This is a genomic window from Flavobacterium sp. GW823-FHT06G12 (genome assembly GCF_058794775.1).
In genome coordinates this window covers 346028-692318 of record NZ_JBXAHE010000001.1, presented here as the reverse complement: position 1 = coordinate 692318, position 346291 = coordinate 346028, and the positions used below count along the sequence as shown (strand labels likewise).

At 33.0% G+C, this 346291-nt stretch carries 315 protein-coding genes and 3 pseudogenes (1 of these 318 only partly in view); 181 read left to right on the top strand and 137 right to left on the bottom strand.

Annotated features, from left to right (window positions below):
- Positions 1 to 204 precede the first annotated feature (204 nt).
- Positions 205 to 597, top strand: a complete 393-nt coding sequence (locus AC1Q5Z_RS03005; RefSeq protein WP_492443779.1) for an SRPBCC family protein — start codon at positions 205 to 207, stop codon at positions 595 to 597.
- 369 nt (positions 598 to 966) lie between these two features.
- Here AC1Q5Z_RS03005 and AC1Q5Z_RS03000 read toward each other — a convergent pair whose 3' ends face one another.
- Positions 967 to 1695 (bottom strand): biotin--[acetyl-CoA-carboxylase] ligase, encoded by a 729-nt coding sequence (locus AC1Q5Z_RS03000; RefSeq protein WP_343589398.1) that lies wholly within the window; start codon positions 1693 to 1695, stop codon positions 967 to 969.
- Between the two features lie 92 nt (positions 1696 to 1787).
- Between AC1Q5Z_RS03000 and rsfS the strand changes: the two genes are divergently transcribed.
- The 8 genes from rsfS to AC1Q5Z_RS02960 all read left to right on the top strand — a co-directional run bounded on the left by rsfS (position 1788) and on the right by AC1Q5Z_RS02960 (position 8537).
- Entirely contained in the window at positions 1788 to 2159 is a 372-nt protein-coding gene (rsfS, locus tag AC1Q5Z_RS02995; protein WP_177210090.1) for a ribosome silencing factor, read from the top strand.
- Positions 2160 to 2174: 15 nt separating this feature from the next.
- Complete coding sequence (ftsH, locus tag AC1Q5Z_RS02990; protein WP_198857214.1) at positions 2175 to 4100, top strand: ATP-dependent zinc metalloprotease FtsH; 1926 nt, start codon at positions 2175 to 2177, stop codon at positions 4098 to 4100.
- 116 nt (positions 4101 to 4216) lie between these two features.
- Positions 4217 to 4822: a lactate utilization protein B/C gene (locus tag AC1Q5Z_RS02985; protein ID WP_198857213.1), complete on the top strand. Its 606-nt coding sequence runs from the start codon at positions 4217 to 4219 to the stop codon at positions 4820 to 4822.
- Position 4823: 1 nt separating this feature from the next.
- On the top strand, positions 4824 to 5714 hold the full coding sequence (locus tag AC1Q5Z_RS02980) for a phosphatidate cytidylyltransferase (protein WP_286965980.1): 891 nt from the start codon (positions 4824 to 4826) through the stop codon (positions 5712 to 5714).
- Entirely contained in the window at positions 5704 to 6357 is a 654-nt protein-coding gene (locus AC1Q5Z_RS02975; RefSeq protein ID WP_198857211.1) for a phosphatidylserine decarboxylase family protein, read from the top strand. Before AC1Q5Z_RS02980 ends, AC1Q5Z_RS02975 begins: the two co-directional genes overlap by 11 nt.
- Positions 6358 to 6627 (top strand): acyl-CoA-binding protein, encoded by a 270-nt coding sequence (locus AC1Q5Z_RS02970; RefSeq protein ID WP_278022129.1) that lies wholly within the window; start codon positions 6358 to 6360, stop codon positions 6625 to 6627.
- 6 nt (positions 6628 to 6633) lie between these two features.
- Positions 6634 to 7413, top strand: a complete 780-nt coding sequence (locus AC1Q5Z_RS02965) for a superoxide dismutase (protein ID WP_278022130.1) — start codon at positions 6634 to 6636, stop codon at positions 7411 to 7413.
- Positions 7414 to 7478: 65 nt separating this feature from the next.
- Positions 7479 to 8537: a glycoside hydrolase family 130 protein gene (locus AC1Q5Z_RS02960; protein ID WP_343589403.1), complete on the top strand. Its 1059-nt coding sequence runs from the start codon at positions 7479 to 7481 to the stop codon at positions 8535 to 8537.
- A 65-nt stretch (positions 8538 to 8602) separates the two neighbouring features.
- Here AC1Q5Z_RS02960 and AC1Q5Z_RS02955 read toward each other — a convergent pair whose 3' ends face one another.
- Positions 8603 to 10474 carry an alpha-amylase family protein gene (locus AC1Q5Z_RS02955; protein ID WP_343589405.1) on the bottom strand — a complete coding sequence of 624 codons (1872 nt, stop codon included), beginning with the start codon at positions 10472 to 10474 and terminating at the stop codon, positions 8603 to 8605.
- Positions 10475 to 10760: 286 nt separating this feature from the next.
- Here AC1Q5Z_RS02955 and AC1Q5Z_RS02950 point away from each other — a divergent pair, with 286 nt between their 5' ends.
- The 7 genes from AC1Q5Z_RS02950 to AC1Q5Z_RS02920 all read left to right on the top strand — a co-directional run bounded on the left by AC1Q5Z_RS02950 (position 10761) and on the right by AC1Q5Z_RS02920 (position 19984).
- A complete protein-coding gene (locus tag AC1Q5Z_RS02950; RefSeq protein WP_278022133.1) occupies positions 10761 to 12449 on the top strand; it encodes an OstA-like protein in 1689 nt (562 codons plus the stop codon).
- A 142-nt stretch (positions 12450 to 12591) separates the two neighbouring features.
- The gene (locus AC1Q5Z_RS02945) at positions 12592 to 13785 is read left to right on the top strand and encodes an aspartate aminotransferase family protein (RefSeq protein WP_198857206.1); all 1194 of its coding nucleotides are present in this window, start codon (positions 12592 to 12594) and stop codon (positions 13783 to 13785) included.
- Between the two features lie 265 nt (positions 13786 to 14050).
- Entirely contained in the window at positions 14051 to 15445 is a 1395-nt protein-coding gene (locus AC1Q5Z_RS02940) for a tetratricopeptide repeat protein (RefSeq protein WP_198857205.1), read from the top strand.
- 2 nt (positions 15446 to 15447) lie between these two features.
- Positions 15448 to 16200: a shikimate dehydrogenase family protein gene (locus AC1Q5Z_RS02935; protein ID WP_286965971.1), complete on the top strand. Its 753-nt coding sequence runs from the start codon at positions 15448 to 15450 to the stop codon at positions 16198 to 16200.
- Positions 16201 to 16256: 56 nt separating this feature from the next.
- Positions 16257 to 17009, top strand: a complete 753-nt coding sequence (locus AC1Q5Z_RS02930) for a lipid A phosphoethanolamine transferase (RefSeq protein WP_343589408.1) — start codon at positions 16257 to 16259, stop codon at positions 17007 to 17009.
- A gap of 251 nt (positions 17010 to 17260) precedes the next feature.
- Entirely contained in the window at positions 17261 to 19234 is a 1974-nt protein-coding gene (locus tag AC1Q5Z_RS02925) for a DUF349 domain-containing protein (protein WP_343589410.1), read from the top strand.
- 330 nt (positions 19235 to 19564) lie between these two features.
- Positions 19565 to 19984: an OsmC family protein gene (locus AC1Q5Z_RS02920; protein WP_278022138.1), complete on the top strand. Its 420-nt coding sequence runs from the start codon at positions 19565 to 19567 to the stop codon at positions 19982 to 19984.
- 61 nt (positions 19985 to 20045) lie between these two features.
- On the opposite strand, the gene AC1Q5Z_RS02915 is transcribed toward AC1Q5Z_RS02920, so the two are convergent.
- Entirely contained in the window at positions 20046 to 21314 is a 1269-nt protein-coding gene (locus tag AC1Q5Z_RS02915) for a tetratricopeptide repeat protein (protein WP_198857201.1), read from the bottom strand.
- 36 nt (positions 21315 to 21350) lie between these two features.
- Entirely contained in the window at positions 21351 to 23996 is a 2646-nt protein-coding gene (gyrA, locus tag AC1Q5Z_RS02910) for a DNA gyrase subunit A (RefSeq protein ID WP_492443778.1), read from the bottom strand.
- Between the two features lie 257 nt (positions 23997 to 24253).
- On the opposite strand from gyrA, the gene AC1Q5Z_RS02905 reads away from it, so the two are divergent.
- From AC1Q5Z_RS02905 to AC1Q5Z_RS02895, 3 genes are all read left to right on the top strand, one after another.
- On the top strand, positions 24254 to 26800 hold the full coding sequence (locus AC1Q5Z_RS02905; protein WP_198857199.1) for an ATP-dependent Clp protease ATP-binding subunit: 2547 nt from the start codon (positions 24254 to 24256) through the stop codon (positions 26798 to 26800).
- A gap of 141 nt (positions 26801 to 26941) precedes the next feature.
- Positions 26942 to 28309: a 30S ribosomal protein S6--L-glutamate ligase gene (gene rimK, locus AC1Q5Z_RS02900; RefSeq protein ID WP_198857198.1), complete on the top strand. Its 1368-nt coding sequence runs from the start codon at positions 26942 to 26944 to the stop codon at positions 28307 to 28309.
- Positions 28310 to 28409: 100 nt separating this feature from the next.
- Positions 28410 to 28928, top strand: a complete 519-nt coding sequence (locus AC1Q5Z_RS02895; protein ID WP_198857197.1) for a DUF421 domain-containing protein — start codon at positions 28410 to 28412, stop codon at positions 28926 to 28928.
- 3 nt (positions 28929 to 28931) lie between these two features.
- Here the strand turns inward: AC1Q5Z_RS02895 and AC1Q5Z_RS02890 are convergent, their stop codons facing one another.
- The 4 genes from AC1Q5Z_RS02890 to hutH all read right to left on the bottom strand — a co-directional run bounded on the left by AC1Q5Z_RS02890 (position 28932) and on the right by hutH (position 33695).
- Positions 28932 to 29927, bottom strand: coding sequence for a WG repeat-containing protein (locus AC1Q5Z_RS02890; RefSeq protein WP_492443777.1), 996 nt, complete (start codon positions 29925 to 29927; stop codon positions 28932 to 28934).
- A gap of 188 nt (positions 29928 to 30115) precedes the next feature.
- On the bottom strand, positions 30116 to 31456 hold the full coding sequence (locus tag AC1Q5Z_RS02885; RefSeq protein WP_343589121.1) for an inorganic phosphate transporter: 1341 nt from the start codon (positions 31454 to 31456) through the stop codon (positions 30116 to 30118).
- A gap of 30 nt (positions 31457 to 31486) precedes the next feature.
- Positions 31487 to 32131 carry a DUF47 domain-containing protein gene (locus AC1Q5Z_RS02880; RefSeq protein WP_008462731.1) on the bottom strand — a complete coding sequence of 215 codons (645 nt, stop codon included), beginning with the start codon at positions 32129 to 32131 and terminating at the stop codon, positions 31487 to 31489.
- Positions 32132 to 32180: 49 nt separating this feature from the next.
- Positions 32181 to 33695 (bottom strand): histidine ammonia-lyase, encoded by a 1515-nt coding sequence (gene hutH / locus AC1Q5Z_RS02875; protein ID WP_492443776.1) that lies wholly within the window; start codon positions 33693 to 33695, stop codon positions 32181 to 32183.
- A gap of 644 nt (positions 33696 to 34339) precedes the next feature.
- Here hutH and thrA point away from each other — a divergent pair.
- The 7 genes from thrA (at position 34340) to AC1Q5Z_RS02840 (ending at position 42043) form a co-directional block, all read left to right on the top strand.
- Entirely contained in the window at positions 34340 to 36787 is a 2448-nt protein-coding gene (gene thrA, locus AC1Q5Z_RS02870) for a bifunctional aspartate kinase/homoserine dehydrogenase I (protein ID WP_492443775.1), read from the top strand.
- A gap of 147 nt (positions 36788 to 36934) precedes the next feature.
- A complete protein-coding gene (locus AC1Q5Z_RS02865; RefSeq protein ID WP_492443774.1) occupies positions 36935 to 37855 on the top strand; it encodes a homoserine kinase in 921 nt (306 codons plus the stop codon).
- Between the two features lie 444 nt (positions 37856 to 38299).
- Positions 38300 to 39589 (top strand): threonine synthase, encoded by a 1290-nt coding sequence (gene thrC / locus AC1Q5Z_RS02860; protein WP_492443773.1) that lies wholly within the window; start codon positions 38300 to 38302, stop codon positions 39587 to 39589.
- Between the two features lie 299 nt (positions 39590 to 39888).
- Positions 39889 to 40320 carry a hypothetical protein gene (locus AC1Q5Z_RS02855; protein WP_492443772.1) on the top strand — a complete coding sequence of 144 codons (432 nt, stop codon included), beginning with the start codon at positions 39889 to 39891 and terminating at the stop codon, positions 40318 to 40320.
- On the top strand, positions 40317 to 40703 hold the full coding sequence (locus AC1Q5Z_RS02850) for a hypothetical protein (RefSeq protein WP_492443771.1): 387 nt from the start codon (positions 40317 to 40319) through the stop codon (positions 40701 to 40703). Before AC1Q5Z_RS02855 ends, AC1Q5Z_RS02850 begins: the two co-directional genes overlap by 4 nt.
- A gap of 159 nt (positions 40704 to 40862) precedes the next feature.
- Positions 40863 to 41531 carry a hypothetical protein gene (locus AC1Q5Z_RS02845; RefSeq protein WP_492443770.1) on the top strand — a complete coding sequence of 223 codons (669 nt, stop codon included), beginning with the start codon at positions 40863 to 40865 and terminating at the stop codon, positions 41529 to 41531.
- A gap of 140 nt (positions 41532 to 41671) precedes the next feature.
- On the top strand, positions 41672 to 42043 hold the full coding sequence (locus tag AC1Q5Z_RS02840) for a hypothetical protein (protein WP_492443769.1): 372 nt from the start codon (positions 41672 to 41674) through the stop codon (positions 42041 to 42043).
- A 153-nt stretch (positions 42044 to 42196) separates the two neighbouring features.
- Here AC1Q5Z_RS02840 and AC1Q5Z_RS02835 read toward each other — a convergent pair whose 3' ends face one another.
- The gene (locus tag AC1Q5Z_RS02835) at positions 42197 to 42589 is read right to left on the bottom strand and encodes a helix-turn-helix domain-containing protein (RefSeq protein WP_121361658.1); all 393 of its coding nucleotides are present in this window, start codon (positions 42587 to 42589) and stop codon (positions 42197 to 42199) included.
- 137 nt (positions 42590 to 42726) lie between these two features.
- Here AC1Q5Z_RS02835 and AC1Q5Z_RS02830 point away from each other — a divergent pair, with 137 nt between their 5' ends.
- The 6 genes from AC1Q5Z_RS02830 (at position 42727) to AC1Q5Z_RS02805 (ending at position 45729) form a co-directional block, all read left to right on the top strand.
- Entirely contained in the window at positions 42727 to 43251 is a 525-nt protein-coding gene (locus AC1Q5Z_RS02830) for a hypothetical protein (RefSeq protein WP_492443766.1), read from the top strand.
- Positions 43235 to 43468 carry a hypothetical protein gene (locus AC1Q5Z_RS02825; protein ID WP_492443764.1) on the top strand — a complete coding sequence of 78 codons (234 nt, stop codon included), beginning with the start codon at positions 43235 to 43237 and terminating at the stop codon, positions 43466 to 43468. The genes AC1Q5Z_RS02830 and AC1Q5Z_RS02825 overlap by 17 nt, the downstream gene beginning before the upstream one ends.
- Positions 43469 to 43530: 62 nt before the next feature.
- On the top strand, positions 43531 to 44358 hold the full coding sequence (locus AC1Q5Z_RS02820) for an SMP-30/gluconolactonase/LRE family protein (protein ID WP_492443762.1): 828 nt from the start codon (positions 43531 to 43533) through the stop codon (positions 44356 to 44358).
- A 91-nt stretch (positions 44359 to 44449) separates the two neighbouring features.
- Entirely contained in the window at positions 44450 to 44956 is a 507-nt protein-coding gene (locus tag AC1Q5Z_RS02815; RefSeq protein WP_492443760.1) for a GNAT family N-acetyltransferase, read from the top strand.
- A gap of 295 nt (positions 44957 to 45251) precedes the next feature.
- Positions 45252 to 45428, top strand: coding sequence for a HutD family protein (locus AC1Q5Z_RS02810; RefSeq protein WP_492443759.1), 177 nt, complete (start codon positions 45252 to 45254; stop codon positions 45426 to 45428).
- Positions 45429 to 45441: 13 nt separating this feature from the next.
- Positions 45442 to 45729: a hypothetical protein gene (locus AC1Q5Z_RS02805; protein WP_492443757.1), complete on the top strand. Its 288-nt coding sequence runs from the start codon at positions 45442 to 45444 to the stop codon at positions 45727 to 45729.
- Positions 45730 to 45960: 231 nt separating this feature from the next.
- On the opposite strand, the gene AC1Q5Z_RS02800 is transcribed toward AC1Q5Z_RS02805, so the two are convergent.
- Positions 45961 to 46530: a Crp/Fnr family transcriptional regulator gene (locus AC1Q5Z_RS02800; RefSeq protein WP_278022153.1), complete on the bottom strand. Its 570-nt coding sequence runs from the start codon at positions 46528 to 46530 to the stop codon at positions 45961 to 45963.
- Positions 46531 to 46767: 237 nt separating this feature from the next.
- Between AC1Q5Z_RS02800 and AC1Q5Z_RS02795 the strand changes: the two genes are divergently transcribed.
- Positions 46768 to 47886 carry a pectate lyase family protein gene (locus tag AC1Q5Z_RS02795; RefSeq protein WP_492443754.1) on the top strand — a complete coding sequence of 373 codons (1119 nt, stop codon included), beginning with the start codon at positions 46768 to 46770 and terminating at the stop codon, positions 47884 to 47886.
- Between the two features lie 325 nt (positions 47887 to 48211).
- Here the strand turns inward: AC1Q5Z_RS02795 and AC1Q5Z_RS02790 are convergent, their stop codons facing one another.
- The 3 genes from AC1Q5Z_RS02790 to AC1Q5Z_RS02780 form a co-directional block, all read right to left on the bottom strand.
- Entirely contained in the window at positions 48212 to 48595 is a 384-nt protein-coding gene (locus tag AC1Q5Z_RS02790) for a DUF3037 domain-containing protein (RefSeq protein ID WP_343589145.1), read from the bottom strand.
- Positions 48585 to 49364, bottom strand: a complete 780-nt coding sequence (locus AC1Q5Z_RS02785; protein ID WP_278022157.1) for a HipA family kinase — start codon at positions 49362 to 49364, stop codon at positions 48585 to 48587. The genes AC1Q5Z_RS02790 and AC1Q5Z_RS02785 overlap by 11 nt, the downstream gene beginning before the upstream one ends.
- 293 nt (positions 49365 to 49657) lie before the next feature.
- Positions 49658 to 50506 carry an NAD(P)H-hydrate dehydratase gene (locus tag AC1Q5Z_RS02780; RefSeq protein ID WP_343589147.1) on the bottom strand — a complete coding sequence of 283 codons (849 nt, stop codon included), beginning with the start codon at positions 50504 to 50506 and terminating at the stop codon, positions 49658 to 49660.
- Between the two features lie 234 nt (positions 50507 to 50740).
- Between AC1Q5Z_RS02780 and gcvT the strand changes: the two genes are divergently transcribed.
- From gcvT to AC1Q5Z_RS02720, 12 genes are all read left to right on the top strand, one after another.
- A complete protein-coding gene (gcvT, locus tag AC1Q5Z_RS02775) occupies positions 50741 to 51823 on the top strand; it encodes a glycine cleavage system aminomethyltransferase GcvT (RefSeq protein ID WP_492443751.1) in 1083 nt (360 codons plus the stop codon).
- Positions 51824 to 52021: 198 nt separating this feature from the next.
- Complete coding sequence (locus tag AC1Q5Z_RS02770) at positions 52022 to 54058, top strand: carboxy terminal-processing peptidase (protein ID WP_343589149.1); 2037 nt, start codon at positions 52022 to 52024, stop codon at positions 54056 to 54058.
- Between the two features lie 310 nt (positions 54059 to 54368).
- Entirely contained in the window at positions 54369 to 55082 is a 714-nt protein-coding gene (locus AC1Q5Z_RS02765) for a YebC/PmpR family DNA-binding transcriptional regulator (RefSeq protein ID WP_012024626.1), read from the top strand.
- A 78-nt stretch (positions 55083 to 55160) separates the two neighbouring features.
- Positions 55161 to 55553, top strand: a complete 393-nt coding sequence (locus AC1Q5Z_RS02760; protein ID WP_343589151.1) for a hypothetical protein — start codon at positions 55161 to 55163, stop codon at positions 55551 to 55553.
- Positions 55554 to 55793: 240 nt separating this feature from the next.
- Positions 55794 to 56291: a hypothetical protein gene (locus AC1Q5Z_RS02755; RefSeq protein WP_198857174.1), complete on the top strand. Its 498-nt coding sequence runs from the start codon at positions 55794 to 55796 to the stop codon at positions 56289 to 56291.
- Positions 56292 to 56293: 2 nt separating this feature from the next.
- Positions 56294 to 56836 carry a hypothetical protein gene (locus AC1Q5Z_RS02750; protein WP_492443747.1) on the top strand — a complete coding sequence of 181 codons (543 nt, stop codon included), beginning with the start codon at positions 56294 to 56296 and terminating at the stop codon, positions 56834 to 56836.
- 46 nt (positions 56837 to 56882) lie between these two features.
- Positions 56883 to 57578, top strand: a complete 696-nt coding sequence (locus AC1Q5Z_RS02745) for a hypothetical protein (RefSeq protein WP_492443745.1) — start codon at positions 56883 to 56885, stop codon at positions 57576 to 57578.
- A 127-nt stretch (positions 57579 to 57705) separates the two neighbouring features.
- Positions 57706 to 58203, top strand: a complete 498-nt coding sequence (locus AC1Q5Z_RS02740; RefSeq protein ID WP_492443743.1) for a hypothetical protein — start codon at positions 57706 to 57708, stop codon at positions 58201 to 58203.
- A 33-nt stretch (positions 58204 to 58236) separates the two neighbouring features.
- A complete protein-coding gene (locus AC1Q5Z_RS02735) occupies positions 58237 to 58539 on the top strand; it encodes a hypothetical protein (protein ID WP_343589161.1) in 303 nt (100 codons plus the stop codon).
- Complete coding sequence (locus AC1Q5Z_RS02730; RefSeq protein WP_492443741.1) at positions 58536 to 58937, top strand: hypothetical protein; 402 nt, start codon at positions 58536 to 58538, stop codon at positions 58935 to 58937. The genes AC1Q5Z_RS02735 and AC1Q5Z_RS02730 overlap by 4 nt, the downstream gene beginning before the upstream one ends.
- Before the next feature lie 110 nt (positions 58938 to 59047).
- Positions 59048 to 59257, top strand: a complete 210-nt coding sequence (locus tag AC1Q5Z_RS02725; RefSeq protein ID WP_286967438.1) for a hypothetical protein — start codon at positions 59048 to 59050, stop codon at positions 59255 to 59257.
- The gene (locus AC1Q5Z_RS02720) at positions 59229 to 59768 is read left to right on the top strand and encodes a hypothetical protein (RefSeq protein ID WP_492443739.1); all 540 of its coding nucleotides are present in this window, start codon (positions 59229 to 59231) and stop codon (positions 59766 to 59768) included. Before AC1Q5Z_RS02725 ends, AC1Q5Z_RS02720 begins: the two co-directional genes overlap by 29 nt.
- Positions 59769 to 59868: 100 nt before the next feature.
- Here AC1Q5Z_RS02720 and AC1Q5Z_RS02715 read toward each other — a convergent pair whose 3' ends face one another.
- From AC1Q5Z_RS02715 to AC1Q5Z_RS02700, 4 genes are all read right to left on the bottom strand, one after another.
- Positions 59869 to 60768, bottom strand: coding sequence for a LamG domain-containing protein (locus AC1Q5Z_RS02715; protein WP_492443737.1), 900 nt, complete (start codon positions 60766 to 60768; stop codon positions 59869 to 59871).
- Positions 60769 to 61235: 467 nt separating this feature from the next.
- On the bottom strand, positions 61236 to 62135 hold the full coding sequence (locus tag AC1Q5Z_RS02710) for a LamG-like jellyroll fold domain-containing protein (RefSeq protein WP_492443736.1): 900 nt from the start codon (positions 62133 to 62135) through the stop codon (positions 61236 to 61238).
- Positions 62136 to 62470: 335 nt separating this feature from the next.
- The gene (gene capA / locus AC1Q5Z_RS02705) at positions 62471 to 63511 is read right to left on the bottom strand and encodes a cysteate synthase (protein WP_343589174.1); all 1041 of its coding nucleotides are present in this window, start codon (positions 63509 to 63511) and stop codon (positions 62471 to 62473) included.
- A gap of 72 nt (positions 63512 to 63583) precedes the next feature.
- On the bottom strand, positions 63584 to 65644 hold the full coding sequence (locus tag AC1Q5Z_RS02700) for a S9 family peptidase (RefSeq protein ID WP_492443733.1): 2061 nt from the start codon (positions 65642 to 65644) through the stop codon (positions 63584 to 63586).
- 144 nt (positions 65645 to 65788) lie between these two features.
- Between AC1Q5Z_RS02700 and AC1Q5Z_RS02695 the strand changes: the two genes are divergently transcribed.
- Together AC1Q5Z_RS02695 and AC1Q5Z_RS02690 are read left to right on the top strand one after the other, a co-directional pair.
- The gene (locus tag AC1Q5Z_RS02695; protein ID WP_286967448.1) at positions 65789 to 66109 is read left to right on the top strand and encodes a YbaB/EbfC family nucleoid-associated protein; all 321 of its coding nucleotides are present in this window, start codon (positions 65789 to 65791) and stop codon (positions 66107 to 66109) included.
- A gap of 11 nt (positions 66110 to 66120) precedes the next feature.
- A complete protein-coding gene (locus AC1Q5Z_RS02690) occupies positions 66121 to 67083 on the top strand; it encodes a hypothetical protein (RefSeq protein ID WP_343589178.1) in 963 nt (320 codons plus the stop codon).
- A 33-nt stretch (positions 67084 to 67116) separates the two neighbouring features.
- Here AC1Q5Z_RS02690 and AC1Q5Z_RS02685 read toward each other — a convergent pair whose 3' ends face one another.
- Complete coding sequence (locus AC1Q5Z_RS02685) at positions 67117 to 68136, bottom strand: threonine aldolase family protein (RefSeq protein ID WP_492443730.1); 1020 nt, start codon at positions 68134 to 68136, stop codon at positions 67117 to 67119.
- Positions 68137 to 68288: 152 nt separating this feature from the next.
- On the opposite strand from AC1Q5Z_RS02685, the gene prfB reads away from it, so the two are divergent.
- The 8 genes from prfB (at position 68289) to hemN (ending at position 76102) form a co-directional block, all read left to right on the top strand.
- A protein-coding gene (gene prfB, locus AC1Q5Z_RS02680) for a peptide chain release factor 2 (RefSeq protein ID WP_111424189.1) occupies positions 68289 to 69387 on the top strand; the annotation gives its coding sequence in 2 pieces (ribosomal slippage) (positions 68289 to 68351 and positions 68353 to 69387; 1098 coding nt in all).
- A gap of 92 nt (positions 69388 to 69479) precedes the next feature.
- Positions 69480 to 69926: a peptide-methionine (R)-S-oxide reductase MsrB gene (gene msrB, locus AC1Q5Z_RS02675; RefSeq protein ID WP_492443728.1), complete on the top strand. Its 447-nt coding sequence runs from the start codon at positions 69480 to 69482 to the stop codon at positions 69924 to 69926.
- A gap of 331 nt (positions 69927 to 70257) precedes the next feature.
- A complete protein-coding gene (lpxD, locus tag AC1Q5Z_RS02670) occupies positions 70258 to 71256 on the top strand; it encodes a UDP-3-O-(3-hydroxymyristoyl)glucosamine N-acyltransferase (RefSeq protein WP_343589891.1) in 999 nt (332 codons plus the stop codon).
- A 158-nt stretch (positions 71257 to 71414) separates the two neighbouring features.
- Positions 71415 to 73043 (top strand): acyl-CoA carboxylase subunit beta, encoded by a 1629-nt coding sequence (locus AC1Q5Z_RS02665; protein ID WP_198857155.1) that lies wholly within the window; start codon positions 71415 to 71417, stop codon positions 73041 to 73043.
- A 122-nt stretch (positions 73044 to 73165) separates the two neighbouring features.
- On the top strand, positions 73166 to 73588 hold the full coding sequence (locus AC1Q5Z_RS02660; protein ID WP_198857154.1) for a DoxX family protein: 423 nt from the start codon (positions 73166 to 73168) through the stop codon (positions 73586 to 73588).
- A gap of 96 nt (positions 73589 to 73684) precedes the next feature.
- Positions 73685 to 74032, top strand: a complete 348-nt coding sequence (locus tag AC1Q5Z_RS02655) for a hypothetical protein (RefSeq protein WP_278022173.1) — start codon at positions 73685 to 73687, stop codon at positions 74030 to 74032.
- A 108-nt stretch (positions 74033 to 74140) separates the two neighbouring features.
- Positions 74141 to 74617: a hypothetical protein gene (locus tag AC1Q5Z_RS02650; protein WP_095930909.1), complete on the top strand. Its 477-nt coding sequence runs from the start codon at positions 74141 to 74143 to the stop codon at positions 74615 to 74617.
- A gap of 120 nt (positions 74618 to 74737) precedes the next feature.
- On the top strand, positions 74738 to 76102 hold the full coding sequence (gene hemN / locus AC1Q5Z_RS02645) for an oxygen-independent coproporphyrinogen III oxidase (protein ID WP_343589896.1): 1365 nt from the start codon (positions 74738 to 74740) through the stop codon (positions 76100 to 76102).
- 21 nt (positions 76103 to 76123) lie between these two features.
- On the opposite strand, the gene AC1Q5Z_RS02640 is transcribed toward hemN, so the two are convergent.
- From AC1Q5Z_RS02640 to AC1Q5Z_RS02605, 8 genes are all read right to left on the bottom strand, one after another.
- Positions 76124 to 76825 carry a sulfite exporter TauE/SafE family protein gene (locus AC1Q5Z_RS02640; protein ID WP_198857150.1) on the bottom strand — a complete coding sequence of 234 codons (702 nt, stop codon included), beginning with the start codon at positions 76823 to 76825 and terminating at the stop codon, positions 76124 to 76126.
- Positions 76826 to 76832: 7 nt separating this feature from the next.
- Complete coding sequence (locus tag AC1Q5Z_RS02635; protein ID WP_343589899.1) at positions 76833 to 77282, bottom strand: FixH family protein; 450 nt, start codon at positions 77280 to 77282, stop codon at positions 76833 to 76835.
- A 12-nt stretch (positions 77283 to 77294) separates the two neighbouring features.
- Complete coding sequence (gene ccoG, locus AC1Q5Z_RS02630; RefSeq protein ID WP_343589901.1) at positions 77295 to 78713, bottom strand: cytochrome c oxidase accessory protein CcoG; 1419 nt, start codon at positions 78711 to 78713, stop codon at positions 77295 to 77297.
- A gap of 10 nt (positions 78714 to 78723) precedes the next feature.
- Positions 78724 to 79659 carry a cbb3-type cytochrome c oxidase N-terminal domain-containing protein gene (locus tag AC1Q5Z_RS02625; protein ID WP_198857147.1) on the bottom strand — a complete coding sequence of 312 codons (936 nt, stop codon included), beginning with the start codon at positions 79657 to 79659 and terminating at the stop codon, positions 78724 to 78726.
- A 2-nt stretch (positions 79660 to 79661) separates the two neighbouring features.
- Positions 79662 to 79856, bottom strand: coding sequence for a CcoQ/FixQ family Cbb3-type cytochrome c oxidase assembly chaperone (locus AC1Q5Z_RS02620; RefSeq protein WP_111378528.1), 195 nt, complete (start codon positions 79854 to 79856; stop codon positions 79662 to 79664).
- 7 nt (positions 79857 to 79863) lie between these two features.
- On the bottom strand, positions 79864 to 82047 hold the full coding sequence (ccoN, locus tag AC1Q5Z_RS02615; protein ID WP_492443722.1) for a cytochrome-c oxidase, cbb3-type subunit I: 2184 nt from the start codon (positions 82045 to 82047) through the stop codon (positions 79864 to 79866).
- Between the two features lie 2 nt (positions 82048 to 82049).
- Positions 82050 to 82241, bottom strand: a complete 192-nt coding sequence (gene ccoS / locus AC1Q5Z_RS02610) for a cbb3-type cytochrome oxidase assembly protein CcoS (protein WP_198857145.1) — start codon at positions 82239 to 82241, stop codon at positions 82050 to 82052.
- Positions 82242 to 82356: 115 nt separating this feature from the next.
- Positions 82357 to 84744, bottom strand: a complete 2388-nt coding sequence (locus AC1Q5Z_RS02605; RefSeq protein ID WP_343588792.1) for a heavy metal translocating P-type ATPase — start codon at positions 84742 to 84744, stop codon at positions 82357 to 82359.
- Between the two features lie 202 nt (positions 84745 to 84946).
- Here AC1Q5Z_RS02605 and AC1Q5Z_RS02600 point away from each other — a divergent pair, with 202 nt between their 5' ends.
- Positions 84947 to 85630: a Crp/Fnr family transcriptional regulator gene (locus tag AC1Q5Z_RS02600; protein ID WP_198857143.1), complete on the top strand. Its 684-nt coding sequence runs from the start codon at positions 84947 to 84949 to the stop codon at positions 85628 to 85630.
- Here the strand turns inward: AC1Q5Z_RS02600 and mazG are convergent.
- The 3 genes from mazG to def form a co-directional block, all read right to left on the bottom strand.
- Positions 85627 to 86397 carry a nucleoside triphosphate pyrophosphohydrolase gene (mazG, locus tag AC1Q5Z_RS02595; protein ID WP_125719529.1) on the bottom strand — a complete coding sequence of 257 codons (771 nt, stop codon included), beginning with the start codon at positions 86395 to 86397 and terminating at the stop codon, positions 85627 to 85629. The two genes, AC1Q5Z_RS02600 and mazG, sit on opposite strands and share 4 nt — an antisense overlap.
- Before the next feature lie 99 nt (positions 86398 to 86496).
- The gene (locus tag AC1Q5Z_RS02590) at positions 86497 to 86982 is read right to left on the bottom strand and encodes a DUF5606 family protein (RefSeq protein ID WP_095930921.1); all 486 of its coding nucleotides are present in this window, start codon (positions 86980 to 86982) and stop codon (positions 86497 to 86499) included.
- A 61-nt stretch (positions 86983 to 87043) separates the two neighbouring features.
- A complete protein-coding gene (def, locus tag AC1Q5Z_RS02585; RefSeq protein WP_008462650.1) occupies positions 87044 to 87634 on the bottom strand; it encodes a peptide deformylase in 591 nt (196 codons plus the stop codon).
- A gap of 200 nt (positions 87635 to 87834) precedes the next feature.
- On the opposite strand from def, the gene AC1Q5Z_RS02580 reads away from it, so the two are divergent.
- Complete coding sequence (locus tag AC1Q5Z_RS02580; protein ID WP_198857141.1) at positions 87835 to 90057, top strand: FUSC family protein; 2223 nt, start codon at positions 87835 to 87837, stop codon at positions 90055 to 90057.
- 41 nt (positions 90058 to 90098) lie between these two features.
- On the opposite strand, the gene AC1Q5Z_RS02575 is transcribed toward AC1Q5Z_RS02580, so the two are convergent.
- Both AC1Q5Z_RS02575 and ruvX read right to left on the bottom strand, forming a co-directional pair.
- Positions 90099 to 91592 carry a malate:quinone oxidoreductase gene (locus tag AC1Q5Z_RS02575; protein ID WP_198857140.1) on the bottom strand — a complete coding sequence of 498 codons (1494 nt, stop codon included), beginning with the start codon at positions 91590 to 91592 and terminating at the stop codon, positions 90099 to 90101.
- Positions 91593 to 91718: 126 nt separating this feature from the next.
- A complete protein-coding gene (gene ruvX / locus AC1Q5Z_RS02570; protein WP_198857139.1) occupies positions 91719 to 92132 on the bottom strand; it encodes a Holliday junction resolvase RuvX in 414 nt (137 codons plus the stop codon).
- 173 nt (positions 92133 to 92305) lie between these two features.
- Between ruvX and AC1Q5Z_RS02565 the strand changes: the two genes are divergently transcribed.
- Positions 92306 to 94177: an LTA synthase family protein gene (locus tag AC1Q5Z_RS02565; protein ID WP_492443716.1), complete on the top strand. Its 1872-nt coding sequence runs from the start codon at positions 92306 to 92308 to the stop codon at positions 94175 to 94177.
- Positions 94178 to 94260: 83 nt separating this feature from the next.
- Here AC1Q5Z_RS02565 and AC1Q5Z_RS02560 read toward each other — a convergent pair whose 3' ends face one another.
- A complete protein-coding gene (locus AC1Q5Z_RS02560; protein ID WP_198857137.1) occupies positions 94261 to 94893 on the bottom strand; it encodes a PAS domain-containing protein in 633 nt (210 codons plus the stop codon).
- 261 nt (positions 94894 to 95154) lie between these two features.
- Here AC1Q5Z_RS02560 and AC1Q5Z_RS02555 point away from each other — a divergent pair, with 261 nt between their 5' ends.
- Entirely contained in the window at positions 95155 to 95970 is an 816-nt protein-coding gene (locus tag AC1Q5Z_RS02555; protein WP_177210156.1) for a 2,3,4,5-tetrahydropyridine-2,6-dicarboxylate N-succinyltransferase, read from the top strand.
- Positions 95971 to 96036: 66 nt separating this feature from the next.
- Here the strand turns inward: AC1Q5Z_RS02555 and AC1Q5Z_RS02550 are convergent, their stop codons facing one another.
- Entirely contained in the window at positions 96037 to 96783 is a 747-nt protein-coding gene (locus AC1Q5Z_RS02550) for a glycosyltransferase family 2 protein (RefSeq protein WP_488754216.1), read from the bottom strand.
- Between the two features lie 127 nt (positions 96784 to 96910).
- On the opposite strand from AC1Q5Z_RS02550, the gene AC1Q5Z_RS02545 reads away from it, so the two are divergent.
- Together AC1Q5Z_RS02545 and AC1Q5Z_RS02540 are read left to right on the top strand one after the other, a co-directional pair.
- Positions 96911 to 97975, top strand: a complete 1065-nt coding sequence (locus AC1Q5Z_RS02545) for a glycosyltransferase family 9 protein (RefSeq protein WP_492443713.1) — start codon at positions 96911 to 96913, stop codon at positions 97973 to 97975.
- A gap of 16 nt (positions 97976 to 97991) precedes the next feature.
- Entirely contained in the window at positions 97992 to 98762 is a 771-nt protein-coding gene (locus AC1Q5Z_RS02540; RefSeq protein ID WP_492443711.1) for a glycosyltransferase family 2 protein, read from the top strand.
- Here AC1Q5Z_RS02540 and AC1Q5Z_RS02535 read toward each other — a convergent pair.
- Positions 98743 to 99510: a lipopolysaccharide kinase InaA family protein gene (locus AC1Q5Z_RS02535; RefSeq protein ID WP_198857134.1), complete on the bottom strand. Its 768-nt coding sequence runs from the start codon at positions 99508 to 99510 to the stop codon at positions 98743 to 98745. The genes AC1Q5Z_RS02540 and AC1Q5Z_RS02535 overlap by 20 nt on opposite strands.
- A gap of 60 nt (positions 99511 to 99570) precedes the next feature.
- On the opposite strand from AC1Q5Z_RS02535, the gene AC1Q5Z_RS02530 reads away from it, so the two are divergent.
- The 3 genes from AC1Q5Z_RS02530 to AC1Q5Z_RS02520 all read left to right on the top strand — a co-directional run bounded on the left by AC1Q5Z_RS02530 (position 99571) and on the right by AC1Q5Z_RS02520 (position 102526).
- Entirely contained in the window at positions 99571 to 100533 is a 963-nt protein-coding gene (locus tag AC1Q5Z_RS02530) for a WaaS/CpsH family glycosyltransferase (protein ID WP_492443709.1), read from the top strand.
- Positions 100534 to 100684: 151 nt separating this feature from the next.
- Complete coding sequence (locus AC1Q5Z_RS02525; RefSeq protein ID WP_343588797.1) at positions 100685 to 101848, top strand: acyltransferase family protein; 1164 nt, start codon at positions 100685 to 100687, stop codon at positions 101846 to 101848.
- 117 nt (positions 101849 to 101965) lie between these two features.
- Entirely contained in the window at positions 101966 to 102526 is a 561-nt protein-coding gene (locus tag AC1Q5Z_RS02520) for an L-threonylcarbamoyladenylate synthase (RefSeq protein ID WP_286967642.1), read from the top strand.
- 161 nt (positions 102527 to 102687) lie between these two features.
- On the opposite strand, the gene AC1Q5Z_RS02515 is transcribed toward AC1Q5Z_RS02520, so the two are convergent.
- Positions 102688 to 103812: a cysteine desulfurase family protein gene (locus AC1Q5Z_RS02515; RefSeq protein ID WP_492443706.1), complete on the bottom strand. Its 1125-nt coding sequence runs from the start codon at positions 103810 to 103812 to the stop codon at positions 102688 to 102690.
- Positions 103813 to 103899: 87 nt separating this feature from the next.
- Here AC1Q5Z_RS02515 and AC1Q5Z_RS02510 point away from each other — a divergent pair, with 87 nt between their 5' ends.
- Positions 103900 to 104889: a hypothetical protein gene (locus AC1Q5Z_RS02510; protein ID WP_492443704.1), complete on the top strand. Its 990-nt coding sequence runs from the start codon at positions 103900 to 103902 to the stop codon at positions 104887 to 104889.
- Between the two features lie 150 nt (positions 104890 to 105039).
- On the opposite strand, the gene AC1Q5Z_RS02505 is transcribed toward AC1Q5Z_RS02510, so the two are convergent.
- The gene (locus tag AC1Q5Z_RS02505; protein ID WP_198857128.1) at positions 105040 to 105591 is read right to left on the bottom strand and encodes a DUF8465 domain-containing protein; all 552 of its coding nucleotides are present in this window, start codon (positions 105589 to 105591) and stop codon (positions 105040 to 105042) included.
- Position 105592: 1 nt separating this feature from the next.
- Complete coding sequence (locus AC1Q5Z_RS02500; RefSeq protein ID WP_198857127.1) at positions 105593 to 105766, bottom strand: hypothetical protein; 174 nt, start codon at positions 105764 to 105766, stop codon at positions 105593 to 105595.
- Positions 105767 to 105873: 107 nt separating this feature from the next.
- Between AC1Q5Z_RS02500 and AC1Q5Z_RS02495 the strand changes: the two genes are divergently transcribed.
- Complete coding sequence (locus AC1Q5Z_RS02495; protein WP_492443701.1) at positions 105874 to 106158, top strand: DUF2752 domain-containing protein; 285 nt, start codon at positions 105874 to 105876, stop codon at positions 106156 to 106158.
- A gap of 13 nt (positions 106159 to 106171) precedes the next feature.
- Here AC1Q5Z_RS02495 and AC1Q5Z_RS02490 read toward each other — a convergent pair whose 3' ends face one another.
- Positions 106172 to 106873: a DUF1003 domain-containing protein gene (locus AC1Q5Z_RS02490; RefSeq protein ID WP_289058292.1), complete on the bottom strand. Its 702-nt coding sequence runs from the start codon at positions 106871 to 106873 to the stop codon at positions 106172 to 106174.
- A gap of 190 nt (positions 106874 to 107063) precedes the next feature.
- Here AC1Q5Z_RS02490 and epsC point away from each other — a divergent pair, with 190 nt between their 5' ends.
- The 4 genes from epsC to AC1Q5Z_RS02470 all read left to right on the top strand — a co-directional run bounded on the left by epsC (position 107064) and on the right by AC1Q5Z_RS02470 (position 110430).
- Complete coding sequence (gene epsC, locus AC1Q5Z_RS02485; RefSeq protein ID WP_198857234.1) at positions 107064 to 107855, top strand: serine O-acetyltransferase EpsC; 792 nt, start codon at positions 107064 to 107066, stop codon at positions 107853 to 107855.
- Between the two features lies 1 nt (position 107856).
- Entirely contained in the window at positions 107857 to 108744 is an 888-nt protein-coding gene (gene cysM, locus AC1Q5Z_RS02480; protein ID WP_492443698.1) for a cysteine synthase CysM, read from the top strand.
- 131 nt (positions 108745 to 108875) lie between these two features.
- Complete coding sequence (locus AC1Q5Z_RS02475) at positions 108876 to 109862, top strand: aldo/keto reductase (RefSeq protein ID WP_343588800.1); 987 nt, start codon at positions 108876 to 108878, stop codon at positions 109860 to 109862.
- 154 nt (positions 109863 to 110016) lie between these two features.
- A complete protein-coding gene (locus AC1Q5Z_RS02470) occupies positions 110017 to 110430 on the top strand; it encodes a hypothetical protein (protein WP_198857122.1) in 414 nt (137 codons plus the stop codon).
- Positions 110431 to 110482: 52 nt separating this feature from the next.
- On the opposite strand, the gene AC1Q5Z_RS02465 is transcribed toward AC1Q5Z_RS02470, so the two are convergent.
- Positions 110483 to 111358, bottom strand: a complete 876-nt coding sequence (locus tag AC1Q5Z_RS02465) for a sensor histidine kinase (RefSeq protein ID WP_343588801.1) — start codon at positions 111356 to 111358, stop codon at positions 110483 to 110485.
- A 330-nt stretch (positions 111359 to 111688) separates the two neighbouring features.
- Between AC1Q5Z_RS02465 and rlmD the strand changes: the two genes are divergently transcribed.
- From rlmD to AC1Q5Z_RS02450, 3 genes are read left to right on the top strand one after another with little or no spacing between them, the layout of a single operon-like run.
- Positions 111689 to 113101, top strand: coding sequence for a 23S rRNA (uracil(1939)-C(5))-methyltransferase RlmD (rlmD, locus tag AC1Q5Z_RS02460; RefSeq protein ID WP_492443696.1), 1413 nt, complete (start codon positions 111689 to 111691; stop codon positions 113099 to 113101).
- A 7-nt stretch (positions 113102 to 113108) separates the two neighbouring features.
- On the top strand, positions 113109 to 113642 hold the full coding sequence (locus AC1Q5Z_RS02455) for a DUF6452 family protein (protein WP_198857119.1): 534 nt from the start codon (positions 113109 to 113111) through the stop codon (positions 113640 to 113642).
- Positions 113614 to 114456, top strand: a complete 843-nt coding sequence (locus AC1Q5Z_RS02450; protein WP_492443695.1) for a DUF6048 family protein — start codon at positions 113614 to 113616, stop codon at positions 114454 to 114456. Before AC1Q5Z_RS02455 ends, AC1Q5Z_RS02450 begins: the two co-directional genes overlap by 29 nt.
- 143 nt (positions 114457 to 114599) lie before the next feature.
- On the opposite strand, the gene AC1Q5Z_RS02445 is transcribed toward AC1Q5Z_RS02450, so the two are convergent.
- The 3 genes from AC1Q5Z_RS02445 to AC1Q5Z_RS02435 all read right to left on the bottom strand — a co-directional run bounded on the left by AC1Q5Z_RS02445 (position 114600) and on the right by AC1Q5Z_RS02435 (position 116852).
- Positions 114600 to 115292 carry an aspartate/glutamate racemase family protein gene (locus AC1Q5Z_RS02445; protein ID WP_343588804.1) on the bottom strand — a complete coding sequence of 231 codons (693 nt, stop codon included), beginning with the start codon at positions 115290 to 115292 and terminating at the stop codon, positions 114600 to 114602.
- A 16-nt stretch (positions 115293 to 115308) separates the two neighbouring features.
- Entirely contained in the window at positions 115309 to 115545 is a 237-nt protein-coding gene (locus AC1Q5Z_RS02440) for a hypothetical protein (RefSeq protein WP_198857116.1), read from the bottom strand.
- Positions 115546 to 115694: 149 nt separating this feature from the next.
- Positions 115695 to 116852, bottom strand: coding sequence for a THUMP domain-containing class I SAM-dependent RNA methyltransferase (locus AC1Q5Z_RS02435; protein WP_198857115.1), 1158 nt, complete (start codon positions 116850 to 116852; stop codon positions 115695 to 115697).
- A gap of 137 nt (positions 116853 to 116989) precedes the next feature.
- Between AC1Q5Z_RS02435 and AC1Q5Z_RS02430 the strand changes: the two genes are divergently transcribed.
- Positions 116990 to 117754, top strand: a complete 765-nt coding sequence (locus tag AC1Q5Z_RS02430; RefSeq protein WP_286967661.1) for a class I SAM-dependent methyltransferase — start codon at positions 116990 to 116992, stop codon at positions 117752 to 117754.
- 91 nt (positions 117755 to 117845) lie between these two features.
- Positions 117846 to 118517, top strand: coding sequence for a ZIP family metal transporter (locus AC1Q5Z_RS02425; RefSeq protein ID WP_198857113.1), 672 nt, complete (start codon positions 117846 to 117848; stop codon positions 118515 to 118517).
- A gap of 70 nt (positions 118518 to 118587) precedes the next feature.
- Here AC1Q5Z_RS02425 and AC1Q5Z_RS02420 read toward each other — a convergent pair whose 3' ends face one another.
- Positions 118588 to 120966 (bottom strand): TonB-dependent receptor, encoded by a 2379-nt coding sequence (locus tag AC1Q5Z_RS02420; protein WP_492443694.1) that lies wholly within the window; start codon positions 120964 to 120966, stop codon positions 118588 to 118590.
- A 156-nt stretch (positions 120967 to 121122) separates the two neighbouring features.
- Positions 121123 to 122094, bottom strand: a complete 972-nt coding sequence (locus AC1Q5Z_RS02415) for a helix-turn-helix domain-containing protein (RefSeq protein WP_492443693.1) — start codon at positions 122092 to 122094, stop codon at positions 121123 to 121125.
- Between the two features lie 19 nt (positions 122095 to 122113).
- Here AC1Q5Z_RS02415 and AC1Q5Z_RS02410 point away from each other — a divergent pair, with 19 nt between their 5' ends.
- From AC1Q5Z_RS02410 to AC1Q5Z_RS02395, 4 genes are all read left to right on the top strand, one after another.
- On the top strand, positions 122114 to 122314 hold the full coding sequence (locus AC1Q5Z_RS02410) for a hypothetical protein (RefSeq protein WP_233074129.1): 201 nt from the start codon (positions 122114 to 122116) through the stop codon (positions 122312 to 122314).
- 109 nt (positions 122315 to 122423) lie between these two features.
- Positions 122424 to 123236, top strand: coding sequence for an N-acetylmuramic acid 6-phosphate etherase (gene murQ / locus AC1Q5Z_RS02405; protein WP_345157714.1), 813 nt, complete (start codon positions 122424 to 122426; stop codon positions 123234 to 123236).
- Positions 123237 to 123418: 182 nt separating this feature from the next.
- Entirely contained in the window at positions 123419 to 123640 is a 222-nt protein-coding gene (locus AC1Q5Z_RS02400) for a DUF6095 family protein (protein ID WP_492443692.1), read from the top strand.
- Between the two features lie 64 nt (positions 123641 to 123704).
- A complete protein-coding gene (locus AC1Q5Z_RS02395; RefSeq protein ID WP_198857108.1) occupies positions 123705 to 124277 on the top strand; it encodes a pentapeptide repeat-containing protein in 573 nt (190 codons plus the stop codon).
- Between the two features lie 4 nt (positions 124278 to 124281).
- On the opposite strand, the gene AC1Q5Z_RS02390 is transcribed toward AC1Q5Z_RS02395, so the two are convergent.
- Positions 124282 to 125085, bottom strand: coding sequence for a DNA alkylation repair protein (locus AC1Q5Z_RS02390; RefSeq protein WP_343588815.1), 804 nt, complete (start codon positions 125083 to 125085; stop codon positions 124282 to 124284).
- Positions 125086 to 125216: 131 nt separating this feature from the next.
- Here AC1Q5Z_RS02390 and AC1Q5Z_RS02385 point away from each other — a divergent pair, with 131 nt between their 5' ends.
- The 5 genes from AC1Q5Z_RS02385 (at position 125217) to AC1Q5Z_RS02365 (ending at position 129505) form a co-directional block, all read left to right on the top strand.
- Positions 125217 to 125567: a winged helix-turn-helix transcriptional regulator gene (locus AC1Q5Z_RS02385; protein ID WP_343588816.1), complete on the top strand. Its 351-nt coding sequence runs from the start codon at positions 125217 to 125219 to the stop codon at positions 125565 to 125567.
- Positions 125568 to 125579: 12 nt separating this feature from the next.
- Positions 125580 to 126155: a DUF1572 family protein gene (locus AC1Q5Z_RS02380; RefSeq protein WP_492443690.1), complete on the top strand. Its 576-nt coding sequence runs from the start codon at positions 125580 to 125582 to the stop codon at positions 126153 to 126155.
- Between the two features lie 279 nt (positions 126156 to 126434).
- Positions 126435 to 126806 carry a DNA topoisomerase IV gene (locus tag AC1Q5Z_RS02375; RefSeq protein WP_198857104.1) on the top strand — a complete coding sequence of 124 codons (372 nt, stop codon included), beginning with the start codon at positions 126435 to 126437 and terminating at the stop codon, positions 126804 to 126806.
- 144 nt (positions 126807 to 126950) lie between these two features.
- The gene (locus AC1Q5Z_RS02370) at positions 126951 to 128873 is read left to right on the top strand and encodes a DUF294 nucleotidyltransferase-like domain-containing protein (protein ID WP_492443688.1); all 1923 of its coding nucleotides are present in this window, start codon (positions 126951 to 126953) and stop codon (positions 128871 to 128873) included.
- A gap of 2 nt (positions 128874 to 128875) precedes the next feature.
- Positions 128876 to 129505, top strand: coding sequence for a 3'-5' exonuclease (locus AC1Q5Z_RS02365; RefSeq protein ID WP_198857102.1), 630 nt, complete (start codon positions 128876 to 128878; stop codon positions 129503 to 129505).
- A gap of 36 nt (positions 129506 to 129541) precedes the next feature.
- On the opposite strand, the gene AC1Q5Z_RS02360 is transcribed toward AC1Q5Z_RS02365, so the two are convergent.
- The gene (locus AC1Q5Z_RS02360) at positions 129542 to 131269 is read right to left on the bottom strand and encodes a type VI secretion system baseplate subunit TssF (protein WP_492444123.1); all 1728 of its coding nucleotides are present in this window, start codon (positions 131267 to 131269) and stop codon (positions 129542 to 129544) included.
- Between the two features lie 11 nt (positions 131270 to 131280).
- Between AC1Q5Z_RS02360 and AC1Q5Z_RS02355 the strand changes: the two are divergent.
- Positions 131281 to 131964: pseudogene (locus AC1Q5Z_RS02355) on the top strand (AAA family ATPase); the annotation flags it as partial.
- Positions 131965 to 132022: 58 nt separating this feature from the next.
- On the opposite strand, the gene AC1Q5Z_RS02350 reads toward AC1Q5Z_RS02355, so the two are convergent.
- From AC1Q5Z_RS02350 to AC1Q5Z_RS02305, 10 genes are all read right to left on the bottom strand, one after another.
- A complete protein-coding gene (locus AC1Q5Z_RS02350; protein ID WP_198857101.1) occupies positions 132023 to 134743 on the bottom strand; it encodes a DNA gyrase/topoisomerase IV subunit A in 2721 nt (906 codons plus the stop codon).
- 45 nt (positions 134744 to 134788) lie between these two features.
- A complete protein-coding gene (locus tag AC1Q5Z_RS02345; protein WP_198857100.1) occupies positions 134789 to 136657 on the bottom strand; it encodes a DNA topoisomerase IV subunit B in 1869 nt (622 codons plus the stop codon).
- Between the two features lie 163 nt (positions 136658 to 136820).
- Complete coding sequence (gene pncB, locus AC1Q5Z_RS02340) at positions 136821 to 137996, bottom strand: nicotinate phosphoribosyltransferase (protein WP_492443686.1); 1176 nt, start codon at positions 137994 to 137996, stop codon at positions 136821 to 136823.
- A gap of 79 nt (positions 137997 to 138075) precedes the next feature.
- Positions 138076 to 139050 carry a transglutaminase domain-containing protein gene (locus tag AC1Q5Z_RS02335; protein ID WP_343588820.1) on the bottom strand — a complete coding sequence of 325 codons (975 nt, stop codon included), beginning with the start codon at positions 139048 to 139050 and terminating at the stop codon, positions 138076 to 138078.
- Complete coding sequence (locus AC1Q5Z_RS02330) at positions 139051 to 139575, bottom strand: NADPH-dependent FMN reductase (protein ID WP_198857097.1); 525 nt, start codon at positions 139573 to 139575, stop codon at positions 139051 to 139053. It abuts the gene before it with no gap.
- Positions 139576 to 139691: 116 nt separating this feature from the next.
- Entirely contained in the window at positions 139692 to 140606 is a 915-nt protein-coding gene (locus tag AC1Q5Z_RS02325; RefSeq protein ID WP_289058274.1) for a YihY/virulence factor BrkB family protein, read from the bottom strand.
- 128 nt (positions 140607 to 140734) lie between these two features.
- Positions 140735 to 141412 carry a TIGR02117 family protein gene (locus AC1Q5Z_RS02320; RefSeq protein WP_492443683.1) on the bottom strand — a complete coding sequence of 226 codons (678 nt, stop codon included), beginning with the start codon at positions 141410 to 141412 and terminating at the stop codon, positions 140735 to 140737.
- 338 nt (positions 141413 to 141750) lie between these two features.
- Positions 141751 to 142845, bottom strand: a complete 1095-nt coding sequence (gene ychF, locus AC1Q5Z_RS02315) for a redox-regulated ATPase YchF (protein ID WP_177210201.1) — start codon at positions 142843 to 142845, stop codon at positions 141751 to 141753.
- Positions 142846 to 143121: 276 nt separating this feature from the next.
- A complete protein-coding gene (locus tag AC1Q5Z_RS02310) occupies positions 143122 to 144285 on the bottom strand; it encodes a hypothetical protein (RefSeq protein ID WP_343588823.1) in 1164 nt (387 codons plus the stop codon).
- A gap of 171 nt (positions 144286 to 144456) precedes the next feature.
- Positions 144457 to 144807 (bottom strand): 4Fe-4S dicluster domain-containing protein, encoded by a 351-nt coding sequence (locus AC1Q5Z_RS02305; RefSeq protein ID WP_111366760.1) that lies wholly within the window; start codon positions 144805 to 144807, stop codon positions 144457 to 144459.
- A 160-nt stretch (positions 144808 to 144967) separates the two neighbouring features.
- Between AC1Q5Z_RS02305 and AC1Q5Z_RS02300 the strand changes: the two genes are divergently transcribed.
- The 6 genes from AC1Q5Z_RS02300 (at position 144968) to AC1Q5Z_RS02275 (ending at position 149885) form a co-directional block, all read left to right on the top strand.
- A complete protein-coding gene (locus AC1Q5Z_RS02300) occupies positions 144968 to 146035 on the top strand; it encodes an acyl-CoA reductase (RefSeq protein ID WP_492443679.1) in 1068 nt (355 codons plus the stop codon).
- 93 nt (positions 146036 to 146128) lie between these two features.
- Positions 146129 to 147199 (top strand): 3-phosphoserine/phosphohydroxythreonine transaminase, encoded by a 1071-nt coding sequence (serC, locus tag AC1Q5Z_RS02295; RefSeq protein WP_198857091.1) that lies wholly within the window; start codon positions 146129 to 146131, stop codon positions 147197 to 147199.
- A 142-nt stretch (positions 147200 to 147341) separates the two neighbouring features.
- Positions 147342 to 148292, top strand: a complete 951-nt coding sequence (locus AC1Q5Z_RS02290) for a D-2-hydroxyacid dehydrogenase (protein ID WP_198857090.1) — start codon at positions 147342 to 147344, stop codon at positions 148290 to 148292.
- 103 nt (positions 148293 to 148395) lie between these two features.
- Positions 148396 to 148959 (top strand): DUF937 domain-containing protein, encoded by a 564-nt coding sequence (locus tag AC1Q5Z_RS02285; RefSeq protein WP_343588825.1) that lies wholly within the window; start codon positions 148396 to 148398, stop codon positions 148957 to 148959.
- Positions 148960 to 149113: 154 nt separating this feature from the next.
- Positions 149114 to 149551, top strand: a complete 438-nt coding sequence (locus AC1Q5Z_RS02280) for a DUF6146 family protein (protein ID WP_492443676.1) — start codon at positions 149114 to 149116, stop codon at positions 149549 to 149551.
- Between the two features lie 31 nt (positions 149552 to 149582).
- The gene (locus AC1Q5Z_RS02275; RefSeq protein WP_111366773.1) at positions 149583 to 149885 is read left to right on the top strand and encodes a DUF6787 family protein; all 303 of its coding nucleotides are present in this window, start codon (positions 149583 to 149585) and stop codon (positions 149883 to 149885) included.
- A gap of 25 nt (positions 149886 to 149910) precedes the next feature.
- Here AC1Q5Z_RS02275 and AC1Q5Z_RS02270 read toward each other — a convergent pair whose 3' ends face one another.
- Positions 149911 to 150195, bottom strand: a complete 285-nt coding sequence (locus AC1Q5Z_RS02270; protein ID WP_198857087.1) for a hypothetical protein — start codon at positions 150193 to 150195, stop codon at positions 149911 to 149913.
- A gap of 221 nt (positions 150196 to 150416) precedes the next feature.
- On the opposite strand from AC1Q5Z_RS02270, the pseudogene AC1Q5Z_RS02265 reads away from it, so the two are divergent.
- The 4 genes and pseudogenes from AC1Q5Z_RS02265 to AC1Q5Z_RS02250 all read left to right on the top strand — a co-directional run.
- A pseudogene (locus AC1Q5Z_RS02265) lies at positions 150417 to 150629 on the top strand (ATP-binding cassette domain-containing protein); the annotation flags it as partial.
- Between the two features lie 216 nt (positions 150630 to 150845).
- Positions 150846 to 151295, top strand: a pseudogene (locus tag AC1Q5Z_RS02260) (ABC transporter ATP-binding protein); the annotation flags it as partial.
- Positions 151296 to 151415: 120 nt separating this feature from the next.
- Positions 151416 to 152180, top strand: a complete 765-nt coding sequence (locus tag AC1Q5Z_RS02255) for a TIGR02757 family protein (RefSeq protein ID WP_198857085.1) — start codon at positions 151416 to 151418, stop codon at positions 152178 to 152180.
- A 180-nt stretch (positions 152181 to 152360) separates the two neighbouring features.
- On the top strand, positions 152361 to 153707 hold the full coding sequence (locus AC1Q5Z_RS02250; RefSeq protein ID WP_343589924.1) for a DEAD/DEAH box helicase: 1347 nt from the start codon (positions 152361 to 152363) through the stop codon (positions 153705 to 153707).
- Positions 153708 to 153848: 141 nt separating this feature from the next.
- On the opposite strand, the gene AC1Q5Z_RS02245 is transcribed toward AC1Q5Z_RS02250, so the two are convergent.
- On the bottom strand, positions 153849 to 154961 hold the full coding sequence (locus AC1Q5Z_RS02245; protein WP_343589922.1) for a lactonase family protein: 1113 nt from the start codon (positions 154959 to 154961) through the stop codon (positions 153849 to 153851).
- Between the two features lie 249 nt (positions 154962 to 155210).
- Here AC1Q5Z_RS02245 and AC1Q5Z_RS02240 point away from each other — a divergent pair, with 249 nt between their 5' ends.
- From AC1Q5Z_RS02240 to AC1Q5Z_RS02215, 6 genes are all read left to right on the top strand, one after another.
- Positions 155211 to 157139 carry a BatA domain-containing protein gene (locus AC1Q5Z_RS02240; protein WP_492443672.1) on the top strand — a complete coding sequence of 643 codons (1929 nt, stop codon included), beginning with the start codon at positions 155211 to 155213 and terminating at the stop codon, positions 157137 to 157139.
- A 68-nt stretch (positions 157140 to 157207) separates the two neighbouring features.
- Positions 157208 to 158458, top strand: a complete 1251-nt coding sequence (locus tag AC1Q5Z_RS02235; protein ID WP_492443670.1) for a dihydroorotase — start codon at positions 157208 to 157210, stop codon at positions 158456 to 158458.
- Positions 158459 to 158463: 5 nt separating this feature from the next.
- On the top strand, positions 158464 to 158790 hold the full coding sequence (locus tag AC1Q5Z_RS02230; protein WP_111366791.1) for a hypothetical protein: 327 nt from the start codon (positions 158464 to 158466) through the stop codon (positions 158788 to 158790).
- A gap of 82 nt (positions 158791 to 158872) precedes the next feature.
- Positions 158873 to 159517, top strand: a complete 645-nt coding sequence (locus tag AC1Q5Z_RS02225) for an alpha/beta hydrolase (protein ID WP_343589915.1) — start codon at positions 158873 to 158875, stop codon at positions 159515 to 159517.
- Between the two features lie 49 nt (positions 159518 to 159566).
- A complete protein-coding gene (locus AC1Q5Z_RS02220) occupies positions 159567 to 160211 on the top strand; it encodes a hypothetical protein (RefSeq protein ID WP_492443667.1) in 645 nt (214 codons plus the stop codon).
- Between the two features lie 5 nt (positions 160212 to 160216).
- A complete protein-coding gene (locus tag AC1Q5Z_RS02215) occupies positions 160217 to 160783 on the top strand; it encodes a cysteine hydrolase family protein (RefSeq protein ID WP_343589911.1) in 567 nt (188 codons plus the stop codon).
- 74 nt (positions 160784 to 160857) lie between these two features.
- Here AC1Q5Z_RS02215 and AC1Q5Z_RS02210 read toward each other — a convergent pair whose 3' ends face one another.
- From AC1Q5Z_RS02210 to AC1Q5Z_RS02200, 3 genes are read right to left on the bottom strand one after another with little or no spacing between them, the layout of a single operon-like run.
- A complete protein-coding gene (locus AC1Q5Z_RS02210; protein WP_343589909.1) occupies positions 160858 to 161286 on the bottom strand; it encodes a hypothetical protein in 429 nt (142 codons plus the stop codon).
- A gap of 45 nt (positions 161287 to 161331) precedes the next feature.
- The gene (locus AC1Q5Z_RS02205) at positions 161332 to 161835 is read right to left on the bottom strand and encodes a hypothetical protein (RefSeq protein WP_198857076.1); all 504 of its coding nucleotides are present in this window, start codon (positions 161833 to 161835) and stop codon (positions 161332 to 161334) included.
- Positions 161836 to 161849: 14 nt separating this feature from the next.
- Entirely contained in the window at positions 161850 to 162614 is a 765-nt protein-coding gene (locus AC1Q5Z_RS02200; protein WP_198857075.1) for an MBL fold metallo-hydrolase, read from the bottom strand.
- Between the two features lie 90 nt (positions 162615 to 162704).
- On the opposite strand from AC1Q5Z_RS02200, the gene AC1Q5Z_RS02195 reads away from it, so the two are divergent.
- The gene (locus AC1Q5Z_RS02195) at positions 162705 to 164165 is read left to right on the top strand and encodes a TonB-dependent receptor (RefSeq protein WP_198857074.1); all 1461 of its coding nucleotides are present in this window, start codon (positions 162705 to 162707) and stop codon (positions 164163 to 164165) included.
- 263 nt (positions 164166 to 164428) lie between these two features.
- On the opposite strand, the gene bcp is transcribed toward AC1Q5Z_RS02195, so the two are convergent.
- Entirely contained in the window at positions 164429 to 164881 is a 453-nt protein-coding gene (gene bcp / locus AC1Q5Z_RS02190) for a thioredoxin-dependent thiol peroxidase (protein WP_198857073.1), read from the bottom strand.
- Between the two features lie 101 nt (positions 164882 to 164982).
- Here bcp and AC1Q5Z_RS02185 point away from each other — a divergent pair, with 101 nt between their 5' ends.
- Positions 164983 to 165645, top strand: a complete 663-nt coding sequence (locus AC1Q5Z_RS02185) for an endonuclease III domain-containing protein (RefSeq protein WP_343588942.1) — start codon at positions 164983 to 164985, stop codon at positions 165643 to 165645.
- A gap of 53 nt (positions 165646 to 165698) precedes the next feature.
- On the opposite strand, the gene AC1Q5Z_RS02180 is transcribed toward AC1Q5Z_RS02185, so the two are convergent.
- The 9 genes from AC1Q5Z_RS02180 to AC1Q5Z_RS02140 all read right to left on the bottom strand — a co-directional run bounded on the left by AC1Q5Z_RS02180 (position 165699) and on the right by AC1Q5Z_RS02140 (position 180168).
- Positions 165699 to 166763 carry a tetratricopeptide repeat protein gene (locus tag AC1Q5Z_RS02180; protein WP_343588943.1) on the bottom strand — a complete coding sequence of 355 codons (1065 nt, stop codon included), beginning with the start codon at positions 166761 to 166763 and terminating at the stop codon, positions 165699 to 165701.
- 547 nt (positions 166764 to 167310) lie between these two features.
- On the bottom strand, positions 167311 to 167454 hold the full coding sequence (locus tag AC1Q5Z_RS02175) for a hypothetical protein (protein WP_198857070.1): 144 nt from the start codon (positions 167452 to 167454) through the stop codon (positions 167311 to 167313).
- A gap of 51 nt (positions 167455 to 167505) precedes the next feature.
- A complete protein-coding gene (locus AC1Q5Z_RS02170; protein ID WP_198857069.1) occupies positions 167506 to 168090 on the bottom strand; it encodes an RNA polymerase sigma factor in 585 nt (194 codons plus the stop codon).
- 331 nt (positions 168091 to 168421) lie between these two features.
- Positions 168422 to 169180: a glycoside hydrolase family 16 protein gene (locus AC1Q5Z_RS02165; protein ID WP_492443662.1), complete on the bottom strand. Its 759-nt coding sequence runs from the start codon at positions 169178 to 169180 to the stop codon at positions 168422 to 168424.
- A 66-nt stretch (positions 169181 to 169246) separates the two neighbouring features.
- Entirely contained in the window at positions 169247 to 170917 is a 1671-nt protein-coding gene (locus AC1Q5Z_RS02160; protein ID WP_198857067.1) for a family 16 glycosylhydrolase, read from the bottom strand.
- Positions 170918 to 170928: 11 nt separating this feature from the next.
- Positions 170929 to 172539 (bottom strand): hypothetical protein, encoded by a 1611-nt coding sequence (locus tag AC1Q5Z_RS02155; protein WP_343588945.1) that lies wholly within the window; start codon positions 172537 to 172539, stop codon positions 170929 to 170931.
- Between the two features lie 12 nt (positions 172540 to 172551).
- Positions 172552 to 174051 (bottom strand): RagB/SusD family nutrient uptake outer membrane protein, encoded by a 1500-nt coding sequence (locus AC1Q5Z_RS02150; protein WP_286969470.1) that lies wholly within the window; start codon positions 174049 to 174051, stop codon positions 172552 to 172554.
- 11 nt (positions 174052 to 174062) lie between these two features.
- Positions 174063 to 177125 carry a SusC/RagA family TonB-linked outer membrane protein gene (locus AC1Q5Z_RS02145; RefSeq protein WP_343588946.1) on the bottom strand — a complete coding sequence of 1021 codons (3063 nt, stop codon included), beginning with the start codon at positions 177123 to 177125 and terminating at the stop codon, positions 174063 to 174065.
- A 241-nt stretch (positions 177126 to 177366) separates the two neighbouring features.
- Positions 177367 to 180168, bottom strand: a complete 2802-nt coding sequence (locus AC1Q5Z_RS02140; RefSeq protein WP_492443661.1) for a helix-turn-helix and ligand-binding sensor domain-containing protein — start codon at positions 180166 to 180168, stop codon at positions 177367 to 177369.
- Between the two features lie 193 nt (positions 180169 to 180361).
- On the opposite strand from AC1Q5Z_RS02140, the gene uvrA reads away from it, so the two are divergent.
- Entirely contained in the window at positions 180362 to 183157 is a 2796-nt protein-coding gene (uvrA, locus tag AC1Q5Z_RS02135; RefSeq protein WP_492443660.1) for an excinuclease ABC subunit UvrA, read from the top strand.
- Between the two features lie 92 nt (positions 183158 to 183249).
- On the opposite strand, the gene AC1Q5Z_RS02130 is transcribed toward uvrA, so the two are convergent.
- From AC1Q5Z_RS02130 to AC1Q5Z_RS02100, 7 genes are all read right to left on the bottom strand, one after another.
- Positions 183250 to 183549: a DUF8108 domain-containing protein gene (locus AC1Q5Z_RS02130; protein ID WP_198857062.1), complete on the bottom strand. Its 300-nt coding sequence runs from the start codon at positions 183547 to 183549 to the stop codon at positions 183250 to 183252.
- A gap of 234 nt (positions 183550 to 183783) precedes the next feature.
- Positions 183784 to 185436, bottom strand: a complete 1653-nt coding sequence (locus tag AC1Q5Z_RS02125; RefSeq protein ID WP_492443659.1) for a mechanosensitive ion channel family protein — start codon at positions 185434 to 185436, stop codon at positions 183784 to 183786.
- 95 nt (positions 185437 to 185531) lie between these two features.
- A complete protein-coding gene (locus AC1Q5Z_RS02120; RefSeq protein ID WP_343588950.1) occupies positions 185532 to 187001 on the bottom strand; it encodes a lipopolysaccharide biosynthesis protein in 1470 nt (489 codons plus the stop codon).
- Between the two features lie 34 nt (positions 187002 to 187035).
- The gene (locus AC1Q5Z_RS02115) at positions 187036 to 188322 is read right to left on the bottom strand and encodes a glycosyltransferase family 4 protein (RefSeq protein WP_343588951.1); all 1287 of its coding nucleotides are present in this window, start codon (positions 188320 to 188322) and stop codon (positions 187036 to 187038) included.
- A gap of 32 nt (positions 188323 to 188354) precedes the next feature.
- On the bottom strand, positions 188355 to 188606 hold the full coding sequence (locus AC1Q5Z_RS02110) for a hypothetical protein (RefSeq protein WP_343588952.1): 252 nt from the start codon (positions 188604 to 188606) through the stop codon (positions 188355 to 188357).
- A gap of 8 nt (positions 188607 to 188614) precedes the next feature.
- Positions 188615 to 191227 (bottom strand): YfhO family protein, encoded by a 2613-nt coding sequence (locus AC1Q5Z_RS02105; protein ID WP_492443657.1) that lies wholly within the window; start codon positions 191225 to 191227, stop codon positions 188615 to 188617.
- Between the two features lie 49 nt (positions 191228 to 191276).
- Positions 191277 to 191570: a DUF4834 family protein gene (locus tag AC1Q5Z_RS02100; protein ID WP_177210233.1), complete on the bottom strand. Its 294-nt coding sequence runs from the start codon at positions 191568 to 191570 to the stop codon at positions 191277 to 191279.
- A gap of 123 nt (positions 191571 to 191693) precedes the next feature.
- On the opposite strand from AC1Q5Z_RS02100, the gene AC1Q5Z_RS02095 reads away from it, so the two are divergent.
- Both AC1Q5Z_RS02095 and AC1Q5Z_RS02090 read left to right on the top strand, forming a co-directional pair.
- Positions 191694 to 192662, top strand: a complete 969-nt coding sequence (locus AC1Q5Z_RS02095) for a transporter (RefSeq protein WP_198857057.1) — start codon at positions 191694 to 191696, stop codon at positions 192660 to 192662.
- A 51-nt stretch (positions 192663 to 192713) separates the two neighbouring features.
- Positions 192714 to 193832 carry a GTP cyclohydrolase gene (locus AC1Q5Z_RS02090; protein WP_286969456.1) on the top strand — a complete coding sequence of 373 codons (1119 nt, stop codon included), beginning with the start codon at positions 192714 to 192716 and terminating at the stop codon, positions 193830 to 193832.
- Between the two features lie 89 nt (positions 193833 to 193921).
- Here the strand turns inward: AC1Q5Z_RS02090 and AC1Q5Z_RS02085 are convergent, their stop codons facing one another.
- Together AC1Q5Z_RS02085 and capB are read right to left on the bottom strand one after the other, a co-directional pair.
- Positions 193922 to 194410, bottom strand: a complete 489-nt coding sequence (locus AC1Q5Z_RS02085; RefSeq protein WP_198857055.1) for a hypothetical protein — start codon at positions 194408 to 194410, stop codon at positions 193922 to 193924.
- A 123-nt stretch (positions 194411 to 194533) separates the two neighbouring features.
- The gene (capB, locus tag AC1Q5Z_RS02080; RefSeq protein WP_177210237.1) at positions 194534 to 195793 is read right to left on the bottom strand and encodes a cysteate-C-fatty acyltransferase; all 1260 of its coding nucleotides are present in this window, start codon (positions 195791 to 195793) and stop codon (positions 194534 to 194536) included.
- Between the two features lie 256 nt (positions 195794 to 196049).
- On the opposite strand from capB, the gene nirK reads away from it, so the two are divergent.
- Genes nirK through AC1Q5Z_RS02065 form a run of 3 tightly spaced genes read left to right on the top strand, consistent with a single transcriptional unit; the run spans position 196050 to position 198905 of the window.
- Positions 196050 to 197495 (top strand): copper-containing nitrite reductase, encoded by a 1446-nt coding sequence (gene nirK, locus AC1Q5Z_RS02075; RefSeq protein WP_492443654.1) that lies wholly within the window; start codon positions 196050 to 196052, stop codon positions 197493 to 197495.
- A 16-nt stretch (positions 197496 to 197511) separates the two neighbouring features.
- A complete protein-coding gene (locus tag AC1Q5Z_RS02070) occupies positions 197512 to 198291 on the top strand; it encodes a formylglycine-generating enzyme family protein (RefSeq protein ID WP_345157757.1) in 780 nt (259 codons plus the stop codon).
- A 17-nt stretch (positions 198292 to 198308) separates the two neighbouring features.
- On the top strand, positions 198309 to 198905 hold the full coding sequence (locus tag AC1Q5Z_RS02065; protein WP_492443651.1) for an SCO family protein: 597 nt from the start codon (positions 198309 to 198311) through the stop codon (positions 198903 to 198905).
- A gap of 170 nt (positions 198906 to 199075) precedes the next feature.
- Here the strand turns inward: AC1Q5Z_RS02065 and AC1Q5Z_RS02060 are convergent, their stop codons facing one another.
- The 5 genes from AC1Q5Z_RS02060 to AC1Q5Z_RS02040 all read right to left on the bottom strand — a co-directional run bounded on the left by AC1Q5Z_RS02060 (position 199076) and on the right by AC1Q5Z_RS02040 (position 204550).
- Positions 199076 to 200305: a hypothetical protein gene (locus tag AC1Q5Z_RS02060; RefSeq protein WP_492443649.1), complete on the bottom strand. Its 1230-nt coding sequence runs from the start codon at positions 200303 to 200305 to the stop codon at positions 199076 to 199078.
- 167 nt (positions 200306 to 200472) lie between these two features.
- The gene (ric, locus tag AC1Q5Z_RS02055) at positions 200473 to 201204 is read right to left on the bottom strand and encodes an iron-sulfur cluster repair di-iron protein (protein WP_492443647.1); all 732 of its coding nucleotides are present in this window, start codon (positions 201202 to 201204) and stop codon (positions 200473 to 200475) included.
- A 25-nt stretch (positions 201205 to 201229) separates the two neighbouring features.
- Positions 201230 to 203464 carry a nitric-oxide reductase large subunit gene (locus AC1Q5Z_RS02050; RefSeq protein ID WP_492443645.1) on the bottom strand — a complete coding sequence of 745 codons (2235 nt, stop codon included), beginning with the start codon at positions 203462 to 203464 and terminating at the stop codon, positions 201230 to 201232.
- 91 nt (positions 203465 to 203555) lie between these two features.
- Positions 203556 to 204080 (bottom strand): azurin, encoded by a 525-nt coding sequence (gene azu, locus AC1Q5Z_RS02045; RefSeq protein ID WP_492443643.1) that lies wholly within the window; start codon positions 204078 to 204080, stop codon positions 203556 to 203558.
- A gap of 20 nt (positions 204081 to 204100) precedes the next feature.
- Entirely contained in the window at positions 204101 to 204550 is a 450-nt protein-coding gene (locus AC1Q5Z_RS02040) for an RrF2 family transcriptional regulator (RefSeq protein ID WP_343588960.1), read from the bottom strand.
- Positions 204551 to 204750: 200 nt separating this feature from the next.
- Here AC1Q5Z_RS02040 and AC1Q5Z_RS02035 point away from each other — a divergent pair, with 200 nt between their 5' ends.
- Entirely contained in the window at positions 204751 to 205530 is a 780-nt protein-coding gene (locus tag AC1Q5Z_RS02035) for an NYN domain-containing protein (protein ID WP_343588961.1), read from the top strand.
- A gap of 36 nt (positions 205531 to 205566) precedes the next feature.
- Entirely contained in the window at positions 205567 to 207081 is a 1515-nt protein-coding gene (locus AC1Q5Z_RS02030; protein ID WP_177210246.1) for an FMN-binding glutamate synthase family protein, read from the top strand.
- A 49-nt stretch (positions 207082 to 207130) separates the two neighbouring features.
- On the opposite strand, the gene AC1Q5Z_RS02025 is transcribed toward AC1Q5Z_RS02030, so the two are convergent.
- The 3 genes from AC1Q5Z_RS02025 to AC1Q5Z_RS02015 all read right to left on the bottom strand — a co-directional run bounded on the left by AC1Q5Z_RS02025 (position 207131) and on the right by AC1Q5Z_RS02015 (position 209421).
- Positions 207131 to 207562, bottom strand: coding sequence for a hypothetical protein (locus AC1Q5Z_RS02025; protein ID WP_198857044.1), 432 nt, complete (start codon positions 207560 to 207562; stop codon positions 207131 to 207133).
- A gap of 266 nt (positions 207563 to 207828) precedes the next feature.
- On the bottom strand, positions 207829 to 208236 hold the full coding sequence (locus tag AC1Q5Z_RS02020) for a hypothetical protein (RefSeq protein ID WP_343588963.1): 408 nt from the start codon (positions 208234 to 208236) through the stop codon (positions 207829 to 207831).
- Positions 208237 to 208242: 6 nt separating this feature from the next.
- Positions 208243 to 209421, bottom strand: a complete 1179-nt coding sequence (locus AC1Q5Z_RS02015) for a glycoside hydrolase family 88 protein (RefSeq protein WP_492443639.1) — start codon at positions 209419 to 209421, stop codon at positions 208243 to 208245.
- A gap of 432 nt (positions 209422 to 209853) precedes the next feature.
- On the opposite strand from AC1Q5Z_RS02015, the gene AC1Q5Z_RS02010 reads away from it, so the two are divergent.
- The gene (locus tag AC1Q5Z_RS02010) at positions 209854 to 210237 is read left to right on the top strand and encodes a ribosomal maturation YjgA family protein (RefSeq protein WP_492443637.1); all 384 of its coding nucleotides are present in this window, start codon (positions 209854 to 209856) and stop codon (positions 210235 to 210237) included.
- On the opposite strand, the gene AC1Q5Z_RS02005 is transcribed toward AC1Q5Z_RS02010, so the two are convergent.
- Positions 210218 to 211996: an ABC transporter ATP-binding protein gene (locus AC1Q5Z_RS02005; RefSeq protein ID WP_492443635.1), complete on the bottom strand. Its 1779-nt coding sequence runs from the start codon at positions 211994 to 211996 to the stop codon at positions 210218 to 210220. The two genes, AC1Q5Z_RS02010 and AC1Q5Z_RS02005, sit on opposite strands and share 20 nt — an antisense overlap.
- Positions 211997 to 212072: 76 nt before the next feature.
- On the opposite strand from AC1Q5Z_RS02005, the gene AC1Q5Z_RS02000 reads away from it, so the two are divergent.
- The 3 genes from AC1Q5Z_RS02000 (at position 212073) to AC1Q5Z_RS01990 (ending at position 215729) form a co-directional block, all read left to right on the top strand.
- Entirely contained in the window at positions 212073 to 212651 is a 579-nt protein-coding gene (locus tag AC1Q5Z_RS02000; RefSeq protein WP_198857037.1) for a non-canonical purine NTP diphosphatase, read from the top strand.
- A 203-nt stretch (positions 212652 to 212854) separates the two neighbouring features.
- Positions 212855 to 214774, top strand: coding sequence for a DEAD/DEAH box helicase (locus AC1Q5Z_RS01995; protein WP_492443632.1), 1920 nt, complete (start codon positions 212855 to 212857; stop codon positions 214772 to 214774).
- Between the two features lie 172 nt (positions 214775 to 214946).
- Positions 214947 to 215729, top strand: a complete 783-nt coding sequence (locus tag AC1Q5Z_RS01990; protein ID WP_198857035.1) for a carboxypeptidase-like regulatory domain-containing protein — start codon at positions 214947 to 214949, stop codon at positions 215727 to 215729.
- Between the two features lie 112 nt (positions 215730 to 215841).
- Here AC1Q5Z_RS01990 and AC1Q5Z_RS01985 read toward each other — a convergent pair whose 3' ends face one another.
- The gene (locus AC1Q5Z_RS01985) at positions 215842 to 217302 is read right to left on the bottom strand and encodes an aminoacyl-histidine dipeptidase (protein WP_492443630.1); all 1461 of its coding nucleotides are present in this window, start codon (positions 217300 to 217302) and stop codon (positions 215842 to 215844) included.
- 207 nt (positions 217303 to 217509) lie between these two features.
- On the opposite strand from AC1Q5Z_RS01985, the gene AC1Q5Z_RS01980 reads away from it, so the two are divergent.
- From AC1Q5Z_RS01980 to AC1Q5Z_RS01970, 3 genes are all read left to right on the top strand, one after another.
- Entirely contained in the window at positions 217510 to 218571 is a 1062-nt protein-coding gene (locus AC1Q5Z_RS01980; RefSeq protein ID WP_343589698.1) for a DUF3810 domain-containing protein, read from the top strand.
- A 152-nt stretch (positions 218572 to 218723) separates the two neighbouring features.
- The gene (locus tag AC1Q5Z_RS01975; RefSeq protein WP_008462500.1) at positions 218724 to 219218 is read left to right on the top strand and encodes an RNA polymerase sigma factor; all 495 of its coding nucleotides are present in this window, start codon (positions 218724 to 218726) and stop codon (positions 219216 to 219218) included.
- 8 nt (positions 219219 to 219226) lie between these two features.
- Complete coding sequence (locus tag AC1Q5Z_RS01970) at positions 219227 to 219859, top strand: DUF8845 family protein (protein WP_198857032.1); 633 nt, start codon at positions 219227 to 219229, stop codon at positions 219857 to 219859.
- Positions 219860 to 220100: 241 nt separating this feature from the next.
- Here the strand turns inward: AC1Q5Z_RS01970 and AC1Q5Z_RS01965 are convergent, their stop codons facing one another.
- Together AC1Q5Z_RS01965 and AC1Q5Z_RS01960 are read right to left on the bottom strand one after the other, a co-directional pair.
- Positions 220101 to 220910, bottom strand: coding sequence for a lysophospholipid acyltransferase family protein (locus tag AC1Q5Z_RS01965; RefSeq protein ID WP_492443627.1), 810 nt, complete (start codon positions 220908 to 220910; stop codon positions 220101 to 220103).
- Positions 220911 to 221042: 132 nt separating this feature from the next.
- Complete coding sequence (locus AC1Q5Z_RS01960; protein ID WP_492443625.1) at positions 221043 to 221687, bottom strand: NUDIX hydrolase; 645 nt, start codon at positions 221685 to 221687, stop codon at positions 221043 to 221045.
- Between the two features lie 92 nt (positions 221688 to 221779).
- On the opposite strand from AC1Q5Z_RS01960, the gene AC1Q5Z_RS01955 reads away from it, so the two are divergent.
- The gene (locus AC1Q5Z_RS01955) at positions 221780 to 222220 is read left to right on the top strand and encodes a DUF4268 domain-containing protein (RefSeq protein WP_289058250.1); all 441 of its coding nucleotides are present in this window, start codon (positions 221780 to 221782) and stop codon (positions 222218 to 222220) included.
- Between the two features lie 134 nt (positions 222221 to 222354).
- Here AC1Q5Z_RS01955 and AC1Q5Z_RS01950 read toward each other — a convergent pair whose 3' ends face one another.
- The 4 genes from AC1Q5Z_RS01950 to mnmA are packed head-to-tail and all read right to left on the bottom strand — an operon-like array spanning position 222355 to position 226578.
- Positions 222355 to 222765 (bottom strand): hypothetical protein, encoded by a 411-nt coding sequence (locus tag AC1Q5Z_RS01950; protein WP_492443623.1) that lies wholly within the window; start codon positions 222763 to 222765, stop codon positions 222355 to 222357.
- Between the two features lie 20 nt (positions 222766 to 222785).
- Positions 222786 to 223730: an NAD(P)H-dependent flavin oxidoreductase gene (locus AC1Q5Z_RS01945; RefSeq protein WP_492443621.1), complete on the bottom strand. Its 945-nt coding sequence runs from the start codon at positions 223728 to 223730 to the stop codon at positions 222786 to 222788.
- 8 nt (positions 223731 to 223738) lie between these two features.
- Positions 223739 to 225346, bottom strand: coding sequence for a S8 family serine peptidase (locus AC1Q5Z_RS01940; protein ID WP_492443619.1), 1608 nt, complete (start codon positions 225344 to 225346; stop codon positions 223739 to 223741).
- A 44-nt stretch (positions 225347 to 225390) separates the two neighbouring features.
- A complete protein-coding gene (gene mnmA / locus AC1Q5Z_RS01935) occupies positions 225391 to 226578 on the bottom strand; it encodes a tRNA 2-thiouridine(34) synthase MnmA (protein ID WP_492443617.1) in 1188 nt (395 codons plus the stop codon).
- Between the two features lie 142 nt (positions 226579 to 226720).
- On the opposite strand from mnmA, the gene AC1Q5Z_RS01930 reads away from it, so the two are divergent.
- Positions 226721 to 228598, top strand: a complete 1878-nt coding sequence (locus AC1Q5Z_RS01930) for a PEP/pyruvate-binding domain-containing protein (protein WP_492443615.1) — start codon at positions 226721 to 226723, stop codon at positions 228596 to 228598.
- Here AC1Q5Z_RS01930 and AC1Q5Z_RS01925 read toward each other — a convergent pair.
- The 11 genes from AC1Q5Z_RS01925 to AC1Q5Z_RS01875 all read right to left on the bottom strand — a co-directional run bounded on the left by AC1Q5Z_RS01925 (position 228595) and on the right by AC1Q5Z_RS01875 (position 240813).
- Positions 228595 to 229152, bottom strand: a complete 558-nt coding sequence (locus tag AC1Q5Z_RS01925; RefSeq protein ID WP_492443613.1) for a DUF4956 domain-containing protein — start codon at positions 229150 to 229152, stop codon at positions 228595 to 228597. The two genes, AC1Q5Z_RS01930 and AC1Q5Z_RS01925, sit on opposite strands and share 4 nt — an antisense overlap.
- 89 nt (positions 229153 to 229241) lie before the next feature.
- Positions 229242 to 229967 carry a toxin-antitoxin system YwqK family antitoxin gene (locus AC1Q5Z_RS01920; RefSeq protein ID WP_492443611.1) on the bottom strand — a complete coding sequence of 242 codons (726 nt, stop codon included), beginning with the start codon at positions 229965 to 229967 and terminating at the stop codon, positions 229242 to 229244.
- Positions 229968 to 230062: 95 nt separating this feature from the next.
- Entirely contained in the window at positions 230063 to 231985 is a 1923-nt protein-coding gene (gene yidC, locus AC1Q5Z_RS01915) for a membrane protein insertase YidC (RefSeq protein WP_286971394.1), read from the bottom strand.
- 79 nt (positions 231986 to 232064) lie between these two features.
- Entirely contained in the window at positions 232065 to 233681 is a 1617-nt protein-coding gene (pyrG, locus tag AC1Q5Z_RS01910; RefSeq protein WP_492443608.1) for a CTP synthase, read from the bottom strand.
- Between the two features lie 216 nt (positions 233682 to 233897).
- A complete protein-coding gene (locus AC1Q5Z_RS01905) occupies positions 233898 to 234224 on the bottom strand; it encodes a DUF2752 domain-containing protein (RefSeq protein ID WP_492444122.1) in 327 nt (108 codons plus the stop codon).
- Positions 234225 to 234299: 75 nt separating this feature from the next.
- Entirely contained in the window at positions 234300 to 234710 is a 411-nt protein-coding gene (locus AC1Q5Z_RS01900; protein WP_198857019.1) for a DUF4190 domain-containing protein, read from the bottom strand.
- Positions 234711 to 234814: 104 nt separating this feature from the next.
- A complete protein-coding gene (locus AC1Q5Z_RS01895; protein ID WP_008462478.1) occupies positions 234815 to 235045 on the bottom strand; it encodes a DUF3820 family protein in 231 nt (76 codons plus the stop codon).
- Between the two features lie 292 nt (positions 235046 to 235337).
- Complete coding sequence (gene nagB, locus AC1Q5Z_RS01890; protein ID WP_343590020.1) at positions 235338 to 237266, bottom strand: glucosamine-6-phosphate deaminase; 1929 nt, start codon at positions 237264 to 237266, stop codon at positions 235338 to 235340.
- A 24-nt stretch (positions 237267 to 237290) separates the two neighbouring features.
- Positions 237291 to 238670: a sugar MFS transporter gene (locus AC1Q5Z_RS01885; RefSeq protein ID WP_492443605.1), complete on the bottom strand. Its 1380-nt coding sequence runs from the start codon at positions 238668 to 238670 to the stop codon at positions 237291 to 237293.
- Between the two features lie 165 nt (positions 238671 to 238835).
- Entirely contained in the window at positions 238836 to 239717 is an 882-nt protein-coding gene (locus AC1Q5Z_RS01880; protein ID WP_492443603.1) for a sugar phosphate nucleotidyltransferase, read from the bottom strand.
- Positions 239718 to 239721: 4 nt separating this feature from the next.
- On the bottom strand, positions 239722 to 240813 hold the full coding sequence (locus tag AC1Q5Z_RS01875) for a GHMP family kinase ATP-binding protein (protein ID WP_492443601.1): 1092 nt from the start codon (positions 240811 to 240813) through the stop codon (positions 239722 to 239724).
- Positions 240814 to 241044: 231 nt separating this feature from the next.
- Here AC1Q5Z_RS01875 and AC1Q5Z_RS01870 point away from each other — a divergent pair, with 231 nt between their 5' ends.
- Positions 241045 to 242085, top strand: coding sequence for a LacI family DNA-binding transcriptional regulator (locus tag AC1Q5Z_RS01870; protein ID WP_492443599.1), 1041 nt, complete (start codon positions 241045 to 241047; stop codon positions 242083 to 242085).
- A 197-nt stretch (positions 242086 to 242282) separates the two neighbouring features.
- Here the strand turns inward: AC1Q5Z_RS01870 and AC1Q5Z_RS01865 are convergent, their stop codons facing one another.
- Complete coding sequence (locus AC1Q5Z_RS01865) at positions 242283 to 242921, bottom strand: sugar-binding protein (RefSeq protein ID WP_198857014.1); 639 nt, start codon at positions 242919 to 242921, stop codon at positions 242283 to 242285.
- 679 nt (positions 242922 to 243600) lie between these two features.
- Between AC1Q5Z_RS01865 and AC1Q5Z_RS01860 the strand changes: the two genes are divergently transcribed.
- The 8 genes from AC1Q5Z_RS01860 (at position 243601) to AC1Q5Z_RS01825 (ending at position 260813) form a co-directional block, all read left to right on the top strand.
- Positions 243601 to 246699 carry a SusC/RagA family TonB-linked outer membrane protein gene (locus tag AC1Q5Z_RS01860; protein WP_492443596.1) on the top strand — a complete coding sequence of 1033 codons (3099 nt, stop codon included), beginning with the start codon at positions 243601 to 243603 and terminating at the stop codon, positions 246697 to 246699.
- A 31-nt stretch (positions 246700 to 246730) separates the two neighbouring features.
- Positions 246731 to 248242, top strand: a complete 1512-nt coding sequence (locus AC1Q5Z_RS01855) for a RagB/SusD family nutrient uptake outer membrane protein (RefSeq protein ID WP_343588569.1) — start codon at positions 246731 to 246733, stop codon at positions 248240 to 248242.
- Between the two features lie 95 nt (positions 248243 to 248337).
- The gene (locus AC1Q5Z_RS01850; protein WP_492443594.1) at positions 248338 to 249744 is read left to right on the top strand and encodes an aryl-sulfate sulfotransferase; all 1407 of its coding nucleotides are present in this window, start codon (positions 248338 to 248340) and stop codon (positions 249742 to 249744) included.
- Between the two features lie 113 nt (positions 249745 to 249857).
- Entirely contained in the window at positions 249858 to 250859 is a 1002-nt protein-coding gene (locus tag AC1Q5Z_RS01845) for a c-type cytochrome (RefSeq protein WP_492443592.1), read from the top strand.
- A 37-nt stretch (positions 250860 to 250896) separates the two neighbouring features.
- Positions 250897 to 253899 carry a glycoside hydrolase domain-containing protein gene (locus tag AC1Q5Z_RS01840; protein ID WP_492443590.1) on the top strand — a complete coding sequence of 1001 codons (3003 nt, stop codon included), beginning with the start codon at positions 250897 to 250899 and terminating at the stop codon, positions 253897 to 253899.
- Between the two features lie 133 nt (positions 253900 to 254032).
- Positions 254033 to 257128 carry a DUF5107 domain-containing protein gene (locus AC1Q5Z_RS01835; RefSeq protein WP_492443588.1) on the top strand — a complete coding sequence of 1032 codons (3096 nt, stop codon included), beginning with the start codon at positions 254033 to 254035 and terminating at the stop codon, positions 257126 to 257128.
- A 22-nt stretch (positions 257129 to 257150) separates the two neighbouring features.
- Entirely contained in the window at positions 257151 to 259334 is a 2184-nt protein-coding gene (locus tag AC1Q5Z_RS01830) for a M1 family metallopeptidase (protein ID WP_492443586.1), read from the top strand.
- 99 nt (positions 259335 to 259433) lie between these two features.
- Positions 259434 to 260813, top strand: a complete 1380-nt coding sequence (locus AC1Q5Z_RS01825; protein WP_343588563.1) for a Gfo/Idh/MocA family protein — start codon at positions 259434 to 259436, stop codon at positions 260811 to 260813.
- A gap of 278 nt (positions 260814 to 261091) precedes the next feature.
- Here the strand turns inward: AC1Q5Z_RS01825 and AC1Q5Z_RS01820 are convergent, their stop codons facing one another.
- The 4 genes from AC1Q5Z_RS01820 to guaA all read right to left on the bottom strand — a co-directional run bounded on the left by AC1Q5Z_RS01820 (position 261092) and on the right by guaA (position 267165).
- Complete coding sequence (locus AC1Q5Z_RS01820) at positions 261092 to 261493, bottom strand: OsmC family protein (protein WP_198857006.1); 402 nt, start codon at positions 261491 to 261493, stop codon at positions 261092 to 261094.
- On the bottom strand, positions 261493 to 263565 hold the full coding sequence (locus tag AC1Q5Z_RS01815; protein WP_343588562.1) for a LysM peptidoglycan-binding domain-containing protein: 2073 nt from the start codon (positions 263563 to 263565) through the stop codon (positions 261493 to 261495). The genes AC1Q5Z_RS01820 and AC1Q5Z_RS01815 overlap by 1 nt, the downstream gene beginning before the upstream one ends.
- A gap of 93 nt (positions 263566 to 263658) precedes the next feature.
- Positions 263659 to 265572 (bottom strand): LysM peptidoglycan-binding domain-containing protein, encoded by a 1914-nt coding sequence (locus AC1Q5Z_RS01810; RefSeq protein ID WP_343588561.1) that lies wholly within the window; start codon positions 265570 to 265572, stop codon positions 263659 to 263661.
- A 63-nt stretch (positions 265573 to 265635) separates the two neighbouring features.
- On the bottom strand, positions 265636 to 267165 hold the full coding sequence (guaA, locus tag AC1Q5Z_RS01805; protein ID WP_492443582.1) for a glutamine-hydrolyzing GMP synthase: 1530 nt from the start codon (positions 267163 to 267165) through the stop codon (positions 265636 to 265638).
- 359 nt (positions 267166 to 267524) lie between these two features.
- Between guaA and AC1Q5Z_RS01800 the strand changes: the two genes are divergently transcribed.
- The 7 genes from AC1Q5Z_RS01800 (at position 267525) to AC1Q5Z_RS01770 (ending at position 276117) form a co-directional block, all read left to right on the top strand.
- Positions 267525 to 268853 carry a TolC family protein gene (locus AC1Q5Z_RS01800; RefSeq protein WP_492443580.1) on the top strand — a complete coding sequence of 443 codons (1329 nt, stop codon included), beginning with the start codon at positions 267525 to 267527 and terminating at the stop codon, positions 268851 to 268853.
- Between the two features lie 10 nt (positions 268854 to 268863).
- On the top strand, positions 268864 to 270135 hold the full coding sequence (locus AC1Q5Z_RS01795) for an efflux RND transporter periplasmic adaptor subunit (protein ID WP_492443578.1): 1272 nt from the start codon (positions 268864 to 268866) through the stop codon (positions 270133 to 270135).
- A gap of 26 nt (positions 270136 to 270161) precedes the next feature.
- A complete protein-coding gene (locus AC1Q5Z_RS01790) occupies positions 270162 to 270923 on the top strand; it encodes an ABC transporter ATP-binding protein (RefSeq protein WP_177210289.1) in 762 nt (253 codons plus the stop codon).
- Positions 270910 to 272130 (top strand): ABC transporter permease, encoded by a 1221-nt coding sequence (locus AC1Q5Z_RS01785; RefSeq protein WP_177210290.1) that lies wholly within the window; start codon positions 270910 to 270912, stop codon positions 272128 to 272130. Before AC1Q5Z_RS01790 ends, AC1Q5Z_RS01785 begins: the two co-directional genes overlap by 14 nt.
- Positions 272131 to 272279: 149 nt before the next feature.
- Positions 272280 to 272807 (top strand): hypothetical protein, encoded by a 528-nt coding sequence (locus tag AC1Q5Z_RS01780; protein ID WP_492443575.1) that lies wholly within the window; start codon positions 272280 to 272282, stop codon positions 272805 to 272807.
- Positions 272808 to 273088: 281 nt separating this feature from the next.
- On the top strand, positions 273089 to 274825 hold the full coding sequence (locus AC1Q5Z_RS01775) for a thiamine pyrophosphate-dependent enzyme (RefSeq protein WP_492443573.1): 1737 nt from the start codon (positions 273089 to 273091) through the stop codon (positions 274823 to 274825).
- Positions 274826 to 274854: 29 nt separating this feature from the next.
- On the top strand, positions 274855 to 276117 hold the full coding sequence (locus tag AC1Q5Z_RS01770) for an MFS transporter (protein WP_492443571.1): 1263 nt from the start codon (positions 274855 to 274857) through the stop codon (positions 276115 to 276117).
- A 65-nt stretch (positions 276118 to 276182) separates the two neighbouring features.
- On the opposite strand, the gene AC1Q5Z_RS01765 is transcribed toward AC1Q5Z_RS01770, so the two are convergent.
- The gene (locus AC1Q5Z_RS01765; RefSeq protein WP_492443569.1) at positions 276183 to 276899 is read right to left on the bottom strand and encodes a hypothetical protein; all 717 of its coding nucleotides are present in this window, start codon (positions 276897 to 276899) and stop codon (positions 276183 to 276185) included.
- 318 nt (positions 276900 to 277217) lie between these two features.
- Here AC1Q5Z_RS01765 and AC1Q5Z_RS01760 point away from each other — a divergent pair, with 318 nt between their 5' ends.
- The 15 genes from AC1Q5Z_RS01760 (at position 277218) to AC1Q5Z_RS01690 (ending at position 290336) form a co-directional block, all read left to right on the top strand.
- Entirely contained in the window at positions 277218 to 278141 is a 924-nt protein-coding gene (locus tag AC1Q5Z_RS01760; RefSeq protein ID WP_198856996.1) for a DnaJ C-terminal domain-containing protein, read from the top strand.
- Positions 278138 to 278443: a chaperone modulator CbpM gene (locus tag AC1Q5Z_RS01755; RefSeq protein WP_492443567.1), complete on the top strand. Its 306-nt coding sequence runs from the start codon at positions 278138 to 278140 to the stop codon at positions 278441 to 278443. Before AC1Q5Z_RS01760 ends, AC1Q5Z_RS01755 begins: the two co-directional genes overlap by 4 nt.
- A 151-nt stretch (positions 278444 to 278594) precedes the next feature.
- Positions 278595 to 278978, top strand: coding sequence for a RidA family protein (locus AC1Q5Z_RS01750; RefSeq protein ID WP_198856994.1), 384 nt, complete (start codon positions 278595 to 278597; stop codon positions 278976 to 278978).
- A 136-nt stretch (positions 278979 to 279114) separates the two neighbouring features.
- Complete coding sequence (locus AC1Q5Z_RS01745) at positions 279115 to 280350, top strand: voltage-gated chloride channel family protein (RefSeq protein ID WP_492443565.1); 1236 nt, start codon at positions 279115 to 279117, stop codon at positions 280348 to 280350.
- 182 nt (positions 280351 to 280532) lie between these two features.
- Positions 280533 to 281540, top strand: coding sequence for a DHH family phosphoesterase (locus AC1Q5Z_RS01740; protein WP_343588552.1), 1008 nt, complete (start codon positions 280533 to 280535; stop codon positions 281538 to 281540).
- Positions 281541 to 281548: 8 nt separating this feature from the next.
- Entirely contained in the window at positions 281549 to 282202 is a 654-nt protein-coding gene (gldI, locus tag AC1Q5Z_RS01735; RefSeq protein WP_343588551.1) for a gliding motility-associated peptidyl-prolyl isomerase GldI, read from the top strand.
- A gap of 15 nt (positions 282203 to 282217) precedes the next feature.
- Positions 282218 to 283294 (top strand): peptidylprolyl isomerase, encoded by a 1077-nt coding sequence (locus AC1Q5Z_RS01730; RefSeq protein WP_492443562.1) that lies wholly within the window; start codon positions 282218 to 282220, stop codon positions 283292 to 283294.
- Positions 283295 to 283323: 29 nt separating this feature from the next.
- A complete protein-coding gene (locus tag AC1Q5Z_RS01725; protein WP_492443560.1) occupies positions 283324 to 284448 on the top strand; it encodes a peptidylprolyl isomerase in 1125 nt (374 codons plus the stop codon).
- Between the two features lie 221 nt (positions 284449 to 284669).
- Positions 284670 to 285569, top strand: coding sequence for an EamA family transporter (locus tag AC1Q5Z_RS01720; protein ID WP_492443558.1), 900 nt, complete (start codon positions 284670 to 284672; stop codon positions 285567 to 285569).
- 87 nt (positions 285570 to 285656) lie between these two features.
- Positions 285657 to 286013, top strand: coding sequence for a DoxX family protein (locus tag AC1Q5Z_RS01715; RefSeq protein WP_492443556.1), 357 nt, complete (start codon positions 285657 to 285659; stop codon positions 286011 to 286013).
- Between the two features lie 25 nt (positions 286014 to 286038).
- On the top strand, positions 286039 to 286746 hold the full coding sequence (aqpZ, locus tag AC1Q5Z_RS01710) for an aquaporin Z (RefSeq protein WP_492443554.1): 708 nt from the start codon (positions 286039 to 286041) through the stop codon (positions 286744 to 286746).
- 42 nt (positions 286747 to 286788) lie between these two features.
- Positions 286789 to 287028, top strand: coding sequence for a GlsB/YeaQ/YmgE family stress response membrane protein (locus AC1Q5Z_RS01705; RefSeq protein ID WP_492443552.1), 240 nt, complete (start codon positions 286789 to 286791; stop codon positions 287026 to 287028).
- Between the two features lie 113 nt (positions 287029 to 287141).
- On the top strand, positions 287142 to 287969 hold the full coding sequence (locus AC1Q5Z_RS01700) for a sterol desaturase family protein (RefSeq protein ID WP_278022292.1): 828 nt from the start codon (positions 287142 to 287144) through the stop codon (positions 287967 to 287969).
- Between the two features lie 121 nt (positions 287970 to 288090).
- Positions 288091 to 288369 carry a DUF2805 domain-containing protein gene (locus AC1Q5Z_RS01695; RefSeq protein ID WP_095929894.1) on the top strand — a complete coding sequence of 93 codons (279 nt, stop codon included), beginning with the start codon at positions 288091 to 288093 and terminating at the stop codon, positions 288367 to 288369.
- Positions 288370 to 288479: 110 nt separating this feature from the next.
- Entirely contained in the window at positions 288480 to 290336 is a 1857-nt protein-coding gene (locus tag AC1Q5Z_RS01690) for a M61 family metallopeptidase (RefSeq protein WP_198856981.1), read from the top strand.
- A 145-nt stretch (positions 290337 to 290481) separates the two neighbouring features.
- On the opposite strand, the gene AC1Q5Z_RS01685 is transcribed toward AC1Q5Z_RS01690, so the two are convergent.
- Both AC1Q5Z_RS01685 and AC1Q5Z_RS01680 read right to left on the bottom strand, forming a co-directional pair.
- Positions 290482 to 290925, bottom strand: coding sequence for a hypothetical protein (locus AC1Q5Z_RS01685; RefSeq protein WP_492443549.1), 444 nt, complete (start codon positions 290923 to 290925; stop codon positions 290482 to 290484).
- 170 nt (positions 290926 to 291095) lie between these two features.
- Entirely contained in the window at positions 291096 to 293432 is a 2337-nt protein-coding gene (locus AC1Q5Z_RS01680) for a GH92 family glycosyl hydrolase (RefSeq protein ID WP_343588547.1), read from the bottom strand.
- 185 nt (positions 293433 to 293617) lie between these two features.
- Here AC1Q5Z_RS01680 and AC1Q5Z_RS01675 point away from each other — a divergent pair, with 185 nt between their 5' ends.
- On the top strand, positions 293618 to 294196 hold the full coding sequence (locus AC1Q5Z_RS01675) for a M949_RS01915 family surface polysaccharide biosynthesis protein (protein ID WP_492444121.1): 579 nt from the start codon (positions 293618 to 293620) through the stop codon (positions 294194 to 294196).
- A gap of 79 nt (positions 294197 to 294275) precedes the next feature.
- On the opposite strand, the gene AC1Q5Z_RS01670 is transcribed toward AC1Q5Z_RS01675, so the two are convergent.
- From AC1Q5Z_RS01670 to AC1Q5Z_RS01625, 10 genes are all read right to left on the bottom strand, one after another.
- Positions 294276 to 294632, bottom strand: coding sequence for a hypothetical protein (locus AC1Q5Z_RS01670; RefSeq protein ID WP_343588545.1), 357 nt, complete (start codon positions 294630 to 294632; stop codon positions 294276 to 294278).
- A 150-nt stretch (positions 294633 to 294782) separates the two neighbouring features.
- Positions 294783 to 295961, bottom strand: a complete 1179-nt coding sequence (locus AC1Q5Z_RS01665) for an AIR synthase related protein (protein ID WP_198856976.1) — start codon at positions 295959 to 295961, stop codon at positions 294783 to 294785.
- Positions 295962 to 296114: 153 nt separating this feature from the next.
- Positions 296115 to 297599 carry a carboxypeptidase regulatory-like domain-containing protein gene (locus AC1Q5Z_RS01660; RefSeq protein ID WP_343588544.1) on the bottom strand — a complete coding sequence of 495 codons (1485 nt, stop codon included), beginning with the start codon at positions 297597 to 297599 and terminating at the stop codon, positions 296115 to 296117.
- A gap of 55 nt (positions 297600 to 297654) precedes the next feature.
- The gene (locus AC1Q5Z_RS01655) at positions 297655 to 299019 is read right to left on the bottom strand and encodes a CsgG/HfaB family protein (protein ID WP_198856974.1); all 1365 of its coding nucleotides are present in this window, start codon (positions 299017 to 299019) and stop codon (positions 297655 to 297657) included.
- Between the two features lies 1 nt (position 299020).
- Positions 299021 to 299425, bottom strand: coding sequence for a curli production assembly/transport component CsgF (locus AC1Q5Z_RS01650; RefSeq protein ID WP_343588543.1), 405 nt, complete (start codon positions 299423 to 299425; stop codon positions 299021 to 299023).
- Between the two features lie 16 nt (positions 299426 to 299441).
- The gene (locus AC1Q5Z_RS01645; RefSeq protein ID WP_492443545.1) at positions 299442 to 299771 is read right to left on the bottom strand and encodes a CsgE family curli-type amyloid fiber assembly protein; all 330 of its coding nucleotides are present in this window, start codon (positions 299769 to 299771) and stop codon (positions 299442 to 299444) included.
- Complete coding sequence (csgH, locus tag AC1Q5Z_RS01640; protein WP_343588541.1) at positions 299768 to 300172, bottom strand: curli-like amyloid fiber formation chaperone CsgH; 405 nt, start codon at positions 300170 to 300172, stop codon at positions 299768 to 299770. The genes AC1Q5Z_RS01645 and csgH overlap by 4 nt, the downstream gene beginning before the upstream one ends.
- Positions 300173 to 300178: 6 nt before the next feature.
- Positions 300179 to 300700 carry a hypothetical protein gene (locus tag AC1Q5Z_RS01635; protein WP_343588540.1) on the bottom strand — a complete coding sequence of 174 codons (522 nt, stop codon included), beginning with the start codon at positions 300698 to 300700 and terminating at the stop codon, positions 300179 to 300181.
- A 67-nt stretch (positions 300701 to 300767) separates the two neighbouring features.
- Complete coding sequence (locus AC1Q5Z_RS01630; RefSeq protein ID WP_492443542.1) at positions 300768 to 301685, bottom strand: hypothetical protein; 918 nt, start codon at positions 301683 to 301685, stop codon at positions 300768 to 300770.
- 399 nt (positions 301686 to 302084) lie between these two features.
- Positions 302085 to 304274 carry a glutamine synthetase III family protein gene (locus tag AC1Q5Z_RS01625; protein ID WP_492443540.1) on the bottom strand — a complete coding sequence of 730 codons (2190 nt, stop codon included), beginning with the start codon at positions 304272 to 304274 and terminating at the stop codon, positions 302085 to 302087.
- A gap of 429 nt (positions 304275 to 304703) precedes the next feature.
- Between AC1Q5Z_RS01625 and AC1Q5Z_RS01620 the strand changes: the two genes are divergently transcribed.
- The 3 genes from AC1Q5Z_RS01620 (at position 304704) to AC1Q5Z_RS01610 (ending at position 308903) form a co-directional block, all read left to right on the top strand.
- Positions 304704 to 305720 carry a glutamine synthetase beta-grasp domain-containing protein gene (locus AC1Q5Z_RS01620; RefSeq protein WP_177210321.1) on the top strand — a complete coding sequence of 339 codons (1017 nt, stop codon included), beginning with the start codon at positions 304704 to 304706 and terminating at the stop codon, positions 305718 to 305720.
- Positions 305721 to 305951: 231 nt separating this feature from the next.
- A complete protein-coding gene (locus AC1Q5Z_RS01615; RefSeq protein WP_492443537.1) occupies positions 305952 to 306923 on the top strand; it encodes a TerC family protein in 972 nt (323 codons plus the stop codon).
- A gap of 165 nt (positions 306924 to 307088) precedes the next feature.
- Positions 307089 to 308903, top strand: coding sequence for a T9SS type A sorting domain-containing protein (locus AC1Q5Z_RS01610; RefSeq protein WP_492443535.1), 1815 nt, complete (start codon positions 307089 to 307091; stop codon positions 308901 to 308903).
- A 62-nt stretch (positions 308904 to 308965) separates the two neighbouring features.
- Here AC1Q5Z_RS01610 and AC1Q5Z_RS01605 read toward each other — a convergent pair whose 3' ends face one another.
- From AC1Q5Z_RS01605 to AC1Q5Z_RS01595, 3 genes are all read right to left on the bottom strand, one after another.
- Complete coding sequence (locus AC1Q5Z_RS01605; RefSeq protein ID WP_492443533.1) at positions 308966 to 309481, bottom strand: hypothetical protein; 516 nt, start codon at positions 309479 to 309481, stop codon at positions 308966 to 308968.
- 89 nt (positions 309482 to 309570) lie between these two features.
- The gene (locus AC1Q5Z_RS01600) at positions 309571 to 310440 is read right to left on the bottom strand and encodes an alpha/beta hydrolase (RefSeq protein WP_492443531.1); all 870 of its coding nucleotides are present in this window, start codon (positions 310438 to 310440) and stop codon (positions 309571 to 309573) included.
- 282 nt (positions 310441 to 310722) lie between these two features.
- Positions 310723 to 311595 (bottom strand): AraC family transcriptional regulator, encoded by an 873-nt coding sequence (locus AC1Q5Z_RS01595; protein WP_198856964.1) that lies wholly within the window; start codon positions 311593 to 311595, stop codon positions 310723 to 310725.
- A 450-nt stretch (positions 311596 to 312045) separates the two neighbouring features.
- On the opposite strand from AC1Q5Z_RS01595, the gene AC1Q5Z_RS01590 reads away from it, so the two are divergent.
- The 4 genes from AC1Q5Z_RS01590 (at position 312046) to AC1Q5Z_RS01575 (ending at position 315385) form a co-directional block, all read left to right on the top strand.
- Positions 312046 to 312411 (top strand): T9SS type A sorting domain-containing protein, encoded by a 366-nt coding sequence (locus tag AC1Q5Z_RS01590; protein WP_198856963.1) that lies wholly within the window; start codon positions 312046 to 312048, stop codon positions 312409 to 312411.
- Between the two features lie 675 nt (positions 312412 to 313086).
- Positions 313087 to 313491 carry a T9SS type A sorting domain-containing protein gene (locus AC1Q5Z_RS01585; protein ID WP_198856962.1) on the top strand — a complete coding sequence of 135 codons (405 nt, stop codon included), beginning with the start codon at positions 313087 to 313089 and terminating at the stop codon, positions 313489 to 313491.
- Between the two features lie 496 nt (positions 313492 to 313987).
- Positions 313988 to 314389 (top strand): T9SS type A sorting domain-containing protein, encoded by a 402-nt coding sequence (locus AC1Q5Z_RS01580; RefSeq protein WP_198856961.1) that lies wholly within the window; start codon positions 313988 to 313990, stop codon positions 314387 to 314389.
- 609 nt (positions 314390 to 314998) lie between these two features.
- Entirely contained in the window at positions 314999 to 315385 is a 387-nt protein-coding gene (locus AC1Q5Z_RS01575) for a T9SS type A sorting domain-containing protein (RefSeq protein WP_198856960.1), read from the top strand.
- Between the two features lie 51 nt (positions 315386 to 315436).
- On the opposite strand, the gene AC1Q5Z_RS01570 is transcribed toward AC1Q5Z_RS01575, so the two are convergent.
- Complete coding sequence (locus tag AC1Q5Z_RS01570; protein ID WP_492443527.1) at positions 315437 to 316267, bottom strand: BRO-N domain-containing protein; 831 nt, start codon at positions 316265 to 316267, stop codon at positions 315437 to 315439.
- 125 nt (positions 316268 to 316392) lie between these two features.
- Positions 316393 to 316836, bottom strand: a complete 444-nt coding sequence (locus AC1Q5Z_RS01565) for a hypothetical protein (protein ID WP_492443525.1) — start codon at positions 316834 to 316836, stop codon at positions 316393 to 316395.
- 333 nt (positions 316837 to 317169) lie between these two features.
- Here AC1Q5Z_RS01565 and AC1Q5Z_RS01560 point away from each other — a divergent pair, with 333 nt between their 5' ends.
- Both AC1Q5Z_RS01560 and AC1Q5Z_RS01555 read left to right on the top strand, forming a co-directional pair.
- Complete coding sequence (locus AC1Q5Z_RS01560; RefSeq protein ID WP_343588533.1) at positions 317170 to 317556, top strand: tetratricopeptide repeat protein; 387 nt, start codon at positions 317170 to 317172, stop codon at positions 317554 to 317556.
- A 129-nt stretch (positions 317557 to 317685) separates the two neighbouring features.
- Positions 317686 to 318180 carry a GNAT family N-acetyltransferase gene (locus AC1Q5Z_RS01555; protein WP_492443522.1) on the top strand — a complete coding sequence of 165 codons (495 nt, stop codon included), beginning with the start codon at positions 317686 to 317688 and terminating at the stop codon, positions 318178 to 318180.
- Positions 318181 to 318539: 359 nt separating this feature from the next.
- Here AC1Q5Z_RS01555 and AC1Q5Z_RS01550 read toward each other — a convergent pair whose 3' ends face one another.
- Positions 318540 to 318956, bottom strand: coding sequence for a helix-turn-helix domain-containing protein (locus AC1Q5Z_RS01550; RefSeq protein WP_492443520.1), 417 nt, complete (start codon positions 318954 to 318956; stop codon positions 318540 to 318542).
- A 192-nt stretch (positions 318957 to 319148) separates the two neighbouring features.
- Between AC1Q5Z_RS01550 and AC1Q5Z_RS01545 the strand changes: the two genes are divergently transcribed.
- Entirely contained in the window at positions 319149 to 319463 is a 315-nt protein-coding gene (locus AC1Q5Z_RS01545) for a hypothetical protein (protein WP_492443518.1), read from the top strand.
- Positions 319464 to 320023: 560 nt separating this feature from the next.
- On the opposite strand, the gene AC1Q5Z_RS01540 is transcribed toward AC1Q5Z_RS01545, so the two are convergent.
- Entirely contained in the window at positions 320024 to 323464 is a 3441-nt protein-coding gene (locus AC1Q5Z_RS01540) for a methylmalonyl-CoA mutase family protein (protein WP_492443516.1), read from the bottom strand.
- A 291-nt stretch (positions 323465 to 323755) separates the two neighbouring features.
- Here AC1Q5Z_RS01540 and AC1Q5Z_RS01535 point away from each other — a divergent pair, with 291 nt between their 5' ends.
- The 7 genes from AC1Q5Z_RS01535 (at position 323756) to purU (ending at position 329480) form a co-directional block, all read left to right on the top strand.
- Positions 323756 to 325315, top strand: a complete 1560-nt coding sequence (locus tag AC1Q5Z_RS01535; RefSeq protein WP_343589952.1) for a L,D-transpeptidase family protein — start codon at positions 323756 to 323758, stop codon at positions 325313 to 325315.
- A gap of 164 nt (positions 325316 to 325479) precedes the next feature.
- Complete coding sequence (locus tag AC1Q5Z_RS01530; RefSeq protein ID WP_343589951.1) at positions 325480 to 325815, top strand: hypothetical protein; 336 nt, start codon at positions 325480 to 325482, stop codon at positions 325813 to 325815.
- A 301-nt stretch (positions 325816 to 326116) separates the two neighbouring features.
- Complete coding sequence (locus AC1Q5Z_RS01525) at positions 326117 to 326464, top strand: hypothetical protein (RefSeq protein WP_343589950.1); 348 nt, start codon at positions 326117 to 326119, stop codon at positions 326462 to 326464.
- Positions 326465 to 326649: 185 nt separating this feature from the next.
- Complete coding sequence (locus tag AC1Q5Z_RS01520; protein WP_492443513.1) at positions 326650 to 327072, top strand: cytochrome c oxidase assembly factor Coa1 family protein; 423 nt, start codon at positions 326650 to 326652, stop codon at positions 327070 to 327072.
- A gap of 29 nt (positions 327073 to 327101) precedes the next feature.
- The gene (locus tag AC1Q5Z_RS01515; protein WP_492443511.1) at positions 327102 to 327665 is read left to right on the top strand and encodes a hypothetical protein; all 564 of its coding nucleotides are present in this window, start codon (positions 327102 to 327104) and stop codon (positions 327663 to 327665) included.
- Positions 327666 to 327808: 143 nt separating this feature from the next.
- Positions 327809 to 328528, top strand: a complete 720-nt coding sequence (locus tag AC1Q5Z_RS01510; protein WP_198856947.1) for a DUF4197 domain-containing protein — start codon at positions 327809 to 327811, stop codon at positions 328526 to 328528.
- 97 nt (positions 328529 to 328625) lie between these two features.
- On the top strand, positions 328626 to 329480 hold the full coding sequence (gene purU / locus AC1Q5Z_RS01505) for a formyltetrahydrofolate deformylase (protein ID WP_198856946.1): 855 nt from the start codon (positions 328626 to 328628) through the stop codon (positions 329478 to 329480).
- Between the two features lie 864 nt (positions 329481 to 330344).
- Here purU and AC1Q5Z_RS01500 read toward each other — a convergent pair.
- Together AC1Q5Z_RS01500 and pyrF are read right to left on the bottom strand one after the other, a co-directional pair.
- Entirely contained in the window at positions 330345 to 331145 is an 801-nt protein-coding gene (locus tag AC1Q5Z_RS01500) for an ABC transporter substrate-binding protein (protein WP_343589944.1), read from the bottom strand.
- A gap of 239 nt (positions 331146 to 331384) precedes the next feature.
- On the bottom strand, positions 331385 to 332206 hold the full coding sequence (gene pyrF / locus AC1Q5Z_RS01495) for an orotidine-5'-phosphate decarboxylase (RefSeq protein WP_492443510.1): 822 nt from the start codon (positions 332204 to 332206) through the stop codon (positions 331385 to 331387).
- A gap of 221 nt (positions 332207 to 332427) precedes the next feature.
- Between pyrF and AC1Q5Z_RS01490 the strand changes: the two genes are divergently transcribed.
- The 11 genes from AC1Q5Z_RS01490 to AC1Q5Z_RS01440 all read left to right on the top strand — a co-directional run bounded on the left by AC1Q5Z_RS01490 (position 332428) and on the right by AC1Q5Z_RS01440 (position 339015).
- Positions 332428 to 332901, top strand: a complete 474-nt coding sequence (locus tag AC1Q5Z_RS01490; RefSeq protein ID WP_278022337.1) for a Dps family protein — start codon at positions 332428 to 332430, stop codon at positions 332899 to 332901.
- A gap of 108 nt (positions 332902 to 333009) precedes the next feature.
- The gene (locus AC1Q5Z_RS01485) at positions 333010 to 333195 is read left to right on the top strand and encodes a CsbD family protein (protein WP_198856942.1); all 186 of its coding nucleotides are present in this window, start codon (positions 333010 to 333012) and stop codon (positions 333193 to 333195) included.
- 157 nt (positions 333196 to 333352) lie between these two features.
- Positions 333353 to 333904, top strand: a complete 552-nt coding sequence (locus tag AC1Q5Z_RS01480) for a helix-turn-helix domain-containing protein (protein ID WP_278022338.1) — start codon at positions 333353 to 333355, stop codon at positions 333902 to 333904.
- Between the two features lie 21 nt (positions 333905 to 333925).
- Positions 333926 to 334375 (top strand): response regulator, encoded by a 450-nt coding sequence (locus tag AC1Q5Z_RS01475; RefSeq protein ID WP_198856940.1) that lies wholly within the window; start codon positions 333926 to 333928, stop codon positions 334373 to 334375.
- 9 nt (positions 334376 to 334384) lie between these two features.
- Positions 334385 to 336169 (top strand): CHASE3 domain-containing protein, encoded by a 1785-nt coding sequence (locus AC1Q5Z_RS01470; RefSeq protein ID WP_198856939.1) that lies wholly within the window; start codon positions 334385 to 334387, stop codon positions 336167 to 336169.
- Between the two features lie 249 nt (positions 336170 to 336418).
- The gene (locus AC1Q5Z_RS01465) at positions 336419 to 336988 is read left to right on the top strand and encodes a DUF4142 domain-containing protein (protein ID WP_343590000.1); all 570 of its coding nucleotides are present in this window, start codon (positions 336419 to 336421) and stop codon (positions 336986 to 336988) included.
- Between the two features lie 37 nt (positions 336989 to 337025).
- Positions 337026 to 337673, top strand: a complete 648-nt coding sequence (locus AC1Q5Z_RS01460; RefSeq protein ID WP_198856937.1) for a porin family protein — start codon at positions 337026 to 337028, stop codon at positions 337671 to 337673.
- Between the two features lie 34 nt (positions 337674 to 337707).
- On the top strand, positions 337708 to 337860 hold the full coding sequence (locus AC1Q5Z_RS01455) for a lmo0937 family membrane protein (RefSeq protein WP_111365189.1): 153 nt from the start codon (positions 337708 to 337710) through the stop codon (positions 337858 to 337860).
- A gap of 61 nt (positions 337861 to 337921) precedes the next feature.
- Positions 337922 to 338206 carry a YtxH domain-containing protein gene (locus AC1Q5Z_RS01450; RefSeq protein WP_198856936.1) on the top strand — a complete coding sequence of 95 codons (285 nt, stop codon included), beginning with the start codon at positions 337922 to 337924 and terminating at the stop codon, positions 338204 to 338206.
- A gap of 46 nt (positions 338207 to 338252) precedes the next feature.
- Positions 338253 to 338612, top strand: a complete 360-nt coding sequence (locus AC1Q5Z_RS01445) for a hypothetical protein (protein WP_198856935.1) — start codon at positions 338253 to 338255, stop codon at positions 338610 to 338612.
- A gap of 28 nt (positions 338613 to 338640) precedes the next feature.
- Positions 338641 to 339015: a hypothetical protein gene (locus AC1Q5Z_RS01440; protein WP_198856934.1), complete on the top strand. Its 375-nt coding sequence runs from the start codon at positions 338641 to 338643 to the stop codon at positions 339013 to 339015.
- 366 nt (positions 339016 to 339381) lie between these two features.
- Here the strand turns inward: AC1Q5Z_RS01440 and AC1Q5Z_RS01435 are convergent, their stop codons facing one another.
- Together AC1Q5Z_RS01435 and prfA are read right to left on the bottom strand one after the other, a co-directional pair.
- Entirely contained in the window at positions 339382 to 340713 is a 1332-nt protein-coding gene (locus AC1Q5Z_RS01435; protein ID WP_492443508.1) for a DUF5723 family protein, read from the bottom strand.
- Positions 340714 to 341094: 381 nt separating this feature from the next.
- Positions 341095 to 342171, bottom strand: coding sequence for a peptide chain release factor 1 (prfA, locus tag AC1Q5Z_RS01430; RefSeq protein ID WP_111365195.1), 1077 nt, complete (start codon positions 342169 to 342171; stop codon positions 341095 to 341097).
- A 313-nt stretch (positions 342172 to 342484) separates the two neighbouring features.
- On the opposite strand from prfA, the gene AC1Q5Z_RS01425 reads away from it, so the two are divergent.
- Complete coding sequence (locus tag AC1Q5Z_RS01425; protein ID WP_492443506.1) at positions 342485 to 345838, top strand: SMEK domain-containing protein; 3354 nt, start codon at positions 342485 to 342487, stop codon at positions 345836 to 345838.
- A 244-nt stretch (positions 345839 to 346082) separates the two neighbouring features.
- Here the strand turns inward: AC1Q5Z_RS01425 and AC1Q5Z_RS01420 are convergent, their stop codons facing one another.
- Positions 346083 to 346291, bottom strand: partial view of a hypothetical protein gene (locus AC1Q5Z_RS01420; RefSeq protein ID WP_492443504.1) — the 3' portion only. Its footprint extends 121 nt past the window's final position; the window shows 209 of its 330 coding nt (coding positions 122-330); its start codon lies beyond the right edge, outside the window; its stop codon occupies positions 346083 to 346085.

Here is a 346291-nt window from a genome sequence, read left to right as displayed (position 1 = left end):
AGATTTTAGATTTTAGATTTTAGATTTTAGATTTTAGATTTTAGATTTTAGATTTTAGATTTTAGATTTTAGATTTTCTAAAAATCGCTCTGCTCTTTTTTTAATTTCAGCTTTGCGAACTTAAATAAAGTCAAAGTAACATAAAACCTTGCGTCCTTTGCGGTAAAAAACATTTGCGGTAAAACAAAAAAAACAAAAAACAATATGAACTTAGAAAGTCCAAAAGTTACTGTTCAGAAATCAGCTCAAGATTTATTCGATCAATTGACTGACGTGAAGAATTTCGAAAAATTAATGCCAGACAACATTGCTAAATTTGAAGTGACTGGTGAAGACGCTTTTATTTTTGGATTGAAAGGGATGCCTGAAATCAAATTAAAAATGAAAGATAAAGTAGCTCCAAACAAAATTGTTTTGGGTGCTGCAAGTGATAAACTTCCGTTTACACTAACTTCAAACATTGACACTGTTTCTGATTCAGAAAGTGCTGTTCAGTTATTCTTTGAGGGCGAATTCAACGCTATGATGGCAATGATGGCTAAAGGTCCAATCAGTAAGTTTATTGAAACTTTAGCAAACAATATGAACAAGCTTTAATAATGGTGAATTATTAATTGTGAATTATAAATTAAAATGTCCGACTATTGTTGGACATTTTTTTTAACCACAAATGACACAAGGAATTACGCAAAGTTCGCAAAAATTTCACCGCATTTTTTGTCATTTCGACGTAAGGAGAAATCTTCACGAGAAACTCTACAAAGATTGGCAATTTTAGGAGCGGAGCTACTTGTGGAGATTTCTCCTTACGTCGAAATGACAAACTACATTTAAACTTTATTATTTATAAAACTCTGCAACTTAGCGTCTTTGCGAGATTTCATAAATACGTTACTCGCTGCAGTATATCTCCACAAAAAACCTTAAAAAAAACTTAGAATCTTAGCATCTCAGAACCTTAGCAACTTAGTAAAGCATCTTAATCTCTTTTATCTCAAACTCTGCAATAGAATCGTCTTCTAGCAAAACCTGCAGTTTTCCAACAGGAGAAACACCTTGAATAATTCCCATAAAATCTTGTTCATTATTGTCTCTAAACGCTGTTGGAACGCCTTTTTTGAATAAAAAATTAAAGTACTCGTTCCAGAAATTTTGAGATTCAGTTTTCCAAGACTGAATCTTTTCTTTTAACTTTTCAACAATTAAAATTGCTATTTCTTCTTTCTCAAAAGGTTTTCCTGAAATTACTGCCAGTGAAGAAGCGTTAGGCAATTCGTCAAAATCGGTTTGATTGACATTGATTCCAATTCCGACAACTGACACAATTCTGCCATCGCTTTTTAAGGTATTTTCGATTAATATGCCAACAAGTTTCTTATTGTATGACAGAATGTCGTTTGGCCATTTAATACAGATATCAGGAATATTTAACGATTTTAAAACCTCTGCAATCGATAAAGCAACCAAGACACTTAAATTGAAAACTTCTTCATTACTAAAGAGAAAATCCTTCACCAAAACGCTCATAGTTAGATTTTTACCCGCTTGAGTCTTCCATACGCCACCAACTTGACCTTTTCCTTTTGTCTGATTTTCAGCTGTTACCACAGTGAAATTCTCCAGTTCATCTTGACTTGCTAATGATTTTAGAAAGTCGTTTGTAGAATCTATGGCATCGAGTTTGATTAGTTTCATTAAATAATTTAAATATCTTAGTTTAATATTTTGTTAAGGTTCAAAAATAATCACAAAATTTGGTAACTTTACAAATTCATATAAAATAATTCATGGCGAAAAAGACTGTTAATAATGATGTTCTACTGGCGAACATAATCAAAGGGATTGAGGAAGTAAAAGGAAATGATATCGATATTCTTGACTTAAGAGAAATAGATACAGCTGTATGCGACTATTTTGTTATTTGCAACGGTAGCTCAAACACCCAAGTAAACGCCATCGTAAACTCAATTCAAAAAATTGTATCAAAAGACTTAAAAGATAAACCTTGGCACGTAGAAGGAACCGATAATGCAGAATGGGTTTTAATGGACTATGTACATATTGTAGTACACGTTTTCCAGAAACATATTCGCGAATATTACAACATCGAAAGCCTTTGGGGCGATGCCAAAATAACTTCAATCGAGAACAAATACTAAAGAAACTTTCATTAAATGGCTAAAGATAATAATCCAAATCCGAATAAATTTAAAATAAGTCCTTGGTTAATATACACCGCAATACTTTTAGTTTTTTTATTCATAAGTTTTGCCACAGGAGGATCAAGCTTAAGCGAACCTGCCCAATTAACTTCTTCTAAATTTAACACCCTTCTAGAGAAAGGACAAATTGAAAAAGTAATTGTTTACAACAAAGCAGAAGCTGAGGTATATTTGAATGCTGCGGCTCTTAAAGACCCAGCAAACAAAAAAGTTGCTGAAGATATTTTCAAACAGCCAAACAAAGGTCCACACTACACTTTGGAAATTGGTAATGATCAAATCTTTCAGACTAAATTAGAAAAAGCAGTTAGCGAAGGGAAATTGAAAGACTTCAACTTTCTTCAAAAAAATAACTGGAGCGATATTTTAATTAGCTTACTTCCTATTATCATTATTGTTGGTGTATGGATTTTCATTATGCGTAAAATGTCTGGCGGAGGTGCTGGCGGAGGCGGACAGATTTTCAATATCGGAAAATCTAAAGCTAAATTGTTTGATGAAAAAACAGATATCAAAACTACATTTAAAGATGTTGCAGGTTTAGAAGGTGCTAAAGAAGAAATTCAAGAAATTGTTGAATTCCTTAAAAATCCTGAAAAATACACGAATCTTGGAGGTAAAATTCCAAAAGGAGCTTTATTGGTAGGACCTCCAGGAACTGGTAAAACTTTATTGGCAAAAGCCGTTGCTGGTGAGGCTCAAGTACCTTTCTTTTCTTTATCTGGTTCAGATTTCGTAGAAATGTTCGTAGGAGTTGGTGCTTCACGTGTACGTGACTTATTCAAACAAGCTAAAGAAAAATCTCCTGCTATCATTTTCATTGATGAGATCGATGCTGTTGGTAGAGCGAGAGGAAAAAGCAATATGTCTGGCGGAAATGACGAAAGAGAGAATACTTTGAACCAATTACTGACAGAAATGGACGGTTTTGGCACAAACTCTAACGTAATCGTTTTGGCTGCAACCAATAGAGCTGATGTTCTAGACAAAGCTTTAATGCGTGCAGGACGTTTTGACAGACAAATTTTTGTTGACTTACCAGACATTCGCGAAAGAGCTGAAATCTTCAAAGTACACTTAGCTCCTATTAAAAAAGTTGAAGGTCTAGATTTAGATTTCTTAGCAAAACAAACTCCAGGATTCTCTGGTGCTGATATTGCCAATGTTTGTAACGAAGCTGCTCTTATTGCTGCTCGTAACAACAAAGCTGCAGTTGACAGACAAGATTTCCTTGATGCCGTTGATAGAATTATTGGTGGTCTTGAAAAGAAAAACAAAATCATTACTCCAGACGAAAAAAGAGCAATTGCAATTCACGAAGCTGGTCACGCTACTGTAAGCTGGATGTTAGAGCATGCTGCCCCACTTATTAAAGTAACAATTGTTCCTCGTGGACAAAGTTTAGGAGCTGCTTGGTACTTGCCAGAAGAGAGACAAATCGTGAGAACAGACCAAATGTTAGACGAAATGTGTGCTACTATGGGAGGTAGAGCTGCTGAAAAAGTAACTTTCGACAGAATTTCGACTGGCGCATTAAGCGACTTAGAAAAAGTAACTCGTCAAGCTCGTGCTATGGTAACTATTTACGGATTGAATGATAAAATCGGTAATGTTACGTATTACGATTCAAGCGGACAAAGCGAATACAACTTCTCTAAACCGTATTCTGATGAAACTGCAAAAATTATTGACAAAGAAATTTCAGAGTTAATCGAAGGTCAATATCAGAGAGCAATTCAGATTTTAGAGGAAAACAAAGATAAGTTAAACCAACTTGCTGATATTCTGATTGAAAAAGAAGTAATCTTTAAAGATGACTTAGAAAACATATTCGGAAAACGTACTTTTGACAAAAATTTAGAAGAAGTAGTTTCATAAGTAATTACGAAATACGTAATAATTTTTTAAAATCTTAATTCAAAATACCCTTTTGAATTAAGATTTTTTTATCTTTGAACGTTTTCAATTAACATGTAAAGCATTTCATATAAAAAATGAATTTTTTCAAAAAAATATTTGGCTCTAGTGAAGCCGCTTCTGACGAAGAGAACGAAAGCGAATATGCGGGAACTTCTGCGCAGAACAGTCATTTATCTTTAGACGAGCAATTTATTTTCAATTTCAAAAAAAATGGAGGTAAATTTTTGTACTGCGAAAACATGGAAGAAGTTAACGAGCAGTTTGAAAACATTTTAGAAGAAAACGATTGGTTTGAAAATGAAGTTTTATGTTACGAACCTGCCCTTTTTAGCTTACTAGAAGAAAATAAATTATTTTATATCGCGCCAACAAAACCAAGATTCTTATTGGCAAGTTGTGAAAACCTTATAGCTGATGAAGGATCAGTTTTATTTTCATCAAGACAAATCAGACAGAATAAACCAAACGAATTGCCCGCAAACATTGTTATTATAGCAACCACAAGCCAAATCCTTCCCATGAAAAGTGACGGATTGAGCGCTATAAAACGTAAATACGAACGAGACTATCCTACTAATATCACTACAATAAAATATTTCGAAAAAGCGAAAGACGAAGATTTTACACAATACGGAAGTGTTGCTAAAAACCTTTATTTATTGCTTCTAGAAGATCTTTAAGATGAACGAAACACTGAAGAGGGCCATTTCTGGTGCTGTTTATATCGCTTTATTACTAACTTCTATATTGTTTTCTACAGAAAGCTTCATTACCCTTTTTGGCGTTTTCTTGATTATCACGATATATGAATTTTCTAATATTGTAAACTTAAACAAAGTATTTTCTATTCTTTTTGGAACTTTAGTTTATTCTGCAATTATCCTTGTAAGCCATTATAACAAGCAAACAACTAAATTTTTAAACGATTCATTTAATACTAATATTAGTTTAGAAACCAATATCAAACAGTTGGATTTAATTCTTCTAGCTATTACAATTGTAGTTTCTATAAAATGCATCATATTCTTATTTTACGATTCGGTTCAAAAAATAAGCACTTCTTCAAAATATTTGTATCTGCTTGGATACATTACACTTCCTTTTGTATTTATTGTAAAAATATCTTTTGGAACTAACGATTATAATCCGAAAATCATTTTAGGATTATTTGTATTAATCTGGACTAATGACACTTTTGCTTATTTAGTCGGGAAATCAATGGGAAAACACAAATTATTCGAGAGAGTTTCTCCTAAAAAAACAATCGAAGGTTTTCTTGGCGGTGTCGTTTTTGCCGCATTTGCTGGTTTCTTAATTTCTAAACTCTACATCCAACCTAAACCTGAATTTAGCAGCACATCGATTTTAATCTGGACTATTATCGCATTAATCGTAAGTATTTTTGGAACTATTGGAGACTTGATAGAATCCAAATTTAAACGAATTGCAGGCATAAAAGACAGTGGTTCGATAATGCCTGGTCATGGAGGTATTTTAGATCGATTAGATAGTGTTATATTTGTAGCACCAATTATATTTTTATTTTATCAAATTTTATATTATGTTTCATAAAGAAGGAGGCCCGTCCATTTTATTAGGTACTGTATTTACTGTAGCTGTACTTTTAATTGCTGAAAGATTTATTGATATCAATTGGCTTAGAATGCTTGTTCAAATTGCAGCGCTTGTAATTTTGATCATTATTTTACAATTCTTCAGAAATCCGAAGAGAATTGCAGTTAGAAACAGTGATCACATCCTAGCTCCAGTTGATGGAAAAGTGGTGGTTATTGAAGAAGTTTATGAAGGAGAATATTTCAAAGACAAACGTTTACAGGTTTCTATTTTTATGTCGCCAATCAATGTTCACGTAACACGTTACGCGATGGATGGTATCATTAAATTTAGCAAATACCACCCTGGAAAATTCCTTGTTGCTTGGCATCCAAAAGCAAGTGAAGAAAATGAAAGAACTACAGTTGTAATCGAAAATGAAACTTTTGGCGCTATTTTATACAGACAAATTGCTGGTGCATTGGCTCGTAGAATTGTAAATTACGCTAAAGAAGGAATGCAAGTTGTTCAAGGAACTGATGCTGGTTTCATTAAATTTGGATCGAGAGTAGATTTATTTTTACCTTTAGGTACGCCTATTAATGTTGAGTTAAATCAAAAAGCAATTGGAGGTAAAACAATTATTGCTACAAAAGCATAAATGACTGATAAAGATTTAGATATTCGCTTTGCTAAAGCTGTAGAAGTTGCAATGACAATGACTCAAGCCTCACTTCCACAAGATGTGCAGTTAAGGCTTTACGCTTTTTACAAACAAGCAACTTTTGGAACAGCTGTTTACAATCAATCTGAAAATTTTGATTTAAGAGACGCTTTTAAAACGAATGCATGGATGCAGATTAGCCATATGTCTGTTGATGAAGCAAAGGAAAACTATATCGAGATCATCAATTCATTAACATCAAAATAAAATATTATGAAGAAAAACGTTGTTTTTTTCAGCACTTTAGCTTCATTTTTACTATTATTTTCCTGTAAAGAAGATAAACTGGTTGAAGTAGTCGAAGTTCCTCTTCCAACAAAAGAAGAGAAAATAACTATTGGTTCACCAAATGATGTTAAAGCCGATCCTGGATCTTTTGAAATGATGAAATTGCCATTTAATTATGATGCACTTTCGCCTGATATTAGAACTTTGACTTTAGAAACTCATTATTCTAAGCATTATTTATCATACACAAACAATTTCAACAAAGAGATTGTTTCCACTGAATATGAAAATATGCCGATTGAGGATATTTTAAAAAAGTTAGATTTAAATAATGCCAAACTTCGTCAGAATGCAGGCGGATATTACAATCATACGCTTTATTTTAATATTTTAACTCCAAAAGAGCAGACTCCTAAAGATACGCTTTCGGGGTCGATTAATAAAGAATTTGGCTCTTTTACCAATTTAACAAACCAATTTAAAGCGCAATCTGAAAAACAGTTTGGTTCTGGATGGGTTTGGCTTGTTGTTGACAGGTATGGTAAATTACAAATTACTACAACTGACAATCAAGACAATCCATTAATGAAAAATGCTTTAATTCCAGGAACTCCAATTATGGGAATTGATCTTTGGGAACATGCTTATTACTTGGATTATCAAAACCGAAAAGGCAGTTATATTGATGCTTTTTACAGTCATATCAATTGGGAAAAAGTAAATGAATATTACGTTGAAGCCCTCAAAAAGGTTAAAAAAGTATAGAAAAAAAGCTGATGCAATTAAGTATCAGCTTTTTTTTATACCTTTTAGGTACTTAAACGAAAATCATGAAAGACATTGCCAATCGTTTCGTAGAAAACCCTTTACTATCTCCATCAGATTTACCACCAAGCAGAGAAGGTCTTGAAATCACTTGCTTATTAAATCCTGGTGTATTTCAATTTCAAAACAAAATCTGGTTGGCTGTACGAGTAGCTGAAAGACCAAAACAAATTGAGAATATTATTTCGTTCCCGATTTTGACGGAAGCAGGAACAATTCAAATTATTGAAATTTTAAAAGATCACCCTGAACTTATAGCAACAGATGCACGTGTAATTAACTATCAAGGCGTTGATTATTTAACCACTTTGTCACATATTCGTTTATTATGCAGCGAAGATGGAAAACACTTTTATGAACCAGAAGGCTATCCGCATTTGGTTGGCGAAGGAGTACTAGAAACTTTTGGAATTGAAGACTGTCGCGTCTCTTTAATTGAAGGAAAATATTACCTCACTTTTACTTCTGTTTCGCCAAGTGGTGTAGGCGTTGGTTTAAGAACTACTACTGATTGGAAAAATTTTAAGAAACATGGACTGATATTTCCTCCGCACAATAAAGACTGTGCTATTTTTGAAGAAAAAATTAATGGATTATTTTATGCCTTACATCGCCCAAGCAGTGTAGATATTGGCGGAAATTATATCTGGATTGCTTCTTCTCCTGATGGAATTCATTGGGGAAATCATAAATGCATTATAAAAACTAGGAAAGAAAGCTGGGACAGCAAAAGAGTTGGTGCTGGTGCCGCACCAATAAAAACAGATTTAGGCTGGCTCGAAATCTATCATGGAGCCAACGAATTCCATCAATATTGTTTAGGCGCTTTTTTATTGGACTTAAAAGATCCAACAAAAGTGATTTCAAGAACCGAAACTCCAATTATGTTTCCTAAAACCAATTATGAGTTAAGTGGTTTCTTTGGAAATGTCGTTTTCACAAATGGTCATATTATCGAACCAGATGGCGATACATTAACAGTATATTACGGCGCTTCAGACGAATTTGTTTGTGGTGCTCAATTTTCAATTAGAGAGATTCTTTCGTTACTTAAAAAGTCTTAAAAACAAAAAAAAACTTGCTTAGATGTTTCTCTAAACAAGTTTTCTCTTTTTATAATCTAAAACTTTTATTTTAACTCTAAAATTAAAGATTCTGAAGGTTGGATTGAAATTTTTGCCTCTCCTACTCCATTCTGAACTTTTAATACAAATGTTTTATTTTGATATAATTGTTCTTTCAATTGATATTCTCCATCTTTTAAATTCCATTTTGAAATAACCGATGAAGGAACTTTTAAATTAAATTCGCTTCCTTTCTCAGAAGAGAAATTAGCAATTACAATCAGTTTTTGATTTTCTGACCAACGTGCATAAGAGTACAATAACGCATCGTAACCTTCATTACTTTGTCTGTTTGCTGATTGAATTTCTTCAAAACTTCCCATCAAAGCACTGCTTTTGATTGTAAAATTCAATAAACGTTTGTAAAAATCACGCAATTCTTTTTCTGAAGCAGAAAGTTGTCCACCATCAAATTTACCATCATTCATCCAACGCTGATGATTTGGAACTCCGATATAATCAAAAATGGATGTTCTTGAGCGTTTTCCAAAACCTGCATCTTCATTTCCAGCCTCTCCTACTTCTTGTCCGAAATAAATCATTGTTGGAGAAGTGCTAATTGTTGCCGAAACAACCATCAGAGGTTTACCTCTTTCTGGCGTTCCTGCAAATTCTGGACTTGCTAAACGCTGTTCATCATGATTATCTAAAAAATGAAGCATATGATGTTCAATATCTGCCATTCCGTTTTGGATTTTTGTTAATTCATCAGGTGAAGATTTTCCTCGAATAACATCTTTCAGTTTATCATACGTTTCTACTTTATCGTACAAATAGTCCATTTTTCCTAAACGAATATAGTTTCGATATTCATTCGGATTATAAACTTCGGCCAATAAAAAAGCATTCGGATTTTTCATTTTAATTGATGAGTTCATATAACTCCAAAATTCATACGGAACCATTTCTGCCATATCATAACGAAATCCATCTACACCTTTTGCTGTCCAGTATAATGCAATGTCTCTAAACTTTTTCCAAGAATCTGGAACGTCTTTATCTTGCCAAAAATCAAAATGTTCTTGATAGCTTTTTTGGTCAAAACCACTGGGAAGTTCAGAGAAATCTTTAATTCCGTCTGGACGAACTCCGTAATTTACTTTTACCGTTTCGTACCAATCGTTTTGGTCTGGCTTGAATTTTCTAGAACCATTTCCAGTCCATTTTGCTGGATTCTCATCAAATTTCCCATCAATTAATGGATTTTTTTCTCCATTTAAAGGAATATCTCCATCCGGAATTTCAAAATGCTCTTTAGGAATATAATAGAAATTATTATCTCGTTTGTATTCAACAGAAACATCATCATCTGCACCAAAATCCCTTACGCCTGCAGGATTCGATTTTCCTTCATATTTTCTCGCAATATGATTCGGAACAATATCGATAATCACTTTCAAACCTGCGTTATGAGTACGTTTTATTAAAGCTTCAAACTCTTCTAAACGTTTTGCAGGATTTACAGCCAAATCTGGATTTACGTTATAGTAATCTTTGACTGCATAAGGAGAACCTGCGCGGCCTTTTACCACTTCTGGATCATCATTAGAAATTCCGTAAGCCGTATAATCATTTACCAAAGCGTGATGAGGAACTCCAGTATACCAAATATAAGTAACACCAAGATCTTTTATTTCATGAAGCGCTTTATCTGTAAAGTCATTAAACTTACCGACACCATTTTCTTCAATAGTTCCCCATGGTTTATTGGTTGTGTTTTTATTTCCAAATAGGCGCGTAAAAACTTGATAAACTACCACTTTCTTTTCTGGTGGAGTTTGCTCTTTTACTGTATTCATTTTTAAATCTTTTGTTTTACAAGCTGAAAATAGTATCGTTAATGTAATTCCGGCTGCAATTATTTTTTTACTTATCATATATTTTTGGGCTATACTTAACTTCTTTTTTAATTTTAATCTGGTTAAAAGCATTAAAACTAGTTTCTAAATGTAGCTCATTTTTTAAAATTTAGGATAACATCTGTTTAAAATGGTATCTTTAAAATCTAAAATACGGCAACTACAACGTGAGAGTTGGATGTTTTGTTGAAAAAATAATTAACATAGAACTTCTGGGTCGAATGTTGACCAGTATTGATAAATTAATCCTAATATGAACCATTGGTTCTAACCTTTTTTATAAATTTGACAAAAATTTAATCAGTTGAAGAAATCACTCTTTTTCATATTTTGTTGTCTGTTACTTAGTGTACAATTTATTTCTGCGCAGGCCAAAAAAACCACACAAGCTCCTAAAACTATCGTCATTGAGAATGCCGATTTTTCTGACGTGGATCAAGTTAATGTACCAGATGCGCTTTTACTTACCGGAAATGTAAAAGTTAATCATGATGGTGTTGTATTGACTTGCAATAAAGCTTATTTTTTTCAAAAAGAAAACTATCTAAAAGCATTCGGAAATGTACAATTAGTACAGGGAGATACTTTATTCTTAAATAGTAAATATGCAGAATATAGCGGAAATGAAAAGAAAGCTTTTGCTACAGGAAATGCCGTTTTAACTTCTCCAGATGCTACTTTGCAGACTGATACGATTAATTTTGACAGAAATGTTCAGGAAGCCTTTTACAATACAAAGGGTACTATCGTAAATAAAGACAATACTCTGGTAAGTAAATCTGGAAGATATTTTGTAAAGGAAAAGAAGTTCCAGTTTTTGACTGAAGTTACAATTACAAATCCGAAATATGTGATTAAATCGAATCATTTGGATTATTACAGTAATTCTGGACATACTTATCTTCTTGGCCCTTCAACTATTACAAGTAAAGCCAACTATATTTATACTGAAAAAGGCTTTTACGATACGAAAAAAAACTTAGCTCATTTTCTTCGAAGATCTTATATAAAATATGACGACAGGCTTATAGAGGGCGATAGTTTGTATTATAATCGAAATATTGAATTTGCATCGGCAACACGGAATGTAAAAATTACCGACTCTATTAATAAAGGAATTGTAAAAGGCCATTATGCAGAGCTTTATAAGCTTAAAGATTCAATGTTTGTAACCAAACGAGCGGTTGCTATTAATTTGGTTGAAAATGATTCCGTTTACATTCATGGAAAGAAATTACTGGTAACGGGAAAAGAGGGAGAAAGAATTTTGCGTGCTTTTAATAATGTTCGTTTTTATAAAACAGACATGAGTGGCAAATGTGATTCTATACACTCGAATTCTAAAACAGCTTTAACTAAGCTTATTGGAAATCCGATTCTTTGGAATGGCGACAACCAAATTACAGGAGATATAATGCACTTGATTGGCGACAATAAAACAAGAAAAATTGATTCTCTAAAAGTATTAAATAACACCTTTGTTCTCTCCAAGGATACTCTCGGAACCGGTTACAATCAGGTCAAGGGAATTAATTTGTTTGGGAAATTTCGGGATGGGAAACTGCATGATGTTGATGTTATAAAAAACACTGAAGTCGTTTATTATATGCGAAACGATGCCAATGAACTAATTGGAATCAATAAAAATGTGAGCAGTAAGATCAATATGATCTTAGAAAATAATGCTGTTGAAACGATTACATTCTTCAATAAAGTTGATGGAGATATATACCCCGAAGACGAACTTCCTGAAAATGCTAGAAAACTTCGAGGAATGAATTGGCGAGGCGATGAAAGAATAAAATCGAAAGATGATATTTTTACCGCAGAAGAAAATGAAATGAATGAAAAACTGATTAAAGAAGGGAAAGAACAGGAAGAAAAAGGTAAAAACGTTCCAATGAAAGTTAGAAAAGAAACTTTGGATTACGACAAGAAGAACCCCAAACCTCCTATCAAAACAGAACCTCAGACTAAAGATAAAGATAAGTAATTTTATTTAGGACAGTCTCAGTAATGTTTACAGCTTCTTTGCGAATTACTATTTCGCAAAAATTAACCTAAAAAGTTAACCTAAGCGTAAAGTTAAAAAACCTTAGAACCTCAGTACCTTTGCTACTTTGAACCTCAAAAAGATGAATCCAGATTTTATAAAATACCAAGCGCAGACTTCTCCTTATCCACTCGGAATGGAAGTTTCACATGCCATTGGCTCTTACATATACGATACAAACGATAAAAAATATTTAGATTTTGTTGCTGGAGTTTCGGCTTGTACTTTGGGACATCAGCATCCTAGAGTAAATCAGGCTATAAAAGATCAGTTGGACAAATATTCTCATGTAATGGTTTACGGAGAATATTCTCAAAGTCCTGCTGTTCAATATTGTAAATTAATGGCTTCTCTCCTGCCTGAATCTTTAAACAAAACCTATTTGGTAAATTCGGGTACAGAAGCAATTGAAGGCTCTTTAAAACTCGCAAAACGAGTTACAGGCCGCAGCCAGCTTATTTCTTGCCACAATGCTTATCATGGAAACACGATGGGTTCTATGAGTGTTATGGGATTCGAGGAGCGAAAACAAGCTTTTAGACCTTTACTTCCAGATGTTGATTTTATTACTTTCAATAACGAAGAAGATTTACAAAAAATAACAACCCGAACAGCCGCTATTCTTTTAGAAACCATTCAAGGTGGAGCTGGTTTTATTCAGCCAGAAAATAACTTTCTTGAAAAAGTTCGTAAACGCTGTGATGAAGTTGGAGCTTTGATGATTGTTGACGAAATTCAGCCAGGTTTTGGAAGAACAGGAAAACTTTTTGGCTTTCAAAATTATGATGTTGTTCCAGATATCGTGGTTATGGGTAAAGGAATGGGTGGCGGAATGCCAGTTGGCGCATTCACCGCTTCTGCCGAAAAAATGGATCTTTTAACTGAAAATCCAAAATTAGGACATATAACCACTTTTGGAGGTCACCCTGTCATTGCGTCAGCTTGTTTGGCTACTTTGCAAGAATTAACTGAAACAAATTTAATGGCAGAAACGCTGGAGAAGGAAAAACTCTTCAGATCGCTTTTGGTACATCCTTTGATTACAGAAGTTAGAGGAAAAGGATTAATGCTTGCTGCAATGACAGAATCGGCAGACATTACAAACGAAGTCATTTTAACCTGTCAAGACAGAGGACTTATTTTATTCTGGCTTTTATTTGAAGGATGCGCAATACGAATTACACCTCCTTTGACTATTTCTGAAGACGAAATTAGAGAAGGCTGTGCTATTATTTTAGACGTTATGGATGGAATAATAAAAAAGAATAACAATTAAAAAAACAAAATCATTTGAGTGCTGCTTTTAATAAAAATAACAGAACTTAATACTCAATTTGTATTTCGGTTAAATCTTTTAGTACAAATAAAAAAATGACAAAACCGAAGCTAATCCCCTAATAACAAAGGAGATTTCTTCCCAAAATAGAATAAAAAACGCTATATATTGTTAATTAAATTGTTCAAAACAATTAATTTCTTATCCTTACAACAACTATATGGTTGCCTAAATTTATATCAGGCTAATTTCAAATATACGAAGTATGCAATTAAGCAACGAAGAAGAAGATTATAACCTATCCCTATCCAAATTTGAGTCGATGTTAAAAACCAACAAAGTACTCTTTTTTGATTCTGAAGAATTCGAAGAAATTATTCTTCATTATTTAGACATAGGTAAGGCTAATTTAGCAAAGAAGGCCTTAAAACTTGCTTTAGACCAGCATCCAAAATCTACAGGCTTAAAATTAGTACAAGTAGAAATGCTAGTCTATGATGATAAACTTGAGATCGCTGAAAAGCTTTTGAATGAGTTATACGCAATTGAACCTAACAACGAGGAAATCTATATCCAGAAAGCCAATATCTGTTCCAAAAGAGACCAGCACGAAAAAGCAGTAGAGCTTTTAAAAATTGCGCTTCAATACACTGATGATTATGCAGATGTGTACAATTTGATTGGAATGGAATATCTTTTTATGGATAATCTCGAAATGGCAAAAGACAGTTTCATCAAATGTCTTGAAGAAGACTTAGAAGATCAATCTGCTCTCTATAACGTAGTGTATTGTTTTGAATTTTTAGATCAAAATCAAGAAGCTATTGTTTATCTAAACGAATACATCAACAGAAATCCTTACAGCGAAATTGCTTGGCATCAGCTTGGGCGTCTTCATTATGGCGTAAAAGAATACGAAGAAGCAATTCGTGCGTTTGATTACGCAACGTTAATTGATGACGAATTTTTGGGTGCTTTTATGGAAAAAGCAAAAGCTTATGAGCGCCTAAAAAAATACAACGAAGCAATCGAAAGTTATAACAGAACTATCGAATTGGACGATGCGACTTCGTATGCTCTTCTTCGAATTGGTAAATGTTATGAAAAACTTGGAAATTTAGCGAAGGCAATCCAATATTATAACCAAACTGTACACGAAGATCCGCTTTTAGATAAAGGTTGGATTGCGATTACAGATTTTCATCTTCGCCAAAAAAACTATCAAAAAGCATTATTTTTTGTAAATAAAGCTTTGGCGATTGACAATCAGAATCGTTTGTATTGGAAAAGATATGCAACAATCAACAAACAAATGAATTTCTTTGAAGAAGCCGAATTTGGCTTTAGAAAAGCAGTAGAGTTTGGCGATTATGCATTAGACACTTGGTTGTACTGGGTTGATATTCTTCAGTTTTTAGGAGAATTTGAAACTGCAATTCAAACTTTATTGCAAGCTTCCGAATATTTCCCTGAAGAAAATGAAATCGAATATCGTTTGGCTGGATTGTATTTTATGATTCAAGACAATACAAAAGCTAAATTCCATTTAAGCAATGGCTTACGCCTAAACTTTGACAATTATATCTTGATCGAAGATTTGTTTCCTGTGGTTTGGACAAAAAAAACAGTAAAAAATTATATAGAAAAACATCGTAAATAAGAATGGTTGATATTTTATTAAGAAGACGTTTTGGATTATTAGGACGCAACATAAGCTACTCTTTTTCAAAAGGTTATTTTACAGAAAAATTTAATAATGAAGTTTTTGCTGGCAACAGCTATGAGAATTTTGACATTTCGGAGATTAATTACTTTACAGAATTAATTAAGAACAATCCTGATTTAAAGGGTTTAAATGTTACCATTCCGTACAAAGAACAAGTTATTCCATTCTTAGATAAATTATCAAAAAAAGCCGCTTTAATTGGCGCTGTAAACACCATTAAGTTTACCAAAAATGGTAAATTAAAAGGCTACAACACCGATTATTACGGATTTAAGAAATCTCTAAAACCATTACTAGAGCCACATCATAAAAAAGCACTTATTTTAGGAACAGGTGGTGCTTCTAAAGGTGTCGCTTTTGCTTTGGATGAATTGAATATTCCGTACACTTTTGTCTCTAGAGAAGCAAAAGAAAACATTATTGATTATGATTTAATCAATGCTACTACTTTTGATAATTTTCAAATCATAATCAATTGCACGCCAGTTGGAACGAGTCCAAATATTGATGCTTGTCCAAATTTACCTTACGAGTTTTTTACAGAAAAACATATTGCATACGATTTAATCTACAATCCAGCAGAAACCACTTTCTTGAGAAAAGCAAAAGAAATGGGAGCTGTAATAAAAAATGGACATGATATGCTTATTTTTCAAGCCGAAAAAGCTTGGAAAATCTGGAACAAATAAAAAATTAAAATGTTAAAGTAATTTTCGTAAATTAGTCTACTCATTTGCAGACAGTTATGAAAAAACAACTACTTTACTTTAGCATTTTTTTTCTTATTACATTTCTTGCAGTGGCTCAAGACGAGGACATCGACAGAAGCAATAGTCCATTTGCCGAACCTCGTTATCATTACTTTCTGCAAACCATTTTACTGTACAACGAATACTTAGACACTAAGAACGGTTCGTATAATACCACGAATTTGCGTGTTTTACAGCCAATAGGCAACAAAGCTTGGAATCTGAGATTTGATTTACCTTTAATTTCGACCAACTCCAATTCTATCAATCAAACTGGACTTGGTGACGTAGGTGCTGGAGTAAGTTTTATTCCTTATTTTAAGAAAAATAACGGAATTGGACTTAGAACCCGTGTCATCTCAAATTCTGCCGCAGATCCAAGTTTTGGTACCGGAAAATGGGTTGTTATCCCTGCCGGTATTTTTGCAAAATACTTCAATCACAAAAGATTTTTATGGTTTGCAACTTTGGAGCATTCTCAAAGTTTTGCAGGATCCAGTAATCGAAGCGACATAAGTGTAACTTTACTAGAGAATAACTTGTTATGGTTCTTTGGCAAAAATTGGATTGCTACAGATGTAGCTTTTAGATACAATTACATTTTAGAAGGATTTCAAAATAATGCTTTTATGGAATTTGGCCGAAAAATAACCCCAACAAACTTAGTTTATGTACACCCAAGCGTAGCTTTTGGTGGCGAAAAATCGTATAATTTTGGTATGGAAGTCGGTATGCTAATTTTGTTTTAATTAGGAACAAACTGCTAATTAAGCTTTACTTTTTATGATTCATTTATTTTATTATTTAAAAATCGTAAAAAGTATTATTTCAATCTTATCAATTAAAACACTAAAAATTAATATATCATACTGCTCAATTGAATTAAACAATAAGAATTTTATCGCAAATTAGCGTATAAACAAAGGATTTATTTTGTAGTTAGAAACACCTTTACTATCTTTCGCACTGTTTAAAATAAAAACCTTAAACATTTTTAAAGATGTTAGAAGAAAAGAATGATAACCTGCATGAAGCAGACGGAAAATCTGGAATCGAAATAAATGATTCTGTAACAAATGAAGCAATCGAAATATCAGATTCTGAAACTTTGACCGAAGATTTGGTCTCAGAAACTGAATTGGAACAACAGGAAAATGCTAATCAAGAAGCATTGGATGTTATTACGAATTCAAATGCTGCTGAAGGCGAAGACGAAACTTTGAAGGAACGTCATGACATTCCTATGCAAGATTACAACACGTTTTCTCTAGACGCCCTTGTTGATGAATTAAAAAAACTGGTTAATACAGATAAAGTAATGTCTGTAAAAGATCATATTGAAGAAATCAAAAAGGCCTTCTTATTACAATACAATCACCTTATTGAGGAGAAAAAAGAAGAATTTTTAGCTTCTAATCCAGATCCTAATGAAGAATTTGAATATCATCTTCCTTTAAAATCAAAATTTGACGAATATTATAATGTTTTTAGAGAGAAAAGAAATGCTCACTTTAAACATTTACAAACTAATCTAAAAACCAATTTAGATGCTCGTTTGGCTATTGTTGAAGAATTAAAAGAATTAATTAATCCGCAGGAAAACATTAAAGACACTCTTAAACATTTTAATGAATTAAGAGAAAGATGGAAAAATGCAGGAGCAATTCCGAAAGACAAGTACAATCACGTTTGGAATAATTACCATTTTCACGTTGAAAACTTCTATGATTATCTTCACTTAGATCGTGAGGCTAGAGATTTAGATTTTAAACATAACTTAGAATTAAAGCAAAAAATCATAGCTCGCGTTGAAGAATTGGTTAACGATACCGATGTGAGCAAATCTTTCCGTGAATTACAAGATTTACACAGAATCTGGAAGGAAGAAATTGGACCGGTTTCTAAAGAACATCGTGATGTAATCTGGAATCAATTTAGCGAATTGACTAAAAAAATACACGATAAAAGAGAACTTTTATTTGAAAGTCAAAGAGCAAATGAGCAGAAAAATCTTGAGGTAAAAAAAGAGATTATTGCTAAAATTGAAGCGCTTGGCAGCGAAAAAGTAAATTCTCACTCACAGTGGCTTGTTCAAATTCAGAAAGTAGAAGATTTAAGAAATGAGTTTTTTGCCGCAGGAAAAGTACCTTCTGAAGTAAATGAGGAAACTTGGGCAGCTTTTAAAACTGCAGTTAGAAATTTTAACGCTTTCAAAAACTCTTTCTATAAGGATATCAAAAAAGATCAAAACGATAATCTTAATAAAAAACTGGCTCTTGTTGCTAAAGCTAAAGAATTACAGGAAAGCACCGATTTTCAAGCTACTACACCTGTAATGAAACAAATCCAGGAAGAATGGAAGCAAATTGGCCATGTTCCTAAAAAGTATTCAGACAAAATCTGGAAAGAATTTAAAGATGCCTGCAACCATTATTTTGATAAATTAAAAGAGCATAAGTCTGAAGAAAATAGTGATGAAGTTGCTGCTTTTGACAATAAAAAAGCATATCTAGATACTTTACGAGCTTTTCAATTAACAGGAGAACACAAAACAGATTTAGATGCCATAAAAGCACATATTGAGACTTGGAAAGGCTTTGGAAAAGTTCCTTTTTCAAGAAGACATATTGAAGGAAAGTTCAATAAAATATTAGATGCTCTTTTTGAAAAACTAAGCTTAAGCAAAAAAGAATCTGAAATGATGCGTTTTGCAAACCGCATTGACTCACTAACCGACAGCAACGATACGCGTAAACTAGACAATGAAAAAATCTTTATTATGCGTAAAATTGAAGAAGTTCAAAATGAAATTTTCCAATTAGAAAATAACATTCAGTTCTTTACCAATACAAAAAATGCTAAAAAGGAGAATTCAATTGTTACAGAGGTTCGTAAAAATATTGCAATTCACAAAGAAAGCCTTGAAGTTTGGAAAGATAAATTGAAACAACTTCGAAACTTAGGACAAGAGTAATTCTAGTCGAATTCTAAAAATAATAAAGTGTAACAATTGCTTGTTACACTTTTTTTGTACTTATTTTTTAGCGCAAATCTGCAAAATTTTTTAAATATATAAGGTTTTATAAAAGCACAAAGTTCGCAAAGCTTTATTTAAAAACTTTGCGAACTTTGCGTAAATCTTTGTGCGCTTAGCGGTTAAATCCGTCATTCCAAAACCTGAAACTTAACAATCTCATTAAATTTCATAAAACTATTCTGCAAAATATTGATTATATTTGAGTTATCACTATTCATTAAAATCAAACGAATAACATTTAATACTAATTTTTAAATAATTAAGAATATGAAATTTACAAGAAAAGCACACGCCAACTGGAAAGGAACCGGTATGGAAGGAAAAGGAACAATAAGCACGCAAAGTACAACTCTAGATAACGCACAACTGTCTTTTAAGACAAGATTTGCTGATGGCGTAGGAACGAATCCAGAAGAATTGGTTGCAGCAGCGCATTCGGGCTGTTTTACAATGCAGTTAAGCTTTTTACTTAATGAGGCTGGCTTTACAGCAGATGACTTAACCACAGAAGCTACCGTGACTTTTGAAGATGGATCAATCACTTTAATTCATTTAGATTTAAAGGGAAAAGTTCCTTCAATTTCTGCAGAAGAATTTGCTTCTACTGCGGCAAAAGCAAAAGAAATCTGTCCAATTTCAAAACTATTGAATACTACAATCACTTTATCAGCTGAGTTAATCGGCTAAAAGCATAAAAAAAACCATTCACCGCGGTGAATGGTTTTTTTTTATTTTTAAAAAGCAGTAATTACATTTTTGCTTTCAAAGCTTTAGCTTCTGCAGTCATTTCAAGAGCGTTATAAACTCCCAATAATGTTTTAGAAACATCCTCGTTTTTAGGATCTAATTCGTTTGCTTTTTTAAGGTAAGGAATAACTCCTTTGAAAATAGTTTCTCTTTGAGCTTTTAAAACATCGTAACGTTTCATGTCTTTAGCCGAAGTTCCCAATTTATTCATTTCATCAATGATTGGTTTTTCAGCTTCTAATTTTAAAGCAGCAAGGTTTAAGTAAGCATTTGTATATTCAGGATTGATTTCAATTGCTTTTAAGTAATATTTCTCTGCATCAGCATTATTCTTAGCTCCAGCGCTAATAACTCCTAAATTAAATACTAAGTCAGCATTTTTAGGATCTTTCTCTAAAGCTTCGTTAACTAATTTTTTATACATATCGTAGTCTTTAGACTCTAAGTATAAATTAGCTTCTGTTAAGATTAAAGAACTATCATCTGGATTTGCTTTTCTAGCATCAGCGATTGCTTTTTTAGCATCTTCTGTACGTCCTTTTTGAACCAAGATTAATGCTAAGTTTTTATAGATCTCACCTCTTTTAGAAGGAATAGCTTCAGTTTTAGGTTTTTCGTGAGTTCCTAATTTAACAGCCAAATCTCTTTCTTTAGCATTAGCAAAGTTATCTTCATTACCATTAGCTTTATTCATAGCTAAGTATAAAGTTCCTTTTCCAGAAAAGTTTAATTTTTTCAACTCTTCATACATTGGTAAAGCAAGATCAAAATCTTGTGAATTCACAGCTGTAGAAGCTGCATAATACAAGTTAACTGTATCTTTTTTATCTAATTCGTATGCTTCGTACAATTTTTTAGCACCATCAGCATGCTTGTTAGCTTGAGTATCAGCAATTGCAGAATTAATTAATAATCCTTTAATGTTAGTAATTGACGCTGCTGCTTGTGTAGAATATTTTTGTTTTCCAGAAGCTTTTTCTACATCAATTAATTTTTTGTAGCTGTCTGCAGCTGCCAATAGGTTTTTACCTTCGTCAACCTTTTTATTTGCAAGGTCAAGAAAAGCATTTCCTTGAACGAAATAATATTGTGCCTGCTCTGTATCTTTAGCATTTGCAATTAAGCTTTCTGCATCTTTTAATTGCGTAAGAGCTCCTTGTGCATCTCCTCCTTTTAATGCTTTTTCAGCATTCTTAATTTGATCTTTTTGAGCAAACGTAGCTACAGAGATCAGTAATGCTGATGCAAGTATTACATATTTACTTTTCATAATGGTATTTGTTTGTATTTAATTTTTTGTTTGTACTTATTCTTCAGATTCTTCGTCCTCTGCGTCAGCATCGTCCTCATCTTCTACTTCTTCATCATCAGAGTCATCGTCATCTTCTGCAGCTCCGTCATCTTCAAGAACCTCTAGATCTGGCTTCACTCTTTCAATTACAGTTTCGATAACATTACCGTCTTCATCAACAATTACTTCTTCGGCATCATCTTTCATTACTGTAGTTACAGCAGCGATAGAATCTTTCCCTTTAAGGTTAATTAATCTAACACCTTGAGTAGCACGTCCCATAACACGTAAATCTTCAATTGCCATTCTAATTGTTAATCCAGATTTGTTGATAATCATTAAATCGTCAGCATCTGTAACAGCATTAATAGAAATTAGCTTACCTGTTTTTTCTGTAATGTTAAGCGTTTTAACTCCTTTACCTCCACGGTTTGTAATTCTGTACACATCTTCTCCGTCTTCGTCAACCAATTTAGTACGTTTTCCGTATCCATTTTCGGTTACAACTAAAATCTGAGATTCTGTAATATCATTTTTATCAACAGTAACCATTCCAATTACTTCATCCGTTTCGTCTTTCAAAGTAATACCACGAACTCCAGAAGCTGTTCTTCCCATCGGACGCGTTTTAGTTTCTTCAAAACGAACTAATTTACCAGACTTAACCGCTAAGATAATTTGGCTCTCTCCATTTGTTAACTGAGCACCAAGTAACTCATCACCTTCTTTAATTGTAATAGCCGCAACTCCATTTGCTCTTGGTTTAGAATATTTCTCTAAAGAAGTTTTCTTCACCTGACCTTGTTTTGTTACCATTACAAGATTATGCGTATTGATATAATCTTTGTCTTTTAAATCTTGTGTACAAATGAAAGCTTTAACTTTATCATCGCTTTCAATATTTACCAAGTTCTGAATTGCTCTACCTTTTGCGGTTTTACTTCCTTCTGGAATTTCATAAACACGCATCCAGAAACATTTTCCTTTTTGGGTAAAGAACATCATATATTGGTGGTTTGTTGCCACGAACATGTGCTCTAAGAAATCTTGATCTCTTGTTCCTGCACTCTTCTGTCCAACTCCTCCTCTATTTTGCGTTTTGTATTCTGTAAGGTTTGTACGTTTGATGTAACCTGCATGAGAAATGGTAATAACTACATTTTCGTCAGCAATTAAATCTTCAATACTTACATCTCCTCCAGAATATTCAATTTGAGAACGTCTTTCGTCACCATATTTGTCACGAATTTCAGTTAACTCTTCTTTAATCAAATCTGTTCTCAAATTAATATCTGCTAGTAAAGCTTTCAAATGCTCAATTAACTTCATTAATTCTTCAAACTCAGCTCTTAATTTATCTTGCTCCAGACCTGTTAACTGACGCAAACGCATCTCAACAATAGCACGAGCTTGAATATCTGATAGTTTAAATCTTTCGATTAATTTTTCTCTAGCTTCATCTGTATTTTTAGATCCTCTGATTAACGCAATTACTTCATCGATATTGTCAGAAGCAATAATTAATCCTTCTAAAATATGCGCTCTTTCTTCAGCTTTACGCAATTCAAATTGCGTTCTTCTTACTACTACTTCATGGCGGTGCTCAATAAAATAATGAATCATATCTTTCAGATTCAGCATTTGAGGACGGCCTTTTACTAATGCAATGTTATTTACACTAAAAGAAGACTGTAATGAAGTATATTTATATAAGGTATTTAAAACTACATTTGGCGTAGCATCACGTTTCAAGATATAAACGATACGCATACCATTTCTATCCGACTCGTCACGAATATTAGCAATACCTTCGATTTTTTTCTCGTTAACCAAATCAGCTGTACGTTTGATCATTTCAGCTTTGTTAACCTGGTATGGAATCTCAGTAACGATGATACATTCTCTTCCATCAACTTCTTCAAAACCAACTTTCGCACGCATTACAATACGCCCTCTACCCGTTTTAAAAGCTTCGCGAACACCTTCGTATCCGTAAATAATACCTCCCGTCGGAAAATCAGGAGCTTTAATATGAGTCATTAACTCATCTACTTCAATATCATTATTGTCAAGATAAGCTAATGTTCCGTTGATTACTTCAGTTAAATTGTGCGGCGGCATGTTAGTCGCCATACCAACTGCAATACCAGTTGCTCCGTTTACTAATAAAGTAGGAACTCTTGTAGGCATTACTTTAGGTTCGTAAATTGTATCGTCAAAGTTTAATTGAAAATCAACTGTTTCTTTTTCGATATCGGCCATAATCTCTTCAGAGATTTTACGCATTCTGGCCTCAGTATAACGCATTGCTGCAGGACTGTCTCCATCGACAGATCCAAAATTACCCTGTCCATCAACTAATAAATAACGCATACTCCATTCCTGCGCCATACGCACCATTGCATCATAAACAGAGGTATCACCGTGTGGGTGATACTTACCCAGAACCTCCCCTACAATTCTCGCAGACTTTTTGTGGGCAGATCTTGATGTTACACCTAAATCATACATTCCGTAAAGAACTCTTCGGTGCACTGGTTTCAAGCCATCTCTAACATCAGGAAGTGCTCTCGATACAATTACTGACATCGAATAATCGATGTAAGCTGACTTCATTTCATCCTCTATGTTAATAGGAATTAACTTTTCTCCTTCAGACATAAGTTGTTATATTAAATAATTATATTAGTTATCAAAGCGTGCCAAGATACGTTTTTTTAAAATTTTTTCAGCTATTTCCTTACACTTATTTGAACGATTTATTAACAACTTTATTTTGGCTTTTAGTTAATAAATTAAGCGTTTTTTAACTCTTTTATTATCTTTTTTTTCGTCTATTAGCTGACAGTAGTTCTAGAAGGTACGGTTTTTGTTTTTAAAACAGTAATTCACTAAATTTACAATACCAATTATATATTATGGATGATAATTTTTCACCAAGAGTAAAAGATGTAATTACGTACAGTAAGGAAGAAGCTCTTCGTCTAGGGCACGACTTTATTGGTACTGAACATCTTATGCTAGGTATTTTAAGAGATGGTAACGGAAAAGCTATTCATATACTTAATAACCTAGCTGTCGATTTAGATCATTTACGCAGAAAAGTAGAAGTACTTAGCCCTGCCAACCTGAGCGTTGAAGTAAATGCAGAAAAGAAAAACCTTCATCTTACCCGACAGGCCGAAAGAGCCCTGAAGACCACTTTTCTTGAAGCAAAAGTATTTCAAAGTTCATCGATTAGCACGGCACATTTGCTGTTATGTATCTTGAGAAACGAAAACGATCCAACAACCAAGCTATTGAATAAACTAAAAATAGATTATGACGTAGCTAAAGAACAGTACTTAAATATGACTCCAAACGAAGAAGAATTCTTAGAAAACTTGCCAAGAAACGAATCATATAATGATGATTCAGGACAAGATGACAGTCTAAAAGAAAGCAGTTTTAATAATCCCGCCAATAAGTCAAACAAAAAATCTAAAACCCCAGTTCTAGACAATTTTGGGAGAGATTTAACAGAAATGGCTGAGGAAGGAAAATTAGACCCTGTTGTAGGACGAGAAAAAGAAATTGAGCGTGTATCGCAAATTTTAAGCCGTAGAAAAAAGAACAATCCGCTTCTTATTGGAGAACCTGGAGTTGGTAAATCTGCTATTGCAGAAGGACTTGCTTTACGTATTATTCAAAAGAAAGTATCCCGTATTCTTTTCAACAAACGTGTTGTAACTCTTGATTTAGCAAGTTTAGTTGCTGGAACAAAATACAGAGGACAATTTGAGGAAAGAATGAAAGCCGTGATGAACGAGCTTGAGAAAAATGACGATATTATTCTTTTTATTGATGAAATCCATACTATCGTAGGTGCTGGTGGAGCAACAGGTTCGCTTGACGCTTCAAATATGTTCAAACCTGCTTTAGCAAGAGGCGAAATTCAATGTATTGGTGCTACTACTCTAGACGAATATAGACAATATATTGAGAAAGATGGCGCATTAGAAAGACGTTTTCAAAAAGTAATTGTTGAACCAACTTCTGTTGAAGAAACAATCGCTATTTTAAACAACGTAAAAGACAAATACGAAGATCACCACAATGTAACATATACACCAGAAGCTATTGAAGCTTGTGTTAAACTTACAGATCGCTATATGTCTGAGCGTTTCTTACCAGACAAAGCTATTGATGCTCTTGACGAAGCTGGATCTCGCGTACACATTACCAACATTGATGTGCCTAAACAAATTTTAGATTTAGAGCGTCAGTTAGAAGAAGTTCGCGAAATGAAAAATATGGTAGTCAAAAAACAAAAATACGAAGAGGCTGCCAAACTTCGCGATGACGAAAAACGTATAGAAAAAGATCTTGCTTTAGCACAAGAACAATGGGAAGAAGATTCTAAAAACAACAGAATTGAAGTTACAGAAGATAATGTAGCCGATGTTGTTTCTATGATGACCGGAATTCCTGTGAACAGAATTGCGCAAACAGAAAGCAACAAATTGGCTCAATTGCCTGAATTGATTCAGAACAAAGTAATTGGTCAAAATGAAGCCGTTCTTAAAATTGCACGTTCTATTCAACGTAACAGAGCTGGACTTAAAGATCCAAACAAACCAATTGGTTCGTTCATTTTCTTAGGTCAGACTGGGGTTGGTAAAACGCAATTGGCTAAAGTTTTAGCAAAAGAATTATTTGATTCCGAAGATGCTTTAGTTCGTATCGATATGAGCGAATACATGGAGAAATTTGCAATATCTCGTTTAGTTGGAGCACCTCCAGGATATGTTGGATACGAAGAAGGAGGTCAATTGACTGAAAAAGTTCGCAGAAAACCATATTGTGTTGTTCTTTTAGATGAGATCGAAAAAGCGCATCCAGATGTATTTAATATGATGCTTCAAGTTTTAGATGACGGATATTTGACAGATAGTTTAGGTCGTAAAATTGACTTTAAAAACACTATCATTATCATGACATCTAACGTTGGTGCACGTCAGTTGAAAGATTTCGGACAAGGTGTTGGATTCGGTACTGCTGCAAGAACAGCACAAGCCGATGAAAATTCGAAAAGCATTATCGAAAATGCTTTGAAAAAAACTTTTGCTCCTGAGTTCTTAAACAGAATTGATGACGTAATTGTATTTAATGCATTAGAAAAAGCTGATATTGATTTGATTATCGAAATCGAATTGAAAAAACTTTATTCTCGTATTGCAGAGTTAGGTTACAAATTAAGCTTAACCGACAAAGCAAAAGCATTTATTGCCGAAAAAGGTTTTGACAAACAATTTGGAGCGCGTCCTTTAAAAAGAGCAATTCAGAAATATGTCGAAGATTTGTTAGCAGAAGAAATCATCACTTCAAAAATTCATTCTGGCGATGAAATCATGATGGATTTAAAAGATGATTCACAAGAACTATCAGTAGAAATTCATAAAGCCGAAGAGCCGACGAATCAATAAATTAGTTTAAATTTATAACATTCATAACATGCCCGTTACGTTTTCATAACTTAACGGGTATTTTTTTTATTAAAAATCACTATCTTTAGTAAAAGCAAATAGCTATTTTTGAATTTAAATTCTATAATAAAAAAACAAAATATGCTTCAAAACAAAGTCATTTTAGGTAGCGAAGAATGGTGCGCATTTCCAGAATTAGGAATCCCGACAATTAAGGCTCGTGTAGATTCTGGCGCCAAAACTTCGGCAATGCACGCTTTAAACATAGCTCCTTTTATAAAAAATGATGCCAATTGGGTTAAATTTGATATTAATCCAATTCAGAATAATATTAAAACCGTTATTCACTGCGAAGCGCCACTGGTAGACAAAAGGATCGTTAAAAGCTCAAGTGGTTTTAGAGAACACCGATATGTTATTCAGACTAGTCTAAAAATTGGCGATACAAAATGGCCAATTGAAATGACCTTGACTAATCGTGATTCTATGGGCTTTAGAATGCTTTTAGGCCGTGAAGCTATGAGCGGAAGGGTTTTGGTCGATCCAGAACAAAAATACCTTCTAGGACAACCTACAGCAGAATCTTTAAAAGAATTATATCAAAATTCTGAAAAAGCAAAAACTGGTTTGCGAATTGGTCTTTTAGCCAGCAATCCTGAATTATACAGCAATAAAAGAATCATGGAAGCCGGCGAAATGCGCGGGCACGAAATGCATTTCCTGAACATCAAGGAATGTTACATGAAATTGGATGCCAAAAAACCTGAAATCCACTACAGAGGCGGAACAATCTTAAATGAATTTGATGCTATTATTCCTAGAATTCGTCCGAGCATTACTTTTTACGGTTGTGCATTAACGCGTCAGTTTGAGGCTTTGAAAGTCTTTGTTTTAAATTCATCAACAGCGATCACACAATCCAGAGATAAATTATATTCTTTACAATTGCTTTTAAATAGCGGAATCGATATTCCAACTACTGGTTTTGCCAATTCTCCGCTTGACACAGACAACTTAATCAAAATGGTTGGCGGATCACCTTTAATTGTAAAATTATTGGAAGGAACACAAGGAAAAGGGGTTGTTTTGGCTGAAACCAAAAAAGCCGCAGAAAGTGTTATCAACGCTTTTAAAAGTTTAAATGCTAATATCTTAGTTCAAGAATTCATTAAGGAAGCTAACGGAAAAGATATTCGTTGTTTTGTAATCGACGGAAAAGTGGTTGCCGCAATCCAACGTGAAGCAATGCCAGGTGAATTTAGAGCAAACATTCATTTGGGCGGAACTGCATCTGTCATAAAAGTAACTGCCGAAGAAAAAAAGATTGCGATTAAAGCGGCAAAAGCAATGGATTTAAAAGTTGCTGGTGTTGATATTATCCGCTCTTCTAAAGGACCATTATTACTTGAAGTAAACTCTTCTCCAGGTCTTGAAGGAATTGAAGGCGCAACCAACAAAGATGTAGCTGGAGAGATGATTAGAGCTATTGAGAAAAATTTCAAACTATAATTAAGTTCATTTAAACTTAATTCTTCATAAATAATTTAGCAGCTTTGTCAAAGTTTAAACCTTTGGCAAAGCTTTTTTATTTAACTTTAAAATAAAAAACATGACTTTTCCTTATTTAGATATTATTATCAGAAGCGTTGCTGTGTATTTCTTTATGACAATTGCGCTTCGCGTTTTTGGCAAAAAAGAACTTTCGCAATTAAACACTGCCGATATTATCCTTATCTTATTAATAAGCAACTCCGTTCAAAATGCGATGGTTGGTCCGGATACAAGTTTAATAGGAGGATTGGTTGCTGCATTAGTTTTGTTTTCGATCAACTTTGCTATTAAGAAATTAACAAAGAGATTCAAAACTCTTGGCGATTTGCTATTGGACAAACCCGAAATCTTAATTCATGATGGCATATTAGATTTTAAAACTTTAAGCCGACTAGATGTTTCGCATGAAGAACTAAAAGAAGCCGCTCGCGAACACGGTTTAGAACATCTAACAGACATTAAACTTGCTATGCTTGAAATTGACGGAACCATAAGCATCATTTCGAAAGATCAGAAACAGCTTAAACAGACGCATTACAAGCGAAAACACAATCATAAAAACCTTCAAAAGTTTTGATTTTTATTTTCCGACTTGAATTCTAACAGCGCCTAAACCATCTTTAAAATCATCTGCTTTTTCATATTTAGGCACGACGATTTCTTTTCCTTCTTTATCAATAAAACCATATTTTCCATCCAATTTTATCACGGCAATTCCGTCTTTAAAAGATTCAATTACATCATATTTAATTGAAGCAATTTCTTTTCCTGTTTTATCAATCAATCCGTATTTATCGCCTAGTTTCACTTGAATTAAGTCATCATTTAAAACCATAAAATCGTATTTTATTGGAACGATTTCTTTTCCGTCGTTATCCAAAATACCATATTTATTTTCCTGTTTTACAATAGATACATTATCCTTAAAATAAAAATTCATATCGTACTTAATAGGAACTACAATTTTCCCTTCTTCACTAATTACTCCAAACTTATTATTAGATTCTACTACTGCAAAACCTTCTTTAAAATTTTGGACATGATCATAAATTGGAGGAACAGCCTCTTTCCCAATCTGATCCACAATACCAAATTTGCCATTTAATTTCACGACAGCAAACCTATCAGCAAAGTCTATTATTTCATCATATTTCGGAGTTATTTCTTCTCCAACCACATCTATAAAACCCCATTTATTATTTAGTTTTACAGCTGTAATTTCTGGAGATAAAGCTTTTGCATCATCATATTTTTTAGTGAGCAAAACATCTGAAGACTTGATTAAATATTGAGTTTTAGCATTTTTATTGCTTACAATTACCCAATTTTGCTTATTAATTATTTCATCATAAATACAGCGAATTACCTCTTTCCCGGTTTTATCAACTACCCCGCTTTTGCCTTTTAACTGCACAACAGCAAACCCATTTTCAAAAGCAGTAATACCTTCGTATTTGCAAGGAACTATTTCTTTTCCTGTCTGATCAACAAAACCATATTTAAACGCTTTGTCATTTGCCTGAGCAAAACCAATTTTTACAATCAGCATCAAAACCAACAAAATTATTCTCTTCATTATTTTAAATATTAATGTATTTACAAAACTCAGCAAAATCGGTTTTATCTATAACCTTCAAAAGTTTTTATTCTTTCACTTTAAAACAAATTAAAACAAAAAAAACCGATTTCAGATTTGAAATCGGTTTTCTATATTAACAAAATGTGATTTAATTTTCACATTTTATAAAAATTCATTTTCTCAGATTAAATAAAGACGCTTAGAATAAAATAAACCAAACCTGCTAATAAAGCCGAAATTGGAATAGTTAAGATCCAAGCCCAAATTAAACTTACTGTAACTCCCCATCTAACAGCAGAAACACGTTTTGTTAATCCAACTCCAATAATAGATCCTGTAATAGTGTGTGTTGTACTTACTGGAATTTTTAAGTGTTCTGTAAAGTAAAGTGTCAAAGCTCCTGCAGTTTCTGCTGCAACACCTTCAAACGAGCTTACTTTAGTGATTTTAGAACCCATTGTTTTCACAATTTTCCATCCACCACTCAAAGTTCCTGCTGCAATTGCAGAATAACACGCTAAGGGAATCCAGCTTGGCATTACACCTTTAATACCTGCATCATCATTCGGAAGCACAACATCTAACCAAGCATCCATATGAACTCCTGGATTAGTATTGATATATACTGCTACAGCTGCAGCAATAATACCCATTACTTTTTGAGAATCATTTCCTCCGTGACCTAAACTAAATGCCGCAGAAGATAATAATTGCATTTTCTTTAAAGCAGCATCGGCCTGATGAAGATTTAAACTGCTGAATATTAAACAAAATGCACTAACTGTTAAAATAATAAAGGCAACTAAAAACCATTTAATATTATGAGAATCAAATACTACACTCCAAAAATGAGATTCGAAACGAGGTTTTCCGTGCTCTACAATTTCTTCATAAGAAACCATTTGAACGTAAACAAACCAAATCGTTGCAAGCATTAAAGCTACAGTAAATATTTTTGGTCCGATACTTTTACGTGAAGCATTTAATAGCCAAATAGAAATCAAATAAGATGCTATAGCACCTATTAATGGAGCTAAAACGATAAATGCAATAATAATGATGACTCCCGAGGGCATTCCACCATCTTTACCGGCCTTATACCAGCTTACAATTTCATACCAGTAGTGAGTTGCTCCATCTTCTCCAACATAACCAGAGAAACCGTGAACTGCAATAGCGTGTGCAACAGCTGCTCCTGCGAAACCTCCAATTAAGGTATGTGAAGAACTTGAAGGGATTCCTAACCACCAAGTCAATAAATTCCAACAGATTGCTGCAATTACTCCAGCTAGGATAACAACAAGGTTAATTTCCATTGTGTGCGCTGTTTTAGCAACAGTATCTGCAACACCAAATCCAAAAACCCAATAAGCCAGAAAGTTAAAAAATGCTGCCCAGACAACCGCCTGAAAAGGTGTCAAAACCTTTGTTGCAACAACAGTCGCTATAGCATTTGCCGCATCATGAAAACCATTGATGTAATCAAAAATTAAGGCTAATACTATAATTAATATAAGTAGCGTCATAAAATTATAACTTCAGATTGAAAAATTGAATTAAGAATGTTTTACAGAAATAGATTCTAGTATGTTCGCAACACTCTTACATTTGTCTGTTGCTGATTCTAAAACAGATAACACCTCTTTATATTTAATAATATTTTTAGCGTCTGTTTCGTTTTCAAAAATTTCAAAAACTGCTTTGTTATATACGTTATCAGACTTGTTTTCTAGTTTGTTGATTCTAGCACAAGCATCTTTAATAACTTTAAAGTTTTGTAAGTTTCTCAACTCTTTTACAGCACTATCAATGTTTTGACAAGCTTCAAGGTTGATTTCTGTCATCTTTCTGATAGATTTTGTAATCTTATCAACTTGATACAATCTCATACGGCTAGATGCACCATGAAGGTAATCTGCAACGTTGTCAATTGAAGTAATTAACGTGTGAATGTCTTCTCTATCAAATGGAGTAATAAAGTTTCTGCTTAACTCAAGGTTAGTCTGACGTGTAATGTCTTCTCCTTTTTGTTCTAATTCGTCAATCTTTTGAAAAAGAATTTCTCTTTCTTTTAATGGTAAATTTACAGCTTCGTGTAAGTTAGAAGCTAATTCAATTAAATTGCTAGAAGCCTCTTCAAAAAGTGGAAAGAATTTTTTGTCTTTCGGCACTAAAAATTGGAAAATACTGTTTATTGACATTGTTTTATTTTTGATAGCGCAAAATTACCTTCAATAACACGTTTCAGTGTTAAGCCATTGTTAACAAATCGTTTTCAATTTGAAAACTCTCAAGGAATAACACCGTGTTTTCTATGTCATTATGTAAGATTCTATCTTCTTTTACCAAAGGCACAACTTCTCTATAGCTGTTTAAGAACATTTCGATAAAATCACTTGATTTTAAAGGCTCTCTGTAGGCAATTGCCTGAGACGCATTTAATAATTCGATTGCCAAAATACGTTCTAAATTATCTAAAATACGTAAGGCTTTTGTTGCTCCGTTTGCTCCCATACTCACGTGATCTTCTTGACCATTACTTGAAACAATGCTATCGATACTTGCAGGTGTCGCCAATTGCTTGTTTTGACTTGCAATACTTGCTGCAGTATATTGTGGAATCATGAAACCAGAATTTAATCCTGGATTATCAACCAAAAATGCTGGAAGATTTCGCAGTCCCGAAATTAACTGATAGGTTCTTCTTTCAGAAATACTTCCTAATTCTGCCAAAGCAATTGCCATAAAGTCTAAAGCTAATGCTAAAGGCTGTCCATGGAAATTTCCACCAGAAATAATCTGATCCGCTTCTATAAATATATTAGGATTATCAGTTACCGAGTTAATTTCTGTTTTGAATACTTTTCTAACATAATCAATTGCATCTTTTGAAGCTCCGTGAACCTGTGGCATACAACGGAAAGAATACGGATCTTGAACGTGTTTCTTTTCTTGAGTAATAATTTCACTTCCGTCCAAGAATTCAGTAATTCTTTGCGCGGTTACGATTTGTCCTTTGTGCGGACGTATATAATGTATCAATTCGTTGAATGGCTCGATTCTTCCATCAAAACCTTCTAGAGAAATAGTTCCGATTAAATCTGCCAAATACGAATATTTGTAAGCTTTAATTAAAATATGAGCTCCATAAGCACCCATAAATTGAGTTCCGTTTAATAAAGCCAAACCTTCTTTTGACTGTAAAACAATTGGTTCCCAGTTAAAATGCTTTAAAACTTCAGCAGAAGCTACTTTTTTTCCTTCAAACAATACAATTCCTTCTCCAATTAAAGGCAAAGACAAATGTGCCAAAGGAGCTAAATCTCCAGAAGCTCCAAGTGAACCTTGAGTATAAATAATAGGCAAAATATCATTATTGTAAAAATCAACCAAACGCTGTAATGTGATTAACTGAATCCCAGAATGTCCATAACTCAAAGATTGGATTTTCAATAAAAGCATCATCTTCACAATTTCCGCTGGAACTTCCTCTCCTGTTCCGCAGGCATGCGATTTTACTAAGTTTTCCTGAAGCTTAGATAAGTTTTCGTTAGAGATTTTCACACTATATAAAGACCCGAAACCTGTATTGATTCCGTAAATCGGAGCTGTATGCGATGCCATTTTCTTATCTAAGTAATCACGGCATTTCTGAACATTTACTTTAGCTTCCTCAGATAATTCAAGAATTTTATTCTGACTTAAAATTTCTTGTAATGTTTCTAAAGTAATAGTTTCTGAACTTATATAATGGATCTCTCTCATGATGATTGTAAATTTTAAACGCCAAAATTCAACAAATCAATATTAAAAAGCAACATTTTATCACAATAATTAAGATTTCTTTAAAAGCGGTTTAACTATTCCAAATCGCTTTTCAGATCAAAATATACAGCTACCTCCCATTTTTAAGGTCTTTTTGAGTTAAACACCAATCATTTGCATGGACTAAATCCCAAAAAAAAGTCATCCAAAATATATCAAAACATCAATTTAGCATATTCAATTTTAACAAATACTCAATATTGATTTATAGAGATTTGAATTATTAAAATATTCGTAAAAAAGCCTTTTAAGTTTTTAACTCATATAAAAAGCTGTACTTTTGAAAAATCAAAAATGAAAAGTAACAGCATAAAATATCAATCTACAATTATTACAGCTCAAACAGGAGTTGCAATTGCTGCTACCATTATTACTACTACAACAACTACTACCCCTTAGGGGTATACATTTTTACATATAATCCTAGGTTACCTATACTTTTTTCTTGAAAGAGGAGAGTTATTGGATACATAAAAAACATTTACAAAAAAAATAGTCGCAGTTTTCGGTTTCAGTTCACAGTCGATAATCTTTGAACCTTTGTCACTCAAAATCTTTGCACCTTATTAAAAAATATCACTAAAATGAAAGTATTAAAATTTGGCGGAACTTCGGTTGCCAATGCTCAAAATATAAAACTCGTTCTCGACATTGTAAACCAAAAAGCAAAACAGGATCAACTCGTTGTAGTAGTTTCTGCTCTTAGTAAAGTAACTGATTTACTGCAATTGGCGGCGGCAAAAGCAGCGGCAAACGATGAAAGCTTTAGAGAAGTTGTTGCTGAAATCGAGAAAAAGCACCTTGACACACTAAAAGAACTGATTCCGGTAAGCGAACAAAGCAGTCTTTTAAGCCATGTAAAAAGAATCATCAACCATTTAGAAACTTTACTAGACGGTTGTTTCCTGCTTGGCGAATTATCTCCTAGAACTGCCGATACTATTTTAAGTTTTGGTGAATTGCTATCGTCATTCATTATTGCTAAAGCCTATGAGCAAATTAGTAAAGATGCAGTTTATAAAGACAGTCGAGAATTAATTAAAACAGATAATAACTTCGGAAAAGCAGTTGTAAACTTCGAAGTTTCAAATAAACTGATTCAGGAATATTTTGGTTCGAATGAAGCGAAAATCAATATCATGCCTGGATTTATAGCGCAGACTCTTGACGGAATCACTTCGACTTTAGGACGCGGAGGTTCAGATTATACTGCCGCAATTATCGCTGGAGCAATCGATGCGGAACAATTGGAAATCTGGACTGACGTAAACGGAATGTTTACTGCAAATCCAAAAATTGTAAAACAAGCACAGCCAATTGCTACTATCTCTTATCAAGAAGCGATGGAATTGTCGCATTTTGGTGCAAAAGTGTTGTATCCGCCAACAATTCAGCCAGTTTTAAGAAAAAACATTCCAATTTTAATCAAAAATACTTTTGAACCAGAAGCTGAAGGAACTTTAATTTCGAATCAGGTTTCATCAAAAGATACAGTTGTAAAAGGAATTAGTCATATCGATCATATTTCGCTTTTAACTCTTGAAGGTCCAGGAATGATTGGAGTTGCGGGTTCTTCTAGACGTTTGTTTGAAGTATTATCTCAGGAAAAAATCAACGTAATTTTTATTACTCAGGCTTCTTCTGAGCATTCAATTTGTATCGGAATTTTAAATTCGGATGCTGATAATGCCGAAGCTGCAATTAACAGCGCTTTTGAAATCGAAATTTCGCAAAACAAAATCGATCCTTGTTATGTAGAAAAAGACCTTTGCATTATTGCTTTGGTAGGTGAAAACATGAAAAACCACCAAGGTTTAAGCGGAAGAATGTTCTCTACTTTAGGAAAAAACAACGTAAACATTCGCGCCATTGCACAAGGTGCTTCTGAAAGAAACATTTCGACTGTAATTAACGAAAGAGACGTTAAAAAAGCATTAAATACTTTACACGAAAATTTCTTCGAAGAAAACACAAAACAGCTGAACTTATTTGTAATGGGAGTTGGAAATGTGGGCGAAAAATTCATCGAGCAAATTCACAACCAAAGAAAGTTTTTAAAAGATAATTTAAAGATCAACGTTCGCGTAATTGCTTTGTCTAATTCTAGAAAAATGGTATTTGACGAAGACGGAATTTCTTTAAAAAATTGGGATGCCGCTTTAAGCGAAGGCGAACCAGCAAGCATTGAAGAATTCATCAAAAAAGCCAAAGAACTGAATTTACGTAACAGCATTTTCGTAGACATTACAGCAAATGCAACGGTTTCTGAAGCCTACGAAAAATTCTTGAAAGAAAGTATTGCCGTTGTAACTTGTAATAAAATTGCATGTTCTTCTGCTTACGACAATTATAAAAAACTAAAAAGCTTGTCTCGACAATACAATGCTCCTTTCTTGTTTGAAACGAATGTTGGTGCGGGATTGCCAATTATTGATACGGTAAAAAATCTGATTGCATCTGGCGATAAAGTGCATAAAATTCAGGCCGTTTTATCTGGAAGTTTGAACTTTATTTTCAACAATTTTGATGAAAACAATTCTTTCCACGATGTAGTAAAAGAAGCGGGAGTTCAAGGTTTCACAGAACCAGATCCAAAAATCGACTTAAGCGGAATCGACGTAGCGCGTAAAATCCTGATTTTAATTCGCGAAAGCGGTTACGAAATGGATATTGACGCCATTGCAAACGAATCGTTCCTGCCAGCAGAATGTTTAGCAACAACAAACAACGAAGATTTCTTTGCTTCGTTAATCAAACATGCTGCTCATTTTGAAGGTATTTATAAAGAAGCTTTAGCCAAAGATTCAAGATTGAAATACGTTGCGCAATTCGAAAACGGAAAAGCAAGCGTAGGTCTACAATTCATTCCAAAAGATCATCCTTTCTACAATTTAGAAGGAAAAGACAATATCGTGCTTTTCTACACAGATCGTTACGTAGATCAGCCTTTATTAATCAAAGGAGCCGGAGCCGGAGCTGCGGTTACTGCTTCTGGAATTTTTGCAGATGTTATTAGAATAGGAAATATTTAAAGGTGCTAAGGTTCTAAGATGCTAAGGTTCTGAGTTTTTCTCAACTAATCTTAGCCTCTTAGACCCTCAGAACCTTAGAAACTAAAAATAAAAAGCTGCATAAGAAACCTTAGAATCTTAGCATCTTAGAACCTCAGAACCTTAAAAATGGAAATTAAACTATTTTGCCCGGCAACTATCGCCAATCTCTCATGCGGATTTGACGTACTCGGACTTTGCTTAGACAATGCGGGCGATGAAATGATTGTTCGAAAAGTCGATCAAAAAGGAGTTCGAATCACTAAAATTGTTGGTGCCGATTTACCTTTAGAAACCGAGAAAAACGTTTCTGGAGTTGCGGCTTTGGCCATGTTAGAAACTTTAGACGAATTGGACTTCGGATTTGAAATCGAAATTTATAAAAACATAAAAGCCGGAAGCGGAATCGGAAGCAGTGCTGCAAGTTCTGCGGGAGCGGTTTTCGGGATTAATGAATTATTGGGAAGACCGTATTCTCGTAAAGATTTAGTTCAGTTTGCGATGCAGGGCGAAAAATTAGCCAGCGGAAACGCACATGCCGACAACGTTGCTCCTGCCCTTTTAGGCGGATTTACTTTGGTAAGAAGCTACGCGCCACTTGATATTATCAGAATTGATAGTCCAGAGGAATTATACGCAACGGTGGTTCACCCGCAAATTGAATTGAAAACTTCTGACGCACGTTCGGTTTTAAAACAAAACGTTTCCTTAAAAAGCGCCATCATGCAATGGGGAAATGTAGGCGGATTAGTTGCAGGTCTTTACACCAAAGATTACGAATTAATCGGACGTTCGCTTCATGACGAAATCGTTGAGCCTTTAAGAAGTGTTTTAATTCCAGGTTTCGATCAAATCAAACAAACGGCTTACGAAAACGGCGCTTTAGGTTCTGGAATTTCAGGTTCTGGCCCGTCAATCTTCGCTTTAAGCCGAGGAAAAAACACAGCCGAACAAATCGCAAAAGCCATGAGCGATGTTTACGAAAAAATGAATTTACCATATGAGATTCATGTTTCGAAGATTAATCCTGATGGAGTTAGGATTTTGTAGAAAAGTATTAAGTACGAAGAATTAAGTATTTAAGATTTATACGAAACGTTTGTCAGGCTGAGCGGAGTCGAAGCCCACACAAAGTATGGCACGCAAAGTATAACCGCACAGTTTGTCATCCTGAGGAACGAAGGATCACACAAAGAGTAGACACAAAACACAACCATGCAGTTTGTCATTTCGACGGAGGAGAAATCTCCACGAGAAGCTCGACAAAGATTGGATCAGCGTTACGGAGTTACTTGCGAAGATTTCTCCTTACGTCGAAATGACAAACTTTGAGGATTTACGTTATGTTAATCCGTTGCGGGGGCTTCGACTCCGCTCAGCCTGACAAAACCAAAACATAATTGAAAATATAATTTATTGGAATTTGGAATTTTAGTATTGGAATTTACTCTCCAAAAAATCTAAAATCTAAAATCTAAAATCTAAAATTTAGAAATGAAATACTACAGTTTAAACCATAATGCCCCAAAAGTTTCTTTTCAAGAAGCTGTTATACAAGGATTAGCAACAGACAAAGGATTATATTTCCCAGAAAGCATAACACCGCTTGATCCTTCTTTTTTTGAAAAAATCGAAAGTTTAAGCCACGAAGAAATTGCTTTTGAAGCTATTAAACAATTTGTTGGAGACGAAATCCCAGCAGAAAAACTAAAAGAAATCATTGCCGAAACTTTAGTTTTTGATTTTCCGGTGGTGAAAGTCGAAAACGGAATCTATTCGTTAGAATTATTTCACGGACCAACAATGGCGTTTAAAGACGTTGGAGCGCGTTTCATGTCACGTTGTTTGGGCTATTTCAATAAAGACAAAAAAGAGGCTAAAAACACAGTTTTAGTAGCTACTTCTGGAGATACGGGCGGAGCCGTTGCCAGCGGATTCTTAGGCGTTGACGGCGTTGATGTTGTCATTTTATATCCGTCTGGAAAAGTGAGCGATATTCAGGAAAAACAATTGACTACTTTAGGGCAAAACATTAAAGCGCTTGAAGTTGACGGTGTTTTTGATGATTGTCAGGATATGGTGAAAAAAGCGTTTTTAGATGAAACTTTAGCGCACAAAAACCTGACTTCTGCAAACTCAATTAATATTGCGCGCTGGTTGCCGCAAATGTTTTATTTCTTCTTTGCTTACAAAGCGTTGAAAAGCCAGAACAAACCTTTAGTTTTCTCTTGCCCAAGCGGAAACTTTGGGAATATCTGCGCGGGAATTATGGCAAAAAAATTAGGTTTGCCAATTGAGCATTTCGTTGCTTCTACAAACGTAAACGACACGGTGCCAAGATTCTTAGAAAACGGAAAATACGACCCGAAACCATCTAAAGCCACAATCTCTAACGCCATGGATGTTGGAAACCCAAGCAACTTTATTAGAATTCAGGAATTGTACAACAATGACTTAAAAGCTTTCGAAAAAGACTTTTCTTCTTATAGTTATACGGACGAAGAAACTTTAGTTGCCCTAAAAAACATTTATAACACAGACGGTTATATTGCAGAACCACACGGTGCTGTTGGTTATTTAGGTTTGAAAAAAGAACTAAAAAAACACCCTAACGCCATTGGTATTTTCTTAGAAACAGCGCATCCTATTAAATTTTTAGATGTTGTGGAACCTGCTTTAGGAATTACACTTCCTATTCCTGCTCAAATTGAGAGCGTTATTAATGAGGAGAAAGTTAGTGTGAAGATTGGGACTTATGAGGAGTTGAAGAGTTTTTTGGGGTAAGTAAATTAATTATATCGTACATTATAAAAACGACTGATATTTTTTTCAGTCGTTTTTTTGTTAATCAGTATGAGTTAATATTTTTTAGATTTTTTCCTTTCAAAAAATAAAACTAATTATTCTCCATTAAGTTTAAAAATCTTGTAAGAAAAAAACATATATTTGAAAGTATATAAAACGAATGAAACCTTCGCTTATCAAACCGAAATCATGTGTAAATGCAAAGGTTTGTTTCGCATATAAATTAGTTTTGAGCGATTTTACCTCAGAATCAAGAATCTAACAATACAAATAAAATTATGAATTTAGATTTACATAAAATAAAATCATTGACATTCATTACTATTATTTTCATAATTTTTACAACAATTTGCGCAGGAATTCTATTCATATTAGCTTATAATAAAGAACTTTTTATTCAGACAGATACTTTAAAATTACTTCTATTAAGCTTTGCAATAATTTCACCTTTTTGGATTTTAAATTGTTTTATTATATCAATATTTGACAATAAAGATAAGCCAAATATTGAAGAAGATTTTCAACTTTATGGTTTGTTAGGAAGTATAATATCTATACCCGTAATTTATACTCCGGTTTTAATAAAAATTTTTAATGATATAAGTTTACAAATCGGCATTATGAGTTCTATCTCAATGGAATTATTAGTAATAATAATTCTGATTCTTTCTGAATTAAAATCGAAAAAAATCAAAAAAAATCAAAAATGATAAATGATGTATTAAAAAGGTTAAAGAGAACATTAGGAGAAATAGCTACAGACTCTAATATTGAACAAAGAAATTCTGCATTAAGAGCAATTTCGAACGCTTTAGATGAGACCTATTTATATTATAGAGATTTAAAAAAAGGAATGGTTAGAAGTCTAGATCGAGAAAGTTTATTAGTAAAATATTGGTCAGCGGCCGCAATTCCAATTGGTAATTTTGATTCTCAGCTTGCAGAAATCTGTGATTTAAAATCTGAATATTGGACTAAACCTGACAATTACTCTGATGAAAAAATAAAATCCCTGAATATTGAATTAGACAGTGTTCGTCAAGCATATAGAAAACATATAGCAAATAGATATTCAGTTAATAACAGAGATTAATAAAAAACTGCTGCCAAAAGCCGCTAGATTTGGGCATTTAGCTGAATTTAAAGATAGTTTTATATTTGGCAAAAGCGCTTAACTGAAACATGAATCTTAATTTAGTTTCCAACTTCGCCAAATGCCGGAACGTTTGCAGTAATTAAAAAAAAACGAAAATTGAAAGATTTTATAATTAATTTAATATGTGGATTTCTTGGAGGCTTTTTCGTTTATTCTATTCAAATTAGAAACGAAAAAAATAAAAGAAAAAATCACATTGAAGAAAAATTAAAAGACAGCAGAAAGATTATTCCAAAGGATTTTATTCATTCTATAACCATTGGAATGTCAATGGTTAAACTTGAAGAATTTATCGGCTTACCACTATTTACTTACACAATTGATGAAAATGAATTATTTGGAAATGATTTAATTGTTAATATTAATGAATATAGATTTGAAAATTGTCTTATAAAAATTTTACACCAAAATAATCAATTATCAGCTATTCTTATTTCAAGTTATTTACAAAGTAAAATAGAACTAATAAAATACGATTCAGAAATAGAAAATCCAACAATTGGAAATTTTTGCGTTGACTATACTTTTGAATCAGATAATAATGAAATTATACACGAAATAACTTCGAGAGATAGTTGGTTTGGAATTATTGAATATCACGGAAGAATGGGAAATTATAATCATTTTTGCTATTATGGCGTGAAATTTTTTGGAATTGATGAAGCGGAAAATTTAAATATTGAAAAATTGAAAGGATCTGTAATTGATGGGTTTGGAATTTCATCTAATCCAGAACTTTTTAAATATTATTCATCAACATTTTAGAAGAAAAAACTCTTACCAACAGCCATTACCCTCGCTAGCGCGAACGTCCCGCTCGTGAACACAAAGAAACTCAAGAACCAATCAAAACAGAAGAAAAGCGTTTATAATATTGATTCTAAAACAATTACGACTAAAATTATATGAACCGAATTAAACCAGAAGAATTAACAGAGAGTTTAAGTGATGAACAATTAGAAGTTTTAGCCGAAATGTTAGGTGAAACACCAACATCTACTGAATGGCGTGAGTGTTACAAGAAATTGACCGATTCACAATTATTCCAAGTTCATAATAAACTAGGTGAATTAATCAGAAGAAAAGAACAGGAACGATTAAATGCTATGACAAAAGAAGAAAGGGAACAAGAAGATGAAAAATGGAAAATATGGTACGAAAATTTAAGTCCTCATGATTTTCATGGCAATATGGGAGAACCTGCCACGGTAGAAGAATTCAAAAGTCGTTATGGTGTTTATCCTTCTGGATATGATGAAAATGGAAATAAAATTTAAAATTTTTCTTTTCCAATTCCCCGCTCGTGAACATAAAGAAATTAAAAACCATTTGGAACGTGCACGAGCGGGACTCTCGCGCTAACAATAGAACAAAAAAAAAAGAGACCTCATCAAAGGTCTCTTTTCAATTTAATATATTTTCAAAAACAGTTATTTCCCGTTCAATAATTTCTCCAAATACTCCACTTTATCTTTTTCAGCTTGCACCAAACGTTCGTAAAGTTCTACAACTTTATCTAAAGGATTAAAGTTGCAATTTGTAGCAAAGATACTGCCTGTTGTAACAACATTATTATTAAAACTATTGAAGTAATTAATAACACCTTCATCTGAAAAGCTTTTAATTGCTTCAACAGAAACATCAAGAGCTTTAGCTATCTCAATTAGTTTTTCTTCATCCACAGTTTCACTGTTTTCAATAGCCGAAATCGTCTGCTGACTTGTTCCCAAAGCCTGTGCCAGTGCTTCCTGTTTCATATCTTTAAGCTCTCTGATACGGCTTATATTTCTGCCGATATGTTTTGGTTTTGTTGCTGTACTCATAATTCAAAGATATTTAAAATTCTTAAACGAAAATAAATTTCGGTAAAAAACAAAAGTGTTTTTGTAAGATACTATTTTCATTATTTATATATTAGCCAGCTCTAGAGTAATTACCAATTATTAATCTTATTGTAAAAATGGCAGTTTGGCAATATCTTTTAATCGTAGTTCCAGAAGATTCAATCGATAATAATTACGAATGCATTTTTAAAAATAACAAAACAGAATTTTTACCAGAGACTGATGTTTTTTGGAAAAATTTTAATGGCGACATTCCTTCAATCATTTCTGAACTTGATCAAATTATCCCTAAAGCTAATTGGGGAAATGAGACTTATTTAAACTGGAAAGGAAATGGACAAAATGAAGAAGATAATGATGCTCATATTTTTCTAAATAATGACAAAACAAATATTATAGAATTTCAATTTAGGATTGATCTAAGAAAATCATCCAATATTACTGAAGTTTTACAATCAATTCTAAATCTATGCAAGAAAAATCAATTGGTTTTAATTGATTTAAAAGGTCAAATTTTTAAACCAAATTTAGAGGATATTTTCAAAAGTATTAAAGCCTCAAATGCTACAAGATTTTTAAGTGATCCAATACAATTTTTTGAAGATTTGAGTAAAAATAGTTCAGATGAAACCAGAGCATAAACTTATCCTTGAATTACTAGAATCTTATTTAGAAAAGAATCAAAGTCAGAGATTTGGACAGGCATTGTTCAATCTCAATATTAATGAATTTCAGAAAACTACAGACCCAAGAAATCCAAATTATAATATAAGAGATATTCATGGCGACAATGATTTAGATATTATTGAACGAATCAAAAATCGTTTAGATTTGATTGAATCACAGAAAAATAATTAGTTGCCTCTCGCTAACGTGAGCATCCAATTCGTGAACACAAAGAAATTCAAAAGCCAATCAAAATGAAAAAAAATGTTTATTATGTTTTAGTGCTATTTACAATAAGTTTTTCGGGTATTGCTCAACATTCTTTACATAGAATTTGGATAACCGATAGTATTTTGCCCATTCCTGAATCGGTATTATTCGACAAAACAGATCAGATCTTATATACCTCTTTAATGGATGGTTCGCCGGCTGAACGTGACGGAAAAGGAAGCATAGGAAAATTAACTGTCGATGGAAAAATTATCAATTTAAATTGGATATCAGGTTTAAATGCTCCAAAAGGAATGGCAAAATTCAAGAATAAGTTATTTGTAGCCGACCTGACAGAAATTGTAATTATAGATATCAAACAACAAAAAATACTAAAAAAAATAACCGTTGATGAAGCCAAAATATTAAACGACGTAACTGTTGATAAAAAAGGAGTTGTTTATGTTTCTGATCCAAAAGTGGGTAAGATTTTCAAATTAGAAAATGATATTGCAACTGTTTACTTAGAAAACCTAAACAAACCTAACGGCCTAAAAGCTATCGATACTGATTTGTATTTTTTAGACAGTGGATCATTATACAAAATGGATTCTAAAAAAAATAAACAGCTTTTGGCAGAAGGCATGGATGAAAATACAGATGGGATTGAGCCAATAACAGACAATGCGTTTATTGTGAGCTGCTGGACTGGAGTTATTTATTATGTAAATAAAGATGGCTCAAAAGAAATCCTTTCAGATACCAGAAAAGAAGAATATTACACAGCCGATATAGGACTCGACAAGGAGAAAAAAATAGTCTATGTCCCTTCTCTTTTCAAGAAAACCATAGCAGCATATTCGCTTAGGTAATTTTAGCAACCATTTATTATATACTAAAAGCTGCAATTATAATTTTGCAGCTTTTTTTATCTTTGAAAATCAATTTCAGAATATATTACTCGTGATTACAAAAGCATTACTACAAGACATCCCAGCATTAACCATCTTAATAAATTCAGCATACAGAGGCGAAACTTCTAAAAAAGGCTGGACAACCGAAGCGCATTTACTAGAAGGAAAAAGAACCGACGAACAAGAAATGACCGAAATCTTTCTTGATCCAAAAAATACGATTCTGAAATTTACAGAAAATGACAAAATAATCGGTTCAGTTTTATTGGTTGAAAAAGCTCATCAATTGTATTTAGGAATGCTAACCGTTTCGCCAGAACTTCAAAACAGCGGAATCGGGAAAAAACTTTTGGCAGAAGCCGAAAATCATGCAAAATCTCTAGAATTGTCAAGTATTATTATGACAGTTATTTCGGTACGTGAAGAGCTTGTCGCGTGGTACAAACGTCATGGTTATGTAGATACAGGAAAACGTGAAGCTTTTCCTGAAAGCGAAATTCATACGACAGTTTCTGCTGAACCTTTGGAGTTTATTTATTTGGAGAAAAGTATTTAAGTTTTTTTTGCCACTAAGGCGTGAAGACACGAAGTTTTTTAATCTCGCAGAGCCGCAAAGTTTTTTCGATAAAGCTCTCCATACAGTTTGTCTTCCTGAGCGGAGTCGAAGGACCGCCAAGCTATTCAGCAAAGTTTTTCTTCTTTGTCGAGCTACTTATGATCCTTCGACTTCGCTCAGGAGGACAAAAAATGAGAATAAAATCATTAAAATATTCAATAAATGAACATACAGCTTTTCTCTAAAAAAAAACACGAAACCCTCTATTTGGAGTGGCGGATTGACATATGAATATATGATCTATCCAAAAACCGCAATTTATGCCCATAGAGATTTCGCATTTAGAATAAGCAGTGCTACAATTGAAGAAGTACCTTCAGAGTTTACCAAATTTAAAGGCTATCACCGATACTTAGTTATGCTTGATAACGACTTAGAGGTTGAGGTAAACAAAAAAAAAAAAGGAATATGAGAAGTATGAAATCATGGAATTTAATTCGGATGATGAGGTAACTTCTTTCACCAAAGGCTCTGATTTTAATTGGATGGTTTCTGAAAAAATATCCTATCATAAACTGGAAATAGCCAATAATAATCAGAATTGTAATGCTGAAGTAGCGATTGTATTTTCTTTAGATACAACCGTTATTACGATTAATGAGAAGCCGCACCATTTAGAACCTTATGCTTTATTGGTTATTGAAAATCAAAAAAAGGAAAATATAAGCTTTCATTTTTCTAATGAATGCCTTTTTGGAATGTTGGATTTTTAATCGAGTTTTTTTGCCGCGAAGGCGCGAAGACTCGAAGTTTTTATATAAAGTTCCCATGCAGTTTGTCATTTCGACGAAGGAGAAATCTTCGCGAGAAGCTCTACAAAGATTGGCGAAATACTTTGCGGAGCCACTTGCGAAGATTTCTCCTTCGTCGAAATGACAAAAATGAGATTAGTGCATTAATCTCTATAAAATCTGCGTGAAATAAAAACTTAGAATCTCAGAATCTTAGCATCTCCTTTTTATCTTCGATAAAAACTCGTGCGAAACACCCAAATACGAAGATAAATTCTTATTGTTTATCGAAGTTACTTTTTGTGGGTAACGTTCTTTAAAATCCAAATAACGTTGTTTTGATGTTTTATGAAGAACATCCAGAAGTCTTTGCTGAATGGCAACATTAGCACGTTCAATCATGAGAACATGAAACTTAATAAGTTTTGGGATAACGGCAAACAAATACGCTTTTTGCATTTTATTAATGACCACTACTTCGCTGTCTTCAATGGCTTTAATGTTGTACGTGGTCGGCTTTTGATGGTAAAAACTTTCCAGATCGCAAATCCATTCGTTTTCGAACGAGAAGAAAATTACGGTTTCTGTTCCATTTTCATTTACAATGTAGGTTTTGAATGATCCTTTTAAAATAAATCCTTCGTAACTGCTGTTTGAATTCTGGATTTGCAGAAATTGATTCTTTTTGAGTTTGATAATCTCTGCTTTCGAAACAATTATGTCCCATTCTTCATCTGTGAGCGGAATTTTCCTTTCAATGTTTTTTCTTAGTAGGTTGTACATTTTTGTGGTTTTTGTTTAAGGAATAAGTTTGTTTATCGATTCATCATTAATTAGGGGCTTAACCAATGTAATCGATTACGTAAAAATAAGCTATTTGTGCATTTTTGTAAATTTACAAGTGTTAAAAAAATACATTTCGTAGATTTTTTTGTAAAAGTTTGAACTTGTTCAACTTTTTTCCTACAAATAATATTGAGTTTTGCGTTGTCAAACTTTTATAAATAACCAAACTTAATTATGAACTTAAAATCAAAACTTTCAATGTTCGCAGCAGCATTGATTCTCGGATTTACGGCATGTAATTCTGAAGAAATCGCTTCAAACACAGAAGCAAGTATTCAACCAACAAACGAAACAGCGATTGATGCTTCAGCAACCAATACTACAGCTAAAGTTGGAAATTGCGCTGAGGTTCCAGGATGGGCTTCACAAAATGGTGGAACAACTGGTGGCGGGTCTTCTGCCGAAACTACAGTTACCACTTACGCTCAGCTGAAATCGGCGATTGAAAACACTTCTGTAAAAGTGATTAAAGTTTCTGGAACAATTACCATTACTACTAGATTGTCTTTTCAAGATCAAACCGGAAAAACAATTTATGGTGCTAGCGGTGCAAAATTAGTTTCAACGAATCAAACTAAAGACGGTTCTGGAATCATCAACATTAAAAGATGTAAAAACATCATTATTAGAAACTTGATTTTTGAAGGTCCAGGTGCTTACGATACAGATGGTTGGGATAATGCAATTTTAGATGACTGCCAAAATGTTTGGGTAGATCACTGCGAATTTAGAGACGGTGTTGACGGAAACTTCGACATCAAAAACAAATCAGATTATATTTCGGTTACGTATTCTAAATTCCACTACTTAAAAGCACCAAAAGCGGGTGGTTCTGGCGGAACTGACGATCACCGTTTCTCTAACTTAATTGGTTCTAGCGATGGTGCAACTGCCGACCGCGGTAAATTAAGAATCACTTTTGCAAGATGCTGGTGGGCTCCAGGCTGTAAAGAAAGAATGCCTAGAGTTCGTTTTGGACAAGTGCATATTGTAAACAGTTTCTTTAATAGCACTGTAAGCAATAAATGTATTGCAGCAGGATTTGAAGCAAATATTCGCGTAGAAAGCAATGTTTTTGAAGGGGTAAAAAATCCAATCGATTTAATGACGGGTTATACTGCAGTTACAGCTACTGATAACGTATTTACAAGTGTAACGGGAACTCAGGCTGGAAGCGGTACTGCTTTTACTCCGCCATACTCTATCGTAAAATTGGCTAAAACTGCGGTTAAAGCTGATATTTCTGCAAATGCAGGACCTACTTTAGGAGGTAATGTTTGCGGTTCTTTTTAATTGAATTAGAATAAATAGTAAGTTAGTTTTTAGTTAGAACCACGGATTGCAGTAAATGCAGTTCGTGGTTTTTTATTTTTTATTTTTTATTTTGCCACGAAGACGCAAAGGCGCAAAGTTTTTCATTTCATATAGTATACCCAAAATTGTCATTTCGACGAAGGAGAAATGACAAAGTGTATGGAAACTTTATCAAAAAACTTTGCGCCTCTGCTCCCGATAGCTATCTGGGTTGCGAGATTTTTTTACGGAATATCAGACGCATTGCTATGTGCCTCAACAAAAAAACCTTAGAATCTTAGCATCTTAGAATCTTAGCTACTTTTTAAAGCACCAACTCCTCAAACAATCTCTGAATCGTTTTCTCCAAATCCTGGCTAAAACCTGGATGAGGTCTCGAGGTTTGAATTGCTGAACTTCTAATGGCTGTTAACCATCTAAAACGTTCCGGAATTTCAAATTCGGCGATTGGACCGCCGTCTTTGGCTCCTTTGGCGATTTTTTCTAATGAAGTTAAATTACATTCTAACTGTTCGATATCGAAATCGGCAGAAAGGGTTTGTATTTTTTCTTTATTTAAATGAAAAAGAACCTTTATAAATCTAGCTTTTTTGCAAAACAAAATGATTCCGATATTCAGGAATTCTTCGCGCTCTACCCTTGGCACAACACGAATCACAGCATATTCGTATAAGTGATTATCTTGCATTTTGCGCCTGATTTACAAATATTTCTGAATTCTCTATTCTTGTCTTTAAAAACTGCAAATAAACATTTCGCAATCCTTCTGGAGTTTCGTCTGCATCTTCCCACTGCAACCAGTCTAGCGGAATCGTATTGACAATTTCTTCTAAAATTTCTGGCGTAAGAATCGCTTTAAACTCAGTATCAACTTCTTTTAACATTGAAGCCTGAGGCAGTAAAACGTGATCTTTAATTAACGCAAATGGACTTTTAGCATGTTGTTCCCAATTGCTCCAAGAATGATGAAAGTACAAACACGCACCATGATCAATCAGCCATAATTCTTTATGCCAAATCAACATATTGGTGTTTCTGAAAGTTCGGTCGACATTGGTTATATAAGCATCTAGCCAAACAATTTGTGATGCTAATTTAGCATCGACAGTTGTTACAACTGGATCAAAAGTAATTGCGCCAGATAAAAAGTGAAGTGCTAAGTTTAAGCCCTGACTTCCTTGCAGTAAATCTTGGATTTCTTCGTCGCCTTCTGTTCTTCCGAAAGCTTCGTCGAGATTTGCGAATACTAATTCTGGCAATTGTAATTTTAAGGCTTTTGCGATTTGTCCGCCAACTAATTCGGCTATTAAAGCTTTTACGCCATGTCCGGCTCCTCTAAATTTTAATACGTATTTAAAATCGTCATCGGCTTCTGCTAATGCGGGTAAAGAACCGCCTTCGCGCAGTGGCGTGATATAACGCATGACGTTTACTGTTCTAAGATCGAAGTTTTTCATGTTACAAACTTACAATTTTTGATTTTAGATTGTAGAGGGTAGATTTTAGATTTTTTATTGTGGTGAGATTTTTAACGCAGAGAACACAAAGTTTTTTCGCAAAGTTCACGAAAGTTTTTTTTGAGTTTGCTTTGCTTTTTTTAAGTTCACAAAGCATTATTCTCATTTTTTTTGCACTCTTAACTGGATGTTATTTATTCTACAATAAAATCTTTTCGAGCTCAGAAAAAGCAAAGCATTCTTTAGAAACTCAACGAACTTTGCGAAAAAACTTTGTGTTCTCTGCGTTAAAATTACTTTTCTAAACTCAAAAAAGCTTTCCCTAAATACTTAATAATCGTAGAAGCCGTAAAAGATTCATAACCTGTTTTTGGCAAAGCTAAATCGGCTGTTAATCCGTGGAGGTAAACGCCCATTTTGGAAGCATATTTGGGTTCGTAACCTTGTGCAAGAAGACTTGTGAGAATTCCGGTTAACACGTCTCCACTTCCTGCGGTCGCAAGTGCGGCGTTTCCGCTTGTGTTTTCGTATACTGAAGTTCTGTTTATAATGAATGTTGGTGCGCCTTTCATGACGATAATCACTTTGTATTTTTCTGAAAAAGCAATTGTTTTCTGGAATTTCTCGGCTTCTGAATTCCACTTTCCTATCAAACGTTCCAATTCTTTTGGATGAGGTGTTAGAATCGTGTCTTCTAGAACCAATTCTAGCCATGATAAGTTTTCTGAGATAATATTTAATGCATCTGCATCAATAACTAAAGGCGCTTTATTTATTCGCAGAAATTCAAATAAGGCTTTTTGTGTTCCCAGCTCCTTTCCTATTCCTGGACCTATTCCAACGGCTTGCGGGATTAGCGGTAAATGAATGTTGGTAATAAAATTTGTGTTTTCGTCGGTTACGGTCATGACTTCTGGAATAGAGATTTGAAGGATTTGATAACCGCACTTTGGTATAAAAGTCGTTACGAGTCCGCAGCCAGATTTTAGACAAGATTTTGAAGCTAAAACTCCTGCTCCTATTTTGCCATAACTTCCAGCAATAATCACCGCATGACCTTGTGTTCCTTTATGAGTTTTAGGATTTATAGGTTTGTATAATTTTAGAATTTCTTCTTTTGTAATTAAATACGATGATTTCATCTAGACGATTTTATACAATAAAATTACATAAAAAATTGAAATCAAAACTCGTCTTTTGAAACTGATAGTCCTAGCCCTGATAGTAGCGGCATCCTTTTTGTTTTTTCTTTAAAAACAAAAAGATATAGCGGATAGCAGGAAATAGCTCCAAATTATTGCGAAATTTATAATTTAAGGTATTCGAAATCGATATTTTTTGAATAGATTTGCAAAACAATTTTATAAAACAACACAATGAAAAATACTGCGCTTACGTACATACACGAAGGTTTAGGAGCGAAAATGCTTCCTTTTGCTGGTTATAATATGCCTATTACTTATGAAGGGGTTAATGCTGAACACGAAACAGTTCGTAACGGCGTGGGAGTTTTTGACGTTTCGCACATGGGTGAATTTTTGTTAACGGGTCCAAATGCTTTGGCTTTGATTCAGAAAGTGACTTCAAATGATGCTTCTACTTTGACAATTGGAAGAGCGCAATATTCTTGTCTTCCAAATAACGAAGGCGGAATTGTTGACGATTTGATTATTTATAAAATGAAAGAAGAAGAGTATTTACTAGTTGTAAATGCTTCGAATATTGAAAAAGACTGGAACTGGATTTCATCTCACAATGATTTGGGAGTTGACATGAAAAACCTTTCTGATGAGTATTCTTTATTGGCAATTCAAGGACCAAAAGCAGTTGAAGCTATGCAGTCTTTGACTTCTGTTGATTTGTCAGCGATTACATATTATCATTTTGAAGTAGCTGATTTTGCTGGATTTAGTGACGTAATTATTTCCGCTACTGGCTATACTGGTTCTGGCGGATTTGAAATCTACTGCAAAAATGCAGATGCTGAAGCAATCTGGAATAAAGTTTTTGAAGCAGGAGCTTCTTTTGGCATTAAGCCGATTGGTCTTGCTGCACGCGATACTTTACGTTTAGAAATGGGATTCTGCCTTTACGGAAATGATATCAACGACACTACTTCTCCTCTTGAAGCTGGTTTAGGATGGATTACAAAATTTACTAAAGATTTTACGAATTCTGAAGCGCTTAAAAAGCAAAAAGAAGCTGGTGTTGCAAGAAAATTAGTTGCTTTTGAAATGCAGGAACGTGCGGTACCAAGACACGATTATGAAATTGTTGATGGTTCTGGAGCTGTAATCGGAATTGTAACTTCTGGAACAATGTCTCCTTCTATGAATAAAGGAATTGGTTTAGGTTATGTTACAACTGCTAACAGCGCAGTTGACAGCGATATTTTTATTAGAATTAGAAAAAATGATGTTCCTGCTAAAGTGGTAAAATTGCCATTCTACAAGAAATAATTTTTATAGAAGTAAATTAAAAAATGCGTTACCAATGTAACGCATTTTTTGTTTGTATAAAAGACTGTTTTAGCCAATGTTCTTCTACTGTTTGTTCGTTTAACGGTTAAATACTTTTAGTTGTCGATATTTCGAAAAAAATACTACAATTTGTAAAAAAATTAGTGTAACTTTAATGATGAACCATGAATTTCATTTATGAAAAAAATTTCACTACTCCTTTTTTTGCTAACATCAACTATATCTATTGGTCAGAACAGCGCAGAAACTTGTGAAATATTAAACAAAATAAATGCGCTCATTCAAGCGGAACATTTAAGACCTAAACCTGTTGATGACAGCCTCTCTGTGTTTGTTTTTGACAATCTTATTAACGAACTGGATCCTTCTCGCAATATTTTTTATAAGAGCGAATACGACGAATTGGCTCAAAAATATCGCTACAATCTTGACGATTTAATCTTAAAAAACGATTGCAGTTTTCTTACTGATATAAAAGCTACTTACATAAATGGTCTTATACGCACTAAGAAAGTTTTAGAAAAAATTCAGACCATGCCAATTGATTATTCTAAAAAAGATACTATACGTTTTTATAAAAAATCTTTTGCTTTTTATTTAAAGAAAGAAGACTTAGAAAAGGTTTGGGTAAAAAAACTGCGTTATCAAATCTTAGACGATATTGCTGAAACAAGTGATAATCTGGATTCTTTACGAACCAATTTCAAATCGATTGAACAAATTTCTAAAAATCAAATTCTTACAAATGAAATTTGCCGTTTTAGCACCCTAATAGAATCTAATACCAAACAGGAAGAAAAACTATATAATTTCTTCTGCACATACTTTGATCCGCATACGGCTTATTTTAGCGATGATTCTAAAACAAGTTTTGTTGCTTCCTTATCAAAAGAACATTTGTCGCTTGGAATGACAGTAAACCTCAACGAGAAAAACGAAATCATTATTGATGAGGTAGATCCAAACGGTCCTGCGTATCAAACTGGGCAGATAAAAAAGGGCGATCAGATTATTTCTATTTCCAACCAAAAAGAAACGCTTCAGGTTTCTTGCGCTTCATTAGAGTCTATTTCTTCAATGATTTTATCAGAAAACAACAAACAGATTACACTTACTTTAAAACGCAATTCTGGTAAAAGTTTTGATGTTTATATTGAAAAGAAAATGATGAAAGATGAAGAAAATTCTGTTTTTAGTTTCATCATTGGCAAAGACAGCAAAATTGGATATGTCAAAATTCCAAGCTTTTATGCCGACCTTGATGGCACTAGCAGAAAAGGATGTGCAGATGATGTTGCCCGCGAAGTTATAAAACTGCAGCGAGACGACATAAAAGGGCTTGTTATTGATCTTATCGATAATGGCGGCGGTTCTATGGAAGAAGCCATAAAACTTGCTGGAATGTTTGTAGATTATGGTCCGCTTTCGATAGTCGTTGACAACAAAAAAGAAAAATCTGTAATTAATGATCCTTTTAAAGGTGTTATTTACAGAGGACCAATTGTAGTGCTGGTTAATAGTAACACGGCTTCAGCAAGCGAATTCTTTTCTTCTATTATGCAAGATTATAATCGAGCTCTTTTGTTAGGAAGCTCTACACTAGGAAAGGCTACAATGCAGACTATTCTTCCGCTTGACGAGGAAAAAAATACCGATTTCTTAAAAATTACTATTAATAAGTTTTACAGAATTACAGGTAAAAGCCACCAATATATAGGTGTAAAACCAGATGTTGTACTTCCTGAATTTTACGAAGACATCTACCAAAAAGAAAGCGATTTTCCGACCGCTATGAAAAACGATAGTATCGAGCCTTTCTTAAAATACAAAACTTACGTAAAGCGAAATCTAATAGATAAAATTGCAAAAAATAGCGCGCAGAGATTATCTGACAATTACTTTTTTAACAATATCAAAAAGATCAATATTAAAATAGATCAGCTTGTAAATGCTCCAAAATCTGAAATTCCGTTGACATTGGATGCGGTTTTTACACAAAAAAAGACATTAGGTGCACTTTGGACAGAGATCAATACTTTTAATGACGAAAATAATCCGCTTGATGTTTACAATTCTAGTGTTAATCAGTTTCTTTTAGGCGCTTATCCAAATGATAAAACGATTAATCAAGATCAAATGGATAACCTTAAAATAAATCCATACCTCAACGAAGCTGTAAATATCATTAACGAATTTAACGGAGGCATGAAATAGTTTTTTTTTAGATTCTAAGATACTAAGATACTAAGCTGCTAAGGTTCTAAGTTTTTTTACTGCAATCCCGATTGCTATTGTTTATGCGGGATTCACAAAGTTTTTTATATAAAGCTTTGCGTTTTGCAAACCACACTTTAAAAATAATGTCTTTGCGCATTTTGCGGTTACATTCTACTTAAGCCATTCAACTTGAAATCTGAAACTTGAATCTTAAAAAATCTCAAAAACATTCTATAAAAAAGAATTGTTTTGTTTTTGTAAAAATTTGGAAAACCTTATTTTTGCATCACAAAACTAAAAATTAGAAATGGGAAGAGCGTTCGAATTTAGAAAAGGAAGAAAAATGAAACGTTGGTCTGCAATGGCCAAAACATTTACCAGAATTGGTAAAGATATCGTAATGGCTGTTAAAGAAGGTGGACCAAACCCAGATGCCAATTCTAGATTAAGAGCCGTTATACAAAATGCGAAAGCTGCAAACATGCCTAAAGACAATGTTGAGCGCGCTATTAAAAATGCAAGTAATAAAGACACTGCTAACTATAAAGAAATTTTGTTTGAAGGATACGCTCCTCACGGAATTGCAATCTTAATTGAAACTGCTTCTGATAACAATAACAGAACTGTAGCTAACATTCGTAGTTATTTCAACAAATGCAACGGTACTATGGGAACTCAAGGTTCTGTTGAGTTTATGTTTGACCACACTTGCAACTTCAGAATTGCGAAAGATGGTATCGATGCTGAAGAGTTAGAATTAGAATTAATTGATTTTGGTGCTGAGGAAGTTTTTGAAGACGAAGACGGAATCTTAATCTATGCTCCTTTTGGAAGTTTTGGTGCTTTACAAAAAGAATTAGAAAACAGAGGTCTTGAAATCCTTTCTTCTGGTTTTGAGCGTATTCCGCAAATTACTAAAGAATTGACTGAAGCTCAAATCGCTGACGTTGAAAAATTAATCGAAAAAATAGAAGAAGATGATGACGTAATGAACGTTTATCATACAATGAAAGAAGAATAGTCTTTCTATAAAATATATTTTAAAGCTCTGGATTCTTCGGAGCTTTTTTTTTACCATAAACACAAATTCTTAGAAATAATGAATTCTTATTTTAGCAAATTTCAGAATGGAATATTCGCTGTCGTAAAATTAGATGGCAAACTATCTCTTTATTTTGGAGAAAACTCATGGTGGCTTTTAGACGATTGGGAAAATGACATTCTTAATGATAATTATTTTCAAGAAATAGAATCTTTAAAAATTGAATTTGAAACTATACATAATGCATTTAAAACTGAATATTCCGATTTAGATAAAAGCACTTATCTTCCTAGTTTGTATATCGACTTTGATCATAAGGAACTTTATAATAACTTTTTTGACCAAGCTTTAGAAAATAGAATTATTGAAGGCTGGAAAGGTATTTTTATAGAAAATCAGAATCAATTTTTAGAAATGATTCCTGAAAATTGCAGGTACTGGAAAATATAAAAATTGGAGTTTTTAAAACTTTTTTGTTTCAATTTATTTTGGTTTTAGTTTCAAATAAAAAATTATATTTGCTAATATCAGATGTAAAACCATTTAAATCTTCATTATGCAATCATCAAAATTTATGAAATTTGCTGTAATAGCGCTTGTAATCTTATTTATTGTCATTAGTGTTATTAGCTAAAAAAATATAAGTCTTTTGGTTTTCAAAAGACTTTTTTATTTAAACAAATTCTCTAAATGAAACTAATAGAAAATTTCTATTGCATACAATCTGTAAATTTCGCCGACGATACTGAAGGAATAAGTTCAATCAAAACAGAATTAGTAAGACCTTCTATAAAATTATTAGATGTAGAATATTCTGAAAAAAAGACCTCGACAAAAAATTTAGTTGCTAAATCATGTGGAGCTTCTGATGAAGATTTTACTTTAGATGAATTATTGTTTTTATCAAAAACATACGGATTCGAAATTGAAGAAGACGATAATTTAAAAGGATATTATAAAAGCGTTTTAAAAATTCATAAACTGTATGACTGCCCTGGCTATATCACTTTAATGGAACTAGACGGAAAAGAATATTTAAAGATTGAATTCCTTCGTTGGCAATTTGACTGTCAACCTAGAGGCGCGGGAGAAGATATGTTGGGAGAAGATATCACCTACATTCTTGGCATTTGGGAATCGCCATTACTGACAGATGAAATAGTTTCTAAAATTAAAGCAAGTAACTAAAAATGATAAAAGTATTAGAAAAAGATTGGGAAATTTTACATAAAAACTTCAGAATAAGGAGAGAAGAATTGTTTCTCATTTTTCCTTACAGAGCAAATTTTGAAGAGATGAAACAGTTACTTCTGGAATCAAAAACAGATTCTGTATTCAATAATCGATTTAATGCAATACTATGGAGATTTCCAATTTCTATGTCTGATAATGAATTTATGAAATTATTGCAATTCTTTTTATTAGAAAATTGGCATCATGATCATGAATTCATAATTAGTTCTTTTCAGGATACTTTTTATGACGATAAAGAGAATATCAAAATTTTAATGCAAGCCTTTTCTTCGCTTCCTGAGTTTTATAAATATGACGAGGCTCTTAAATATCCTTATATCCGTAAAATCATATACGCTATTGGTGCACAACCTGAGCCATACAATATTGAAGCATTAGAAACTATTTCGCAATCTGAAGACGAAGAAATAAAAGCATTAGCATTGCATCAAATTGAAAAGAGAAAACGATTGGGCAGATGGGAAGCAGAAAATGATTAATAATTTTTTCATTAGAATTTCAATTGACCTTTTTTAGAATTAAATCATGATGCAGCTCACAAAGATTACTAGTTTAAACGACTTCAAAATAGAAAACAAAAAAATTGAATTTGTTTATAAAGGCTGGGAAGAACCTAATAGAGGTCAGGAACTTGTCTATTATGCTTTACTGATTGATGGAATAGATAAAACCAAAGAGTTGTTTTCATCAGATACAATTCGATGTGTCTTCAATAAAAAAATTGAAACAGAACATCCTACAAAAAATTTTGCATTTATTCCAAACAACGATTTTCTTTTATTAAATACTTTGAACCTTACTAAAACTAACTTAAAAGTATATTTTAGAGAAAACAGAAACACATTTCAGGACAGTTTGGTCGGAAGTTTCTTTTACCCAGAAAATCATTTATTAATCAATAAAAGAAGTTTGGTTTTGACTGATCTTAGCACTTTAGAAAGTAAAAAAATAAAGTTTGAAGAAGATCTAAGTATCGAATGGGCTTTTTTGATTAACGCTACTCAAATTCAAATCATTGAGGCTTTTTCCAACAACTGTTTTGTTTATGATTTAAAAGAAGAGAAAATTATTATGAAAAGAAATATTGTAAATGAATCTCTTTATCCTAATATCTTTAGATGGATTTACAGAGGACAAGAATACCAATCCAATCAATTACAAATGGAACTGATTCAAAAAAAAGAGGATAAATCTATTAGTACTTATTTCAAAAATGACTGATATATTAGACACGATAACATTTCATTTCATTACTGAAAATAGATGAAGAATTATTTAAAAAAGACGGATTGTGGACGTCATTAATAGAAGATATTGAGTTTGGTATTGTTAGCTAAAAAATCAAATAATGGGAATATATGCACATATAATTAAAGATTGGCAGAAACATGATCCTGAAAAAGTTTTTATGGACGCGGCAAAAGTGTGTTATACTATAAATGCAATGTTCAATTTTGGCAATGTAAAGATGTTTTTTCCTGATGGAAAACTAAAACACACCTCTGTAGGCATAATTGATGATAAAGTTTCAACCTCGAAGGCCAATGAAAATCAATTTATATTTAATATTCAAGGTGTTAATGATGAAGATATCGAACTCGGATTAGACAAAGATCTCGATTATTTAGTGCCTAATAAAAGATTATGCAGTCTTGCTTATATTGAAAAAGTAAGAGACAGCAATACAGAATTGATTTTCCGTTTTGCTTATGAATACTTAAAACTAAATCAAGACGAATATTTTTGGTTCGAATGGGATTATGCTTTTAGTTGGAACGATATGATAAAGCTTAAAAAACTTCCTTTCAATAAAAATTGGTGCTTTATAAATCCTGATACTCTTTAATTTAAATTGTATCTTAACAAACACAGAATTATAATGGCACTAAATAATATTGAATTTGAACAATTTAAACAAACTCTGAAAAAAGCAAGTGAGGAGTTAGGAACAAAAGAAATAGTATATTTTTCTGAATGGGCTTATTTTCTTCCAAGTCATACGCTTAAAATGAACGAGGTATCTCTTCCTGAAAAATATGATATTCCAACTGCCTGGGACGGCTTTGGAATTGATGATCTTGATAAATTAGAAAAAATCGGATTTCTAGTAAAGACTTTTGAATGTGAAGAAGAGTCGTTTACATTCGAAAAAATTATAAAATACCTCATCATAGAACAATGAATTTTAAAGCCGAATTAGGAACCTTCAAATATCTATTTTTTGACGGTTTAAAATTGCATAAAGTCATCGATCAATATAATGACTGGTTTAGTTCTGATGATTATGCTATTTGGAGTAATTCGTATGTCGAATTAAATAATAAAAGAATTTATCTTATTCAGGAAAATGTGAAGGTATTATCTAGCTTAAGATTCTATACTAAGGAAGAGCTCGAATTATTATCTTCAAAATACAATTTTCAAATAAAAGAAAAAGATGGTGTTTATTATGCTTTTACAGAAACTCAAAATTTGAGGCAATTTGAAATTTCAGAAAACAATGATCTAATTGTTATTTACTGCACTCATGGAAGTTATGGCCCTGAAAGCATTTTTATTTATGGTGTTTACGAAAAATAGAAAACGTCTTATGCATTTTATTTGAACTCATTTTAAACTAAACTTAAATAGCTTAAAAAATCACATTTCGATTATATTTGCAATACCTCAAATTTAAATTAAAACTAAAAATGCAAACATCAAAAATTACCCGAATTGCTGTCGTAGCACTCGTTCTTTTGTTCTTAGTATTGAGTGTAATTAGCTGCAGTACGCATACACATACTCAAACTTATACACCTGCACCATCTGGCAAAAAAATACCACCAGGACAAGCCAAAAAAATGAATGGAGATAAAAGTGCCAAAGCTTATGCTCCAGGACAGCAGAAAAAGAGATAAAAACAGACCTTCTGAATTTCAGAAGGTTTTTTTATATGAAAATAATTTTAACTTAGCATTAATGAGAAAACTGTTAGCCTACATTACATTAGTCTTTGCTATTGGTGCATTAATTTCTGAATTAACACATAATTTCAGCGATCTCAAATTAATATATTACAATTTGGATCCAGCCAAATATTATGAAAAAGATAAATTATACATTTATAAGATAGAGAATAATAATTCTTCCAATTCTAGCGGATCTAATTCTTGGTATTATGGTGTTTTAGAAAAACAAAAAATAAATGAAAACATATACTATTCTACTTCTTATTTAATGGAAAATACCCTATTAGATAAAAAGGGGCAATATTTAAAAGTGTGGTATTGCAAAAATGCAAACAAAACTATATTACGAGATACAAATAAACTACAACCTACAATTTATGTTAATGGCATAATTATTTACATACTGATTTTACTTATAATTCCATGTATGATCTCTGTGCTAAAAAAAAGTAAACATTGATTTTTTTACTCTGCTTCTGTTTTTTCAATAGCGAAATTCTCAAAACGAAAATGAAGGTACTTCATTAACCATAACAAGGATATTTATGCAAACGTGATGATTATTTTTTAGAACCATTTGTAACTTTAATCAAATAGGTTCCTTCGGGTAAATCAGTGATATTTGAGCCGTTTGAATCCATTATTTTTCTTCCCTGAGAAAAAACTTCAATATTCTTCCCTCCTCCTCTAGTGTCTACAGATGAAACAGCAACAGGAGACGTAGTTTTTGCAGAAGCACTACCAGTCTTTTTTGCAGTATTTGAAACTGGCATTGTTTCGGTTACAGGAGCCGTCGCTGCAGAAGCTTTAGAACTATTATAGGCTTCCAAAACCTGTTCGTCTGTCATGGCTACACTATACAATCTTAAATCATCAATATCTGCATTAATGCTTGTTGAGGTATTTAATCTCCCAAGATTCAAAATATATCCTTTTGCCGAGCGTTGAATTCCGTCAACAGATTTTAATAGCTCACCGTTTCGGTAAATTTTCGAAACATTTCCATCATATGTAATACTATAAAAATACCAAGTTTCTTTTGCTAATGGCACCGAAACAACAACATTATTTGCATCTCCCCAACCAACTAGACTTACATCTGAATTACCAGAAACTACAGGTTGCTGTATTAACCCAAAATACTGTCCATTTGCTGCTGTGCCATACCCAAAAATATAATTAGGAATATTTACTGCATTAAATTTTACCCAAACCGACATTGTTTTTGGTTTATTATCCTGAGGAAGATCTCCTACTACTGTTTGATAAGCTTTATTTGTAAGTCGTAAAGCACTTTTAGGACTTCCCATTCTATCGTTTACAAAAAGCGGTGCTCCTAAGAATGAAATAGTATTATCGGTACTGTATAAATTTCCGTTGAAATTAAACTCTTGCACCGGATTTTGTGCATTCGCAGTTAAAAAATTTACAAACATTAAAGTGAGTAATATTTTTTTCATAGTCGTAGCTTTTATCAGAATAGTTTTTAAGGCAAATAATAAGTACTTGTAAAATCTAAATGTTTTGATTTCACTAGTTTGAAACTTTCGTTTATTATTTTTATAAATTTTGTTAAAACTATAATTAAAATTCAGCATATCCAAACAATTCCTACATACAAATATATAATTCTCACAAAAACACTTTTAAATTTCAAACAGGATATATTTTTAGAATATTTCATGTTTAAGCCAGTTCAAATTTTTCTGTAGATACCAAATAAGACTTGCCATTGGACTTTTTTATTGAACTGTCATTTGTTTAAAACTATGATAATAAGCCAAAGAAGGAGCTTCTAAAGATGAGTATGTTTTCCATTAAAAAAAGCCTTCTGAACACAGAAAGCCTTTCTTACTATTCCAAAAACCCAATTGCTTGCGCAATAAAAAACTAACTAACATTTAAAAATAAAGTAAAAAACTATTTATTATTTTGAAGTAATTTTTTTTGACGGAGTACTGGTAATTTTTAATAAATAAGTTCCTTCTGGAAGATCGCTAATATTAGCTGCATTACTTCCTGCAATTTTTTGTCCTTGCGAGTATACTTCAACTGTCTTGATTGCCCCATTAATATCGCTTGAAGTAATAATCGTTTCATTACCTGCTTTTGTTTTTACGGCAGTTTTTATCGTTTTAACTTCTGCAGGTTTTGCAACCAATAAATTAGTCGCTTTTTCATTCTCATACAATTCTTTTACTTGATCTGGAGATAATGCTACATCATAAATCTTTAAATCGTCTATATCTGCATTGATACCTATCATAGTATTAATTTCACCTAATCTGAAAATATTACCATTAGTAGATCTTGTCATGCCTTCTAGATACTTCAGTAATTTACCATCGCGATACATCTTAGAAGTAGCTCCTTCATAAGTAATAGTGTAATTGTACCAAGCGCTCTTTTCAAGTGGTGTAGATACTATAATATCATTGGAAGCTCCCCAAGCCGCCAAACTCAAATCAGAGTTAGAAGTTGTTGTACCTTGCTGCAATAAGCCACAATATTGCGCATTAAAAGCATTTCCGTAGCCCCAAATATAATTTGCGTTTGAAATATCATTGAATTTAACCCAAATACTAATTGTTCTAGCACTTTTTCCTTGAGGAAGATTATCAATTACAGCTTCCAAAGCTTTATTATTTAAACGCTGAGCTCCTTTTATTACTCCCGCTCTATCGGCTACAAAATTATCAGTTCCAATGAATGAAATCGTGTTTGCGGTATTGTTTAAAGTGCCATTAAAGTTAAATTCCTGAATCGGTGTTTGAGCATTTACATTCAAATAACTTACAAACAACATTGTTAGTAGTAATTTTTTCATAATAGTAGATTTTAGGGATTAAACAACTTATGTTATTTTAACACTTCAAAACTAGATGATTATGATTTCGATTGAAAAAATTTCCGACAACTGACCTAAATAGTCGTTAAAATAACGTTTTTTATACATTTTGAGAGCAAAAACATTATTTTAAATTCAAAAATTTAATTAAATTATTAAACAATACTCATACAAAACAACAATTTCTTACGTATAAATACGGTATATTCATCAAAATAATAAATTTTAACTTTTAGAAAGACATTCAAAAATTTCAATAAAAAAACTCCATTCGAAAATTACGAATGGAGTTTATATATTTTGAAAAGTACTTTTTACTTTACGAATTCAATTTTTTGTGCTTCTTCTTCATTAACACTATCAAAGAAACCTTGCTCGTTCATCCAGTCATCGCTGAATACTTTACTCATGTAACGAGAACCATGATCTGGGAAAATAGCAATAATATTACTGTCTTTAGTAAATTCTCCTTCTTCGGCATATTGCTTAATAGCTTGCATTACTGCTCCCGAAGTATAACCAACAAATAAACCTTCTTTTCTAGTAACTTCTCTTGCTGAGTGAGCACTTTCTTCGTCAGTTACTTTCATGAATTTATCAATAATATCAAAATCTGTCGCTGACGGAATCAAGTTTTTACCTAAACCTTCTATACGATAAGGGTAAATTTCTTTGCTATCGAATTCTTTTGTCTCGTGGTATTTTTTCAATACAGATCCAAAAGCATCAACTCCTAAGATTCTAATATTTGGATTTTTTTCTTTTAAGAATTTTGCAGTTCCTGAGATAGTTCCTCCTGTTCCGCTGCAAGCAACTAAGTGCGTAATTTGTCCTTTTGTTTGTTCCCAAATCTCTGGACCTGTAGTGTTGTAGTGAGCATCAATATTTAACTGGTTGAAATATTGATTAATGTAGACTGAGCCTTTTGTCTCTTCATGCAAACGTTTTGCTACATTATAATAAGATCTTTCATCATCTGCAGAAACGTGAGCCGGACACACATACACTTTGGCGCCTAAACTTCTCAACATGTCAATTTTATCTTTAGATGATTTTGAGCTCACAGCCAAAATACAATTGTAACCTTTAATAATGCTTACCATTGCTAAACTAAATCCTGTATTACCAGATGTTGTTTCGATAATGGTATCTCCCGGAGATAGAATTCCTTTTCTTTCGGCTTCTTCAATAATATATAGTGCTATTCTATCTTTTGAGGAATGACCTGGGTTGAAAGCTTCTACCTTTGCGTAGAAATTTCCTTCTAACTCTTCGGTAATTTTATTTAGCTTAATAAGAGGGGTGTTTCCTATTAATTCTAAAACATTATTATAAGCAGTTATTTCTTCTTTCATAAAAAAATAGTTAATCAAAGGTCTTTTTTAAATTAACCTTGATAGGTTGCAAATTTAACAAAAAATTTCTAATTAGCTTTTAATTTTTTCTAAATCTAATAAAAAACTAAATTCTTTTGCTAAGTCTTTTAAAGCTTCAAAACGTCCTGAAGCCCCGCCATGACCTGCATCCATGTTTGTATCTAAAAACAAAAGTTTATTATTTGTTTTTAAATCTCGCAATTTTGCTACCCATTTAGCTGGCTCCCAATATTGTACCTGCGAATCGTGCAGACCAGTAGATACATACATATTTGGATATTCCTGTGCTTTTACGTTATCATAAGGCGAATACGACAACATATAATCGTAATATTTTTTATTGTTTGGGTTCCCCCATTCGTCATACTCTCCAGTTGTAAGCGGAATGCTGTCATCCAACATCGTGGTAATTACGTCTACAAAAGGCACCTGAGCGATAACGCCATTATACAATTCAGGAGCTTCATTTACAATCACTCCCATTAAAAGTCCTCCAGCAGATCCTCCCTCTGCATAAAGATGCTCTGGAGAAGTATACTTTTGGTCAATTACAAATTTAGAGCAATCGATGAAATCTGTAAAGGTATTTTTCTTTTTTAACAGTTTTCCATCTTCATACCATTGTCTTCCTAGATCCTCTCCTCCTCTAATATGGGCGATTGCGTAAACAAATCCGCGATCTAAGAGCGATAATCTTGTCGAAGAAAAATAAGTGTCCATTGTAATTCCGTACGAACCATATGCGTATAATAACAAAGGATTTTTACCTTTTTTCTCTAATCCCTTTCTATAAACCATAGAAATAGGCACTTTTACGCCATCTCTTGCTGTTGCCCAAACTCGTTCTTCTACATAATTGTTTTTATCAAACTTTCCGCCCAAAACCTCTTGCTCTTTTAATATTTCTTTGGTTTTAGTCTTCATATTAAAATCAATTACAGAAGAAGGTGTTGCTAATGATTGGTAACTGTAACGTAAAATATCGGTATCAAAATCAACATTTGTTGTTGTGTACGCATTATACGTTTCACTGCCAAAAGGAAGATAATAATCTGGCTCATCATTCCAAGGCATAATTCTAATATGATTTAATCCGTTTGAGCGCTCTTCAATAACTAAATAGTTTTTAAAAATCTCAATATCTTCCAACAAAACATCTTCTCTGTGCGGAATAAGATCTACCCAGTTTTTCTTTCCTGTCTTGTCTTCTGGCGTTTTCATTAACTTAAAATTCGTCGCCTTGTCTTTATTGGTTAAAATATAAAATGAATCTTCATAATGAGAAATACTATATTCTAATCCGCGAACACGTGGCTGAAAAACAGCAAATTCTCCATCTGGATTATTAGAATTCAAAATTCTATATTCGGTAGTTAATGTACTTCCAGAACCAATAACAATATATTTTCTTGATTTTTCTTTACTGATCGATACATTAAAAGTGTCATCTGTTTCATCATAAACCAAAACATCATTTTCTGAACTGGTATTTAATTTATGTCTAAAAACTTTATCTGCTCTTAATGTCACTTCATCCTGTCTCACATAAAATACAGTATTATTATCGTTTGCCCAAACAGAAGCTCCCGTAACATTTTCTATTTTATCAGCCAAAATTTCTCCAGTTTCTAAGTTTTTAACCTGAATAGTGTAGATTCTTCTTCCTACAATATCTACTCCAAAGCTGGCAAATTTATTATCTGGACTAATGCTTAAACCTCCTAATTTAAAATAAGCATGTCCTTTTGCCATTTCATTACAGTTAAAAAGAATTTCTTCTTCGGCAGAAAGGCTTCCTTTTTTTCTTGCAAAAATTGGATAATCCTGACCTGTTTCAAAACGTGTAATATAAAAATAGCCATTGTAGAAATAAGGAACAGAAGAGTCATCTTCCTTAATTCTCCCTTTCATTTCTTCAAACAGACTATCTTTTAAATTTTGTGTGTGAGAAGTCATGCTTTCGTAATAAGCATTCTCCTTATTTAAGTAATCGATAACCTCAGAATCTTCTCTGTTGTTAAGCCAGAAATAGTTGTCAATTCTGGTTTCTTTATGTTTTTTTAATGTCTTTGGTATTATTTTAGCCTTTGGGGCCGATATATCATTTTGCATTTATTAAGCATTAATTTTTAAATATGAAGACGCAAAAATAGCACAAACCCAACAGAAGAGAATTAATTTTTTCTTAAATTATTCTATTGAATTAACACAGCAATATACTAATTTTGTCTGAAATAATTTAAAAAATCAACAAAAATGGATTTAATGGGAATGATGGGCAAACTTAAAGAAACCCAGCAAAAAATTGAAGATACAAAAAAGCGTTTAGATACTGTTTTAATTGACGAACAAAGCGCTGACGGATTATTAAAAATTACAATTACAGCGAGCAGAAAAATAAAATCAATTTCGATTGACGATTCTTTAATAGAAGATAAAGAACAATTAGAAGATTACTTAATTGTAACATTAAATAAAGCTATAGAAAAAGCAACGAGTGTAAACGAAAGAGAGTTAGATGCTGTAGCTAGAATGGATATGCCTTCTATTCCTGGAATGGATAATTTATTTAAATAATCTAGTAAAACATGAGCTTAACCTACAAAACTCTAGCTATTAGCTTTATTGGCTTGTTTCTATTTTCATGCTCCAATGATGCATCTACACCTCAAGAAAAAGACGACTTTAGTTATTTAGCGGTAACTTCTTCAGGAGAAATTAGCAAAATAGGAAACAATAGCGGAAAAATATCAGCTTACGCTCAATTTGGAGGTGTACAAACCACTACTATTAATCCTGGTACAACTGTATCAAATTCTGAAAAGATTTTTTTAATAGAACATTATACTCCAGAGGACAAGCTTTTTATTTTTGATAAAAATTCAAAAACTAGTACCTCAAAAAAATTAGTTTATCCAAAAGAAATCAAAGGGGATGAACCTACAATGAGCTCATTGACATGGGATGACAATCAAAAAATACTTTACGGAATAGTTATTGGCTTTCCATATCTTGGCACTTTTGCCAATAATTCATTTCTAGTAAAAATCGACCCTGCTACTTTTGAAGTTACTTATTTAGGCTTAAATTTTGACCAGACGGTATCGCTTTCAACTTTTATAAATAATACAAAATTGTACAGTTCTAGCCGCACAGAAACTTTTGAAATTGATTTAGAAAATTATTCTGCAAAGAAAATCTTGGTCAACAACGCTAATTTTACATTTTCACACGCTGCGGTTTATTCACCAAATACAGTATATTGCTTAAAAAACAAAGTCGGAGAAATTGGAGTTACGATCAGTAAAGTTAATTTAACAGATAATACTTCTGAAGACTTTTTAGCCAATGAATCATTAGGAATTATGCTTCAAAACGGAGCCGGATTTATTGACAAAACAACTAATGAGTATGTATGTTATATGTTAAAGAATGGTTATTTTGAACTTGTAAAGTTTAATATTTCAACCAAAACATATAAACACTTTGGACTCACTTCAGACAAATCCGTAAACAACAGTATATTTATTGTCGACAAAATAAATAACTAAAAAAAAGCAGGATTTTAAAATCCTGCTTTTTTTTTAAAACTTCGAAAGCGTTTCTAAAACATATGTATGCATCACTTCTTTATAATCTAGATGCGTTACAATTCTGAGTTTATTATGTCCTAAAGAGCTTATAAGTATATTTTTTTGTTTTAATTTCTCAATTAATAATTGATCGCTATAACCTTCTTCCAGCGAAAAAATTAAAATATTAGTTTCTACAGGTTCAATAGCCGCAATCCACGGTTTTGTGCTTAAAATCTTTGCAATTTCTTTTGCTCTGCGGTGATCCTCTGCCAATCTTTCGATATTATGAGCCAAAGCATACAATCCTGCAGCAGCCAAATAGCCAACTTGACGCATTCCTCCACCTAATATCTTCCTGATTCTCAACGCTCTGTGAATATCAGCTTTACTTCCAAGCAGTACAGAACCAATTGGTGCGCCTAATCCTTTAGATAAACAAACCGAAATAGTATCGAAAATAGCCCCAAATTCTCTGGGATTCTGTCTTTTAGCCACTAATGCATTCCAAATTCGAGCGCCATCTAAATGGAACTTTAAATTATGAGCATCGCAAACTTTTTTTATTTCTCTTAAATCGTCCAATTCATAACAGGCTCCGCCACCTTTATTGGTTGTATTTTCAACACAAACTAAACTCGTTAAGGGGCTATGATAAAACTCTGGATCATTTATTGCAGCTTTTACTTGCGCAGCAGTTATCATTCCGCGGTTTCCATCTACTAAACAGCAAGAAACGCCGCTATTAAAAGAAACTCCTCCTCCTTCATAATGATAAACGTGTGCATATTTGTCAGCAATTAACTGTTCTCCAGGTTGCGTGTGCAGTTTAATTGCAGTCTGATTTGCCATAGTTCCAGACGGAAAGAAAAGACCAGCTTCCATACCAAAAAACTCTGCTGTCCTGTTTTCCAATTCAATCACCGTTGGGTCCTGTTTGTATACATCATCGCCAACATGGGCGTTAAACATATACTGCAGCATTTCATAAGTAGGCTTTGTTATGGTATCGCTGATTAAATTTATTTCCATATTCTAAAAACTATATCTTATTTTTGTATGCAAAATTACGTATTACTTATAGTTATTCTCAGCAAGTTTTGGTAAAATTTAACTCGCTGGTTTCTCTAGACCAAATTAACGTAATAATTCTAAAAAACATATAAAAACCTATTAATTAATTTATGACAACAGCCGAACAAGTAAAAGGTATTGTGGAGCGCCTTGGTGCGTTGAGGAGGTATCTTTGACGTCGATGCTAAACTAATCGAGATTGCAAACGAAGAAGAAAAAACATTCGCTCCAGACTTTTGGAACAATCCAAAAGAAGCAGAAAACATTGTAAAAAATCTTCGAAACAAGAAAAAATGGATTGAAGATTATGATAAAGCAGTCTCTCTTACAGAAGAATTACAGCTTGCTTATGATTTTTACAAAGAAGGAGAACTTTCTGTAGATGAATTAGATGAACAATATGAAGCCGCACAAGCACATATCGAAAATATCGAATTCAAAAACATGCTTTCTGACGAAGGTGACAGTTTAAGTGCTGTGGTTCAGATTACAGCAGGTGCTGGAGGAACAGAAAGCTGTGACTGGGCAGGAATGTTAATGCGTATGTACATGATGTGGGGAGAAAGTTATGGTTACAAAATCAAAGAACTTAACTTTCAAGAAGGCGACGTTGCCGGAATTAAAACCGTAACTTTAGAATTCGAAGGAGATTATTCGTTCGGATATTTAAAAGGAGAAAACGGAGTTCACCGTTTGGTTCGTATTTCACCTTTCGACAGTAACGCTAAACGTCATACTTCTTTCGTATCAGTTTACGTTTATCCATTAGTTGATGATAGTATCGAAATCGACATTAATCCTGCCGATATCGAAATCACAACCTCTCGTTCTAGTGGGGCGGGTGGACAAAACGTAAATAAAGTGGAGACGAAAGTTCAGTTAGTTCACAAACCTACTGGCATTCAGATTCAATGTTCTGAAACTCGTTCTCAACAAGACAACAGACAGCGTGCCATGCAAATGCTTCGTTCTCAATTGTACGAAATCGAATTAAAGAAACAGCAAGCGCAGCGTGCTGATATTGAAGCTGGAAAAATGAAAATCGAATGGGGTTCGCAAATTCGTAATTACGTTATGCAACCTTATAAATTAGTAAAAGACGTTCGTACAGGTTACGAAACCAGCGATGTTGATGGCGTAATGAACGGAAATATCGATCCTTTCCTTAAAGCCTACCTAATGATGATGGGACAGAAAGAGGAAGAATAGTATCAAGTGTTCAGTTTTTTTAGTGTTCAGTTTTCTTTCTCAATCACAATAAACTTGAAACCTGAAACTTTAAACTTTAAAACAAAAAAGTTATGATAAAATGGGCAGATGTAATTCATTTTACAAATAAAGGAAATCCAACTCCAGATAAAAGAGTGGAAAAAACAGAGGAAGAATGGAAACAAATTCTAACTCCGGAAGAATTTCAGGTAACACGTTTAAAAGGAACTGAAAGGTCTTTTAGCTCAGAAATGTGCAGTTTATTTGAACCAGGAATTTACGAATGTAAATGTTGTGGCACTTTGTTGTTTGATGCCAGCGAAAAGTTCGAATCTGGAACAGGATGGCCGTCTTTTACACAACCTGTAAAAGAAAATGCAGTCGGATACCACGCGGATAGATCTCACGGAATGATCCGTGTTGAAGTAACCTGCAATGTCTGCGACGCACATTTAGGTCATATCTTTCCCGATGGTCCGCCTCCAAGCGGTCTACGATATTGCATTAATGCACTCTCTTTGAATAAAGTAAAAGAATAAATAATAAAGCGATTCCTATAAAAAATGGAGTCGCTTTTTTTTTGTTGAATATTTAACTAAAAAAATATCCAGGCTATTAATTATTAATATAACTGGACGTCTAAATTTTATTTTTACAGAAAGCAAAGCTGATACAGCCCTCTTGCGCAGGGTTTTTCTAATTCGGCCGCATTAACAAACAATCATTTTTTTAGCAGATAAAATGTTAATTTTGTAATATTAAGTTTGTTACTTTAATTTTTTCTCAATTTTAACCAAATAAAATATTAGGTAATCAAAATGTAATTTGCTTTATTTGGCAAAAATTAACCCAAATATCTTAGTATTATAAATGAGATCCTATTCAATTCAAGAGATTAATGAAGTTATCAATGGTGAAATTTACGGCACAACTTCACACAACATTACTGCAACAGAGCAACTGGAAAAAGCGACATCTTCAGAAATTTCGTTTATAGGAAACAAAAAATACGAAAAACATTGGTGCACATCAAATGCTTCAATTGCAATTGTCAACGAAGATATTTCTATCGAACCTGGTGAAAACCGTGCATTTATCAAAGTAAAAAATGCAGACTTAGCAATGTCTCAAATTTTAGCTCTTTTTGCCCTCCCTACTCCTGTTTTTCATACCAACATTCACAAAACCGCAACTGTTGATGAAACTGCAATTATCGGAGAAGGTGTCAAAATTGGAGCAGGATGCTATATTGGTCCAAAAGTTGAAATTGGATCAAATACAACACTTTACCCAAATGTGACTATTTTAGATGAATGCATTATTGGAGAAAATACTACTATCTGGTCTGGAACTGTAATTCGAGAGCGTTGTCATATTGGCCACGATTGTATTATTCATCCAAATGCTACAATTGGAGCAGATGGATTCGGGTTTCGTCCATGTGCTAAGAATGGTTTGGTAAAAATCCCTCAAATCGGTAATGTAGTAATTGGAAATAGAGTTGAAATTGGCGCAAATACTTGCGTAGATCGTGGTAAATTTAGTTCAACTATTATTGGAGACGGCTGTAAAATTGACAATTTAGTACAAATTGGACATAATAGTAAGTTGGGTAAATTTTGCATTATGGCTGGTAACAGTGGTCTAGCAGGTTCTGTAACCTTAGGAAACGGAGTTATAATTGGCGGAAGTGCATCTATAAAAGACCACACCTCTATTGGAGATGGTGCTGTAATTGGTGCTGGATCTGGTGTCACAGGAGATGTTCCTGCAGGAAAAACGATGCTGGGTTATCCTGCCGTTGAAGCTCGAGACGCGCTAAAACAATGGGCAATTTTAAAACGAATGGTTTGCAGTACTAAGAAATAGTTTAAACGAAATTATAAAAAAGCAGAAGTATAAACTTCTGCTTTTTTTATATAACTTAATTTTAAATTTGTAAACCTTCTACCGTGATTATATATTCTATTTATTTCAATTGATTTTGTAAATTAGCCAACACTATTTTATAAAATCAATACTATATCATGGATTTAAACTTCAATAAAAACGAAGATCACAATAAATTACTTCTTTCAGAACTAAAACAAAAATTTGCCAAAGTAAAATTAGGCGGAGGCGAAAAGAGAATCGAAAAACTGCATGCTGAAGGAAAAATGACAGCTCGCGAAAGAATTGCTTATTTATTGGATGAAAATTCAAAAAGTATTGAAATTGGAGGTTTTGCTGGCGAAGGAATGTATCCAGAACACGGCGGATGCCCTTCGGGAGGTGTTGTGGTAAAAATTGGTTACATCAAAGGAAAACAATGCATTGTTGTTGCTAATGATGCAACAGTAAAAGCTGGAGCATGGTTTCCTATAACAGGAAAGAAAAATCTTCGTGCGCAAGAAATTGCAATGGAAAACAGGCTTCCAATTATTTATCTTGTAGACAGCGCAGGAGTTTATCTGCCAATGCAAGATGAGATTTTTCCTGATAAAGAGCATTTCGGACGTATCTTTAGAAATAATGCTCAAATGAGCAGTATGGGAATTACTCAAATCGCGGCCGTTATGGGAAGCTGTGTTGCCGGCGGCGCTTATCTTCCCATTATGAGTGACGAAGCCTTAATCGTTGATAAAACAGGAAGTATTTTCCTTGCAGGAAGTTATCTTGTAAAGGCCGCAATTGGCGAAACTATAGACAATGAAACTTTAGGTGGCGCAACAACACATTGCGAAATTTCGGGCGTAACCGATTATAAAGCCAAAGATGACAAAGACGCTTTAGATAAAATAAAAAATATTGTAGATAAAATTGGTGATTTTGATAAAGCTGGTTACAGCCGAATCAAAGCAGAAAAACCAGCTTTAGAACCAAACGATATTTACGGAATCCTTCCAAAAGCGAGAAGCGAACAATACGATATGATGGAAATCATCAAACGTTTGGTTGATAATTCAGAATTTGAAGCTTATAAAGAAGGTTACGGACAATCTCTAATTACAGGTTATGCCAGAATTGATGGTTGGGCTGTTGGAATTATTGCCAACCAAAGGAAAGTTGTTAAAACCAAAAAGGGTGAAATGCAGTTTGGCGGTGTTATTTATTCTGATAGTGCAGATAAGGCAACTCGTTTTATTGCCAATTGCAATCAGAAAAAAATTCCGTTGGTGTTTTTACAAGATGTTACTGGTTTCATGGTAGGTTCAAAATCTGAACATGGCGGAATTATTAAAGACGGAGCTAAAATGGTAAATGCGGTAAGTAACTCGGTGGTTCCTAAATTTACTGTTATTGTCGGAAATTCATACGGAGCAGGAAATTATGCCATGTGTGGAAAAGCTTATGATCCTCGATTAATATTTGCTTGGCCAAGTGCAGAACTCGCTGTAATGGGCGGAACTCAAGCCGCAAAAGTCTTAGCTCAAATTGAAGCTTCTTCGCTTAAAGCGAAAGGAGAAAAAGTTGATGAAGCAAAAGAAACAGAATTATTCAATAAAATAAAAGCACGTTATGATGAGCAGACTTCTCCTTATTATGCTGCTTCAAGATTATGGACAGATGCAATCATTGATCCATTAGAAACTCGTAATTGGATTTCGATGGGAATCGAAGCTGCAAACCACGCTCCTATTCAAAAACCATTTAATCTAGGAGTCATTCAGGTCTAACGATTTAAGAATTCTCAACAATACGTTAAATAAAAAGCAAAAAACTTATTTTCAAGGAGTTAAAAATAAATATCTGATTAAAAATTAGTAACTTAGTATATAATTTTTAATCACACAACATCATGGAAAATGTAAAAAGTTTGAATAAATGGGCAAATTCGCACACTTATTTACCAGTTGATTTAGTACGTATTGTTTTGGGTGGATTCTTATTTATGAAAGGTGTCTCTTTCGTCACCAATATTCAATACCTGCATGATTTGATTTCCCCTATTGATAAGTATGGCGGAGGTATGTTTATGCTACATTACATTGCTCCAGCCCATATGATTGGTGGTATAATGATTATTTTTGGACTTTTAACCAGATGGGCTATTGCAGCACAATTACCAATCTTATTTGGTGCAGTTCTCATTAACTTTATGGGAAAAATGCACTCTGAAAGTTTAGTTTTAGCATTAATCGTTTTATTTGTCTGCATCTTTTTCCTATTCTACGGAAGCGGTAAACACTCGGCAGATTACTATTTTAAAATGCAACAATAACACCTTAAGTCCTCATTTTATTGAGGACTTTTTTTTGAGTGTTAATTAATTCTATAAAATTTCTTTAATTGCGTTTTATGACTTAAATTCGCCGACATGAATTGGATTCGTAAAACCATTGTTTTAATTACGCTTTTGTTAGCAGGATTGTTTGCCTATCAAGCAGACCAAGCCTCTACGCGTATAATTGAGACAGAAAAATCGGATACCAACTTCTGTAAAGACATTCCCGATTCGTCAGCATTTATTCAGCCTCAGGGAAGTTACCAGTTTGCGGCAAATATCAAAACAAATCCTACCGGAATAATTAAATGTTTTGATACGCTTTTACCGCTAATACCACAACATCAAACCGTTACTTATACTACAGCATACACTAAACTCTTTACTACTCAATGTAAAAAGGTTTCAGTCATACTCTATGCTTTCCATTTTTTCTGGTAAATAAATATTTGATTTTCCCTTAGAGAATTTATTCTTCAAGCACTTACGTAGCTGTTTTCAAACCGAAAACTGCTTTGAATATCATTTATTTACTTCATTAAAAACATTATGGAAACTACTACCACAATAATGGGTATTGTGATTTTAATTATTGTTGCAATCCCTGTATATTTTTCTGCACGTTCATCTGCAGCAAGTAAATCAAGAATTTTAAATATCAAGAAAAGATTCAACCCAAATCATCCAGAAGATTTTGATTTGACAGAATCAATCAATAATAAGACTTTGACAATTGATCAAAAAAACAATAAGTTCATTTTAATGAATTTCAATCCAAATCAGCAAGAATCAACATATGTCGACTTAAATACAATTGCATCAAGCAAATTAATTCCGACAACAGACGCTGGTTCAGATACAATTATCAAAATTGATTTTGAATTTCAAGAAAAAGAAACATCTAAAAAAATATTAATTCCATTCTATGATTTTGATGATGACCGCATCAAACAAATTAGTGTCTATCAAGATCATCAGTTTGCGAAAAAATGGCTTAAAATCATCCAAGATTCTATATCACGTTAATTATTTAATTCAATAAAGAGGCTCAATTTTGAGTCTCTTTTTTTTTACAGTTTTTATGATATTTGTCATTTTATGTCTTCGCCTTAAGCTTTAATTTTGATATAAACTAAATCCGTTATTATGAAAATTTCTTTGACTCAAAAGTACAACGTCCCAGGTCCAAGATATACTAGTTATCCAACGGTTCCATATTGGAATGAATCTGATTTTACTTCAGAAAAATGGATTACTACTTTACAAAAATCATTCATAGAAAGCAATTCAAAGAACGGAATCAGTTTATATATTCACCTGCCATTTTGCGAAAGCATGTGCACTTTCTGCGGATGCAACAAACGTATTACCAAAAATCATTCAGTAGAAGAAAAATACATTCAGGCAGTTCTTAAAGAATGGAAAATGTATTGTGATTTACTTCCTGAAAAACCTGTAATTAAAGAAATACATTTAGGCGGAGGAACGCCAACATTTTTCTCAAAAGAAAACCTGGAGAGCCTTATAAATGGGATTTTTAAGAATGCTGTAAAAGCAGCAAATCATGAATTTAGTTTTGAGGGGCATCCAAATAACACAACATACGAACAGCTTAAAAAATTATATGATTTAGGCTTCCGTCGAGTAAGTTTTGGAGTTCAAGATTACTCTGCCACTGTTCAAAAAGCCATAAATAGAATTCAGCCATTTCACAATGTTGCTAAAGTGACTTTTTGGGCAAAAGAAATTGGTTATACTTCAATAGGACATGATATTATCTTTGGACTTCCATTTCAAACCATCGAAGATGTAATTGATACCGTAGAAAAAACAAATTCATTAAAACCTGATAGACTAGCATTTTATAGCTATGCACATGTGCCTTGGATAAAAGGAAACGGACAACGTGGTTTTAATGATGAAAATCTTCCAAAAGATTCTGAAAAGAGAAAATTATATGAAATAGGAAAAAAACTTCTAATTCAAAATGGTTATCATGAAATTGGCATGGATCATTTTGCATTAGAAGACGATAGTTTGTACAAAGCTGCTCATAACAGAAAACTTCATCGAAACTTTATGGGTTATAGCGCTTCTAAAACACAAGTTATGATTGGGCTTGGCGTATCTTCTATAAGCGATAGCTGGTATAGTTTTACACAAAATACTAAAAGCCTTGAAGAATATTATGAAATTATAGAATCTGATAGGCTTGCTGTTGTAAAAGGTCATATTTTGAACGATGAAGACCTTATCATTAGAAAACATATTCTAAACTTAACCTGCGAATTGGAAACATCCTGGACTGCAGAATCTCTAAACTTTGCTGAACTTCCTGAGGTTTTAATTGCTTTGAAAGAAATCGAAAATGATAATTTAATTGTTATTGAAAACAACAAAATCAAAATTACAGAAGAAGGAAGACCTTTTGTACGTAATATTTGTATGGCTTTCGATTTGCATCTAAAAAGAAAGTCACCGGAAACAAATCTGTTTTCGATGACTGTATAAAATCTTTTAAATATATTTTTCTTAGTGGCAGTTTGGAGTCTGCTGTACAAATAAACTCATGTTTGAAGGAGAAATATACGGAATTCCTAATCCCAATCCTCTAAGGATAAATAAAACTCCAATGATAACTGCAACATAAGGAATTGCCTTTTGAATTTTATTTCGAAATGGCAATTTCAATAATGTATTGACATAAACCACAATAGTCATTAACGGAATTGTTCCTATTCCAAACAAAAGCATGTAAAGAACGCCATAAGTGGCACTTTGCATAGCAATTGCCCCAAATAAAGCAACATAAACCATTCCGCATGGTAAAAATCCATTTAGAAGACCAATTGTAAAAAGAGATTTGTAGCTCTTATTTTTAAACTGACTTCCAAGATTGGCTTTAACTTTTGATATGATTTTATAAACTGGTTTAGAAAAGTTGTATTGAGCAAATTTTTTCTCAGGAATACAAACTACAATAATCATTATTACACCAATAATAATTGACATTTTCTGTTGTAATCCCGCCAGGAAAAAACCTCTTCCGAGTAATCCAAAAATCAGTCCGATTGTGGCGTAAGCTGTTAATCGACCAAAATGATAGGTCATAATCTGCGTTACCTTTTTGGCTTCATTTTGCCTATCTACAGGAAGCATCATGGCAATTGGCCCACACATTCCAACACAATGCAGGCTACTGATCAAACCTAAAAAGAAAGCTGAGAATAACATTTTTGATTTAGTTTACGTAAATAACTTCTTTAGTGAGATATTTTTTGCCTTCATACTGCCATTCCATATTCACATCCCATCGTCCTTTTATTAATTTTTTCTGCGGAATAATGATTTCTGAATTAGTTAAGGCAATTTGAGTATTAAAGTCGAATTTTTTGTTTGAAGGTCTATATAATTGAATATTTCCTTTCACTTTACTGCTTTCAAATCCTACCGGAAAAACAACAGCGACACCTTCTCCAGTATATTTTATTGATGGCTTATGCTGCAAATCATGCGCATTTTGAATTCTCGCCATTTCTTCCTGAAAGTGTGTATCATGTTTGTAATATTCTTCGACAACCAAATCATTATCGTATTTAGAATTTGACTGCACTTCAAACACAAAATATAAAATAAAGGTCATAAACAATGCGAATGCAATGACGATTCCAGTTCCCCAATTCAATTTCATAATAGTATATTTTTAATTAAAACTTCGTGGTCCTAAGAAATTTGTAGTTGTTGTTTCTAGGAGTTCAGAACCATTGTAAACCCCTATTTTTACTTTTGTTTTATCACTTTCCAATAAAACCTCATCAATTTCAATAAACAATGTTCCTTGAGAAATTCCTTCTTTTGCAACTTTAAAATGTCTTTTTCCAACATTCTTAATTTCTCCTTTCTGATCGATTAATTCGAAATGAATATCATTGTAATCTTTCATTGTTTTGTTTACAATTTTATACGTGTAAACATTACTGATTTTTTCTCCATTATGCTGGAATAACTGACCTGGTAAACGTAAAACTACCGCTTGCACATCTGTTCTTAAAAATAGCATTCCAACAAAAATACTCAATAAAATAAAGAGGACAGCTGTGTATCCTTTCATTCTTGAAGTAAATTTAAAAGGTTCTTTTTTGGCAATTTCATCTTCAGAAGCATAACGAATAAGACCTTTTGGCAATCCTACAGATTCCATAATGTGGTCACATTCATCAATACAAGCTGTACAGTTGGTACATTCTAACTGTGTACCGTTTCGGATGTCAATTCCCATAGGGCAAACGTGAACACATTGAAGACAATCTATACAATCTCCTTTTCCCGTTAATGCTCTATCTTCATTTTTTTTGAATTTTGCGCGTCCTTCTTCTTTTTCACCTCTAACAAAATCGTAGGCAACATTAATAGATTTATTGTCTAAAAGTACACCTTGCAATCTTCCATAAGGGCAAGCAATGATACAAACCTGTTCACGAAACCATACAAAAACGAAATAGAAAATACCCGTAAATATAAGCAGCGCGATAAAATTGCTAGCTTGTACAACTGGTCCTTGCTCAATCATTAAGAATAAAGTATCACTACCTACTAGATAAGCCAAGAATATATTTGCTATAAGGAAAGAGATTAAAAAGAAAATAGTCCATTTGATTAGTCTTTTTCTAATTTTCTCACCATTCCATTCTTGCTTTGCTAAACGAGATTGTGCACCACGATCTCCATCAATCCAATATTCAATTCGACGGAAAACCATTTCAAGGAAAATAGTTTGTGGGCAAATCCAGCCGCAAAATATTCTTCCGAAAACAACGGTAAATAAAATTATAAATACAACGCCGACAAGCATTGAGATTACGAAGAGATAAAAATCCTGTGGCCAAAAAGGAAATCCAAAAATATTAAAACGACGTTCCAAGATATTGAACATCATAAACTGGTTTCCATTTATTTTGATAAACGGATTTATGAATAAAATTGCCAATAAAACGTAGCTGACAATTTTTCTATAATCATAAAATTTACCAGACGGTTTTTTAGGAAATATAAATTTTCGTTTGCCACCTTCATCTATTGTTCCAATGGTATCTCTAAAAGCTTCGTCTGGTAAATTTGACATGATATTCTAATTATTTTTTAACTTCTGTGGTATCTTTTGTAGTTGCAGCTGCATCGGTTTTAGGAGCGCTATCGTCTACCCAAACTTCTCCTTCTGGTTCTTTTGGATCTTTAGGATTGCTTCCTTGCAAAGACAAGATATAACTTGCAACTTTTTGTATTTCTTTTGGTTTAAGGGTTCCTTTCCAGGCAATCATCCCTTTACCATCTCTACCTCCATTTGTAATGGTATGGAATAAGTTTTTAATTCCTCCTCCTAAAATCCATTTATCATCTGTAAGGTTTGGTCCAATCTGACCTCCTGCATCGGCACGGTGACAAGCTGCACAGTTTGTTGTAAAGATTTCTTTTCCTGCTGCTAAACTTGGTTCGTCAGTTAATAAAACAACCGTTTTTTCGTCCATCAAATCTGGAGCAGTTTTCATATATTCTTCAACGTCAATTTTTGCCTGCGCCATTTCTTTCTTCAATTCCATTTCCTGATCATCCGCTCCTAAAACATCGTAACGAACTACATAAATAACTCCGAAAATGATACAGATGTAGAATAAATACACCCACCATGGTGGCAAATTATTATCCAACTCTTTGATTCCGTCATAATCATGATCCATCAATAAGTCGGCTTCTTTTTCAATTGGTTCTGTTTTAGTCAATTTGTGCATTAGGTTTTTAAACCAAGTGCTTTCTTTGAAACTTAAACTTTCTTCAAGTTCTTTTTGCGCTTTTTCTTCTGGCGATAGCAATTGATACATCACTCTATTTACAGCACTAAGTGTAATTTCGATGGCAATCAGAATAAACAAAAAGACAAATAAAAAGAGCGAAACCATAGGGAATTTTACAAAAGCTGGCTTATCGCCTGAGTCTATAAAATATTCCATCAAAGCAAATACGATGAAGAAAATCAACGGTACTCTAACATATACTGGGAAAAACTTTTTCATTTTTATCTATCTTTTGTGATTACACTAAGTCCTTCATCTAAAGGTATATTACTCATTTCTTGAATTTTTTCTTTTCTATAAGAGAATACCCAAATACCTAATCCTACAAAAAAGAAGAAGAAAATTAAGAGGGAAATAATCGGGTATAATTCTACACCCGATATTGTTTCCATATTGTGTTTTATTTGTTCAAACATAATGCTGTTATTTAGTTTCTTTTACTTTAATATCAGTACCAAGTCTTTGAATATAAGCAATCAAAGCAACGATTTCTCTTTCATTCATCGGAATGAATTTCTCACCTTTTGCAGCAGCTTTTTTGCGGCTGTCTTCATAACTCTTAACAAAATCAGGATCGCTTTCTAAGCTTTTTTCTATCTTAACTGCCTGCTCTCTTAAAGTTTTTTGTGCGTTAGCAACTTCTTCTGGAGAATATGGCACACCTAATGAAATCATTGCCTGCATTTTCTTTTGTGTCAATGAAATGTCCATTGGTTTATTATCAAATAACCACTTGTATCCTGGCATAATTGATCCTGCAGATGTACTTTGCGGGTTCCACATGTGGTTAAAGTGCCAATTGTCATTATACTTACCGCCTACTCTTAATAAATCTGGACCTGTACGTTTTGATCCCCATAAGAATGGATGATCATAAACAAACTCTCCAGCTTTTGATTGAACTCCGTAACGTTCAACCTCACTTCTAAATGGACGAACTGACTGTGAATGACATCCAACACAACCTTCTCTGATATATAAATCACGTCCTTCAAGCTCTAAAGGTGTATATGGCTTCACACTTGAAATAGTTGGTATATTTGATTTTACCATAATTGTTGGCACAATTTGAATAATACCTCCAATTAAAATTGCAATAGTTGCTAAAATGGTTAACTGAATTGGTTTTCTTTCTAACCATGAGTGGAATTTCTCTCCACTTAATCTACTGCTTTTTATTGTTTGTAAAGCCGGAGCCTGAGCCAATTCATCTTCAATTGTATTACCCACTTTTACTGTCATGATAATGTTGTAAACTAATGTCAACATACCTATTAAGTAAAGAGACCCTCCGATAGCTCTCATCCAATACATTGGCATAATCGCCGTAACTGTTTCTAAGAAGTTACCATAAGTTAAAGTTCCGTCTGGGTTAAATTGTTTCCACATAGACGCTTGTTGGAAACCAGCCACATATAATGGAATTGTATAAACGATAATACCTAAAGTTCCAATCCAGAAATGGAAGTTTGCCAATTTCTTAGAGAATAATTCTGATTTTGTCATTCTTGGAATTAACCAATAAATAATACCAAATGACATAAAACCATTCCAAGCTAAAGCTCCTACGTGCACGTGTGCTACGATCCAGTCGGTATAGTGCGCAATAGCGTTTACATTTTTTAAAGATAACATCGGACCTTCAAAAGTCGCCATACCGTAACCTGTAATCGCTACAACAAAGAATTTTAAAACTGGTTCTTCACGAACTTTATCCCAAGCTCCTCTCAATGTTAAAAGACCATTGATCATACCTCCCCAAGATGGAGCAATTAACATTACTGAGAATGCAACTCCTAAATTCTGAGCCCAGTTTGGCAATGCAGAATATAATAAGTGGTGTGGTCCTGCCCAGATATAGATAAAGATTAAAGACCAAAAGTGAATAATAGATAATCTATATGAGTAAACAGGTCTGTTTGCAATTTTTGGAACGAAATAGTACATTAATCCCAAGAATGGAGTTGTAAGGAAGAATGCCACCGCATTGTGTCCGTACCACCATTGCACTAGGGCATCCTGAACACCTGCATACACAGAATAGCTTTTTAAAGCAGAAACCGGAATTTCGATGTTGTTAAAGATATGCAGTACCGCTACCGTTACAAATGTTGCTAAGTAAAACCAGATTGCAACATATAAATGACGTTCTCTACGACGCAGCATTGTACCAATCATATTGATACCCATTACAACCCAAATTAAAGCAATTGCAATATCGATTGGCCACTCTAGCTCTGCATATTCTTTAGAAGAAGTATAACCTAACGGAAGTGTAATTGCGGCGGCTACAATAATTAACTGCCATCCCCAGAAATGAAGGTTACTTAAAAAATCACTAAACATCCTGGCTTTTAGCAATCTTTGCAGCGAGTAGTACATACCGGCAAAGAAGGCATTACCCACAAAGGCAAAAATAACTGCATTAGTGTGCAATGGTCTTAATCGGCCGTAACTCAGCCACGAAATCCCATCTGTCATGTTGGGAAAAAGGTACATTACCGCTAAGGTAAGTCCCACTAACATACCCACAACTCCAAAAAGTATTGTGGCGTAAATGAATTTTTTTACAATTTTGTTGTCGTAATAAAACTGTTCCATTTCCATAATTATACTTGTTTTTCTTCGATTGGTGAATTATTATTTTGGGAATTAATTTTGGTTTCGTCATCAAAAAGAATTCTGACTGAGGGGGTATAATCATCATCGTATTGCCCAGTTTTGACAGCCACGATAAAGGCAATAAAGAAACAGATTGCCACAAAAATACTTACTGAAATTAATAGATAAATAACACTCATACCTTAGATTTATATTAACAAAATTACTTCGTTAAGGGCGCATAAAATATGATAATTATCATAGAGAAAAAGAATATGTTAAATTTAATAAAATATATTCTTTAATAATTTATAATCATTCTAAATTTCTGTTACTGAAATAGTTAGACATAAAAGTAACAAAACTTACAATCGTAATCGTGCTCAATGGCATGATGATAGCAGCAACTAACGGAAGTAGGTTTCCTGTGACCGCAAATGCAAGTCCAACAACGTTGTACAGCAATGACAGGCCAAAACTCATCTTTATAATAGAAATTGCTTTATGTGAAAGCTTCAAAAAGTAATTGAGACGTGAAAACTCCGATGCATCAAGAATTGCATCACATGCAGGAGAAAAAACGTTCACATTTTCAGAAATAGAAATCCCGACGTTACTTTGCGCCAATGCTCCAGCATCATTTAGTCCATCACCAACCATCATTACATTTTGTCCTTTTTCTTGAAGTTTCTTTATGTATTCAAGTTTTTGCTCTGGTTTTTGATTGAATATTAACTCAGTACCTTTTGGCAGAATAGCTTCTAAGTTTCCTCTTTCGCCATCATTGTCACCAGAAAGTACTTTAATTTGATACTCTTTACTCAAGTTTGCAAAAAGTTTTTCTAGGCCTTCGCGATATTGATTCTGGAAAGTATATTTTCCAAAATAGATCTCTCCTATTTTAATATGTAATGCCGTTTTTTCAATTTCTGAACCATCTGCAACTATATCATTTACAAATTGTCCAGAACCAATTTTAATTTCTTTTCCTTCAATAGTTGCTAAAATCCCTTTACCTGTAATTTCCTGAAATTCTTCTAAAGCGATACGCTTGGCATCTGGCAGAAAATCGTAAAGCATTCGGCTTAATGGGTGGTTTGAACCGCGCAATACGCTCTTAATCAATACAACATCTGAATCTAAAATAGGTTTTCCTTCATATACTATATTCGATTTTTTGTTGGTAGTAATTGTTCCTGTTTTATCAAAAACAATCGTATCAACTTTTGCGAGCTGCTCGATCACAATGGCGTTTTTTAAATAAAATTTCTTTTTACCTAAAATTCGTAATATGTTTCCAAAAGTAAACGGAGCAGTAAGCGCCAACGCGCAAGGACAAGCTACGATTAGCACCGCTGTAAAAACATTAAAAGCTGTATTAGCGTCTATAAAAATCCAATAACCAAAACCAGCAAATGCAATGAGCAATAATATGGGGGTAAAATATCGGCTTATTGCATCTGTTATGGTTTTGTGTTTCTGATCTACTTTTTTCTGAAAAATTTCGTTACTCCATAACTGCGTCAAATAACTCTGTGAAACTGAATGCAATACTTCCATTTCTATTACTTTCCCAATCTGTTTTCCTCCCGCAAATACTTTATCACCAGATTTTTTAGTAATTGGAACAGCTTCTCCTGTAACGAAACTATAATCTATTTCTGCACTTTCACTAATTAAAATTCCATCTACAGGAATAAGTTCTTGATTTCTAATCAACAATCGATCTCCTTTTAAAACATCATAAATAGCAACATTATCTTCAGATGCATCTTTATTAATTTTAGTAACGGCAATCGGGAAATAGGATTTAAAATCTCTTTCAAAGCTTAGGAAACTATAGGTTTTAGTTTGAAACATTTTACCAAGAAGCATAAAAAATACTAAACTCGCTAAACTGTCAAAAAAACCGGGACCGTGATCCATTAGCATATCATAAGTACTGCGAATAAACATCACGATAATACCTAATGCAATCGGAATATCAATGTTAAGCATTCTGGTTCTAATACTGTGGTAAGCAGAAATATAATATCCGCTTGCTGAATATAAGAAACTTGGCAATGCTAAAAGAAAAATCAGTAATCTGAAAAACGGTTTGTAACTATCCAACCAGAATTCTTTCATTTCGAAATATTCTGGAAATGAAAGCAACATAATATTTCCGAAACAAAAGAATGCAACGCCTAATTTATAAGTTAAACTTCGGTCTACTTTTACTTCTGCTGTTCCATAATTTTCTAAACTAATATAAGGCTCATAACCTATTGAGTTTAAAAGATATGCGATTTCTTTTAAAGAAACCACATCTGAGTTAAAGGTAATTCTAACCTTTTTTTCGTGAAAATTAACTTGAGATGTACTTATTCCAGGCTGAAGACGATTTAGATTTTCTAGAATCCAGATACAAGAACTGCAGTGAATATGTGGAATATTTAGCGAAACAATTGACGTGTTTCCTTCCTGAAATTCTAAAACCTTTGCGAGTATGGTTTCATTTTCTAAAAAATCATATTTTCCTTTGATGTCTTGCGGTGTGGCTCCCGGAGACTTTTCAAAATCATAATAAGATGTTAGGTCGTTGATGCTGAAAATTTCGTAAACTGTTTTACAGCCTGTGCAACAAAACTTCTTATCATCAAAATCAATTTCTTCATTTTGTTCAATAGTTAAACCACAATGAAAACAACTTTGCTCCCTCATAAACTTGTTTTTATATGCCACAAATTTCCAATTAAAGCACAATTATTAAGATGATAATTGTCATGTAATCTTGAAATTGAATTCTAATTTAATAAAATAAAACAGTCTAAATTGAGCTCTACCGTAATTTATTATATTTTTACCATATAATAGTCAATTATACCCTTAAATATCCTTATTTTTGCAGCAAACAAATATTGTCATGAATAAATGTGATCAATGCATTGTACGCCAGCTAAGCTCATTAAAAGCCCTTAACAAAGAAGAAGTTATAAAATTAGCTAGCAGCAAAACCTCTTACAAGATTAAAAAAGGTGAAGCCATTTTTGAAGAAGGCGAAGTAACCAATGGTGTTTTTTGTATAAAAGATGGTGTTGGTAAACTTTCAAAATTGAGTGCAAACGGAAAAGATCAAATTGTAAAATTGGTAAAATCCGGAGAACTTCTTGGACAACGCTCTATGATTAGTAATGAGCCCGCAAACTTGACTGCAAAAGCAATTGCCGACATGGAGGTTTGTTTTATTCCTAAAACCGAAATCATCAATTTCTTTAATAATAACAATCAGTTTTCTTTAAATCTGATGCAATCAGTATGCGAAGATTTGAAAGAATCTGAGAATGAAAAAATTGCCTTAGTTCAAAAAACAGTTAAGCAGAGACTTGCTGAAACTTTATTGCAACTGCATGATGAATTTGGAGAAGATACCGACAAAACCCTTAAAGTTCAACTAACAAGAGAAGAACTTGCGGGCATCATTGGTACTGCAACAGAAAGCTGCATTCGTTTATTATCTGATTTTAATAAATTAGGATTAATAGAATTAGTCGGCAAAAAAATTATGCTTAAAGACGTTCGCGCTTTAAAAAAATTAGCAGATAACTAAAGTTTTTTAGCTTCATTCCAGAAAACATCCATTTCTGTAAGCGTCATATCCATTAACGGTTTACCTAATTCGTTTGCTTTACTTTCTAAGTATTGAAAACGCTTTATAAACTTTTTATTGGTTCTTTCTAAAGCATCTTCTGGATTTACATTTAAGAATCTTGCATAATTAATCATAGAAAACAAAACGTCGCCAAACTCGTCTTCAATTTTATCTTGATTTCCAGTTTTTACTTCGTCTTGTAATTCTTGTAATTCCTCTTGCACTTTATCCCAAACTTGATGCGGCTCTTCCCAGTCAAAACCGACACCTTTTACTTTATCTTGAATTCTGCTTGCTTTAACTAGTGCAGGAAGGCTTCTTGGCACGCCCTCTAAAACTGATTTTTTTCCTTCTTTCAGTTTCAGTTTTTCCCAATTCTGTTTTACTTCTTCTTCATTTTCTACTTTCACATCTCCGTAAATATGCGGATGACGATGAATTAGTTTCTCGCAGATTTCATTGCAGACATCAGCAATATCAAAATCATTGGTTTCACTACCTATTTTAGCGTAAAAAACAATATGAAGCAGCAAATCCCCCAATTCCTTTTTGACTTCATTTAAATCGTTGTCCAAAATAGCATCTCCCAACTCATACGTTTCTTCGATTGTTAGATGTCTTAATGTTTGCAGGGTTTGTTTTTTATCCCACGGACATTGTTCACGAAGTTCATCCATGATATTTAATAATCTTTCAAATGCTTTTAACTGGTTTTCTCTGCTCATTTTGAAGTTTTCTATTGATTTAACTCGATTTCTGTAAAATTAAAAAATCCTGTCAAGAAAACATCTTAACAGGATTATTTTATGATTAAAGAAAAACTACTATTCTTCTTTTTTAGCTTTTGCTTTTTTTGCTGCTGGAGCTTTTTTTGGTTTTTCTTCAGCAACTGGAGCTTCTTCTTTTGGTTCTTCAGCTGCAGGAGCCAAATCTGTAACCAAACCTTTAGCTTGAAGCGTGTTGTACCAGTTTAATACTTTTTTGATATCTGATGGATAAACTCTCTCTTCGTCATAATCTGGAAGAATTTGTTTGAAATAAGCAGACAAAGTAGCATTGTCTTCTTTATGAGAAATCGCTTGTCCTTTATTTTCTTTAACGGCAATCTGCTGCATTACTTCAGTTAACGGTTTTTCGCCTTCATAAGTATAAATCGAAATTTCAGACAATAAACTTACATTGCTTTTTAGATTTACAGTAATCTTCTTCCCATCAATTAATGATTCCGCCACAAAACCTGTACGAGTTTGTACTTTTAATTCGTATAAACCTGGTTTTCCTGAAATGGCTAAAATTTTCGTTAAATTCATTTTTATTAAAATTAGTATTAAGAATTTGATTTATTTTTTTGTTTCCAATTATTTAGAAAACTTATCTTGCTTTTTTAGCTGCAAAAAATTTCATTCTATATTCCTGAGACGTTTTTCCCTCAGTAATATTTTTCAATTTCTTTTGGATTAAACGTTTCTTTAGAGATGAAATTTTATCTGTAAACAAGATTCCTTCAATATGGTCGTATTCGTGTTGAATAACTCTTGCGATTAATCCGTCGAATACTTCCGTTTTCATAACGAAATCTTCTTCACAATATTCGATTGTAACAGTTGGTTTTCTGTAAACGTCTTCACGCACATCAGGAATACTCAAACAACCTTCATTAAATCCCCACTCTTCTCCTTCTTCTTTAACGATTTTAGCGTTGATAAAAGTCTTTTTAAAACCTTTCAAATCTTTTTGTTCCTCTGAAGGAAGATCCTCATCATCACTAAAAGGCGTTGTGTCAATGACAAACAAACGAATTGGCAGTCCAACTTGCGGTGCTGCAAGTCCAACCCCATACGCATTGTACATGGTCTCGTACATATTTGCGATCGTTTCTTTTAGATTTGGATATTCTGGTGTAATATCCTGCCCTACTTTTCTTAAAACAGGATCACCGTATCCTACAATTGGTAAAATCATTTGTTTTTATTTATGTTTTTATGTGCTGCAAAAACAGAATTAAAGTTCTGATATTTCAGCTGGCAAAAATAGTAAAAAATAGTCAAGAATGATTCTAATAATCTATTATATCGTATTTTTTACAAGCTGTTAAAAATCTCATCCATAATTATGCCAAAATCACTCCTACAATTCTTACCTTTGCTAGTAAACCTCTCTTTATGATTGATAAGATTTCGAAATTTACAAACAGTACTTCCTTTCTCAATGCCTCTAAAGTAACTATCGCTTCTGTTGTTCCTGTTTTGGTTTTAAATTTTTTAGGTCATTTTGAAATTGGTTTCACGATTGCATTAGGTGCTTTCTATACTTATCCTAGCGATATTCCGAGTTCACTTGGTCATAAGATAAAAGGGTTAATTGCTGCTTCTTTTATTGTTTCGGGCGTTAATCTACTGGTAAATCTCGTTTATCCGTATCCGCTCCTTTTTTATATATTTTTAGGCTTTCTGTTGTTTTTATGTTCTATGATTTCGGTTTATGGACAGCGAGCAACGTTAATTTCTTTCTCTGCCTTATTATCTATTTCTCTTTCTTTTGGGCATTTGCATGAAGGTTGGGCTGCTTTTGAATATTCTGGTTTTATTTTTATTGGAGGAATTTTATACCTTATAGTTTCTCTTGTTTTTCATTTTGTACAGCCATATAAATATGTCGAATTACAAATTGCAGAAGGAATAAAACTTACTGCCAAATATCTAAAATTAAGAGGTGATTTATGGAGCCCAGAAGCTAACAGGCAAGCAATTATTGAAAAACAGCTGGCAGTACAAGTAGAACTAAATCTAATTCATGAAGATTTAAGAAAAATGTTAATCGGAAACCAGAATGCATCTGGAATAACGAGCCAGAACCGAAAAATGCTTTTGGTTTTTATCACTTTAGTCGAAATTCAAGAATTGGCACTTTACACTTCTTTTGACCATAGTAAACTTCATCAGAAATTTGCCAAACATCCTGATGTTTTAAGAACCTATCAAAATGTAGCTTATAAACTGGCTTCAACCCTCAAAAAACTCTCCAAAAATGTCAATCATATCAGTGTTTATGTCGATAAGCATGATTTGAAAAATGAATTAGATGCACTTGAATTTGCCATTTTTGACTATGAAAAAACATTAGGAAAAGAAGAAGCTGCAGAAGGTGTTTTAATGCTAACCAATATGCTGAAATATGCTAAAAATCAGGTTGGGAAAATTAAAACTATTCAGCGTGCGCTTTCTTTGGCAATGCAATCTTATAAACTGAAAGATCAAGATAAAGAGCTAGAAAAATTCTTAACTCCGCAATATTATCCGTTACGAACTTTAATTGAGAATTTAAGTTATTCTTCTTCGATTTTCAGGCATTCAATAAGATTAACGATCACTATTTTGATTGGTTTTTTCCTCGGACAAGTTTTGCCTTTTCAAAACGTCTATTGGATTCTGCTGACCATTGTAGTAATCATGCGCCCTGGCTATGGTTTAACAAAAGAACGATCGTACAACAGAATATTCGGAACTGTTTTAGGAGGAATTTTAGCTTTCGGAATTGTATCTGTTATTCAGAATCACGTTGCACTGAGCATTTTTTCAATTGTATGTATGCTTCTCGGAATTTCATTTACGCAAATCAACTATAAAATAAGCGCAACATTTGTTACAATGTATGTGGTTTTCATCTACGGAATTTTAACACCTGACATTAACGAAGTAATTCAGTACAGAATATTAGATTCACTTGCGGGAGCAATTTTAGCTTTCATTGCCAATCAGTTTTTATGGCCAGCTTGGGAATTCATCAATACACCAATTCATATTGAAAACACAATTCGGGCGAATAGGAATTATCTAAAAGAAATTGCTGATTTTTATAATAAAAAAGGAGAAGTTCCAACTTCGTATCGTTTAGCACGAAAAAATGCCTTTGTTGAAATAGGAAATTTAATGACTTCTTTTCAACGTATGATGCAGGAACCTAAATCAAAACAAAAAACAATGCCTTTGGTAAATAAATTGGTGGTTTTAAATCATTCTTTATTATCTGCTTTAGCGTCATTGTCAACTTATATTCAATCGCATCAAACGACTTCTGCTTCTGACTCTTTTAATTATATCATCAAGACTATTCTAGCCAATTTAGATCACTCGATTTCTATTTTACGAAATGAAGTTATAATACAAGATACTTTTTTTGAAAAAGAAGATGTGACATTACAGTTTGAGGAATTAAAACGAAAACATTTTACACGCTTAGCTGAAGATGATGATTTGGATAAAGAAACGCGTCAAGCAAAAATGCAAGAAGCCCAAATGGTAATCGAGCAACTGATTTGGATGAGCAATCTAGCAGAAAAAATTCTAAAAAACACAACCGACCTAAAAGCAACAAATCCAGATTAATTCATCTGGATTTGTTTTTTATATTTCAATAATGAGAAGCTTTAATTTAATTTTAAAACTTCTGCAGTTTGTTTTCTAAGCTGTTCTAAAAGTTCTGGCTTATCATTTAAAGTCTGACCGTAAGAAGGAATCATTGTTTTTAATTTTGCTTGCCATTCTGGTGTTTTAATTTGATGCGTAAAACATCTGCTAACCAAATCAACCATAATTGCTACAGCAGTAGAAGCTCCTGGAGAAGCACCTAATAAAACTGCCAAACTTCCGTCGTGCGTATTAATTACTTCAGTACCAAATTCTAAAACACCACCTTCTTTTTCATCTTTTTTGATCACCTGAACACGTTGTCCTGCTTTTTCCAATTTCCAATCTTTAGAACGTGCTGTTGGCAAATATTCACGTAAAGCTTTCATTCTGTCTTTTGGAGACTGGCGAACTTGCTCGATCAAATATTTCGTTAATGGAATATTATGATATCCCGCGGCCAACATCGGGATTAAATTGTTAGACTTAATAGATAACGGCAAATCTAAATAAGAACCATTTTTCAAGAAACGAGTCGAGAATCCTGCAAATGGCCCAAAAAGAAGTGCTTTCTCTCCGTCAATTACACGAGTATCGATATGAGGAACAGACATTGGAGGAGCTCCAACACTTGCTTTTCCATAAACTTTTGCTTGGTGTTTAGCAATTACCTCAGGATTTGTACATTTTAGCCATTGTCCGCTTACAGGAAAACCTCCATATCCGTTTCCTTCTGGAACATTTGCTTTTTCTAATAAAGGAAGAGAACCTCCTCCTGCACCGATAAATACAAATTTAGTATAAGCTTTACGAGTATTTCCGGTAGACAAATCTTTAATTTTAATTCTCCAAGATTTATCTTCGCGCTGTCTTAGTTTTTTAACTTCGTGATTGAAATACAAAGAAACACCGTCTAATTTTTCTAAGTAATTGAACATACTTCTTGTTAAAGCACCAAAGTTAACATCGGTACCAATTTCCATATGTGTTGCTGCTAATTTTTCATCAGCATTTCTGCCTTCCATTACCAATGGCATCCATTTTTGAAGTTGTTCAAAATCGGTGCTAAAAGTCATATCGGCAAAGATTGGATTGCTTTGAAGGGCTTCGAATCTCTTTTTTAAATAATCTACGTTTTTATCTCCCCACACAAAACTCATATGAGGTACGCTTTTAATAAAATTATCCGGAGACGGCACTTTATTTTGCTGCACTAGGTAAGACCAAAACTGGCGAGAAATCTCAAACGATTCTGCAATGCTTATTGCTTTTTTAGGATCTATGCTTCCGTCTGCCTTTTCTGGAGTATAATTTAATTCACAAAAAGCAGAATGTCCTGTTCCAGCATTATTCCAAGCATCAGAGCTTTCAGCAGCAGCAACATCTAATCTTTCGTAAATTTCAATTTTTATATCTGGTTGTAATTCTTTCAAAATTACCCCAAGAGTGGCACTCATTATTCCAGCGCCAATGAGTACTACATCACTATTTGAACGTATGGTTTCGTCAGGCATAACAGTATTTTTATTTAAAGTGCAAAGGTACTTTTTTAATTGCAAAAAAAAACTAATTTTTAGATGATAAAAGTTAGGATTTTCTAAAAACCTTTAAATTATAAATAAAAAATACGACGAACAGCGTTATTTTTTTGCGGAAAGATAATCTTGAAGCATAATTGTAGCAGAAATTTCGTCTATTAATCCTTTATTCTGACGTTGCTTTTTACTTAAACCACTGTCGATCATGGTTTGAAATGCCATTTTTGAAGTAAAACGTTCATCGACACGAATCACTTTCATCTCTGGAAAAATATTCGAAAAATGAGTTGCAAAACCATTAATCACAGAAGCACTTTCAGAAGGCATTCCGTTCATTTGTTTTGGTTCCCCAATTAAAACCGCTTCGACTTTTTCTTTCGCAAAATAATCTTTCAGAAAGTCGATCAAAGTATGTGTTGGAATCGTTGTTAAACCCGAAGCAATAATTTGCATTTCGTCTGTAACAGCAATCCCTGTACGCTTTTGTCCGTAATCTATTGAAAGAATTCTTGGCATGTTTTATTTTTTCAGCAAAGGTAAATATTTTTCCTATCCTTTCCCACAATAACCAGAAAATGCAATTTATATTTTTTTTTGTCAGAAAAAAACTTTTATTTTCATTTAAAAAAAATACTTTTGCGCAAAAAAAATTTTACTAAAAAAACAAGGCTTTTATTCTATCAGTACAAATGAGTAATTACAAAACGAATTTAATTTTATTTATAAATAGATTTATCCTAATTGTTGCGGTTTATCAAATCTGCAGAATTCTTTTTTACTGCGTCAATCTCGAATTATTTAATAACTTAAGCATAAGAGTTTTTTCTGGCGGTTTGCTTTTTGATCTAGCTGCGGTTGCTTATATCAACATACCTTTTTTAATTGCACATCTTTTTCCTGGTAATTTTAAATACAGTCCGAAATACCAAAAGATTTTGCTTGTATCATTTTACGCAGTCAATCTTGCTTTTATTGCAACCAATTTTATTGATATTATTTACTATCGTTTTACTGGCCGAAGAAGCACCTACGCAATGATTACCGCAGACGGAATGGAGCATGATGTGATCCGATTAATTCCTTCTTTTTTAAAAGAGTTTTGGTATATCGCAATTCTCTTTATAATTACAGGTTTTGTTTTATGGAAACTACTTCCTAAAGCAAAAAGCCCTATTACACCTAAAGAATTGAATAGACGAGATTATGTACAAAAAGCCATTTATACTGTTATTTCAATTTTTGTAGTTCTATTAATGATACGCGGAGGTGTACAAAAAAAACCTATTAAGATTGTTGACGGAATGCGATATGGAAATTTAAATACCTCTGCTTTGGTTTTAAATACTCCTTTCACTATTCTAAAAACCGCTTTTAAGAAAAAAGAACTTGAAAAAGTGCATTATTATAGCGATTCTGAATTAAAATCAATCTATAATCCTGTTCTTTCTATAAACCCTAAACTACCTGCTGATAAAAAAAATGTAGTTGTAATTATTCTAGAAAGTTTTGGAAACGAAAACATTCACTGTGGTCAAACTCCTTTTTTAGATTCGTTAATTACAAAAGCTCATTACTTTAAAAACGGATTTGCTAACGGAAAAGTGTCTATCGATGCGGTTCCATCAACTATATCAAGCATTCCTAGTTTAATGAATAATTCTTTTATAACCTCAGGCTATGCTTTAAACAAAACAAAAAGTCTTCCGCAAATCTTGAAAAAGGAAGGTTATAATACTTCTTTTTTTCACGGCGCTTTTAACGGAAGCCAAAACTTTGATCAATATTGTAAAGTTGCAGGGTTTGATGAATATTATGGTAAAGACCAATATGTAGGAAGTCCAGCATTTGATGGAAAATGGGGTATTTTTGACGAAGAGTTTTTACAATTTTTCGCCGCAAAACTTACTTCTTTCAAACAGCCTTTCTTTAGTTCTATATTCACGATTTCATCACACAATCCTTATATTATTCCTGAAAAGTATAAAGGTAAATTCCCAAAAGGAAATACGGAAATCCAAGAAAGTATTGCCTATACAGATTTTGCGCTTCGAAAATTTTTCAAAAGTGCTAAAAAAGAAAAATGGTACAACAATACTCTTTTTGTAATAACAGCCGATCACACATCTTCTAGCGGAACTTCAGAAGCAGATAAGACAAATGTTGGTAAATTTAGAATTCCAATATTGTTCTTTGATCCTTCAAATCCAAGTTTCAATGTTGCTGATGAGAAGAACTTTCAACAAATCGATATTATGCCTAGCATACTTGATTACTTAAATATAAAAGCAGAAATAATATCTTTTGGAAAAAGCTTCAAATCTCAACAAAATTTTGCGGTTTATTACCTTCAAGACACTTACCACTGCATTGTCGATGACTATTATCTTGCTTTTGCAAACAATCGTACTATCGGTTTATACAATTGGAAAAAAGATACTTTATTGAAACATAATTTAATTGAAACGAATAAAACAAAAGCAAACGAGCTTGAACGTTTTTTAAAAGGTTATATTCAGTCTTTCAATAATCGAGTAATAGACAATCAACTAAGTTTTGATTAATAATTGATAAATAAAAAATCCGCCTTGAAAATATTTCAAGACGGATTTTTATCCAAATATTCAAACCTAAAAAATAACTCAATTTATCTTCCGAACAATCGGCCGAAAAAACCTCTGTGTTCTTCCTCTTCTCCTGCATCCTCTTCTTCTGAGTAATTAGCAAACTTAGATTGCGATTTTTCATGTTCGTAAATCAACTCCTTAATATATTCAACGTAAGTTCTCTTTTTCTCTTCTAAGAAACCAATTAAGTACTTTTCGCTAAATTCTACTCCACTTGCTGCTTCAATCTGCAACAACTTTTTGTATAAAGGCTCAATATGCATCGCAATTACTTCTTGCGGTACAGCTTGTCTTCTTCCGAAATAATTTACGATAACATCGTTTTCGTCTCGGGCAATTTCAAAATCTGTAATTACCCAATAGTATCTTCCAGACTTTGCAAGGTTTTTTACAATAGCATGAAAGTTTTTCCCGTTTTTAAGATTCTCCCAAAGCACTTTAAAAATAACTTTTGGCATATCCGGGTGGCGTATGATATTATGAGGCTGGCCCATTAATTCATAATCTTCGTAACCACAAACGTCTACAAATACTTCGTTGGCGTATTCTATAATTCCGTATGCGTTTGTTTTACTCATAATAACCTGAGTTTTATCCCAGCTTACTTCTTTATCAATGATTACTCTGTTTTGAAGGTGATTTTCTTGATTCATATTTTACTGCTTATATGATTATTTATGGAATGGAATGTTGATCAACACTGCGAAATTAAAGCGAAGAAAAAGTACAAATCCTGACTTTTGTCATATTTTGATATAAAAAAAACTTTTAGCGGTAACGGTATTAATTAAAAACATATACAGCCTTTCTGATTTTACAAATAAGAAACAAAAAGTTAAATATGTAACATTTTCAAACCGTTTTGCTTTTTTGCATTTCTACAAATACCTTATCTTTGCCAAAAAATTAAACGTATGAATTCTTTACAGACTATAATTGAACAAGCTTGGGAAAACAGAGCTTTATTGCAAGAAACTACAACTACTGACGCCATTAGAGAAGTAATCGAATTGGTAGACGCAGGAAAATTACGTGTTGCTGAACCAGTTGGTGACAAATGGCAGGTAAACGAATGGGTTAAAAAAGCAGTTGTAATGTATTTCCCGATTCAAAAAATGGAAACATGGGAATCTGGTATTTTTGAATACCACGATAAAATGTTGCTAAAGAGAAATTATGCTGAAAAAGGAATTCGTGTAGTACCAAACGCTGTAGCTCGTTACGGTGCTTACATTTCAAGCGGTGTAATCTTAATGCCAAGTTACGTAAACATTGGAGCTTATGTAGACGAAGGAACAATGGTTGATACTTGGGCAACTGTAGGAAGCTGTGCTCAAATTGGTAAAAACGTACACTTAAGTGGTGGTGTTGGTATTGGTGGTGTTCTTGAGCCATTGCAAGCTGCTCCTGTTATTATCGAAGATGGCGCTTTTATTGGTTCTCGTTGTATCGTTGTTGAAGGTGTTCATGTTGGAAAAGAAGCAGTTCTTGGAGCTAACGTATGCTTAACAGCATCTACAAAAATTATCGATGTTACAGGTGATGAGCCAGTTGAAATGAAAGGTTATGTACCAGCTCGTTCTGTGGTTATTCCTGGAAGCTATACTAAGAAATTTGCTGCTGGCGAATTTCAAGTTCCTTGTGCCTTAATTATCGGAACTCGTAAACCATCTACAGATTTAAAAACTTCTTTAAACAATGCACTTCGCGAATACGATGTTGCGGTATAGGTTTTAAAAGATCTTAATATTAAAAATCCAAATTCCATTTTATTATTGGAATTTGGATTTTTTTTGTCACTTTCTTTTTTGAAGTTTTATAAGCTTAGCATATTTCATATAAGAAAAAAAGGCCTGAATCATTGCAATTGTCAATCCATCAAGACCGTTAAAAATTCCTTTTTTAAAGAAATAGCAACGGATAAAGGCTACTGTTCCGTTCAGAACAGGCTTAAACGCATTTATTCTTTTTCCTTGATCAAATAATTGTTGGGCATGCCATCCTGAATATTGGTTCTTTTTTGCAATAATCTGATCAAAAGAATCCCATCCGTAATGTAAAATATGTACCGCAACCTTTTTCTCATTTTGAGCAACAATTTTCTGATGTACTTTAGAATCTGAAGGATGAGCTGTTTGTTTATTAAAGAAACGAACTTTATGATCTGGATACCATCCAGAAAAATCTATTAATTTATCTGCCAGAAAGTTTTTTACTCTAAAACTTAAAGCATCATAGTTTCCTTCTAGATATTTTTTCTGCAGAATAAATTCCTCTGCATCCTTATCTAAAAATTCGTCTGCATCCAGATTTAAAATCCAGTCATTTTTACAAAAAGGCAATCCGTGCGTACGCTGCGGTCCATCTCCTAAAAATACTTGCTGAATAACCTGTGCTCCTTTTTCTTTAGCTATTTCTACTGTACGATCTTTACTAAAAGAGTCTACAATAATAACTTCATCACAAACTTTAAATAAGGCATCTATACATTTTCCAATGTTTTTCTCTTCATTGAAAGTAATAACCAAACCGCTAATTCCCATTGTCAATTTTAATTTGTTGAGCACAAAAATATGACTTTTTAATTTAGTTTAATCTTATTACCGCCATCACTTGTTCACTTCACAAAATAGTTTGTACTTTAGCTTTCAAATTGAACATAAAAACCAAATGAGAATATTAGTTATTCAGCAAAAAAGAATCGGAGACGTCTTAACAAGCACAATTATCTGCAACAACTTAAAAGCCAAGTTTCCAGATTCTACAATTGACTATATGTGTTATCCTAATTCGATTGATGTTCTTACAGAAAATCCGAATATTGATAACATTATTCCAGTAACTAATAAAATCAGAAAATCTACTTTTGGTTTCATTAAATTCATTTTTGAGATTCGAAGAAAAAAATATGATGCGGTAATCGATGTATACAGTAAATTAGGAACGAATTTAATTACGTTTTTTTCTGGAGCAAAATTTAAAGTTTCCTATCATAAATGGTATTCTAACATTTTTTACAACTACAGTTATGAGCGTTTTGATGCCATAAAATCAGAATATGGTTTAGCAATCGAAAACAGACTATTGCTTCTTAAACCTTTTTTCACAGAAAAGATAACCAATGTAAAACCAAAGATTTATTTAAAAGAATCTGAAATTAAAGAAGCAAAAAATATTTTAAACAGCTACAATATAGATCCTGAAAAACCGCTAATTATGTTTGGAATTTTAGGAAGCGAGCACTACAAAACATATCCGCTAGACGGAATGGCAAAAATTATCGATTTTACAGTAGCCAAAACAAACGCTACTATTCTTTTTAATTATATTCCGAACCAGAAAGAGCAAGCTTTGGAGGTTTATAATCATTGTTCTAACGAAACAAAAAAGCATATTATCTTCGATTTGTACGCTACAGATTTACGTCAGTTTTTGGCGATACTTTCTCAATGCGAAATGCTTATAGGAAACGAAGGTGGTGCTGTAAATATGGCAAAAGCGCTTGAAATTCCAACTTTCTCGATCTTTACTCCTTCTGTCAGAAAAGAAACTTGGCAGCTGTTTGAGAATGAAGCAAAAAATGTATCTGTTCATTTAAAAGATTTAAAACCTGAAATCTACGAGAAACATACAGAGCAATATATAAAAGAACATACTTTTGAATATTATGCTGAGTATCCATTAGAACTTATGCTAAAAAAATTAGAGACTTATTTTCAAGAATATAAAAATTGAAAAGTAAAGGATCAGCATGAATAGTGAAGGGCAAAAATTATCAGTATTGATTATTACGCTTAATGAAGAACATCACATAAAATCGCTTCTTGATGATATTGATTTTGCTGATGAAATAATTGTTGTTGATTCTTTTAGCACTGATAAAACAGTAAGCATTGTTGAGTCTTTTAACAATGTAAAATTAATTCAGAATGCATTTACTGATTATACTTCTCAGCGAAATTTTGCGTTGGATCAAGCTCGAAACTCATGGGTTTTATTTATTGATGCCGACGAAAGATTAACACCCGAATTAAAATCTGAAATCGTTACTAAAATTAATTCCCAAAATGCTGCAAGTGCTTATTTTATCTATCGTATTTTTATGTTTAAAAACAGTAGATTAAATTTCAGCGGCTGGCAGACTGATAAGATTTTCAGGCTTTTTGATAAATCGAAATGTCGATACGATTCAGAAAGAACTGTTCACGAAAAGTTAATTGTAAACGGATCAATTTCTACTTTAAAACACAAAATCATACATTTTTCGTACTCTTCTTATGAAGATTACAAATCGAAAATGCACAATTACGGAATTCTTAAAGCCAACGAAAAATTTGCAAAAGGGATAAAACCATATTTATTAATGCAGTTGTTCCATCCTTTATACACTTTTTTATACCAACTTATTATCCGTTTTGGTTTTCTGGACGGACAAAAAGGCTTCACAATATGTTATTTGAATGCTTACAGCGTTTATATTCGCTACAAAGAATTAAGAAAGCTTACTTCTTCCAGAATTTAAGCTTCTTTTTCAGGCGTTTTTTTCTATAGAACTTCTCTTGAAAATCTGAAGTATCTTTCCATAAAGTTTCGAAAATCTTCTCTTCAGGCTGTTTAAGATAAAATTTAGCATATTCGTTACTCATCGTCGCCACCATTTCTTTTAACGGAGTTAAGCGGCATAAGTTTTTCATGCGCATTTCAAAAGTCATTTCATTATGAAATTCCATTCTGTTCAAATCCACCAGAAAGAAATCATAATTTCCGCTTGCATTCTTTTTTATCAAAGTATTTCCTGGCGAATGATCTAAAAATTCAATGCCTTTTTCGTGAAGATCAAAGCTAAATTTAGTAAACTGTCTCAAAATATTGTCGCGGTCTGGAAAATCAGGAATTTCTACCAATTCTCTATAGGTAAGATCACATTCAAGCTGTTCGCTTACATAAAAGCTTTTTTCTAAACCTATTATTGAAGAAAATTCAGCAAACGCAATAGGTTTTGGAGTTCCAACACCCAATTCCAACAATTTATTAGCAAACTCAAAAGAACGTTTAGCTTTTGATTTTCTGAAGTATTTGTAGGCGATTTTATTAATAAAGTGCGGAACTTTAAACGATTTTATGTTTATTTTTTTATCGTCTAAATCAAAAAGCTTTATCTGATTGCGCTGGCCAATTACAAAGTCTTCTCCTTTTGTATTAAAAAAACGAATATATTCAAGAAGAATATTTTCAAATTTTTCATATCCGCGATTTAATCTTAAAATCATAAAAATTGTTTCCGCAAATTTAGCTAGTTTTACCAACTAATAAAAACTATTTCGAAGATAATGCATATCACTCTTATAAGTTTAGACAACTGGGGACTTAACAAACATATAGCCGTAGACTTAGAAAAACAAGGACACACAGTTCGCCATATCGACTTCAATGCTTTTAAATACAAATACCCTTCTGTATTTCATAAAGTGTACAATGTTATATTAAAAGCATTTTTCAAAACGAATTTGAAGCATCAGCATTACGGAAAAGAAATTATCAAAGAATTAAAAAAAAATAGCCAAACTCAAGATGTTATTTTGACCATAAAAGGTGACTTTATAACTCCTGAAAGTATTTTAGAATTTAAAAAATATACAAAAAAATCTATCGGATTTTTTAATGACAATACGTATCGCTGTCCCAAAATCAAACGAGTTCTTCATTGCTTTGATGATGTTTTTTCTTTTGAAAAAGAAGATTGTGCAAATTTCAATTTAAAATTTGCCTCAAATTGGATTTACAATTCAGAAAACGCAACAAATGAAAATCAATTTGAATATGACGTTTTCAATATCAGCTCAATTGACAAAAGGCTTCCAATATTAAAAAGAATTGCTGCCAATTTAGCTTCTCAGAATTCAAAATTTAAATTTATCATTTACGATAAAAAACAAAAAGACAATGACGAAAATATTACCTATATAAAAAGTCATATGCCTTTAAGCGAAGTAAATGATTATATCAATCGTTCGAAAGTACTTTTGGACATTAACCGACTTGGCCAAAGCGGACTTACTTTTAGAGTTTTTGAAAGTTTGGGTCTAGAAAAAAAACTTATAACCACAAATGTCGATATTAAAAATTACGATTTTTATAACCCTAACAATATTTTAATAATCGACGAAAAGAATCCAATTATACCAATGGAATTTTTCGAAAATGAGTATGAAAAAATACCAGATTCAGTTTTAGAAAAGTACACTTTAAAAGGTTGGACAAATCATGTAATTCTAAAAGACAACACATTATAACTTTTTGATTTTAAAGTCAAACGTGTAGAATTCAATTTATTTAAGATAATTTTAACCGTAAAATTTTTGCATTCAAAACTCGTTTAGTATGTTTGCAAAAGTTTAAAAAATTAGTTAAAAATACCACAACAAAAAATTGTTTCCTCAAAAAATGATATTAACTTTTAGTGTTTATTCAATCCTCATAGCGTTTGCTTTAATTTTTTCTGTACTGCTAACAAATAAATTAGTAAAAATAGAGGTACTTGATGTTCGCTATCCAGAAATAGATGGCTTAAGAGGTTATCTAGCATTTTTTGTTTTCTTGCATCATAGTTATATCTGGAGATTTTTTCTTCAAAGTGGCGAATGGAATGAACCTATTTCAAATCTATTTAACCATTTTGGACAAACAACTGTTGCTTTTTTCTTTGTAATTACTGCTTTTCTTTTTACTCTAAAATTAATGAATAGCAAAAACAAAGAAATTAACTGGTCAGCATATATCAGTGCTCGTTTATACAGACTTTTCCCGATGTATCTTTTTTCTGTTGGCATTATATTTTTTATTGCTGGCTATCTAACGAATTTTAAATCAAAAGTTCCATTCTCAGAAAACATTGTGACCATATTGTCATGGATATTTTTCAATGTAAAAAAAGGATTAAATATCAACGGACTAGAAGATAGTTTTTTGTTAAATGCTGGCATCACTTGGACGCTGCCGTATGAATGGGTTTTCTACTTTTTATTGCCTCTTATTGCATTATTTTTCAAGATAAAAGTAAACTATAAAATCATTTTATCTTTTACTATAGTGGCGGCTCTCATAATGATTATTAATGGTTCTTCTTTAAGACATTTCTTTCCATTTCTTGGAGGTATTATTGCGGCTTTGGTAATCAAAAAAAATATTTTTGGAACTGTTTTAAAGCAAAAAAAATATACTTTTCTTGCTATTTCTTTACTTGTGTGCTCGGTTTATTTTTTCGATAGCGGAAGAAGACCAATCCCAATCATTATCACTTCAATTGTATTTATAATAATTGCTTCCGGAAATAGCTTTTTTGGAATTTTATCAAGTGCCTTTTCAAGAAAATTTGGACAAATAACCTATAGCATTTACTTATTGCATGGCATTTTGTTATTTGTCATTTTCTATTTCGTTATCGGATTTGAAGAAGCAAAAAAAATGACTGATAATGAATTTTGGTCTGTTATTGCCTTATCCGTTTTTCCGTTAATTTTTATTAGCCAATTGACATTTAAGTACATCGAACATCCATTGATGGAATTAGCGAAAGTAAAATTAAAATCTTCTTCTGTAAAATCATAAACCTCTAGCTTTTACAAAACGACTTCAAAACACAATAGATTTTCTATTTACAAATACTATAAAAAACAATTACAAGTAAAATTTATAACTTTGTAATCTTAAAATATAATTTGTAAAATGAACGAGGAAATCATCAACGCATACGAAGTAATTAAAAACGGTGGCATAATCTTATATCCAACAGATACTGTATGGGGAATTGGCTGTGATGCTACAAATGCTGAAGCCGTTGCTAAAATATATAAATTAAAACAGCGCGCAGAAACACAAAGCATGATTGTTTTAATGAATGGCGAAAAGATGATGTATAACGTATTTAAAAACATTCCTGAAGTTGCTTGGCAAATCTGGGAACTATCAGACAAACCAACTACTTTAATTCTTGATGATGCCAGAAACGTTGCTCCAAATATTATTGCTGCCGACAAATCTCTTGGGGTAAGACTGGTAAAAGAACCTTTTTGCTATAAATTGATGGAGAGAATGAAAAAACCATTGGTTTCGACCTCTGCAAATATTTCAGGACAACCTACGCCAATTGCTTTTAAAGATATTAGCCCAGAGATTATTAATGGCGTTGATTATGTAGTAAAATTAAATCAAGACAAAATAAACGGAAAATCTTCTACAATAATCAAATTAACAAACGATTCGCAGGTAAAAGTTATTCGCAAATAGCTTTTATTGAAAATCGAGTATAAAAAAAGTTCGCAAAGCTTTATCAAAATAAACTTTGCGAACTTTTTCATTTTAATAGTTTTAAAAAAACTTAACGGATTTTGCGCAATTACTTAGCACACTCCGCGTTTAAAAACCTAGAATCTCAGAACCTTAGTAGCTTAGATCGTTTTCAAACTCTCAACCAGCCAATCGATATCTTCTTTTGTATTATAATGACTAAATGAAATTCGAAGATTTGGTAATTTTAAATCAGTCTCCGAAAGCATTTCGTTTAATACATGAGAAGGTTTTATACTTCCAGACTGGCATGCGCTTCCTCTAGAAACTGCAATCCCTTTCATATCCAAACTAAAAAGCAACATCGAAGTTTTATCTGATGAAAAAGGTAAAATGACATTGATGAGATTATAGAAATCGTCTTTTTTTCCGTTGATTCTAAAATTAGGAAAATGAATTTCAAATTGCTCTATCAGATAATTTTTGAGACCTAAAATATAAGCTCTCTCTTCTTCTAGTTTTGCATACGAAATAGATAAAGCTTTTGCCATACCAGCAATTTGATGCACGGCCTCAGTTCCTGCGCGAAGACCTTTTTCTTGTTCTCCGCCAAAAAACAACGGCTGTAGACCAGAATTTTTTCGAATAAAAGCAAATCCGATACCTTTTGGCCCATGAAACTTATGCGCACTAGCCAAAATAAAATCAATAGGAGTCTTTTGCAAATCGATTTCAGCTTTCCCTATCGACTGAACTGTGTCTGAATGAAACAGAGCATTATATTGCTTGCAAATCAAACTTATGCGATCTAAATCTAAAATAGTTCCAGTTTCGTTATTTACATGCATTAAACTCACCAAAGTCTTTTTTTCTTCGGCCAATAAATTGGATAAATGCGTTAAATCCAAACTTCCGTCTGCATTTACATTAACGTAGTCAACCTGAATATTATATTCTTCTTGAAGCGCCCAAACAGTATGCAAAACAGCATGGTGTTCAATTTTTGAAGTAATGATTCTCTCTACTTTCAAATCTTCAACAGAAGAGCGCAGAATCCAGTTGTTGGCTTCAGTACCTCCAGATGTAAAAATTATTTCTTGAGCAGTACAGTTTAAATGTTTTGCAATACTCTTTCTCGAAAGCTCCAATATTGTTTTAGCATTTCGCCCAAAACTATGTGTAGACGACGGATTTCCGTAATCTTCAAGCATTATTTTAGTCATTTCCTGAATTACTTCAGGACGCATTGCAGTTGTTGAGGCATTATCTAGGTATACTTTTTTCATTACTGCAAAGTTAAGAAATATCAATTGTCAAATCTTAAATATCATTTGGCAATTTTTTCACTATTTTTGACACAAATAAATTTTACGATGAAAAAATATGCTGCCCTCCTATTATTTGCACTTTTCTTGAATGGATGTGATGATGGAGATTTAACTGTAGACAAAATAGACTTTTCGGATATTGAGGAATCTCAAGCCTGCGACCCTACAACTAATACCCTGATTTATAAGCTAAAAAATCAGGAAGCGCTTTTATTGCAAATGCCGGAAGGAGCAATTGTTAATGATTCTTCAACTTACAGTTACACTATCAACTCGAGTACCTATCGTGTTGTTTACAGAGCTTATGATGGAGCCGTATCGAAAGATAACATTTGTGGTTTAATACCACCAAGCACACCAAAAGTAACCGAAGAATGGCTTGGAATAGGCGGTACAATTGAAATTGCAACTACTCAAAACGAAAAACCAAATACCACTGACGATGGTTCAAGAGTCACAGGATATACACATAGCATTATTTTTAAGAATATAACTTTTCAAAAACCTGCAGGTATCCAAACACAACAGCCTGATTTTAACTTTGGGCTTTACACAACAACTGTAACACCAGCCAATTTAACTTTTAAAACAAACCCAAATGGTTTAGCTTATGAGTGTGATGAAGCTAGCAGAGTCTATAATTACAACAATTCATTCTATTTATCAATTGATGATATCGATCCAACATTGCTTGTTAATGACCCTACGCCTAGCGGGAAGCCAAGAACAAGTTTGATAACGGCTACTCAAAATAAAATCTTTTACAGAACTGCAAAAGCTGAAACAGGATCTATCACTCCAGCTTTTGTTTGTGCTAAAGTACAACCTGCTTCTCCTGTAATTGACGAAACATGGACAGGTAAACTTGGTGTAGCAAATCAGAGTGGAATTATTGAAGTAACTACTACTAAAACTGGACAAGTTTACGAACATACAATCGTACTTAAAAATGTAATTCTACAAAAAGGAAATAGCCACTTTAAACTTGGAAGCAGTTTCCTTCTTGGAAAAATTGAACGACCTGAAACCAACTAAAGACATAGACTTCTAGATAGAAAGTCGCCCGAATAATTCTTACAAAAAAAACGTCTGTTTTTTGAAATGATTTTAAAACTAAATCAGGACAAAAAACAGACGTTTTTTTATGCTTTACAATTATGCTTTTTTACTTCAAAAAAAGCTTTCTTATTTATTGTTTTGTCTTATATAAACTTCAGTAGCTCCTAGACCATATTTTTGATAATTGGCATCCTGAAAGTCAATTCCGTCATAACGGCCAAGTAAAAAGTCAAGCTCAGCTTTCAAAATTCCTTCACCCACACCATGAATAAAAACAATTTTCGGAATGCGATTTCTAATCGCAAATTCGATATGTCTTTTTGCAGTTTCCGTTTGTAAAGTTAAAATATCATAGTTCGACATTCCGCGTTTATTTGGAACCAATTTTTCGATGTGCAAATCAAATTCTGGAACGCCCACATCACGTTTATCTTTCTTTTCTTTGACAAAACTTCGTGGTTTTGGCTCTGTTTTTTCTTTTGAAACTTCATCTAAATCTATTCTTTTAATAGAATTCATTAAATTACTGGTATCTTGAATCTTAAGTAATTCGTTGACTAAAAATGTCATCACAAACCCATCGTCAGTTTCAATCAAAACTTCGTTATTTTTAACCGAAACTACCGTTCCGTTTATGGCTTCGTCCAGTACAGAAACCTTATCTCCTTTTGCAAGCATCCTACTCCTCTTTATCGTTATTTTTACTTGGCGTTTTTGCGCTCAATTGCATCATTCCAAACATAAAAACCACAATTGCAGCAATCATGATATAGATGTTTTTTTCTTCTGAAACCTGCTCGTAAAACGCAACCGAAATAGCAAGAATCATTATTATAATTTTAAAAGTTTTCATCCTTTCTACATTTTAAGATTTCAAAAATAGGAAACTTTCAAGTACTACTCCTATACTGCTCGAAACGTTTGTCATATTTTTTTAGTAAAATTGCAAAAAGATCTGCCATGAGTTTAGAGAAATATATGATCCCTTGCCTGTTCAAAACTGTCTTTGGTTATGACTGTTTAGGATGTGGATTTCAGCGCTCTTTATTCTTACTTTTTCAAGGCGAATTTTTGGCCGCTTTTAAAATGTATCCAGCCATTTTTACCTGCCTTTTATTATTCGTTTTTGCAGCATTTCATTTCTTGGATGAATCCAGAAATTACAAAAAAATCATTTGGAACGTTGCTATCGTAAATTTCATTTTTATGCTCGGCGGATATTATTTTAAACACTTTTATTTCTGAGTTTTTTGCTTTTTTATTTCTTAATCTGATTCAAAATATCATTCATCATCTCGATTTGAACTTTCTGAATTTCGATTAATTCTTGCTGCTGATGCATAATCAAATGATCAATTTTATCATGAATTAATCTAATCTCCAATTCCGATTTCAGATTGATCATATAATCTTTTTTAGCACGATTGCGATCTTTCTCTTCTTGACGATTTTGACTCATCATAATAACAGGTGCTTGCAAAGCGGCAACACAGGAAAGAATTAAGTTTAAGAGAATAAACGGATACGGATCAAAACCTTTATTCAAGAAAATATAAACATTTGCGCCAATCCATAGCGAAATAAAAACCACAAAAGAAATGATAAAAGTCCAGCTTCCTCCAAAATCGGCTACTTTATCGGCTACTTTTTGTCCTAAACTTCTAATTTCTTCTTCGTCTTCAACAATACTAACAATCGATTTATCTTCTTTTAATGATGAAATAACATTTTTCTCCATCGCAGAAAGCGCTCCGATTTCAGTAGAAAGGTAATTTGAAATATATTTTTGACGGTAAAGATTTAGTTCATTTACAGAAATGCAGTCTTCTGTGCTGAAATCTGGGTATTCCTTTTTTATTAATCCCAAAATAGGATCGTGTATATCTTTACCCCAAATTTTCTCTTTCTCCTCAAAAGAAAGTCCCGAAACTGCACTTTTAAATGTTTGTTTGTTTTCCATTTTAATATATTTTGAAAGCTAATTTACGTAATTAACTTCTTAAGAATTGCATAAAAAAGAACAGCTTGCAATCTGCCTTTTATCACAAATCTAACTTTGTGAAGTAAATTTCTTTAGTTAAATCGTGATTTTATTTCCAAAAAACGCCTTACTTTTAACGTTCCAAAATTATTCATTCATTTTTACCATTGTGACAAAAGAAAATATCATACAAAATATAAGAGCTTTAAAAAGCCATTCACACATAAATTACGGCATTAAAACCAAAACAGAAGACTTTACAGAAAAGCTTTTTTATACTCTTTTTGATTCTAATGCGGCGCTAGACGAAAGCATTGACGAATTGGAATTTCGTTTTAAAGAAATTGCTGTTTTGGCCTGCAAAAAGCCTCAAAATTTATGTGAATCTATTTGGGATCGCTTTTTAGAAAAACTTCCGGGAGTTTTAGAAAAACTAAATCAGGATGCCGAATATATCCTTGAAAACGATCCCGCTTCAAACAGCATCGACGAAGTATACTTAGGCTATCCTGGATTTTATGCCATTGCAATTTACAGACTAAGCCACGAGTTATATCATCTTGATTTATTGCTTTTTTCTCGATTAATGAGCGAATACGCACATAGAATTACGGGTACAGATATTCATGCAGGAGCAGATATTGCATCGCCATTTTTCATCGATCACGCAACAGGTATCGTAATTGGCGAAACTACTGTAATCAAGAAACATGTAAAAATTTATCAAGGCGTTACGCTTGGTGCATTAAGCGTAAGTAAAGAGATGAAAAATGCAAAAAGACACCCAACTGTTGAGGCAAATGTTTGCATTTACGCCAATGCTACAATTCTTGGCGGAGAAACTATAATTGGAAAAAACAGTGTTGTTGGAGGAAATGCGTGGGTTACGAAATCAATTCCTGAAGATTCTATCGTTTTAAACACCACTACTACTGAAGTTAAAATAAAAGAAAAAAAATAACATGAATTCACATAAATTATTAAACCTAATTGGCAACACTCCACTTATGAAGACTGTCAATCTAGTTAAAAATAAAAATGTAAAACTTTTACTGAAACTGGAAGGAAATAATCCAGGAGGAAGTGTAAAAGATAGAGCAGCATACAACATGATCGCTGCAGCGTTGGAAAGAGGCGATATCAAAAAAGGAGATAAATTAATTGAGGCAACCAGCGGAAACACTGGAATTGCCCTTGCTATGATTGCTCAATTATTTGGTATCGAAATTGAATTGGTTTTACCAGAAGATTCTACAAAAGAACGCACTCAGACTATGCGTGCTTATGGTGCGACAGTTATTCTTACTCCTGCGAGCGAAGGAATTATTGGTTCTAGAGATTATGCTGATAAAAAAGTAGCACAAGGCGGTTATTTGATGCTAAACCAGTTTGCCAATGACGATAACTGGAAAGCACACTATAAAACAACTGGGCCTGAAATTTGGAACGATACTGACGGAACGGTTACTCATTTCGTATCGGCTATGGGAACAACAGGAACGATTATAGGAACTTCAACTTATTTGAAAGAAAAAAATCCGAACGTTCAGATTGTTGGCGCACAACCAAGCGATGGATCTCAGATTCCTGGTATCCGTAAATGGCCACAAGAATATCTTCCTAAAATATTTGATGCTTCTAAAGTTGATACGGTTATCGATGTAAGCGAAGAAGAAGCACGCGCAATGACCAAAAGACTAGCTCTAGAAGAAGGCGTTTTTGCAGGAATGAGCAGCGGAGGTTCTGTTGCTGTTGCCTTAAAAATTGCCGAACAATTAGAATCTGGAGTTGTGGTTGCCGTTATCTGCGATAGAGGCGATCGTTATTTATCTTCGGATTTATTTGATTAAAATAAAGATACTAAGTTGCTAAGGTTCTAAGATGCTAAGTTTTGAATACTAAAAAAAAACATCTCAGAATATCAGCAACTTAAAAAAAACTTAGAATCTTAGCAACTCAGAACCTTAGAATCTCAAAAAAAATGAACTACAGAAAACTAGGAAAAACAAACTTTAATATATCTGAAATTTCACTTGGCACTTGGCAAGTTGGCGGAAAATGGGGATCGGGTTTTGATGACAAAACAGCCGATGAACTTTTGAATACCGCTATTGATAATGGCGTAAACTTTATCGATACTGCCGATGTTTATGAAAACGGATTAAGCGAAACTGCCGTTGGAAGAGTGGTTCGCTCTCGTTCTGAACGTATTTTTGTTGCTACAAAATGCGGACGCCAAATAAATCCGCATGTAAATGAAGGATATACGCCAAAAGTACTTCAGAAATTTGTTGAAGACAGTTTAAAAAGAACGGGGTTAGAAACACTTGATTTGATTCAGTTGCATTGTCCGCCAACTGAAGTTTACTATCGCCCAGAAATATTTGAACTTTTTGACAGACTAAAAGAACAAGGAAAAATTCTTAATCTTGGCGTTAGTGTTGAAAAAGTAGAAGAAGCTCTAAAAGCAATCGAATATTCTAATGTAACAACGGTTCAGATTATTTTCAATTTGTTTCGTCAGCGTCCTTCTGAGTTATTTTTCTCAGAAGCCAAAAAGAAAGATATCGGAATTATTGCTCGAGTTCCATTAGCAAGTGGACTTTTAACCGGTAAATTTGATTCGAAAACAACTTTTGAACCTCAGGATCACCGAAATTTTAATCGTAACGGAGAAGCATTTGATAAAGGCGAAACTTTTTCTGGAATTGACTATGAATTAGGTTTAAAAGCAGTTGAACAATTAAAAGGCTTATTTCCAGAGTCAAAAAATCTCGCTGCAATTGCCCTTCAATGGATTTTAAGTTTCGATGAAATAAGCTGTATTATTCCTGGAGCATCAAAAACAGAACACGTTTTATCGAATTTATCTGTTTATGATACTCCAAAATTAACTTCAGAGCAGATTGCTGCAATGAATAAAATTTACAATAATCTTATCAAACCTTCTGTTCATCAGCTTTGGTAAATCATATATAAAACAAATTAAGATGCTGAAATTATAAAAGATTTCAGCATCTTAAAAAACCACAAAAACTTCTGAGAGAAAATTCCTTACAACTCTCACGCAACCTTTTCTTTATTAGCGCATCTAATAATAAAACTAATCATAAAACCATACTATGAAAAAACTAAGTTTTATATTATTTGCAGCTTCGCTTATATGCTTTTCCTGCAGTAATGATGACAGTACAACACAAGAAGAAGACACTGCAAAACTTGAAAGTTTGTATAACGATGTCATCACATACTCAAAAGTCAATACTGAATCTTGTTCTAATCCTGCAGAATGGGGTTTTGTAAAAATGACCGACAGTCCCTGTTCAGCAACTGGGGGATATATTTTATATTCAAAAAAAGCAACTTTATCTGTTCTAGAAAAGAAAATTGAACAGTATAATGCACACAAAGCATATATCAATAAAAAATGGGGATTCCTTGCAGATACGCCACCTTGCACGCAGCACAACATCCCGTCAGGAGTAAAATGTGTTGATAACAAACCACAATTATCTTTTGAGAATGTTTTACATTAAAATTATAAAAGGCTGCCAAGAATTAAAATCTTAGCAGCCTTTTTTTTAAAATTTAGACATCAAATTCAATTCTAAATTCTGCTCCTTTATTTTTTCCTTCACTCGAAGCAGTTAATCGTCCTTTGTTTCTTTCAATTATTTTTTTGCACAAATACAATCCGATTCCTGTAGAACCTTCGTTTGCAGTTCCTAGTCGGCTCATTTTTGTGAACTTTTTAAACAATTCTTCTATCTGGTATTTATCAAAGCCCATCCCGTTGTCTTTTACAGTGACAATCAGTTTGGCATTTTCAGAAAAGATTCTAACTTTAATTTCGCTGTCAAAGTAAGAAAACTTAACCGCGTTGCTAATTAGATTTACTAAAACTTGAATTAAAAGCCCCTCGTCTATTTTCAAATTTGCTTTCTCGCAATCTAAAACTAAATCTAACCTTACATTTTTATCCAACAAACGTTGCTCTACTTGTTCATTAATAAAAGGAACTATATTAGAGAACAAAACCGTTTTAGCTTCTTGGCTTACTTTTACAATTTCGTCTTGTTCTTTTAGCAATTTGATGAAATTTTCGATGTATCGAAATTGTAATTCAGTCGATTCACAAATCAACTCAGCCAAATTTTTAACCGATTCCGATGGATTTTCACTGATAATCAACTTGGCTAAACCTTGCGGATTTCCTGCAAAATTCTTCAAATCATGAGAAAGCATGTAGACCAAATCCTGCTTTTCGTTTATAAAAGTTTCCGCTTCATTAATAGATTCCTGTATATTACACAAAAGCAGTCCCGCTTCGTCTGTATATTCTGTCGGTAAAGCAGGCATTTTTCTTGAACCTCTATAATCATCTAATGCTTTTGAGGCTGTTGCAATTGGTTTTATCAGCTTATTTAGAACCCAAAGTGTTGCTGCTGTTGCGAGTAATGTCATAATTAAAGAAAAAATGAGAACCGAAGTTGGCGACACCTTATGTTCGAAAAATAAAATAAAAAACAAGATTCCGATTAGAGGAATATGAATACCGATAAAAGCAACGAACAAAAATTTGAAAGCATAACTTTTTTTAAGAAAGCTGATTTGTGAGAGTTTGCGATACAACTTCATAAAAAGATATAGATAGTAGGTTAATATGTAATTTTATTGGGCTTATTACAAAAACAAAATTAACTTTTATACCCAATTAAACTAATATTTTGAAGAATTTCTAAATTTTTTCTAAAATTAAATTTGTAAAAGTTTTCAAAGGCTTATTTTTGCGCTATGGGAAGAAAAAATACAGACAAAATTGTCTTTCATCAAATTCAAGTTCTTGATGCTGGTGCAAAAGGAGTTTCAGTAGCTAAAGCACCTGACGGAAAAGTAATCTTTATTCCGAATGTCGTGCCTGGAGATGTTGTAGACGTGCAGACATTAAAAAAAAGAAAGGCTTATTACGAAGGTAAAGCTGTAAAATTTCACGAATTATCTGAATATAGAGTAGAGCCAATCTGCGAACATTTTGGAGTATGTGGAGGTTGTAAATGGCAGAATATGAAATACAGCCAGCAGCTTGCATTTAAACAAAATGAAGTTAAAAATCACTTACAAAGAATAGGAAAAATCGAACTTCCAGAATTTGAAGATATCTTAGGTTCTGATAAACAGTTTTTCTATAGAAATAAAATGGAATTTTCTTTTTCTAACAGCAGATGGCTTACAGAAAAAGAAATTGGAAGCACCGAAGATTTAGGCAACCGAAATGCTTTAGGATTCCATATTCCTAAAATGTGGGATAAAATTCTTGACATCAACAAATGTCATTTACAAGAAGATCCTTCAAATGCCATTCGTAACGAAATCCGAGCTTTTGCAAATGAGCATAATTTAGCTTTTTTCAATCCGAGAGAACATTCTGGATTATTAAGAACAGTTATGATTCGTACGGTTTCAACTGGCGAAATCATGGTTTTAATTCAGTTTTTTGAAGAAGACAAAGAAAATCGAGAATTAATTCTTGACCATTTATACGAGAAATTTCCAGAAATCACATCGCTTCAGTATGTAGTAAATGGAAAACCAAACGATACAATTTATGATCAGGATGTTATTCTTTATAAAGGAAGAAATTACATTTTGGAAGAAATGGAAGGTTTAAAATTCAGTATTAACGCTAAATCTTTTTACCAAACCAATTCTGATCAAGCATATGAATTATATAAAATAACACGTGATTTTGCTGGCCTTACAGGAAATGAAGTAGTTTATGACTTATATACAGGAACTGGAACAATTGCACAATTCGTTTCTAAAAAAGCAAAAAAAGTAATTGGAGTAGAAAGTGTTCCTGAAGCGATTATTGATGCGAAAGCCAATGCTGAACGCAATAATATTACAAATTGCGAGTTTTTTGTTGGTGACATGAAAGTAGTATTTAATGAAGCTTTTATTGCACAACACGGAAAACCAGATGTTATTATTACAGATCCGCCTCGCGACGGAATGCATAAAGATGTAGTAGAACAAATCTTAAAAATTGCTCCAAAAAGAGTAGTTTATGTAAGCTGTAATTCTGCGACACAAGCACGTGATTTGGCTTTAATGGACGAAAAATACAAAGTAACGCGTGTGCGACCTGTAGATATGTTTCCGCAGACACATCACGTTGAAAATGTTGTACTTTTAGAACTTCGATAAAAAATACATGAAAAAATTAATCTCTCTTTTACTGCTCTTTACTTTCGGCTTATCTAGCTGCGAGAAAGATGATATCTGTGATTCTAACACACCAACTACACCAAGATTGGTTATGACATTTTATGATATATCTAATCCGACAAAAACAAAAAATGTTACCAATCTAAAAGTTATTGGTGAAAATATGAAAGAGGGAATTGTTTTTAATGAAAGTCTTGCAGAAGATGATTCATTGAGATATGTAACTAGTGGAAGTTCGGTATCAATTCCTTTGAAGGTTAATGATACGACATCAACTTTCAAATTTATTTATAGTTCATTAAGCACAACTGCTATTAATACAGATATTATTAAATTTAGATACACTACAAAAAATGTGTATGTTTCAAGAGCTTGTGGTTTTAAAACCATTTTTGAATTAAAGAGCAGACCACCATTTATACAAACCGATCCAGACTCTGTTCTATGGATGACCGAAGTTGATTTAGTAAACCCTAACATTGAATCTGAAAATGAAACACACATTAACGTTTATTTCTAGTATTTCATTATTATTTTCAGTGTTTTTAGGTTATGCTCAGGATGTTCCTGAGATTTCTAAAAATATGGACACAATAGTGACTAAAAAACCAAAAACAGAAACTGTAAAAGCAGCAAAGCCACAAATTCAGGAAGCTCAAGCTCCAATAGACAGCGTTGTAAAAACAGATCGCTACGGACTTCGCGTTGGTGTCGATTTATACAAACTTACTCGCGGAATTTATGACAAGAATTATAAAGGAGTAGAATTTGTTGGAGACTGGCGATTAACAAAAAAATATTACTTAGCCGCAGAATTAGGTTACGAAGATAAAACTACCGAAGACGACCGTTTAACTTCGTCGGCTACTGGAACGTATATAAAGGCAGGTTTTGACTATAACTTTTACCAAAACTGGCTTGATATGGAAAACCTTATCACGATAGGATTACGTGGCGGTTTTAGTAGTTTTAACCAAGAATTGTATAGTTACAAAATCTATAACCCAAATCCATATTGGGGAGAATTGCCTGCAATATCAACAGACGAAAAATATAGCGGACTGACAGCCACTTGGATTGAAGTTGCTTTAGGATTAAAAGCACAAGTTGTTAAAAACGTTTTTGTTGGATTTGGTGTTCAGCTTAAACTTCTTACTACAAATAAAGAGCCGAATAATTTCGAAAACCTTTATATTCCAGGATTTAACCGAACTTATGACGGAAGTTTCGGAATTGGCTTCAATTATACCGTTTCTTACTTTATTCCAATTTACAAGAAAAAAACAATGGCTTCTGAAGTTGCAAAAAAAGTAGAGCCTAAGAAGAAGAAATAGTTTTTTTCCCAAAGGTTCTAAGATGCTAAGACTCTAAGATACTAAGTTTAAAAAAAGCGGTAAATTCAAGTTGAATTTACCGCTTTTTTTTATGCTTTTAAGTTACTTAGAACCTTAGTATCTTAGAATCTCAGCACCGTAAACTAAATTAACTGAAAATTAATTGCGGCTTGCGTGTGTATTAAAGTTGTGTCAAAAATTGGAACGTTTAAGTCGCCTTCTTTTATTACCAACGGAATTTCAGTACAGCCTAGAATAATTCCTTCGGCTCCATTTTTAATCAATTCATTTGCAATTTCTAGATAACGCTTTTTCGTTTCTTCGGTTGCAATTCCCCTTCCAAGTTCTTCAAAAATGGTATAATGGATAAAATCTTTATCAACTTCTGAATTTGGAATTATAGTTTCAATTCCTTTTTCAGCAAGTTTGTCTTTAAAGAAATCTAATTCCATAGTGAACTTTGTCCCTAACAAACCTACCTTTTTTATTTCTTTCTTTTGAATTTCAATTGCTGTTTCTTCTGCAATATGAATAAGAGGAATATCAATAGCTTGCTGTAATCTATCAGCAATTAAATGCATCGTATTGGCGCATAAAAGAATCGCTTCTGCCCCACCCGATTTTAAAACTTCTGCAGCTTTCAAAAGCATATTAAAAGTAGAATCCCAATCGTTGGCATCGTTATTCTTTTTAATATCGGCATAATTAAAAGAGTAAATTAGACATTCAGAGAAATTCAGTCCGCCGAGTTTTTCATTAATTCCTTTATTAATTAAAGTATAATAATCAGAAGTAGAAACCCAGCTGATTCCACCAATAAGCCCAATTTTCCTCATGTAAGTTTTTTTTATATTATTGAATTTCTTTGATTCCTTTTACAAAAAGCCATTTCATAAAAAGCTTTTCACCATCTTTGGTTCTAACAGCTTGAAATTTAGGTCCAATAATAGTTCCAATTACAAACGCAGTCATCGGAATCCAAATTCCAGTTAATCCTGTGTAAGCTGCAATCAAATATCTAAATGCAAGAAAAAGGATTGCAAATGCTGCTAATTGATATAAAAAAGCTCGTAGTTGTAGTTTTGACATTTTTTTTATAGTTGCTAAGGTTCTGAGATGCTAAGATGCTAAGTTTTTCTCCTTGCCGCTTATAATCTTAGAAACTTAAATTTATTTTAAATTATATTTTTCATTTTACCAAAATTCTTAGCATCTCAGAATCTTAGCATCTTAGAAGCTTAGACCTGAAATTTTGTTCTTTTACTTCCTTCGTACATTTCGTATTTTACCAAACGAGCTTCAAGACTTGCATTAAAAAGTTTGATTTTTCTTGAAGGTTTCAATCCAACAAATTTTAATGCTTCTAGATTTGCAGTAATAAACCAAGCGTCTGTACCTGGATAATTTTTCTTTAAAGTGTCTCCAATACTAGCATAGAATCTTTCCATGTGAATATCTAAACGCTCATCATAAGGCGGGTTAAAAACGATATGAAGTTTACCTTCTGTTTCTTTTTCCGTGTCAAAGAAGTTCTCTTCAAAAACAGTTACATAATCCTCTAAATTGGCATTTCTGATATTGTCTTTGGCTTTGCTAACCGCACTCGGCGCTTTATCAAAACCTTTAATTGTATAATGAAACTCTCTTGTCTTTTTCATTAAACTATCTACAATTGTATCAAATAGATCATTATCCCAATCTTTCCATTTTTCGAAAGCAAATTCTTTTCTGTTGATGTTTGCTGGAATATTGCAAGCAATCATAGCAGCTTCTGCCAAAAAAGTTCCAGAACCACACATTGGATCAAGGAAATGACTTTGCCCATCCCAACCCGATAATAAAAGAATTCCAGCGGCTAACACCTCATTAATAGGCGCAATATTGGTAGCAGTTCTATAGCCACGCTGATGAAGCGATGCTCCAGAAGTATCTAAAGCTACAGAAACCTGATCTCTATCAATATGAATATTAATACGCAAATCTGGATGCTGTTTATCAATACTCGGACGTTGTCCTGTTCTTTCTCTAAACTGATCTACAATCGCATCTTTACATTTCTGAGAAACAAATTCAGAATGATTGAAATAAGTAGAATGCACTGTAGTATCGATCACAAAAGTTTGATTAGCATTTAAATATTTAGACCAGTTTAACCCAGAAATTCCTTTGTACAAAGCCTGCTCATTATTAGCTCTAAAAAAATAAATTGGCTTTAAAACTTTAAGAGCTGTACGCAAAGACAAATTGGCTTTATACATAAAACCTTTATCACCTTTAAAGCTCACCATTCTCACACCTTTTTCAACATCCTGAGCGCCAAGTGTGCGTAATTCTTTTTCTAATATTTCTTCAAAGCCAAAAAAACATTTGGCAATCATTTTAAAATTTTCTTCCATTTCTTTTTTAATTAAAAAAAGCCAATCGCTATAACATTTTATTATACTGGTATAAACACGTATCGAAGCGAAATAGTTATTTTTCGGCAAAAATACACTAAATTTGCCGGACTTTTGAATTAATTGAAATAGAATAAATGTCTGAAAAACATAACGCACCAATCCAGAATCAAGAAGACGACAATCAAAACTGGTATTCTTCGTGGTTTGACACGCCATATTATCACATTCTTTATAAGGATCGTAATTATCGTGAAGCTCAGGTTTTCATGGACAATTTAACGCATTATCTTAATTTGCCTGAGAAAGCAAAAGTATTGGATTTAGCATGCGGAAAAGGCCGTCATTCTATTTATTTAAATCAATTGGGCTACGATGTTTTGGGAGCAGATTTGTCTGAAAACAGCATTGCCGAAGCTAGCAAAAACAGCAACGAAACACTTCATTTTAAAGTGCACGATATGCGCGAACCGTTTGAAGAAAAATTTGATGCTATTTTTAATCTTTTCACCAGTTTCGGTTACTTCGAAAGCGACGACGACAACCTAACAACTTTAAAAGCAATTAAAGAAAGTTTATCTGAATACGGCTTTGCAGTCATTGATTTTATGAACGTGCCAAACGTTATTGAAAATCTTGTTCCTGAAGAAGTAAAAACGGTTGATGAAATAGATTTTCACATCAAAAGATATCTTGAAGATGGTCATATTTTTAAAGAAATTGATTTTGAAGACCAAGGCAGAAAATATCATTTTACAGAAAAAGTAAAAGCACTAACTTTGAAAGACTTTCAGGATTTAATGGACGAAGCTGGAATTTTCCTTCTAGACATTTTTGGAGACTATAAACTCAAAAAATTCCATAAAACCGAAAGCGAAAGATTAATCATGATTTTTAAGTAAATTGGTTAATCGTTTAATTGTTTAACCGTTTAATCGCTAAACAAAAAAACAATTAACCGATTAAACGAATCAACGATTAAACAAAATAAAAATGAACTATTTATTACCCTTATTTTCTGTACTTTTAGGATATGGCATAGCTTTATTCATAAAACCAGAAAACAAAAATAATTTAAAATTACTACTCGCATTTAGCGGTTCTTTTTTATTGTCGTTAACCGTAATGCATCTTCTGCCAGATGTTTACGAATCGCACAATCATAATATCGGAATCTTTATAATGGTCGGGATTTTATTTCAGATCGTACTCGAATTTTTCTCAAAAGGTGCCGAACACGGACATGTTCACGGACATGCAAAAATGTCTCAGATTCCGTGGCTTTTGTTTATCAGTCTTTGCATTCATGCCTTTTTAGAAGGTTTTCCGGTTAGTCACCATCATGGTTTAGCAGTAGGAATTGCCATTCATCATTTGCCAATTGCGGTTATTTTAACGACATTTTTCATTAATGCCGATTTAAATAAAAAAGCCATTTTTGTCTTCATGCTGACTTTTGCACTCATGACACCATTAGGAACTGTAGCTTCAGAATATTTGCCTTTTTTAAGTAAATATTACACCGAAATAACAGCAATCGTAATCGGAATTTTATTCCATATTTCATCAACAATCATTTTTGAAAGTAGCGAAGGACATAAATTCAATGTTGCAAAAGTTTCTATGATTGTTCTAGGAATTTTATTGGCATTCTTTTTAAAATAAATTAATTAGGCAATGAGTCAATTAGATACTTTAATAATTTTCTAATTGACTCATTATCTAATTATCAAATTTAGTTAGCTCTCTTTCTCTCCTCTTGATTTCCAAAATTACGCTCCTTCACGTTAATTTTTTTATTTCCGAAATTGTAAATCACAGACAAACGAACAAAACGATTGCTTTCATTTTGACTGTAAACCTGTTTCACGCCATTTACAACCGAAGTAAAATCTTTTAAATAAGCAGTATTAAAAATATCATTGGCCAAGAATGCAATCTGAAGTGTTTTATTCAACAAATCCTGTTTGAAACCAATATCAAAACTTGAAACATAACCAACCTCATGCAAACCACTTTTAAAAGGCGAACTATAATTAAAATCAACTTGAAGTTTCGTGTTTTTTCCTAAAACGAAAGTATTATTCGTTGTAAAATCAATTTGTAAACTGTTTGATGGCGTTGCATTAATATCTTTTATAAACTTTGTTTCTGAACCCAAAAAGTATAAGGTATTTTCACTTTGCCACCAATCTGCCAAAGTTGCCGAATAAGTTTCGCCTAAACCATAATTTAAGCCTTTATAATAGTTTTCGCGAGTTACAATCTGCGTATTCGTTTCTGGATTTGAAGTAAAAACAACCCCGTATCCGTTTGTAATAGCGTTTACAAAAATACTTGTTCTTAAAACCTCTTTATAAGAATGTGCCAATTCAAAATTATCACTAAATGAAGGCTTTAAAAACGGATTTCCTTCAGAATAACTATTGCTATTAATATATACTCTAAAAGGATTTAGCAAATCAAAACGCGGTCTATTGATTCTCTTTCCATAATTCAAACTAAAAGTATTGTTGTCATTCTTTTTGTACGAAGCATAAAAAGTTGGAAATAACTTTAAATAATCATTTACATTTTCCTGATTCATCGTTTCAGAAAATCCGTTAGTTTGCGTATTTTCAAGTCTTAAACCCATTTGCAAACTCCACTTTTCATTTATTTTTTTATCTCCGTTAATATAAACAGCCTGATTGTTCTCAGTGTATTTAAATCGATTTGACTGACTAAGATCTAATTCTGGTATTCCTGTAATTGTATTATAAAAAACCACATCGCTTATACTATTTGTAAAGCTCATTTTTGCTCCATAAGACAAATTAAAAGCTTGAAACGGATGTTCCATATCTGCCTTAAAACTCCAGTTATCAATATCTTGATTCGAAATATTTCGTCCTGCCTGATTGATATCGATAAATTCCATATTTGAATTATAATTGTTGGCTATAAAATCTCTATCGAATTTTGAATTATAATTGAAATAATCCACATCAAAAGACAATTTTCTATTTAAGGAATCTAATTTGGTAATCAAATGCGCATTATACGTTTGATTTTTAGAACCTTTATCTGTGAAACTTTTATTTAATGTTACATTCTGCAATTCGTTTTCTATATTGTATTTTTCGATTCTAATATCCGATCCAAAATCAGGATTATTTCTGTCATTCATAAACTGAAAGCCAATTGTTGTGCGTTTAGACAAATCGTAATCTAAAGCTAATTTTCCTGAAAAACTCTCGTTTTTAACTTTTGTATCGGCATCCATTTTTGAAAGACCGTCAGGAAAATACATATCTAGGTTTTCTATAGAATTTTTATATCCTGTTCTGCCATTCACACTTGCTGAAAATCTAAACTTATTTTTGCTGTAGAAGAAATTATCTCTCAAAGTATAAATTCCGTATTTATTCTGGTCGTAAGAAACTGTAGTCGAATTTTTCCATGAATCGCGAACTCCTTTTTTCATAATAATATTAATCAAACCTCCTGTTCCATCGGCTTCATATTTTGCAGGCGGATTGCTTATCACTTCAATATTTTTAATGTCAGCAGCCGAAATAGATTTCAAGAAATTATTCAATTCTTCGCCAGTCAATTCAATCAAACGTCCGTCGATCATAACACGCGAAGTTCCTTTTCCTAAAATGGTTATTACATCATTTTTAACTACAACTCCAGGCGCTGTATTAATGGCACTTAACGCATCTCCGCCAGTTGTTGTTACATTATTTTCTAGGTTGTAAACCAAACGATCTGTTTTCTGTTCGATAGTTTTCTTTTTTGACTGAACCACAACTTCGACCAATTTGGTTTCGTTCTCTTTGAGAACAATAGTTCCTAAATCTGTATTTTTTTCTAAAGAAATTTCTTTTTCATAAGCAGTAAAACCTAAAAGGCCGATTTCAATTTTATAAAATCCGTTTTTAAGATTTACTTCAAAAGAGCCATCTTCTTTAGTTGTAGTTCCATCAATAATTTTTCCTTCCATATTTACTATCGAAATTTCGGCCCATTCTAAAGATTTGGTTTCGCTAGCTACTTTTCCTTTTAATGTGGATTGCGCTAAACAAAATAAAGGCAATAGTAATAAGATTAGGAGATTTAATTTTTTCATGATTTCTAATTTTAACTTGTTCGATTAATTTGAAGCAAAGTTGCCTTAGAAAATCTCCTTACGCGACCGACAAAAAAAAGTCGAACCATTTTCTCCCGTAGAAATTGGTTCGACTTTATGCGATAAGGCGTTCGACTTTTTACAAAGCCTTTATTTTCAACCTTTCCTGTACGCTGTCGGAGTTAAATTGGTATATTTTTTAAATGAAGTATTAAAAGAAGATTTGGAGTTAAAACCAACTTCGTACAATATTTCTAGAACCGTAAGCTGACTTTTTGTTTGATCTTTTAAAATATGCATCGCTTTTTGAATGCGATATTCATTCACAAAATCAAAAAAATGCTGATCGATATGATGATTAATTAAAATAGATAAATCGCGAACTGGAATATTTATTTGATTAGCCAATTCTTGAATGGTAAGCGACGGATCAAGAAAGGGTTCTTTCTCTGTCATATATTGTTTTAATGTAGCTATTTGAGTGCCGATCAAATCATTTTGTTTATTGGCAGTTTCTGGCTTTTCTTCAATTTCTGGAAGAATATCTTTCGTTAATACTAATTTAGAATTTACACCTCTAAAAAGTTCTGGATGTTTCAATGCTTTCATTATAAACCAGCAAGTTATAAATAGCGCTATTGTTCCAACCAATACGTTTGCCCATAGAAAAACTTCTCTAAAACCGCTGTATCGCAGTACGTTTTTTAAAGCTACAATAGAATGTGCGATTAGAAATACGCACGTCATTTGAAAAAGAAATTTATAAGCCGAAATACTTGGATTGGCGTAATTTTCCAGATAGATTTCTTTATATTTTTTTAGAATTAAAAATACACTTACAATATAAAAGACATATTGAAATTCGATTAAAATCTGAATAAAATAAATCTCAGACATTGAATTTAATGGCCCAATAAAACTTCCTTCGTTTATACTTGAATATATTCTGGGTATAAAAATTAAATTAACAATTACAAAAGGTAGCACATGAACCAAATGTTTCCATTTTAGTCGAAAATCAGAATAACAAACCGCCAATACATACAAGTAGAACGATGGCATTCCTAATAAACAGAATGTCGATCTGAAAATCTCCAGATTTCGATGATCTTCTGTATATAAGTACATGAAAAATCCACTGAGATCAATGGCTGAAAAAATAAAAAAGAAAGCAAATAAACGATTGGCCAATTTATTTTCAGTTTTTACCGTCAGCAAAAAAAATGCCATCAGCAAAGAAACAAAAACACAAATTCGGGCAATTCCCTCTAGCAAAACTAATTTATCCATCCATCTTTTAATATTAAACAAATATAATATTTTCGTTTTTGTAACAAAGCCTAATTAAAACCGTCTTTAAAGAGAAAAAATAGAAGAAAAAAATGATTTTAAATCTCTGAGACTTTGCAAGATTGAGATAAATTATATTAATTTTGACGAGTCTAAATAACGATAAAATGACATTTACGAAAACCACTGAACAAGCCTCAAAATATGAACATTTAGAGAAGATGTCTGTTCATGAATTGTTATCCAATATAAATCAAGAAGACAAAACTGTGCCTTATGCAGTCGAAAAAGCTTTGCCCCAAATAGAAGCTTTGATTCCGCAAATAGTAGCAAAATTAAAGCTTGGCGGCAGATTGTTTTATATTGGAGCAGGAACTTCTGGCCGACTTGGTGTAGTTGATGCTTCAGAATGTCCGCCAACTTTTGGCGTTCCTTTTGATTTAGTAAATGGCATTATTGCAGGTGGCGACACAGCCATTAGACGTGCAGTAGAAAACGCTGAAGACAGTACAACAAATGCTTGGATCGATCTTCAAAATCATAATATCAATTCAAACGATGTGGTTATCGGAATCGCTGCTTCTGGTACAACTCCATATGTTATTAGCGGTTTAGAAACTTGTAATGAGAATAATATTGTTACAGGATGTATTACTTGTAATGCTGGAAGTCCGTTGGCTTTGACAGCTCAATTTCCTATTGAAGTTGTAGTTGGACCAGAATTTGTAACTGGAAGTTCAAGAATGAAAGCTGGTACTGCACAAAAATTGGTTTTAAACATGATTTCGACTGCAGCAATGATTCAGCTTGGAAAAGTAAGAGGCAATAAAATGGTCGATATGCAGTTAAGTAATGTGAAATTGGTTGACCGAGGCGTAAAAATGATTATGGACGAAATTTCAGTTTCGTACGACGAAGCTTCTGAATTATTGAAAAAATATGGCAGCGTAAGAAATGCTGTTGATAATTATAAAAAATAAAAGGTTTTTCTGTGTGGTCATTTAACCGAACAGTACACTAAGATTTATGCAAGGTTCGCAAGGTTTTTGTCCAAAACTTTGCGAACTTTGCCGTTATAAAAGCCTCGCATATAAAAAACTTGGCGTACTTTGCGGTAAAATACAAGCCAACAACCTGAAACCTGAAACTTGAAACAAAAAACATGGCAACAAACAAACAATTATTAGGAAAAGGAATTAAATATTTGACAGGTGCATTGCCTTTGATGTTTCTTGGGCCATCGTTGATTTACAATGCTTTTCAAAATCAAGGCAACAATTGGCATTATCTGGTTTTAGGAATTGGAATTTTGGCTTGTCTGAGCTCTATGGTTTTGATCTTTTTGGGATTGAAAATCATAATGAAAGGGATTTTTAATGACTAAATAATAAAACTAATTCAAACCTAACAGGTTTTAAAAACCTATTAGATTTAATATTTATAAAAAAATGGAAGGCATAATTCACATTCAGAAAACATTTGAAAAAATTGTTTATATCGATAAAAAAATAAACAATCGTGAGTTTGAAGATTGTGTCTTTAAAAACTGTGACTTTTCTAACAGTAATTTCAATTCTAACACTTTCCTCGACTGCGAATTTATTGATTGTAATCTCTCAATGACTAGCTTGGCTGGAACAAGTTTAAAAAACGTCACTTTTAAAAACTGCAAACTTTTAGGAATTGCATTTAACGAATGCGATGATTTTTTATTTCAAGTTTATTTTGATGAATGCGTTTTGGATTACGCGCTATTTTCTAATAAAAAAATGCCGAAAACCAAATTCATTAATTCTTCTGTTCGTGAAGTTACTTTCATCGGAACTAATTTAACAAGCTCTGTTTTTGACAACTGCAACCTTGACGGTGCAATATTCAACGAAACACAATTAGCATCGGTCAATTTTAAAACGGCATACAATTACAAAATTGATCCTGAATTTAATCCGATGAAAAAAGCACAATTTTCTACCGAAGGAATTGTCGGGTTATTAGATAAATACGATATTAAAATTGTGTAGCAAATTATTTTTCTATTGTTCGGAGCGCTTTTTTTATAATGTACAGCGTTTCTTTTACAGGGCTTTCGCGTTTCCATCTTTCACATAAATTCTTTACAAAATCTGGTCTTGTTTTACTGGCATCATTAAGCCAGTTTCCAACACTATTCTGCACATATTTTGAAGAATCAGATTTTAGGGAATCTAAAATTTTCAAAGCTAATTCTGGTCTTTTCTTAAGTTCTTCAATATGTTCGCACCAAACGCCTCTTGGTCTTGTTGCTTCGGTTGCAAAGCGTCGAATATTTTCGTCTTCACTAGAAGTCCATTCAGATAAGATTTCAAGGCTTTTTTCTAAATTATTCAGAATATTGGAACGAATTGCCAGCCACGAAATTTCCCTTACACCAAAATGTTTGTCTGCCGCCAGAAACTGAATTTGTTCTAACACTTCTTCTATGGTTAATTCAGATTTTTTTCCAATTGTATACGCAGACCAACATCGCACCAAATCAGATTTATGGTTAGAAATAGTTGAAATTATATCAGAATCATTATTAAGAATTGATTCTGTCAATATTCCTGTGCCAATTGTCTCATTTATGGTATTGACAGTTTGCTTTTTCAAATTTCTAATATCCATTAAAATAGGTTCCAGATATTCCATCCTATTAGACTCTCTCAAAACATTTTCTAAAAGCTTAGTTTGATTTACTGCAAGCCATTCTACAAGATTAGCAGTTTCAATTTCTCCCCTATTAAGCTGTTCTAAAACTAAAACAGGAATATCTTTTATCGATCTTGCTCCTTTACGTTTTACTTCATTCATAGTTTTTAATTTGACTAGCGCAATGTTCTATCATGCTTTAAAAATTTGATTATTTTTGTAAATATCGGAAAGCTTGATAACACTGGCAATACCGCATATTTTTATCCCATAGAGATATAAAAGTCAATTTTATGCAAACAAAGGAACAAAGCACAGAAAATAAAATTTGTCCATTAGAAATTGCTGTAAATACCATCAGCGGAAAATGGAAAATCCCCATTGTATGGCAGATTAATGATGGTAAAAAAAGACCTAGTGAATTTTTACGTGGCATTGCAAAAGTAGATCGACGTGTTTTAAATCAGCAGTTAAATGAAATGGTCGAAGACGGGATATTGGTAAAACAATCTTTTAATGAGCTTCCGCCACGAGTTGAATATTCTTTAACCGAAACGGGAAAACAACTAGTAGAAATTCTCTGGAAATTAAATGATTGGGGAAAAACATTAATTCAAGATAACAAAACAGAGCTTCAATCCTAAAACATATCAATCATGAAAGCTAATGAATCTTATTTAGAAAGCGTTAAAAAACAATTTTTGTATTATAAAATGCTTGGCGAAAAAGCAATCGATCAACTCGAACCAACACAGCTTTTTGTTTCGTTTAACGACGACACCAATAGCATTGCTACTATTGTAAAACATATTTCAGGAAATATGCTTTCACGCTGGACAGATTTTCTAACTTCTGACGGAGAAAAAGAATGGCGAAACCGTGATGCCGAATTTGAAAATGATTTACAATCGAAAGAAGAAGTTCTTGAACTTTGGAATAAAGGCTGGAATTGTTTAGAAAATGCTTTACAAAGTTTAAAACCAGAACAACTTTCAGACATTATTTACATCCGAAATGAGGGTCATACAGTTATAGAAGCCATAAATCGTCAATTGGCACATTATCCTTATCATGTTGGACAGATTGTTTTTTATGCCAAACAATTGAAAAACAGTTCATGGAATAGTTTGTCGATTCCGAAAAATAAATCAGGAAATTATAATGCTGAAAAGTTTGCCAAGGAAAAAGAAATCAAGAACTTTACAGACGAAGAATTAAAAAGATTGAAATGATAGAATATTATGCAAATTTTGGCGGGACATGTTGGTGGATCTTAATTAAATTCTGTAAGACAAACTTAACCGAAGAGCAGAGTTCTAAAAATAAAAAACGGAATTTACTTTTTTTGACTTTTATAACTCTTGTAATTTTCTTTTTATTCTTTAATTAAAAAAGGACTTCTAAAAACCTAAGCCATAGCCCTGATGGAAGCGACATCCTTTTGTGGTGGGGTTCACCACAAAAGATACAGCGTACAGCAGGATTAGCTCCTAAAAAACAACTTATTCAAAATGAAAAAAATTATATTCTTATTTCCTTTTCTTGCTTTAGTATCTTGCTATAATGCAGAGCATAATTGCAAAGATTTTAAAACTGGAAAATTCAAATTTGAAACGGAAGTCAATGGCGAAAAAAAAACTACTTTTTTTGAACGTAAAGACGACATCGAAATTGAAACTTTTGAAGGAAAAACTGATACCGCAACCATTCGTTGGGTAAGCGATTGCGAATATGTTCTCCAGAAAAAACATCCAAAAAATATGGCTGAGGAAAAAGCAATCAGCATGAAAATTTTAACGACTTCTAAAGATTCTTATACTTTTGAATTTGGCTTGGTTGGTTCTGAAGAAAAACAGCGAGGCACCGTTTACAAAGTTGATTAAATAATTAAGCTTTTTTTGCTACAAAGGCACAAAGACGCAAAGAAATAAGTCCTTGGCGTCTTTGTGCCTTTGTGGCAAATTATTATAATGTGTTTCTTTTACATTTCTATTTTAAATAGTACATTAGAACTTTAATCTAACCAAATGAAAAATACCATTTCGCAAAGGGTTGCTGATTTTTTAAAGAATTATCCGCCGTTTAATTTTCTTCATCAGAAAGACTTAGAAAAGCTATCTGAGCAAATTTCTATTATTTATAAAGAAAAAGATGCTGTGATTTTTGCTGAAAATGACAAAACGCATGATTCTTTTTATGTGGTTCATAAAGGTGCTGTTGCTCTTAAAAAAAGTACTAAAAATACAGTTTTAGACATGTGTGACGAAGGTGATATTTTTGGATTACGTCCGCTCTTAGCGCAAGAAAACTATATTATGGAGGCTGTCGCGCATGAAGAAAGCATTTTATATGCCATTCCGATTGCGGTTTTTAAACCTTATGCTCTAGAAAATAGAAATGTTGGTAATTTCTTGATCGAAAGTTATGCCTCTAACACACGAAATCCATATTCTGACATTCATAAAGATAAATTATATGGTGATGATGATCAACTTCACGAAAATCTTCATTCCAGCAATCATTCTTTTGACTTAGCGCCTATAAAATATTCTAAAAAAATTGTGACCTGCAGTCCATCAACTACAGTAAAAGATGTTGCAAAAATCATGAATAAAAAGAAAGTCGGTGCGATTTTAATTGTTGATGAAATGCAGCCAATTGGTATTTTGACCGATAAAGATCTTCGAAACAAAATCGTTACTGGAGATTTTCCTATTACAACAACCGCCGAAACGATAATGACAAAACCTGTTATTACATATCCAAAAAAAATGACAGTTACTGAGGCGCAAATGGCAATGATGAAAAGTAATATCAGTCATTTGTGTTTGACGAAAGATGGAACTGTAAACACCAAAGCGGTTGGAATTTTATCCAAACATGACGTAATGGTTGCACTCGGGAATAATCCTGCGGTTTTGATAAAGGCTTTGAAACGCACTAAAAAAATCAAAGAAATAAAGCCAATTCGCAACCGAATTATGCAATTACTTCAAGGTTATCTAGACCAAAATATTCCGATGACTTTGATTACAAAAATTATCACTGAACTTAATGAAGCTTGCACAAATCGCGTTATTGAAATTTGTCTAGAAAAAATGAGCAGTCCGCCACCGGTAAAATTTTCGTGGCTTGCGCTTGGAAGCCAAGGACGCGGAGAACAAATGTTGCATACTGATCAAGATAATGCAATTGTATATGAAAATGTAAATGAAGTTTTTAGAGATGAAACTAAAGTGTATTTTCACAAATTTGCGGGACTTGTAAACAAAGGTCTTTTTGAAATTGGCTACGATTACTGTCCTGCCGAAATGATGGCTTCGAACCCAAAATGGTGTATGAGTTTAGACGAATGGAAAAGCCATGTACATCATTGGATTACAAATCCAGGTAAAAATGAGGTTTTATTGTCGTTTATTTTCTTTGATTACAGTTTGACTTATGGTGATACCGAAGTAGCAAACCAATTGTCTGATTATATTTTCGAAGATTTAAAAGCAAATCCTATTTTTTACATGCATTTGGTGAGTGGTGCTCTGCAAAGCCCATCTCCTACTGGTTTCTTTAGACAATTTTTGGTTGAACAAGACGGTGCAAACAAAGATAATTTTGATATCAAACGAAGAGCTTTAATGCCTTTAACAGATGCTGCTCGTGTTTTAATTTTATCTCATTCCGTTAAAGGAATCAGCAATACGGCAGAACGTTTTGAAAAATTAGCTGAATTAGAACCTAATAATAGAGAATTGTATTTATCGTGCTCTTATTCGTTTAAAGCTTTATTAAAATTTAGAACTAAACAAGGTCTTCTACATCATGATTCTGGTCAGTTTATCGAATTGGAATCTCTAACCAAAATGGAAAAAATTAAGCTGAAACGTACTTTTAAAACTATTAAAGAACTTCAGGAACTTATTTCGGTTCGTTTTAATATCTCAAATCTGGTATAGTAATGAGTTTATTCAATTTTTGGAAAAAGGAAGAAATTAATTTATTCGATGAAAATATTACGATCGAAGAAACTCGTTTTGTGGTTTTAGATACCGAAACTACTGGATTTGATTATGAAAATGACCGTATTTTATGTATCGGCGCATTGGTTCTTCAAAACGGAATTATTAATGTTCAGGAAAGTTTTGAAGTTTATCTGGAACAAGATCATTATGATAAAACTACGGCACAAATTCATGGTATTTTAAAAGATTTGCTTGTTAAACGTCCGAGTGAGCTTGAAGCTTTACAACAGTTTTTAGAATTTCTGGGCGATTCGATAATCATTGCACATCATACTATTTTTGATATCACAATGATCAATAAAGCTTTAGAAAGAAACGATCTTCCTCCGTTAACAAATAAAACCTTAGACACCGCTTATTTGTATAAAAAGACTTTAATTCAGTCCCATCTGTTTGAAAGAAAAGATCATTATACTCTGGACGATTTGGCCGATAAGTTTGATATTTCAAAAAAAGATCGCCATACTGCTTTGGGCGATGCCTATATTACAGCCATAGCATTTCTTAAGATTGTAAAGAAATTAAAAGAGAAAAAAGCAATTAATTTAAACCAATTATTTAAATAGAAAAGGCTTGAATTGAAATTCAAGCCTTTTAAAATTTTATTCATCAATAAAAATTCGATACGGAAACACATTTGAAGACCTGCTTTTCAGATTCTTCATAAAGCTATCGCATAAATACTCCCACTCCGAATCGGACAAATGCTGTTTCTCTTCAAGATTTGTCTTGATATATATATCTACGGTTCGGCTAAAACCAGCTTTTACAGAGATTTCTTTTCGTGTGCCTTTTTCTATTTTAATCTCTAGAATTGAATTTTTAAAATGATTAAATCCAAAGGCTTTAATATCTGCAAAAGTTACAATTCTACCGCGTGTGAGCAGCGCATTTCTATAAGCCAGAATTCTGTCTTTGTTGCTTTGTTTGTTTAAGCCTCCGGCCGTATTTGTCATTAAAGTTATACTATTGCTTACAAAAGTTAAATCTGAAGATTCTAAGACTGTCCCTGTTTTAACATCATTTCCTTCTTCTGCACAGGTTGACCAATAGTTAATTTGGAACGAATTTTCCATGTTTTTTTCAATCTTAGGCTTGATCATTAAATAGGGATCATTATTCTTCAAAAAGCTACTTTCTTTAGCCTGTTGTTCAACAGATGCTAAAAGCTGGCTGATTTGTGACAAGGAGCTAGTCATGAAATCTTTTCCTAAGCCTGAAAATGAAGATGTTTCATCTTTAAGCAGATCAAGCAAATTTTGAAGCAGTTCCGACGCAGTTCTCGAATCAAATCTAGAAACGCCACCTATTCTCAAAACAGCATTTCCTTCTTCTACAACTCCTTCTTTAAATTCTTTTATTTCGTAATGATTATTAAGAGGGTCTATTACCGATTCGATATCGAGATAAATATTATTTCCTGTTTCTAAAGCCACGTATGAAAGAAAATTACCTAAACCTATACCTAAAGAATGGCGCTTTTTATTCATTACTGGAAAACAATTTGCTGTAAAAGAAACATTCTCTATTATTTGAGGAACCAATGACTCTGGAAAAACGAGCTTTATCCAAATGATTGGCTTTGCTGCATTGTTTGTAATTTCTTCTAAATATTTACACTCACTCGAATACTCTGAAATTTTTTTATACTTTAATCCTCCTTTTAACGTATAGAAATTATCAAAATAATATTCGTTAATTTCCTGCATAATCTCATTGAGATGCGAATAATTACGATTTATAATATTTTTAATATCTAAGCTGTTTAAAGGTACATTATATCCTTCTTCAACCTTAATTTCAATATTGTCATAAAAACATTTTACCTGCTTTAAGTAATAATGAAACATTTCTTTTTGATGAGTATTTTTAATATCTATGTAAAGCATTAAATCTTCCAATTCTACATTCTCATCATTTAACTCAATACCTAAAACGATTTCTCCTGCCGGCAAAGTATGCTTATAATCTTTAACAGTATCTTTATAAAAAAGATTCGAAATTTTAAACATATTTCTCTCGTAAGCTATATAACCAATGTTACAAGGTGCAAGTTTTACTTCGAGTGTTGGCGAGAGTACTATTTCCTTTATTATAGGTTCCAGAGGATTGTAAATATTATGAAGCCTTCGCTTTACAAGCATTTGATTTTGCAGAGAAGTTTTTCTATTATTCTCAGTTGGAAACGCATGTGCAACTGCCCTTGCAGGTTTTGCTCCCGAAACAACTTCTGGAAACATAATTTCTAAAACTCTTTCTACAATACGAGTTTTTGAATCTTCTAGTTCATGAGCTACTTTTTCAAGTTCATATGATAATGCATTTAGCATCATAGACACTACAGGATCAAACGATGTCTCCATTTCATGGGTCACCTCCAGGATACGTGGGATACGAGGCGGGAGGAATATTAATAAACAAGATTAGACAAAAACCTTACTCGATTGTTTTATTTGATGAAATTGAAAAAGCACACCCTTCTGTTTTTGATATATTTCTTCAAATCATGGATGAAGGCAAACTCCATGACCGTTTAGGAAAAGAAGGAGATTTCTCTAATGCAATTATTTTGTTTACATCAAACATTGGAGCAGATCATATTGCAAGCACTTTTAATGAAGGTAAAATTCCAGCATCAAGTACTTTAATGGAAATTATGGGGCAATATTTCAGACCAGAATTTTTAGGTCGTCTAACTGAAATTGTACCTTTTGCGCCTATCAGTAAAGAAAATGCATTGAAAATCTTCGAGATTCATCTTAAAAAAGAATTTACCGATTTATTGAAAAACATCAATATTTCGGTCAATATTCCTATAGAAGCTAAACTTTATCTTGCCGAAAATGGCTATAATACCAAATTAGGTGCAAGGCCAATTAAAAATATTATAAGAACTCATTTAAGAAGACCTTTAGCAAAAAAAATAATATCTGGGGAAATACAAAACGGAGATACTATTTCTGTCTATATCGAAAACAATGAAGTAAAATGGATTAAACAAGAGGTAGTCATTTCTGAGAATTAAATCAATTATTAAAACACAAAAAAAACGCTAAGAAATTAAATTCTTAGCGTTTTGTTTTTTATTCTAAAACCAAACCTATTTGGCCGTCATCATCTAATTCTGTTTCTACAGGATCATCTTCTGAAATTTCAGGTTTTTCAGGAATTTCTTCGACTGGTTCTTCGTAAGGAAGCGGGTCTAATAAATTCACTTGTTTTAATTTATCTGTTGTTAATTGATTTCCTAAAGCTTTGAAACCTTTTACGGCTATAAAGTCTTCAACATCTATATGAAGATCTTCTTTTTGAACTCCTTTTACTTTTGCAAAAACCAATTGTGCTACAGGACGATAATCTGTAGAAACGATTTCTAACTGTGAATTAGGATGATCGGTAATAAAGCTTTCTTCTTTTCCTTCATTTTCTACAAGGAAACGTTTCAAGAAATAACGTTCTTTTTCTCCATCGTAATAAATAGCAGAAATTGGTTTTTTAGGTTTCCATTTTTCCAAAACAATCATATCTTCCTCAAAGTGAGTTGATAATTCCGGAATAATAACTTTTAATTTACCTGACTGACTGATAACTAAAATTTTATCGCTTGGTTTAAATTCGCCCAACAACTCTCCTCTAGCATCAACATTTAAACGTTTTACGGTATCATCAAACCAAACTTTTCTTGGTAATAAAGTCGAAATTCCTTTTTCTTTTAATTCGATTTTCTTGATTGGATATTTTGTAACCAAATTTCCTTTCGAACCTCGTCCTTTAATCGCTAAATTAGCAAAATCAATATCGAATTTCAGCTTCTTAATCGTTCCAACCTGACGCAATAAGATAGTCACAACTTCAGCTTCTCCGTTTGGATTATGCGAAAAATAAACTACCTGAGAACCATTTGTTCCATTTGTTAAATCGTAGGCTTTATCACGTGTTACTCCAGTAACATTAAAACGCTTTATGTATGATGGACCTGATTTACCATCACGATACATCATGTTATAAATAGTTCGTTTATCATTTTTATCAAAAACGGCCGCGTGAATAATATCTTTTCCTATAAAAGTCTTAGAATCTACTTTTGTAATCATCAATGTTCCATCGCGTAAAAACACGATAACATCATCAATATCAGAACAATCACCTACGTATTCATCTTTCTTTAAACTTGTTCCCACAAAACCTTCTTCGCGGTTTACGTATAATTTTGTGTTACGTAAAACTACTTTTGTAGCCTCTACATTATCAAAAACTCGAAGCTCGGTTTTACGTTCACGTCCTTTTCCATATTTCTCTTTCAATTTGGTAAAATACCCAATCGCAAAATCTGTAAGATGCTCTAGATTGTATTCTACCTCTTTCATTTCTTCTTCCAATCTCGAAATCAATTCGTCTGCTTTATCAGAATCGAAACGCGTAATACGAATCATTGGAATTTGAGTCAAACGTTGTAAATCTTCATCATTGATTTCTCTTACGAATGATTTCTTGAAAGGCTCAAATCTATCATACAAGTATTTATATAATGATTCTCTGTCTCCATATAACTTGAAGTCAATGTACATTTCTTCGCGAATGAAGATTTTCTCCAAAGTAGAGAAATGCCATTTATTCTTTAATTCTTCTAATTGAATTTCAAGCTCTTGCTTAAGCAGCTCAACAGTTCTTTCTGTCGAAATCCTCAACATTTGAGAAACACCAATAAACAGAGGCTTATTATCTTCAATAACGCATCCTAAAGGCGCTACAGAGGTTTCACAGGCTGTAAATGCAAATAATGCATCAATAGTTTTATCTGGTGAAACTCCTGGGAAAAGATGAATTAAAATCTCAACATCGGCTGCAGTATTGTCTTCAATTTTCTTGATTTTGATTTTGCCTTTTTCATTGGCTTTCAAAATACTGTCAATTAAACTCGAGGTATTGGTAGAAAACGGAATCTGAGTAATCACCAATGTATTTTTGTCTAACTGCGAAATTTTAGCACGTACGCGTACACGTCCGCCACGCATTCCGTCGTTATAATTCGAAACGTCGGCAATACCCTGCGTCATAAAATCAGGATAAAGCGTAAACGGTTTTCCTTTTAAGATTTTAATCGAAGCATCAATTAATTCATTAAAATTATGAGGTAAAACCTTTGTTGACAAACCTACTGCAATACCTTCTGCTCCTTGCGCTAAAAGCAATGGAAATTTTACAGGAAGATTAATTGGTTCGGCTTTTCTACCATCATATGATAATCCCCAGTCTGTAATTTTTGGAGAATATAAAACCTCCAAAGCAAATTTAGATAAACGTGCTTCAATATAACGCGAAGCTGCTGCTCCGTCACCTGTTAAGATATTTCCCCAGTTTCCTTGGCAGTCTATCAATAAATCTTTTTGTCCAATTTGCACCATTGCATCACCAATACTTGCATCTCCGTGTGGGTGATACTGCATGGTGTGCCCTACTACATTGGCAACTTTATTATAACGGCCGTCATCTAGCTCTTTTAAAGAGTGCATAATACGACGTTGAACAGGTTTAAATCCGTCTTCGATAGCGGGAACTGCACGTTCCAGAATTACATACGAAGCGTAATCCAAGAACCAATCTTTGTACATTCCGGTTACTTTCGTAATAACGTCTTCGCCTTCTTCTTCCTGGTTTTCGTAAAAATGCTGTCCTTCAAATTGTCTAGCATCTACGTCGATAATCTCATCGTCATCTCCATTTTGATTGTCATCAAACTGGTTTTCATCTTGATTATTCTCGTCGTCGTTTGGAATTATGTTATCGTCTTCTTCGTCTTTCATATATTTTGTTCAGTATAACTACTAAAAAATTCTTCTACTTTAATTTTAAGCTTCCTCAAGCTCATCAATTTCAACCTTCAGATTCTTGATAATAAACTCTTGCCTATCTGGGGTGTTTTTTCCCATATAGAAAGACAACAATTGCTCAATTGAAGTATGTTTGTCCATCATAACGGGATCAAGACGGATGGTATCTCCAATAAAGTTTTTAAACTCGTCTGGAGAAATCTCTCCTAAACCTTTAAATCGGGTGATTTCTGGTTTTGGTTTTAGTTTTTCAATCGCGTCTTTTCTTTCTTCTTCAGAATAACAATAAATCGTTTCTTTTTTATTACGAACTCTGAAAAGTGGTGTTTGTAAAATATACAAATGCCCTTCTTTTATTAATTCTGGGAAAAACTGTAAAAAGAACGTAATCAAAAGCAAACGAATGTGCATTCCGTCGACATCGGCATCGGTTGCGATTACAATATTGTTGTAACGTAATTTTTCTAATCCGTCTTCAATATCAAGTGCTGCTTGCAATAAATTGAATTCCTCATTTTCATACACGATTTTCTTAGTCATCCCGTATGAATTCAAAGGCTTACCACGTAAACTGAAAACGGCTTGTGTGTTTACATCACGCGATTTTGTAATCGATCCAGAAGCCGAATCCCCCTCGGTAATAAAAAGCGTGCTTTCTAAGTTTCTTGGGTTTTTGGTATCAGGAAGATGCGCACGGCAATCTCTTAATTTTTTATTATGTAGATTGGCTTTTTTAGCACGATCTGTCGCTAATTTTCTAATTCCTGATAATTCTTTACGCTCACGTTCTGCCTGAAGAATTTTACGCAATAAAGCATCTGCAGTTGTTGGATTTTTATGCAGGTAGTTATCTAATTTCGTTTTGATGAAATCGTTAACGAAAGTACGAACAGAAACTGCTGGTGTTCCATCATCAGAGCCCATATCGGTAGAACCTAATTTTGTTTTGGTCTGAGACTCAAAAACCGGTTCCATTACTTTAATACTAATAGCACTTACAATCGATTTACGAACATCTGATGCTTCGAAATTTTTATTATAAAATTCACGAATGGTTTTTACAACTGCCTCACGATAAGCCGCTAAGTGCGTTCCTCCTTGAGTTGTGTTCTGACCATTTACGAAAGAGTGATATTCTTCACTGTATTGCGTTTTACTATGTGTCAGCGCAACCTCGATATCGTGCTCTTTTAAGTGAATAATCGGGTATTCTAAATCTTCTTCATTAATTGTTTCTTCTAATAAATCGCGAAGTCCATTTTCTGAATAATATTTTTCCCCATTGAAAATAATAGTCAAGCCATTGTTCAAATAACAATAGTTTTTGACCATTTTAATTACATATTCTAAACGAAATTTATAGTTTTTAAAGATCGTTTCGTCTGGCGTAAAAATTACTTTTGTTCCCTTACGTTTCGTCGTATCGATTACATCTTCTTCCTGAACCAGATTTCCAGCTGAGAATTCTGCAGATTTTTGTTTATCATCACGAACAGATTCTACACGGAAATAATTAGATAAAGCATTAACCGCTTTCGTTCCGACACCATTCAAACCAACTGATTTCTGGAAAGCTTTAGAATCGTATTTTCCTCCGGTATTCATTTTCGAAACTACATCGACCACTTTACCCAACGGAATTCCACGTCCGTAATCACGAACAGAAACTGTTTTGTCTTTAATACTTACCTCGATAGTTTTTCCGGCACCCATAACGAACTCATCGATACAGTTGTCTAAAACTTCTTTTAAAAGAATATAAATACCATCATCTGGTGATGATCCGTCCCCTAATTTCCCGATGTACATACCCGGACGCATACGAATATGTTCCTTCCAATCGAGTGAACGAATATTATCTTCGTTGTATTGATTTTGCTCTAGCATAAATGAATTTAGGATTTTTGGCTAATTTACCATTTATCATCAAAAAATGAAAGCGTATTTCTTTTTTGTTATGAATAATAACAGTTCAAAATCTATTTAAATTGATTTTAAAATAAAATGGACATTAAAATTATAAAAAACTGCTTTTTCAGCAAAAAAAATACTATTTGATTCCGAGTACTTCTTTTGCCAATGCAATCATTTCGGGTGTTCCTGTATTTTTGTTCTTTTCGTCTGAAAGTTTGACCACTCCTTGCCAATGTACATTATCGGGCTTTGTATCGGTTAGTTTTATAACCATATTCATAGCCGGAAGTCCAACATCGTTAGTGAAATTTGTTCCGATTCCGAAAGACATTTTTATTTTGTCCTGACAGAAATCGACAATCTTTTTTACTTTATCGTAATTTAAAGAATCTGAAAAAACAATAACTTTTGATTTTGGGTCGATTCCCATTTTATTATAGTGGGCGATCACTTTTTGAGCAAACTCAATTGGATCGCCACTGTCATGTCTAACACCATCAAAAAGTTTAGAATATTTTTTATCAAATTGATTGAAGAATATTTCTGTTGTATAAGTATCTGTTAAAGCGATTCCGAGATCACCGCCATAAACCTTTGTCCAATTTTCGAGACTTATAAAATTTGCCACCTGAAAACCATATTGCGCCGCATGAAACATAAACCATTCGTGAGCATGAGTTCCCAAAGGTCTTCTGTTGTTAACCATTGCAAAATGCACATTACTGGTTCCAATAAAGCTGTTTCCTCCGTAGGCTCTTAAAGTTTCATTTACCAAATCATGAACTTCGTAAGAATGGCGTCTTCTTGTTCCAAATTCTAAAATTGAAACTCCTAATTTATTATAATTGTCAATTTTTTCTTTCGTCAGTTCTTTTATGGCTTCATCATTTAAACGAATTAAATGATTTGATTTATAAAAAAGCTCCGAAATAAGTGCCATTAACGGAACTTCCCACAAAATAGTTCTATACCAATAACCTTCTACTGTTACCGCAATTTCTGAACCTTCTTGACTAATCTGAACCTCAGACGGATCAAAACTATATCCTTGCAGAAAATCTAAATAAGTTGGATCAAGATAAGGACAATAATGAGCTAAATAGTTCTTCTCTTCTTTTGTTAAACGAAGCTCAGACAATGCATCGACAGATTTTCGAAGTAAATCTGCAAAACCTTCCGGGAATATATGTTTACCACGATTTATAAATCCATAACGAACCTTTGCTTTCGGGAAAAGTTTAATTACAGCATGTTGCATCGTAAATTTATAGAAATCATTATCTAAAATTGATTTCAAAAAAGTATTTTCCATAGCACTCAAGTTCTTTTCATTCCTTGCTAAGATACGCCAATTTCAGAAAACACAAAAATTGTAGATTTCTTAATTTCTACTAAACAATTTTAAAAGAAACAATACTTTCTGTATCTATAAAAATCGTGATGTAATCTCCGATATTTTTATCAATTAGAATTTGAAATTCTAAACTTCCGCGCTTTTCTTTCGGATTAAGAACTTTAACTGGTTGATTCTTTCTGTTTAAATAAAAAACCTGGCTAGATTTGGAAACATTTTTAATCTCAACAGTGATTTTATCGCCATTCTTAGCTTCGATTATTCCCGAATTTGGAGTTTTTATTTTATAATCGTTTTCTATGGTTTTATTATAAATTAAAGGCCCATCTAAGAAATCACTTTTACTGATTCTGTCTCCGAGAAAAGTTCCCGAATCTGGATAATGCTTTGCAAAGAAATACTCGGGATTAGTATCAAAATATACGGGATTAAAATCGTTAACCATCCTTCCTTTACTGGTATCATAATATCCTTGTCCCCAAGTAACATCTACAAGACGCCATTTTTTATCAATTAAAACAACATTCCAAGCATGGTTTGATGAAGTCGTTTTACGGCCAATGTCTCTCAAATTTGTTTTTGAATCGCCTCGAATTATTTCGCATTTCAAGTTTACAAGCTCTGCTAAATGCTGATACAAAGCTGTAAAACCCTCACAAACTGCTTTTTTAGATTTAAAAGCTTTCTGAATTAGATTATCATTCAGTTGTTTTATTTTTCGCTGTTTTTCGGCTTCCGAAGAATAACTGAAACCTTGCACTCTTGGTGGATTCAAGTATGCATTGTAATCGTATCTTATATTGAAAGCAATCCAGCTGTAAATAGCGCGCGCACGATCATAATCCGAATCAAAATCTTTTTCGATTTTGTCAGCTAATTTTTCTGTGCTATCAAAGCTTTTTGGGTATTTTGCAACTGTTTTATCAACTTCGCTAATCTTCTGAGAAAAAGCAAAATTGATAAAAATACTATTTAATAAAAGGAAAATAAGGGCAATCTTTTTTTGTGGCATTTAAAAATTTGATTTAATAATATCTTTCAATTCCTGATCCAATTCTGGATTAGAGATTTTATTTTCTTGTAAATCAAAATTCGAGCCAAATGCTGGCAATGAGAAACTTCCTTTAATTTCTGCTCCATAACGAGGAAAGAGATTCTGTGCAATTCCTAAAACAGATGCGCCTCCTCTACCGCCTGGAGAAGTTGCCAATAATAACATTGGTTTATGCTGAAAAACATCTTTTTCGATTCTTGAACTCCAATCGAAAACATTTTTGAAAGCAACAGAATAATTTCCGTTATTTTCTGCCATTGAAACTACTAAAATATCAGCTTCTTTCAATTTGTTTAAGAATGCTTGTGCAACTTTATGCTGACCAACTTCTTTTTCAAGATCAACACTAAAAACTGGCATTGCAAAATCATTCAAATCTAAAACTTCAACGTCTGCATTTTCAAATAAACTTGATGCATAAGTAGCTAAACGTTTATTGATTGAGTGCTTACTGTTACTTCCTCCAAAGGCTATTATTTTCATATTTGTGGTATTTGTTTTTCCAACCATATAAGTAATATAAGTTCATTTAAAAAACTTTGACTTTAACTTAAAGAAGCCAAACTTAAATTTTCTTATATTACTTATATGGTCTAATATTAATTTTCTATTTCAAAAATCTCTTTTTGTATTTCTACAGAATAATCATTTGGCGAAATACTTCCACCGAAAGCTTTGGCATAAACTTTTGTAAATTCTGCTCCAAAATATAAAATAATAGCCGAATAATATACCCAAACCAAAATTATAATTACAGAACCCGCTGCGCCGTAAACACTTGCAACTGTTGAGTTTCCTAAGTAAACTCCTATGGCAAATTTACCTATCATGAACAAAATTGCAGTGCAAGAAGCCCCTATAAAAGCATCTTTCCACTTAATCACTCCATCTGGTAAAGTTCGGAATATAATTGCAAAAAGCAATGTAATACTGGCAAAAACAATCACTAGATTCACAACATAGAAAAGATATATTGTTGTGTCTGGAAAATAAAGTTTTAAACGGGCATTTAAAACGTCGAGTGTTGCATTGAGCATTAAGCTGACCAACATTAAAAATCCAACAGAAACGATCATCGAAAATGACATTAATCTGTTTTGTATAAATTTTTTCAAGCCTTTATTTGGTTTTGCACGAAGCCCCCAAATGTAGTTGATCGAACTCTGAATTTCGGCAAAAACTCCTGATGCACCAACTAATAGCATCACAACTCCAAATATGGTTACAAAGACATTACTGTCTGATAATTGAACATTTTTGATTGCCTCCTGAATCTGTACAGCAGCATTATTCCCGACCAATCGATTTATCTGACCATATAATTGTCCTGTGACTGCCTCTTCCCCAAAAAAGAAGCCACAAATGGTAATTATAATAATCAACAAAGGAGGCAAAGCAAAAATGGTATAATAAGATAACGCTGCGCTTAACTTTATCGCATTGTCATCGTTAAATTCTAAAAATGTTGTTTTTAATAAATACCAAGTTTTCGAAAAGATATTATGATTTTTCATTTGCTAATTTTTTGATATTCACTCAAATTTAAGCAATAATGAAAATTCCTTACTTCTTGGATTTTCGTTGAGTTTTACATTTTTCCCACTACCTACGAAATATTCATAACGGAATATTTTTGCATCTATTATTTATAATGACAAAAAATCCCTTTATCATAAACAGTCCATAAACTCGCTTTTTGATTGGCTGCTTTTAGGGCATTATTGGCCCAAGTATTGCAAGTATAAAAAAGACTATAACTTCCTTTAGCTTCATAGAAAGCATCTTTTTTTCCGTAACTATGGCCTTCAATCCATTGTGGATGAACTGAATCACTAAAACTGTTTGAAATATAATTGACTAATTTTTGATAATTTTCTTTTGAAATCAAAATGCGTTTGCAGTCATCTCCTTCTCTTAACTGCTTAAAAAATGTTGCATGCACAGCAGAAGAACTAATCCCGAAAGCGGCTTTAAAAGCTGTGCTTGCTTTTAAATCTGACCATTCTGGAGTTTCAAGATAAAATCCTTTGTCTCCCCAGCCAAAAGCAATATAATTCATTAGCGAATCTTTTGATTGGGTTTGATTGAATTGAATTTCGTTTCGCCAGTCTTTGATTTCATTTTTTATAGGAACAACAATATCAGTATGAACTCCATTAGAAAGAATGTAAATGGGAACGGCATCTTGCTCTTCGACTTTTGCAATATCTGAATTGACTGTAATTTTTGAAATAATTAAAACAGAAGAAATGTACAAAGCAAGAAAACTAAAGATTCCGAAAAGTGTCCAGCCTAGAATTTTGAATGTTTTTTTTAGCATTTTGATTGGTTGATTTTAGATTAGTAATTGGTTATTTTTTCTGTAACCAATTTTTGAGCCAAAAATTTTTCAGTTGCTAAAATGGGACGCGGATTTTACAGATTCGCTTTCGCGAAAGCGCAGATTTAAACGGATTTTCATCTTATTTTTTTGTCTTCCTGAGCGAAGTCGAAGAACATCGTAGAAGCTCCATAAAACATTCCCGTTCTTTGTACGGGCTTCGATTTCGCTCAGCCTGATAAAGCAGAACTTTAATTTTAAGCATAAAAAAACTGCTGAATATCTCCAGCAGTTTTAGTCTATTATCTTTCTTCTTGTTTCTTTCTTCTTTAAAAAGACTAAACGTTAAAACGGAAATGCATTACATCACCATCTTTCACTATATATTCTTTTCCTTCAACTCTGAATTTTCCAGCTTCTTTTGCTTTTGCCTCAGAACCATAATGAACGTAATCGTCATATGAAATTACTTCTGCACGAATAAAGCCTTTTTCAAAATCTGTATGAATAACTCCTGCTGCTTGTGGCGCAGTTGCTCCAATATTGATTGTCCAAGCGCGAACTTCTTTCACTCCAGCTGTGAAGTAAGTTTGCTGTTTTAATAATTTGTAAGCCGCACGAATTAAAACTGATGCTCCTGGCTCTTCTAATCCCATATCTTCTAAGAAAACCTGACGCTCTTCGTAGCTTTCTAATTCTGTGATATCTGCCTCTGCTCCTACTGAAAGTACAATAACTTCAGCCTCCTCATCTTTTACTAATTCACGAACTTGATCAACATATTTGTTTCCGTTTACTGCTGAACTTTCGTCAACGTTACAAACATATAAAACTGGTTTTGCTGTAATTAATTGAAAAGCTTCCATAAGAACTTCTTCATCATTGTTTTGAGGAACAATTGTTCTTGCAGATTTTGCCTGTAAAAGAGCTTCTCTAATTCTGTTTAATAAAGCTTCTTCTGCCTGAGCTTCTTTATTTCCGGTTTTTGCAGCACGTTTTACTTTTTCTAAACGTTTTTCAACAGTTTCTAAGTCTTTTAACTGCAATTCGATGTCGATAGTTTCTTTGTCACGAATTGGATTTACGTTTCCGTCAACGTGCACAATATTATCATTATCAAAACAACGTAAAACGTGAATAATAGCATTACACTCTCTAATGTTTCCTAAAAACTGGTTTCCAAGACCTTCACCTTTACTTGCTCCTTTTACCAAACCTGCAATATCTACGATATCTACAGTTGCCATTTGAACGCGCTCTGGTTTAACCAATTCTTCCAATTTATTGATTCTTGGATCTGGAACGTTTACAACACCAATATTAGGTTCGATTGTACAAAACGGAAAGTTAGCACTTTGCGCTTTTGCATTAGATAAACAATTAAATAATGTTGATTTTCCAACATTTGGCAATCCTACAATTCCTGCTTTCATCTGTTTGTTTCTATATTATTTTAATCGGTCTTTAATTTCTTAGACCTGTTATGCTTTTTAAAAATTGACAAAATGCTCTTTTTGGGCATTAAAATTTTGCAAATATAAGATTTAATAACTCTTTCGCGAATTAAATATTTGTATTAATAAAATTTAAGAAACAGTCTTTTTACTTCTCACCTTTATTACCCTACTTTTCTTTTAAAAATTTTGTTTTTTTTTCAATAAAAAAATCCTGAACAATAAAGCCCAGGATTTCTTCTTTCTATTTATTAATTACAATTTAAACTCTAACGACGCAATAATTGCCTTTTCTTGATCTGTTGCCGTAAATCCCGAAATATCCCAATAATTAGTCAAGATTTTATTTTTCTTGTTAAAGAGCGATTTTTCCTTGAAAACATCACTTTCATTATAGGTGAAATTTTGTTTATTAAAACCTGTTGTGATAAAACTATTTCTTACTTGCACATTTTTAGTTTTATCTTTTAGAACAACATTATAGCCAATTTCTTCATTAGAACTCAATAAATAATAATCATTTCCGTCCCATCTGTAGTTTACTTTAACAAACGATTTTGTAATATTCTTATCACCCTCTTTTGTCTTTTCAACCACTTTATCGAGACTTGTAGGCGTAACCGAAATGGTAAATTCTACTATAATTTTTTTCTCAGGATCGTAAATAATTTCAAAATTATCAATCGCTTCTTTGGCTTTATCCAAAGGAACAACTGACATTACGTAGTAATCTTTGTTTTTTGAATGTCCTTTGGTTGTAAAATCATATTCCTTTTTGGCTTTTGGATCTAATAATGGTTCTAAGTATTTGAAATTTGAGTAATTCTCCATTATATTATTCAAATTATACCCTTTCAAATCAGCACTTACATCTTCTTCTAATAATCCATAAGAACGATTTTGTTCAACCAATAAAGTAGTTGCATTATTATTTTTATCAAATTGAAAATTTACCAATCCATCATTATAATACGTATACTGATTGTCGAGCATAAAAAACTCTCTCACATATACTTTCTGTCTATGGGATATACTAATTTTCTTTGTAGAATTGTTAACCAATTTCTGCAGTATTTTTTCTGGAGATTCTTTAGATAAAACTACTTCATCTAATTTATTGTTTTTACTCTTTAAATAAACAACAAATTTTTGATCTCCATTTAAAGAAGTCCAGCGTACGGTCAAATCTTCATAATTAGTTTCAGAAACCTGAACATTAGATCCACCAGTCAGCATAAAAGTAACTTTTCCTTCTTCATTGCTCAATAAAATCTGCTGGGTTTTCATTATTTTAACTGTAGCATTTTGTATTGGCTCCATAGTCTCTATATCCTTAACAATAATAGAATACTCTTCGTTTTGCGCCAAAACACTTACATAGCTAAATAAAACAACAAATAAAAGTAGCATTTTCTTCATAGGCATTGTTATTTTTTCAACTAAAGTATTAATTTTTTAACAATAAATCAACACTCAAAAATTTAAAACATTAACTATCAAAAAACTAACTTTTAAAAATACCTGAAATCAGGATAAAAAAAATCCTGAGTTTTTCAACTCAGGATTCTATAATTTATCAAACAATTATTCTTACTCGTTATGTAAGAAAGCTTGTCTTTCTAATAGAGTTTCTTCGTCCTCAACGTGATTGTCATCAGGTACACAACAGTCAACAGGACAAACAGCAGCACACTGCGGTTCATCATGAAAACCTTTACATTCTGTACATTTTCCAGGTACAATATAATAGATTTCATCAGAAATTGGAGTTTGCGCATCATCAGCGTCTACTTCAGTTCCGTCAGGTAAAACAATTTTTCCAGAAAGACTAGTTCCGTCTTTATATCTCCAATCATCTGCTCCTTCATATATTGCTGTATTTGGGCACTCTGGTTCGCAAGCCCCGCAATTGATGCATTCGTCAGTTATAATAATTGCCATCTTTTTATTTTTCTTAAAGTTAAAAGTCGTATAGTCTCATCGTCCGAAAAAAGTACACAAAACACATTCTTTGCTTTTGACTTGATGACTTTTGACTTTCGACTTAATTATGCTTATTTTTGTGCAAAATTACAATCAAAACAATTCATAAACAAACATTATGACATTAGAAACAAAAAAAAGTGTTTTTGTTGAATTAGGAAAATTTTTAAGTCAGTTTTCTGAAGGCGCTTCTGCGCAAAAATCTGACGTCTTATATAATGATCTCTTTTTTGATGATTTCAATAACCTGATTCATTTATCGCAATCTCATAATGGATGGTATACTCCTGAACAGGTTTATTTCTCTATACAATCTTGGGCTGAAGCTTTGACAAAAGAAAATATTGACAAATGGCTTTCTGTTTATAAAATTGAAGAGAATAATAAGAATCCAAAAACTATTGCTTTGATTTTAGCAGGAAATATTCCCTTAGTAGGTTTCCATGATTTCTTATCGGTTTTAATTACAGGCAACAAAGCTTTAATCAAAACTTCTTCAAACGACCAGCATTTATTACCATTTTTAGCTAAATATTTAATTGCTGTTGATGAAAATTTCAAAAACAAAATCACTTTCGTAGAAGGAAAACTAGAAAACTTCGACGCTGTAATCGCTACAGGAAGCAACAATACTTCTCGTTATTTTGAATATTATTTTAAAGACAAACCTTCAATCATTCGTAAAAACAGAAATTCGGCAGCGATTTTAACCGGAAAAGAAACCAACGAAGATTTAGAAGCATTGGGCGAAGATATTTTTAGATATTTTGGTTTAGGATGTCGAAATGTATCCAAGCTTTTTATTCCAAAAAACTATACTTTCGATGCTTTTTTCCAAGCCATGTTCAAATATCAAGATGTTATTCATTATGAAAAATACGCTAATAATTATGATTATAACAAAGCTGTATTTTTAATGAGTAATTTCAAATTACTAGACAACGGATTCTTGACTTTAAAAGAAGATTCAAGCTACGCTTCGCCTATTTCTAGTGTTTTTTATGAGTACTACGAAAACCTTGAAGATCTAGAAAAACGCCTTCAGGAAGACACAGATCAAATTCAATGTATTGTTAGCAGTAATTTAACTACAAATAGTATTGCATTTGGTGAAACGCAAAAACCGCAATTGTGGGATTACGCAGATAATGTCGATACTATAACGTTTTTGTTAACAACAAAGTAATAAATTGTTTAATTATTTCGAATATTTTAACGCTTTTTCGGCTCTTATTACCGAAATTTGCGTCTTTAAAATTTTCGACTATTAACAACAACCATGAAAAAACACAACTACAGCGCAGGACCAAGTATTTTACCTCAGGAAGTTTTTGAGAAGGCATCAAAAGCAATTTTAAATTTTAATGATTCAGGGTTATCTATTCTTGAAATCTCGCACCGAAGCAAAGATTTCGTTGCAGTTATGGAGGAGGCTCGTTCCCTTGCTTTAGAATTATTAGGACTTCAAGGAAAAGGTTATCAGGCTTTATTTTTACAAGGTGGTGCCAGCACAGCATTCTTAATGGCTCCATACAACTTAATGAAAGAAAACGGAAAAGCAGCTTATTTAGATTCGGGAACGTGGGCAACCGCAGCGATAAAAGAAGCAAAACTTTTCGGTGATACTGTTGTCGTAGCTTCTTCAAAAGAAGACAATTATACTTATGTTCCAAAAGGTTACGAAATTCCAGCTGATGCTGATTATTTCCACTGCACAAGCAACAATACTATCTTTGGAACTCAAATGAAAGATTTTCCAGCAACAAACGTACCTGTTGTTTGCGATATGAGTTCTGATATTTTTTCACGTGAATTAGATTTTTCTAAATTCGACTTAATCTATGCTGGAGCTCAAAAAAATATGGGACCTGCTGGAACTACATTGGTAGTAGTTAAAGAAGAAATCTTAGGCAAAAACGGAAGAACAATTCCTAGTATGCTAGATTACGCTAAACACATTAAAGGAGAAAGTATGTACAATACTCCACCTGTATTTGCTGTTTACGTTTCTCTTTTAACTTTACAATGGATTAAAGAAAAAGGCGGAATCGCTGCTGTTGAAAAATTAAACAACGCTAAAGCAGAATTACTTTACGCTGAAATCGACAGAAACCCGTTATTCAAAGGTGCTGCTGCAGTAGAAGATCGTTCAAATATGAACGTAACTTTCTTATTGAACAATCCTGAACACACTGAAACTTTTGATGCTTTATGGAAAGCTGCAAACATTTCTGGATTGCCAGGACACCGTTCTGTAGGTGGTTACAGAGCTTCTATCTACAACGCTATGCCAATTGAAAGCGTTCAGGTTTTAGTTGATGTAATGAAAGCTTTGGAAGCTAAAGTTTAATTTTTTTTCGGTTAATCGTTAATTTGTTTAACTGTTTAATCGTAAAACATTTCCTTTAGAAAAATATCAAAAAAGAAAAAATTAAAAATTGGTTTATCGATTAAACAAATAAACGGTTCACCAAATAAACAATAAACACACAATGAAAGTATTAGCAAATGACGGAATTTCTAAAAGCGGAATTCTAGCCTTAGAAAAAGGTGGATTTGAAGTTATAACTACAAAAGTAGCTCAAGAACAAGTAGCTAACTATATCAATGAAAATAATGTTGACGTAATTTTAGTTCGTAGTGCAACTAAAGTTCGTAAAGATATAATCGACGCTTGTCCTGGCATCAAAATCATCGGTCGTGGTGGTGTTGGTATGGATAATATCGATGTGGATTATGCTAAAAGCAAAGGAATTCATGTAATTAATACTCCTGCTTCATCTTCAGAATCTGTTGCTGAATTAGTTTTCGGTCACTTATTCAATGGTGTACGTTTTTTGCATGATTCTAACAGAAATATGCCTCTAGAAGGAGATTCAAACTTTGACGGTTTGAAAAAAGCATATGCTAACGGAACTGAATTAAGAGGAAAAACTTTAGGTATTGTTGGTATTGGTCGTATCGGACAAGCTACTGCAAAAATGGCTCTTGGTTTAGGAATGAAAGTTATTGCAGCTGATAGTTTTATTCCTCAAGTTGATGTAAAAGTTGAATTTTTCGACGGACAATCAATTACAACTACAATCGTTTCTCAATCTTTAGAGTCTTTATTTAAAGAAGCTGATTTCATTACATTGCACGTTCCTGCTCAAAATGGTTATATCATTGGAGAAAAAGAACTTGAAATCATGAAAGATGGTGTTGGAATCGTGAATTGTGCTCGTGGTGGTGTTATTGATGAAGTAGCTTTGGTAAAAGCTTTAGATTCAGGAAAAGTTGCTTTTGCTGGTTTAGATGTTTTCGAAAACGAACCAAAACCAGAAATGGCAATCTTAATGCACTCTAAAATTTCATTAACTCCGCACATTGGAGCTGCGACTGGAGAAGCACAAGACAGAATTGGTACTGAATTAGCATCACAAATTATTACTTTGTTAAGCTAATCACTTATAATTAAATTACTTGCAAAGGGATTTATTAACATTGTTTAATAAATCCCTTTCTTTTTTTGTTTAAATTTGAGTTCTAATCTAAATCCTAAAAATCATGTTTGAACAATTAACTCAATTAGTGCAACAATATGGAGGCGATGCAGTTGTAAACAATAACGCTGTCCCAAATGAACATAACGAAGCTGTTATTAGCGAAACCAGCAATTCTATTTTTGAAGGATTAAAAAAGATTGTCTCTGAAGGCGGAACTGATCAAATTGCTGGATTATTCAATGGAAGTTCAGCCATTGACAGCTCAAATCCGGTAGTGCAACAAATTCAGCAACAACTAAGTGGAAATCTTGGCGAAAAATTCGGTTTAAGCAGTGCCGATTCAAATGGAGTTGCTTCCAATTTAATTCCACAGATTTTAGGTTCTCTAGTTAATAAAGCAAAAGATCCGAACGATAGCAGTTTTCAAATTTCAGATATTATAAATTCAATTTCAGGAAACAGCGGACAAGCTTCGGGAATAATGGACACCATTTCTAAATACGGAATGCAATTTGGCCTTGACCAAAACAACGACGGAAAAGTTGACGTTGCAGATGTTCTTGTAGTGACCAAAAGTAAAGGAGGAATCGCAGGTTTTATTGGAAAACTATTTGGAAGTAAATAATAAACAAAGAGTCGGAGTTGCAAAGCAACAAAGCCTTCAAAATATTAAAAAGCTGTTTGCAATTCTTGCAAACAGCTTTTTATTTACACCTTTGAACCTTCAAAAGAATGTTAAACCCCATTCTCTTTTCATCAGATATTCGTAAATTTAAGACATGAAAAAGTGCATTTCCATATTAATTGTTTTATTTACCATTATTGCGTGTTCATCGGCTTCTAAGAATATCGCCAGTATAGATACTGCTACACCAAACAAAAAAGTAAATGATACCGTTAGAATTGCAAATGATTCATTAGAATACGAAGTTATCATCATTGATAATGGATTCTCTACTTGGCTCGCTTCTAGAGCCTATCCACGAAACTATTATTCATTGCAATATCTTGAAAACAAAAACAATCTGTACGTAACCGAATGGAACAATCGTGTTTTACAACCACAGCGTTACAATCCAAATTTATACGAAATGTCTATTGATTATCGCCCAGATATTCATTATGGCTACGAAGTAAATTACTTAATTTACAATTACATGATTTATTTTCAAAATACTTACAAACAAAAGCTTTGGGGTTATGTTCCCTCAAGATAATATACTATATTTGTAATCATTACAAATAGCAATGAACAGATTAAAAAAACGCTGGGGAATCACCTCCAATTTACAAGCCATAATTATATTTATCGTTTTTGCCATCACAGGATCGGCATCTGCGTGGCTGTCTAAACCATTCTGCGTTTGGCTGGGAATTACTAAAGAAGATTTTGGAGGCTGGTTTACACTCATTCGCCTTATAATTATCTTTCCAATTTACCAAGTTTTATTAGTTGCGATCGGAACTATTTTTGGACAATTTAAATTCTTTTGGAACTTCGAAAAGAAAATGCTTAAAAACATGGGACTTGGTTTTTTATTTAAGGATTAGTTCCTTTCTATAGCTCTTAACTTTTTTATTTTTTCTGGAAGAAATAAGTATAAATCCAAGTAAGAGTAAAAGACGGAATAACATCAGTAAAAGGCAATATTTCCTCCAGAAAAGTCAAGACTCCTGCCACTTTTCCTACTCTTCCTTTATACATTCTTGACATAATTAGAGCAGCAATCGGCGCCCAAATTACATCTGAAAACTCCCCTAGAAACGGAATCGAAAAAGAAATCATACCAATTCCGTCCAAAACCAATCCAATGAGTAGTTTCGACATTCTGTCATCTTCTGCAACTTCTAAATCTTGCATAACACATTCATTTTTAAGTTAATCGAAATTAAAAATAATTCTCGAAATACTATTATTTCTTTTCTAAATTTAATTTTCAATATTCCCATATCAATTTACGTACCGATTTTAAATTTGAGATTTTATAAAATCAATTCGCTCTTTTTGGAATTTGGGATTTTACATATTGTAATTTGATTTTGAGCATAATCTTCGTTTCTTTGTAAAAACAGTTTCATCAAATGATACACGCAAAAAACATTCATAAATTCTACGACAAACTTGAAGTATTAAAAGGTGTCGATTTACATATTAAAAAAGGCGAAATTGTTTCTATCGTTGGTGCTTCGGGTGCTGGAAAAACAACTTTATTACAAATTCTAGGAACTTTAGATAAACCCGATCATAATCCAGATTCATCTCTAACTATTAATGGAAAAAATGTTTTGGAACTGCAAAACATCAAAAATGACAACTCAAACCAAGAAAAAGCATTCAAAATCATTACTTGGTTAGGAGCTTTTTACTTTGTTTTATTAGCAGTTTTTGTATTATTTTTTAGAAGTAAAATAGAAAATGATATTTTCGGTTATGGCACATGGGCAGTAATACTTGCACCTACTCTATTATTGTTTTTTTATTACAGCCGATATTTCAAAAAGAAAAGCAAACAAGACAAAGTTTTATCCGATTTTAGAAATTTAAATTTAGGATTCATTTTTCAATTCCATCAGCTTTTGCCTGAGTTTACAGCCTTAGAAAATGTCTGCATTCCAGCTCATATTGCAGGCAAAAAAACAGCCGAAACAGAAGAAGAAGCAAAAAAATTATTGAATTATCTTGGACTTTCGCACAGAATTAATCATAAACCAAGCGAACTCTCAGGCGGAGAACAACAGCGTGTTGCCGTTGCGAGAGCTTTAATCAATAAACCAGATGTCATTTTTGCCGATGAACCTTCTGGAAATCTAGATACTCATTCTGCAGAAAACCTGCATCAGCTATTTTTCAAGCTTCGTGATGAGTTCGGACAAACTTTTGTTATTGTAACACATAACGAAGAATTAGCCAACATGGCTGATAGAAAATTAGTTATGGTTGACGGCCAAATCAGCAATTAGAATAATCAGGAGCTATTTCCTGCTGTCCTTCCAATCTTTTATGCCGAACCCCGGCATAAAAGGATTTTCCCTCCCATCAGGGCTAGGGCACTCGAACACATAAGAAGATTTCATTTCAACATGAACCAAAAAGAACTCAAAGAATTTCTAGACGAAAAAGTCATTCAATATAACAATCAGGATTTCATCGAAAGTGACCCTGTTCAAATTCCGCATCTCTTTACTCAAAAAGAAGATATTGAAATTGCAGGCTTCTTAAGCGCTTCTATTGCTTGGGGAAATCGTAAAATGATTATCAAGAATTCGCATAAAATGATGGAATTAATGGGCAATACGCCATATGATTTTGTTATGTCACATTCAGATGAGGACTTGGCAAGATTGGAAACATTCGTTCATAGAACTTTTAATGGTCATGATTTTGCGGGTTTCATAAAAGGTTTAAATAACATTTACAAAAATCACAACGGATTAGAATCTGTTTTTGCTAAAAATCAGGAAAAAGATAGTTTGCAGAAAAGTATCAGCGAATTCAAAAAAATATTTTTCGAAACAGATCATTTAGCAAGAACTCAGAAACATATTTCAGATCCGTTGAACAATTCAGCGGCTAAGAGAATCAACATGTATCTGCGATGGATGGTGCGACAAGATGCTAAAGGAGTCGATTTAGGAATTTGGAAAAGCATTTCTCCTTCAGTTTTATCTTGTCCACTAGATGTACATTCTGGAAATGTTGCCCGTAAACTTGGTATTCTTTCGCGAAAGCAAAATGATGCCAAAGCTTTACTTGAATTAGACACCAAGTTAAGAGAAATGGATGCAAAAGATCCTGTAAAATATGATTTTGCTTTATTTGGATTGGGTGTTTTTGAAGGTTTTTAAACTTTTTAAAATCTAAAAATATACAACTGTCAGGCTGAGCGAAGTCGAAGCCCACGTTCCAATCGTTACGCTCTTCGACTTCGCTCAGAGTGACATTCAAAGTGATAATACGACATCAAAAATTACAAATTCAACAAAAAACCATGAATTTAACGTACATTTGCACAAAATTTAAAGCAAATGAGCACTTTCGAAAAATTTAATCTTCCAAAATCATTACAAAAAGCAGTTGACGAATTAGGATTTGTTACGCCTACTCCTATTCAAGAAAAATCTTTTTCTGTAATCATGTCTGGACGTGATATGATGGGAATTGCACAAACTGGAACTGGTAAAACATTTGCTTATTTACTGCCTCTTTTAAAGCTGTATAAATTCACTCATACCAATACACCAAAAATTGTAATCCTTGTTCCAACTCGTGAATTAGTAGTTCAGGTTGTAGAAGAAGTAGAGAAACTGACTACATACATGTCGGTTAAAACTTTAGGTATTTACGGTGGTGTAAACATCAATACTCAAAAAAAAGCCGTTTATGAAGGTGTCGACATTTTAGTTGGAACACCAGGACGTACTATGGATTTAGCACTTGACGCGGTAGTTCGTTTTGACGAAACACAAAAATTAGTAATTGACGAGTTTGACGAAATGCTGAATTTAGGTTTCAGACCACAGCTTACTTCGCTTTTTGCAATGATGAAAACTAAACGTCAAAATATTCTGTTCTCTGCAACAATGACAGATGAAGTTGATGATTTGTTAAATGATTATTTTGATTTTCCTGAAGAGGTGACATTAGCTCCATCAGGAACTCCACTAGAAAAAATTACACAGCTTACTTATAACGTTCCGAATTTTAATACCAAAGTAAACCTTTTAAAATATTTACTGGAAACTGACGAAAGCATGAGCCGTATTCTAGTTTTCGTAAATAACAAAAAGATTTCGGATATGCTTTTCAATCGTATCGACGAGCTTTTTGATGGACAATTTGGTGTAATTCACTCCAACAAATCTCAAAATTACCGTTTGAGTACAATGGCCGAATTTCAAGAAGGAAATCTTCGCGGTTTAATTACAACCGACGTTATGGCAAGAGGTTTGGATATTTCGAATATTACTCACGTAATTAACTTCGAACTTCCAGAAGAACCAGAATTGTATATGCACAGAATTGGTCGTACGGGTCGTGCAGACGCAACGGGAACAGCAATTAGTTTTGTTACTCCAAGAGAAGAAGAATTTAAAATAGAAACGGAACTTTTAATGGATCAAGAGCTTGAAATTGCCGATTTTCCTGAAGAAGTTGAAATTTCAGAAAAGTTAATTGAAGCTGAAAAAGATAAATTACCTAGAAAGTTTCTACTGAAAAAACCAAAACTAGAAGGTGACGGTGCTTTCCATGAAAAATCTAAAAAGAACCAAAAAGTCAATCTTGGTGGTCCTTCAAAAACCAAAAAGAAAACGCATGGTTCTGTTAACAGAAATATGTTGAAGACAAGAAATGAGAAGAAGAAAAAAAAATAACTTTTTTTTAGATGCTAAGCTACTAAGTTGCTAAGGTTCTAAGTTTTTTATATAACACTAAAAAAGGGTAAAGATTCAAAGAATCTTTACCCTTTTTTAACCTTAGAAGCTTAGCATCTCAGCACCTTAGAATCTTTTTTACTAAATCTTCGTAAAAACCAATCCAACTGGCGAACACAACTGGATTCTTCTGCCAGTATCTGTAAGTTTTCCTGTTGCGATATCTCTTTTAAAAATAACTATATCATTAGTATATTGATGACCTACTAAAAGGTAATTTCCTGTAGGATCGATAGCAAAATCTCTTGGACCTTTTCCTAATGTGCTTTGTTGTTCTACCAATTCTAAAGCTCCTGTTTTAAGAATTTTGTAAACCGAAATTGCATTTGCATCTACACGATCGGTAACATATAAAAAGTTTCCGTCTGGCGAAAGTTTAATTGCAGCCGCTCCTGTTCCTCCTTTAAAGTCTTTTGGAAGAATACTTGTTTCTGCTACAACTTTTAAAACTCCAGTTTTATCCCAGCTTAAAGTCGTCAAAGTTCCATCTAGCTCTTGAACTAAATACACAAATTTTCCATCTTTACTAAAAGTCAAATGTCTTGGACCGCTTCCTGGTTTTACGTCAACACTTGCTTTCAATGTCAAAATTTCGTTTTTAGCCGTTGGATTGTATTTATATATAAACACTTTATCTAACCCCAAATCATTAGAAATCACGAACTTTTTGTCTGGAGAAAAAACCACCATGTGTACGTGAGCTTTTTCCTGACGCGCCGCATTTGGCCCTTTCCCTTCGTGCTGAATCAATTGTTGTGCTTCTGTAATGCTCCCATCAGCATTCTTTTTAAAAACTGCAATGCTTCCGCCAGAATAATTAGCCGCGATGACATGTTTATCATCATTTATCAAATGGCAAGGATCTGCTCCTAAAGCATCATTTTTATTCAAAAGATTAATTTTTCCAGACTGCGAATCATAAGAAAAAGAGCTTACAGTACTTTGAGTTCCATTTTCGTTTACGGCATAAATAAACTTATTATCTGCTGATACAGATAAATAACTCGGACTTACAACATTTTCAGAAGAACTTTTTAGCTTATATTCGCCATTAGAAGCATCAAATTCATACACATAAACACCATTGCTTTGGCAAGTATTCGTGTAAGTTCCAACCAATAAATTGAATTTATTTTGAGCTTTAACAGCTGTAATTGATAAAGCTGAAAATAAGACTAGATATATTTTTTTCATAATTTGTTTTTTTTGATTAGCTAAAATAAACAATATATCCATTTGAAACAGTCCCTTTATTGCAAGAAATTACAAAAGTTACATTTTTTTTGCCACGTAAGTTCATCACAGTTATAAGTCTTACATTCTACTTTTAAGTTTACTTACAATCTCTTACACGAACTTATATGGTTTAATAAATTTTTAATTTGTATTTTTGACCAGCATCTTCGCGAAAAACAAAACGTAGTGAAGTAAATCGAAGCCAGAATGCATTTTAAACATCCCGAAATTCTATACTTTCTGTTTTTATTGATCGTTCCAATTTTGGTTCACTTATTTCAATTAAGACGATTTAAAACTTCCTATTTCACCAACGTTCGATTCTTAAAAGAACTTGCTATTCAGACTCGTAAGAGTTCTAAAATCAAAAAACGTCTTTTATTAGCTACACGATTATTATTGCTTGCTTGCGCAATTATTGCATTTGCACAGCCTTTTTTTGCAGCTGCTGATAGCAAAAACGCTTCAAATGAAATGTATATTGTTCTAGACAATTCTTTTAGCATGCAGGCAAAAGGCAAAAAAGGCGAATTACTAAAAAGAGCCGTTCAAGAATTACTTGAAAATACTCCAGAAAACACTCAATTTTCGCTTTTAACAAACACCGAAAATTTTTGGAATACTGATATTAAATCATCAAAAAGCGCTTTACAAAATCTAAAATATAGCGCAACCTCTTTTGATCTTGCAACAATTACAGCCAAAATAAAAGCTCACAAATCGGCTCATAAAAAAGATATTGTCATTATTACAGATGCTGTTGGTTTAAAAGAAGCAGTTATTAAGAATCTAGATTTTGAAGAAAAGCCGTATTTCATAGTTCCAAAAGCAGAACAAAAAAACAATGTATCAATTGACAGCGTTTATATCAACCAGACTTTAGAAAATTTTTATGAAATCGGAATTAATTTATCCGCTTATGGCGAAGATTTTAAACCTGTTTCAACGGCACTTTACAATCAAAACAAATTGATTGCCAAAACGATTGTAAATTTTGATGCAAAGAAAAAGAAAATCAATTTCACGATTCCAAAAGAAGCTTTTCATGGTTACGTGGCAATTGAAGATAACGGCCTGACTTATGACAACAAATTGTTTTTTAGCATTTCTAAAAACAAAAAAACAAACGTTATTAGTATTGGCGAACCAGAAAAAAGCAATTTCTTATCGAGAATATATACTTCTGGCGAATTTAACTACAACAATTATTCTATCAGTGCTTTAGATTACAATAGTTTAGAAAAACAAAATACTATTATTTTAAACGAGTTGATTGATATTCCGCAAGCCTTACAAACCACTTTAAAAGCTTTTGTTTCTAAAGGCGGAAATTTGGTTATCATTCCTTCTGACAAAACTTCTCTTTCAAGCTTAAATGCATTGCTGGGGAATTTTGGAAAAATTCAATTTGGGAATTTAGAGACCAACAGTAAATTAATCACTAAAATTAATTTTGACCATCCTTTATTTTCAGGTGTTTTTGAAAATAAAATAACGAATTTCCAATATCCAAAAGTAAACAGTTCATTTGCTGTTTCTAGTCCTTATCCAGCTGCTCTTTCATTTGAAGACCAGACTGCTTTTGTTACTTCTGTTCAAAACCCAGTTTCTGGAATAACCGTTTTTACAGCACCAATAAATAGCGCCAATTCAAATTTTCAGCAATCGCCTTTAATTGTTCCGTTATTTTATAAAATCGCGCAAAACAATCAGAAAACTGGCGTAAATGCTTTGACAATTGGAAACAATCAGCCTTATTTTGTTGATGTTTTATTGACTAAAGATGCTATTTTGGAAGTGAAAGGAATCGACGATTCGTTTATCCCAATTCAGCAGATTCTAAACAATAAAGTCAAATTAACCTTTAATGATTTCCCTGAAACCGCTGGAAACTACAGTATTTTTGACAAAAAAGAATGGGTTGAGAATATCAGTTTTAATTACAAAAGAACCGAAAGCGATTTGAGTCAGGTAAACACGAACGTGGTCTCTGATTTTAAAACTGCTGATACAATTTCGACTATTTTTAATACGTTACAAACAGAACGAACTGACAGCCAAATTTGGAAATGGTTTGTTATCTTTGCACTGTTATTTTTAGCATTAGAAATGGCAATTATAAAATTTGTAAAATAGAATTCACTTTTGTTTGAAAGGCCTTTTACTTTTACAAAAATCATTTTACGACAAAAAATTATCTACATATGAAACTAATCATCAAAAGCGCCAAAATTATCGACTCCAAAAGTCCGTTTCACAATCAGACCGTTGATCTTTTAATTGCAGATGGTGTAATAGAAAAAATAGGAGTTTCTCTTCCTAATGACGATGCAGAAGTGGTACGATTTGACGATCTTCATGTTTCTCAAGGATGGTTTGACAGTAGTGTTTCTCTTGGAGAACCTGGTTACGAAGACAGAGAAACTATCTCAAACGGATTGAATGTTGCCGCAAAAAGCGGTTTTACAGCAATTGCCTTACAGCCAAATTCATTACCAATTATTGACAACCAATCTCAGGTAAATTTTGTAAAAAATAAAGCAAATGGTTTTGCAACAGAAATTTTCCCAATTGGAGCTTTAACTAAAGCTAGTGAAGGAAAAGACATGGCCGAACTTTTTGATATGAAAAATTCGGGAGCAATCGCTTTTGGAGATTACAATAAAAGTATCGACAATGCCAATATCTTGAAAATCGCTTTACAATACGTGCAAGATTTCGACGGATTAGTTATCGCATATTCGCAAGATCCGAACATTAAAGGAAATGGAGTTGTAAACGAAGGTATTGTTTCTACAAGATTAGGTTTAAAGGGAATTCCGAATTTGGCGGAAGAACTTCAAATTTCAAGAAACTTATTTTTATTAGAATATACTGGGGGAAAACTTCATATTCCGACTATTTCTACTGCAAAATCGGTAGAATTAATTCGAGAAGCTAAATCTAAAGGTTTAAACGTAACTTGTAGCGCATCTGTTCATCATTTGGTTTTAACTGATGAAAAACTAGACGGATTTGATACTCGTTTTAAAGTAACACCTCCGCTAAGAACTGAAGTTGACAGACAAGCTTTATTGAACGGAATTGCTGATGGAACAATCGATATGATTACTTCAGACCATAATCCGATTGATATCGAATTCAAAAAAATGGAATTTGATACTGCTAAAAACGGAACTATCGGTTTAGAAAGTGCTTTTGGAGCTTTGTTGACCGTTTTACCTGTAGAAACAATTGTAGCAAAACTAACTGCCGCGAGAAAGGTTTTTGGTTTGGAAAGCCATACAATTGAGGAAGGCGCAAAAGCAAATATCACTTTGTTTTCAACAGAAGGAAAATCAACTTTTACGAAAGAAAACATTCTTTCAAAATCTAAAAATTCTGCTTTTTTAGGAACCGAAATTAAAGGTTCTGTTTACGGAATTTTAAATCAAAATCAATTAGTTACAAAATAATACAAATGAATAATTCAGTCGAAGAAGGAAAACCAATCGCTATCACAAGTTATATTCTAATCATTGGCGTTTTGATTGCCATGAGTATGAATTCTGAAAACAAAAATAGTTTTGCTTCTTTTCATATCCGTCAGTCTTTGGGCTTGTCTTTAACTTTTATCTCCTTTGGAGCAATAATCAGTAATTTTGATAGTTTTTTTATCACTTTCCCAATGTGGATTTGTATTTCAATTCTGTGGACTTTCGGTATTTTTAATGCTATTCAAGGACAAATGAGACCGATTCCTTTAGTTGGAGAATTGTTTCAAAAATGGTTTAAGAAAATCGGATAAATTTTTCAAAATTCAATTAAAAAATTCGAAATTCCAAAGTTGGAAAATTCACAATTCACAACTTACAACTCACAATTAAAAAATGAATCTATCTTTAGAATATAAAATAAGAGAACCAAAAGTAATTTTAGATAAAAATCCGTTATTGCTTTTATTGCACGGATATGGAAGTAATGAGGCCGATTTATTCTCTTTTGCTTCTGAACTTCCAGATAACTATTATATCATTTCTGCAAGAGCTCCTTACGATTTACAGTATGGCGCTTACGCTTGGTACGCGATCAACTTTGATGCAGATCAGAATAAATTTTCAGATAATGAACAAGCCAAAACTTCAAGAGATTTAATTGCAAAGTTTATTGATGAACTAACAGCAAATTATCCAATTGATGCCAATAATGTAACTTTAATCGGATTCAGCCAAGGATCTATTTTAAGTTATGCTGCGGCGCTTTCTTATCCAGAAAAAATTCAGCGAGTTGTAGCAATGAGTGGTTATTTTAATGAAGAAATCATCAAAGAAGGTTTTGAAAACAACGATTTCAAAAATTTAAAGTTTTTCGCTTCACACGGAACTGTAGACCAAGTTATTCCGATTGAATGGGCGAGAAAAACACCTGCTGCTTTAGAAAAATTAAATATTCCGCTTACTTATAAAGAATATCCTGTTGGACATGGAGTTGCTCCTCAAAATTTCTTTGATTTTAGGAATTGGTTGCTTAGTTAGTATTCAGTCATAGTTTAAGGTCGCAGTTTTTTACTAAATAATTTATTTTATGGCAACAGATTGGTATCGAAGAAAATCTTGGTCGAAAATAGATGAAGAAGAATTCTTTGCGAAACTTTCTCGTGCCAGAAAAGATGGAAGAGCTCAATATCTTAAAGTTCAAGCAATAGAATTAGTTGACACTAAAAAACCCAAGCTTTTACAAGTTGCGAAGGAGTTATTAAGCAAAGTTCTAAATGAATATCCAGACGACAACTTCAACAAAGGTTCTGTTTATCATACTTTTGGAAATATTTTTCAACTTGAAAACAATACAGAGAAAGCACTTGAATATTTTAAAAAAGCTGTTGATTTTGAAAAAATATTTCCAAATGTAATTACTCAATCGTATTTAGATTATGCTGAAATTGTAGTTAAAAATCAATTCAAAGATTTATATCCAGTAGCTGAAGAAATGCTGGAAAATAAAATTTCAGGATTGTTATTTCCTAATGAAAAATATATTGCTTTCTCTTTACTTGCAATAATAAACTTTTACAATTCTAAAACAGAGATTGGCAAAAAATATGCTGAAATGGCAAATGAAAATGCAAACGCAAAAAACTCTGGCTTGAGTTATCATAAATACTTGGGAATCGTCTTAAAACGAGATAGCCTACTAGACAAAGTAACTAAATCATTTTTAAAATCTTAATTAAAATGAATACAAAACTTGATAATCCAGCATTAATTTTAATTGATATCCAAAAAGGTTTTCACGATGTTGCGTATTGGGGAGGAGATCGAAATAATGTTGATGCAGAGCAAAAAGCGGGCGAACTTCTGAAAATTTGGAGAAGCAAAAAATTGCCTATTTTTCATGTTCAGCATTGTTCTTCAAATCCAAATTCGATTTTAAATGAAACAAATCCAGGTAATGAATTTCAAGATATTGTAAAACCTCTTGAGGGAGAAATAATTATCAAAAAGAATGTCAATAGTGCTTTTATTGGAACGAACTTAAAAGAGCTAATTGACACTGCTAAAATCACGAATCTTGTAATTGTAGGTTTAACTACAGATCATTGTGTTTCTACCACAACAAGAATGGCAGGAAATTTTGGTTACAATGTTTACCTAGTTTCTGACGCAACAGCTACTTTCAATAAAAAAGGCGTAAACGGCGAAAATTTCTCTGCCGAATTAATACATCAAACTGCTTTAGCAAGTTTAAACGATGAATTTGCCCAAGTAGTAACTTCTGAGTTTATTAAAGAGATTGGTTAGTATTCAGTCGCAGTTTTCAGTTAGAACTTTGCCAAAGTTTTTACAACTAAAACTGAAAACTGCGACTGTAAACTTTATTCTCCCGTATAAAGAATCTTTTCTCCTTTCTTCAAAACATATCCTTTCCACGGAATTAATTGCCAATCACCATTAACCCAAGAATCACCTTCAGATTTTCTTTCTAAAATGATAGATTCTTTTTGAGTATCCAGAAAAAGTTCTGCTTTATTTCCGTCAAAAATTACATAGGAAACCGTAGAATACGTTTTTCCATCTTCTGCATGATTCAGCCTTGTGCTATTTTCAAAAACTCTGATACACTCTTTTTTCAAAACCGACCAAGTATAACCAGCTGAAGCTTTACAGCCATGAGAATCAGAATCTCCGCCAACGACAGTTTCTTTTTTCGGTTCTTTTGGAGTTGTACTTACATTTTCTTGAGAAACTTTTTTCCCGCACGAAATTATACTAGCAATAATCAAAAACAAAAACATCTTTTTCATAATCCTAATTTATTTAAAGGCCAAAAAAAATAGGATTATAAAATCCTATTTTTGATATAACCAAGTTTGATTTACTTCAAAGGTAATATTATCATCGTTATCAACAAAATATTTTAACAAGACTTCTCCCCATAATTCTCCATTGCTATAATCTGCAATAATCCATCTGTGGTTTAAAATTTTTACTTTATTAATGATAAATTTAGTTGGCCCAATCTGGTCTTGCCCTGTATATGGATTCCCTTTTGGATTTGAATTGAAATCTAATAGCTTTTCTGTTACAACCGGAATTAGTTTTTCATACAAAATCACTTTTCCTCCAGAGGCGCTATTATCAAAGTAATTTTGAGCATTTTCGTTATGCTCTAAAGAAAAATAATCAGCTTCAGCCAATTTGTTTTTCATGAGGCTAATGCTGTCTCTTAATTTCTTAGTTGTTTTATCATATCGGTCTTGTCCAAATTTCACTTCCCCGCTGTAAAATGCATACGTAAAGACATTCATTAAAATGGCAAGAATAAAAAGATAAAGCATTAAGGATTTTTTCATTGTGTGGTATATAATTAAATTGTAATTTCTAAATTGTCGTAAGCCAAGAAAACATTATCAGGAAGTGTTTTCTGCACTTCTTCGTGAAACCCTAAAACATGGCTAATATGAGTTAAATAAGCTCTTTCAGGTTTAACAAGATTAATAAAATCAAGTGCTTCTTGTAGATTAAAATGCGTATTGTGAGGTTCGACACGCAGAGCATTGACTACTAAAACTTTCAACCCTTTTAGCTTTTCAACCTCAACTTGTTCGACTGTTTTTACATCTGTTAGGTACGCAAAATCATCTATTCGGTATCCAAAAACCTGAAGATCTCCGTGCATTACATTTATCGGAATTGCTGTTTTATCTCCAACAGCAAAAGGTGCATTATTTTGCACTTCTATTGTTTTTACGCTTGGAGCTCCTGGATATTTGTTTACCGTTTCAAAAACATAATCAAAGCGGCGTCTTAAATTATCTAGGACGCGTTTATGTCCATAAATAGGAATTTCACCCTGTCTAAAATTAAATGGGCGTATATCGTCTAAACCAGCAGTGTGATCTGCATGCTCATGAGTAAAGAGAATTGCATCCAGTTTCTGGCATCCGCAAGAAAGCATTTGCTGTCTAAAATCGGGACCACAATCTACAACATACGAATGATCGTCCCATGTTATCCAAATGGATACACGAAGCCTTTTATCCTTAGCATCAGTGCTTTTGCAAACAGGATGATCGATTCCTATAATTGGAATGCCTTGAGAAGTACCTGTACCTAAAAAATAAACCTTCAATTGAACTTAATTTTTTTACAAAAATAGGATTATTTCTCTTTCATTAGAAGCCTAATTTACTAACTTTGTAACAAATCTATTTAAAACAAAATGGGTACAGAAATAAAACTCAAGGGTGACAAGGTCATCGAACAGATTCCTTCTATAAAAGACAAAGCGTTACGCATTAATTTAAACGAAAATATTTACGGAACATTTGCTGAGATAGGCGCTGGACAAGAGACAGTTAGACACTTTTTCAGATCAGGAGGTTCGTCTGGAACTATTGCAAAAGCGATGTCTGCCTATGATAAAGATTTTAGTGATGCCATTTATGGAACTGAAAGTGACGGAAGATATGTTACTGAAGAGCGATTAAAAAAAATGCTTACTCATGAAGGACAAATCATTGAAGAGCGTTTAAGTCGTGAAAAACACCCTACAAAACTTTTTTTTAGCTACGCCAACACTGTTGCCACAATAGATTTTGCTAAACAATTTAAAGGTCACGGCTGGGTCGGAATTAGATATCAAATTGAACCCGATGAAGCTTACAACGAAATTATCCTGCATATTCGTTTTAAAGAGACTGATGCTAGACTACAACAAGAAACACTTGGTATTTTAGGAGTAAACTTAATTTACGGTGCTTTTTACAAATACAACGATCCAAAACGATTACTTCGTTACTTATATGATCACTTAGATAAAGATCAATTAGAGATCGATACTATCAACTTTTCTGGACCTCGTTTTGCTGATGTAGACAATCGTTTGATGAGTTTACAATTGGTTAAAAACGGAATGACAGATGCCGTAATGTTTAACCCTGAAGGTAAAAACATTCTTCCTGCAGCTATTTTATACAAAAAGAACCTTTTAGCTTTAAGAGGAAGCTTCCGTCCTGTTACAAAAGTAAATATGGACATGTATGAAAAGTCGTTAGAAATGTTTCTCAAAGAAAACAAGGTTGAAGAAAAGAATACTCTTGTAATTTTTGAAATTACGCTTTCGAATTTACGCTCTGATGGGGAAATTGACGAAAGAGACTTTATGGACAGAGCAGAATTGCTATGTTCTCTTGGTCAAACGGTTATGATTTCTAATTTCCAAGAATATTATAAAGTTGTAGAATACTTTGCAAATTATACCAAAGCCCGTATGGGATTGGCAATGGGCGTAAATAACCTTGTTGATATCTTTGATGAGAAATACTACCGCCATTTAAGTGGTGGAATTCTTGAAGCTTTCGGAAAATTATTCTACCGTGATATGAAAGTATTCTTATATCCAATGTTAGATGAAGATGGCTCATTAATGAACTCGAATAACTTAAAAGTTCACCCTAGAATGAAAGAATTGTATAAATTCTTTAAATTCAACGGAAAAGTGGTTGATATTGAAGATTACGATCCGAATATCTTGGATGTTTTCTCTAGAGAAATCTTAAAAATGATCAATCAAGGTAAAACCGGATGGGAACCAATGCTTCCTCCAGGAATTCCTGAAATTATAAAAGAGCATCATCTTTTTGGATATCATCCGCAGAAAGAATTAGAACAAAATACATAATAAAAAAAGTCCCTTTTTTCAGGGACTTTTTTTGTTTCAAGTTTCAAGTTATTCTTGGAACGATATTTTTTTAACGCAAAGCACGCTAAGTTTTTTTTACTTAAGCTTGTGCTAAAAAACGCAAAGTTCGCAAAGCTTTATGTAAATTCAGCTTTGCGAACTTTGCGGGTTTATTAGGTTTGGCTCATAAAAAAACTTAGCGTGCTTTGCGTTAAAACTAAACATTGAGTAAAGCAACTTGAAACCTGAAACAAAGAAAATCTCTATTTCAAAATCTGCGAAGCGTGTTCTTTTGTTTTTACTTTTTCGATTACTTCTTCTATAATCCCTTTTTCGTCGATTACGAAAGTTGTTCTGTGAATTCCATCATATTCTTTACCCATAAATTTCTTTGGTCCCCAAACTCCAAATGCGTTGATAACAGATTTGTCTTCGTCTGCAATTAAAGGAAATGGCAATTCGTATTTTTCTTTGAATTTTACTTGTGCTTTTTGGCTATCAGCGCTTACTCCAAGAAGTTCGTAATTATTGGCTTGAAAACGGTGATAATTATCTCTCAAATCGCAAGCCTCAGCTGTACAGCCAGGCGTACTTGCTTTCGGATAAAAGAAAACAACTAATTTTTTCCCAGCGTAATCTGCCAGTTTATGTGTTTTTCCGTCTTGATCTGTACCTGAAAAATTTGGCGCTTTATCTCCTGCTTTTAGTGTTGTCATGTGTCTTTTATTTTAGATTGTTGATTTCAGATTTTAGATTAAAAGCAAAGATAACTTATAACTAATAATTCTTTATTTTTACAGACATTAAAATCACCGAAATGAATAAAGAAGCTCGCATACAATTTGTTATTGATAAATTAAAAGAACTCTACCCTACTATACCAGTTCCGCTTGACCACAAAGATCCTTATACACTTTTAATTGCTGTTTTATTATCAGCACAATGTACCGACGTTCGTGTGAACCAAATTACGCCACTTTTGTTTGCAAAAGCTGATAATCCGTACGATATGGTTAAAATGTCGATAGAAGAAATTAAGGAAATTATTCGTCCGTGTGGTTTATCTCCTATGAAATCAAAAGGAATTCATGGTTTATCTGAAATTTTGATTGAGAAACATAATGGTGAAGTTCCGCAGAGTTTTGAAGCGCTTGAAGCTTTGCCTGCTGTTGGACACAAAACGGCAAGTGTGGTAATGTCTCAGGCTTTTGGCGTTCCAGCTTTTCCTGTAGACACGCATATTCACCGATTGATGTACAGATGGAATTTGTCTAATGGAAAAAATGTCGCTCAAACTGAAAAAGATGCCAAAAGATTATTTCCAAGAGAATTATGGAATGACTTGCACTTGCAGATTATTTGGTACGGACGTGAATATTCGCCTGCAAGAGGCTGGAGTCTTGAAAAAGATATTATAACGAAAACTGTTGGAAAGAAATCTCTTATTGAAGAGCTTGAAAAAACAGTTTCAAAAAAATAAAGGTGCAAAGATAAAAACCTTTACACCTTTGTTACTTTGCACCTTTAAGAAAATTACATTCCTGCTTTTAAAGCATTGTATTCTGAATTCATATCAAGAGACCTGTAAACACCTAATAATGTTTTGGTTGCATCTGGATTTTTTGGTTCAAGAACAAGCACTTTCTTAAGATATGGAATTGCACTTCTGGCAATATCATCTTTTTGTGCATTTAGTTTATCGTATTTCTTCATCTCTGCTGGTGTAGTTCCTAATGATGATATTTCTTCTGCCAAATCCTTTTTCATTTGCAGTTTCAAATAAGCCAAGTTAATATAAGCATCAATATAATTCGGATCTAATTCTAAAACATAGTTATAAACTGATTCTGCTCTTGCATAATCTTTCTTTTCAAGATAAGCATAAGCCAAATTATTGTTTATTTCTATCTTTTTAGAAGGCACAGATTCTGTTCTTGGCTTTTCGTAAAGACCTTGCTGTATAGCCGACTCTCTTGCTTTTGGAGAAATAAAAGCATCTTCTTCTTTTGTTTTTTTGTTGGTAGCAAAATATCGAACTCCTTTTCCAGAAAAATTAATCTTTTTCAAAAGTTCGTAATAGGTCACAGCAGCGTTGTAATCTTTTCCGTTTATAGACGAAGCCGCAGCATTACACAAGTTTATAGTATCTTTTTTATCGAACAAATATACCTTATAACTCTTTTCTGCGCTTTCTTTGAATTTTCCTTCTTTAAAATCTGCCATTGCACCATTTACAAGGCTGGCTTTCATGTCTTTTAAAGCTATGTTAGCTTTAACTGTCCATTTAAATTTTCCTGATTCATTTTCGTATAAAAATACATCTTGATACGATTGAGATGCCAATGTGAAATTATTGGCTGCATCTATATTTTTTACGGCCAAATCTTTTAAAACATTTCCTTTTAAGAAGTAATAATCAGATTTGTCTTCATCAGATGCATTAAGAATAAGATATTCTGTTTTAGTTAAAATTGCCAAAGCTTCCTGGCTATTTCCTTTGTCAAATAAAGATTGTGCTTCTTTAATTTTGTCTTTTTGGGCAAATGCGCCAATACTTATCATCAATAAGCATGACAACATCTTAATGTTCTCTTTCATTTTGCGGTTAAGTTTTGGTGGTTAAATAATTTTCTAAGTTTCTTTTGAAACATAGCAAGAGGATAATTAAACTGGTCTAAAAATTATCTTACTCACTATTTTATCGAATAAACATTTGCTGGTTCAAATATTTTTTCAAAATCAAATAAGCAATAAACTTAACGCAATAAAGTTGGGTAGTTTTTCTTCATAAATAATTTGGGTTTTGGTTAAATATTTAATTTTTAAAATATTATGTTTCTATTTTTTAATCAAACAAACTTCCTAATACGAATAACGCTTAAGAAAAGCATATTTATCAAATAAAAAAGTAGTTTTTTAACTAAAATAGAATTAAAAACCAAATAAACACATAAATTCCGATCAAAATATTAAATTTTAACAAAACAAGAGAAAAATGCTGTAAAAAACTTATATTTTTAATTCGGAAAAAGAAGAAATAAAAAAACTCACTACTTGTACATAAAATATACAAATAGTGAGCTCTTAAACCAAAACGACCATTTGGTTTCTTTTTTATAAACATCCGACAGGAGCAGTGGGCTGTTTAGTTAGCTATAATCTCAAAATTTTTATCTTCAATCTTAACTACTGTCAAGGCTTTAGAATAATTCAATAAAAAAGAAACTACTTCTTTTTTAGGTTTAAGATTTTTAGAAGCTAATGCTTTTTTTGAGTAAATTTTCCCCATACTATCAAAAATGTTTTATAGTAGTATAACGGACTAATTATCAAAATAGTATTAGTTGGTTAAAATAATTTGATGTTTTTCTATAATTTTTCTCAAATTCATTAACGCATAGCGCATTCTTCCTAATGCTGTGTTGATGCTTACGCCAGTAACTTCAGAGATTTCTTTGAAACTCATGTCTTGATACATACGCATAACCAATACTTCTTTTTGATCATCTGGAAGCTCTCCTATTAATTTTTTTAAATCAAGTTCGACTTGATCTACGATCATTTTGCCTTCAATTGTCAATGCGTCGTCAGACATGATAGAGAAAATAGAAAACTCTTCTGTTTCTCTGTACATTGGCATTTTCTTTGTTTTTCTAAAATGATCTACAATTAGGTTATGAGAAATACGCATTACCCAAGGCAGAAATTTACCTTCTTCGTTATAAGAATTACTTTTTAAAGTTTTAATTACTTTAATAAATGTGTCTTGAAAAATATCATTTGAAATATCTCTATCAGCAATCTTAGAATATATGAATCCATATATTTTAGACTCGTGCCTCTTTATTAATGTTGCAAGTGCAGCTTCACTACCGTCAACATAATTTTTTACTAATAGAGCGTCTGGAGTATGCAGATCAGCCATAATAACTACTTTTTTTTAGTTTTAAAATTTAAAATTTGGAGTATTTTCTAAAAAGTAGTTTTTTTATATAGGCGTTTCTTTTTTATTGGGTTATGTTAATATTTTGACCAAATTTAACAAATATTTATTTTAAAAAGCAAACAAAAGCAATAATAATTAATAATAAATCGTTAAGTTTTTTACTGCAAAGTTTGATTTTAATAAAAATAGCTAAAAAAAATGAATTCTGATGATTTTTTTTACTTAAATAAAAAACAGATGTAAATAACTTACAATTAACGTTTTAAATCATTTTCATCTGTCTTATTTTTTAGTTTATACTGTCGATATATTACTGATAAACGCGTACATAATCAACGTAATATTTTTGCGGTAAAACAGAATCGTCTACCTCTGGTCCTCCAAAATTACCTCCAATTGCCAAATTTACAATGATATAAAATGGTTTGTCAAATGGCCATGTATCTTCGTTTTTAACTTCGGGATTAAAAGTATAAACTAGTTTTGTATCAACAAAAAAATCAATTTTGTCTTTGTCCCATTCGATAGCGTAAACATGATAACCTTCTTCAATATTTGGAAATTCAGTTCGTTTTGTATTGACTGTATTTCCATGGCTGTCCTGTGTATGAAGCGTTGTGTATACCATATGAGGATCTCTTCCGATATATTCTATAATATCAATTTCACCCGTTTTTGGCCATTTTACCTCATCAATATTGGCGCCAAGCATCCAAAACGCAGGCCATAAACCATGTCCGATAGGGAGTTTTGCCCTAGCTTCGATTCGGCCGTATTTAAACTCTTTTTTGCCTTTTGTTGTAATTTTAGTCGAAGTATATTTTTCTCCTTCTTTTCTGGCTTCAATAATTAGATTTCCGTCTTTAAATTCGTGGTTTGTTTTTGTATAAATCTGTCTTTCATTATTTCCATAACCACATAAATTTGGACAACCGTCTCCCAATTCAAAATTCCATACCGATTCGTTTAAGCTTTTTTTATTAAAATTTTCTTCCCAAACAAGTTTTCTTTTCGCCTCTTGGGCAAAACCAAAACTGGTAATGAGTAATACCAAAATTATTTTCTTCATCGTATTCTTGTATTAAAAAAAGAAGGCCAGTAACCAACTGGCCTTCAAAATTACTAATTAATCAACCTATTGATAAACTCTAACATAATCAATCTCCATTGTAGATTGAGTGAAAGCAGGATCAATATTGCCTCCCATATTACCTCCCATAGCAAAATTTAAAATCAAGAAAAATTCGCTGTTAAAAGGTAAAGAACTTGTATTTGCTAATGTATGGATCAACACATCGTCTGCGTAAAGCTGAATAGTTTCTGCACTCCAAACTGCTTTGTAAACATGAAACTCTGTTGAAACATTTGGAATAGTTTTAGAAGCCGTATTGGCATTTCCGCCTGAACGACCAGGATAATGAAAAGTTCCATGAACTAAATTCTGGCTGTTTCCAACGTGCTCCATAATATCAATTTCACCACATTCAGGCCATTCTTTAGTTGCATAATTTTGTCCAAGCATCCAGATTGCAGGCCAAGTTCCTCCACCTGATGGCAATTTAGCTCGAACCTCAACTTTACCATATTTAAAAGCATATTTCCCATCCGATTTTAATCTTGCAGATGAATATTCTGCACCGCCAGAATTTTCTTTTTTAGCCGTGATTTTCAAAAACCCACCTTCAACTACAATATTTGAGGCTGAGTTGGTATAGTTTTGTTTTTCATTATTTCCCCAGCCATTATTTCCACGTCCTAAATCGTAAGTCCATTTTGTTGGATCTGGTGCTCCATCTTTATCAAAATTATCTTCGAAAACCAATTTTGTATAATCAATAGATGGTTCTGGATTTGGATTTGGCGGTGTAGTTGTAAAAGTATGATACCAAGCTAGTGAAGGGTTTCCTCCCATTACAGCTCTAACTACCATTCTATTGGCTGTAAGCGATAAAATTTCATAAGAACTTTGACCAATATAATAGCCCATAAATCCGTTATCAGAGAAGTTCATTGTTGTTCCTCTTGTTTGTTCTGCATGGTCTGGATTATTCATTACAACAGATTCTGAAGGGCTTAATGAAACTATTTTTGCAGCACCAGTATTATAGCTTAAACACATATCTTCTGATAGACCTGATGCTCCAGCAACGCTTCCAAAATCTTTATTGAAGAATGTTGCACCACCGTTATCTAATTGGAATTTAAGCACTTCACCATCAAGAGAGAATGTTAATACATTATCATACAAACAGCTGCTGTTTGGAGAACCTGCTTTTTCAAATGGTCCTGCTTTATAATAATTAGGGAAGAAGTTATTCGCTGCATCACCATCGTTCTGTCCTACACCAAGATGTGCTGGTTCTGCTGCTGCCCAATACCATTTTTTAGAAGAACCGCCTGTAAGCAATTGAACTGCTTCATCGTCGCTGAAATCACTTTGCACCTCAACATCGATTGTGGTATTTGTAGCCACTCCTCCTGCTCCTGTTGCTAGAACAGTTACTGTATAGGTATTAACTCCAGTTTTGGTAAATCTTTTAGTGATTTTCCCACTTGGAGCATTATCTGAAGATCCATCTGGATAAACATATTTATACGAAATGGCATTATCTGCTGTTGCTACAAACTTTACTATTCCAGATCCGTCTCCATAAGGAGCATCGGCTGTTTTACCCACAATTTCGGCTGTTACCTTTAAATTAGATGGCGTAGTAATTGATCCGAATGTATAATCGTCTTTCTGACAACCCGTCATCAAGAGAATCGTAAATAAGGATACTATCTTTATAATTAATTTTTTGCTCATGATTTCTTGTTTTAATTGGATTGTTTTATATCATCAAAGTAATACGTTTCTCCTGTTCCTGTTGTTCCAAAATCTGGAAACAAAATTACTCTGTCGTATTTTATAGTGCTGCTGAAAGAAGCTTCAGTTGTAAGATCAAATGTCAATATTTCCCAGCCATTAGCAACCGTTGTCGGCACCTCTACCTGCACAAAAACAGTTGGATTTCCATTACCGTCTTTTGGTGATGTAGAAAGCTCCATTTTGTATAATATTTTTGCTCCTGCTTTTGGCGACCAAACTGTTACTTTTACTTTAGTTCCTTTTGAAGCATCAAATGTATTTTCAAGATTTAAACTTGCTCCTCCCCAGGTTTCTGCTCCTATCTTTTTGTCTAATTTGACTACTTTATCAGAAACATTTAGTCCGGTTTTATTAGGATTTGCAACGACAGAAGCATCTACATTTCCAAATCCGCCCCAAGCGTAAGTTAAACCCGTAGATTCGAAATCAATTGGCAATCCTATTGACGCAGATGCAGTTTTATAGAAATAAATATTATCGATATAAATATTCTTACCTGCTGTTGGAGCTGAGTCTAATTTTAACTGGAAAATGTCAGCTACTGTAAAGCCATCCTGGCTTGTAAATGCCGAAATTGGAATATCAATACTTGTCCATTGTTTTGCCGTAAGATCTTTTACAACCTTTCTTTCTCCATTTGGTTTATTTTGACTAATAAGGAATATAGCCAATTTATCTAAATCTGCTGTCCATACATCCATGTGAATATATTCCATTTCTGAAACATCTATAGTTACACCGTCTGCTAAACCAATTCCTTGATAGTTTAGGTTATTATAGTTCAACATTTTATCTCCGTCTAAATCAAATTCAGCAAACGTTGTTGACTGTCCCCATCCTGGATTAAAATTAGTTCCTGCAAGGTCTGTATATTTAGAACTGAAAATAGAAATAACATCTCCCGCTTGTCTACCTGGCTGCACTGGTGCAGATGTTGTTGGGTTTAATACTAATCTTGCCGTAACTTCTTCTGTATGTTCAGTTGTTTTAATAGCTGCACTTTTAGAAACTACTCTAATCGTATAAACTCCTGGTGCCTGATAAGTGTATGAAACTGGCTCTCCATTATTAGCCGATATTGGATCAGGATGTCCTGCTTCTCCAAAATACACATCGTAAAACAAAGCAAAATCTGCAGTTGCTGTAACTGTAACTTTATTAGAAACTAATTTGTCATTTGTTATTACAACTTTTAAATTTTCTGGAGCTCTAAAAGAAACTACTACTTCTTTTTCTATTTCGGCTGTTTTTCCGTTAAGTCCAGATGCAATAATTTTAGACTTATAAACACCTTCTTTATAAATATGAGAAATAGTCGATCCAACTCCTGCATAATCAGAATCAGGCGTTCCGTCGCCAAAACTAATTTTGTACTGCGATGCACCTTCGCCTTTTGGCAGGAAAGTAACTTTTCCAGTATTATCCTGCGTAACTGTTGTTAAAACCGAAATATTTGTTGGTGCAGCTATTCCGTCTAAATCAATATCTAAGTCATCGTTTGCACAGCCTATGAGTACTGCCAAAACGAAAAAATTTATAATAAAATGTATTTTTTTCATAATTGATGTTTTTTAGTATCCAGGATTTTGTGCCCAGTTTCCGTTTGCGAACTGAATTTCTTCAATTGGAATTGGAAATAATTCGTTTTTATTTGCTTTAAAGCCAGGAATAGTTCCTGCAGCTTTACCAGTTCTTACTAAGTCAAAGAAACGATGTCCTTCTCCAAAAAGCTCAAGTCTTCTTTCGTCTAAAATATTGTCTGTAAGAGCTGCGCCAGAAGTTGCAATGTCATGATTTGTATCTCCAAATGCACGTCTTCTCACCTCATTTAAATACGTTCTTGCTTTTCCATCATCAATTCCGCCTCTATTATAAGCCTCAGCAGCCATTAACAATACATCTGCATAACGAATCGCTCTGTAGTTGTTTGGATTTGTTAAATTCAAATCTCCTGCCGCATCTTTACTTCTTTTTCTTGGCAGATATTTTCTATTGAAGAAACCTGTATCTTCATTTCCTTTTCCGAATGTAATACCGTTTCCATTGTCGTAAGAAGCATTAGCCAAAGCCCATGCGTTGATATCTAAGATGGCAACGTCTTTACGTTTATCTCCAGTTTTAAAGGCATCAAACGAATCTTGAGTTGGAATATTAAAACTGTACCCAGAAGAAAATAAAGGGCCTGAATAGTTACGAATACCATTAAAACCAACTGCTACGTTTCCTTCACTACACTGTAAACATCCAAATCCTGCTCCTTCAACATCTGTATACTGAACTTCAAAAATAGATTCTGTTCCGTTTTCACCTTCTGCTTCAAACATTGAGTTGTAATCTGTTACCAATTTGTATTTTCCAGAAGTAATTACAGCGTCAAGCGAAGCTGCAGCCTGAGCAAATTTATTTTGGTATAAATATGCTTTTCCTAATAATGCCTGAGCTGCACCTTTTGTAATACGCCCTTGCTGTGCTGCGTTTGGAGATAGATTAGCAGATGCGAAAATTAAATCGGCTTCTATAGAAGCGTAAACTTCTTCAACAGACGATCGGGGAATTGTCTTTTCATCGCCAATTTTAAATCTCGCATCGCCTTTCATTGGGATACCTCCAAACCATTTAACTAACTCAAACTGATAGTACGCTCTTAAAAAACGTGCTTCTGCAATAACTTGGGCTTTTCCCGGAAAATCTGTTTTGTTTTGAAATTCAAGAATATAATTGGCTCTTTGAACACCAGCAAACATCCAATTCCAGATGTCTCTTAAATTGCTATTTACAGGTGTATGAATCATATCATCGATCTGCTGAAAACCAATTACATCGGTTGGACTTTCTCCTCCACAAAGTGTATTATCTGAAGCAATTTCTCCTAATAAAACATTTACATAAGAAGACTGCAGTAAATCGTAAGCTGCAATTAATGCATTGTCATATTCTTCTTTAGAATTAAAATAATTCTCTGAGTCGATAGAATATTCTGGTTTTGGATCTACAAACTCATCCGAACATGATGTTAGTACGGTCGAGAAAAAAACCAGTGTTATAGTGGATATAAATAAATACTTTTTCATTTTAACTGAAATTAAAAATTAATGTTTAAGCCCATTAAATATGTTCTTGGAATTGGATAGAAACCATAATCGATTCCAGCTCCAATAGGAGACTGAGAAGTATTGTCTCTATTAGTAGGACCAAAAGAAGCACCTGGATCAAAACCTTTGTATTTTGTAAAGGTGTAAAGATTATTTACTCCTGCATAAAGTCTTAATTTAGAAACTCCTGCTCTTTTTGATATTTCCGGATTAAGTGTATAACCAAGTTGTACATTTTGAATTCTTAAATAAGAAGCATCTTCTACAAAATAATCAGAGAATACATTATTAGATGTTGCTCCTGTTGTTACTCTTGGCGTAGAATTACTTGTGCCTGGTCCTGTCCATCTGTCTAAAACATAATTAATACGATTAGCATCAGAAAGTGTTCTTTCGTAGTTACGAACCATATCGTTTCCTATTGATGCAAATGTAAATACAGCAAAATCAAGAGCTTTGTAATTTAATTGCAAATTGAAACCCATTGTAGCATCTGGAATTGGATCTCCAATATTGGTTTTATCTTTTGTATCAATTACACCGTCTCCGTTTAAATCAACATAACGAATGTCTCCAGGCGCAGCATTTGCTCCTAAAGCTAACTGTGATGGATGTGCATCAACTTCGGCTTGGCTTTGAAAAATTCCATCGGTTTTATATCCATAAAAATACCCCATTGGTCTACCTACTTCCATTCTTGAAGGAGCTGGCTGTCCAACACCAAAAGCACCACCTTCAATAAATCCTGTTCCGTTATTTACTTCAGTAACTTTGTTTTTAAGGAAAGTAACATTGTAACCTATACTGAAAGTAAAATCATCCGAAAATTTATCTTTATAATCGATCGCAAATTCAAAACCAGAATTTTTAACTGTTCCTGCGTTTAAAGTCGGCGCGCTAGCACCCGGCGCTCCGGTACCGTTAATACCTGAAACTGGAATATTAGGAATCAATAAATCTTTTCTGATATCTGAAAAATAATCTGCTGCGATAAATATTTTATCATTTAATATTTTTAAATCTAAACCAACATCAAACTTTTGAGCTTGTTCCCATTTTAAATTTGGATTTGGCACTTGACCGTTTGCTGTTCCGTTTACTAAAGTACCATCAAATACGTAGGTTGCTTCTCCATTCAAAAGTCCTAAATAGCCAAGATTAGGAATCTGGTCATTTCCTAAAGTTCCATAACTTGCTCTAAATTTCAAGAAGTTTACAAATTTTGACTCTCCGAAGAAACTCTCATCAGAAACTACCCATCCTGCCGTTACAGAAGGAAAATAACCTACTTTATTACCAGGGCCAAATTTTGTAGAAGAATCACGTCTAATTATCGCAGAAAGTAAATATCTTCCTTTGAAATCGTATTGTAATCTTCCAAAATAAGAAAGTCTTCTTTGATCATACACATATGCACTGTTTGTAAGTGTGTTTGAAATTCCTTTTGTTAAAGAGATATCTGCATTTTCCCATGCATTATTTGGTACATCAAAACCAGTTGCATATAATCCGTTACCCCATTCTTTAAAAATTGTTGTTCCTAAAGTTCCGGTAATATTATGTGCTTCTGCAATTTTTGTATTGTATGTTCCAAAAAGGTCAAATGAATAATTGTTATCATTTACAGCTCCTTGAGTAACAGAACTTCTCTGTACATCAAAAACTTTTCCGCCATAACTAATTTGTTTATTAAACGTTTTTGATTCACTGTTTGACGTATTAAAACCTATAGAACTTGATAAGGTAAATCCTTTAAAGATTTTATAATCTAAACCAAAATTTCCGTTTAATTTTTTGTAGTTATAATCATTGTACGTATTTGCAATTTGTGCTAACGGGTTAATAATTTCTGTTCCTAAACCTGTTGTACTAGGTACTAGACTAAAATCACCATTTGCATCGTACGGACTTAAGGTTGCCGGAACGTTTAAAGCATTAAAAAGTACAGATCCCAGACCATTTTCATTTAAGGTATTTCTCGTAAAATACGTATAAATAACATTAGTCTTTAATTTGATTTTATCACTTAAATCAGCACCAAGAGCAATTCTGGCAGTATTTCTTAAAAAGCCAGATTTATCTCCGCCAACAATACCTTCCTGATCTAAATGAGAACCACTGATAGAATAAGTAATTTTATCTGATCCTCCAGAAATTGTCAAATCGTTATTAATAATTGGAGCATTTTGAAAAACTTCATCCTGCCAATCTGTTCCTTTTCCTAACCCACTTACATTAGGATAAGGTATTGGTTTTCCACCGTTTGCATAACTTTCATTTAAAAGCAAAGCATATTCTGTAGCATTTAAAGTTGGCATTTTTCTTGAAGTCTGCTGAAAACCGGCATAACTATTAAAAGAAACTCTAGTTTTAGAATTCTTTTTCCCCATTTTAGTAGTAACCAAAATGATTCCGTTTGCCCCAAGAACTCCATAAATAGCTGCCTGCGAATCTTTTAAAACCGTAATTGTTTCAATGTCGTTAGGATTCAAAAGTCCTAAATCACCAACATATCCATCAATAATAGTTGCAGGTTTGTTTTCACCATTTGTAGCTATACCACGAATACGGATATCAAGCGGTGCTCCTGGCGCTCCTGACTGCGTCGTGACATTCACACCCGAAATTGTTCCTTGTAGAGCTTGTTCGATTCTTGCTGGTTTCAAGACATCTAGTGTTTTACTGTCTACAACAGCTACGGCTCCAGTAACCTCTCTTTTCTTTTGAGTACCGTAACCAATAACAACGACTTCGTCAAGTGACTTAGTATCGTCGTTCATTCTAATCGTCATTTTAGTTCCAGAAACAGCAACTTCTTGCGTTCTGTAACCAATATAACTTACAACAATTGTTGTTCCTTTTGGAACATCAGTCAGTTTAAAAGATCCGTCAAAGTCTGTGGTTGTACTTTTAGACGAATTTTTAACCTTTACGTTTACGCCTGGCAATGATAATCCAGAAGCATCAAGTACCGTTCCTGATACATCTAAGTTTTGCGAAAATGCAAAAGATGTAAACAGTAATAATACTGGCAGTAATAATTTAGATTTCATAATTAGTTAGTTTTTATTGAAAGCTAAATTTATTTGTTCCGTTTATGAAAACGATAAAATTAACCTCAACAAAAAACATACATCACAAAAAAATATACTGCAAAATCAGGATATAATAAAAAATACCGTTGTATAACTATAATTTATCAATGTTAATTTTCTTAACATTTAGCGCGCAATTTCCCAACAAAAGCTTAATGTTGAGGTAATGTATAGTTATTTAGAGCCGCTTTTTTAAATACTATACAGCCAAAATATATTCAACTAAACCGTTTTCGTGCTGTAAATCCATTTTCTTTCTCAAACGGTATCTTTTTATTTCAACGCTTCTAACCGAAATATTAAACATTGGAGCTATTTCTTTTGATGAAAGATTAAGTCTCAAATAGGCACATAAACGGAGGTCATTAGGCGTTAAGGCGGGATGCATTTGTTTAATCCTTTTCAAGAAATCTTTGTCGGCATTATCAAATGCTTCCTTAAATACATTCCAAGAATCTTCTTCGGTAATATTTTTATTTATGGTGCTAATTACAGATTTGATATTTGAACTATCGTTTTGAGCAGTTTTTTTCAAATCTTCCTTAATAAAAGCCAATAATTCGTTTTTACTATTCAAACTCATGGTCGAAACTGCCAATTCGCGGTTTTTATTATCAACATCCTGCGAAAGCTGTTCGTTGCGAAGTTTCATTAACTGCTGTTCGTTTTCAAGCTCTTTAATTTCCAATAAAAGATTATTTTCTTCTATTAGTTTTTCTTTTTGCTTTTGATAATAATTTCGATATGCCTTATTAATAAAATAAGCCATTGTTAGCAGTAAGAGGAAATAAATAAAGTAAGCCAGATTTGTTAAATACCAAGGTTTTAAAACTACAAATGTATACGAAGCAGTATTCTGCAAAATGGTATTCGCATATTTGGCTCTTACTCTAAAGGTATATTTTCCTGGAGGTAGATTTTTAAAATTTACAGTTGCTTTTGTACTCCATTCGCTCCATTCATTCTGAAAACCTTCTAATAAATATTGGTATTCAGAATTAATGTACTTATTATATTCTGGAACTGTATAATTGAGCGTTATATTATTTTCATCAGATTTGAAGCTTCCTTCACTTAAAATACCCACATTTTTAAAAGTTTCATTTTGCTTATTGATGGTAATATCTGTAATAAAAACATTGTAGTTTTTAAAACTTAAGTCGTCAATATTTAATGTATAATACCCGTCTGTAGTTCCTATTAAATAAGTAGATTTAGAAATCTGCGTGATATTCTCATAACCTAACATCGAGTTGGTCAAAGAAGAAGGTATCGGAATTAAATTTTCTTTTAATTGATTACTTAGTTTACTTGCCGAGAAATAATGAATGTAGTTTTTGGAGAAAAGCCAGATTTTATTAGAATTATCAACTATTAATTTACCAGATGTATATTCGTCTTTTTCAAAAATGGAACTTAATACGCTGTCTTTTACAAATTGTCTTGTCTTAGCATTCAATTTAAAAATACCGCCTTTATATGCATAGTAAATCGAATTGTTGAATTTTGTTAAACTAGCATATTTACCTTTATCTGGACTCTTGTAAGCAAAAAAGCCTTGTGTTTTTAATAATGATTTATCAAGTTTTAATCTAAAAATTCCTTTGTATTCATGGCTTACATAAACATCAAAATCGTTTCCTATTTCAAAATATCGAGAAGAATAATCAAAACCCTGAATTTTATTTCTAAAAACCCATTGATTGTTTCTTTTTTCTAAAACCGAAATGCCATAATAATTTCCTTGAAGCAACTGATTTTTGTTTCCTGGAATATGCTCGAATTTCCAAGTTCCAGAAGCCGAAAATATACTCTTGGCGCTTTCATTTACCACAATAAAAGTTCCCGAATCATGTCCGCAGAAAAGCGTATTATCATAAACAAATAAAGACCATACCTGCCCTTTTGTTCCATTTATAAACTTAAATTCCGAATTACTTTGATTGGGCTTGCAAAACAATCCCTGATTGGTTCCTATATATAGCATTCCGTTATGAATGGCAGATGCATAAACCGTTCCTAAAACTCCCGTATCATCTGTAAAACTATGCACTGGCGACTGCATATTGATGCAGTTGATTCCGTTATCAAGTCCCGTCCATAAATTTTGGTCTTTATCTTCAAAAAGCGATAAAGCAGTGTTATTACTTAAACCTTTACTCTGCGTAAGATGGTATTTGAGCTTTCCTTTATCAGATAAAATAAAAATTCCGTTAGATACAGTTCCTAAAGCAAAACTTCCGTCCTGCAAGCGCTGGCTGCTATATACAAAACTTGATTTTAATTCAGCATCAACATCTGTAACAACGTGGGTTAAAGAATTTCCTGAAAGTTTGTAAATACCATCTAATTGCGTTTGAAGTAATAAACCATCATCTATCGTAAAAATATTGGCAACTGTAAACTTTTTTAAAATCGGATCATCTGAAATTAATTTTGCTCTACCGCTTTCAATTTCAAAAAGCCCTTCTTTAGAAGTCTGAAAATAAATTGCATTTGTCGAGGCAAACGATTTTACAACACCATTTTTGGGCGCAATTATTTTAAACTTTCCCGTTTTGGTATCGTAAATATAAATTCGGTTTAAAGACTGAAATAAAATCCAATGATCATATTTAAGAATATTCCAAAACTGTTCATCGTCTAAGATCTTATTTTTTATACCGTCGCTTAGCGAAGTATATTTAAGTTTTCCATCTTCCTTTCTGGTCCAAAAACCAAAATTCATATAACTTCCTGTATAAATTTTATTTCCAATTACTTTTACAGAACGAATAATAGTTTCGTTTGGCCCCGGATATAATTGCCAACTAGTTCCGTTATATTCTAATAATCCGTCGTTATTGGCGAAATACAAATAATTATTGTGATCCTGCGAAATCATCCAGCTTTGATTTCCAGCTCCATAAACAGAAGGAGAATATTTAATGATTGGCGGAAATTCCTGAGAAAACAACAGGAAATTTATTAAAAAAAGTAAGGTAGTTAGTGTAGTTTTCAAAATTTGGTCCGGATATTAAAATAATACTAAAACAGTTCTAAAGTAGGGTATTTTAATATGAAATAACAAATTTTGCCAAAAAAAAATCCCCATAAAATCAAAAACATATGTGGTAATTCTGTTAAGATTTGGAACAATATCCTTAACAAAACTCTACTCAAAATTGATTACTTTTGTAAAAATTGACTTTTTTATGCAAATTGACCTTTCTAAAATAGATCCAAAATCAAATATTATAATTAAAGGAGCACAAGTACATAATTTAAAAAATGTAGATGTGGTTATTCCGAGAAATAAACTGGTTGTTATTACAGGTCTTTCAGGATCAGGAAAATCGAGTTTAGCTTTTGACACTTTATATGCAGAAGGACAAAGACGTTATGTAGAAAGCCTATCTTCTTATGCACGTCAGTTTTTGGGCCGTTTAGACAAACCAAAAGTAGAATACATTAAAGGTATTGCTCCAGCAATTGCCATAGAGCAAAAAGTTAACACAACCAATGCTCGTTCAACCGTTGGAACTTCTACTGAAATTTACGACTATATCAAACTTCTGTTTGCTAGAATTGGGCGTACCTATTCTCCTATTTCTGGACAAGAAGTCAAAAAAAATACCGTTACAGATGTAATCTCTGATGTTAAGAGTCTTCCTCTTGACAGCAGATGGTTATTACTTGCTCCTATTCATCTTGAAGAAGGCAGACTTTTAGAAGACAAACTGAAAGTGCTTTTGCAACAAGGTTTTGCTCGTATTTTAGTGGATAACGAAATGGTTCGTTTAGACGAATTTTCTGCTTCAGACTTACATCAACTTGACAATAAAGACATTTTATTGATTATTGATCGTATCGTTGTAAAAGAAGAAGAGGAATTCTTCAATCGTCTTGCTGATGCTGTTCAAACTGCTTTTTTTGAAGGAAAAGGAATTTGCTATCTGCAAGAATTAAATGCTGAAAAGAGATTTTCTTATTCTAATAATTTTGAGCTTGACGGAATGACTTTTCTAGAGCCAAATGTTCACTTGTTTAGTTTTAATAATCCGTATGGAGCTTGCCCAGTCTGTGAAGGTTATGGAAACATAATCGGCATTGATGCTGATTTAGTTGTTCCAAATACTTCATTATCGATTTACGAAAGTGCCATATATCCTTGGCGTGGCGACAGCATGAGCTGGTATAAAGACGAATTGGTAAAACACGCTTACAAATTTGATTTTCCAATTCACAAACCTTATTTCCAATTAACTGACGAACAAAAAGATTTAATTTGGACTGGAAATCAGTATTTTCAAGGACTTAATGATTTCTTTAAAGAACTAGAAGAGAAAAACTATAAGATACAAAATCGAGTAATGCTCTCGCGCTATCGTGGTAAAACAAAATGCCATACTTGTAAAGGAAAACGCTTACGAGAAGAAGCATCTTATGTAAAAATAAACGGAAAAACAGTTTCTGATCTGGTTGATTTACCAATTAAACATTTGGTTACTTTCTTTAAAAACATCGAATTAAATCAATACGAACAGCAGATTGCTAAACGTTTAATGGTCGAAATCAATAATCGTTTGTCATTTTTAACAGAAGTTGGTTTAGATTATCTTACTTTAAATAGAAATTCTGCCACTCTTTCTGGGGGAGAATCACAACGTATCAATCTAGCAACTTCTCTTGGAAGCAGCTTGGTTGGATCAATGTATATTCTTGATGAGCCAAGTATTGGTCTTCATCCAAAAGATTCTGAAAGATTAATTAAAGTTTTGCTTTCTCTACGCGATCTAGGTAACACTGTAATTGTGGTTGAACACGATGAAGATATCATGAAAGCTGCCGATATGATTATTGACATTGGTCCAGAAGCTGGAACTTTTGGAGGAAAGTTGGTTGCACAAGGAACTTATGACGAAATCCTAAAATCGGATTCTTTAACTGCAAAATATTTAAATGGAGATTTAGAGATTTCTGTACCTAAGAAGAGAAGAAAATTCAAGAATCATATCGACATAATTGGCGCGCGCGAAAACAACTTAAAAAATATAAATGTTACTTTCCCTTTAGACGTTTTAACTGTAGTTACAGGTGTTTCTGGAAGTGGAAAAAGTACTTTAATTAAGAAAATCTTATTTCCTGCGGTACAAAAAAAATTGGAAAGTGCTGCCGAAAAAGCTGGACAATTCACTGAAATTTCAGGTTCTTTTTCGCAGATTAAACATATTGAATATGTAGACCAAAATCCGATTGGAAGAAGTTCAAGATCAAATCCTGTCACCTATATCAAGGCTTATGATGATATTCGTGATTTATATGCGAAAGAAAAATTATCAAAAATAAGAGGCTATCAAGCTAAACATTTCTCTTTTAATGTCGATGGAGGCCGATGCGAAACTTGTAAAGGAGAAGGCTCTATAAATGTTGAAATGGTTTTTATGGCCGATGTTTCGCTGCCTTGTGAAACCTGTGGTGGAAAACGATTTAAAAAAGAGATCTTAGAAGTTACTTTTGACAACCAGAACATCAATGACATTCTAACCATGACCATTGATGATGCGATTGCTTTTTTCGAAAAAAATAAGCAGTCAAAAATCACTCAAAAATTACAGCCTCTTCAAGATGTCGGTTTAGGCTATGTTCAATTAGGACAATCTTCTTCTACACTTTCTGGTGGAGAGGCACAGCGTATTAAACTAGCTTCCTTTCTGGTTAAAGGAGCAACAAAAGATAAAGCTTTGTTTGTTTTTGACGAACCTACAACTGGTCTTCATTTTCATGATATTAAAAAGCTTTTAGCTTCGTTTGATGCTTTAATAGAAAAAGGACATTCGATAATTGTAATCGAACATAATCTTGATTTAATAAAATGTGCTGACTGGATACTTGATTTAGGTCCTGAAGGCGGAGAAAATGGAGGTTATTTACTTGCTTCTGGAACTCCAGAAGATATTGTAAAAGTAAAAGAATCTGTTACCGGAGTTTACTTAAAAGACAAGTTATAAAAGTTACCCGATTTGAAATAATAAAGCCATAAATACAATTGATTAGTTTGTATTTATGGCTTTATATTTTATTTCTCTTTTTTTTAATGTTACTAGGCTACCAAACATCTTTCCTCAAAAGGAAATCCATCTTCGTCTATAGCTACTAAAATCTTTTTCTGTTTTGAAGCCTCAAGGGTGAGATAAAGCCACGCAAATGACCACAAACCTAGAGTTAAACAAAAAATCAGAAAATTTAAACTGTGATTAACTACTTTTCCTCCTTTAGATAAGACCGCGAAAAGCAACTCATCATTTCTCTCTTCTAAAGTAAATCCATTATGAACCTTGTTTGAAATCATATTAGAAAATACTTGCATGCTTTGTTCCTGGCTGAGATGATTGTTTTTCATAATTAACTTTAATCTACAATTAATCCAATAACTTTTTATTCGTCCACAATTTCTTGCAAAATTATTTAACCTGAAAAAATAAAACAATACCTGCAATTAGGTATTTTGTTAGAAATATTTTTGCAATTTCTTCAAAGTAATGCTAAACTTTCATGTTAAAGTTAATTTTAATTCGATTAATTACAAAATATTCAAGTGTTAAATTTTCAAATTTAATCACACGTTATCAATAATTTAACCTTTATTTTTAATATTAAAAACAGGAGATTCATAATCTTCTTTTAAATAATTTGGCGGAATCGTTGTGGTGTTTCCATCACGCAAAGCACCGTAATGTGGCGACATGATCTCAATTCCTGCCGCATTAAAAGAATCCTGAATATTCTGGTGAAGCGATGAATAAATTCGTGGTTGCTTTGTTGGCTCTTTGGTGTAAACGTTAATCTGATAGGAAACATAAAAATCGTCTAAACTGGTTTGAAGAACAAACGGTTTAGGTTCTTTTTCTATCATATCAGTATTTAAAGCCGCTTGTATCAAAGCGGCATGTATGTCTTTCCAAGGCACATCATATCCAATTGTAACTGTGGTATGAATTAATAATCCGTTTGTGGACTGATTTGTGTTTGCCGAATAATTAGTAGAAGTGCTTGATAAAACAGTAGCATTTGGAATCGTAATATCTTCAAATTTTGGCGTTCTGATTCTGGTAACTAAAGCTGTTTTTTCAATTACTTCTCCACTTACATCTCCAATTTTTATATAATCCCCAATTTTAAACGGACGCATATAGGTAATAACCAAACCTGCGACCATATTAGCAATAGCATTGGAGGAACCTAATGAAAATAAAACTCCAACAAAAACCGAAACTCCTTTAAAAATAGGCGAATCTGACCCAGGCAAATACGGAAAAATAATTACCAGCATAAAAGCATACATCAGCAATCTAATCACATTAAATGTCGGCAAGGCCCAGTCGCTGTAAAAGCCATCAATTTTAATGTTTTCTGATTTTATTTCATCAAAGAAAAATTTAATAACCTTAAGCGAATATTTAAAAATAATGATAATTACAATTATAGTAAACAAACTTGGAAGAAAGCTTACGAATCCCATAACCGCAGATTTTGCTGGTGTCAAGATCCATTTGAGCAATGTAGTAGTATAGTCTTTAGTAGCAGGGAAAATACTAAATAAAACAGGAAGCGAAAGATATACAATTAAAATAAGCGTGATTATTTTTATGATTCCAAAAAAACGGAGCGCCAAAAACTGTTGTTTCTCTGGAGATAATATTTTTATGGAATTATAACTTACTCCTTTAAAATATTTTGCTCTATTCTTTACAATATATTTTCTGATATAATTGAAAATTCTGGCTGTTAAAAATAAAACCAACCCAATTATAAGGGTTAGTAATGCTGTATAACCAATTCGTTTAGGAAGTTGCGAATAATTTTCATTCTGATATATTATAGCACTTTTAATTTTAGCCAGATTGCGATTAGCAATAGCCTTTATCGTAGTATTTTCTGCTTTTGCATCGGCTTCCAAAACAGACATTATTACCAAATCGCTTTGGTACACAATATCCATAGAAACATCTGAAGGAATAATTTTTATAGAATCTTTCTCGAAAAACGATTCATTGTACAGCCTTTTAATCTTATTCGTTATGTATTGCGCCCTCTCTTTTGCAGAAAAGGAACCAACATTATGATAAATAAAAAAAAGTGTATCGTTAAAAGGTTTTACTGGATAACCTTTTAATTTTACTGTTACAGGTTCTTTTTCAAGGCTTTTCAGAATATTTTTCTGAGCAATTACCGAAAAAGAAAACAAGACAAAAAAGAAAGCTAATAACCTAAGTACTTTTATTTTCATATTCAATTAGAAATAAGTCAGTTATCCTTTCTAACAAATATAAAACAAAAAAGCTATGATTTTTAAATTACTTTCTTTTTTACAGAAAAATCAGATCAAATTTTAAAACCTAATTTCTTAAAAATAGAATCAATAACATTATTGATATCAGATGAAATTTTGAATTTATAATTCAAATACACATACGCTATCGTCACTAAAATAGATTTTAGAGCAATACTAATCAATTGGAAAAATGGAAACTCCCAGAAAACAAAAACTAAAAACAATACAAAAGTTAAAAGTATGGAATGAATAGTTTGTTTTGTAAAAGGGTACAAATCCAGCTTTTTAACCACAAAAAGCAATTTAGCCAAACTATATAAAGTAATTGAAAGAAGTGTTGCAAAAGCAGAACCAAAAATTCCTAAAATAGGGATAAAAATAACATTTAAAATTACCGTTAGAACAACCAACATTAATCCTAAATAAAGTACCATTCGGTAATATTTTGTATTGAAAATAATAGCATTATTATTTCCTAAAATCAAATCGAAATACTTAGAAAGACCAATCATAAAAACTACTGGGATTCCGCCACTATATTCTGCAGGAACTAATTCATACAGCTGATGAATATTTACAAAAATGCAAAGCATTACAAATCCGCCCACAATCTGCAAGTTAATAGACGTCTTTTTGTAAAGCCTATTTAACTCATCATGTTTGTTTTCATGCATTAATTTAGCCGTAATTGGATACACAATTTGGTGCATTGCGCGGCTCGGAACTGAAATTACTAAAGCGATATAAGTAGCAACCGAATAATACGCAATATTTTCAATTTTCATGTACTGATTCAAAATCAGTTTATCTCCATCTAAAAGCAAATTGGCAACACTTCCTGAAAGAATAATGTAAAAAGTATATTCCATTACCGCTTTTACATTCTCTGGAATACTAATTTGGAAATTCGGTCTTTTGATATAAAAAGCATAAAACATCGTAATCAAAAATGCAAAAAAATAGATTCCTGCTGTTATATAAACGAATCCTACCAGCGAAATCCAATTGAAATATAATCCGATTAAGGCAATTGTAGAAAGCAATCGCAAGCCAACTTCTTTAATAAAGTTTCCAAAAACAGAATGCATATGCACTCTCGCCCACGCGTAAAAAATCTCAAAATAAGCCATGCAGATTCCGATAAACGGAATTAGAAGCATAAATTCGCGAACTACAGGATTTTCTTTAGAAACAAAATCGGTTATATCATCATAAAAGAAGATTCCGATAAGTCCTAACGGAATACACATTAAAACAGGAAATAACGCTGTAAAAGACAAAAACTGCTCTCTTTCTTCTTCTGTTTTATATTGCGAATAAAACTTTACAAGCGTATTCTGCATTCCAATTGCAAACAAGGGCATGATTACATTTGCTGCAGATGTAATATAATTGGTTAAAGCATAATATGTTGCCCCAAGAAAAACGGGATAAAGATATAATGTATTAATGGCTCCGATACCAAAACCAATGTATGTAATTATAGTATTTTTAAAAGACTGATTTAAGACAATACCCATTTCTTGAGTTTAGATTGTATTTGATGTTTAATGATTATCCTTTAATCAGCTGTGCCAATTGTTTGGTTAGGTTTTTTCTTGAATATTGCTGTAAACCAATTCCATGCGATTGCAGCTTCCCTTCCAAAAACTGATTAAAAAAGTCCAAAATTACACTTTTTAACTTCGCTTTCTCAGAATAATCAAAAAATACTCCAGTATTGGTCTGCGTTACGATATCGGCAAAGTCAGAACCTTGAGGTCCAATTGCAACAATTGGACGGTTTGAAACCATATATTCGAACAATTTTCCTGGAATAATACTTTTCGTATCTTCAGAATTAATCTCTATTAAAAGTAAAACTTGAGATTTTCTTTGATGCGCAACAGCTTCTTTGTGAGAAACGTAACCTACTAAATTTAAATATTCTTTCAGCTGGTTTTCTTCTATCGCATCTAAAACTTCCTGACTTACCGCTCCAATTAATTTAATTTCTAAATGAGATTTAAATTCTGGAACTTCTTTCAGCAATTCAACCAAAACCTCCCATAAAAATGGCGGGTTTCTATCAGACAAGAAAGATCCAATATGAGCCAAAGTAAATTTCGTGTCTAAAGTTTGTTTTTCGACTGTTTCTACGTCGTAACCATTTGTAATTACTGTAATTGGCTTATTGGTAATAGCCTCAAATTCAGTTTTAGTAGTTTTACTTGTTACAATGATTTCATCTGCAGCATTAAGCACTTTATGCTCTAAACTTTTATGTTTTTTTTCAGCATAAGAAGACAAACGAAGCGCTTTATGATAGCCTATTGTTGTCCAAGGATCGCGAAAATCGGCGAACCATTTTACGTTAAATTTCTGCTGTAATTCTAGACCAATTAAGTGCAAACTATGTGGTGGTCCAGAAGTTACAATCGTATCAATATTATTATCTTGAATGTATTTTTCTAAATAAGAAACAGATGGCTTAACCCAAAAAACACGTGCATCTGGAATAAAAAGATTTCCTCGAACCCAAAGAAATGTTTTATCCAAAAAAGTTTGTTTTTTCTTTTGTGGAAAAATACCTGAACTAATTTTTTTGGTTTTATTTTTCGAAAAAATGGAAGCCAATTGATAAGGCTCCCAAATTTTATTTTTTAAAACAATTGCTTTATCTGATATTTCATTTACTAACCCCTCATCAACAATTGGATAAGTCGGGTTTTCTGGAACATAAACTATTGGCTGCACATCAAATTCTGGCAAATATTTTACAAATTTCAGCCAACGCTGTACACCAGGCCCTCCCGCAGGTGGGAAATAATAGGTAATTATTAAAAGTTTTTTTTGTTCCAATGGAAATCAGTTTAAAAGTGCAAAGGTAAATTTTATTTTAATGCTAATTTCTTATATATCTTATACAAAATATAAAGTAAAAACATAGCATTTAGAACAATCCAAAAATTATAAAATCCCCAAACAATTTTGTATTCCATTTTCATGCTTGAAAAACTAAAATATTCTCCTTGAGTTTCTGAATATGAATCATCATACCCCATCATGAAAATACCACACAAAATAAAAATGAATATATCAAAAATAGTCAAGAAAACTATTGCAATAACTTTTGAGATTTTCATCTAAGAGTTTAATCTTTCAGGTCACTTTTTGAACTTTTTTTTCTGCTTTCAAAATAAATTCCTGCACCTAGAAGCAACAACATTCCAATTGAACTTATTAAAGTAATTGTTCCTCCAGTTTTAATAATTTGAGGCTCAAATTTAAATTCTATAGTGTGTTTTCCAGCAGGAATTTCCATAGCTCTTAGAACATAATCTACTGGGAAATGATCTGTTAATTTACCATCTATATAAGCGTTCCAACCATTTTTATAATACATTTCAGAGAAAACAGCTAAACCATCTCCTTTATTTTCTGATTTGTATTTGATATAATTTGGTTTATATGTAACAACCTTAATTGTTCCTGTCGTATCAAAAGCTTTCTTTAATCTTGCATTTTGAAATTTACTTTCATGCTCGTGAACATTGAAAACCGCTACTTTTTTAGTGTCTAAAGTATTCAACGCTTTCATTACATCGTCTGGTTTGTTTACCAGCTTTACTGCACCAACAAACCAAGCATTACCGTTAGCATCTGGATTAACGGCAGGAATTTGATTTCCGTCTTTATCTACTTGAATTATATACTTAACATTAAGCATATTAAGCACTTCAAGATTATTTTTAGCGATTTGATAATCGTACAATTGTTGCATTCTTCTTGGCCTTACAGCACTATAACCTCCAATTGTTTTATGGAAATAAGATGATCTTCCTTGTAATTGCCCCTGAAGATCAAATACACGATAAATTGAAGTATCTTTTAAAATCTGTGCATCTGCTTGTGTTTCTTGGAAAGGTGCTGCAATTTGAACTGGGCTCACAAAATCTTTAGCAGAAACGTATTTTTTATCCACAAAGAACAAATCAATAATTAATAAAACACCGACCAAAACAACTCCAAGTTGAGTATATTCCTTTTTAGAAACTAATTTCCATACTAAATAAGCCAATAAAAAAGATACTAAGGGAACAAATGCTTTTATGCTTAATAATGTTTTTTCGCCAATAACAATGAAGACAAAAAACACACCTAATAATGCAAGTCCAAGCAAAAGTATATAGCTTAAAGTAACGATTATATTTTTATACTTTAAATAACAAAACAAAATTCCAAAAGTTGCAACTATTAAAAATCCAGATCTTAACAAATCTGCATAATACATTGTAATTCTATCTTCTTTTAAGGCATCCACAAAATCTGGTCCGTAACTTTCTAAGAAATATTGGTCACTTGTTCCTGTAAAATGGAAGAAGCTTTTTGCTATTAGAAGAATAACAAGAACCCCTAAACCAAAAACTCCTGTCTGCACTAATGCTTTCTGCTGTAATTTTGGCTCATCTTTAGCTTTAAAGAATGATTGTAATCCCATAACAGCTAAAACAGGAAAACATAATTCCAAAATAACCTGAATTGAAGATACAGCTCTAAATTTATCATAAAGAGGAACATATTCTATAAAAAAGTCTGTCAACAAAGAGAAATTTTTTCCCCAAGAAAGCACCAAAGTAAAAAGTGCACCGGTAAGGAAAACATATTTGATTTTTCTTTCGTCTATAAACAACGCTAAAACAGCCAAAAAGAAAACTACAGCTCCGATATAAGCTGGCGCAGAAACAATTGGCTGATCTCCCCAATACGTTGGCATTCCAGAAACAAAATCCTGAGCTTGAGATGCAGGAACTCCTTGCTCAAGCATAAATGCATACATGCGACTGTCTGTACCCACGTTTTCGTGACTTGAACCTCCAAAGATTCTTGGTGCAATTAAATTTAAACTTTCTGCAATACCATAACTGTATTCTGTAATATAATCTGTCGTCATAGAAGCAGTCGTTTCATTTTTAGATCCATCTGGATTAAAAGTCAACTCGCTTTTATCTCTGATACTGTATTTAGCATATTCGTTTGTTGCCATTAAATTACCGGCATTGGCGCCTAAGGCAAAAATCCCGGCAACTAATAAAACTCCACAAGAAATTAGAAGTCCTTTAAAATCTTTCTCTTTGATATAATTAAAAGCAAAATAACCTGAAAGTATCAATAAGAAAATCAATAAATAATAGGTCATTTGGAAGTGATTCGCACTAATTTCTAGTGCCACGGCAAACATGGTGAGCAGACCACCCTTAATATACTTCTTCTGAAAAACGAGTATAAACCCAGCAATTACTAAAGGCATATAAGCAATAGCATGCGCCTTGGCATTATGTCCAACTCCTAAAATGATAATCATATAAGTTGAAAAACCAAAGGCAATTGAACCTATAAAGGCTTTCAAAGGATCTGTTTTTAAAACCAATAATAAGCCATAAAAACCAAGGAAATATAAAAACAAGTAATCTGCAGGACGCGGAAGAAAACGTAGTACATCATCTACTTTACCAATAAAATCGTTCGGATAATTTGCTCCAAGCTGATACGTTGGCATACCTCCAAAAGCAGAGTTTGTCCAATAAGGTTCAGCATTTTCCGTTGCTCTAAAATCATTTTGCTCTTTTGCCATTCCGGTGTATTGAGCAATATCAGACTGGAAGATTTGTTTTCCTTGCAGAACTGGATAAAAATAAATTAACGAAACAAAAATAAAGCCCAAGATAACAAGGGCATGCGGATAGAACTTATTTACTATTTTCAATTTTGGCTAGTTTGGGTTAAAATGAATCCTAAATTTTCAGGACACAAATCTAATCTATTTCTTCGTAATCAACATACTCTCCCACTTTTTTGGTTTCGCGCGGGTTTTTAGCATTAGCGGTGTTAATGATTATTTCATCATTATTATTAGTATATTGTTTGTTCTGATACGTATTGCTTTGATTATACTGCTGTTGTTGTCTTTGAAAATTTTCACTAGCATTTTCTACCGCCTTTTTAACCAATACTGGCAAAAAGATTCTAGCTAAAAATTTAAAAATGTAATAAAAAGCTATAACCCACATGATGGTCTTAAACAAACCTGAAAATGATGCTTCTTGCATAACTATATATTTTTTTCCAAAATTAATAAATCCATTTCTTAAAAATAAAATATGAATCTTAAATAAATAATAAAATATGTACATTTGAAATGCGTTATTATTTTTTAACCAAAAAAAATTTATATGTTCAAAATTAAAAACTTACTTGCCCCGGTACTTTTTTTTATTCCACAACTGTTTTTTGCGCAATATACTGACGTTATTAATTCCAATCGCCCAGGAGAAACCATGTCGGCATATGCTGTTGGAAAATCTGTAATTCAGGCCGAACTTGGCGTTTATGGCATTAAAGAAAAACACGATTTATTAGGATATGATGCAAGCGGATTTGGCACAGATCTTACCATTCGTTATGGAGCTTTTCTCGAACAATTAGAATTTATTGCTGACTTACAATACCAAACAGAAAGTTTTGACACTCCGTACATTAGTTACAAAAAGAATAACTTTAGACAAACGGTTTTAGGAGCTAAATACCTTATTTATGATCCTTATAAAAATTATAAAAGAGAAGTAAACATTTACAGCTATAAAGCCAATCGTAATTTTCAATGGCGCGAGTTAATTCCAGCTGTTTCTGTTTTCGCAGGTGCTAATTTTGTTGGAGCAAATAATCCTTATTACTTTTCTCCTGATGGTGCTATTTCTCCAAAGGTTTCGTTGATTACGCAAAACTTATTGGGAGGCGGCGCTTGGGTTTTTGTAACCAATATTATTGCAGATTATATTGGAACAGACTATCCAAGTTACGGATATGTATTAACTTTGACGCACGGATTTAACGACAGATGGTCTGGTTTTGTTGAAAATCAAGGATATAAAAGCGATTTCTATAGCGATTCAATTCTTCGCGGAGGAGCTGCTTTCCTTCTTTCTTCCAACATGCAAGTCGATGCGTCGATAAGTACTAATTTTAAAAATACGCCATCTATTTTATATGGAGGTGTAGGTGTATCATGGCGTTATGACGGATGGTACAAAGAAAAACAAATTGAAAATAAAGCTGCAGACAGAGCTAAAAAGAATCCTGATAACGACAAAAAAGTTGATTATCAGGAAAAAGAAAGAAAACGTAAAGCAAAATACGAATAAAGCGTAAAATAACCCAGAGTCTTTTTATTAAGAACTCTCAATACCACCTTAATGATTACAATTAAAGAAGCCAAAAGCAAGAAAGAATTAACCGAATACATCAAATTTCCTTTTTCATTATACAAGGACAATCCGTATTGGGTGCCACCCATTATTTCAGACGAATTGGAATCTTTTGATAAAACCAAAAATCCAGCATTTGATAATGCTGAAGCTTATTTTTATTTAGCTTATAAGGACAATAAAATTGTTGGACGTATTACTGCTATCATCAATTGGGCTGAAGTTAACAATCAGCACAAAAGAAAAGTGCGTTTTGGATGGTTTGATGTAATTGATGATATTGAGGTTACAAAAGCATTGCTTGAAAAAGTTTTTGAATTAGGAAGAAAACATAATTTAGAGCATGCTGAAGGACCAATGGGCTTCTCTAATTTAGATAAAGTAGGAGTTCTAACAGAAGGGTATGATCAAATTGGAACTATGATTACATGGTACAACCACGCTTATTATGTAACACATTTAGAACAATTAGGATTTCAGATTGAAAAACAATTTATCGAAAGTATATTTCCTTTCTCAAATGTAAAACCAGAGTTTTTTCAAAAAGCTCAAGAACTAATCAAAAAACGCTACGGATTAAAATCTCTTACGTTTACCAAAACAAAAGACATTATGCCTTATGTAGACGAAATGTTTGATTTGTTTAATGAATCTTACGAAAAACTGGCTTCATTTGTAGCAATTTCAGATGTTCAAAAAGAATATTTTAAAAAGAAATACATTAGCTTTATCAATCCAGAATACATTAAATTCGTTTTAGACAAAGACGATAAGCTAGTAGCTTTTAGTATTGTAATGCCAAGTTTTGTTGAAGCTTTACAGAAAATAAAAGGAAAATTATTTCCGTTTGGCTTTCTTCAATTATTAAAAGCTAGAAAGCATAGTAAAGATGTTGTTTTTTACCTTATCGGAGTTCATCCTGAATACCAAAATAAAGGTGTAACGGCTATTATTTTTGACGAATATTACAAAACGTTTTCTGCCAAAGGAATTCAAACTTGTATTAGAACTCCAGAATTATTAGAAAACAATGCCATTCATTTACTTTGGAAAAACTTTAACCCAATTATTCACTGCCAGAGAAAAACTTATTTGAAGAATCTTTAATTTTAGTTTTCAGTCACGGCCGAAATTATCACAATAAAAAATCCATTCGCCCCCAAACGAATGGATTTTTCAATTTATAAAACACATCATTACTCTACTTTGCAATCTACTTTAACCAAAGTATTTTTAGCATCAAATTTTAGTTTTGATTTATCTTTAAAAGAAACTTTATTATTTGCTTCTACAACATCTCCGTATCCTTCAATAAAAGTTCCGTCTTTTTGTAGAAAAACAACTTCTCTTACAGAAGAAACTCCTTCTGAATTAAAAGTATAATCGGCAACTAAAGTATCACCTTTCATATTTCCTATTAAAGTTCCTTCGTTTTTATCTTTTCCAACCAAATTATAACTTAGTTTTCCGTTTACTTCCTGATGGGAATTAACATTAAAACTCATTTCTATTACGCTTCCGTTAGATTTCCAAGCGTAGCATTGATCTCCAGCTGGTTCTAAAATTTCAGCTTCTTTTGGTGGACTTGGTGTAATTTGTACCGGTTCTGTTTTTGTTGTTTCTTTTTTACAAGAAGCAAAAATTGACAAGACAAGTACTGCTGTTAGTGTTAGTACTTTTTTCATAATTCCTCATTTTTATTTTGTGATTATGATATAAAGTTACCTCAAATAAAAAAAAATCCATTCGTAGAACAAATGGATTTTTTTACATAATTCCCATTTAAGAGAATCTATTTTTAGTGAAATTTACGAAACATCAACAGTTGTACGTTCAGCAATTTCTTTATAAGTTCCGTTAGTCAATTTCTCACGAATTGCCTCGAAAGCTGTTAAAGTCTCTTCGATATCTTCTAATGTGTGAGAAGCTGTTGGGATCATTCTCAATAAGATAATTCCTTTTGGAATAACTGGATAAACCACGATAGAAAGGAAAATACCATAATTTTCTCTTAAATCGTTTACCATTACCATTGCCTCAGGAATACTTCCTTCTAAGTAAACTGGCGTAATACAAGTATTTGTATCTCCAATATTAAATCCTTTTTCTTTAAGACCGTTTTGCAATGCATTTACGTTTTCCCAAAGTTTATCTTTAATTGCAGAAGATTTACGCAACAATTCTAAACGTTTCAAAGAACCAATTGTCTGAATCATTGGCAATGCTTTAGCAAACATTTGAGAACGTAAATTATATTTCAAATAATCGATAACTGTTTTATCAGCCGCTACGAAAGCTCCAATATTAGCCATAGATTTTGCAAAAGTAGAGAAATAAACATCGATTTCATCTTGAACTCCTTGCTCCTCACCTGCTCCAGCACCAGTTTTACCTAATGTACCAAATCCGTGAGCATCATCTACTAAAAGTCTGAAATTGTATTTTTCCTTTAAAGCAACTATTTCTTTTAATTTTCCTTGCTGTCCACGCATTCCAAAAACACCTTCAGTAATAAATAAAATACCTCCGCCTGTTTCTTCTGCCATTTTAGTAGCACGCTGCAAGTTTTTCTCCATACTTTCCAAATCATTGTGTTTGTATGTAAAACGTTTACCCATGTGTAAACGAACACCATCAATGATACAAGCATGTGAATCTACATCATAAACAATAATATCATTTTTAGTAACCAAAGCATCAATAATAGACACCATTCCTTGGTAACCAAAATTCAATAAATAAGCAGATTCTTTCATTACGAATTCAGCCAATTCATTTTCTAATTGTTCGTGATACGTAGTGTGTCCAGACATCATACGAGCTCCCATCGGATAAGCTGCACCAAACTGAATTGCTGCATCTGTATCTGCCTGACGAACTTCTGGATGATTAGCTAAACCTAAATAATCATTTAAACTCCAGTTTAAAATATTTTTTCCGTGAAATTGCATTCTAGGACCCAACTCTCCTTCTAACTTTGGGAAAACATAATAACCTTCTGCTTGAGAAGCCCATTTTCCTAAAGGTCCTTTATTGTCCTGAATTCTTTCGAATAAATCTTTTACCATAATATATGTAGTAATTTTTTTTACTTTATCAGCGAGCAAAAATAATCAATATTAATTTAAAATGAAGAGCCTCAATTATTTTTATTGAAAAATATTATGCTATCATAAAATAGTAAGATTTTACACATATTAAATTAATATACAAAAAGCCTTTAGCTCTGTAATGATGTAAAAACATGATTAATATCATAATAAAGGACAAATAAGTCTTTTATTTTTGTTTAGAAATTTAACCCAAAATAAATCTAAACATATCATGAAAAGAACTAACAAAACCTGGATTAAAACAAGCGTTCTTATCTGCTCGTTATTTATGCTGTTAATTTTAGCAAGTTGCAAAAAAGAAGAAGCTAAAAATTATGCAAACATTATGACTGAAGGTGAAATGGATGCTGAACTTACATCGCCCCCTCACGTTCCAAAACCAGTCGGAAACAGAACGGCGATGAAACTGAAACTAAACATGGAAATTAAGGAACAAGAAGGTACAATGACTGATGGTGTAAAATATACCTATTGGACATTTGGAGGTTCTGTTCCAGGGAGCTTTATTAGAACACGTGTTGGTGATGAAGTTGAATTTCACTTAAAAAACCATCCTGATAATAAATTACCTCATAATATAGATTTACATGCCGTAACTGGACCAGGTGGTGGAGCAACCTCATCTCTTGTAGCGCCAGGGCATGAAAAAGTATTTAGTTTCAAAGTTATAAATCCTGGATTGTATGTATATCACTGTGCAACAGCTCCTGTGGGAATGCATATTGCAAATGGTATGTATGGATTAATTTTGGTTGAACCAGAAGGCGGACTTCCTCCTGTTGATAAAGAATATTATGTAATGCAAGGTGATTTTTACACTCAAGGTGAATACGGCGCAAAAGGTCTTCAGCCGTTTGATATGAACAAAGCCGTAAAAGAAACTCCTGATTATGTTGTTTTTAACGGAAAAGTAGGCTCTTTAACCAATGGAAATGAATTAACAGCAAAAGTTGGAGAAACTGTTCGTCTGTTTGTTGGAAACGGAGGACCAAACTTAGTTTCTTCTTTCCACGTTATTGGAGAAATTTTTGACAGTGTGCATATAGAAGGCGGAAGTGTTGTAAATAAAAATGTGCAGACAACTTTAATTCCTGCCGGTGGAGCTGCTATCGTCGATTTTAAAGTAGAAACTCCAGGAACTTTTATCTTGGTTGATCACTCTATTTTTAGAGCATTTAATAAGGGGGCTTTAGGAATGTTAAAAGTTGAAGGAAAAGAAAATAAAAACATCTATTCTGGAACTATTCAGGAAGGTATTTATCTGCCAGAAGGTGGAACTATCCAAAAAATGCCAGGAGGTTCAACTGCAAAAACTGCAATTCCGAAACGTACAGTTGAAGAGAAAGTTAAAATTGGTAAAGAAATTTTCGGAACAACTTGTTTCGCTTGCCACCAATCTGAAGGACAAGGAATTCCGAGTACTTTCCCTCCTTTGGCAAAATCAGATTATTTAAATGCCGATTCTAAACGCGCTATTAAAACAATCCTACACGGTTTAACTGGAGAAGTAACCGTTAACGGAAAAAAATACAACAACGTAATGCCTGCTCAGAATTTATCTGATGATGAAATCGCAAATGTATTGACATACATTTACAACAGTTGGGGCAACAACAAAACCGAAGTTACTCCAGAAATGGTAAAAGCTTTAAGATAACAGCAAAACTTCTAGCATGAAAAAACACCTTTTCATACTTACAATTCTCTTTTTCTCTGCAGTTAGTGTCATGAAAGCTCAAGAAAAAGGAATGGTTTTCATAAAAGAGGGATCTTTTGTCCCTCTTTATGGAGCCGTTTCTAAAAATCCTGTAACGGTAAATTCTTTTTACATAGATATTTATCCTGTAACCAATAGTGAGTTTTTAGAATTTGTCAAAAAAAATCCTTCATATCAAAAATCTAAAATTAAAGGAATTTTTGCTGATAAAAGTTATCTCTCATACTGGACAAATGATTTTGATTTTGGAAATGCAAAACCTAAATCGCCAGTAACAAGCGTCTCTTGGTTTGCTGCTAAAAAATACTGCGAGTGCCAAGGAAAACGTTTAGCTACAATGGATGAATGGGAATATGTCGCAATGGCAGACACTAAAAAAATAGATGCTAGAACCAAAAAAGAATTCAACGAATACATTTTGTCTTGGTATGAGAAATCAAGAACGTATGAAAATGAAATTGGAAAAACTTTCAAAAATTACTGGGGAGTTTACGACATGCACGGTTTAGTTTGGGAATGGACATCTGATTTCAACAGTATTTTTTTATCAGGAGAATCTAGAAAAGACAAGAGCACTGACAAAAATCTTTTCTGCGGAAGTGGATCAGTTAATGCTTCCGATTTAATGGATTATGCCGCTTTTATGCGTTACGCATTCAGAGGAAGCTTGAAAGCGCAATATTCAACACGAAATCTTGGTTTTAGATGTGCTAGCACAACAAAACCAAAAATCTAATTTAAAATTAGTTTACAATGAAAAAAATAGCAATTGCTTTTCTTCTCTTATTCTCTTTTTACAGCTGTAAAGAATCTGATAAAAAAGAGGTTACGACAGAAACAAAAAAAGAAATTAGCGATTTATCAATTTATAATCTACCATCAAAATGGACAACACAAGATGGAAAAGACATTGAATTAAAATCGCTCAGAGGAAATGTTCTCGTAATGGTAATGATTTACACCAGCTGTAAAGCAGCCTGCCCTAGATTAGTGGCCGATATGCGCGATATTGAATCAAAACTGGAGAAAAAGACAAAACAGCATGTCAAATTGATTTTAGTCAGTATCGATCCGAAAACTGATACTCCCGAAAGATTAAAATCATTTGCAATTGAAAATAAAATAAATAAAGATCCTTGGATTTTCCTTCGTTCATCTGAAGAAAACACAAGAGAGTTTGCAGCAGTTTTGGCTGTCAATTACAAGCAGATTTCCCCAATAGATTTTTCGCACTCTAATATTATCAGCGTTTTTAATCCAGAAGGAGAATTGGTATTTCAGCAAGAAGGTTTAGGTGTAAATAATGAAAAAACAATTGAAGCAATAAATCTTGAAGCTGGAAAAATATAGATATTTAAATAGGTTAATTAGTAAGAAAACAAGAGCAGATTTAGAAATAAATTGACTCTTGTTTTTTATTTAAATCGGACTTCTATCAATAAATTTATGATTTAGAAAAGTTTGACTTCCTGCAAGGTTTCAAAAACCTTGTAGATATCTAAATATTTAAAAGATAAGACCTACAAGGTTTTTGAAACCTTGCAGGAAAGAAAATTTATTTTAGATATCACAATCAAAACCAATCCCAAAACCAAAAGAATACTAAAAATCAAAATACTTTGAAAATATCCTGGAATACTTTCTTCTCCAAAAAAGAAGAACAAACCTTGAAGAAACAACAAAACTTCTGTAAAAATATATCCTGAAATAAAACACTTCACTCCTATTTTTAATATTGAAGAATCAGCAGAAAGCATTTTATTCTGAAGCAGAATCCCAAACAAAAATCCTGTTATAATTCCTAAAGTGGTTAAATGAATAAATCCGATTACAAAATTTCTGATTTGATGTGAAACTTCTGCCAGATTAGGAAAAAGAGTCAACAATTGAATTCCTACTTTCAAAAATATAGAGCATAATGCCAAACCATAAACTATTTTAGTCGTTTTATCTAAAGTGCTTTTAAAATGACTAATTTGAGGCTGCAACATTTTATAGAAATAAATAAAAGCGCCGAGTTGCATTAAAACTCCCAAAGCATTGATATAACTAAAAATGTCATTTCCTATAAACCAGCGAACTGGAAAACAAACCGTCAGTAACGTAGAAACAACCATTAGAAAGTAAAACTTCTTAAACTTTACCTCATCAATTTTATTTTGAAATTGTTTTAAAAACAAAGCTAAAATTGCCAATATAAACCAGCCATTAAATTGAAAATGAAGAAAAAACTGAATCGCAATCTGATAAAAAGCACTTTGTTTTCCTAACGTGCTCACCGCAGGACCAAGACACCAAACTCCGAAAGTCGATAAAACCATAAATAGAATTGAGGCTAATAAAAGTTTTTGCGATGGAGATTTATCTCTTAAACAATCTTTCCAAACCAAACGGCAAAAAACATAACTCAGCAAAATATGCATGGTTGAAAATACAATCGAAAACAAAGCATATCCTTGAATTGGAAAAGCAATCATCATTCCGATAACTGAAAACTCCGTCAGCCAAAAAAGACGGTTATAAATTGGTTTCTGGTTTTTTTCTTTCGGAATAAAAAAATGAACCACCAAAACATAAACGATCATATAAACCCAGCCTAACATGGCAACATGCGAATGCGCATGAAGCAGAAAACTATAATTTAAAAAATCTAAAGGAAACAGATACATAAACCGCATTAACAATCCAAAAACACAGGCAATCAGAAAATTAAAAAAACAGCAAAGTATCCAAGCTTTTTGAGAATTCATATTGCAACTTTTAAACCTATAAAATTATTAAACCATATAAGTAATATAAGAAATTATAAGTCTGTTTTAAATGAGCTTATATTACTTATATGGTTTAAAATAAAAACACCGATAATTATCATTTTAGAGGATTATTACCGATGTTTTCGAACTATTAAAATTAACCTTTATTCTACTTCAACAAAGTCTTTTTCTAGCGTCACAGCTTTTGGAAATAAGATATTATTTTCCAAATGAATGTGCTTGTGTAAATCAGCTTCAAACTCTTTCAGCATAGCAAAAGTAACTCTGTAAGTCGTGCAAGCATCAGCTGGCGGAGTATAATTATCGGTCAACGCAGCGATTTCTCTAAAACGTTCGCCTTCATTATCGTGTTCGTGCATCATCATCGCAATCGGATTGGAAACGGTTCCGAAAGATGGCTGATGTAAAACTCCGTCTGTATCTTTTGTTTTCACCATTCTTTTTACAAATGGAAATAAAATCAATTCTTCTTTTTTCATGTGTTGAGATAATTCTCCTGCACAGCCAATAAACAATTCGTTAATCTTAAATAATTCTGGGTGATTTGCTCCATGCACTTTGCATAATTTATCTAAAAACGGCAATAAAACGTTTATTTTTTCTTCTACATATCGGTGATGTGTTTTCTCAATATAATCTGCCAATAAATCTAATGGCCATGAATTGAAATCAATGCTTCCACTATTTTCTGATTGTACAACTTGCAGCACATTTTCCAATAAAGCATCTGCATCAATATTTTGCTTTTCGCATACTTCGGTTACTGTTCGGTTTCCTTTGCAGCAAAAATCTATTCTATATTTTGAAAAAACTGCAGCCGTTCTAAAATCCTCAGCCACAAAAGATCCTATTGTTTTGTTTTTTAAATTTTCCATGATAATCAATTTATATTTTTGTGTTTTATTTTTTGTTTTTTAATGTCAGTTCAAATACAAACCAGGCCATCGTTATAAACCCGATTCCGAAAATTGAATCTCCAATTGCACGAAGCCATTTTAAAGTAATCATTGTTGGCTGCTGCATTAATTCTGATGAACGAGCATACCACATTCCGTGACTAATACTTTCTACTGCCTGCCAAACTCCAATTGGAAGAAGACTTAAGATTGCCATTAGAAATAAACCAATATTTAAAGACCAAAAAGTAATTTTAAGCAATTTGGTATTCCAGCTTACATTTCGGTATAAACTTCTCAGTACAAATAATACCAAACCAATTCCAAGCATTCCGTATACTCCGAACAATGCCGTATGTCCATGTAAAGGTGTTGTATTTAATCCTTGAACATAATACAAGGCAATTGGCGGATTAATAATGAATCCGAAGATTCCCGCTCCAAGGAAATTCCAAAAAGCTACAGAAATCATAAAGAAAATTGGCCATTTGTAATCTGCAATCCATTGTGTTGATTTTGAGATTTTATAGTTTTGATAAGCTTCAAATCCTATTAAAGTCAGCGGAACCACTTCTAAAGCGCTAAATGTTGCTCCTAAAGCCATAATTGCTGTTGGCGTTCCTGAGAAATACAAATGGTGGAAGGTTCCTAAAATACCTCCAGACATGAAAATAATAGTTGCAAAAAGGACATTTAAAGTAGCGGTTTTTGTTTTTAATAATCCCAAACGAACAAACAGAAAGGCAATTACAACTGTTGCAAATACTTCAAAGAAACCTTCAACCCAAAGGTGAACTACCCACCATCTCCAATATTCAGCAATAGCTAAATTAGTCTGTCTTCCCCACATTAATCCAGCTCCGTAAAACATGGCAATTGCGGTACAAGAAACTAAGAACAAAATGATTAGATTTTTCTCTTCTGTTTTTTTCTTTAAAACTGGAAGTAACGGACGAATCATTAAAGCCAGCCATAAAAACAGTCCCACTAAAAGGAAAATCTGCCAGAAACGACCTAAATCAACATATTCGTAACCTTGATGTCCGAACCAGAAATTTTGAACTAAATTTAATTTCTGCATTACTCCAAACCATTGTCCAGCCATTGAACCTAAAACAATAATCAACAGTGCAACAAACAAGAAGTTGACACCAAAACATTGAAATTTAGGATCTTTCCCCGAAACTGCCGGAGCGATGTACAATCCAGTTGCCAACCAAGCTGTAGCAATCCAGAAAATCGCCAATTGTGTGTGCCATGTACGCGTTACGGCATAAGGCAGAATTTTATCAATCGGGATTCCATATAAACCATTTCCTTCTACACCATAATGCGCTGTTATGATTCCGAAAACCATTTGCAGAACCATCAACAGACTTACAATCCAGAAATATTTGGTTACCAAGCCCATAGATTTGGTTTTGCCTTGCTTGATCAATGGATCTTCTTTTGGAAGCGGAAATTCTTCTTCTTCACCCGATTTTGCATGATAGAAAACTAAGATTCCGACACTCAAAATCAGTAAAATTATACTTACTCCAGACCAAGCCAAAAGTTCGGTTGTGGCAGTATTTCCAACCAATTCATCTGACGGCCAGTTGTGTGTATACGAAATATCTCCATTAGGACGATTGGTGACTGTTGCCCAAGTTGCCCAGAAGAAAAAGGCATTCATTTTATGCATTCTTTCAACATTTTTAATAGAGTTTTTCGGAATCGCATATTCTTCTCTCAATTTATCGAATTGAGGATCATTTGTAAAAAGACCTTTATAGTACTCGCTTAAATACTCAATCGCCGCCAAACGATTTTCAGAAATGGTAAGTACTCCTGTCTCAGCATTATACCTATTGGTTCTTAAATCTTTCTGAAGACGAATCTTTAGAGCCGATTGCTTTTCGGCATCTAATTCATCATATTTTTTATTGAAATCTTTCTTAGCATAAATATCCAATATAAAAACGGCTTCTCTATGCAACCAATCCGCGGTCCAGTCTGGGGCCACATAAGCGCCGTGCCCCCAGATAGATCCCACTTCCTGGCCACCTATACTTTGCCAGATATTTTGTCCGTCTTTGATTTCGCTTTCGCTAAAAACAACTTTACCAGAATCGGTTACAATTTCTTTCGGAACTGGCGGTGCCTGCTGATAAATCTCATAACCATAATAACCCAGCACTGCAAATGATATACTCATTACCAATGCAAAAACCAGCCATAATTTTTTTTCTCTTTTCATTCTTTTTCAATTCAATAAAAGACATTTTTATCTTTTATTAGTTTTTAAAAAAACTCCAAAGCCAGTTACAGCATTTGGAGCTTTTATTTATTTACTCAACAATTAATACACCTTTCATCATGGCTACGTGACCAGGGAAAGAACAAATAAATGGATATGATCCTTTTTTATCAATTGTAAACTCGATTGTATCTTCTTCTCCACCACCAATTAATTTAGTATGTGCAATGATTGAAGCTTTTTCAGATTCTGGGATATAATCAGTTGCTTTAGCATCATTAGCTTTTAAAGCAAAAGCGGCTTGGTCTGTTCCTTCTTGTAAAATCACTAAATTGTGTCCCATTGCTTCTTTCGGGATTTTACCAACGTGCTTCAAAGTCAATTTGATTGGTTTTCCAGCAACAGCTTTCAGTTCATTTATATTAAACTGCATTTGGTCATTTCCTTCAATAACTAAAACATTTTCTTCAGTTGAAGTTACTGGAGCTGCTTCTCCTTCAGTAGATGTCTCTGTTGCTTCTGTTGGTTCAGCGGGAGTTGTTTCTTTTTTACCGCAAGAAGTAACTGCTAAAAATCCCATTAGGATTAGTACTGAAATTTTGGTTTTTGTATTCATTTTTAAGATATTTAATAATATTAATTGTTCGCATTTGTTGCTTTAAGAAAGAAATCTCCAGATTTTACATCTGTAGCTAACTGTTCTAAAGTTGTATTTTTAAGCATTTCTAACAGCAGTCCTCTTATTTTCTTAAACTCGTGATGAACGGGACAAGGATGTTCTTCTGAGCATTCTTTCAATCCTATTCCGCAACCGCTGTATATTTTGTTTCCGTCAATAGCATCTACAATCTGAATTAACTTTATTTTTTTCGATGCTTCTGGCGAAACTTCAAATCCGCCCCCAACTCCTTTTGTTGAATGAATTATGCCGCTTTTGGTTAAAACCTGCATAATCTTGGCTGTAAATGGTTCTGGCGAATCAATTTCTTTCGCAACATCTTTTATTCCAACCCTAATCCCTTTAGAAGATTTGGTTGCTATAAATATTGAAGCTCTTATTCCGTACTCACACGCTTTTGAAAACATACATCCCTAATTAATTCCACACAAAGATATACAGGTTTTAAATAAAAGACAAATTTATCTTTAATTATTTTTCTAAAGATCAAATATTATTTATAATGAAACTAATTAGTACCAATAATTACACATATTCATCATTCAATTCTGATAAAAACCAATTTTAATTTTAACTTTGAGAGTATTAAATTTTAAATATTTAACAAATGCCTTTAAGCAATTCAAAAGATTTAAAACTGGCAGTCCTTATAGATGCAGACAATGTGCCATATAGCAATGTAAAAGGCATGATGGAAGAAATTGCAAAACTTGGAACGCCAACTACGAAAAGGATTTATGCCGATTGGACAAAACCAAACGCAAATGGCTGGAAAGGTGTTTTATTAGAACATGCTATTACTCCTATTCAACAATATAGTTACACGGTGGGGAAAAACTCATCAGATTCTGCTCTAATTATTGATGCAATGGATTTGCTTTATTCTGGAAAATTAGATGGTTTTTGCATTGTTTCCAGCGACAGCGATTTTACACGTCTTGCCATTCGGCTTCGTGAATCGGGTATGAAAGTAATTGGCATTGGAGAAAAGAAAACGCCAAACTCGTTTATTGTGGCCTGCGACCGATTTATCTATATTGAGGTTTTGGATGGAGCTATTCAAAAGAAAAAACCTAAAACAACCGCTACTGATACCAAAAAACCAATTGAAAAACCTGCAGAAAAAGCACTTCATAAAATTGACAAACAAACCATTGAACTTATTGAGGCTACAATCGAAGATATTGAAGATGACGATGGTTGGGCATTTTTGGGTGATGTCGGAAATCTGATCGTCAAGAAAAAACCCGAATTTGACCCTCGAAATTATGGTTTTTCTAAATTGACACCAATGCTTAAATCATTAACCGATATTCTAGAAATCGACGAAAGAGAGTCAGACAAAAAAGGAATCAAACACGTTTATGTACGTCTAAGATTCAACTAATTATCACATTTATTACCTATTTAATTTTTTAAAAACATGAGAAAAAAATTCTTTATTTACGGATTCTTATTGTTTCTAATTGTTGCTGCAATTTATTACTATACTGGACGAGGTTATTTACTCGTATTTATTATCCCAATCTTACTAATTGTAGGAGTTTATAATGCATCTCAAGAAAAACACGCTATTTTAAGAAACTTCCCTGTTCTAGGTTATTTCAGATATTTATTTGAAATGATTGCACCTGAGATTCAGCAATATTTTATTGAAAGATCTACAGACGGAAAACCTTTTTCTAGAAATCAGCGTTCTTTAGTGTATCAGAGAGCTAAAAACATTGATTCCAGTACACCTTTCGGAACACAATTAAACTTAAATACAGAAAACTACGAAGGAATCAAACATTCTATTTTCCCTGCAAAAGTAAACGAAGAATTACCTCGTGTATTAGTTGGAGGAAAAGATTGTAAACAGCCTTATTCTGCTTCTTTATTTAATGTTTCGGCAATGAGTTTTGGTTCGTTGAGCGAACATGCAGTTCGCGCCATTAATATTGGAGCAAAAAAAGGAAATTTCTACCAAAACACAGGAGAAGGCGGACTAACTGAATTTCACCTTGCCGGAGGCGGAGATATCACTTGGCAAATTGGTACAGGATATTTTGGCTGTCGTGATGCAGAAGGAAATTTTAGTCCTGAAAATTTCTCTGAAAAAGCAAATCTTCCAAATGTAAAGATGATCGAGATTAAAATTTCTCAAGGTGCAAAACCAGGTCATGGAGGTGTGTTACCTGCAGCTAAAAACACAGAACAAATTGCTAAAATTAGAGGTGTTGTGCCACATACGATGATTCTTTCTCCTCCAGGGCATCATGCTTTTTCTGATGCTAATGGACTAATTCAATTTATTAAACAATTACGCGAGTTATCTAACGGAAAACCAATTGGCTTTAAATTATGTATTGGTAATACTGAGGAGTTTGAAGCAATCTGCCAAGAGATGATCAACGAAGATACCTACCCAGATTTTATCACTGTCGACGGTGCAGAAGGTGGAACTGGAGCTGCTCCGCTTGAATTCGCAGATGGTGTCGGAATGCCTTTTGAACCTGCTTTGATTTTTGTGAATAAAACTTTGGTGCGTTTAGGCATTCGTGATAAAATGCGCATTATTGGAAGTGGAAAAATCATTTCTGGTTATTCTATTTTACATGCCATTGCGTTGGGTGCAGACATGTGTAACAGCGCAAGGGGCTTTATGTTCTCTTTAGGCTGTATTCAAGCCTTACGCTGTCATAATAATGAATGTCCAACAGGAGTAGCAACTCAGAACAAAATGCTAATGAAAGGTTTAGTTGTTACTGATAAATCTGAAAGAGTGTATCACTTCCATAAAAATACGCTTCATGCTGCAAATGAGCTTTTAGCAGCAGCAGGAAAAACATCATTTGCAGATGTTGACATTAATATTTTTATGAGAGGAGATGAGTTTACCAACTTGTCAGAACTTTATTTCCCTGATAATTTGAAAAACGTTACTCAGTTCTCATAAAAAAAATCCTCTTCAAATGAAGAGGATTTTTTTTATGCATAATTTTCAATTATAATTTTGCCGTTTCTTTTCCTGCTTTTGCTGTTCCTTCTAAAACCGCTAACTCATCTTGATCTACTACTTCTTGGGCTAAAATAGCATTATTATAAGCTAAAAAATAGACGTCAAATTTTACTCCTTCAGCAATAAGAGAAGAAGAAATCTGATCATTCTTAATCATCTCTTTTAATAAGTCTGGAAATGATTCTTTGTAGGCTAGTTTATTTGCATCGTTTTCTTCTAAATTGGTTTCAATTCTAATTTCGATTTTATTGTCATTTAGAAAAGCTTTTGCTGATGTACTCGTAATTCCGCTTCCTTTTATAGAGACAGAATTATTGTAATTACTTACATGTTCCTGTATTTTTTGCTTGGTATTTTTACAGCTTACCAAGAATAATGCAAAGGCGAATGCGAATGCGATTTGGGTAATTTTTTTCATAATTTTTTGGTTTAATAGTTATTTTTTAACTCAAACATAATTAATTCATAACACAAAAACAATATTCAATTACAAAAATCACATACACAATTCTTTGAATACAAACCAATTACCTGCTTAAAAAGAGGGATATTTGTAAGAATAAAACGTTTATTCTACACTTAACTTTTAGTCGTAAACATAAAAAAGTCTCTTTAAAATTTATTTAAAGAGACTTTCAATATGTAAGAATTAAAATAATTTGTATTTCTACAAAACTCCATTTATTATTTCAAAAAATCTTTAAGCGATTCGCCCGTTAGTGTTTCTTTATCTAAAACAGTATTATCATCTGCTAGAAAATAAACATCAAATTGAACCCCTTCTTCTATTAATTGTCTTGGAATCTCGTCTTTATCAATCATCAATTTTATTAATTTTGAAAAAGAAATAACAGCTGCCGACTTATTTGCTTCATTTTGTTCCAAATCGGTTTCAAAACGCAACTCTATTTTATCATCATTAATATAACCTCTTGCTGTAGTAAGTGTTACATTTTCAGCTCTAAAACTTGGCGCAATAGTTTTGTTGTAGGTTACAACATACTCTTGGAGTTTTTGTTTGGCATTTTTACAGCTCGCAAGCATTAATACCATCATTATTGCAAAGGCAATTTGGCTTATTTTCTTTAGCATAATCTTTTATTTTAGTTTCTGAAGTCTTAAAAGTGCTTCAAGATAATAATAATCTGCGTAATTTATAGAACAATCGATCTCACTGTTTGCTGGTTTATGTCCTGTTGAATGCAATAAAAATGCTGAATTAACATCATGACTCTGATAATGATCTGAAAGCGAAACGATCATCTTTTTAGCTTTTGTCAAATATTCAGCTTTTAAATTCTTGTCTTTTGTGTACGAACTTAATTCTAAAAGTGCAGACGAAACAATAGCCGCCGCCGAAGCATCTCGAGGCTCGTTTGGAATATTTGGCGCATTAAAATCCCAATACGGAACCAAATCTTCTGTTGTTAATTTATCTAAATAAACACGGGCTAATTTATGGGCAAAATCTAAAAACTTAGTATCTTTTGTTTCTCTATAGGTCATTGTAAAACCGTAAATTGCCCAAGCCTGACCGCGTGCCCACATACTATCATCACTATATCCTTGGGCTGTTCTTCCTTTTATCTTTTTTCCCGTTTCGAAATCGTAAATGATTACGTGATAAGAAGTATTATCTGGCCTAAAATGATTTGCCATTGTGGTTTCGGCATGCTTTACAGCTATGTTGTATAAATTTTTACTTCCGCCATTTTTTGAAGCCCAAAACAAAAGCTCCAAATTCATCATATTGTCGATAATCGTATTATGTCCACCCATTTTATTATTAGGCCAAGATTGTATTGTTCCCACTTTCGGATTAAAAAGTGTGGCAAGCGTATCGGCAGTTTTTAAAATGATTTCTTTGTATTCCTTATTTTTGGTCAATCGATATCCGTTTCCGAAACTATTGAAAACCTGAAAACCTAAATCATGATCTGCAGCTTTTGTAATCGATAAAGGCGTTAAGAAACGAGTAAATTTATCGGCTTCTTTTTCCCATTTTTTATCTTTTGTCGCTTCATATAAAAACCATAATTCTCCTGGCCAAAATCCGCTTGTCCAATCTTTATAGTCAACAAATTTCCATTCTTTACTTCCGTTTGGAACTGTTCTTGGCGAAGTTCCGTCATTCGGAATTACTTGTAACGTTTTTGAAGCTTGTTCTGAACAGTAATCTAACTGTTTTTTAATATTAAATGTTTTGTCTTTTTGAGAATAACCTTGATTTCCTAGAATAAACAATGCGGCAATCAAAGTGAAAATTTTTGCATTCATGTGGTCGATAGTTTGTTTAATCGATAAATTTATGAAATAAAGTGAATCCTTTAAGTTTTTGTACTTTTTGTTACCTAAAAATAGATTATTGGTGCACCATTTTATTAACCTTTATTCATGTTCTATACCTATTTCCTCTTTGTCAAAGTTTAAGACTAAGGTTATAAGGTATTTTAATAAAAAATAAATGATAAAGTTGATTTTTACGCATTTTTGTCATTTCGACGAAGGAGAAATCTCCGTAAGAAGCTCGACAAAGATTGGACTTTCGATGCGGAGTTACTTGTGAAGATTTCTCCTTCGTCGAAATGACAAAAATCGTGGCTATTCTGTGTAAAACTAAACATTTCTTACACTCTTGTTTTTAAACTTTGACAAAGAAAAATTGCATCTGATTATATACATTTGCTTTAACCAAAACCCAATCTCAACTTGAACCAAACCAGAATATACTATTTCGCAATTTTTCTAAGTATAATTTTCCTCGGAATCCTTTCAAGAAAAATATCCTTTATTCCATTATGGATAGGCGATTTTCTGTATGCTGTGATGATTTATTTTCTGGTTAGGATATTTCTTCCGTTCAAAAACACTTTTTTAATATTCTTTCTTTCGCTGTTAATTTGTTATTGCATTGAATTTCTTCAATTGTATCAAGCGGAATGGATCATTGAATTAAGAAAAACTCTTTTTGGAAGATACGTTTTAGGTCAAGGTTTTTTATGGTCGGATATTCTGGCTTACACTTTTGGAATTTTTTTAGCTTTTATCTCAGAAAAAATCATTCTAAAATTTTTCACTCAAAAGTCTGAGTAATTTTATCAATATTCAAGCTGTTCGCCATTGCCATAAATATTTGGTAGTAAGTTCCTTTATTATCATATAGTTCGTCGTGAGTTCCTTTTTCTACACATCTTCCTTTTTCTAAAACAATAATATTGGAAGCATCAATAATCTGAGAAATACTATGCGATATTATAATAACAGTTCTGTCTTTTTTAATTGCATCCAAAGATTTCTTAATTTGCTCTGTTGCAATTGCATCTAAACTTGCCGTTGGTTCGTCAAGAAAAATTATAGGAGGATTTTTCAAAAACAACCTTGCAATTGCAATTCGTTGCTGCTGACCGCCAGAAAGCAAATGCGCATCAGAATTGTAGCTTTTGGGCAATTGGATCACTTGTTCGTGAATATACGCCTGTTTTGCAGCTTCGATTACTTCTTCTTTAGAAGCTTCGGGATTTCCGTATAAAATGTTTTCGGCAATTGTTCCTTTAAAAATATGATTCTTCTGAAGCACTAATCCAATGTTTTTACGCAGAAAATCGGTATTGTAATCTATTAAATCTACTCCATCTAAAAAGATTTGTCCTGATGATGGCAGATAAAACTTATCTAATAAATTAATAATAGTACTTTTTCCCGCACCGCTTAATCCTACCAGAGCCGATGTCTCATTTGGTTTTACTCTAAAATTAATATCGTAAAGCGCCTGTGTTCCGTTTGGATAAACAAAATCGACATTTTTAACCTCAATTAATCCAACAATTTTTTCTGGAATATAATTGCCGCTGGTTTCTACTTCCTGTTCTGATTCTAAAATATCAAAAAAGCCTTCTGAATAAATCAGCGCATCATTTACTTCATCATAAATTCTATGAAGTTGTCTAATAGGCGATGAAACGTTATTAAAAAGCATAATATGAAACATAATCGCTCCAATTGTCATTTGATTATTCAAAACAAAATAAGCAGTCAAAATGATAATAATTACGACTCCAATCTGTTCGACAAAACTTTTTATGCTTTCGAAAATAAAACTAGTTTTTCGGGTTTCTAGCTGATTTTCGGTCATTTCAAACTGAATCTTTTCATGTCGATCTGCTTCTGTAGATTCGCGGACAAAAGATTTAATAACTGTTATTGATTCTATTAAACTAATGATTCCGTTATTTTTAGTCTCACGGTAATTTCGCATTCTTCGTCTGAATCCGCTCAATTTAGTTGCTTGCAACTGACTAATATAAAAGTAAATCGGGATAATACACAAACTTACTAACCCCACATAAACATTGGCATAAAACATAATAACCAAAGCAACAAAAGCATTGGCAAATAAAGGCAGAATATCAATAAAGAAGTTCTGAACTAATCTGGTCAAACTGCTAATTCCGGCATCAATTCTAGTTTGAAGTTTTCCGCTTTCATTTTCATCAGAAGTGTAAAATTCCATTCTATAGCTCAGAATTTTTTCGACAATAGTTTGCGAAATATCTCGAGTAATGAAAATACGGAGTTTTTCTCCATAAAATTTTTGTCCAAACTGCACAACAGAATTTACCAATTCTTTAGTCAACAACACCACACTAATAATGCCTAACAAATGGAATCCTTTAGATAATGGTTCATGGGCAACCATCAGGTTGTTTATAGTATCTACAGTATATTTTAGAATAACGGCATTTACTTGTGCTGCAAACGAACCTAAAAAAGTTAGAAGTAAAGTTGCAGCTACCATTTTTCTGTATGGCTTAACAAAAGGTAGGATTTTTTTATATAATACAGATAATTGCATTTATTTCATTTTTAAGCCACATATCAAATATAAGAATTCTAAATTTGTGTTGAAAATCATTTAAAACTTTAATTCTATGAAACTTGTTTTCGCTTCCAATAACAAAAATAAAATCGCAGAAATTCAGAGTATGCTTCCAGAGAGTATCAAAATATTAAGCTTAGAGGATATTAATTGTTTGGAAGATATTCCCGAAACCGCTGATACAATTGAAGGAAATGCAATTTTAAAAGCTGATTACGTAACTCAAAAATACGGTTATGATTGTTTTGCAGATGATACAGGTTTAGAAGTTCTTGCTTTAAATGGCGAACCTGGAGTATATTCAGCTCGATACGCCGGAGAACAAAAAAATGCAGATGATAACATGAATAAGCTTTTGGAGGCTCTAAAAAATGAAAAAAATCGAGATGCGCAGTTCAAAACCGTTATTACTTTAAACTTAGAAGGAAAACAATATTTATTTACCGGAATTGCGAAAGGAGAAATTACAAATACAAAAACCGGAACAAACGGATTTGGTTATGATCCTATTTTTAAGCCCGAAAATTTTGACAAAACCTTTGCAGAATTACCCTTAGAGACCAAAAACACTATAGGTCACCGAGGAAAAGCTGTTAAGCAACTGATTGATTTTCTGAACACCACAAAATAATTGTTTAAAATACAACATTTTAGATGCTAAATTTTAGATTTTAAGACGTGTTTTTTGGCATATTTCTTCATTTAACACGAAAATTTATTTCAACAAAAACGTAACTTTTTGATAATCAATTCTTAACAAATACATAATTCTTAAAATTGCATTAGTTTATCTGAATAATTAGCAGTAATTTTGCACCCTATTTTAAAACACATATGAATAAATTTGAACAATTAGGATTGAATGAATCGTTACTGAAGGCGATTTTAGATCTAGGATTTGAAAATCCGTCAGAGGTACAGGAAAAGGCGATTCCCCTATTATTGGAAAAAGACACGGATATGGTTGCGTTGGCTCAAACAGGGACAGGGAAAACGGCAGCTTTCGGTTTTCCGCTAATTCAAAAAATTGATGCCGACAACAGAAATACACAAGCATTAGTTTTATCGCCAACACGCGAGTTATGTTTACAGATTACTAACGAACTTAAAAACTACTCAAAATACGAAAAAGGTATTAATGTGGTAGCAGTTTACGGAGGAGCTAGTATAACAGAGCAAGCAAGAGAAATAAAGAGAGGTGCACAAATTATTGTGGCAACTCCAGGAAGAATGCAAGACATGATTAACAGAGGTCTAGTAAACATTAAAAATATAGATTACTGTATTTTGGATGAGGCTGACGAAATGTTAAACATGGGATTCTATGAGGATATCGTATCTATTTTATCAGATACTCCAGACGAAAAAAGTACATGGTTGTTCTCTGCGACTATGCCGCAAGAGGTTGCTAGAATTGCAAAACAATTTATGAGCGAACCAGTTGAGATTACTGTTGGTGCTAAAAACTCAGGTTCATCTACAGTTTCTCACGAATTTTATTTAGTTAATGCTCGTGACCGTTACGAAGCATTAAAACGTTTAGCCGATGCTAATCCAGACATTTTCTCAGTAGTTTTCTGTCGTACAAAAAGAGACACGCAAGCTATTGCTGAAAAATTAATTGAAGATGGATATAGCGCCGCTGCGTTACACGGAGATTTATCTCAAGCGCAACGTGATGGTGTAATGAAATCGTTCCGTGGAAGACAAATTCAGATGCTTGTTGCTACTGACGTTGCTGCACGTGGTATTGACGTTGATAACGTAACTCACGTTGTGAACTACCAATTACCTGACGAAATCGAAACTTACAACCACCGTTCTGGCCGTACAGGTAGAGCTGGAAAATTAGGTACTTCTATTGTAATTGTTACAAAAAGTGAGTTACGTAAAATTTCTTCTATCGAGAGAATCATCAAACAAAAATTCGAAGAAAAAACTATTCCATCTGGAATTGAAATCTGCGAAATTCAGTTATTACACTTAGCAAACAAAATTAAAGACACTGAGGTTGATCACGAAATTGACAACTATTTACCAGCAATCAACAATGTTCTTGAAGATTTATCTAAAGAAGAATTGATTAAGAAAATGGTTTCAGTAGAATTTAATCGTTTTATTACTTATTACAAGAAAAACAGAGATATTTCTGTTCAATCTGGTGAAAGACGTGAAAGAGGTGATTCTGAAACAAGAGAATTCAGTAATAATGGAGCAGTTCGTTATTTTGTAAACATCGGTTCTAGAGACAACTTCGACTGGATGTCATTAAAAGATTACTTAAAAGAAACATTAGATTTAGGTCGTGATGATATCTTTAAAGTAGATGTTAAAGAAGGATTCTCTTTCTTCAACACAGATCCACAGCATACAGACAAAGTAATGGACGTTTTAAACAACGTACAATTAGAAGGTCGTCGTATCAATGTTGAGATTTCTAAAAATGACGGTGGCGGAAGACGTGACCACAACAACCGTGGTGGCGGAAGACGTGATTCTGGAAGAAGAGAAGGAAACTTCGCTCCAAGACGTGAAGGCGGATTTAGAGGTGATAGAAATTCTTCAAGAGAAGGTGGATCACGCGAAGGCGGATCTCGTGATGGAGGTTTTAGAGGTGATAGAAACTCAGCTCCTAGAAGAGAAGGTGGTTTTAGAAGCTCTGCTCCAAGAAGCGAAGGTGGTTCAGATAGAGCTCCAAGACGTTCAGAAAACTTCGGCGATAGCTCAAGACCAAGAAGATCTAGAAGAGATTAATCATTTAAGATCTTAAAATATAAATCCCAAATTCCTATTTTATATGGAATTTGGGATTTTTTCTTATATCTAATAATCTTATCAATGTCTTTGTTAATTTTCTTATAATTAAATTCCAAGACTGCGAGATATTTAATCCCGATTTACTACTTTTAGTGCTTTAAATCAGGATATGAAATATTTCGCAGTTTTCTTTTTTACACTTATCGCTAACCTTGGTTTCGCGCAAGATACACAAGATGCACAGCCAACAGTTCCACAAAGAGTTTCAGGTTATGTTATTAACGACGACAGCAAACAACCGCTTGCTGGCGTAAATATCATTAACACCAACAAAGTACGTGGTGCAAAATCTGACGAAAAAGGGTATTTTGAAATTGATGTGCAAGTCAACGACACGCTTCATTTTTCTATTCTAGGATTTCAATCGCTAAGAATCAGAGTTACAAATGACTGGATTAAGAATAAAGTAACTAGAATTCAGCTTACAGAAAAAGCGATTGCTTTGGAAGAAGTGGTTATTGCACCTTTTTCCCTAACAGGTTATCTTGAAATTGACTCTAAATTAATTCCAACTAAAGAAAACTATCGCTACAGTATTTCTGGTCTTACGCAAGGTTATGAAGCGGGAGAATATGCGCCAAATGCTTTTGGAAAGGTTCTCGGTTCGATTTTTAACCCCGCCGATATGCTTTATAATTTCTTTGGAAAGAACGGAAAAGAGCTCAAGAAGCTAAAGGAAATGAAAAAGGATGATACTGTACGAACGCTTTTAGAGTCCAAATACGATCGCGAAACGGTTGCAGTATTACTAGGTATCAGCAAAGATGAAATACCTGAAATTATGCATCGCTGCAACTATTCTGATTCTTTCATTCAATCTGCAAACGATCTTCAAATTATGGATGCAATTAGTGCTTGTTACGAACAGTATAAAGTTTTGAAAAGAAATTAATATTTTACCATAAAAAAATCCCCAATTTTTCAATTGGGGATTTTTTTTAGTCGCAGTTTTAAGTCTCAGTTTACAGTTTTATCGAACTGAATACTGCTACTGAAAACTATTTTTATTTAACTGGAATGTTCTCTAAAATCTCTAGTACAAATTTCCAATATTTCTGTGCAGAAGAAATACTTGCTCTTTCGTCTGGAGAATGCGCTCCGTGAATTGTTGGACCAAAAGAAATCATATCCATATCTGGATAATTTGTTCCTAAAATTCCGCACTCTAAACCAGCGTGACAAGCCACTACTTTTGGTTGTTCTCCATTTTGTTTTTCGTAAATATCTTTTAAAACTTCTAAAATCTCAGAGTTTACATTTGGTGTCCAACCTGGATAAGAACCAGAAAGTTCTACTTCACATCCAACTAACTCAAAAGCAGAACGTAAAGAATTAGCCAAATCAAATTTTGAAGATTCTACAGAAGAACGTGTTAAACATCCAACTAAAATTTCACCATCTTTAATAACAACACGGGCAATATTATTTGAAGTTTCAACTAAATCAGCCATATCAGCACTCATTTTATAAACTCCATTCTGAGCCGCGTAAATCGCTCTGATGATTCCTTCTTGAACACCAAGTTCCATTACTTTTTCAGGTAAATCTCCTTTTACGATTTCAATTGATAAGTTTGGTTCAGTTGTTTTGTATTCAGCTTTGATATCAGAAATGATTTCCTGCATATCATAAACGTAAGCCTCATCAAACATTTGAGAAATGATTACTTTGGCAACGCTTTCTCTCGGAATTGCATTTCTAAGACCTCCTCCATTAATTTCAACAATCTGCAAACCAAAGTTTTCGAATGCATCAAATAATAAACGATTCATGATTTTATTTGCATTTCCTAAACCTTTATGAATATCCATTCCTGAATGCCCACCGTTTAAGCCTTTTACTGTAATAGTATAACCAACAGAACCTTCTGGAACTTCTTCTTCATGATATGTTCTTGTAGCAGTTACATCAATTCCACCAGCACATCCAATATCAATTTCATCATCCTCTTCTGTATCCAAATTTAATAAAATCTGACCTTGAAGAATTCCACCTTTTAAGTTTAAAGCTCCAGTCATTCCTGTCTCTTCATCAATTGTAAATAAAGCTTCGATTGCAGGATGCGGAATATCTTTGCTTTCTAGAATTGCCATAATAGTCGCCACTCCTAACCCATTATCAGCTCCAAGTGTTGTGCCGCGTGCGCGAACCCAGTCACCATCAACATACATATCGATTCCTTGTGTATCAAAATCAAAAACAGTATCGGCATTTTTTTGATGTACCATATCTAAATGTCCTTGCATTACGATTGGTTTACGGTTTTCCATTCCTGGAGTTGCAGGTTTTCTGATAATTACGTTTCTGATTTCATCTTCGAAAGTTTCTAAACCTAAGCTGTTTCCAAAGTTTTTCATAAACTCAATTACACGCTCTTCTTTCTTCGATGGACGAGGAACAGCATTTAGATCTGCAAATTTGTTCCAAAGTGCTTTTGGTTCCAGATTTCTTATTTCTTGACTCATTATATTTTGTTTGATGTTTAACAATTAAGAGCTTCAAAGTTACAAAGTTTAATTGCTTTTTTTGCCACGAATTACACTAATTAGCGCAAATTAAAACGGATCTAAAATTGAATAAATCAATAATTAACGAAAATTCGTGGAATTCATGACGAACTTTTTTTAATCATTCGATATTGTATTTATATTTACGTATCTAAAATTTACCTTGTGAAATCAAAATACGTTTTACCTTTATTTCTAATAGTTCAAATCATTTTTTATAAAATCCTTCCATACTTCCCTGATTTTGTTGAAGGTTTTTACAGTAAAAATTTATTCGCTAGGATTTCACATTTTTCTAGAACAGTTTTAGGTAATATTCCGTTTTCTGTCGGCGACATTATTTATGCTATTTTGATGATTTCTATAATTAGCTGGTTTTGGAAAATAAGAGGGACATGGAAGACTAATTGGAAAGATCATCTTTTAAAAATAATAGGCAAACTTTCTATTTTTTACTTTTTCTTCCATCTGTTTTGGGCTTTCAATTATTATCGCAAACCTCTTTTTGAGAAAATGGAAATCAAAAGAGAATATACCGATGCTGATCTTTTGGCTTTCACCAAAAGATTAATTGCAAAGACGAATGAAGTTCAGTTTCAAATCACAAAAAATAAAAGCTCTAAAATTGTCTTTCCATATTCGCAGAAAGAGTCATTTAACATGATTTTAAACGGTTATGATAATTTAGCAAAAGAACATCCTTATTTTGAATACAAAACCTTAAGCGTAAAAAAATCATTGTTCAGCCTTCCTTTAACTTATATGGGATTTGGCGGTTATTTAAATCCATTTACAAACGAAGCGCAAATTAACGACTTATTACCAATGTACACTTTTCCGTTAACTACATCTCATGAAATGGCACATCAGATTGGTTTTGCAAGTGAAAGCGAATGCAATTTTATTGGCCTTTTGGCTTCTGTCAAAAATGACAATTTATATTATCAATATGCAGGATATAGTTTTGCATTACGCTATTGTCTCGGAATCTGGCAGTTTAAAAACGAGAAAATTTTTGAAATACTAAAAAAACAAGTAAATACTGGAATTTTAAAAAACTATCAAGAAGACCAAGATTTCTGGAAAAAATATGACACATTTATAGACGAAGGTTTTCATTTTCTATGGGATAGTTTTTTAAAAACAAATAATCAAAAAGATGGAATGAAAAGCTATAGTAAGTTTATCGATTTGACGATTAATTACTATAAAACAAGAGAACTATAAAGTTTGCCACGAATTACACAAATTAGCACAAATTTTAAAAAACTCAACTTTAATCTATTCTGTTTTAGAAGTAATTCGAGAAATTTGTGTAATTCGTGGCAAAAATAAAACACCAACTGTAACAAAAATGATTTCATAACTACTAATACATTATGAGCGAAAATCTAGAACAGTCATTTGTTGCGCAGCTGCAGGCAAATCAGAATATAATCCACAAGATTTGTAGATTATATACTGCTGGCGAAGATGCTCATAAAGATCTGTTTCAAGAAATTACCATTCAGCTTTGGAAAGCTTATCCAAAATTTAGAGGCGACAGTAAATTTTCGACTTGGACATATCGTGTTGCCTTAAACACAGCGATTACCTTATACCGCAAAACCAAAAGAACTATATCGACCGTAGATTATGAAAACCACCAACATTTTGTAAAAGATGTTGACTATAATTATGAAGAAGAAGAACAGATTAAACTGATGTATAAAGCAGTTTATCAATTGAATGACATCGAAAAGGCATTAGTTTTTATGTATTTAGAAGACAAAGATTATCAAGAAATAGCTGAAACCTTAGGAATCAGCGAAGTGAATGCGCGCGTGAAAATGAACAGAATTAAGGGGAAACTTAAAAAAATACTAAATCCTTAAAAATTATTATGAAAGAACTGGATTTACTAAAAAAAGACTGGCAGAAGAACTCAGGTTCTTTTCAACAAATTTCTGAAAACGAAATCTACAAGATGATTCATAGAAAGTCATCTTCTATTGTAAAGTGGATTTTAATTATCAGTATTTTGGAGATTTCCTTTTGGACTTTTTCGAACTTATTCATCAATACAGATGATGTACTGCGAAAGATGAATCATCCTGAAATTGTAACAGCTTTAGAGTTTCTAACGTATTTCAATTATGTTGTCGTTTTAATTTTCGTTTACATTTTTTATAAAAACTACAAAACAATTTCGACCACAATAGCCACAAAATCATTGATGAGTGCTATTTTAAAAACCCGTAAAACAGTTCAATATTACGTTTGGTACAATCTAGGAATGATTGTAATTACAGCTATTTTAAGTTTCTTTATTGCTTTCGTATATAATCCAGATATGGAGTTTTTAAGAAACAAACTTGCCATGAACGGAAAAGCAATGTTTGTAACAATCGGAATTCTATTCTTAGTAATCTTAGGTTTCTTTGGATTGTTCTGGTGTTTCTACAGAATTATCTATGGAACACTTTTAAGAAGATTGTATGCTAATTATAAAGAGTTGAAGAAAATAGATTTCTGAAAAAGTTCTAAGGTTCTGAGATGCTAAGATTCTAAGTTTTTTCTTTAAGGCACAAAGATTCTGAGTTGCAAAGGGACAAAGTTTTTCCTACTTGAAATCTAAAACCATAAACACAAAAGCCTGATAAAAAATTGATTTGTCACCCTGAACGAAGTCGAAGGGCACAAATTAGGCTTTGACTTCGTTCAGCCAGACAAAGCAAACTTGAAACCTTAAACTTGAAACAAAACAAAACTAACTTTTAATAATCCCAACGTCTTAATTTGTTTAGTTCTTCTTGTGCCTTGATTTCTTCGGCAGGAATAACTTTTAAAAATGATGGATGTTGTTCAATTGCGTATTCTACTTTTTCTACAATTTGTTCGATTGTATCGTTTTCATAATCAATATCTAGAGGTTCTTTGATAATGAAAGATTGTAGTATTCCTTTTTTCTTCATTCGAAGTCCTTTTTTGTCGAATGATCTGCGGAAGCCATCTATTACAATTGGAATAACGATTGGTTTGTGTTGTTTAATGATATGTGCTGTTCCTTTACGAACTGGCTTAAAGGATTTTGTCGTTCCTTGAGGAAAAGTAATTACCCAACCGTCTTCAAGCGCAATTCTAATATTTTCAGTATCATTTGGGTTAACATCACGTTTTTCTGTTACATCAACTCCTTTTGCTCTCCAAGTTCTTTCAACTGTAATTGCACCCACATAGGCCAATATTCTTGGTAGCAATCCTGCTTGCATCGTTTCCTTTGCAGCAACATAATAAATATTCATTTTGGGTTGCCACAAATAACCGATATTTTTAATCGTGTCTTGACGTCCAGATAAACTGGCGTTAAAAACATGAAACATTGCCACAACATCTGCAAAATAAGTCTGGTGATTGGATATAAATAAAACATTAGTATCAGGGAGTGTTTTAATAATTTCAGATCCTTCAATCTGCAATTCGTTAAAACCTCTATATCTCTTATGAGTCATCGCACCTAGAACTCGGATTAACCATTTCTTGATGAATAATATATGCCCAAAAGGATTTCGTTTAAACAATCCCATAACTAATTTATCTTATTTTTTTGTTAGGTCGCAAACATACAAAAATTATTCTTTTAGCAACAGTATAAAACAATTTCTGCAATTAAGAGTTATCCAAATGAATATCAAATCATTAAATAAACTTTATCAAATTTATTTCTTCATCGCTTCTTTTAAGACATCTCGCAATTCGCTCAAAATCATTGCCGTGGCTCCCCAAACAACATGATTCTGAATATTAAAAGCAGGAACTAAAATATTTGCCCCATAAGAAGTTGATAATCTGGCTTCGATAATAATATCATCATTTAAAAAAACAGACAAAGGCAGTTCTATAATTCCAGCTACCTCTCTTATATCAGGATAAAAAGAAAGTTCTTCTGTTGCAACTCCTAAAAACGGATGCACCAAAAAGTTACTTGGCGGAATATACATTGGAGAAAAACGCTTAACTATATTTATTTTGTCACTAGTAATTCCTACCTCCTCATGTGTTTCTCTAAGTGCCGTGGTTTCAAAATCTAAATCTTCCTTTTCATACTTGCCTCCCGGAAATGCAATCTGAGCTGAATGAACACCATCATAAGCGTTTCTAACAATCAAAACGAGATGTGTTTTTTCTTGTTTTGGATAAAAGAGCATCATTACTCCAGCCATTCTGGCATTCAACGCTTCAATATCAAGATTCTTTAATCCTTCTATACGTTCTTTTGGAGCCATTTTTAAATGTGAGGTTACTGCTGGCAGCTCTACAGGAATTATATTGGGAACATATTTCAAAAAGTCTTGAAAATTCATAATCAAAGCTTATTTTTGTACTTTCAAATAAAACATAAATATACTCCAGAAAACGCAGTACCACAAGTTTTCTATTATTAAAGCCTAAAAAAATGTACAGCAAAGAAGAATCGCAAAGAATAAAAAGAGAATTTTGGGTAGCTTTTGCCGAAAAATATCCTCGTAAATGGGTACTTTATGATACAAAGATCAAAGACTTTTCTTTTAAGTTTTATGTTGACAACAAAAAGGCTCAGGTTTTAATTGACATTGAACAGCGAAGCGATGAAAAACGTATTGCTTATTTTGAAAAACTGGAAGCTTTAAAAAATATTCTAGAAGAAGAATTTATTAAAGATTTAGTCTTTGAGAAAAACCATACTTTAGAAAGTGGTAAAACCATCAGCAGAATCTGGGTTGAAAAACTTGGCGTTGGTTTCAGCAATAAAAATACTTGGGATACTATTTTTGATTTTTTCAACGAAAATATGCACGCTCTAGAAATGTTCTATTTAGAATATGATGAGTTTATTAAGGATATTGATTCTTTGTAGTCTAAGAGGCTAAGTTTCTGAGATACTAAGATTCTAAGTTTTTATATAGCAAACCCGACAGATTTTTAAAAATCTGTCGGGTTTATTATTTTATTTAAGTCCAAAAAACTTAGAACCTTAGTATCTTAGAACCTTTAAACCGTAATAATATTATACACGATAATATGATCGTCGTAATTAATGTATAATTGTTTTCGGTAATCCTGTTTTTTTCGGGTTATAATTGATAGTTTACATTCTTTTCCGTCATTGTCTTTACACATAAAAGAATACACAATATCAGTATCATTTTCCTCTCTTTCGATATAATCTAAAATATTATAAAGCTGAATTTCTTGAGAATATACTACAATTCTATGCTTGTTGGTATCTAAAACCACTGAGAGATTTACCAAATCTAGATTAGACCATTCTCCCCATTTTCCTCTTTCATTTTTTTCCAGAACACTAAATCCTGAGGTTTTAAAATGATAAGACTGACTCTGAACCTGTTGCAATCCAAAAGCTAAAAACAGTAACAATATGTAGGGGCGTAGGGAATTCATAAAATATTTCTTGCAGGTAATTAAAACTCAAAAGTACTCTTTTCTTTGGATGCGACTTCAAATTCGGCAATCATTTGTCGAATAATTTCTTCAACTGGCAAAATTTCATGAATCAGACCTGCAACTTGTCCAATTTCCAATTCTCCCTCGTCCAAATCTCCTTCAAACATTCCTTTTTTTGCTCTTGCTCTTCCTAAAAGCTGTATTAATTCTTCCTTAGAAGGGCATTTTTGGTACAATTCCTGAACATCTTGATAAAATTTATTTTTAATCAATCGAACAGGAGCTAATTCTTTCAATGTCAACTGTGTACCTCCTTCTAAAGTACTAACTATAGTTTGTTTAAAATTATTGTGCGAAGAAGATTCTATAGATGCCGCAAAACGGCTTCCAACTTGAACACCATCTGCTCCAAGAACCATTGCAGCAAGCATTCCTCTTCCTGTAGCAATTCCTCCAGCTGCAATCAACGGAATTTGAATTTTTTCTTTTACCATCGGAATCAAGGTTAATGTCGTCGTTTCTTCACGTCCATTATGACCTCCCGCTTCAAAACCTTCGGCTACGACCGCATCCACACCAGCATCTTGTGCTTTTAAAGCAAAAACGCTACTGCTAACCACATGAACAACTGTAATACCTCTTTCTTTTAAAAAAGAAGTCCAAGTTTTAGGATTTCCTGCGGAAGTAAAAACAATTTTAACGCCTTCTTCAACCACAATATTCATGATTTCTTCGATATTAGGATATAACATCGGAATATTGACCCCAAAAGGTTTGTCAGTTGCTTTTTTACATTTTTGAATGTGTTCTCTTAAAATTTCTGGATACATAGAACCTGCGCCAATAAGCCCAAGTCCGCCAGCATTACTAACTGCTGATGCTAATTTATAACCACTGTTCCAAATCATTCCGCCTTGAATGATAGGATATTTAATATTGAAAAGTTGGGTGATTTTATTCATTAAGAAAATTATTGCTTGATTATCTTTCCTGTCTTATGCAGTTTATTGGAGTCAAAACTATAAAAATAAAGTCCGCTTTGTAAAGATTGCAAAGACAGAACGGGATTTAAATTACTAATTTTTTCTTCAATTAGTTTCTGTCCTAAGACAGAATAAATAGTTACTGATGCTGTATTGTCTTCATTTAAAAAAGAAAAAGTAATCGATGTTTGAGTTGGGTTTGGATAAACCGAAAAAGCAGTTTCGACAATAAAATCATCAACACTCAAAGTTGCTCCAAAATTTGGTATTCCATATCCATAATTATTATCTGGATTGGCATATCTATCAGCAGATTTTACAATCATTTGCCTGATTTCTTTATTGGTTTTAGTTGGAAAAGCCTGCCATAAAGAAGCCGCCATTCCTGCCATTATCGGACATGAAAATGACGTTCCGCTTGCTGTGCCAATATTGCCATTTGCATCAGAAACTACCGCCGATGCTCCTTGTGCCATAACATCTGGTTTTATTCTTCCATCGTAACTTGGTCCTATCGAACTAGAACTAGCTCTTACTTTAGAAGCATTAACAGAACCAACTGTCAATACAGAAACCGCATCTGCAGGAGCACCAATATGTTTTTCTACTTGAGTTCCTTCATTTCCAGCAGATGCCAAAACCAAAATTCCTTTGCTAAAAGCAATTTCGGCACCACGAGAAATAAAAGTCGTGATTCCGTTCATCTCGCTATACGTATGATTGTATCTGATTTCGTCTCTATCCAGAAAATATCCTAATGAAGTAGTAATTATATCGACTCCTAAAGCATCTGCCTTTTCTGCGGCTTCTACCCACAGCGACTCTTCTAACGGAATCTCTTGAGTTTGAATTTCTGTAATAAAAAGATAATATGAGGCATCTGGAGCAGTTCCAACTAAAGAATTTGCTTTAAAACCTCCCATTGTTGAAAGCACCGAAGTTCCATGAGAATCGCCCCTATAGAAATTGCTATTTCTGGTAGTATAATCATAACCGCCTAGAATTTTATTATTATTTCTAAGATTTTCAAATGGTTGCGCAGTATTAACGCCAGGAAAACCGCCGTCCATAACGGCTATAATTTTTCCTTCTCCAGTAAAATTCTGCTGATGCAGAACTTGCCCGTTCAACATCTGAATTTGATTCGCAGAATTTCCGTAAGAATAATCAATTGTAGTTTTTAACTGTTCGTGAACTTGGTTTGCCGAAGCTTCAGAAACTCTTTTCCCTGTAGTATTTAAAGTTCTATCTGCAAACTCTACCCTAGAAACAAAAGACAGTGATTTTAAGGCATTAATATTCGATTGAGTTCCCTGAATATGAAGTGCATTCAGCCATTTTGATTGCGCTTTTACCGTAATCCCTGCGCTTGATGTAATTTGATTTACATACGAAGTTTCCAAAGGAGCATCAATAATATCTAAAGCAATATTCTGGTTCGTTCTTCGATCTAAGGCTCTTTGTGAAAGCTCGCTTAATGGATTGTCATAAAAAGATTGCGCATTAGGCTTTTCATTAAAATAAACCCATGCATCTTCTTGTGAAAATACCGTAAACGAAAGAAGTAATAAAAGAAAAGTAAAGCTACATCTCATCAATTTATACCTTAAAGGGATTTACTCCCAAATAAAGTATAAAGCTAAGAAATTACTCCCGAACCAACTAATTCATTTTCCAAATACCAAGCAACAAATTGTCCTTCGGTAATAGCAGACTGTGGCTCTTCAAACTCCACATACATTCCGTCTTCAAATTGATATAAAACAGCTTTTTGCAAAGGCTGACGGTAACGAATTCTAGCCATTACTTCCATTTTTTCGCCAGCTTTCAACGTCATGTCTTCTCTAATCCAGTGTACTTCAGATTCTCCAACAAAAAGCGCTTTTTTAAACAAACCTGGATGATGGCTCGACATACCGGTATAAATGGTATTGGTTTCAACATCTGTGGCAATTACAAACAAAGGATCTGTTGTACCTCCAACATTTAGACCTTTTCTTTGTCCAACTGTAAAATAGTGCGCTCCATGGTGTTTTCCAACTACTTTTCCCATTGTTGGAAGATATTCCAATTTTTGAGATTCTAATTTTAACCTTTCTTCCAAAGAAAGTTCAGCCGATTTCTCAACAGTATAAATAGGATCATTTTTATCAACCTGAACAATTTTACCATCTTTTGGTTGTAGTTTTTGCTGTAAAAATTCTGGAAGACGAACTTTTCCAATAAAACATAAACCTTGAGAATCTTTCTTTTCAGCTGTAACCAATTCCATTTCGGCAGCAATTTCGCGTACTTCTGGTTTTGTTAAAGCTCCAATAGGAAACAAAGCTTTTGATAATTGCTCTTGAGACAATTGACATAAAAAGTATGACTGATCTTTGTTCACATCATTTCCAGCAATTAATTGATAAACTGGTTTTCCGTCTACTTCAATTTCGCTTTTTTGACAATAATGTCCTGTTGCTACGTAATCTGCGCCAAGACTTAAAGCGATTTTCATAAACACATCAAATTTGATTTCGCGGTTACAAAGCACGTCAGGATTTGGAGTTCTCCCTTTTTCATATTCGTTAAACATGTAATCAACGATTTTTTCTTTGTATTCTTCGCTTAAATCAACAGTTTGAAACGGTATTCCGAGTTTTTCAGCAACAAGTAAAGCATCGTTACTGTCTTCCAGCCAAGGACATTCGTTCGAAATAGTAACTGAGTCATCGTGCCAGTTCTTCATGAAAAGGCCAATAACTTCGTATCCCTGCTGCTGCAATAAATATGCTGCAACACTAGAATCTACTCCACCTGAAAGTCCAACAACTACTCGTTTCATTTTGAAATGTTTAATTTTTTAAGGTTGCAAAGATACGCCAAATAATAGAAAATTTCAGCATGGTTTTCATTAGTTTAAGCAATCCCGCAGTAGATAAAACTTATTACTTTTTTAAGTACATTTAATCACACATTTTTAAAACATGAAAAAATACATTTACAGCCTGTTTTTCTTTCTTGCCTTAACTTCTTTAAGCGCACAGCGATTTAGCGCTTCACTATCAAATTATGAAGCTTACAAGGCATTTAGAGGAAAACCTTTGTCTGATAAATTTTCGAATATCGAATCGGTAAAGGTAATTTATGATATGCGAAAACAGAAAATGTATTATTTCAACAGTAACCTTATTTTGCTTCACTATGATTTCGTTGTTAATTATTTAGGCTACAGCCAAGATCTTGAAATATTCAACAATGAAAATTACAGCGATACAGAAAAAAATAGAGATTTTCTTCTCGGAAATTTAAACCACATAAAAGGAACAGATAAGTGGATTTTTGAACTTGCTGCATCTGATCATATGCCAGTTCCATTAATTGAACGTTTTTTTGGTATGGTTAAAAATTCCACATTTATTGGCGAAAAACTAAAATTCTATTTGAACAATCCCGATATGATGCAATGGTATCAAGAACAGAAATTCAAAATTCCGTGTGTTAAATCAGATTATATTTTTGGCGAAATCAAATATCAAGAAGTTGTTCGAGGAACGAATATTGGAATTCTAAAAAAATACAAAATCAAGGAATTGGAATCCACAAAGCCTAATTCTGACGAAATAATTATTTTGGATGGAACACCTGATGTTCTTCCAAATGTGCGAGGAATTATTGTAAATGAACTCCAGACGCCTTTAAGCCATTTGGTTCTTCTAGGAAAAAACAGAAAGATTCCGATTATGGCTTATACTGATATTGAAAAAGACAACAATATCAAAAAATTGCTTTCGAAAAAAGTAGAACTAAAAATCGAAGTCGATACTTTTTTCATTAAAGAAACAACCAAAAAGATCCCGGTAAAAACCTCTGGAAAAAAGAAAAAACTTATTATTGATAATAGCGTTACCGAATTAGTGAACTTGGCTGAAATTCCTAAAAAGGGAGTGAATTACATTGGTTCGAAGGCACAAAACATGGCGTATTTAATTGCGATTTCAAAAGAAATTCCGTTTAAAGTACCCGAAAATGCGCATGCTATTCCGTTTTACTATTACACAAAGCATATTCAGAATCCTGCTATTTCTCCATTAATTGCAGAACTTTTAGCTTTTCCACAAAAAGATTCTACAGTTTGGATCAATAAACAGCTTAAAAAGATTAGAGATGCTATCAAAAAAGAACCTATTGATCCGGAATTAATTTTGAAATTAAATATTGCCTTTAAAGATGCAAAATTCAAAAATTTCAGATTTCGTTCTTCTACAAACGCAGAAGATTTGGATGATTTTAATGGCGCTGGATTGTACGATTCTAAAACAGGAATTATAGGCGATTCGATCAAAACTTTCGAAAAAGCGATCAAACAAGTATGGGCAAGCGTCTGGAACGAGGCTTCGTATAACGAAAGAGAGCTTTTTGGAATCGATCAGCAGAATATTGCCATGGGTGTTTTAGTACATCGTTCTTTTCCTGACGAGCTAGCAAATGGCGTAATTATTACCAAAAATATATTTAGAGAGAACTTTCCCGGAATTACGGTTAATGTTCAAAAGGGAGAAAACTCGGTTGTTAAACCCGAAAAAGGAGAAATCTGCGAACAATTTGTCGCTTATCATTTTAATGACGGAAAAGACGAAACCGATTTTGATATCGATTATACTTCCAATTCCAATTTAAACAATAATGAGCCTTTATTGACTAGAAAAGAAATGAGCAACCTGTATGATGTCAGCAAAAAAATTGAAACCAAAATGTATCGATATTGGCGCAAAAACCAATTCCATCCAGTAGATATTGAGTTTAAAATTGTGGGCGAAAAAAGAGATTTATACATTAAACAAGTTCGTCCTTTCAACGATTAATAGAATACCAATAAGTCAATTTCGTTGGCTGTTGTGTTGATTAATACAATTCGAAAATCAAAATCTTCAATTTTAATTTTTTGCTGAATTGATTTTCGAATTATTTCAAAGTTTAATGAAAAGTTTTCATCAAGCGAAATTTTCATATCAACTGAATTCAGGTATTTTGAAGCCTTTTTATTGACAATAATCGAAGCTGCTATGTAAAATCCAATTATTATGATCTGAAAGAACAGTAATAATTCAATCTTTTCAAACGGATACATAATGTCTAAAATAGACAATGTGATTGTTGCAAATAGAAAGATAATCGCATTTACAGTAAAGGATTGTGTCCTAAAACGGAGTATGGAGAAAATTGCAAATAATCCAAACCCTATTCCGACGCCAATTTCAATTTTTGTAAAAAGGTAACAAAGAGAAAAAGTGCAAAGCCCAACAATGACCATCAATGGATTTATGGTGGCGTTATCTTTTCTGTTGGAGAAAAAATACAGAACTAAAATTGAGCAAAACAACAATAAAAATCGTCCTAAAAGTTCATTTAAATCCATTGGTTAGAATAATTGGTTAATCAAATGTAAACAATTTATTCTTTACCTATTTTATTTTTTAATGACTGAATTCTGAACTTTTTAGACTACTACTTTTTCGGCGCTGCGCCTTTTTCAGAAGCTTTATTGGTGTTTTTAGGATCGCTCATATTCACTTCTTTCACTAATTTCCCTTTCTGATAAAACTGCCACATTCCAGCTTTTTTACCATTTACAAACTTACCTTTAGAAGCAACCGATTTGTCTGAATCGTAAAAAACGGCATCTCCATTATATTCGTCATCTTTAAAGTTAGATTCTTCCAAAAGTGTTCCGTCTACTCCCATTTTCTTATATGCTCCTTCTTTTAAACCATTTTTGTACATCATCTCTTCAGCAATTTGAGCATTTGGATAATAAATAGTTTTTAAGCCTTCTAATTTTCCATTTTTATAATTCTCAACTGTCATTAAAACTTTAGAAGCTTTGTGATAATATTTCCATTCTCCATCACGTACTTTTCCCACTTCTTTTCCTTCGCTTACTTTATTTTTATTTTGATCAAAAAAAATAGTGTACGAACTTCCATCATTTGCACTAAAATCTCTTGTAGCGATAACGTCTCCTTTTTTTGTATCATCAAAAAACTTAAAAACACCTGTTTCTTTTCCGTGATCAAAAGTTCCTTCGTAACGTGGGCGTTTAGATTCGGCGTAAGTTCCTTTCCAAAGTCCATCTTTTTTTCCAGCTGCATCTAGTCTGTTACTTTCTGTCTGCGCATTCGAAATTAATGTTATTAGGAATAATACCCCAGATATGATTTTTTTTGAGATCATAATAAATTCTATTTTTTAAGCTTAACGAAAATCTTAATTATAAAGTATAATGGTATAAAAAAATCCCGATAAATCGAGATTTTTTTTATTTAGAATTATTTCTTCTTTTTATTCTGTGCTTGAGCTTTTGCTGCTTCTTGCTGTTCCATTACATCTTGAAGACGCTGTTGGAACTTACTTGGCTTTTTAGGCTCTCTTTGTTTGTTTTCTTGAATTTGAGCGTGAATTTTATCACTGTCTACAATATAATTCTTGATAACAAACATAATTCCGATTGTAATTAAGTTTGAAATAAAGTTATACAAACTCAATCCTGATCCGTAATTATTGAAGAAAATTAACATCATTAATGGCGAAACATAAATCATGATTTTCATCATTTTCGCCATATCTGGCATACCTTCTTGCTGAGGAGCAGCCATTTGTTGATCTCCTGAAGTCATCTTCATGTAGAAGAAAATCGCAATTGCTGCCAAGATTGGAAACAAACTGATATGATCTCCGTACATTGGAATATTGAATGGTAATTTTACCACCGAGTCAAAAGAAGATAAATCGTCTGCCCAAAGGAAGCTTTTTTGTCTTAATTCAAATGCTGCAGGGAAAAACTGGAACGATGCATACATGAAAGGCAACTGAATCAATGCAGGAATACATCCTGCCATTGGGTTTACACCTGCTTTGTTGTACAGTTTCATTGTTTCCTGTTGTTTCTTCATTGGGTCTTTTTTAAATTTTTCTCCCAACTCTGCAATATCAGGTCTTAAAACTTTCATTTTAGCCTGAGACAAGAATGACTTATAGGTAATTGGCGACATGGCCAATTTGATGATAATTGTAAAGATAATAATCGCAATACCTAATGATAAACCGATTGTTGAACTTAAGAATCCGAATAACGGAATGAAAATCCATTTGTTGATCCATCCAAAGATTCCCCATCCTAATGGAATAATCTTTTCGAAGTTTTTATCGTATGCTTTTAAAGTTTTGTAATCTGCAGGACCCATATACAAATTCATTTTGTAATCGATCTCTCCGTTTGAAAACGCTAAAGGCAAATTAGCTCTAAACTGTTTAGTAAAAACAGTATCAATTTTATCATCTTTAACTAAATCATCAGATTGTAATTTTGAAGTTTCAAAAGGTTTATCTGTAGATAAAATTGTAGTAAAGAAATGCTGTTTAAACGCTACATAACTAACTTTTGTAGGAGTTTCTTCTTTACCTTGCCCGTGCGAACTTACGTTATTGTATTTTGATTCTTCGTATTTGTAATCAATTTGTGCATAACGGTTTTCATACGCAACGCTTTTTTCGTTTCTGTATGTTTTTAAATCCCATTGCAAATCAACTGGTTTAGCCGAATTTAAAACTCTGTTTAAACCTTGAGAACGAATATCAAAACCAACTAAATAATCGTTTGGTTTAAGAATGTATTTATATTCTAAAAATTCATTAGCTCCAGCTTTCAAACGCATAGAAAGAACTTGGTCTGCACCAATTTTTTCTAATGTTGGCTCAAAATATAAATCTTTAGAATTTAATGTTCTATTATCTGTAGTAAGAAGCTGTAAATTTAAGTTTGAGTTATTATTTTTAATTAACTCAACTAACTCACCAGAACCTTTTTTTAATCTTTCGAATTCTTTTAAAGTAGCTTCAACAATATATCCACCTTTATTAGCAATCTTTAATCTTAATTTTTCGTTTTCGATTGTAGTAAAAGCTTCTTTTGCAGAAGGAAGTGTTGCAGAATAAGCAAATCCTCCTAAAGTTTTTTGCAATTGCGCCAATTGAACTGTATCTCCAGGAGTTACAGCTGCAGCTGGTAATGATGCCGTTTTTGCTTTATCTGCTTTTGCTTGTGCTTCTTGTTTAGCAACTAATTCTTTCTTGGCTTTTTCAGCAGCGATTTCTTTTTCAGAAGGCTGATTTTGATACATAATCCAAATCAAAATTCCAAAGATCAATACAAAACCAATGATTGAATTGAGGTCTAATTTTTTTTCTTCCATTATAATTTAAAAAAGTTATTCATTGAAGCTTATTAGTAATGAGTTGGTCTCAAAAGTTACAAGTTTCTCAAAATATTAATTACTGTTTTTTATGTGCATTTACTGCAGCTGCCACAAAGTTTACAAAGATTGGGTGCGGATTTGCAACTGTACTCTTGTATTCTGGGTGGTATTGTACACCAATGAAAAACGGGTGGTCTTCAAGCTCTACGATTTCTACTAAACCTGTATCAGGATTAACTCCAGAAGCTTTTAAACCAGCTTTTTGCAATTCATCAGCATATTTATTGTTGTACTCATAACGGTGGCGGTGACGCTCCGAAATAGTTTTTTCTCCGTAAATTTTATACGCTAAAGTGTCTGGTTTAATATCGCATTTCCAAGCACCTAAACGCATTGTTCCTCCTTTATCGGTTACATTTTTCTGTTCTTCCATTAAACTCACAACCGGATGAGACGTTTTATCGTTCATCTCTGTAGAGTTTGCTTCTGCATATCCTAAAATATTTCTAGAATATTCGATAACAGACATTTGCATTCCTAAACAAATTCCGAAGAAAGGAATGTTATTTTCACGCACAAAACGAACTGCTTCGATTTTTCCTTCAATACCTCTTTCACCAAAACCTGGAGCTACTAAAACTCCATCTAAAGAGCCTAATTTCTCTTCCACGTTATCAGCATTGATATGCTCTGAGTGAATAGAAATTACGTTTACTTTTGTTTCGTTTGCAGCTCCTGCATGAATGAACGCTTCTAAAATAGATTTGTAGCAATCCTGCATTTCTACATATTTCCCAACCAAACCAATGTTTACTGTTTGTTTTGGGCTTTTTAATCTTTTTAAGAAAGTATTCCAGTTTTTAAGATCTGGAGATGCTTTTTTAGGTAAATCTAATTTCTTTAAAGCCACAACATCTAATCCTTCTTCAAGCATTAAGTTTGGAACTTCATATATAGTAGAAGCATCAATTGACTGAATAACCGCTTCTTTCTTCACATTACAGAATAAAGCTAATTTCTGGCGTAATTCCTGAGACAATTCGTGCTCTGTTCTACAAACCAAAATATCTGCTTTAATACCGCTCTCCATTAAAGTTTTAACAGAGTGCTGTGTTGGTTTTGTTTTCAACTCACCTGCAGCAGCCAAGTAAGGAACTAAAGTCAAATGAATCACGATTCCGTTATTTTCACCTAACTCCCAAACTAATTGACGAACAGATTCTATATAAGGTAGAGATTCGATATCACCAACTGTACCACCAATTTCAGTAATTACAATATCATAATCGCCAGATTTACCTAGCAATTGCATTCTGTCTTTGATTTCGTTTGTAATATGAGGAACAACTTGAACCGTTTTTCCTAAAAATTCTCCTCTTCTTTCTTTTTCAATAACCGAAAGATAAACTCTTCCTGTAGTAACATTATTAGCCTGAGAAGTAGGAACGTTCAAGAAACGCTCATAGTGTCCTAAGTCTAAGTCAGTTTCAGCTCCATCATCTGTCACATAACATTCTCCGTGCTCGTACGGGTTTAGTGTCCCCGGATCTACGTTAATATATGGATCAAATTTCTGAATTGTAGTGCGGTATCCTCTTCCTTGTAACAATTTTGCCAAAGATGCCGCGATAATCCCTTTTCCTAATGAAGAGGTCACACCTCCTGTAACAAAAATATATTTTGTTTGATTCATTCTGTTGTTTGTTTGTAAGTAGTTGTGTAAAAAACTTGGCAAAAGTACAAATTTAATTAGACAATTTATCAATTCCAGAATGAGATAATTTTTAAAATTTTAAGCACATTTTATTTTATATACTTCCCTATCAATTATATTATCAAAATGAATGCTTTTTATCATTATTAGCTAAAAATTCATAACTAAAACTAAAAAACACAATGTAATTAATTTCTAATAAGGGAGTATTAAATTATAAAAACAAAAAAGGAAAGAAAGTGCGCTTATAGATACATCAAAAATTAATACTTTTTTGAATATGGAAAAAGAAATGATCCAATTAATCAAAAATCTAGCAATAAGCTGAAAGAAAAAGAAACAAAAAATTTTTATAGAAAATGGATTGTAAGCAATCGCCTCCTGAAAATGAAATCGAAGGATTTGAGAAAAAGCTCTTGTAAGTCCGCGGCTTTTACAGTATGCCAAAGGCAATCCTTCGCAGGATGATTGCAAACCAAAATTTAAATAGGGAAGAAAAAAGCAATAAAAAAAGACAAACATAATTAGGAAAGCCAGAATTACGTTTATCTTTTTATAAGAATCAATTTCTTGAGAAAGAAACATTTATTCAAGAAATTATTTTACAGTAGTTTCTATTGTAGTAGAATCTACCTGTACTTTTACATTTAAAGAATCATCTGTTTCTATTTTTTCTATTTTGACAGAATCTAAAGCTCTCTTAATTTCATCTTTGTGTTCTAAAGCCATAGAACCTACTGAGCCTACAAAAATAGCAACCCAGATAATAACAAAAACTGTTGCTGCGATTCCTAAATAAAGACCTGCTTTTGGCAAAGAAGTAGATGCATTTTCTTTTTTTGCTTGATTTAAAGCAATTGCTCCAAACACAATCGCAAGGACGCCAAATATTACAGCTATAAAACCAAAGCAAGGGATAAATGCTGCCAATACACCTATAATACCAAAAATTAAAGCGATAATACCTAGCGACTGGCCAGCATTTGAAGAAGGTAAATTGTTTTCCATAAAAAATTGTTTTGTTAGTTCAGACAAAAATAGAAAACGACTAACACAAACTATAGCTATAGAATCTAAGTTATTAACAATTAAATTAACCTTCTTTTTCTGAATTAAGGTTTTGGATATTGTTTTTTGATATTTCGAATCAATTCTTCCAATCCGTTCAATTTCAACTCATAAATTAATTGCAACTGCTGCCCTAATTCTCCTTTTGGAAATCCTTTGTTATGATACCAAACTACGTAATATTCAGGTAAATCTATCAAATATTTTCCCTCGTATTTTCCGAAAGGCATTTTGGTGTGAGCTAATTTTATGAGCTGTTTTTTGTCCTGATCCATAGTTTTTAAGAAGAAAGAAGCAAGAAGAAAGATTTTATAGATTTTCTGCTTATTTCATTTTATACAAAACTACCATTTATTTTTTCTTTTGCCACAAATTAAAAGGATTCTCGGAGATTAAAACTTAGCTTCTCAGCAACTCAGCAACTTAGAATCTAAACAAAAAAAGAAGCAAGAAAAAAGAACCTATTTTCGTTCCCTCTTCCTGCTTCAAAAATATTATTTAAGCTTTATTACTAATTTTCTAAAAGACTAAAAAAACTTAGAATCAGAATCTTAGCAACTTAGAATCTTAATAGTGCCATCTCACGAAAGCTTCCATTGCAGCGTACGTTGCCAAACCTAATTGATGATACAATTCTGCTGTTTCGCGGTTTCTGTCTTCTGCTCTCTGCCAGAACTCCCTTGCGTCTGTTCCTTGAAAAACAACACCGTCTTTTTGAGATTGGTGTTTGAAAATTCCGTGACGTTTTGCTAAAACCTGATCAGGGCTCATTGGAACTGCCATTTCAACTTCGTCAATTCCCCACTCTTGCCAAGCTCCACGGTACAGCCATAACCAACAGTCGTTCATGAATTCTTTTGGCTTTAAAACTTTTACCGCTTCAAAAATCGCATCCAAACAAACTTTATGTGTCCCATGTGGATCTGCTAAATCTCCAGCTGCATAAATTTGGTGTGGTTTAATTTTTTCAATTAAATCAACTGTCAACTGAACATCTTCTGGTCCAATTGGTTTTTTCTCGATTGTTCCTGTTTCATAGAAAGGTAATTCCATAAAGTGAATCTGAGAATCTGGAAGACCCACAAAATAACTTGTAGCTCTCGCCTCTCCTTTTCTGATTAAACCTTTAATGTAACGAACTTCTGGAATATCAATTTCGCTGTTCTTTTTGTTCTGTAAGAATGCTTCAGCTTTTTTGTAAATATTATCTGCTTCTTCGCTTTTGATTCCGAATTTTTCATTATAATCAATTACGAATCTTGCAAAACGAAGCGCTTCATCATCAGCAACTGCAATATTCCCTGAAGTTTGGTACGCTACGTGCACTTCATGTCCTTGCTCTTGCAGACGCATAAAAGTTCCTCCCATACTGATAATATCATCATCAGGGTGCGGACTAAAAATCAATACACGTTTTTTTGCCGGCTCTGCTCTTTCAGGACGATTTGTATCGTCTGCATTTGGTTTTCCACCTGGCCAACCCGTGATTGTATTTTGTAATTTATTAAAGATCTTAATGTTAGTATCGTAAGCTGGACCTGAATCTGCCAATAAATCGCTCATTCCGTTTTCAATATAATCTGCATCAGTAAGCATTAAAATTGGTTTTTTAAGATCTAATGCTAATCCTAAAACTGCTTTACGAGTTAATTTGTCTGTCCAAACGATTTTTTCAACCAACCAAGGCTTGTTGATTCTTGTTAGTTTAGAAGAAGCTTCTTTATCTAAAACAAAAACTGCGTTGTTATGCTCTTGCAAGAATGAAGCAGGAACGCGGTTTGTAACTTCATCTTCAACAGATTTTTTTACAATGTTTGCTTTTCCTTCACCCCAAGCTAACAAGATCACTCTTTTTGCTTCCATGATTTTTTTAACCCCAAGCGTAATAGCCGTTCTTGGCGTATTATTCAAACCAAAGAAATCTTTACTTGCAGCAACTCTTGTAATATGATCTAAAGCTACTAAACGAGTTTTAGAGTTTTGAAGCGAACCAGACTCATTAAATCCGATGTGTCCGTTTCCTCCAATTCCAAGAATCTGAAGATCGATTCCGCCTAAAGCTTCAATTTTAGCTTCATATTCGTGGCAGTAATCTGCAATTTGTTCTTTTGTTAAAAGTCCGTCTGGAACGTGAGCGTTTTCAGGTAAAATATCGACATGATCAAACAAAAGTTCTTTCATGAAGCGAACATAACTGTTAATTGAATTTGGTTCCATTGGATAATATTCATCCAAATTAAAACTGATTACGTTTTTGAAACTCAAACCTTCTTCTTTATGAAGACGCACTAATTCAGCATACAAACCTTTTGGAGAAGAACCGGTAGCTAATCCTAAAATACAAGGCTTTCCTTCTTTTTGTTTTTCTTTGATTAAAGACGCAATTTCTTGCGCTACTTCTTTTGAAGCATCTGTTGAGTTTTCAAAAACAACTGTGTTAATGTTTTCGAATCGTTTTTCGAAACCTGTTGCTTTGTCGATTTTACTTTTTAACATGATATATTAATTTTTATTTTTTGTTCAACTATTCCATTTCCTGTATTTATGCCCTTTTACAGCATAAAACAAAATCATTGCATAAGAAGGCAGTAACATTAAGTAAGCTAATTGATTTCCGCTTTTTGAAACATTTTGCATATTTTTTGCAACATTTGCAGAATTGATGCTTTCTGTAATCATTCCGTAAAAAAGTGGAAAAACCGCTCCACCGATAATTCCCATAATCAAAATAGCACTTCCAATCTTTGTATAACCTCCTAAATCCTGCAGAGCCATTGGCCATATTGCCGGCCAGCATAATGCATTTGCCAATCCTAAAAGCGCCACTAAAAGTATTACTAAAGGTATATTTGGAGTTCCAGGCAATGCAATCATTATCTTTGGAGAGATCAAAACAATTGCCGTAACTAACACCAAACCAAGTAATCCAGACACTTTTAAAGCAGTGACTTGCGAAACATATTTAGGAATCAAAACTATACCAAGAATATAGCCGATCACCATTGCTGACATGGTAAATGAGGTCAATTTGAGATAAAAATTCCCTTCTTCACCGTAAACTCCCAATTGTTTTCCGAAAGCTCCGATTGAATCCCCCGCCAAAACTTCGGCAGATAAATACAACATTAGAGTTATTACTCCTAAAACCAGCTGCGGGTGATGAAAAGCATTTTTAATTTGTTTAAAAACACTCAATTCTGACACATTTCCATCTTCGCCCAAATCAATTTCTGGAAGAGGAGAAAATTTCACCATTATAGCTAAAACTGTAATAATCAACCCCATATAAAGATACGGTGTTTGTAATTGCAAAGCAAGAGAATTTAATGCGCTAGTTTTTGCAGCTTCATCCATCAAGGCAATTTTGTCTGCGGTAAAGTCCTGCATATTAGACAAAACCAAAATAGTAAGCACAATTGGCGCAACAAAACCCGCCAATTTATTTGCAATTCCTAAAACGCTGATTCTTGCAGCAGCACTTTCTCTTGGGCCAATTACAACAACATACGGATTTGAGGCTGTCTGTAAAACTGCCAAACCAGTTCCCATGATAAATAAAGCTAATAAAAACAAGAGAAATGTACGACTTGAAGCCGCTGGATAAAACATAAAAGCTCCCGCGGCGATAATCAATAATCCTAAAGAAATTCCGTTTTTATATCCCACTTTTTCAATAATGTAAGAAGAAGGAACTGCCATTACAAAGTAGGCAATATAAAATGCGAAAGTCACAAAATAGGCTTGCGAAGAAGTTAGTTCGCAAGCTAATTCAAAAAACGGAATTAGTGGTCCGTTAAGCCAGGTTACAAATCCTAGAATAAAAAACAATAAGGTCAAAATTACCATCGGAACAATGGTGCTTTTTTTCTCCAGCTGTAATGTACTTTGAATGTTTGTCATAATTTTTGGTTGATTTAGTTATAGATTTATTTAATTCAAAATCTAAATTAGAATCAACTCTCACATTATTGATTGCGTAATTTATGCAAATATCTGCATTTTTTTTGCAAAACAAAAGTACTACATTAAATTTCCTTATTCTCTAATTTAGATATGAAAGTTTTGTTAATTTTTATTATTCCAATTTAAATCAGGATAATATTTTGCCAAATATGTTTTTACATCGGTAATATCTTCTTTTGCAGTTAGGTCAGGAACGTGCTCAGAAAACGGAATTCCGATAGTAGTTTGCGGATTTTCTTTAACGGAGTTCAAAAGAACCGTCGGAAGCTCCTTTTCATCACGCTCTGGATGAACAGGACAATTTTTAAGATGTATATATAAGGTCTTGCCGTTAAATTTAAAAGCATTCATACTAACACGTATTTTTCCTTCCGCATCTTTATATTGCTCCAAATCTTCTTCTGTAGGTTTTTCTAAAATATCCAGCAACTGATTATTCTGATCCAATTTTACAATTGCAAAACGCGAAATACGCTCCAGCGGAAAATCCATTGCATCGCGATCATAACTAATAAAAGCATTCGGGCTTTCAGTTTCCCTCAAAGCACGCAATGCTTCAGCCGAATACAAATTATCGCTGTTGCAAACCGAATAAAACTGAGAATTTAATTCTGTATATTGCTCTACAGCTTGAAACAAAGCATCTGCTGTTCCAAAAGGTTTTAATCTTCCTTCAGGAATATACTGAACAGCGAATGAAATATTGAGTCCGTGAAAATCGTTATCCTTTATTTTACTCCCATAAAACTCTTTAAATAATTCTCCTTGTTCTCCTATTATTATATAGATGTTTTTATAGCCTGCTTTTTTCGCATTCCATAAAAGATAATCCAAAAGAGGTCTTCCGCTTGAACCAACACCTATTAAACCTTTACTTCTTTCGTTGGCCTGCGCAATTTCTTCTGGAGATAAATTATCTGTAACCGCTTCTTTTTTCATACGAGAAGAAGCTCCGCCGGCTAGAATTACTAAACTGTCGTGCATTTTTTTAAATTTCAATATTATCAATAATTCGTACTCCTGGATCAACATTTACCGCGTAAGCTTCTTGGGCTCCAGCATCTAAAATCGCTTTTATAACCGCATCTTCGTTTTTAGGATCGGCAATTACAACAATACTTCCGCCACCGCCAGAGCCCACAATTTTTGCTCCATATGCTCCTGCTTTTAATGCCGCGTTAACCATTGCATCAATTCTCGGAACAGTTATTTTCAGTAAATCGCGCAAAACTTCATGATGACCATTCATTAATGCTCCAATTTTTTTAAGATCTAAAACTGGTTTTTCGAATTCCTTTAACGCTTCTTTGGTATAATGGTAATTCTTGATTGCTGCTTCAAAAAACGAAATCATACGATCTGGAAGGCAATTTCTGTATTTATCCAAATCCTCTATTTCAGCAGCATTTAAATCAAACTGTGGATAATTCTGTTTTACAAGATCAATTGCCATTAAAGCATTGCCTTTTAATTCGCCAAGCAAACCAATAGTTTCCTTTGGAACACCTGAAACTCCTGTAATCAATCCTTTTAATTCTGTTCCTATTACATCAAAAGAAAACGGTTTTTTTGTATTGATATAAACGATATTTCCAACGCCAATGCTAAAATGATCCATCATTCCGCCAGGTTCTCCGTGTTCCAAAACTTCAGATTCATAACCTAATTTAGAAAGAAATTCGGGCGTAACTTCATGATCTATTCCAAAAGCTTCTATCAGAAAACGAATCCAAGCCATCAGCAAAGCCGACGAACTCGATGTTCCCGAATTAATCGGAATGTCTCCGGTAATTGTAATATCATAACCAGATGTAGGCTTACAGCCATGTCTGCGCAATACGCGCAATGAGGAAGCAAAATAATCTCTTGATTCTAATTTTTCGAAAGCCTCGTGTATATCAATAACTCTAATTTCATTAATATCAACCATATTCAGAACAAATGTCTCGGTCTGATTTTCTGTTGCAATCAATTTAATATTTCGATCTATCGCACAGGCTATAACAGGCAACCCTAAATAATCTTGATGATCTCCAAAAAGACAGGTTCGGCCGGGAGCTAATGACGTAATTTTTTTCACTTAAACACTTTGTGTTAAAACACTTTATTTCAATAAATTAAAGTGCTGTTTGGTTATAGATTTATTTTAGTTTTTTGGTTTTGATTTCACGAAACTAGAGATTATATTTTTATAAAACAAGAAAAAATATAAAAATGTGCTCGAACACACTATTTTTATGTTCTCGAGCACATTTATTAATTCTTACAGAAAAAATGCGTTTATTAAATCAAAGTTTTTATATTTGTCTATATGGATAAAAAGTACACAATTAAGGATATTGCGCAAATGGCTGGAGTTTCTAAAGGAACTGTAGACCGTGTTCTGCACAACAGAGGAAAAGTCTCGCCTACTGCACTCGAAAAGATCAATGAGGTTTTGAACGTTATTGATTATGAACCCAACTTAATTGCGCGAAATTTAAAAAGCACAAAAGTGTACCGCATTTGCGTTTTGCTTCCAGATCCTGTATTTGATCCCTACTGGCTTCCTTGCGTTAACGGAATCCAAGATGCGATTACAGAGTTTAAAGCTTACAATGTTGTTATAGAAATACATTATTTTAATCCAGAAAGCACCAAATCTTTTTTAAAGACCAACGAAGCGATTATTTCTCAATCGCCTGATGCCGTTTTATTGACTCCGCTTTTCCATAAAGAAACCATCGAAATCATAAATCAATATGATGAACTGGGAATTATGGTTAATACTTTTAACAACCAGGTCGAATCTTCTTCTATCAAAAGTTTTGTGGGACAAGATTTGTATAAAAGTGGTCGTGTCGCCGCAAGTTTAATGAATTTGATTCTTCAGAAAGGCCAAATTGCAATTATTCATATTGATGAAAGTCTGAAAAATGCCGTTCACATGCAGGAAAAGGAACGAGGTTTTAGAAGTTATTTTGACGAAAAAAATCTTCCTGATTACTCTTTAACCACATTAAAACTGAAATATTCCAACATAGAAAATAAGCTTACCGCTTTTTTAGATGAAAATCCAGATTTAAGCGGAATTTTTATTACAACTTCCAAAGCATACCAAATCGCCTCTATTTTATCTGCAATTACAGACAAAAAGATTGCTTTGATTGGCTACGATTTAATTGATAAAAATGTTAGCTTTTTAAACCAAGGATTAGTTCATTTCTTAATTCATCAAAATCAAAAAAGACAGGCTTATTTAGGCGTAAGTACTTTGGCTGATCATTTTATCTTTAGAAAAGACATTCCGGAAACCATTTTGCTTCCTATTGATATTATAAATGTAGAAAATGCTTCTTTTTACGTTAGCTAAGGAGTTTTGCCGCTAAGACGCTAAGGCACCAAGTTTTTTTTTTAAAACTTTTACCAATTTAATTCTCGCAAAGGCACTAAGAGGCAAAGTCTTTTCACTTTCAAATTATAACCTTAATTGCCTCTAGCTTTAGCTGGAAGCAATTGAAATTTCCTTTTCCTTAAAAAAACTTTGAGCCTTCGTGCCTTTGTGGCAAATTACTTCATCAAAACAAATTTCCCAAAAGAAGAAGCGATATGAAAATTCGGTTCTGCTGTATTTGGATTTATCCAAGAAATCCATGTTGGTTCATAATTTCCGTCTTCAGCTTTAGAGAATTTAGCTCGGTAAACTCCAACTTCCATAATATTATCATGGATCAAATCTAATTCTTCTAGTGAAGCAATACTGATTCTCCCCACAACAGTAAAAGAATTTTGTTCTTTTACCGATTGTATTTCCAACTGTTTTTCTGGCCATTTCCAATTGTAATCAAAATTCCAGTTCGGATAAGCTTCAAAATCCAAAATACGTGCATCTACATCCATTTCCAAACAATAATAGGGACTTAGTTTTTCATCTTTTCTAAAAAACAGCTCTACTCTATCTGAATTACAAATACTATCTGTAGAATTGTCTTTTCGATCAATATAAACCTCTGAATCAAAAACTTGAAAATTAAAATACAGATAATCTAAATCCCAAAGCGCACGAAATTCAATTTTCAGAACTGGATCATTATTCCATGGCGAAGTAAAATCAGTTAAACAATTTGCTTTTTCCCAAAAAAAAGAATCTAAAATCTGAGTTACATTCTTTTCATTTTTATCGATTATTTCTACGTGGTATTCTTTCAAAATTCTTCCTCTTAAAATCTGTTAATTTTTCATTTTCAAAAAAAGTCAAAATGACCATTAATTCATTTCGCGATTTCGGCTTTTTTCTCCGTGACCAATATAGTTCAAAAATTGAATTAAAAAACAAACCGAATTCATAATAAAAACCAAAAATTCTCTTCATTTCTGCATAAGAAAAGACTGCTTAATTTTTACGTTTTTCATTTAGTGATTGCGAAATTCATAAGTTTTTAATAAATCCTTATTTAAAATTTAAAAAACAACACATTTCACAGGCGCTCCTTTTTCTAAAATATTTTAAAAATATCACATCTTTTTAAGTGTAAAAAAATGTATTGTATAATTTTATGTGCTCGAGAACATAAATTTTGTGTGTTCGAGCACATTTTTTGTGTTTTTTCTTGTTTTATAAAAATATAATCTCTAGTTTCGTCAGAGATTAATCTTAAAACTAAGTTAATTATGTAAAAATTAGGGTGATTTTTAATCTTTAAAAAACAAGAAAACAGAACTAAACAAGCCGTGTTTAGAGCAAAAACAAAACCTCTTATTTGTATAGAAAACGACTTAATCAACACATAACTAAAAAAAGCAAAATGAATTCCACGATCAAAAAAGAAATCTAAAACCTACAAACAAGAAAAAAACAATTAAACATTAACCAAAACCAATTTAAAGTATGAAATTATTAACCCAAAAAAAGCCAAGAGATTTTCGGATTAAAAATTTATCCCGCAAAGAAATCGGAATAACGGTTCTCTCGTTATTAGTTTTTACATGTCAAGCCTCTGCAGCTTCTTCTATAAATATTTCGGATAAGAACAAAACGGCGTTGTTTTTTGAAAAAACAGTAAAAGGTACTGTAACAGATCAAAATGGCATGCCTCTTCCTGGTGCGAATGTTACGGTTAAAGGCTCGTCTAAAGGTGTTCAAACGGATGTAGATGGAAGCTTTGTTATTACAGTTCCTGATAATGCTACAAAACTTGTGATTACTTACATTGGTATGGAAGATCAAGAAGTAGCTATTGGAACTACTCCTCTAAAAATTGCCATGAAAGAAGCAGGGCAAAAACTAGAAGAAGTAGTAATTGGATACGGAAAAGCAAAGAAAAAAGACATTACTGGTTCTGTTGCTTCTGTTGGAAAAGACAACTTAAACTTAGGTGGTACTGTTTCAAACGTTGGACAGGCATTACAAGGACGTGCTTCTGGAGTTCAAGTTCAACAGAACAGTTATGCTCCTGGAACATCGCCTACTATAGTTGTTAGAGGAGGAAACTCTATTACAACATCAAATGCTCCATTATATGTAGTTGATGGTTTTATTACAAGTACTGGTGCATCTATTAGTCCAAATGACATAGAAAGCATTCAGATTCTTAAAGATGCCGCTTCTACTGCCATTTATGGTTCAAGAGGAGGAAATGGTGTTATCATGATTACTACTAAAAAAGGAAAATCTGGAAAAATGCAGATTGAAGGTGAAATTTCTGATGGTTTCCAAAACATTATTCAGGAACCATCTCTTTTAACAGGTCAACAATATGCTTCTATTCAGAATGCTATTGCTGCTGAAAATGGCAGACCTGCAGTTTTCCCTTCAAGTTTTCCAATTGCCAACACAAATTGGTTTGAAGCGGCAACTCGTCCAGGCGAAGTTCTTAATAGAACGCTGACTTTTAGCGGAAGCGATAAAACATCTAAATTTTTCTTATCTGGAAATTACTTAAAACAAACTGGAGCAATACAAAACACTGATTTCACAAGATATAGTGTTCGTATTGGTACAGAGAAAAAATTTACAGACAAATTAACTGTAGGAGCCAATGTTTATGGGGCTGCAAGTGAAGGGCATAATAGTGATTTTGGCGATAATATCTTATCTCCTATGTTTTCTATTCAAACTGCTCCTCCGGCAATTCCAATTTATAATGCAGATGGTTCATACTACAAATATCAAGGAAAAGATAATGCTTTAGCGCTTTTATTAGAACCAACTGATCATACTATTAACAGATTGGTTAATGGAAACATGTTTATGGATTATGAAATCATAAAAGGCTTAACATATCATTTTGGAGCTGGTGCAGAGTGGCAGGAAAATATTCAAGGTAAATATACTCCACGAACACTTGTTGCAGGAGCTGCCTTAAATGGTTCTGGATCTGAAGAAAACAAAACCTATTTCAGATGGAGTACAGAACAATATTTAACCTATAAATTTAATATCAAAGAGCAGCATGCATTTACTGCAATGATTGGAACATCAAACCAAAAAGACACTTACGAAAGAATGAAAGCTTCTGGTTCTGGTTTTGCAAATGATGTATTAACGTATTACAATCTAGAAAGTGCTTCTGTTTATCTAAAACCTGAAACTCAAAAAACAGAAACAAAATTGACTTCTTATTTTGGTAGGCTAACTTATGCTTTTGACGATAAATATTTAGCTTCATTTACATATAGACTAGATGGTTCTTCTCGTTTTGGTCCAAATAACCAATATGGTAAATTCCCTTCGGGAGCAGTTGCATGGAGAATTTCAAAAGAGGCATTTATGCAAAATTTGGAAGCCGTTTCTGAACTAAAACTAAGAGTTAGTTACGGTATTACAGGTAATGATGGAATTCCTGATTATTTATATCTAGCTAATCTTGCTCCTTGGAATGTCACCATTTCTGATGGTTCTTTTGTAGGCGGTACTGAACCAAAAAATTTATCAAATCCTGATCTAAAATGGGAACAGCAAGCTCAAGCTAATATTGGTCTTGATATGGGATTCTTTAACGATAGATTGACTGCTACAATTGATGTTTACAAAAAGAAAACAACAGATGCTCTTTTGAATGTTCCTGTTGGAGGATGGTGGGGTTTTAATACTCAAACACTTAACTCAGGAACTATAGAAAATAAGGGAATTGAACTTGGTATTAGCAGTGAGAATTTCAAAAATGATAAATTTTACTGGAGAACTTCACTAAATCTTGCCTATAATAAACAAGAGGTTGTTTCATTGGCAGATAATGTTAAAATAATTAGTTACAATACTTCTAATCCAAGCGGTACGGTTTCTGGTCGTGAATTTACAAGATTAGAACCTGGAAAAGAAATGGGTGTATTATATGGATTTAAATATGCTGGAGTAATAAAAACAGGTGAAACTTATGCTGCTCAACCTGGTTCTAAACCTGGAGATCCTAAATACGAAGATTTAGATGGCGATGGATTGATTACAGCTAAAGACAGAACTTATTTAGGAAATTCTACTCCTCACTACATTGTTGGTTTTAATAATGATTTTAGATTCGGAGATTTTGATGTGAATCTATTTTTCCAAGGTGCTCTTGATTACTCTGTTTATAACATGACCAGAATGGTTGGAGAATCAAGCACAAGTACTGATGCTTTGAATCGTTGGGTTGCTGGTACAAATGAAAATACTGATATTCCAAGAGATGGTTATTACAAAAGTGCTTATGGTAGTTATGTAAACTCAAGGTTTGTTGAAGATGCTTCTTACATACGTCTTAAAAATCTATCTATCGGATATTCTATCCCAGAAAGCCTTTTAAAACCAACCAAATTTATTGATAATATAAGACTATATGCAATAGGGCAAAATTTATTGACAATTACAAAGTATTCTGGAAACGATCCTGAAATAAATGGACACACTACTACTGCTACAGCGCAAAATCTTGGTGGAGGAATTGATTTTAACTCATTCCCAGCTTCTAGAACGTTTATATTAGGGATCAAAATAGCAATTCATTAATAGCTTTTTCAATAACATTAAACTTATCAAAATGAAAAAATATACAATTTTATTGCTTTTACTTGCTGCTGGACTTCAATATTCCTGCAATGAGGATCTTGATCCTACAGTATATAGCAGTTTGACGACTACTAATGGATATCAAACCAAATCAGATGCTATTGCCGCAGTTAATTCTATTTACGGCAGACTAAAAGGACCATCTGTGGGTGATAACTTTTCGTATTGGGCTACAAGACACTTCGCATTAACTGATATTGCGACAGATTTAGGACATTGCCAATTTGGAGGAGATCCTGGCCAATTGTCTTTAGGAACATGGAATTCTGCAAATGGCTTACTTTTAGAAGATTGGAATGCGATGTATAAATTAATTTCCAATGCTAACAATGCTATTTATTACATCGGAAAGATGTCTTCTGTATCAGATATTGAAAAAGCACAGTTTATTTCTGAGGCAAAATTTTTAAGAGCATCTGCTTATATGGATTTGACTGACTCTTGGGGACCTGTTGTTTTAATGACCGAAGAAAACATAGCAAATCCAAGTTATTTAGCGCAGACACCTCCATCATCTGTAGAAGAAATTGATGCTTTCATTATTAAAGACCTTACAGAAATCGCTGCTATTTTGCCTGTAAACTATAAAGAAAATGCCATTTATGGCAGTAATGATGTTGGCCGCGCTACAAAAGGTGCTGCACTTACTTTACTAGCAAAATTATACTTACGCAATCACGATTGGCAAAAAGTAGTTACACTTACTAAGCAGGTAATGGATCTAAACGAATATCATCTTTATCCTTCTTACTTAGGTTTGTTTAAAGAAAGTAACAAATGGTGTAGCGAAAATATCTTCTCTTCTTTAAGTGATGCTAATACAAACGGAACAGAATTATTAAACCACTTTGGTCCTGTTGATCACCCTGTAGTTCAAAACAGATGGCAGTATTATACTGTAAACTGGGATTTCTATAACACTTTTGGTGATGAAGATGAAAGAAAACAATGTTTCTTCCCTGAATTTGAAGGGACAGACGGGTTGCTTCACAAACAAGCCCCTTCATTAGGAGCTCAGCCACCAGCTGGCGAATTTTATATGCCAGACGTTTCTACTAGAAAATATGCCGATGATGAAACTACAACATATTACGATGGCCATAGTGTAAATATCCTTCGTTATGCTGATGTTTTATTAAGCCGAGCTGAAGCCTTAAACGAAATAAGCGGTCCAACTCAAGAAGCGATAGATCTAATTAATCAAGTAAAAGGAAGATCGCATGCAAAACTTTTGGTTTTATCGGCTCTTACGCAAACTAGTTTGAGAGATGCTATTTTACAAGAGAGAGGATGGGAACTTTTCTACGAAGGAAAACGTCGCGCCGATTTGATCAGAATGAACAAATATGATGTTCTGGTAAATGCATACCATCTTAGAGTTGGTGAAGCAGCTTTAATCAAAATGCCGCAAAACAAATATTACACTTATCCGCAAAGTCAGGTTGACCTTAATCCAAATTTAAGCAACGCCGACAGACAATAAAAAAATAATCAGGAACAGACAGTAAAACAGTCTGTCTGTTCTTGTTTTTTTTATATAAAAAAGTATTTTTCTGTTTCACAAAAGAAGCTTTTCAAATGATCAAAAAATTAATATTAAAAGGAAGTTTTATTTTAGTTCTCCTTGCACTGGCAAGCTGTTCTAAAAGCCAAATTATCTCCAATATCAATATTGGCACTCATAGCAACAACGAATTGAAAATTCAGATCGATGTTACTACGAATGACCAAGCTCAGGTATATGCAGAATATTGGTCTGACAAAAAAGGAATTGAAAATAAAATAACCTCTCCTATTTCAAATACTGGTTTAAAACATTCCTTGGTACTTTGCAATATAATTCCAGAAACCGATTATAGTTTTCAATTAATTACAGTTCAAGACGGAAATAAACAAACTAGTAAAGTTTATACTTTCAAATCTAGAAAACTTCCAGAATGGCTACAGAAACAATTTAAAGCCAATTGTCCGAAACCAGAATTATTGCCTGAAAATTTCAAAAAAGGCTTTATGCTTTTAGCGAAAAGAGAAACTCCAGGAACAGCTTATATTGTTGATTACAAAGGAAACTTAACATGGTATCATACTATTGAAGGAACTGGATTTAAAGTTACTCACTTTACAAAAGACCAAACGATTCTTTCTATTTTGGGTACAAATGACGAACCAACAAGTTATGGAAGCGAAATCCTTGAAATAAATCTTCAAGGCGATACTTTAACCCACATCAAAAAAGGACAGGGCGATTCGAAGCAGGTTCTTCATCACGAAATCATAAAAAAATCGGCTGACGAAATTGTCGCTTTAACTGTTGAGCAAAAAATAATCGATTTGACTTCTATTGGAGGGAAAAAACAAGATACGATTAATGGAGACGGAATTGTAATCTTAAATAAAAAAGGAAAACAGCTGTGGAAATGGAGTGTTTTTGATGATTTAGATCCGTTTAAAGATAAAGATTTACTAAAAACCAAAAAGGATTGGACACACGCCAACAGTTTGAACTACGATACAGATGGAAACTTTTTAATTTCTTTCTACAACAATGGTCAGATTTGGAAAATCAACTCTAAAACTGGAAAAGTAATCTGGAAATTAGGAAAAGGCGGCACTATGAAAATGGCTCCAGATGCCAATTTCTCTCAGGCACATGCCGCACATATCGATCAAGAAGGAAGTTTATTGTTTTTTGATAATGGAGTCGACATCAAACAATCTTCTGTTTTTGCCCTAAAAGTAGACGAAAAAAACAATGATGTAAAACTTGATTTTCATATCAAATTGCCAAAAGATATTTACAATGACCGAATGGGAAGCGCTTACATGATCAATAAAGGCCTCTTTTTGGTTTGTTGTTCTAAAAGACATATTACCGTTTTGACCAATAAAAAAGGAATACTTATTTGGGCATTAGAATCTGAAATTCCGCCATACAGAACGATCTTTATTCCTGAAGAAAAACTAAAACCTTTTCTTCAAAATTAGAAAAATGACTCTCCTGCAAGATTTTGAAAAACTTGCAGGTTTAAATACAAAACGAATACCTACAAGGTTTGCAAAACCTTGCAGGAAAAGAAATAAGATTAAAAATAGTACCCATGAAAAAAACATTTCTTATCGGACTTTTTTCAGCATTGTCAATCGCTGTTTTCGATTCCTGCACCAAATCAAATTCTCAAACTTTAGCTTCAAAAACAACTGAAGAAAAAGAAGATGAAGAAGGCTATATTACAATTGATACTTCTAAAATTCCAAACGATCAATTTGGAGAATCGGTTCGTTATGGAAGAGAATTAATGATGAAAACCGCTTATTATATTGGTCCAAACGGAAAAAACGGACAATATTTAGGCAATAAAATGAACTGCACGAACTGTCATCAAGATGCAGGAACAAAACCTCATGCATTCAATTTAATGTCTTCGCATGACAATTATCCACAATATCGCGGACGCGAAAACAAAGTACTTACTTTAGCAGAAAGAGTTAATAACTGCATTATGCGTCCGCATTCTGGAAAACCGCTTCCGTTGGACAGCAAAGAAATGGTGGCGTTTTTATCGTACTTTAAATGGATTAGCAAATTTGTTCCAAAAGATGGTAATTTTAAAGGAGCTAAAAATTTAGAAATCGAATTTCCAGATGTTGCCGCAAGCCCAGAAAGAGGAAAAGTTTTATTTGCTGAAAACTGCGCAAGATGCCACGGAAACAATGGCGAGGGAGTTTACAATGCAGACAAATCGGGTTACACCTACCCTCCACTTTGGGGACAATACGGTTATCAGCCTGGTTCAAGCATGCATCGCGTAATCAAACAGGCACAATGGCTAAAAAGCAATATGCCTTATGATAAAGTTCAACTAGGAAAACCGTATCTTACAGACAAAGAAGCACTTGACATTGCGGCTTATGTAAACGACGATTCTGTACATACAAGACCAAACCCAAAAACATTGGATTATCCAGACAAAATGGGCAAACCGATTGATTATGCACACAGTCCGTTTAATGATAATTTTACTGAAGAACAGCATAAATACGGCCCTTATAAACCTATTATTGCTTACTGGAAAAAACAAGGATGGAAAGCAGTTTACTAAACTCAAAATATACTATTTAACCTGATTATACAATACAATGAAACTAAACCTAAACAACACAACGCTTTTAAGCAGAATATTGATAATGTGTTTTATCACGATCAGTATTCCTCTAACTGCACAAATTAAATATTCAGACGGAAATGACAGCTGGAATCCGAATCAATTAGGAAATCACCGTGCTGTAGTTGCTTTTTCTGGTTCAGGAAATGTTGCTAAAACAACTATCGAATGGAGAAGAAGAGACACTAATCCAGAACTTAAAAAGATTATCGTTCAGGATGCGTCTGGAAAAGATATTCAAAACATAAAAACCGAAAATATCAATAGAGAAAACGGAACTATTTTCTTTGAACCCATTTCTGGAAAAGGAACATATTATGTGTATTATATGCCTTATGTTGACGAAGGAACTGCAAATTATCCAAAAGGAATTTATCAGAAACCTGAAGACAAAGCCGATGCAAAATGGCTTTCTAATGTAAAAGCAAACTTAAAAGACAATGCGGCTGTAACAGAAATTCAGAGCGTGAATGCTTTCAATAGTTTTTACCCAATGGAAGTAATTGCTACAGCTGCCGAAACTTCAGCTCTTGTGGCAAAAAACAGCGGAAATTCATTTTTAGTTTTCCCAGAAGACAGAGAACATTCTATCAAATTAAAATCGGATTTGCCACAAAGATGGATTCAGAAAGACGTTCAAAACAGCTTTTCTGATACGGCAATGAAAGGTGAATATTTAGCTTTTCAATTAGGCGTTTATGCTCTTGAAGATTTAAAAAACATAAAAGTAACTTTTACCAATTTAGTTAGTACAACTGGTGCAACAATCGAAGCGAAAGATATCAGCTGTATCAACACTGACGGAACGAAATATGACGGTAATCCTTTCACCAATACTGTTTCTGTTTCAAAAGGAAAAATTCAGGCAATGTGGTGCGGTATCGATGTTCCGCAAACAGCTGCTGCTGGAACTTACAACGGAAAAGCAACTGTAATTGCTGATGGAAAATCAAAAGAAATCAATCTTCAAATTACGGTTTCTAACCAAGTAACGAAAAACGGAGGCATTGACAGTCCAGAAAAAATGACTCGCCTAAAATGGTTAAATTCAACTTTAGCGCAAGAAAATACGGTTATTGCTCCTTATACTCCATTAACAGTAAACAATTCTGAAATTGCTTTATTAGGAAGAAAATTAATTTTAGCTCCAAACGGATTTCCTGCGCAAATTCAGACTTTCTTTACTCCAGAAATGACTTCTGTAACTACAAAAGCAAATGATGTTTTAAGTTCGCCAATCGATTTTCATTTTATTGATGCATCAGGAAAAGAAGTGCAATGGAAAAACAACGGTGTAAAATTCACTAAAAAAGAAGCTGGAACGGTTTCTTGGGAAAGTACTTCTACTTCAAAATCGGTTCAAATGGATGTAAATGCTTCTGTTGAATTTGATGGTTTCGTACATTATATCGTGAAAGTTACAGCTCTTGAAGATGTTGCCTTTAATGACATTAATTTCCAAATGCCAATGCAGCCAACATCTGCAAAATACATGATGGGATTAGGTCAAAAAGGTGGAGATCGTCCTGCAACTTTCGATTGGAAATGGGACGTAGCGCATAAAAATCAAGACGGCGCTTGGATTGGTGCTGTAAATTCTGGATTACAGTTTTCTTTGAGAGATGAAAAATATAGCCGCCCTTTAAATACTAATTTCTATTTACAAAAACCTTTATTGCTTCCTACTTCATGGGGTAACGAAAATAAGGGCGGTATTACCATTACGCCAAACCAAAAATCGGTTCTAGTAAATGCGTACAGCGGTGCTAGAACAATGAAAAAAGGCGATGTTCTGTATTACAACTTCAACTTATTGATTACACCTTTCCATACGATCAATACAGATTTTCAATGGGATACAAAGTTTTACCACAAATACAGCCCGATCGATTCTATTGCTAAAACTGGTGCAACGGTGATTAATATTCACCACGCAAATGCAATCAATCCGTATATCAATTATCCTTTTATCGAATTCAAAAAGATGAAAACGTATATCGATGAAGCACACGAAAAAGGATTAAAAGTAAAAATCTACAACACGGTTAGAGAGGTTTCTAATAAAGCTTATGAGACTTTCGCTCTTAGAAGTTTAGGTCACGAAATCTATTCTCCAGGAAAAGGTGGCGGATTCTCTTGGTTGCAAGAACATGTTGGAGACGATTATATCGCAGCTTGGTTTGTTCCTGAAATTAAAGATGCGGCAATCGTAAACAGTGGTATGAACCGTTGGCATAATTATTATGTGGAAGGAATGAATTGGCTGACTCAAAATGTTGGTATTGACGGAATTTATCTAGATGACGTTGCTTTTGACAGAATCACCATGAAACGTATCAAAAGAGTTTTGACGAAAGACGGACATCCTGGAATTATCGATTTGCATAGTGCTAATCAATACAACAAAAGTGACGGATTTAATAACAGTGCCAACTTATACATGGAGCACTTCCCGTACATCAATAAATTATGGTTTGGAGAATATTTTGATTACCAAAAAAATCAGCCTGACTTTTTCTTGACTGAGGTAAGCGGAATTCCGTTTGGATTAATGGGAGAAATGCTTCAAGATGGAGGAAATCCGTGGAGAGGAATGGTTTACGGAATGACAAACAGATTGCCTTGGAGCGACGGCGCTGACCCAAGAAACATTTGGAAAGTATGGGATTCTTTCGGAATCAAAGGTTCTGAAATGATTGGATATTGGAGCGAAAACTGTCCTGTAAAAACAAACAATGATAAAGTTCTTGCAACAGTTTATAAAAAGAACGGAACAGCTTTAATTTCAATCGCAAGCTGGGCAGATGCTGATGTAAATGTGAAATTGAATATTGACTGGAAAAAACTAGGAATCAATCCTGCAAAAGCAACTATTACGGCTCCAGAAGTTACCAATTTCCAACCTGCAAAAACGTTCACAACAAAAGACGAAATAACTGTTCCTAAAGGAAAAGGATGGTTATTGATTGTGAAGTAAATACAACTAAAATTTAATGCCACAGATTACACAGATTAACACAGATTAATTTGTATTACATATAGATTAAAAAAATCCTTTTAATCTGTGTAATCTGTGGCAAAAAAACAACCACAAAAACTAGCTCTCCACCATGAAATTTAGACCATTACTATCCTTTTTACTCCTTGGAAGCCTTTTTGTCTCAGCACAAAACAAACCCACTATAAAAGAATACAAAAAAGTATTTACCACATATCCGTTTTCAGATCCTGATCCGATTCCGAAACCAGATACCAAGTTTTATCCGTATTTCCGTTTTGATGGTTTTACCGATAAACCGATTCAGAAAGAATGGAAAGTAATCGAAATTGAGAACGATTATATCAAACTGATGATTTTGCCAGAAATTGGTGGAAAAGTTTGGTCTGCTATAGAAAAATCTACAGGAAAAGATATTGTTTACAATAATCATGTTGTAAAATTTAGAGACATTGCCATGCGCGGACCTTGGACAAGCGGTGGTGTTGAAGGCAATTACGGAATTATCGGACACACGCCAAACTGCGCTACTCCTGTCGATTATAAAATCATAAACAGAGAAGACGGAAGCATTAGCTGTGTGATTGGGGTTTTAGATTTATTAACGAGAACTTCTTGGAAATTAGATATCAATCTTCCAAAAGATAAAGCTTATTTTACTACAAATTCATTCTGGTCAAACACAACCGAATTCGAGCAACCCTATTATACTTGGATGAATACTGGAATAAAAGCGGCCGAAAATCTGCAGTTTATTTATCCGGGGCAAACCTATATTGGTCATAACGGAGAATACAATTCGTGGCCAATTGATAAAGAAAACGGCAAAGATTTATCTTTCTACAAAAACAACAATTTTGGCGGTTACAAATCGTATCATGTATTCGGGAAATATGATGATTTCTTTGGAGGATATTATCATGACGAAGATTTCGGAATGGGAAGATACGGCAATCACGATGATAAACCGGGCAAAAAAATCTGGATTTGGGGAATGTCGCAGCAAGGAATGATTTGGGAAAAATTATTAACCGATACCGACGGACAATATGTAGAAGTGCAAAGCGGTAGATTATTTAATCAAGCGAGCGAAGGCAGTAATCTTACACCTTTCAAACAGCGCTCATTTGCGCCTTATCAAACCGATACTTGGACTGAATATTGGTTTCCTGTAAAGCAGACGAAAGGTTTTGTAAAAGCGAATAATTATGGTTCAGTTAATATTAAAAACGAAAACGGCTGGTTGAAAATCTATTTTTCTCCACTTCAAAAATTAAATGAAAAAATTGAAGTTTTTGAAAACGATAAAAAAGTGTATTCTAAAGATATTGCTTTGAATACCATGCAAACTTTTAAAGATTCTATTCAGATAAAAGTCGATTCTAATAAATTGAAATTTGTTTTGGGTGGCAATAAATTGGTTTGGAATTCCGCTCCAGAAGACGGAAACATCAATCGTCCTGTAGAAATACCTAAAGATTTTGATCATAATTCGGTTTACGGATTGTATCAGCAGGGAAAAAATTACATCAGTTTTAAAGATTATGTACTTGCCGAAGAAAAATTAAATGCCTGTTTAAAATTAGATGCTAACTACGCTCCTGCTCTTTCTGCATTGGCTTCTTTACAAATCAGAAAATTAGATTACAAAGCTGCTGTAAATTCGGCAAGCAAAGCTTTATCAATAGATACTTACGATCCTGCTGGAAATTATTTTTATGCTTTGGCAAACTTTCATTTAGGAAATAATATCGATGCAAAAGATGGTTTTGATATTGCTGCTGCAAGCGTTGAATTCCGCAGTCCAGCTTATACTGCTTTAAGCAAAATTTATTTGGCCGAAAACGATCTTTCAAAAGCGATTGAATATGCTGAAAAAAGCTTGATATTCAATCAATACAACATAGAAGGTTTACAGGTTTTAGCGGTTTTATATCGTCTTCAGAATAATACTGAAAAAGCTAATTCGGTTTTAAAAACCATTACAAAACTGGATCCGCTGAATCATTTTGCTGATTTTGAAAAATACCTTTTGAACAATTCAAACGATTCAAAAAATGCTTTTGTTGCTGCCATTCAAAACGAAATGCCAGAACAAACTTTTCTTGAGTTAGGAATTTGGTATAACAACATAAGCCGAAAAGAAGAAGCTTTAAAAGTGTTTTCTATTGCAGAACCAAGTGCTGAAATTATCTATTGGAAAGCCTTTTTAGAAAATAAACCTGTTGATATAAGCAAAATCAAACCTGGAACCAGTTTTCCTTTTAGAAATGAAACTGCTGAAATTTTAAAATCATTAATTAAAACGAATGATCAATACCAATTAAAATATCATTTAGGTTTAATTGAATGGAATCGTAACAGTATTTCAGAAGCTAAAAGATTGTTTTCGGAATGCGGTGCAAAACCAATCGATCCTGCTTTTTATGGCGCAAAAGCTTCTTTATTCAAAGACGATGCTTCAATAGTATTGGCAAGTCTTCAACAAGCTATAAAATTGGATCCGCAAGGATGGAGATATCATAAAATGCTGACCGAACATTACATCGTTCAAAAACAATTTGACAAAGCGCTTACAACGGCTGAATCTTTCTATAAAAAACATCAAGACAATTATTTGATTGGAATGCTTTACGCTAAAACTTTATTGCTAAATAAAAAATACCGCGAAGCCGATTCGTTCTTAACCAAATTGCAAATTCTTCCGTTTGAAGGCGCAACAGCAGGAAGACAATTGTATCATGAAGCTAAATTGATGCAGGCTTTAGCAGAAATCAAAAACAAGCAATACAAAAAAGCATTACAATTTATTGCTGATGCCAAACTGTTTCCAGAGAATTTAGGCGTTGGAAAACCATATGACGAAAACATAGATGAAAGACTAGAAAACTGGCTAGATTATCAATGTTATAACAGTCTTGGAAATAAAGAAATGGCTTCTAAATCTTTAGATAAAATCGTCGCTTTCCTTCCTGTTGTAGATAATACGGTTATGAACTTCCTTCCGGCAAACAACCTTGTTTCGGCGTGGGCGATAGAAAAAACGTCTTCGTCACAAGAGGCTGAAAAATGGATTAAAACTCAAGCAGATTTATATCCAGCAAATAAAATAGTGCAGTGGACTTTATTGTCTTATACCAAAAAAACATCGAATATTTTGAGTGAGGATGAAAAAGACGGTGAAGTTAGAATTATCGAAAAATTGTAAAGAACTTTCAAAAACAATAAAAATGAAAAACCATTTTTTAAAATATACTTTTTTGGGTCTTGTCGTTTTGATGAGTCCAAAAATTGAGGCACAAAACAAAGCAGAAAAGGTTGATGAATTATCCATTTATCGCGCTACTCCTTTAAAAACACACGATTTAATTCATACCAAATTGGAAGTTTCATTCGATTATGGAAAACGTTATTTGTACGGAAAAGAATGGATTACTTTAAAACCTCATTTCTATGAAACCGATTCGCTTAAATTGGATGCAAAAGGAATGGATTTTAAAGAAATCGCTATTATTGATGGCAAAAAAAGCATTCCGTTGCAATACAAATACGATAACGAAGAACTTTCAATCGCTTTAAACAGAAAATATAAAAGCACAGAAAAGTACACGATTTTCATCAATTACACCGCAAAACCAGCAGAATTGAAAAGCAAAGCGGGCGAATCGATTACCAACTCAAACGGATTGTATTTTATTAATCCTGACGGAAAAGGTGACAAACCAACACAAATATGGACGCAAGGCGAAACGGAAGCTTCTTCTTGCTGGTTCCCAACAATCGACAAACCAAATCAGAAAACAACTTCTGAAATTGCGATGACTGTTGAGGCAAAATATACAACGCTTTCAAACGGTAAATTAACCTCCCAAAAAGTAAATAAAGACGGGACAAGAACTGATATCTGGAAAATGGAACAGCCAAATGCGCCTTATTTATTTATGATGGCCGTTGGAGATTTTAAAATCTATAAAGATTCATATAACGGTAAAGAAGTCAGCTATTATTTGGAGCCAAAATATGCGCCTTATGCCAAACAGATTTTTTATAAAACGCCAGACATGATGAATTTTTACGGAAAAATGCTTGGCGTAGAATATCCTTGGGCAAAATATGCGCAAATTGTGGTGAAAGATTATTTTGGAGGTGCGATGGAAAATACTTCTGCAACAGTTCACGGAGAATATGTACAAAAAACAGAACGAGAATTATTAGATGACAATCAAGAAAGTACCATTGCTCATGAGCTTTTTCATCAATGGTTTGGAGATTACGTAACGGCTGAGTCTTGGTCAAACTTAACCATGAACGAATCATTTGCCACTTTTGGAGAAGTTTTATGGCATGGTCACGATGCCGGACAAGATGGTGAAGACAGATCTCGTTATGAAAAATTGCAGAATTATTTACGTTCTCAAAAAAATGGTGACAGCCCTATTTTAGCGCGTTTTCATTACAGAAACGCAGACGATATGTTTGATAATATCAGCTATTCTAAAGGTTCTATCATTTTATATGCCATGAAAAATCAAATGGGTGATGAAGCCTTTTTTAAAGGACTAAATCATTATTTAACCACAAATGCTTATAAATCTGGCGAGCCGCATCAGCTCCGTTTATCGATGGAAGAAGTAACTGGAAAAGACTGGTTGCCTTATTTTAATCAATGGTATTACAATGCCGGAAGCCCGATTCTGGATGTGACTTATAAATACGCTAATGGAAAAGTTACCATTACCATAAGTCAATCTCAAGATAGTTCGGTGCAAACCTTCACACTGCCTTTAAAAGTTGATTTTTACGTAAACGGAACTAAAATTAGAAAGGATATTTTAATTGATAAAAGACAACAAAGTTTCAGTTTTGATCTTCCTTCAAAACCTGAATTTATTGATTTAGATCCAGATAAAATCTTAGTTGGAGAAGTGAATGTCGATAAAAAAACGGCTGCTGATTATCTTTTTCAGTATAAAAATGCGCCATCGTATTATAACCGAATTGAAGCTATAAAATTTGCTTCAAAAGACAGAAGTCAGGAATCACAACTTATTTTACTGGAAGGTTTAAAAGATCCTCAAGAAGATTTGCGAGTAATGAGTATCAAAGCAATTGATTTAAATGAAAAACAAACAAAAGATCAGGTTTTAAAAACACTTCTTGATATTGCTAAAAATGATAAAAAAACAATTGCCAGAGCAAATGCAATTGTAAAATTAGCTTCTACAGGCGATGCTTCTTATAAAAATTTAATGGAAGAAAGCATTAAAGAACAATCATATAACGTAATTGCAGCTGGATTAGCAGGATTAACAAAGTATGCGCCAGCCGAATCAGATAAAGCATTAGGTTCATTAGATGACGACACCAAAAAACATGTAACGCCATTAATGAAAAGATTTAGTAGTCAAAAATAATTATTAAAAGTCCTTTAGGTCTGTTTTTGTTTTTGAAAACCTCTCTAATTTGGTTCATTAGAGAGGTTGTTTTAAAAAATTATCTAACAATAATCACTCATGAAAATTAGCTTCTTAAAACCTATAACAATCCTTTTTCTTTTGTTCGGATGGACAATTGCATCCGCACAAATGATTAAGACTAAAACTCCTGCACGTGCAAAAGGACAGCAAGATGTATTGAGAATGGCCGCAGATCCAATTCCAACCGTTCGCGTCGCTTTTATCGGACTTGGAATGCGTGGTCCGGGCGCTGTCGAGCGTATGACACATATTCCGGGTGTTGAGATTGTAGCGTTGTGCGACATGACTCAAGAAAATACTGCAAAATCAAATGAAATTTTAACGAAAGCTGGTTTTCCAAAAGCACAAGAATTCTACGGTGACGAAAATGCTTGGAGAAAAGTAACGGCCTTGCCAAACGTAGATTTAGTATATGTGGCCACAGATTGGAAACATCACGCTGTAATTGGAGTTCAGGCTATGAAAGACGGAAAACATGTTGCTATAGAAGTTCCAGGAGCTTTAACTATGAAAGAAATCTGGGAACTGATCGACACTTCTGAAAAAACGAGAAAACATTGTATGCAATTGGAAAACTGCGTTTATGATTTCTTCGAATTAACAACATTAAACATGGCACAACAAGGTGTTTTTGGCGAAATTCTTCATGCTGAAGGTTCTTATATTCATGGTTTACAACCTTTCTGGGGAGAATATTGGAACAACTGGAGAATGGATTACAACATCAAACACCGTGGTGATGTTTATGCGACACACGGTATGGGGCCTGCGTGTCAGGCACTAAATATTCACCGTGGTGACAAAATGAATTTCTTGGTTTCTATGGATACAAAAGCCGTGGGAAATCCTGCTTACATTAAAGAAAAATCAGGTCAGGAAATTAAAGATTTTAGAAATGGTGATCATACCATGACGATGATTCGTACTGAAAACGGAAAAACAATCCAAATTCAGCACGATGTGACTTCTCCTCGTCCCTACAGCAGAATGTATCAGTTGAGTGGTACAAAAGGTTTTGCTAACAAATATCCATTAGAAGGTTATGCTTTGGATGGAAAAGAATTAGGTGATGATGTAAAACCAAATCACGAAAAATTAAGTGCTCATTCTTTTGTTCCTGAAGAAGTAAAAAAAGCATTAATGGAAAAATACAAACACCCAATTGCTAAAGGAATTGAAGAACAAGCCAAAAAAGTAGGCGGTCACGGCGGAATGGATTTTATTATGGATTATCGTTTAATTCATTGTCTCCAAAAAGGACTTCCACTTGACATGGACGTTTACGATTTAGCCGAATGGTCTTGTTTAGGTCCTTTAACAGAAATCTCGCTTGATAACGGTTCTGCTCCTGTAGAAATCCCGGATTTTACTCGCGGAGGCTGGAATAAATTGAAAAAATTAGAGTTTTCAGAGTAATAAATATTTTGGTGGTTAGTTATTGCAGAAAAGGGTGCTCTTTGTTAAGAGCACCCTTTTCTATTAATTTATAAAATTCCTTAGGAACTATTTATGTTATAGCAACGGATTTCAATCCGTTGAAAAAATGATATATCACAATTCAGGAGTTCCGTAGGAACGATTCATATTATAATTTTATAAAATGGATCGAACCGATGGTTCTTTTTCCTTTCTATTCCTTTTAAACTGGATTAAAATCCAGCCCTACCATATGGATCGAGCCTAATGGCTCTTTTTTACTTCCAGTTGAAAGTAATTTTCTTTTCGATTTCACTGCTTAAACTTAAAAATACTGGGCAAGTCATTGCAGCACGTTCTAAAATAGTTTTACTTTTTTCGTCAGCGTTGCTTTTCATTTGAAATACAATTTCGATTGCTCCAATTCTTCTAGGTTCTGCATTCATAATTTTAGTTACTTCTGCTGTAGATCCAACAAAATCAACTTCTAAATCACGAGCTTTGATTCCCATAATTGTCATCATGCAACTTGCTAATGCGTTCGCTACAGTATCTGTTGGAGAAAATGCTTCTCCTTTTCCGTTATTATCTAATGGTGCGTCAGAAATGATTTCGCTTCCTGATTGCACGTGAATTGAACTTGTTCTTAAATCTCCTAAATAGGTTACTTTTGATGTCATTAATTTGCTACTTTTAAAGTTAAGTCACTATCATAATATAAGATGTAAACGCCTTTATTAGCGTGTCCGCCATCTTCTTTTCTATAATATTGAAATTTATTATCTACTTGCTGAGTTGTCATCATATCAGCAGTTTCTTGGAATGTTTTTCCTTGAGACAAACGCATCATCGTGTCAAATGTAACGTCAAATCCTCTTGTTGCATAAGTTGTCGGATTTGCTTTGTTTTTTAGACGATACTGCTTTTCATAAATTAAAACGGGTTGTTCATCACTTTCACGAGTTACAGAAGGATACATTAATTTCAATTTTACCAAATTATCAAAACTAATTTCGTCTGTATCTAATGTGCTATTTGGTTCCAAAATTACCAATTGAACTTGGCATGTTTTCTGAGAATCAAGTAAAGCTTTTATAGTGGCTTTAACCATTGCAGTATTACCTGTTTCCATTACCACATAATTCAATCGATTAGGAATCAATAAGCTTTTTAAATTAGCTACATCCAAACCACCTGTTTCTGTTAAAGAAGCAAATGCAACTCCTTTTTGGTTTTGTTTGATGTAATTAATAACCGATTCTTTTTTCTTATCTACTACCGCAACAATATTACCGTTTTTAGAACGCATATAATCAAAAATAGAATTTCTGATCACGTCATTTGAAGGTATTGTTTGATACAAATTGTCAATTGGATTGGCGCTATCTTTTGATAAAGGCGAAATTACAGGAACATCGTACGAACGCAACATGTTTGCTGTCGTTTCTGCATTACTTTGGTAAAATGGTCCAATTACAGCATCTGCATCTTGCAATTTCGGAGTTAAGCCTACAACATTAGAAGTTGTTTTAGTTTCTTGCGAATCGTAAATAGCAACATCAATTGGAAGTTTCAATGTTTTTGCAGAATCAATCGCCATCATAGCTCCAGCATAAAAATCTAGAGTCATGTTTAAGAACTTATCGTTTTTAATTCTGTTCGCTGTTCCAGAAGTATCACTTTGAACTTTAGCCAAATTAAACGGAAGCAATAGAACTACTTTTTTACGCTCATTAAGCCCTTTCTTTTTGGTCAATTCTACAATTTCTACATTTTCATTTTCAGTCGATTTTACTTTATCAACAATTTTAATTCCTCCTCCTGTATTTTCAACCGGTTTGTACACTGAAGAATCAGCTGGTTTATCCGGTACTTGAGCAGCAACAATTGGAGCTGGAGCAATATATCCAGCAGGAACTTTCAAAACCATTCCTTCTTTTACACCTTCAGAAAGTGACGGATTTAAGGCAACTAATTCATCTTGTGTTAAATGAAAAACCCTTCCCAAACTATAAAAAGTTTCTTTTGGCTTTACTTGATATTCCATGTAAGTAACTGCTTTTTTAGAAGTTTCAGCAGACTTTTTACTTTCTACAGCTTTTGCAGGTTCTGCAGGAGTAGATTCTGTTTTAGGAGCTGTTCCTTTTATGGTTAATCTGTAACCAACTGGCAGGCTTGAAACAATATCTGGATTGCGTTTTTCCAATTCGTCAACAGTCATATTGTACTGTTTTGCAATACCAAATTTTGTTTCTTTTGGCTGTACATCGTGATATACATATTTTTCAGCACCTTTTTCTTTAACTGGTTTTTCTGCTGTTTTTGACGTAGAGCCTTTTGCAGGAATAACCAATTTTTGTCCGATTTGAACGCCCGTTTTTTCTAAAAATGGATTTGCCGCTTTTAAAGCTTCATCTGAAATTCCGTACTTGTGTTCAATGCTGTAAAATGTTTCTTTAGGCTGCACTTCATGGATTATTTCTTTTCCTGAAGTTGCAGGAGTTTTAGTTTCAGAAACTTCTTTTTTTGCTTCCCCTGTTTTTGTTGGAATCAACAGCACAGAGTTTGGCACCAATCCTGTTCTAGCATCTGGATTGAGCTGGTAAATATCATAAGGTGTTACCTTAAATTTTTGTGCAATCTGATTAATTGTCTCACCGCTTGACACTTTATACTTCACCACTTTTTCTTGCGAAAATGCGCTTGAAGTTATAAAAAATACAAGAGACAATACTGTTAAATAATATTTCATAATAAGGCTTAAAACAATTTAATTTCTAATTCTAAAATAAGTTACAATTTTACTAAAAGCAAAATTCACGCCGTTTGTTTATTGCTGTAAAAATTACCTCAAATCGATTTCTACTTTAGCAATAATGATTTCTTTATATAACTCATCTTCTTCTTTTTTCTTGCATTTATAAAGCACTTCTTCCATGTTTTCGAACTTATCGGCATAAACATAGTACGAAAGACTGTTGATATTGAAAAAGAAACTAGCGTTAAATTCGCCAGAATCAATGAGTTTCATTATGAGCTTATCGCGGTCAACTGCGTCTGTAAATATACCTAAAACTAAGTAATACCCGTTTGAAACTTCTCTAAGATTATCATAAACTTCTACTTTTACAGTTTTGTCAGTTCTTAAAGGATTGTCTTTCAATTCCTGTTTCATTTCTTCTAATGAAATTATTTTTGAATTTTCAGCGGTATTATTTTTCTTCTGTTTTTTAACCGCTTCGTCTTGATATTTCTTTAATTTCACCAAAGCCAGTTTATCATCAAATTTTCTAGCTTCCATGCTATAATAAGTAGCTTTGCTGATATGTCTTTTTACTTCAATTTTTTTCTGAGTATCCAAAGAATCTATTTTTGCAATCAAAAGCTGATTTTGCTTATCTCCCTGCTCCTGCTCTATTTTATATTTTTTTATTTCTTCTAAAGATAAACGCTGCTGTAGAGATGTTGTAGTATTATTTTTTTCGCTTTCGCGGATTTTTTTCTTATACTCCTGATTTTCCTCAACTGCAATTTTTTCCACTTTATTCATCAAACCTGCATAAGCTTTTCTATTTTCTGCTAGTTCTTTTTTCAGTTGAGACGATAATTCATTGGTTTTATTGATTCCTTCAGAAGACTGTTTTTCTAGTCTTTTAGATTCTTCAACATTTAAAATATCCATTCGCTTCAATTCCTTCAAATCATCATTCATTGAACTGACAAGCGAGTCTAATTTTGCCATTAAAACATCCTGAACATTTTTATTAGCTTCTAAAACCAGACGCAATTTTTCAACCGAGTTTTCTTTAGAACCATTCATATCATTCAGATTTACTTTCAAATCATTAATTTTTATAATTTTCTGATTCATTTCTTTCTGAACAACCAAACGGTCTTTCAAATCTTCAATTTCTACTGCTTTCGCTTTTGTTTTTTCTACTACAACCTGTTTTTCTGCCAAAGCCAGCATTAACTCTTCGCTTTCATTTACTGGTTTAATTTCTTTGGTATTAATGGCTAATTTATTTCCAACAATTAATCCGTTTACAATTTCAGGATTTTGAGATTCTAACTGATCTATCGAAATTCCGTATTTCTTTGCAATCGAAAACTTGGTTTCCTTAGGTTCAACCACATGAAAAACCGTTTCCTGATTAATGACACGAACTCTTCCGTCTAGCGTTTTTCTTTTGTTTGGAATTGAAATCGTCTGTCCAATTTGCAATCCGTTAATTAAAATATCCTTATTTAGGTTTTCTAAATCTTCAACCGAAACATTGTATTGTCTTGCAATGCTAAATAAAGATTCTTTGGCTACAACTTGATGTGTACTTTTTGAAGAAACTGCAACTTCAGATTTGGCTGTACTATCTGAATTTTGAGGAATTATTAACTCTTGACCGATTTGAAGTCCATTGGCTAGAATTTCTTGGTTGGCATTTTGGATGGCTTCTACCGAAACATGATATTGTTTTGACAAACCAAACAATGTTTCTTTTGGCGCAACAATATGGGTTTGCTGCTTTGAAGTTGTGTTTTCTGAGTGGTGAATTGGAATCTTTAAAACCTGATTGTCTTTGATTCCGTTTTGCGATTCGGGGTTGAGTTTGTAAATCTCGTCTACAGAAACCTTGTATTTTTGGGCAATGAAAAAAGCGGTTTCTCCTTTTTGAATTCTGTGTTCAATTATTGCATCTTGTGCAGTTATTTTGTTAAAAGACAAAACAAACACAAGAGAAATCGTTAAAAGTTCTCTCATAAATAGTAGGTTATAAAAAATTAAGGCCTTACAAATGTAAGACCTTAATTTTAAATTATGCTACTATTCCCACTCAATTGTTGCAGGTGGTTTTGAACTAATATCGTAAACTACACGATTCACGCCTTTTACTTTATTGATGATATCATTTGACACTTTCATCAAGAAATCGTAAGGTAAATGAACCCAGTCAGCAGTCATACCGTCTGTCGATTCTACAGCTCTAAGCGCTACTACTTTTTCGTAAGTACGCTCATCACCCATAACACCAACACTGTTTACAGGAAGCAAAATTGCTCCAGCTTGCCAAACTTTGTCGTATAATCCCCAAGATTTTAATCCTTCGATAAATACAGAATCTACATCTTGTAAAATCTGTACTTTCTCTGGAGTAATATCTCCTAAAATTCTAATTGATAATCCTGGTCCTGGGAAAGGGTGTCTTCCTAACAATTCAGGATCTATTCCTAATGTAGCTCCAACTCTTCGAACTTCGTCTTTAAACAACATTCTAAGCGGTTCTACAATTTTTAATTTCATATAATCTGGCAATCCACCAACGTTGTGATGCGATTTAATTGTTGCAGATGGTCCTTTTACCGAAACAGATTCGATAACGTCTGGATAAATAGTTCCTTGAGCTAACCATTTTACGTCTTCTAACAGGTGTGATTCATCATCAAAAACTTCGATAAATACACGACCGATTGTTTTACGTTTTGTTTCTGGATCACTAATTCCAGCTAATTCGCCAAGGAAACGATCTCCAGCATCTACACCTTTTACGTTCAATCCCATTCCTTTGTATTGATCTAATACATTTTGGAATTCGTTTTTACGAAGTAAACCGTTATTAACGAAGATGCAATATAAATTTTGTCCGATTGCTTTGTTTAATAAAACTGCTGCTACAGTAGAATCTACTCCTCCAGATAAACCAAGAACTACTTTATCGTTTCCTAATTTCTCTTTTAGTTCTGCTACCATTTCGTCCACGAAAGCATTTGGAGTAAAGTTTTGAGGAACTTCAGCAATTTTAACTAAGAAGTTTTCCAGCATTTTCTTTCCATCTGTTGAATGGTAAACCTCTGGATGGTATTGAATTGCATAAGTAGTTTCGCCTTCAATTTTGTAAGCTGCAAATTCTACATCATGTGTGCTTGCAAGCTTTACAGCATTTGTTGGAAGCGCTTTGATACTATCGCTATGGCTCATCCAAACTTGGCTATTTTCTGAAACTCCTTCAAAGAAAGTTTCACCTTCTTTAATGAAAGACAAGTTTGCTCTTCCGTATTCTCTTGTGTTTGAAGCAGCAACTTCTCCACCACTAAAGTGTGCTAAATATTGTGCTCCGTAACAAACAGCAAGCAAAGGCATTTTACCTCTAATTTGCGATAAATCAGGATGCGGTGCATCTTCTCCTCTAACAGAGAAAGGACTTCCTCCTAAAATTACGGCTTTATAACTTGATAAATCACTTGGAATGTGATTGTAAGGAAAAATTTCGCAGAATATATTTAATTCGCGAACTCTACGCGCAATAAGCTGAGTATATTGCGACCCGAAATCTAAAATAAGTACGTTGTGTTGCATGCGCAAAAGTACTTTTTATATTTGAAATTGAAAAATTGATTTTTGATTTTTTTTCTGAAAGATCTTCAACCTGTAAAACATCTAAAAAAATATCGAAAATTGCACTCCTCATTCGATAAAAACATTAAGTTTTCTTTTCAATTTATTTAAGATTAAAATGGGATATAGCTCGTTTAAAGTGTTAAAATAATTGCTATATTTGATATGGTTATTCGTTTTAGCTACCAATATTATGGATAACAAACCCAATCCCACCTTTAAATCAAATTCTTAATACGCTTAAAGCATTTTATTATCTTAAGTCTCAGTTTATAATTTATTTTTTTTAATTTAAATTAAATTCAAGTATGAGGTCATTTATGATAAATACTTTAAAGGTAATTTTGATTTTTCAGTGCGTGCAGATTACAGCACAAACAACTGAACAAAACCAATTGCCTGAAGTATGGAATCTTGAACAATGTATTGCTTATGCAAAGCAGCAAAACATTCAAATTAATACCTTACGGCTCACTACTAAATCGACAGAACAGGATTTACTATTGTCGAAAGCTGCAAAGTTTCCTAATCTTTTAGGAAATGCTTCGCAAACTTTTAATAATGCAAAAAATGCCGATTTAGTAGTAGGAGGTTTTCAGTCCCAATCAAGTTTTGCGGGCAATTATTCATTAGGATCATCTATGGTGCTGTATAATGGTGGCTATCTAAATAATGACATAAAACAGAAAGATCTCTATATCAAATCTGCGCAATTTAATGCCGAAGCTGCCGAAAATGATATTATCATTCAAATTACACAAGCTTATCTAACCATTTTGTTAGCAAAGGAAAACAGTGTATACCTAAACGAGATTCTCGAAACTTCGAAAGCGCAACTGAAACTAGGAGAATTAAAATATAATGCAGGAAGTATTGCTAAAAAAGATTATGTTTTACTAAAAGCACAATTGGCAACAGATAATTTTAATCTGATTACCTCGCAAAACACCGAACGTCAAAATGTTTTAACCTTAAAACAATTGTTACAGCTTCCGTCAGGATATGAATTAAATATCAGAAAACCAGAAGTTCTGGATGCTACCCTACCTATAGTTAACCTTGAAGAAGCTCAAAAAACAGCCTTAGAACAAAGACCAGAAGTAAAAAGCAGTTTGATAGAAAAAGAAGCTGCCGATCTGCAATTACAAAAATCTAAAGCTAGTTTTCTGCCTACACTTAGTGCAAGCGGAACTTTGGCTTCGGGATATTCAGATAATCAAAAAACACCATATCCGACTCAAATAGACAACAACTTTTATCAACGTTTGGGGCTTTCTTTAACAGTTCCAATATTCAATAACCGAATAGCTAAAACAGGAGTCGAAAAATCAAAAATTGCTATTGATCAGTCCAAACTTAATGTTACCAATACAGAAACAGTATTATCGCAAAAAGTAGAACAGGCTTATATTAATGTACTCAATGCACAATCTCAATATACAGCAGCACAGGAACAACTTGATGCCAATACCGAAAATTATCGAATTGCAAACGAACAATTGCGATTAGGAGGCATTAGCACTGTAGATTATTTGCTCGAGAAAAATTTATATGTTCAGGCATTTCAAAATTTCATTCAGGCGAAATATAATTCTGTTGTAAGCTTAAAAATATACGATTTCTATAAAGGTGATCCAATCAAACTATAAAAAGAGCAAAATGAAAAAAAGTAAATTAGCAATTCTCATCATCATTGGAGTTTTACTCGTAGGATCTATAGCATATTTTATTTTTCATAAAGATAGTAATAAAGTAGAACTGATTACAGAAAAACCGCATTACGGAGATATCGCAACGAGTGTAACCGCAACTGGAAAAATACAGCCTGTAGATACCGTTGCAGTAGGAACGCAAGTTTCGGGAACCATCCAAAAAGTATTTGTTGATTTTAACTCAGTTGTGAAAAAAGGACAGCTGCTGGCGCAAATAGACCAGTCTCTTTTTCTAGCTCAAGTACAGCAGATCGCTGCCAATTTGCAATTATCAAAAAACAACCTTGGTTACCAGCAATCCAATTTCAACAGACAAAATGAATTGTATAAAGCAGGCGGAATTAGCAGGGCTGATTATGAAACGGCAAAAAACCTTTATGATGTTGCGAAAGACAATGTAAACAGTGTCGCTGCACAATTGCGATCTGCAGAAAAGAATCTTTCGTACACCAATATTTATTCTCCTATTGACGGAACTGTTTTATCTAGAAAAGTAAGCGAAGGACAAACCGTTGCGGCGAGTCTTAATACGCCTACCTTATTTAGCATTGCCAAAGATCTAAGCAAAATGCAGGTTCGGGCATCTGTTGATGAAGCGGATGTGGGCAATGTAAAAGTGGGCGAAAATGCCACTTTTACCGTAGATGCTTTTCCCGATGATGTCTTTAAAGGAACTGTAATCGAAATACGTTTGGAACCCACTATTTCGTCAAATGTTGTTACGTATACTACCATTATCAATGCTCCAAATGATGATTTAAAATTAAAACCTGGAATGACAGCCAATATTATTATTTATACCAATGAAGTAAAAAATACCTTGCTTATTCCGGCAAAAGCCATTGCTTTCCAACCTGATTCTACATTAGAAAAACAGTTTAAGATAAGGAAACTCTCTTTACGAAATCACAAAGGCGAACACAAAGGCAAAAACGGAAATAAATATGGTGGCAATTCAGGATTAAACAATAAAACTCTCGACACTATTGACCATAAAAAAGCAATTGTATGGAAAAAAGTAGGCGATTCGATAATTCCAAAACACATACGAATAGGATTAGATGATGATATTAATGTTCAAGTCATTAGAGGATTAACAGCTCCAGATGAAATCATTACGGGAGTAAATGCATTAAAACAAACTAAAGGCGCTAAATCAACAGAATCAAGTCCGTTTATGCCAAAACGAGGTGGCGGCGGTGGAGGAAGAAGACAATAGCAACAAACCACACAAAAGCAATTGTAATGAAAAAAAAGATTCTTGAAATACAAGACCTTAAAAGAGAATTCACCATGGGATCTGAAACTGTAAGAGCTTTAAAAGGCGTTTCTTTTGATGTCATGGAAGGTGAATTTATTACCATTATGGGAAGCAGTGGTTCTGGAAAAACAACTATGCTTAATATTTTGGGATGTTTGGACAAACCATCAGACGGTAATTATATACTCGATGGAGTCAATGTCAAATCATTATCCAAAACTGAACTGGCGGCTTTACGAAACACTAAGATTGGTTTTATTTTTCAGTCCTATAATCTTTTAGCACGCACTTCGGCAATAGAGAATGTTGAATTGCCATTATTATACAATTCTAAAGTTTCTGCAAAAGAAAGACGAGAAAGAGCTATAAATGCTTTAGAAGCTGTAAAATTAGCTGATCGATTAGATCACTTTCCAAATCAGCTTTCGGGCGGACAACAGCAACGTGTAGCCATTGCGAGAGCTCTAGTAAATGACCCTGTGATGATACTTGCAGATGAAGCTACAGGAAATCTCGACACCAGAACCTCATACGAAATCATGGCGCTAATTCAAGAATTGAATTCGAAAGGAAAAACGATAATTTTTGTAACTCATGAACCCGATATTGCTGCCTTTAGCAGTAGAACTGTCACACTTCGCGACGGAAGGATAACGAAAGACTTTAATAACCAAAACATAAAATCGGCCGTACAAATGCTAGCCGATTTTCATGTAGACGAAGATTATAAATATGAAAATAGCTAATCTTTTTCTAATCGCCTTAAAAGCGCTTCGACGCAATAAACTTCGTGCATTATTAACCATGCTCGGAATTATTATTGGTGTTGGCTCTGTAATTGCAATGGTTGCAATTGGTCAGGGATCAAAAAAAAGCATTCAGGATCAGTTGTCTAGTATGGGATCTAATATGATTACCATTAGACCAAATAGCAATGTATCGGCAGGAGCACGTTTAGATATTTCGAGCGTTCAGACCTTGACACTTAGTGATGTTGAAGCACTTAAAAAAGAGTCAAAACATTTAAATGCTATTTCTCCTGCAGTTTCCAGCAAAGGTCAGGCAATTAATGGTGCGCTAAACTGGCCAACGAGTATGCAAGGCGTGAGTGTTGATTATCTCAAAATTAGAGATTGGCCACTTAAGGAAGGAATTATTTTTAGAGAATCTGATATTCATACCGCAAACAAAGTCTGCTTAATTGGACAAACCGTTGTAGACAATATATTTCCGTATGGCGTAAATCCTATCGGGCAAATCATTCGTTTTAATAAAATTCCGTTTCGAATTATTGGAGTTTTGCAATCAAAAGGAGAAAATGCATTTGGGCAGGATCAAGACGATATTATCATTGCGCCTTATACCACAGTACAAAAAAGAATAACAAACTCTATTTATCTCCAAAATATTTATGCCTCAACAACAGACGAAAGTCAGACACAATTGGCAACAGATGAAATCGAGCAAATTATGCGCACAGCACATCGATTAAAAGCCAATGACGACGATGATTTCTCTGTACGAACACAAGCGGAATTAATCAACACTTTTAGTTCAACAAGTCAACTACTAACAGTATTGTTAACTGCAATATCGGGAATTTCGCTCTTGATTGGAGGAATAGGCATTATGAATATTATGTATGTTTCGGTTACAGAACGAACCAAAGAAATCGGTTTACGTATGTCTATTGGTGCAAACGGAAGAGATATTTTATTACAATTTTTAGTGGAAGCAATTTTAATCAGCTTAACTGGAGGATTAATTGGAATAGTTTTAGGAATTATAGCATCAGAATTAATACAATATTTTCTGCACTGGCCTACTCTAATTTCTGAATCTTCTGTAATACTTTCATTTTTGGTTTGTGCTATCACAGGTATTTTCTTTGGTTATTATCCTGCATTAAAAGCGTCAAAATTAGATCCAATAGAAGCATTGCATTATGAATAGCTTTTTTTTTTAAGATGCTAAGTTGCTAAGATTCTAAGCTTCTAAGTTTTTTTTCTGATCTTAGAGAAAAACTTAGTGAATTAATACCTTCGCAAAAAATCCAAGCGTTCCAAAAAATCGTATCTACACAAAACCGTATAAATTTAACTATGAAATCAAAATTTATTGTCTTGAACGTTTTTTTGTCAATTTTATTTTCTTCTTGTAATACTGTAGATGACTTATTGACTTTTACTATTTCGAATAATGCTTCGATTAAAATTCAAAGCACCACTCCAATTAATCTTCCTTTAGAAATTATTACGCCAGAAGTCACAACCAATTCTTCAGCTGAATTTCAAAATAATAAAACAAAAGCAAGTTTAGTAAAAAATGTTAAAATCAAATCATTAAAACTAACAATTACAGATCCTTCAGACAAAACTTTTACGTTTTTAAAATCAATTCATCTGTATATTTCAACAGCAAATTCAGAAGAAATTGAATTAGCGTATGCAGACAATATTAATGTATCGAGCAATTCAGTTGATTTAATTTGTACAGACAAAAGATTAGATGAATACATAAAAGCAGATAGTTACAAAATAAGAACACAGGTAACATTAAAAGAGACTTTAACAAAAGATGTAACGGTAAAAGCAGATATGAAATTTAAAGTTACTGCAGATCCATTTTAATCTAAGGCGCTAAGTTTATAAGTGACTAAGTTTATAAAATTTCAAATATAAAAAGAGAGGTTCTAAAAATATTAGAACCTCTCTTTTTATATTTTCACAAAATGAAAAACTTAACACCTTAGCAGCTTAGTTTCTTAACACCTTTAAAAGAAAACCAATTCTTTTCCTTAATTTTATAAGGCCCTTTACATCATTGCTTGATTTATATTAAAATATAATTATTAAGAAAGTTAATCATAACCAATGTATACTTCTGAATATTAATTTTAAAAATATAACACATGAGTAAAATAGTTGCCGAACAATTAGTCGACATGTTGGTAGAAGCCGGAGTAAAACGCGTTTATGCAGTTACCGGAGACAGTTTAAATCATTTTAATGATGCCATACGCAGAAATGGAAAAATAAAGTGGATTCATGTACGCCATGAAGAAGTTGGAGCGTATGCCGCTGCCGCTGAAGCCGAACTCGACGGATTTGCTGTTTGCGCCGGAAGCTGTGGTCCAGGACATGTTCATCTAATTAATGGCCTGTACGATGCAAATCGTTCTCACGTGCCTTTGCTTGCCATTGCTTCTACAATTAATACTGGCGAAATGGGTATGGATTATTTTCAGGAAACCAATACTATCAAACTTTTTGATGATTGCAGCTATTACAATCAAATGATTATGACAGCTGAGCAAGCGCCTCGCATTATTCAAACTGCTATACAACATGCTTTAGGAAAAAAAGGTGTTGCAGTTATTGGTTTACCAGGTGATGTTTCTCAATTAAAAGCTGTAGAAAGCAACATCTCAACTCAGTTTTTTCATTGCAATCCTATAATCCGACCTTCTGATACTGAATTACAGCAATTGGCAAAAGCCATTAACGAAAGCACAAAAATAACTCTATTCTGTGGTATTGGAGCCGAAAAAGCTCATGATCAAGTCGTACAATTATCACAGCATATTAAAGCTCCCGTAGGATATTCTTTCCGCGGAAAAATGAGCATTCAACCCAATAACCCTAACGAAATAGGGATGACAGGTTTATTAGGGCTTCCGTCTGCTTACCATAGCATGCACGAATCTCATTTGGTTTTATTGTTAGGAACAGATTTTCCTTATGATAAATTCATGCCTTCTGATAATAAAATTATTCAAATTGATACAAGTTCTGAGCGTTTAGGCCGAAGAGCCAATCTTTATATGGGATTATGCGGTGACGTTGCCGATACTATAGAAGCTTTACTTCCGCTCCTAGAAACCAAAACCGATGATAGTTTTTTAAACGCTCAGTTAAAATTCTACAACACTGTAAAAGAAAACATGAATACTTATGTCAATGATAATGGCGGAGAAGACACAATTCAACCCGAATATGTAGCGCACATTATTGACAAATTAGCTTCTAAAGATGCAATTTTTACTGTTGATACCGGAATGTCGTGTGTTTGGGGTGCTCGCTTTATTAAAGGAACTGGCGAACGAAAAATGCTAGGTTCTTTTAATCATGGATCAATGGCTAATGCAATGCCAATGGCAATTGGCGCAGCTCTTGCTCATCCCGAAAAACAAGTTATTGCCATGTGTGGTGACGGAGGTTTATCAATGCTACTGGGAGATTTGGCTACGATACATCAATACAATATTCCTGTTAAAATTATTGTATTCAACAATCGCGCTTTAGGAATGGTCAAACTAGAAATGGAAGTTAATGGTCTACCTGATAACGAAACCAATATGGTTAATCCAGATTTTGGTTTAATTGCTCAAGCAATGGGTTTTCAGGGCATAAATGTTCATAAACCCGAAGAAGTTGAGACAGCAATTCAAAATGCTTTTAACCATAATGGCCCTGTATTATTGAATGTATTTACAAATCCGAATGCTTTGGCAATGCCTCCAAAAATAGAATGGGAACAAGTTGTAGGTATGGCAAAATCAATGACAAAATTAATGCTTGGAGGGAAAATGGAAGAAGTTTTTGATACCATAAAATCTAATTACAAACACCTTAAAGAAGGTTTATAAAATTGTACTAATTTAAAAAGAGCCATCTTATGGATACAAACAGTACAAAATCGTACACCAAATATTATGTCATTGCTTGGGTATTTGGTCTTATTTTTTATTTTTTAGATTATGTAATACGTTCTGCTCCAGCGGTAATGCTTCCAGAACTTTCGCAAACTTTCTCAGTAAATGAAATTAGATTAGTTACCATTATTGGCACGTATTATTACACGTATTCTACCTGCAGTTTAATTGCCGGAATCGCACTCGATAGATTTGGAGCCAAATATTCTCTCTTTGCAGGAGCTTTCATTTTAGGAATTGGCTGTTTATTATTTATGATTTCGAGTCAGTTTTCGGGTGTTGCTGGCCGATTGCTTCAAGGTGCCGGATGTGCTTTTGCTTTTCCAGGCTGTGTATATCTTGCCAGTAAAGGATTTTCGGCAAAATCGTTGGCAACAGCAATTGGATTTACACAATGTCTTGGAATGCTCGGAGGTTCTGCTGGGCAATTTGTGGTTGGGCCTTGGATAGAAGAAGGAATGCACATAGACATTTTCTGGCTTTTAATCGGAATTTTTACCATAATTGTGGCTTTTGGCCTTTGGTTTGTAACTCCAGCCGATATAACAGAGAAAAAAACAGAAAGTGTAGTAAAAAAACAAGGTATTTTAGAACCTTACAAAATCGTTTTTAGCAATCCGCAATCTTGGTTCTGCGGCATAATATCGGGATTATTATTTGCTCCAACTACAATATTTGCAATGACTTGGGCTGTAGATTTTTTTCAGAAAGATCGTGCTTTAGATTTTCATACCGCAACCATATCAAGTGCAATGGTAGCTTTTGGCTGGGTATTTGGATGTCCGCTCTTAGGATATATTACAGACAAGCTAAAAAGGCGAAAACCAGTTTTAGTAGCTGGCGCCTTATTGATGATTATAACCTTAATACAGTTACTGTATTTTCCCGATTTTCTGACCACTAAATACAGTATGTTCTTATTAGGTGTAGCTTCTGGAGCAGCCATGATTCCTTACTCAATAATAAAAGAAGCCAATCCAGATAATGTAAAAGGAAGTGCCACAGGAGCCATTAATTTTATAACTTTTGGCGTAACAACACTTTTAAGCCCATTATTTAGTCGCCTATTTGGTCAAACTTTAAATAATACTCTAAATAAAGCGCTACATTTTCAGCAAGCTGGTTTGTTTTGGATTATTGGCATTACGATAGCTATTTTGATAAGTTTTCTTTTGAAAGAAACAGGTGAAGGAAAACACGTAAATTCTACTAAGATAGTTATCTAAAAAAATAAGATAAGATCAAAAATGGTCTTATCTTATTTTTTTATCTTCTTTTTTATTCCTCTTTTTTATTCCTCTTTTGTAACAACAATCGACGCTTTAAAACCTGCGGCAAGATTATCCCAATAATCATTTGTTACCAAATTACCCTTATCGTCGTATACTTGTATTTCTGCAGTATTACCTCCTAGCGTACCAATATTTAGAGCTTCAAAATCTAATTTGTTAAAGCCTTGCCCAAGATTAATTTTTACTTGTTGGAAACTAGCATCTAATAAAATTCGGTCTCTTATAACTGCTCCATTGCAAGATACTTTCACTAAATCGCCATCAATTGCTCCAAAATCTCGAAATTTCACTATAAAATATTCTGATTTCGTTTTAAAGTCTCCCAACGAAATATTTTTCTTTACTAAGACACCTCGTCCTTCTCTTAAACCAGCATCTTTTAGACTTTTATCCAAATCCTTTTCCATTTTTGCTACATAACGATCCCCTGGATTAGCAAAATCTGTTTCTGTAGACATGGTAAATTTGCTTTTTTCTTCTCCAATCTGAAATTTTGATTTTGGAGTTATCGTTGTATTTTCAAAAACATTTGGCGTTTTAATACTTGGTATATCAAGTTCATTTGCCTGAGGATCTTTTACATCAGGAATCGGAGTCTTTTTAGGCTTTGCCGTAAACTTTCCCCCAGGAATAGTCTTGAATTTAGTATTAAATTCGACTTGGGCAGATACTGACATTGCAGTAAAAAGTAATATGAAAAATAAAATGTGCTTCATTGAAAAAAGTATTATCGAATCGGCTTTTATAATTAATATAAACCAAAAGTCTAGCATCACAAAAATAGTATAATTTCGTTAGTTGCTGCAACTTTAGGAGTTTTATAACATTAAATTAAGCTAATTTTTGGAATCAAAAAACCTGCCAAACTGATTTTTTAATTTGTAAAAATAAATTCCCTCTCTAAAATTCCAAATTTTCAAAAACCACTTTTAAGAACACTTCTTTTTTCTCTCAAACCAAACTCAGCATTTTGATTATTAACAACTTATTCTTACCTTCAAGTCTTTATTTACCATTTATAAAATAACAACAAAATGGATTATATAGATTATTACAAAGTACTAGATGTTACCAAATCGGCTACAGAGGCAGACATCAAAAAAGCATATAGAAAACTGGCGCGAAAATATCATCCAGATTTGAATCCGAATGATAAAGAAGCCGAAAAAAAATTCAAAGAAATTAACGAAGCCAACGAAGTTTTAAGCAATCCAGAAAACAGAAAAAAATACGATAAGTACGGAAAAGACTGGAAACATGCCGACGAATTTGAAAAAGCAGGCTACGATCCTAATCAACAGCAAAGCAGACAGCAGGGCGGCTATCAATATTCTGAAGGCGATTTCTCTGGTTTTGGAGGCGGAGACTTTTCTGGAAGTGATTTTTCGGAATTCTTCAATTCTATGTACGGCAGTGGCGGAAGAAGCAGATCGCAATCTAAATACAGAGGTCAAGATTTTAATGCAGAACTAGAATTAGATCTGGCAGAAGCTTACACAACGCATAAACGAAACTTGTCTGTAAACGGAAAAAACATTCGAATTACAATTCCTGCCGGTGTTGAAAACGGGCAAATAATAAAAATTCCAAACCATGGCGGACCTGGTGTAAATGGCGGTCCAAATGGCGATTTGTACATCACTTTTGTAATTTCTAACAATTCAGATTTTAAACGTGAAGGAAATAATCTGTATGCTGAAGCGCCGATTGATTTGTATACAGCAGTTTTAGGAGGAGAAACATACATTAATACTTTTGATGGAAAGGTAAAAATTAAAGTTCCCGCAGAAACACAACCAGGAACAAAAGTAAAACTGAAAGGAAAAGGTTTTCCCGTTTATAAAAAAGAGAATCAATTTGGCGATTTATACATCACATACACTATAAAAATTCCAACAAAACTGTCGGATAAAGAAAAAGAATTATTTGAAGAATTAGCAAAACTAAGAAAGTCATGAAAAATAAAAACTTAATCCAGATCAAACAGTTTTGTATTTATCACGAAATTGAAAATACGTTTATAACCGAACTTCATAATTACGGACTCATTCATATTATTACCCAAGAAAACGATGAATTTTTGGAACCTGAGCAGCTTCCAACAGTAGAAAAAATGATTCGAATGCATTATGATCTCAAAATTAATCTAGAAGGAATTGACGCCATTGCCAACCTTCTAAATAAAATTGAAGCCTTACAGCAAAATTTAAATACGGTTCAAAATAAGCTTCGCCTTTACGAAGAAAAGCAAACCGAATAACGATTAAATATCACAAAAAAGCTTGATTTCTGAATTGATTTCAAGCTTTTTTTAATAGCTGTAAAAAGCATAATTCCTAAATTGCACCATCTTTAATTAACCTGAATTTGCTTTTAAAACCATACAGACAAATTCGCAAAAATTATAAAAAATGAAAAGAGAAAACATCTTAACTGGATCTCCGTGGGAAGACAAAATGGGATATTGCCGAGCAGTAAGAATTGGCAACATCGTTGAAGTTTCTGGAACTGTAGCCATTGTTGACGGCGAAAAAGTAAAAGCTGATGACGCTTATGCTCAAACCTATAATATTTTAGAGCGAGTTGAAAAAGTTTTAGAAGATTTAAATGTAGGAATGAAAGATGTTATTAGAACTAGAATTTTCACTACTAATGTTTCTACTTTCGAAGAAGTGGCGAGAGCACATGCTTCTTTCTTTAAAGATATAAAACCAACAACAGGATTTTATGAAATCAGTAAACTGGTTGCTCCAGAATATTTGGTTGAAATAGAATTTACTGCTGTTGTTCAGTAATTTTTTCTGCCACGAATTACACCAATTGCATTTGTTATTTTTCTTATGCCGCAGATTAAATGGATTAAAATGATTATTTTTTCCTTTTAATTCGTGGAAATTGGCGAAATTCGTGGCAAACTTTTAGAATTCATTAATGACTTCCTTAAATCCAAAACAATTACTCCTTGATATCCCGAAATGGATTATTATTTGTGCTTTAATTGGCATTCTTTCAGGATCAGCATCAGCATTTTTCTTAGTTTCTTTAGAATGGGTTACGCAGTTTCGAATTCAGCATGACTGGATTGTATGGCTTTTGCCTTTCGGCGGATTTCTGGTTGGATTGAGTTACTATTATTGGGGAGAATCTGTTGCAAAAGGAAATAATCTTTTATTGGAAGAATACGAAAATCCTAAAAAAGTCATTCCGTTTAAAATGGCTCCTCTAGTACTTTTAGGAACCTTGCTTACACATTTATTTGGAGGATCTGCAGGACGAGAAGGAACTGCTGTACAAATGGGAGGCGCAATTGCCGATCAGTTTACAAAACTTTTTAAACTAGACAGTTCAGAACGCAGAATTTTAATCATTCTCGGAATCAGCGCAGGTTTTGCTTCTGTTTTCGGTACTCCTTTGGCTGGCGCAATTTTCGCTTTAGAGGTTTTATATTTCAGTAAAATCAATTTTAAAAGTATTGTACTTTCCTTTTTAGTTGCTTACGCAGCATATTTTACTGTAGAATTCTGGGAAATCAAACATACACATTACAGCATTCCTGTGGTTCCAGAACTTAATTTAAACAATATCATTTTTACTCTAATTGTTGGAGTTTTATCTGGATTTGCTGCTTTGTTATTTTCGAGAAGCACTCATTTTTGGGGCTCTCTTTTTTCAAAAAACATAAAATATCCACCGCTTCGTCCTGTAATTGGCGGAGTTGTTTTGGCCATTGCAATTGCAGGCTTAGGATTTACCAAATTTTCTGGATTGGGAGTTCCTGTAATTGTCGATTCATTTTCAAATCCAAATCAATGGTACGACTTTTTGCTTAAAATTTTATTCACCGGATTTACGTTAGGAGCTGGATTTAAAGGTGGCGAAGTAACACCATTATTTTTTGTTGGGGCTACTCTAGGAAGTGCTTTATCAACTGTAATTCCGATGCCAATCGCTCTTTTAGCAGGAATCGGATTTGTTGCTGTTTTCTCTGGCGCAACCCACACTCCTATCGCCTGCACAATTATGGGAATGGAATTATTTGGAGTTGCTCCTGGAATTTTCATTGCAATTGCCTGCACAATCGCGTACTTTTCTTCTGGTTCTGTCGGAATCTACAAATCGCAAATTGTTAAAGGTGCGAAATATAAATTGTACCAAAAGTTTCTTTAAAATATTTAGTCCCAGTCGCAGTATTCGGTCACAGTCTTTGCTTTCGTAAATAATACGTAGCAAACTGAAGTAAAAACAGAATACTAAGTACTGAGACTGAAAACTGCGACTGCGACTAATCACTGTGATTGAATACTAAAATTATTTTCAGCATTACATTAAAAAATGTAAATTCGCACACTATGAAAATACAAGATATTCAAGCGATTCAATTATTACTCGCCACCCCAAAAAAAATCGTCATAATTCCGCACAGAGGACCAGATGGCGACGCAATGGGATCAACATTGGGTTTGTACCATTTTTTAATAAAAAACAATCATCAGGCAACAGTAATTGCTCCGAACGATTTTCCTGATTTTTTAGCTTGGCTTCCAGGATCTGAAACAGTAAAAATATTCGAAAAAGAAACTGAAATCTGCACGCAGATTTTAGAAGAAGCAGAAATCATTTTTACGCTTGATTTTAATGCATTTCATCGTACAGGCGAAATGATGGGACAAGCTTTAGAAAAATTGAAAGCAACTTTCATTATGATCGATCATCATCAAAAACCTGATGATTATGCTGCTTATACTTATTCAGATACTTCATACGGATCTACTTGCGAAATGGTTTATAACTTTATCTCTTTCTTAAATAAAAAAGAAGATATCGATAAAACCATTGCAACTTGTATTTATACTGGAATTTTAACCGATTCTGGTTCATTCCGTTTTCCAGGAACAACAGGAAACACACACAGAATTATAGCCGAATTAATTGATTTGGGAGTTGAAAACACTCAGATTCCGGTATTGCTTTTCGACAATAGCTCTTTCAGCAGATTGCAATTATTAGGACGCGCTCTGCAAAATATGAAGATACTTGAAGATCATAAAACTTCATATACGACGTTAACACAAGAAGAGCTAGATTCTTTTAATTATGTTAAAGGTGATACTGAAGGAATTGTTAATTATGGTTTAAGTATAAAAGATATCGTTTTTACTGCTATTTTTATCGAAAATAAAGACGAAGGCATTATCAAGATTTCATTCCGTTCACAAGGAGGCTTTGATGTAAATCAATTTGCAAGAGATCATTTCAATGGTGGCGGACATAGCAATGCCGCTGGCGGAAGATCTGAAGTTTCAATGGAAGAAACAGTTAATAAATTTGAAGATTTAGTAAAGAAACTAAAATTATAGTCCAAATCATGAACTACCTAAAACTTAGCATTTACACTTTGCTTTTTACAGTTTTATTAAGCAGCTGTAAACATCATGAAGAAGCCAGAAGACCTATTTCTAGAGCATCGGGAACATTCATGAAAAAATCGGCTGACCGAAACAAAAAATTAGTAGCAAATGAAGAAGAGGTCATTAAGAAAATAATTAAAAGCAATCCGAAAGTAAAATATTACGCTACTCCAAAAGGTTATTGGTTTTATTATGACGAAAGAAATACAAACGAAACCGCAGCTCCAAGAAAAGGTGATATCGCTTACTTTAATATGGAAGTAAAAGACATTAAAGGTAATACTATCTATTCTGAGTCAGATCTTGGGCCACAGACTTATTATGTAGACAAACAAGACATCATGATGGGACTTCGCGACGGAATCAAAAGAATGCATAAAAATGAAACTGTTACGTTTCTATTTCCATCTCACATGGCGTACGGATATCACGGAGACAATAAAAAAATTGGTACAAACGAATCTCTAATTGTTACTATTACGCTTAGAAATTTTGTTCCAGATCCAGCGGCACAAATAGCAAAACCTGCTACCCAACCTTCAGCCGCAACGCCAAAAGCAGCAGTTGCAAAACCTGCTCCATCAGCAAAAAAAGACACATTAACTCAATAAAAACAATATCTCAAAATGAAAAAGAGTATCTTATTATTATTAATAGCCATAAGCTCATTTTATTCTTGTAAAGACGATCACAATAATCTTCCTGATGGTTTATATGCTGATATCGAAACAAACAAAGGGCATATTATTGTAGAACTTGATTACAAAAAAGCGCCTATAACAGTGGCTAATTTTGTGACTTTAGCCGAAGGTAAAAACGAGTTTGTAACACACGAAGAATTAAAAAAGAAACCTTTTTTTGATGGTTTAAAATTCCATAGAGTTATTGAAAATTTCATGATTCAAAGCGGTGATCCATTAGGAACTGGTTCTGGAGATACTGGATATAAATTTAAAGATGAATTCTCAGATTTAAAATTTGACAAAGCTGGTATTTTGGCAATGGCAAACAACGGTCCTGGAACAAATAGCAGCCAGTTTTTTATCACTCACGTTGAAACTCCTTGGCTAGACAACTTACACACTATTTTTGGTCATGTTGTAAGTGCAAAAGATCAAGAAGTAGTAAATAAAGTTGTTCAAGGCGATAATATCGTTTCTGTAACCATTATCAGAAATGGTGAGGCAGCAAAAAAATTCGATGCTGTAAAAGTATTTCACGACTATTTTGCTGACATCGCAAAAGAACAACAGAAATATGCTGGAGCTCAAAAAGAAAAAGTAGATTCTTATGCTGCTTTAAAAGCAAAAGCTACTAAAACTACAAGTGGTTTAGAATATGTAATTACAGAAAAAGGAAGCGGTAAAAAACCTGTTACAGGAAATCAAATCTATATTAAATACGCTGGTTTTCTTGAGAACGGAACTCTTTTTGACACTAGCATTGAGGAAGTTGCAAAAGAATTCGGGAAATTTGATCCTGCAAGAGCACAACAGAACGCATATCAACCAATTCAATTTCAAGCTGGTAAAAAAGACGGTTTAATCCCTGGTTTTATCGAAGGAGTTGAACAATTATCTTATGGAGACAAAGCTGTTCTTTTCATTCCATCTCACTTGGCATATGGAGCTACTGGTGCAGGAGGTGTAATTCCGCCAAACGCTAATATTATTTTCGAAATCCAGATTTCAGAAAAACCATAATTAAATTATAGACTTAAAATTTAAAAGCAATGAAATTTAAATTTCTATTTTTATTTTGCCTAGCAATAGTAAATATACAAGCTCAAACTAAAAAGCCTGCGGCAAAACCAGCAGCAAAACCTACAAGTACAGCAGTTGCATCAACAAACTCTGATGAAGGAATTTTTGCAACAATTTCTACTACAAAAGGAGACATTGTTCTTTCCTTAGAATATGTAAAAGCTCCTGTAACTGTTGCCAACTTTATTACTTTGGCAGAAGGCACAAACCCGAACGTTAAAGCATCTCTTAAAGGAAAACCATTTTATAACGGATTAAAATTTCATAGAGTTATTAATGATTTTATGATTCAAGGTGGTGATCCTGACGGAAATGGTTCTGGAGGTCCAGGATATTCATTCAAAGATGAATTTGTTGACGATTTAAAATTTGAAAAAGGCGGTGTTCTTGCAATGGCAAATTCTGGTCCTGCAACAAACGGAAGCCAGTTTTTTATTACACATAAAGACACTCCTTGGTTAAACGGAAAACATACGATTTTTGGTCACGTAGTTTCTGGAATGGATAACGTAAATAAAATTGTTCAGGACGATGTAATGACAAAAATTGTTATTACACGCAAAGGTGCAGCAGCAAAGAAATTTGATGCTCTAAAGGTTTTAAGCGATGATGTTAAAAAAGAAGCTGCTAAAAAAGAGGAAGCTAAAAAAGTAGTTACAGCTAAAGCAACTTATTTTAAAGATGCAAAAGCAAAAGCAACAGCGACTGCTTCTGGTTTAAAATATGTAATTACTCAAAAAGGTACTGGCGTTAAAGGTGCTGAAGGTTCTACAATCTACTTTCACTACGCAGGATATTTTGAAGACGGTAATTTGTTTGACAGCAGTATGGCTCAGGTAGCAAAAGCATACGGAAAATACGATGCTAACAGAGACACGCAAGGCGGTTACAAAGCATTTCCTTTTACAGTTGGTAAAAAAGACGGAATGATTCCTGGATTTCTTGAAGCTCTTGATATGATGACAGACGGAGAAAAAGCAATTTTCTTCTTGCCTTCAAACTTAGCTTACGGAGAAAAAGGTGCTGGAGGTGTAATTCCACCAAATGCAACTTTAATTTTCGAAATCGAAACTTATCAAAACCAGCCTAACTAATTATTAGAGAGTACATTTATTCTTTACAAATAAAAAGCCATCAGGATTATTCTTGATGGCTTTTCTCTTTTTTCATTGTTTTCTTTTTTTGAATAATTCTTAATTCAAGACTTCAAAACCGATTTATTTTGTCATTAAATTACTATTTTCAACATAGTACGATAAAATCCTAAACAAAATAACTTACCTTTGCCGGCTTAATTTTTTAAAACAGATAATTTATGACGTCGCAAAATAATGTATTAAAAGGTGTTTTTCTTGTTGCTCTAGGAGCAACTACTTACGGAATGTTGGCTACTTTTGTAAAAATGGCCTATTCTGAAGGATACACAACTGCAGAAGTAACGACATCACAGTTTATATACGGAATTTTAGGTATTCTTATAATCAATCTATTTCAGCGCGTTAAAAACAAGAATTCGGCTGTAAAAGCATCTCCAAAAAATATTTTTAATTTAATGCTTGCAGGAACTTCATTAGGAATGACCAGCTTATTTTATTACTTGGCTGTAAAATACATTCCTGTTTCTATTGGAATTGTTTTATTGATGCAAACCGTTTGGATGGGGGTTTTGCTCGAAATGTTTTTAGAAAAAAAGTTACCTTCCAAACAAAAAGTAATTGCTGTTTTCATAGTCCTTTTCGGAACTGTTTTAGCTACAAATCTTATCCATAATGATATCGAACTAGACTGGAGAGGTTTGGCTTGGGGAATGCTGGCTGCTGCTTCTTTTACAACAACCATGTTTACTGCCAATCGTGTTGCTACCGAAATTTCTTCAGCTCAAAGAAGCCTTTATATGCTTCTTGGTGGTGCTATTATTGTTTTTTCGTTTGCTTTTGCAACACAAGTAACAGCTTTCAATCTTGACATTTTCTTAAAATGGGGAATTGTCTTGTCTTTATTTGGAACCATTATTCCGCCACTTTTAATGACTGCAGGTTTTCCTCTAACAGGAATCGGATTAGGAAGTATTGTTTCTGCACTTGAACTTCCCGTTTCTGTAACAATGGCCTATGTATTATTAGATGAAAAAGTAATCTTCTCTCAATGGGTTGGTATTGTTCTAATTATACTTGCCATAATTATTATGAATGTAAATTTTAAGTCAAAAAAATAACTCGAAATACGCATTATTAAAAAAAACACATCTGTAATGCAATAATTGTTAATTTTTTTATAATTTCGTGATAAACAACTAAATATCATGAATTTACCTTGGCATTTATATTTAATGGCTTCCTTATATATTCTTGCTGGGATAAATCATTTTAGAAAACCTGGAATGTACATAAAGATCATTCCACCCGCATTTAAAAACCCCAAATTAATAAATATTTTAAGTGGTGCCGCTGAGATTATTCTAGGCATCTTACTAATCCTGCCTTTTACTACAAATTTTGCCGCCTGGGGAATTATAATGCTATTAATTGCTGTTTTTCCTGCCAATTTGTACATGCTTCAAAATAAAAAAGCAGGTTTTGGTTTACCAACATGGATTTTATTTGTACGTTTGCCCTTACAAATTGTTTTGGTTTATTGGGCTTACCAATATACATTCTAACATTAACCATTTAAATTATTTTATTATGAAAAAATTATTTGCAGAGTTTTTTGGTACTTATTGGCTTGTTTTTGGGGGATGCGGAAGCGCTATTTTTGCAGCAGGAATTCCAAATTTAGGAATCGGATTTGCAGGTGTTGCACTAGCTTTTGGTTTAACTGTGCTTACAATGGCGTATGCTGTTGGGCATATTTCTGGCGGTCATTTTAATCCTGCAGTTTCTTTTGGTTTATGGGCAGGCGGAAGATTTTCTGCTAAAGATCTTATTCCGTACATCATTGCACAATGTGTTGGAGCTGCTGCTGCTGCAGGAACTTTATACACTATAGCCTCTGGAAAAGCTGGTTTTGCAATTGATAGTACAAAAGCGGGAGCCTTTGCTTCTAATGGTTTTGGAGCTTTTTCTCCTGATGGTTATTCGTTACAAGCTTGTTTCATCGCCGAATTTGTGCTTACCCTATTCTTCTTATTAGTGATTTTAGGAGCAACTGATAAATTTGCAAATGGAAGATTTGCAGGAATCGCAATCGGTCTGGCTTTAACCTTAATCCATTTAATCAGTATTCCAATTACCAACACTTCTGTCAATCCAGCGAGATCTTTGTCTCAAGCAATTTTTGTGGGCGGAGAACCATTATCTCAAGTTTGGCTATTTTGGGTCGCTCCTATTCTTGGTGCATTAGCTGCTGGTTTCCTTTATAAAACATTACTACAAAATCATAACGAAGCTTAATATTGCTTTAAATAATCATAACCTTAAATTTAAAAATTAAATATGGAATTTTTATATTTCTTACTTATTGGTGCAATTTCTGGCTGGCTAGCTGGTCAAATATGGAAAGGTGCAGGTTTCGGATTAATTGGTAATATTATTGTTGGAATCATTGGCGGATTTATTGGCGGATGGATTGCTGGCAAACTTGGTATTGGCGGTGGCGGGCTTCTTTGGCAGATTATAATTGCTGTAGGAGGTGCTTGGGTTTTATTGTTTATAATAAGCCTCATCAAAAAATAATACCTTAAATAATAATTTCTAAAGAGAAAATCGGATATATTTATATTTGGTTTTCTCTTTTTCTTTGAATAAAACCGAAAGAAAGTTTTAATTAATTCAAATATTTGTGTACCATGAATGACATTATTAATTATTTTTCTACAATTCCTTCTTTGCATAGAAGTTTGATTTTGGTTGGTGGCATTACCATTTTCTGGCTCATCGAAAACAGTTTTCCTTTGTTTAAAATGCAGTACAAAAAATGGCCTCATGCAGGAATTAATTTCTTCTTCACGTTTACCACAATTGTCGTCAACTTTATTCTGGCTTTTATTTTGATAAGAACCGCCGCATGGACCATCGACCATAATTTTGGAATTCTGCAGTGGTTACCTCAAATGCCAATTTGGCTTTATACCATAATTGGATTATTGCTCTTAGATTTAATTGGCGCTTATTTAGCGCATTTGGTTGAACACAAGGTAAAAATTCTGTGGCAATTTCATTTAATACATCATACCGACACTTGGATCGATACTACAACAGCAAACAGACACCATCCGGGAGAGAGTGTAGTTCGTTTTGTTTTTACTACTTTGGGTGTTTTGATTGTAGGCGCTCCAATGTGGATGGTTTTTCTTTATCAGTCATTGTCTGTTATTGCTTCACAATTTAATCATGCCAATATTTCACTTCCGGAAAAACTGGATGTTTTTTTGAGTTATTTTATTGTTTCTCCAAATATGCATAAAGTGCATCATCATTATGTTTTGCCCTATACAGATAGTAATTATGGAAATATTTTTTCTGTTTGGGATCGCCTTTTTGGAACCTTTACCTATTTACCCAAAGATCAGCTCATTTATGGCGTAGATACTCACATGCTACCCGAAGAAAACAATGAATTAAAGAATCTGTTAAAAATTCCATTTCAAAAATCAAGATCCTTCAAAAACAGTTAAAATCATTAAAAAAATTGAACTTTACTGAACCAACTTATTATTTTTTTTTTTAATATTGATACAGAAATTGAAAATCAATCTATTAATAATTAACACCCTATTTTGAATTAATTTTCACGAGATGAAAAAGAGTAGCCGCAAAGAATTAACTCCGGAACAAATTGAAAGACTTGTTTCGCTAGCTTTAGAAGAAAGAAATCCATTTGAAATTATAAAGAAAGAATTTGGATTGGCAGAAAAAGAAGTCCTAGACATCATGAAAAAGAAAATGCCTCTTGAAAAATTTGAGATGTGGAAAAAGAAGGCAATTGCAAATAAACCAAAACCAAAACCAGTAAAAATAGATGATTTTGATGAAGATTTGGATGGAAAGTATTATATCAAGAATAAATTAGACTAACATAAAGCTCCTGTTTTTCAGGAGTTTTTTTTTATTTTTTAAATTAATGTGATTTTTTAGTAACTTTTCTAGACTTTTTGTGTCAAATATAATTAACTAAACATATACAAATGAAAAAAATACTTTACACCTTAGCTCTAGCGGTCACTTTTTGGAGCTGTAAAACAGGGAGCACAGGAGCCGCGAAAAGCAATATAGTTGAAGTTAATATCAATCTAACTGATGTTAAGGACGATAAAGTTTTAGTAACAGTTACACCACCAGCCATTAAAACCGATGAAATTGTTTATAGTATTCCGAAAACAGTTCCTGGTACATATTCAACAGATAATTACGGAAAATATTCAGAAGATTTCAAAGCATTTGATGCTAAAGGAAATCCACTTACTGTAAAAAGATTAGACGATAATTCTTGGTCTATTTCAAACGCAAAAACATTAAAGAAAATCACTTATCTAGTAAACGATACTTTTGATACAGAAAAAGGAACCGGATTTGGAAATGATGACGTTTTTTCTCCAGCTGGAACAAACATCGATGCTGGAAAAAATTTCATGGTTAACACCCATGGTTTTGTAGGGTATTTTAAAGATAAATTAGATATTCCGTACAAAGTTACTATTACACATCCTGAAACGCTTTGGGGAGCTACTTCTATGACAGATCAAGATGCAAGCAATACTTCTGATGTTTTTACAACTTCTCGTTATGCTGTTTTGGTAGAAAACCCAATTATGTATTCTAAACCTGATTACACTACTTTTAATGTAAACGGAATGGATATCTTAATTGCAGTTTACTCTCCTACTGGAAAATACACTGCTGAAAGCATTACTCCAGAAATGAAAACTATGATGACAGCTCAGAAAAACTTTTTAGGAAAAGTCAATTCTACTAAAAAGTATACTGTATTATTGTATTTATCTAGCATGGCAAAGGATGATGCTCACGGTTTTGGAGCTTTAGAGCATCCAACGGCTACAACTGTAGTTTTACCTGAGTCTATGCCAAAAGAAAAATTGGTAGAATCTATGAAAGATGTAGTTTCTCACGAATTTTTTCATATCGTTACTCCTTTAACCATTCACTCAAAAGAAATTCAGTATTTTGATTACAATGCGCCACAAATGTCTGAGCACTTATGGATGTACGAAGGTGTAACAGAATATTTTGCTAATCTTTTCCAAATTAACCAAGGTTTAATTGACGAAGCTGAATTCTATTCTCGTATTGCTGATAAAATTGAACAGTCTAAAAGTTTAGACGATACAATGTCATTTACTGTAATGAGTAAAAATGTTTTAGAACAACCATACAAAGACCAATACTTAAATGTATACCAAAAAGGAGCTTTAATTGGTATGTGTATTGACATTATCATTAGAGAAAAAAGTAATGGCGAAAGAGGAATTCTAGATTTAATGCACAAATTATCTGATGAATATGGTATTGAAAAACCTTTTAATGACGATGAATTATTCGCAAAAATCACTTCTTTAACTTATCCTGAAGTTGGTGACTTTTTGAATAAATATGTTGCTGGAACAACTCCAATTCCTTACGATTTTTATTTAGCTAAAGTTGGCGTTACAAAATCAACTGAGAAAAAAGCTGGAAATCCGTTTATTAAAGGTCAAACTCCATACATTACTATTGACAAAGCAACAAAAGAAATTGCTGTTCGCCCTGATTCAGAATCAATTGCATTCTTTAAAAATTTGAACTTAAAAGGTGGAGATAAAATTTTAGCTGTAAACAATAAATCATACAACTTAGATAACATTTATGATTTAATTACTGAAAGTGAAAACTGGAAAGAAAATGATCCAATTACACTTAAAGTAAAACGTGGCACTAAAGAAGAAACTATAAAAGGAACTGTGAAGTTACCATTTGAAGAGTCTGAAACTTTTAAGGCAACTGATGCTTCAAAAGAAAAACTTAAAAATGCATGGTTGAAAGGTTAATTCCCTTTTACAACATAAAAAAAACGACAAGTGATTGTCGGTTTTTTTTATGTCTTCTAGGTTTGTCAGACTGAGCGAAGTCGAAGTCCCACACTGTGATTCGGCTTGCGTGGCTTCGACTTCGCTCAGCCTGACAAAAATGAGTTTATTTCTTCACAGGAAATTTCCAGTCAAATTCGTCTTTACTATTAATGATTGCTCCAATTTCGAACTTTACAACCTCATCATATTCTGTTTGAAGAATAAACCAATTATCTTCGTTGAAGTAATTTTCGAAAGTATCAAAAGTTTCTTGATTGTATTTTGTAATTCCTTTTGCAGCAAAATCTTTCTTTACATCAGCAATTTTTCTTCCTATTAATTTGAATCCGAAAACTTCTAAATCATTACTTGAAGCTACTAAATAACCTAATTTCAACTCTTCTTCCTCATAAAATGTCAATCTGATTTTGTGCGCATTATAAACAAAAATCACATTATCGTCTTCGTCTTTATAGTTTTTATCAGGTTTTCCTAAAACAGCTGTTACGTCATTCTGCTTCATTCCAAAAAGCAATTTATCAATTCCTGATTTTAGATTTATTTTCATATCTCGTTTTCTTTATTTGAAGTGCAAATTTCGTGAAGTTTTTTGTTGTTTCGCCAAGAATTGCACAAATTTTCACGAATTAAAATATTATCATTTATCAGGCTGAGCGGAGTCGAAGCCCTTTTAAGCTAGAAAGCCCTTCGACTCCGCTCAAGGTGACAGACGTAAAACTAATTTTGATATTGCTTCTTATTAGGTTTACTGCTCATATAAAACGTAATCTTTCCTCCATTTATAACATCTGCATGTTTTAAAAACGGCCTTTCTAATTGTTTACCGTTCAGTAAAACTTTATTCACAAATACATTTTTATCAGATTGATTTACTGTTGAAACTTCAAAAGTTTTTCCGTTTTCTAAATTTAAAATAGCATTTTTGAGCAATGGACTTCCTAATGCATATTCGTCAGAACCAGGAGCTACAGGATAAAACCCTAAACTGCTAAAAATATACCAAGCACTCATTTGACCAAAATCGTCATTTCCGCCTAATCCATCAGCGCCATTTCGGTACATTTTCTTCAAGATCATTCTTATTTTATCTTGCGCTTTCCAAGGAGAATCTGTCCAATTGTATAAATAGACAACATGATGCGAAGGCTCGTTTCCGTGAACATAATTTCCAATGATTCCGTCTCTTGTAATATCTTCTGTATTTTCAAAATATTTATCAGGAAGATGCATATTGAACAATGAATCTAAACGAACTTTAAATTTCTCATTTCCTCCCATCAATTGAATCATATCAGCTGGATCTTGCGGAACGTACAAACTATAATTCCAAGAATTTCCTTCAATAAAACCTTGTCCGTGCGTATCTAGCGGATCAAATTCTTTTTTGAAAGTTCCGTCATTCAATTTTGGACGCATGAAACCTGTTTTTTCGTCATACACATTTTTATAATTTTTCGATCTTTCAATGAATTCATTATAAACATCTGTTTTTCCAAGTTTTTTAGCCGCTTGCGCGATTGCCCAATCGTCATAAGCATATTCTAAAGTTTTAGAAACCGAAGCACCGTTTTTATCTTCTGGAACATACCCTTTATTCATGTAAAATTCTAATCCATCATAATAAGGTACTTTTGCAGTATTCACACAAGCTTGAAGCGCTTTCTCGGCATCAAAACTAATATTGCCTTTTACAATGGCATCTGCCACAACCGAAACAGAATGGTACCCAATCATGCACCAGTTTTCGTTGGCATAATGCGACCATATTGGAAGCATTTTATGAACGCTCTGATCTGAATGCGCCAGCATCGAACTCACCATATCGGCGTTTCTTTTTGGCTGGACAATATTAAATAAAGGATGTAAAGCACGATAAGTATCCCAAAGCGAATAACTGGTATAATTGGTAAAGTTTTCGGCTTTATGCACATTCATATCAAGACCTTTATAGTTTCGATCTAAATCCATGTATTCTGTGGGACCTAAAAATGCGTGATACATTGCGGTATAAAAATTAACCAAATCTTCTTTTTGAATGGTTTCCACCTGAACTTTATTCAATTCTTTATTCCAAACTTCCTGACTTTGTTTTTTTACTTTTTCGAAATCCCAATCTGGAGTTTCTTTTTTCATGTTTTCTAATGCTCCAGCAGAACTTACAGGCGAAAGAGCCATTTTGATTTTAATTTTTTCACCTTCATTCGTATCAAAATCAAAAAATAGTTTTAAGTTTTGACCTGCCATTTCTGGGAAGTTTTTCGTTTGATCGAATTTTCCCCAAAAACCTCTGTAAACACTTTTTTCTTGAACAGCTTGTCCGTAGCTTTTAATAGGTTTATTGAAAGACATGGCAAAATAAACTGTTCTGGTTCTCGCCCATCCGTTTGTCTGACGATATCCTGTTATTAAAGTATCGTTTTCTACACGAACAAATGTCCAAACATTCTTTTTATCGTAATTGTAAATTCCTGAAGTCAAGTCCAAAATTATATGCGCTTCATCAGATTTTGGGAAAGTATACTGATGCATTCCAACACGAGTTGTGGCTGTCAATTCTGCTTTAATCTTATGATCTTCTAGAAAAACGCTGTAATAAGCTGGCTCTGCTTTTTCTGTTGCATGCGAAAATGCCGATCTATAACCGGATAATGGTTTAGACGCCACACCAGGATTTAATTGCAGTTTTCCAGTTGTTGGCATAATTAAGAAATCGCCTAAATCTGAATGTCCAGTTCCGCTAAAATGAGTATGGCTGAAACCTACAATCGTTTTATCTTCATATTGATAACCGGCGCAGTATTTATAAACTTCTCCATTATATTTTCCGTTTAAGCTATAAGCAATTGTATCGGTTTCTGGGCTCAATTGTACGCTTCCAAAAGGGACTGTTGCGCCTGGGTAAGTGTGTCCCATTTTTGCTGTTCCAATCATTGGATCTACATATTGAATAAGATTTAACTTTTCGGTCGCCTTCTTTTGTCCTTTTATATGATTACTCGAAAGCATTAAAGCCAATACTCCGAAAAGAAAATTACAGCATTTTGTTTTAATCATTTTTTATTGTTTTTTCTTTGAAATCTTTGTTGTTGTTTTAATGTAGAAAAGTACAACAAAATCTATTTTTAAAAAACATAAATTTAGCAGAACTCGAAAGGTTTAAATATCTTTGATGTATAAAAAGTCTAGCGAAAACATGAAAAAATATATTTTAATTCTACTTTGTTTTTTATTCCTCTTTTATTTTTTCTCAAAAAGCAGAAAGCCACAGATTAACCAAACAAGAAATTTCTGAACGTGAACTTGAAAACACAACCAATTTCCCTATTTATAGAGCATTTGAATTTAGCGATAAAAGCGGAGTTTACGAATTGGTTTTAGGCGAAAATCAAAAAGTAATTTCTAAAAAGGATACTTTAAACACAAAAATACAAGCTGTTTGTGTAATTAATGACCACGGCGGACTTTTAGATCAATGGAAAATTAATGATTTGCTTGAAGATACTCTGCCAAAAGAAACAAACATTTGGTTCTGGACAAAATATTGCAGTACAAAAGATATTGATGGAGACGGTTATATTGAACCTATTATTGTTTATGGAACTCGCAACGAAGATGGCTATATAAGACGCGTAAAAATTATTACGATTTATAAAAAGAAAAAATATGTTATTCGTGCAGTTGAATGTGATTTTGATAATTGCAGAAGTTTTGAAAAAGATCAAAATTGGAATACGCTTCCGCAGAAAATAAAATTATACGTTAATCAATTGACTGAAAAAATGAGAAAAGAACAGGATGTGCTTTTAAAAAATGGGTAATTTTAATGGTGAATTGTGAATGGTAAATTGTTAATGATTGATGTTGATTCTTAATTAATAATTCACCATTAACAATTATCTACTCATTCATTTCATCATAACGTTCTGGAACTTGCGGATCGTAAAGCGGACATTTGAATTCTTCCATGATATCTACTAATCTATTCATGGTTTTTCCTTCTGTTCCGTAGCAGTCAATTTTTATGCTTTGAGGTGTTGTAATAACTTGAAATGCACCTTTCCCTTTTGGATTTTTCCAGCTGTCTTCATCCACTCTTTCCCATTCCGAAAAAACTGAATTGATTCTGTTTACGATTACTTCAATTTGAAGTGCAGCCAGACCTTCAACTTCTTGTTTTTCTACAAGAGCTTCATAAACTTCCTGATTGTTCAGGTAAATTTCATCTAGATATCTCCAAAAAAGTAATTCGTACATAGTTAAATATTTTTAAACCATATGAGTGATATAAGAAAATATAAATTTTTTCTGAGTGAAATCGAAAGCTGTCATTAATAAGGCTTCGACTTTGCTCAGCCTGACAATCTAACTTAAAATGAACTTATATCACTTATATGGTTATTTTTTTTAATAATTAAATGTTCCGTATTCGCTAGTAATTGTAAGCTTTTTAGAATCTGAAGCTTCTACTCTACCTACAATCTGCGCATCAACATTAAATGATTTCGAAATTTCGATAATATCTTGTGCAATATTTTCTGGAACGTAAAGCTCCATTCTGTGACCGCAGTTGAAAACCTGATACATTTCTTTCCAATCTGTTTTTGATTGTTCTTGAATTAATTTGAACAATGGCGGCACCGGAAACAAATTGTCTTTTATAACATGTAAGTCTTTTACAAAATGTAAAATTTTAGTTTGTGCACCACCACTGCAGTGTACCATTCCGTGAATATCTTCTGGAGTATATTTATCTAAAATTTTCTTTATAATTGGTGCGTAAGTTCTTGTTGGAGAAAGCACTAATTGTCCAGCATTGATTGGACTGTTTTCTACTTCATCTGTCAAGTTTACTTGTCCTGAATAAATTAATTCTTCTGGAACGGCAGCATCGTAACTTTCTGGATATTTCTTAGCCAAATATTTTCCGAAAACGTCATGACGTGCAGAAGTAAGTCCGTTACTTCCCATCCCTCCATTATATCCTTTTTCGTAAGTTGCTTGTCCGAAAGAAGCCAAACCAACAATTACATCTCCAGCTTTAATATTTGCATTGTCTACAACATCACTACGTTTCATACGAGCTGTTACAGTAGAATCTACAATAATGGTACGAACTACATCGCCAACATCTGCTGTTTCTCCTCCTGTTGAATGAATGGTAACTCCAAATGATTTTAATTCGTTGATTAGTTCCTCTGTTCCGTTGATGATTGCAGAAATTACCTCAGCTGGAATTAGGTTTTTGTTTCTTCCAATTGTTGAAGAAAGTAAGATATTATCTGTTGCGCCAACACACAATAAATCGTCAATATTCATGATTAAGGCATCTTGAGCAATTCCTTTCCAAACAGAAAGATCTCCAGTTTCTTTCCAATACATGTATGCTAAAGACGACTTTGTACCCGCTCCGTCAGCATGCATAATTAGGCAGTGATCATTGTCCTGAGTTAAATAATCAGGAACAATTTTACAGAATGCCTGCGGAAATAAACCTTTGTCAATATTTTTTATAGCGTTATGTACGTCTTCTTTTGATGCCGAAACACCTCTTTGTGCATATCTTTTGCTAGAATCTGAACTCATGAAAATTAGTTTGTGTTGATGTGCTGCAAAGATAATCCCTTTTTTTAATTCTTTGCCTTATTCGATTATTTGATTGATAAAAAAATCGGCAGAAGTATATATTCTGCCGATCTCCCGAAATAAAATTGGTTATGAAACTTTGGCTTGCTGCTTTTATTCCCAGTCGGGCATTGAAGCTCCTGTAAATAAGATTACTCTAGAATCAGTAACTCCAATTCCTGTTTTTACTACATTTTTAACAGAAAGTCCATCATTTGATGTATTCATAAAAATCAGCTCGGCTTCGTTTGGCGAATACCTAACATCTAAATCATTTGTTCCCTGAGGCTTACCTGTCGTTAATTCGTACGAATTCCCTAAAACAAAACTATATTCAAAAATTCTGGAATCTAATTGACGATAATTACTGTTTTCAAATCCCGAAACATCTCTAGCATAAAGTAATTTTAAACCAGAAACTGAAAAATTTAAACCACTGGCAGCACCCGGTAAGCCAGCCAATATTGGCGTTACTACAACTCCCGACGGATTTATAACATAAATTTCTACGCCATAGCCATTTATATCATTTACTTTTAAAGCTATTTTACTTCCATCTGCACTCCAATCGCATTCTGAAATAAATTTACCGTTTGGGGTTTGGAATATTTTGGCGACTCCACTTCCATCGCTTTTTATCCTATATAATTTATCAAAGTTCGGATAAATAAATTCGCTTCCAGAAGCATTCCACGAATACCCTATATAATTTGCATTAAACCCAGCAATAGGAATAGAACTTGTTACTTTTTTTATGTTTGTTCCGTCAAAATTCATCGTATAAATATCATTTTGCGAACCTGTTGTTCCTATAAATGCTATTTTTTGAGCCTGATTATTTCGTCTTGGTCGCCAATAATTTTTATCAGAACTTGTTAATTGGTATTGTTTTCCTGTATCATCTGCTGTAAAAATTACGTTGTTTCCATTTATGGTTTTCACAAATAAATGCCTTGTTGCTGGAAATGCAATTGTAGAAAATGCGCTTATTGTGCTTAAAATTGGTGCATTTACTCCATCACTTACAGAAACTTGCCAATAATATTTCGTGCCATACATTAAATTTGTCAGTGCCAGTTTTTTGTCTTTTATATCTGTAAAAACCGCGATATCGCTATTTTTATCGTTTCTCAGATTTATCGTGTATGTCATCGTATCATTATCAGGATCGGTAACAGTCCAACTGAGTTCTAAATTTATAGGCTGGCTTGTGCTGTTATCTGTTGGAGCAGCCAAAACCGGAACTGTTGGAGGTTTGTTATTTGCTGTCGATTTGCTTAATTCAAATACAATTTCAGAAGTGTTATTGGCTGTTACAGTAACCGCTTCAAATTTTGCTATAAAACCATCCTTTTGGGCTTGAAAAGAATATTCGCCCACTTTTACATTCGAAACCGTAAATTTTCCTTCGGCATCTGTAAAAACAGTGCTAGTTGTTGGACTTGATAATATTTTTACATTTTCCATTGGTTCAAAAGTATCACTGTTGACTACTTTTCCGGTTACAGTTCCAAACTGAGATTCTCCAATTTTCTCTTCGCTGCAGGAAACCAGACCTAATAAAAAAAGTACACTTGCTATTTTATATAAATACTTCATTATTACCTTACTTTTAAAATTTAAACTTCTTTCTTACATCTTCGAAATGACCGATTTACTTTTTCTTTTTCTTCACAAAATAATAAGTCAGCCCTAATCCAAATTTATAATAGTAATCATCTCGGGTTCCAGCAACTATATAATCGATATTATCACTGAAATTGATATTTTGCTCCGCAAATAATTTTATTCCTATTCTATCTGAAGCCAAATATTCAAGACCTCCTCCGTATTGAACTTTGCCGTATGTATTTTCAAATTTCCTATTCATTCCATATCCGCCACCTACATATAAATACGGCGTAAGACGGTCTTTAGGAAGTATGACCCACTCCATATTAAGATCGTATGTAATGTATCCGACATCTACTAAATTTTTATTGGCAAGATTTACCACATTTGTAGAAGCGCTGATATTAAAACTTGGAGTAATAAAGAATTTTAAAGCTCCGCGTCCAAAAGGTCTTAAAAGCGGATCTTGATAATCTCCATCCATTAAAGTAGCTCCACCAGAAAGTTCTATAGCAAACTGGCTTCTTCTATTTTCTAAAACCCTATCATAAAGTCCTGTAACATCTGCCGTTTTGGTTTCTTCTGCGTACGCTTTTAATAAATTGTCAACCTGCCATTTTGGTGCATCGGCTTCCCAGATATTATCTTTTATTCCTTCTAAAACCAATGATTCTACCGCTTTTTCTATCGCTTCTGTTACAGCCATGTGTACGGGTTCATTAGTTGTATATCCGGTTTCTACTTCCAAAAGCCTTTTAAAATTTACATATCTAAAAAGACTCTCGTCGATAGCCTGAGACAAAATAGTTTTTGAGATATAAACTGATTTTAGAATTTTTCCGTTTGAAGTAGAAATCATTCTTAAGTATATTGTAACACGATCCTGGCGATATTTCACAGAAGCTCCAGCTCCAAAATATCGAGCACCAAATCCGCCTGTAATAATATTGGAATCATAGGAAACTATACCTCCTTCTAACAAAACTCCTGCATACAATAATGGAGTTAACTGGGGTTCGTTCGGATTTGCATTTTTTACATATTCCTGTCTTGTGGCTCGAATAAGATTTCGCTCCTGCAATAAGTTTCCAATATTTTCGCGCTCAATTGGCACAAACCATTTTGAGTCTTCTAGCGCTTTTATTAGAATAGACGTTGCGCCCTGAGTTACAGCAGTACTAAAACTGCTTCCGTTTTCCTGAGGTTTATATTGTCCAGTCTGGTCTCTAAATTTATAGACACCAACTACAACTTGCTCTTTAGGTTTTGGTAAATCTTTTAATAATGAAGTCGCAGGCGTTCCTTCTCCCAAAACAGCTTTTTGTACTCCTGTGGGTTGATTATAATAAGCGCCGCAACCAGTAAAAAGAAATCCAAATACAATAAATAAATAGTAATGGAATCGCATATTATTGATTTGGGATGATTACTTGGGTTTGTTCTCCTGTATTGGTATCTAGGATATTTAAAGTTAATCCGTCAGAAGATGGATAGACATCTACTGAATAACTTCCGAATGTATAAGAGCCTTCCTTGATACCATCTGTACCAAATTGCTGTTTATAAAGAGAACTAGAAATCTGATTTAGCAATTGCGAGTTTAAATTGGCTTTAAATCGTTCTAAATCAGTTTGGGGTTTGGTTTCTGCTGTTTTGTCCTTTTGTTTATTTTGCGCTTCTGCACTGCTTAGAAGCCACTGATAGTTAAAAGTATCTCCTCCAAAAGCTGGATTTACAGGTTTGTAAACTAAAGCTTGAGCATTTATAAATGGAGAAATAAGCAGAAAAACTGCAAGGGTTAAAATAAATTTCATGTCGCTAATAATAAAATTAATACTGAGTGAAATATTTGCGTTGTTTTTCTTTTTCTTTCAAATAGGTAAAAGTTTCGTTTACAGCCTCTACTGCAACCGCATCAAGAAATTCGTCATCTGGTCTTACTAAAAACTGATATACTATTTCATTATCTATCATAATAGTTATGGCAGTGTTTCTAGCAAAACTATACTCTTCACCTATTGTTACTATTTTATCAGCATTTATTCCTATTTCATTGTATTTGTAATAATACCGATCGTAAAAATCTTTTCCTGCTTTTGTTTTGGTTTCATCTGTTATAATTCCTTTTAAGACAAATCCATCAACAGGAAGGACTATCACATTATCTTTTTTTTTTCTTCGCCAAGTACTACTCGATCTTTTGCTACGATTTGCTTATCCTCATCATAAAACAAAAGCAAAATGATTACCTCATCATCTGCTGTTAAATTGATCTGTGAAGTAGACAATTTCTGAATTTCATTGGGTTGTAAAGTAAAAACACCAACTTGATCATTACTAGACTGATTATTACTTTTATTATTGTTTTTTATAACAGACAAACGATAAGCTGCACTTCGAATTACATCTGTTAAGTTTTCTGCAGTACCTGTAATCTTTACGCTGTTTTCTACTTTTTCTACTTCAATTTTTGCCTTTAATTTATCCTGAGGAACTTGTGCAAACATTAAAGCTGAAAAAAGCATTAAAAAGATGGTAATATGTCTGTTTATAAAACGCATGTTATTTTAATTATTTATTAAAATAATAGAAGCGCCATTTCCTGTCTGAGTTATTTTCATATTCTTTGACATCGAATTGGTTCCAATATTTTGAATGTTTTGATTATCTCCTTTTTGGATCATTTCCATATTGATATTGTAATTGGTGTACAATGTAAAATCGGAAATTTTGTTGTTATCGCCTTGCTGAATAACGCTTTGAGTAATTGTTTTTGCATTTTTATCTAATGCTAGTGAATTATTATCACCATTTTGATCTACTGCCACTTTTGTATCATTCGATTTTAAAGCAGCATAAACCTTATTGAAATCGCCAATTTGCTGAATTTGAACACCCGATTGAATTTTAGAATTTAATTCGTCACGTTCTTTCTTGTTCATGTTTGAAACAATGCTAAAAGCTTTTTCTTTTGAATCGAAAAGAGATGAACTGTAATTTTTAAATTCTGGGTTTTCTTCTTTCTCTTGAGCAATGAGAGCTGCTGAAAAAAACATTAAAAAGACAATATTTAAAAAAATTGCTTTCATAATACTTATATTTTAATTAAGAACACAACAGCTAAGAATGAAGCTGTTGTGTTTTATATTTTTACAACTAGTGGTTACTTTGAACTACTGTAGATAAGTTCGAAGTTCCTTGTTGAATTACTAAATTCACGTTTCCTGTTGATAAAAAAGAATTAGCAGTTTGTGTTGAGTAAGATCTGTTTGAATTTCCTTCTTGCAACACATTTTCTGTATTTCTATATCCAGTTTGAGTTGAATTAGCAATGTTAGAATTTCCAAATTGGTAATGGTTAGATTCATTGCTGTTTGTAGCACTTGCAAGTGCTCCTGCAGTTTGAGTTTGGTTAGACTCGTTATCTAAACCTCCTTGGCTAGCATAAGCTTTGTTGTAATTTCCATTTTGAGTTTGAGTAGCTTCATTTCTTCCATGAGGAGATTTAGGAACAAGTGTAGTTAATGGAGCCATTCCAGTAAAAACTGAAGCTGTTGGAAGAGTATTTCCTGTTGTACCTTGATCTATCGTAGCAGAGTTATTATTTCCTGTTTGAGTTTGAGTCGCTTTATCTTCTCCTTTTAGATCCAAATAAACTGGAGATGATCCAACTTGAGTTTCATCTTGCCAAATAGTAGCTGAGTTATCATTTCCTACTTGAGTTTGATAAGCTTCATTTCTCCAGTTGTTTTGTGAAATAAAAGCTTTGTTACGTTTTCCATCTTGTGACACTTCTGCTAAGTTGTTGTTAGACAAATTTCCAAGAATAGGAAGCGTAATTTCTCCTGGATTAACTCCTTGGTAAACATCTGCCTCATTATTCGCATTTTTTTGAATTACACTAGAACTTTGTGCAGTACCAATTTGATGCACATAAGCATCTTGAGTTGTTCCAGTTTGATTTACGTAACTTGAATTAGGTGCCGGTGGATCTAATGGTATAGTTACTACCTGTGCAAAAGCCGCTACTCCTACAAACAGCATCGCTGAGATGCTTAAAATTACTTTTTTCATAATAAATATATTTAATTGGTTATTAATACAACTTATTATGTAGGTAATTTGCAGATTCGAAATTTGGGGGAAAGACGGGGACTTTACAACGCCATTTGAAAACAAATTTTAATTTATTTTCTCAACTTCATGACCAAAATTATAAAACTTCTCCAAAACAAGATTCAGTATAAATACCTATTTTACAAGATATTAACCTCTTTTCGACAAACTGTAAAACTATCTCGATGAACTGCCAAAAAGCTTATAAATTTTCATAGGAAAAAAGGTACTTATTACAATTTGTTTACATTTAAAGCATCTGTAACAAAGAAAATATCAATTAAATAGGGGCTTTATTACTATTTAAGCAAAAAAAAGCCTGTCTTAGAAGACAGGCTTTAACAAATTGTTTCTTAATTATTTAGTAAACAATAATTCTCTGTATTTGGTTAATGTCCAACTTTCGTCATCTACCAATAATTCCAATTTATCGCAGTGATTACGAATCTCGTCAAAATATGGTTTTACGTTATTGCAATACGCCTCTGCCATTTTTTGAGCATCAGTTAATTGATTTGCTTTCTTTCTTTCATTAGTCATTGCCAATACTTTAGAATTGATTCCTTCAATATGACCTGAAATTTCTTTAATTAAAACAATCTGCTCTTTTGCAATAGTTTCAAATTCTTTTCCAAAAATCTCTTTTAATCCTTTTACGTTTTCAATTAATGTATTTTGATAACGAATAGCCGTTGGAATTACATGGTTTCTTGCAATATCTCCTAAAACGCGACCTTCAATCTGGATTTTTTTAGTATATTCTTCCAATTCGATTTCGTAACGCGCCTCGGCTTCTACATGATTAAAGATTCCTAATTCTTCAAACAATTCCAAAGCTTGTTTCGAAACTTTTGCTTTAATCGCTTCTGGAGTTGTTTTAAAATTACTTAATCCTCTTTTTACTGCTTCTTTTTCCCAAGCTTCGCTATAACCATCTCCTTCAAAAAGGATTTTTTTAGATTGTTTGATGTATTCTCTTAAGACATTAAAGATCGCATCATCTTTTTTCATGTCTTTATTTTCAATCAAATTCTCTACTTCATTTTTAAAATCAATTAACTGTTTTGCTACAATTGCATTTAAAGTTGTCATTGCATTAGAACAATTTGAATTTGAACCTACCGCTCTAAACTCAAATTTATTTCCTGTAAAAGCAAAAGGCGAAGTTCTATTTCTGTCTGTATTGTCTAATAATACGTCTGGAATTTTTCCAACAACATTCAATTTCAAATCTGTTTTTTCTTCTGGCGAAAGTTTTCCTGTTGTTACGCTCTCTAATTCAGATAAAACCTTTGTTAATTGAGCTCCAATAAATACTGACATAATCGCTGGTGGCGCTTCGTTTGCTCCTAACCTGTGGTCATTACTTGCTGTTGCGATAGAAGCTCTTAATAAAGTCTCGTTATCGTTTACCGCTTTAATCGTATTAATAAAGAAAGTCAAAAACTGTAAATTGCTCATTGGCGTTTTACTCGGACTTAATAAATTAACTCCTGTATCTGTTGCCAACGACCAGTTATTATGTTTTCCTGAACCGTTTACACCTTTAAATGGTTTTTCGTGAAATAATACTTTAAAGTCATGACGTTCTGCCACTCTTTGCATTACATCCATTAATAAAGAGTTGTGATCTACAGCAAGATTGGTTTCTTCAAAAATCGGAGCCAACTCAAACTGATTTGGCGCAACCTCATTATGACGTGTTTTTACTGGAATACCCAATAACATACATTCTTGCTCTAAATCTCTCATATAAGTAAGAGCACGAGTTGGAATAGATCCGAAATAATGATCGTCTAATTGTTGACCTTTTGCAGAAGTGTGTCCTAATAAGGTTCTTCCTGTCATCATTAAATCGGGACGAGAATTTGCCAACGCTTTATCAATCAAGAAATATTCTTGCTCCCAACCTAATGTTGCTGTTACCTTTTTTACATTTTTGTCAAAATATTTACAAACCTCTGTCGCTGCTTCGTCAATTGCAGATAATGCTCTCAATAAAGGTATTTTATTATCTAAAGCTTCACCTGTGTAAGCAATAAATACTGTTGGTATACATAAAGTTGTACCATATATAAAAGCAGGAGAAGTAGGATCCCAAGCTGTATAACCTCTTGCTTCGAATGTGTTTCTGATTCCGCCATTCGGAAAACTAGATGCATCTGGCTCTTGCTGTACCAATTGCGCTCCTCCAAATTTTTCTACAGATTCATTTCCATCATAAGAAGTTTCAAAAAAAGCATCGTGTTTTTCTGCTGTAGTTCCTGTAAGTGGCTGAAACCAATGTGTATAATGTGTTACACCTTTAGAAAGAGCCCATTCTTTCATTCCCATAGCAATATAATCTGCTAGTTTTCTGTCGATTTTAGTTCCGTGCTGGATCGCATCTCTTACTCCTTTAAATGCATCTGAAGTTAAATATTGCTTCATTGCCTTTTCATTAAACACATTTGCACCAAAAAGATTTGATTTTCGGCCAATTTCCTCAAAATGTACCGGCTTTCTGTTAGAAGCTTGTTGTAAAGCTTGGAAACGTAATGTTGACATGGTTATGTATGTTTTAAATTCGTACTAATTTTCATTAAAAAATGATCAGCAAATATAAACAAATAAAGAACCTATTTAGAATATAAATTTTAGATTTTTGAAATAGAATTTTTCAACATAAACTGCTTTTTTCGAAGAATAATGAATTCAAATCACAGAAATATAACAAAACTGTACGGTATTATTGATTAAATAAACATTTTTTCATAATTTCTTAACTCATAAATTCAAAAATGCGTCGTAATTATTACGAATTTATTTTTTTAAGGTAATTAAAATTGCTTTTTTTAAAATATACCCCTAACAAAATTGCGCTTATCCAAAAAATTATACTTCGCAAAACAAAATAGCCCCCTAATTTTTGGGACTAAAAAAATAAATCTATATTTGACCCAACGAAAAAAAACAAAAAAATTAATTTATATTATTATGGCTAAAATTAAGTTAGAGTACATTTGGTTAGATGGATATGAACCAACTCAAAATCTTAGAAGTAAAACTAAAGTTGAAGAACACGAAAACTTCAAAGGAACATTAGAGGAGCTTGGAAACTGGTCATTTGATGGATCATCTACAAGACAAGCCGAAGGAGGTTCTTCTGACTGTTTATTAGTTCCAGTTGCAATCTATCCAGATCCAACTCGTATCAACGGATGGTTAGTAATGTGCGAAGTTATGTATGCTGACGGAACACCACACCCTTCTAACGGTAGAGCTACAATTGATGATGATAATGATGATTTTTGGTTTGGATTCGAACAAGAGTATTTCATTATGGATACTAAAACTCAACTTCCACTTGGTTTCCCAGTTGGAGGATACCCTGCACCACAAGGGATGTACTACTGTTCTGTAGGTGGAAAAAACACACACGGTAGAAAATTAGTTGAAGAACATGCTGATTTATGTATCGCTGCTGGAATCAATTTTGAAGGAATCAACCAAGAGGTTGCTTGCGGACAATGGGAATTCCAATTATTTGCTAAAGGAGCTAAAAAAGCTGGAGACGAAATCTGGGTTGCTCGTTACCTATTAGACCGTTTGACTGAGAAATATGGTTACTATATCGAATATCACCCAAAACCTCTAGGAGATACTGACTGGAATGGTTCTGGTATGCACGCTAACTTCTCTAACACAGTTCTTAGAACATGTGGTTCTCAAGAAGTTTACGAGAAAATCTGTGAAGCTTTCCGTCCTGTTACTGCTGAGCACATTGCAGTTTACGGAGCTTACAACGATCAGCGTTTAACTGGTAAGCACGAAACTGCTTCTATCCACGATTTCTCTTATGGAGTTTCAGACAGAGGATGTTCTATCAGAATTCCTTTAATGACTGTTCAAAAAGGTTGGAAAGGATGGTTGGAAGACAGAAGACCAGCTTCAAACGGAGACCCTTACAAAATTGCTGCTAGAATTATCAAAACTGTTAACTCAGCAATATAATTTAAAGCTTACAATATATTTTACAAAGTGCCATCGTAATTGTTGGCACTTTTTTTATGCATTAACCCGACAGGTTTTAAAAATCTGTCGGGTTAAACAAGAAAAAAACCTCATAACTTTATAATACTTAACATTTTACAAGTAACAAATATTACTTAATTTTAAGATTAAATTTAATTTTTAAGTTAAAGTTCAAAACTTATCTTTGTATATCATTAAAAAAAATAATTTATGATAGTCTGGTCTCTCTTTTTACTTGCTGTAATTTTTATTCTTGCTTTAGACCTTGGTGTCTTTAACAAAACACCACATATTATTAGTACTAAAGAAGCCAGCAAATGGACTCTTATTTGGGTTACTTTATCCTTCCTGTTTTCGGGAGTAATTTATTGGCTATACACTACAGATTATATAGAAAATCCAGATCAGCTTGAACCTATGAAAGCTTCAATGAAGTTTATTACAGGTTATTTAATAGAGCTTTCGCTAAGTGTGGACAACATCTTTGTTATTGCTATTATTTTTGCTTCGTTCAAAATTCCGCAAAAATACCAGCACCGCGTTTTGTTCTGGGGAATTCTAGGAGCAATTGTTTTCCGTGGTTTGATGATTTTCTTTGGTGTAATGCTAATTAGCAAATTTACCTGGACAACCTATGTCTTTGGTATTTTCTTGATTTTTACTGCTATAAAAATGTTATTTTCTGGTGAAGATGAAGATTTTCATCCAAAAGATTCGTTTGTATACAAAACATTAGGAAAAATTATTCCGATTACATCAGAGATGGATGGCGAAAAATTCTTTATCTCAACCAAAACTGCAAAAAAAGCTGCAACTCCATTATTTGTTGCTTTGATTGTAATCGAGGTTATGGATGTGCTATTTGCTGTAGATAGTGTTCCTGCAATTTTAGCCATTACAAAAGATCCTTTTCTAGTATTTAGCTCTAACATTTTTGCCATTTTAGGATTACGTTCTATGTATTTCTTCTTAGCAAATATGTTGGCAAAATTCAGTTATTTAGAATACAGCTTAGTAGCTATTTTAGCTTTTGTTGGATTAAAAATGTTACTACACGATTATATTGAAGTTCCAGAATGGGCTTCTTTAGGATTTATTGCTTTATCACTTTTAGTTGGAATTCTAGTTTCTCTTAAATTCGGACCAGAAAAGGTTTTAAATGATTCGTCAAGCGAAGAATAATTAGCTTTAAAAACATATATTCTTAAAAGAGAGGAAATCGTAAGGTTTCCTCTCTTTTTTACAACTATTTGTAATTTTCTACTACTTTTCTTATAATTTAACATTTTAAATTAAAGAATTTACGTATAAATATTTATTTTAGACTTTTTAATTTAAATTATAATCATGAACAAAAATTACTTATTTCTCATTGCAACATTAATGCTCAATACATTAATATTTGCACAAACCGTTACCTTAACTCCTACTGCGGTAAATAGCACCAACGTTAATTCTGGACCAATCAATTTAGCCTCTGTTCCAAATTCAACTATCTCATTGAACGTTAAAGTTGATATTCCAAGTAATGTTGCTGTTAGTGATTACGGAACATTAAAAATATATTATTCTAATTCGAATGTATTAAATGCCAATGTTGCACTTGGCGGAGATACAGGAACTTTGTTTTTTGGTGGCGGAAGAACTGCCAGTAGAAGCATTGTAATAAACTTGCTATGGAGTGATTTCTCAACTTCTGGCGGATTCATTTTTGCCGAATACAAAAATCCTGCAGGAACAGCTTACAGAAGTTCGAATATTGCTGTAATTAAAAATTCAAGCATGAATTCAGGAACTACTTTAAACCCTCCTGCAGATGCTCCTAACCCCACAAAAATTCCCAATACATTATGTTGCAACCAAACTGTACGATTGGGGGACAAGCCACAACTTATAACAGGCTCCAAGTTTTTAAATCCGTATGCAAACGAACCTTATGGAATTAATTCAAGATGGGAAACAAAAGGCAATCCAAATACAAATAGAAAAGCAGATTTTATCAATCAAACCCTGAGTATAGACCATATAACATCACCAGAAAGTTTTACAGTAACAAGAAGCTTGGGATATGTTTATGGAAATGAATATCCAAACAAAAGCACAGTTACAATTACAGTTGTGCCTTCACCGATAACCGCAAATTCAATTTTAAGTGATGGAATTATAAATTCAGAAGGATTCATTGAACTATCTAGTTTAAATAAACTGACAATTACAGGTGGAAATTCAAGAGTAAACCTAAATATATTACAGAACCCTTCCTATGTGGCACAACCAAGAGATCCCGGCTCGCCTGTAGATAGATACAAATGGGAATATACACTTACAGGTAGCGGAACGTATGAAGATTGGATTACTATACCTAATGAAAATTATGCAAATCTTGTTTTTTCTGATCCTTCACAACTTTCAAATTTTGAAGACAGTTATTACAGAATTAGAAGAATCGCAATTTATCAAAATATATCACAAGTTAGTAATGAAATAAAAGTAGCTATAAGAGGATTACGTTATAACAACACAATTTGCTGTGATCAAATTTTAAAAATTCAGCCTCCTACTAATTTTGAGAGCCCTCAAATTATTAATGGTTCTACGATTGATGTTACTAATCCTATCGAAGAAGGTCTTTTTTTTAGAGTTAATTACATAAACTATCAATGGCAAAGCCTAAGCATGGAAAATGGATATCCTAATTCAACTTGGGCGAATATTTCGGGAGCAACATCTAAAGATTATTTACCATCGCAAACACTAACTGTAATTCGTGATAGACGCGGTAATTACGGTTTTTCACAATCATATAAATATAGAAGGATTGCATATATCAATTATTCAATTCTAAAGGACAGAACAGTTACCAATACTGCTTTAAGCTATAGCAATGAATCCTCATTAAATGGCTCTAACTCCGAGGCTTTCATTCAATTCTATCCAAACCCAACCACTTCAATTCTTAATATTGAATCTACAGTAGACATTACAAATTCAAAAATCACAATTTCAAATGTAACAGGAAATATCCTAAACTCTAACAATTATTCAATCATAAACTCTAAATTACTAAGCATAGATGTTTCCAATTTCATTACAGGAACATATTTCATTACAATTGAAAATCAAAATTTAGGATTAGTTCAAAGAACATTTATTAAGCAATAAAACATAAAAAAAGGAAATCTTACGATTTCCTTTTTTTATTTATATTATAATTGAACTAAAACTTAGTTTAACTTCTTAACGTTACTGTCATCAATATTGTATTTTGCAATAACAGCATTATAATCTGAATAATCAGCTTTATTAACTGACTTCGCTGTTCCTGCCAGTTTTTCTCCAGGAACAATAACAATTCTAAATACTTGGTTTTGAGTCCAATCAGCTGACAAGGTGTTTAATGGAAAATCTGCTGCAAGCCAAATACTTACATCATTTATCGTAAAATCATAATTAAAATCCAATGCACCACCATCACTCATATAATATGTTTGAGGAAGTAATCTCCAAACCGCATTCCCATTATTAACTTCATACCTATGGTAAACCAAGACAGCATCGTACGGATAGATCTGCAAAGGAATTAATACAGAATAACTTGGAGAGTTAAAATTAACCCTTGTATCCATAACCTGTCCCACTAAGCCATCTTGTCCCGGAACTCCTGGAGGCCCTTCTGGTCCTTCACAGCTAGAAAATGCAATTAAACCGATAACCGCAAATAAGGTAAGTATCTTTTTCATAATTATTTTTTTTAAGTATTATACTATAAAGGTATTCCAAAAATTAAACCAAAAAAAATGATTTGGCTTATTTTAAAATTAAAATTCCTTTATTTTTTTGCAGTAACCTGATTCTTAGATAGTATTTTATTGAAAAATAATACATGATACGGAAGCGAATTTTCCCAATAATCCCAAGTATGAGCTCCTGGCCTTTCGGTATAATCGTGGTCAACTTTATTATAAACCAATCTTCTGTGTAATTCTCGGTTTGGTTCAATTAGAAAATCGTCTACTCCGCAATCTATTATTAACGGTAGTTTATTTGCTTTTAATTTATCAGCCATTCTCAAAACAGAATTCTGCTCATACAATTCTGTATTTCCGCTTTTGTCTCCAAAAACAGGTTGCATTAATTTCACTATCTGTGCCGACGAATCTCTATTCAACATTGTACTCATATCTACCGCACCGCTCATACTTCCTGCCGCACAAAACAAATCGGGATGTCTAGCAGATAAATATAAAGCGCCATGTCCGCCCATAGAAAGCCCCGTGATTACTCTTCCGTTTTTATTACTAATTGTACGGTACGTTTTATCTACTTTCTGAATTACTTCTTGCGTAATAAAAGTTTCAAATTGGCTTTCTTTATTTACAGGACTATCAATATAAAAACTAAACGTCTCTCCTTCTGGCATTACAATAATCATATTGTATTGGTCTGCAAGATTATGAACCAGTTTTTTGTTTGGAGTATTTTTAAGCCAATCGCTAAAATGTCCGTATGCACCATGCAAAAGATACATTACAGGATAAGTTGTTTTGCTTTTAGCATAAGAATTTGGCAAAACCACAGCAGCCTTATAAGTTTTACCCATTGCGTTACTTGCAACTTGAAGTGTGTCTACTTTTGCAGCATATGTCATGGTGGTAAGACAAAGCAAAAATGCAGACAATAGCATTTTAAATTTCTTCATTTTGATATTTTTTTTTGATTAGGGTTTGTAAATATAACTTTTTTCAGAATAAAATATATGAAAAATCCGACTGGTTTTTGATGCCACGAATTGCACTAATTCCCAGTAATTAATTTAAAATACTCTCTCATAGAAAAATAAAAAATCCGATTAGCTTTTGACCAATCGGATTTCTATTTTTTTGCCACAGATTAAAATGATTATTCGGATTTTTTCAATTTATTCTTCAAATCCAGAAAAATAAAAAATCATTTTAATCTGTGAAATCTGTGGCATAAAACATTAACTAATAATAATCTTATGCTCATGTCGGTATTGCGAAGCGCTTTTACCAGTGTATTGTTTAAATGATTTACTAAAGTGACTGAAATTATTAAAACCGCTTTCGTAACAAACTTCGTTAATACTCATAGGCTGTTCTGCCAAAAGTTTAGAAGCGTGTACTAAACGATATTCATTTACAAACTCGGTAAATGTTTTATTCGAAATCTTTTTGAAATAACGGCAAAACGAAGGTGTAGTCATACTTACCAAACTCGAAACCTCATCTATAGAAATAGATTCCTGAAAATGATCTTTCACAAAATTAAAAACCACATTCATACGATCGTTGTCTTGTGTTTGCAGTTCCATCGAAAACCCATCAGCGTTTAAGATGGTATATTCTTCAGCCGATTCCAATTCGTCTAAAACACTCAAAAGCGTTATAAGTCTTTGAAATGGCGGTTCATTTTCCATCATTTCAATTTTACTTCCGATACGTTTTTTTGTTTCACCACCAAAAGCGATTCCGCCCTTAGCTTGTTTCAAAATATTTTGCACCCTTTTCATTTCAGGAGCCACAAAAAAATCGCTTCCTAAAAATTCAGGTTTTATATGAATTACGGTTTCCGTTGTATTTCCTGTTTGTTCATTTGTAAAACCGCAATGTGGCAAATTAGCTCCTATTAAAAGTAAACTACCATTGGTATAATAAGAAACATGGCTTCCTATTTGTCTTTTTCCAGCCCCGCCATTTATATAAACCAACTCAATTTCTGGATGATAGTGCCATAAATGAGCTTTACTATTGGTCTTTTCGGCGTGTTTAGTGTAGGTAAAAGAACTTCCGTATGAGTTAGTTATCACTTCAAGAGCTGGGGCAATAGTCTTCATGATAATTTCTTTAAAAAATAATAGCAAATTTAACAAAAACACCTAAAATAATTTAAATTTTAACCTACAACGGTTTCGTAAATGCGAATTTTACATTAAAATAACGTCCTTAACACTGCAAATTTCACATCGAAATCGGCTTTTTTTTAGAGTCTTATTTTTTTTCCCGACTTTTTTTTTATTTATCCTATTTAAAACTTGATTTTATATAGATATGCTAAAAATTGTAAGAAAAACGGAAATTTTATGAAGTATTTAGTTTTTGAAAAACTTTGAAGAAAAACAATCAAATTAACAAAAACACAACATTAAAGTCAAATTTTAACATATAACGGTTTCGTAAATGAGAATATAGCATAGAAATCGGAAAATATAGATGTTAAAATACCACACATGCTGCTATAACTTTGCATCAGAGAAATGAACGAAAAAAATTTAATACTATAGAATATGAAAAAGATTATGAAATTAAGTTTAGTATGTGCAGTACTTCTAACAGGAATGAGTACTTATGCAATTGATGGTAATGAAGCATTAAATCTTCATGTATTAAAAGGAAATGGCAAGGTAATTGCTTTTGGAATTAATCAATTACAAAAAGCTGTTATTAGTATATATGATACAAATGGTAACTTAATCTATACTGAAAACGCTTCTGGTAAAACTGGAATCTTAAGAACTTTCAGTTTAGAAGAATTTCCACAAGGAAAATATATTTTAGAAGTTGCTGATAGCTTCAAAAAAGTAAAATACGATATTACTGTAGATGCAAATAGTTCTACTTTGTCTTCAAAAGGAACTACTTCATTGAACTAAGAAAATATTAAGGTTAAGTGCAATTCTTCACGGCACTTAAAATTTTATACTCTAATACAGTATAAAAAGTGAGGTTAGATAGTTAGTAAGTTAAAAACTTTCAAAAGTTTTAAAAACAGCTCTTTGTGGTTACTGAGCTGTTTTTTTTTGCTCTTTACTTTTTTGAGTTATGAAACTTTGCCGCAAATTTTTTTAAACGCAAAGGTCACAAAGATTTACGCAAAGTTCGCAAAGGCTTTTTTGAGTAAATTTTATAAAATAAAAAAGTTCGCAAAGCTTTATCCTAATATAGCTTTGCGAACTTTGCATTTATATACATGATCTTTGATAAAAAAAACTTTGTGAACTTTGCGTAACCTCTGCGCCCTTTGCGTTACATATTACACAATCTAAATAAAAACTTAGAACCTCAGCATCTTAGCACCTCAGCCCCTTTCTTCTTCCTACATTTTTTAAAGAAATCTTTATCGCAATGTAAATTTAAAATCATCAAAAACGTTGAAAAATAATAAGTGTTTTAGCAAAAACGATAAATATAATTCAAATTTTAACCTATAACGGTTTCGTAAATGAGAATATAGCATCGAAATCGGAGAATATAGTATTGTTTTTTTACTTACAACTGAAGTAATTTAGCATCAGAGAATTAGAACTATTAATTTAAAACTAAATACCATGAAAAAGATTGTTAGATTGAGTTTAGTAGCAGCATTGCTTTTCACAGGAATTAGCACATATGCAATTGATGGAGTAGCAGATTTTAATCTGCATGTACTTAAAGCTAATGGTAAATCGATCACTTTTGGTCTTAACCAAACGCAAAAAGCCAACTTAGCAATTTACGACAAAGAAGGAAATCTAATTTATTCTGAAAGTGCTTCAGGTAAAGATGGAATTTTAAGAACTTTCAGTCTAGAAGAATTTCCAGAAGGAACTTACTTCTTAGAAGTAGAAGACAATACAAAAAAAGCAAAATACGAAATCACAATAACTGATGATTCTACTGTTTTATCTAAAAACGCAGTTTCTTCGGTTTACAAACCAGGTTTTGCTAAAAATACAAGTGTGGCAGCACGCTAAAAAAGTTTATGCTTTCATAAAGTATAAAAGTGAGGTTAGATAGTTAGTAAGTTTAAAAACTTTCAAAAGTTTTAAAAACAGCTCTTTGTGGTTATTGGGCTGTTTTTTTTTGCTCTAAGTTTTTTTACCGCAAAGAATTACGGAAAGTTCGCAAAGTTTTTTTCACAAAGCTCTGCGAACTTTGCGTTTTTATAAACCTCTTGCATAATAATTCTTAGCATCTTTTTGAATAAATCTTTGCACACTTTGCGGTCAAACATATAATTCTATATGTAAATAAATTCTTAGCTCATTGTAAATTCAAAATCAAGCAAAACATTGAAAAATAATAACCGAATTAACAAAAACGTTAAAAATAATTCATGTTTTAACCTATAACGGTTTCGTAAATGAGAATATAGCATAGAAATCGGAAAATACAGTTGCGCATTTTCATGTATTACATAAGTAATTTAGCATCAGAGAATTAGAACTAATAATTTAAAAACTAAGTACCATGAAAAAGATTGCAAAAATGAGTTTAGTAGCTGCGTTGCTTTTCACAGGAATTAGCACTTACGCAATTGATGGAACGTCGGAGTTTAATCTTCACGTAATGAAAGCTAATGGAAAACTGATTACTTTCGCACTTAACAAAGTACAGAAAGCCAACTTAGCAATTTATGACAAGGACGGAACACTTATTTACTCTGAAACTGCTTCAGGTAAAGAAGGAATTTTGAGAACTTTTAGTCTAGAAGAATTTCCAGAAGGAACTTACTTCTTAGAAGTTGAAGACAGCGTAAAAAAAGCGAAATACGAGATCACAATTGGTGATACTGCCTCTCTATCTAGAAATGCAGTTTCTTATGCTTACAAAGCTGGTTTCGCTAAAAATTCGAGTGTCGCTGCACGCTAATTTTTATACTCCAAAAAGGTATAAAATAAGGTTAGAAAAAATTAAAAATTACATTTTTATTGTTTAAGAAACAGCTCTTGGTTGGTTACAGAGCTGTTTTTTTTGCTTTATACTTACTGTTTTTTTACCGCAAAGTTCACAAAGATTTTCGCAAAGCACGCAAAGATTTTTTGTTTAAAGATTTCGCAAGCTCAAAGTTCACAAAGTTTTATCCATATAGCGTCGCGAACTTTTTTATTTTATAAAACTACTCAAAAAAAAAACTTAGCCCACTTTGCGAAAATCTTAGCGCACTTTGCGTTAATTAATATATCATTTTTACTTACAGAGCTGTTTTTTTTATTTCTAAAATTGATGAAAAATAAATTTCAGTCTGATTTAAGAAAAGTATTCTTATTAATAAAATAAGTGGCTTTAAAACACTTAAAAAAATATTAAAATTTAAAAAACCGCGAGCCCAGTAATTACGTACATAGTTCAAACAAAATACAGAAATAGTTTCAATTCAGCAAGTTAACAGTTAAAAAATGCCAATTTATTGCTAAAAATTAAATTTGTATTTGTAGTTTTACGCGTTCCACATTTAGTAATTAACAATTTAAAAAAAACATGACAAAATTTACCAAAGCTGGTTTAGTTGCTGCCTTTTTTTTAGCGACTGTGTTTACCTATGCCATTGATGGAAAAGGTGATTACATTTTAAATATCAAAACAGGAAACGGAAAAGTAGTTAGCTTTACTTTAGACACTGTAGAAAATGCATCTTTCTCTATTTATGACGAGAATCACAACTTACTTTATGCGGGAGAATCTGCAGCAGACAAATTAGAGGTTTCAAAAACAATTAGTTTAGAAAGTTTTCCTGCTGGAACTTATGTTCTTGAAGTGAAAGCAAACGACAAAGTTGCGAAACACGAAATTAAAGTTGCTGCTAAAAAAGTAAAGACTGTAAAGTTAGACGAATCTGTTAACCAGAGTCCATCTTTTCGTCGTTAATTTTTTGCCCCCTAAGAATTAGAAAGCAGCTCGTACCAGGAGCTGCTTTTTTTATTTCTCAATTCTTTTCTCTATAAAATCTTTCGAATTTAAAGAAGTTACTACTTTTTTTCCAGTTTTAGATTCCAATTCGTTTAAAGCAACTTTAGCAACATTTCCTCCCTGTTTTGCTACTTCTTTACTTTCATCAAAATTTTCTGGATTTGTAGCACTTGAAATATCTTTTGTAGATGCTTCTGCCAGCATGTTTAGAATCAATTCAGTGTTAGACATATTATCTCGCAAATTCTCCTTTTTAAGCCTTTTCAGTACTTTATATTCTTTAGTTGTTTTTCCTGACCAAGCTTTTGAAATAATATCTGTTAAAATAGCAAATTCCATTCCTTCCTTAACACCTCTACTTTTCCATTCTCTAGTCAATTCATTCCGAATTTCGATACTTTTTAATCTCTGATTAATCCAACTTTCCGAATAACCTAATTGCATGTATTGTTCTAAAGCTCGATCAATTGTAATTTCAGGATCTTGCATTTCATCTAAACGTTCAGATGCAATTTGTGCAAGCCATAATTTAAAAGGCTCTGCTTTAGGAGAGGGAATAGATTGTATTAATCTAAATACTTGTTCTGTGTCTGCAACATCTGTTTTATAATATTTACCGTCGGTCGCTTGCATTTTCAGTTGACTACAATTTGTAGTCAACTCACTTCCTTCTTTCTTTAAACGAAGTTTTAATACACTCCAATACTTCCTTGCATTAGGGCTATCAGTTAATACTTGTATAACATCAACAATAGAAAAATACCATTTTTCTTGCTCTTCATCCCAAATTGTCCTTACTTTCTTCTTTTCAAATATTTGAATAGCACCTTCTTCTTTCATTTTTCTTTACATTCTTTATTTTTACAAAAATAAGAAAAAACATACAATTAATTAACAAGTTAATAATAAGTTCTCACCGATACATTACAAATTTAAGCAGAAAACCAACTCAAATAAATTGTCTCCTATTTATATTTTCTATTCAAATCTGAACCAATTTTTACCAGTTTCCAAAAAACCACTGACTCTGATGAAATGATTATTTTTTGTGTTTCTTTATATACCATAGAATGCATAAAAGCATAAATATAATCTAAGAAATCTATCAATCTGAAACTTTGCCGATATTCTGGACGCACTTCTTCGCTATTGACAAAACATACATTTCCTGATTCTTTTTCTTCTAAAAATAACAAACCTAAACGATTCGCAAACAATTTTAATGCTTCGTTATTTAAAAGAATCCTATCTGAAGTTTTTTGCAATACATCATCAAGCATAAAAAAGGATTCGGCACTTTGCTGTATTTTTTGAACGTAAAATTCAAGATCATCATTGTCAGAAAATGTAATCTTAGTGTTTTCGCGTTGCAAGCTTTCTATTTTATCCAGATAATCCTGTATTGTCATCGCAATATTCTTTCTGATATAAAGTTAAATTATATTCTTTTTAAAAAATAAAAATACCTACCTCAAAATCGTTTTTCACTTTCAAAAAAAACATATAAATCAAACAAAATCAATTATTTACAAAAACATAATATAATCGACCAAATCAAAAAAACATCGTTAAAAAACAACTTATATTACTGATTTACATATATTTGTACAACATAAATAACATTACGCATAAAATAAGAAGCCAAAATTGACGTTTGATTATTGATTAATGCTGTTTTTTTGACAGCAAAACTATTTTCAAAAACAATTTAAAATACGAATGCCTGAACCAAACTAAAACCTATGCAAAAAAAACTTGTTATTTTAGTATTGTTAATCGTATTTTCGTTTCGTGCAGCCGCACAAACTGAAACTTTTTATAAAACAGACAAAATCGGCGAAAAATATGCTTATGTCGATGTTATAAGAACCTACGAAAAGGTTGCTGCAAAGGGCTACAAGTCTGTAGATTTATTTCAGAAACTAGGAAACTCTTCTTATTCGAATTGCGAACTAGAAAAAGCTGCCGGATGGTACAGCGAACTCTTTGCTCTAACCACAGATTTAGATCCTGTTTATTATTACCGCTACGCAGAATCGTTACGTTCTATTTCTGAAAATGAAAAAGCCGACGCGCTTATCGAAAAATTAAAACATAAACCAAAAACTTCGATAAAAAAGAAAGTCTAATAAGAACTTGAATTGATATAAAAAACCTCTCTGAAATGGGAGGTTTTTCTATTTACAACACAATCTTATCATTTCGATTTAAGGGAGAAATCCAGAGCAAGGAAAATTTATTTTAAATATATTTGAGATATGAATGAAAACACACAAAATATATCAATAAGGCAAGCTGTAAATACAGATTTACCTAAACTTGCCGAATTTCTGCAACATTTAGTGCATGCAGAAAGGCCTTTCGACGTAACATTAAAAGAAGGAGAGATTTTTTATTATAGTATAGAGGATTTTATTTCTGACCCCAAATCAGAACTTTTGGTTATAGACTTTAACAATCAAATTATTGGTTGTGGATATGCTCAAATTCGACAAGCTAAACCCTATCAAAAACATGATTTTTTCGGATATCTTGGTTTTATGTTTGTAGACCCAGAATTTAGAGGAAAAGGTCTTAATAATCTTTTAATTGACCATCTTAAAAAATGGGTCTTATCTCAAGGAATAACCGAAGTTAGATTAGATGTATATCATGAAAATGAAGCCGCTGTCAACGCTTATAAAAAGGCAGGATTTGAACCAATCCTCACAACCATGCGTTGCGATATAAGCGAAATGGATGATACTATTTAATTGCAACATTTAAACGCAATATTGTGATAAACTTTATGGAAATTTGTCATTTTGATAATGCTAATGGATTTTGATTACGGAATTTCTTTGTCTTGGACGGATTATAATCCATCCCTACAATATACTTTGTTCCTTCGGAACTTCTTCAAGATTAACCGCAATCTTGTCATTTCGACGAAGGAGAAATCTTCACAAGTAACTCGACAAAGATTGGATTCTCGTTATGGAGCTTGCGAAGATTTCTCCCTTCGGTCGAAATGACAAACTAAAGAGATAGACTTTAGATTTATAAGCTAAAACTTAATTGAGCGTAATAAAAAACCTCTCATTTCTGAGAGGTTTTCTTTATATAAAATTTACTATTTCTGATTTAGCAATTTTTCTAAATACTCAATTTTATCTTTTTCTGCTTGAAGCAAACGCTCGTAAAGTTTTCTATTTTCTTCTACCGTTTCCATTAATTTATCTAATGGATTGAAAGTGCAATTGTTACTATTTCCGAAATTCACTTGGCTCGCTTTCGTATCATGAAAAGTATTGAAATAATTAATTGCAGCTTCGTCTGAAAAATTCTTGATAGCTTCAACCGTTACACCAAGTGCTTTTGCCACCTCAACAAGTTTTTCGTCATCAATGGTTTCGCTATTTTCCATAGCAGAAATCGCTTGTTGATTTGTTCCTAAAGCTTGCGCCAAAGCTTCCTGCTTCATATCACGAAGTTCACGAATACGGCTTATTTTTCGCCCTATATGATTTGGTTTTGTTAGTGTGCTCATAATTCAAAGATAATAATAAAGTGTCAAAATTGGTAAAATGTAAAAAACAGATTTTTTTGCCGTGCGATACAGTAAAAAATGATTTCGTACAGCAAAATCTATTTCTTCCTTCGCCGAATCAAACAAAAGTACAATTTTTCTTATAATAATTTTATAAAAGTCAAATCGTAAACTATTTAAAATATACGCCTTATGGAAACGAACCAAACAGAAAAGCTACAAAAACTGCAAAAATTAACCGCTCAGTATTTTACAACGCTACAACCAACCAATGAAGCCAATTTTTATACCGCACAATTCAAAGTCGTCAATTATTTAGAACTCGGCTGCCTCATTACCGATTTACTAAAATTATGCATTCTAGCGCTTGATAATGACATGCATAATTTTTCTAAAAAGGATAAAAGTACAACTATTAATATAAGCCTGATTTTGGAAACGATTCTACATTTGTTTCCTATGGATGAAATGGAGTTTTTGGGTTATGTTGGGGAGATGGTTGAATAGTTATATTAACCCCAATTAACACGCAATCTTGTCATTTCGACGTAAGGAGAAATCTTCACGAAAAACTCGACAAAGATTGGCGACATTCTATATGGAGCTACTTGTGGAGATTTCTCCCTCCGGTCGAAATGACAAACTTTATGGAATTTTGTTGTTTTGCTGGCGCGAGCGTCTCGCTCGTGCATTACTTTGCGTTCACAAGCGAGACGCTCGCGCTATCGGGGCACTAGTGAATTACTTTTTTAATAGAATTTATTGAGAGGTTTAGATTCTTAAAAGTTTGCATAAAAAAGCCTGAAAGGCTAACAGCTCCAAAATAGGGCAACGCCCTATTAGCTAAAACTCAATATAACTCGAAGCCCTGAAAGGGCAATAGACATTCTTATCATCTAATTGCTTACGCCCTTTCAGGGCTTTCTTATTCAATCCTATTACAGACATTGGGCGTTTGCCCAATGCTAAAATGCTTTTAGGCCTTTGGCCTTATTGGAAAATTTCCAATAAAAAAACCTCCCAAAAATCTTGAGAGGTTTTTTTATATCATTAAAAATCAAAAAAGATTACATATTTCTTCTATACTGCCCACCAACTTCAAACAACGCCGAAGTAATCTGGCCTAAAGAACAAACCTTTGTCGCTTCCATTAAATAATCGAATAAATTTTCGTTTTTAATAGCTGCTTGCTGTAAAGCATTTAAATGCTTGTTTACTTTTGCTTCGTGGAAATTATGCAAATTATCCAACATCGTGATTTGATATTGTTTTTCTTCTTCTGTGGCACGAATAACCTCAGCCGGAATAACTGTTGGCGAACCTTTTGAACTCAGGAATGTATTTACACCCACAATTGGGAAATCTCCATTGTGCTTTAAGGTTTCGTAATACAAACTTTCTTCCTGAATTTTAGAACGTTGGTACATCGTTTCCATTGCACCTAGAACTCCACCACGTTCTGTGATTCTGTCGAATTCCTGAAGAACTGCAGCTTCAACTAAATCTGTCAATTCTTCGATGATGAACGAACCTTGAATTGGGTTTTCGTTTTTTGCTAAACCTAATTCTTTATTAATAATCAACTGAATCGCCATTGCACGACGTACAGATTCTTCTGTTGGCGTTGTAATCGCTTCGTCGTAAGCGTTTGTGTGCAATGAATTACAGTTGTCATAAATCGCGTATAATGCTTGTAAAGTTGTTCTAATATCGTTGAAATCAATTTCCTGTGCGTGTAACGAACGTCCAGAAGTTTGGATATGATATTTCAGCATTTGTGCTCTTTCGTTGGCTCCGTATTTGTTTTTCATGGCTTTTGCCCAAATTTTACGCGCCACACGACCAATTACTGAATATTCAGGATCTACTCCGTTTGAGAAGAAGAATGATAAATTTGGTCCAAAATCGTTGATGTTCATTCCGCGGCTCAAATAATATTCCACGTAAGTGAAACCATTTGAAAGCGTAAATGCCAATTGCGTAATTGGGTTTGCTCCTGCCTCTGCAATATGATATCCTGAAATCGAAACCGAATAGAAATTACGAACGTTTTTAGTAATAAAATATTCCTGAACGTCACCCATTAAACGCAAAGCAAATTCGGTTGAAAAAATACAAGTATTCTGCGCCTGATCTTCTTTTAAAATATCAGCCTGAACCGTTCCACGAACTTGCGATAACGTTTTGGCTTTTATATCATTATAAACTTCCTGAGGTAAAACCTGATCGCCCGTAACGCCCAAAAGCATTAATCCTAAACCGTTGTTTCCGGCAGGAAGTTCGCCTTGGTATTTCGGTCTTTCGATTCCTTTTTCTTTGTATAATTTGTTGATTTTAGCTTCAACTTCTTTTTCTAATTCGTTTGCTTTGATGTAAATCTCACATTGCTGATCGATTGCCGCATTCATAAAGAAACCTAACAGCATTGGCGCAGGCCCGTTAATCGTCATACTTACCGAAGTTAAAGCGTGAACCAAATCAAAACCTGAATATAGTTTTTTAGCATCATCCAAACAGCAGATCGAAACTCCTGCATTTCCAATTTTTCCGTAAATATCTGGACGCAAATCTGGATCGTTTCCGTATAGAGTAACACTGTCAAAAGCTGTCGAAAGACGTTTTGCAGGCATTCCCGCACTTACGTAATGAAAACGTTTGTTGGTTCTTTCTGGTCCGCCCTCGCCCGCAAACATTCTTGATGGATCTTCGCCTTCACGTTTAAACGGATACAATCCTGAAGCAAACGGAAATTCACCAGGAACATTTTCCTGTAAATTCCAACGCAGAATATCGCCCCAGCCTTCATATTTAGGTAAAGCAATTTTTGGAATCTGTAAATGTGATAAACTTTCAGAATGTGTTGCAATCTTGATTTCTTTATCACGTACTTTAAAGGAGTAAACTGGATTTTTGTATTTCGCAACCTTTTCATCCCAATTCAAGATAATTTCCCAATTGTACGGATCTAGATCCATTTTTACTTTATCGAATTGATTCAGTAAAAGATTTAAAAAGATTCTGTTTTCATCGTGTTCTTGAAATCCTGCTGTTAAAACAGAAGAATCATCAATTCCAGCTTTATTTATTTGAGGCACTTTTCCAGAAACCGATTCAATGGTTTTGAAAATTCCGTATAATTTCTGCGCTACTTTTTGTTGCGAAATAGCTGTTTCATCATAAGATCTGTTATTCTCTGCAATTTCAGATAAATAACGCGTTCTGTGTGGTGGAATCACGAAGATTTTCTCGCTCATTTCCTTCGTAATTGTAAAAGTCGATTTCAAATCTGAAGCCGTTTTTTCTACCACTTTATCCATAATCGCTTTGTAAAGCGTGTTCATTCCAGGATCGTTAAACTGCGAAGCAATCGTTCCGAAAACTGGCATTTCGTCTGGGCTTTTATCCCAAAGATTATGGTTTCTTTGATATTGTTTTTTTACATCGCGTAAAGCGTCTAAAGCTCCGCGTTTATCAAATTTGTTTAACGCTACTAAATCGGCAAAATCAAGCATGTCGATCTTTTCCAATTGTGTTGCAGCTCCAAATTCTGGTGTCATTACATATAAAGAAACATCAGAATGATCCATAATCTCGGTATCAGACTGACCAATTCCTGAAGTTTCCAGAATAATCAAATCGTATTTTGCGGCTTTTAAAACCTGAATCGCTTCGGCTACATATTTAGATAAAGCCAAATTTGACTGACGTGTTGCCAGCGAACGCATGTAAACACGAGGATTATTAATCGCATTCATACGGATTCTGTCTCCTAAAAGCGCTCCTCCCGTTTTTCTCTTAGAAGGATCGACAGAAACTAATCCGATTGTTTTTTCTGGAAAATCAATTAAAAATCGGCGAACCAATTCGTCAACCAAAGAAGATTTTCCTGCTCCACCCGTTCCTGTAATTCCTAAAACTGGAATTTTTGAAGTGGCATTGCTTTCGTGAATTTTATCAAAAACTGGTTTTGCAATTTCTGGGAAGTTTTCGGCTGCAGAAATTAAACGTGCAATTGCAGTTGGAATTTTATTCTCAATATGATCGATTTCTCCGTTCAGTTTATCTCCAATAGGAAAATCAGCTCGCTGAACCAAATCATTAATCATTCCTTGAAGTCCTAAAGAACGTCCATCGTCTGGAGAATAAATTCTTGTAATTCCATATTCATGTAATTCTGAAATTTCGCTTGGAAGAATCACTCCGCCGCCGCCGCCAAAAATCTTAATATGTCCTGCTCCTTTTTCGCGAAGCAAATCATACATATATTTAAAGTATTCGTTGTGTCCGCCTTGGTACGAAGTCATTGCAATAGCATTGGCATCTTCTTGAATTGCGGTATTTACCACTTCTTCAACACTTCTGTCGTGACCTAAGTGAATTACCTCAACGCCCGTAGACTGTATTATACGACGCATGATATTGATGGCAGCATCATGTCCGTCAAAAAGCGAAGCAGCAGTAACAATTCTTACTTTATTTTTAGGAATATATGGTATTTGTTGTTCCATTTTATGAATATGATAATTTTATGCGACCAATGTACAAAATATTTTAATATTTGATTAAGACAATAGCTTTATGTTAACAAAAATAAATCGATTTCGTAAACCGATAAGGTAACAATTTACGTAATTAATTGATATAGTTAAAGAAAGCTTAAAGACATGGCAATTTCGCAACATTTAAATAAAATCAGGAAACATGTTTTGAGTACTCCAATAGTAATTTAGCAGTGTAGAAAAGCCCCAAATTTTTACCTATGACTTACATAGAAAAGTAATAACGTAAAAATTAAAAAAATGAGAACATTTTATTCATTCACCGTAATTTTAGGTTTGAGTTTTTTTGTATTTTCTTTTAGTAAACTTGAAAGCACTAATACTACATATACAAAAACTTCAAACAACACAATCGTTTACCATAACAATCATGATGTAGACGAAATTTCGAACGACTTCTTTAAAAGATATTCTGATTTGAAAAAATATAAATCTGATGTGATGTCGTTGTACAAAAACAGAACTCTTGGAACGATTTGGTTTGATGAAGACGAAATCAGCGAATTTGGAACTGTTTTGTATGAAAAAGCAAAAAAAACAAATGATTTGGTAATTCCTTATCAAAAAGAAATTGATCAATTGTTTAGCTCTTCATCAGACAAAAGCACTCTTTCTCAAACTGATGCAGACATGTTATTAAGTTCTTTGTATGTTTTATACACCAAAAAAAATAACGCAGATAAGAAAAAACTAGCTTACAATGAAATGCTGAAAGATTTCTTGAACTATAGCACAATCGAAGAAACAGCTACAGTTGATGCTAATGCAAAAGTGGAGTATGATCAATATTACAAATTGCAAGATATTCTAAAAAAATACAAAAGATTAGAAAATTCTAGCAAATGGAAACCAATTGTTCCTGCTGAAACTCCATACAAAGATTTGCGTCCAGATGCGGTTTCAAATACTATTGCACAGGTTAGAACTCGTTTGTACTTATTAGGAGATTTAAAAAATGATTCTAAAAGTGATGTTTATGATCGTGAATTGATGGATGCCGTAATGAAATACAAAGTTCGTAATGGTTTTAAACCTAATTATATTTTAGCAGAAGAACATATTAAAGAAATGAATGTTCCGCTTGAAGATAAAGTTGCGACTTTAAAACTTAATATGGAAAGATGTCGTGAAATTTCAGCTTTAATTGCTGCTAGCGATGAGTATGTATTGGTAAACGTGCCTTCTTATGAATTGATTTATGTGAAAAACGGAAAAGTTCAATTGACTTCGCCTGTATTTGTGGGAGCGCCTTTAACTAAAACAACCATTTTTAATGGTGAGATAGACAGAATTGTTTTTAGCCCTTATTGGACAGTTCCGCAAAGCATTGTACAAAATGAATTAAGATCTAAAATTGCATCAGATCCAAATTATCTTGCAGAGAAAAACATGGAAATGATTAACGGACAAGTAAGACAAAAACCAGGACCAGACAATTCTTTAGGATTAGTAAAATTTATGTTTCCAAATCCAGATGATATTTATATGCACGATACGCCATCTAAAACTTTATTCGATTTTGAAAAAAGAACTTTCAGCCACGGATGCATTAATGTGAAAATGGCTAAAGAATTAGCTGTTGCAATGCTGAAAGATTATCCTGAATGGACTCAAGAAAAAATAGATAAAGCTATGGCTGGCAAAGTAGAAAACAGTTTTAAACTGACAAAAAAAGTACCTATTTATATTACTTATTTTACTTCATTGGTAAATGAAAAAGGTGAAGTTGGTTTCTTTCAAGATGTTTATGAAAAAGATGCCAACTTGACAAATACGGAAACATCTATTACTGTAAATTAATTCTAGTTAGAATTAACATAAATCGGAAGCTCACAATGTGGGCTTCCGATTTTTTTTGTCAATAAAAAAACCTTAATATATTGTTTTTAAAGCTTTTAGATCTAAAAATATATTTAATCGCTCCATACCTTTGCCTCATATTAATACCACTAATTTTATTGATCATGAAAACTGAAAACATTGAGGGATTAACACTTTTTGAAATTAATTTGTTGATACAACAAGGCGGAAGATTTGTAATGTTTCCTAATATAATGTCTAAACTTAAAAGCATTTATTTTGTTCGCCCTAAAGAAAAAATATTCAAATATGCCTTAAAGCATTTTTTTAAAAATATCTTGAATGGATGGCGAGACTTTCCTTTAAGACCATTTTATATTTCAAAATCTTTATTTTATCTGGCAATAGGCGGTAAAGATTATACAAGTAAAGTATTGGCCGATTTAAATCGAATCAATCCCATTTACAATCCAAATTTATATTGCCTACAATACGTTTAAAGCCCTTTTTTGTCCCAAATAAATTATAATCTTTCAAGGCAAAAAAGCAATTTAAAAGCACAATTGAACAAACGAATTGCTTTTTGCTCTTGAAAAAATTGCAATCTGAAATCGTTTTATTCACTTTGCAAGATGCTTTTTTACTTAACAGAAAACATTAAAATTTACTATTAGTATATTAAAAATAACGTAAAATGTTATTCTTAAATCTTTTAAGGGTAATATTATTTTAACTTTTTTTCTTCTTTTGCTTTATTGTTTAGCCCCATTTTTTTTATAACCGTTTAAAATTTAAACCATTATGAAAACAAATAATATAGAAGGTCTTACGCCGTTTGAAATAAATCTTTTAATTCAGCAAGGAGGAAAGTTTATCATTTTTCCATTTATTATTTCTAAAATGGTAAAAAGGATTAAAGAAACTAATATCTATTTTATTCGACCAAATGAAAGTACATTCAAATATGCTATGAAACACTTTTCTTTGAATTTATCGCTAAGCTTGCGCATTTTTCCTTTGGCTCCAATTTATATTATAATGTCATTTTTTTATTTAATGAAAGGCGGAAAAGATTATACAGAAACTATGTTAGAAGATTTAAACACCAATAGCCCAATTTACAAGCCTCAATCTAAATTATCATACTAATAAAGCCTCAAAACTTTCCTTAAAATCATCTCATAAAAATACGAGATGATTTTTTTTTCAAATTCATACAAAAACCAATTCTAATAAAGATCTAAAGATCAATAGTTTTAATTTAAAAAACATGAAATACATAAGATTTTATCCTTATTTTAGCTTCTGTTATTTTCACCTAAAAACTCAACTTTATGGAAGATTCAAACGAGTTAGTACAAAAACAAAGCTGGCTAAACCGAAACTGGAAATGGCTTATTCCTAGCGGATGTTTAACTCTTTTAGTATTAGTCGCTTTATTTATTGGAGGAGTTTTCTATGAAGTAACTTCAGTACTTAAAGATTCTGAAGCTTATAAAGAATCTATGATAGCCGTAGAAAATAACAAACTTGTAGTTGAAAAACTCGGATCTCCTGTAGAAACAGACGGAATGGTTTCTGGAACTGTGACTTCGCATAATAACATACGAACTTGCGATGTACAAGTTCCGCTTAAAGGTCCAAAAGGCAAAGGAACTTTATTTGTTGTAGGCGAAAAAAGAGGTACATGGAAATACAGCGAAATGTCTGTTTATATTGAAAATACAAATGAAAAAATAGATTTATTACAGAAATAAAAATCTATTCTCCTAACAAAAACTATAAAATGAAATCTTTTTTTAGTCTATTCTTTGGACTCTTTCTGTGTGTCTCTTCTTTTGCACAATCTTCACAAAATTACCAATTTTACGTCAATCGAATCAAACAGTTCTCAAAACCTGCAAGAATATTACGTAATGACATTAATACGCAGGGAAACGGCTCTATCGAATTTACCAATGCTAAAAATCAGGTACTGCGTTTTCGACTACAAGACAATAAACTTCAATTAGGATCTTGTAGAATTGCTTTTGAAATATATTATTATGAAAATAATTATTTGAGAAGAATTGAATCTCTTGACAGTAACGGGAATTTAATTGGATGCAATTTGAAATTAAACGGAGAAGCAGTTACAGAATATATTCTTGAAAAACCGACTTTATATCTCAAAAAAAAGAAAGTAATTGATGATGCTGAAGGAAACATTGATATGAAAGATGATTCTAATGAAAAAATCATTCGTGTTGAGTATTTTGACAGTAATAATAAACCAATAATGCTACTAAAGCCTGTCTACATTTCTAGCAAAACTTATTGGCAAAATAATATTCGAATGGCTTGGCCATAAATTGAGGCGTTAAAAAAATTAAAGTTCTAAGTTCCTAAGTTCTCTTATGTTAAGTTTACAACAAAATGTTAGTTTGCTTAAAATAAAAATGTGGCGTTGTTTTTGAATAAGTAGTACTTTTGAAACTTAAATAAAACCCCATAATGAAAAAGATTTTACTATTAGCCGTTACGTTTTCGCTTACTTCTTGCGCACAGGTACAACAGACTTTAAATCAATTGCCTCAAATATCTTCTCAGCTTCCAGGAGTTGGAGGAGTTGATATTGCTTCTGGTCTAAAAGAAGCATTAAACAAAGGAATTACAGAACAAGTAAGCAAATTAACTGCAGTAGATGGATTTTACAAGAATGAAGCTGTAAAAATTTTAATGCCAGAAGAACTTCAAAAAGTAGATGCAACCCTTCGTAAAGTAGGATTAAGCTCTCTTGCAGATGAAGGAATCAAAATGATGAATCGCGCTGCAGAAGATGCTGTAAAAGAAGCAACCCCGATCTTTGTTTCTGCTGTAAAAAACATGTCATTTACTGATGCTAAAAACATTCTTTTAGGAAATGATAGTGCAGCAACAACTTATTTGCAAGGTAGTACAACAACTGCATTATATGCCAAATTTAATCCCGTAATTAAAAGCTCTTTCGAAAAAGTAGGTGCAGATGCCGTTTGGAAAAACATCATTACGAAATACAACACTATTCCGTTAGTAAAAAAAGTAAATCCAGATTTAACTGATTATACAACCAATCAAGCTTTATCTGGTGTTTTTAAAATGATTGCCGTAGAAGAAAAAGAAATTAGAAATAACATCTCTGCAAGAACAACACCTTTATTAAAAAGCGTTTTTGCTCTTCAGGACGGAAAATAATTTTTTAAGACTCAAAGAAACAGAGCTACAAAGGTTCAAAGTTTTTTACTAATGAATCTTGATAATTAACTGAAAAATCAAAAACAAAACGACCAAAATGCAAAAAATAACGATACTTATTCACTGCAAAGATCAAAAAGGAATTATTGCTGCAGTGACTACTTTTATTGCTAAGGTAGAAGGAAACATTACCTACATTGACCAGCATGTCGATGTAGAGCAAAATGTATTTTTCATGCGTTTAGAATGTGAATTTACCAATCAGAGCAGTAATATTGACCACATAAAAGAAAAATTCAGCAAGACTATTGCTGCCGATTTCAATATGTCTTGGGATTTGTACAATCAGGAACAAAAACCTAAAATGGCTTTGTTTGTTTCTAAATATGATCATTGTTTATTTGACATTTTAGGCCGTTACAGCGCAGATGAATTAGGAGTCGAAATTCCTATGATTATAAGCAATCATAATGATTTACGTTCAATTGCAGAACGTTTTGATATTCCGTTTCACTATGTTCCTTTTACAAAAGACAATAAAGAAGAAGGTGAAGCTAGACAGATAGAACTTTTAAAAAGATATCAAATCAATTTTATCGTTTTGGCGCGTTACATGCAGATTGTTACTCCAAAAGTGATTTCGCTTTACGAAAATAAAATTATTAATATCCACCATTCGTTCTTACCTGCTTTTCCAGGTGCAAAACCTTATCATTCGGCTTTTAAACGTGGTGTAAAAATTATTGGTGCAACAAGCCACTACGTAACAGAAGAATTGGATGAAGGTCCGATTATCGAGCAAGATATCGCAAGAGTTTCTCATATACATTCTGTAGAAGATTTTATCATGAAAGGTCGTGATTTGGAACGCATTGTTTTAGCAAGAGCTATTAAATTGCATGCCGAAAGAAAAACTATGGTTTATAGCAATAAAACTGTTGTTTTTTCTTAAGGTTCAAAATTACTAAGACTCTAAGATTTTCTAATCTTTGAATATAATTTAACCCGATAGGTTTTAAATCCTGTCGGGTTATTTTTTTTCACAATCTTTCCATATTAGGAGTTTCAGCATCTTAAACACTTAAAAAACGTTATCAGGATAGCAAAATGGCCTTTGTCAAATTTCTAAATAAAACTGAGAATTAGTAAATTTTGATAAATTGAAATTATTTAGCACTGCAGAAAGCTCAAAACGACGATCTAAAAAATCTTAACGTATGCTCAACAAAGTAATAACAAAACCTTAACAGCATAAGATTGATATATGTCGGACATTTGTAGTGTAATAAACTGGTTATTTATTATTTTGGTTTTGGTTAGTTAAATGATGCCGGCTTCTTCGAGATGCCGGCATTCTTTTTTTATCACCATTTGGTTTCATGTTTTGGGTTTTCTTAATTTCAAGTTTACCTTATTTTCTTTTTGGTTTACTTACCAAAAGCGTACATTTTCTGTATTGCAAACTTTTTCAAAATATACATTAACTTATTTTCAACAAAGTAATAACAAGACCTTAACAGCATAAGGTTTATTTATTTCGGACATTTGTAGTGTAATAAACTGGTTATTTATTATTTTGGTTTTGGTTAGTTAAATAATGCCGGCGTCTTCGAGATACCGGCATTTTTTATTTCAAGTTTTTTGTTGCTTGTTGCTTTACTTTGAACTTATTTTAACCGCAAAGAGCGCAAGGTCTTTTGCAAGGTTTTTAAATAAAACGCAAAGTTCGCAAAGCAATAAAAAAAGCTTTGCGAACTTTGCGTATAACTTAGCATAGTTTGCGTTTAAGTTTCTAAAAACCTGAAACAAACAAAAACTAATTCTTTAATCTTTCGTGAAGTAATTTAAAGTATTGAAATGCTTTTAACAATCTACTGCCATGCCAGGAAAACATTTCGCCATCGACAAAAATGGTTTTGGCATGATGCGTAAATCTTCCAATTTCAAAAGCATCTTCTTCTTTAAAAGGATAAGGTTCTGAAGAAAGAAAAACAATATCAGGATCGCCTTCAATACGCATTTTCTTTAATTCGATTTCGGGATAACGTCCTTTGTCTTCGTAAATATTTTTAAAATGATTCAGTTTAAGCAGTTCATTTATATAGGTATCTTTTCCTGCAACCATATATGGATTTTTCCAAATAAAATAAGCCGCTTTCTTTTCTTTTATATTCTGAATATAATTTTTGAAATCGCTCAAGGCGAAAGCCAACTTATCGTTCCATTTTTGTGCTTCGGTTCTACAGTTGAATAATTGTCCGAAATCTGAAATCATCTGGAAATTATCTTCAATAGAAACGATATTTGTTACCCAAACTGGACAGATTGTACTTAACTGCTCTACAATTTCTTGCGTGTTTTCTTCTTTATTGCAAATAATGATATCTGGCTCAAGAATCTTTATTTTCTCGAAATGAATTTTCTTAGTACCGCCAACAGTCTTTTTGGTAGATTTAAAATGAAACGGATGGACACAGAACTTCGTTATTCCGATAATTTTTTCTTCCAAACCTAAATCGTATAATAATTCTGTTTGCGAAGGAACTAGCGAAATAATACGTTTTGGAGCTGTTTCAAAAGAATGTAAAGTACCTAGCTGGTCTTTTATTTGCTTCATAATTGTTGGTGTGTGTTTTTTAACGCAAAGTGCACAAAGGTTTTTCGCAAAATGCACAAAGAAATTATCTGTAATCTTGTAAAAAGTCTTTTAAGTTCTCAAAGAAAAATTTAAGTATTGCTTTATCTATGCTTTGAGAACTTAAAAAAACTTTAATTCAAAAAGATAAAACTCTGCGAACTTTGCGAAAAACCTTTGTGCACTTTGCGTTAAAACTATGTTCAAAGCTAACTTTAAACCTAAGACTTAGAATCAATAATCTCAGCCATTTCCTGCTGTACTTTCAAAGCTTCTTCTCTAGCCTTCTCTGCAAAATCGGTTCCTTTTGAAGCGTAGATGATAGCTCTTGCCGAATTTACCAAAAGTCCCACTTTATCATTCATTCCGTATTTACATACTTCAGATAAACTTCCGCCTTGAGCGCCAATTCCGGGAACCAATAAGAAACTGTCTGGAACAATTTTTCTAATTTCTGCAAAATATTCTGCTTTTGTTGCACCAACAACATACATTAAATTTTCGCTGTTTTTCCAAGTTTTAGAAGTCTCTAGAACTTTTTTGTACAATTCTTTTCCACCCGTATCTAAAGTCTGAAAATCGAAAGCGCCCTCGTTAGAAGTTAAAGCCAACATAATAGTATATTTATTTTCGAATGCTAGAAAAGGCTCAACAGAATCTTTTCCCATATATGGAGCAACCGTTACACTATCAAAATTTAGATCTTCAAAAAAAGCTTTTGCATACATGCTAGAAGTATTTCCTATATCTCCGCGTTTTGCATCTGCAATCGTAAAAATATCAGGATAATTTTCGTTGATATAATTGATTGTTTTTTGCAAAGACATCCAGCCTTTTATTCCATATGCTTCAAAAAAAGCTGTATTTGGTTTGTAACCAACGGCTAAATCGTTAGTCGCATCGATTATAGCTTTATTAAACTCAAAAATAGGATCTTCTGTTTCTAATAAATGCTGCGGTATTTTTGTCAAATCAGGATCTAAGCCAACGCATAAAAATGATTTTTTTTGAAGAATTTGTTCGTGTAGTTGTTGTGTTGTCATATTGTATTTTGCTAGTGCGGCAAAATTACAAATTATAATTGTGAATTGTAAATGGTTAATTGCAAATGGCCGAAATGGCATCAAAGAGTAAATTATTTAATTGTTCGGTTTCCTAACTATTTAACTAATGCATTGAATTTCTGCAATATCTATACAAAATTATGTAATAAAAAGGTTGAATTTGAAAGTAACTTTGAAATAAACCCTTTAAAAAGACAGTTATGAACCCAAATATCGGAATTACACCAAAGAACCTAAAAAAGAGCGCCTCTATGCTGGCTACGATTTTGTCTAATGAAATGACATTGTACGTAAAAACAAGAAAATTTCACTGGAATATTTCTGGAAATAGTTTTATGGAACTGCATAAATTGTTTGAAGAGCAATATCGTGTGCTTGAGGCTAATATTGACGAAGTTGCAGAACGCATTAATCAGTTGGGAGAAAAAACGATTGGAACAATGAAAGAGTTTATAGACAACTCTACCTTAAAAGAATCTCCAAAAGAATATGCTTCGCAAAAAAATATGCTGTCTGAACTTTTAGAAAACCATGAACAATTGGTTACAGAATTTAGAGGCTACATTCCAATTTTTGAGAGTGAAAATAATGATATAGGTTCTGCCGATTTTGTGACAGGATTACTGCAGGAACACGAAAAAATGGCTTGGATTCTGAGACGATATCAGGAATAACACGCATAAAAAATGAAAATTATGCAACAGTCCAAAAAATAAATGTAACAAAATGTTGTTTGAGAAGTTGCAATTTTACAATACAATAAATGACAAAAAAGAGATACCATGAATACTACAGAAATAAAAGGAAACTGGAATGAGCTGAAAGGTAAACTGAAACAAAAGTTTGCAACTCTAACAGATGATGATTTGATGTTTGCTGAAGGAAAAGAAGACGAAATGTACGGAAGACTTCAGAAAAAACTGGGAAAAACAAAAGAGGAATTTCATCAAATCCTGTCAGAATTGTAAATCCTTACAACTCAATCAGGGAAATACCGTCTAGTAAAAATATTAGGCGGTATTTTTTTGAAAAATTTATTTTAAAATCACATTTTCATGTAATTCTATGCTATTTAAAAGCAAAAACACCAAATAAAATAAGTATCTTTAACCAAATTTCTATAAAATGAAACTATTTATAAAGTTCGATATCAATACCATTTGCTCTCTTTATTTAAAACAAAACTTAGAAGAAAACAATGTAAATTTTACAACTCTAGGATTTGGAGAAATTGAGATTGAAGACAATCTTGATGCCGAAGCATTGGAGAAATTAAAAACTAAATTGGCTCCTTGCGGTTTTGAAGTAGTTGAAAATCAAAAAAGTGTACTTGTCCAAAAAATAAAAGATGCGATTATCGAACTTGTATTTATGGATGATAGCAATAATTACAAAAGTTCTGTGTTTTTGGCAGAAAAGCTAAACCACAGCTACGGATATTTATCTAATGTTTTCTCAGAAGTAACATACTCTTCTATAGAAAATTTTATTATTTTACAGAAAATTGAAAGAGCAAAACAGCTAATCATTATCAATGAAATGAGTTTGACTGAAATTGCTTTTTTACTAAATTATTCTAGTGTTGCGCATTTGAGTACACAGTTTAAAAATACAACTGGTATTACTCCATCTGCTTTTCAGAGAATTATTAAGAAACGAAGAGAAAATTTAAAATAAAACCCAAATACCACAATCAAAATGCAAAAAAACGCATTACACATTTTATTGGCCGATGATGATGAAGATGACCGTCTTTTCTTTAAAGATGCATTTGAAGAAATAAAAATACAGACAAATGTAAATTTTGTCCACGACGGAATGCAGTTAATGGATCATTTAATGAATACAGACAATAAACTTCCTGATATTTTGTTTCTAGATTTAAACATGCCTAAAAAAACAGGTAAAGAGTGTTTAATTGAAATTAAAAAAACGGACCACTTAAAAGATATAATTATTGCCATTTACTCTACTTCTTCGTCTGAAGAAGATATTGAAGACACATTTATTCAAGGCGCTAATATTTACATCAAAAAGCCTAGCGATTTCAATACGCTGAAAAAAATAATTAATGAAGTCGTAACTGTAAACTGGCACTATCATACCTCTGGGTTAAACCGTGATAATTTCTTGCTGCGACTAAAATAGAGCATACCAATGAAATGGATACCAAATTTTAATTCTTCAAACTCTTTGAGAGTTATTTTTGTAATCGCAGTTTTCATTCTGTTATTTCTTTCTTCAATTGCTTACAAACATAATCAAGACTTGAACGAATCGAGTAAATTGGTTATGCATACCTACGAAATCAACATACAGCTCGAACGCTTAATGTCGGCTATAAAAGATGCAGAAACGGGCCAACGAGGATATATTATCACTCGAAATGCCCGTTTTCTAACTCCTTACATTTATTCGAGAGATAAGGTAAATACTTCTTTTATTACCTTAAAAAAACTAACTGCTGATAATGAGCCGCAACAGGAAAATCTTCAGAAGCTTTTCAAACTCATTACGCAGCGCTTTGTTTCTTTTGAGAACTGTTTAAAATACAGCGATCCAAAAACATACGACAAAAGAAAACTCGACAACCACATGTTTGGCGGAAGGATCTTAATGGAAAACATTCGCTTTAAGGTCGACGAAATGAACGATATTGAAAAAACATATCTCAAAAAAAGGCTTAAAATTTACGATGCCGAAATCTCATTAAGTCCGCTTTTTTCTATTTCGCTATTCTTGGTTGCTTTAAGCTTCATTTTATTATCTTACAGACAAATTAGCCGCGATTTTGAACGTTTAAAAGTATTCAATAAAAAGCTTTTAATCTCAAGCGGATTAATTTCTGAATCTGAAAATATCGGTAAGTTCAGCACTTGGCAATGGGATTTGGATTCTGATAAAATAGATTTCTCAGACAATCAGTTTCGATTATTAGGCCTTGAGCCAAAATCTTTTGCTCCCAATAAAGCAACACTTTTAAAATATGTGCATCCAGATGATAAAGAATCTGTCGCAAAGGCAATTGACGGAATTATAGAAAAGAAACATCTTCCGTTTGTATACTACAAAATTGTACGTCCCGATTTTGAAGTTCGTTATTTTAAAACTACGGGCAAACTCGTAACCGACCAACAAGGAAGCAAAATTTTACTTGGAATTAATTTTGATATTACAGACGAACATCTTCTTAATATTGAACTTCAGGAAAGAAATAAAGAGTTGGAGAAAAGCAACAAAGAGTTGGCTTCATTTAATCATGTAGCAAGTCACGATTTGCAGGAACCACTAAGAAAAATACAAACTTTTATTTCGAGAGTTTCTGATGCCGATAAAAAAGTCATGTCTGAAAGCGGCAAAAATTACATCACTAAAATTGAAAGTTCAGCAAAAAGAATGCGTGTTTTAATAGACGATCTTCTTTTGTTTTCAAGAACGAATACCACGAAAAAAGAGTTCATCAAAACAAGCCTTAATGACCTTTTGAGCAATGCAGAATCTGAATTGGCAGAAATAATCGAAGAAAAGAAAGCTGTAATTAAGGTTTCAAAACTTCCAAAACTTTCTGTAATTCCATATCAGATCGAGCAGCTGTTTATTAATTTAATTGGAAATTCATTAAAATACAGTAAGCCTGATATTGAACCGGAGATATCAATTTCGAGCGAAAAAGTAAATTCTTCCGAGTATCCAGAAATATTAGAACAGTCTATAAAGAAATTTCATAAAATTACTTTTACAGATAACGGAATGGGATTTGATCCTCAGTTTAAAGAAACTATTTTTATTCTTTTTCAGCGTCTTCATTCTAAAACAGACTATCCAGGAACCGGAATTGGATTGGCAATCTGCAAGAAAATTGTAGAAAATCATAAAGGCCATATTACAGCCGATAGCACTTTGGGCAAAGGCTCTGTATTTACCGTATTCCTGCCCGATTAAAATTTCATTTTAATTTGTAAGAAAAAAAATCGCTACATTATACTAAGAACAAAAAAAGAAATTATAGAAAAATCTATAATTTCTTTTTTTTTTTACACCAAACTTAAACTTCACAAACCTTTGATTTTAAAAGGATAAAACCCAAAAATAATTCTGTTATGGGAATTATATAACGATTCATTTTTATGCTGTAAAGGAAAATCTTTCATTCGTTAGCATCTTTGTAATGTAATACTTTAGGAACTAATAATGAAAGCAATTCCCCCATTAAAAGCTACTTATCTTAAAGTCTTTTTCTTATTTGTATTAGTTGTCTGCATTACGTCATGCAGAAAAATTAATCCGATTGAAAATACTTTGAAAAATCAAGCTTTTGCAAAAAATGACAGAGAAGAAACGGAAGTCTTCTTTTTTATTTCAGCGGCGAATATTAGCAAATCTATTATTTCAAAAAGTCAAATTGCACAACAAAAAAGTTCAGATGTAATTGTTCAGGAATTAAGCAAAAGAATAGAAATTGAAGAGAATCAGTTGCTACAAGAAGTAACCAAAATGGCCACATCTAAGCTCATTGTCATTACTGAAATAAACGCCATGCACAAACGAGACCTGTACAACCTCATTGATGCTAGCAACAAAGATTTTAACAGCATCTATCTCGACGCCACAACAGAAGCTTTATGTGATCAAATTGAATTACTTGAAACGATTTCTAAGGAAACAAATGATAAACAAATTTTGGAACTGGTTCTCCGTTTTTTGCCCGAACAATACAAACTCTTACGAGAGACTGAAAGAATAAAAAAACAAAATGAATAAACGCCTATTATCTATACTATTAACTAAATTTTTTACTATGAAATTACAAGCCAATTTTTTATGCGCCTTAACACTTTTTTTATCAGCTTCGTTTGGAATGCTGCACGCTCAGGACAATAATGTAAATACCGAATTTGGTGTAAAAGGAGGATTCAACATGTCTAATCTTTACGGCAGCGGAGATGATGTAGATGACAACAATGTTTTATACGGATTTAATGCCGGAGTTTATGCTACCCTTCCTATTTCAGATTTTGTAGCAATTCAGCCAGAACTTTTGTTTACCACAAAAGGGGCAAAATTAGAATACAACAACGCTCTTGCAAGTGGGGATGCAAAATTTAGACTTAATTATATCGAGCTTCCGCTTTTAGTGCGAGTTAATGTGACAAAAAACTTTAACATTCACGCCGGTGGTTACGCTTCTTATCTAGTAAGCTCTAAAGTAAGCGGAAACGGAAGTATTGATTTTGACCAAGATATTGACACAGATGATCTTGCCAAATTTGACGCAGGTATTTCTGCTGGTGTTGGAGTAGATTTTAACCCAATTAGCGTAGGATTACGTTACAATTACGGTTTAACCACTGTAGGTAAAGAAAGAACGGTTGCAGGAACAACATATACATTTCCTGACGCAAAAAACAGCAACTTGACTTTATATCTTTCTTATAAGTTAAATTAAAAGAATTGATTATTAACCATTAAAATAAAAAACCATGTCAAACTTATTATATACAATCGCAGTGATTCTGGTGATACTTTGGGCTCTTGGGTTCTTTGTTTACAGTTTCGGAAGCATTATTCATATTCTTCTTGTAATTGCCATTATTGCCGTATTGCTTCGACTAATTAAAGGTCGAGAAGTATAAAATCACACTTTTTATTAAATCAACAAATTATTAAATATTAATCCATTAAAATTAATTTATTATGAAAACTAGTAGCACAATTTTAGGAATTTTAGGAGCCGCAGCGGCGGGAGCATTCATAGGTGTTTTATTTGCACCAGACAAAGGATCAAACACAAGAAAAAAAATCAAAGATAAATCAAAAGATTACGGTGATAATCTAAAAACAAAATTTGATGGTATTGTAAACACAATCACTTCAAACGGTAAAGAAATTATCGAAGAAGGAAAATCTAAACTTAACCAAGTTAAAGAAGATTACAATACGCTGAAAGACGACGTTAAAACAGTAAAATCAAACTATTAATCGAGATATTAATTAGTGAAATTTTCAAACCATAAAACCCTATATCATGGAACCAAATGCAACAACAAACGAGGACTTAAATCTTTATGAAAAAGCTGAAAACTATGCTAAAACAAGTTTAGAATTACTAAAACTGAAAACAGTATGTTCAGTTGCTGATGGTGCTTCATCATTGGCTTCAAAGATAGCGATTGGTATTGTTGTTGCATTTTTTACTTTGTTTCTAAATATTGGCATTAGTTTATGGATTGGAAAAGAACTTGGAGAGTACTACTACGGCTTTTTTATCATGGCATTATTTTATCTTATTGTAGTGATTGTGGTTGTGAAATCGCATCATAAATTGATAAAAACTCCTATTGGTAATACGATCATTTCAAGTATACTGAAAGAAACCAATAAATGATTTAATTATTAATAAACATAAAAAGACTATGGAGGCTATTTACAATATTGATCAGTTAAATCAAAAAATTGAGGAATTAGAAATTCGCCAAGATAAAGAATGGTGCGATATAAAAGACGAAATCGACGAGATTAAGAACAATTTAAAGCCAATAAACCTCATTCGCAATACGGTAGAAGAAATCAACGAAACTGTTGGTTTTAAAAGTCATATTGCTCAGTCGGCAATTAGTATCGGAATTGGTTATCTGGCAAAAAGATTTATTGTTGGTAAAGGCGATTCAATGTTCAAAGGCGTTTTGGGCTCAATCGTTCAGCTTATCGTAACAAACCTGGTTTCGAAACCTCATCATGAATCTTCCGAAGAAGAAGAATCATCACAATACGAACCGTCTAGAGAGTAATTTGTTTAACTTAATTTTAATTATTATGGAAAAGTTTAGCGAAATAATGATAAAAAACGGTGTATACGTTTACTCGAATCTATATAAATGTTTTGAATACACAAGGATATTTCTAGGTGTCTAATTCCATCATACGTTTTTGGGGAAACAAGTGATGGAAAAGGACCTTAATTATATATTTAAGATACTAAGTTGCTAAGATTCTAAGGTTCTAAGTTTTATACTTCGATTTTTTTAATCTTGCTTACTGATCTTAAAAATAAAAAAACGCAACTACTTTGTAGTTGCGTTTTTTTTATGTCTTTAATTCCAAAAACTCAGAACCTTAGAAACTCAGAACCTTAGAATCTTAGCATCTCAGAACCTCTACCTATAATCCTGATAAATCGGTAATTTCAAACCCGCGTAAATGTTACAGCCTTTTGAAGTGTTTGAAAACAGATTGGTAAATAGCGTTCCAGAACCAATAAATAATGGACCTGCTCTAAAACCAGCTCCTATTTGCGTTCCGCTGTATTGCATATACGTTACAGGAACATAAAAGCTAAATTGTCTTGTTTCGTATCTTGGCGAAAAAGTTACCGAATTGGCAATTGCAGTTCCGTTTACTTTTTTGGCATCTACTAAACTGAAATCTCCACTTAAATTCAAATAAAATCTTTGATTGATATTCCAATCAAAATTGGTGTGCAAAGCCGTTGGTAAATTTGCTTTCACTCCTTTTCTAGAAGATATTTTAGTATAGTTAGCGTCAAAAAATTCAAAAATATCATCTGCATCCTCAATATCTTGCTGCGTTACTCTTCCTGTTATATTATAAGTATTCTCTACAATATTTTTATAGTTTAGTTTTCCAATATCGGTTATAGAAGCTGCTGCTTTAAACTTATAGCGGTTTCCTGCGCAAGAATGACAGTTTGTACGATATTCATAAGTAAAACCTAAATCTACTCCTACTCCTGCCGATCCCATATTAAACTTTGGATCATTTCCGTTGGCATAATCATAACTCGCCGCTGTTTTTATTGTTCCTGTCGAATAATATTCACTTAACGAAGGATTTGCTTCATTTTTAGTAAAAGCTACGTTCAAATCACTTCCGTTAATATAGCCGTTTACGCCCGCCATTAAGTACTTTAAAGTAATTCCGCCTTTTACAAAATGATCGTCACGATCGAACAAAACCGTCGCATAACTCGCTCCAATTTCAGCCCAAGAATTCGAAACACCATTCGGATTTCCGCCTGCAATTAAAAAATTATCAGAAGCATTTACATCTTTATTAACCTCATCAATAAGCTGTCCGTTTATGCCAACTAGATTTGTAACACTACGCACACGCGTAAAAAGTGCAACGCTATGCAAAGGCGTGATATTAAACATAACAGACGGCCCCATAATATCAGCATTAAAATTCCCCCTATTATTCGATTTGAAATTCTTGCTCGCTTGAGTATCCAGATCGTAACCGCCGTCTAATATATTGGCAAAATTAACTCCGTATAAATCATTTTGCCCAGTTCCGCTTACAGATACAAACGTAACGTCGGCTTTATACTTCGAATCCACAATATTAGAAGGATTAAACAATGCGGACTGAATTCCTGCAAAATTATCATCTCTAAATCCGAAATACGATTGCGATCGCGCATAAAAAAAGCTTCCAAAGAAGCAAAATAGAAGTAAAGTTCTCTTCATAAATTAGATTGGTTTTGGTTGGTTTAGTATTCTTTTTGGGTATAAAAGCATGACAAATATGAGATAAAAAATTCAGCAAAAAAAGCTAGTTTTTTTTAGGTTCTAAGATGCTAAGATTCTAAGAAACTAAGTTTTAAGCACTAGTCTTATAAATCTTACTTCGCAATATTCTTCTGTAGTATTGGTCTTAATTTATGATACTCTTTTTAAAGAAATAAAGCCTTAAAAATCTAAAATTCCGAACATTAAATTTTCATTAAAAAAGCGATGCTAAATTTTTTCCATAAAAAAAGCCGAACAAATGTTCGGCTTAATATTATTATAAAGTCCTAAAAGAAAACTTAGAACCTCAGCATCTTAGAATCTTAGCATCTCAAAAATTTAGTAAACTTCTGAAGCTTCTTTCAATTTCTCCATGTTATTAACTAACTGAAGCTCAGAAACGATTTTCTGAATATCGCCATTCATGATATTTCCTAAATCGTAAAGCGTTAAACCAATACGGTGATCCGTTACACGACCTTGTGCATAGTTATACGTACGGATTTTTGCCGAACGGTCTCCAGAACTTACCTGAGAACTACGTTTTTTAGCATCTTCTTCCTGCTTTTTGGCCAATTCCATTTCGTATAAACGAGAACGTAATACCATCAAAGCTTTATCTTTATTCTTATGTTGCGATTTTTCATCCTGACATTGCGCCACCAAACCTGTTGGAATGTGCGTTAAACGTACAGCCGATTTCGTAGTATTTACCGATTGTCCTCCAGGTCCAGACGAACAGAAGAAATCTACACGAACATCGTTCATATCTACCTGAACATCAAACTCTTCAGCTTCTGGCAAAACCATAACCGTTGCAGCCGATGTATGCACACGTCCTTGAGTTTCAGTCTGCGGAACACGTTGTACACGGTGAACACCCGCTTCAAACTTCAAAGTTCCGTATACATCTTCTCCAGTCACCTCAAAAATAACCTCTTTGAAACCTCCAGAAGTACCCTCGTTCATATCTACAACAGATGATCTCCATCCCATAGATTCGCAATATTTCGTGTACATTCTGAATAAGTCACCTGCAAAAATACTCGCTTCGTCCCCACCCGTTCCGGCGCGGATCTCCACCATAACGTTTTTCGCGTCTTCAGGATCTTTAGGAATAAGCATAAATTTGATTTCCTCCTCCAATTCTGGCAGACGTTCTTTTGCTTCATCCAATTGCATTTTGGCCATTTCCACCATTTCAGCATCACTTCCGTCAGCAATAATTTCGTTTGCTTCGTCGATGTTTGCTAAAATTATGATGTACTCTTCTCTCTTTTCAACAAGCGCTTTTATCCCTTTATATTCTTGGTTAAGCTGCTTATAACGTTTTTGATCAGAAATAACATCCGGCTGAATAATCAAATCCGAAATCTCATCGAAACGCTGCTTTACATATTGAAGTCTATCTAACATTTTCTAATTCCTTTTATTGGACGGCAAAATTACAAAATTTTTATCGAAAATTCTAGTGTTCATTTTTTAGGGAATTTAAGTTGAAAATTTAGTGGAATTATGATTGTTTTTAGGAGCTGATTCCTGCTATCCGCTATATCTTTTTAGGCAGAAACTTTACGGTTTAATAAGCTCTTTTTCGTTTGCCTAAAAAGGATGCCGCTGCTATCAGGGCTAGGGCTTTGGTTTTCATAATTACGTTTACGGTTTTCCGTAAAATCCTTATACTAAAAAAATATATTTTTACTAAAACTTCCATTAAAATTATTCTAATATGAATCAAGAATATAAACTATATAGAATTTCTCAATTACTTTCTCGCTTTAGAGAACAAGTTAAAATACTAAACACAAATAGTGAATTTAGTATAAATATTCATGCAGAGAATATTTTAATTAAAGTTCTCAACAAAATATATGATTGTAATTTGGAAAATGTAAATTATGTTGAAGGTAAAACTTATCCAAGCATTGATTTAAGAGATAAAAAGAAAAAAATTGCCTTTCAAATTACATCTACCGCCAACTTAGAAAAAATAAAAAGCACATTATCTAAATTTATCGAAAATGATTTCCATAAAAAATTTGATAATGTATATATCTATGTTATCACTGAAAAATTAAAGAAATATGATCAAATAAAAATCAATCAAGTTGTTGATGGTAAATTGACATTTAATGTAAAAAACATACTTGATAGAACTGATTTATATATTGAATTAAATAAACAAAATAATCTTAACAAGATTAATTCTGTTTGTGATTTGATGGAAGAGCAATTTGCAGACAACAAATTTGAACTTGACAAATGGAATTTATATTGTAAAGGTTTAAATGAATATGATGATTACATTCATAATTATTATAAATTTTTAGATATCAAAGGCTTTTCTCCTAAGATTAATAATACACTTGTAAAAATCAATTTAGAAAACATTTATGTACCATTAAAATTAAAAATTGAAAATGAAATCTTAGAAGATAATACGTTCAAAAGAGATGAAAAAAATTTAATATATACTTTAGAAAAAGCACTAGAGGATTTTAGTAAATTAGTAATTCTAGGCGATCCAGGTTCTGGTAAATCAACAATATTAAAACATTTAGCATATAATATATGCTCAAATCGATCAATTAACAGTCAATTAAGCGATCTTGTACCAGTAATTATTAAAGGTAGCGAGTTTGCTAAATTTGTATCAACAACTTCAAAAAATCTTTCAGAGTATATTATTAACCAGATAGATAAAAAATACGAATTACTTTTTACTGAAAAACTAGAAAAAAAAGATCTTCTAGTTTTAGTAGATGGAATTGATGAAATAAATATAACAAGTCTTCGCCATGACGTAGTAAATCGCATAAATTCTTTCATAGCCCAATATCCTGACATAAAAATTATTGTATCTTCTAGAATTGTTGGATATAAGGAAACCCGATTAAATGGATATTTTACCCATCTTGAAGTAATTAAATTTGAAAAAGAACAAATTAATCAATTTATTAAAAATTGGTATTTATCGATAGAATCAAATTTAAACATTGATTTGGATAAGGTAAATCAAAATACTGAAAGACTTTTTGATTCAATCAAACAAAACACATCAGTTTTGAATATGGCAAGCAATCCTCTCCTTGTAACTATTATAACTCTTATTCATTATCAAGGTGGAATGCTACCAGAAAGGAGAGCTTCACTTTATGACATTGCTACATCAACCTTTTTAGAAAATTGGGTTCGCCAAAGAGAATCAAAAAGAAATTCAAATTTTGACAAAGAGACACTTATTGCTATTCTTGCGCCAATTTCTTACTATATACATCAAAATTTCACAACAGGTCTTATTTCAGAAATAGAGTTAAAAACTCTTTTTCAAAAAGAATACAGAAACATTTTTCCATTCCAAAAGCCAAGAGAAGAAGCAATTGATTTAAAAGAAATTATTGACTTTCTCAGAGAAGATGCTGGTTTTTTATTTGAAAAAGGAGTTAATGAAAATGGTGAATCAATGTTCGGATTTGTCCATCAGACATTTCAAGAATATTTTACAGCAATTGAATTTAAAACACGATGGAAAGAAGGGCAATTTAAAGACAATTTAGCCGAATATGTTTTTAATCCTAATTGGAGTGAAGTAATTAAATTAACTGCTTCCCTATTTAAATTTAGCGAGCAAAGTCGTTTAGGAAGGCAATATACCACCGATTTTATCAAAGATATACTGCACATTGAAGATCTTTTACCTGAAATGTACAGACCTCTTGATTTCATTCTTCAAATTCTTAAAGACGATACCGAAATTGAATTTTCTTTTTTCATTCAAATAATAGATAAAATATTTAATGAAATTTTCATTCATGAAGAAGCAGAGCATTATGATAGAGACCTATATTTATTTGACTATGCTATTCAGATGCTAATAGAAACTAAAACTTATCAAACTTATATTGTTGAACGTATAATTAAAGAAATTACTGACACTAAAGTATCCAGCATTTTAAGGTATAATTTGATACAAATTTTAATGCAAAAATCAGAAGTCCCAATTGTACGAGAAGAATTAATAAAGATTTTAAACTCAAAAAATGAAAATTTAAAACAAATCCTCTTTGAATATAATGTTGTTATGCCTGTTGCGGACATTGTATTTTCGAAAGAATTTCGGTTTGAAATTGTAAAATATATAAATAGCGATAAATTTATTAACAGTTACGATGGCCGTTTCCCAACTCAATACAGTTGTGCCTTTGAAAATGTAAAAAAAAGTAACTTTAAATCATATTTAGAGATAAAATCTAATACAGAGTATTTAAAAGAACAATTGCTTTCAATACGACTAATTGAAAATGAAAAAATGCGACTCGATTTTATCAATTATAATGTTTTTTCAATTGGCATGAGCAATATTGATCGATTAAAAGAGTTTACTGATTCCTTAAAAGATGAATATAATGGAATTCAATTACCCAGAATAGAAAATAGAATTAAAGAACTCGAAGAATTTAAATCTTATGATTTAAACGAATATGAAATAGTAAAATTTAAATCAACAAAAATATTCATTAAAAAAGATAAATCCGAAAATTTTGCATTCATTAAAGATAATAAAGTTGAATTCATCCGTTTTCCTTTCAATCACGATAATCTTAAAAAATACTTTTTTGGTGAAACAGAATCTTACATTAAGTTTCTAAATTTATTAATTCCAAATATACTAAATCCAAAAAATAAATTTTCTATAACTAATTTAGAAACACTTTTGAATTTTATTAAATTTCAAGATACTATACACTGGCATACAGATATTGATACTGGAGTTTTTTTAAATTTCGCACTAACAAATCTTTTTAGCTCACAACATACTAAAACTCTTATTCACTGGATAAAAGAAGAAAAGAATATAAAATATAAAAGATTTGAATTATCCGAAGATTTTAATAGACAAAAATTCTTCTCCGAAGTTTTAGCGTCAGACCTACATTTATTTGAGAAGCTCTACTTACTTCATCTAACTGGTGAAAAATCAGATTACGAACACCTTTTAATACCTACAATTGAAAGCATCAAAAAAACAAAATCACAAAAGAAAAAAAATGAAATTAGAAGAGTATTATATGATGTTCTTTAAAAAATGTATAAATGATTTCAATTGGTAAAGTGTTGCTCCCCACTTCACGAAGTCTTCAACCAAAAAGCTACGCAAATGTCTCTGACTTTGCGTTTTTTTTTGTTTCCTATAAATCCGAAAACCACTCAAAATTCTCCCGACTTTTTGCGAATCGTTCTAAATAATTATTTTTATAAGGACGAGTGATGTAAAGTCAGTCCCGAAAGCTTTCGGGATTGCGCAGCACAGAATAAAACAAATCAAATTAGTGTTCTAGGGAAACTTTACACAAATCATCCAATAACTCCATTTCATCTTCTGGCAATAACTGCAAGGCAATTTCAAGCAAAGTCATTACATTGACATTATTGTCTTTTGTAAAACTCGACAAACCGTTTGCATCAGGATTAAGCAAAATAATACTTGCTTTTAGCAAATCTGAAACCATTAGATTTACTTCGTTATAAGAAGATA

Bases quoted from the DNA above. Each gene is read 5' to 3' on its own strand.
- AC1Q5Z_RS01630 (WP_492443542.1), bottom strand. From the start codon at position 301,685: ATGAAAAAAGTAATTTTAAGCATCTCAGCGATGCTGTTTGTAGGAGTA.
- AC1Q5Z_RS01460 (WP_198856937.1), top strand. From the start codon at position 337,026: ATGAAATTACAAGCCAATTTTTTATGCGCCTTAACACTTTTTTTATCA.
- AC1Q5Z_RS01665 (WP_198856976.1), bottom strand. From the start codon at position 295,961: ATGAGTTCAGATTCTAGCAAAAGATATGCACAAAGAGGTGTTTCGGCA.
- AC1Q5Z_RS02350 (WP_198857101.1), bottom strand. From the start codon at position 134,743: ATGAAAGACGAAGAAGACGATAACATAATTCCAAACGACGACGAGAAT.
- AC1Q5Z_RS02095 (WP_198857057.1), top strand. From the start codon at position 191,694: ATGTTCAAAATTAAAAACTTACTTGCCCCGGTACTTTTTTTTATTCCA.
- AC1Q5Z_RS02830 (WP_492443766.1), top strand. From the start codon at position 42,727: ATGGCAGTTTGGCAATATCTTTTAATCGTAGTTCCAGAAGATTCAATC.
- AC1Q5Z_RS02270 (WP_198857087.1), bottom strand. From the start codon at position 150,195: ATGCAAGATTTAGAAGTTGCAGAAGATGACAGAATGTCGAAACTACTC.
- AC1Q5Z_RS01720 (WP_492443558.1), top strand. From the start codon at position 284,670: ATGACGTCGCAAAATAATGTATTAAAAGGTGTTTTTCTTGTTGCTCTA.
- AC1Q5Z_RS02210 (WP_343589909.1), bottom strand. From the start codon at position 161,286: ATGAAAAAGATGTTTTTGTTTTTGATTATTGCTAGTATAATTTCGTGC.
- AC1Q5Z_RS02755 (WP_198857174.1), top strand. From the start codon at position 55,794: ATGAAACTAATAGAAAATTTCTATTGCATACAATCTGTAAATTTCGCC.
- pncB (WP_492443686.1), bottom strand. From the start codon at position 137,996: ATGGAAAATACTTTTTTGAAATCAATTTTAGATAATGATTTCTATAAA.
- AC1Q5Z_RS02060 (WP_492443649.1), bottom strand. From the start codon at position 200,305: ATGAATTCTCAAAAAGCTTGGATACTTTGCTGTTTTTTTAATTTTCTG.
- AC1Q5Z_RS02530 (WP_492443709.1), top strand. From the start codon at position 99,571: ATGCATATCACTCTTATAAGTTTAGACAACTGGGGACTTAACAAACAT.
- AC1Q5Z_RS01715 (WP_492443556.1), top strand. From the start codon at position 285,657: ATGAATTTACCTTGGCATTTATATTTAATGGCTTCCTTATATATTCTT.
- AC1Q5Z_RS02110 (WP_343588952.1), bottom strand. From the start codon at position 188,606: ATGAAAATCTCAAAAGTTATTGCAATAGTTTTCTTGACTATTTTTGAT.
- AC1Q5Z_RS02565 (WP_492443716.1), top strand. From the start codon at position 92,306: ATGAGTAATTACAAAACGAATTTAATTTTATTTATAAATAGATTTATC.
- AC1Q5Z_RS01480 (WP_278022338.1), top strand. From the start codon at position 333,353: ATGAAACTATTTATAAAGTTCGATATCAATACCATTTGCTCTCTTTAT.
- AC1Q5Z_RS01780 (WP_492443575.1), top strand. From the start codon at position 272,280: ATGAAATCAAAATTTATTGTCTTGAACGTTTTTTTGTCAATTTTATTT.
- AC1Q5Z_RS01680 (WP_343588547.1), bottom strand. From the start codon at position 293,432: ATGATTAAAACAAAATGCTGTAATTTTCTTTTCGGAGTATTGGCTTTA.
- AC1Q5Z_RS02710 (WP_492443736.1), bottom strand. From the start codon at position 62,135: ATGAAAAAATTACTACTAACAATGTTGTTTGTAAGTTATTTGAATGTA.
- AC1Q5Z_RS01725 (WP_492443560.1), top strand. From the start codon at position 283,324: ATGAAATTTAAATTTCTATTTTTATTTTGCCTAGCAATAGTAAATATA.
- def (WP_008462650.1), bottom strand. From the start codon at position 87,634: ATGATTTTACCAATTGTAGGATACGGTGATCCTGTTTTAAGAAAAGTA.
- msrB (WP_492443728.1), top strand. From the start codon at position 69,480: ATGATAAAATGGGCAGATGTAATTCATTTTACAAATAAAGGAAATCCA.
- hemN (WP_343589896.1), top strand. From the start codon at position 74,738: ATGAAAATTTCTTTGACTCAAAAGTACAACGTCCCAGGTCCAAGATAT.
- AC1Q5Z_RS02035 (WP_343588961.1), top strand. From the start codon at position 204,751: ATGCCTTTAAGCAATTCAAAAGATTTAAAACTGGCAGTCCTTATAGAT.
- AC1Q5Z_RS02840 (WP_492443769.1), top strand. From the start codon at position 41,672: ATGAACCGAATTAAACCAGAAGAATTAACAGAGAGTTTAAGTGATGAA.
- AC1Q5Z_RS02930 (WP_343589408.1), top strand. From the start codon at position 16,257: ATGAAAAAACAACTACTTTACTTTAGCATTTTTTTTCTTATTACATTT.
- AC1Q5Z_RS02470 (WP_198857122.1), top strand. From the start codon at position 110,017: ATGAAAAAACTAAGTTTTATATTATTTGCAGCTTCGCTTATATGCTTT.
- AC1Q5Z_RS01570 (WP_492443527.1), bottom strand. From the start codon at position 316,267: ATGAAAGAAGAAGGTGCTATTCAAATATTTGAAAAGAAGAAAGTAAGG.
- AC1Q5Z_RS01765 (WP_492443569.1), bottom strand. From the start codon at position 276,899: ATGAAGCACATTTTATTTTTCATATTACTTTTTACTGCAATGTCAGTA.
- ccoN (WP_492443722.1), bottom strand. From the start codon at position 82,047: ATGGAAATGGAACAGTTTTATTACGACAACAAAATTGTAAAAAAATTC.
- AC1Q5Z_RS01965 (WP_492443627.1), bottom strand. From the start codon at position 220,910: ATGGGATTGTTTAAACGAAATCCTTTTGGGCATATATTATTCATCAAG.
- AC1Q5Z_RS02130 (WP_198857062.1), bottom strand. From the start codon at position 183,549: ATGAAAAACAATCATCTCAGCCAGGAACAAAGCATGCAAGTATTTTCT.
- AC1Q5Z_RS02575 (WP_198857140.1), bottom strand. From the start codon at position 91,592: ATGCCTGACGAAACCATACGTTCAAATAGTGATGTAGTACTCATTGGC.
- AC1Q5Z_RS01475 (WP_198856940.1), top strand. From the start codon at position 333,926: ATGCAAAAAAACGCATTACACATTTTATTGGCCGATGATGATGAAGAT.
- thrA (WP_492443775.1), top strand. From the start codon at position 34,340: ATGAAAGTATTAAAATTTGGCGGAACTTCGGTTGCCAATGCTCAAAAT.
- AC1Q5Z_RS01585 (WP_198856962.1), top strand. From the start codon at position 313,087: ATGAAAAAGATTGTTAGATTGAGTTTAGTAGCAGCATTGCTTTTCACA.
- AC1Q5Z_RS01995 (WP_492443632.1), top strand. From the start codon at position 212,855: ATGAATAAATTTGAACAATTAGGATTGAATGAATCGTTACTGAAGGCG.
- AC1Q5Z_RS02335 (WP_343588820.1), bottom strand. From the start codon at position 139,050: ATGCCACAAAAAAAGATTGCCCTTATTTTCCTTTTATTAAATAGTATT.
- AC1Q5Z_RS01520 (WP_492443513.1), top strand. From the start codon at position 326,650: ATGGAAGATTCAAACGAGTTAGTACAAAAACAAAGCTGGCTAAACCGA.
- AC1Q5Z_RS02385 (WP_343588816.1), top strand. From the start codon at position 125,217: ATGCAAACAAAGGAACAAAGCACAGAAAATAAAATTTGTCCATTAGAA.
- AC1Q5Z_RS02370 (WP_492443688.1), top strand. From the start codon at position 126,951: ATGAAAAATACCATTTCGCAAAGGGTTGCTGATTTTTTAAAGAATTAT.
- AC1Q5Z_RS01740 (WP_343588552.1), top strand. From the start codon at position 280,533: ATGAAAATACAAGATATTCAAGCGATTCAATTATTACTCGCCACCCCA.
- AC1Q5Z_RS02635 (WP_343589899.1), bottom strand. From the start codon at position 77,282: ATGAAATTGAATTGGGGAACTGGAATCGTCATTGCATTCGCATTGTTT.
- AC1Q5Z_RS01555 (WP_492443522.1), top strand. From the start codon at position 317,686: ATGAATGAAAACACACAAAATATATCAATAAGGCAAGCTGTAAATACA.
- AC1Q5Z_RS02560 (WP_198857137.1), bottom strand. From the start codon at position 94,893: ATGAATCAAGAAAATCACCTTCAAAACAGAGTAATCATTGATAAAGAA.
- AC1Q5Z_RS02625 (WP_198857147.1), bottom strand. From the start codon at position 79,659: ATGAAAAAGTTTTTCCCAGTATATGTTAGAGTACCGTTGATTTTCTTC.
- AC1Q5Z_RS02500 (WP_198857127.1), bottom strand. From the start codon at position 105,766: ATGAAAACTTTTAAAATTATAATAATGATTCTTGCTATTTCGGTTGCG.
- mnmA (WP_492443617.1), bottom strand. From the start codon at position 226,578: ATGAAACGAGTAGTTGTTGGACTTTCAGGTGGAGTAGATTCTAGTGTT.
- AC1Q5Z_RS02700 (WP_492443733.1), bottom strand. From the start codon at position 65,644: ATGCAAAATGATATATCGGCCCCAAAGGCTAAAATAATACCAAAGACA.
- AC1Q5Z_RS01620 (WP_177210321.1), top strand. From the start codon at position 304,704: ATGGCTAAAATTAAGTTAGAGTACATTTGGTTAGATGGATATGAACCA.
- mazG (WP_125719529.1), bottom strand. From the start codon at position 86,397: ATGAGCAGAGAAAACCAGTTAAAAGCATTTGAAAGATTATTAAATATC.
- AC1Q5Z_RS02490 (WP_289058292.1), bottom strand. From the start codon at position 106,873: ATGGAAAACAAACAAACATTTAAAAGTGCAGTTTCGGGACTTTCTTTT.
- AC1Q5Z_RS02230 (WP_111366791.1), top strand. From the start codon at position 158,464: ATGAATAATTCAGTCGAAGAAGGAAAACCAATCGCTATCACAAGTTAT.
- AC1Q5Z_RS02465 (WP_343588801.1), bottom strand. From the start codon at position 111,358: ATGACATTACTCGCAACAGCAGCAACACTTTGGGTTCTAAATAAGCTG.
- AC1Q5Z_RS02525 (WP_343588797.1), top strand. From the start codon at position 100,685: ATGATATTAACTTTTAGTGTTTATTCAATCCTCATAGCGTTTGCTTTA.
- AC1Q5Z_RS02605 (WP_343588792.1), bottom strand. From the start codon at position 84,744: ATGAGGGAGCAAAGTTGTTTTCATTGTGGTTTAACTATTGAACAAAAT.
- AC1Q5Z_RS01525 (WP_343589950.1), top strand. From the start codon at position 326,117: ATGAAAACAAATAATATAGAAGGTCTTACGCCGTTTGAAATAAATCTT.
- AC1Q5Z_RS01535 (WP_343589952.1), top strand. From the start codon at position 323,756: ATGAGAACATTTTATTCATTCACCGTAATTTTAGGTTTGAGTTTTTTT.
- AC1Q5Z_RS01895 (WP_008462478.1), bottom strand. From the start codon at position 235,045: ATGGATCAGGACAAAAAACAGCTCATAAAATTAGCTCACACCAAAATG.
- AC1Q5Z_RS02800 (WP_278022153.1), bottom strand. From the start codon at position 46,530: ATGTACAACCTACTAAGAAAAAACATTGAAAGGAAAATTCCGCTCACA.
- AC1Q5Z_RS02850 (WP_492443771.1), top strand. From the start codon at position 40,317: ATGATAAATGATGTATTAAAAAGGTTAAAGAGAACATTAGGAGAAATA.
- AC1Q5Z_RS01795 (WP_492443578.1), top strand. From the start codon at position 268,864: ATGAAAAAAAGTAAATTAGCAATTCTCATCATCATTGGAGTTTTACTC.
- AC1Q5Z_RS02205 (WP_198857076.1), bottom strand. From the start codon at position 161,835: ATGAAAAAATCCTTAATGCTTTATCTTTTTATTCTTGCCATTTTAATG.
- AC1Q5Z_RS02920 (WP_278022138.1), top strand. From the start codon at position 19,565: ATGAAATTTACAAGAAAAGCACACGCCAACTGGAAAGGAACCGGTATG.
- AC1Q5Z_RS02300 (WP_492443679.1), top strand. From the start codon at position 144,968: ATGACATTAGAAACAAAAAAAAGTGTTTTTGTTGAATTAGGAAAATTT.
- AC1Q5Z_RS02955 (WP_343589405.1), bottom strand. From the start codon at position 10,474: ATGATAAGTAAAAAAATAATTGCAGCCGGAATTACATTAACGATACTA.
- AC1Q5Z_RS01625 (WP_492443540.1), bottom strand. From the start codon at position 304,274: ATGTCAACATTACGTTTCCAAGCTTTACAACAAGCTTCTAACAGAAAG.
- AC1Q5Z_RS02735 (WP_343589161.1), top strand. From the start codon at position 58,237: ATGGCACTAAATAATATTGAATTTGAACAATTTAAACAAACTCTGAAA.
- AC1Q5Z_RS02415 (WP_492443693.1), bottom strand. From the start codon at position 122,094: ATGTACTTATATACAGAAGATCATCGAAATCTGGAGATTTTCAGATCG.
- AC1Q5Z_RS02925 (WP_343589410.1), top strand. From the start codon at position 17,261: ATGTTAGAAGAAAAGAATGATAACCTGCATGAAGCAGACGGAAAATCT.
- AC1Q5Z_RS01905 (WP_492444122.1), bottom strand. From the start codon at position 234,224: ATGTTTGTCTTTTTTTATTGCTTTTTTCTTCCCTATTTAAATTTTGGT.
- AC1Q5Z_RS01605 (WP_492443533.1), bottom strand. From the start codon at position 309,481: ATGAAAAAGATACTTACCTTATTTGCGGTTATCGGTTTAATTGCATTT.
- AC1Q5Z_RS01955 (WP_289058250.1), top strand. From the start codon at position 221,780: ATGTACAGCAAAGAAGAATCGCAAAGAATAAAAAGAGAATTTTGGGTA.
- AC1Q5Z_RS02165 (WP_492443662.1), bottom strand. From the start codon at position 169,180: ATGAAGAAAATAATTTTGGTATTACTCATTACCAGTTTTGGTTTTGCC.
- AC1Q5Z_RS02580 (WP_198857141.1), top strand. From the start codon at position 87,835: ATGATTGATAAGATTTCGAAATTTACAAACAGTACTTCCTTTCTCAAT.
- AC1Q5Z_RS01925 (WP_492443613.1), bottom strand. From the start codon at position 229,152: ATGGATTTAAATGAACTTTTAGGACGATTTTTATTGTTGTTTTGCTCA.
- AC1Q5Z_RS02885 (WP_343589121.1), bottom strand. From the start codon at position 31,456: ATGACGCTACTTATATTAATTATAGTATTAGCCTTAATTTTTGATTAC.
- nagB (WP_343590020.1), bottom strand. From the start codon at position 237,266: ATGTTAAAAAGTAAAATCGACAAAGCAACAGGTTTCGAAAAACGATTC.
- gldI (WP_343588551.1), top strand. From the start codon at position 281,549: ATGAACTACCTAAAACTTAGCATTTACACTTTGCTTTTTACAGTTTTA.
- AC1Q5Z_RS03005 (WP_492443779.1), top strand. From the start codon at position 205: ATGAACTTAGAAAGTCCAAAAGTTACTGTTCAGAAATCAGCTCAAGAT.
- gcvT (WP_492443751.1), top strand. From the start codon at position 50,741: ATGAAAAATACTGCGCTTACGTACATACACGAAGGTTTAGGAGCGAAA.
- AC1Q5Z_RS02760 (WP_343589151.1), top strand. From the start codon at position 55,161: ATGAATTCTTATTTTAGCAAATTTCAGAATGGAATATTCGCTGTCGTA.
- AC1Q5Z_RS02820 (WP_492443762.1), top strand. From the start codon at position 43,531: ATGAAAAAAAATGTTTATTATGTTTTAGTGCTATTTACAATAAGTTTT.
- AC1Q5Z_RS02365 (WP_198857102.1), top strand. From the start codon at position 128,876: ATGAGTTTATTCAATTTTTGGAAAAAGGAAGAAATTAATTTATTCGAT.
- AC1Q5Z_RS02345 (WP_198857100.1), bottom strand. From the start codon at position 136,657: ATGCTAGAGCAAAATCAATACAACGAAGATAATATTCGTTCACTCGAT.
- AC1Q5Z_RS01810 (WP_343588561.1), bottom strand. From the start codon at position 265,572: ATGAGAGAACTTTTAACGATTTCTCTTGTGTTTGTTTTGTCTTTTAAC.
- uvrA (WP_492443660.1), top strand. From the start codon at position 180,362: ATGCAAATTGACCTTTCTAAAATAGATCCAAAATCAAATATTATAATT.
- AC1Q5Z_RS02125 (WP_492443659.1), bottom strand. From the start codon at position 185,436: ATGAAAATAAAAGTACTTAGGTTATTAGCTTTCTTTTTTGTCTTGTTT.
- AC1Q5Z_RS01745 (WP_492443565.1), top strand. From the start codon at position 279,115: ATGACTTCCTTAAATCCAAAACAATTACTCCTTGATATCCCGAAATGG.
- ychF (WP_177210201.1), bottom strand. From the start codon at position 142,845: ATGAAAGCAGGAATTGTAGGATTGCCAAATGTTGGAAAATCAACATTA.
- AC1Q5Z_RS02780 (WP_343589147.1), bottom strand. From the start codon at position 50,506: ATGAAATCATCGTATTTAATTACAAAAGAAGAAATTCTAAAATTATAC.
- AC1Q5Z_RS02410 (WP_233074129.1), top strand. From the start codon at position 122,114: ATGGCTGAAAAAATAAAAAAGAAAGCAAATAAACGATTGGCCAATTTA.
- serC (WP_198857091.1), top strand. From the start codon at position 146,129: ATGAAAAAACACAACTACAGCGCAGGACCAAGTATTTTACCTCAGGAA.
- AC1Q5Z_RS02065 (WP_492443651.1), top strand. From the start codon at position 198,309: ATGAAAAAAATAGCAATTGCTTTTCTTCTCTTATTCTCTTTTTACAGC.
- AC1Q5Z_RS02220 (WP_492443667.1), top strand. From the start codon at position 159,567: ATGGCAACAGATTGGTATCGAAGAAAATCTTGGTCGAAAATAGATGAA.
- AC1Q5Z_RS02155 (WP_343588945.1), bottom strand. From the start codon at position 172,539: ATGAAAAAAATACATTTTATTATAAATTTTTTCGTTTTGGCAGTACTC.
- ric (WP_492443647.1), bottom strand. From the start codon at position 201,204: ATGGAAAATTTAAAAAACAAAACAATAGGATCTTTTGTGGCTGAGGAT.
- AC1Q5Z_RS02685 (WP_492443730.1), bottom strand. From the start codon at position 68,136: ATGGAAATAAATTTAATCAGCGATACCATAACAAAGCCTACTTATGAA.
- AC1Q5Z_RS01785 (WP_177210290.1), top strand. From the start codon at position 270,910: ATGAAAATAGCTAATCTTTTTCTAATCGCCTTAAAAGCGCTTCGACGC.
- AC1Q5Z_RS02785 (WP_278022157.1), bottom strand. From the start codon at position 49,364: ATGAAAAACTTCGATCTTAGAACAGTAAACGTCATGCGTTATATCACG.
- AC1Q5Z_RS02555 (WP_177210156.1), top strand. From the start codon at position 95,155: ATGAATTCTTTACAGACTATAATTGAACAAGCTTGGGAAAACAGAGCT.
- AC1Q5Z_RS01940 (WP_492443619.1), bottom strand. From the start codon at position 225,346: ATGAGATGTAGCTTTACTTTTCTTTTATTACTTCTTTCGTTTACGGTA.
- AC1Q5Z_RS01900 (WP_198857019.1), bottom strand. From the start codon at position 234,710: ATGGAAAACAATTTACCTTCTTCAAATGCTGGCCAGTCGCTAGGTATT.
- AC1Q5Z_RS02975 (WP_198857211.1), top strand. From the start codon at position 5,704: ATGTTTCATAAAGAAGGAGGCCCGTCCATTTTATTAGGTACTGTATTT.
- AC1Q5Z_RS01815 (WP_343588562.1), bottom strand. From the start codon at position 263,565: ATGAAATATTATTTAACAGTATTGTCTCTTGTATTTTTTATAACTTCA.
- AC1Q5Z_RS02305 (WP_111366760.1), bottom strand. From the start codon at position 144,807: ATGGCAATTATTATAACTGACGAATGCATCAATTGCGGGGCTTGCGAA.
- ruvX (WP_198857139.1), bottom strand. From the start codon at position 92,132: ATGCCAAGAATTCTTTCAATAGATTACGGACAAAAGCGTACAGGGATT.
- AC1Q5Z_RS01960 (WP_492443625.1), bottom strand. From the start codon at position 221,687: ATGAATTTTCAAGACTTTTTGAAATATGTTCCCAATATAATTCCTGTA.
- AC1Q5Z_RS01500 (WP_343589944.1), bottom strand. From the start codon at position 331,145: ATGAAGCAAATAAAAGACCAGCTAGGTACTTTACATTCTTTTGAAACA.
- AC1Q5Z_RS02745 (WP_492443745.1), top strand. From the start codon at position 56,883: ATGATGCAGCTCACAAAGATTACTAGTTTAAACGACTTCAAAATAGAA.
- AC1Q5Z_RS02790 (WP_343589145.1), bottom strand. From the start codon at position 48,595: ATGCAAGATAATCACTTATACGAATATGCTGTGATTCGTGTTGTGCCA.
- AC1Q5Z_RS02600 (WP_198857143.1), top strand. From the start codon at position 84,947: ATGAATAAATGTGATCAATGCATTGTACGCCAGCTAAGCTCATTAAAA.
- AC1Q5Z_RS02050 (WP_492443645.1), bottom strand. From the start codon at position 203,464: ATGAAAAGAGAAAAAAAATTATGGCTGGTTTTTGCATTGGTAATGAGT.
- AC1Q5Z_RS02945 (WP_198857206.1), top strand. From the start codon at position 12,592: ATGAATCCAGATTTTATAAAATACCAAGCGCAGACTTCTCCTTATCCA.
- AC1Q5Z_RS02280 (WP_492443676.1), top strand. From the start codon at position 149,114: ATGAAAAAGTGCATTTCCATATTAATTGTTTTATTTACCATTATTGCG.
- AC1Q5Z_RS01510 (WP_198856947.1), top strand. From the start codon at position 327,809: ATGAAAAAGATTTTACTATTAGCCGTTACGTTTTCGCTTACTTCTTGC.
- AC1Q5Z_RS01755 (WP_492443567.1), top strand. From the start codon at position 278,138: ATGAAAAATAAAAACTTAATCCAGATCAAACAGTTTTGTATTTATCAC.
- AC1Q5Z_RS02905 (WP_198857199.1), top strand. From the start codon at position 24,254: ATGGATGATAATTTTTCACCAAGAGTAAAAGATGTAATTACGTACAGT.
- AC1Q5Z_RS01450 (WP_198856936.1), top strand. From the start codon at position 337,922: ATGAAAACTAGTAGCACAATTTTAGGAATTTTAGGAGCCGCAGCGGCG.
- AC1Q5Z_RS02475 (WP_343588800.1), top strand. From the start codon at position 108,876: ATGAACTACAGAAAACTAGGAAAAACAAACTTTAATATATCTGAAATT.
- AC1Q5Z_RS02330 (WP_198857097.1), bottom strand. From the start codon at position 139,575: ATGAAAATAATAGCCTTTGGAGGAAGTAACAGTAAGCACTCAATCAAT.
- AC1Q5Z_RS02985 (WP_198857213.1), top strand. From the start codon at position 4,217: ATGAATTTTTTCAAAAAAATATTTGGCTCTAGTGAAGCCGCTTCTGAC.
- AC1Q5Z_RS02810 (WP_492443759.1), top strand. From the start codon at position 45,252: ATGATCTATCCAAAAACCGCAATTTATGCCCATAGAGATTTCGCATTT.
- thrC (WP_492443773.1), top strand. From the start codon at position 38,300: ATGAAATACTACAGTTTAAACCATAATGCCCCAAAAGTTTCTTTTCAA.
- hutH (WP_492443776.1), bottom strand. From the start codon at position 33,695: ATGAGAGAGATCCATTATATAAGTTCAGAAACTATTACTTTAGAAACA.
- ccoS (WP_198857145.1), bottom strand. From the start codon at position 82,241: ATGAGTGTTATTTATCTATTAATTTCAGTAAGTATTTTTGTGGCAATC.
- AC1Q5Z_RS01835 (WP_492443588.1), top strand. From the start codon at position 254,033: ATGAAATTTAGACCATTACTATCCTTTTTACTCCTTGGAAGCCTTTTT.
- AC1Q5Z_RS02535 (WP_198857134.1), bottom strand. From the start codon at position 99,510: ATGATTTTAAGATTAAATCGCGGATATGAAAAATTTGAAAATATTCTT.
- AC1Q5Z_RS02085 (WP_198857055.1), bottom strand. From the start codon at position 194,410: ATGAAAAAAGTACTAACACTAACAGCAGTACTTGTCTTGTCAATTTTT.
- bcp (WP_198857073.1), bottom strand. From the start codon at position 164,881: ATGACAACACTAAAAGCAGGAGATAAAGCGCCAAATTTTTCAGGTACA.
- AC1Q5Z_RS02360 (WP_492444123.1), bottom strand. From the start codon at position 131,269: ATGCTAAATGCATTATCATATGAACTTGAAAAAGTAGCTCATGAACTA.
- AC1Q5Z_RS02145 (WP_343588946.1), bottom strand. From the start codon at position 177,125: ATGAAATCTAAATTATTACTGCCAGTATTATTACTGTTTACATCTTTT.
- AC1Q5Z_RS02235 (WP_492443670.1), top strand. From the start codon at position 157,208: ATGAAACTAATCATCAAAAGCGCCAAAATTATCGACTCCAAAAGTCCG.
- AC1Q5Z_RS02445 (WP_343588804.1), bottom strand. From the start codon at position 115,292: ATGAGGAAAATTGGGCTTATTGGTGGAATCAGCTGGGTTTCTACTTCT.
- AC1Q5Z_RS02275 (WP_111366773.1), top strand. From the start codon at position 149,583: ATGAACAGATTAAAAAAACGCTGGGGAATCACCTCCAATTTACAAGCC.
- AC1Q5Z_RS01610 (WP_492443535.1), top strand. From the start codon at position 307,089: ATGAACAAAAATTACTTATTTCTCATTGCAACATTAATGCTCAATACA.
- AC1Q5Z_RS02450 (WP_492443695.1), top strand. From the start codon at position 113,614: ATGAAACACACATTAACGTTTATTTCTAGTATTTCATTATTATTTTCA.
- AC1Q5Z_RS02185 (WP_343588942.1), top strand. From the start codon at position 164,983: ATGAATAAAGAAGCTCGCATACAATTTGTTATTGATAAATTAAAAGAA.
- AC1Q5Z_RS02100 (WP_177210233.1), bottom strand. From the start codon at position 191,570: ATGCAAGAAGCATCATTTTCAGGTTTGTTTAAGACCATCATGTGGGTT.
- cysM (WP_492443698.1), top strand. From the start codon at position 107,857: ATGAATTCACATAAATTATTAAACCTAATTGGCAACACTCCACTTATG.
- AC1Q5Z_RS01840 (WP_492443590.1), top strand. From the start codon at position 250,897: ATGAAACTAAACCTAAACAACACAACGCTTTTAAGCAGAATATTGATA.
- AC1Q5Z_RS02750 (WP_492443747.1), top strand. From the start codon at position 56,294: ATGATAAAAGTATTAGAAAAAGATTGGGAAATTTTACATAAAAACTTC.
- AC1Q5Z_RS02215 (WP_343589911.1), top strand. From the start codon at position 160,217: ATGAATACAAAACTTGATAATCCAGCATTAATTTTAATTGATATCCAA.
- AC1Q5Z_RS02935 (WP_286965971.1), top strand. From the start codon at position 15,448: ATGGTTGATATTTTATTAAGAAGACGTTTTGGATTATTAGGACGCAAC.
- pyrG (WP_492443608.1), bottom strand. From the start codon at position 233,681: ATGAATCAAACAAAATATATTTTTGTTACAGGAGGTGTGACCTCTTCA.
- AC1Q5Z_RS02285 (WP_343588825.1), top strand. From the start codon at position 148,396: ATGTTTGAACAATTAACTCAATTAGTGCAACAATATGGAGGCGATGCA.
- AC1Q5Z_RS02150 (WP_286969470.1), bottom strand. From the start codon at position 174,051: ATGAAAAAGTATTTATTTATATCCACTATAACACTGGTTTTTTTCTCG.
- AC1Q5Z_RS02915 (WP_198857201.1), bottom strand. From the start codon at position 21,314: ATGAAAAGTAAATATGTAATACTTGCATCAGCATTACTGATCTCTGTA.
- AC1Q5Z_RS01985 (WP_492443630.1), bottom strand. From the start codon at position 217,302: ATGAGTCAAGAAATAAGAAATCTGGAACCAAAAGCACTTTGGAACAAA.
- AC1Q5Z_RS01970 (WP_198857032.1), top strand. From the start codon at position 219,227: ATGAAAGAACTGGATTTACTAAAAAAAGACTGGCAGAAGAACTCAGGT.
- AC1Q5Z_RS02325 (WP_289058274.1), bottom strand. From the start codon at position 140,606: ATGAAAAATCATAATATCTTTTCGAAAACTTGGTATTTATTAAAAACA.
- csgH (WP_343588541.1), bottom strand. From the start codon at position 300,172: ATGCGTTTTATAAACAGACATATTACCATCTTTTTAATGCTTTTTTCA.
- AC1Q5Z_RS02515 (WP_492443706.1), bottom strand. From the start codon at position 103,812: ATGAAAAAAGTATACCTAGATAATGCCTCAACAACTGCAATGCGTCCT.
- ccoG (WP_343589901.1), bottom strand. From the start codon at position 78,713: ATGTCAAATTTACCAGACGAAGCTTTTAGAGATACCATTGGAACAATA.
- AC1Q5Z_RS02380 (WP_492443690.1), top strand. From the start codon at position 125,580: ATGAAAGCTAATGAATCTTATTTAGAAAGCGTTAAAAAACAATTTTTG.
- AC1Q5Z_RS02180 (WP_343588943.1), bottom strand. From the start codon at position 166,763: ATGAAAGAGAACATTAAGATGTTGTCATGCTTATTGATGATAAGTATT.
- AC1Q5Z_RS02420 (WP_492443694.1), bottom strand. From the start codon at position 120,966: ATGAAAAAATTAAATCTCCTAATCTTATTACTATTGCCTTTATTTTGT.
- AC1Q5Z_RS02195 (WP_198857074.1), top strand. From the start codon at position 162,705: ATGGGTACAGAAATAAAACTCAAGGGTGACAAGGTCATCGAACAGATT.
- AC1Q5Z_RS02620 (WP_111378528.1), bottom strand. From the start codon at position 79,856: ATGTTTGAACAAATAAAACACAATATGGAAACAATATCGGGTGTAGAA.
- rsfS (WP_177210090.1), top strand. From the start codon at position 1,788: ATGGCGAAAAAGACTGTTAATAATGATGTTCTACTGGCGAACATAATC.
- AC1Q5Z_RS01700 (WP_278022292.1), top strand. From the start codon at position 287,142: ATGAATGACATTATTAATTATTTTTCTACAATTCCTTCTTTGCATAGA.
- AC1Q5Z_RS01885 (WP_492443605.1), bottom strand. From the start codon at position 238,670: ATGACAAACATTCAAAGTACATTACAGCTGGAGAAAAAAAGCACCATT.
- AC1Q5Z_RS01920 (WP_492443611.1), bottom strand. From the start codon at position 229,967: ATGATCTCAAAAAAAATCATATCTGGGGTATTATTCCTAATAACATTA.
- AC1Q5Z_RS02120 (WP_343588950.1), bottom strand. From the start codon at position 187,001: ATGGGTATTGTCTTAAATCAGTCTTTTAAAAATACTATAATTACATAC.
- AC1Q5Z_RS01595 (WP_198856964.1), bottom strand. From the start codon at position 311,595: ATGAAGACTATTGCCCCAGCTCTTGAAGTGATAACTAACTCATACGGA.
- AC1Q5Z_RS02455 (WP_198857119.1), top strand. From the start codon at position 113,109: ATGAAAAAATTAATCTCTCTTTTACTGCTCTTTACTTTCGGCTTATCT.
- gyrA (WP_492443778.1), bottom strand. From the start codon at position 23,996: ATGTCTGAAGGAGAAAAGTTAATTCCTATTAACATAGAGGATGAAATG.
- AC1Q5Z_RS02545 (WP_492443713.1), top strand. From the start codon at position 96,911: ATGAGAATATTAGTTATTCAGCAAAAAAGAATCGGAGACGTCTTAACA.
- AC1Q5Z_RS02965 (WP_278022130.1), top strand. From the start codon at position 6,634: ATGAAGAAAAACGTTGTTTTTTTCAGCACTTTAGCTTCATTTTTACTA.
- AC1Q5Z_RS01580 (WP_198856961.1), top strand. From the start codon at position 313,988: ATGAAAAAGATTGCAAAAATGAGTTTAGTAGCTGCGTTGCTTTTCACA.
- AC1Q5Z_RS02395 (WP_198857108.1), top strand. From the start codon at position 123,705: ATGGAAGGCATAATTCACATTCAGAAAACATTTGAAAAAATTGTTTAT.
- AC1Q5Z_RS02520 (WP_286967642.1), top strand. From the start codon at position 101,966: ATGAACGAGGAAATCATCAACGCATACGAAGTAATTAAAAACGGTGGC.
- AC1Q5Z_RS01820 (WP_198857006.1), bottom strand. From the start codon at position 261,493: ATGACATCAAAAGTAACCTATTTAGGAGATTTAAGAACAAGTTCAATT.
- AC1Q5Z_RS02225 (WP_343589915.1), top strand. From the start codon at position 158,873: ATGAATCTATCTTTAGAATATAAAATAAGAGAACCAAAAGTAATTTTA.
- AC1Q5Z_RS01635 (WP_343588540.1), bottom strand. From the start codon at position 300,700: ATGAAAGCAATTTTTTTAAATATTGTCTTTTTAATGTTTTTTTCAGCA.
- AC1Q5Z_RS01590 (WP_198856963.1), top strand. From the start codon at position 312,046: ATGAAAAAGATTATGAAATTAAGTTTAGTATGTGCAGTACTTCTAACA.
- AC1Q5Z_RS01545 (WP_492443518.1), top strand. From the start codon at position 319,149: ATGGAAACGAACCAAACAGAAAAGCTACAAAAACTGCAAAAATTAACC.
- AC1Q5Z_RS02740 (WP_492443743.1), top strand. From the start codon at position 57,706: ATGGGAATATATGCACATATAATTAAAGATTGGCAGAAACATGATCCT.
- AC1Q5Z_RS02540 (WP_492443711.1), top strand. From the start codon at position 97,992: ATGAATAGTGAAGGGCAAAAATTATCAGTATTGATTATTACGCTTAAT.
- AC1Q5Z_RS02030 (WP_177210246.1), top strand. From the start codon at position 205,567: ATGAGAAAAAAATTCTTTATTTACGGATTCTTATTGTTTCTAATTGTT.
- AC1Q5Z_RS02970 (WP_278022129.1), top strand. From the start codon at position 6,358: ATGACTGATAAAGATTTAGATATTCGCTTTGCTAAAGCTGTAGAAGTT.
- aqpZ (WP_492443554.1), top strand. From the start codon at position 286,039: ATGAAAAAATTATTTGCAGAGTTTTTTGGTACTTATTGGCTTGTTTTT.
- AC1Q5Z_RS01825 (WP_343588563.1), top strand. From the start codon at position 259,434: ATGAAAATTAGCTTCTTAAAACCTATAACAATCCTTTTTCTTTTGTTC.
- AC1Q5Z_RS01485 (WP_198856942.1), top strand. From the start codon at position 333,010: ATGAATACTACAGAAATAAAAGGAAACTGGAATGAGCTGAAAGGTAAA.
- AC1Q5Z_RS01550 (WP_492443520.1), bottom strand. From the start codon at position 318,956: ATGAGCACACTAACAAAACCAAATCATATAGGGCGAAAAATAAGCCGT.
- AC1Q5Z_RS01760 (WP_198856996.1), top strand. From the start codon at position 277,218: ATGGATTATATAGATTATTACAAAGTACTAGATGTTACCAAATCGGCT.
- AC1Q5Z_RS01775 (WP_492443573.1), top strand. From the start codon at position 273,089: ATGAGTAAAATAGTTGCCGAACAATTAGTCGACATGTTGGTAGAAGCC.
- AC1Q5Z_RS02175 (WP_198857070.1), bottom strand. From the start codon at position 167,454: ATGGGGAAAATTTACTCAAAAAAAGCATTAGCTTCTAAAAATCTTAAA.
- AC1Q5Z_RS02000 (WP_198857037.1), top strand. From the start codon at position 212,073: ATGAAACTTGTTTTCGCTTCCAATAACAAAAATAAAATCGCAGAAATT.
- AC1Q5Z_RS01565 (WP_492443525.1), bottom strand. From the start codon at position 316,836: ATGACAATACAGGATTATCTGGATAAAATAGAAAGCTTGCAACGCGAA.
- AC1Q5Z_RS02590 (WP_095930921.1), bottom strand. From the start codon at position 86,982: ATGAATTTAACGAAAATTTTAGCCATTTCAGGAAAACCAGGTTTATAC.
- AC1Q5Z_RS01655 (WP_198856974.1), bottom strand. From the start codon at position 299,019: ATGCGATTCCATTACTATTTATTTATTGTATTTGGATTTCTTTTTACT.
- AC1Q5Z_RS02005 (WP_492443635.1), bottom strand. From the start codon at position 211,996: ATGCAATTATCTGTATTATATAAAAAAATCCTACCTTTTGTTAAGCCA.
- AC1Q5Z_RS02435 (WP_198857115.1), bottom strand. From the start codon at position 116,852: ATGGAAGAAAATTTTAAAATGATTGCCAAATGTTTTTTTGGCTTTGAA.
- AC1Q5Z_RS01860 (WP_492443596.1), top strand. From the start codon at position 243,601: ATGAAATTATTAACCCAAAAAAAGCCAAGAGATTTTCGGATTAAAAAT.
- AC1Q5Z_RS02655 (WP_278022173.1), top strand. From the start codon at position 73,685: ATGAATTGGATTCGTAAAACCATTGTTTTAATTACGCTTTTGTTAGCA.
- AC1Q5Z_RS01945 (WP_492443621.1), bottom strand. From the start codon at position 223,730: ATGAATAAAATCACCCAACTTTTCAATATTAAATATCCTATCATTCAA.
- AC1Q5Z_RS01705 (WP_492443552.1), top strand. From the start codon at position 286,789: ATGGAATTTTTATATTTCTTACTTATTGGTGCAATTTCTGGCTGGCTA.
- AC1Q5Z_RS02730 (WP_492443741.1), top strand. From the start codon at position 58,536: ATGAATTTTAAAGCCGAATTAGGAACCTTCAAATATCTATTTTTTGAC.
- AC1Q5Z_RS02665 (WP_198857155.1), top strand. From the start codon at position 71,415: ATGGATTTAAACTTCAATAAAAACGAAGATCACAATAAATTACTTCTT.
- AC1Q5Z_RS01455 (WP_111365189.1), top strand. From the start codon at position 337,708: ATGTCAAACTTATTATATACAATCGCAGTGATTCTGGTGATACTTTGG.
- AC1Q5Z_RS02015 (WP_492443639.1), bottom strand. From the start codon at position 209,421: ATGAATGCAAAAATTTTCACTTTGATTGCCGCATTGTTTATTCTAGGA.
- AC1Q5Z_RS02660 (WP_198857154.1), top strand. From the start codon at position 73,166: ATGGAAAATGTAAAAAGTTTGAATAAATGGGCAAATTCGCACACTTAT.
- AC1Q5Z_RS02795 (WP_492443754.1), top strand. From the start codon at position 46,768: ATGAACTTAAAATCAAAACTTTCAATGTTCGCAGCAGCATTGATTCTC.
- AC1Q5Z_RS01560 (WP_343588533.1), top strand. From the start codon at position 317,170: ATGCAAAAAAAACTTGTTATTTTAGTATTGTTAATCGTATTTTCGTTT.
- AC1Q5Z_RS02440 (WP_198857116.1), bottom strand. From the start codon at position 115,545: ATGTCAAAACTACAACTACGAGCTTTTTTATATCAATTAGCAGCATTT.
- AC1Q5Z_RS03000 (WP_343589398.1), bottom strand. From the start codon at position 1,695: ATGAAACTAATCAAACTCGATGCCATAGATTCTACAAACGACTTTCTA.
- AC1Q5Z_RS01930 (WP_492443615.1), top strand. From the start codon at position 226,721: ATGAAAAAATACATTTACAGCCTGTTTTTCTTTCTTGCCTTAACTTCT.
- AC1Q5Z_RS02550 (WP_488754216.1), bottom strand. From the start codon at position 96,783: ATGGGAATTAGCGGTTTGGTTATTACTTTCAATGAAGAGAAAAACATT.
- AC1Q5Z_RS01540 (WP_492443516.1), bottom strand. From the start codon at position 323,464: ATGGAACAACAAATACCATATATTCCTAAAAATAAAGTAAGAATTGTT.
- AC1Q5Z_RS02940 (WP_198857205.1), top strand. From the start codon at position 14,051: ATGCAATTAAGCAACGAAGAAGAAGATTATAACCTATCCCTATCCAAA.
- AC1Q5Z_RS02765 (WP_012024626.1), top strand. From the start codon at position 54,369: ATGGGAAGAGCGTTCGAATTTAGAAAAGGAAGAAAAATGAAACGTTGG.
- AC1Q5Z_RS02650 (WP_095930909.1), top strand. From the start codon at position 74,141: ATGGAAACTACTACCACAATAATGGGTATTGTGATTTTAATTATTGTT.
- rimK (WP_198857198.1), top strand. From the start codon at position 26,942: ATGCTTCAAAACAAAGTCATTTTAGGTAGCGAAGAATGGTGCGCATTT.
- AC1Q5Z_RS02640 (WP_198857150.1), bottom strand. From the start codon at position 76,825: ATGTTATTCTCAGCTTTCTTTTTAGGTTTGATCAGTAGCCTGCATTGT.
- AC1Q5Z_RS02250 (WP_343589924.1), top strand. From the start codon at position 152,361: ATGAGCACTTTCGAAAAATTTAATCTTCCAAAATCATTACAAAAAGCA.
- AC1Q5Z_RS02040 (WP_343588960.1), bottom strand. From the start codon at position 204,550: ATGTTTTCAAAAGCGTGTGAGTACGGAATAAGAGCTTCAATATTTATA.
- AC1Q5Z_RS01845 (WP_492443592.1), top strand. From the start codon at position 249,858: ATGAAAAAAACATTTCTTATCGGACTTTTTTCAGCATTGTCAATCGCT.
- rlmD (WP_492443696.1), top strand. From the start codon at position 111,689: ATGGGAAGAAAAAATACAGACAAAATTGTCTTTCATCAAATTCAAGTT.
- AC1Q5Z_RS02375 (WP_198857104.1), top strand. From the start codon at position 126,435: ATGAAAAAAATTATATTCTTATTTCCTTTTCTTGCTTTAGTATCTTGC.
- purU (WP_198856946.1), top strand. From the start codon at position 328,626: ATGCAAAAAATAACGATACTTATTCACTGCAAAGATCAAAAAGGAATT.
- AC1Q5Z_RS01685 (WP_492443549.1), bottom strand. From the start codon at position 290,925: ATGAAAATAAATCTAAAATCAGGAATTGATAAATTGCTTTTTGGAATG.
- AC1Q5Z_RS02290 (WP_198857090.1), top strand. From the start codon at position 147,342: ATGAAAGTATTAGCAAATGACGGAATTTCTAAAAGCGGAATTCTAGCC.
- AC1Q5Z_RS01830 (WP_492443586.1), top strand. From the start codon at position 257,151: ATGAAAAACCATTTTTTAAAATATACTTTTTTGGGTCTTGTCGTTTTG.
- capB (WP_177210237.1), bottom strand. From the start codon at position 195,793: ATGGTAAAAGATTTATTCGAAAGAATTCAGGACAATAAAGGACCTTTA.
- AC1Q5Z_RS02690 (WP_343589178.1), top strand. From the start codon at position 66,121: ATGAGCTTAACCTACAAAACTCTAGCTATTAGCTTTATTGGCTTGTTT.
- nirK (WP_492443654.1), top strand. From the start codon at position 196,050: ATGAAAAGAACTAACAAAACCTGGATTAAAACAAGCGTTCTTATCTGC.
- AC1Q5Z_RS02245 (WP_343589922.1), bottom strand. From the start codon at position 154,961: ATGAAAAAAATATATCTAGTCTTATTTTCAGCTTTATCAATTACAGCT.
- AC1Q5Z_RS02505 (WP_198857128.1), bottom strand. From the start codon at position 105,591: ATGCTTGCAAAAGGAGATAAGGTTTCTGTACTGGACGAAGCCATAAAC.
- AC1Q5Z_RS01690 (WP_198856981.1), top strand. From the start codon at position 288,480: ATGAAAAAAATACTTTACACCTTAGCTCTAGCGGTCACTTTTTGGAGC.
- AC1Q5Z_RS01575 (WP_198856960.1), top strand. From the start codon at position 314,999: ATGACAAAATTTACCAAAGCTGGTTTAGTTGCTGCCTTTTTTTTAGCG.
- AC1Q5Z_RS01465 (WP_343590000.1), top strand. From the start codon at position 336,419: ATGAAAGCAATTCCCCCATTAAAAGCTACTTATCTTAAAGTCTTTTTC.
- AC1Q5Z_RS01530 (WP_343589951.1), top strand. From the start codon at position 325,480: ATGAAAACTGAAAACATTGAGGGATTAACACTTTTTGAAATTAATTTG.
- AC1Q5Z_RS02695 (WP_286967448.1), top strand. From the start codon at position 65,789: ATGGATTTAATGGGAATGATGGGCAAACTTAAAGAAACCCAGCAAAAA.
- AC1Q5Z_RS01470 (WP_198856939.1), top strand. From the start codon at position 334,385: ATGAAATGGATACCAAATTTTAATTCTTCAAACTCTTTGAGAGTTATT.
- AC1Q5Z_RS02825 (WP_492443764.1), top strand. From the start codon at position 43,235: ATGAAACCAGAGCATAAACTTATCCTTGAATTACTAGAATCTTATTTA.
- AC1Q5Z_RS02835 (WP_121361658.1), bottom strand. From the start codon at position 42,589: ATGAGTACAGCAACAAAACCAAAACATATCGGCAGAAATATAAGCCGT.
- AC1Q5Z_RS02255 (WP_198857085.1), top strand. From the start codon at position 151,416: ATGAACCAAAAAGAACTCAAAGAATTTCTAGACGAAAAAGTCATTCAA.
- AC1Q5Z_RS02890 (WP_492443777.1), bottom strand. From the start codon at position 29,927: ATGAAGAGAATAATTTTGTTGGTTTTGATGCTGATTGTAAAAATTGGT.
- AC1Q5Z_RS02510 (WP_492443704.1), top strand. From the start codon at position 103,900: ATGAAAAAATATGCTGCCCTCCTATTATTTGCACTTTTCTTGAATGGA.
- AC1Q5Z_RS02770 (WP_343589149.1), top strand. From the start codon at position 52,022: ATGAAAAAAATTTCACTACTCCTTTTTTTGCTAACATCAACTATATCT.
- AC1Q5Z_RS02310 (WP_343588823.1), bottom strand. From the start codon at position 144,285: ATGAAGAAAATGCTACTTTTATTTGTTGTTTTATTTAGCTATGTAAGT.
- yidC (WP_286971394.1), bottom strand. From the start codon at position 231,985: ATGGAAGAAAAAAAATTAGACCTCAATTCAATCATTGGTTTTGTATTG.
- AC1Q5Z_RS01435 (WP_492443508.1), bottom strand. From the start codon at position 340,713: ATGAAGAGAACTTTACTTCTATTTTGCTTCTTTGGAAGCTTTTTTTAT.
- AC1Q5Z_RS01730 (WP_492443562.1), top strand. From the start codon at position 282,218: ATGAAAAAGAGTATCTTATTATTATTAATAGCCATAAGCTCATTTTAT.
- pyrF (WP_492443510.1), bottom strand. From the start codon at position 332,206: ATGACAACACAACAACTACACGAACAAATTCTTCAAAAAAAATCATTT.
- AC1Q5Z_RS01650 (WP_343588543.1), bottom strand. From the start codon at position 299,425: ATGAAATTTATTTTAACCCTTGCAGTTTTTCTGCTTATTTCTCCATTT.
- AC1Q5Z_RS02880 (WP_008462731.1), bottom strand. From the start codon at position 32,131: ATGTCAATAAACAGTATTTTCCAATTTTTAGTGCCGAAAGACAAAAAA.
- AC1Q5Z_RS02430 (WP_286967661.1), top strand. From the start codon at position 116,990: ATGTCTGAAAAACATAACGCACCAATCCAGAATCAAGAAGACGACAAT.
- AC1Q5Z_RS02805 (WP_492443757.1), top strand. From the start codon at position 45,442: ATGGAATTTAATTCGGATGATGAGGTAACTTCTTTCACCAAAGGCTCT.
- AC1Q5Z_RS02960 (WP_343589403.1), top strand. From the start codon at position 7,479: ATGAAAGACATTGCCAATCGTTTCGTAGAAAACCCTTTACTATCTCCA.
- AC1Q5Z_RS02400 (WP_492443692.1), top strand. From the start codon at position 123,419: ATGGCAACAAACAAACAATTATTAGGAAAAGGAATTAAATATTTGACA.
- AC1Q5Z_RS02715 (WP_492443737.1), bottom strand. From the start codon at position 60,768: ATGAAAAAAATATTACTCACTTTAATGTTTGTAAATTTTTTAACTGCG.
- AC1Q5Z_RS01800 (WP_492443580.1), top strand. From the start codon at position 267,525: ATGATAAATACTTTAAAGGTAATTTTGATTTTTCAGTGCGTGCAGATT.
- azu (WP_492443643.1), bottom strand. From the start codon at position 204,080: ATGAATACAAAAACCAAAATTTCAGTACTAATCCTAATGGGATTTTTA.
- AC1Q5Z_RS02090 (WP_286969456.1), top strand. From the start codon at position 192,714: ATGATTACAATTAAAGAAGCCAAAAGCAAGAAAGAATTAACCGAATAC.
- AC1Q5Z_RS01750 (WP_198856994.1), top strand. From the start codon at position 278,595: ATGAAAAGAGAAAACATCTTAACTGGATCTCCGTGGGAAGACAAAATG.
- AC1Q5Z_RS01515 (WP_492443511.1), top strand. From the start codon at position 327,102: ATGAAATCTTTTTTTAGTCTATTCTTTGGACTCTTTCTGTGTGTCTCT.
- AC1Q5Z_RS01600 (WP_492443531.1), bottom strand. From the start codon at position 310,440: ATGAAGAAATTTAAAATGCTATTGTCTGCATTTTTGCTTTGTCTTACC.
- AC1Q5Z_RS02725 (WP_286967438.1), top strand. From the start codon at position 59,048: ATGCAAACATCAAAAATTACCCGAATTGCTGTCGTAGCACTCGTTCTT.
- prfA (WP_111365195.1), bottom strand. From the start codon at position 342,171: ATGTTAGATAGACTTCAATATGTAAAGCAGCGTTTCGATGAGATTTCG.
- AC1Q5Z_RS01880 (WP_492443603.1), bottom strand. From the start codon at position 239,717: ATGCACGACAGTTTAGTAATTCTAGCCGGCGGAGCTTCTTCTCGTATG.
- AC1Q5Z_RS02720 (WP_492443739.1), top strand. From the start codon at position 59,229: ATGCTCCAGGACAGCAGAAAAAGAGATAAAAACAGACCTTCTGAATTT.
- AC1Q5Z_RS02160 (WP_198857067.1), bottom strand. From the start codon at position 170,917: ATGAGCAAAAAATTAATTATAAAGATAGTATCCTTATTTACGATTCTC.
- AC1Q5Z_RS02170 (WP_198857069.1), bottom strand. From the start codon at position 168,090: ATGGCTGATCTGCATACTCCAGACGCTCTATTAGTAAAAAATTATGTT.
- AC1Q5Z_RS01975 (WP_008462500.1), top strand. From the start codon at position 218,724: ATGAGCGAAAATCTAGAACAGTCATTTGTTGCGCAGCTGCAGGCAAAT.
- AC1Q5Z_RS01855 (WP_343588569.1), top strand. From the start codon at position 246,731: ATGAAAAAATATACAATTTTATTGCTTTTACTTGCTGCTGGACTTCAA.
- AC1Q5Z_RS02320 (WP_492443683.1), bottom strand. From the start codon at position 141,412: ATGCTAAAAAAAACATTCAAAATTCTAGGCTGGACACTTTTCGGAATC.
- AC1Q5Z_RS02070 (WP_345157757.1), top strand. From the start codon at position 197,512: ATGAAAAAACACCTTTTCATACTTACAATTCTCTTTTTCTCTGCAGTT.
- AC1Q5Z_RS02025 (WP_198857044.1), bottom strand. From the start codon at position 207,562: ATGAAAAAAATTACCCAAATCGCATTCGCATTCGCCTTTGCATTATTC.
- murQ (WP_345157714.1), top strand. From the start codon at position 122,424: ATGACATTTACGAAAACCACTGAACAAGCCTCAAAATATGAACATTTA.
- AC1Q5Z_RS02495 (WP_492443701.1), top strand. From the start codon at position 105,874: ATGAGTTTAGAGAAATATATGATCCCTTGCCTGTTCAAAACTGTCTTT.
- AC1Q5Z_RS01770 (WP_492443571.1), top strand. From the start codon at position 274,855: ATGGATACAAACAGTACAAAATCGTACACCAAATATTATGTCATTGCT.
- AC1Q5Z_RS01490 (WP_278022337.1), top strand. From the start codon at position 332,428: ATGAACCCAAATATCGGAATTACACCAAAGAACCTAAAAAAGAGCGCC.
- AC1Q5Z_RS02865 (WP_492443774.1), top strand. From the start codon at position 36,935: ATGGAAATTAAACTATTTTGCCCGGCAACTATCGCCAATCTCTCATGC.
- AC1Q5Z_RS01425 (WP_492443506.1), top strand. From the start codon at position 342,485: ATGAATCAAGAATATAAACTATATAGAATTTCTCAATTACTTTCTCGC.
- AC1Q5Z_RS01990 (WP_198857035.1), top strand. From the start codon at position 214,947: ATGAAATATTTCGCAGTTTTCTTTTTTACACTTATCGCTAACCTTGGT.
- AC1Q5Z_RS01445 (WP_198856935.1), top strand. From the start codon at position 338,253: ATGGAACCAAATGCAACAACAAACGAGGACTTAAATCTTTATGAAAAA.
- AC1Q5Z_RS02980 (WP_286965980.1), top strand. From the start codon at position 4,824: ATGAACGAAACACTGAAGAGGGCCATTTCTGGTGCTGTTTATATCGCT.
- lpxD (WP_343589891.1), top strand. From the start codon at position 70,258: ATGAGATCCTATTCAATTCAAGAGATTAATGAAGTTATCAATGGTGAA.
- AC1Q5Z_RS01790 (WP_177210289.1), top strand. From the start codon at position 270,162: ATGAAAAAAAAGATTCTTGAAATACAAGACCTTAAAAGAGAATTCACC.
- AC1Q5Z_RS02895 (WP_198857197.1), top strand. From the start codon at position 28,410: ATGACTTTTCCTTATTTAGATATTATTATCAGAAGCGTTGCTGTGTAT.
- AC1Q5Z_RS02855 (WP_492443772.1), top strand. From the start codon at position 39,889: ATGAATTTAGATTTACATAAAATAAAATCATTGACATTCATTACTATT.
- AC1Q5Z_RS01440 (WP_198856934.1), top strand. From the start codon at position 338,641: ATGGAGGCTATTTACAATATTGATCAGTTAAATCAAAAAATTGAGGAA.
- ftsH (WP_198857214.1), top strand. From the start codon at position 2,175: ATGGCTAAAGATAATAATCCAAATCCGAATAAATTTAAAATAAGTCCT.
- AC1Q5Z_RS02020 (WP_343588963.1), bottom strand. From the start codon at position 208,236: ATGCTAAAGAAAATAAGCCAAATTGCCTTTGCAATAATGATGGTATTA.
- AC1Q5Z_RS02425 (WP_198857113.1), top strand. From the start codon at position 117,846: ATGAACTATTTATTACCCTTATTTTCTGTACTTTTAGGATATGGCATA.
- AC1Q5Z_RS01950 (WP_492443623.1), bottom strand. From the start codon at position 222,765: ATGAATTCCCTACGCCCCTACATATTGTTACTGTTTTTAGCTTTTGGA.
- capA (WP_343589174.1), bottom strand. From the start codon at position 63,511: ATGAAAGAAGAAATAACTGCTTATAATAATGTTTTAGAATTAATAGGA.
- AC1Q5Z_RS01850 (WP_492443594.1), top strand. From the start codon at position 248,338: ATGATCAAAAAATTAATATTAAAAGGAAGTTTTATTTTAGTTCTCCTT.
- guaA (WP_492443582.1), bottom strand. From the start codon at position 267,165: ATGCAACACAACGTACTTATTTTAGATTTCGGGTCGCAATATACTCAG.
- AC1Q5Z_RS01870 (WP_492443599.1), top strand. From the start codon at position 241,045: ATGGATAAAAAGTACACAATTAAGGATATTGCGCAAATGGCTGGAGTT.
- AC1Q5Z_RS02390 (WP_343588815.1), bottom strand. From the start codon at position 125,085: ATGAATGAAGTAAAACGTAAAGGAGCAAGATCGATAAAAGATATTCCT.
- AC1Q5Z_RS01695 (WP_095929894.1), top strand. From the start codon at position 288,091: ATGAAAAAGAGTAGCCGCAAAGAATTAACTCCGGAACAAATTGAAAGA.
- AC1Q5Z_RS02240 (WP_492443672.1), top strand. From the start codon at position 155,211: ATGCATTTTAAACATCCCGAAATTCTATACTTTCTGTTTTTATTGATC.
- AC1Q5Z_RS01670 (WP_343588545.1), bottom strand. From the start codon at position 294,632: ATGTACGAATTACTTTTTTGGAGATATCTAGATGAAATTTACCTGAAC.
- AC1Q5Z_RS01615 (WP_492443537.1), top strand. From the start codon at position 305,952: ATGATAGTCTGGTCTCTCTTTTTACTTGCTGTAATTTTTATTCTTGCT.
- AC1Q5Z_RS01660 (WP_343588544.1), bottom strand. From the start codon at position 297,599: ATGAAGTATTTATATAAAATAGCAAGTGTACTTTTTTTATTAGGTCTG.